This is a genomic window from Pseudomonas sp. ADAK13, from assembly GCF_012935715.1.
Lineage (GTDB): Bacteria > Pseudomonadota > Gammaproteobacteria > Pseudomonadales > Pseudomonadaceae > Aquipseudomonas.
In genome coordinates, this window is the sequence record NZ_CP052860.1 from 3,483,304 (window position 1) to 3,938,855 (window position 455,552).

Annotated in this window: 431 protein-coding genes, 2 tRNA genes, 2 pseudogenes and 2 riboswitches (2 of these 437 only partly in view); of the genes and pseudogenes, 234 read left to right on the forward strand and 201 right to left on the reverse strand. The window is 60.7% G+C overall.

Going from position 1 to position 455,552, the window contains the following annotated elements:
• From HKK54_RS16075 to HKK54_RS16085, 3 genes are all read right to left on the reverse strand, one after another.
• Positions 1-299: the start of an OmpA family protein gene (locus HKK54_RS16075; protein ID WP_169387210.1), read on the reverse strand. It extends 487 nt beyond the left edge of the window; 299 of the gene's 786 nt are visible here — the first part of the coding sequence; the start codon lies at positions 297-299; its stop codon lies off the left edge, out of view.
• Positions 300-354: 55 nt separating this feature from the next.
• Positions 355-783 (reverse strand): DUF4398 domain-containing protein, encoded by a 429-nt coding sequence (locus HKK54_RS16080; RefSeq protein WP_010176788.1) that lies wholly within the window; start codon positions 781-783, stop codon positions 355-357.
• A 284-nt stretch (positions 784-1,067) separates the two neighbouring features.
• The gene (locus HKK54_RS16085) at positions 1,068-1,412 is read right to left on the reverse strand and encodes a hypothetical protein (RefSeq protein WP_010176787.1); all 345 of its coding nucleotides are present in this window, start codon (positions 1,410-1,412) and stop codon (positions 1,068-1,070) included.
• Between the two features lie 187 nt (positions 1,413-1,599).
• Here HKK54_RS16085 and ppc point away from each other — a divergent pair, with 187 nt between their 5' ends.
• The 7 genes from ppc (at position 1,600) to HKK54_RS16120 (ending at position 8,840) form a co-directional block, all read left to right on the forward strand.
• A complete protein-coding gene (gene ppc / locus HKK54_RS16090; RefSeq protein WP_169387211.1) occupies positions 1,600-4,245 on the forward strand; it encodes a phosphoenolpyruvate carboxylase in 2,646 nt (881 codons plus the stop codon).
• Between the two features lie 268 nt (positions 4,246-4,513).
• Complete coding sequence (gene adk, locus HKK54_RS16095; protein ID WP_010176785.1) at positions 4,514-5,161, forward strand: adenylate kinase; 648 nt, start codon at positions 4,514-4,516, stop codon at positions 5,159-5,161.
• 100 nt (positions 5,162-5,261) lie between these two features.
• The gene (gene tsaB / locus HKK54_RS16100) at positions 5,262-5,948 is read left to right on the forward strand and encodes a tRNA (adenosine(37)-N6)-threonylcarbamoyltransferase complex dimerization subunit type 1 TsaB (RefSeq protein WP_169387212.1); all 687 of its coding nucleotides are present in this window, start codon (positions 5,262-5,264) and stop codon (positions 5,946-5,948) included.
• Positions 5,949-6,108: 160 nt separating this feature from the next.
• Entirely contained in the window at positions 6,109-6,420 is a 312-nt protein-coding gene (locus HKK54_RS16105; protein WP_010176783.1) for a hypothetical protein, read from the forward strand.
• The gene (locus HKK54_RS16110; protein WP_010176782.1) at positions 6,420-7,280 is read left to right on the forward strand and encodes a DUF72 domain-containing protein; all 861 of its coding nucleotides are present in this window, start codon (positions 6,420-6,422) and stop codon (positions 7,278-7,280) included. Before HKK54_RS16105 ends, HKK54_RS16110 begins: the two co-directional genes overlap by 1 nt.
• Before the next feature lie 27 nt (positions 7,281-7,307).
• Positions 7,308-8,135 carry an isocitrate lyase/PEP mutase family protein gene (locus HKK54_RS16115; RefSeq protein ID WP_010176781.1) on the forward strand — a complete coding sequence of 276 codons (828 nt, stop codon included), beginning with the start codon at positions 7,308-7,310 and terminating at the stop codon, positions 8,133-8,135.
• A gap of 6 nt (positions 8,136-8,141) precedes the next feature.
• Entirely contained in the window at positions 8,142-8,840 is a 699-nt protein-coding gene (locus HKK54_RS16120; RefSeq protein WP_169387213.1) for an extensin-like domain-containing protein, read from the forward strand.
• A gap of 3 nt (positions 8,841-8,843) precedes the next feature.
• Here HKK54_RS16120 and HKK54_RS16125 read toward each other — a convergent pair whose 3' ends face one another.
• Positions 8,844-9,464, reverse strand: coding sequence for a hypothetical protein (locus HKK54_RS16125; RefSeq protein ID WP_010176779.1), 621 nt, complete (start codon positions 9,462-9,464; stop codon positions 8,844-8,846).
• A 96-nt stretch (positions 9,465-9,560) separates the two neighbouring features.
• On the opposite strand from HKK54_RS16125, the gene HKK54_RS16130 reads away from it, so the two are divergent.
• A complete protein-coding gene (locus HKK54_RS16130) occupies positions 9,561-10,343 on the forward strand; it encodes a class I SAM-dependent methyltransferase (protein WP_169387214.1) in 783 nt (260 codons plus the stop codon).
• A gap of 855 nt (positions 10,344-11,198) precedes the next feature.
• On the opposite strand, the gene HKK54_RS16135 is transcribed toward HKK54_RS16130, so the two are convergent.
• A complete protein-coding gene (locus HKK54_RS16135; RefSeq protein ID WP_169387215.1) occupies positions 11,199-11,837 on the reverse strand; it encodes a TetR/AcrR family transcriptional regulator in 639 nt (212 codons plus the stop codon).
• A gap of 92 nt (positions 11,838-11,929) precedes the next feature.
• Between HKK54_RS16135 and HKK54_RS16140 the strand changes: the two genes are divergently transcribed.
• The 4 genes from HKK54_RS16140 to HKK54_RS16155 all read left to right on the forward strand — a co-directional run bounded on the left by HKK54_RS16140 (position 11,930) and on the right by HKK54_RS16155 (position 16,791).
• The gene (locus HKK54_RS16140) at positions 11,930-13,030 is read left to right on the forward strand and encodes an efflux RND transporter periplasmic adaptor subunit (protein ID WP_010176776.1); all 1,101 of its coding nucleotides are present in this window, start codon (positions 11,930-11,932) and stop codon (positions 13,028-13,030) included.
• A gap of 6 nt (positions 13,031-13,036) precedes the next feature.
• Positions 13,037-16,102: an efflux RND transporter permease subunit gene (locus HKK54_RS16145; protein WP_010176775.1), complete on the forward strand. Its 3,066-nt coding sequence runs from the start codon at positions 13,037-13,039 to the stop codon at positions 16,100-16,102.
• 136 nt (positions 16,103-16,238) lie between these two features.
• Entirely contained in the window at positions 16,239-16,508 is a 270-nt protein-coding gene (locus HKK54_RS16150) for a hypothetical protein (RefSeq protein ID WP_141629573.1), read from the forward strand.
• Positions 16,509-16,596: 88 nt separating this feature from the next.
• On the forward strand, positions 16,597-16,791 hold the full coding sequence (locus HKK54_RS16155) for a hypothetical protein (RefSeq protein WP_010176774.1): 195 nt from the start codon (positions 16,597-16,599) through the stop codon (positions 16,789-16,791).
• A 49-nt stretch (positions 16,792-16,840) separates the two neighbouring features.
• Here the strand turns inward: HKK54_RS16155 and HKK54_RS16160 are convergent, their stop codons facing one another.
• From HKK54_RS16160 to plsB, 3 genes are read right to left on the reverse strand one after another with little or no spacing between them, the layout of a single operon-like run.
• The gene (locus HKK54_RS16160) at positions 16,841-17,530 is read right to left on the reverse strand and encodes a DUF4197 domain-containing protein (RefSeq protein WP_010176773.1); all 690 of its coding nucleotides are present in this window, start codon (positions 17,528-17,530) and stop codon (positions 16,841-16,843) included.
• Between the two features lie 28 nt (positions 17,531-17,558).
• On the reverse strand, positions 17,559-17,960 hold the full coding sequence (locus HKK54_RS16165; protein WP_169387216.1) for a YbaY family lipoprotein: 402 nt from the start codon (positions 17,958-17,960) through the stop codon (positions 17,559-17,561).
• Between the two features lie 51 nt (positions 17,961-18,011).
• Positions 18,012-20,516, reverse strand: a complete 2,505-nt coding sequence (gene plsB / locus HKK54_RS16170; protein ID WP_169387217.1) for a glycerol-3-phosphate 1-O-acyltransferase PlsB — start codon at positions 20,514-20,516, stop codon at positions 18,012-18,014.
• 193 nt (positions 20,517-20,709) lie between these two features.
• On the opposite strand from plsB, the gene HKK54_RS16175 reads away from it, so the two are divergent.
• Complete coding sequence (locus tag HKK54_RS16175; RefSeq protein ID WP_003219353.1) at positions 20,710-20,919, forward strand: cold-shock protein; 210 nt, start codon at positions 20,710-20,712, stop codon at positions 20,917-20,919.
• Positions 20,920-21,091: 172 nt separating this feature from the next.
• On the opposite strand, the gene HKK54_RS16180 is transcribed toward HKK54_RS16175, so the two are convergent.
• The 4 genes from HKK54_RS16180 to HKK54_RS16195 form a co-directional block, all read right to left on the reverse strand.
• Positions 21,092-21,469 carry a hypothetical protein gene (locus tag HKK54_RS16180; RefSeq protein ID WP_010176770.1) on the reverse strand — a complete coding sequence of 126 codons (378 nt, stop codon included), beginning with the start codon at positions 21,467-21,469 and terminating at the stop codon, positions 21,092-21,094.
• Between the two features lie 78 nt (positions 21,470-21,547).
• Positions 21,548-22,357: a putative RNA methyltransferase gene (locus HKK54_RS16185; RefSeq protein WP_169387218.1), complete on the reverse strand. Its 810-nt coding sequence runs from the start codon at positions 22,355-22,357 to the stop codon at positions 21,548-21,550.
• Entirely contained in the window at positions 22,357-23,508 is a 1,152-nt protein-coding gene (gene dapE / locus HKK54_RS16190; protein WP_169387219.1) for a succinyl-diaminopimelate desuccinylase, read from the reverse strand. The genes HKK54_RS16185 and dapE overlap by 1 nt, the downstream gene beginning before the upstream one ends.
• 91 nt (positions 23,509-23,599) lie before the next feature.
• Positions 23,600-26,194, reverse strand: coding sequence for a glycosyltransferase (locus tag HKK54_RS16195; RefSeq protein ID WP_010176767.1), 2,595 nt, complete (start codon positions 26,192-26,194; stop codon positions 23,600-23,602).
• Between the two features lie 218 nt (positions 26,195-26,412).
• On the opposite strand from HKK54_RS16195, the gene tcdA reads away from it, so the two are divergent.
• Positions 26,413-27,222: a tRNA cyclic N6-threonylcarbamoyladenosine(37) synthase TcdA gene (gene tcdA, locus HKK54_RS16200; protein WP_169387220.1), complete on the forward strand. Its 810-nt coding sequence runs from the start codon at positions 26,413-26,415 to the stop codon at positions 27,220-27,222.
• Between the two features lie 57 nt (positions 27,223-27,279).
• On the opposite strand, the pseudogene HKK54_RS16205 reads toward tcdA, so the two are convergent.
• The 5 genes and pseudogenes from HKK54_RS16205 to HKK54_RS16225 all read right to left on the reverse strand — a co-directional run bounded on the left by HKK54_RS16205 (position 27,280) and on the right by HKK54_RS16225 (position 31,631).
• Positions 27,280-28,226: pseudogene (locus HKK54_RS16205) on the reverse strand (IS110 family transposase).
• 289 nt (positions 28,227-28,515) lie between these two features.
• Positions 28,516-28,929 carry a SufE family protein gene (locus HKK54_RS16210; RefSeq protein ID WP_169387221.1) on the reverse strand — a complete coding sequence of 138 codons (414 nt, stop codon included), beginning with the start codon at positions 28,927-28,929 and terminating at the stop codon, positions 28,516-28,518.
• On the reverse strand, positions 28,926-30,131 hold the full coding sequence (locus HKK54_RS16215) for an aminotransferase class V-fold PLP-dependent enzyme (RefSeq protein ID WP_169387222.1): 1,206 nt from the start codon (positions 30,129-30,131) through the stop codon (positions 28,926-28,928). The genes HKK54_RS16210 and HKK54_RS16215 overlap by 4 nt, the downstream gene beginning before the upstream one ends.
• Before the next feature lie 69 nt (positions 30,132-30,200).
• Positions 30,201-31,235 carry a 2,3,4,5-tetrahydropyridine-2,6-dicarboxylate N-succinyltransferase gene (gene dapD / locus HKK54_RS16220; protein ID WP_010176763.1) on the reverse strand — a complete coding sequence of 345 codons (1,035 nt, stop codon included), beginning with the start codon at positions 31,233-31,235 and terminating at the stop codon, positions 30,201-30,203.
• Between the two features lie 33 nt (positions 31,236-31,268).
• A complete protein-coding gene (locus HKK54_RS16225) occupies positions 31,269-31,631 on the reverse strand; it encodes an ArsC family reductase (RefSeq protein WP_010176762.1) in 363 nt (120 codons plus the stop codon).
• 212 nt (positions 31,632-31,843) lie between these two features.
• On the opposite strand from HKK54_RS16225, the gene HKK54_RS16230 reads away from it, so the two are divergent.
• The gene (locus HKK54_RS16230; protein WP_010176761.1) at positions 31,844-33,487 is read left to right on the forward strand and encodes a Na+/H+ antiporter; all 1,644 of its coding nucleotides are present in this window, start codon (positions 31,844-31,846) and stop codon (positions 33,485-33,487) included.
• Positions 33,488-33,550: 63 nt separating this feature from the next.
• Here the strand turns inward: HKK54_RS16230 and HKK54_RS16235 are convergent, their stop codons facing one another.
• From HKK54_RS16235 to map, 5 genes are all read right to left on the reverse strand, one after another.
• Positions 33,551-34,279, reverse strand: coding sequence for a M12 family metallopeptidase (locus HKK54_RS16235; RefSeq protein WP_169387223.1), 729 nt, complete (start codon positions 34,277-34,279; stop codon positions 33,551-33,553).
• 136 nt (positions 34,280-34,415) lie between these two features.
• Positions 34,416-35,093 (reverse strand): M12 family metallopeptidase, encoded by a 678-nt coding sequence (locus tag HKK54_RS16240; protein ID WP_081480150.1) that lies wholly within the window; start codon positions 35,091-35,093, stop codon positions 34,416-34,418.
• A gap of 560 nt (positions 35,094-35,653) precedes the next feature.
• Positions 35,654-36,853 (reverse strand): succinyldiaminopimelate transaminase, encoded by a 1,200-nt coding sequence (gene dapC / locus HKK54_RS16245; RefSeq protein ID WP_010176759.1) that lies wholly within the window; start codon positions 36,851-36,853, stop codon positions 35,654-35,656.
• Positions 36,854-36,899: 46 nt separating this feature from the next.
• Positions 36,900-39,602 (reverse strand): [protein-PII] uridylyltransferase, encoded by a 2,703-nt coding sequence (locus HKK54_RS16250; protein WP_169387224.1) that lies wholly within the window; start codon positions 39,600-39,602, stop codon positions 36,900-36,902.
• A gap of 61 nt (positions 39,603-39,663) precedes the next feature.
• The gene (gene map, locus HKK54_RS16255) at positions 39,664-40,446 is read right to left on the reverse strand and encodes a type I methionyl aminopeptidase (RefSeq protein WP_169387225.1); all 783 of its coding nucleotides are present in this window, start codon (positions 40,444-40,446) and stop codon (positions 39,664-39,666) included.
• A 385-nt stretch (positions 40,447-40,831) separates the two neighbouring features.
• Between map and rpsB the strand changes: the two genes are divergently transcribed.
• From rpsB to ispD, 23 genes are all read left to right on the forward strand, one after another.
• Entirely contained in the window at positions 40,832-41,569 is a 738-nt protein-coding gene (gene rpsB, locus HKK54_RS16260) for a 30S ribosomal protein S2 (protein WP_003219330.1), read from the forward strand.
• A gap of 191 nt (positions 41,570-41,760) precedes the next feature.
• Positions 41,761-42,624 carry a translation elongation factor Ts gene (gene tsf / locus HKK54_RS16265; RefSeq protein ID WP_008432237.1) on the forward strand — a complete coding sequence of 288 codons (864 nt, stop codon included), beginning with the start codon at positions 41,761-41,763 and terminating at the stop codon, positions 42,622-42,624.
• Positions 42,625-42,834: 210 nt separating this feature from the next.
• A complete protein-coding gene (gene pyrH / locus HKK54_RS16270; protein ID WP_003219327.1) occupies positions 42,835-43,578 on the forward strand; it encodes a UMP kinase in 744 nt (247 codons plus the stop codon).
• Positions 43,575-44,132, forward strand: coding sequence for a ribosome recycling factor (frr, locus tag HKK54_RS16275; protein WP_010176756.1), 558 nt, complete (start codon positions 43,575-43,577; stop codon positions 44,130-44,132). The genes pyrH and frr overlap by 4 nt, the downstream gene beginning before the upstream one ends.
• 17 nt (positions 44,133-44,149) lie before the next feature.
• On the forward strand, positions 44,150-44,905 hold the full coding sequence (uppS, locus tag HKK54_RS16280; protein WP_003219323.1) for a polyprenyl diphosphate synthase: 756 nt from the start codon (positions 44,150-44,152) through the stop codon (positions 44,903-44,905).
• On the forward strand, positions 44,905-45,711 hold the full coding sequence (locus HKK54_RS16285; RefSeq protein WP_010176755.1) for a phosphatidate cytidylyltransferase: 807 nt from the start codon (positions 44,905-44,907) through the stop codon (positions 45,709-45,711). Before uppS ends, HKK54_RS16285 begins: the two co-directional genes overlap by 1 nt.
• On the forward strand, positions 45,708-46,898 hold the full coding sequence (gene ispC / locus HKK54_RS16290) for a 1-deoxy-D-xylulose-5-phosphate reductoisomerase (RefSeq protein ID WP_010176754.1): 1,191 nt from the start codon (positions 45,708-45,710) through the stop codon (positions 46,896-46,898). Before HKK54_RS16285 ends, ispC begins: the two co-directional genes overlap by 4 nt.
• A 53-nt stretch (positions 46,899-46,951) precedes the next feature.
• Positions 46,952-48,304, forward strand: a complete 1,353-nt coding sequence (gene rseP, locus HKK54_RS16295; protein WP_010176753.1) for a sigma E protease regulator RseP — start codon at positions 46,952-46,954, stop codon at positions 48,302-48,304.
• A 74-nt stretch (positions 48,305-48,378) separates the two neighbouring features.
• Positions 48,379-50,766, forward strand: a complete 2,388-nt coding sequence (bamA, locus tag HKK54_RS16300; protein ID WP_010176752.1) for an outer membrane protein assembly factor BamA — start codon at positions 48,379-48,381, stop codon at positions 50,764-50,766.
• Between the two features lie 45 nt (positions 50,767-50,811).
• Positions 50,812-51,315, forward strand: coding sequence for an OmpH family outer membrane protein (locus tag HKK54_RS16305; protein WP_003219314.1), 504 nt, complete (start codon positions 50,812-50,814; stop codon positions 51,313-51,315).
• A 3-nt stretch (positions 51,316-51,318) separates the two neighbouring features.
• Entirely contained in the window at positions 51,319-52,374 is a 1,056-nt protein-coding gene (gene lpxD, locus HKK54_RS16310) for a UDP-3-O-(3-hydroxymyristoyl)glucosamine N-acyltransferase (RefSeq protein ID WP_010176751.1), read from the forward strand.
• Between the two features lie 110 nt (positions 52,375-52,484).
• Entirely contained in the window at positions 52,485-52,925 is a 441-nt protein-coding gene (fabZ, locus tag HKK54_RS16315) for a 3-hydroxyacyl-ACP dehydratase FabZ (protein WP_003219309.1), read from the forward strand.
• Positions 52,922-53,698, forward strand: coding sequence for an acyl-ACP--UDP-N-acetylglucosamine O-acyltransferase (lpxA, locus tag HKK54_RS16320; protein ID WP_010176750.1), 777 nt, complete (start codon positions 52,922-52,924; stop codon positions 53,696-53,698). The genes fabZ and lpxA overlap by 4 nt, the downstream gene beginning before the upstream one ends.
• Positions 53,699-53,700: 2 nt before the next feature.
• A complete protein-coding gene (lpxB, locus tag HKK54_RS16325) occupies positions 53,701-54,840 on the forward strand; it encodes a lipid-A-disaccharide synthase (RefSeq protein ID WP_169387226.1) in 1,140 nt (379 codons plus the stop codon).
• On the forward strand, positions 54,837-55,469 hold the full coding sequence (rnhB, locus tag HKK54_RS16330; RefSeq protein ID WP_169387227.1) for a ribonuclease HII: 633 nt from the start codon (positions 54,837-54,839) through the stop codon (positions 55,467-55,469). The genes lpxB and rnhB overlap by 4 nt, the downstream gene beginning before the upstream one ends.
• Before the next feature lie 75 nt (positions 55,470-55,544).
• A complete protein-coding gene (gene dnaE / locus HKK54_RS16335; RefSeq protein ID WP_010176747.1) occupies positions 55,545-59,066 on the forward strand; it encodes a DNA polymerase III subunit alpha in 3,522 nt (1,173 codons plus the stop codon).
• Between the two features lie 139 nt (positions 59,067-59,205).
• On the forward strand, positions 59,206-60,153 hold the full coding sequence (locus HKK54_RS16340) for an acetyl-CoA carboxylase carboxyltransferase subunit alpha (protein ID WP_169387228.1): 948 nt from the start codon (positions 59,206-59,208) through the stop codon (positions 60,151-60,153).
• Positions 60,154-60,328: 175 nt separating this feature from the next.
• Positions 60,329-61,648 (forward strand): tRNA lysidine(34) synthetase TilS, encoded by a 1,320-nt coding sequence (gene tilS, locus HKK54_RS16345; protein WP_169387229.1) that lies wholly within the window; start codon positions 60,329-60,331, stop codon positions 61,646-61,648.
• A gap of 273 nt (positions 61,649-61,921) precedes the next feature.
• On the forward strand, positions 61,922-63,553 hold the full coding sequence (locus HKK54_RS16350) for a CTP synthase (protein ID WP_003219298.1): 1,632 nt from the start codon (positions 61,922-61,924) through the stop codon (positions 63,551-63,553).
• A 5-nt stretch (positions 63,554-63,558) separates the two neighbouring features.
• Positions 63,559-64,404: a 3-deoxy-8-phosphooctulonate synthase gene (gene kdsA / locus HKK54_RS16355; protein WP_003219295.1), complete on the forward strand. Its 846-nt coding sequence runs from the start codon at positions 63,559-63,561 to the stop codon at positions 64,402-64,404.
• A 156-nt stretch (positions 64,405-64,560) separates the two neighbouring features.
• Positions 64,561-65,850 carry a phosphopyruvate hydratase gene (gene eno, locus HKK54_RS16360; protein WP_003219294.1) on the forward strand — a complete coding sequence of 430 codons (1,290 nt, stop codon included), beginning with the start codon at positions 64,561-64,563 and terminating at the stop codon, positions 65,848-65,850.
• A 171-nt stretch (positions 65,851-66,021) separates the two neighbouring features.
• The gene (gene ftsB, locus HKK54_RS16365; RefSeq protein ID WP_003219292.1) at positions 66,022-66,300 is read left to right on the forward strand and encodes a cell division protein FtsB; all 279 of its coding nucleotides are present in this window, start codon (positions 66,022-66,024) and stop codon (positions 66,298-66,300) included.
• Complete coding sequence (ispD, locus tag HKK54_RS16370; RefSeq protein WP_169387230.1) at positions 66,297-67,007, forward strand: 2-C-methyl-D-erythritol 4-phosphate cytidylyltransferase; 711 nt, start codon at positions 66,297-66,299, stop codon at positions 67,005-67,007. Before ftsB ends, ispD begins: the two co-directional genes overlap by 4 nt.
• Position 67,008: 1 nt before the next feature.
• Here the strand turns inward: ispD and HKK54_RS16375 are convergent, their stop codons facing one another.
• Both HKK54_RS16375 and HKK54_RS16380 read right to left on the reverse strand, forming a co-directional pair.
• Positions 67,009-70,053, reverse strand: coding sequence for a membrane-targeted effector domain-containing toxin (locus tag HKK54_RS16375; protein ID WP_169387231.1), 3,045 nt, complete (start codon positions 70,051-70,053; stop codon positions 67,009-67,011).
• A 66-nt stretch (positions 70,054-70,119) separates the two neighbouring features.
• On the reverse strand, positions 70,120-71,019 hold the full coding sequence (locus tag HKK54_RS16380; RefSeq protein WP_010176742.1) for a LysR substrate-binding domain-containing protein: 900 nt from the start codon (positions 71,017-71,019) through the stop codon (positions 70,120-70,122).
• 109 nt (positions 71,020-71,128) lie between these two features.
• Here HKK54_RS16380 and HKK54_RS16385 point away from each other — a divergent pair, with 109 nt between their 5' ends.
• The 8 genes from HKK54_RS16385 (at position 71,129) to rpoS (ending at position 78,246) form a co-directional block, all read left to right on the forward strand.
• Positions 71,129-72,241: an S-(hydroxymethyl)glutathione dehydrogenase/class III alcohol dehydrogenase gene (locus HKK54_RS16385; protein WP_010176741.1), complete on the forward strand. Its 1,113-nt coding sequence runs from the start codon at positions 71,129-71,131 to the stop codon at positions 72,239-72,241.
• A gap of 8 nt (positions 72,242-72,249) precedes the next feature.
• A complete protein-coding gene (fghA, locus tag HKK54_RS16390; RefSeq protein ID WP_169387232.1) occupies positions 72,250-73,095 on the forward strand; it encodes an S-formylglutathione hydrolase in 846 nt (281 codons plus the stop codon).
• A gap of 54 nt (positions 73,096-73,149) precedes the next feature.
• A complete protein-coding gene (ispF, locus tag HKK54_RS16395) occupies positions 73,150-73,623 on the forward strand; it encodes a 2-C-methyl-D-erythritol 2,4-cyclodiphosphate synthase (protein ID WP_010176739.1) in 474 nt (157 codons plus the stop codon).
• The gene (gene truD / locus HKK54_RS16400; RefSeq protein ID WP_169387233.1) at positions 73,620-74,678 is read left to right on the forward strand and encodes a tRNA pseudouridine(13) synthase TruD; all 1,059 of its coding nucleotides are present in this window, start codon (positions 73,620-73,622) and stop codon (positions 74,676-74,678) included. The genes ispF and truD overlap by 4 nt, the downstream gene beginning before the upstream one ends.
• Positions 74,666-75,415 carry a 5'/3'-nucleotidase SurE gene (gene surE / locus HKK54_RS16405; protein ID WP_169387234.1) on the forward strand — a complete coding sequence of 250 codons (750 nt, stop codon included), beginning with the start codon at positions 74,666-74,668 and terminating at the stop codon, positions 75,413-75,415. The genes truD and surE overlap by 13 nt, the downstream gene beginning before the upstream one ends.
• A gap of 41 nt (positions 75,416-75,456) precedes the next feature.
• Positions 75,457-76,092: a protein-L-isoaspartate(D-aspartate) O-methyltransferase gene (locus tag HKK54_RS16410; RefSeq protein WP_010176736.1), complete on the forward strand. Its 636-nt coding sequence runs from the start codon at positions 75,457-75,459 to the stop codon at positions 76,090-76,092.
• A 210-nt stretch (positions 76,093-76,302) separates the two neighbouring features.
• On the forward strand, positions 76,303-77,136 hold the full coding sequence (locus HKK54_RS16415; protein WP_029616161.1) for a peptidoglycan DD-metalloendopeptidase family protein: 834 nt from the start codon (positions 76,303-76,305) through the stop codon (positions 77,134-77,136).
• Between the two features lie 105 nt (positions 77,137-77,241).
• A complete protein-coding gene (gene rpoS / locus HKK54_RS16420) occupies positions 77,242-78,246 on the forward strand; it encodes an RNA polymerase sigma factor RpoS (RefSeq protein ID WP_010176734.1) in 1,005 nt (334 codons plus the stop codon).
• Between the two features lie 153 nt (positions 78,247-78,399).
• Here rpoS and HKK54_RS16425 read toward each other — a convergent pair whose 3' ends face one another.
• Positions 78,400-78,609, reverse strand: a complete 210-nt coding sequence (locus HKK54_RS16425; RefSeq protein ID WP_002554837.1) for a cold-shock protein — start codon at positions 78,607-78,609, stop codon at positions 78,400-78,402.
• A gap of 377 nt (positions 78,610-78,986) precedes the next feature.
• On the opposite strand from HKK54_RS16425, the gene dcd reads away from it, so the two are divergent.
• Positions 78,987-79,553 carry a dCTP deaminase gene (gene dcd, locus HKK54_RS16430; protein WP_003219273.1) on the forward strand — a complete coding sequence of 189 codons (567 nt, stop codon included), beginning with the start codon at positions 78,987-78,989 and terminating at the stop codon, positions 79,551-79,553.
• 107 nt (positions 79,554-79,660) lie between these two features.
• Positions 79,661-79,864, forward strand: coding sequence for a hypothetical protein (locus HKK54_RS16435; protein WP_003219272.1), 204 nt, complete (start codon positions 79,661-79,663; stop codon positions 79,862-79,864).
• Between the two features lie 31 nt (positions 79,865-79,895).
• On the opposite strand, the gene pdeM is transcribed toward HKK54_RS16435, so the two are convergent.
• From pdeM to HKK54_RS16520, 17 genes are all read right to left on the reverse strand, one after another.
• Positions 79,896-80,552, reverse strand: a complete 657-nt coding sequence (gene pdeM, locus HKK54_RS16440) for a ligase-associated DNA damage response endonuclease PdeM (protein ID WP_169387235.1) — start codon at positions 80,550-80,552, stop codon at positions 79,896-79,898.
• Positions 80,552-83,029 carry a ligase-associated DNA damage response DEXH box helicase gene (locus HKK54_RS16445; RefSeq protein ID WP_169387236.1) on the reverse strand — a complete coding sequence of 826 codons (2,478 nt, stop codon included), beginning with the start codon at positions 83,027-83,029 and terminating at the stop codon, positions 80,552-80,554. Before HKK54_RS16445 ends, pdeM begins: the two co-directional genes overlap by 1 nt.
• 799 nt (positions 83,030-83,828) lie before the next feature.
• Positions 83,829-84,770 carry an IS110 family transposase gene (locus HKK54_RS16450; protein ID WP_169386204.1) on the reverse strand — a complete coding sequence of 314 codons (942 nt, stop codon included), beginning with the start codon at positions 84,768-84,770 and terminating at the stop codon, positions 83,829-83,831.
• Positions 84,771-85,065: 295 nt separating this feature from the next.
• On the reverse strand, positions 85,066-85,830 hold the full coding sequence (locus HKK54_RS16455; RefSeq protein ID WP_003209529.1) for an ABC transporter ATP-binding protein: 765 nt from the start codon (positions 85,828-85,830) through the stop codon (positions 85,066-85,068).
• Between the two features lie 13 nt (positions 85,831-85,843).
• Entirely contained in the window at positions 85,844-86,962 is a 1,119-nt protein-coding gene (locus tag HKK54_RS16460; protein WP_010176729.1) for a succinylglutamate desuccinylase/aspartoacylase family protein, read from the reverse strand.
• Between the two features lie 9 nt (positions 86,963-86,971).
• Positions 86,972-87,682 (reverse strand): ABC transporter permease, encoded by a 711-nt coding sequence (locus tag HKK54_RS16465; RefSeq protein WP_003209532.1) that lies wholly within the window; start codon positions 87,680-87,682, stop codon positions 86,972-86,974.
• Complete coding sequence (locus HKK54_RS16470; protein ID WP_010176728.1) at positions 87,679-88,407, reverse strand: ABC transporter permease; 729 nt, start codon at positions 88,405-88,407, stop codon at positions 87,679-87,681. The genes HKK54_RS16465 and HKK54_RS16470 overlap by 4 nt, the downstream gene beginning before the upstream one ends.
• Before the next feature lie 57 nt (positions 88,408-88,464).
• Positions 88,465-89,244 (reverse strand): transporter substrate-binding domain-containing protein, encoded by a 780-nt coding sequence (locus tag HKK54_RS16475; protein WP_010176727.1) that lies wholly within the window; start codon positions 89,242-89,244, stop codon positions 88,465-88,467.
• Between the two features lie 300 nt (positions 89,245-89,544).
• Positions 89,545-91,179 (reverse strand): ATP-dependent DNA ligase, encoded by a 1,635-nt coding sequence (locus tag HKK54_RS16480; protein ID WP_169387237.1) that lies wholly within the window; start codon positions 91,177-91,179, stop codon positions 89,545-89,547.
• A complete protein-coding gene (locus HKK54_RS16485) occupies positions 91,176-92,180 on the reverse strand; it encodes a ligase-associated DNA damage response exonuclease (RefSeq protein WP_169387238.1) in 1,005 nt (334 codons plus the stop codon). Before HKK54_RS16485 ends, HKK54_RS16480 begins: the two co-directional genes overlap by 4 nt.
• Before the next feature lie 250 nt (positions 92,181-92,430).
• A complete protein-coding gene (locus HKK54_RS16490) occupies positions 92,431-94,872 on the reverse strand; it encodes a penicillin acylase family protein (RefSeq protein WP_169387239.1) in 2,442 nt (813 codons plus the stop codon).
• Positions 94,873-95,002: 130 nt separating this feature from the next.
• Positions 95,003-95,647, reverse strand: a complete 645-nt coding sequence (locus tag HKK54_RS16495; RefSeq protein WP_010176723.1) for a glutathione binding-like protein — start codon at positions 95,645-95,647, stop codon at positions 95,003-95,005.
• Between the two features lie 278 nt (positions 95,648-95,925).
• The gene (locus HKK54_RS16500) at positions 95,926-96,714 is read right to left on the reverse strand and encodes an ABC transporter ATP-binding protein (protein ID WP_010176722.1); all 789 of its coding nucleotides are present in this window, start codon (positions 96,712-96,714) and stop codon (positions 95,926-95,928) included.
• On the reverse strand, positions 96,711-97,769 hold the full coding sequence (locus HKK54_RS16505) for a FecCD family ABC transporter permease (protein ID WP_169387240.1): 1,059 nt from the start codon (positions 97,767-97,769) through the stop codon (positions 96,711-96,713). The genes HKK54_RS16500 and HKK54_RS16505 overlap by 4 nt, the downstream gene beginning before the upstream one ends.
• Positions 97,770-97,930: 161 nt before the next feature.
• On the reverse strand, positions 97,931-99,046 hold the full coding sequence (locus tag HKK54_RS16510; protein WP_169387241.1) for an ABC transporter substrate-binding protein: 1,116 nt from the start codon (positions 99,044-99,046) through the stop codon (positions 97,931-97,933).
• 28 nt (positions 99,047-99,074) lie between these two features.
• Complete coding sequence (locus tag HKK54_RS16515; RefSeq protein ID WP_169387242.1) at positions 99,075-99,755, reverse strand: Fe2+-dependent dioxygenase; 681 nt, start codon at positions 99,753-99,755, stop codon at positions 99,075-99,077.
• A 3-nt stretch (positions 99,756-99,758) separates the two neighbouring features.
• The gene (locus HKK54_RS16520; protein ID WP_169387243.1) at positions 99,759-102,140 is read right to left on the reverse strand and encodes a TonB-dependent receptor; all 2,382 of its coding nucleotides are present in this window, start codon (positions 102,138-102,140) and stop codon (positions 99,759-99,761) included.
• A gap of 196 nt (positions 102,141-102,336) precedes the next feature.
• Between HKK54_RS16520 and HKK54_RS16525 the strand changes: the two genes are divergently transcribed.
• A complete protein-coding gene (locus tag HKK54_RS16525) occupies positions 102,337-103,047 on the forward strand; it encodes a response regulator (RefSeq protein ID WP_003213692.1) in 711 nt (236 codons plus the stop codon).
• Positions 103,044-104,435: an ATP-binding protein gene (locus HKK54_RS16530; RefSeq protein WP_169387244.1), complete on the forward strand. Its 1,392-nt coding sequence runs from the start codon at positions 103,044-103,046 to the stop codon at positions 104,433-104,435. Before HKK54_RS16525 ends, HKK54_RS16530 begins: the two co-directional genes overlap by 4 nt.
• 197 nt (positions 104,436-104,632) lie before the next feature.
• Here HKK54_RS16530 and HKK54_RS16535 read toward each other — a convergent pair whose 3' ends face one another.
• From HKK54_RS16535 to HKK54_RS16545, 3 genes are all read right to left on the reverse strand, one after another.
• Positions 104,633-104,833, reverse strand: coding sequence for an SEC-C metal-binding domain-containing protein (locus tag HKK54_RS16535; protein ID WP_003213695.1), 201 nt, complete (start codon positions 104,831-104,833; stop codon positions 104,633-104,635).
• Positions 104,830-105,330, reverse strand: a complete 501-nt coding sequence (locus HKK54_RS16540; RefSeq protein WP_010176716.1) for an LEA type 2 family protein — start codon at positions 105,328-105,330, stop codon at positions 104,830-104,832. Before HKK54_RS16540 ends, HKK54_RS16535 begins: the two co-directional genes overlap by 4 nt.
• Before the next feature lie 120 nt (positions 105,331-105,450).
• Positions 105,451-105,648 (reverse strand): hypothetical protein, encoded by a 198-nt coding sequence (locus HKK54_RS16545; protein ID WP_169387245.1) that lies wholly within the window; start codon positions 105,646-105,648, stop codon positions 105,451-105,453.
• 418 nt (positions 105,649-106,066) lie between these two features.
• Between HKK54_RS16545 and HKK54_RS16550 the strand changes: the two genes are divergently transcribed.
• Together HKK54_RS16550 and HKK54_RS16555 are read left to right on the forward strand one after the other, a co-directional pair.
• Entirely contained in the window at positions 106,067-106,516 is a 450-nt protein-coding gene (locus HKK54_RS16550; protein WP_237151071.1) for a hypothetical protein, read from the forward strand.
• A gap of 26 nt (positions 106,517-106,542) precedes the next feature.
• Entirely contained in the window at positions 106,543-107,403 is an 861-nt protein-coding gene (locus HKK54_RS16555; protein ID WP_169387246.1) for a hypothetical protein, read from the forward strand.
• A 273-nt stretch (positions 107,404-107,676) separates the two neighbouring features.
• On the opposite strand, the gene HKK54_RS16560 is transcribed toward HKK54_RS16555, so the two are convergent.
• The gene (locus HKK54_RS16560; RefSeq protein ID WP_169387247.1) at positions 107,677-108,384 is read right to left on the reverse strand and encodes a recombinase family protein; all 708 of its coding nucleotides are present in this window, start codon (positions 108,382-108,384) and stop codon (positions 107,677-107,679) included.
• A 397-nt stretch (positions 108,385-108,781) separates the two neighbouring features.
• On the opposite strand from HKK54_RS16560, the gene HKK54_RS16565 reads away from it, so the two are divergent.
• The gene (locus HKK54_RS16565; protein ID WP_169387248.1) at positions 108,782-111,676 is read left to right on the forward strand and encodes an SEFIR domain-containing protein; all 2,895 of its coding nucleotides are present in this window, start codon (positions 108,782-108,784) and stop codon (positions 111,674-111,676) included.
• A 132-nt stretch (positions 111,677-111,808) separates the two neighbouring features.
• Here HKK54_RS16565 and HKK54_RS16570 read toward each other — a convergent pair whose 3' ends face one another.
• Together HKK54_RS16570 and HKK54_RS16575 are read right to left on the reverse strand one after the other, a co-directional pair.
• A complete protein-coding gene (locus tag HKK54_RS16570; protein ID WP_169387249.1) occupies positions 111,809-112,024 on the reverse strand; it encodes a hypothetical protein in 216 nt (71 codons plus the stop codon).
• Between the two features lie 32 nt (positions 112,025-112,056).
• The gene (locus tag HKK54_RS16575; protein ID WP_082149858.1) at positions 112,057-112,278 is read right to left on the reverse strand and encodes a helix-turn-helix domain-containing protein; all 222 of its coding nucleotides are present in this window, start codon (positions 112,276-112,278) and stop codon (positions 112,057-112,059) included.
• Positions 112,279-112,390: 112 nt separating this feature from the next.
• Here HKK54_RS16575 and HKK54_RS16580 point away from each other — a divergent pair, with 112 nt between their 5' ends.
• Both HKK54_RS16580 and HKK54_RS16585 read left to right on the forward strand, forming a co-directional pair.
• Positions 112,391-112,699: a hypothetical protein gene (locus tag HKK54_RS16580; RefSeq protein ID WP_169387250.1), complete on the forward strand. Its 309-nt coding sequence runs from the start codon at positions 112,391-112,393 to the stop codon at positions 112,697-112,699.
• Between the two features lie 50 nt (positions 112,700-112,749).
• Positions 112,750-113,064, forward strand: coding sequence for a hypothetical protein (locus tag HKK54_RS16585; protein ID WP_169387251.1), 315 nt, complete (start codon positions 112,750-112,752; stop codon positions 113,062-113,064).
• Positions 113,065-113,497: 433 nt separating this feature from the next.
• Here HKK54_RS16585 and HKK54_RS16590 read toward each other — a convergent pair whose 3' ends face one another.
• The 4 genes from HKK54_RS16590 to HKK54_RS16605 all read right to left on the reverse strand — a co-directional run bounded on the left by HKK54_RS16590 (position 113,498) and on the right by HKK54_RS16605 (position 117,346).
• On the reverse strand, positions 113,498-114,139 hold the full coding sequence (locus HKK54_RS16590) for a hypothetical protein (protein ID WP_169387252.1): 642 nt from the start codon (positions 114,137-114,139) through the stop codon (positions 113,498-113,500).
• A 457-nt stretch (positions 114,140-114,596) separates the two neighbouring features.
• Positions 114,597-116,348: a recombinase family protein gene (locus tag HKK54_RS16595; RefSeq protein ID WP_169387253.1), complete on the reverse strand. Its 1,752-nt coding sequence runs from the start codon at positions 116,346-116,348 to the stop codon at positions 114,597-114,599.
• 13 nt (positions 116,349-116,361) lie between these two features.
• Entirely contained in the window at positions 116,362-116,844 is a 483-nt protein-coding gene (locus HKK54_RS16600; RefSeq protein ID WP_169387254.1) for a YchJ family protein, read from the reverse strand.
• Positions 116,845-116,848: 4 nt separating this feature from the next.
• Positions 116,849-117,346 (reverse strand): DUF6231 family protein, encoded by a 498-nt coding sequence (locus HKK54_RS16605; protein ID WP_169387255.1) that lies wholly within the window; start codon positions 117,344-117,346, stop codon positions 116,849-116,851.
• A gap of 180 nt (positions 117,347-117,526) precedes the next feature.
• Here HKK54_RS16605 and HKK54_RS16610 point away from each other — a divergent pair, with 180 nt between their 5' ends.
• The 3 genes from HKK54_RS16610 (at position 117,527) to HKK54_RS16620 (ending at position 119,395) form a co-directional block, all read left to right on the forward strand.
• On the forward strand, positions 117,527-118,222 hold the full coding sequence (locus HKK54_RS16610; protein ID WP_010176713.1) for an OmpA family protein: 696 nt from the start codon (positions 117,527-117,529) through the stop codon (positions 118,220-118,222).
• A 128-nt stretch (positions 118,223-118,350) separates the two neighbouring features.
• A complete protein-coding gene (locus HKK54_RS16615) occupies positions 118,351-118,644 on the forward strand; it encodes a DUF1145 domain-containing protein (protein WP_010176712.1) in 294 nt (97 codons plus the stop codon).
• The gene (locus HKK54_RS16620) at positions 118,637-119,395 is read left to right on the forward strand and encodes a hypothetical protein (RefSeq protein ID WP_010176711.1); all 759 of its coding nucleotides are present in this window, start codon (positions 118,637-118,639) and stop codon (positions 119,393-119,395) included. The genes HKK54_RS16615 and HKK54_RS16620 overlap by 8 nt, the downstream gene beginning before the upstream one ends.
• A gap of 153 nt (positions 119,396-119,548) precedes the next feature.
• Here the strand turns inward: HKK54_RS16620 and HKK54_RS16625 are convergent, their stop codons facing one another.
• Entirely contained in the window at positions 119,549-120,013 is a 465-nt protein-coding gene (locus HKK54_RS16625; protein ID WP_010176710.1) for a CopD family protein, read from the reverse strand.
• A 99-nt stretch (positions 120,014-120,112) separates the two neighbouring features.
• Between HKK54_RS16625 and dinG the strand changes: the two genes are divergently transcribed.
• The 6 genes from dinG to HKK54_RS16655 all read left to right on the forward strand — a co-directional run bounded on the left by dinG (position 120,113) and on the right by HKK54_RS16655 (position 128,650).
• Positions 120,113-122,257 (forward strand): ATP-dependent DNA helicase DinG, encoded by a 2,145-nt coding sequence (gene dinG / locus HKK54_RS16630; protein ID WP_010176709.1) that lies wholly within the window; start codon positions 120,113-120,115, stop codon positions 122,255-122,257.
• A gap of 95 nt (positions 122,258-122,352) precedes the next feature.
• Positions 122,353-124,680, forward strand: coding sequence for a beta-galactosidase (locus HKK54_RS16635; protein WP_169387256.1), 2,328 nt, complete (start codon positions 122,353-122,355; stop codon positions 124,678-124,680).
• Between the two features lie 92 nt (positions 124,681-124,772).
• Positions 124,773-125,918 carry a serine hydrolase domain-containing protein gene (locus HKK54_RS16640; RefSeq protein WP_169387257.1) on the forward strand — a complete coding sequence of 382 codons (1,146 nt, stop codon included), beginning with the start codon at positions 124,773-124,775 and terminating at the stop codon, positions 125,916-125,918.
• A gap of 142 nt (positions 125,919-126,060) precedes the next feature.
• Positions 126,061-127,230, forward strand: a complete 1,170-nt coding sequence (locus tag HKK54_RS16645) for an OmpA family protein (RefSeq protein WP_029616159.1) — start codon at positions 126,061-126,063, stop codon at positions 127,228-127,230.
• 27 nt (positions 127,231-127,257) lie between these two features.
• Positions 127,258-127,905 carry a pyridoxamine 5'-phosphate oxidase gene (pdxH, locus tag HKK54_RS16650; protein WP_010176705.1) on the forward strand — a complete coding sequence of 216 codons (648 nt, stop codon included), beginning with the start codon at positions 127,258-127,260 and terminating at the stop codon, positions 127,903-127,905.
• A 280-nt stretch (positions 127,906-128,185) separates the two neighbouring features.
• Entirely contained in the window at positions 128,186-128,650 is a 465-nt protein-coding gene (locus HKK54_RS16655) for a glycine zipper 2TM domain-containing protein (protein WP_010176704.1), read from the forward strand.
• 75 nt (positions 128,651-128,725) lie between these two features.
• Here HKK54_RS16655 and HKK54_RS16660 read toward each other — a convergent pair whose 3' ends face one another.
• From HKK54_RS16660 to nhaA, 3 genes are all read right to left on the reverse strand, one after another.
• On the reverse strand, positions 128,726-128,956 hold the full coding sequence (locus tag HKK54_RS16660; RefSeq protein ID WP_169387258.1) for a DUF7683 domain-containing protein: 231 nt from the start codon (positions 128,954-128,956) through the stop codon (positions 128,726-128,728).
• On the reverse strand, positions 128,953-130,167 hold the full coding sequence (locus HKK54_RS16665) for an S-type pyocin domain-containing protein (protein ID WP_169387259.1): 1,215 nt from the start codon (positions 130,165-130,167) through the stop codon (positions 128,953-128,955). The genes HKK54_RS16660 and HKK54_RS16665 overlap by 4 nt, the downstream gene beginning before the upstream one ends.
• Positions 130,168-130,323: 156 nt before the next feature.
• Complete coding sequence (gene nhaA, locus HKK54_RS16670) at positions 130,324-131,511, reverse strand: Na+/H+ antiporter NhaA (protein ID WP_010176701.1); 1,188 nt, start codon at positions 131,509-131,511, stop codon at positions 130,324-130,326.
• A gap of 213 nt (positions 131,512-131,724) precedes the next feature.
• Here nhaA and HKK54_RS16675 point away from each other — a divergent pair, with 213 nt between their 5' ends.
• Positions 131,725-132,822, forward strand: coding sequence for a PLP-dependent cysteine synthase family protein (locus tag HKK54_RS16675; RefSeq protein WP_178121026.1), 1,098 nt, complete (start codon positions 131,725-131,727; stop codon positions 132,820-132,822).
• 84 nt (positions 132,823-132,906) lie between these two features.
• Here HKK54_RS16675 and HKK54_RS16680 read toward each other — a convergent pair whose 3' ends face one another.
• The 3 genes from HKK54_RS16680 to HKK54_RS16690 form a co-directional block, all read right to left on the reverse strand.
• A complete protein-coding gene (locus tag HKK54_RS16680) occupies positions 132,907-134,520 on the reverse strand; it encodes an NAD(P)/FAD-dependent oxidoreductase (protein WP_169387261.1) in 1,614 nt (537 codons plus the stop codon).
• Between the two features lie 107 nt (positions 134,521-134,627).
• Positions 134,628-135,299 carry a COG3650 family protein gene (locus tag HKK54_RS16685; RefSeq protein WP_169387262.1) on the reverse strand — a complete coding sequence of 224 codons (672 nt, stop codon included), beginning with the start codon at positions 135,297-135,299 and terminating at the stop codon, positions 134,628-134,630.
• A 74-nt stretch (positions 135,300-135,373) separates the two neighbouring features.
• On the reverse strand, positions 135,374-135,988 hold the full coding sequence (locus HKK54_RS16690; RefSeq protein ID WP_272903152.1) for a short chain dehydrogenase: 615 nt from the start codon (positions 135,986-135,988) through the stop codon (positions 135,374-135,376).
• 89 nt (positions 135,989-136,077) lie between these two features.
• Here HKK54_RS16690 and HKK54_RS16695 point away from each other — a divergent pair, with 89 nt between their 5' ends.
• Positions 136,078-136,986 (forward strand): LysR family transcriptional regulator, encoded by a 909-nt coding sequence (locus tag HKK54_RS16695; protein ID WP_169387264.1) that lies wholly within the window; start codon positions 136,078-136,080, stop codon positions 136,984-136,986.
• Here HKK54_RS16695 and HKK54_RS16700 read toward each other — a convergent pair.
• The 9 genes from HKK54_RS16700 to HKK54_RS16740 form a co-directional block, all read right to left on the reverse strand.
• Positions 136,983-137,468, reverse strand: a complete 486-nt coding sequence (locus HKK54_RS16700) for a DoxX family protein (RefSeq protein ID WP_169387265.1) — start codon at positions 137,466-137,468, stop codon at positions 136,983-136,985. The genes HKK54_RS16695 and HKK54_RS16700 overlap by 4 nt on opposite strands.
• On the reverse strand, positions 137,465-138,241 hold the full coding sequence (locus tag HKK54_RS16705) for an HvfC/BufC N-terminal domain-containing protein (RefSeq protein WP_010176694.1): 777 nt from the start codon (positions 138,239-138,241) through the stop codon (positions 137,465-137,467). Before HKK54_RS16705 ends, HKK54_RS16700 begins: the two co-directional genes overlap by 4 nt.
• A complete protein-coding gene (gene bufB, locus HKK54_RS16710; protein ID WP_169387266.1) occupies positions 138,238-139,113 on the reverse strand; it encodes an MNIO family bufferin maturase in 876 nt (291 codons plus the stop codon). Before bufB ends, HKK54_RS16705 begins: the two co-directional genes overlap by 4 nt.
• A 26-nt stretch (positions 139,114-139,139) precedes the next feature.
• Positions 139,140-139,445, reverse strand: coding sequence for a BufA1 family periplasmic bufferin-type metallophore (locus HKK54_RS16715; protein ID WP_010176692.1), 306 nt, complete (start codon positions 139,443-139,445; stop codon positions 139,140-139,142).
• A 217-nt stretch (positions 139,446-139,662) separates the two neighbouring features.
• Positions 139,663-140,364 (reverse strand): ABC transporter ATP-binding protein, encoded by a 702-nt coding sequence (locus tag HKK54_RS16720; RefSeq protein ID WP_003211664.1) that lies wholly within the window; start codon positions 140,362-140,364, stop codon positions 139,663-139,665.
• 1 nt (position 140,365) lies between these two features.
• On the reverse strand, positions 140,366-141,133 hold the full coding sequence (gene livG, locus HKK54_RS16725; RefSeq protein WP_010176691.1) for a high-affinity branched-chain amino acid ABC transporter ATP-binding protein LivG: 768 nt from the start codon (positions 141,131-141,133) through the stop codon (positions 140,366-140,368).
• Positions 141,130-142,383, reverse strand: coding sequence for a high-affinity branched-chain amino acid ABC transporter permease LivM (locus tag HKK54_RS16730; RefSeq protein WP_010176690.1), 1,254 nt, complete (start codon positions 142,381-142,383; stop codon positions 141,130-141,132). Before HKK54_RS16730 ends, livG begins: the two co-directional genes overlap by 4 nt.
• A complete protein-coding gene (livH, locus tag HKK54_RS16735) occupies positions 142,380-143,303 on the reverse strand; it encodes a high-affinity branched-chain amino acid ABC transporter permease LivH (protein ID WP_003211659.1) in 924 nt (307 codons plus the stop codon). The genes HKK54_RS16730 and livH overlap by 4 nt, the downstream gene beginning before the upstream one ends.
• A gap of 227 nt (positions 143,304-143,530) precedes the next feature.
• Positions 143,531-144,658, reverse strand: a complete 1,128-nt coding sequence (locus HKK54_RS16740) for a branched-chain amino acid ABC transporter substrate-binding protein (RefSeq protein WP_010176689.1) — start codon at positions 144,656-144,658, stop codon at positions 143,531-143,533.
• 339 nt (positions 144,659-144,997) lie between these two features.
• Between HKK54_RS16740 and HKK54_RS16745 the strand changes: the two genes are divergently transcribed.
• Complete coding sequence (locus HKK54_RS16745) at positions 144,998-145,300, forward strand: DUF2288 domain-containing protein (protein ID WP_010176688.1); 303 nt, start codon at positions 144,998-145,000, stop codon at positions 145,298-145,300.
• 894 nt (positions 145,301-146,194) lie between these two features.
• Here HKK54_RS16745 and HKK54_RS16750 read toward each other — a convergent pair.
• On the reverse strand, positions 146,195-148,372 hold the full coding sequence (locus tag HKK54_RS16750) for a hypothetical protein (RefSeq protein WP_029616157.1): 2,178 nt from the start codon (positions 148,370-148,372) through the stop codon (positions 146,195-146,197).
• A 206-nt stretch (positions 148,373-148,578) separates the two neighbouring features.
• The gene (locus HKK54_RS16755) at positions 148,579-150,840 is read right to left on the reverse strand and encodes a putative bifunctional diguanylate cyclase/phosphodiesterase (RefSeq protein WP_010176687.1); all 2,262 of its coding nucleotides are present in this window, start codon (positions 150,838-150,840) and stop codon (positions 148,579-148,581) included.
• A 279-nt stretch (positions 150,841-151,119) separates the two neighbouring features.
• Between HKK54_RS16755 and HKK54_RS16760 the strand changes: the two genes are divergently transcribed.
• Positions 151,120-152,466 carry a spinster family MFS transporter gene (locus HKK54_RS16760; protein WP_010176686.1) on the forward strand — a complete coding sequence of 449 codons (1,347 nt, stop codon included), beginning with the start codon at positions 151,120-151,122 and terminating at the stop codon, positions 152,464-152,466.
• Positions 152,467-152,644: 178 nt separating this feature from the next.
• On the opposite strand, the gene rapA is transcribed toward HKK54_RS16760, so the two are convergent.
• Positions 152,645-155,491 (reverse strand): RNA polymerase-associated protein RapA, encoded by a 2,847-nt coding sequence (gene rapA / locus HKK54_RS16765; RefSeq protein ID WP_169387267.1) that lies wholly within the window; start codon positions 155,489-155,491, stop codon positions 152,645-152,647.
• 218 nt (positions 155,492-155,709) lie between these two features.
• Here rapA and HKK54_RS16770 point away from each other — a divergent pair, with 218 nt between their 5' ends.
• Complete coding sequence (locus HKK54_RS16770) at positions 155,710-156,051, forward strand: hypothetical protein (RefSeq protein WP_010176684.1); 342 nt, start codon at positions 155,710-155,712, stop codon at positions 156,049-156,051.
• Here HKK54_RS16770 and HKK54_RS16775 read toward each other — a convergent pair.
• From HKK54_RS16775 to HKK54_RS16785, 3 genes are all read right to left on the reverse strand, one after another.
• Positions 156,048-157,244, reverse strand: a complete 1,197-nt coding sequence (locus tag HKK54_RS16775) for an aminotransferase class V-fold PLP-dependent enzyme (protein WP_442962325.1) — start codon at positions 157,242-157,244, stop codon at positions 156,048-156,050. The genes HKK54_RS16770 and HKK54_RS16775 overlap by 4 nt on opposite strands.
• Positions 157,241-157,711: a RidA family protein gene (locus HKK54_RS16780; protein ID WP_010176682.1), complete on the reverse strand. Its 471-nt coding sequence runs from the start codon at positions 157,709-157,711 to the stop codon at positions 157,241-157,243. Before HKK54_RS16780 ends, HKK54_RS16775 begins: the two co-directional genes overlap by 4 nt.
• Before the next feature lie 88 nt (positions 157,712-157,799).
• The gene (locus HKK54_RS16785) at positions 157,800-158,672 is read right to left on the reverse strand and encodes a LysR substrate-binding domain-containing protein (protein WP_169387268.1); all 873 of its coding nucleotides are present in this window, start codon (positions 158,670-158,672) and stop codon (positions 157,800-157,802) included.
• A gap of 132 nt (positions 158,673-158,804) precedes the next feature.
• Here HKK54_RS16785 and HKK54_RS16790 point away from each other — a divergent pair, with 132 nt between their 5' ends.
• Positions 158,805-158,972, forward strand: coding sequence for a hypothetical protein (locus tag HKK54_RS16790; protein WP_010176680.1), 168 nt, complete (start codon positions 158,805-158,807; stop codon positions 158,970-158,972).
• 143 nt (positions 158,973-159,115) lie between these two features.
• Positions 159,116-159,232, forward strand: coding sequence for a cytochrome c oxidase subunit CcoM (ccoM, locus tag HKK54_RS33835; protein ID WP_010176679.1), 117 nt, complete (start codon positions 159,116-159,118; stop codon positions 159,230-159,232).
• A 963-nt stretch (positions 159,233-160,195) separates the two neighbouring features.
• Here the strand turns inward: ccoM and HKK54_RS16795 are convergent.
• Both HKK54_RS16795 and HKK54_RS16800 read right to left on the reverse strand, forming a co-directional pair.
• A complete protein-coding gene (locus HKK54_RS16795; RefSeq protein WP_003219836.1) occupies positions 160,196-161,671 on the reverse strand; it encodes an inorganic phosphate transporter in 1,476 nt (491 codons plus the stop codon).
• Positions 161,672-161,982: 311 nt separating this feature from the next.
• Entirely contained in the window at positions 161,983-162,183 is a 201-nt protein-coding gene (locus tag HKK54_RS16800; RefSeq protein WP_003219834.1) for a hypothetical protein, read from the reverse strand.
• Between the two features lie 622 nt (positions 162,184-162,805).
• On the opposite strand from HKK54_RS16800, the gene pcaR reads away from it, so the two are divergent.
• From pcaR to pcaC, 11 genes are all read left to right on the forward strand, one after another.
• Positions 162,806-163,648 carry a pca regulon transcriptional regulator PcaR gene (gene pcaR, locus HKK54_RS16805; RefSeq protein ID WP_003219833.1) on the forward strand — a complete coding sequence of 281 codons (843 nt, stop codon included), beginning with the start codon at positions 162,806-162,808 and terminating at the stop codon, positions 163,646-163,648.
• 148 nt (positions 163,649-163,796) lie between these two features.
• On the forward strand, positions 163,797-165,143 hold the full coding sequence (locus HKK54_RS16810) for an MFS transporter (protein ID WP_010176678.1): 1,347 nt from the start codon (positions 163,797-163,799) through the stop codon (positions 165,141-165,143).
• Positions 165,144-165,290: 147 nt separating this feature from the next.
• Positions 165,291-166,148, forward strand: a complete 858-nt coding sequence (locus HKK54_RS16815; RefSeq protein ID WP_003219830.1) for a CoA transferase subunit A — start codon at positions 165,291-165,293, stop codon at positions 166,146-166,148.
• The gene (locus HKK54_RS16820; RefSeq protein WP_177325024.1) at positions 166,145-166,927 is read left to right on the forward strand and encodes a CoA-transferase subunit beta; all 783 of its coding nucleotides are present in this window, start codon (positions 166,145-166,147) and stop codon (positions 166,925-166,927) included. The genes HKK54_RS16815 and HKK54_RS16820 overlap by 4 nt, the downstream gene beginning before the upstream one ends.
• Entirely contained in the window at positions 166,924-168,129 is a 1,206-nt protein-coding gene (pcaF, locus tag HKK54_RS16825) for a 3-oxoadipyl-CoA thiolase (RefSeq protein ID WP_178121028.1), read from the forward strand. The genes HKK54_RS16820 and pcaF overlap by 4 nt, the downstream gene beginning before the upstream one ends.
• 28 nt (positions 168,130-168,157) lie before the next feature.
• The gene (gene pcaH, locus HKK54_RS16830; RefSeq protein WP_169387270.1) at positions 168,158-168,862 is read left to right on the forward strand and encodes a protocatechuate 3,4-dioxygenase subunit beta; all 705 of its coding nucleotides are present in this window, start codon (positions 168,158-168,160) and stop codon (positions 168,860-168,862) included.
• Between the two features lies 1 nt (position 168,863).
• A complete protein-coding gene (pcaG, locus tag HKK54_RS16835; RefSeq protein ID WP_010176674.1) occupies positions 168,864-169,430 on the forward strand; it encodes a protocatechuate 3,4-dioxygenase subunit alpha in 567 nt (188 codons plus the stop codon).
• 180 nt (positions 169,431-169,610) lie between these two features.
• Complete coding sequence (locus HKK54_RS16840; RefSeq protein WP_010176673.1) at positions 169,611-170,906, forward strand: MFS family transporter; 1,296 nt, start codon at positions 169,611-169,613, stop codon at positions 170,904-170,906.
• A 49-nt stretch (positions 170,907-170,955) separates the two neighbouring features.
• A complete protein-coding gene (locus HKK54_RS16845) occupies positions 170,956-172,320 on the forward strand; it encodes a 3-carboxy-cis,cis-muconate cycloisomerase (protein WP_169387271.1) in 1,365 nt (454 codons plus the stop codon).
• A gap of 10 nt (positions 172,321-172,330) precedes the next feature.
• Positions 172,331-173,122, forward strand: coding sequence for a 3-oxoadipate enol-lactonase (gene pcaD, locus HKK54_RS16850; protein WP_169387272.1), 792 nt, complete (start codon positions 172,331-172,333; stop codon positions 173,120-173,122).
• A gap of 187 nt (positions 173,123-173,309) precedes the next feature.
• On the forward strand, positions 173,310-173,702 hold the full coding sequence (gene pcaC / locus HKK54_RS16855) for a 4-carboxymuconolactone decarboxylase (RefSeq protein ID WP_169387273.1): 393 nt from the start codon (positions 173,310-173,312) through the stop codon (positions 173,700-173,702).
• Here the strand turns inward: pcaC and HKK54_RS16860 are convergent.
• The 5 genes from HKK54_RS16860 to HKK54_RS16880 all read right to left on the reverse strand — a co-directional run bounded on the left by HKK54_RS16860 (position 173,699) and on the right by HKK54_RS16880 (position 181,874).
• Positions 173,699-174,598 (reverse strand): polysaccharide deacetylase family protein, encoded by a 900-nt coding sequence (locus tag HKK54_RS16860; protein WP_169389296.1) that lies wholly within the window; start codon positions 174,596-174,598, stop codon positions 173,699-173,701. The genes pcaC and HKK54_RS16860 overlap by 4 nt on opposite strands.
• 85 nt (positions 174,599-174,683) lie before the next feature.
• On the reverse strand, positions 174,684-175,934 hold the full coding sequence (locus tag HKK54_RS16865) for an OprD family porin (protein WP_169387274.1): 1,251 nt from the start codon (positions 175,932-175,934) through the stop codon (positions 174,684-174,686).
• 172 nt (positions 175,935-176,106) lie between these two features.
• Positions 176,107-177,564 (reverse strand): AdeC/AdeK/OprM family multidrug efflux complex outer membrane factor, encoded by a 1,458-nt coding sequence (gene adeC, locus HKK54_RS16870; protein WP_010176667.1) that lies wholly within the window; start codon positions 177,562-177,564, stop codon positions 176,107-176,109.
• Positions 177,561-180,722: an efflux RND transporter permease subunit gene (locus HKK54_RS16875; protein ID WP_010176666.1), complete on the reverse strand. Its 3,162-nt coding sequence runs from the start codon at positions 180,720-180,722 to the stop codon at positions 177,561-177,563. Before HKK54_RS16875 ends, adeC begins: the two co-directional genes overlap by 4 nt.
• 3 nt (positions 180,723-180,725) lie before the next feature.
• Complete coding sequence (locus HKK54_RS16880; protein ID WP_010176665.1) at positions 180,726-181,874, reverse strand: efflux RND transporter periplasmic adaptor subunit; 1,149 nt, start codon at positions 181,872-181,874, stop codon at positions 180,726-180,728.
• Positions 181,875-182,139: 265 nt separating this feature from the next.
• Here HKK54_RS16880 and HKK54_RS16885 point away from each other — a divergent pair, with 265 nt between their 5' ends.
• A complete protein-coding gene (locus tag HKK54_RS16885) occupies positions 182,140-182,772 on the forward strand; it encodes a TetR family transcriptional regulator (RefSeq protein ID WP_003219798.1) in 633 nt (210 codons plus the stop codon).
• A gap of 230 nt (positions 182,773-183,002) precedes the next feature.
• On the opposite strand, the gene HKK54_RS16890 is transcribed toward HKK54_RS16885, so the two are convergent.
• Genes HKK54_RS16890 through HKK54_RS16900 form a run of 3 tightly spaced genes read right to left on the reverse strand, consistent with a single transcriptional unit; the run spans position 183,003 to position 185,579 of the window.
• Positions 183,003-184,058, reverse strand: a complete 1,056-nt coding sequence (locus HKK54_RS16890) for an alkene reductase (RefSeq protein ID WP_010176664.1) — start codon at positions 184,056-184,058, stop codon at positions 183,003-183,005.
• A 26-nt stretch (positions 184,059-184,084) separates the two neighbouring features.
• Positions 184,085-185,251 carry an MFS transporter gene (locus HKK54_RS16895; RefSeq protein ID WP_010176663.1) on the reverse strand — a complete coding sequence of 389 codons (1,167 nt, stop codon included), beginning with the start codon at positions 185,249-185,251 and terminating at the stop codon, positions 184,085-184,087.
• Between the two features lie 13 nt (positions 185,252-185,264).
• Positions 185,265-185,579, reverse strand: a complete 315-nt coding sequence (locus HKK54_RS16900) for an ArsR/SmtB family transcription factor (RefSeq protein ID WP_010176662.1) — start codon at positions 185,577-185,579, stop codon at positions 185,265-185,267.
• Between the two features lie 156 nt (positions 185,580-185,735).
• On the opposite strand from HKK54_RS16900, the gene HKK54_RS16905 reads away from it, so the two are divergent.
• A complete protein-coding gene (locus tag HKK54_RS16905) occupies positions 185,736-186,308 on the forward strand; it encodes an acyl carrier protein phosphodiesterase (protein WP_169387275.1) in 573 nt (190 codons plus the stop codon).
• Here the strand turns inward: HKK54_RS16905 and HKK54_RS16910 are convergent.
• Both HKK54_RS16910 and olsB read right to left on the reverse strand, forming a co-directional pair.
• Entirely contained in the window at positions 186,305-187,099 is a 795-nt protein-coding gene (locus tag HKK54_RS16910) for a lysophospholipid acyltransferase family protein (protein WP_010176660.1), read from the reverse strand. The genes HKK54_RS16905 and HKK54_RS16910 overlap by 4 nt on opposite strands.
• Positions 187,099-187,854, reverse strand: a complete 756-nt coding sequence (olsB, locus tag HKK54_RS16915; protein ID WP_010176659.1) for an L-ornithine N(alpha)-acyltransferase — start codon at positions 187,852-187,854, stop codon at positions 187,099-187,101. The genes HKK54_RS16910 and olsB overlap by 1 nt, the downstream gene beginning before the upstream one ends.
• Before the next feature lie 1,043 nt (positions 187,855-188,897).
• Here olsB and HKK54_RS16920 point away from each other — a divergent pair.
• The 8 genes from HKK54_RS16920 (at position 188,898) to HKK54_RS16955 (ending at position 197,182) form a co-directional block, all read left to right on the forward strand.
• Complete coding sequence (locus tag HKK54_RS16920) at positions 188,898-189,977, forward strand: serine hydrolase domain-containing protein (protein WP_169387276.1); 1,080 nt, start codon at positions 188,898-188,900, stop codon at positions 189,975-189,977.
• Complete coding sequence (locus HKK54_RS16925; RefSeq protein WP_010176655.1) at positions 189,974-190,288, forward strand: hypothetical protein; 315 nt, start codon at positions 189,974-189,976, stop codon at positions 190,286-190,288. Before HKK54_RS16920 ends, HKK54_RS16925 begins: the two co-directional genes overlap by 4 nt.
• 239 nt (positions 190,289-190,527) lie before the next feature.
• A complete protein-coding gene (locus HKK54_RS16930) occupies positions 190,528-191,703 on the forward strand; it encodes a M20 aminoacylase family protein (RefSeq protein WP_169387277.1) in 1,176 nt (391 codons plus the stop codon).
• 56 nt (positions 191,704-191,759) lie between these two features.
• Positions 191,760-193,070, forward strand: coding sequence for a citrate-proton symporter (locus HKK54_RS16935; RefSeq protein ID WP_169387278.1), 1,311 nt, complete (start codon positions 191,760-191,762; stop codon positions 193,068-193,070).
• The gene (locus tag HKK54_RS16940; RefSeq protein ID WP_169387279.1) at positions 193,067-194,509 is read left to right on the forward strand and encodes an amidase; all 1,443 of its coding nucleotides are present in this window, start codon (positions 193,067-193,069) and stop codon (positions 194,507-194,509) included. Before HKK54_RS16935 ends, HKK54_RS16940 begins: the two co-directional genes overlap by 4 nt.
• Positions 194,510-194,573: 64 nt before the next feature.
• The gene (locus tag HKK54_RS16945) at positions 194,574-195,344 is read left to right on the forward strand and encodes a helix-turn-helix domain-containing protein (protein ID WP_010176651.1); all 771 of its coding nucleotides are present in this window, start codon (positions 194,574-194,576) and stop codon (positions 195,342-195,344) included.
• Positions 195,345-195,441: 97 nt separating this feature from the next.
• A complete protein-coding gene (locus tag HKK54_RS16950; RefSeq protein WP_010176650.1) occupies positions 195,442-196,023 on the forward strand; it encodes a YceI family protein in 582 nt (193 codons plus the stop codon).
• Position 196,024: 1 nt separating this feature from the next.
• Positions 196,025-197,182, forward strand: coding sequence for a phospholipase D-like domain-containing protein (locus HKK54_RS16955; RefSeq protein ID WP_169387280.1), 1,158 nt, complete (start codon positions 196,025-196,027; stop codon positions 197,180-197,182).
• A 162-nt stretch (positions 197,183-197,344) separates the two neighbouring features.
• Here HKK54_RS16955 and bglX read toward each other — a convergent pair whose 3' ends face one another.
• On the reverse strand, positions 197,345-199,636 hold the full coding sequence (gene bglX, locus HKK54_RS16960) for a beta-glucosidase BglX (RefSeq protein WP_010176648.1): 2,292 nt from the start codon (positions 199,634-199,636) through the stop codon (positions 197,345-197,347).
• 214 nt (positions 199,637-199,850) lie between these two features.
• On the opposite strand from bglX, the gene HKK54_RS16965 reads away from it, so the two are divergent.
• The 4 genes from HKK54_RS16965 to HKK54_RS16980 are packed head-to-tail and all read left to right on the forward strand — an operon-like array spanning position 199,851 to position 203,095.
• Positions 199,851-200,459: a LemA family protein gene (locus HKK54_RS16965; RefSeq protein ID WP_010176647.1), complete on the forward strand. Its 609-nt coding sequence runs from the start codon at positions 199,851-199,853 to the stop codon at positions 200,457-200,459.
• Positions 200,459-201,190, forward strand: a complete 732-nt coding sequence (locus HKK54_RS16970) for a TPM domain-containing protein (RefSeq protein ID WP_010176646.1) — start codon at positions 200,459-200,461, stop codon at positions 201,188-201,190. The genes HKK54_RS16965 and HKK54_RS16970 overlap by 1 nt, the downstream gene beginning before the upstream one ends.
• A gap of 28 nt (positions 201,191-201,218) precedes the next feature.
• Positions 201,219-201,836: a TPM domain-containing protein gene (locus tag HKK54_RS16975; RefSeq protein ID WP_010176645.1), complete on the forward strand. Its 618-nt coding sequence runs from the start codon at positions 201,219-201,221 to the stop codon at positions 201,834-201,836.
• Between the two features lie 41 nt (positions 201,837-201,877).
• Positions 201,878-203,095 (forward strand): class I SAM-dependent methyltransferase, encoded by a 1,218-nt coding sequence (locus HKK54_RS16980; RefSeq protein WP_169387281.1) that lies wholly within the window; start codon positions 201,878-201,880, stop codon positions 203,093-203,095.
• Between the two features lie 106 nt (positions 203,096-203,201).
• Here the strand turns inward: HKK54_RS16980 and HKK54_RS16985 are convergent, their stop codons facing one another.
• Positions 203,202-204,101 carry a DMT family transporter gene (locus HKK54_RS16985; RefSeq protein WP_169387282.1) on the reverse strand — a complete coding sequence of 300 codons (900 nt, stop codon included), beginning with the start codon at positions 204,099-204,101 and terminating at the stop codon, positions 203,202-203,204.
• A 188-nt stretch (positions 204,102-204,289) separates the two neighbouring features.
• Between HKK54_RS16985 and HKK54_RS16990 the strand changes: the two genes are divergently transcribed.
• Both HKK54_RS16990 and HKK54_RS16995 read left to right on the forward strand, forming a co-directional pair.
• The gene (locus HKK54_RS16990) at positions 204,290-204,871 is read left to right on the forward strand and encodes a DJ-1/PfpI family protein (RefSeq protein WP_010176642.1); all 582 of its coding nucleotides are present in this window, start codon (positions 204,290-204,292) and stop codon (positions 204,869-204,871) included.
• A gap of 16 nt (positions 204,872-204,887) precedes the next feature.
• Positions 204,888-205,205, forward strand: coding sequence for a ribbon-helix-helix domain-containing protein (locus tag HKK54_RS16995; RefSeq protein ID WP_169387283.1), 318 nt, complete (start codon positions 204,888-204,890; stop codon positions 205,203-205,205).
• Between the two features lie 159 nt (positions 205,206-205,364).
• Here the strand turns inward: HKK54_RS16995 and HKK54_RS17000 are convergent, their stop codons facing one another.
• From HKK54_RS17000 to HKK54_RS17020, 5 genes are all read right to left on the reverse strand, one after another.
• On the reverse strand, positions 205,365-207,923 hold the full coding sequence (locus HKK54_RS17000; RefSeq protein ID WP_169387284.1) for a TonB-dependent receptor: 2,559 nt from the start codon (positions 207,921-207,923) through the stop codon (positions 205,365-205,367).
• A gap of 128 nt (positions 207,924-208,051) precedes the next feature.
• Positions 208,052-209,020: a FecR family protein gene (locus HKK54_RS17005; RefSeq protein WP_010176639.1), complete on the reverse strand. Its 969-nt coding sequence runs from the start codon at positions 209,018-209,020 to the stop codon at positions 208,052-208,054.
• The gene (locus tag HKK54_RS17010) at positions 209,017-209,556 is read right to left on the reverse strand and encodes an RNA polymerase sigma factor (protein WP_010176638.1); all 540 of its coding nucleotides are present in this window, start codon (positions 209,554-209,556) and stop codon (positions 209,017-209,019) included. The genes HKK54_RS17005 and HKK54_RS17010 overlap by 4 nt, the downstream gene beginning before the upstream one ends.
• A gap of 184 nt (positions 209,557-209,740) precedes the next feature.
• A complete protein-coding gene (locus HKK54_RS17015; protein WP_169387285.1) occupies positions 209,741-210,628 on the reverse strand; it encodes a dihydrodipicolinate synthase family protein in 888 nt (295 codons plus the stop codon).
• Between the two features lie 27 nt (positions 210,629-210,655).
• Positions 210,656-211,438, reverse strand: a complete 783-nt coding sequence (locus HKK54_RS17020) for an aldolase (protein WP_169387286.1) — start codon at positions 211,436-211,438, stop codon at positions 210,656-210,658.
• Positions 211,439-211,542: 104 nt separating this feature from the next.
• Between HKK54_RS17020 and HKK54_RS17025 the strand changes: the two genes are divergently transcribed.
• Together HKK54_RS17025 and HKK54_RS17030 are read left to right on the forward strand one after the other, a co-directional pair.
• Positions 211,543-212,085 carry a helix-turn-helix domain-containing protein gene (locus HKK54_RS17025; RefSeq protein ID WP_010176635.1) on the forward strand — a complete coding sequence of 181 codons (543 nt, stop codon included), beginning with the start codon at positions 211,543-211,545 and terminating at the stop codon, positions 212,083-212,085.
• A gap of 300 nt (positions 212,086-212,385) precedes the next feature.
• Entirely contained in the window at positions 212,386-213,327 is a 942-nt protein-coding gene (locus tag HKK54_RS17030; RefSeq protein ID WP_169386204.1) for an IS110 family transposase, read from the forward strand.
• Positions 213,328-214,042: 715 nt separating this feature from the next.
• Here the strand turns inward: HKK54_RS17030 and HKK54_RS17035 are convergent.
• Positions 214,043-215,059: a DUF4917 family protein gene (locus tag HKK54_RS17035; RefSeq protein WP_169387287.1), complete on the reverse strand. Its 1,017-nt coding sequence runs from the start codon at positions 215,057-215,059 to the stop codon at positions 214,043-214,045.
• A 127-nt stretch (positions 215,060-215,186) separates the two neighbouring features.
• On the opposite strand from HKK54_RS17035, the gene yiaY reads away from it, so the two are divergent.
• A complete protein-coding gene (gene yiaY / locus HKK54_RS17040; RefSeq protein WP_010176633.1) occupies positions 215,187-216,335 on the forward strand; it encodes an L-threonine dehydrogenase in 1,149 nt (382 codons plus the stop codon).
• Here the strand turns inward: yiaY and HKK54_RS17045 are convergent.
• A complete protein-coding gene (locus tag HKK54_RS17045; protein WP_169387288.1) occupies positions 216,302-217,489 on the reverse strand; it encodes an MFS transporter in 1,188 nt (395 codons plus the stop codon). The genes yiaY and HKK54_RS17045 overlap by 34 nt on opposite strands.
• Positions 217,490-217,604: 115 nt before the next feature.
• Between HKK54_RS17045 and HKK54_RS17050 the strand changes: the two genes are divergently transcribed.
• The 5 genes from HKK54_RS17050 (at position 217,605) to HKK54_RS17070 (ending at position 222,947) form a co-directional block, all read left to right on the forward strand.
• Positions 217,605-218,279, forward strand: coding sequence for an NAD(P)H-binding protein (locus tag HKK54_RS17050; RefSeq protein WP_169387289.1), 675 nt, complete (start codon positions 217,605-217,607; stop codon positions 218,277-218,279).
• Positions 218,280-219,191 (forward strand): LysR substrate-binding domain-containing protein, encoded by a 912-nt coding sequence (locus tag HKK54_RS17055; protein ID WP_169387290.1) that lies wholly within the window; start codon positions 218,280-218,282, stop codon positions 219,189-219,191. It begins immediately after the preceding gene.
• A 236-nt stretch (positions 219,192-219,427) separates the two neighbouring features.
• Positions 219,428-220,621 carry a CaiB/BaiF CoA transferase family protein gene (locus tag HKK54_RS17060; protein ID WP_169387291.1) on the forward strand — a complete coding sequence of 398 codons (1,194 nt, stop codon included), beginning with the start codon at positions 219,428-219,430 and terminating at the stop codon, positions 220,619-220,621.
• Positions 220,618-221,556 (forward strand): hydroxymethylglutaryl-CoA lyase, encoded by a 939-nt coding sequence (locus HKK54_RS17065; protein ID WP_169387292.1) that lies wholly within the window; start codon positions 220,618-220,620, stop codon positions 221,554-221,556. Before HKK54_RS17060 ends, HKK54_RS17065 begins: the two co-directional genes overlap by 4 nt.
• Positions 221,557-221,615: 59 nt before the next feature.
• On the forward strand, positions 221,616-222,947 hold the full coding sequence (locus HKK54_RS17070; protein ID WP_010176627.1) for an MFS transporter: 1,332 nt from the start codon (positions 221,616-221,618) through the stop codon (positions 222,945-222,947).
• Here the strand turns inward: HKK54_RS17070 and HKK54_RS17075 are convergent, their stop codons facing one another.
• The gene (locus HKK54_RS17075) at positions 222,948-223,436 is read right to left on the reverse strand and encodes a DMT family transporter (protein ID WP_169387293.1); all 489 of its coding nucleotides are present in this window, start codon (positions 223,434-223,436) and stop codon (positions 222,948-222,950) included. It abuts the gene before it with no gap.
• A 77-nt stretch (positions 223,437-223,513) separates the two neighbouring features.
• On the opposite strand from HKK54_RS17075, the gene HKK54_RS17080 reads away from it, so the two are divergent.
• The 3 genes from HKK54_RS17080 to HKK54_RS17090 all read left to right on the forward strand — a co-directional run bounded on the left by HKK54_RS17080 (position 223,514) and on the right by HKK54_RS17090 (position 225,564).
• Positions 223,514-224,428: a LysR family transcriptional regulator gene (locus HKK54_RS17080; protein ID WP_442962306.1), complete on the forward strand. Its 915-nt coding sequence runs from the start codon at positions 223,514-223,516 to the stop codon at positions 224,426-224,428.
• Between the two features lie 27 nt (positions 224,429-224,455).
• Entirely contained in the window at positions 224,456-224,860 is a 405-nt protein-coding gene (gene fos / locus HKK54_RS17085; protein ID WP_169387295.1) for a fosfomycin resistance glutathione transferase, read from the forward strand.
• 176 nt (positions 224,861-225,036) lie between these two features.
• Positions 225,037-225,564: a DUF4142 domain-containing protein gene (locus HKK54_RS17090; RefSeq protein WP_003212082.1), complete on the forward strand. Its 528-nt coding sequence runs from the start codon at positions 225,037-225,039 to the stop codon at positions 225,562-225,564.
• Positions 225,565-225,619: 55 nt separating this feature from the next.
• Here the strand turns inward: HKK54_RS17090 and HKK54_RS17095 are convergent, their stop codons facing one another.
• Positions 225,620-226,033, reverse strand: coding sequence for a low affinity iron permease family protein (locus HKK54_RS17095; protein ID WP_010176622.1), 414 nt, complete (start codon positions 226,031-226,033; stop codon positions 225,620-225,622).
• A gap of 179 nt (positions 226,034-226,212) precedes the next feature.
• Here HKK54_RS17095 and HKK54_RS17100 point away from each other — a divergent pair, with 179 nt between their 5' ends.
• Positions 226,213-226,995 (forward strand): GNAT family N-acetyltransferase, encoded by a 783-nt coding sequence (locus tag HKK54_RS17100; RefSeq protein WP_169387296.1) that lies wholly within the window; start codon positions 226,213-226,215, stop codon positions 226,993-226,995.
• On the opposite strand, the gene HKK54_RS17105 is transcribed toward HKK54_RS17100, so the two are convergent.
• The 4 genes from HKK54_RS17105 to HKK54_RS17120 all read right to left on the reverse strand — a co-directional run bounded on the left by HKK54_RS17105 (position 226,996) and on the right by HKK54_RS17120 (position 229,330).
• A complete protein-coding gene (locus tag HKK54_RS17105) occupies positions 226,996-227,502 on the reverse strand; it encodes a methylated-DNA--[protein]-cysteine S-methyltransferase (protein WP_169387297.1) in 507 nt (168 codons plus the stop codon). It abuts the gene before it with no gap.
• A gap of 132 nt (positions 227,503-227,634) precedes the next feature.
• Positions 227,635-228,045 (reverse strand): type II toxin-antitoxin system HicB family antitoxin, encoded by a 411-nt coding sequence (locus tag HKK54_RS17110; RefSeq protein ID WP_010176619.1) that lies wholly within the window; start codon positions 228,043-228,045, stop codon positions 227,635-227,637.
• A gap of 23 nt (positions 228,046-228,068) precedes the next feature.
• Positions 228,069-228,251, reverse strand: coding sequence for a type II toxin-antitoxin system HicA family toxin (locus tag HKK54_RS17115; RefSeq protein ID WP_169387298.1), 183 nt, complete (start codon positions 228,249-228,251; stop codon positions 228,069-228,071).
• Between the two features lie 170 nt (positions 228,252-228,421).
• Entirely contained in the window at positions 228,422-229,330 is a 909-nt protein-coding gene (locus HKK54_RS17120) for a LysR family transcriptional regulator (RefSeq protein ID WP_169387299.1), read from the reverse strand.
• Between the two features lie 95 nt (positions 229,331-229,425).
• Here HKK54_RS17120 and HKK54_RS17125 point away from each other — a divergent pair, with 95 nt between their 5' ends.
• Together HKK54_RS17125 and HKK54_RS17130 are read left to right on the forward strand one after the other, a co-directional pair.
• Positions 229,426-230,589, forward strand: coding sequence for an MFS transporter (locus tag HKK54_RS17125; RefSeq protein WP_169387300.1), 1,164 nt, complete (start codon positions 229,426-229,428; stop codon positions 230,587-230,589).
• Positions 230,586-231,779: an MFS transporter gene (locus HKK54_RS17130; RefSeq protein ID WP_169387301.1), complete on the forward strand. Its 1,194-nt coding sequence runs from the start codon at positions 230,586-230,588 to the stop codon at positions 231,777-231,779. The genes HKK54_RS17125 and HKK54_RS17130 overlap by 4 nt, the downstream gene beginning before the upstream one ends.
• 110 nt (positions 231,780-231,889) lie before the next feature.
• On the opposite strand, the gene HKK54_RS17135 is transcribed toward HKK54_RS17130, so the two are convergent.
• Entirely contained in the window at positions 231,890-232,702 is an 813-nt protein-coding gene (locus tag HKK54_RS17135; protein WP_169387302.1) for a helix-turn-helix transcriptional regulator, read from the reverse strand.
• Positions 232,703-232,797: 95 nt separating this feature from the next.
• On the opposite strand from HKK54_RS17135, the gene HKK54_RS17140 reads away from it, so the two are divergent.
• Together HKK54_RS17140 and HKK54_RS17145 are read left to right on the forward strand one after the other, a co-directional pair.
• On the forward strand, positions 232,798-233,694 hold the full coding sequence (locus HKK54_RS17140) for an SDR family oxidoreductase (protein ID WP_169387303.1): 897 nt from the start codon (positions 232,798-232,800) through the stop codon (positions 233,692-233,694).
• Positions 233,695-234,014: 320 nt separating this feature from the next.
• Positions 234,015-234,254, forward strand: coding sequence for a DUF6124 family protein (locus HKK54_RS17145; RefSeq protein WP_169387304.1), 240 nt, complete (start codon positions 234,015-234,017; stop codon positions 234,252-234,254).
• 64 nt (positions 234,255-234,318) lie between these two features.
• On the opposite strand, the gene HKK54_RS17150 is transcribed toward HKK54_RS17145, so the two are convergent.
• Entirely contained in the window at positions 234,319-235,242 is a 924-nt protein-coding gene (locus HKK54_RS17150; RefSeq protein ID WP_169387305.1) for a LysR family transcriptional regulator, read from the reverse strand.
• A gap of 125 nt (positions 235,243-235,367) precedes the next feature.
• On the opposite strand from HKK54_RS17150, the gene lysA reads away from it, so the two are divergent.
• Complete coding sequence (gene lysA / locus HKK54_RS17155; RefSeq protein ID WP_169387306.1) at positions 235,368-236,606, forward strand: diaminopimelate decarboxylase; 1,239 nt, start codon at positions 235,368-235,370, stop codon at positions 236,604-236,606.
• Positions 236,607-236,695: 89 nt separating this feature from the next.
• On the opposite strand, the gene HKK54_RS17160 is transcribed toward lysA, so the two are convergent.
• From HKK54_RS17160 to HKK54_RS17205, 10 genes are all read right to left on the reverse strand, one after another.
• Positions 236,696-236,769: transfer RNA gene (locus HKK54_RS17160), tRNA-Gly, on the reverse strand.
• 137 nt (positions 236,770-236,906) lie between these two features.
• Positions 236,907-237,791 carry an alpha/beta fold hydrolase gene (locus HKK54_RS17165; protein ID WP_010176610.1) on the reverse strand — a complete coding sequence of 295 codons (885 nt, stop codon included), beginning with the start codon at positions 237,789-237,791 and terminating at the stop codon, positions 236,907-236,909.
• 305 nt (positions 237,792-238,096) lie between these two features.
• Positions 238,097-238,789 (reverse strand): pseudouridine synthase, encoded by a 693-nt coding sequence (locus HKK54_RS17170; protein WP_010176609.1) that lies wholly within the window; start codon positions 238,787-238,789, stop codon positions 238,097-238,099.
• Positions 238,789-239,001: a cysteine-rich CWC family protein gene (locus HKK54_RS17175; protein ID WP_010176608.1), complete on the reverse strand. Its 213-nt coding sequence runs from the start codon at positions 238,999-239,001 to the stop codon at positions 238,789-238,791. Before HKK54_RS17175 ends, HKK54_RS17170 begins: the two co-directional genes overlap by 1 nt.
• 73 nt (positions 239,002-239,074) lie before the next feature.
• A complete protein-coding gene (uca, locus tag HKK54_RS17180) occupies positions 239,075-242,695 on the reverse strand; it encodes an urea carboxylase (protein WP_169387307.1) in 3,621 nt (1,206 codons plus the stop codon).
• A 305-nt stretch (positions 242,696-243,000) separates the two neighbouring features.
• Entirely contained in the window at positions 243,001-243,633 is a 633-nt protein-coding gene (locus HKK54_RS17185) for an urea amidolyase associated protein UAAP2 (protein WP_010176606.1), read from the reverse strand.
• A 9-nt stretch (positions 243,634-243,642) separates the two neighbouring features.
• Positions 243,643-244,368: an urea amidolyase associated protein UAAP1 gene (locus tag HKK54_RS17190; RefSeq protein ID WP_169387308.1), complete on the reverse strand. Its 726-nt coding sequence runs from the start codon at positions 244,366-244,368 to the stop codon at positions 243,643-243,645.
• The gene (locus HKK54_RS17195) at positions 244,365-245,129 is read right to left on the reverse strand and encodes an ABC transporter ATP-binding protein (protein WP_010176604.1); all 765 of its coding nucleotides are present in this window, start codon (positions 245,127-245,129) and stop codon (positions 244,365-244,367) included. Before HKK54_RS17195 ends, HKK54_RS17190 begins: the two co-directional genes overlap by 4 nt.
• Positions 245,126-245,941 (reverse strand): ABC transporter permease, encoded by an 816-nt coding sequence (locus tag HKK54_RS17200; protein ID WP_169387309.1) that lies wholly within the window; start codon positions 245,939-245,941, stop codon positions 245,126-245,128. The genes HKK54_RS17195 and HKK54_RS17200 overlap by 4 nt, the downstream gene beginning before the upstream one ends.
• Before the next feature lie 12 nt (positions 245,942-245,953).
• Positions 245,954-247,021, reverse strand: a complete 1,068-nt coding sequence (locus HKK54_RS17205; protein WP_169387310.1) for a putative urea ABC transporter substrate-binding protein — start codon at positions 247,019-247,021, stop codon at positions 245,954-245,956.
• A gap of 61 nt (positions 247,022-247,082) precedes the next feature.
• A riboswitch (guanidine-I (ykkC/yxkD leader) is annotated at positions 247,083-247,183 on the reverse strand.
• Between the two features lie 302 nt (positions 247,184-247,485).
• Here HKK54_RS17205 and HKK54_RS17210 point away from each other — a divergent pair.
• Together HKK54_RS17210 and HKK54_RS17215 are read left to right on the forward strand one after the other, a co-directional pair.
• Positions 247,486-247,839, forward strand: a complete 354-nt coding sequence (locus HKK54_RS17210; protein ID WP_010176601.1) for a hypothetical protein — start codon at positions 247,486-247,488, stop codon at positions 247,837-247,839.
• Positions 247,840-247,999: 160 nt separating this feature from the next.
• The gene (locus HKK54_RS17215; RefSeq protein WP_010176600.1) at positions 248,000-248,434 is read left to right on the forward strand and encodes a DUF3757 domain-containing protein; all 435 of its coding nucleotides are present in this window, start codon (positions 248,000-248,002) and stop codon (positions 248,432-248,434) included.
• Between the two features lie 7 nt (positions 248,435-248,441).
• On the opposite strand, the gene HKK54_RS17220 is transcribed toward HKK54_RS17215, so the two are convergent.
• On the reverse strand, positions 248,442-249,554 hold the full coding sequence (locus HKK54_RS17220) for an enoyl-CoA hydratase/isomerase family protein (protein ID WP_169389297.1): 1,113 nt from the start codon (positions 249,552-249,554) through the stop codon (positions 248,442-248,444).
• A 132-nt stretch (positions 249,555-249,686) separates the two neighbouring features.
• On the opposite strand from HKK54_RS17220, the gene ung reads away from it, so the two are divergent.
• Positions 249,687-250,379: a uracil-DNA glycosylase gene (ung, locus tag HKK54_RS17225; protein WP_010176598.1), complete on the forward strand. Its 693-nt coding sequence runs from the start codon at positions 249,687-249,689 to the stop codon at positions 250,377-250,379.
• Positions 250,380-250,419: 40 nt separating this feature from the next.
• Here ung and HKK54_RS17230 read toward each other — a convergent pair whose 3' ends face one another.
• From HKK54_RS17230 to HKK54_RS17250, 5 genes are read right to left on the reverse strand one after another with little or no spacing between them, the layout of a single operon-like run.
• Entirely contained in the window at positions 250,420-251,457 is a 1,038-nt protein-coding gene (locus tag HKK54_RS17230) for an AbrB family transcriptional regulator (protein ID WP_010176597.1), read from the reverse strand.
• A complete protein-coding gene (locus tag HKK54_RS17235; RefSeq protein WP_003212016.1) occupies positions 251,450-252,964 on the reverse strand; it encodes a tripartite tricarboxylate transporter permease in 1,515 nt (504 codons plus the stop codon). Before HKK54_RS17235 ends, HKK54_RS17230 begins: the two co-directional genes overlap by 8 nt.
• A gap of 1 nt (position 252,965) precedes the next feature.
• Complete coding sequence (locus HKK54_RS17240; protein ID WP_010176596.1) at positions 252,966-253,424, reverse strand: tripartite tricarboxylate transporter TctB family protein; 459 nt, start codon at positions 253,422-253,424, stop codon at positions 252,966-252,968.
• A gap of 60 nt (positions 253,425-253,484) precedes the next feature.
• The gene (locus tag HKK54_RS17245) at positions 253,485-254,471 is read right to left on the reverse strand and encodes a Bug family tripartite tricarboxylate transporter substrate binding protein (protein ID WP_169387311.1); all 987 of its coding nucleotides are present in this window, start codon (positions 254,469-254,471) and stop codon (positions 253,485-253,487) included.
• Between the two features lie 28 nt (positions 254,472-254,499).
• A complete protein-coding gene (locus tag HKK54_RS17250) occupies positions 254,500-255,780 on the reverse strand; it encodes an OprD family porin (RefSeq protein WP_010176594.1) in 1,281 nt (426 codons plus the stop codon).
• 236 nt (positions 255,781-256,016) lie between these two features.
• Between HKK54_RS17250 and HKK54_RS17255 the strand changes: the two genes are divergently transcribed.
• Both HKK54_RS17255 and HKK54_RS17260 read left to right on the forward strand, forming a co-directional pair.
• On the forward strand, positions 256,017-256,688 hold the full coding sequence (locus HKK54_RS17255; protein WP_003212008.1) for a response regulator: 672 nt from the start codon (positions 256,017-256,019) through the stop codon (positions 256,686-256,688).
• Complete coding sequence (locus tag HKK54_RS17260) at positions 256,681-258,066, forward strand: sensor histidine kinase (protein WP_010176593.1); 1,386 nt, start codon at positions 256,681-256,683, stop codon at positions 258,064-258,066. Before HKK54_RS17255 ends, HKK54_RS17260 begins: the two co-directional genes overlap by 8 nt.
• Here HKK54_RS17260 and HKK54_RS17265 read toward each other — a convergent pair whose 3' ends face one another.
• Positions 258,067-258,888, reverse strand: a complete 822-nt coding sequence (locus HKK54_RS17265; protein WP_169387312.1) for an HDOD domain-containing protein — start codon at positions 258,886-258,888, stop codon at positions 258,067-258,069.
• Between the two features lie 36 nt (positions 258,889-258,924).
• On the reverse strand, positions 258,925-259,866 hold the full coding sequence (gene ygfZ / locus HKK54_RS17270) for a CAF17-like 4Fe-4S cluster assembly/insertion protein YgfZ (RefSeq protein ID WP_169387313.1): 942 nt from the start codon (positions 259,864-259,866) through the stop codon (positions 258,925-258,927).
• A 139-nt stretch (positions 259,867-260,005) separates the two neighbouring features.
• Between ygfZ and HKK54_RS17275 the strand changes: the two genes are divergently transcribed.
• Together HKK54_RS17275 and HKK54_RS17280 are read left to right on the forward strand one after the other, a co-directional pair.
• The gene (locus HKK54_RS17275; RefSeq protein ID WP_003212000.1) at positions 260,006-260,260 is read left to right on the forward strand and encodes an FAD assembly factor SdhE; all 255 of its coding nucleotides are present in this window, start codon (positions 260,006-260,008) and stop codon (positions 260,258-260,260) included.
• Positions 260,244-260,696, forward strand: a complete 453-nt coding sequence (locus HKK54_RS17280; RefSeq protein ID WP_169387314.1) for a protein YgfX — start codon at positions 260,244-260,246, stop codon at positions 260,694-260,696. Before HKK54_RS17275 ends, HKK54_RS17280 begins: the two co-directional genes overlap by 17 nt.
• Here HKK54_RS17280 and nadB read toward each other — a convergent pair.
• The gene (gene nadB, locus HKK54_RS17285) at positions 260,665-262,281 is read right to left on the reverse strand and encodes an L-aspartate oxidase (RefSeq protein WP_010176588.1); all 1,617 of its coding nucleotides are present in this window, start codon (positions 262,279-262,281) and stop codon (positions 260,665-260,667) included. The genes HKK54_RS17280 and nadB overlap by 32 nt on opposite strands.
• 467 nt (positions 262,282-262,748) lie before the next feature.
• Between nadB and rpoE the strand changes: the two genes are divergently transcribed.
• The 4 genes from rpoE to HKK54_RS17305 all read left to right on the forward strand — a co-directional run bounded on the left by rpoE (position 262,749) and on the right by HKK54_RS17305 (position 266,607).
• Positions 262,749-263,330, forward strand: coding sequence for an RNA polymerase sigma factor RpoE (gene rpoE / locus HKK54_RS17290; protein ID WP_007944079.1), 582 nt, complete (start codon positions 262,749-262,751; stop codon positions 263,328-263,330).
• Positions 263,331-263,361: 31 nt separating this feature from the next.
• Entirely contained in the window at positions 263,362-263,949 is a 588-nt protein-coding gene (locus HKK54_RS17295; protein ID WP_003172479.1) for a sigma-E factor negative regulatory protein, read from the forward strand.
• Between the two features lie 16 nt (positions 263,950-263,965).
• A complete protein-coding gene (locus HKK54_RS17300; RefSeq protein ID WP_169387315.1) occupies positions 263,966-264,922 on the forward strand; it encodes a MucB/RseB C-terminal domain-containing protein in 957 nt (318 codons plus the stop codon).
• Between the two features lie 245 nt (positions 264,923-265,167).
• Complete coding sequence (locus tag HKK54_RS17305; RefSeq protein WP_003211993.1) at positions 265,168-266,607, forward strand: DegQ family serine endoprotease; 1,440 nt, start codon at positions 265,168-265,170, stop codon at positions 266,605-266,607.
• 67 nt (positions 266,608-266,674) lie between these two features.
• Here HKK54_RS17305 and HKK54_RS17310 read toward each other — a convergent pair whose 3' ends face one another.
• On the reverse strand, positions 266,675-268,108 hold the full coding sequence (locus HKK54_RS17310; protein WP_010176586.1) for a M48 family metalloprotease: 1,434 nt from the start codon (positions 268,106-268,108) through the stop codon (positions 266,675-266,677).
• Between the two features lie 95 nt (positions 268,109-268,203).
• Between HKK54_RS17310 and HKK54_RS17315 the strand changes: the two genes are divergently transcribed.
• On the forward strand, positions 268,204-268,443 hold the full coding sequence (locus tag HKK54_RS17315; RefSeq protein ID WP_003211989.1) for a sulfurtransferase TusA family protein: 240 nt from the start codon (positions 268,204-268,206) through the stop codon (positions 268,441-268,443).
• Positions 268,444-268,483: 40 nt separating this feature from the next.
• Entirely contained in the window at positions 268,484-269,554 is a 1,071-nt protein-coding gene (locus HKK54_RS17320) for an AI-2E family transporter (protein WP_169387316.1), read from the forward strand.
• A 132-nt stretch (positions 269,555-269,686) separates the two neighbouring features.
• Here HKK54_RS17320 and HKK54_RS17325 read toward each other — a convergent pair whose 3' ends face one another.
• Both HKK54_RS17325 and HKK54_RS17330 read right to left on the reverse strand, forming a co-directional pair.
• Positions 269,687-270,160: a peroxiredoxin gene (locus HKK54_RS17325; RefSeq protein WP_010176585.1), complete on the reverse strand. Its 474-nt coding sequence runs from the start codon at positions 270,158-270,160 to the stop codon at positions 269,687-269,689.
• A 10-nt stretch (positions 270,161-270,170) separates the two neighbouring features.
• On the reverse strand, positions 270,171-270,731 hold the full coding sequence (locus tag HKK54_RS17330; RefSeq protein ID WP_003172487.1) for a glycine cleavage system protein R: 561 nt from the start codon (positions 270,729-270,731) through the stop codon (positions 270,171-270,173).
• A 261-nt stretch (positions 270,732-270,992) separates the two neighbouring features.
• Here HKK54_RS17330 and dapA point away from each other — a divergent pair, with 261 nt between their 5' ends.
• The 5 genes from dapA (at position 270,993) to HKK54_RS17355 (ending at position 274,682) form a co-directional block, all read left to right on the forward strand.
• The gene (gene dapA / locus HKK54_RS17335; RefSeq protein ID WP_010176584.1) at positions 270,993-271,871 is read left to right on the forward strand and encodes a 4-hydroxy-tetrahydrodipicolinate synthase; all 879 of its coding nucleotides are present in this window, start codon (positions 270,993-270,995) and stop codon (positions 271,869-271,871) included.
• A 17-nt stretch (positions 271,872-271,888) separates the two neighbouring features.
• Positions 271,889-273,004, forward strand: a complete 1,116-nt coding sequence (bamC, locus tag HKK54_RS17340; RefSeq protein WP_010176583.1) for an outer membrane protein assembly factor BamC — start codon at positions 271,889-271,891, stop codon at positions 273,002-273,004.
• Positions 273,005-273,008: 4 nt separating this feature from the next.
• Positions 273,009-273,767: an MBL fold metallo-hydrolase gene (locus HKK54_RS17345; protein WP_010176582.1), complete on the forward strand. Its 759-nt coding sequence runs from the start codon at positions 273,009-273,011 to the stop codon at positions 273,765-273,767.
• A gap of 28 nt (positions 273,768-273,795) precedes the next feature.
• Positions 273,796-274,509, forward strand: a complete 714-nt coding sequence (gene purC, locus HKK54_RS17350) for a phosphoribosylaminoimidazolesuccinocarboxamide synthase (RefSeq protein ID WP_169387317.1) — start codon at positions 273,796-273,798, stop codon at positions 274,507-274,509.
• Between the two features lie 83 nt (positions 274,510-274,592).
• Positions 274,593-274,682, forward strand: a tRNA-Ser gene (locus HKK54_RS17355).
• A 56-nt stretch (positions 274,683-274,738) separates the two neighbouring features.
• Here the strand turns inward: HKK54_RS17355 and HKK54_RS17360 are convergent.
• Both HKK54_RS17360 and HKK54_RS17365 read right to left on the reverse strand, forming a co-directional pair.
• Positions 274,739-275,110, reverse strand: a complete 372-nt coding sequence (locus tag HKK54_RS17360; RefSeq protein ID WP_010176581.1) for a helix-turn-helix domain-containing protein — start codon at positions 275,108-275,110, stop codon at positions 274,739-274,741.
• A 3-nt stretch (positions 275,111-275,113) separates the two neighbouring features.
• A complete protein-coding gene (locus HKK54_RS17365; RefSeq protein ID WP_010176580.1) occupies positions 275,114-275,416 on the reverse strand; it encodes a type II toxin-antitoxin system HigB family toxin in 303 nt (100 codons plus the stop codon).
• Positions 275,417-275,653: 237 nt separating this feature from the next.
• Between HKK54_RS17365 and HKK54_RS17370 the strand changes: the two genes are divergently transcribed.
• The 5 genes from HKK54_RS17370 (at position 275,654) to HKK54_RS17390 (ending at position 278,845) form a co-directional block, all read left to right on the forward strand.
• Entirely contained in the window at positions 275,654-276,211 is a 558-nt protein-coding gene (locus HKK54_RS17370) for a cytochrome b (protein ID WP_169387318.1), read from the forward strand.
• Between the two features lie 103 nt (positions 276,212-276,314).
• Positions 276,315-276,806 carry a tetratricopeptide repeat protein gene (locus HKK54_RS17375; protein WP_169389298.1) on the forward strand — a complete coding sequence of 164 codons (492 nt, stop codon included), beginning with the start codon at positions 276,315-276,317 and terminating at the stop codon, positions 276,804-276,806.
• A gap of 58 nt (positions 276,807-276,864) precedes the next feature.
• Entirely contained in the window at positions 276,865-277,362 is a 498-nt protein-coding gene (locus HKK54_RS17380) for an RNA polymerase sigma factor (protein WP_010176577.1), read from the forward strand.
• Complete coding sequence (locus tag HKK54_RS17385; RefSeq protein ID WP_169387319.1) at positions 277,359-278,126, forward strand: anti-sigma factor family protein; 768 nt, start codon at positions 277,359-277,361, stop codon at positions 278,124-278,126. The genes HKK54_RS17380 and HKK54_RS17385 overlap by 4 nt, the downstream gene beginning before the upstream one ends.
• 104 nt (positions 278,127-278,230) lie before the next feature.
• Positions 278,231-278,845: a hypothetical protein gene (locus HKK54_RS17390; RefSeq protein WP_169387320.1), complete on the forward strand. Its 615-nt coding sequence runs from the start codon at positions 278,231-278,233 to the stop codon at positions 278,843-278,845.
• On the opposite strand, the gene HKK54_RS17395 is transcribed toward HKK54_RS17390, so the two are convergent.
• The 3 genes from HKK54_RS17395 to HKK54_RS17405 all read right to left on the reverse strand — a co-directional run bounded on the left by HKK54_RS17395 (position 278,835) and on the right by HKK54_RS17405 (position 281,759).
• Entirely contained in the window at positions 278,835-279,857 is a 1,023-nt protein-coding gene (locus tag HKK54_RS17395) for an AraC family transcriptional regulator (RefSeq protein ID WP_169387321.1), read from the reverse strand. The two genes, HKK54_RS17390 and HKK54_RS17395, sit on opposite strands and share 11 nt — an antisense overlap.
• 26 nt (positions 279,858-279,883) lie before the next feature.
• Positions 279,884-280,705 (reverse strand): SDR family NAD(P)-dependent oxidoreductase, encoded by an 822-nt coding sequence (locus HKK54_RS17400; protein ID WP_169387322.1) that lies wholly within the window; start codon positions 280,703-280,705, stop codon positions 279,884-279,886.
• Positions 280,706-280,817: 112 nt separating this feature from the next.
• Positions 280,818-281,759, reverse strand: a complete 942-nt coding sequence (locus HKK54_RS17405) for a LysR family transcriptional regulator (protein ID WP_010176572.1) — start codon at positions 281,757-281,759, stop codon at positions 280,818-280,820.
• Between the two features lie 159 nt (positions 281,760-281,918).
• On the opposite strand from HKK54_RS17405, the gene HKK54_RS17410 reads away from it, so the two are divergent.
• From HKK54_RS17410 to HKK54_RS34010, 5 genes and pseudogenes are all read left to right on the forward strand, one after another.
• Positions 281,919-283,229, forward strand: coding sequence for an MFS transporter (locus HKK54_RS17410; protein ID WP_010176571.1), 1,311 nt, complete (start codon positions 281,919-281,921; stop codon positions 283,227-283,229).
• Positions 283,230-283,251: 22 nt separating this feature from the next.
• A complete protein-coding gene (locus HKK54_RS17415) occupies positions 283,252-284,481 on the forward strand; it encodes a Zn-dependent hydrolase (protein WP_169387323.1) in 1,230 nt (409 codons plus the stop codon).
• 11 nt (positions 284,482-284,492) lie between these two features.
• Complete coding sequence (locus tag HKK54_RS17420; RefSeq protein ID WP_169387324.1) at positions 284,493-285,518, forward strand: histone deacetylase family protein; 1,026 nt, start codon at positions 284,493-284,495, stop codon at positions 285,516-285,518.
• A 179-nt stretch (positions 285,519-285,697) separates the two neighbouring features.
• A pseudogene (locus HKK54_RS34005) lies at positions 285,698-286,465 on the forward strand (MCP four helix bundle domain-containing protein); the annotation flags it as partial.
• 48 nt (positions 286,466-286,513) lie between these two features.
• Complete coding sequence (locus HKK54_RS34010; RefSeq protein WP_371132068.1) at positions 286,514-287,323, forward strand: methyl-accepting chemotaxis protein; 810 nt, start codon at positions 286,514-286,516, stop codon at positions 287,321-287,323.
• Here HKK54_RS34010 and HKK54_RS17430 read toward each other — a convergent pair.
• The 3 genes from HKK54_RS17430 to HKK54_RS33620 are packed head-to-tail and all read right to left on the reverse strand — an operon-like array spanning position 287,292 to position 289,029.
• A complete protein-coding gene (locus HKK54_RS17430; protein WP_237150955.1) occupies positions 287,292-288,221 on the reverse strand; it encodes a hypothetical protein in 930 nt (309 codons plus the stop codon). The two genes, HKK54_RS34010 and HKK54_RS17430, sit on opposite strands and share 32 nt — an antisense overlap.
• 50 nt (positions 288,222-288,271) lie before the next feature.
• Entirely contained in the window at positions 288,272-288,586 is a 315-nt protein-coding gene (locus tag HKK54_RS17435) for a type II toxin-antitoxin system RelE/ParE family toxin (RefSeq protein ID WP_169387326.1), read from the reverse strand.
• Complete coding sequence (locus HKK54_RS33620) at positions 288,583-289,029, reverse strand: ribbon-helix-helix domain-containing protein (RefSeq protein ID WP_237150956.1); 447 nt, start codon at positions 289,027-289,029, stop codon at positions 288,583-288,585. The genes HKK54_RS17435 and HKK54_RS33620 overlap by 4 nt, the downstream gene beginning before the upstream one ends.
• Before the next feature lie 218 nt (positions 289,030-289,247).
• On the opposite strand from HKK54_RS33620, the gene HKK54_RS17445 reads away from it, so the two are divergent.
• Positions 289,248-290,150 (forward strand): LysR family transcriptional regulator, encoded by a 903-nt coding sequence (locus HKK54_RS17445; protein WP_029616148.1) that lies wholly within the window; start codon positions 289,248-289,250, stop codon positions 290,148-290,150.
• Here HKK54_RS17445 and HKK54_RS17450 read toward each other — a convergent pair.
• Complete coding sequence (locus HKK54_RS17450) at positions 290,142-290,900, reverse strand: substrate-binding domain-containing protein (protein ID WP_010176563.1); 759 nt, start codon at positions 290,898-290,900, stop codon at positions 290,142-290,144. The two genes, HKK54_RS17445 and HKK54_RS17450, sit on opposite strands and share 9 nt — an antisense overlap.
• A gap of 12 nt (positions 290,901-290,912) precedes the next feature.
• A complete protein-coding gene (locus tag HKK54_RS17455) occupies positions 290,913-292,205 on the reverse strand; it encodes an MFS transporter (protein ID WP_010176562.1) in 1,293 nt (430 codons plus the stop codon).
• A gap of 198 nt (positions 292,206-292,403) precedes the next feature.
• On the opposite strand from HKK54_RS17455, the gene HKK54_RS17460 reads away from it, so the two are divergent.
• Positions 292,404-292,550, forward strand: coding sequence for a hypothetical protein (locus HKK54_RS17460; RefSeq protein WP_010176561.1), 147 nt, complete (start codon positions 292,404-292,406; stop codon positions 292,548-292,550).
• Positions 292,551-292,683: 133 nt separating this feature from the next.
• Here the strand turns inward: HKK54_RS17460 and HKK54_RS17465 are convergent, their stop codons facing one another.
• Positions 292,684-293,073: a VOC family protein gene (locus HKK54_RS17465; RefSeq protein WP_169387327.1), complete on the reverse strand. Its 390-nt coding sequence runs from the start codon at positions 293,071-293,073 to the stop codon at positions 292,684-292,686.
• A gap of 134 nt (positions 293,074-293,207) precedes the next feature.
• Here HKK54_RS17465 and HKK54_RS17470 point away from each other — a divergent pair, with 134 nt between their 5' ends.
• From HKK54_RS17470 to HKK54_RS17495, 6 genes are all read left to right on the forward strand, one after another.
• Positions 293,208-293,930 carry a GntR family transcriptional regulator gene (locus HKK54_RS17470; protein WP_003211913.1) on the forward strand — a complete coding sequence of 241 codons (723 nt, stop codon included), beginning with the start codon at positions 293,208-293,210 and terminating at the stop codon, positions 293,928-293,930.
• Positions 293,927-294,715, forward strand: coding sequence for an SDR family oxidoreductase (locus HKK54_RS17475; protein WP_169387328.1), 789 nt, complete (start codon positions 293,927-293,929; stop codon positions 294,713-294,715). Before HKK54_RS17470 ends, HKK54_RS17475 begins: the two co-directional genes overlap by 4 nt.
• An 81-nt stretch (positions 294,716-294,796) precedes the next feature.
• Complete coding sequence (locus HKK54_RS17480; protein ID WP_010176558.1) at positions 294,797-295,729, forward strand: 3-keto-5-aminohexanoate cleavage protein; 933 nt, start codon at positions 294,797-294,799, stop codon at positions 295,727-295,729.
• A 69-nt stretch (positions 295,730-295,798) separates the two neighbouring features.
• Positions 295,799-296,677 (forward strand): SMP-30/gluconolactonase/LRE family protein, encoded by an 879-nt coding sequence (locus HKK54_RS17485; protein ID WP_010176557.1) that lies wholly within the window; start codon positions 295,799-295,801, stop codon positions 296,675-296,677.
• Positions 296,678-296,751: 74 nt separating this feature from the next.
• Entirely contained in the window at positions 296,752-298,074 is a 1,323-nt protein-coding gene (locus tag HKK54_RS17490; RefSeq protein WP_003211904.1) for an MFS transporter, read from the forward strand.
• Positions 298,075-298,133: 59 nt separating this feature from the next.
• Positions 298,134-299,459, forward strand: coding sequence for an MFS transporter (locus HKK54_RS17495; RefSeq protein ID WP_010176556.1), 1,326 nt, complete (start codon positions 298,134-298,136; stop codon positions 299,457-299,459).
• On the opposite strand, the gene HKK54_RS17500 is transcribed toward HKK54_RS17495, so the two are convergent.
• Positions 299,414-299,590, reverse strand: coding sequence for a hypothetical protein (locus HKK54_RS17500; protein ID WP_158000320.1), 177 nt, complete (start codon positions 299,588-299,590; stop codon positions 299,414-299,416). The genes HKK54_RS17495 and HKK54_RS17500 overlap by 46 nt on opposite strands.
• A 130-nt stretch (positions 299,591-299,720) precedes the next feature.
• Between HKK54_RS17500 and HKK54_RS17505 the strand changes: the two genes are divergently transcribed.
• The 3 genes from HKK54_RS17505 to HKK54_RS17515 all read left to right on the forward strand — a co-directional run bounded on the left by HKK54_RS17505 (position 299,721) and on the right by HKK54_RS17515 (position 302,303).
• Positions 299,721-300,656, forward strand: coding sequence for a LysR substrate-binding domain-containing protein (locus HKK54_RS17505; protein ID WP_010176555.1), 936 nt, complete (start codon positions 299,721-299,723; stop codon positions 300,654-300,656).
• A 26-nt stretch (positions 300,657-300,682) separates the two neighbouring features.
• Positions 300,683-301,870 (forward strand): low temperature requirement protein A, encoded by a 1,188-nt coding sequence (locus HKK54_RS17510; protein ID WP_010176554.1) that lies wholly within the window; start codon positions 300,683-300,685, stop codon positions 301,868-301,870.
• Positions 301,871-301,940: 70 nt separating this feature from the next.
• Positions 301,941-302,303 carry a 5-carboxymethyl-2-hydroxymuconate Delta-isomerase gene (locus HKK54_RS17515; RefSeq protein WP_010176553.1) on the forward strand — a complete coding sequence of 121 codons (363 nt, stop codon included), beginning with the start codon at positions 301,941-301,943 and terminating at the stop codon, positions 302,301-302,303.
• A gap of 10 nt (positions 302,304-302,313) precedes the next feature.
• Here the strand turns inward: HKK54_RS17515 and HKK54_RS17520 are convergent, their stop codons facing one another.
• The 4 genes from HKK54_RS17520 to HKK54_RS17535 all read right to left on the reverse strand — a co-directional run bounded on the left by HKK54_RS17520 (position 302,314) and on the right by HKK54_RS17535 (position 307,870).
• Complete coding sequence (locus HKK54_RS17520; protein ID WP_169387329.1) at positions 302,314-303,249, reverse strand: LysR family transcriptional regulator; 936 nt, start codon at positions 303,247-303,249, stop codon at positions 302,314-302,316.
• Positions 303,250-303,386: 137 nt separating this feature from the next.
• Positions 303,387-304,574: a cyanate transporter gene (locus HKK54_RS17525; RefSeq protein WP_169387330.1), complete on the reverse strand. Its 1,188-nt coding sequence runs from the start codon at positions 304,572-304,574 to the stop codon at positions 303,387-303,389.
• Between the two features lie 231 nt (positions 304,575-304,805).
• Positions 304,806-306,248 (reverse strand): aldehyde dehydrogenase family protein, encoded by a 1,443-nt coding sequence (locus HKK54_RS17530; RefSeq protein ID WP_169387331.1) that lies wholly within the window; start codon positions 306,246-306,248, stop codon positions 304,806-304,808.
• Positions 306,245-307,870: a 5-guanidino-2-oxopentanoate decarboxylase gene (locus HKK54_RS17535; protein ID WP_169387332.1), complete on the reverse strand. Its 1,626-nt coding sequence runs from the start codon at positions 307,868-307,870 to the stop codon at positions 306,245-306,247. Before HKK54_RS17535 ends, HKK54_RS17530 begins: the two co-directional genes overlap by 4 nt.
• Positions 307,871-307,981: 111 nt before the next feature.
• Here HKK54_RS17535 and HKK54_RS17540 point away from each other — a divergent pair, with 111 nt between their 5' ends.
• On the forward strand, positions 307,982-308,851 hold the full coding sequence (locus HKK54_RS17540; protein WP_169387333.1) for a LysR substrate-binding domain-containing protein: 870 nt from the start codon (positions 307,982-307,984) through the stop codon (positions 308,849-308,851).
• Here the strand turns inward: HKK54_RS17540 and HKK54_RS17545 are convergent.
• Both HKK54_RS17545 and HKK54_RS17550 read right to left on the reverse strand, forming a co-directional pair.
• On the reverse strand, positions 308,848-309,462 hold the full coding sequence (locus HKK54_RS17545; protein ID WP_169387334.1) for an NAD(P)-dependent oxidoreductase: 615 nt from the start codon (positions 309,460-309,462) through the stop codon (positions 308,848-308,850). The two genes, HKK54_RS17540 and HKK54_RS17545, sit on opposite strands and share 4 nt — an antisense overlap.
• Positions 309,463-309,496: 34 nt before the next feature.
• Complete coding sequence (locus HKK54_RS17550; RefSeq protein ID WP_169387335.1) at positions 309,497-310,369, reverse strand: MBL fold metallo-hydrolase; 873 nt, start codon at positions 310,367-310,369, stop codon at positions 309,497-309,499.
• A 104-nt stretch (positions 310,370-310,473) separates the two neighbouring features.
• On the opposite strand from HKK54_RS17550, the gene HKK54_RS17555 reads away from it, so the two are divergent.
• Complete coding sequence (locus tag HKK54_RS17555) at positions 310,474-311,379, forward strand: LysR family transcriptional regulator (protein ID WP_010176545.1); 906 nt, start codon at positions 310,474-310,476, stop codon at positions 311,377-311,379.
• 111 nt (positions 311,380-311,490) lie between these two features.
• On the forward strand, positions 311,491-311,667 hold the full coding sequence (locus tag HKK54_RS17560) for a hypothetical protein (RefSeq protein ID WP_162835184.1): 177 nt from the start codon (positions 311,491-311,493) through the stop codon (positions 311,665-311,667).
• Here HKK54_RS17560 and HKK54_RS17565 read toward each other — a convergent pair.
• Positions 311,651-312,547 (reverse strand): helix-turn-helix domain-containing protein, encoded by an 897-nt coding sequence (locus tag HKK54_RS17565; protein WP_010176543.1) that lies wholly within the window; start codon positions 312,545-312,547, stop codon positions 311,651-311,653. The genes HKK54_RS17560 and HKK54_RS17565 overlap by 17 nt on opposite strands.
• 189 nt (positions 312,548-312,736) lie before the next feature.
• On the opposite strand from HKK54_RS17565, the gene pobA reads away from it, so the two are divergent.
• Positions 312,737-313,921, forward strand: a complete 1,185-nt coding sequence (gene pobA / locus HKK54_RS17570) for a 4-hydroxybenzoate 3-monooxygenase (RefSeq protein WP_178121030.1) — start codon at positions 312,737-312,739, stop codon at positions 313,919-313,921.
• A 74-nt stretch (positions 313,922-313,995) separates the two neighbouring features.
• Positions 313,996-315,507, forward strand: a complete 1,512-nt coding sequence (locus HKK54_RS17575; protein ID WP_010176541.1) for an MDR family MFS transporter — start codon at positions 313,996-313,998, stop codon at positions 315,505-315,507.
• 85 nt (positions 315,508-315,592) lie between these two features.
• Here the strand turns inward: HKK54_RS17575 and HKK54_RS17580 are convergent, their stop codons facing one another.
• From HKK54_RS17580 to HKK54_RS17590, 3 genes are read right to left on the reverse strand one after another with little or no spacing between them, the layout of a single operon-like run.
• Positions 315,593-316,432, reverse strand: a complete 840-nt coding sequence (locus HKK54_RS17580; protein ID WP_169387337.1) for a cache domain-containing protein — start codon at positions 316,430-316,432, stop codon at positions 315,593-315,595.
• Between the two features lie 55 nt (positions 316,433-316,487).
• Positions 316,488-316,958: a cyanase gene (cynS, locus tag HKK54_RS17585; protein ID WP_010176539.1), complete on the reverse strand. Its 471-nt coding sequence runs from the start codon at positions 316,956-316,958 to the stop codon at positions 316,488-316,490.
• Positions 316,959-316,987: 29 nt separating this feature from the next.
• Complete coding sequence (locus tag HKK54_RS17590; protein ID WP_010176538.1) at positions 316,988-317,629, reverse strand: carbonic anhydrase; 642 nt, start codon at positions 317,627-317,629, stop codon at positions 316,988-316,990.
• Between the two features lie 112 nt (positions 317,630-317,741).
• On the opposite strand from HKK54_RS17590, the gene cynR reads away from it, so the two are divergent.
• Positions 317,742-318,608, forward strand: coding sequence for a transcriptional regulator CynR (gene cynR, locus HKK54_RS17595; protein ID WP_010176537.1), 867 nt, complete (start codon positions 317,742-317,744; stop codon positions 318,606-318,608).
• Here cynR and HKK54_RS17600 read toward each other — a convergent pair.
• Positions 318,583-319,359, reverse strand: a complete 777-nt coding sequence (locus tag HKK54_RS17600) for a transporter substrate-binding domain-containing protein (protein ID WP_169387338.1) — start codon at positions 319,357-319,359, stop codon at positions 318,583-318,585. The genes cynR and HKK54_RS17600 overlap by 26 nt on opposite strands.
• 387 nt (positions 319,360-319,746) lie before the next feature.
• On the opposite strand from HKK54_RS17600, the gene HKK54_RS17605 reads away from it, so the two are divergent.
• The 6 genes from HKK54_RS17605 (at position 319,747) to HKK54_RS17630 (ending at position 327,832) form a co-directional block, all read left to right on the forward strand.
• Positions 319,747-321,120 carry a glutamine synthetase family protein gene (locus HKK54_RS17605; RefSeq protein ID WP_169387339.1) on the forward strand — a complete coding sequence of 458 codons (1,374 nt, stop codon included), beginning with the start codon at positions 319,747-319,749 and terminating at the stop codon, positions 321,118-321,120.
• A 144-nt stretch (positions 321,121-321,264) separates the two neighbouring features.
• A complete protein-coding gene (locus HKK54_RS17610) occupies positions 321,265-321,915 on the forward strand; it encodes a class I SAM-dependent methyltransferase (RefSeq protein ID WP_169387340.1) in 651 nt (216 codons plus the stop codon).
• A 122-nt stretch (positions 321,916-322,037) separates the two neighbouring features.
• Complete coding sequence (gene rnd, locus HKK54_RS17615; protein WP_003210666.1) at positions 322,038-323,171, forward strand: ribonuclease D; 1,134 nt, start codon at positions 322,038-322,040, stop codon at positions 323,169-323,171.
• Entirely contained in the window at positions 323,168-323,461 is a 294-nt protein-coding gene (locus HKK54_RS17620) for a YcgL domain-containing protein (RefSeq protein WP_169387341.1), read from the forward strand. The genes rnd and HKK54_RS17620 overlap by 4 nt, the downstream gene beginning before the upstream one ends.
• Positions 323,462-323,578: 117 nt before the next feature.
• The gene (locus HKK54_RS17625) at positions 323,579-324,511 is read left to right on the forward strand and encodes a D-2-hydroxyacid dehydrogenase (RefSeq protein ID WP_010176533.1); all 933 of its coding nucleotides are present in this window, start codon (positions 323,579-323,581) and stop codon (positions 324,509-324,511) included.
• Between the two features lie 153 nt (positions 324,512-324,664).
• Complete coding sequence (locus HKK54_RS17630; protein WP_169387342.1) at positions 324,665-327,832, forward strand: OspG family effector kinase; 3,168 nt, start codon at positions 324,665-324,667, stop codon at positions 327,830-327,832.
• A gap of 76 nt (positions 327,833-327,908) precedes the next feature.
• Here the strand turns inward: HKK54_RS17630 and HKK54_RS17635 are convergent, their stop codons facing one another.
• The gene (locus tag HKK54_RS17635) at positions 327,909-328,502 is read right to left on the reverse strand and encodes a nitroreductase family protein (RefSeq protein ID WP_169387343.1); all 594 of its coding nucleotides are present in this window, start codon (positions 328,500-328,502) and stop codon (positions 327,909-327,911) included.
• Positions 328,503-328,655: 153 nt separating this feature from the next.
• On the opposite strand from HKK54_RS17635, the gene HKK54_RS17640 reads away from it, so the two are divergent.
• Both HKK54_RS17640 and HKK54_RS17645 read left to right on the forward strand, forming a co-directional pair.
• Complete coding sequence (locus HKK54_RS17640; protein WP_169387344.1) at positions 328,656-329,105, forward strand: YcgN family cysteine cluster protein; 450 nt, start codon at positions 328,656-328,658, stop codon at positions 329,103-329,105.
• 12 nt (positions 329,106-329,117) lie between these two features.
• A complete protein-coding gene (locus tag HKK54_RS17645; protein WP_169387345.1) occupies positions 329,118-330,356 on the forward strand; it encodes a hypothetical protein in 1,239 nt (412 codons plus the stop codon).
• 87 nt (positions 330,357-330,443) lie between these two features.
• Here HKK54_RS17645 and HKK54_RS17650 read toward each other — a convergent pair whose 3' ends face one another.
• The 3 genes from HKK54_RS17650 to HKK54_RS17660 form a co-directional block, all read right to left on the reverse strand.
• On the reverse strand, positions 330,444-330,794 hold the full coding sequence (locus HKK54_RS17650) for a YgaP family membrane protein (protein WP_010176528.1): 351 nt from the start codon (positions 330,792-330,794) through the stop codon (positions 330,444-330,446).
• A 69-nt stretch (positions 330,795-330,863) separates the two neighbouring features.
• Positions 330,864-331,331 (reverse strand): RNA methyltransferase, encoded by a 468-nt coding sequence (locus HKK54_RS17655; protein ID WP_003210674.1) that lies wholly within the window; start codon positions 331,329-331,331, stop codon positions 330,864-330,866.
• A 145-nt stretch (positions 331,332-331,476) separates the two neighbouring features.
• On the reverse strand, positions 331,477-331,851 hold the full coding sequence (locus tag HKK54_RS17660) for a YajD family HNH nuclease (RefSeq protein WP_003210675.1): 375 nt from the start codon (positions 331,849-331,851) through the stop codon (positions 331,477-331,479).
• 148 nt (positions 331,852-331,999) lie between these two features.
• On the opposite strand from HKK54_RS17660, the gene HKK54_RS17665 reads away from it, so the two are divergent.
• Positions 332,000-332,914 (forward strand): ParB/Srx family N-terminal domain-containing protein, encoded by a 915-nt coding sequence (locus tag HKK54_RS17665; protein ID WP_169387346.1) that lies wholly within the window; start codon positions 332,000-332,002, stop codon positions 332,912-332,914.
• Positions 332,915-332,961: 47 nt separating this feature from the next.
• Here HKK54_RS17665 and HKK54_RS17670 read toward each other — a convergent pair whose 3' ends face one another.
• The gene (locus tag HKK54_RS17670; RefSeq protein WP_003210678.1) at positions 332,962-333,648 is read right to left on the reverse strand and encodes a spermidine synthase; all 687 of its coding nucleotides are present in this window, start codon (positions 333,646-333,648) and stop codon (positions 332,962-332,964) included.
• Between the two features lie 78 nt (positions 333,649-333,726).
• On the opposite strand from HKK54_RS17670, the gene HKK54_RS17675 reads away from it, so the two are divergent.
• Positions 333,727-334,014 (forward strand): hypothetical protein, encoded by a 288-nt coding sequence (locus HKK54_RS17675; protein ID WP_029616147.1) that lies wholly within the window; start codon positions 333,727-333,729, stop codon positions 334,012-334,014.
• On the opposite strand, the gene HKK54_RS17680 is transcribed toward HKK54_RS17675, so the two are convergent.
• Both HKK54_RS17680 and HKK54_RS17685 read right to left on the reverse strand, forming a co-directional pair.
• Positions 334,011-334,484: a cyclic nucleotide-binding domain-containing protein gene (locus HKK54_RS17680; protein ID WP_010176525.1), complete on the reverse strand. Its 474-nt coding sequence runs from the start codon at positions 334,482-334,484 to the stop codon at positions 334,011-334,013. The two genes, HKK54_RS17675 and HKK54_RS17680, sit on opposite strands and share 4 nt — an antisense overlap.
• An 84-nt stretch (positions 334,485-334,568) precedes the next feature.
• Positions 334,569-336,623, reverse strand: coding sequence for a S9 family peptidase (locus tag HKK54_RS17685; protein WP_169387347.1), 2,055 nt, complete (start codon positions 336,621-336,623; stop codon positions 334,569-334,571).
• A 90-nt stretch (positions 336,624-336,713) separates the two neighbouring features.
• On the opposite strand from HKK54_RS17685, the gene HKK54_RS17690 reads away from it, so the two are divergent.
• The 3 genes from HKK54_RS17690 to HKK54_RS17700 are packed head-to-tail and all read left to right on the forward strand — an operon-like array spanning position 336,714 to position 338,551.
• Positions 336,714-337,190, forward strand: coding sequence for an MFS transporter (locus HKK54_RS17690; protein ID WP_237150957.1), 477 nt, complete (start codon positions 336,714-336,716; stop codon positions 337,188-337,190).
• Positions 337,191-337,220: 30 nt separating this feature from the next.
• On the forward strand, positions 337,221-337,997 hold the full coding sequence (locus tag HKK54_RS17695; protein ID WP_010176522.1) for a class II glutamine amidotransferase: 777 nt from the start codon (positions 337,221-337,223) through the stop codon (positions 337,995-337,997).
• Between the two features lie 11 nt (positions 337,998-338,008).
• Positions 338,009-338,551, forward strand: coding sequence for a DUF2937 family protein (locus HKK54_RS17700; RefSeq protein ID WP_003210684.1), 543 nt, complete (start codon positions 338,009-338,011; stop codon positions 338,549-338,551).
• A 6-nt stretch (positions 338,552-338,557) separates the two neighbouring features.
• On the opposite strand, the gene HKK54_RS17705 is transcribed toward HKK54_RS17700, so the two are convergent.
• Positions 338,558-339,487 carry a LysR family transcriptional regulator gene (locus HKK54_RS17705; protein ID WP_010176521.1) on the reverse strand — a complete coding sequence of 310 codons (930 nt, stop codon included), beginning with the start codon at positions 339,485-339,487 and terminating at the stop codon, positions 338,558-338,560.
• Positions 339,488-339,628: 141 nt separating this feature from the next.
• Here HKK54_RS17705 and HKK54_RS17710 point away from each other — a divergent pair, with 141 nt between their 5' ends.
• The 4 genes from HKK54_RS17710 (at position 339,629) to HKK54_RS17725 (ending at position 343,350) form a co-directional block, all read left to right on the forward strand.
• Positions 339,629-340,915, forward strand: a complete 1,287-nt coding sequence (locus tag HKK54_RS17710) for an MFS transporter (RefSeq protein WP_169387348.1) — start codon at positions 339,629-339,631, stop codon at positions 340,913-340,915.
• A 70-nt stretch (positions 340,916-340,985) separates the two neighbouring features.
• Positions 340,986-341,729, forward strand: coding sequence for a 5-oxoprolinase subunit PxpA (locus HKK54_RS17715; RefSeq protein ID WP_010176519.1), 744 nt, complete (start codon positions 340,986-340,988; stop codon positions 341,727-341,729).
• Complete coding sequence (gene pxpB / locus HKK54_RS17720; protein ID WP_169387349.1) at positions 341,726-342,430, forward strand: 5-oxoprolinase subunit PxpB; 705 nt, start codon at positions 341,726-341,728, stop codon at positions 342,428-342,430. Before HKK54_RS17715 ends, pxpB begins: the two co-directional genes overlap by 4 nt.
• Positions 342,427-343,350: a biotin-dependent carboxyltransferase family protein gene (locus HKK54_RS17725; RefSeq protein ID WP_169387350.1), complete on the forward strand. Its 924-nt coding sequence runs from the start codon at positions 342,427-342,429 to the stop codon at positions 343,348-343,350. The genes pxpB and HKK54_RS17725 overlap by 4 nt, the downstream gene beginning before the upstream one ends.
• Before the next feature lie 89 nt (positions 343,351-343,439).
• Here the strand turns inward: HKK54_RS17725 and HKK54_RS17730 are convergent, their stop codons facing one another.
• The 3 genes from HKK54_RS17730 to HKK54_RS17740 form a co-directional block, all read right to left on the reverse strand.
• Positions 343,440-344,618 carry a vWA domain-containing protein gene (locus HKK54_RS17730; RefSeq protein WP_003210689.1) on the reverse strand — a complete coding sequence of 393 codons (1,179 nt, stop codon included), beginning with the start codon at positions 344,616-344,618 and terminating at the stop codon, positions 343,440-343,442.
• Positions 344,619-344,629: 11 nt separating this feature from the next.
• Entirely contained in the window at positions 344,630-345,475 is an 846-nt protein-coding gene (locus HKK54_RS17735; protein WP_003210690.1) for an AAA family ATPase, read from the reverse strand.
• A gap of 142 nt (positions 345,476-345,617) precedes the next feature.
• Positions 345,618-346,694 carry a DUF748 domain-containing protein gene (locus tag HKK54_RS17740; RefSeq protein ID WP_169387351.1) on the reverse strand — a complete coding sequence of 359 codons (1,077 nt, stop codon included), beginning with the start codon at positions 346,692-346,694 and terminating at the stop codon, positions 345,618-345,620.
• A gap of 123 nt (positions 346,695-346,817) precedes the next feature.
• On the opposite strand from HKK54_RS17740, the gene cysK reads away from it, so the two are divergent.
• Positions 346,818-347,792: a cysteine synthase A gene (gene cysK, locus HKK54_RS17745; protein ID WP_010176514.1), complete on the forward strand. Its 975-nt coding sequence runs from the start codon at positions 346,818-346,820 to the stop codon at positions 347,790-347,792.
• A gap of 186 nt (positions 347,793-347,978) precedes the next feature.
• The gene (locus HKK54_RS17750; protein WP_169387352.1) at positions 347,979-348,917 is read left to right on the forward strand and encodes an aspartyl/asparaginyl beta-hydroxylase domain-containing protein; all 939 of its coding nucleotides are present in this window, start codon (positions 347,979-347,981) and stop codon (positions 348,915-348,917) included.
• Positions 348,918-348,973: 56 nt separating this feature from the next.
• On the opposite strand, the gene HKK54_RS17755 is transcribed toward HKK54_RS17750, so the two are convergent.
• Positions 348,974-349,132, reverse strand: a complete 159-nt coding sequence (locus HKK54_RS17755; protein WP_158000319.1) for a hypothetical protein — start codon at positions 349,130-349,132, stop codon at positions 348,974-348,976.
• A 42-nt stretch (positions 349,133-349,174) separates the two neighbouring features.
• Positions 349,175-349,714 carry a hypothetical protein gene (locus HKK54_RS17760; protein ID WP_169387353.1) on the reverse strand — a complete coding sequence of 180 codons (540 nt, stop codon included), beginning with the start codon at positions 349,712-349,714 and terminating at the stop codon, positions 349,175-349,177.
• A gap of 429 nt (positions 349,715-350,143) precedes the next feature.
• Here HKK54_RS17760 and HKK54_RS17765 point away from each other — a divergent pair, with 429 nt between their 5' ends.
• Positions 350,144-351,004 carry a DMT family transporter gene (locus HKK54_RS17765; RefSeq protein ID WP_010176511.1) on the forward strand — a complete coding sequence of 287 codons (861 nt, stop codon included), beginning with the start codon at positions 350,144-350,146 and terminating at the stop codon, positions 351,002-351,004.
• A 30-nt stretch (positions 351,005-351,034) separates the two neighbouring features.
• Here HKK54_RS17765 and HKK54_RS17770 read toward each other — a convergent pair whose 3' ends face one another.
• Positions 351,035-351,931, reverse strand: coding sequence for a DMT family transporter (locus HKK54_RS17770; protein ID WP_169387354.1), 897 nt, complete (start codon positions 351,929-351,931; stop codon positions 351,035-351,037).
• A gap of 73 nt (positions 351,932-352,004) precedes the next feature.
• Positions 352,005-353,630: a methyl-accepting chemotaxis protein gene (locus HKK54_RS17775; RefSeq protein WP_029616146.1), complete on the reverse strand. Its 1,626-nt coding sequence runs from the start codon at positions 353,628-353,630 to the stop codon at positions 352,005-352,007.
• 413 nt (positions 353,631-354,043) lie between these two features.
• Here HKK54_RS17775 and aceK point away from each other — a divergent pair, with 413 nt between their 5' ends.
• The 7 genes from aceK to HKK54_RS17810 all read left to right on the forward strand — a co-directional run bounded on the left by aceK (position 354,044) and on the right by HKK54_RS17810 (position 364,932).
• Positions 354,044-355,765 carry a bifunctional isocitrate dehydrogenase kinase/phosphatase gene (aceK, locus tag HKK54_RS17780; protein WP_169387355.1) on the forward strand — a complete coding sequence of 574 codons (1,722 nt, stop codon included), beginning with the start codon at positions 354,044-354,046 and terminating at the stop codon, positions 355,763-355,765.
• A 70-nt stretch (positions 355,766-355,835) separates the two neighbouring features.
• The gene (hrpA, locus tag HKK54_RS17785) at positions 355,836-359,747 is read left to right on the forward strand and encodes an ATP-dependent RNA helicase HrpA (protein ID WP_169387356.1); all 3,912 of its coding nucleotides are present in this window, start codon (positions 355,836-355,838) and stop codon (positions 359,745-359,747) included.
• Positions 359,748-359,975: 228 nt separating this feature from the next.
• Complete coding sequence (locus HKK54_RS17790) at positions 359,976-361,097, forward strand: beta-ketoacyl-ACP synthase III (RefSeq protein ID WP_010176506.1); 1,122 nt, start codon at positions 359,976-359,978, stop codon at positions 361,095-361,097.
• A 25-nt stretch (positions 361,098-361,122) separates the two neighbouring features.
• On the forward strand, positions 361,123-361,737 hold the full coding sequence (locus tag HKK54_RS17795; RefSeq protein ID WP_010176505.1) for an RNA polymerase sigma factor: 615 nt from the start codon (positions 361,123-361,125) through the stop codon (positions 361,735-361,737).
• Positions 361,731-361,964 carry an anti-sigma factor family protein gene (locus HKK54_RS17800; protein ID WP_003210701.1) on the forward strand — a complete coding sequence of 78 codons (234 nt, stop codon included), beginning with the start codon at positions 361,731-361,733 and terminating at the stop codon, positions 361,962-361,964. Before HKK54_RS17795 ends, HKK54_RS17800 begins: the two co-directional genes overlap by 7 nt.
• A gap of 339 nt (positions 361,965-362,303) precedes the next feature.
• Complete coding sequence (locus HKK54_RS17805; RefSeq protein ID WP_169387357.1) at positions 362,304-363,638, forward strand: OprO/OprP family phosphate-selective porin; 1,335 nt, start codon at positions 362,304-362,306, stop codon at positions 363,636-363,638.
• A 169-nt stretch (positions 363,639-363,807) separates the two neighbouring features.
• Entirely contained in the window at positions 363,808-364,932 is a 1,125-nt protein-coding gene (locus tag HKK54_RS17810; RefSeq protein WP_169387358.1) for a GNAT family N-acetyltransferase, read from the forward strand.
• An 11-nt stretch (positions 364,933-364,943) separates the two neighbouring features.
• On the opposite strand, the gene aqpZ is transcribed toward HKK54_RS17810, so the two are convergent.
• The 5 genes from aqpZ to HKK54_RS17835 all read right to left on the reverse strand — a co-directional run bounded on the left by aqpZ (position 364,944) and on the right by HKK54_RS17835 (position 370,048).
• A complete protein-coding gene (aqpZ, locus tag HKK54_RS17815; protein ID WP_010176502.1) occupies positions 364,944-365,645 on the reverse strand; it encodes an aquaporin Z in 702 nt (233 codons plus the stop codon).
• 179 nt (positions 365,646-365,824) lie between these two features.
• Positions 365,825-367,657 (reverse strand): ABC transporter ATP-binding protein, encoded by a 1,833-nt coding sequence (locus HKK54_RS17820; RefSeq protein WP_010176501.1) that lies wholly within the window; start codon positions 367,655-367,657, stop codon positions 365,825-365,827.
• 83 nt (positions 367,658-367,740) lie between these two features.
• Positions 367,741-368,304 carry a peptidylprolyl isomerase A gene (locus HKK54_RS17825; protein WP_003210708.1) on the reverse strand — a complete coding sequence of 188 codons (564 nt, stop codon included), beginning with the start codon at positions 368,302-368,304 and terminating at the stop codon, positions 367,741-367,743.
• Between the two features lie 3 nt (positions 368,305-368,307).
• Positions 368,308-369,111 carry an alpha/beta fold hydrolase gene (locus HKK54_RS17830; RefSeq protein ID WP_169387359.1) on the reverse strand — a complete coding sequence of 268 codons (804 nt, stop codon included), beginning with the start codon at positions 369,109-369,111 and terminating at the stop codon, positions 368,308-368,310.
• Positions 369,112-369,124: 13 nt separating this feature from the next.
• Positions 369,125-370,048 (reverse strand): LysR family transcriptional regulator, encoded by a 924-nt coding sequence (locus tag HKK54_RS17835; protein ID WP_010176499.1) that lies wholly within the window; start codon positions 370,046-370,048, stop codon positions 369,125-369,127.
• A gap of 49 nt (positions 370,049-370,097) precedes the next feature.
• On the opposite strand from HKK54_RS17835, the gene HKK54_RS17840 reads away from it, so the two are divergent.
• The 3 genes from HKK54_RS17840 to HKK54_RS17850 all read left to right on the forward strand — a co-directional run bounded on the left by HKK54_RS17840 (position 370,098) and on the right by HKK54_RS17850 (position 372,249).
• Positions 370,098-370,412: a hypothetical protein gene (locus HKK54_RS17840; RefSeq protein WP_029616145.1), complete on the forward strand. Its 315-nt coding sequence runs from the start codon at positions 370,098-370,100 to the stop codon at positions 370,410-370,412.
• Positions 370,413-370,564: 152 nt separating this feature from the next.
• Complete coding sequence (locus tag HKK54_RS17845; RefSeq protein WP_169387360.1) at positions 370,565-371,164, forward strand: FMN-dependent NADH-azoreductase; 600 nt, start codon at positions 370,565-370,567, stop codon at positions 371,162-371,164.
• A 203-nt stretch (positions 371,165-371,367) separates the two neighbouring features.
• Complete coding sequence (locus HKK54_RS17850; RefSeq protein WP_169387361.1) at positions 371,368-372,249, forward strand: carboxylate/amino acid/amine transporter; 882 nt, start codon at positions 371,368-371,370, stop codon at positions 372,247-372,249.
• Here the strand turns inward: HKK54_RS17850 and HKK54_RS17855 are convergent.
• Complete coding sequence (locus HKK54_RS17855; protein WP_169387362.1) at positions 372,194-373,099, reverse strand: LysR family transcriptional regulator; 906 nt, start codon at positions 373,097-373,099, stop codon at positions 372,194-372,196. The genes HKK54_RS17850 and HKK54_RS17855 overlap by 56 nt on opposite strands.
• A 153-nt stretch (positions 373,100-373,252) precedes the next feature.
• Between HKK54_RS17855 and HKK54_RS17860 the strand changes: the two genes are divergently transcribed.
• On the forward strand, positions 373,253-373,897 hold the full coding sequence (locus HKK54_RS17860) for a hydrolase (protein WP_010176494.1): 645 nt from the start codon (positions 373,253-373,255) through the stop codon (positions 373,895-373,897).
• Positions 373,898-373,948: 51 nt separating this feature from the next.
• On the opposite strand, the gene HKK54_RS17865 is transcribed toward HKK54_RS17860, so the two are convergent.
• Positions 373,949-375,247, reverse strand: coding sequence for a mechanosensitive ion channel family protein (locus HKK54_RS17865; protein ID WP_169387363.1), 1,299 nt, complete (start codon positions 375,245-375,247; stop codon positions 373,949-373,951).
• A 193-nt stretch (positions 375,248-375,440) separates the two neighbouring features.
• Between HKK54_RS17865 and HKK54_RS17870 the strand changes: the two genes are divergently transcribed.
• Positions 375,441-376,787: a DEAD/DEAH box helicase gene (locus tag HKK54_RS17870; RefSeq protein WP_088422789.1), complete on the forward strand. Its 1,347-nt coding sequence runs from the start codon at positions 375,441-375,443 to the stop codon at positions 376,785-376,787.
• Positions 376,788-376,831: 44 nt separating this feature from the next.
• Here HKK54_RS17870 and HKK54_RS17875 read toward each other — a convergent pair whose 3' ends face one another.
• Complete coding sequence (locus HKK54_RS17875) at positions 376,832-377,107, reverse strand: hypothetical protein (RefSeq protein ID WP_063032478.1); 276 nt, start codon at positions 377,105-377,107, stop codon at positions 376,832-376,834.
• A 154-nt stretch (positions 377,108-377,261) separates the two neighbouring features.
• Between HKK54_RS17875 and HKK54_RS17880 the strand changes: the two genes are divergently transcribed.
• Positions 377,262-377,651, forward strand: coding sequence for a hypothetical protein (locus HKK54_RS17880; protein ID WP_010176490.1), 390 nt, complete (start codon positions 377,262-377,264; stop codon positions 377,649-377,651).
• 3 nt (positions 377,652-377,654) lie between these two features.
• On the opposite strand, the gene HKK54_RS17885 is transcribed toward HKK54_RS17880, so the two are convergent.
• The 3 genes from HKK54_RS17885 to HKK54_RS17895 all read right to left on the reverse strand — a co-directional run bounded on the left by HKK54_RS17885 (position 377,655) and on the right by HKK54_RS17895 (position 379,700).
• Positions 377,655-378,521: a DUF6279 family lipoprotein gene (locus tag HKK54_RS17885; RefSeq protein ID WP_010176489.1), complete on the reverse strand. Its 867-nt coding sequence runs from the start codon at positions 378,519-378,521 to the stop codon at positions 377,655-377,657.
• Positions 378,522-378,587: 66 nt separating this feature from the next.
• Positions 378,588-379,313, reverse strand: coding sequence for a TorF family putative porin (locus HKK54_RS17890; protein ID WP_169387364.1), 726 nt, complete (start codon positions 379,311-379,313; stop codon positions 378,588-378,590).
• A gap of 207 nt (positions 379,314-379,520) precedes the next feature.
• Entirely contained in the window at positions 379,521-379,700 is a 180-nt protein-coding gene (locus HKK54_RS17895) for a hypothetical protein (RefSeq protein WP_003210722.1), read from the reverse strand.
• Positions 379,701-380,023: 323 nt separating this feature from the next.
• On the opposite strand from HKK54_RS17895, the gene HKK54_RS17900 reads away from it, so the two are divergent.
• The 3 genes from HKK54_RS17900 (at position 380,024) to HKK54_RS17910 (ending at position 383,044) form a co-directional block, all read left to right on the forward strand.
• Positions 380,024-380,860: a CvfB family protein gene (locus HKK54_RS17900; RefSeq protein ID WP_010176487.1), complete on the forward strand. Its 837-nt coding sequence runs from the start codon at positions 380,024-380,026 to the stop codon at positions 380,858-380,860.
• 112 nt (positions 380,861-380,972) lie between these two features.
• The gene (locus HKK54_RS17905) at positions 380,973-381,380 is read left to right on the forward strand and encodes a DUF2177 family protein (RefSeq protein WP_169387365.1); all 408 of its coding nucleotides are present in this window, start codon (positions 380,973-380,975) and stop codon (positions 381,378-381,380) included.
• A gap of 221 nt (positions 381,381-381,601) precedes the next feature.
• Positions 381,602-383,044, forward strand: coding sequence for an NCS1 family nucleobase:cation symporter-1 (locus HKK54_RS17910; protein ID WP_169387366.1), 1,443 nt, complete (start codon positions 381,602-381,604; stop codon positions 383,042-383,044).
• Here the strand turns inward: HKK54_RS17910 and HKK54_RS17915 are convergent.
• Positions 382,956-384,164, reverse strand: coding sequence for an MFS transporter (locus HKK54_RS17915; protein ID WP_169387367.1), 1,209 nt, complete (start codon positions 384,162-384,164; stop codon positions 382,956-382,958). The two genes, HKK54_RS17910 and HKK54_RS17915, sit on opposite strands and share 89 nt — an antisense overlap.
• Before the next feature lie 104 nt (positions 384,165-384,268).
• On the opposite strand from HKK54_RS17915, the gene ptrR reads away from it, so the two are divergent.
• The 3 genes from ptrR (at position 384,269) to HKK54_RS17925 (ending at position 387,961) form a co-directional block, all read left to right on the forward strand.
• Entirely contained in the window at positions 384,269-385,162 is an 894-nt protein-coding gene (gene ptrR, locus HKK54_RS17920; protein ID WP_010176483.1) for a putrescine utilization regulator PtrR, read from the forward strand.
• A 137-nt stretch (positions 385,163-385,299) separates the two neighbouring features.
• The gene (locus HKK54_RS33795; protein WP_003210728.1) at positions 385,300-385,422 is read left to right on the forward strand and encodes a PA1414 family protein; all 123 of its coding nucleotides are present in this window, start codon (positions 385,300-385,302) and stop codon (positions 385,420-385,422) included.
• A gap of 439 nt (positions 385,423-385,861) precedes the next feature.
• The gene (locus HKK54_RS17925; protein ID WP_169387368.1) at positions 385,862-387,961 is read left to right on the forward strand and encodes an FAD-dependent oxidoreductase; all 2,100 of its coding nucleotides are present in this window, start codon (positions 385,862-385,864) and stop codon (positions 387,959-387,961) included.
• A 62-nt stretch (positions 387,962-388,023) separates the two neighbouring features.
• Here HKK54_RS17925 and HKK54_RS17930 read toward each other — a convergent pair whose 3' ends face one another.
• The 4 genes from HKK54_RS17930 to speB form a co-directional block, all read right to left on the reverse strand.
• Positions 388,024-389,406, reverse strand: a complete 1,383-nt coding sequence (locus HKK54_RS17930; protein WP_169387369.1) for a sodium:solute symporter — start codon at positions 389,404-389,406, stop codon at positions 388,024-388,026.
• A gap of 111 nt (positions 389,407-389,517) precedes the next feature.
• Complete coding sequence (locus HKK54_RS17935; protein ID WP_169387370.1) at positions 389,518-391,023, reverse strand: purine-cytosine permease family protein; 1,506 nt, start codon at positions 391,021-391,023, stop codon at positions 389,518-389,520.
• Between the two features lie 21 nt (positions 391,024-391,044).
• A complete protein-coding gene (locus tag HKK54_RS17940; RefSeq protein WP_169387371.1) occupies positions 391,045-391,470 on the reverse strand; it encodes a YybH family protein in 426 nt (141 codons plus the stop codon).
• Entirely contained in the window at positions 391,470-392,420 is a 951-nt protein-coding gene (speB, locus tag HKK54_RS17945) for an agmatinase (RefSeq protein WP_003210733.1), read from the reverse strand. The genes HKK54_RS17940 and speB overlap by 1 nt, the downstream gene beginning before the upstream one ends.
• A 240-nt stretch (positions 392,421-392,660) precedes the next feature.
• Between speB and HKK54_RS17950 the strand changes: the two genes are divergently transcribed.
• The 7 genes from HKK54_RS17950 (at position 392,661) to HKK54_RS17980 (ending at position 400,305) form a co-directional block, all read left to right on the forward strand.
• Positions 392,661-393,554 (forward strand): LysR family transcriptional regulator, encoded by an 894-nt coding sequence (locus HKK54_RS17950; protein ID WP_003210734.1) that lies wholly within the window; start codon positions 392,661-392,663, stop codon positions 393,552-393,554.
• A gap of 6 nt (positions 393,555-393,560) precedes the next feature.
• Entirely contained in the window at positions 393,561-394,157 is a 597-nt protein-coding gene (locus tag HKK54_RS17955; protein ID WP_169387372.1) for a tRNA-uridine aminocarboxypropyltransferase, read from the forward strand.
• A 100-nt stretch (positions 394,158-394,257) separates the two neighbouring features.
• Positions 394,258-395,160, forward strand: coding sequence for a cysteine synthase CysM (gene cysM, locus HKK54_RS17960; protein WP_029616143.1), 903 nt, complete (start codon positions 394,258-394,260; stop codon positions 395,158-395,160).
• Complete coding sequence (rlmD, locus tag HKK54_RS17965) at positions 395,160-396,512, forward strand: 23S rRNA (uracil(1939)-C(5))-methyltransferase RlmD (RefSeq protein WP_010176476.1); 1,353 nt, start codon at positions 395,160-395,162, stop codon at positions 396,510-396,512. The genes cysM and rlmD overlap by 1 nt, the downstream gene beginning before the upstream one ends.
• A 136-nt stretch (positions 396,513-396,648) precedes the next feature.
• Positions 396,649-398,892, forward strand: coding sequence for a GTP diphosphokinase (gene relA / locus HKK54_RS17970; protein ID WP_010176475.1), 2,244 nt, complete (start codon positions 396,649-396,651; stop codon positions 398,890-398,892).
• Between the two features lie 8 nt (positions 398,893-398,900).
• Positions 398,901-399,734 carry a nucleoside triphosphate pyrophosphohydrolase gene (mazG, locus tag HKK54_RS17975; RefSeq protein ID WP_169387373.1) on the forward strand — a complete coding sequence of 278 codons (834 nt, stop codon included), beginning with the start codon at positions 398,901-398,903 and terminating at the stop codon, positions 399,732-399,734.
• A 25-nt stretch (positions 399,735-399,759) separates the two neighbouring features.
• Positions 399,760-400,305, forward strand: a complete 546-nt coding sequence (locus HKK54_RS17980) for a DUF2058 domain-containing protein (protein ID WP_010176473.1) — start codon at positions 399,760-399,762, stop codon at positions 400,303-400,305.
• A 207-nt stretch (positions 400,306-400,512) separates the two neighbouring features.
• Here HKK54_RS17980 and HKK54_RS17985 read toward each other — a convergent pair whose 3' ends face one another.
• From HKK54_RS17985 to purM, 4 genes are all read right to left on the reverse strand, one after another.
• The gene (locus HKK54_RS17985; RefSeq protein WP_003210741.1) at positions 400,513-400,701 is read right to left on the reverse strand and encodes a hypothetical protein; all 189 of its coding nucleotides are present in this window, start codon (positions 400,699-400,701) and stop codon (positions 400,513-400,515) included.
• Positions 400,702-400,954: 253 nt separating this feature from the next.
• Positions 400,955-401,668: a DUF3108 domain-containing protein gene (locus tag HKK54_RS17990; protein ID WP_010176472.1), complete on the reverse strand. Its 714-nt coding sequence runs from the start codon at positions 401,666-401,668 to the stop codon at positions 400,955-400,957.
• An 8-nt stretch (positions 401,669-401,676) separates the two neighbouring features.
• Positions 401,677-402,327, reverse strand: a complete 651-nt coding sequence (purN, locus tag HKK54_RS17995; protein WP_010176471.1) for a phosphoribosylglycinamide formyltransferase — start codon at positions 402,325-402,327, stop codon at positions 401,677-401,679.
• Positions 402,327-403,385, reverse strand: coding sequence for a phosphoribosylformylglycinamidine cyclo-ligase (purM, locus tag HKK54_RS18000; protein ID WP_169387374.1), 1,059 nt, complete (start codon positions 403,383-403,385; stop codon positions 402,327-402,329). Before purM ends, purN begins: the two co-directional genes overlap by 1 nt.
• A gap of 360 nt (positions 403,386-403,745) precedes the next feature.
• Between purM and HKK54_RS18005 the strand changes: the two genes are divergently transcribed.
• From HKK54_RS18005 to HKK54_RS18025, 5 genes are all read left to right on the forward strand, one after another.
• Positions 403,746-404,786, forward strand: a complete 1,041-nt coding sequence (locus tag HKK54_RS18005) for a DUF2066 domain-containing protein (RefSeq protein WP_169387375.1) — start codon at positions 403,746-403,748, stop codon at positions 404,784-404,786.
• A 53-nt stretch (positions 404,787-404,839) separates the two neighbouring features.
• Positions 404,840-405,913, forward strand: a complete 1,074-nt coding sequence (locus HKK54_RS18010; RefSeq protein ID WP_010176468.1) for an AI-2E family transporter — start codon at positions 404,840-404,842, stop codon at positions 405,911-405,913.
• Between the two features lie 217 nt (positions 405,914-406,130).
• Positions 406,131-406,835, forward strand: coding sequence for a DnaA regulatory inactivator Hda (hda, locus tag HKK54_RS18015; RefSeq protein WP_010176467.1), 705 nt, complete (start codon positions 406,131-406,133; stop codon positions 406,833-406,835).
• A gap of 213 nt (positions 406,836-407,048) precedes the next feature.
• Positions 407,049-407,693, forward strand: a complete 645-nt coding sequence (locus HKK54_RS18020; RefSeq protein WP_010176466.1) for a C40 family peptidase — start codon at positions 407,049-407,051, stop codon at positions 407,691-407,693.
• 144 nt (positions 407,694-407,837) lie between these two features.
• Positions 407,838-408,380, forward strand: coding sequence for a C40 family peptidase (locus tag HKK54_RS18025; protein WP_003210749.1), 543 nt, complete (start codon positions 407,838-407,840; stop codon positions 408,378-408,380).
• Between the two features lie 50 nt (positions 408,381-408,430).
• On the opposite strand, the gene HKK54_RS18030 is transcribed toward HKK54_RS18025, so the two are convergent.
• The gene (locus HKK54_RS18030; RefSeq protein ID WP_169387376.1) at positions 408,431-409,744 is read right to left on the reverse strand and encodes a PQQ-dependent sugar dehydrogenase; all 1,314 of its coding nucleotides are present in this window, start codon (positions 409,742-409,744) and stop codon (positions 408,431-408,433) included.
• Positions 409,745-409,843: 99 nt separating this feature from the next.
• A riboswitch (cobalamin riboswitch) is annotated at positions 409,844-410,080 on the forward strand.
• A gap of 80 nt (positions 410,081-410,160) precedes the next feature.
• Here HKK54_RS18030 and cobO point away from each other — a divergent pair.
• The 13 genes from cobO (at position 410,161) to HKK54_RS18095 (ending at position 422,035) form a co-directional block, all read left to right on the forward strand.
• Entirely contained in the window at positions 410,161-410,772 is a 612-nt protein-coding gene (gene cobO / locus HKK54_RS18035) for a cob(I)yrinic acid a,c-diamide adenosyltransferase (protein WP_003210751.1), read from the forward strand.
• Entirely contained in the window at positions 410,769-412,160 is a 1,392-nt protein-coding gene (locus tag HKK54_RS18040; RefSeq protein WP_169387377.1) for a cobyrinate a,c-diamide synthase, read from the forward strand. The genes cobO and HKK54_RS18040 overlap by 4 nt, the downstream gene beginning before the upstream one ends.
• Positions 412,157-412,807, forward strand: coding sequence for a 5,6-dimethylbenzimidazole synthase (gene bluB / locus HKK54_RS18045; protein WP_169387378.1), 651 nt, complete (start codon positions 412,157-412,159; stop codon positions 412,805-412,807). Before HKK54_RS18040 ends, bluB begins: the two co-directional genes overlap by 4 nt.
• Positions 412,804-413,712 (forward strand): adenosylcobinamide-phosphate synthase CbiB, encoded by a 909-nt coding sequence (gene cbiB / locus HKK54_RS18050; RefSeq protein ID WP_169387379.1) that lies wholly within the window; start codon positions 412,804-412,806, stop codon positions 413,710-413,712. The genes bluB and cbiB overlap by 4 nt, the downstream gene beginning before the upstream one ends.
• Positions 413,705-414,694: a threonine-phosphate decarboxylase CobD gene (gene cobD, locus HKK54_RS18055; protein WP_169387380.1), complete on the forward strand. Its 990-nt coding sequence runs from the start codon at positions 413,705-413,707 to the stop codon at positions 414,692-414,694. The genes cbiB and cobD overlap by 8 nt, the downstream gene beginning before the upstream one ends.
• A complete protein-coding gene (locus HKK54_RS18060) occupies positions 414,691-416,142 on the forward strand; it encodes a cobyric acid synthase (RefSeq protein ID WP_169387381.1) in 1,452 nt (483 codons plus the stop codon). Before cobD ends, HKK54_RS18060 begins: the two co-directional genes overlap by 4 nt.
• Before the next feature lie 605 nt (positions 416,143-416,747).
• A complete protein-coding gene (gene cobU / locus HKK54_RS18065; protein WP_169387382.1) occupies positions 416,748-417,269 on the forward strand; it encodes a bifunctional adenosylcobinamide kinase/adenosylcobinamide-phosphate guanylyltransferase in 522 nt (173 codons plus the stop codon).
• Positions 417,266-418,321, forward strand: coding sequence for a nicotinate-nucleotide--dimethylbenzimidazole phosphoribosyltransferase (cobT, locus tag HKK54_RS18070; RefSeq protein ID WP_169387383.1), 1,056 nt, complete (start codon positions 417,266-417,268; stop codon positions 418,319-418,321). The genes cobU and cobT overlap by 4 nt, the downstream gene beginning before the upstream one ends.
• Positions 418,318-418,893, forward strand: a complete 576-nt coding sequence (cobC, locus tag HKK54_RS18075) for an alpha-ribazole phosphatase family protein (protein ID WP_010176456.1) — start codon at positions 418,318-418,320, stop codon at positions 418,891-418,893. Before cobT ends, cobC begins: the two co-directional genes overlap by 4 nt.
• 2 nt (positions 418,894-418,895) lie before the next feature.
• Positions 418,896-419,624, forward strand: a complete 729-nt coding sequence (locus tag HKK54_RS18080) for an adenosylcobinamide-GDP ribazoletransferase (RefSeq protein ID WP_169387384.1) — start codon at positions 418,896-418,898, stop codon at positions 419,622-419,624.
• Positions 419,625-419,666: 42 nt separating this feature from the next.
• Complete coding sequence (locus tag HKK54_RS18085) at positions 419,667-420,071, forward strand: MarR family winged helix-turn-helix transcriptional regulator (protein ID WP_010176454.1); 405 nt, start codon at positions 419,667-419,669, stop codon at positions 420,069-420,071.
• 62 nt (positions 420,072-420,133) lie between these two features.
• Positions 420,134-421,333, forward strand: coding sequence for an MFS transporter (locus HKK54_RS18090; RefSeq protein WP_169389300.1), 1,200 nt, complete (start codon positions 420,134-420,136; stop codon positions 421,331-421,333).
• 150 nt (positions 421,334-421,483) lie between these two features.
• Entirely contained in the window at positions 421,484-422,035 is a 552-nt protein-coding gene (locus HKK54_RS18095; protein WP_010176452.1) for a glutathione peroxidase, read from the forward strand.
• Between the two features lie 65 nt (positions 422,036-422,100).
• Here HKK54_RS18095 and HKK54_RS18100 read toward each other — a convergent pair whose 3' ends face one another.
• From HKK54_RS18100 to HKK54_RS18110, 3 genes are all read right to left on the reverse strand, one after another.
• The gene (locus HKK54_RS18100) at positions 422,101-423,390 is read right to left on the reverse strand and encodes an OmpP1/FadL family transporter (RefSeq protein WP_169387385.1); all 1,290 of its coding nucleotides are present in this window, start codon (positions 423,388-423,390) and stop codon (positions 422,101-422,103) included.
• 146 nt (positions 423,391-423,536) lie between these two features.
• Complete coding sequence (locus HKK54_RS18105) at positions 423,537-424,019, reverse strand: hypothetical protein (RefSeq protein WP_010176450.1); 483 nt, start codon at positions 424,017-424,019, stop codon at positions 423,537-423,539.
• Positions 424,020-424,285: 266 nt separating this feature from the next.
• Positions 424,286-424,510 (reverse strand): hypothetical protein, encoded by a 225-nt coding sequence (locus HKK54_RS18110; protein WP_003214941.1) that lies wholly within the window; start codon positions 424,508-424,510, stop codon positions 424,286-424,288.
• Positions 424,511-425,356: 846 nt separating this feature from the next.
• Between HKK54_RS18110 and HKK54_RS18115 the strand changes: the two genes are divergently transcribed.
• A complete protein-coding gene (locus HKK54_RS18115) occupies positions 425,357-425,680 on the forward strand; it encodes a hypothetical protein (RefSeq protein ID WP_026078187.1) in 324 nt (107 codons plus the stop codon).
• Between the two features lie 175 nt (positions 425,681-425,855).
• On the forward strand, positions 425,856-427,220 hold the full coding sequence (gene rmuC, locus HKK54_RS18120) for a DNA recombination protein RmuC (protein WP_169389301.1): 1,365 nt from the start codon (positions 425,856-425,858) through the stop codon (positions 427,218-427,220).
• Positions 427,221-427,322: 102 nt separating this feature from the next.
• Here the strand turns inward: rmuC and HKK54_RS18125 are convergent, their stop codons facing one another.
• Positions 427,323-430,793 (reverse strand): hybrid sensor histidine kinase/response regulator, encoded by a 3,471-nt coding sequence (locus HKK54_RS18125; RefSeq protein ID WP_169387386.1) that lies wholly within the window; start codon positions 430,791-430,793, stop codon positions 427,323-427,325.
• Positions 430,794-430,913: 120 nt separating this feature from the next.
• On the reverse strand, positions 430,914-431,660 hold the full coding sequence (locus HKK54_RS18130; protein ID WP_169387387.1) for a 3-oxoacyl-ACP reductase family protein: 747 nt from the start codon (positions 431,658-431,660) through the stop codon (positions 430,914-430,916).
• A 114-nt stretch (positions 431,661-431,774) separates the two neighbouring features.
• Here HKK54_RS18130 and HKK54_RS18135 point away from each other — a divergent pair, with 114 nt between their 5' ends.
• Positions 431,775-432,698 (forward strand): LysR family transcriptional regulator, encoded by a 924-nt coding sequence (locus HKK54_RS18135; protein ID WP_169387388.1) that lies wholly within the window; start codon positions 431,775-431,777, stop codon positions 432,696-432,698.
• Here HKK54_RS18135 and HKK54_RS18140 read toward each other — a convergent pair.
• From HKK54_RS18140 to HKK54_RS18150, 3 genes are all read right to left on the reverse strand, one after another.
• Positions 432,695-433,417: an aspartate/glutamate racemase family protein gene (locus tag HKK54_RS18140; RefSeq protein ID WP_010176444.1), complete on the reverse strand. Its 723-nt coding sequence runs from the start codon at positions 433,415-433,417 to the stop codon at positions 432,695-432,697. The two genes, HKK54_RS18135 and HKK54_RS18140, sit on opposite strands and share 4 nt — an antisense overlap.
• Positions 433,418-433,430: 13 nt before the next feature.
• Positions 433,431-434,960, reverse strand: coding sequence for an NCS1 family nucleobase:cation symporter-1 (locus HKK54_RS18145; protein ID WP_169387389.1), 1,530 nt, complete (start codon positions 434,958-434,960; stop codon positions 433,431-433,433).
• Between the two features lie 352 nt (positions 434,961-435,312).
• Positions 435,313-436,047, reverse strand: coding sequence for a phosphoadenylyl-sulfate reductase (locus tag HKK54_RS18150; protein ID WP_010176442.1), 735 nt, complete (start codon positions 436,045-436,047; stop codon positions 435,313-435,315).
• Positions 436,048-436,199: 152 nt separating this feature from the next.
• Between HKK54_RS18150 and thrH the strand changes: the two genes are divergently transcribed.
• Positions 436,200-436,817, forward strand: a complete 618-nt coding sequence (gene thrH / locus HKK54_RS18155) for a bifunctional phosphoserine phosphatase/homoserine phosphotransferase ThrH (RefSeq protein ID WP_169387390.1) — start codon at positions 436,200-436,202, stop codon at positions 436,815-436,817.
• Between the two features lie 113 nt (positions 436,818-436,930).
• On the opposite strand, the gene pabB is transcribed toward thrH, so the two are convergent.
• Genes pabB through rloA form a run of 4 tightly spaced genes read right to left on the reverse strand, consistent with a single transcriptional unit; the run spans position 436,931 to position 441,334 of the window.
• Positions 436,931-438,271, reverse strand: coding sequence for an aminodeoxychorismate synthase component I (gene pabB / locus HKK54_RS18160; protein WP_169387391.1), 1,341 nt, complete (start codon positions 438,269-438,271; stop codon positions 436,931-436,933).
• A 5-nt stretch (positions 438,272-438,276) separates the two neighbouring features.
• A complete protein-coding gene (locus tag HKK54_RS18165) occupies positions 438,277-439,263 on the reverse strand; it encodes an alpha-L-glutamate ligase-like protein (RefSeq protein WP_010176439.1) in 987 nt (328 codons plus the stop codon).
• The gene (gene rloB, locus HKK54_RS18170; RefSeq protein ID WP_003214971.1) at positions 439,263-440,795 is read right to left on the reverse strand and encodes an osmotic stress tolerance membrane protein RloB; all 1,533 of its coding nucleotides are present in this window, start codon (positions 440,793-440,795) and stop codon (positions 439,263-439,265) included. The genes HKK54_RS18165 and rloB overlap by 1 nt, the downstream gene beginning before the upstream one ends.
• Positions 440,796-440,800: 5 nt before the next feature.
• Complete coding sequence (gene rloA, locus HKK54_RS18175; protein WP_029616141.1) at positions 440,801-441,334, reverse strand: retropepsin-like aspartic peptidase RloA; 534 nt, start codon at positions 441,332-441,334, stop codon at positions 440,801-440,803.
• Positions 441,335-441,606: 272 nt separating this feature from the next.
• On the opposite strand from rloA, the gene HKK54_RS18180 reads away from it, so the two are divergent.
• From HKK54_RS18180 to prpD, 6 genes are all read left to right on the forward strand, one after another.
• Positions 441,607-442,320 carry a GntR family transcriptional regulator gene (locus tag HKK54_RS18180; protein ID WP_008432676.1) on the forward strand — a complete coding sequence of 238 codons (714 nt, stop codon included), beginning with the start codon at positions 441,607-441,609 and terminating at the stop codon, positions 442,318-442,320.
• Positions 442,317-443,210 carry a methylisocitrate lyase gene (gene prpB / locus HKK54_RS18185; protein ID WP_003214976.1) on the forward strand — a complete coding sequence of 298 codons (894 nt, stop codon included), beginning with the start codon at positions 442,317-442,319 and terminating at the stop codon, positions 443,208-443,210. The genes HKK54_RS18180 and prpB overlap by 4 nt, the downstream gene beginning before the upstream one ends.
• A gap of 40 nt (positions 443,211-443,250) precedes the next feature.
• A complete protein-coding gene (gene prpC, locus HKK54_RS18190; protein WP_010176436.1) occupies positions 443,251-444,378 on the forward strand; it encodes a bifunctional 2-methylcitrate synthase/citrate synthase in 1,128 nt (375 codons plus the stop codon).
• Between the two features lie 205 nt (positions 444,379-444,583).
• Complete coding sequence (acnD, locus tag HKK54_RS18195; protein WP_169387392.1) at positions 444,584-447,178, forward strand: Fe/S-dependent 2-methylisocitrate dehydratase AcnD; 2,595 nt, start codon at positions 444,584-444,586, stop codon at positions 447,176-447,178.
• A 42-nt stretch (positions 447,179-447,220) separates the two neighbouring features.
• Positions 447,221-448,411, forward strand: coding sequence for a 2-methylaconitate cis-trans isomerase PrpF (gene prpF, locus HKK54_RS18200; protein ID WP_169387393.1), 1,191 nt, complete (start codon positions 447,221-447,223; stop codon positions 448,409-448,411).
• A gap of 93 nt (positions 448,412-448,504) precedes the next feature.
• Positions 448,505-449,989, forward strand: a complete 1,485-nt coding sequence (gene prpD / locus HKK54_RS18205; protein ID WP_169387394.1) for a 2-methylcitrate dehydratase — start codon at positions 448,505-448,507, stop codon at positions 449,987-449,989.
• A 166-nt stretch (positions 449,990-450,155) separates the two neighbouring features.
• Here prpD and HKK54_RS18210 read toward each other — a convergent pair whose 3' ends face one another.
• The 5 genes from HKK54_RS18210 to HKK54_RS18230 form a co-directional block, all read right to left on the reverse strand.
• Positions 450,156-451,478, reverse strand: coding sequence for an ABC transporter ATP-binding protein (locus HKK54_RS18210; RefSeq protein WP_010176432.1), 1,323 nt, complete (start codon positions 451,476-451,478; stop codon positions 450,156-450,158).
• A gap of 14 nt (positions 451,479-451,492) precedes the next feature.
• Positions 451,493-453,238 (reverse strand): ABC transporter permease, encoded by a 1,746-nt coding sequence (locus HKK54_RS18215; protein ID WP_010176431.1) that lies wholly within the window; start codon positions 453,236-453,238, stop codon positions 451,493-451,495.
• Positions 453,239-453,464: 226 nt separating this feature from the next.
• A complete protein-coding gene (locus tag HKK54_RS18220; RefSeq protein WP_010176430.1) occupies positions 453,465-454,193 on the reverse strand; it encodes an alanyl-tRNA editing protein in 729 nt (242 codons plus the stop codon).
• A 2-nt stretch (positions 454,194-454,195) separates the two neighbouring features.
• Positions 454,196-455,188, reverse strand: coding sequence for a serine O-acetyltransferase (locus tag HKK54_RS18225; protein WP_010176429.1), 993 nt, complete (start codon positions 455,186-455,188; stop codon positions 454,196-454,198).
• A 22-nt stretch (positions 455,189-455,210) separates the two neighbouring features.
• On the reverse strand, positions 455,211-455,552 hold the 3' portion of the coding sequence (locus HKK54_RS18230; protein ID WP_169389302.1) for a PLP-dependent cysteine synthase family protein. It continues 573 nt past the right edge of the window; the window shows 342 of its 915 coding nt (coding positions 574-915); its start codon lies beyond the right edge, outside the window; its stop codon occupies positions 455,211-455,213.

The following is a 455,552-nucleotide window of genomic DNA, read 5'->3' on the forward strand; positions in this document are numbered from 1 at the left end:
GCTTCGGACTCACGCAGGACGATGGTGTCCTTGGCCACTTCAACGCGCTGGTTGGTCAGGTAGGCCAGTTGGTCGACTTTCTTCTGGTCTTCCTTGTCGCGGTAGGCCTTGTCAGCCTTGTCCAGCCATTCGCTGGCATCTTTGGTTTCCAGCGCCGCTACTTTGGTGGCTTGCGGGTTGGCTTGCAGGGCCGAGAAGTTGGTCCGAGCGTTTTCCAGGTTCTGGTTCGGCGGGGTGGAGCAAGCCGCCAGAGCAACGCTCATCGCCAGCAGGGCAGGGATCATCAATTGTTTACGCATAGTCGTGTCGTCCTTTCAATTCGATTTCGGGTGCAATGCAATCAGGGGCGGCGGGTTATTGCTGTGGTTTGATCACAGCCGGGCGCATGCCTTCCTGACGCAGCTCCTGAACAGCTTTCTGGGAATCCTTCACAGCCTGTTCGGCCTTGGCAGCCTGGGCTTTACGCTCTGCTACGCGAGCGTCCCACTCGGCTTGTTCGGCCAGGCGACGGGCCTCGTCATAGTTCTTGTCGTGCATGGCGATTTCGGCTTGTTTCAGTTTGTCCTGAGCCGACTTCATCTCCACGGCTGCGAACTCGGTACCACCGGCGCTGACGGCGCTGTTGACCGCAGATTGGGTCACTGCGTATTGCTCAGTCGGTGGATTGCCGGCGCAGCCAGCCAGAACGAAGCTGGTGCCGATTGCCAGCGCGGCCAATTTAAGCCCGCGCAGGTGGTTAAACGAGGTTTTGGCAGTGCTGGTCTTCATCGTCTTCAACTCCATTAGGTAACTCCTGAAAAACATCAAAATCCATCTCCGGTGTGCAGTGAGTGCGGGGTCCGGCGGTAAGGCTCAGGACGCCTTTCAAACGGCTGTTCCAAGTGATGGCTTACTGGCTGTGACCGGAGGCTTTTTTGAATAGTTCAGCGAAGATGGCGATTTGCCTAAAAAAATATTTGACTGAACGGTCAGCGTTTAAAAGTTGGAACTTTTGCGATGCGCAGGGGTATCCGGGGCCTCTGGGAGGCCCGGAATACATGGGGTGGCGATTTTTTAGCGGAGGTTGATCAGTGTTTTTGCTTGTCGGATTGAGCTGACAAATCGTGCAGGTAGCGCCGTGACAGCGTCAGAAACCGCGGCGTAGGGCCGACGTCTTCGTAGAGCGGATCGCCTTCCTCATCCGTGGCAATGACCTGCTTGCCCTTGATGTAGGGAAAGCTCGCTTCCAGCTCTTCAAGGGCTGCGCCGATCAATTCGCCGAGCAGTTCTTCGGTATGGCGTTTGGGGTACATTTCGGAGATCGCCGCCAGCCTGGCAGCGGCTTCTACGTCCAGATGGATGGCGTATTCGGTTTTGGTCAAGCGACCCTTGGCGTTCTCTTCCCAATGCTGGGCCAGTTCTCGGATTTTCATGGCAACCTCAATGGAGCCCACGGTAGGCGGGCGATGATGAGTGACCAGCCGACCAGCGCGGATAACGCTGCGGCTTACTGTTGAGACTAGCTGCAACTCACAAGGTTTAAAGTTCCTTGTAAGACGCCGCCGTGGGCGGCACTCTTGACGATCAAAGCGTCCCGGATTTTCTGCTGGAGATTGGCTGATGAGCGATATCGATGCACGTTTGCGTGAGGATGTTCACCTGCTGGGTGAGCTGTTGGGCAACACGATTCGAGAGCAGTACGGCGATGAATTCCTCGACAAGATCGAGCAGATCCGTAAAGGCGCCAAAGCCGACCGCCGTGGCGCGGCCTCCGAGCAGGTCGCCGGCGAAGAGCTGAGCGCCAGCCTCAATCAACTGAAAGAAGAAGAACTGCTGCCGGTGGCGCGGGCCTTCAATCAGTTTCTCAACCTGGCCAACATCGCCGAGCAGTATCAGTTGATCCACCGCCGTGATGAATCAACGCCTGCGCCTTTCGAGTCGCGCGTGCTGCCGGAACTGCTGGCGCGCTTGCAGAGCGAAGGCCACAGCAGCGAGTCCCTGGCACGCCAGTTGGGCCGGCTGGAAATCGAGCTGGTGCTCACTGCCCACCCCACCGAAGTCGCCCGCCGTACCCTGATCCAGAAATACGACGCCATTGCCGCCCAACTGGCCCTGCAGGATCACCGCGACCTCACCACCGCCGAGCGCGAGCAGATCCGCGATCGCCTGCAACGCCTGATTGCCGAAGCCTGGCACACCGAAGAAATCCGCCGCACCCGGCCCACGCCGGTCGACGAAGCCAAGTGGGGCTTTGCGGTGATCGAGCATTCGCTGTGGCACGCCATTCCGAATTATCTGCGCAAGGCCGATCACGCCTTGCACGCCGCCACTGGCCTGCGCCTGCCCCTGGAAGCCGCACCGATCCGCTTCGCGTCCTGGATGGGCGGCGACCGTGACGGCAACCCCAACGTCACCGCGCCGGTCACCCGCGAAGTGTTGCTGCTGGCGCGCTGGATGGCGGCGGACCTGTACTTGCGCGATATCGACCAGCTCGCTTCCGAGTTGTCGATGCAGCAGGCCAGCCCGGCGTTGCAGGCCAAGGTGGGTGACAGCGTGGAGCCCTACCGGGCGCTGCTCAAGCAGCTGCGTGAACGCCTGCGCGCCACCCGCCAGTGGGCTCACACCTCGTTGACCAGCCCCACGCCGGCGCCTGCCGATGTGCTGCAAAACAACCGCGAACTGCTCGACCCGCTGGAGCTGTGCTACCAGTCGCTGCACGCCTGCGGCATGGGCGTGATTGCCGACGGCCCGCTGCTGGATTGCCTGCGTCGGGCGGTCACGTTTGGGCTGTTCCTGGTGCGCCTCGACGTGCGCCAGGATTCGTCCCGCCACTGTGCGGCCATGACCGAAATCACCGATTACCTGGGCCTCGGCCGCTATGAGGAGTGGGACGAAGAGGCGCGTATCAGCTTCCTCATGAAGGAGCTGGCCAACCGGCGACCATTGTTGCCGGGTTACTTCAAACCCTCGGCAGACACCGCCGAAGTGCTGAACACCTGTAAGGAAATTGCCGCCGCACCGGCCGCATCCCTGGGTTCCTATGTCATCTCCATGGCCGGGGCCGCGTCGGATGTGTTGGCCGTGCAATTGCTGCTCAAGGAGTCCGGCGTACAACGGCCGATGCGCGTGGTGCCGTTGTTCGAGACCCTGGCTGACCTGGACAACGCAGGGCCGGTGATCGAGAAACTGCTGCTGTTGCCGGGCTATCGCTCGCGCTTGCAAGGCCCGCAGGAAGTGATGATCGGTTACTCGGATTCGGCCAAGGACGCCGGCACTACTGCCGCGGCCTGGGCGCAATACCGGGCTCAGGAACGGTTGGTGGAAATCTGCCGTGAACAACAAGTTGAACTGCTGTTGTTCCACGGTCGCGGCGGCACCGTGGGCCGTGGCGGCGGCCCGGCTCACGCGGCGATTCTGTCGCAGCCACCGGGTTCGGTGGCGGGGCGTTTCCGTACCACTGAACAAGGCGAGATGATCCGCTTCAAGTTCGGCCTGCCGGACATCGCCGAGCAAAACCTCAACCTGTACCTGGCGGCGGTGCTGGAGGCGACCTTGCTGCCTCCACCTCCACCGGAACCGGCCTGGCGCCATTTGATGGACGAATTGGCTGCCGATGGCGTCAGTGCTTACCGCGCCGTGGTGCGGGAAAATCCGCAGTTCGTCGAGTATTTCCGCCAGTCCACCCCGGAGCAGGAACTGGGACGCTTGCCTCTGGGCAGTCGTCCGGCCAAGCGCCGCGCGGGTGGTATCGAGAGCCTGCGGGCGATCCCGTGGATCTTCGGCTGGACCCAAACGCGCCTGATGCTGCCGGCCTGGCTCGGCTGGGAAGCCGCGTTGAGCAAGGCCCTGGAGCGTGGCGAAGGCGAGTTGCTGGGGCAGATGCGCGAGCAGTGGCCGTTCTTCCGCACCCGCATCGATATGCTGGAAATGGTCCTGGCCAAGGCCGACGCCGACATCGCGCGCCTGTATGACGAGCGTCTGGTGCAGCCCGATCTGCTGCCATTGGGCGCGCACTTACGCGACCTATTGTCGCAGGCGTGCAGTGTGGTGCTTGGCCTGACCGGTCAGTCGCAACTGCTGGCCCATAGCCCTGATACGCTTGAGTTCATCCGGCTGCGCAACACCTACCTCGACCCGTTGCACCTGCTGCAGGCCGAATTGCTGGCCCGATCGCGGCAACAGGAAGCGGCACAGGACAGCCCTCTGGAACAGGCGCTGCTGGTGTCTGTGGCCGGTATTGCGGCCGGTTTGCGCAACACCGGCTGACATTTATGGCGTGTTCTCAATAGCTTGCAGACACACCGCGCCGGTCGCCGTAAAATTGGCGACCGGCGTTTTGCTGTCGGGGTTGTACCCGCCTATAAAGCCAGCGCGGCGCGGGTTTCTCCTACTTTCGGCGGCTTGTGTGGTTTGGGCCTGCTGTGTATCTTGATCAGCCTTTGGCCGTTTGTGCGGCCTGGACCCAAAATTTCCGAGATTGGCCCCACGCGGCGAATCCGAGCGTCATCTCTATAAAAAATTGAGGAGCACATCGATGCGCGTCATTCTGCTGGGAGCTCCCGGGGCCGGTAAAGGTACTCAGGCAAAGTTCATCACTGAAAAATTCGGCATTCCACAAATCTCCACCGGCGACATGCTGCGTGCAGCGGTCAAGGCCGGCACCGAACTGGGCCTGATCGCCAAGAGCGTGATGGACAGCGGCGGCCTGGTCTCCGATGACCTTATCATCAACCTGGTCAAGGAACGCATCAGCCAGGACGACTGCAAGAACGGTTTCCTGTTCGACGGTTTCCCACGCACCATTCCCCAGGCTGAAGCCCTGGTGAAGGCTGGCGTCGAGCTGGACAACGTGGTGGAAATCGCTGTTGAAGACGAAGAAATCGTGCAGCGTATTGCCGGTCGTCGTGTTCACGAAGCCTCGGGCCGCGTTTACCACATCGTCTACAACCCGCCGAAAGTGGCCGGCAAGGACGATATCACCGGCGAAGACCTGGTGCAGCGTAAGGACGACACCGAAGAAACCGTGCGTCATCGCCTGTCGGTCTACCATTCCCAGACCAAGCCACTGGTGGACTTCTACCAGAAGCTGGCCGATGCCCAGGGCAAACCGAAGTACAGCCACATCGAAGGCGTTGGCTCGGTCGAGTCCATCACCGGCAAGGTACTGCAAGCGTTGAGCTGATGCTCAACTCGCGAGCAAGCTTGCTCCTACACAACGGCCCGCTTGCGGGCCGTTGTTGTTTATACTGGCGCACTTTTTTTCAACGTGGATGCATACACCAATGAGCACCTTGCTGGCCCTGGACACCGCGACTGAAGCTTGCTCCGTTGCCCTGCTGCACGATGGCAAGGTCACGAGCCACTACGAGGTGATCCCGCGCCTGCACGCGCAGAAGCTGTTGCCGATGATCAAGCAACTGCTGCTGGACGCGGGCACTACCTTGTCGGCGGTGGACGCCATTGCATTCGGCCGTGGCCCGGGCGCCTTTACCGGTGTGCGTATCGCCATCGGGGTGGTCCAGGGCCTGGCGTTTGCGCTGGAGCGTCCGGTGTTGCCGGTGTCCAACCTGGCGGTGTTGGCGCAGCGGGCGTTTCGCGAGCACGGCGCCAGCCAGGTGGCAGCGGCCATCGATGCGCGCATGGACGAAGTGTATTGGGGCTGCTACCGCGAAACCGCTGGCGAGATGCGTTTGATCGGCGCTGAAGCCGTATTGCCGCCAGAAGCGGCCGCCTTGCCGGCTGATGCCAGCGGCGACTGGTTCGGTGCTGGCACCGGCTGGGGTTACGGCGAACGCGTTGACGTGACGCTTGCCGGCCAGGATGCCGGGATGCTGCCCCATGCCGAAGACTTGCTGACCCTGGCACGTTTTGCCTGGGAGCGGGGCGACGCCATTCCCGCCGACCAGGCCGCCCCTGTGTACCTGCGCGATAAAGTGGCGCAGACCAAAGCCGAACGCGGGATTATTTGACGTCAAAAGTGCGGGCAAATTCAGCTGAAAATCACCAATCGTCAGAATTTGCCCCTGCTTTTAAACCTTTTTCAAATTATGTGTTCTAGTTATCACCAGAGCATTTGCGCGCCTTGAGAAGCGCCACTAAAATGCCATCACCGATACCGAGTTCGCATGCATGCGTATAGACGGCTTTTCATCACAGTCCTACCCCCTCAAGCGTAAGCCTCGCAAGGCGAACGTGACGGTAGACGACTCCGTCGAAGACTCCCCCGACTTTGTTGAAATCCAGTCCGACTCAACGGCGGTTTCAGCTCGTTCCCAAGGCTCCAGCGGCGAACGTATCAGCGGTGTACCGGCCCGCCAGCAAGACATGGTCTTCCCCCGCTCCATGAGCAAAAACGTCGCCACGGCCCTGGCCAGCTACCTGACCACCGCCGGCTTTGTCGAATGGGATATGGAAGTGCTGGGTCTCGATATCCACATCTGATGCAGTTGCCTTACTACCTCGGTTGCCCGTCCTGGAGTGAAAACGCCTGGCGCGAGTACCTGTATCCCGCCGACGCCCGCTCCAGCGATTACCTCGCCCTGTATTCCCACGTCTTCAACGCCGTTGAGGGCAACACCACGTTCTATGCCCGTCCCTCCGTCGCCACCGTGCAACGCTGGGCTGAAATCATGCCCGAACATTTTCGGTTCACCGCGAAGTTTCCGGGTGACATCAGCCACAGCGGCAACTTGATTGAGCAACTACCGGCGGCGGAAAGTTTTCTGGGGTTGATGAGCCCGCTGGGCGAACGCATTTCGCCATTGTGGCTGCAACTGCCGGCCAGTTTTACCCCGCAACGCCTGGGTGAGTTGGCCGGGTTTATCGACGGGCTGGAGCGACCGTTGGCGGTGGAAGTGCGGCACTTGGATTTCTTCGCCAAGGGCGATGCCGAGCGCAGCCTCAACCGTTTGCTGCGTGATCGCGGTGTCGAGCGCATCTGCCTGGACCCGCGGGCGCTGTTCAGTTGCACGTCCACCTCGGCCGCCGTGCTGCACGCCCAATCGAAAAAGCCCAAGGTGCCACCTCGTCCGGCGGCGCTGACGCAGTTTCCGCAAGTACGGTTTATTGGCCATCCGGAGCTGGAAGCCAATGACCCGTTCCTGGTGCCCTGGATCGAAAAGGTCGCCGGCTGGATCGAAGAGGGCCGTACGCCCTACATCTTTCTGCACACCTCCGACAATCGCCTGGCCGCCCAACTGGCCCTGCGCTTTCACGACCAGTTGATGGCGCGGTTGCCCGGCTTGCCGGCATTGCCCACGCTGCATCGAGAACCCGCAGCGGAGCAACTGGGGTTACTCTAGGACTCCTTTTCCCGACAGGAGTCAGTCATGGATGCCCAAACCCTTCGCGCCGAAACCTTCAAGGCCTTGCATGAGCGTGACCGTGCCTTCGTGATGCCCAATCCGTGGGATGCCGGTTCCGCAAAGATGCTCGCCAGCCTGGGGTTCGAAGCCCTGGCCACCACCAGCGCCGGCTTTGCCTTCAGCCTGGGCCGCCCGGATGCCGAAGGTGCGTTGTCCCTTGAAGACACCCTGGGCAATGCCGGGGCGATCGTCCAGGCAACCTCGCTGCCTGTCGCCGCCGACCTGGAGAACGGCTTCAGCGACACCCCGCAAGGTTGCGCCGAAACCATCCTGCGCGCCGCCGCCACGGGGATTGTGGGCGGCTCCATCGAAGACGCCACCGGCATTGCCGTCGACCCGATCTATCCGTTTGACCTGTCCGTCGAGCGCGTTGAAGCGGCCGTCGCCGCTGCCCGCAGCTTGCCGTTCCCCTTCACCCTGACTGCCCGTGCAGAAAACCTCCTGCATGGTCGTCTGGATTTGCCCGACACCATCCGCCGCCTGCAGGCCTACGCCGAAGCCGGTGCCGACGTGCTCTATGCACCGGCCCTGCGCAGTGCTGAGGAAGTGCTGGCGGTGGTGAAGGCGGTAGCGCCCAAGCCCGTGAATATCCTGATGTCCGGTGCGCTGAAACTCAGCGTGGCGCAGTTGAGCGAGATGGGCGTCAAGCGCATCAGTGTCGGCTCGGCCATGGCACTGGCGGCTTATGGAGAGTTCTTCAGGGCGGCCCAGGAGGTTCATGAATTGGGCACGTTTACCTTCACCGAGCGCTCGATGCCGTTCAGTCAGGCCAATCAACTGTTCAAGGGATAAGGCCGCGTGCGGTTCCTCAAGGTGGTGGGGGTGCTGCTCGCGTTAGCCGGTGGCCTGCTTCTCGGCGTGTGGCGGGGCTGGGTGCCGCTGCCGGATGAGTGGAACCCGTGGGCACCGCTGGACGTGCGCGCAAGCCCGAACCTGTTGACCCGGTTCAAACTCGGGCGCCTGCAGGATGACCCTGCGTTATGTGACCAGGTGCTGAAAACCTCCGGTTTGCGCGTTACCCATCAGGCGGACAGCCCCGCTGATGCCGCCTGCCCGCTGCGCAACACCTTGCGCGTGCAAGGCGCGGATGTTGGGCTAAGCAGCAGTTTTCTCGCCAGTTGCCCGTTGGCCGTGGCGTTTGCCTTGTTCGAGCGCCACAGCCTGCAACCGGCGGCCCAGGCGGTATTTGGCCAGGCGGTGACACGGGTCGATCACCTGGGGAGCTTTGCCTGTCGCACTATTTACAACCGCGCCAATGGGCGACTCAGCCAGCACGCGTCGGCCAATGCCTTGGATATCGCCGGGTTTCGCCTGGCGGACGGGCGCACCCTCACTGTGCTCAAGGATTGGCCGGGTGATGGCGAGGAGGCACGTTTCCTGCGGCAAGTACGCGACGGCGCCTGTAAGGATTTCAACGTGGTGTTGAGCCCGGATTACAATGCCGCCCACCGTAATCACTTTCATGTGGATATGGGGCGTTGGTCGGTGTGTCGCTGAGGGTCAGGCCGCCAGGCGCAGGTTGTGGAGGATCAATGGACGAGCCCAGCGGCTGTCGAAGTCCAGGGCTTTTTGTTGCTCAACCAACGCTTCTGCCGGGAACGGCGGCGGCGGTGGTGGCAGCAGGTCCAGCTCGAATTCGGCAATGGGCAAATGCAGTGGCCGTGGTTGCGGCGCCGGGCCGGGCTCCGGCAGCGGTTGCCTGGCGGTCAGGACGATCGGACGCACCCAGCCGCTTTCGAAGTTTTGCTGCTTCTGCTGGGCGACCACTTCTTCCGCCGGGTACGGTGGCGGTGCCGGCGGCAGCAGTTCCAGTTCGAACTCGGCAATGGGCAGGAACAGCGGTTCGGGCGGGGCGATCTCGGTGTCTTTTACGTCGCACGCGCGCTGGGTGACGATCTGCGACAGCAGGTCACTGCCTTCGCTGGGTTCAACCGAGGGATCCACAGGTTTCGCCGGGGATTTGGCGAGCGCGTCCGGCGTATCACCGAGCTGTTCGGCCAACGCCTGGGCGAAGAAGTCCTGCCACACATGACTGACGCCGGCCAGCGCTTGGGTATTGCGCAGGCCGAAGTGGTTGTGGGTCGGCAGTACACCGGTGAATAGCGAAGGAATGTCTGACATTTCTCTCGATCGTCGCTCAGCTCTGGCAAAATGCCGGATCCTTTTTTTTATCGGCCGCTTTTTGCCGATCCTTAATATTTTTGAGCGTAGTCAGCGATGAGCGAACAACCAGCGGCCAGCCGCATTCGGGTCGAGGCTTTGGCTGAAGGTTTTCAGGCCCGTGCCCGGCAGTGGGCCGATCAGCTTGGGTTGCCTTTGCAGCTGGATGAGGCGGACTTTGCCTTGCAGGTGGGTGAGCAGGGTCTGCAACTGCAGCAGTTGGGGCCTGATGCGCCTGGGCCGGTGCGGGTGGATTTTGTGGAAGGTGGCGCGGCGCATCGGCGTTTGTACGGTGGCGGCAGCGGGCAGATGATTGCCAAGGCGGTGGGCGTGGCTCAGGGCGTGCGGCCGCGGGTGTTGGACGCTACGGCGGGGTTGGGCAAGGATGCGTTTGTGCTGGCCAGCCTGGGTTGCGAGATGAGCCTGATTGAGCGGCAGCCGTTGATTGGCGCTTTGCTGCAAGATGGGTTGGCGCGTGGGGCTGAGGATTTTGAAGTGGCGTCGATTGTGGCGCGGATGAAGTTGCTCAAGGGCAATTCCATCGAGGTGATGCGCGATTGGGAGGGGGAGCCGCCGCAGGTGATCTATCTGGATCCGATGTTTCCGCATCGGGAGAAGACCGCGTTGGTGAAGAAGGAGATGCGGTTGTTTCGGCCTTTGGTGGGGGATGATCCCGACGCGCCGGCGTTGCTTGCTGCTGCGTTGGCTTTGGCCAGTCATCGGGTGGTGGTCAAGCGGCCGCGTAAGGCGCCTTGTATTGAGGGGGTGAAGCCGAGTCATGCGTTGGATGGGAAGTCCAGTCGGTATGACATTTATCCTAAGAAGGCGCTGAAGTCCTGAGGTTTGGGTACATATCCGTTATTTTTGTCATGGCGGCTTATGGTTCCGCTCTTACAGCGGCTCACTTTGGAAAAGCCCCAAAGTAAGCAAAGGGCTCTGCCCCGCCTGTCGGCACCTCGCCTAGGCTCGGTGTTCCCTCACTCCGGCATTGCTCCGCGGGCCGCCGCGACGGGGCGTCCCTGCCCCGTCGCGGCTAAACCGGCGTCCTGCCGGTTTACCCGCTCCTCAATCCCTGCGTTCGGCCTCGGGCTTATTGGGGCAGTCAGAGCCAGATCAAGATCAAAAGCAAAAGCACAGCGGCCTACAGGCCGGCTTGAGTGGTAGAAGCCAGATCAAAAGCCAAAGCCAAAGCCAAAGCGAAAACCAAATCTGAAACTGCTGCGGCTCTGCTTTTCTGTGGGAGCTGGCTTGCCTGCGATGCAGACACCTCGGTTTTTCAGGTACACCCAGTTGATGCCATCGCAGGCAAGCCAGCTCCCACATTTGACCGTGGCCGCTGTAGATTTTGATCTTGATGTTGCCTTTGCTTCACACCACTCAAGCCGGCCTGTAGGCCGCTGTGCTGTTGATCTGCTTTTGATCTTGATCTTAGGCGCCCCGTTAAACCACGCTGGCCGAACGCAGGCTTTGGAGCGTGGGTAACCCGGCAGGACGCCGGGTTAGCCGCGCTGGGCCAAGGATGGCCCATCGCGGCGGCCCACGGTCCAAAGCCGGAGTGAGGGCACACCGAGCCTAGGCGAGGTGCCGAGTGGTGGGGCAAGAGCGTTTTGCTTACTTTTGCGCTGTTCAAAAGTGAGCCGCTGTAAGAGCGGAACCCATATCAGCCGTGACCAAAAAAACGGATATGTACTCAGTTCAAAAAGCCCGATAAGCCCGCATAAACAACCCCACCACCTCCTGCACGTGCTCCTCAGCCGCCTCGGCACTCAACTGCCCGCCGCACCCATACAACAAGCAAAAATTCGCCGTCCCCTTGAGCAAGCAAAAAAAGTGCTCAGCGGCAGTGAGCGGCTTGGGAATACTCAGCGCGCCACTCTGGTCAATCTTGCTCAGCAGCCGCTCCATCCCCTGCAACATGCGCATCGGCCCCGCCTCGAAAAAGATCTGCAACAACTTCGGATCCTGACTCCCGGAAGTCATCATCAACCGATGCAGGTTCACCGACTCCTCGCTATTGATCAGCACATGAAACCCACGCGCGATATTGAGCAGCACCTTCTCCACCGGCACGCCCACCGGCAACTCGAAATACATCACCGGTAACTGCTCTTCGCACTTGGCAACCACCGCCGCCGAAAACAGCGTCTCCTTGTCGGTGAAATGGCTGTACACGGTCAGTTTTGACACGCCGGCCTCCACGGCCACCGCATCCATGCTGGTGCTGGCATACCCATTACTCAAAAACAGGATTTTCGCCGCATCGAGGATCGCCTGGCGTTTTGCCATGTCCTTGGGACGCCCGGGGCTATTGGTGTTTACAGGATTGTCGGACATTTTCACTTTATTACTGGACTGGTGAGTTTGGTATTAATAACATACTGGCCAGTATAATTATTCCTAGCACCATTAGCGAAAGGTCCTTCAGCATGCGCAGCTATTTCCTGCCACTCGCGTTGCCTGCCAGCTTGCTATTCCTGTTGGCTGCCTGTGGCCATGAAGAAGCGGCGCAAACCACCGTCCGCCCGGCCATGGTGGTCCAGCCAGAGCCCTCGGCGCAGGCTTCAGACAGCTACCCAGGTGAGGTGCGTGCCCGTTATGAGCCCGACCTGGCCTTTCGCATCGGTGGCAAAGTCAGCCGACGGCTGGTCGAGGAGGGCGAGCGCGTCAAGGCCAACCAACCCCTGGCGGAACTCGATCCCCAGGACGTGCGCCTGCAACTCGAAGCCACCCGCGCCCAGGTCGCCGCCGCCGAAGCCAACCTGAGCCTGGTGCGCGCCGAGCGTGATCGCTACAAGACCCTAATGGACCGTCAGATGGTCAGCCGTTCCCAGTACGACAATTCCGAAAATCTCTACCGTTCCGGTGAAGCCCGCCTCAAGCAGATCAAGGCCGAATTCGACGTGGCCAATAACCAGGCCGGCTACGCCGTGCTGCGCGCGCCTCAGGATGGCGTGGTCGCCAAGCGTGCGGTGGAAGTGGGCCAGGTGGTGTCGGCCGGCCAGACCGTATTCACCCTGGCCACCGACGGCGAGCGGGAGGTGCTGATCAGCCTGCCGGAGCAAAGCTTCGGGCGCTTCAAGATTGGCCAGCCGGTGTCCGTGGAACTGTGGAGCCAGCCCGACCAGCGCTTTAACGGCCGCATCCGCGAGCTGTCGCCCGCCGCCGATCCAAAGTCACGGACCTTTGCCGCCCGGGTCGCCTTCACCGGCGGCAAGGTGCCGGCGGAGCTGGGGCAGAGCGCTCGCGTATTCATACAGGCTGACGGCGTGATTCCCCTGGCGGTGCCGCTGTCTGCCCTGAGCGCGGAGAACGGTGCGTCCTACGTCTGGGTGGTGCAGCCCGACAACACCCTCAAGCGCACACCGGTGCGGATCGGTGCCTTTGGCGAGAAAACCGTGCCGGTGCTGGAAGGCTTGAACCCCACCGACTGGGTGATTGCGGCCGGCGTGCATGTACTCCATGAGGGCCAGCAAGTGCGCCCGGTGGATCGCGCCAACCGAGTGGTAAGCCTGGCGGCCAAGGAGTAGTCCCCGATGGGTTTCAATCTTTCCGAATGGGCGTTGCGTAATCGCCAGATCGTACTGTTCCTGATGATCCTGCTGGCAGTGGTAGGTGCCTTGTCCTACACCAAGTTGGGACAAAGCGAAGACCCGCCGTTCACCTTCAAGGCCATGGTGATCAAGACCAACTGGCCGGGTGCTACTGCCCAGGAAGTCTCGCGGCAGGTCACCGAGCGTATTGAAAAGAAACTGATGGAGACCGGTGACTACGAGCGCATCGTGTCCTTCTCGCGTCCCGGCGAATCCCAGGTCACCTTCATGGCCCGGGACTCCATGCATTCCGCGCAGATCCCGGACCTCTGGTACCAGGTGCGCAAGAAGATCAGTGATATTCGCCAGACCTTGCCGCCGGATATCCAGGGCCCGTTTTTCAACGATGAATTCGGCACCACCTTCGGCAATATCTACGCGCTGACCGGCGACGGCTTTGACTACGCTGTGCTCAAGGACTACGCCGACCGCATCCAGATTCAGCTGCAACGGGTGCCGGATGTGGGCAAGGTCGAACTGCTGGGGTTGCAGGACGAGAAGATCTGGATCGAGCTGTCCAACCTCAAGCTCGCCACCCTTGGCTTGCCGCTGGCCGCAGTGCAACAGGCGTTGCAGGAACAAAACGCGGTATCGACCGCCGGCTTCTTTGAAACCCCGAGCGAGCGTGTGCAGTTAAGGGTGTCCGGCAACTTCAAGACCGTTAAGGAAATCCGCGACTTCCCGATCCGTGTCGGTGATCGCACGTTCCGTATCGGCGACGTGGCCGAGATTCACCGCGGCTTCAACGATCCGCCGGCACCGCGCATGCGCTACATGGGCGACGATGCCATTGGGCTGGCCGTGGCCATGCGCGATGGCGGCGACATTCTGGTGCTGGGCAAGGCCCTGGAAAGCGAATTCGCACGCCTGCAGAAGAACCTGCCTGCCGGTATGGAGTTGCGCAAGGTGTCGGACCAACCGGCAGCAGTGAAAACCAGTGTGGGCGAATTCGTCCAGGTGCTGGCGGAGGCCCTGGCGATTGTGTTGCTGGTGAGCTTCTTCTCCCTCGGTGTGCGCACCGGCATGGTGGTGGCCCTGGCGATTCCGCTGGTGTTGGCCATGACCTTTGCCACCATGTATTACCTCGGCATCGGCCTGCACAAAATCTCCCTTGGCGCGTTGGTGCTCGCACTGGGTCTGCTGGTGGACGATGCGATCATCGCCGTGGAAATGATGGCGATCAAAATGGAGCAGGGTTACGACCGGCTCAAGGCCGCCAGTTTCGCCTGGACCAGCACCGCCTTCCCCATGCTCACGGGCACGCTGATTACGGCGGCGGGTTTCCTGCCGATTGCCACGGCGCAATCGAGCACCGGTGAATACACCCGTTCGATCTTCCAGGTGGTGACCATCGCGCTGCTGGCCTCGTGGGTCGCGGCGGTGGTGTTCGTGCCGTACCTGGGGGAAAAACTCCTGCCGGACCTGGCGAAGATTCATGCGGCCAAGCATGGCACTGACGGGCCGGATCCCTACGGCACACCGTTCTATCAGCGTGTAAGACGCCTGGTGGAATGGTGCGTGCGTCGGCGCAAGACGGTAATCGTCCTGACCCTGCTGCTGTTTATCGGCTCGGTGGCGCTGTTCCGCTTTGTGCCCCAGCAGTTCTTCCCGGCTTCCGGGCGGCTGGAATTGATGGTCGACCTGAAACTGGCTGAAGGCGCGTCTTTGAGCAACACGGCTGATCAGGTCAAGCGCCTGGAAGCGCTGCTCAAGGAACATGCGGGAATTGAAAACTACGTGGCGTACGTGGGCACAGGCTCGCCACGTTTCTACCTGCCGCTGGACCAGCAATTGCCCGCCGCCAGCTTTGCCCAGTTTGTGGTGTTGGCCAAGACCATCGAGGAGCGTGAAAGCCTGCGCACCTGGCTGATCGAGACCCTCAACGAACAGTTCCCGGACCTGCGTTCGCGGGTCACGCGTCTTGAGAACGGTCCGCCCGTTGGCTACCCCGTGCAGTTCCGGGTGACGGGCGAACACATCGAAGAAGTCCGGGCCCTGGCGCGGAAAGTGGCGGCCAAGGTTCGCGAAAATACCCACGTGGTCAACGTGCACCTGGATTGGGAAGAACCGAGCAAGATCGTCTACCTCAACGTCGACCAGGACCGTGCCCGTGCCCTCGGCGTGAGCACCGCCAACCTGTCTAAATTCCTTCAGAGCTCCCTCACCGGTTCCAGCGTCAGCCAGTACCGCGAAGACAACGAGTTGATCGAAATCCTGCTGCGCGGCACCGTTCACGAGCGTACCGAGCTGTCGTTGCTGCCAAGCCTGGCAGTGCCGACCGACAACGGCAAAAGCGTAGCGCTGTCGCAGATCGCGACCCTGGAATATGGCTTTGAAGAAGGCATTATCTGGCACCGCAATCGCCTGCCGACCGTGACCATCCGCGCCGATATCTACGGCAAGGAACAGCCGGCAACCCTGGTGCAGCAGATCCTGCCGACGCTGGAAGGCGTGCGCGCTGAACTGCCGGACGGTTACCTGCTGGAAGTGGGCGGCACGGTCGAGGATTCCGCCCGCGGGCAGAACTCGGTCAAGGCCGGCGTGCCACTGTTTATCGTGGTGGTGCTGACCTTGCTGATGCTGCAACTGCGCAGTTTCTCACGCACGGCGATGGTCTTTCTTACAGCGCCTCTGGGGTTGATCGGGGTGACGCTGTTCCTACTGGTGTTCCGTCAGCCCTTTGGTTTTGTGGCAATGCTGGGGACCATCGCGCTGTCGGGGATGATCATGCGCAACTCGGTGATCCTAGTGGACCAGATCGAACAGGACATCAAGGCCGGGCTGGCGCCGTGGCAAGCGATTATCGAGGCGACGGTGCGACGCTTCAGGCCGATCGTGCTGACTGCGCTGGCGGCGGTACTGGCGATGATTCCGTTGTCACGCAGCGTTTTCTTCGGACCAATGGCCGTGGCGATCATGGGCGGGTTGATTGTGGCGACGGCGTTGACGCTGTTGTTCCTGCCAGCGTTGTATGCGGCGTGGTTCAGGGTCAGGAAGGACGCCGCTTAACATGTGGATGCAAACGGTTCCCGCCCATTGGGAACGTTTGCAGGCATCACTCCACTCAGATTTGCCTGATTGACAGGCGAGGATGTCAGCACGGCTGTCGTGCTGGCACCTCAACACTGAGTTCATGGAGTGTCATATGTTTATTTTGTCTGCCCTGGCGGCTTTTAAAGGCGCGGTCCTGGGGACGCTGTTGGGCAATCTATTTCCTGCCAGCAATAAAGAAGCTGATACGGCACGACCGCAGAAGCCGGGTCATGGACGGCCCGGCTTTAATCACGGTCATCCCTCCCGGCCAACCATGGGACCTGTCCTGCCTCCCCAGCCCAAGCCTTATCAGCAGGCCTCGGTGATTGAGGGGCATCAGCCTTACAGGCCTTTGTCCGCACTTTTTACGTTCAATCGATAACCGCTGATGCAGCGGGGGCCGGGGGGAACCATCCGGGCGGCCTTGCCACTCAGAGGGGGCTTTTGACGATGAATATTGAGGAGTGCATATGTTTATACCGATACTGGCGTTGCCGTTTCAACTGATGGGGGCGGTATTTGGAATGGGGCAGGGATTTGGCCAGTTCAATGGCAATCGCCAGCCCGACATCCACATCAATATCAGTAACGAAAACAGCAACGCCAATGCCAACAGCAACAGCAATACCAATGTGAGCAGTTTGCCTCGCAAGATCTGGTACTAAAAAAAAACGCCCTGAATGGTTCAGGGCGTTTTTTGTTGCGGGGTACGGTCTACAAGGCCCCGAAGACCTTCTTGGCCAAGCTGGTGGCCGCCGCCGCCGGGTTCTTGCGAATGGTTTCTTCCTGCTGGGCGATCATCTTGAACAACCCGTCCAGTGCCTGCTCGGTCACGTAGCTTTCGACATTGGCGCTCTTGGCATCAATGGCGCCAAAGCTGGCGGCCTTGCCCGCGAGCGCATTGTACTGCTGGGCCACGCCGACCTTGTCGGTAGCGGCCTTGACGATCGGCAGGAACTTGGCCCGGATTTCGTCACGGCTGCTTTTGTTCAGGTACTGGGTGGCCGAGTCCTGGCCGCCGGTGAGGATGCCCTTGGCGTCGGTCACGCTCATGTTCTTCACCGCATTGACCAGGATCGGCTGGGCCTGGGTCACGGCAGACTCGGCCGCCTTGTTCATGCTGGCTTCAAGCTGGTTGACCTGGTCACCCATGCCGAACATTTTCAGCTTGTCGGCGACTTTTCCCAATTTGCCCGGCAGGCCGATCTTCACTTCGGGGTTGTTGCTGAACCCACCGGGCACCCCCAGTTGTTTGACGGCAATCTGCGCGCCTTGGGTCAGTGCGTCCTTTAGGCCGCCGGTGGCGTCGCCCTGGGACAGGCTGCCAAGGGACAAGGCCATGGCGTTGGCGCCGAGCAGCAGGCCGGCACACAGGGCAGTGAGGCGAAGGGAGTTACGGAGCATGGGCGCTTCCTTATGTTCGATTTTTTAATCAGTGTGCAACCGCATCGACCCGCAGGCGCAGCGGTTGTGGATCCTGGCCGTTCAACTGCACAGCGTGCCGTTCGGTGGTAATAAACAGTAGCTTGCCATCCAGTTCGATGCGAGCGCTCACCGAGTAACTGTGGCCGGGTTTGACCTGGGCCGGGTCATAGCTCAAATGAAACGGCAGCGGCACCTGGCCTTTCACCGGGCCTTTCTGCTCGGCCAGGGTCACGGCCGGTGCGTCCATCAAGGACACGTCTTGCAGGGTCACGCTCAAGGTGGCGGCGGGCGGCAGGGCGATGCGTTGCAGGTAGAACACTTCGCCATCGAGGCTGGCTTTGGGCGCGGGGCTCATGGTCTGGCAGGCTCCCAGCAGGGCGGTCAGGCCCAGGAGGATGATTTTTTTCATGGTGCAGCTCCTTGTCAACGGCGCCAGAAACACCCTGGCGCCTTGGTCACTCTAGTGTGTTTCTTCCGGGGCGACGGGCTTGTCTGCCGCCTCTTCACTGCGATGCAGGGCCACCTGGCGAATCGACAGGCGAATCTCCGCCGGCAACACGCGCTTGGCCGCGCCTTCGGCCAACTCACCCAGCAGGGGGTGATAGCTCAGCTTGCCGGCCTCGTCGCGGCGCAGCACATCTTGCTCCAGCAGGGTCTGGATAAAATGTCGGAAAAGGCTCTTGTCGAAGAACTCCGGCGCATTCAGGCCGTGCAGGATCGACAGGCGCTGGGCCATGACGGTGCACAGGTCTTCCAGCTCTTCGGCGCTGATGCTGTTCTGGCCGCTGTTGAGCAGCAGCGAGATCGCCATGTAGAAGCGTTGCAGGGTCTGGGCGATGCTCTTGGACAGCAGCGTCAACAGCACAAAGTGCCGTGAGCTCGGGGCCGGGCGCAGGTACACCTCGTTTTCAAATCGCAGCAGACCTTGTTCGACGAAGGCTTCCAGCCACTGGTCGACCACCGCGTCCAGCTCGTCCAGGGACCAGCGGATAAACAGCTCCGATTGCAGGTACGGGTAGAGCGCGCGGGTGTAGCGCAGGATCTGTTCGCGGCTCATCCGCGAGCTGCTCTGGAAGAAACTCGCCAGCAGCGCCGGCAGGGCAAAGATGTGCAGCACGTTGTTGCGGTAGTAGGTCATCAGGACGGCGTTCTGCTCGTCCAGATAAAGGATTTTGCCCAGCGCGTCACTCTGTTCCGACAGCAGGTCCATGTCCTTGACGTGCTTGATCAGCGCCAGGCCGTCACCTTCGGGCAAGGTGGTGTGGGGCGAGTAGGGCACCTTGCGCAGCAAGGCCAGGTACAGATCAAGCTGGCGCGCCATCGCTTGCTCGTCCAAAGCCAGGCGCGTGGTGGACAGCAGCGCCAGGGCCACCAGGTTCACCGGGTTGATCGCTGCGGCTTCGTTCAGGTGTTGCGCCACGCGCTCGCCGAGGCGGTTGGTGGTTTCGTTGAGCCAGGCCGGTTTGTAGTTCGGGCCCAGTTCCTGGGAACGCCAGTCCGGTTGCTCGCTGTCGAGGAATTCAGCCAGCTTGATCGGTTCGCCGAAGTTCACCGCCACCTGGCCAAAGCGCTGCTTGAGGGCGCCGACCACTTTGAAAATATCGAAAATCGACTCCTTCTTCTTGCTCGCGCCGCGCAGTTCGCCGAGGTAAGTGCGGCCTTCCAGCACGCGCTCATAGCCGATGTACACAGGCACAAACACGATGGGCATGCGCGAGGAGCGCAGGAAGCTGCGCAGGGTGATCGCCAGCATCCCGGTCTTCGGTTGCAGCATGCGCCCGGTGCGCGAACGGCCGCCTTCGACGAAGTACTCCACCGGGAAACCCTTGGTGAACAGGGTGTGCAGGTATTCGTTGAACACCGAGGTGTACAGCGGGTTGCCCTTGAAGGTGCGGCGCATGAAAAATGCCCCGCCACGGCGCAGCAGGCTGCCGATCACCGGCATGTTCAGGTTGATCCCGGCGGCGATGTGCGGCGGGGTCAGGCCGTTCTTGAACAGCAGGTAGGACAGCAGCAGGTAGTCGATGTGGCTGCGATGGCACGGCACATAGATCACTTCGTAACCCTGGGCGACCTTTTGCACACCTTCGATGTTGTTGACCTTGATGCCGTCGTAAATCTTGTTCCAGAACCAGCTCAGCACCACTTCCAGGAAGCGGATGGCGGTGTAGGTGTAGTCCGAGGCGATCTCGTTGCCATAGCGCAGGGCCTGGGCCTTGGCTTTTTCGGGGGTGATTTTCTCGCGTTCGGCTTCATCGAGAATCGCCTGGCGCACCAGCGGCATGTTGACCAGGCCTTTCACCAGGTTGCGCCGGTGGGACAGATCGGGGCCGATCACTGCGGTTTTCAGGTTGCGAAAGTGCACCCGCAGGATACGTTGGGCCATGCGCACGGTGCGTTCGTGGCCTTTATTGTGCTCGATCAATTCACGCAGGTTGATGGGCGCGGAGAATTGCACCCGGGTCTTGCGGCCCAGGATCAGGATGCTCAGCAGCCGGCGCAGGCGGCCGGTCACGGCCCAGCTGTCGGCGAACAACAGTTTCCACGGGCTGGATTCGCTGTCGGGCGACTGGCCCCAGAACACGCTGACTGGAATGATCTGTGCATTCTCTTCGGCGTGTTCGGTGAGTACGTCCACCAGGCGGGTCAGGGTGGGCGGTGCGCCACGCTTGTCCTGGCGGCCGAGCCAGTCTGGGTCGGGCGTCAGGTAGAAGAAGGCCGCAGGCTCCATCAACGGGCCAACCGATACTGGCAGCACCGGGCGCGGCAGGCCGGCCTTGGTACATTCGGTATCAACCACTGCCAATTCGGTGAGGGATGGGGATTGCAGGACGTAAAACACCGGACGACTGCGGTCGAGGTTCAGGGTAAGGGACGACTGGTTGATCGTCTCTGAGCGGACCCAGAGGTACAACAGCCGGCGCAAGGTGCCAAATACCAGACGGCGAAACGGAGAGCGGGTCATACGGCTTCTGCTTTGAGTGGGAAAAACCGAGCAGATGCTCGGGCCGCTAGTGTGCCGTATTCACCGAAAATCGGCAAAAAAGCGGCGAAGTAATCTTGAGTTGAAGCTTTTTGAGCCTGTCTTATACTCGGCAGTTCAACTGCGACGACTCAACAATAAACGTACTTATAAAAAGCATGTGGGAGCAAAACAGATGGCAACGCGCGAAACCGGCAATGTGAAGTGGTTCAATGACGCCAAGGGCTACGGCTTTATCCAGCGGGAAGATGGCAAGGACGTGTTTGTGCACTACCGCGCCATTCGCGGTGAAGGGCATCGTTCATTGGCTGAAGGCCAGCAGGTGGAATACGCCGTGGTGACAGGCGAGAAGGGCTTGCAGGCTGAGGATGTGGTTGGGCTGTAACTCGGCAGGCACAACACACCTTTAAATGTGGGAACCCGGTCGAATGTGGGAGCCGGGCTTGCCCGCGATAGCATCGCCGCGGTTTGGCTGAATGACCGAGGTGGGCCCATCGCAGGCAAGCCAGCTCCCACATTTGATTGGGTTTGCACAGTGAGGCCTTGTCAGCCTGGCTTTATGCCGTTTTCCAGGTGATCTGCTCTTCACCGTCTTCGCTGATACGAATCCAGGTATCCGCGCTTTCTTCACCTTCTTCCTCAACCCAGCTACCGGGCGCGCAACGCACTTCGACGTTCAGCGCGGCAAAGGCCGCCCGGGCGCAGGCGATGTCGTCTTCCCACGGGGTCTGGTCGCTTTCCAGGTACAGGCTGTTCCATTTGCCTACGGCTTTCGGCAACCAGGTGACCGGCACGCTGCCGGCGGTGCACTTGTAGGTCTGGCCGCGCTGGACCCAGTCGGTGCACGGGCCCAGGGCGGCGCCCAGCCAGGCGGCGATGGCCTTGTGGTCGACGTCGGCGTCCTTGAGGTAAATCTCGATATCAGGTTGGCGCATGGATGTTCCTCATTGCGGGATTTTGAAAATCCATTCGCGGATTCGGCGCAGGCCCCAAGAGGCCCACAAAATAATGGGTTATTGAAGCACGAAATAGTCGTAGCGCATCGACACAGTGACCAGCAGCGGTTCGGCGGCTTCGATCACCTGGGCCCGGCGCTCGGCACTGGCGCGCCAGCCGTGAGGCGTCATGGCCAGCAGGTTGGCGCGATCCTTGGGGTCGTCCAGGCTGAGCGTGAACTCCAGGGTTTCGCTGTGTTGCAGGCTCATGCCGTCCGGTACCAGTGCCAGGTGTTTGTCGTCGGTGTACTCGCGCACTTCGTCGTACAGGCGCTCGCGCAGTTCCATCAGATGGCCGCTGGTGGGACCAACCTTCATCAAGCCGCCGCCCGGGCTGAGCAGGCGCTTGGCCTCCAGCCAATCCAGCGGGCTGAAGACGCTGGCGAGGAACTGGCAGCTGGCATCGGCCAATGGCACCCGGGCCATGCTGGCGATCAGCCAGGTCACGGTGGGGTTGCGCTTGCAGGCGCGCTTGACCGCTTCCTTGGAAATATCCAGCGCATAACCATCGGCGCGCAGCAGGGTATCGGCGATTTGCGCGGTGTAGTAACCCTCGCCACAACCGATGTCCAGCCAGCGCTGGGGTTTGCGCTCAGCGGCCAGTTCGGCCAGGCGCCTGGCCACCGGGGCGTAATGCCCGGCGTTGAGGAAGTCGCGGCGCGCTTCAACCATCGCCAGGTTATCGCCCGGGTCGCGGCTGTTCTTGTGCTGCACCGGCAACAGGTTCAGGTAACCCTGGCGCGCGCGGTCGAAACGATGCCCGACCGGGCAGGCCACGCCGTTGTCCACGTCGTGGAGCGGTGCACTGCAAATGGGGCAAGCAAGCATCAGGCGAGCAACTTGATCAGGGTCTGGTAGTAGATTTCGGTCAACACATCGAGGTCGCTGGCGAGGATGCGCTCGTTGACCTGATGGATCGTCGCGTTGACCGGGCCCAGCTCTACAACCTGAGTGCCGAGGGTCGCAATGAAGCGCCCGTCGGAGGTGCCGCCGCTGGTGGACGCCTTGGTCTCGCGGCCGGTGACAGCCTTGATGCTGGCGGAAACGGCATCCAGCAACGCGCCCGGTTCGGTGAGGAACGGCAGGCCCGACAGCGCCCACTCCACATGCCAGTCCAGGCCATGCTTGTCGAGAATCGCCGCAACCCGCTGTTGCAGGCCTTCAACGGTGGACTCGGTGGAGAAACGGAAGTTGAACACCGCCGTCAGGTCGCCCGGAATCACGTTGGTGGCGCCGGTGCCGGAGTTAAGGTTGGAGATCTGGAAGCTGGTGGGCGGGAAGAAGGTGTTGCCATCGTCCCAGTGCTCGGCGGCCAGTTCGGCCAGGGCCGGGGCGGCCAGGTGGATCGGGTTCTTTGCCAGGTGCGGGTAGGCCACGTGGCCTTGCACGCCGCGCACGGTCAGGGTGGCGCCGAGGGAACCGCGACGGCCGTTCTTGACCACATCGCCCACCAGGGTGGTGCTCGACGGTTCGCCGACGATGCACCAGTCCAGGCGCTCCTTGCGGGCCGCCAGGCGTTCGATCACGGCTTTGGTACCGTGGTGCGCCGGACCTTCTTCATCGCTGGTGATCAGGAAAGCCACCGAGCCCTTGTGGTCCGGGTAGTCGGTGACGAAGCGCTCGGAGGCGACCAGCATCGCCGCCAGGCTGCCTTTCATGTCTGCTGCGCCACGGCCGCAGAGCATGCCGTTTTCGTCGATCAACGCGTCGAACGGGTCGTTCTGCCAGGCCTTGACCGGGCCGGTCGGCACCACGTCGGTGTGGCCGGCGAAGCACAATACCGGGCCTTCGTGTTTGCCGTGGGTGGCCCAGAAGTTATCCACATCCTCGATGCGCATCGGCTCAAGCGCAAAACCGGCGTCGCCCAGGCGCTGCATCATCAGCTTCTGGCAATCGGCGTCGACCGGCGTCACCGACGGGCGACGGATCAGGTCGATAGCGAGTTGGAGGGTCGGCGAAAGGTCGGCGTGGGCCGTCATGTAAAAACTCCAGTGCAGGGCGCGCAAAATGGCCGTTATCTTATAGCAAAACGGCGGCCAGAGGCCGCCGTTTAGTGCATTGCGCGAGATTTTACGCCGTCGGGGCGGGCGCCGGCGCAGGTGCTGCCGGTTTCGGCAGCGACGACAGGAACGCCATGATCAGCGCCGCTACATACGGCAGCGACTGCACCAGCAACATCACCACCCAGAAGCGCATGTCATTGCTCGGCAGGCCCTGCACCAGGTAAATCCCCAGTGCGGCGCCCCACAACAGCAGCATGATGAACATCTCTTCCCGGGCTTCGGAAATCGCGACCCAGAAGCCGTGGTTATCAGCGTTCTTCGGTGTACGAAAGAACGGAATGCTGGTGGTGAAGAAGCCGTACAGCACCGCCTTTGCGATGGTATGGGACAACGCCAACCCGGCCAGCGCCGCGCAGAACGCATCCTTGAGGTTCACACCCACCGCACGACGGTAGAGGAAGATGATCTTGCCCACCTTGAACACGAACAACGCCAGGGGCGGGATCGCGAAAATCAGCAGCGGCGGGTCAACCCGCGTCGGCACGATAATCATCGCCGCGGACCACAACAGGGCGCCCACGGTGAAGAAGATGTTCATGCCGTCGGCCACCCACGGCAACCAACCCGCGAGGAAGTGGTAGCGCTGGCCACGGGTCAGCTCGGTGTCCTTGCCGCGCAACAGGCTTGCGGTGTGACGCTTGATGATCTGAATCGCCCCATAGGCCCAGCGGAAACGCTGTTTCTTGAAGTCGATAAAGGTATCGGGCATCAGGCCCTTGCCGTAGCTGTCGTGGTAGTACGCCGCCGACAGGCCTTTTTCGAAGACCCGCAGGCCCAGTTCGGCGTCTTCGCAGATGCACCAGTCGGCCCAGCCCAGTTCTTCCAGGACCGAGCGACGGGTCATGGTCATGGTGCCGTGCTGGATGATCGCGTCACGGTCGTTGCGGGTGACCATGCCGATATGGAAGAAGCCTTTGTATTCCGCGTAGCAGAGCTTCTTGAAGGTGCTTTCGTTCTGGTCGCGATAATCCTGTGGCGACTGCACCACGGCAATTTTCGGGTCGGCGAAGTGCGGCACCATGTGCTTGAGCCAGTTCGGCGACACGCAGTAATCGGAGTCGATCACGGCGATGACTTCGGCATCCTTGGCGGTATGCGGGATCAGGTAGTTCAGCGCGCCGCCCTTGAAACCGGCCAGGGGCGAGACGTGGAAGAACTTGAAGCGCGGGCCCAGGGTTTCGCAGTAGTCGCGCACGGGCTCCCACACGGCCGGGTCCTTGGTGTTGTTGTCGATGATCAGGACTTCGTAGTCCGGATAGTCGAGGGCCGCCAGGGCGTCGAGGGTCTGTTTGACCATCTCCGGCGGCTCGTTGTAGCACGGCACATGGATCGAGACTTTCGGGCGGTAGTCCGAATCCCCTTCAACCGGCAGGAATTCGCGCCGGCGTTTGTGGGTCCAGACCGCTTCGGCCAGTTCGTGGGCCTCGGTCAGCAACACGATAAACACGCCCAGGGCGCCGAGGGCCAGCAGAATGCCGACCGTCACGCTGAACCAGGTGCTGTATTGCTGGCTGTAGTCGTAACCAATCCACACCAGCACCGAACCGCACAGGAACGCGATGAAGGTCAGGAAGGTCCGGCCACGCTGGCGCAGGGCCGAGCCGTCGATCATCAGCAAGGTCAGGGACAGCAGTGCCAGCACCACCGAGCCGATGGCCAGCACCCGCCATTGCGGAATCGCCACCACCGGCCCTTCAAAGTTGAATTTCTGCTGGCGTGCGGCGTTGAACACGCCCCAGTAGGCGCCGGCCGAACCTTCATCGCTGACCTTCCACGGCTGATCGAAGGCCTCGATCACGAAGTAGTTGTAGCCCTGGCGATTGAGCTTGTTCACCAGTGTGCGCAGGTAAATCGCCTGGTCGGCCGGGGACGTTTCATTGCCACCGCGCATGCGACCGTTACTCGGCCAGCCAACCTCCGACAGCAGCAGCGGCTTTTTCGGGAACAGTTTCTTCAGGTCCCGGGCGCGGTCGAGTACGTACTGGCCGGCCTTGTCCATCGGAATGAATTCCCAGAACGGCAGGATGTGCGCGGCGATCAGGTCGACGTGCTTGGCCAGTTGCGGGTTCTTTTCCCAGATGTGCCATTGCTCCGAAGTCGTCACCGGCACTTTCACGGCAGCGCGCACCCGGTCCAGCAGCACGATCAGGGCTTCCGGGGTGATTTCCTCACGGAACAGCGCTTCGTTACCCACCACTACCCGCACGACGCTGCGGGAGCTGTTGGCGATTTCGATGGCACGCTGGATCTCGCGCTCGTTGCGCTCCAGGTCCGGGCTGATCCAGATCCCCAGCGTCACCCGCAGGCCGAACTCTTCCGCCAGCTTGGGGATATCCCCCAGGGTGCCGTCGACCGAGTAGGTGCGGATGTTGTCCGTCAGCTTGCTCATGATCGCAAGGTCCTGACGCATTTGATCGTCAGTCGGATACTGGTCTTTCTGCGGGAACTGGCCTTGTTGGAACGGCGAGTAGGAAAAACCGGAGATCTGTTCAGGCCAGTTAGGGGCAGTGACCGGGCGGTTGATCAGCGCCCAGAAGCCGGTGAACAGCGCGGCAATTGCCAGCACCACCACCAGGTTGAGTCCAAATTTACGCGATGACATGGCTATTTCGGGTTCCAAAAGGTGTGGAACGAAAAGAGGTGTCGGCCTGCGCCGAACGGCGCGCATCCTACACCGGCCTTTCACTGACCGTACAGCAAGCCGAGAAAAACCGGACATTGGGCAGCGAAAGTTGACCTAAGTTCTTTACTTGTAGCTGGATGCGTCGAACTTGTCGCGGCAACGCCCTATAATGCGCGCCGGTTTTTGGGGTAATGGTCATGAGTACAGAAGATCCACGGTTTGCCGGCGTCGCCCGCTTGTATGGCATTGAAGGCCTGGAGCGCCTGAAGGCGGCCCATGTGGCCATCGTCGGCGTGGGCGGTGTGGGCTCGTGGGCGGCGGAAGCCATCGCCCGCTGCGGCGTGGGCGAGATTTCGCTGTTTGACCTGGACGACGTTTGCGTCAGCAACAGCAACCGCCAGTTGCACGCGCTGGACAGCACCGTGGGCAAGCCCAAGGTCGAGGTCATGGCCGAGCGCCTGAAGGGCATCAACCCCGACTGCACCGTGCATGCGGTGGCGGATTTCGTCACCCGCGAAACCATGGCCGAGTACATCACGCCCAACATCGATTGCGTGATCGACTGCATCGACAGCGTGAACGCCAAGGCGGCGCTGATTGCCTGGTGCAAGCGGCGCAAGATCCAGATCATCACCACCGGCGGTGCGGGCGGGCAGATCGACCCGACGCTGATTCAGGTGTGTGACTTGAACCGTACGTTCAACGACCCGCTGGCGTCGAAAGTGCGCTCTACGTTGCGCCGCGACTACGGCTTCTCCCGCACCGTGACCCGCCATTACAGCGTGCCCTGCGTGTTCTCCACTGAACAGCTGCGGTATCCGAAGCCGGACGGCAGCATCTGTTTGCAGAAGAGTTTTGTCGGGGATGGCGTGAAGCTGGACTGCGCCGGCGGGTTTGGCGCGGTGATGATGGTCACCGCGACCTTCGGTATGGTGGCGGCGACCAAAGCGGTGGACAAGATTGTGGCCGGCGTGCGCCGGCCTTCGGATCGAGTGAAGGCCACATAACTCTGTGCTCCGAGCGAAGATCAAAATGTGGGAGATTCTATGGTTGAGGGGCAACCCTCAACCAACCTTTGGTTGGTATTCGCTTTGTCCTTTCAGCAATGCAAATACCACTCGAGCAAGCTTACGGGCCAGCATTACCAGTACCTGAGTGGTGCTATAACCCCGCGCCCGTTGTGCTTGATAAAACTCCTTCCATGCAGCCGTTCGGCTGGCCGCCATTGCTGCGTTGTGCAAAAGACGACGCGCTTCTGAGTCGCCACGCTTGCTCAAGCTGCGACGATTATCTTTCTGTCCTGACTTAGAAACGCGTAAATCCATACCCAAGAAAGCGATAAACGCGTCCGCGTTTCTAAAATCACCGCGTTGGAAGCTGGTAACCAAACGGGCCCCAGTCAAAAAGCCGATACCTTCAACTTTCAGGCAACGCTTTAGTTGATCCGATAGTCCAGCTTCTTTCAGCCGATCAGCGATCATCTTTTCAATCAGGCTTTCTAGCTTTTGCATCGACTTCATTTGCTCGGCAAAAGAGGCCTTCAGCAACGGCTCATTCGCCCAACTTTGAGTCAGGCTGACGCGTGCCTGAACCAGCGCCGCCCGGCGACGAAAAAGACTCAAAAGCTGGCGATACAGGGGAGATGGCGGCGTCCAGGGCGAAGTTCATCGGCTTCGTTTTTTAGATAGCGAGCAAGCAACTTGGCATCCTGGGCGTCGGTCTTAGCCCGGATATTCACACCTTTACGATAATGGCTGAGCTCATAACCGCCCACCATGTAGATCACGCAACCAGCTTCATAGGCCAGGTCAGCGAACTCCAGGTGATATATGTTGGTCGCTTCAATCGCAACGGACACAGCGCCCGGCAGGGCTTTCAGCCATTTTTTAATGGCGGTTTTGTTGTTGGGGATCACTTCCAACAGGTCGAGCTCGGCGTGGTAAATCACCAGCTCATTTTTAGCAACATCGACGCCAATGATCGGCTTTGAGACAGGAACTGGCATTGCCATGAGACTTCCTCCGGGCTATGGTTTTGAGCACTTGAAGGGCTCACCCAGAGGCGCAGGCTTGTTCCTATCGTCGGTCATAGCCAGATGCATTCTTTATCGGCGCTTGGGTGAAAGGAGGAGGGGCGAAATCTCCCACGGTCTGTACTGCGCCAACAGTCAGAATCGGGCTTTGTCCCTCCTCCTCCCTTCAAGTCCTAGCATACAAGCGGGCTTGCTCGCGAACGCGGTGTATCAGTCGACCTATCTGGTGACTGACACTCCGCCTTCGCGAGCAAGCCCGCTCCCACATTTAGTTTTGTGTGAGGCTCAACTTCCGCATGCGCTGAAGCACTGCATTCAGACCATTGCTGCGTGACGGTGATAGCTGCCGCGACAGACCCAGTTGATTGAACCAGTCGGGCAAGTCGACCGCCTGCAACTCAGCGGCAGACAAACCGTTAACCCGTGCCAGCAACAACGCCACCAGCCCGCGTATCAGCCGCGCATCGCTGCTGGCGGCAAACTGCCAGTGGCCATCCTGCAAGCGCCCCACCAGCCACACCAGGCTTTCACAGCCCTGCACCAGGTTGGCGTCGACCTTGTCTTCATCCGGCAACGCGGGAAGACGCTCGCCCCATTGCATGAGCAGGCGGGCGCGTTGCTCCCAACTCCCGACCACCTGAAACGCCTGCAGCGCCACAACGGCCTCCGCCGGCAAGCTCATCGCAGCATATCCAGGGCCTGATCCAGCGCTTCAAAAAAACGCTCCAGGTCATCGGAGTCGTTATACAGCGCCAGCGACACCCGAATCGCCCCGGAGAGCCCCATCTGCTTGAGCAGCGGCATCGCACAATGATGGCCGGCGCGTACGGCAATCCCTTGTTCAGTCAGCAAGTGGGCGAGGTCGGCGTTGTGCACGCCGTCCACCACAAAGCTGGCCAGGGCCACCTGTGGCAAACCCAGCAGCCGTATGCCCTTGCGTGCTTGCAAGCCACGCAACAGGTAGTCGTGCAGGGCGGCTTCGTGGGCCATCACCGCGTGCAGGTCGAGGGAACTCAGGTAATCCAGGGTCGCACCCAGGCCGATCACGCTGGCGATTGGCGGCGTCCCGGCTTCGAAGCCGAGGGGGGCGGGGCGGAAGCTGGCGCTTTGATAGTCAGCCAGTTGCACCATCTCGCCACCAAACTGCCAGTGGCGCAGGTGATGCAGGGCCTCAGTGCGGCCATACAGCACGCCAACGCCATCCGGCCCGTAGAGTTTGTGGCTGGAAAACACGTAGAAGTCGCAGCCCAGTGCCTGCAGGTCATGGCGACCGTGGACGATGCCCTGGGCGCCATCCACAACCGTCAGTGCGTCGTGGGCCTTGGCCAGCGCCAACAACTGCGGCAACGGCTGCCAGGCGCCGAGCACGTTGGACAGTTGGCTCACCGCCAGCAGCCGGGTACGCGGGCCGATCAATTCGGCGGCAGCTTGCAGGTCGATCAAGCCGTCTTCGTTAAGTGGCAAAACCACCAGTTCCAGCCCGCGACGCTTGGCCAGTTGCTGCCACGGCAGCAGGTTGGCGTGGTGCTCCAGGGCGCTGATGACAAGCTCGTCGCCCGGGTTGAATAAGTGCTCAAGGCCATAGGCCAGGAGGTTCAGCGCTGAAGTCGCGCCATGGGTGAAGATGATTTGCCCGTCGTCGCCGACGTTCAGCCACTGTGCCACCTTGTTGCGGCTGTCCTCGAAGGCCTGGGTCGCGTGGGCGCCCGGCAAATGCTGGGCACGGTGCACATTGGCTGCGCCATTGGTGTAGTAATGGCTGATGGCGTCCAGCAGGGCTTGAGGTTTTTGCGTGGTGGCGGCGTTGTCCAGATAAGTCTGGTCTTGCCGTTGCAGGGTGGCGATGGCCGGAAAATCGGCGCGCCAGGGAGAGGGCACAAGCATGGTGATCAAGGCTCGTATAAACGACCCGCACCGGGAAGGTACGGGCCGTCAGTGGCATCGAGTCGCTGCTTAGTTGTGAGCGTGCAGCGCTGCGTTCAGTTCGATGGCCGATTTGTGGGTTTTGCATTCCACGGCACCGGTCTCGGAGTTGCGGCGGAACAGCAGGTCCGGTTGGCCGGCCAGCTCACGGGCCTTGACCACTTTAACCAGTTGGTTGGCCTCGTCCAGCAGCGCCACCTTGGTACCGGCGGTCACGTACAGGCCCGACTCAACGGTGTTGCGGTCGCCCAGCGGGATGCCGATACCGGCGTTGGCGCCGATCAGGCAGCCTTCGCCGACCTTGATCACGATGTTGCCGCCGCCCGACAGGGTGCCCATGGTGGAGCAACCGCCGCCCAGGTCCGAACCCTTGCCGACGAACACGCCAGCCGATACGCGGCCTTCGATCATGCCCGGGCCTTCGGTGCCGGCGTTGAAGTTGACGAAACCTTCGTGCATCACGGTGGTGCCTTCGCCCACGTAGGCGCCCAGGCGGATACGTGCGGCATCAGCGATACGCACGCCACTCGGCACCACGTAGTCGGTCATTTTCGGGAACTTGTCCACCGAGAACACTTCCAGCAACTCGCCACGCAGGCGGGCTTCCAGTTGGCGCTCGGCCAGTTCGGCGATGTCGATCGCGCCCTGGCTGGTCCAGGCCACGTTCGGCAGCTGCGGGAACACACCGGCCAGGCTCAGGCCGTGCGGCTTGACCAGGCGATGGGACAGCAGGTGCAGCTTGAGGTACGCCTCAGGGGTGGAGGTCAGCGCGGCGTCTTCGGCCAGCAGCGTGGCGACCAGCGGGGTGTGGCTTTCAGCCAGGCGGCTCAACAGGGCGGCTTGGGCGGCGTCAACACCTTTGAGCGCGTCAGCCAGCTGCAGGGCCTGGGTGACGGTGAACGTAATGGCCTGGTTGCCTTCGGTGTAACCGAGGATCGGTGCGATGGCCGCGATGATTTCAGCCGAAGGGTTGAGCAGCGGTTGTGCGTAAAATACTTCCAGCCAAGCACCTTGGCGGTTCTGAGTGCCTACGCCGAAGCCCAGGCTGAACAGGGAATTGGACATGCTGTTACCTCTACAAAAATGGAGTGGGCTGGCCTACTTGAGGGCCGCCGAATAACTATCTGGCTTGAAGCCAATCAGGGTTTTGTCACCGAGATCAAGCACGGGGCGCTTGATCATCGAGGGTTGCGCGAGCATCAATTCAATGGCTTTCGCTTGGTCGAGATCGGCTTTGCGTTCGTCTTCGAGTTTGCGAAAGGTGGTGCCCGCACGGTTCAAAACCACCTGCCAACCGTGCTCGTTGCACCATTGGGTCAAGTGTTCGCGGTCGATACCGGCCGTCTTGTAGTCATGAAACTCATAGCTGACAGCGTGTTCATCGAGCCAGGTGCGCGCCTTTTTCATGGTGTCGCAGGCTTTGATGCCGAAAAGGTGCAACGTTTTGCTTGAAGCGGTCAAGGAATTGCCCCCCTTTGGGCTGACGGAGATGAAAGGCCACGGATTATGCCATGGCCAGCGGCTTTCGGCGCCGCTCGTCACAACTGCGTGTTGCTGCGTGCGACTTTTGTGCAAAGGCCATCGCGCAGCATAGGCGGCTAATATGGCACTTCAACGGCGAGTTGTTGCCTGATGTGTGTTGTTGCAAGTTGATTGTCTGGGAATCCCGCGTTATGCAAACCGCTTACACCGTACTTATCCTGCTGATGCTGGTCAGCGTTTCGCGTCTGGTCGGGCGTGTTATCCCACTGCCGTTACCTCTGGTGCAAATCGCCGCCGGGGCCTTGTTGGCCTGGCCGACCCTGGGGCTGCATGTGGCCCTGGACCCTGAGTTGTTTCTTTTCCTGTTCCTGCCGCCCCTGCTGTTCTCCGATGGCTGGCGCATGCCCAAGCGTGAACTGTGGCGCCTGCGCGGGCCGATCCTGACGCTGGCGGTGGGGTTGGTGCTGTTTACGGTGGTGGGCGCCGGTTACTTCATTCATTGGCTGTTGCCGAGTATTCCGTTGCCGGTGGCCTTCGCCCTGGCGGCCGTCTTGTCGCCGACGGATGCCGTGGCGGTGTCAGCCATTTCCCAGAACCGCTTGCCCACGCCGTTGATGCACATGCTTCAGGGCGAGGCGTTGATGAATGACGCATCGGGCCTGGTGACGTTCAAATTCGCCCTGGCGGCGGCGCTGACCGGGGTGTTTTCCCTGGCTGATGCCAGCCTGACCTTTGTGCTCGTCGCCGTCGGTGGCCTGGCTATTGGTGTGGCCTTGAGCTGGCTGGTGGGCCGGCTCCGGTCCTGGATGATCGCCCGGGGCTGGGACGACCCGGCGACGCACGTGGTGTTCATGTTGCTGCTGCCGTTTGCCGCTTACGTGCTGGCGGAGCGCCTTGGCGCGTCGGGCATCTTGTCGGCGGTGGCCGCAGGGATGATGCAAAGTTGGCTCGACCTGCTGCCGCGCCAGACCAGCACCCGGCTGCTCAATCGCAGTGTGTGGTCGCTGCTGGAATTTGCGTTTAACGGGTTGATCTTCCTGCTGCTGGGCCTGCAACTGCCGGACATCATCAAGGCCGTGGTCAGCCACGAACCGACGCTGTGGCCGACGTTGCTGTACCGCTGCCTGGACGTGATCGCGATTTTCCTGGTGTTGGTGGTGTTGCGGTTTATCTGGGTGCAAAGCATCTGGCGCCTGTCAGGATTGCTCCGGCGCCTGCGTGGGAAAAGTGAACTGACACTGGTACCGACCGCCCGTTCCTGCTGGCTGTTGACCGTGGGTGGCGTGCGAGGTGCGGTGACGTTGGCGGGTGTGATGTCGGTGCCGTTGTTGTTGGCGCCGGGCCAGGATTTTCCTCAGCGTGACCTGCTGATCTTCATCGCCGCCGGAGTGATCCTGCTGTCGCTGGTCGCCGCCTGCATCGCCTTGCCGTTGCTGCTGCGGGGCATTGAAAAGAGTCCGGACGACAAGCGTCGCAGCGAGGTGCGTGACGCCTGGAAGAAAACCGCTGAAGCGGCGATTCATGCCCTGGAGGCCGAAGAACCTGCGGAAGCGGCACCCCAGGATGCCGCCCAAGCGGCGTTGGCCACTGAGCTCAAGGCGCGGTTGATGTCGGAGTATCGTCATCAGTTGGAAGTGTTCAACGACTCTGCGGAAGCCCAGGCGTTGGCGTTTCAGATGGATCAACTGGAGCGCAAGTTGCGACTGAAGGCGTTAAGAGCACAGCGTTTGGAGTTGTATAGCCTGAGCCGTCATCACCAGATAGGTGATGACGTGTTAAGGGAAGTGCTGGCTGATTTGGACATGAGTGAGGCGAATTTGGGGCATATGAAATGACCCGGTAAACAAGGGCTGGTGATGCTCGATATCGTCGCTAACCTTTGTGCTCAAGATGATGTATCAGGTGGGGTGGATGGGTGGGTTCTGTAATGGATGTGGGTAGTTTGGTGCTGGCGATTTTTTGTCGAGTGGTGGATAGAGGGAGCTGACAAACTCTATATCTTTTGCGGAGATAGTATTGGGGATAAAGTCAACCGCTCTGCCGGCTTCGTATTTGTATTTATAATGCATGATAGAGTCTTTGTCGTAGGGGGAGAATGTGTGGTTGGCATCGCGTTTTATAGCGTCTTCTCTTCCTAGGTTGGGGTCTTCAAGTTTTCTGTCTGGATGCGCATGTTCATGTTCCAAGCCTAATACATGTCCCCATTCGTGCATTATTGTATCTTCCGTATTCTCCTCGGAACCTCGAGTGCCGATTGTGACGTGAGCTTTATCGTGTGGGTGTAGTTTTGCCTCGGTGCCTATCCATGAATAACCACCCGACATTGCAGGATCTACTTCGATTCTTATATCGGCGTTTTTCGGATCATCAATGAATTCGAACGTGAGGTTTACATGAGGTGCCCACTTATTTATATTTTTTTCGATGAGGGCTTTATCTTTTTCATTGACGTCAACAAACCCGATTTTAATGGTTGAGCCTTGTGGCCAGAGATATCGATCGTTGGCGGCTCCTCTGGTTTTTCTGGTGCTGGCTGAAGTACTCGAGGTTTGATCGTCGTTTGGTTGTATTGAGTAGTTAGAAGCTGCGTATGAGGAGGATGTGTAACTGTTGAGGGGAGTCGCCATTGGTAATGTCCTTCACTTTCCTGATTGTTGAATTTTTAGTTATTGAAGAAACACAAAATTATTGATTTTGCCTGTAGTGATCTTTGTCAGTCCTTCCTGATGAGCAGTTTTTTTGCTGCGTGACGGTTAGTTATATCTATTCAGTGATAGGAGGGTAGAGCGTGCGCATGAAAGCTTTATCGCCCTCTGATATTTGATTGTTTTCAGAGCGAGAACTGCCGTCGGCTTTTGTCGAAAAAACGTAATGCATGACGGAAGACCTATCGTATTTTGATGTCGTAACATCTGTACGTGGATAAGTCGGAAAGCCCAGTAGGTAGTCGGAGTCCGGCAGTTGCCTGTCGGGATGTTGATGCTCATGCTTTAGGCCTAATGCATGTCCGAACTCATGTATTATCGCGCCTTCCAGTTCTTCCTTGTCGCCTTGCAATCCAATGGCCATTGTGGGTTTGTCGATAGGTATGGATTTTGCTGATGTCCCTACGTTTGACCAGCCGCCAAGAGTTTCAGGTTCTGTTGCTATGCGTATATCGCCTTCCTTTGTATTTACAAATTCAAATTTCAGGTTGGTGTAAGGTGCCCACTTGTTGATGTTGTCCTTCATTAACTGTTCCTGGTCATTCGTCATGCCCAGCAGGGATATTGTGATGGTCGAACCCTGTGGCCAGAGTAACTTGGGATCTGCCACGCCTCGTTCGTTTCTGGCTACAGGAGGCGGGTTTGCATTCGAGTAATCTTCGACGGGGTCCAGATTGTTTGGAGATGGGTATGAAGTATTAAATGCTGAGGGGTAGTGGGGCGCAAGCGTCGTCATGTTTTTAATCTCGAAAGGATAGTTTCATTTTCTATTGGTCAATGGTTTCAATTTTCTTGTACTCACTGCCTAGCGCCCTATATTGGAATTTATTGTGGGAATAGTTCCGCTGAACGTGTAAGCGAATATATTTTTCGAGTGGAAAGACGGCGGCGTTCTAAGTAGGATTTTTTACCCGATACGCTCTTGGAAGGGGCGTGTGTTTTATCATCGTGGCCCGAACTGCGCCGGGCTGTGCGGGCTTTAGTGAAATTACTGTTTGCGTAGGGGACGTTCGCGTTGCCCGTTCCAGTTGGGTATTGTCGCTGCAACAACTGTTCTTCAATTTCCGGGTAGCCCAACACCTTGAGTTTTGCAGTCTGAGGCGGCATCACGCCATTGGGGGCGATGTATGACGGCAGGTGTTGGCTATTCGGTATATATCGGCGTATTGAACTGCGGCACGTGTTGGGGAGGGTTGATCATTGGCGTTTCCACCCAGAGGTTTTGGAAGCCTGTGGGTGGCGCTCATTACGCCCGGATTTCCCCGTCCGGGCGCGTTTGGGAAGGCGGTAGGCGGGTTACCGGTTTCGGATGACGTATGAGCGAATCCGCTCTGCCGCTTCCACACACTCTGCCAGCGGCGCAACCAGTGCCAGGCGTACACGCCCGGCGCCCGGGTTGAAACCGTCCACTTCCCGTGACAGGTACGAGCCCGGCACCACGGTTACGTGTTCTTCCACGAACAAGTCGCGGCAGAAAGCGGCATCGTCACCGTCCACGTTCGGCCACAGGTAGAAGCCACCGTCCGGCGCTTGCACATCCAGCACTGGCTTGAGAATGGCCAGCACGGCATCGAATTTCTCGCGGTACAGGTCGCGGTTGGCCTGCACGTGGGCTTCGTCCTGCCAGGCGGCAATGCTCGCCAGCTGGGTTTGCACCGGCATCGCGCAGCCGTGGTAGGTGCGGTACAGCAGGAAGCCCTTGAGGATCTCGGCGTCACCGGCCACAAAACCCGAACGCAGGCCCGGCAGGTTGGAGCGCTTGGACAGGCTGTGGAACACCACGCAGCGCTTGAAGTCCTGGCGACCCAGTTCCACGCAGGCGCTGAGCAGGCCCGGTGGCGGGGTTTGTTCGTCGAAGTACAGCTCGCTGTAGCACTCGTCGGCGGCGATCACGAAGTCGTATTCGTCGGCCAGGGCGATCAGCTTTTTCAAGGTGTCGACTGGGATCAGTGCGCCGGTCGGGTTGCCGGGGGAGCACAGGAACAGGATCTGGCAGCGTTTCCAGATGTCCGGCGACACCGCGTCGAAATCCGGATTGAAGCCGTTTTCATCCAGGCACGGCAGGTAGTGCGGCTTGGCCCCGGCGAGGAAGGCCGCGCCCTCGTAGATCTGGTAGAACGGGTTCGGGCTGACCACCAGCGCGTCGTCGCCACGGTTGACCACGGTCTGGGTGAAGGCGAACAACGCTTCACGGGTGCCGTTCACCGGCAGGATGTTGCGCGCCGGGTCGAGCCAGCCCTTGGGCACGCTGAAACGGCGTTCGCACCAGGCACCAATCGCCTCACGCAGAGCGGGGATGCCCAGGGTAGTCGGGTACACCGCCATCTGGTCCAGGTTGTTGGCCAGCGCATCGGCAACGAACTGCGGGGATTTGTGCTTTGGCTCGCCGATGGACAGGGCGATCGGGCGTTTGTCCGGGTTCGGCGTGACGCTGCCCAGCAGGACGCGCAGTTTCTCGAACGGGTAGGGCTGCAGCTGGTTCAGGGCATTGTTCATCGGTGGATCTCGTTCAATTCATTGGAAGCTGAAAATGGGCGGTCGGTCAGATGCTCAACCGTGACATCTCGACGCCAGTCTCCTGGTTGACGCTCAACTGCTGGACGATGGCTTCCTGCAAGCGTCGGCACAGTTCAGGGTCGGAGAGCGGCTGGTTGTCGGCATCGGTAATAAAGAACACGTCTTCTACCCGTTCGCCCAGGGTCGCAATCTTGGCGTTCTGCAACGACAGGTCGAACTCCAGGAAGATCGTGCCGATCCGCGCCAACAGGCCCGGGCGGTCCGGCGCGCTGAGTTCCAGCACGGTCACCGGGCGCTGGGCGTCGTTGTGGATGGTCACCTCGGGGGCAAACGCAAAGTGCTTGAGCTGGCGCGGTACCCGGCGCTGGATAATGGTCGGGTAGTCGTCGGGATTGCGCAGGGCGTCGGTGAGGCCCTTGCGGATCTTTTTCACCCGCTCCGGGTTGTCACCGATGGACTCGCCTTCAGTGTCGAGCACGATGTAGGTGTCGAGTGTGAACTGGCTGCTGGAGGTGATCACCCGGGCGTCGTGAATGTTCAGGTTGAGCTGGTCCATCGCGGCCACGGTCACGGCGAAGAAGTCGTGCTGGTCCGGCGCGTAGATGAAAATCTGCGTGCCGCCCTCGAACTCGCGCTGGGTGGTTTCCTTGATCAGCACCAGTGGCCCGCCATCGGTCGGCTGCTGCAGGATCGCGTCGCTGTGCCAGGCCACGTCGCCGGCGGTGTGGCGCAGGAAGTAGTCGTCCCCCAGTTGCGACCAGAGTTGCTCGACGTCATCCGGGTCGTTGCCTCCGCGCACCAGGATATCCAGGGCTGCGCTCTGGGTGCGACGGATCTGCTCCTCGCGGTCCACCGGGTTCTCCAGGCCGCGACGCAGCGCGCGCTTGGTCTCGGTGTAGAGCTGGCGCAACAGGCTGGCACGCCAGGAGTTCCACAGCGTCGGGTTGGTGGCGTTGATGTCGGACACGGTGAGGACGTAGAGATAGTCGAGACGGGTTTCGTCGCCGACGATCTGTGCGAAATCGTGGATCACCTGCGGGTCGGACAAGTCCTTGCGCTGGGCGGTGGTGGACATCACCAGGTGGTTTTGCACCAGCCACACGATCAGGCGGCTGTCCCACAGCGGCAGTTGGTGGCGCTGGCAGAACGCCTCGGCGTCTACCGCACCAATTTCCGAGTGATCGCCGTGCCGGCCCTTGCCGATGTCGTGGTACAGGCCGGCCAGGTAAATCAGCTCGGGCTTGGGCAGGCGCGCCATGAGCTTACTGGCCAGTGGGAATTTCTCTGACACCTGGGTGTACTGCAGCTTACGCAGGTGTTTGATCAGGTTCAGGGTGTGGGCGTCCACCGTATAGATGTGGAACAGGTCGTGCTGCATCTGCCCGACGATAAAGCCGAACTCCGGCAGGTAACGCCCCAGAATCCCGTAACGGTTCATGCGCCGCAGATTGCGGTGGATGCCGATCTTGCACTTGAACAGCTCGATAAACAGGCTGGTGTTGCGAATGTCGTGGCGGAAATCGTCGTCGATCAGGTGACGGTTTTCCCGCAGCAAGCGAATGGTGTCGGCGCGCACGCCCTTGATTTCCGGCTGCTGGGCCATCAGCACGAAGATTTCCAGCATGGCGAACGGCGTGCGTTTGAATACGTTGTCGTTGCGTGCCTCGATGTAGCCATCGTGCAGCTGGAAGCGTGAGTTGATCGGCTGCGGTGGCGCTTCGTCTTCCGGGGCCAGGATCACTTCTTCGAAGTGCTGGATGATCAGGTCGCTGAGCTGGGCAATGCTCATCACCACGCGGTAGTACTGCTGCATGAAGCTTTCGATGCTGGTCTTCGCATCCTCGCCTTCAAACCCCAGCAAGGTGGCGATGGAGCGCTGGTGATCGAACAGCAGGCGGTCTTCGGAGCGCCCGGCCAGCATGTGCAACGCGTAGCGCACTTTCCACAGGAATTCCTGGGAGGAGGCCAGCAGGGCGTTTTCGCTCTCCACCAGAAAGCCTTCCCCGGCCAGGGCCCGCAGGTTCAGGGTGCCGTACTGGCGACGGGCAACCCACAGAATTGTCTGGATATCCCGCAGCCCGCCCGGGGAGCCTTTGACGTTGGGTTCCAGGTTGTATTCGGTGTCGTTGTACTTGTGGTGCCGGGCTTTCTGCTCGGCGCGCTTGGCCAGGAAGAAATCCTTGCTCGGCCACATGTGCGCGGTACTGGTGACCTCCAGCATGCGCTGGCGCAGGCGCTCGGGGCCGGCGATGGTGCGGCTTTCCATCAGGTTGGTGATCACCGTCAGGTCGGCGCGGGCTTCCTGGGCGCATTCGTCCACCGAGCGCACGCTTTGGCCGACTTCCAGGCCGATGTCCCATAGCAACGTCAGAAAACGCTCGATGGAATCACGAAAGATCTCGTGGTCGGCGCTGTCGAGCAAAATCAGCAGGTCGATGTCGGAGTAGGGGTGCAGTTCGCCGCGGCCGTAGCCGCCGACCGCCACCAGGGCGATATCGGCGTCTTCACTCCAGATGAACTGTTCCCAGGCCTTTTGCAGGATATTGTCGACGAACCAGGCGCGGTCCTCGATCAGCCGGCGAATGTCCCGGCCGCTACGAAAGCGCGCGTCGAGCACTTCGCGGGCCTGACGGATGGCCTTCTTGAAGGCGGCAATAGGGCTTGCCTTCAGCGCCAGTTCCGCCTGGAACTGGCCACGGTCAAAGAGTTCGGGATCCACCTGGGGCATCGATCGGTTTTCCTTTCTATCTATGGGTCACAGCGTTGCAATTAGAAAACCGGTGCAAACATTACGCCGAAACGCGAGGAATCGTGTCGTCGGCGCGCAGGGTGAAGATCTCGTAGCCGGTGTCGGTCACCAGCAGGGTGTGTTCCCACTGTGCCGAGAGCTTGCGGTCCTTGGTGATGGCGGTCCAGCCGTCGCCCAGCACCTTGGTGTCGGCCTTGCCCTGGTTGATCATCGGCTCGATGGTGAAGGTCATGCCTGCCTTCAGCTCCATGCCGGTGCCGGCGCGGCCGTAGTGCAGAATTTGTGGCTCTTCGTGGAACACCTTGCCGATGCCGTGGCCGCAAAATTCGCGCACCACCGAGAAGCCGTTCTTTTCAGCGTGCTTCTGGATGATTTCACCGATGTCGCCCAGGCGGCAGCCGGGTTTGACGATTTCGATGGCCTTGTACATGCATTCCTGGGTCACTTGCGACAGGCGCTCGGCCCATACCGGTACAGTGCCGACGTGGAACATACGGCTGGTGTCGCCGTGGTAGCCGTCCTTGATCACGGTGACGTCGATATTCAGGGTGTCGCCGTCTTTCAGGGGTTTGTCGCCGGGTATCCCGTGGCACACCACGTGGTTGATCGAGGTGCAGATCGACTTGGGGAAGCCCTTGTAGTTCAGCGGCGCAGGGATGGCTTTTTGCACGTCGACGATATAGTCGTGGCAAATGCGGTCCAGCGCTTCGGTGGTGACGCCGGGCTTGACGTGTTCGGCAATCATTTCCAGCACCTCGGCAGCCAGTTTGCCGGCGACACGCATGCCAGCGATGTCTTCGGCGGTTTTGAGGGTTACGGTCATACAGGCTCTCTCTAGCGCGACGCGCTGAAATCAATACGGTTTACGGGTGTGCGACAAAAGGTTGCAGAATTCGCACAAGCCCAAAAAACGCGATTCTAGCAGACGCAGGGGTGAAACCATGAGCGTCTGGCGATCGCTTCTGTCTATAAGGATGGGGGCATTCTGGCTCTATTCAAAGGCTTAGGCAAAAGCGACTGACGGCAAATGTGATTGCGGGTTTCGTTTTTGCAAGCTCTGTGGTATAAAATGCGCCGCTTTCCGGGGATACCCCGCAAAGCTTAAATCCACACACGTGTCGACACGATGACCTGGGTGCCGGAGGCGAATGCCGCTGGTTGGTCATTGGGATACGTGGAGGCCAAACCCGACTTATTAAGGAACTATCATGTCCCAAGTCAACATGCGCGATATGCTGAAGGCCGGTGTGCACTTCGGTCACCAGACCCGTTACTGGAACCCGAAAATGGGTAAATACATTTTCGGCGCGCGTAACAAGATCCACATCATCAACCTTGAAAAAACCCTGCCAATGTTCAACGAGGCTCTGACTTTCGTAGAGCGCCTGGCCCAGGGCAAAAACAAGATTCTGTTCGTCGGCACCAAGCGTTCCGCTGGCAAGATCGTTGCTGAAGAAGCAGCACGTTGCGGTTCGCCGTACGTCGATCACCGCTGGTTGGGCGGCATGCTGACCAACTTCAAAACCATCCGTGCTTCCATCAAGCGTCTGCGTGACCTTGAAGTGCAAGCCGAAGACGGTACTTTCGCCAAGCTGACCAAGAAAGAGGCGCTGATGCGCACTCGCGACCTGGAAAAGCTCGATCGTTCCCTGGGTGGTATCAAGGACATGGGCGGTCTGCCTGACGCACTGTTCGTTATCGACGTTGATCACGAGCGCATCGCGATCACCGAAGCCAACAAGCTGGGCATCCCGGTTATCGGCGTAGTCGATACCAACAGCAGCCCGGAAGGCGTTGACTACATCATCCCAGGCAACGATGACGCAATCCGCGCTATCCAGCTGTACATGGGTTCGATGGCTGACGCTGTAATCCGTGGCCGCAACCACGTTGCTGGCGGCACCGAGCAGTTCGTTGAAGAAGCTCCGGTAGCAGCAGCTGAGTAACTGACGCCTTGGCGTTGACTCAGTAAGCAAAAAGGGGGCTTGGCCCCCTTTTTGCCACCTCGAAAACCATTTGTCGGCAGCGCAGCTACAACATCTGTAACGTGCAGCGGCCTACAAGGTGGTTCGGGAAGAATTGATCGCCCGTTCAATCGGGTGGAATGGTTGAAAACCTATCCAAGAGGATTTTGAAAATGGCAGAGATTACTGCAGCGTTGGTTAAAGAACTGCGTGAGCGTACCGGCGAAGGCATGATGGATTGCAAAAAGGCCTTGACCAAGGCCGGCGGCGACATCGAAAAAGCCATTGATGACATGCGTGCTTCGGGCGCCATCAAGGCCGCCAAGAAAGCAGGCAACGTCGCTGCTGAAGGCGCTATCGCAATCAAGGAAGACGGCAAATCGGCCGTTATCCTGGAAGTTAACTCGCAGACCGACTTCCTGGCCCTGCAAGACGACTTCAAGAACTTCGTCGCTGCCAGCGTTGAAAAAGCATTCGCTGACAAGCTGACCGACGCCGCTCCGCTGATCGAAGCTCAAGAAGCTGATCGTCTGGTTCTGGTTGGTAAAGTAGGCGAGAACGTTAACATTCGTCGCCTGACCCGCGTTGAAGGTGATGTTGTTGGTGCTTACCTGCACGGCAACAAGATCGGTGTTGTGGTTGCCCTGAAAGGCGGCAACGTTGAACTGGCCAAAGACATCGCTATGCACGTAGCGGCCAGCAACCCTGAGTTCCTGCTGCCATCGGAAGTTTCTGCTGAAGCCATCGAACGCGAGAAAGCCGTGTTCCTGCAGCTGAACGAAGAAAAAATCAAAGGCAAGCCTGAAAACATCGTTGAAAACATGGTGAAAGGCCGTATCAGCAAGTTCCTGGCTGAGGCTTCCCTGGTTGAGCAGGCATTCGTCAAGAACCCTGAAATCAAGGTTGGCGAACTGGCCAAGAAAGCTGGCGCTGAAATCGTTTCCTTCACCTACTACAAAGTAGGCGACGGCATCGAGAAGCCGGTCGACAACTTCGCTGAAGAAGTTGCTGCCCAGCTGGCTGCCACCAAGAAGTAAGACGGTTTTTAACTGTCGCCCAAAAGAGGCTGCCCGCTTACGCGCGCAGCCTCTTTTCAAATGGGGTGATCAATTTTTATTGGTTTCCCTTTGGAACTGGCTTACAAAGCCGTGTTCCGATGGCGCTGTGACAGCGTCAAGCTAGAGTGAACGCAGGCCGTAAACGGCTTGCCAAGAATTTTCAAAAATACGCCGCAGGAGAGATTCGCAATGGCTCAGCAGGGCAGTGGTCATCAGGCTCGCTATAAACGCATTCTACTCAAGCTTAGCGGCGAGGCCCTGATGGGGTCGGAAGAGTTTGGGATCGATCCCAAAGTACTCGACCGCATGGCGCTGGAAGTCGGCCAACTGGTCGGTATCGGTGTTCAGGTCGGTCTGGTGATCGGCGGCGGCAACCTGTTCCGCGGTGCGGCACTCAGCGCTGCCGGCATGGATCGGGTGACAGGCGACCACATGGGCATGCTGGCCACTGTGATGAACGCCCTGGCGATGCGTGACGCCCTGGAACGCGCCAACATCACCGCTATCGTCATGTCGGCTATTTCCATGGTCGGTGTAACGGATCACTATGATCGTCGCAAAGCCATGCGTCACCTGGATGCCAAAGAGGTAGTGATTTTTGCTGCCGGTACCGGCAACCCGTTCTTCACCACCGATTCGGCAGCGTGCCTGCGTGGTATCGAGATCAACGCGGACGTGGTGCTCAAAGCCACCAAGGTTGACGGTGTTTACACTGCAGACCCATTCAAAGACCCGCATGCCGAGAAGTTCGATCATCTGACTTATGATGAAGTACTGGATCGCAAGCTGGGCGTGATGGACCTGACGGCTATTTGCTTGTGCCGCGACCACAAGATGCCGCTGCGCGTATTTAACATGAACAAGCCCGGCGCCCTGCTGAACATCGTACACGGCGGCGCGGAAGGGACTCTGATCGAGGAAATCGAACAATGATCAACGAAATCAAAAAAGACGCTCAAGAGCGCATGCAGAAATCCCTGGACTCTCTGAACCATGCATTTGGCCAGATTCGTACCGGCAAGGCTCACCCAAGCATTCTGGGCAGCGTGATGGTGCCGTACTACGGCGCTGATACCTCCATCACCCAAGTGGCCAACATCACTGTAAAAGACTCCCGTACCCTGCAAGTCGTGGCCTTTGAGCGCAACATGCTCGGTGCCGTCGACAAGGCCATCCAGAGCGCCGGTTTGAACCTCAATCCGACCAACCTGGGCGAACTGCTGCTGATCTCCATGCCAGCCCTGACCGAAGAAACCCGTAAGGGCTTCACCAAGCAGGCGCGCAGCGCAGCTGAAGATGCGCGTGTTGCCGTGCGCAACATCCGTCGCGATGCCTTGGGCGACCTGAAGAAGCTGGTCAAGGACAAGGAAATCAGCGAAGACGAAGAGCGTCGTGCCGTCGCCGATATCGACAAGCTGACCAAAGATGCCGAGGCCCAGATCACCAAGGCCACGGAAGACAAAGAAAAGGACCTGATGGCCGTATAAAGGGTCAGGACGCCTTCATGGAAAAGACCAAGCAGACTGTGCCCTCCGTGGTGCCGCGCCATGTCGCGATCATCATGGACGGGAATAATCGCTGGGCGAAGAAGCGCTTTATGCCGGGTGTTGCCGGGCATAAAGCGGGTGTCGATGCTGTACGTGCCGTGATCGAGGTGTGTGCCGAGGCCAAGGTCGAAGTGTTGACCCTGTTCGCGTTCTCCAGTGAAAACTGGCAGCGCCCGGCCGAGGAAGTCAGTGCCTTGATGGACCTGTTTTTCAAGGCCCTGCGTCGTGAGGCCAAGCGCCTGAACGAGAACAACATCAGCCTGCGCATCATTGGTGACCGCTCGCGGTTCCATCCCGAGCTGCAGGCGGCGATGCGTGAAGCCGAGGCGATTACTGCCGGCAGCAACCGTTTTGTGCTGCAAATTGCAGCCAACTACGGTGGCCAATGGGATATCGCCCAGGCTGCGCAGCGTCTGGCGCGGGAAGTACAGGCCGGTCATTTGCGTCCGGAAGACATCACGCCCGAGCTGTTGCAAACCTGTCTGGTGACCGGCGACCTGCCGTTGCCCGACCTGTGCATTCGTACCGGTGGCGACCACCGCATCAGCAACTTCCTGTTGTGGCAGTTGGCCTATACCGAATTGTACTTCTCCGACCTGTTCTGGCCGGACTTCAAACACGATGCCATGCGCAATGCGCTGGCCGATTTCGCTTCCCGTCAGCGTCGTTTCGGTAAAACGAGCGAGCAGATCGAAGCTGGAGCCCGGGTTTAATGCTTAAACAACGAATCATCACGGCGCTGATCCTGCTGCCTATTGCCCTGTGCGGGTTTTTCCTGCTTGAAGGGGCGAATTTCGCGCTGTTCATCGGCCTGGTCGTGACGCTGGGTGCCTGGGAATGGGCTCGCCTGGCGGGTTTTGCTGCGCAGTTGCCGCGTGTGGTGTACGCCGCAGTTGTGGCGCTGTTGATGTTCCTGATGTACATCCTGCCGGACGTAGCGCCTTGGGTGTTGGGGGCGGCGGTGTTGTGGTGGGCGTTGGCGACCTATTTGGTGCTGACTTTTCCTGGCTCCAGCAGCCACTGGTCCAGTGTCGCCTGCAAGCTGGTGATCGGCCTTTTGATTCTGCTGCCCGCCTGGCAAGGCCTGGTCTACATCAAGCACATGCAGCTGGGTAACTGGCTGATCATGGCGGTGATGGTGCTGGTGTGGGGCGCCGATATCGGTGCCTACTTCTCCGGCCGTGCTTTCGGCAAGCGCAAGTTGGCGCCGGCTGTCAGCCCGGGCAAAAGCTGGGAGGGCGTGTATGGCGGCCTGGCATTGACCCTGGTGATTACCGTTGTAGTCGGCGTGGTGCGTGGCTGGACCGCCAAGGAAATGCTCTTGTCCCTGGTGGGTGCGGCCGTGGTCGTGTTCATCTCGGTGGTCGGTGACCTGACCGAAAGCATGTTCAAGCGCCAGGCCGGGATCAAGGACAGCAGTAACCTGCTGCCGGGTCACGGTGGCGTGCTCGACCGTATCGACAGCCTGACGGCTGCGATCCCGATCTTTGCCGTGCTGCTGTGGATGGCTGCCTCGTGAGCCGCCTGCAACAGGTCACCGTGCTGGGCGCTACCGGCTCGGTGGGGCTAAGCACCCTCGATGTCATTGGCCGTCATCCCGAGCGTTATCAAGTATTCGCATTGACCGGGTTCAGTCGCCTGAGCGAGCTGCTGGCATTGTGTGTGCGCCACGCTCCGCAATATGCAGTCGTGCCCGAAGCGGCAGCAGCGCGTGGCTTGCAGGACGACCTGCGCGCTGCGGGCCTGGCAACCCGGGTGTTGGTGGGGGAGGAGGGGTTGTGCCAGGTGTCGGCTGACCCTGATGTCGACACCGTAGTCGCGGCAATTGTCGGCGCTGCCGGCTTGCGTCCGACGCTGGCCGCCGTTGATGCGGGCAAGAAGATTCTGCTGGCCAATAAAGAAGCCCTGGTAATGTCCGGTGCGCTCTTTATGCAGGCGGTGCGCAAGAGCGGCGCCGTGCTGTTGCCGCTGGACAGCGAACACAATGCGATTTTCCAGTGCATGCCCGGTGATTTTGCGCGTGGGTTGAGCCAGGTTGGGGTGCGTCGGATTCTGCTGACAGCCTCTGGCGGTCCGTTCCGGCAGACACCGCTGGCCGACCTGGAACATGTTTCCCCTGATCAGGCGTGCGCGCATCCGAACTGGTCCATGGGTCGCAAGATCTCGGTGGACTCGGCGAGCATGATGAACAAGGGCCTGGAGTTGATCGAGGCATGCTGGCTGTTCGATGCCCGGCCGGATCAGGTCGAGGTGGTGATACACCCGCAAAGTGTGATTCATTCCCTGGTGGACTACGTGGATGGCTCGGTGTTGGCCCAGTTGGGTAACCCGGACATGCGCACGCCGATCGCCAATGCCCTGGCCTGGCCGGAGCGAATTGACTCGGGTGTTGCGCCGCTGGATCTATTTGCCATCGCCCGTCTGGATTTCGAAGCCCCCGACGAGCAGCGGTTTCCTTGTCTGCGCCTGGCGCGGCAGGCGGCAGAGGCGGGTAACAGCGCGCCGGCGATGCTGAATGCGGCGAACGAAGTGGCGGTGGCGGCGTTTCTTGAACGGCGCATCCGTTTTCCGCAGATCGCGAGTATCATCGAAGACGTTTTGAACCTTGAACCTGTGGTTGCCGTGAATGATCTGGGCGCGGTGTTCGAGGCTGATGCAAAGGCCCGGGCCTTGACCGGGCAATGGTTGAACCGCAATACGCGTTAGCCTTTGGGCGTGTTTGAGCCTTCAGGGACTGGATTGAGATGCGGAGAAATTAGATGAGTGCGCTCTACATGATTGTCGGCACCCTGGTTGCTCTGGGTGTGCTGGTTACCTTCCACGAGTTCGGCCATTTCTGGGTCGCGCGTCGTTGCGGCGTCAAGGTACTGCGCTTTTCCGTAGGCTTCGGCATGCCCTTGCTGCGCTGGCACGACCGTCGCGGCACCGAGTTTGTGATCGCGGCCATTCCGTTGGGTGGCTACGTCAAGATGCTCGATGAGCGCGAAGGCGAAGTGCCGGCTGATCAGTTGGATCAATCCTTTAATCGCAAGACCGTCCGTCAGCGCATTGCCATCGTCGCAGCAGGTCCGATCGCCAACTTTCTGTTGGCCATGGTGTTCTTCTGGGTCCTGGCCATGCTGGGCAGCCAGCAGGTGCGTCCGGTCATTGGTGCCGTCGAGCCGGACAGCATGGCGGCCAAGGCTGGCCTGACCGCCGGGCAGGAAATTGTTGCAGTTGATGGCGAGCCAACCACAGGGTGGGGCGCGGTCAATTTGCAGTTGGTGCGTCGTCTGGGTGAAAGCGGCATCGTGAAACTGGTGGTGCGTGAGCAGGACTCCACCGCTGAAACGCCGCGCGAGCTGACCCTGGATCACTGGCTGAAGGGCTCCGATGAGCCTGATCCGATCAAATCCCTGGGTATTCGTCCATGGCGCCCGGCCTTGCCGCCGGTACTGGCAGAGCTGGATCCGAAGGGGCCGGCCCAGGCCGCAGGTCTGAAAACCGGTGACCGCCTGCTGGCGCTTGATGGCCAGGCACTGAACGACTGGCAGCAAGTGGTCGACCTGGTGCGTGTACGCCCTGATACCAAAATTGTGCTGAAAGTCGAGCGCGATGGTGCTCAAATCGACGTCCCCGTAACCCTGGCCGTTCGCGGGGAAGCCAAGGCGGCCGGGGGTTACCTGGGCGCCGGGGTCAAAGGTGTCGAGTGGCCACCTTCGATGGTGCGAGAGGTCAGTTTCGGACCGTTGGCGGCAATTGGCGAGGGTGCGAGACGCACCTGGACCATGAGTGTGCTGACCCTCGATTCCCTCAAGAAAATGTTGTTCGGCGAGCTCTCGGTAAAAAACTTGAGTGGACCGATAACCATTGCTAAAGTGGCGGGCGCTTCTGCCCAGTCGGGCGTTGTAGATTTCCTGAATTTCCTGGCTTATCTGAGTATTAGCCTTGGGGTTCTGAATTTGTTGCCCATTCCAGTATTGGATGGGGGGCATCTGTTGTTTTATCTGGTCGAGTGGGCGCGTGGTCGCCCCTTGTCGGATCGGGTGCAGGGTTGGGGGATACAGATCGGTATCAGTTTGGTGGTCGGGGTGATGTTGTTAGCCCTGGTCAACGATCTGGGACGACTGTAACGCTTCGCTGAATTGCGAATCTGCCGCATTTTGCGGCAGTTTGTTTATTGCCAGTTGGAATAAGAAAGGACTTCATGAAACGTCTGCTGCTAACTGCGGTTCTCACCGTATTGATGATCGCCGAAGTTCACGCCGAGTCCTTCACCATCTCCGATATTCGCGTCAACGGCCTCCAGCGGGTTTCCGCGGGTAGCGTCTTTGGTGCCTTGCCGTTGAACGTCGGGGAACAGGCTGATGACCGTCGCCTGGTGGAATCCACTCGTGCGCTGTTCAAAACCGGGTTCTTTCAAGATATCCAACTGGGTCGTGAAGGCAACGTCCTCGTCATCACTGTCGTCGAGCGGCCTTCTGTCGCCAGTATCGAGATCGAAGGCAACAAGGCGATCTCTACTGAAGACTTGATGAAAGGTCTCAAGCAATCCGGCCTTGCCGAAGGCGAGATCTTCCAGCGTGCCACCCTTGAAGGCGTGCGTAACGAGCTGCAACGTCAGTACGTTGCCCAGGGTCGTTACTCGGCCACCGTCGAGACTGAAGTGGTCCCGCAGCCGCGTAACCGCGTTGGCCTGAAGGTCAATATCAATGAAGGTACCGTGGCGGCCATCCAGCACATCAACGTGGTGGGTAACACCAAGTTCGCTGATGACGACCTGATCGACCTGTTCGAACTCAAGACCACCAACTGGCTGTCGTTCTTCAAGAACGATGACAAGTACGCCCGCGAAAAACTGTCCGGTGACCTGGAGCGTCTGCGTTCCTACTACCTGGACCGTGGCTATATCAACATGGATATCGCTTCGACCCAGGTGTCCATCACCCCGGACAAGAAGCACGTCTATATCACTGTCAACGTCAATGAAGGCGAGAAGTACAAGGTTCGTGACGTCAAGCTCAGCGGTGACTTGAAAGTGCCTGAAGACCAGGTCAAGTCCCTGTTGCTGGTGCAGAAAGACCAGGTGTTCTCGCGTAAGCTGATGACCACCACGTCCGAGCTGATCACCCGTCGCCTGGGTAACGAAGGCTATACCTTCGCCAACGTCAACGGCGTACCGACCCCGCACGATGAAGACCACACCGTGGACATCACCTTCGTCGTCGATCCGGGCAAGCGTGCCTACGTGAACCGCATCAACTTCCGTGGCAACACCAAGTCTGCTGACGAAGTGCTGCGCCGTGAAATGCGTCAGATGGAAGGTGGCTGGGCGTCGACTTACCTGATCGACCAGTCCAAGGTTCGCCTTGAGCGTCTGGGCTTCTTCAAGGAAGTCAACGTCGAGACCCCGGCTGTACCGGGTGTGGATGACCAGGTTGACGTGAACTACGCCGTAGAAGAGCAGGCTTCCGGTTCGATTACCGCGAGTGTCGGTTTCGCCCAGAGTGCCGGTCTGATCCTCGGTGGTTCGATCACCCAGAACAACTTCCTCGGTACCGGTAACAAGGTTTCCATCGGCCTGACCCGAAGCGAATACCAGAGCCGCTATAACTTCGGTTATGTCGACCCCTACTGGACTGCTGACGGTGTGAGCCTGGGCTACAACGCCTTCTACCGCACAACCGACTACAAAGACCTCGACGTCGACGTTGCAAGCTATGCAATCGACAGCCTGGGTGTTGGCGCCAACATTGGTTACCCGATCAGTGAGACGTCGCGTCTGACCTTCGGCCTGACCGCGCAACAAGACAAGATCAAGACCGGTGTGTACACCGTGGATGAGATCTTCAACTTCGTGCGTAAAGAAGGTGACCAGTTCCTGAACTTCAAGGCTTCGGCCGGCTGGTCGGAATCGACCCTGAACAAAGGCGTACTCGCAACCCGTGGCCACTCCCAGAGCCTGACTCTGGAAGCAACCACGCCGGGCAGCGACCTGTCGTTCTTCAAGCTCGACTACCGTGGCCAGTTGTTCCAGCCATTGAGCGAGAACTACACCATGCGCCTGCACACCGAACTGGGTTACGGCGATGGTTATGGTTCGACCAGCGGCTTGCCGTTCTATGAGAACTACTATGCTGGTGGTTTCAACTCGGTACGTGGCTTCAAGGACAGCACCCTGGGTCCTCGTGGTACCCCAAGCCGTGGCGTGGGTGTGACCGGTAACCAAGGTACCGTGGCTGACTCGGACAACGACCCGCTGCCATTCGGTGGTAACGTTCTGATCCAGGGTGGTGCGGAGATCCTGTTCCCGCTGCCATTCGTGAAAGATCAGCGTTCCCTGCGTACTTCGGTCTTCTGGGATGTGGGTAACGTGTTCGACTCCAAGTGCGAACAGGTCACCAACCCCAATGGCTCGAAGTCCAACACGCAGTGCAACGACGTAAGTCTGAGCAACCTGGCAAGCTCTGTCGGTGTGGGCGTGACCTGGGTGACGGCGCTGGGCCCGTTGAGCTTTGCTCTGGCCATGCCGATCAAGAAACCGGATAACGCTGAAACCCAGATTTTCCAATTCTCCCTCGGCCAGACGTTCTAAGCGTCTGACCCAAGATAACGACAACGGATTCTGTAGGAGTACATCGTGCGTAAGTTGACTCAATTGGTTCTCCTGGCGACAGTCCTGGTAGCGACCCCGGCCTTTGCCGAAATGAAGATTGCTGTTCTGAACTATCAGATGGCCCTGCTGGAATCCGATGCGGCCAAGAAATATGCCGTGGACGCAGAGAAGAAGTTCGGTCCTCAACTGACCAAGCTCAAGACTCTGGAAAGCAGTGCCAAAGGTATCCAGGACCGTCTGGTAGCCGGTGGCGACAAGATGCAGCAAGGCGAGCGCGAGCGTCTGGAGCTTGAATTCAAGCAAAAGGCCCGTGACTACCAGTTCCAGTCCAAGGAGCTGAACGAAGCCAAGGCTGTTGCTGACCGTGAAATGCTCAAGCAGCTCAAGCCGAAACTCGACAGCGCCGTGGAAGAAGTCATCAAGAAAGGTGCCTTTGACCTGGTGTTCGAACGCGGCGCCGTCATCGACGTTAAACCTCAGTACGACATCACCCGTCAGGTGATCGAGCGCATGAATCAGCTGAAGTAAGCCATGACTGCGACTATCAAGCTCGGCCAATTGGCCGAGTTCCTGGGGGCCACCTTACGTGGCTCCCCGGAGAAGGAAATTACTGGGCTAGCCACCTTGCAGGAGGCTGGCCCAGCTCAGTTGAGCTTCCTGGCAAACCCGCAATACCGTAAATACCTGGGCGACAGCCGCGCCGCAGCTGTGTTGCTGAAGGCCGCTGATGCCGAAGGGTTTACCGGGGATGCGCTGGTTGTTGCCGACCCGTACCTGGCATACGCCAGGGCGTCGCACCTGTTTGATCCAAAACCCAAGGCTGCTGCCGGTATCCATCCGACTGCGGTGATCGCCGATGATGCGCAGGTCGACCCTGCTGCGAGCATCGGTGCTTTTGTGGTGATCGAAAGTGGTGCGCGCATCGGTGCGGGCGTGACGATCGGCGCGCAGTGCTTTATCGGTGCCCGCAGTGAGGTGGGTGCCGGTGGTTGGCTGGCTCCGCGCGTGACCCTGTACCACGATGTGCGTATTGGCGAACGTGTCGTGATTCAGTCGGGCGCCGTGATCGGTGGCGAGGGCTTCGGCTTCGCCAACTCGAAGGGCGTGTGGCACAAGATTGCTCAGGTGGGCGGCGTGTTGATCGGCGACGACGTTGAAATTGGCGTCAATACGGCTGTTGACCGCGGTGCCCTGGCCGATACCGTCATTGGTAACGGCGTGAAACTGGATAACCAGATTCAGATCGCCCACAACGTGCAGATTGGCGATCACACCGCCATGGCCGCGTGCGTGGGGATATCCGGCAGCACCAAGATTGGCAAGCATTGCATGCTCGCCGGCGGTGTTGGCCTGGTGGGCCATATCGAAGTGTGCGACAACGTATTCATTACCGGCATGACCATGGTGACCCATTCGATTACCGAACCTGGGTCCTACTCATCCGGTACGGCCATGCAGCCTGCGGCCGAATGGCGCAAGAGCGCGGCACGTCTGAGGCAGCTCGACGATATCGCTCGGCGCCTGAAACATCTGGAAAAGCGTGTTGGGGACGTGACCCCTGGCGGTAATGCTTCATCAGATGGCTGATACCATTTCCATATCAAGTGTGCACAGCCGCTAGACTGCCTCCTTGATTTGCTAGAGGGGCGTGCCTTAGTCCGCACGCTCCCAATCTTTATTACAGGCTTCCCCCCGAAATGATGGACATCAACGAGATTCGCGAATACCTGCCTCACCGTTACCCGTTCCTGCTGGTGGACCGGGTGACGGACCTCAATGTTGAGGAAAAGCGCATTCGTGCCTACAAGAATGTCAGCATCAACGAACCGTTCTTCAACGGTCACTTCCCTGCGCATCCGATCATGCCGGGCGTGTTGATCATTGAAGCGATGGCCCAGGCTGCCGGTATCCTTGGTTTCAAAATGCTCGACCTGAAGCCTGCCGATGGCACGCTCTACTATTTCGTGGGCTCCGACAAACTGCGCTTCCGCAACCCGGTCACTCCGGGCGATCAGTTGATCCTGGAAGCCAAGTTCATCAGCTGCAAGCGCCAGATCTGGAAGTTCGAATGCCAGGCTTCGGTCGATGGCAAGCCGGTGTGCTCGGCTGAAATCATCTGTGCGGAACGCAAACTATGAGTTTGATTGACCCTCGCGCAATCATCGATCCGACGGCCGTACTGGCCGCCGACGTTGAGGTCGGCCCCTGGTCGATCGTCGGCGCAGGTGTGGAAATCGGCGAGGGGACAGTCATCGGGCCACATGTGATCCTCAAAGGCCCGACGCGGATTGGCAAACACAACCGCATCTATCAGTTTTCATCGATAGGCGAAGACACCCCGGACATGAAGTACAAGGGTGAAGAAACGCGCCTGGTAATCGGTGATCACAACATCATCCGTGAAGGCGTGACCATTCACCGCGGTACCGTTCAGGACCGCGCCGAGACCACTCTGGGTGATCACAACCTGGTGATGGCCTATGCGCACATCGGTCATGACAGCGTGATTGGCAACCATTGCATCCTGGTCAACAACACCGCGTTGGCCGGCCACGTGCACGTTGACGATTGGGCGATCCTGTCCGGCTTCACCCTGGTCCATCAATATTGCCATATCGGTGCCCACAGCTTTTCCGGCATGGGTACCGCCATCGGCAAAGACGTTCCGGCGTTCGTAACGGTATTTGGCAACCCCGCCGAAGCCCGCAGCATGAACTTCGAGGGCATGCGCCGTCGGGGCTTCAGCGAAGACGCGATCCACGCCCTGCGCCGTGCCTATAAAGTGGTTTACCGCCAGGGGCTGACGGTTGACCAGGCCTTGATCGAACTGACGGAGCCCGCCGCACTCTTTCCGGAAGTTGCGACATTCCGTGACTCGATCCAGTCGTCGACTCGCGGCATCACCCGCTGATCATGGCCAAGCTGCGTATAGCGTTGGTGGCCGGAGAAGCTTCCGGCGATATTCTCGGTGCAGGCCTGATGCGAGCCCTCAAGGTTCAGCATCCGGCGGTTGAATTCATCGGTGTCGGTGGTCCGCTGATGCAGGCTGAAGGCCTCACGTCCTACTTTCCCATGGAGCGCTTGTCGGTCATGGGGCTGGTAGAAGTGCTGGGCCGTTTGCGCGAGCTGCTGGCCCGCCGCAAAAAGCTGATCCAGACCCTGATCGAAGAAAAGCCTGACGTCTTCATCGGAATCGACGCGCCGGACTTCACCCTCAATATCGAACTCAAGTTGCGTCAGGCCGGGATCAAAACCGTGCACTACGTCAGCCCCTCCGTATGGGCATGGCGGCAAAAGCGCGTGCTGAAGATTCGTGAAGGCTGCGATCTGATGCTGACCCTGCTGCCGTTCGAGGCCCGGTTCTACGAAGAGAAGGGCGTGCCGGTGCGGTTTGTCGGCCACACCCTGGCCGACACCATTCCGCTCCAGGCCGACCGTGCGGCGGCTCGTGCCGAACTGGGCTTGCCTGAGGGGCCGTTGGTGGCCTTGATGCCGGGCAGTCGGGGCGGTGAAGTGGGGCGTCTCGGTGCGCTGTTTTTTGATGCCGCAGAACGCCTGCAAGCCCTGAAGCCGGGCGTGCGCTTCGTATTGCCGTGCGCGAGCCCTCAGCGCCGTGCGCAAATTGAAGAATTGATGGTAGGGCGCAATTTGCCGTTGACCCTGCTCGACGGGGGCTCGCATCTGGCCCTGGCTGCGTGTGATGCGGTGCTGATCGCTTCCGGTACCGCGACCCTGGAGGCCTTGCTCTACAAGCGCCCGATGGTCGTGGCTTATCGTCTGGCGCCGCTGACCTACTGGATTCTCAAGCGGATGGTCAAAAGTCCCTACATCTCCCTGCCCAATTTGCTGGCCCAGCGTCTGCTGGTGCCCGAGTTGTTGCAGGACGATGCGACGCCTGAAACCTTGGCTCGCACTCTTTTCCCGTTGATCGACGGTGGCGAAGAGCAGACCCGTGGGTTTGACGAGATTCACCGCACCTTGCGCCGTGATGCGTCGAATCAGGCGGCGGATGCTGTGCTGACCTTGATCGGCCAAAAACAGGAAGCCCTATGAAGACGCAAATGGGCCTGGATTTCAGCCTGGTCGCTGATGCCCTTGATCTGGTAGCCGGCGTCGACGAAGTGGGCCGTGGCCCACTGTGTGGCGCGGTCGTCACCGCAGCCGTAATCCTCGATCCGAACCGCCCGATCCTCGGCCTCAACGATTCGAAGAAACTCACCGAAGCCCGTCGCGAAAAACTCTTTGACGAGATCTGTGAGAAGGCCCTGAGCTGGCACATCGCCCGGGCCGAAGTCGAGGAAATCGACAAACTGAACATCCTGCACGCCACCATGCTGGCCATGCAGCGTGCCATTGAAGGCCTGCACATCACGCCAAAAATGGCGATGATCGACGGCAACCGCTGCCCCAAGCTGACGATGCCGGCTGAAGCGGTGGTCAAGGGCGACAGCAAGGTGCCGGCAATTGCCGCTGCGTCGATCCTGGCCAAGGTCAGCCGTGACCGAGAAATGGCGGCTTTTGAATTGATCTACCCTGGCTACGGCATCGGCGGGCACAAAGGCTACCCGACGCCCGTTCATCTGGAAGCTTTGGCGCGCCTGGGGCCAACCCCGATCCACCGCCGCTCGTTCGCCCCGGTTCGCCAGGCTTACGAGGCTCGGGAAAGCCTGATCGAGGTTTAGCAGCAAGGCTGATGTTTTTGCCAAGGCCCGGTACAATCCGGGCCTTGTTGTTTTCACGTTTTGGACAGGATCACTATGCCGGCTTCATTCGTTCACCTGCGCCTGCACACTGAATACTCCCTGGTCGACGGCCTGGTACGGATCAAACCGCTGGTCAAAACCCTGGTGGGCATGAACATGCCTGCCGTGGCGGTGACCGACCAGAACAACATGTGCTCCCTGGTCAAGTTCTACAAGGCCGCCATGGGCGCCGGCATCAAGCCGATCTGCGGCGCCGACCTGTGGCTGTCGAACAAGGACCCGGATAACCCATTGAGCCGCATCAGCCTGTTGGCGATGAACGGCGTCGGTTATCGCAACCTCACCGAACTGATTTCCCGTGGCTTTATCGATGGCCAGCGCAACGGCTCGATCATCATCGAGCGCGAGTGGGTGGCCGAGGCCAGCGAAGGGCTGATCATGCTCTCGGCGGCCAAAGAGGGTGAAATCGGCATCGCGCTGTTGGGCGGCAATCCCCACGAGGCGGAAGTGCTCGCCCGTGAATGGATGGACGTGTTCCCCAACCGTTTCTACCTGGAAATCCAGCGCACCAACCGTCCTAACGATGAAGAGCAGTTGCACGCCGCCGTGGCCCTGGCTGAAAAGCTGGGCGCGCCGCTGGTAGCGACCAACGATGTGCGCTTTATCAAGAAGGAAGACTTCGAGGCCCACGAAACCCGCGTCTGCATTGGCGAAGGCCGAGCGCTGGATGATCCGCGCCGCTCGAAAAACTACAGCGAAGAGCAGTACCTCAAAAGCGCCGATGAAATGGCCGAGTTGTTCAGCGACCTGCCCGAGGCCCTGGAAAACTCCGTTGAAATCGCCAAGCGCTGCAATATTGAAGTAAAGCTGGGCAAGCACTTCCTGCCCAACTTCCCGATTCCCGATGGCATGACCATCGACGAGTATTTCCGCAAGGTCTCGTTCGACGGCCTGGAAGAACGCCTGAGCGTCCTGCTACCCAAGGACACCACCGAAGATTACGAAGCCAAGCGCCAGGTCTACGTCGACCGGCTGAATTTCGAGCTGGATATCATCATCCAGATGGGGTTCCCCGGTTACTTCCTGATCGTTATGGACTTTATCCAGTGGGCCAAAAGCAACGGCGTGCCGGTGGGACCGGGCCGTGGATCGGGTGCCGGGTCGCTGGTGGCCTATGTGCAGAAGATCACCGACCTCGACCCGCTGGAATATGACCTGCTCTTCGAACGGTTCCTTAACCCGGAACGGGTATCGATGCCCGACTTCGACGTCGACTTCTGCATGGATGGTCGCGACCGGGTAATCGAATACGTGGCCGAGAAGTACGGCCGCAATGCGGTAAGCCAGATCATCACTTTCGGTTCGATGGCGGCCAAGGCGGTAATCCGCGACGTGGCCCGGGTGCAGGGCAAGTCCTATGGCCTGGCTGACCGCCTGTCGAAGATGATTCCGTTTGAAGTCGGCATGACCCTGGAAAAAGCCTACGAGCAGGAAGAAATCCTGCGGGACTTCATCAAGGTCGATGAAGAAGCGGCCGAAATCTGGGACATGGCACGCAAACTCGAAGGCGTGGTGCGTAACGTCGGTAAACACGCCGGTGGTGTGGTTATCGCGCCCACCAAGCTGACCGACTTTTCGCCGATCTATTGCGACGAAGAAGGCGACGGCCTGGTAACCCAGTTCGACAAGGATGACGTGGAGGCGGCCGGCCTGGTGAAGTTCGACTTCCTTGGCCTGCGTACCCTGACGATCATCGACTGGGCGCTGAAGACCATCAACCGCGACCGCGCCAAGGTCAACGAGCCGCCGCTGGATATCGCGTTTATCCCGCTGGACGACAAACCGACCTACAGCCTGCTGCAAAAAGCCGAAACCACGGCCGTGTTCCAGCTTGAATCCCGCGGCATGAAAGAGCTGATCAAAAAGCTCAAGCCCGACTGCCTGGAAGACTTGATCGCACTGGTGGCCCTGTTCCGTCCGGGCCCGCTGCAATCGGGCATGGTGGATGACTTCATCAACCGTAAGCACGGGCGTGCCGAACTGGCTTACCCGCACTCCGATTACCAGTACGAAGGCCTCAAGCCAGTACTGGCACCGACCTACGGCATCATCCTGTACCAAGAACAGGTGATGCAGATTGCCCAGGTCATGGCCGGTTACACCCTCGGTGGCGCGGACATGCTGCGTCGGGCCATGGGTAAGAAAAAGCCCGAGGAAATGGCCAAGCAGCGCGGCGGTTTCATTGAAGGTTGCGCCACCAATAACATCGACGCTGACCTGGCCGGTAACATCTTCGACCTGGTAGAGAAATTCGCCGGTTACGGCTTCAACAAATCCCACTCCGCCGCCTATGGCCTGGTCTCGTACCAGACCGCGTGGCTGAAGGCTCACTACCCGGCGCCGTTCATGGCGGCGGTACTGTCTGCGGATATGCACAACACCGACAAGGTCGTGACCTTGATCGAGGAAGTGCGCACCATGAAGCTGCGCCTCGACGCGCCGGACGTGAACACTTCCGAGTTCAAGTTCACGGTGAACGACGAAGGCCGCATCATCTATGGTCTTGGCGCGATCAAGGGCGTGGGCGAAGGCCCGGTGGAGGCGATTACCGAAGCGCGTCAGGACGGGCCGTTCAAGGACCTGTTCGATTTCTGCGCCCGTGTCGACCTCAAACGCATCAACAAACGGACCCTTGATGGCTTGATCCGCAGCGGCGCCCTGGATCGCCTGGGCCCGCACTTCCATGATGAGCCGAAGGCTTACCAGGCTAACATTGACCGCAACCGTGCGGTGTTGCTGACGGCCATGGAAGAAGCGATCAAGGCCGCCGAGCAGACCGCCCGCACCCACGACAGTGGCCACGCCGACCTGTTTGGCGGGCTGTTCGTCGAAGCGGACGCCGACGTCTACGCCAACCACCGCAAGGCCAAGGACCTGACCCTGAAGGAACGCCTCAAGGGCGAGAAAGACACCTTGGGCCTGTACCTCACCGGTCACCCGATTGACGAGTACGAAGGCGAAATCCGTCGCTTCGCCCGTCAGCGCATCATCGACCTGAAGCCGGCGCGGGATACCCAGACCGTCGCGGGCATGATCATCGCCCTGCGGGTGATGAAAAACAAAAAGGGCGACAAGATGGGTTTCATCACCCTCGACGACCGCTCGGGCCGGATCGAAGCATCGCTGTTTGCCGATGCGTTCCACTCCGCCCAATCGCTGCTGCAGACGGACGCGATGGTGGTGGTGGAAGGGGAAGTCAGCAACGACGACTTCTCCGGCGGCCTGCGCCTGCGGATCAAGCGCGTGATGAGCATGGAAGATGCCCGCACCAATCTGGCCGAGAGCCTGCGCCTGAAAGTGCGCACTGATGCGCTCAAAGGCGATCAGCTACGCTGGTTGGGGGACTTGCTCAAGCGTCATCGTGGCGCGTGCCCGGTGACCATGGAGTACACCGGCAATGATGCCAAGGCCATGCTGCAGTTCGGCGAGACCTGGAGAATCGACCCGGGCGATGGCTTGATTCAAGCATTGCGTGACCAGTTCGGGCGTGACAACGTCTTCCTCCAATACCGTTGACGGTCAGGCCGTACAAAGAACGCCTGATCTCGACCGAACATTTAATCTCGACCTAACCGCGCCTCTCCCTTAAGGTAGGGCGCGAATAGACAACCGGCTGGCCAGGCACTCCCTGGCCGTCGACCCAAGACGGACGCTTATGAACCCGAATTTTCTTGATTTCGAACAGCCGATCGCTGACCTGCAAGCCAAGATCGAAGAGCTGCGCCTGGTCGGCAATGACAATTCGCTGAATATCGGCGATGAAATCGCTCGCCTGCAAGACAAGAGCAGCACGCTCACCGAAGACATCTTCGGCAAGCTGACCAGCTGGCAGATCGCGCGCCTGGCCCGCCACCCGCGCCGTCTGTACACCCTGGACTACATCGAGCACATCTTCACCGAGTTCGACGAGCTGCACGGCGACCGTCATTTCTCCGACGACGCGGCCATCGTGGGCGGTATCGCCCGCCTGGACGACCAGCCTGTCATGGTGATCGGTCACCAGAAAGGCCGTGAAGTGCGCGAGAAAGTTCGCCGCAACTTCGGCATGCCGCGCCCCGAAGGCTATCGCAAGGCCTGCCGCCTGATGGAAATGGCCGAGCGCTTCAAGATGCCGATCCTGACCTTCATCGACACCCCGGGCGCCTACCCGGGTATCGACGCTGAAGAGCGCAACCAGAGCGAAGCGATTGCCTGGAACCTGCGGGTGATGGCCCGCCTGAAGACGCCAATCATCGCGACGGTGATCGGCGAAGGCGGTTCCGGCGGTGCATTGGCCATTGGCGTCTGCGACCAGCTGAACATGCTGCAATATTCGACCTACGCGGTGATCTCGCCGGAAGGTTGCGCCTCGATCCTGTGGAAAACCGCTGAGAAAGCGCCGGACGCTGCCGAAGCCATGGGCATCACCGCTGATCGCCTGAAAGGCCTGGGTATCGTGGATAAAGTGATTGCCGAGCCATTGGGCGGCGCCCACCGTGACCCGGCTGCCGCTGCCGCGACCATTCGTGCCGAACTCAGCTCGCAGCTGGCGATGCTCAAGAAGTTCGACAACGAGGCACTGCTGGCCCGTCGTTACGAGCGACTGATGAGCTACGGCCTCTAAGCTGACGCCTTACTAAATGTGGGAGCGGGCTTGTGTGGGAGCTGGCTTGCCTGCGATAGCATCAACTCGGTGCACTAGATAAACCGAGTTGCCTGCATCGCGGGCAAGCCCGGCTCCCACATTTGTTTTGTGTATGCTTGGCTATCGTGTTCCAGTTTTGCGGCGGTACTTTGCGATGAAACCAACTCTGCCCGCCAAGCTCCTGCAAATCCTCGCCCCCTGGCGCAACGCCCCGGCCTGGCACATCGCCTTCTCCGGCGGCCTCGACTCCACCGTCCTGCTGCACCTCCTGGCCACGCTGGCCAAAATCGACAAGCTCCCGCCACTCAGCGCTATCCATGTTCATCATGGGTTGCAAGCTGCGGCTGATGCGTGGCCGGCTCATTGCCAGTCCGTGTGCGACGCCTTGGGCGTGCCTCTGCGGGTGATCCGCGTGCAAGTGCAACAAGGCGCAAGCCTGGAGCGCGCGGCCCGTGAGGCGCGGTATCAGGCGTTTGCGGAGGTCACCGGGGCAGGGGAGTTGCTGATCACAGGCCAGCACCGTGACGATCAGGCTGAAACCTTACTGTTTCGGCTGTTGCGTGGGGCTGGCGTGCGTGGCCTGGCGGCAATGCCTGCGCAGCGCCCTTTGGCAGATGGCTATCTGGTGCGACCCTTGCTGGATGTGTCTCGCGCGGAGCTTGAAGCCTACGCCCGTGAACATCAATTGACCTGGATCGAAGACCCGTCGAACGCTGATCCGCGTTTCTCCCGCAATTACCTGCGCCGCCATGTTTTTCCGCAGTTGACCGAACGGTGGCCCCAGGCCGTCAGCACCATGGCCCGTAGCGCTGAACACTTGAGCGAAGCCCAGGGGCTGCTCGACGAACTGGCGCAAATGGACCTGCTGGCCGCCAGCCAACCCTCGGTATTTCCCTGGCTGGCGTTGCCGTCGCTGGCCCTTGAGCCACTCGCCGCGCTCTCCGAGGCCCGCCAGCGCAACGCACTCATGCACTGGCTGACACCGCTGACACGCTTGCCCGACAGCGAGCACTGGGCCGGCTGGTCTACCCTGCGCGACGCCAAGGAAGACGCGCAGCCTCTGTGGCGCCTGGCCGACGGCCAATTGCATCGCGGCGGCGGGCGCATCTGGTGGTTATCAACCAGTTGGTCGGAATTTTTGGATGCGCCGCTGAGCTGGTCACACCCCGAAAACCCACTACAGTTACCCGGTAACGGCCAACTGCATTTCAGTGGCAACGCACCTGAAGGCCCCTTGAGCATCCGCTATCGCCAGGGCGGCGAAATCATGGAATTGCCAGGCAGGGGCCGGCGCGACCTGAAGCGGTTGCTTAACGAAAGTGCAGTGCCAGGCTTCATCCGTGGCAGATTGCCGCTGCTGTATCAGGGCCAACAATTGCTGGCCGTGGCCAGCCTGCCGGGGCTTGTGGCAGGAGGCCATGCCGGCTGGCAATTACATTGGATGCCACCAACCTGCGATCAAGGTTTGAGCTGATAGAGCCTTTCCGGTAGACTACGCTCCCTTCTTGATACAACTTCTGTGGATTCGCCTGAATCGCAGCAGTTGCCGATTACCAAGCAGTCTTTGCTGGGCGATTCCAAAAAATGTGTAGCGATCAACGTACCGGTGTTTCATTGCTGGTCTGTCACAACGCGGCGGTTTTTTTGAAAGGTGCACTGTGATTAATGCAGGTGATCGGGGGCTTCGGCCTTCCTTCGCTTTCCCCGGCGGCTCGGACCGCTTTAACGCAGACTTCTAGGGTTTTTCATGACGCGCTACATATTCGTCACGGGCGGTGTTGTTTCTTCATTGGGGAAAGGCATTGCCTCCGCTTCATTGGCGGCCATCCTGGAGGCGCGGGGACTTAAGGTCACCATGCTCAAGCTGGACCCGTACATCAACGTTGACCCGGGCACCATGAGCCCGTTCCAGCACGGTGAAGTGTTCGTCACCCACGACGGCGCCGAGACCGACCTGGACCTGGGCCACTACGAGCGGTTCATCCGCACGACCATGACCCAGAACAACAACTTCACCACCGGCCGTGTCTACGAGCACGTGCTGCGCAAGGAGCGCCGTGGTGACTACCTGGGTGCAACCATCCAGGTGATCCCGCACATCACCGACGAAATCAAGCGCCGCATCATCAAGGGTGCAGGCGATGCCGACGTGGCGATGGTCGAGATCGGTGGCACCGTGGGTGACATCGAGTCCCAACCGTTCCTTGAAGCCATCCGCCAGTTGCGTTTCGAAGTCGGCGCCAAGCGCGCGATGCTGATGCACCTGACACTGGTGCCGTACATCGCCACCGCCGGCGAAACCAAAACCAAGCCTACCCAGCATTCGGTCAAGGAACTGCGTTCCATCGGCCTGCAGCCGGACGTGCTGGTATGCCGCTCCGACCATGCGATCGACATCGCGTCGCGTCGCAAGATCGCCCAGTTCACCAACGTTGAAGAACGTGCGGTCATCGCGCTGGAAGACGCCGACACCATCTACAAGATCCCGGGCATCCTGCACTCTCAGGGCCTGGATGATTTTGTTGTCGAGCGTTTCGGCCTGCAGTGTGGCGGCGCCGATCTGTCCGAGTGGGAAGCCGTGGTCGACGCCAAGCTCAACCCTGAGCACGAAGTCACCATCGCCATGGTCGGCAAGTACATGGAGCTGCTGGACGCCTACAAGTCGCTGATCGAAGCGATGAGTCACGCCGGTATCAGCAACCGTACCAAGGTCAACCTGCGCTATATCGATTCCGAAGACATCGAGAACCAGGGCACTGCGCTGCTGGAAGGCGTTGACGCCATCCTGGTTCCGGGCGGTTTCGGCCTGCGTGGCGTGGAAGGCAAGATCACTGCCGTGCAGTACGCTCGTGAGAACAAGGTGCCGTACCTGGGTATCTGCCTGGGCATGCAAGTGGCGGTCATCGAGTTCGCCCGTAACGTGATGGGCTGGAAAGACGCCAACTCCACCGAGTTCGATCGCACCAGCGGTCACCCGGTCGTGGGCCTGATCACCGAGTGGGAAGATGCCACCGGCGCGGTCGAAACCCGTACCGAAGCCTCCGACCTGGGCGGCACCATGCGCCTCGGCGCGCAGGATTGCCTGCTGGAGCCGGGTTCCCTGGTTCACGATTGCTACGGCAAGGACGTGATCGTCGAGCGTCACCGTCACCGCTATGAAGTGAACAACAACCTGCTGCCGAAAATCATGGAAGCCGGCCTGAAAATCTCCGGTCGTTCCGGTGATGGCGCGCTGGTTGAAGTGGTTGAAGCACCGGATCATCCATGGTTCGTGGCGTGCCAGTTCCACCCGGAGTTCACCTCGACCCCGCGCGACGGTCACCCGTTGTTCAGCGGCTTCGTTAAAGCAGCACTGACGCAACATCAGAAGAAGGCGTAAACCTGATGGCCCAGAAGATCATTCGCGTAGGCGACATCGAGATTGCCAACGACAAGCCCATGGTGCTGTTCGGCGGCATGAACGTGCTGGAAAGCCGCGACATGGCGATGCAGGTCTGTGAAGAGTACGTGAAGGTGACCGAGAAACTCGGTATCCCTTACGTGTTCAAGGCCAGTTTCGACAAGGCCAACCGTTCGTCCGTGACCTCCTACCGCGGCCCGGGCCTTGAAGAAGGCATGCGGATCTTCCAGGACATCAAGCAAGCCTTCGGCGTGCCGATCATCACCGACGTCCACGAGCCGGAACAGGCTGCCGTGGTCGCCGAGGTGTGCGACATCATCCAGTTGCCGGCCTTCCTGTCGCGCCAGACCGACCTCGTGGTCGCCATGGCCAAGACCGGCGCTGTGATCAATATCAAGAAAGCCCAGTTCCTCGCCCCCCAGGAAATGAAACACATCCTGAACAAGTGCGTGGAAGCGGGTAACGACCAGTTGATCCTCTGCGAGCGGGGTTCGAGCTTCGGCTACAACAACCTCGTGGTGGACATGCTCGGTTTCGGCATCATGAAACAGTTCGAATACCCGGTGTTCTTCGACGTGACCCACGCGCTGCAAATGCCCGGTGGTCGCGCCGATTCCGCTGGCGGGCGCCGTGCCCAGGTACTGGACCTGGCCAAGGCCGGCATCAGCCAGTCCCTGGCAGGTTTGTTCCTGGAAGCCCACCCGGACCCGGACAACGCCAAGTGCGACGGCCCATGCGCCCTGCGCCTGGACAAGCTGGAGCCATTCCTGGCCCAGTTGAAGCAGTTGGACGACCTGGTCAAGAGTTTTCCGACGGTAGAGACCGCGTAAGCGCCATTTCTCCGGTAGACTTTCCCTCGCTTTACGCTCAGGCCCGCGGGCCTGAGCCTTGTCGCCTGCAAGCCTGCCCGTTGTTCCACCCTTGCGGTCGGTCAAAAGATTTCCTTCAGCTGCGTCGTTTTCGTCAACTTTGGAGTGTTTACAACAATGGCAAAAATCGTCGACATCAAAGGTCGTGAAGTTCTCGACTCCCGTGGCAACCCTACCGTCGAAGCCGACGTGCTTCTCGATAACGGCATCATCGGCAGCGCCTGCGCGCCGTCCGGTGCTTCCACAGGTTCCCGCGAAGCGCTGGAACTGCGTGATGGCGACAAGAGCCGTTACCTGGGCAAGGGTGTACTCAAGGCGGTCGCCAACATCAATGGCCCGATCCGTGACCTGCTGCTGGGCAAGGACCCGCTTGACCAGAAAGCCCTCGATCACGCGATGATCAAGCTCGACGGTACCGAAAACAAAGGCAGCCTGGGCGCCAACGCCATCCTCGCCGTGTCCCTGGCTGCTGCCAAGGCCGCTGCACAGGACCAGGACCTGCCGCTGTACGCCCACATCGCCAACCTGAATGGCACCCCGGGTGTTTACTCGATGCCGGTGCCGATGATGAACATCATCAACGGTGGCGAGCACGCTGATAACAACGTCGACATCCAGGAATTCATGGTGCAGCCGGTTGGCGCCAAGACCTTCTCCGAAGGCCTGCGCATGGGCACCGAGATTTTCCACCACCTCAAGGCTGTGCTGAAGGCCCGTGGCCTGAGCACTGCAGTGGGTGACGAAGGGGGCTTCGCGCCGAACCTGGCGTCCAACGAAGATGCACTGAAAGTGATCTCCGAAGCCGTGGCCAACGCTGGCTACAAGCTGGGCACCGACGTGACCCTGGCCCTGGACTGCGCGGCCAGCGAATTCTACGAAGACGGCAAGTACAACCTGTCCGGTGAAGGCCACGTGTTCACCTCCGAAGGTTTTGCCGACTACCTCAAGGGCCTGACCGAGCGCTACCCGATCATCTCGATCGAAGACGGCCTGGACGAGTCCGACTGGGCCGGCTGGAAAGTCCTCACCGATAAAATCGGCGAGAAAATCCAACTGGTGGGCGACGACCTGTTCGTCACCAACACCAAGATCCTGAAAGAAGGCATCGACAAAAAGATCGCCAACTCGATCCTGATCAAGTTCAACCAGATCGGCACCCTGACCGAAACCCTGGAAGCCATCCAGATGGCCAAGGCTGCGGGCTACACCGCCGTGATCTCCCACCGCTCCGGCGAAACCGAAGATTCGACCATTGCCGACCTGGCCGTGGGCACTTCGGCAGGGCAGATCAAGACCGGTTCCCTGTGCCGTTCCGATCGCGTTTCCAAGTACAACCAATTGCTGCGTATCGAAGAGCAACTGGGCGGCAAAGCCAAATACAACGGTCGCAGCGAGTTTCGCGGCTGATTGTTAAATGGTAAAAGGTCAGCGGATTACGTCGGAAAAATCACGACAGCGTGAATTTCGACGCTAATCTCATGACTAACAAGCACAAGCCTGGTTTTTCCAGGCTTCGTGCTATCAGTTGCTGCAAAAGTTTTGCATGGCTGTCTTTTTTCACTGGATACCCGATATTCGATGCGCAGTCCCAATTGGTTGTTCCTCGTCTTGCTCTTGCTGCTGGCTGGCCTGCAGTACCGCCTTTGGGTGGGGAATGGCAGCTTGGCGCAGGTCACCGAACTGACCCAGCAAATTGCTGCACAGCACGCCGAAAACGAGGTGCTGCTGGAGCGCAATCGCGTGCTCGATGCCGAAGTGCTTGAATTGAAAAAAGGCATGGAGACCGTTGAAGAACGGGCTCGTCATGAGTTGGGCATGGTCAAGGAGGGCGAAACCCTCTACCAGTTGGCCCAATGAGCAGCTCGTCACCGGCCTTCTGGGCCGTGATTCCTGCCGCGGGCGTGGGTGCCCGTATGGCCGCGGACCGTCCCAAGCAATACTTGCAGTTGGGCGGGCGCACTATTCTCGAACACAGCCTTGGCTGTTTCCTCGACCACCCGGACCTCAAGGGGCTGGTGGTCAGCGTCGCTGTTGATGACCCCTACTGGCCAACCCTGGCCTGCGCCACCGACCCGCGCATCGTGCGTGTAGACGGCGGCGAAGAGCGCTCGGGTTCAGTGCTTAACGCCTTGCTGTACTTGCATGGCCAGGGCGCCGGCGATGATGACTGGGTGCTGGTGCACGATGCGGCCCGGCCCAACCTCAACCGCGACGACCTCGACAAACTGCTCTTCGAGCTCGCCAACGATGCCGTCGGCGGGCTGCTGGCGGTGCCGGCGCGGGATACCCTCAAGCGCGCAGACAAGCATGGCCGGGTACTGGAAACCGTTGACCGCAGCGAGATCTGGCAGGCCTACACGCCACAGATGTTTCGCCTGGGCGCGCTGCATCGGGCCCTCGCCGACAGCCTGGTCTCGGACGTGGTCATCACCGACGAAGCCTCCGCCATGGAATGGGCCGGGCATGCACCGCGCCTGATCGAAGGCCGTTCCGACAATATCAAGGTCACCCGCCCGGAAGACCTCGAATGGCTGCGCCAGCGTCGGGCCAGCCAATCCGTTTGATTCAGCCGGGCACCTGCTCAACGCCGGGCCTGGTTTTCAGCGCATCCACCAAGGCTTGCAGGCTGTTGAAGGGTTTCTGGTCGATTGACCAACCCGGTGCGGTGATGGAAAACAGTGCGCCGGTTTGATTGACCTCAATGGTTTGGACATTGCCTCGCCGTGACCGGTAGAGAATCTGCGCCGTGGTGGTGGGCGTGGCCGCCGATAGCAGGAACTGGCCGGGTTTGTTCAGTTGTGTCTGCGGCGTTTTGGCGGCCAGGCTGTGTGAGGGGCCGGGAAGCACCGGTGCCGTTTTTTGCAATGAAGTGGTATCAACCCGTAATACAAAGTCGGCCTTGACCGTCGCATCTCCCTTGCCAATTCCCATGCTGGAGGTTCGTCCAGGGTCTGCCTCGATCCCCAGTCGCTGCCCGGCGCGCGCGTCCTCTATCCGCAGGCTGATACTGCCCGTCAGCTCGGCCAGGCCGGGGATGCCCCGGTAAGTGTTGGTGTGGCTGTCACCGACCAGCGCGACCCATTTCCCGGGGTGGCTCTTGGTGGTCTGGACCCACTGAATCACCTCGGTCGCGTAGAAGTTCATCATGCGTTGGCGAAGGGTGCCGTTGACGTCCGCCATGTCCCTGATCATGTAGCTGGCGGTGCAGTCGATGGGCTGGATCTTGATCCCGGCCTCCCGGGCTTTGATCAGGACATTCTGAAACGAGTAGTGGCTATCGCTCCGGGGTGGGTAGATACCTCTCAAGTAACTGCTCAATTCATCGGACATGCTTGCTGTCCTGGAGCGGTAGAACAGCTTGATCAGCGGGGTATGAACGTCGGTCAACAGATGTTCAAGATAGATCCGCTTGACCCCTTCTCGCGCCAGCGCCTGCATGTTGTCCATCAGAAAAGCCTTGCTCGACAGCGCATCATGGCTTTCTCCCAACACCAGTCCATCGCTGGCACTGAGCAGCTTGTGGATGATGCGGGTTTGGGACTCATCGAGGCTGAGGGTCGGCAACACCGGTCGTACGTGGGAGGACGTGCGGTTGTTGAAGAAGGTCGTCGAGTCTTGGGCCAATTTGTTTCTTTTCTCAAAGAACAGGTTGCGAGCGTCCCTGAGCGGTTGCTGCCGGCTTCCCAGGGGCTCGAAGTCTTCGGAAAATGAACTGCTGTCGCTCATCATGCCCGACACGGTGTCACGCAGCGGAGTGGGCATTTCATAGGCGTTGAATAAGCTTGAATGGGCCGGGCCACCAAAAAAACGGTAAATGCGCTGCCAGCCGTTGCGAAAGGCGCCGCCCCCGTTCAGCCCCGCTATCCGCCATTTCAGATCGGGGCTTTGTAGGGCGTAGAGCCCGGTGGCGTGGATTTTCAAGGGGGTTGCCGGATCATTCACGAACAGTTCGAAAAAACCGCTCTCGTCGGGGGTCATGTAGGTAATAAACGATTCGCCAAGTAACTTCACGGTTTGCAAGCCGGCGGGGCGGGGCCGTGTACTCAGTATTCGGCCTTGGTCTTGGACAGACGTCGAACGGCTGGAAACGATGCTGACCTTGATGTTGCCGCTCGCCTGCCGGACCGCCTTGCCCAATTGGCTGCGCAAGCTGTTGAGGGTGACGGCGACCTGGCTGCCGAGGCCATGGATCGCCACGGGCATAGCATTCAGGGCGCCGAAGATAATCCGTTCCGTGCCCTTGGGCTTGCCTCTGAGTACGTCGTCGGTGCCAATCGCCATCTCGGTGAGGCCTTGGGTCAGGAAGCAAAACTCCGCAAGCAGGGCCGACCTCATGGCAAGGGCCAGGGGGATCGCCAGCAGGCAGCCTTTTTCCAGGGTGTCGAGGGTGTTTGCCTTGTGGGTATCGAGGGGCGAAACGATGGTGCTCGCCATCAGCTTGCTGATACGCGCCTTCACCTGCCGGGTTATATAGTCGAAAGGGTCGCCGCTCAGCGCCGGGTACATGGCGTTGTTGAGGTATTGCTCCGGGTCCCAATAGGCGTTTGGCAGCAGGCTGTTGAACAGGCCGGATTTCGGGGCAGGGCCGGGAAAGGCCGACATTCCCACCAGGGCTTCCTCGACCCCGCTGTAGATCAAGCCGGAGTCGACCGTTTCGGGTTCGAAATGGTTGGTCAGGGCTTTGCGTTGAGTGGCCGTCCTGGCCATGTCCACCAGCCACGCGCGCATGGAGGTCGGGTTGATAAAACCGTGGAAGGGTGACGAGTTGCCCGGAATGTAGAGCAGGGTGATCTGGCTCGGGTTGTCTGTGATGGTGAGAATGTCGGTGGCTTCGCTGTTGTGGATGCGCAGCAAACGCAGAGAAAGATTTTTATCCAGGACGTAGGGCGCCTGCAGGTCTTCCAGGGACAAGTTGCTGAAGTCCTTGTTGATGCCGACGCCCGCTGCTCGCGCCGCCAGCTGGCGCTCCTCATCGGTCAGGGTGAACTCTTCGGATTGACTCAAATAGCCTTCGATGAAGGCCATGCGCATCAGGGTTTTGTAGTTCTCCTGGTGCTTGCCCCAGAACGCCGTGATGGCGTCGTTGTAAACCTGTTCGAAGTTGCTTGATTGCACGGCGTTGCGAAAGGTTTGCGGCGAGATATCCAATTGGGTGCTTGGCCCGTACGCCTGTGGATCGCTGCGCAGGTAAATTGCTTCATAGCGCCGAGGGGGAATCCAGCCGGCCGCGATGAACTCTTCGTTGAACATTGCCGGGATGCGGTTATCCATCAGGCGCGGCAACTCGGGGACGATGGTGAAATACGGCGCGGTCATGGAGAAGCCCGTGATGTTGACCAGGCCGCGGGGCGCCTCGGGGGCGTTGGCGATCATCGCTTCGGTCAAGGTCATCGACTGGACGATGGCGCCAGTGAAGGGCGCGTCGGGGTTGTCGGTGTTGTATTCGAGGGTGGTCAGCAGCGTGGTGTCAGGGTCCAGTTCTTCGTTGCAGAACGGTTGGGCGTGCTCGCGAATCAACCGGGCAGCGATCTCGCCGGGCACCGGGAAGTCGGCCAGTACCTTGCGGATAAAGTGATTGGTGCGATGGATCTGTGGGGTGTGGGTGGTCATCTGCTTGCCTTGTCGCAGTGGAAACTGCGTGTATTTGCAGGCAAGCGAGGGATGGCCAGGCGTTATTTATATGGCGGTGTAGACCGCATTTTGGGCCAGCCCCTCTTTGAGGAACTCCACCAGCTTGCGTACTTTTGGCGAAAGGTGACGTTGTTGCGGGTAGAGCGCCCAAACCGCCGTGTTCGGCGGCTGGTGAGCCTCAAGCAATGACACCAGGGCACCACGTTTGAGATGTTCCAGCACGTAGTAGTCGGGCAACTGACACAGGCCGACGCCCTGGAGTGCGGCGTCCAGCACGGCCTGCCCACTGTTGCAGCGCCAATTGCCCTGTACGCGTTGGGAAAATTCCCGCCCGTCCTGCTCCAGTTGCCAGATATCGGAACTGCCGATCAGGCAGTTGTGCCGGCTCAGTTCCGACAAGCTGTGTGGGCGGCCATACCGTTCAAGGTAGGAGGGCGATGCACACAGGTACATGCGTCGTGGCGCCAGGCGACTGGCGACCATACGAGAGTCGGAAAGGCGCCCCAGGCGAATGGCAAGGTCCAGGCCCTCATGCACCAGGTCCAACTGACGATTACTCAGTTCCACGTCCACCCGCAACTGTGGATACAGCCCCATGAAGCGGGTCACCAGCGGCACGATAAACCGTTCGCCATACGCCACCGCGCAGGTCATGCGCAGCATGCCCTTGGGCTCGCTGGCCAGGTCGCCCACCGCGCGCAGCGCCTCTTCGCGTCCATCCTGCAGGCGTTGGCAGTGTTGCAAAAAGGTCTGGCCGGCCTCCGTCAATGTCACCCGCCGGGTGCTGCGGTACAGCAACCGCGTTTGCAGGCGCTCTTCCAGCCGCGCCACCTGACGGCTGATGTGCGAGGACGAGACCCCGAGCCGCTCCGCCGCCGCCGTGAACTGGCAGCATTCAGCCACGGCGACAAATTCGTCGATGCCTTCCCAGCGGTTTTCCAGCATGGTGATTATCCCTGCACAGCAATAATGTTTTGCTTTCGCCTGGATTATTAATCAATCAGTCATGTTTTACACTGCCGGTCTTACGTTTTTAATCCCATGGAGAAACCGGATGATCAAGTCCCGCGCGGCCGTAGCCTTCGAAGCCAAAAAGCCCCTTGAGATCGTTGAAGTGGATGTCGCCATGCCCAAGGCTGGCGAAGTGCTGCTGCGGGTGGTGGCCTCCGGTGTGTGCCATACCGACGCCTACACCCTGTCGGGCGCAGACCCGGAAGGCATCTTCCCATCGATCCTCGGCCACGAAGGCGGTGCGGTGGTGGAAGCCATCGGCGAAGGCGTGACCTCGGTGGCGGTGGGCGACCACGTGATCCCGCTGTACACCCCGGAATGCGGCAAGTGCAAATTCTGCCTGTCGGGCAAGACCAACCTCTGCCAGGCCATTCGCGCCACCCAGGGCAAAGGCCTGATGCCAGACGGCACTTCGCGCTTTTCCTACAAGGGCCAACCGATTTTCCACTACATGGGCACCTCGACCTTCTCCGAATACACCGTGCTGCCGGAAATCTCCGTGGCCAAGATTCCTAAAGAAGCGCCCCTGGAAAAAGTCTGTCTGCTGGGTTGCGGCGTCACCACCGGCATTGGTGCGGTGATCAACACCGCCAAGGTCAAGCCGGGCGACACCGTGGCCATCTTCGGCCTGGGCGGCATCGGCCTGTCGGCTGTGATCGGCGCGGTAAAAGCCAAGGCCGGCCGCATCATTGCCATCGACATCAACCCGGCCAAGTTTGAAATCGCCAAGCAATTGGGCGCTACCGACTGCATCAACCCGAAAGACTACGATCGCCCGATCCAGGACGTGATCGTCGACCTGACCGACGGCGGCGTCGACTTTTCCTTCGAGTGCATCGGCAATGTCCAACTAATGCGTGCGGCCCTGGAGTGCTGCCACAAGGGGTGGGGCGAGTCGGTGATCATCGGCGTGGCCGGTGCCGGCCAGGAAATCGCCACCCGTCCGTTCCAGCTGGTGACCGGTCGTGTCTGGCGCGGTTCGGCGTTTGGTGGCGTGCGCGGTCGCAGCGAACTGCCAAGCTACGTAGAAATGGCCCAGACCGGCGAAATCCCGCTGGATACCTTCATCACCCACACCATGGGCCTGGAAGATATCAACAAGGCGTTTGACCTGATGCATGAAGGCAAGAGCATTCGTACCGTCATTCACTTCTGAGGTCGGCCATGAGTCTGGAAAACCTGTCATGCCAGAAAAGCTTCGGCGGCTGGCATAAACGCTACAAGCATCATTCCGATGTGCTCGGTTGCGACATGACCTTCGCCGTGTACCTGCCGCCGCAAGCGGAGCAGGGCGGAAAACTGCCGGTGCTGTACTGGCTGTCGGGGCTCACCTGCACCGATGAGAACTTCATGCAGAAGGCCGGCGCCCAGCGCATGGCGGCCGAACTGGGGTTGATCATCGTGGCGCCGGACACCAGCCCCCGCGGGCCTGGTGTGCCGGGTGACCCGGACAACGCCTGGGACTTTGGCCTCGGCGCCGGCTTCTACCTGAACGCCACCCAGGAACCCTGGGCCCAGCACTATCGGATGCATGACTACGTGGTGCAGGAATTGCCGGCTTTGGTCGAGGCGCATTTCCCGGCCTCGGCCAAACGCGGGATCAGCGGCCACTCCATGGGCGGTCACGGCGCGCTGGTATGTGCCTTACGCAACCCGGGGCGTTATCAGTCGGTGTCGGCGTTCTCGCCGATCAACAACCCGATGGATTGCCCGTGGGGCCAGAAGGCTTTCTCTCGATACCTCGGCGAAGAGCGCTCGAAGTGGCGCGAATGGGATACCTGCGTGTTGATCAGCGAGGCCTCGGAAAAGCTGCCATTGCTGGTGGACCAGGGCGATCGCGACGATTTCCTCGCCGTGCAGCTCAAGCCGCAAGCCTTGCAGCAAGCGGCCAAGGCGGCCAACCATCCGCTGGAGTTGCGCCTGCAACCGGGTTATGACCACAGCTACTTCTTTATCGCCAGCTTTATCGAAGACCATTTACGCCATCACGCACGCGCTTTGCTCGGTTAATGTGAGGCAAAAGTAGGTAGAATCACGCCCTGAATTAAATCGGGGCGTTTTTTTATGCGTATTGGCCACGGCTATGATGTGCACCGTTTCGCCGAAGGCGATTTCATCACCCTGGGCGGCGTGCGGATCGCACACCACCATGGGTTGCTGGCTCATTCCGACGGCGACGTGGTGCTGCATGCCTTGAGCGATGCCTTGCTCGGCGCGGCGGCGTTGGGCGACATCGGCAAGCACTTTCCGGACACCGACCCGACGTTCAAGGGCGCGGACAGCCGCGTGCTGCTGCGTCATGTGGTCGGTTTGATCCACGCCAAGGGCTGGAAAGTCGGCAACGTCGACAACACCATCGTTGCCCAGGCGCCGAAAATGGCCCCGCATATCGAATCGATGCGCGCGCTGATTGCCGCGGATCTTCAAGTTGAGTTGGATCAAGTGAACGTAAAAGCCACCACCACCGAAAAGCTCGGGTTTACCGGTCGCGAAGAGGGCATTGCCGTGCACTCCGTTGCCTTGTTGCTGCGCGCATGAATGATCTGCAACTGCTGGGCCCGCGTGCCTATGGCGAGGCCTTGGGCAGCGCTGTTCTGAAGGCCACCGCCGAAGACTTCCAGGTGGATGAAGTGCTGGACATCCCGCTGAGCGGCGAGGGTGAACACCTGTGGTTGTGGGTGGAAAAGCGCGGCCTGAATACCGAGGAAGCGGCGCGTCGGATTGCCAAGGCGGCGGGCGTGCCATTGCGCACCGTCAGCTACGCCGGGCTGAAGGATCGCCAGGCGCTGACCCGCCAGTGGTTCAGCGTGCAGTTGCCGGGCAAGGCGGATCCGGACCTGAGCGGGGCGGAAAACGAGACCCTTAAGATTCTCAAGACCGGCCGCCACAAGCGCAAGCTGCAGCGCGGTGCCCATTCGGCCAACGGCTTCACCTTGCGCCTGACCCAGTTTGCCGGCGATGCCGCGGCCATCGACGCGCGCCTGCAACTGATCGCCAGGCAAGGCATCCCCAACTATTTTGGCGCCCAGCGTTTCGGTCATAACGGCGGCAACGTCGTTGATGCCCGCGACTGGGCCGCGCGCAAGGCCTTGCCGGAGCAGCGCAATGTGCGTTCGCGTCTGCTCTCGACGGCGCGCAGCTTTCTGTTCAACAAAGTGTTGGCGGCCCGGGTGGCCGACGGTTCCTGGCAGCGCGCCCAGGTTGGCGACTTGCTGGCGTTTACCGACAGCCGCAGCTTTTTTCCGGCGGGGGAGGCTGAATGCAGCGACCCGCGCCTGGCCATTCTCGACCTGCATCCCACTGGCCCCCAATGGGGTGAAGGGGATTCGCCGGCGTCGGGGGCAACCTTTGCGTTGGAGCAGGCGATCGCCGACGGTGAAGCCGACCTGCGGGATTGGCTGGTGAATGCCGGCATGACCCAGGAACGTCGCATTCTTCGACTGCCCATTGGCGGGTTGACGTGGCATTATCCCGAGCCTGACATTCTGCAATTGGAATTCGTCCTGCCGGCTGGATGCTTCGCTACTGTATTGGTGCGCGAGCTTGTAGATCTGGTGCCGGTGGGGCAGACGGACAGCCCATGCGTATTCTGATATCTAACGACGACGGGGTCACCGCACCCGGCCTTGCCGCGCTTCATGCTGCGCTGGCGGATTACGCCGAGTGCGTGGTAGTTGCCCCGGACCAGGACAAAAGCGGCGCCAGCAGCTCGCTGACGCTCGACCGTCCTTTGCACGTACAGACGTTGCCCAACGGCTTTATCAGCGTGAACGGCACGCCGACGGATTGCGTGCACCTGGCAATCAACAGCCTGCTGGACCGCGAGCCGGACCTGGTGGTTTCCGGGATTAACCTGGGGGCCAACCTGGGGGATGACGTGCTGTATTCCGGCACCGTGGCAGCTGCCCTTGAAGGGCGCTTCCTCGGGCGGACCTCGTTCGCCTTTTCGTTTGCCTCCCGTCAACTGGACAACCTGGCGACCGCGGCGTATTTCGCCCGCAAGCTGGTGGAGGCCCATGACTCCCTGGTGTTGCCGCCGCGTACGGTGCTCAACGTCAATATCCCCAATCTGCCCCTCGACCACATTCGCGGCATCCAGCTGACTCGCCTGGGCCACCGCTCCCGCGCGGCAGCGCCGCTGAAGGTGGTCGACCCGCGTGGCAAGGAGGGTTACTGGATCGCCGCCGCCGGCGATGCCGAGGACGGTGGCGAGGGCACGGACTTTCATGCGGTGATGCAAGGTTATGTCTCGATTACCCCGTTGCAACTCGATCGCACCTTCAGTGATGCCTTCAGTAACCTCGATGGCTGGCTGGAGGGGCTGCGCTGATGGCTCGTGAACAAGACGACCTGCTGCGCCGGGGCATCGGGATGACTTCCCAGCGCACCCGCGAGCGTTTGATCCAGCGCCTCTATGAAGAAGGGCTGTCCAACGCCCAGGTGCTGGAAGTCATCCGGCGTACCCCGCGGCATCTGTTTGTCGATGAAGCCCTGGCGCACCGCGCCTATGAAGACACGGCGCTGCCGATCGGCCACAACCAGACCATCTCCCAGCCTTATATGGTGGCGCGGATGAGTGAGTTGCTACTGGCGGCGGGCCCGCTGGACAAGGTGCTGGAAATCGGCACCGGCTCCGGCTACCAGACGGCTGTATTGTCGCAACTGGTGGAGCGGGTGTTTTCCGTCGAACGCATCAAGGTGCTGCAGGACCGGGCCAAGGAACGCCTGGTGGAGTTGAACCTGCGCAACGTGGTGTTCCGCTGGGGCGATGGCTGGGAAGGCTGGCCGGCACTGGCGCCGTATAACGGCATCATCGTCACCGCCGTGGCGACCGACGTGCCCCAGGCCTTGCTTGATCAACTGGCCCCCGGCGGGCGTCTGGTGATCCCGGTGGGCTCCGGCGAAGTGCAACAATTAATGTTGATCATTCGCGAGGAAGAAGGCTTTTCCCGGCACGTGCTCGGTGCCGTGCGCTTCGTCCCGTTGCTTAACGGTCCGCTGGCCTGATCAATTATTCCTGCGCACTGAATTCTATTGCCGGGTATGTGTCTTACAGCGGGGTCTATAGAGTCAACCTGATTAGCCGTTGCAATTAAACACGATGAAAATTTCTTTAGAATCGTGTTTCCAGTAAAAACCCAACGGCCAGTTATACTTGCGTCATATTTCAAGCCTGATACAGGCGTTCATAGTCAGCCACCACAAAGGGAGCGGCGGGTGAGTCTCACGGTCATTGCACAGCGTATGAGTCAAACAAGCTTTCAGCGACTGGTGATTGGCCTTGTCTTGAGTTCCTTGTTGGCGGCTTGCTCAAGCACGCCCTCCGGTGCGCGGGTGGTTGATCGCAATAATGCGGTACCGCAAAAACCTACCGTGACCACCGGGCAATACGTCGTCCGCAAGGGCGATACGATGTTCTCGATTGCCTTCCGTTATGGGTGGGATTACAAGGCGCTCGCAGCTCGTAACAATATTCCTGTGCCTTATACGATACATCCGGGCCAGACCATTCGTTTCGACGGGCGAACCGGTTCAGCACCGACCGCCGTGGTCACAAATACGGCTTCGTCGCCGTCTTCTTCGAGCAAGACAACGATCATCACCCGGCCTGCAGGCACCGCTGCGCCTGGCGTTGCGAGCAAACCAGCACCTGCGCCACTGCCACCTGCGGGGCCGGCACCGACCGGTTGGGGATGGCCTTCAAACGGCATCCTTATTGGAAAATTCTCTTCAAACGGTAGTTTGAATAAAGGCATTGATATCGCCGGGGATTTGGGACAGCCTGTTTTAGCTGCGTCTGATGGGACAGTGGTGTACGCCGGGAGTGGTTTACGGGGCTACGGCGAGCTGGTCATCATCAAACACAGCGATACCTACGTCAGTGCCTACGGTCATAACCGCAGGCTGTTGGTTCGGGAGGGGCAGCAGGTCAAAGTCGGACAGACAATTGCCGAAATGGGGTCAACTGGTACAGACCGGGTGAAACTGCACTTTGAGATTCGCCGCCAAGGGAAGCCTGTTGATCCGCTGCAATTCCTACCCCGTCGTTGATGTGTTGCCAGCCTGTTCCCTCACGTAGAAGGAACAGGCTCCAGCGTTGCCAAGGATAAAGGCGTCGCTTGAGCTTGAGGTCGAACTCACCAAAGGACTATAACAATGGCTCTCAGTAAAGAAGCGCCGGAGTTTGACATCGACGATGAGGTTCTCCTTATGGAGACTGTTATCGATACGGAATCGATGTCGAATGAGGGACCTGCTGTACCTTCAGTTCGCACCAAGTCCAAAAACTCCTCCGCGTTAAAGCAACACAAATACATTGATTACACACGGGCGCTCGATGCGACCCAGCTGTACCTCAATGAAATCGGCTTTTCCCCTCTGCTCACTCCCGAAGAAGAAGTCCATTTTGCGCGCTTGTCGCAAAAGGGCGATCCGGCTGGGCGCAAGCGCATGATTGAAAGCAACCTGCGACTGGTGGTGAAAATCGCCCGACGCTACGTCAATCGTGGGCTGTCCCTGTTGGACTTGATCGAGGAAGGCAATCTCGGCCTGATCCGGGCAGTGGAGAAGTTCGACCCTGAGCGGGGTTTCCGCTTTTCGACCTATGCCACCTGGTGGATTCGTCAAACCATCGAACGGGCGATCATGAATCAGACCCGCACGATCCGGTTGCCGATCCATGTGGTCAAGGAGCTCAACGTCTACCTGCGGGCGGCGCGTGAGCTGACACAAAAACTCGATCATGAACCTTCGCCTGAAGAAATCGCCAACCTGCTGGAAAAACCGGTGGGAGAGGTCAAGCGTATGCTCGGTCTCAATGAGCGGGTGTCTTCAGTCGATGTCTCGCTGGGTCCGGATTCGGATAAAACCCTGCTGGACACCCTGACCGATGATCGTCCTACGGACCCTTGTGAGTTGCTGCAGGACGACGATCTGTCGCAAAGCATCGACCAGTGGCTTTCGGAGCTGACGGACAAACAGCGTGAGGTGGTGATACGCCGCTTCGGGTTGCGCGGCCACGAAAGCAGCACCCTGGAAGATGTTGGCCTGGAGATTGGCCTGACCCGCGAGCGTGTGCGGCAGATCCAGGTAGAGGGCCTCAAGCGCTTGCGCGAGATCCTGGAGAAGAATGGCCTGTCGAGTGAGTCGTTGTTCCAATAACGGCCGTAAGGCAGCTATGAAAACGCCCGGTGCATGTGAATGCACCGGGCGTTTTGCTGTGCGGCGATCGTTCCTGCGCAGAGCGTGGGGAACGAGGAGGCACAAAAAAGCCCCGCTTTTAAGGGCGGGGCTTTTCGACTAAATCAGTACAAGTTAGATAACTTGAACTTCTTCAGCTTGCATGCCTTTCTGACCGCGGGTAGCGATGAAAGAAACCTGTTGGCCTTCTTTCAGGCTTTTGAAGCCGTCGGATTGGATAGCTTTGAAGTGAACGAACAGGTCGTCACCGGATTGTGGAGTGATGAAGCCGAAGCCTTTTTCATCGTTGAACCACTTAACGGTACCAGTTTGGCGATTAGACATGGTGTATCTCCTTGGACAAAGTTAACTGCGACTCAGGAAAAGCCCTGGCCGAGACTGAGTGCAAAGAGCAGGAAAAATTCTTGGAGATGGTTGGATCGAAATTCAACATATCGTGTAGAGATTCTCAGTGACACAAGCAGCACAGTGGCGCCACCTTAACCCTTTTTCCGGAACGTGCCAATGGTATTTCCGAAGGTTTCTCTATTTTCGTGACTGGCGGCAGCCTGATACCGCACCAACGCCCCACAATTGAAGGTGCGCCCCGCCCAGCAGGGGCTGCGCGGCACCAAGAAAAACAGTCGCCCCTTTGAACCACGGGGCCAGCCCCGGTAAGATGCCCAACAGAATTTTTTCACCTCGCTATTCAGGACACCGCCATGAGCATCAAATCGGACAAGTGGATTCGCCGCATGGCGCAAGAGCACGGCATGATCGAGCCCTTCGTGGAGCGCCAGATGCGCGGTGAAGGCGCTGAGCGGCTGATCTCGTTCGGGGTTTCCAGCTACGGCTACGATGTGCGCTGCGCCGATGAGTTCAAGGTGTTCACCAACATCAACTCGGCGACCGTCGATCCGAAAAACTTCGACGAAAAAAGCTTTGTCGACGTTAAAAGCGACGTTTGCATCATTCCGCCAAACTCCTTTGCCCTGGCGCGCACCGTCGAGTTCTTCCGTATCCCGCGCAACGTCCTGACCATCTGCCTGGGCAAAAGCACCTACGCACGCTGCGGCATCATCGTCAACGTGACGCCGCTGGAGCCGGAGTGGGAAGGGCACGTGACCCTGGAGTTCTCCAACACCACCACCTTGCCGGCAAAAATCTACGCCAACGAAGGCGTGGCACAGATGCTGTTCTTCGAATCCGACGAAGAGTGCGAAGTGTCCTATAAAGACCGTGGCGGCAAGTATCAGGGCCAGCGCGGCGTCACTCTCCCACGCACCTGATCGAATCGTCTTACAGGCTAAGGGAATTTGTCAGCGGGCAGGCACTCTATTGGGTGTACTGCCCCGACGCGTGCACAACGCGCCGGGCCACGCTTGAGGAGTCCCTTATGAAGCTCGATCCGCGAATCAGCGCCGAACTCGCCCGGCTTGAACCCAATCAGATTGGTGTCATGGCCTGGTCCCTGATGGCCGATCCCGCCGCTGGCGGCATTCCCGGCCAGCCCGGCCCCGATGATCCCTGGCCCAACCAGCCTGAAGAACCCGGTGAGCCCACCCTCCCTGACGAACCGCCTCCCGCCCCCGTGGCCTGATTTCCTGCAGCCGTGCCTAATGGTCAGTGGCTCAACGCACTGGCCATACTTCATGGTCGCCGATCACAAAGACCTGGCTGTCTTCTTCCAGGGTGACTGAATAACCCCCTGTAAATGCGCCGAACGCCGGCAAAAGGCTGACCCGGGTTCCGAGCCGGAAGCACGGCAGGCGCAAGCTTTGCCGACCCTTGCCCCGCAGGCGATACACCGGGTGTACGTGCCCGGCCAGTACGTGGTGGCTGGCATGAGCGTCCGGTTCGTGCTGCAACGCAAACGGCCCCATCAGCAGGGGTTCGGTTACCACCTCAATGTTCAGGTCGCCAGGCGGGTCGCCAGCACGTTTGTCGTGGTTACCCCGAATCAGCGTCAGCGCCAGAGCTGAATGACGCTCCCGCCAGGCTCTCAGGGCGTTCAGGGTGCCGCTGGCGTGAGAGCCGGGCCCGTGGAGAAAGTCGCCGAGAAAGACTACCTGCTCGCACGAATAGGCTGCCAACAGCCGGTCCAGGCGTTGCAGATTGTCCGTCGTCGTGCCCTGCGGCACCGGCTGGCCCAGGCTGCGATAGGCCGACGCCTTGCCAAAATGCGCATCGGCGATCAGCAGGCACTTTCTCGCGGGCCAATACACCGCCTTGTCCGCCAGCAACCACAGCGCTTCGTCTGCCAGATGTATCGGGTAATGAGCCGGCATCAGTGCTTCCCGTTATCGGCGACTTTTTCCAGGTCCTTGACCATTCGTGCAATACGCTCCGAGAGTTTTTCCGAGCTGAGGCTTTCCCGAAAACGCTCCACCAGCAGTGGAAAGGCCAGTGGCGTAGGCCGTTTGATTGGATGCAGGTCCAGTTTCAACCCCGACAAGTGGCGCAACGTCTCTTCCAGCCGACGAATATCCAGTTCTTCGCGCAGGACTTCTTCCCCGGCTTGGGTCAGCAACAGGTTCTGCGGATCGTATTGCTTGAACACTTCAAAGAACAAACCGCTGGACGCCTGGACCTGGCGCGTACTTTTCGGTGCCCCGGGATAGCCGGCAAATACCAGCCCGGCGATGCGCGCGATCTCGCGAAAGCGTCGCAGCGCCAGTTCACCGGCATTCAGGCTGGCTGCCACGTCATCCAGCAGATGATCCGCACTCAGCAATTCCCCGCTCAATAACGCAGGCCAATCCACCTCGGTCGCGCTCAGCAACTCCAGCCCATAGTCATTGACCGCAATCGAAAACGTCACCGCCTGCTGCCTACTGACACGCCAGGCCAGCAGGCTCGCCAACCCCAGATGCACCTGGCGCCCGGCGAACGGATACAGAAACAGGTGCCAGCCTTCCCGGGACTTGAGCGCCTCGGCCAGCAAATGTTCACGGGTCGGCAGGCCCGACCAGCGCAGCTGGGTTTCCAGCAACGGTTGCACCGCCTGCATCTCCGGGCCGAGGAAATGCCCGTGGGCGGCCGCATCAAAGCGCTCGACCACTGCCTGGGCCAGCTCGTTGGAAAGTGGCATGCGCCCGCCGTTCCAGCGTGGTACGGCAGCTTTTTTCGCGGTACTGCGCTTCACATAAGCGGTCATGTTTTCCACCCGCACCAATTCCAGCAAGCGCCCGGCGAACAGGAAGCCATCTCCCGGCTTCAACCGCGCAATAAAACCTTCCTCGACACTGCCCAGGGTCTTGCCACCGCCGCCCTTGCTCCAGAATTTCAACTGGATGCTGGCATCGCTGACGATCGTCCCCACACTCATGCGATGGCGCCGCGCCAGCCGGGCATCGGGGACGCGCCAGATGCCGTGCTCGTCCGGCTCGACCCGACGGTAATCCGGGTAGGCCGTCAGCGACAGCCCGCCATGGCGCACGAAACCCAGGGCCCAGGCCCAATCCTCGTCGCTCAGGTCGCGATAGGCCCAAGCGGTACGCACCTCCGCCAGCAGCTCATCCGGGACAAAGCCGCCGCCCAGGGCCATGCTCACCAGGTGCTGCACCAGCACATCCAAAGGCTTGTGCGGCGACTGGCGGGCCTCGATACGGCGTTCAGTGATGGCGTCCTGCGCGGCAGCGGCCTCCACCAGCTCCAGGCTGTGGGTTGGCACCAGCGTGACCCGCGACGGCCGGCCTGGCGCATGGCCGGAGCGCCCGGCGCGCTGCATCAGGCGCGCCACGCCCTTGGCCGAGCCAATCTGCAGCACCCGTTCCACCGGCAGAAAGTCCACCCCCAGGTCCAGGCTCGACGTACACACCACCGCCTTCAGTTGACCGTCCTTCAAGGCGCGCTCCACCCAGTCCCGGGTTTCGCGGGACAGCGAACCATGGTGCAGGGCAATCAACCCGGCCCAGTCGGGACGGGCGTCGAGCAACGCCTGGTACCAGATTTCCGATTGCGCGCGGGTGTTGGTAAACACCAGGCAACTGCTGCTGGCGTCGACCTCGGCCACCACTTGCGGCAGCATCTTCAGGCCGATATGGCCGGCCCAGGGAAATCGCTCGATCACCGGTGGCAACAGCGTATCGACCTGCAACCGCTTGGTGGTTTGCCCCTGCACGTTGATCCCGCCGCCCTGTGGGATCAACACCTCCAGCGCGTGGGCCTGGTTACCCAGGGTTGCGGAAATGCCCCATACAATCAGTTCGGGATGCCATTGCCGCAGGCGGGCGAGGGCGAGTTGTAGTTGCACGCCGCGTTTGTTGCCGATCAGTTCGTGCCATTCGTCCACTACCACCATGCGCAGATGGGACAGGCTGACCTCGCTGTCGGCGCGGGCGAGCATCAGCGTGAGGCTTTCCGGGGTGGTGATCAGGGTGGTGGGCAGGCGGCGGCTTTGTCGGGCGCGTTCGCTGCTGCTGGTGTCGCCGGTGCGCAGGCCGACGGTCCAGGGGATGTTCAGGGGTTGGAGCGGTGCTTCAAGGGCACGGGCGGTGTCGGCGGCCAGGGCGCGCATGGGGGTTATCCACAGGACCGTCAGCGGTTCGGCGGGGGCTTTGCGTTTGCGTGGAGTGGTTTCGGTGATGGCAAGGCGGTTGAGGGCGGCGAACCACAGTGCGTAGGTTTTCCCGGCGCCGGTGCTGGCGTGGAGCAGTCCCGACTGGCCTTCCTTGACTGCGTGCCATACGTCTTTCTGGAAGGCGAACGGTTTCCAGTTTTTGGCGGTGAACCAGTCTTTGGCGAAGTTGCTGGATTTGGCCATGCTTGGGGCTCTGGGGGGGTATTTCAGAGACCTTTGTTGGGGGGGAAAGGTTTAACGAATATTGGGGGGATATCCGTTGCTGCGGTAACGGCTACTTAGGGTTCCGCTCTTACAGCGGGTCACTTTGGAAAAGCCCCAAAGTAACCAAAGGGCTCTGCCCCGCCTGTCGGCACCTCGCCTAGGCTCGGCGTTCCCTCACTCCGGCATTGCTCCGCGGGCCGCCGCGACGGGGCGTCCCTGCCCCGTCGCGGCTAAACCGGCGTCCTGCCGGTTTACCCGCTCCTCAATCCCTGCGTTCGGCCTCGGGCTTATTGGGGCAGTCAGATCAAGATCAAAAGCAAGAGCACAGCGGCCTACAGGCCGGCTTGAGTGGTAGAAGCCAGATCAAAAGCGAAAGCCAAAGCCAAAGCCAAAGCCAAAGCCAAAGCCAAAGCCAAATCTGAAACTGATGCAGCTCTGCTTTTCTGTGGGAGCTGGCTTGCCTGCGATGCAGACAACTCGGTTTTTCAGGTACACCGAGGCGATGCCATCGCAGGCAAGCCAGCTCCTACAGGGGATCGTGGCCGCTTTAGATTTTGATTTTGCTTTTGCTTCACACCACTCAAGCCGGCCTGTAGGCCGCTGTGCTGTTGATCTGCTTTTGATCTTGATCTTAGGCGCCCCGTTAAACCACGCTGGCCGAACGCAGGTAGTACGGAGCGGGTAAACCGGCAGGACGCCGGTTTAGCCGCGACGGGGCAGGGACGCCCCGTCGCGGCGGCCCGCGCAGTAGTACCGGAGTGAGCAACCGTGTCGAAATTCAAGCCATTTCAGCGAAATGCTTTTGATCGCGCACCATCGCATTCAGGATCGTCAGCAACTTTCTCATGCATGCCACCAGCGCTACCTTCTTCGTCTTCCCTGCAGCAAGTAGATGGTTGTAAAACCTCTCGATCACCGGGTTATGGCTCTTCGAGGACAAGACAGCCATGTAAAGGACACTTCGCACCTCAGCTCGACCACCCCATATCCGTCTACGTCCTTTGTAGAGGCCGCTATCGCAGTTAAAAGGGGCCACACCAACCAATGCAGCCACTTGTTTGCGATTAACCTTGCCCAGCTCCGGAACCATTGCCAGCAGCGAAAGTGCGAGCACATTGCCAACGCCCGATACCTCGCGCAGCAAATCATAATTGGCCTTCCAAGCCGGCGAAGCTTTGATCGCTTCGTGCAAGTCATCGTCTGTGCTTTTAAGGCGCTTTTGAAGCCAGACGATATGTGCCTTGATGTCCCGTCGAAGTGCCTTGAATACCGCCTGTTTCAGTCGAGACTCTTCCGCCACGATCATATCGATGAGCTGACGGCGTCGAGTCAGTAGATCCGCCAGTTCACGAGCGTGTTCATCTGGCATCTCCCGAATCTCGGGTTTGACCGCCTGGGCAAACTCCGCAATTACCTGGGCATCCAGAGCGTCGGTTTTCGCCAACCTACCGGTCGCCTTGGCGAAATCACGAACCTGACGGGGATTGACAACAACAACGGGTAATCCAGCAGCACAAAGCTCGGCAGCGGCAAGCCGCTCATATCCACCAGTCGCTTCCAGCACCACCAAAACCGGCTCCTGAGCCTTGAGATGTTTAGCTAAACGCTGGATATCTTCTTGAGTATTGGAAAACTGTTCGACTTGGCCAGTAGTGCTGACGAATGAGTCGAGCTTGTTTTTGGAAACATCAATTCCGACGAACGCAGAGTTATGGTCCATAGCGTTTTCCTCACGTCCAACCTTGCAGAATCGGGCTTTGCGCCCAGGCAACCGTTCGGACTAGTTTAGGAAGGAACCTGCTCCGACCCATGCTCACTCACGATCTCGAAATCAGAGGGCACTACGGTCTGAAGCAGGTGAAAACAATCTTACAAGGGCACACCGAGCCCAAGCGAGGTGCCGAGTGGTGGGGCAAGAGCCTTTTGGTTACTTTTGGGCTCCTTTCAAAAGTGAGCCGCTGTAAGAGCGGAACCCTAAGTGGCCGTTACCGAAATAACGGATATCCCCCCCAACCCTACTTCAAATTCCCACTCAAAAACTGCTGCAACCGCTCGCTCTTCGGATTACCCAGCACATCTTCCGGCGCACCCTGTTCCTCCACCAACCCCTTGTGCAAAAACAGCACCTGGCTCGACACCTTGCGGGCAAAGCTCATCTCATGGGTCACCATGATCATCGTCCGGCCTTCCTCAGCCAAACCCTGGATCACCTTCAACACCTCACCCACCAATTCCGGGTCCAGAGCCGAAGTCGGCTCGTCAAACAGCATCACCTCCGGCTCCATCGCCAGCGCCCGGGCAATCGCTACCCGCTGTTGCTGGCCACCCGACAAAAACGCCGGGTATTGACCCGCCACCCGCGCCGGCAGCCCAACCTTGTCCAGGTAACGACGAGCCCGGTCCTCGGCGTCCTTCTTGCTGCAACCCAGCACCCGGCGCGGCGCCATGGTGATGTTCTCCAGCACACTCATGTGGCTCCACAAGTTGAAATGCTGAAACACCATCGCCAACCGCGTACGCAAGCGCTGCAACTCAGCGTCATCCGCCACGCGCATCCCATGGCGGTCGCTGACCATACGAATCTGCTGGCCATCCAGCGTCATGGCCCCGTCGTTCGGCTGTTCAAGAAAGTTGATGCAGCGCAAAAATGTGCTTTTGCCCGAGCCGCTGGCGCCGATCAAGCTGATCACATCACCGGTCTTGGCCTTGAGCGAGACACCTTTGAGCACTTCATTGTCGCCATAGCTTTTATGCAGGCCTTCAACGGTCAATTTGTACATGGGGCATGCATCCTCAAGGCGAAAGTAGGTAGCCGCTGCGATAGGCTTCAAGGCCTGCGACATGGGCGATGACCATCCCGGCAGTGGCCATGCGCCGCAGCGAACGGGCGTAAAGCAGGCCGGCATTGCGGCAATGCACCGGCGTTACGCGGTCAGAAATGGGGTCGATGATTTCGGCGATCAGTTGCCCGGCCTCCACGTATTCCCCAGGCAGGGCGCTGAACACCAGCAAGCCGCCCATGGGCGTGGTCACCGGCTCGACGCCCGCCAGCGGTGTGGCGGGGTAGGGCAATTCCGGCAGCGGTGCAGGCTCGCCGCTGATCGCGCCGAAGTGAATCAGGTAATCGATGATCGCCTGGCAGTCGAGGCTGGCCAGGCCGTGGTTGACGTCGCCCTGGCCGCGCAACTCGACGGTCACCGAAAAACTGCCCATCGGGATCGGGAAGCGCTCGCCAAACCGCTGCTGCAATTGCCACCACACCAGGGTGAAACACTCATCGAACGACTGCCCGCCGGAGTCGGTGGCCAACAGGCTGGCTTCCGACCCGATATAGCGCGCCAACGGCTCCACCCGGGGCCAGGCCTCGGGGGTGGTGTACAGGTGCGCCACGGCTTCGAAGTCGCAGTGCAGGTCCAGCACCATGTCGGCATCACACGCCAGGCGTTGCAGCGTCAGGCGCTGGGATTCCAGTTGCGTGGCCGGTGTTTGTGCCGCAAGGGCCAGGGTCAGGGCATCGCGGATCAGCTCGACGTTGTGCTGTGGATCATCCCCCAGCAGCTCTTCGACCTGATTACCCACGTCCTCGCTCAGGTCGACAAACAGGCGATTGAAGTTCTGCCCGCTTTCCAGCTCATAGCGGCCCAGGGGGATGTCCATCAACACCTGTTCCAGGCCGGTCGGGTTGGCGATGGGTACCAGCACGATCTCGCTGCGCAGGCGGCCGGCGGCGGCCAGTTGTGTCAGGCGCGCCTTGAGATGCCAGGCCACCAGCATGCCCGGCAATTCGTCGGCATGCAGCGACGACTGGATGTAGATCTTGCCTTCAGCCTGTTCCGGCCCGAAGTGAAAACTGTGGATTTGTCGCGCCGTGCCCGGCACCGGCGCCACAAGTGGATGAATCTGATGACGCATGAAGGCTCCTTAGTGGCTGGGCCCGAGAAAGGCCAGCCAGCGGCGCTCCGCCAGACGAAACAGACCGACCAGGGCAAAGGTCACGGTCAGGTAGATCAGCGCAGCGATACCGAATGATTGAAACGTCATGTAGGTGGCCGAGTTGGCGTCCCGGGCGACTTTCAGGATATCCGGGATCGTCGCGGTGAAGGCCACCGTCGTCGAGTGCAGCATCAGGATGACTTCATTACTGTAGTACGGCAGCGAGCGACGCAGGGCCGACGGCATGATCACGTAGGCGTACAACTTCCAGCCGCTCAGGCCGTAGGCTTTCGCCGCTTCGACTTCGCCGTGGGCCATGCTGCGGATCGCCCCGGCGAAAATCTCCGTGGTGTAGGCGCAGGTGTTGAGGGCGAAGGCGAGAATCGTGCAGTTCATCGCATCCCGAAAGAACGCGTCCAGCACCGGCTGCGCGCGAACCGCCGCGATGCTGTAGATCCCGGTGTAGCAAATCAGCAACTGGATATACAGCGGCGTGCCGCGAAACAGGTAGGTGTAGAACTGCACCGGCCAGCGTACCCAGCGATTGCGCGACACCCGGGCAATGGACAGCGGGATCGATACCAAAAAACCGATGAAGATCGACGCGCTGAGCAGCCACATCGTCATGGCCAGCCCGGTAATGTGCTGGCCGTCGCTATAAAGGAAGGGGCGCCAGTATTGTTGAATCAGTTCGATCATCGCACTGCCTCCCGGGAGCCTGCGGAGTAGCGCCGTTCGAGGCGGCGCAGGACGAAGTTGGACGCGCTGGTGATCAACAGGTAGATAAACGCGGCGATCACCAGGAAATAGAACAGTTGATAAGTACTCTTGCCGGCATCCTGCGCAGCCTTGACCAGGTCGGCCAGGCCGATGATCGACACCAGTGCCGTGGCCTTGAGCATCACCATCCAGTTATTGCCGATGCCCGGCAGGGCGAAACGCATCATCTGCGGGAAGGTCACGAAGCGAAACCGCTGGCCGCGCGTGAGCCCGTAGGCCGTAGCAGCCTCTAATTGGCCACGGGGCACGGCGAGGATCGCGCCGCGAAAGGTCTCGGTGAAATACGCACCGTAGATAAAGCCCAGGGTGATGACCCCGGCGCTGAATGGGTCGATCTCGATATAGTCCCATTCCATAAAGTCGGTAAAGCCGGTCAGCCAGATTTGCAGGCTGTAGAAAATCAGCAGCATCAGCACCAAGTCGGGCACGCCGCGAATCAAGGTGGTGTAGATCTGCGCGGGAATCCGCAGGAACGGCAAACTGGACAGTTTGGCGGTAGCCCCGAGCAAGCCCAGCAACACGCTGACGGCCAGGGAAAACACCGACAACTTGATGGTCATCCAGGTGCCTTGCAGCAACAGCGGGCCGAAACCCTTCAAGCTAAAGGCACTGAGCCCCAGGGTTTGCAAAAGATCTTCGAACATAAATCAGGACCTATGGCGATAAAAAAGCGCCCCTCCAGAGGAAGGGCGCCCCAGGCATTATTTGCCGCTGTACAGGTTCAGATCGCCAAAGTGTTTCTTCTGGATAGTGGCGTAGGTGCCATCATCGTGTAACGCTTTGATACCTTTATCCAACAAGGCCTTGAGGTCTTTGTTACCTTTTTTGATACCGACCGCAGTTTTGGAGGGCAGCAGTGGGTCGTCGATGGCCTTGCTGACTTCGTAGTCAGCACCGGCTGGCGACTTCAAAAAGCCCAGTTCGGCTTGCAGCATGTCCTGTACGGAAGCGTCCAGACGGCCGGACGTCAGGTCGGCATACACCTGGTCCTGGTTGGCGTAGGCCTTGGTGGTCACACCGGCCTTGTCCAGTACGGCCTTGGCGTAGGCTTCCTGGATGGTGCCTTGCTCGTAGCCCACGCTTTTGCCCTTCAGGGACTCAGGCGTGGAGTAGTTCGCGCCTTTTTTGAACACCAGGGATGTAGGGCCGGAGAACAGCTCGTTGGAGAAGTCGATCGCCTTTTCACGGGCTGTGGTGACCGTCATGGACGAAATCACGCCATCAAACTTGTTGGCATTGAGGCCTGGAATCATGCCGTCGAAATCACTTTCGACCCATTTGCACTTGACCTTCAGCTCGGCACAGATGGCATTGCCCAGGTCGATATCGAAGCCCACCAGGCTGCCGTCAGCGGCTTTTGACTCAAACGGGGCGTAGGACGGATCGACACCAAAACGCAATTCCTTGTATTCCTTGGCCAGCGCGGAACCGGCGGCCATGCACAGAGCCAGTGCAGAAAGGGTCAGCAATGCTTTTTTCATTATGTAATCCCTGGAAACCAAGATAAGCGCTTGTGGCGCGGTTAGGACTGTTACTGAACGGTGTCAGACCAGACTCAAGTAGCAATTTCTGCACCATAGTTCCGAATGGTCGTTTTAAAAGGTGGGATTAAGAAGTTGCGTGGGCAGGAAATGCCCGAAAATGGGCATGAAAAATTGAATGCACTAATGTGGGGCGGAACATTTCCCTGTAGGAGCCGGCTTGCCGGCGATTGTTTCCTGAATGAGGCGGTGATCTTGCGGACGCCATCGCTGGCAAGCCAGCTCCTACAAGGGCTTGGGTCAGGCCAGCAGATTTTGCAGCGTGGCCAGGTTGTCTGCCTCATCCACGGATTTATCCTGCCGCCAACGCAACATCCTCGGAAAACGCACCGCAATCCCGCTCTTGTGCCGCTTGGACAGGGCGATCCCCTCGAAGCCCAGCTCGAACACCAGACTGGGCGTCACACTGCTCACCGGGCCGAACTTCTCCACCGTGGTCTTGCGGATAATTGCATCGACCTTGCGCATTTCTTCGTCAGTCAGCCCGGAATAGGCCTTGGCGAACGGCACCAGCGTACGTTCGCTGCCGAGCGGGCCGTCCCACACGGCGAAGGTGTAGTCGCTGTACAGGCTGGCGCGCCGGCCATGGCCGCGCTGGGCGTAGATCAACACCGCGTCGACGCTGAACGGGTCGACTTTCCACTTCCACCACACGCCCATGTCCTTGGTGCGGCCCACGCCGTAGAGTCCCTCCCGCGCCTTGAGCATCATGCCTTCCACCCCCAGGCTGCGGGACGCCTCACGCTGCTGCGCCAATGCCTGCCAACTGTCGCCGGTCAGCAATGGCGACGCCCGCAACATCGGCTGATCGCAATCGCTGATTACCTGCTCCAGTTGCGCCCGGCGTTCGGCCTGGGTGTGGTTGCGCCAGTCGTCGCCGTGGTGTTCCAGCAGGTCATAGGCCAGCACTGCGACCGGTGCGTCTTCGAGGATTTTCTTGCTTAGGGTTTTGCGGCCGATGCGCTGTTGCAGCAGGGCGAAGGGTTGTACCGAGCCTTTCCACACCACGATTTCACCGTCGATCACCGTGCCGTCGGGCAGGCTGTGCACCAGGTCATGCAGCTCCGGGAAGCGGTCGGTGACCAGTTCCTCGCCCCGGGACCAGACCCACAAGCGGCCTTCGCGCTTGACCAGTTGTGCGCGGATGCCGTCCCACTTCCATTCCACTTGCCAGTCTGCGGGGGCACCGAGCAAGGCATCGAACTGCTCCGCAGGTTGGGCCAAAGCATGGGCCAGAAAAAACGGATAAGGCTGTCCGCCACGTTGTGCGTGTTCGTCGGACGATTCAGCGGCAATCAGCTTCAGATAGCCTTCGGCGGTCGGGCGATTGGACAGGTCGGTGTAGCCCACCAGGCGCTGGGCCACGCGCTTGCTGTCCAGCCCGGCCATGGCGGCGAGGGCGCGGGTGACCAGCAACTTCGACACGCCGACCCGAAAACTGCCGGTGATCAGCTTGATGCACAGCATCAGGCTCGGTTGATCCAGTTGTGCCCACAACGCGGGCAGGCGTTCGGCCAGTTCTTCGGGCGGCAGGCCACGCAGGGGCAGGAGTTTTTCTTCCAGCCACACCGCCAGGCCGTCATCCGAGGTGTGGGGCGATTCCGGTAACAGCAGGGAAATGGTTTCCGCCAGATCGCCCACCGACTGGTAGCTCTCTTCGAACAACCATGGCTCAATGCCGGCGGCGTCGGTGGCCATGTCTCGCAGCAAACGGGTGGGCACCAGTTGCCGTGGCCGCCCGCCGGATAAAAAGTACACCGCCCACGCGGCATCTTCCGCTGGCGCCTGTAGGAAATAGGCCTGCAAGGCGGCGAGTTTGGCATTGCTGGAGGTGGTGGCGTCGAGGTTGGCATACAGCTCGGCGAAGGCTTTCATGACACGACTTCCTCTTCGTCATCGCCGTATTCGGTGGTGAAGCCCTGGGCATCCAGGCCTTTTTCCCGCAGGTGCCGGACCAACACACCTACAGAGCCGTGGGTGACCATCACCCGTTCTGCGCCGGTTTGCTCTATGGCCCACAACAGCCCGGGCCAATCGGCATGGTCCGAGAGCACAAAGCCGCGATCCACCCCGCGTCGCCGCCGGGTGCCACGCAGGCGCATCCAGCCGCTGGCGAACGCGTCGCTGTAGTCGCCGAAACGGCGCATCCAGGTACTGCCGCCGGCCGAGGGCGGGGCGATGATCAGGGCTTGGCGCAGCAGGGGATCAGTCTTTTTGAAATCGCCGGCGTAGAGGGTTTCGGGGATGTAGATGCCGGCTTCACGGTACACACGGTTCAGCGGCTCGACCGCGCCATGGCTGAGGATCGGGCCGATGCTGGCGTCGATGCCGTGGAGGATTCGCTGAGCCTTGCCGAAGGAATAACAGAACAACACGCTGGCTTTGCCGGCGGCGATATTCGCCTGCCACCAGTCGTTGATCCCGGCAAAAATCTGCGCCTGGGGCTGCCAGCGATAGATCGGCAGGCCGAAGGTCGATTCGGTGATAAACGTATGGCAGCGCACCGGTTCGAACGGTGCGCAGGTGCCGTCGGGCTCGACTTTATAGTCACCGGAGGCGACCCAGACTTCGCCCTGGTATTCCAGGCGCACCTGGGCTGAACCGAGCACGTGGCCAGCGGGGTGGAAACTCAAGGTGACGCCGTGATGGCGCAGGGTTTCGCCGTAGTCCAGGGTTTGCAGGTTGATGTCCTGGCCCAGGCGCGAACGCAGGATCCCTTCGCCGGGGGCGGCGGCCAGGTAATGGTGGTTGCCGGTGCGGGCGTGATCGCCGTGGGCGTGGGTGATCACTGAGCGTTCCACCGGGCGCCAGGGGTCGATGTAGAAATCCCCGGCGGGGCAGTAGAGGCCTTCGGGCCGGGCGATAACAAGGTCCATGGGCGTGCCGTGGAGATGGGCTTGTTAATTAGGAGGCGGGGATGAGCGGAGAAGTTCTATCGGAATGCATGCGATCAAATGTGGGAGCTGGCCTGCTGTGGTGAGGGGGCTTGTCCCCCGTCGGGTTCACCACAGATTGATGGGGCTGCTTCGCAGCCCAGCGCGGGGCAAGCCCGCTCACCACAGCAAGCCCCCTCACCACAGCAAGCCCGCTCCCACATTTTGATTCGGTTGAGTCAGGGGGACCGGGTTATTTGCCGGGTACCAACGTCAACCGTGTCTTCCCATACACCCCGTCAAAGTTCTGCGGCTGCATCGGGAAGCTCAGGTATTGCGCCTTCAGCCACGGGTCGATGCCATTGGCGTAGTTCGGGCTGGCCGGGTTGCCGGATTGGCCGATGCCGCTCTGGCCCATCATCGGTTCCGCCAGGCCGAAGTCCACAATCATCCGCAGCGCCGGCACCTGGGTCGTGTCGAAACTCTGGCCCCAGCTGTACGGCGCGCTGTTCAGCGTGTTGTGATCGCCACCCGCTGCCAGTGGGCCGCGAATGGTCTGGCCGCTGGTATTCTTCCAGGTGTAGCTGTGCAGTTTGCCCCACTGCCAGGACTTGTGATCGGCGCCCAATGCGCTGTCGCCCGCGGTGATCGCTGCGGCCAGGCTGCGGGCCAGGATTGCCGGCTTGTCGGTTTTCTGTCCGGTGCGCGCGTCATTCCAGAACGGGCTGTCTTCGCGCCCCAGCAGGTGGTCGGCCACGGCCGAGTACGACAGGTTGGCGTTGCCGATAAAGGCTTTCCAGGTGGCGCTGTTTTCCGGGCCGAGTTCGTCGAGGAAAATCTGCTTGGCGCTTTCCTGCAGGAACAACTCATAAATCGCCGCGTCGGCGGAGGTGGATGCCAGACGCCCATCAAAGGCCATCAGGCGGCCCAGTGCTTCCCGCGCCTTGGCCTGGTCTGCTGCCGGCAATCCATCGATCGCCTGTTTCAGCGGCTGGGCCATACCCGGCGCCTGGAACATGCCCTTGAGCTTGGCGGCAAAGGTGGTGGTCTGGTCGTACTGCATGGCGATGATGCTGCGGTTGTCATGCTTGCCGCTGCTGGCCAGTTGCGCGATACGTTCGGCACGTTCCGGCGCCGCCCACGAGTTGGACAATTGCATGCCATAGCCGCGGGGAATCGTGCGCTGGTTGGCGGTGCCGATCCAGCCCTGGGTCGGGTCCTGATCGTAAGGGTGCAGCATCGCGTCGGCGTAACCGTCCCAGTCGAAACGCCCGTCCCAGCCCGGCGACGGCACCAGGCCTTCGCCTTCACGGCGGTTCGGGAAGCGCCCGGTGACTTGCCAGCCGATGCTGCTGGCGTCGGCGAAGACCATGTTCAAGGCAATCGCGCGGATTTCCCGGGTGGCGTCAGACGCTTTACCGGCGGTTTGTGCCCGGGACAGGTCGAAGAACGCGTCCAGGCTCTTGTCGTCCTTGAAGTCGGCGGTCTGCAAGGCCAGGCCGTAGCCGCTGTTCAGCGACTGGGCACTGTTGAGCAGCGGCCCGTGGCGGGTTTCGTACACCGCTTCGCGAATCGGCCGCTGGCCCTTGGCGAAGTAGGTTTCGTTACGCACGATGGCCGGCAGCCATTTGCCGTTGTTCTCGTAATACAGCGCGTTGCCCTGGCGCTTGACCTTCTCCAGGAACACATCCTGGGTGTCGCCCGAGACCTGGCTCATGCTCCAGGCCACCTTGCCGTTGAAGCCGGAAAGCAGGGTTGGCAAACCGGCGATCGACACACCGGCGGCCTGGTATTTCGGCGAGCGGATTTGCACGTAGTTCCACAGCGACGGCGCCTGCATCGAGGTCGACAGGTCATTGGCCAGCAGGCTCTTGTTGCTGCGGCTGCGCTGCGGGCCGATCGCCCAGTTGCTGGAACTGGACGTGCCCAGGGTGTTCAAGGTGCCGAGGTGTTCGCTGAGGCTGGTCAGCGCGGCGAGGCCCGGGATCTGGCCCAGGTTGATGCCCTTGAGCTTGTCGGACTCGGCCACCGGCAACGGTTCATCCGGGTAGCTTGGGGTCAGCCAGGCGAGTTTGTCGGCGCCGACTTTTTGCGCCAGCACCAACGACGACAACTCTTCCTGCAAGTTGGTCGACTCGCTGAAATTCAGCAGGCAGAACAGCAGCGCGGAGTCTTCCGGCTTCCAGTATTCGGGCTTGTAGCCGCTCTGGGCCAGGTCTGGCGGCAGCTTGTCGCGGTAGCGGAACAGGTAGGCGTTGACCCCGCGCGCATACACTTCAAAGAAGCGCTTGAGGCGTGGCGACGAAGCGTTATACAGCTCGCCAGCGCTTTTACGCAGGTTGACCGCCCGCATGAAACGGTCGACATCCAGTACGTCCGGCCCCGACATTTCCGCCAGACGGCCCTGGGCCAGCAGGCGCAGGGTGACCATTTGCGTGATGCGGTCGCTGGCGTGCACATAGCCCAGGGTGAACAGCGCGTCATGGAACGTGCTGCTTTCAATCAGCGGGATGCCCTGGCTGTTGCGGCGCACGGAAACGTTCTGCGCGAGGCCCTTGATGGGCTGCACGCCGGAAACCGGAGGCAGTGTGTCTTGGGTGCTTTGTAACTGGCAACCGGCCAGGCCCAAGGCACTGGCAATGGCCGCGGCAACGCCGAACCGGGGAAGAAAATGTGAGAGGGCTGGCGAGGCCATGGCAAAGCTCCTGCGGGGGGTAGCGTCAGTAAAGGCGCTACGTTAGTGAGCGCGGCGAAACGACGCAAGCGGGAGGCGATGCTTATTTTCAGGCAGCCTTCCCACACAAGGTGCAGGAAGGCTGTGTCACTCAGGATTTCGGCGGATTGACCTTCTGCACCAGCTCATAAGCACGCACCGTCGCGGGGCGTTGCTTGATGTGGTTGAACCAGCGCTCTACGTGTGGGAAGTCTTCCAGCTTCTGGCTCTGCCACTTGTGGGAAACGATCCACGGGTAGATCGCCATGTCGGCAATGCTGTATTCCTCGCCGGCCACAAACTGGCGGTCGGCCAGGCGCCGGTCGAGCACGCCATACAGGCGGGCGGTCTCATCCACATAGCGTTTGATCGCGTAGGGGATTTTTTCCGGGGCGAACTGGCTGAAGTGATGATTCTGCCCGGCCATCGGGCCCAGGCCGCCCATTTGCCAGAACAGCCATTGCAGCGCTTCCTGACGACCGCGCAGGTCCTGGGGAATGAACTGGCCGGTTTTTTCCGCGAGGTACAGCAGGATCGCACCGGATTCGAACAGGGAAATCGGCGCGCCACCGTCGGTCGGGTTCTGATCAACGATCGCCGGAATGCGGTTGTTGGGGGCGATCTTCAGGAAGTCGGGCTTGAACTGTTCGCCCTGGCCGATGTTGATCGGGTGCACCTCGTAAGGCAGACCGGCTTCTTCCAGGAACAACGACACTTTGTGACCGTTGGGGGTGGTCCAGTAATACAGGTCGATCATGAAGCTCTCCAAGGGTGGTGACGCTTGAGCGAATGCCTGTAGGTATAGGTAATGTTAGGGTGACGAAAATTCAATGAAACATTTGGGTCTATCGATATGGAAATTCGTTCCTGTGGTGAGCGGGCTTGCCCCGCGCCGGGCTGCGAAGCAGACCCAAGACCTGCCTCAGCGTTTTAACTGAAAGAGCGCGCTGGCTGTACTGGGCCGCTGCGCGGCCCAACGGGGGACAAGCCCCCTCACCACAACAACCGCCTCACTACAGAGGTTTTTGTCGGCAGTTAAGCCACCGCACCATCCACCAACACCTGCAACGTCTGCTGCGAACAGCGCTCGATGCGCACCTGCACGCCATAGACTTCGGCAAACAGTGCCGCATCCAGCACGTCATCCGCTGCACCACTGGCATGCAGCCGGCCCTGGCGCAGCACTGCGATATGGTCGGCATAACGCGCCGCGAGGTTGATGTCGTGCAGTACCACCACCGCAATCAGGTTGTGCTCGCGCACCAAACCCCGAACGCAATCCATGACCTTCAACTGATAGTTCAAATCCAGCGCACTGGTCGGCTCATCCAGCAGCATCACCTGCGGGCGGCGCGCAATCAGTTGCGCCAGGCTGACCAGTTGCCGTTGGCCGCCGGATAACGTGCTTAACAGCTGATCCGCCAGATGAGCGATGCCAATCCGATGCAACGCATCAAACGCCTCGCGCATGCACGCGTCGCTTGAAAGCGGAATGCCCTCGACGTTCGCCACCCGCAGCGCTGCGATCACGCTTTCCATCACGCTCAGGCTCAAGCCCGGCGGCAGGTTCTGCGGCATGTAGGTCACGCGTCGGGCGCGCTCGGCAACGGACATTTTCGTCAGGTCCAAGTCACCCAACCTGACAACGCCCTGCATCTTTTCCAGCCCGGCCACCGCCCGCAACAACGTCGATTTACCCGCACCGTTCGGCCCGATCAGCGCGGTCAGGCTGCCGTGGGCCAGGGTCGGCAAGCTCAAGTCATGCACAATCTGGCGCCGTCCATAACTGACGTGGGCGTTCTGAATCGATAATCCCGTACTCATAACTGCCTCCCGCGCTTGAACACCAGCAACACGAAAATCGGCACGCCCACCAGTGCGGTGACGATGCCCACCGGCACAATCACGCCGGGCATGATCAGCTTGCTGGCGATGGACGACAGCGACAGCAGTAATGCGCCGACAAGCGCGCTGGCCGGCAACAGGAAACGCTGGTCTTCACCCACCAGGATCCGCGCGATATGCGGACCTACCAGGCCGATAAAACCGATGGTTCCCACAAACGCCACGGCGGTGGCCGACAGCAGGCTGATGCGCAACAACGAGAAAAACCGCAGGCGTTTCACGTCGACGCCGAAGCTTTGCGCGCGGTCTTCGCCCATGCGCAGCAAGGTCAGGCGCGGGGCGGCGGCGAAGGAGAAGGGCATGACCACTGCAACCACAAACGCGAGGATGCCGAGTTTGTCCCAGTTGGCCCGGGTCACGCTGCCCAGGGTCCAGAACACCAGTTGTTGCAGCACATCCTCGGTGGCGACCAGTTGCAACAGGGCGACCACCGCATTGCAGCTGAACACCAGCGCAATCCCGAACAGCACCAGGCTTTCCACCCCGGCACCGCGCAGGCGTGACATGGCTTGCAGCAAAAAGACCGAGGCGGCAGCGAACACAAACGCCGAAATGGAAATCGCCGTATTGGCCGACACCCACAGCGTCGTCACCGGAAACACAATCACCAGGGATGCGCCCAGCGCCGCCGCCGAGGAAACCCCCAGCGTGAACGGACTGGCCAGCGGGTTATTAAGGATGGCCTGCATCTCGGCGCCTGCGAGCGACAGTGCGCAACCGACCAACACCGCCATCAAGGCGTAGGGCAGGCGCACGTTCCAGATAATCACCTGGTCGGTGGCGCTCAAGTGGGCCGGGTGCAGCAAACCGTCGAGCAGGGCGCCAAGGCCCATGCCCGACGGGCCGCTGGCCAGGTCCACGAGGATCGCGCAAATCAGCGCGCCCCCCAGCAGGGCCAGCAGCCAGCAGCGGCGCGCGAGCAGGCGGCGATAGCCCTGGCTGGCGGTGGCGAGGTCGAGGGTTTGAGTGGTCATTGGATTCGCAGCCTTGAAAACGACGAAAATCCCTGTCGGTACTCGGTCAGTGTGGGAGCTGGCTTGCCTGCGATGGCGATGGTGAATCCAACACCGCTATCGCAGGCAAGCCAGCTCCCACAGGAACCGTGTCCAGGCAGGGAATGGGGTGTGAGCCTTGGTTACTTGGCCTTGCCATCAATCCAGTAAGCACCCTGCAGCGGCATGCCGAGGAACTGCTGGTTCATCGCTTCCATGGTCGCCTGCGGGTCCAGCTTGGCGAACAGCTCCGGATGGATCCACTTGGCCAGCGCTTCAATCGCCAGCAGGTTGTATGGGGAGTTGTAGAAGTCATGCCACAGGCCGTGGGCATTGCCCTCACGAATCGCCCGAAGGTTCACGAACTCCGGGCGTGCCAGCACGCTGTCAAACGCGGCGCGCGCGTCTTCATTGCTCACGCCAGCCCCCAGAATCAACCCAGGCTTGTGATTGCCGGTGGCCACGTACACATCCGGGTCGGCCTTCAGCGCGTACTCGACACTGATGTCCCCCAGCGCTCCCGGCACCACGTCGGCGGCGATGTTGCGCCCGCCCACCAGTTTGATCACTTCACCCATGCCGCTCTTGCCGGTGGTGTGCCCCGGTGCCTGCCAGGCGCCGGCGAGCAATTCCAGGAACACGCTCGGACGCGGCCCGGCCGGCAAGGTGGCGACGGCGTCGGTGATCACCTTGACGTGCTGGTCGTAAAAGTCGAGGAACGCCTTGGCCTGGGTTTCCCGGCCAAGGGCCTGACCCAGGGCGGTCATGCTGCTGTGGGTGCCTTGCACCGGGTTGATGCGGAAGTCGACGAACAACACCGCGATCCCCGCCTTGGCCAACACGTCCGCCACCGGGCTGTGTTCAGTCGGGCCGTGGCCCGAAATGCTGAACACCGCCAGGTCCGGTTTCAGCGAGAGAATTTCCTCGGCGCTGACGCTTTGCTCCGAGGCCTGACCAATCAGCGGGATGTCTTTTACCGTCGGAAATTTCGCCACGTAGGCGTTGTAAGTGTGGGCGTCCAGCAGCTTCAAATCATTCTGCCAGCCGACAATCCGCTGGAACGGCGCGTCCTTGTCCAGCAAGGCAAAGGCCGAAATCAGCCGGCCTTCGCCGAGCACCACACGCTGCACGTGGTCCGGCACGTCGACCTTGCGGCCCAGCACGTCGGTGACTTCATGGGCGGCGGCCGTTTCGGCGTGGCCAAGGATCAGCACGGCAAACAGCGCGCCCAGCTTGAGGAAGTTGCGGGGTTTCAGCATGGCGAGAACTCCAGGTGAAGGCGGCGCATCAGACATCGCTCCAGCGCCGCAAAAGGTTGTGATAGGCGCCGCTCAGTTGCAGCAGCGCGTGGTCGTCGGCGTGTTGCGCGGTGAGGCGTTGAATGGCCACGTCCATGTCCAGCAGCAGTTGGCGCTGGCTGTCTTCGCGCACCAGGCTTTCGATCCAGAAGAAACTGGCGATGCGCTCGCCCCGGGTGACCGGGTTGATCTTGTGCAGGCTGCTGCCGGGATACATCAGCAAGTGCCCGGCGGGCAGCTTCACCGCGTGTTCGCCGAAGGTGTCGCGAATCACCAGTTCACCGCCGTCATAGCTGGCCGGGTCGGCCAGGAACAAGGTGGCGGAAATGTCGGTGCGCACGCGCTCGCGCACGCCCTTGAGGCCGCGAATGGCATTGTCGATATGCCAGTCGAAGGCCTCGCCGCCGCTGTAGCGGTTGAACAACGGCGGGTAGATTTTCTTCGGCAGGGCGGCGGACATGAACAGCGCGTTGTCCGACAGCCGCGACAGAATCTGCTCACCCAGGCGAATCGCTACCGGAGCGTCTTCGGGCAACTGCCGGTTATTTTTCGCCATGGCCGAGCGCTGCCCGGCGGTGACTTTGCCGTCGACCCACGGCTGATGGAGCAAGGTGGCGACGGCCACCTCGACTTCATCGGCGCTCAACAGCGCCGGGATTTCGATCAGCACGGCTTAAAACTCATAGTCGATGCTGGCCGTGAGTGTGCGCCCGGCGCCCGGAATGCCGTAGAGCTGGAAGCCGTCCAGGGACGCGCCGATCTGGCTGTAGTAGAACTTGTTAAACACGTTGTTGAGGTTGAGGTTGACCGTGGTTTGCTTGGTTACTTTGTATTGCGCGGCTACGTTGTTGAGCCAGTAGCCGGGGGCCTTTTCGTGGTCGCGGGTGTAGATCGCGTAGACGCCGGACGGGCCGGTGGCGTAGCTGCTGTTGTTGTTCAGGCCGCCGACGTATTTGTTGTCGCTGTAGCGGCGGCGTCCTACGTATTGCGCGCCGTAGCTCAGGCTCAGGTCGTCGGTGACGGCGTAGGTGGTCCACAGGTTGGCGGTCAGGTCGGGAACGTTCTTGGCTTCCTCGCCTTTGTTGGCGCCCTTGGTCTGGGTGCTTTTGAGCGCCGAGAGCCCGCTGTACACCGTCCAGCGCGGGGTGATATTGCCTTGCAGGCCCAGCTCCACGCCGTCTACGCGTTTGGCCGGGAGGGCGCGGACCGGGGCGGTTTCGCCGTCCTGGTATTCCCAGGAGTTGTCCAGTTCGGTGCGGAAGATCGCGGCGGTGATGTTCAGCAGGTCGTGGGCAATGTCCCACTTGGTGCCGATTTCGTAGGTTTTCGACATGGCCGGGGTGTAGTTACTGGTGCTGGCGGCGCCGTAGATCTGGTTGTTGGTCGATGCGCCCAGGGCCGAGGGTTGTGCCGCTTCGCTGTAGGACACGTAGATGCTGCCGTTAGGCAAAGGCTTGTAAACCGCGCCGACCCGTCCGCTCACGGCACCGTCGGTGCTGTCGACGGATGCCTGGCCACGCTGGGTGGTCTTGGCCTGCCAGTTGTCGTAGCGCAGGGAGCCAAGCACCTGCCACTGTTCGTTCAGGGTGATGGTGTCACCCAGGTAGATGCCGGCGTTGTCGATCACCGAACGCGGCTGGCCTTCGCCCTTGGTCACGGTGGTGCTGGCGAAGCTGTGGTTCGGGTCGTTCATGTCGAAGAACAGATCGCCGGCCGGGACTTCGGCGTTGCGTTTCAGGCCGCCGTAGGTCTCGTGATAGAACTCAAGCCCGCTGACCACCGCGTGTTCCAGGCCGCCGGTGTTGAGCTTGAAGGCGAAGTCGGTCTGGTTGTCGAGGATGGTGTAGCGCGTCGATTGGCCGAAGTCGCTGCCACGCAGAATGCCGTAGGCGGTGTTACCGCTGTTGGTGTATCCCGGGTAGGCATTTACCGTGCTGCCGGGGACTTGGCTGATCGGCCCTACGCCGGTATAGCCCAAGGTCGCACAGCGCGTGCCGGTGCAGGTTTTCTGGCCATTGGCGTTGGCGGCAAAGAAGCGTGCCGGTGAAAGCACCGCGAAATTGTCGGTGCGCTCCCACTTGGTCTGGTTTTTCAGGGTCGCTTCGTTCCATTCGAAATCATGTTCGAAGCGGGTGGTCAGCGAAGTGGTTTTGGTTTGCTGGGTGTACAGGTGCGAATCGCCGTACCAGTTCGAACGCTTCACGCCGGGCATGCGGTCGCCGTCGGTGCCGCGCTGGATCGGCACGCCGCCGTCCGGGGTGTTGTCGTCCTTCTGGTAGAAGGTGTCGATAAACAGGCGCGTGTCGGTGCCCAGGCCGAAGCCGAGGGACGTCGCGATGCCCCAGCGGTCGTAGTCCACGTCGTCGCGTTCGGCCACCTGGTTGTAGTGTTTCATCAGGTTGATGCGCAGGGCGGTGGTGTCGTTCAACTGTTTGTTGAAATCGCCCGTGAGGCGGCGGTAGCTGTCGGTGCCGATGCCGGCGGAGAGTTTGTTGGCGTCTCCCGGATGCGCCTCTTTACTCACCAGGTTGACGCTGCCGCCTACGGCGGAAACGCCGGATTCGATCGAGCCGGTGCCCTTGAACACTTCCGCCTGTTGCAGGTTGAAGGTGTCGGTGCGGGTCGATTGGCCGGCATCGCGCACGCCGTCGACGGTCAGGCTCTGCTCCGAAGAAAACCCGCGAATCGAAAACAGGTCACCCCAGCCCAGGTTGCCTTCGCCGGACATGAAGGTAATGCCCGGCACGTTGCGCAACACTTCCTGCAAGGTTTGCGCGTTCTGCTCCTTGAGCACCTGCTGCGGGACGATGGTCACGCTTTGCGGGGCATCCAGCAGCGGCTGGCTGATTTTTGCCGAGGTCACCCGGTCGACCTTGAAGGTGGAGGTGGCTTCACCGTCGACCTTGATTTCCGGCAGGCTCAGCACCGAATCGTTGGACGCTGCCACCGGCGCATCGGCCCAGGCGGTGGGAGAAAGGCTGCCGGCGGCAAGCAGGCCGAACATCGGCGCAAGGGTAGAGGGCAGCGACAAGGCGCGAGGGGAAGGCAATGGCATTCGGAGTGACCTAGGCTAAATTACAATTAATCTCATTTAGATTCGGTAGTCTAAAGACCGATACCGGCCGCCACGCCGTGGCTTTGTAATGTGGATGCGCGATTACCGCTTCCCACAACATTCCATTACATTTGCGCGTACGCCTCGCTGACGTTTCGGCTATCTCCTGCCTTTTGAGTTTCGGACGAATTGCCCCATGGCCAAGCAAGACCACCTGTTGATCGTTGATGACGACCCGCAAATCCGCCAGCTGTTGTGTGACTACCTGAGTGACGCCGGCTTCCAGGTGTCCACCGCTGGCGACGGCAAGGAAATGCGCCGCCGCCTGGCGCTGAATGTCATTGACCTGATCGTGCTCGACCTGATGCTGCCCGGCGAAGACGGCCTGAGTTTGTGCCGCGAATTGCGGGTGAGCTCCAACACGCCGGTGATCATGCTCACCGCCAAGGGCACGCTGATCGACCGGATTGTCGGCCTGGAAATCGGCGCCGACGATTACTTGCCCAAGCCGTTCGATCCGCGGGAGTTGCTGGTGCGGATCAAGGTGGTGCTGCGCCGGGTGCAGAGTTTTCCGGACCGGGCGCGGCTGGATGAAGCACCGAGCATCAGCTTCGCCGGCTGGCAACTGGACACCCGGGCACGCCAACTGCTCTCGCCGGAAGGTGTGGTGGTGAGCCTTGGCAACTCCGATTACCGGGTATTGCGCCTGCTGTTACAGCACCCCAACCGGCCGCTGAGTCGCGACTTTTTGCTCAACCACGTATTCGACAAGGACAGCACGCCGTTCGACCGCTCGATTGATGTGTGCGTCAGCCGCTTGCGCTCGCAATTGCCGGCCGGGCTGATCAAGACCGTGCGCAACGAGGGTTACATGCTCACCGCCGACGACGTGGCGCTGCAATCGTGAAACTGCTGCCGCGTTCGCTGTTTGGCCGGCTGGTGCTGATCCTGGTCAGCGGCATGCTCGCGGCCCAGGCCCTGACCAGCAGCATCTGGTACGACATGCGCCACGGCCAGGTCCTGGAAATCCCCAGCCGGCTGATCGCCACGCGCCTGGCGGACGTGGTGCGGCTGGTGCACAGCGATCCGGCGCAGGCTGATGTGCTGATCAAGATGCTCGATACACCGCGTTTTCGCCTGACGCTCAGTGATCAGGCCAATGATGTGCCGAGCCGCATCAGCGACAGCGACCAGTCCACCGAGCGTCTGTTGAATAAAGTGCTCTCGGAGAAGACCGGCTACACGCAGAACCTGCATTTGTTGAGCCTCAAGTTGCTGGACGCCGAAGGCCAGCACGCGGGGCTTTCGACCTTGCTCGGTTCCAAACCGGTGGTGGGGCAGTTCCTGATTGACCTGCGTTTGCCGGACGGGCGCTGGTTGCAGGTGGAGGCCACCGAAGAGCAGGGCTGGACCAGTACCTCGCCGATGGACCTGTTATTCGACTACGTGATGCGGATTTATCTACTGCGGGTCGTGGTGCTGGTGATCATCGCCCTGGTGGCTGTTCGTCTGGCCATTCGCCCGCTGAATGCGTTGGCCAAGGCGGCTGAAGCGCTAGGCCGGGACATTCAACGGCCACCGCTGGCCGTCGACGGCCCCACCGAGGTGCGCCGCGCCGCCCAGGCGTTCAATGCCATGCAGCAGCGGCTGATCGCCAACATCGCCGAGCGCACGCGTTTCCTGGCGGCGATTTCCCACGACCTGCGCTCTCCCATCACACGCCTGCGCTTACGCACGGAAATGCTCGACGACAACCGCACCAAGGAGCGTTTTCGCAGCGACCTGGAAGAAATGGAACACATGGTGTCCAGCACCCTGGATTTCGTCAGCAGCGGCGAAATCAACGAGAAACGCCAGAACATCGACATCAACGCCTTGCTGCAAAGCTTGCAGGCAGACCTTCAGGATGTGGGTGAGACGGTGACGATAGAAGGGCGAGCCAAACAGCCGCTCCCGGGGTACGCCCGCAGCCTCAAGCGTTGCGTGCAGAACCTGCTGGAGAACGCAGTGCGTTATGGCAGCGAGGTGGTGGTGCGGGTTGAGGACAAGGCGGACAGCTTAAGGATTGTGATCAGCGACCGTGGTCCCGGGATTCCCCAGGAACAGCTGGAGCAGGTGATGGAGCCGTTTTACCGGGTGGAAGGCTCGCGCAATGTGGAAACCGGCGGCTACGGGCTGGGGTTGAGCATCGCGCATACGATTGCCAGTGCCCATGACGGGCGGTTGAGCTTGAGCAATCGGGAAGGCGGGGGATTGGAGGTGGTGTTGCAGTTTCAGCGCAAAACTCAAGGCTGAGTCAGCACTTTGTGATCAGGGAGGTAGTGTGGCGAGGGAGCTTGTTGTGGCGAGGGAGCTTGCTCCCGCTGGGCTGCGCAGCGGCCCCAAAAAAAGCGGGAGCGCTGCGCACTCCAGCGGGAGCAAGCTCCCTCGCCACAGCAAGCTCCCTCGCCACAACAAGTCCCTCATCACAAAAGGTGGTTATCGCACAGGTATCAAGCCCCGTGGCACTTCTTGAATTTCTTCTCGCTGCCGCACGGGCATGGATCGTTGCGACCCACGTCCTTCAACGTGTTGCGCACCGGCTCCTGGTGAGCGTGGCCGCAATTCGGGCCGTGGACATGGCCGTGGTCGTGATCATGGTGATCGTGATCGTGGTTGCAGTCAGGACCATGGACATGGGGTTGCTGAGTCATCGATGTCGCTCCGGAATAAAATCGCCGGGGATTATCTCGCCATTGCGCAGCACCTGCACGTCGTTCCCGATAAATAAACCGGTTTTCAACTCGCCTTCAAGACGATAGGGCACGGGCTCCCGAGGATTTTTCAACATATCGACCACATCGCGGATTTGTGGCCACAGGTTGGTACGCACCGAAACCCGGAAAAAAGCGTGGCTATGGGGCGGTACGGTCAGCCATTCATTGGACTCGCCCTCGGTCAGCACCATCGTGCCCAGGCTGACCTTGTACACCAGGCCCCGCACGGTCAAATCGTTGTCGTCGCGGTTATCCACGCGAAAGTACAGCTTGAACTTCTGCTCCAGCAACTTGACCCGCACCGGGTCGACCTTGACCAGCCGGACCTCGGGGGCAGGCGCGTCGTCGGCAAACCAGGACGCGCAGCCGGAAAGCCCTAGCATCAATGCCAGCAGAAGACTGTAAGTCCTGAATACCCGCGCCTGAGAAACCATGCCGTTACTCCGTATGAAGAGTCAGCATAGCAAGCGCGAGCCTACCGGGTATCAATGAATGTCAGAGGTAGCTGGAACAGCACTTCTTGAATTTCTGCAACAAAACACTACCAGACCAGTTCAACCGGCTGGCTGGCCGAAATTCTGTCTGATTTTTTCTAGGACAGATTCAGGGGCTTCAAAGCTGATTTTTCCTGCGACAAGCTTGACCTGTGTCTGAGCAAGCTCTGTTTCATCAAGGAAGCCTGCTAGCTTCTCTTTTGTGAGCCGCACGACGCCAGCGTTGACGTCAAGATTGCTGCTTCGACGGATAGGCATTGTTCCTATACTCCCCGGTGAATGAGCCTTCAAACTAGCAGTATTTTCTGTGCCATTTGGGCCTTCAGTACTCCTCAGAGGTCACCACACAGGCAGCTGATGGCGGTTTGCAATGATTGCGGATAGTCTGAGTGTGTTACGAGGTAAATCTGGTTATAAATTTAGATTACGGCGTGACTTACATACTAACTGGTTTGATTGATTTGGGGTAAGTATGGATAGGCTTTTAATTAATGGTGGGAAAGAGCATATCAGCGTAGATTCGCTGCCGGATACCTGTCCGATATGCAATATTGGTATCAATCCAAATTTTGTAACGGGTCTTACATGTAGTGATAATGATGATGCGGATGTACTATTCACCTGCCCCAAAAGCGACTGTAGGAGAATGTTTATAGCGTCATACAGAAGGGATAGGATGAAAGGGCACCATTTCTTAGTGTCATTGCTGCCACGCACTCCTAAATCTGTTGCTGTTGTACAGGAAGTTGCGGACATATCACCACAGTTTGCGGAGATTTATAACCAGGCATTTCAAGCCGAGGCGTATGGTTTGGGGGAGATAGCTGGTGTGGGATTCAGGAAGTCTCTAGAATATCTGATTAAAGACTATTGCGTCGTTCAAAATCCTGACAAAGAAGAAGATATTAAAATACGTCCGATTGCACAGGTTATTGAAGCTTTCGTTTCAAATGAGAATGTTAAACAGTGTGCTAAACGAGCAATCTGGCTTGGGAATGATGAAACCCATTACGTGCGAAAGTGGGAAGGTAAAGACATAAAAGATTTGAAGCTGTTAATTCAGATTACTGTTAGCTGGATACAGCAAGAAGTGATTACAAAGAAACTGCTAGAAGATATGCAATAGGTTGTGATCACTGCGGAGCGTTGCATATGGTCGTTGCGATAAGTTATACCGCAGTCTGTGGCAACAATCAGCTATTCATTTTTGATGGCCTAAGCGAAGGCGAAAGTCAGACAGGGCGACGACTGCATGAGGATGTCACTGATTTTGCCAACAGCATAGGTCGTTACAACTACTGCACTCGGTACATTGTAAAAAGCAGGATTACGCTTGTAGCTCATTTGAAAGCCATAGAGCACGAGTGCAAAGCAGGTGTGTTACTTCCGGCCTTGCACTTCGAGTGTCATGGCGACGAAGAGAAAGGTTTGTGGCTCTCCGCTAGCAAGGAATATATACCATGGAGCGAATTGGCTGCGCTAATTGCTCCGGTGAATGCAGCCTCACACAACAACGTTTCCGTAATACTTGCATCGTGCGAAAGCTTTAAGTTAAGTGAGTCTGTGGATATTAAATTACCATGTCCCTTTCACTTTCTAATTGCACCTAATCAGGAGATTGAAGCAGGAACGACACAGGAATCACTCTTGCCTTTCTATAAGGAAGTTGTTTCAACTGGTGCACTCGATAAAGCATTGACACACCTCGATGGTAGGTTTAAACGATTCATTGCGGGTGAGTGGTTTTATATGGAAATCTGCAGCTTCTACACCTATCATTATAGTGCGAAACATAAGCAAGAGATCATGAATCAGATGATTGATAGCGAGGTGGCGAAAGCGGGCTACTCAAATCGCCAGTTAATAAGATTAATCAGGCCAAAGGTGAAGAGGTTTCTGTCTGATCCAAAGGAGTTTTATCTGGCAATGGAGAGAGGATTCTTTCATGGGCAAACGCACGTGCCCTACGCGGACATAAAAAAGTTTGTCGATCATAATAAGTCGTCTAATTAAACCTTCACACTGTCTCTGGTAACAAAACCATCCCCGCGCCGTGAGAAGTGAGCAACTTTGATGTCGCTCTGACGTTCAGCCAGAAAAATAAGACTGGGCCTTCCTGTGCGAAACTAAACCCCGCCCAAAATTTTATGGACACTTTTCAGGAAGCGGGGTTGGGTCTTCTGGAAAACGGTCGCCCACGCAGCATTGCTTAACACTGTGCTCCTGGCTCAACTAGAAAGCTGCGGAAATACAAAATAACAATGGCGCTCTGAAGCTCTCACAGCCTCAGAACGAGACGTTGAAAGCAAGCATGAGGCGACGTACTGCGGTTGGTGTGAACGTGGCCCCACGGGGCGTACGCAAGCCTTTGGCGTTGAGGCAATCAGCTACGGCCTGAAGTGTAGTTAACTTGTTGTACAGGCATGCTAGTAGGTGGGGTTGTACCGCCGCTTGATGTGCGTTCACGTTCTTCATGCGTTGATCATTGGCGACTGTAATGTCAGCGACAGCACGGCCTTTGGCGAGCGCCTGAGAGCGGTTGTTGATCTTCTGTACCGCAACGGCATCACCATCGTCAGCACGCTTCTGCAGCGATGCCAGAGCCTCACGAGTACGGCTCGCGATGAACTCACGTTCTTGTTGGGCTAATGCTGCAAATAGATGGAGTTCAAAGGTCTTTGCTTGCGGCATGGTGGCGACTTTGAATTCTGCCTGCTCCATCAGTCTTGCGATGTGATGGACCGAGCGTGAGAGTCGATCCAACTTGGCAACTACCAACTGCGCGTTCTGCTCCTTGCACAGAGCCAGTGCCTTTGCACCTTCAGGGCGATCCTCGATTGCCAGCCTACCCGATACCACGTCGATAAACTCGCCAACGATCTGCCATCCATTCTGATCAGCAGCACGAGTGATGTAGTCGCGTTGAGCATCCAAGCCCAGACCACTATCACCTTGGCCCTTCGTGGAGACTCGAATGTAGGCGACTACTTTCATTTGCTGATCCTTGATGGGCTGGCTTTGAGTTCATTGTCAGGTTGAACCCTGTATTTGTCAATTCGCAGAACGACCATTGCCAGAAATGATAAATCCAAATTACTCACTGATTCCGATCACACTAAAATGTGCGAGTCAACAGAGTTGGTTTTCTCTGGGTTGTATGCCTTCGATACTCTCCCAGCAGGAGGTATACCATTTGAAAGCATCTAGGGTGGTTAGGATCGTTGGGGAGTAATCCATTGGTAATGCATGTGATATCAGGCTTGCTGGTGGCTCTAGAGGGGCGGGATCACGTTGGTAGATCATGTCACTATGGCATCAGTCTCCCTGTGTGTGTAACGATAGCTGTTGGACGCCTTGCATTTGGCGAAATCTTGCACCCATTCAGGGACTGATGAAAAATATGAAACCCATAAATGTATTTATTTCTTACAGTTGGGATGGCGAAGATCATCGCGCTTGGGTGCAGAAATTAGCAAGTGATCTAGATCAATTTCAGGAGCTGCATGTCACTTTTGATATGTTCGATCTCGACAACTTTTCTGATAAAAATTTGTTTATGGAGAGGTCTGTTCAAGAGGCGGATATAATCATTGTTGTGACAACTGAAATTTATCGGCAGAAAGCAGATAGTCGTACAGGTGGTGTGGGTATAGAAACATATCTCACGGCTATTAGACATTGGGAAGAGTCTGAAGGTGGCGGACCAAGCAAAATTTTAGTTGCTTCTCGAGAAAAATACAGTACGCCATTTTATCTCAAAGGTAAATTTAGGATCGACTTTCATGAAGATGACTTATATCAAAAAAGCCTTAGCTTTCTTCTAAAGTCTTTAACTAAGACGTCGAAGACCGCAAGGCCAGAGAAGAATAAGTCAATCGAGCAAGGTGCTCAAAATTATACTTTTACTCGTGCTGAAGATATCTTAAAGCTAAATTACTCTAAGCGAACGGCTATTATTGATTCGGCAGCGGGAACAGATTATTCGGTTGGCAATAGAGTAAAATTTGAATTGTGGGAAGCTAAAAATCCCTTTAGTTCTTATTTTTTAATATTATACCCCAATATCACGATTGGTCAGACGGTTGGGCGGTTCTGCGAAATTGTCAAAGAGAAAAACATAAAGATTAAGGAGTTAGTGTTGCTGCGACCCTCGAAAGGGGATGAGTCACTTGTCCAGCGCACAATTCAGAAAAACAACTTAGATATAAAAGTTGCGGAGTTGACGTACTCCGAGTTTGTGTGGGAGTACTGTATAGATGAGAGTCTAAGAACCTCCTCTCTAGTTAGAGCTAATAAATTTTACACTGATCAGACTATCTTGCATATGAAAGATGCATCTGGCGAGGTGGCAAAAAGTGATTCTGCAATAACGTATTTGGTTGATAAGCTTTCCTCGGAGAGCATATCTTCCGGGCAGTTAGTTATCGCAACTGGCGGAATGGGGAAGAGTACTTTGTGCCACGAGGTGGCAATTGCTCTTAATAAAAAATTGGATGGGGGGAGCTCAGTAATTCTCATTAAGGCTGAGTCGCTTCGAAACAACCTCTCTGTCGAGTTGCTATCTAACATTGAGATTAAAAGCGTCTACGATCTATACGAACTCTATACGCAGATCGGAAAGATGGAGGCAGTGTATGATCGCAATCAGTTTGAGTTATGTTTGCTCTGCGGACGGATTATTATTGTTATCGATGGGCTGGATGAGTTTGTATCTATTCTGCAAGAGAGATTCGATTTGTCAGCGTTTTTGACTTCGATCCATGAGTCACACCAGCAGATGGGTAGAAGCCAGGTTCTGCTTACCTCACGAAATATGGCGTTTATCGAAAGTATCGCTCTGGATGAGGTTGGTATTCATTGTCATGAGTTGCTAGGATTTGATGAAAGCTCAAGGGAAAAATATATTAGAAAGCGATTTGGTCGATATCATAAGGCTGAAGAAGTTGCTGAAATGTTCAGTAAGTATATTCAGCAGATGGAGAAGTTTGGGGATAGACACAAACGAATCGTTCCGTTTTTCATTGATATTATTTCCACGATTTTTGAAGAGCAACTGGAAAATAGTGAGAAAGTATCTTTTGAGATAGCATCGGAAGATAAGGATTACGCTTGTAACTCTACGCTAACTGACTTGATGATATTTTCAGTATTGAGGAGAGAGAAAACCCGCCATGATATTGAGCTAGAAACCAAAGAGTTTATCGATCTTTTCTCAGAGCTTGCTGTTGAGTATGGTGAATCCATGCCAGTTGAGAAGCTTCGTGAAAAACTTATGATTTACTTTGATGATAGTGCCGATACGTTATTTTCGAAAGTTGTTGTGAATCCTTTACTTGTACAAGATGGTGACATTCTCAGGTTTCGATATCATTTCCTAAATGACTATTTTAAATCCTTGTACGTGATTGCGGGGATACTGAGGGCGTCTTTCAGTAAGGATATGATCCAGTGCTTAGCTAGTTCGAAGTCGGCAGATCAGCAGTCTGTTTCTGAAGTGGTTAACTATTTTTGTCGTAGAATGGATGAGTTTCACAGCTCAGCAAAAGAGATGATTAGGCTAGCACGAAGCGTTTTGGCTCGAAAGGAAGTAGAGCCAAAAGAGATAGAATCTATCAAAAAAGCCATCGGTTCGTTATTAAGTTTGTACGCTAAAAGTGGACAGTTTTCTAGAAAGGATTTGTCTAGAAAAATTAGAGATATATATCAGCTTGCTCCAGATCTAGAGACGACTGGCAAATTAGAGAGCCTATTTATATATGGCGATTTCCCCTCGCTAGATTTTTCAAATATGCAAGTTTGGAATAGTGGGTTTTTCAGCTATGAAAATTTTGTAACCTCGAAATTTACAGACTCAAAGTTTTATTACAGTGAGTTTTCGAGTACCGGTGGTACGTATACGTCTGAAAGCTTTGATCCAGAAATGTTTGATAGTACATGTAAGCTCGGGGACCTAAATGAAACAGTAGCCTATGTTACTGGGTCAGCGAAGAGTAACAAGGCGCTTTGTGAGTCGGAGCTTAAAAGGTTTTTGAGAAGCTTCTACAAAGGGTCGTCATTTGTTGATCAAAAAATGATCTACATGACATTTTCTGATCGAGTAGAAAAGCTAGGGAAGCGAAATTTTAATTTGCTACTTAAGTATGGCTTGATTGAGGTTCTAGTTGAAAAGAATGTCGATAAATTTTACGTCATAACTTCAGAGTATCAGGATAGTGTCTTTAGATTTCTGACAGATAATTTTGCTGATGGAAAAATTCGATCGCTTATTGACTATATAAAATCTTGATTCTTTTTGGGTTTGTTAGCGTTTTATTTTAGAGACGTTATTTTGAGGAGGAGCCGCACAGGTAAAATTATTTGCTGTGCGGCTGCTCGCGAAGTATTTAACTTAAGTCGACCTGTGCCGTCTCAGCGGCATCTATTGCCGGAGCTTAAAAATTCCAGCGGTGATAGCGGAAGCGTTCGCATCTAGAGTCTCCATTGCAGCGAGGGCATGCTCATGGGCCTCACCTGAGCCGCTGGCTTTAGCCCACAGGGCCAGTTCTTCAATCGCTGCTGCAAGCGCGTGCTGGTTGTGAAAGAGGAGGGTTAGAACGTCTGCTGTGGCTACATGGGCTTCTGTATTATCTGGCACGGCTCATTCCTTGAGTTTGTCTTTGGAGGTCGTCAGAGCCCTTGTAGCAGCTCCGACAAGGTCATTCCAAGTCCATCAGCAAGCACCTTTGCCGCATCTAGGCTGGGGTTGGCTGTGCCCGTCTCAATTCGCGACATATACGTCCGAACGAACCCGCACCGATCAGCGAAAGCCTCCTGACTGAAGCCCTGACTGGTGCGTAGCTCTCGGATTCGTTGGCCGAAGCCCTTTCTCAGATTCTGATTTGGTTGCATTCTCGAATCATGGTCGGATGCTACCCAATCGTGAACACACCATCTGATGACACACTAATTGATACATTGGTATCCTCGTCGCTCACCCAGCTAGCACCTGACAGGGATGCCCATGAACGAAAAATTGTTTCTACTCACCAGCCAGAAGAAGAACACAAACCATATTTTGCACGTGATCATGACCTTTCTGACTGGAGGTCTGTGGTTGTTCGTGTGGGGGGGCACCATGCGGAGCAATGACAGCCACAACAAAAAACTGGACATGCAGATCAATCAGATCATGCACTACAAGACGCAAGGCTTGAGTGATACCGATACTTACAAGCAGATCAAAAATGAGCAATTGAACTCTGACGTGTTTCAAGGGCGAGTGATTTTTTTTGTTCTTGTGGTCGTGTTCCTTTACTTCTACCTATGGTAGTCGCTCGCACCGAAAGCGAAACTTGAATAGCACTCCTGCAAGGATGGATGATGAACGAGCAAATTTTCGTACTGACTACTCAGAAGAAGACCACCAATCACATCTTGCACCTGTTGTTGTGCATTCCGACATTTGGGGTGTGGCTCTTGGTATGGGGTATCACGATACGGAGCAATGATGGTCATAACCGCAAGATCGATAGACAGATCAGCCAGATTATGGAATACAAGTTGCAAGGTCTGAGTGATGTCGAAGCATACCAGCGAGTAAAATCAGATGATGCTAATAGCAAATCGCGTAGCGATCAGATATTTGTGATAGTCGTAATCGTCGTTACTGTGGCTGCGTTCTTTGTGTTGAAGTGATGGTGGCTGTGTCAATGCGTTAGCACAGGCAATGCGTAGCATTAAAGTCAAATATATGCACGGCGTAGCCGAAGAATAATCCTACTAGGGAAGTGACTGGCGGATTTGATTCATTCATGAATCCGCCCCTATAAAGATATCGCAGGTTTCGTTTTGATCGTGCTATGTCTTGAACGAAGTTCAGATAGTACTCTTCTTTCTCTGGGGTCTTCACTTCGTTCATTAATGACCCCTGACCGATTTCAGTTGTGTATGGCTATCCAAGCTTCGCTTGATCGTGCTCAATACACTGTAAGCTTTCGCTTACGGCATAGTTCCTTCGACGGTAGTCGCCGAAGAAACTCTTTATTATGATAGGACTTTCTCGTTCCCCTTGGATTTAAAGGCTTACAGGTCATTTCTCGCGTAGCTTTTTTAAAAAAGTTACGTGAAACTACGCAGCTAGGGCGACACATTCTTCCGCACTAAAAGGACTAAGAGCGTCCGTATGCAGGTAGCCAGTTGGGCGATACCAACCGGCTATATAACGGTCGCGGGCCTTGTCCGGTCCTCTGAAAATGAGTCGCGGGTTGATGGTAAGCTTGATCTCACCCTTGCGTATATCACCTTTCTTTGATGTATTGACCCTTACCATATTGGTATCAGTCAAGGTTTTTAGCTTTTTCATCAGGTTGGATTCTATTGTGTTCAGTGCTTTCGCCAGATCAGCTTGAGGCATGATGATGACGTTACGGAACTGAACTAGCCCGTGTAGCGTGCGGAGGATATTCATCATCGGCCGGGTGATACGAAAATCCACACCTGTACTACGCCATACGCCATGAGCATTGTCTTGTGCATCGATCAGTGAATGCAGCGTATGTAGTGGGAGCTTGCGTCGGTCAACGTGCTTCAAGAGCGCACTGAGATCGTCAGCACTCCGGCACTTGTTCAGTTCGGGTTGGTGGTCAGGGTGTTCGGAGAACAACGAGGGTTTATCGTCATAGCCGAAGATTTCGCCGGTTTCTGAACTGATCAACAGTCCATCGACGTGAAGAAAGGATGTTGCGGTAAAAGCTGGACGTTCAAACTCCATTGTTAATTCTCCTAATTAAGTTCATTTCATTGGCGGTACCTCGGGTATTGCCGGTTAGGTTTGTGAAATCTCAGACAGCACAAAACCGATCATCTGGCACTGTATGGGTGCGGGATGTGTTCGGATGTTTGGTTGAGTTTTGAATTGTCGCTCAAGTCACCCTGATTTGTCAAGTCTTAGTTGTTGCGTGTTCGAATAGAATGATGTAGGTGTGTCGCACTCGCGAAGCCTTAACCACCTCTATATCCAATCCTTACAAAACCGGTTTTGTGTGGGAGAGAAAGCCTCCTGCTTAGTCCAGACAGCCATGTAAGCCCGTAAACACTGAACGGAGCGACAGTTAATGCTAAGAGCATGATGAATCCAATGCAGGTTATGCTTGGGTTTATAGATGGTTTCTCACGGGTTCTCGAGGCCGTCAACCCTTCAGTTAATCGAGGCTGGCGGCTCGTTCAGGTTAGACGGGGGCTCTTGTTGCTGGCTGGCTGTTGTCGGCTGCCTCTCCAGTTACATCTGCTTCGACTACTCCATGTTTGGCTTTCCACATTGCCATGAGGTGGGGGGGTAAATCGTCCCATGATTCCGTTTTGGCAAAGATCGCTTCCACTTCATTCATGTCGCCCTGAGTAACTTGCAGATCGACATATTCGTCATACATGGCTTCGAAGCGGATGCTGGCGCCTTCGTGTATGAAGTAGAAGAGCAGGCTTTCGGATTCTGAACTGAATGGGGTGGGGATAGCATTGCTCTTGCTGACCCAGTACGTCTCATCTGTTCTGCCGTTCTTACTGGCGAAGATGAAAAGACCAAGCCGCTTGATCAGGTTGTTAGCCGCTGCTCTCCCTTCGAACGTCACAAGGTCGAGCTTTTCAAAAAAGTCATCTTTGTTTATCACCCTGTCCGCTACCAAGTGCTCAGAGAGGGTTGCACGCTCATCTGCTAGGGCGGTGATACTGGACTCCAGTTCACTGAGCAGCTTTGCACTGATACGCGATGGATGCTCCATGTGCGAGGCTTCTGCTTCGTCCTGACGCGCTTTGAGTTCAGAAATACGGCCATCGATTACCTGTAGCGATTTCCGCAAGCTGCCCGAACTGTCTTGCACCAGTGACAGGCTATCAACTTTGGCTAGCACCTCTTTGAAAACAGCCTCAGAGCGAGGGGCGCTGATGATGCCCATATTGCACAGGCCCTTGGTCGATCTGGAGCACTTGTAATACTTACGGCCATGCTGACCTTGGAGGTGCATAGCCGATCCGCATTTGTAGCAATTGAGAATGCCCGCAAGCACGTTGAAATTAGTGGTGGTGCGAGTGACTTTGTGTGTCTTGCGTGAGGAGCGGGCGGCATGGGCCAGGTAGAACTCATCTTCAGTGACGACAGCCGGGAACTGTCCCTTGATGGGGGCGCCATCTGGAGTCCGCTTACCGTCTATGAAGACATGCGGCTGATACTCTCCGAGGGATGTCCTGCTGTCGAGGATGTGACGTACGGTTGAGAACCCCCACAGACCAGAGAAGTTTTTGCGTCCTGCACTGAATGCGGGGATGCCTTCCTGGTTCAGTGTCGCAGCGATGATGCGTGAGCCGTGACCCTTGGTTGATAAGGCGAAGATGCGGCGAACTACATCAGCCCTCTCAGGGTTCAGCATGTAGCCTTCTGGGGTTACATCTAACCACAACGGGCGAAGCTTGCCCAAGGGTTTGCCAGAGTCGCGGGCGTCCTTCTGCTTGTTTCTCCAGGCTGATGAAACACGCTTTCCCTTGGTGGCACTTTCTTCATGCGCACGCGACATGGTGATGATCGAAATGATCAGGTCAATTTCATTGTAATCGCGGGTGTACAAACGTTTGTCCGTGCTGGTGTAAACGTTGATGCCCTTGGCTAGCAGGTCGAGGAACCTTGGGAGGGCGTCACGCACTCGCTCACGCGACAAGCGATCAAGAGATTCGACTACTAAATAGCTACCCGCTGGAATCGTGCCGTCTTCAACGTAGGTCAAGAATCGGGCTAACTCGCCCGTGTCGTCGAGATGTCTACCTTTATACGCACTGCGGCCAGCGTCGAAGAAAAGGTAATCACGGGGATCGGCAAGCTCAAGACTGTGTTCGTCGCAGAACGCCTTTGCCGCCTTCACCTGTCTGGCGTAGCTGTCACCTGCTGACTGCTTTGCGCTACTGAATCTGATGTAACTGAAAACTTTGCCCATGCTGGAGATTGCCTTACCTCTGGTCTTGTAGGTAATTGTGGCAGCACTTCTTGAATTTCTGCCCGCTGCCGCACAGGCAGGCGTCATTGCGTCCGGCCTTCACGTCCACTGTCGGGTCGATGAAGTACCAGTGTTCATTGTTCTGTACGAACGATGAGCGCTCGCGGTGGCTGTGTTCGCCAGTGCTGTCATGCCAGCGTGCGGTAAAGGTTACAAAGGCGTGTTCCGGCTGGCCGCCGAACACTTCGGAGCTTTCCACTGTCAGGCCCAGCCAGGTGCTTTGGGAACTCCAGGCACCGATGGCGGCCGTGTCCAGCCCGGCTTGTTGCGCAGGTAACGTGGTGGCCACGAGGTAGTCCACCAGGCCCAATACATAGGCGCTGTAGCGCGAGCGCATCAATGCTTCGGCGCAAGGAGCCGGGTGGCCGGCATGATAATGGCCGCAGCAGGCATCCAGCAGGTTGCCACTGCCGCAGGGGCAAATGGATGTACTCATCGGGTTACCACCAATACTTGCCAAAGTTTTGCGGGTTGGCCCAGAAGCGGGCGTTCAGCCAATCCGGCACCTGTTTATAGTCAAGCAGATCATAGGTAAACAGTGTCAAAACCTGATCGTCACGCTGGAAACGCTCGCTGGCTTGCAGGGCCAGGGAAAAGAAGTCGGTGTCCTTCCAGTTGCAGGCGGCCAGGTCCACCAGCACTGCAATGCGGCTGGCATTGAGGTTGCGAATGCCCCCCAGCAGGGTCAGGCCCGCAGGTTTTGACAGGTGTTCCAGGCAATCGACCACCAGCGCCAGGTCGAAACGCTGGGCGGCGAGGTCGGCGGGCAAGGGGCCGGGCTCGGTAAAGGACACTACGGTATCCGGGTGGGCCTCCTTGAACGCATCCAACGCCGGGAACTGGCTGGCACCCAATAAAAGCAGGCGTTTTGGCGCGTGTAGATCAAGCAGCGCGGCGAGCGCTTGCTGGGGTGTACGGGCAGAAATACCGGCGGTCATCGAAGATCCTCACATCAGGACCGTAGAGACTAGCCTGCCTGAGCGTGCGGGCCTAGAGCGGGCGGCGAGAATAAACAGCCGGGCCCAATGAATACAGGGGTGTGACACGCTGGCGCAGATGAAAAGAGCCGTCTTTACTCCACTCGTCGGCCCCCGCCGATCCCCTCAGGAGAAAGTCAGATGAGCATCATGCGGACAGCTCTACCCTTGGTTCTGCTAACCGGAGTATTGACAGGTTGCGCAGGCTTGCAAAAAACCGACTGGCCCACCTGCGCCGCGGTTGGCGGTGTGACCGGTGCTGCCATCGGCGCGACTGAAAGCTCTGCCTATGCGGGCTATGGTGCGTTGCTGATTGGCGGCATGGCCGGCGCCTATTGCTGGGTGCACGGCGACGGTGACGAAGACGGCGACGGCGTGCCGGACAGCCGCGACAAGTGCCCGGGTACGCCAAAAGGCGTGCAGGTGGATGCCAATGGCTGCCCACCGGTTCCGGTAGCCGTGGTTCAAGAAGAAGTGGTGGTGGTCAAGGAAGAGACCATCGTGATTCGTGACGTGCACTTCGAGTTCGACTCCGCCAAGCTGACGGCCGCCGATAAAACCAAGCTCGACACCATCGCCACCCGCCTGAAAAAAGAGGCCCCGAGTGCGCAACTGCGCGTCAGCGGGCATACCGACAGCGTCGGTAAAGACGCCTACAACCAGAAGCTCTCTGAACGACGCGCTCACTCGGTAACCGACTACCTGGTCAGTTCCGGCATCCCGCGCAGCAGTTTTGTCTCGGTGACCGGCGCCGGTGAAAGCCATCCGGTGGCGGATAACAAAACCGCTGACGGCCGCGCGCTGAACCGCCGCGTGGAAATTCAGATCAACCGCTGACAAAGCCTCAACGCCCCCGTGGGATCCACGGGGGCCCCTTCATCAATTTTTTAATCCTTCACTGGCACAACGCCTGTAGAAGTCGTTACTGTGCGCCCAAAGAATAATGTGCAAGGGGAGCGTGCGGGATGAAGGTGTTTTGGGGGCTGGGGAAGTTTTTGACGTTGCTGTTCTGGGTCGTGGTGGTGGTCAATCTGTTCTCGCCGCTGATCAACCCGTTCCACCTGTTGGTCAATCTGGCCGGCAGCCTGTTGCTGTTGACCCACCTTCTTGAATTGCTGCTGTTCAACGGCAGCGTGAAAAATCGTGCCCATCCCTGGCGTGACCGCTTGCAGATCCTGCTGGTGGGTATGTTCCATGTGCAGAGCCTTTCGGCGCCGGCACCGGTTAATGATGTAAACAAGGAGGCCAATCATGCGTAAGGTTTTTCTGTTGGCCCTGTTGGTCAGCCCCATTGCCCTGGCCCAGAGCGTCAGCGTTGACACCAACTCGTTGATGCGCCTGCCCAACAGCAGCAGCGTGTTGCAACTGGAGCGGCTGGAGGTGGCGGATTACGGCACCTTGCTGATCCCCTCAAATATCACCCAGGTGACGGTGGATGAGCTGCACCTGGGCCGCGAAGCACGTATCGCCATCGTGCCCGGCAGCACCGCCCTGCAACTGCAGGTGCGCCAGGCGCAGTTGGAGCATGGCAGTCAGATCACCTCGCGTGGTGCGCCCGGTACCCATGAACGTCCGGCCAAGGCTGGGCGTGACTTGGTGTTGCGCATCAATTCGCTGACGGCCGATGAGCTGTCGGTGGATGCCCGTGGCGGCGCGGGCGCCCAGGGTTATGCCGGACTGGACGGTGCCAACGGCGAAGACCCGGGTTGCACCTGGGGTTCGGCCGGGCGCGGTGCCAATGGCGACAACGGTGGCGACGGGCTGCCGGGTGCGGCGGGTGCGCAGGTTCGAGTGGAATTGCCGCAAGACTTCCCGGGGGAAAAGATCAAGGTCTGGGTGGACGGCGGTGCCGGTGGTTTGGCGGGCACGGCGGGCAAGCCGGGTAAAGGCGGGCAGTCCAAGGGTTGCCTGGTGTACCGCGCCGATGGCGGCGAGAAAGGCCGGGCCGGGTTGGAAGGTCAGCCGGGGCCAGCGGGGCCTGCGGGTGCTGTGACTGTTCAACGGCTTTAATGCTTTACCTGTGGCGAGGGAGCTTGCTGTGGCGAGGGAGCTTGCTCCCGCTGGAGTGCGCAGCGCTCCCGCTTTTTTTGGGGCCGCTACGCAGCCCAGCGGGAGCAAGCTCCCTCGCCACAGCAAGCCCCTCGCCACAGGGTATGGGGTGCCCTAGAACATCGGCCGTGCCGAAGCAATCGCCACCAGCACCAACCCCACCATCAAGTTAATCCCCACCAACCGGCGAATCTGCCCCAGCGCCGCCGCCCCGGCCGGCCAGTCTTCAGCCGCCACCGCCGTGCGCAACTCAGGCAACTTCAACGCCTGGATCCGGATAAACAGCGCCGTCATCACCACATACAACCCCATCATGACCTGCACATAACGCGGCGCGGTCTCAAACCCGCTGAAGCGCAGTTGCAGCAGGCCGACACCGCTGATCGGCAATACCAGCACCGCGACCCAGACCCACACAAAAAAACGTTGAAACACATTCACCCAGAGTTTCAGCCGGGCAGGCCCGTCCAGCGCGGCCATGGCGGCGGGGCGCAGGATCATCCAGGCGAAAAACATACCGCCGACCCAGATCAGGGCGGCCAGTACATGCAGGGTATAAGCGAGGCTAAACACGGTCATTGGGGTACTCCGTTCTGCGCGGGATTAATTAGCGGGGTATGATAGCGGCCGATCCGAACCACTGAAAATTTATCCAGCGTTTTTTGCGCCCGACTATCCATGATCAGCACTGAACTCAAAACCACGATCCAGGGCGCCTACTCGCGTTTTCTCGAAGCCAAGAGCTTGAAACCGCGGTATGGCCAGCGCCTGATGATCGCCGAAGTGGCCAAGGTCCTCGGAGATATCGACACCGACGACGAAGGCCGGCGCAGTGGCGACCCTGCGGTGGTGGCCGTCGAGGCCGGCACCGGTACCGGGAAAACCGTGGCCTACAGCCTGGCGGCGATCCCTACTGCCAAGGCCGCCGGCAAGCGCCTGGTGATTGCCACCGCCACCGTCGCCCTGCAAGAGCAGATCGTCTACAAAGACCTGCCCGACCTGATGCGCAACAGTGGCCTGAATTTCACCTTCGCCCTGGCCAAGGGCCGTGGGCGCTACATGTGCCTGTCCAAGCTCGACGTGCTGTTGCAGGAAGGCCACGCGCAAACCGCCACGGCTTCGCTGTTCGAAGAAGAAGGCTTCAAGATCGAAGTCGATGAGGTCAGTCAGAAGCTGTTTACCAGCATGATCGAGAAACTGGCGGGCAATAAATGGGACGGCGACCGCGACAGCTGGCCCAACGCCCTGGAAGACGCCGACTGGGCGCGCCTGACCACCGATCACAGCCAGTGCACCAACCGTCATTGCCCCAACTTCGGCCAGTGCGCCTTCTACAAGGCCCGGGAAGGCATGGGTAAGGTCGACGTTATTGTCACCAACCATGACATGGTCCTCGCCGACCTGGCCCTGGGCGGCGGTGCTGTCTTGCCCGACCCCCGCGACACCCTCTACGTATTCGACGAAGGCCATCACCTGCCTGACAAGGCCATCGGCCACTTCGCCCACTACACGCGGCTGCGTTCCACCGCGGACTGGCTGGAAACCACCGCCAAGAACCTCACCAAGTTGCTTGCCCAGCACCCGCTGCCGGGCGACCTGGGCAAGTTGATCGAGCAGGTGCCGGAGCTGGCGCGGGAGATCAAGACCCAGCAGCAATTCATGTTCAGCGCCTGCGAGCAGGTGGCAGACTTCAAGCCCGGCGAAGACGTGGAAGGCCGCGAGCGGCCGCGTCATCGTTTCGTCGGCGGGCTGATTCCCGAGCACATGCGCGAGATGGGCATTGAGCTGAAGAAGGGCTTTTCGCGCCTGACCGACCTGTTCACCCGTCTCACCGATTTGCTCAAGGAAGGCATGGACGGCGAGGTCAACATCGGCATCGCCAGCAACCAGGCCGAAGAATGGTACCCGCTGTTTGGCAGCCTGTTGTCCCGGTCCCAGGGTAATTGGGAGCTGTGGACGGCCTTTACCGTCGAAGACCCGGAAGACAACCCGCCCATGGCCCGCTGGCTGACCTTGTCGGAAAGCGGTGCATTGTTTGATATCGAGGTCAACGCCAGCCCGATCCTGGCGGCGGAAATGCTCCGACGCAACCTGTGGAACGTGGCCTACGGCGCCCTGGTCACCTCGGCTACGCTGACCGCCCTGGGCACCTTCGACCGCTTCCGCATGCGTGCCGGGCTGCCGAAAAAGGCCGTCACCGCCGTGGTGCCGAGCCCGTTCCATCACGCCGACGCCGGTGTGCTGCGGGTGCCGGACCTCAAGGCCGACCCGCGTGATGCGCCGGCCCACACGGCGGCGATCATTCGCGACCTGCCGTCGCTGGTGGAAGGCTCTCGGGGCACGCTGGTGCTGTTCTCGTCCCGCAAACAGATGCAGGACGTGTTCGACGGCCTCGACCGTGACTGGCGCAAGCAGGTGTTTATCCAGGGCAACCTGTCGAAACAGGAAACCCTGAACAAGCACAAGGCCCGGGTGGATGGCGGCGACTCCAGCGTGCTGTTCGGCCTGGCCAGTTTCGCCGAGGGTGTGGATTTGCCGGGCGCCTACTGTGAGCACGTGGTGATCGCCAAGATCCCGTTCTCGGTGCCGGATGATCCGGTGGAGGCCGCGCTGGCCGAGTGGATCGAGGCCCGGGGCGGCAATCCGTTCATGGAAATCTCGGTGCCGGACGCTTCCCTGAAGCTGGTCCAGGCCTGCGGGCGCCTGCTGCGTACCGAAGAAGATCGCGGCACCATCACCTTGCTTGACCGGCGCCTGGTCACCCAGCGCTACGGCAAAGCTATCCTGAATGCTTTGCCGCCGTTCCGGCGGGAAATTTCATAAGCCACCGTGGGCGAAATCGCCCACTTCGTGGTCTATCTCACCATTGCTTCACGTCATCAGGCCAGTCATCGGCCGTTTGGGAGAACCTTGTTCACATGATTCGCACGCTGCCCGCTGTTTTTGCCTTGTTGTTTGCCGCGCCCTTGCTGGCTGCGCCTGCGGGGCAACAAACGTTGTTCAACTTTGTACGGCCCGCTGATGTGGTCAAGGTAGCGACCCAGGACGCCAGCCTGCCGCAATACAATGCCGAACAAACCCCTGAAGGCGAAGTGCTGCGCCGTATTACCTTCAACCCGGCGGCCGAACCGAGCCTGGTGCTCAGCCCGCAGACCGGTGCCTGGGACTGGTCGCAATCCGGCGCCATGAGCTTGCGCATTCAGAGTGCGATGGACTGGGCGTTGACCCTGTACGTCGAGGTGCAGAGCAATGACGGCCGGACGCTGTTCAGCCGTATCGACCTGCCCGCAGGCCCGGCGCAGACACTGCTGATTCCGCTGCAAGCCAACTCGCCGCTGAGCCAGGGCATGAAGGCCGGCCCGCCCATGCCGGTCACCGTCGATGGCCAGCGCGTATTGCTGGCCAGCAGTGAAGGGGAGATCGACCGCAGCCAGGTCGTGTCGGTAACCCTGTCGATGATCAAGCCCAATGTCGCCCAAAGCATTTTGTTGGAGCGCTTCGGCGTGCAGGACATCGAGCCGGTGCTCAAGGCCACCTACAGTGATCTGGTGGATGCCTACGGGCAGTCCACCCGCGCCAGATGGCCGGAGAAAGTCAGCAGTGACGACCAGTTGAGGGCCGCAGCGGTCAAGGAACAGCAACAGCTCAAGGGCTGGCTGGCCGAGCGTGACAAAGCCTCCCTGGACAAATTCGGCGGCTGGAACAAAGGCCCGGCCTTCGATGCCAGCGGCTTCTTCCGCACCGAGAAGCGCGACGGGCGCTGGTACCTGGTGACGCCGGAAGGCCATCCGTTCTACTCCCTGGGCGTCAACACCGTGGCCCCGGACAACAGCCAGACCTACGTGGCAGGCCGCGAATGGATGTTTGCCGCGTTGCCCAAGGCCGGTGAGCCCTTCGATAAGTACTACGGCAGCGGTGATAACCGTGGCGGCAATGGTGCCGATCAGGGCCGCAGCTTTAATGTCGGCCGCTGGTACGATTTTTACGGCGCCAACCTGCAGCGCACGTTTGCCCAGCCCTGTGTGCCCCCGGCGCCTTGCGCCCCGGAAGGCTTCGACCAGAAACGTTGGGTGACCCATGCCCTGGATCGCCTGCAAGCCTGGGGTTTCAACACCGTGGGCAACTGGAGTGCGCCGCAGTTGGCGACCGCTGACCGCGTGCCTTACACCTTGCCGCTGTCGATTGTTGGCGACTACGCGAGCATCAGCACCGGCACCGATTGGTGGGGCGGCATGCCCGACCCGTTCGACCCGCGTTTCGCCATGGCCACCGAGCGTGCGGTGGCGATTGCCGCCCGTGACCATCGCGATGACCCGTGGCTGATCGGTTTCTTTGCCGACAACGAGCTGGCCTGGGCCGGTCCCGGTGATGATCCGAAGTCCCGCTACGCCTTGGCCTATGGCACGTTGCGCATGACCACCGACGTTCCGGCCAAGCGCGCGTTTCTCAAGCAGTTGCGCGACAAGTACCGCAACCAGGCCGGCCTGTCGAAGGCCTGGGGCATTGACCTGCCTGCCTGGGAGCTGATGGAAGACCCGGGCTTTGTGCCGCCCATGCCGAACCCCGAACACCCGGAAATCGAAGCAGACTTCAAATACTTCCAGAAGACCTTCGCCGATGCCTACTTCAAGACCATCTCCGACTCGCTGAAATGGCATGCGCCCAACCAGCTGTTGCTGGGTGGCCGTTACGCTGTCAGCACACCGGAGGCGGTGGCGTCTTGCGCGCAATATTGCGACGTGCTGAGTTTCAACATGTACACCCTCAAGCCCCAGGATGGCTACGACTTCGCGGCGCTGCGGGCGTTGGACAAACCGGTGCTGATCACCGAATTCAACTTCGGCTCGGCGGACCGTGGTCCGTTCTGGGGCGGTGTGACGCAGTTGGCCAGGGAAGAGGATCGCGGTGCTGCCTACGCCAACTTCCTCAAGCAGGCCATGGCCGAGCCGTCGATTGTTGGCGTGCATTGGTTCCAGTACCTCGACCAGCCGGTAACCGGTCGTCTGCTGGACGGCGAAAACGGCCACTTCGGCCTGGTGGGCATCACCGATGTGCCGTTTCAGGGCTTCGTTGACAGTGTTCGTAAAAGTAACCTGGCGGCCGTCGACCAGTTGGGCAAGGAGGCCGAAAAGGCCAAGGCGGCCAGCGTGGTCCATACCGGAGAAGGCGGTAAACCGGGGCATGACGGCGATGCGGCAGGGCCGGGTGCAGGGCGCTCCGGCGGGCATTCGGGCAAGGGCCATTGATCGGGCCTGATCGACGAGTGCGGGTTCACAAATCACTCAATGGCTGGAACAATGTCGGCCACTTTTTGCGGTACTTTTCCGAGGGGGCTTAGGTGCAGATTCAGGGTCATTACGAGCTTCAATTCGAAGCGGTGCGTGAAGCCTTCGCCGCGCTGTTCGACGACCCTCAGGAGCGCGGCGCCGCGCTGTGCATCCAGATCGGCGGCGAAACCGTCGTCGACCTGTGGGCCGGTACCGCCGACAAGGACGGTGCCGAGGCCTGGCACAGCGATACCATCGCCAACCTGTTCTCCTGCACCAAGACCTTTACAGCCGTCACGGCGCTGCAACTGGTGGCCGAAGGCAAGCTGCAGCTGGATGCGCCGGTCGCCAGATACTGGCCGGAATTCGCGGCAGCCGGCAAAGAGGCCATCACCCTGCGCCATCTGCTCTGCCACCAGGCCGGGCTGCCTGCCCTGCGTGAAACACTGCCCGCCGAGGCGCTGTACGACTGGCAAATGATGGTCGACGCCCTTGCGGCCGAAGCGCCGTGGTGGAAGCTCGGGGAAGGCCATGGCTACGCGGCGATTACCTACGGCTGGCTGGTGGGCGAATTGCTTCGTCGCGCCGACGGTCGTGGCCCGGGCGAGTCCATCGTGGCCCGGGTGGCGCGGCCATTGGGCCTGGACTTTCACGTGGGTCTGGCCGATGAAGAGTTTTATCGAGTTGCCCATATAGCCCGGGGCAAGGGCAATGTAGGCGATGAGGCGGCACAACGTTTACTTCAAGTAACGATGCGCGAGCCGACGGCGATGACTACCCGTGCATTTACCAATCCACCGTCTATTCTGACCAGCACTAATAAACCTGAATGGCGGCGTATGCAGCAGCCAGCGGCAAATGGTCACGGTAATGCGCGAAGTCTGGCGGGTTTTTATAGTGGGCTGCTCGACGGTAGTTTGCTGGAAGCCGATATGCTTGAAGAGTTGACCCGCGAACACAGTATTGGCCCGGATAAAACCTTATTGACACAAACCCGCTTTGGCCTGGGCTGCATGTTGGATCAACCGCACGTGCCAAACGCCACGTTCGGCCTTGGCCCCCGGGCCTTTGGGCATCCCGGGGCCGGTGGTTCGGTGGGGTTTGCCGACCCGGAACATGATGTAGCCTTTGGTTTTGTGACCAATACATTGGGCCCCTATGTACTTATGGACCCGCGGGCGCAAAAGTTGGTAAGAATATTGGCCGGTTGTCTGTAAATAGCTTGCTGTCTTGCGTTTTTTTGTTACAAAGACACCTACAAAAAGACGCTAGGCGAAATGTTGTAACTTTAATGTTCCAGAAGCGTCTGTTTAACGGGTCATTCAGGCCCCTGATTTTTTCTCATTTTGTGGATATCTCATGTTATCGAACAAGTCCTTGGCACTGGCGCTATGCCTCACTATTACTGGCTGTGCACAAACCCCACAAAATGATGCCGAAGGTGGGCATTGGTGGTCATTTGGCTCCGATAAGGCTGCTACCAAGGACGCAGTGAGCCAAGCCGACACCAAACCGGATGCCAAACCTGCCGTTGCTGCCAAGGCGCCTGCGCCGGTAGCACCTGCCGCTGCAGCACCTGCTCAGGCCCCGGCCCCGGTTGCCAAGGCGGATACCGGCTCCAGCTGGTGGCCGTTCTCGTCGAAAGCCGACGATGCCAAGGCTGACCTGAAAGCCGACCTCAAGGCGGCAACGCCTGCTTCCGGCGCACCGGCTGCCGCACCGGCTGCTGCACCTGCCGTTGCCAAGACAGATACCGATACCAAGTGGTGGTGGCCGTTTGAAAGCAAGCCAAAGCCATTGGCCAAGGTCGACGTCGCCAACATCCCGATGCCTGACCCAAAAATCACCCAGGCCTGGCTGGACGATTACGAGCCGCGCCTGCGCCTCGCGATCAAGGACAGCAACCTGCAACTGGAACGTCGCGACAACGTATTGGTGGTGATTGCCCCGGTCGACGGTTCCTACAACCCGAAACGCCCGGCGATGTTGCTGCCGGTAACCCTGGGTCCATTCACCCGCGTTGCCAAGGCGGTTGAAGGCGATCCGAAGACTGCCGTACTGGTGTTGGGCCACGTCGATACCTCGGGTGCCGAGCCAGTGAGCCAGGCCCTGACCAAGGAGCGTGCGCAGTCCATCGCCTCGATCTTCAGCCTCAGCGGCCTGAAGCAGGACCGCCTGATGCTGCGTGGCATGGGCGACCTGATGCCACGTGCCGCCAACGACAGCACCCAGGGCCGGGCCCTGAACCGTCGCATGGAAATCATGTTCACCCAGCGCACCACCATGCTGGCCCTGCTGAGCAAGTACAACTCGGCTAACCCGCCGAAGGCTGAAATGGTGGCTGTGCAGGACGTTCCTGCTCCAGCAGTTGCTCCGGTCAAAAAAGCCGCGCCGGCGAAAAAACCGGTCGCCAAGAAAGCCGCCGCCAAGCCAGCGGCCAAAAAGGCCCCGGCCAAGCCAGCTGCTAAAAAGCCAGCACCGGCCAAGGCCGCTGCTCCAGCCGCTTCGAACGACCAGGCAAAAAACTGATTATTTGAGCAAGAAGGATAAAGCCGCATGACCCAGGCACTGGCCGATATGCGCCGTGACTACACACGGGACGGTTTGAGCGAGGCCCAGGCCCCGGACGAACCGTTTGCCTTGTTCCACCAGTGGTTCAGCGATGCGGTGAAAACCGAACAGCCGCCGGTGGAGGCCAATGCCATGACCCTGGCAACGGTCGACCAGGACGGTCGCCCCCATTGCCGGGTCCTGCTGCTCAAGGGTTTGGATGCACAGGGCTTTACCTTCTTCACCAACTATCAGAGCGCCAAGGGCGAACAGCTCGCGGTGCGCCCGTTTGCCGCCATGACCTTCTTCTGGCCGACCCTGGAGCGCCAGGTGCGTATCGAAGGCCGGGTGGTCAAGGTCACGCCTGAGGAATCGGACGCTTACTTCCAGGTCCGCCCCCTGGGCAGCCGCCTGGGCGCCTGGGCTTCACCGCAGAGCCGGGTGATCCGGGACCGCGAAGAGTTGCAGGACCTGCTCAAGGCCACTGAGCAACGTTTCAGTGATACCCAGCCCGACTGCCCCGAGCATTGGGGCGGATATCGCCTGCTGCCGGAGCGCATCGAGTTCTGGCAAGGCCGCGCGAGTCGTTTGCACGACCGCTTGAACTACCGCTTGCAGGGTGCCGACTGGTCCCGCGAGCGGCTGGCGCCCTGAGCCCACCTTTCGTCACCTCGCCTGAATGCAGCGCTGCACGCCGGAGTCTCTAGTCAGAGGCTTTGGAGGTGTAACGCTGCGCCGCGTTTTCAGCCATTCGCTACAATGATGAAACAGACCATGAAGATCCCGATGGCGGTGAGGTTTATACCGTTCGTCGAGTTTTTCGGTACAGGCAGACTGTACTAAGGCTGAATGAAAACAATTTTCTGCCCGGCATGGCGTGACAGGCAGCAAGCCGCAGCGGTTTAATGATTACCTGTCCTTTGGAGTTGATGCTATGCGTAAGTCTGTTTTACTGGTTGCCTGCTTTACCACCTTGTCGTTGCTGCTGGGTGGCTGCGCCTCGAGTCTGACCGGCGACTCGTACTCCCGTGACGAAGCACGTCGCGTGCAAACTGTTCGCATGGGCACCATCGAATCCCTGCGTCCGGTGAAAATCGAAGGCACCAAGACCCCAATCGGCGGCGTGGCTGGCGCAGTGGTTGGTGGTGTTGGCGGCAGCGCAATCGGTGGTGGCCGTGGCAGCATCGTCACCGGCGTGATCGGTGCCGTTGCCGGTGGCTTGCTGGGTTCCGCTGCAGAAGAGGGCCTGACCCGCACCCAAGGCGTTGAAGTCACCGTTCGTGAAGACGACGGCAGCATGCGCGCCTACGTCCAGGCCGTTGACCCGAACGAAGTCTTCCGCATCGGCGACCGCGTTCGCATCATGACCGTGAACGGGACCAGCCGCGTTACTCGTTAAGAGTAAGGTCGCAGGAACAGAAAAACCCCAACCGGGTGACCGGTTGGGGTTTTTTGTTGGGTGGCGTATGGCGGCTCACGCATTGCAGGTGAGTTGAAAGTAATAAAGTGGGTCACCGAGGGCTCTGCCCACCAAGGCTTCAATAGCTGAAAGCTGAACCACCGTCAGATCGTAACCTTCCCATCCCTGTTGTTTTGTGGGCCATTGCATTATGGCTTCAAGCTCCTCTTCGCAGTCATGCGGCAGTTCGACTACGAACTCTTGCAAGTCAGTATTCTTATCAAATGCTTCCAACAAATACTTCATGGTTCGACTCTCCTTACTTTTTTCTTCTTTGTTTTTTTCTTGGAGGTGGGCTCTCCAGTAATGTGATCAAACTCACCCAGATGCCTGCCTCTGGCGTCATACACTTCGAGCGCGCCATGTTGGAGATCCCATTCAAGTATTAACCCCGCGGGCGTTTTCCACCTTTTTCTTAGTGCTCCCCCGCCTTTCACAGGAGTTTTGCGACCTGCGACTTTGGCGTCAGGGTACGCAGGAAGCAACGCTGGCGCCGAGTGGTAGTCATGGTCCCCTGGTCTAACGCTGACCACCACGTAGAGCGGCCGAACCCCCGAGTCCGCCGGAAACACCAGAATGAAATCCCTGTATTCCGGCGGGTATATCGGGTCAACGATGATGCTGGCGGCCTTCTCGGTCGGCGGATACACCCAGATTTGCGGTGCCTGCGGCGCAGCTTCCAAAGCAGGGATACCAAGTGTGCCAGCCGGATCGATGGCAGGCGTCCAGATCAGCTCAATCCCGTCGCCCAAGTCCGCGACCTGATGTGTGCCTCGCAGCCCAAACTGCACGACATCGACCATCTCCCACTCACGATTTTTCCCTGTGTAGAAGGCGTATCCCTTGAGGGTGCCGTTAGCTAATTGCTCGACGTGCAGGCGAACCCGTGTACGCGCTTGTGGCATTGAGCGCAGTTGACGGTCGCTGTAGAGTGCGCTGTCGCCCAAGCTGGAGGGCCAGATAAGTGCTGCAACCCCAAGCATCAGGCCAGCGGCGACTGTTCCAGCACCGGCTGCGACGCTTGATGCCCCGCCTATCGCGGAACCGCCCAATGCCAATGTGCCGAGCCCTGCCGGGAGTGCGCTGCCGCTGATCTTCTTGAGCGGCAGCAGCCCCTCACTGTCCGTTTCACGGCCACCGAGCAGCACGTGCTCGCCATAGTCCCCTATGCGATCAAGCGGTATGTAACCGGACGGATTGTTGTAGTCGATGAGGGCGTCGGGCAGGTTGCAGGACTTGGCGAACACGCATCCACCCCTGGGCAGTGGCGTTGGCGGCGACTCCACTTTGCGTCTGGCCTCGTAGGCCTCCTGTCGGGCAAGCATGGCTTCGTAGGCTCGCTGCCTGGCCTCTCGATCAGCCAACTCGCGCTCGTTCATGTTCTCGAGCTTTCGGTAGCCCCCTGTGCCGGTCCCGTAGCATCGCCAGACCTGGGGTATGTCCTTGTTGTTTGCCATCGTGCCCTCCTGGCGTGTTGCATAACGACGTCCGACGGTGGCGCCGGGAGCACGACGTTATGGCAAGCAGCGGAGGGTGGATGTAGGACGGTTCTGTGAGATGGCGCCGAATGGGCCTAGAGGAGGTTGGAGCCGGCAAGCCGGCTCCAAAAGCGGTTACGCCTGAACGAGTACCTGCTTGCGACTGGCCATCGCCGTCACTGCATACCCGATCAACGCCGCCAAGATCGATCCGGTCAGGATGCCCATCCGGTCCATGCCGGCGTATTCACTGCTGCCCGGTACAAACGCCAGGGAGCCGACAAACAGGCTCATGGTGAAGCCGATGCCGCACAGGATCGCGACGCCCAACACCTGGCCCCAGTTGGCACCGGCGGGCAGCGCTGCAACGCCGGTCTTGACCATGACCCAGGCGAAACCCATCACGCCAACGGTCTTGCCCAGCAGCAGGCCGGCGGCGATGCCCAGGGGCACGTGGTGGGTGAAGCTTTCCAGGTTGACGCCGGTCAGCGAGACGCCGGCATTGGCAAAGGCAAACAGCGGCAGGATCGCATAGGCCACCCAAGGGTGCAGCGCGTGCTCCAGGGTCAACAGCGGCGAAGGTTCGGCGTTTTTCGTGCGCAACGGGATGCAGAACGCCAGGGTCACGCCGGCCAGGGTGGCGTGCACACCACTCTTGAGCACACAGACCCACAGGATCAGCCCGATAATCATGTAGGGCCCCAGCTTGACTACGCCGAGCCGGTTCATCGCAATCAACGCGATCAGGCACGCCGCGGCACCGGCCAATGAGGCGCCGGACAGGTCGGCGGAGTAGAAGAGGGCGATCACGATGATTGCACCCAGGTCATCGATGATCGCCAGGGTCATCAGGAACAGCTTCAGTGACACCGGCACGCGCTTGCCCAGCAAGGCCAATACGCCCAGGGCGAAGGCAATGTCGGTGGCCATCGGGATCGCCCAGCCACCGAGGGCGGCGGGGTTGTCCTTGTTCAGCGCCCAGTAGATCAGGGCCGGCACCACCATGCCGCCGATGGCTGCCGCGCCCGGCAGTACCACTTGCGAGGGCTTGGACAGTTGGCCGTCGAGCACCTCGCGTTTGACCTCGAGGCCGATCAACAGGAAGAACAGGGCCATCAGCCCGTCGTTGATCCACAGCAGCGCCGGCTTGGCGATTTTCAGCGCGCCAATTTGCGCGACCACGGGGACGTCGAGAAAGCTCGCGTACCAGTGCGACAGCGGTGAGTTGTTGATGATCAGCGCCAAAGCGGCGGCAGCGATCAGGAGCAGACCGCTGGCGGCTTCCAGCTGGAAGAATCGGGTGAAAGTGCTACGCAGAGGCAAGGGATGCTCTCCAATCAAAGTTCAATAGGTGGGTACCCTAACCCGTACCGTTAGTTGTTAAAACAAAAGTTATATTCTTATTTGTTATAAGGAATCGGCCTGATCAGTTGCTCGCCAAAGCCCGAAAATTGTGTGTCCAATTGAGTCATGACTGTATCTGTGTGGAGTGTAGGAAACATCCTAAGATCAACTCTGAAATCCTTAGAGAAACCGATCATGAGCGACAACCGCCAATGGGCCCGCGAAGCCATTCGTATTATTGAAGCGGACTTCCAGCGTAGCGCCGACACCCACTTGATTCCCTTGCCGTTACCGGGTTTGCCGGGCATCGAGCTGTATTTCAAGGATGAGTCCAGCCATCCCACCGGCAGCCTGAAGCACCGGTTGGCGCGCTCGTTGTTCCTCTATGCGTTGTGCAATGGCTGGCTCAAGCCCGGTGCACCGGTGATCGAAGCGTCCAGCGGCTCCACGGCGATTTCCGAGGCGTACTTCGCCCGGTTGCTGGGCTTGCCGTTTATTGCGGTGATGCCGGCCACCACCTCCCAGGAAAAGATCGCGCAGATCGCGTTCTACGGTGGCAACAGCCACCTGGTACAAGATCCGACGCAGATCTACGCCGAATCCGAGCGCCTGGCGCAGGAGAGCGGTGGCCACTTCATGGACCAGTTCACCTACGCCGAACGCGCCACCGACTGGCGGGCCAACAACAACATCGCCGAATCGATCTTCCAGCAGTTGCGCTTTGAACGTTATCCGGAGCCTAGCTGGCTGATTTCCAGCCCCGGCACAGGCGGCACCACGGCGACGTTGGGGCGTTATGTACGTTATCGCCAGCACTGCACCCGGGTGTTGTGCGCGGACGCGGAGCGTTCGGTGTTTTTTGATTACTACCTGAGCGGCGACGCCAGCCTGCGCCTGGAGTGTGGATCGCGCATCGAAGGCATTGGCCGTCCACGGGTCGAGGCGTCGTTCTTGCCGAAAGTGATTGATGCGATGGTCAAGGTGCCGGATGCGCTGTCCCTGGCGGCCATGCATTACCTGGCCCAGCGGCTGGGGCGGCGAGTGGGCGGTTCCAGCGGCACCAACCTGATCGGCGCGTTGATCGCGGCGCAGCAGATGAAAGCGGCGGGGGAGTCGGGCTCGATCGTGGCGATTTTGTGCGACGGCGGTGAGCGCTATGCCACGACCTATTACGATCAGGCCTGGCTGGCAGGGCAGGGGTATGAGTTGGAGGGTTTGATTGCGGCCGTTGCGGCCAGTGTCGAGCGGGGAGAAGCGCTGCCTGACAGCGTGTTGCGCGCCAATATCTGAAACACCCACTGTAGGAGCTGGCTTGCCGGCGATGGCGATCTTGAGGACGCCATCGCCGGCAAGCCAGCTCCTACAAGGTTTACGTCAGGCCTCCAGGCCCAACATATCCCGCGCCAGCGCCTCGGCGATCCGAATCCCGTCGACACCCGCCGACAAGATCCCGCCTGCATAACCGGCACCTTCACCCGCCGGGAACAAGCCCTTCACGTTCAAGCTCTGCATCGATTCGTTACGGGTAATCCGCAGCGGCGACGAGGTGCGGGTTTCGATCCCGGTCAGGACCGCATCGTGCAGCGAGTAACCCTTGATCTGCTTCTCGAACGCCGGCAGCGCTTCGCGGATGGCTTCGATGGCAAAGTCCGGCAACGCCAGGGCCAGGTCGCCCAGGGCCACGCCAGGTTTGTAGGACGGTTCCACTGTGCCGATGGCGGTGGACGGCTTGCCAGCGATGAAATCACCGACCAGTTGCGCCGGTGCTTCGTAGTTGCTGCCGCCGAGGATGAACGCGTGGGATTCCAGGCGCTCCTGCAACTCGATCCCGGCCAGCGGGCCGCCCGGGTAATCCACTTCAGGGGTGATGCCCACCACGATTCCTGAGTTGGCGTTGCGCTCGTTACGCGAGTATTGGCTCATGCCGTTGGTCACCACGCGGTTCGGCTCGGACGTTGCCGCTACCACGGTGCCGCCCGGGCACATGCAGAAGCTGTAAACCGAACGGCCGTTCTTGGCGTGGTGCACCAGCTTGTAATCGGCCGCGCCGAGTTTCGGGTGCCCGGCGTACTTGCCCAGGCGCGCAGCGTCGATCAGCGATTGCGGGTGTTCGATGCGGAAACCCACCGAGAACGGCTTGGCTTCCATGTACACGCCACGGCCATGGAGCATGCGGAAGGTGTCACGGGCGCTGTGGCCGAGGGCCAGGATCACGTGTCTGGACAGGATCTGCTCGCCGCCATCCACCACCACGCCATTCAACTGGCCATCTTCGATCAGCACGTCGGTGACTCGCTGCTCAAAGCGCACTTCACCGCCCAGGGCGATGATCTGCTGGCGCATGTTTTCCACGACGCCGGTCAGGCGGAATGTACCGATGTGCGGCTTGCTGACGTAGAGGATCTCGTCCGGCGCGCCGGCCTTGACGAACTCGTGCAGCACCTTGCGACCATGGAATTTCGGGTCCTTGATCTGGCTGTAGAGCTTGCCGTCGGAGAAGGTCCCGGCGCCGCCTTCACCGAATTGCACGTTGGATTCCGGGTTCAGCACATTCTTGCGCCACAGGCCCCAGGTGTCCTTGGTGCGCTGGCGCACTTCGCGGCCGCGCTCGAGGATGATCGGCTTGAAGCCCATCTGTGCCAGCAGCAGCCCGGCGAAGATCCCGCACGGGCCAAAACCCACGACGATCGGCCGCTCGGTCAGGCCTTCCGGTGCATGGCCAACAACTTTGTAGCTGATGTCCGGTGCCGGGTTGACGTTGCGGTCGTCGGCGAACTTGAGCAGCAGGGCCGCCTCGCCTTTGACGTTCAGGTCGATGGTGTAGATGAAGCACAGCTCCGACGATTTCTTGCGGGCGTCGTAGCTGCGTTTGAACAGGGTGAAATCGAGCAGGTCATCACTGGCGATGCCCAGGCGCTGCACAATGGCTGGCCGCAGGTCTTCTTCGGGATGGTCGATGGGCAGCTTGAGTTCGGTGATTCGTAACATGACAGGAATCCGGTAGGCGGCGGGCAAAGAGGCCGGCTGTTTTGCAAACCGGCGATTATAAGCCCCAACTGCACTTTCCCGTCATGTTAAAACAGCGCAGGGGTCAATCAGTCGTCCCGGGAACCGCCGAATGACGCGCAGCCGCGCTGCACCTGGCCGTTCACCCGCAACTCGGCAGACATGTGTTGCAGGCTGCCGCTGGCGCTGTCGACACAACGTTGCGGGGCTACCCACAGTTCGATGTGCTGGTTATTGGCTTCGGTCATCAGGTTGAACCGTCCGTCGCCCGATTGCTCTTCCACATAAGGCACGGCCAATGGCGGCTGGCCTTCGCGTTCCAGCACCATGCCCTTGGCAGTGACGTTCATCGCCCAGGCCGGCTTGTGGCCGTTGGCCCGCAGGATCATGCGCTTGAAGTCCGGGTCATCGCAGGCCGAAGTCGAGCGTTCGACGCGATACACCTGTTGCAGGTCGACGGTGCCCTGGGTGCCGCTGGCTACGCCGGAGAACTTGCCACGCACATCGGCAAACAACGCGCCCTGCTGGCCGGCCAGGGAGGCGGCTTCCTGCAGGATGCTGGTGCCGCCGGTGTCGTTGACCACGTAGTTGCGTTTGTCGTTGCAGGGCTGGAACAGCAGTTTGTCACCCTGGGCCGTCAGCTCACCCTGCATGCGGGTCAGCCCGGCGAGAGAGGGCTTGGCCGGCTCGTTGTCGAACATCTGGCAGGCGGCGAACAGGGGCAACAGGGCAAACAAAGCTAGGGTACGGGCGGCACGCATTATCGGGTCTCCTGATAAGTGCCGCCACGTTACGCAGGCTGGCGGTGCATCACAAGCCCGGGACACAGGTTGAATCAACCAACAATAAACGTCTGCCCCGTTTGCAAGCCTTCCACGCTTTTCGCGTAGGCCAACGCGACTTCTGCACCCGGAGCCGGCTTGTAGCCGCGGAAGTACGGTGCGTAGCTGCCCATGGCTTCCAGCAGGACGGTAGGGCTGACCGAGTTGATACGCAGGCCGCGCGGCAGTTCGATTGCTGCGGCTTTTACGAATGCATCCAGCGCGCCGTTGACCAGGGCTGCCGAAGCACCGGTGCGAATCGGATCACGGTTGAGGATGCCGCTGGTGAAGGTGAACGACGCGCCGTCATTGGCGAACTCACGGCCGATCAACAGCAGGTTGACCTGCCCCATCAGCTTGTCTTGCAGGCCCAGGTCGAAGTCGGTCGCGCTCATTTCGCCCAAGGGCACGAAGTTGACGCTGCCGGCGGCGCAGATCAATGCGTCGAACTTGCCGGTTTGTTGAAACAGTTTGCGGATCGAGGCGCTGTCGCTGATGTCGACCTGAAAGTCGCCGCTCTTGCGACCGATGCTGATCACTTCGTGACGTTGGGACAGTTCTGCCTTGACCGCCGAGCCCACGGTGCCGCTTGCGCCAATCAACAGGATTTTCATCGTGCCTTCCTCCAGATATGTAGGTGAGATTTCAGTCTAGAGTGATTTTTTGCGCGGATAAGTGCACTAATAGGCAACCTTTGGTTTTCAATTGGAAACAATCCATGAGCGAAATGGATGACCTCGCGGCATTTGCCGTGTTGATCGAAGCCGGCAGCTTTACCTTGGCGGCCCAGCAATTGGGCTGCAGCAAGGGTCAACTGTCCAAGCGCATCAGCCAGTTGGAGGCGCAGTTTTCGGTGGTGTTGCTGCATCGGACCACGCGCCGCCTGAGCCTGACGGCGGCGGGTGCGGCGCTGTTGCCGCAAGCCCAGGCGTTGGTGGTCCAGGTGGAGCGGGCACGTCAGGCATTGGCCCGGCTCAAGGATGATCTCGTCGGCCCGGTGCGTATGACGGTTCCGGTGTCCCTGGGCGAAACCTTCTTCGACGGGCTGTTGCTGGAGTTTTCCCGGGAGTACCCACAGGTGCAGATCGAGTTGGAACTCAACAACCAGTACCGGGACCTGGCGCGGGATGGCTTCGACCTGGCGGTGCGTTCGGAGGTCGCCAACGACGAGCGTCTGGTCGCCAAGCCGTTGCTCGCCTGGCACGAGATGACCTGCGCCAGCCCGGCGTATCTGGAGCAGCATGGCGAGCCGCTGGCACCGGCAGAACTGGTGGGCCACAACTGCCTGCTGAACAGCCACTACAGCGGTCGTGAAGAGTGGCTGTATCACCAGCAACATGAGCTGCTGCGGGTTCGCGTATCCGGCACCTTTGCCTCCAACCACTACAACTTGTTGAAGAAGGCTGCGCTGGTAGGGGCGGGCATCGCACGTTTGCCGTCCTATGTGCTACACGCGGAATTGGCTGACGGTCGCTTGCGCTGGCTCCTGCGGGATTACCAGACCCGCAGCATGCCGATGTACCTGGTCCATCCCTATCAAGGTGGCCTGCCGCGGCGCACCCAGGTGCTGGCGGATTATCTGGTGGGCTGGTTCAAGCGCAGCGGCGAAGCCCTGGACCGCCTTTAGCGGTAGCGCCGGGCGATCAGGTGATCAAGGGAGAAACTGCCCGGCCCCTTGGCCATCAACAGCAACAGCAGGGCGATCCAGGTGCCGTGGGTCGGGTAGGCTTCCGGGTAGACGAACAGCTGGATGGTCAACGTCATGCCCAGCAACGCCAGCGCCGAGAAGCGAGTGGCAAACCCTACCAGGATCAGCACCGGGAAAAAGTGCTCGGCGAACGCGGCCATGTGCGCCGCCACTTCGGGCGACAGCAGCGGCACGTGGTATTCGCTGCGAAACAGCGGCAGCGTGGACGGCGCCAGGTGCGGCCAGCCCAGTTGAAAGGTGCCGCCGATGAGGTCCACGGCGAAGCCCTCAACCTTGGTTTGGCCGGACTTCCAGAACACCGCCGCAATGGAGAAGCGTGCGACGAAAGCGATCAGGCTGTAGGGGATTCTCTCGAAGAGTTGAATGATCTTTTGGATCGGGCCGGGGGCGGTGGTGTTCATGGCGATACCTTTTGTTCTGTGTGCAAGTGGGTGATGGCGCCGTGGCCGATCAGCAGGGCCAGGCATTGGTGCAGATCAAATTCGTCGGCCGCATCGAGGGCGTAAGCCACGGCCATCTCCAGCGGCCAACCGTTGTTCAGGCTGTTGATAAACGCTGCCGAGCCGCTGTCGATATGAAATACCTGCACCTGCAAGCCATTGCGCAGTACCAGCGCGCTTTGGGCGTGGAAGGGGTCGAGCGTGGCAAGGGATTCGTCCGTCTGGTGCGCGGCCCATAAAGCCACCACGGCGTAGGCCGAGTTCAGGGTGGCCAGTGACGGATGCAGTTGCAGGCGCAGTTCGCCCAGGTCCGACTGTTGTTGCAGGGTGGCGATGAGCGCCTGTTGATCCAGGGGTGTGGCGTCTGCCGCGTGATACGCCCTGACCCGCAGCCGCTCCAGGCGCGCCACGTCAGCCAGGTACGGCACGCTGGCAGCGGGGGCGAAACCCTGGATAAAGTCGGGCAGGTCGGCGCCGTACTCATTGATCAGCGGACTTGCCGGCGGGAACGCCTGGACGTACACACCGGCCATCGCCCGAAAAAACGCATCACCCACCAACTGCAGGGTGACCGGGTAGCCAGCGGCCAGGGCGTTGATCAGCGAGCTGTGAACGTTGTTGCGATACACCGCAAAACGGCTGGCCGGGTCAGCGCCGTTGCGGCTGAACACACCTTGCGGGCACGTTTCGTCTGCCGACAACAGGGCGCTGGCAAATTCCTCCTGGCGGCTCATGTGCGCACCTCCAGCAGAAACCGTTCGGCCTGGCGCGCTTCGGCGTGCAGCACGCTGAACGCCGGCACCTGGTTGTCACGTTCGATCAGCGTGGCGACCGGCCCGGTGCGTGTGAGCACGTGCTGGTAGAGCTGCCATACCGCGTTGTCGATCGGGGCGCCATGATCATCAATCAGCAGACGATCACCCAGGCTGTCGGTGTCTTCGGCAAACCCTGCCAGATGAATTTCGCCCACGGCGTGCAACGGCAGGGCATCGATGTACTTCAGCGGGTCTTGCTGATGGTTGATGCACGACACATACACATTGTTCACATCCAGCAACAGCCCGCAGCCGGTGCGGCGGATCACTTCGCTGATGAAGTCCGTCTCCTCCAGGGTGGAGCACTGGAACTGCAGGTACGTCGAAGGGTTCTCCAGCAGCATGGGGCGCTGCAGGCGGGTTTGCACCTGGTCGATGTGTTCGCACACCCGCGTCAGGGTTTCATCGTCATACGCCAGCGGCAGCAAATCATTGAGAAACACCGGGCCGTGGCTGGACCAGGCCAGGTGTTCGGAAAAAGAGTGGGGTTGATAGCGTTCGATCAGCGTCGCGAGGCGCGCAAGGTGCTCGCTGTTCAGCGGACCTTCGCCGCCGATGGACAGGCCCACGCCGTGCAGTGACAGCGGGTACTGTTCGCGGATCAATCCCAGGTAGTGATGGAAAGGCCCGCCGGCCACCATGTAGTTTTCGGCGTGGACTTCAAAAAAACCGATGTCGGGGGAAGTCTCGAGCACTTCACTGAAGTGCTCGTTCTTGAGCCCCAGCCCGGCCCTACGTGGGAGGCCGGGCGCCTGAGCCTGGTGGATGGAGTGAGGGCATGGGAGCGTCATCGTCAGTACTCAGGCTGCGCGGGGGTTCAGGACTTGGCGGTGAAGGCCGCTTCCTGGCCGAAACCGGTTGGCGAGGTGGCGCTTGGGGTTTTCAGGCAGGTGCCGGCCGGGACCAGTTTCCAGGCGTTGGCTTGATCCTTGACTTTCGACGTGCCGGCGCAAGTGGTGCCAGCGCCTGCAGCGCAATCGTTCTTGCCGGCTTCAGCTACGCCGAAGCACTTCTGCATGTCATCGGCAGCGTGGGCGGTGGTGGTCAGGGCGGACAGGCTCAGGGCCGAACCCAGGGCCAGGACGAGGGTGGCGGCGGACAGCGAACGGGTTTTGGTAGTCATGGTGTATCTCCAGCAGTGGGTTGAGTTGGCAAGCGTAGTTGCCTGCTTACACCACTAGAGACAGGGGGAAGGGATTCGTTACAAACACGGCGAAATTAATTTCAGGTTTCGCAAAACAAGTGTGGGAGCTGGCTTGCCTGCGATGCTGACGCCTCGGTGTTTCAGAACCACCGAAGCGATGCTATCGCAGGCAAGCCAGCTCCCACAGAGGCCGGCGTTAACCGCCTAAATAAGCCTCACGCACTTTCGGATCGGTCAGCAGTTGTTCGCCGCTGCCCTGCATCACCACCCGGCCGTTTTCCAGCACATAGGCGCGGTCGGCGATCTTCAGTGCCTGGTTGGCGTTCTGCTCCACCAGGAACACCGTTACACCGTCCTTGCGCAGCTGTTCGATGATGTCGAAGATCTGCTGGATGATGATCGGCGCCAGGCCCAGGGACGGTTCGTCCAGTAGCAGCAGCTTGGGCTTGCTCATCAGTGCACGGCCGATGGCGAGCATTTGCTGTTCGCCGCCGGACATGGTGCCGCCGCGCTGGCTGAAGCGTTCCTTGAGCCGAGGGAACAGGTGCAACACCTTGTCCATTTGCTCCTGGTAATCGCCCTTGTCGGTAAAGAACCCGCCCATGGCGAGGTTCTCCTCCACGGTCAGGCGGGCAAATACCCGACGGCCTTCCGGAACCACGGCAATGCTCTTGCGCATGATCTCGGAGGAGGCCTGCCCCACCAGTTCCTCACCCATGTAGCGGATGCTGCCGCTGTGAGCCTGGGGCGAACCGCACAGGGTCATCAGCAGCGTGGACTTGCCGGCACCGTTGGCGCCGATCAGGGTAACGATTTCGCCCTGGCGCACTTCGACGTTGACGCTGTGCAGCGCCTGGATCTTGCCGTAGAAAGTGGAAACGTTTTCGAATTGCAGCATTTTACGCTTCCCCCAAATAGGCTTTGATCACGGCCGGGTTGTCGCGGATCTGCTCCGGCGTACCGTCAGCCAGTGGCGTGCCCTGGTTGATCACGACGATATGGTCGGAAATGCTCATGACCAGTTTCATGTCGTGTTCGATCAGCAGCACCGTGGCGTTGTTTTCTTCACGCAGCACACCGATCAGCGCCTTGAGGTCTTCGGTTTCCCGTGGGTTCAGGCCGGCGGCCGGTTCGTCGAGCATGAGGATCCGCGGGCGGGTCATCATGCAGCGGGCGATTTCCAGACGACGTTGCTGACCGTAGGCCAGGGTGCCGGCAGGGCGGTTGGCAAACTCGGTGAGGTTGACCTTGTCCAGCCAGTATTCGGCGTATTCCATGGCCTCACGCTCGCTCTTGCGGAACGACGGGGTCTTGAACAGGCCGGCAAAGAAGTTGGTGTTCAGGTGACGATGCTGGGCGATCAACAGGTTCTCGACCGCCGTCATGTCCTTGAACAACCGCACGTTCTGGAAGGTTCGCACCACGCCCTTGCGGGCAATCTCGTGGCCGGCCAGGCCCTGGATCGGCTGGCCGTCCAGCAGGATGCTGCCACCGCTTGGCTTGTAGAAGCCGGTCAGGCAGTTGAACACCGTGGTCTTGCCGGCGCCGTTGGGGCCGATCAGCGCTACAACCTGTTTCTCTTTTACGGTCAGGGCCACGCCGTTGACCGCCAGCAAACCGCCGAAGCGCATGCTCAAGTTTTCGACTTTCAGGATCTCGCGGCTCATTTGCGCAGCTCCATGTGTGGACGTTGCATGGGCAGCAGGCCTTGAGGACGCCAGATCATCATCAGCACCATCATGGCGCCGAACATCAACATGCGGTATTCGCTGAACTCACGCATCATTTCCGGCAGCAGGATCATCACGATCGCCGCGAGGATCACGCCCAGCTGCGAGCCCATGCCACCCAGTACCACGATGGCGAGGATGATCGCCGACTCGATGAAGGTGAACGACTCGGGTGTCACCAGCCCCTGGCGCGCGGCAAAGAAGCTGCCGGCAAAACCGGCGAATGCGGCGCCGAGGGTGAAGGCCGAGAGCTTGATGATGGTCGGGTTCAGGCCCAGTGCGCGGCAGGCGATCTCATCTTCGCGCAACGCTTCCCACGCACGGCCGATCGGCATGCGCAGCAGGCGGTTGATCACGAACAGCGCGGCCAATGCCAGCAACAGCGCCACCAGGTACAGGAACACCACCTTGCTGATGGGGTTGTAATCCAGCCCGAAGTACTCGTGGAAGGTTTGCATGCCTTCTGCGGCGGAACGATCGAACGACAGCCCGAAGAACGTCGGCTTGGGAATGTTGCTGATGCCGTTGGGGCCGCCGGTGATGTCCGTCAGGTTACGCAGGAACAGACGGATGATTTCACCGAAGCCCAGGGTCACGATCGCCAGGTAGTCGCCCCGTAGGCGCAACACCGGGAAGCCCAGCAGGAAGCCGAAGGTGGCCGCCGCCATACCCGCCAGTGGCAGGCATATCCAGAAGCTCCAGCCCAGGTAGTGCGACAGCAACGCATAGGTGTAGGCACCCACGGCGTAGAAGCCCACATAACCCAGGTCGAGCAGGCCAGCCAGGCCCACCACGATGTTCAGGCCCAGGCCCAGCAACACGTAGATCAGGATCAGCGTTGCGATATCCACCGCGCCACGGGACCCGAAGAACGGCCAGATCAGCGCGGCCACGATCAGGCCGATGATGATGTAGCGCTGGGTGCGCGGCAGGGTCAGGAACTGGCTGACCTTGGGCGATACCAGGGGGCCACGGTTGGACTTGAGGAGCGCACCGACCTGCTGGGTGAACAGCACGCGCAGGAACATCAGCACCGAGCACAGGGCAATGATGGTCAATGTCACCGGGCCGGTGCCATGCACTTCAAGGTTGATCCCGACAATGCTCAGCTTGAGCCCGAGTACCGGAAAGGCCACGGCCCAGACCAGCAAGGCGCTGAAAAACGCCGATTTAAGATATCTGCTCATACTTTCTCAACCTCCGGACGGCCCAGAATGCCGGTCGGCCGGAACAACAGCACCAGAACCAATAGACCGAATGCCACCACGTCCTTGTACTGGTCGCCGAACACATCGGCGCCAAAGGCTTCAGCCACCCCCAGCACCAGCCCGCCGAGCATCGCGCCCGGAATGCTGCCGATGCCGCCCAATACCGCTGCGGTGAAGGCCTTGAGGCCCACCAGGAAGCCGGCGTTGGGGTTGATCACGCCATACTGCATGCTCAGCAACACGGCAGCGATGGCGGCCAGTGCGGCACCGATGACGAAGGTCAGGGCGATGATGTTGTTGGTGTTGATGCCCAACAGGTTGGCCATCTTGATGTCTTCGGCGCAGGCCCGGCAGGCGCGCCCCAGACGGGAGCGGGAGATGAACAGGGTCAGGCCGAGCATCGCCACCAGGGTGACGACGAAGACCAGGATCTGCATGTAGGAAATCAGCACTTCTTGTGCGCCGCCTGGGCCGAAGGAGATGCTCCCCGGGATCAGGTTGGGAATGGATTTGTCCTTGGAATCCTGGGACAGCAATACAGTGTTCTGCAGGAAAATCGACATGCCGATCGCGGAGATCAGCGGGATCAAGCGGTTGCTGCCACGCAAGGGGCGGTACGCAACGCGTTCGATACTGTAGCCATAGGCACTGGTTACGACGATGGACGCCAGGAACGCAGCGGTCATCAACAGCGGCAGGGAATGGATACCCAGCATGGCCAGCCCGGCAAGGGCGATGAAGGCCACGTAGGAACCAATCATGTACACCTCGCCATGGGCGAAGTTAATCATTCCAATGATGCCGTAAACCATTGTGTAGCCAATGGCTATCAAGGCATAGGTGCTGCCAACGGTCATCCCGTTAACCAGCGTTTGGAAAAAATGATAGATCTCAGGCATTACAGCGCTCCTAAAAACCCGATACGCATTTCACTGGTGGAGTCAATTTCCGGCCTGGTGCCCTGTTCTGTGATCAGGTTGCACGAAGCGTTTGCCAGCGAACCGCTGGTGACGGTTTTAAGATTTTCAGGTGAGCCAGCTCCCGGATCGCGGGTGTCAGGCCCATAAACCTCGTAAAACAAAGCCCACTGCTTGCACAGTGGGCTTGTTGACCAGTAACGCCTGGCTTACTGAGGGGAAACTTCGGTTTTTGGTTTGCCGAAGTGCCATTCGTAGACCACGAACTTGAAGTCCTTCAGGTCGCCCTTGGCGTCGAAGCTCAGGTCGCCGGTTGGGGTCTTGAAGGTACCGGCGTGGATGGCAGCAGCCACCTTGGCGGTGTCTTCGCTCTTCGCGGCAGCGATACCGCCGGCGATCACTTCAACAGCCGAGTAGGCCGGGAACACGAACGGACCGGTTGGGTCCTGCTTGTTCTTGGCGAACTCTTCAACGATTGCCTTGTTGGCAGGATCGGTGTCGAACGACTTCGGCAGGGTAACCAGCAGGCCTTCGGAAGCGCCCTGGGCGATTTGCGAGATGGAGTCGTTGCCGACGCCTTCAGGGCCCATGAACTTGGCGTTCACGCCTTTTTCCTTGGCCTGGCGCAGGATCAGGCCCAGCTCTGGGTGGTAGCCGCCGTAGTAGACGAAGTCGACGTTGGCTTGCTTGAGCTTCTGGATCAGCGAACCGAAGTCCTTGTCGCCAGCGTTGATGCCTTCGAAGAGGGCAACTTTCACGCCTTTCTTCTCGAGGGTCTGTTTAACGGCGGTGGCGATGCCTTCACCGTATTGCTGTTTGTCGTGGATAACGGCAACGACTTTCGGCTTCACGTGGTCGGCGATGTAGTTGCCGGCGGCTGGGCCCTGGGCGCTGTCCAGGCCGATGGTACGGAAGACCAGCTTGTAGCCACGGGAAGTGATTTCCGGGCTGGTAGCCGCCGGGGTGATCATGATCACGCCTTCGTCTTCGTAGATGTCGGAGGCTGGCTGAGTGGAGCTGGAGCAGAGGTGACCGACCACGAACTTGACGCCGTCGTTGACCACTTTGTTGGCTACGGCCACGGCTTGTTTTGGATCGCAAGCGTCGTCGTATTCTTTGGCTTCAAGCATTTTGCCATCGACGCCGCCCTTGGCGTTGATGTCGGCGATGGCCTGCTTGGCGCCCATGAACTGCATGTCGCCGTACTGGGTCACAGGGCCGGTTTTAGGGCCGGCAATACCGATCTTGATGGTGTCAGCTGCGAACGAATGGCTGGCAACCCCGGCCAGGACCATAGCGGCAAACAGTTTGGAAATCTGCTTAGTAGCCTTATTCATAGTGCTCCACTCTTACTGTTGTATTTTTTATAGTTCTAGCGGCCTTGTGAGCTGCAGAACCGGATCAGATATCTCGGATATCCCCCGGCAGCGGCCTGGCAACTGTACCGGTACAGTGTAGAGCGCCGGTTGATCGCTTGAAAAGCTGGCTGCTGGGGGCAAAACCCGGGTATGTCGCTTAAATGAAAGAAAAAGACAGAATTGCGGCGGGGTGATGCCAGAGTTTCGGGCAATCCTTGGCTTTCCTGACACTTTCGTTCGGTGCCTCATTTGCAACTGGGTTTTTCTGCCTGCCGCTCGACGTTATGATTGCGCCGATTTTTCTTCAGGTGAACTCCCATGACGCAAGAACCTAGCACCCTCTATGCCAAGCTGCTTGGTGAAACCGCCGAAATTTCCTGGAAGGAGCTTGAGCCGTTCTTTGCCAAGGGTGCCCTATTGTGGGTCGACGCCGGGCTGGATTTGATCGAGGCCGCCGAGGGTATGGCTGAGGACAACCGTGAGAAAGTCGCTGCCTGGCTGGCTGCGGGGAGTCTGGGCGAGGTGTCTGCGACGCGGGCATTGGACCTGGTTGAGCGGGATCCGAGCTTGTGGGCGGTGGTGGTTTCGCCGTGGATTCTGATCCAGGAAAGGGCGGGGTAAGAAATGTCTGCGCGAAAATGGTGCGTGATTTTTCTGAGTTTAAGTGTGTAGCGGGGTAACCGCATTTGCGGTGATGGCACGTTGCCGTAGAGAAAGGTCACAGGCGGGGGTTACGTGCGCGTCATGGGAACAGTTTTGTTTGCGCCGGAATGCGGTGGGAATTGTTTCTTCGTGTGTGTACATATCCGTTATTCAGGTAACGGCTACTTATGGTTTCGCTCTTACAGCGAGTCACTTTGGAAAAGCCCCAAAGTAACCAAAGGGCTCTGCCCCGCCTGTCGGCACCTCGCCTAGGCTCGGTGTTCCCTCACTCCGGCATTGCTCCGCGGGCCGCCGCGACGGGGCGTCCCTGCCCCGTCGCGGCTAAACCGGCGTCCTGCCGGTTTACCCGCTCCTCAATCCCTGCGTTCGGCCTCGGGCTTATTGGGGCAGTCAGATCAAGATCAAAAGCCAGAGCACAGCGGCCTACAGGCCGGCTTGAGTGGTAGAAGCCAGCTCCCACATTTAACTGTGCCCGCTCTGGCTTTAGATTTTGATTTTGCCTTTGCTTCACACCACTCAAGCCGGCCTGTAGGCCGCTGTGCTGTTGATCTGCTGTTGATCTTGATCTTAGGCGCCCCGTTAAACCACGCTGGCCGAACGCAGGTAGTACGGAGCGGGTAAACCGGCAGGACGCCGGTTTAGCCGCGACGGGGCAGGGACGCCCCGTCGCGGCGGCCCGCGGAGTAGTACCGGAGAGAGGGCACACCGAGCCTAGGCGAGGTGCCGAGTGGTGGGGCAAGAGCCTTTTGGTTACTTTTGGGCTCTTTTCAAAAGTGACCCGCTGTAAGAGCGGAACCCATCGAAGCCATCACCCAAATAACGGATATACACCCCACCCCAGCAACAACAAGCCTACGCAGTCTTCCCGGTATGGTTATTCAGCGAAATAACCTTGGTCTTCCCAATCCGGTGACGATAAATCTCACGCAGGTACTTGATCGCCTTCTTCACGCAATCCCGCGACAACCGGATATCGTTGATCGACACAAACTTGTCCTTGTCGTTGATCAACTCACGGTATTTCTTCTCATACATCGGTTTGATCGCATACCAGTTGGTATCCAGAATCTTCGCCGGGTTCTCAAACTCATTGAGCAGCTCATCAATCCGGTCTTCATCAAAATCCTCATGGATGATGAAATCCAGAATCGAATTATCCAGCGTGTCATCAAACCGATACGGATTGCGCGCAAAGCAGCGCTTGATAAACGCCACGATCAACGTCAAAAAGTCATCCGACAAACACGGGCTCTTGGCGATCAACGTGGTCAGGGACAAGTTGGCCGACGCCCCGATCACCAGCGCATAACGCTTGAGGGTCGTGTTGGGAAACAGGCTGTTGAGGTGGGTCTTGAGCCGGTTCAGGTCCATGTAGGACAGCTTGTAGTCCTTGGGCAACGACACAATCGACACCACCGACGAGCAGTTCTTGAAGAAGTGCAGGTCATGCAGCGCCGCCGCGTCATACCCGGAGTTCTTGTACTGCTCCAGGGATGCCTTGTAGCGCTTGGACTCAATCGGCAGCAGGCTGATGCCTTCGATCGCCTGGGTCACTTTGTTGAAGTGCGGCAGGTCAATGGAACGGAAAAACAGGTCGTCGATGTTCAGCCGCTGCGGCTCTTTTTCGAACACCTTGAACTTGTCGCTTGAAGGCGCCGGGGTTTCCGGCACCACCGATTCGGCGTAGGCAATCGCCACCGGGCCAGCCAGGCTCATGAACAGGTCGTTGGCATCCAGGCGGATGGTCTCGCCGATGTCGATCCCGGCCCGGCGGAAATAGTTCTGGTCGTAGTCGGTCGTCACCGCCTGGGCCGTCAGGATGTTGAAGATCTGCTGCGAGATGTACTGGTTGGCGTGCTTTTCCATGGCATTGACATCAATGTTCTGGATGTTGCCGTCATCGCTTTCCTCGGCGTAACGCATGATGTCGTTGGAGATCAGCATCATCGCGTTCCACGGCCGGATGCGGCCTTTCACGCTGGCTTCGCTGCTGTCTTCATTGTCGAAGTTGTACGAGAAGTCCCATTCTTCCGACAGGTATTTGCACAACAGGCGCCCGGCGTTGATGTGCAAGGCTTCGGACATTTCACTGCGGTGATCTGAGATGTTCGGCAGCACGCAAATGCCGCTGGTGAAGATCGGCTCGAACACGAAGGCGTGGCCGCTCTTGCTGTCGTGCTCGTCGGCGGGCTTGGTGTCGAACGTCTTGTTCATGTACGAGTGCTGCTGGGCCAGGCCGAATTCCGAGGCCATGCCCGAGCCGGTCCCGCCGCCGGCGCTGAAGATCGAGAAGTACAGGCGCGACTGGTTGGCCTTGATGCCGCAGGAGTCGATCAGGTACGAATGGATCATCTTCCAGTCGGGGCTGGAAAAACGTTGGGTGTCTTTGTTGAGGATGATCTTGGCCAGGTACTGGCCGAGGATCGGCGCGTTACCGGCGCCACCGGCATGGACCTCCGAGAGGTCCATGATTTTCATTTTGCTGTAGTCCCGCAGGAAACCGCTTTTCTCACCCTTGCGCGAGAAGCGGATGCGCCCGGCAATGTCCTTGTCCAGGTCGCCCAGCATCACCAGCGGCTCGACCAGGAATACCGGCTTGGTGCCCTTGTTCGAACCCAGGCGCAAGTTGTTGCGAATCCACTGGGCCGGGCGGTAGCCCTTGTCGGTGGATTTATCTTCGTTGCTGAATTCGTTGAGGTAGAACTTGCGGGCGTTGTAGACCAGCTCAGCCACGTCCAGGGCAATGTTCGAACCGCAGCGGCCCAAGCCGATCAGGCACACCGAGGGGAATTCCTGCTCGTTGCGCAGTTCACCGTCGACTTCCAGGTGCGGTGCACGCGGGAACACCATGTCGCGCAGGCCGTCGAGGTTGTCGAGGATGCGGTCGGTGTTGGTCTCGGTGAAGTACAGGTACTGCTGGGTGGCCAGCGGGCGGGCGGTGCTCAATGACTTTGAACCTGAGGGTTTTTCCGCAGGAGTTGTCAGCAACACGTCGGATACCGCGGTGGCAGAGTTATTTTTAGAAGTCATTGTGCGCCATGTGCCTGGACGGATGGCTGAAGAGGTGCCAAATAGCCATCACGGAATGAGAGATCGCGACTTTACAGTGCGTCCTGGTCCTGGGCGATAGGGTTTAACCCTAGGGTTTTAAGGGGAAATCCTGGCCGGACTCTGATGAATCGGCCGTTCGTCGGGGTTCTTTAATGAAATGATGGCGATTTGCCAAATTTTCGGCGTCAGCGAATTGGCCGAACGATGGCGGGTGGGCTCGCACGGCCCGAGGGCGGGTCTTTGGGTGCGGGTTCACCGCCGGTAATGCCCAGCAGGCTGAACATGTTGTGCGAATCAAGGCCGTTGATCACTGCGCTGATATCACTCATCGGCACTGCAGCACTGAGCAAGTAACCCTGGACGAAATCACAGCCGTGTTTTTGCACCACTTCCAACTGTTGCAGGGTTTCCACGCCTTCGGTCACCACCTGCAGGTGCAGGGTGTGGGCCATGCCGATAATGGCCTGGACAATCTCTATGTCGGCGTTGGACTTGGGGATGTCCTGGATAAAGGAGCGGTCAATTTTCAAGGTGTTCAGCGGCAGGCGCTTGAGGTAGGCGAGGGACGAATAGCCGGTGCCGAAGTCGTCAATCGACAGCGAGACACCCAAGGCTCGGATTTGCCGCAGCAGCGCCAGGGTGCTGCTGATATTGCCCATCAGGGCGTTTTCGGTCACTTCCAGTTCCAGGCGATTGGCAGCGATGCCGCCGAAACGCAGGGCGTTTTCGATTTCATCGGCCAGCTCGTCGCGGGTCAGGTTCAGGGCCGAGCAATTGACCGCCATGATCAATTCAGTATGACCCTGCTCCGACAGCAAACTCAGGTCGTGACAGGCCTGGCGCAGTACCCAGTGATCCAGTTCGGCAATCAGCCCGTTATTTTCGGCAATGCCGATGAATCGGTCCGGGGTCAGCAGGCCGTGTTGCGGGTGCTGCCAGCGCACCAGGGCTTCAAGGCGCGTGATCTTGCCTTTTTTCAGGTCCAGGATCGGTTGGTAGAACAGCACCAGCTCGTTCTTGCCGCGCAGGGCGGCGCGCAGTTCTTCTTCCAGTTGCAGTTCCAGGAAGGCCCGGGTTTTCAGGTTGGAGCTGAAGAAGTTCAGGCTGTTGCGCCCGGCATCCTTGGACTGATACAGCGCCAGGTCGGCGGTTTTCAGCAATTCTTCGCTGGTTTTGCCGTCTTCGGGGAAGAGGCTGATGCCGATGCTGGTGGTCATTACCATGCGCCGGCCCGCCAGTTCGATGGGGTCTTTCATTTTCTGCATGATGCGCTGGGCCATGTGCCGCGCCTCATCGCGATGATGGATGCTGATCAGGATGCAGAACTCGTCACCGCCAAACCGCGCGACCACGTCGTCATGGCTGCGCACCGAGCTTTTGATATGGCCGGCCAGCACGGTCAGCAGTTCGTCACCGGCGTCATGGCCGAGGCTGTCGTTGATGCGCTTGAAGTGGTCGATATCCAGGAAGATCACCGCCAGCATGCCGTCGGTGGCGGTTTTTTCCGCGAGTTTCTCGGCGAAGATCTGGTTGAAACCACGGCGGTTGAGCAGGCTGGTCAAGGCGTCGTAATGCGCCACCTGTTGCAGGGAAGCGCGGGCCTGGTCCAGCTCGGTGAGCAGGGCATTGACCCGGCGCAGGTCGGTTTCCTTGTGCTGCAGTTTCTTGTCGGCCAGGGCTGCGCTGATGCTGCTGCCGATCACCAGCAGGGCGATGACCGCCACCAGCAGGCCCAGTTGGATCGGGTTGTTGTCCACGGGCAGCGCCGAGGGCACGACATCCTCGGGCACCAGCAGTTGCAGGGCCGCCATGCCGGTGAAGTGCATGCTGATAATGCCGGCACCGAGCACCAGGCTGGCCGCGTACTTGAGCAATTGATGGAACATGCCGGTGCCGTTGCGCAGGTACAGCGACAGCAGCAGTGCCGCCAGGCTGGCGCCGATGGCAATCACCACCGAGGCCAGGAACAGCCCTGTCTGAAAGTACACGCTCGCTTCGGAGCGCATGGCCGACATGCCGACGTAGTGCATCAGCGCAATACCCAGGCCCATCCACACCGACGCCAGCACATATTGGTAAGCGCGTAGCTTTGGATGACTGAGGGTTTGCATGGCGAACAGCGACGCGATCAGGGCGATCAGCAGCGAGGCGAACGTCATGATCAATTCGTAGTGAATCGCGATGGGCGCCTGGAAGGCCAGCATGCTGATGAAGTGGGTGGCCCAGATTCCGCCTGCCAGGCAGCCCGCGCCTACCCAGCGCCAGTGCCGTTGAGCCTTGAGGTTATCGACATGGCCGACACGCTCGGCCATGTCCAGGGTGCCAAAGCCCGCTGCACACGCCACCACGTAAGCCAGTAGCACCAGAAAGGGGTTATGACTGCAATTGAGTAATAAGTGCCCGCTGTCCGGAAGGTCGGTAAAAAAATGCAAACCAAGCCATTCCATAGCATGTCCCGTCATAAGTCTTTGCCTGACAATGCTCTGAGTATAGAGAGCCTGAGCGGGTTGCAAGGGCTGATGGCAGATTGCTTCTAATCATTTGGCGATGAATTTATAAACAACTAGAACTAAATGAATAGGGATGACAGCCAGGGTCGCCCGATGGAGTGACATCAGACTTACGAATCATTACAGACAATCCCCACGGGGCTGACTAGATTGCAGGTTCCGGGCTCAGGATGCGTCTGGCATCGCGGCTCACATAACAATAAAAGAGACGGACCCATGCAGAACTCGACCCAAGCGGCGAATGCCTGGCGCATTCTGTTCCTGCTGTTCCTGGCCAACCTGTTCAACTTTTTCGACCGCACCATTCCCGCGATCATCATCGAACCGATCCGCATGGAATGGCACCTCAGTGACTTCCAGCTCGGCATCATCGGCACCGCGTTTACCATTGTTTATGCGATTGCCGGACTGCCCCTCGGGCGCATGGCCGACACCGGCTCACGCAGCAAACTCATGGGCTGGGGCCTGGCGGCGTGGAGCGGGCTGACGGCCGTCAATGGTCTGGTGGGCAGCTTCTGGACCTTTCTGCTGGTGCGCATGGGCATCGGGATCGGTGAGGCCAGTTATGCGCCAGCGGCCAACTCGCTGATCGGCGACCTGTTTCCGGCCCATCGCCGGGCCCGGGCCATGGGGATCTTCATGCTGGGCCTGCCGTTGGGCCTGTTGCTGGCGTTCTTCACCATCGGTGCGATGGTCAAGGCGTTCGACAGCTGGCGCGCACCGTTCTTCATTGCCGCGGTGCCGGGGCTGATCCTCGCGGTCTTCATGTTCTACATCAAGGAACCCAAGCGCGGCGCGGCTGAAACCGTGCAAGTTTCCCAGGAGAAAGTCGACCGGCCGATTCGCCGGGTGCTGGCGGTGCCGACGTTCCTCTGGCTGGTGCTGGCCGGCTTGTGCTTCAACTTCGCCACCTACGCGTGCAACTCGTTCCTGGTGCCGATGCTGCAGCGCTATTTCCTGCTGCCGTTGCAGGATGCGGCAGTCGCCACGGGTGTTATCGTCGGTATTACCGGCCTGGTAGGCCTGACTCTGGGCGGCTGGATTGCCGACAAGATCCATCAACGTATCGCTAATGGCCGGCTGCTGTTCGCGGCGTGCAGCCTGATCATCTCCACCGTCACCACGGCTTGGGCGCTGCACGCGGGGCGGATCGAGATTGGTGTGTTTGTGGCGTTGTTCAGTGTGGGCTGGCTGTTTGCCTACAACTTCTACACCTGCGTGTACACGGCGATCCAGGATGTGGTTGAGCCGCGCCTGCGGGCGACGGCGATGGCGTTATTCTTCGCCGGCTTGTATTTGCTGGGCGGTGGCATGGGGCCGATTGTGGTGGGTGGGTTGTCGGATCATTTTGCTCATTCGGCGATGTATGCGGCGGGTGCGGAGCAGATGACCGAGGCTTATAAAGCCATTGGGTTGCACGATGCCATGTACCTGATTCCGGTGGCGCTGTTCCTGACCATGCTGTTTCTGTTCCAGGCGTCCCGCAGTTTTGTGCGTGATGCCAAGCGGATGAAGGATGGGTTGGGGGCGGTGGAGGTGCCGGCCAGGGCGGTGACTGCCTGAATACATAATCCCTGTGGCGAGGGGGCTTGTCCCCCGTTGGGCTGCGTAGCGGCCCCAAAAGAGCGGGAGCGCTGCGCACTCCAACGGGGGACAAGCCCCCTCGCCACAGCGGTTACCGATACCCATAAAAAGGCCCGCATTGCGCGGGCCTTTTTTGTTCAGCAGGGCAGGGCGGTAATCAACCCGCGACCAACACCCGAATCGCTTCCAGTCGCAGCGCCGCCTTGTCGAGCATGGCCAGGCCTTGCTCGCGCTGTTGGCGCAGGGCAACCAGTTCGCTGTCACGTACGGTCGGGTTGACCGCTTGCAACGCAGTCAGGCGTGCCAGTTCTTCATCGGTATCCGCCGCCAGACGGCGCTTCGCCTCGGCCACACGCTCGGCATGACGCGGGGCGATCTTCTCTTCGCCGGCGTTGATCCGTGGCGTCAGCTGGTCGCGCTGGGCCTGCACGAACTTGTTGGCGCTGGCCCGTGGCACGCTTTCGAGCTGGTCGTTCAAGGTCAGGAACGAGACGCGGCCCGACAAGTCATTGCCGTTGGCATCCAGCAGGCAACGCAACGCGGCCGGTGGCAGGTAGCGGCCCAGTTGCAGCGAGCGCGGGGCGACCACTTCGCTGACGTAGAGCAGCTCCAGCAACACGGTGCCGGGCTTCAGCGCCTTGTTCTTGATCAATGCCACGGCGGTGTTGCCCATGGAACCGGACAGCACCAGGTCCATGCCGCCCTGCACCATCGGGTGTTCCCAGGTGATGAACTGCATGTCTTCGCGCGACAGCGCCTGGTTGCGATCGTAGGTGATGGTCACACCTTCGTCGTCGCCGAGGGGGAAGCTGGCGTCGAGCATTTTTTCGCTGGGCTTGAGGATCAGCGCGTTTTCCGAATGGTCTTCGCTGTCGATGCCGAAGGCGTCGAACAGGGTTTCCATGTAGATCGGCAGGGTGAACTGGTCGTCTTGCTCAAGGATGTCTTCCACCAGCGCATCACCTTCGCCCGCGCCGCCGGAGTTGAGCTCCAGCAGGCGGTCGCGGCCGGTGTGCAGCTCGGCTTCGAGGCGCTCGCGTTCGGTGCGGGCTTCGTCGATCAGCGCTTGCCACTCGCCGTCGTCGGCGTTTTCCAGCAGCGGCAGCAGGCGTGGGCCGAACTGATGCTGCAAGGCGTTGCCGGTCGGGCAAGTGTTGAGGAACGCGTTCAGCGCTTCGTGGTACCACTGGAACAGCCGCTCTTGCGGGCTGGTTTCGAGGTACGGCACGTGCAGTTCGATCACATGCTTCTGGCCGATCCGGTCCAGACGACCGATCCGCTGTTCCAGAAGGTCCGGGTGGGACGGCAGGTCGAACAGCACCAGGTGGTGGGAGAACTGGAAGTTGCGGCCTTCACTGCCGATTTCAGAGCAGATCAGCACCTGGGCGCCAAACTCTTCGTCAGCAAAGTACGCAGCAGCACGGTCACGCTCAAGGATGTTCATGCCTTCGTGGAACACTGTGGCCGGGATGCCGGAGCGCACGCGCAGGGCGTCTTCCAGGTCCATGGCGGTTTCAGCGTGGGCACAGATCACCAACACTTTGGTGCGCTTGAGCATCTTCAGCTGGTCGATCAGCCACTCGACGCGCGGGTCGAAACGCCACCAGCGTTGTTCTTCGTCCACGTCCGGCTGCGACTGGAAGCTGACTTCCGGGTACAGCTCGGCGTGTTCGCCCAGGGGCAGTTCGAGGTATTCGTCCGGGCATGGCAGCGGGTAGGCGTGCAGCTTGCGCTCCGGGAAGCCTTGCACCGCGGCGCGGGTGTTGCGGAACAGCACGCGGCCGGTGCCGTGGCGGTCCAGCAGTTCGCGCACCAGGCGGGCGCTGGCTTCGGCGTCGCCATCGTTGACGGCGGTCAGCAGGGCTTCGCCTTCGTTGCCGAGGAAACCCTGGATGGTCTTGTGGGCGGCGGGCGACAGGCGGCCTTTGTCCAGCAACTCCTGAACGGCTTCGGCCACCGGGCGATAGTTTTCGCTCTCGGCGCGGAAGGCGTGCAGGTCGTGGAAACGGTTCGGGTCCAGCAGGCGCAGGCGCGCGAAGTGGCTGTCCTGGCCCAGTTGCTCAGGGGTTGCGGTGAGCAGCAGGACGCCGGGAATCACTTCGGCCAATTGTTCGACCAGCGAGTACTCGGGGCTGGCTTTCTCTTCGTGCCAGACCAGGTGGTGAGCTTCGTCGACTACCAGCAAATCCCAGCCGGCAGCGAACAGCGCGTCCTGGGCTTTCTCGTCGTCCACCAGCCATTCCAGGGCCACCAGCGCGAGCTGGGTGTCTTCGAACGGGTTGGCGGCATCGCTTTCGATAAAGCGTTCTTCGTCGAACAGCGCGACTTGCAGGTTGAAGCGGCGGCGCATTTCCACCAGCCATTGGTGCTGGAGGTTTTCCGGGACCAGGATCAGTACGCGGCTGGCGCGCCCCGACAGCAACTGGCGATGGATCACCAGGCCGGCTTCGATGGTCTTGCCCAGGCCCACTTCGTCTGCCAGCAGAACCCGTGGCGCGATACGGTCGGCGACTTCACGGGCGATGTGCAGTTGGTGCGCGATAGGTTGCGCACGCACGCCGCCCAGGCCCCAGAGCGAGGACTGCAACTGGCGGCTGGTGTGTTCCAGGGTGTGGTAGCGCAGGGAGAACCAGGCCAGCGGGTCGATCTGGCCGGCGAACAGACGGTCGCTGGCCAGACGGAACTGAATGAAGTTCGAGAGTTGGGTTTCCGGCAGGGTGACCTGTTCGTTCTGCCCATTGAGGCCGTGGTAGACCAGCAGGCCGTCGACGTCGTCGACCTCTTGCACGGTCATTTTCCAGCCTTCGAAATGGGTGATGGTGTCACCCGGCGAAAACCTCACGCGAGTGAGGGGCGCATTCCGTAGCGCATACTGGCGGGTGTCGCCAGTGGCCGGATAGAGCACGGTCAACAAGCGGCCGTCCTGTGCCAGAACGGTGCCTAACCCCAGCTCTGCTTCGCTGTCACTAATCCAGCGTTGCCCCGGTTGATACTGCTGCACCATGCTGCCTGACTCCCGCCGTGAAAAAGCCGACTATCTTAACGGAACAAGGGCCCCAGCCAAAGGACTCTGACAAAAACTACCAAGCTTTACGGGTGGTTCGGGCTGCAATCGACGGGTGGCAAGGCACTTGCGACTGACGACTGAGTCACAACTTGGCACACGCAGCCTCAAGTGGATGCCGCGCCAGCCGACAGCCTGCTGACAGGAGACTGATAATTATGATCCCACCCATGCTGCCCTTGAGTGTTGTGCCGGTCACGTCACAGCTCGATCCGGTGCGCCAGAAGCCGGATATCCCGCCCGTGGTGCCGGTTCAGCCAGGCTCCAACGAAAGCACCATCGACCTGCAAAAACGCGACCCCGAGGAAGCGGCACTGTTGCTGCGCGAAGAACAACGTCGTCAGCAGGAACAGCAAAAGCGCCGCCGCGAAGCCGATGAAGATCCGCAGGAGCACCTGGCTGTGCCCGGTGACGAACTCAACGCCGACAACACCGTGCCGGTGGTGCCGCTGATCGAAGATGCGCCCCGGCAAGGCTTGTGGGTGGACGTCGAGGTTTAATCCTGCAGTTCCCGCAGGGCGGCGATCAGTTGCTCGATGTCTTGCACCGTATTGAGGTAGCTCACGGAAATTCGCGCCACGCTGTCCAGCTCGCGGGCCTGCATGTCCAGCGGGGTGTAGGGCACGCCGTTGGCACCGATGTTGATCCGCTTGAGTCCCAGGCGCCGCTTGAGCTCGAAGGCGTCCCAGCCGGCCAGGTTGAACGCGATCAAGCCGGACTGGTTTCCCGCCGTTCCCAGATCATGCAAGGTGATCCCGTCGACCTGGCGCAGAGCTTCGCGGAGTGTGTTGCTTAGAAGCTGGACCGTCTGGCGGATTCGCTCAACCCCCAATCGATTGACCTCCAGCAACGCATTGCCCAGGCCTGCCAGCAACGCGAATGACACTTCGCTGGTTTCAAAGCGCCGCGCGTCGTTGCGCAAGTCGAAACCCGCAGGGCTCCAGGGCGCAGAGAACACGTCGCGCTGGGCCGGGTTCAAGCGCTCCAGAAAATCCGGCCGTACATAGAGCAGGGCGGTCCCGCGCGGGCCCCGCAGATGTTTGCGCCCGGCGCCCTTGAGCACATCGCACCCCAGCGCTTGCACATCCACCGGCACCTGGCCGAGGGCTTGGCCGGCGTCGATGAAGTAGGCGATGCCGTGGCGCTTGGCCAACTGGCCGATGGCTTCGGCGGGGTTGATCAAGCCGCTGTTGGCGGGCAGCCAGGTCAGGTCGATCAACCGCACACGGGCGTCGAGCATGGCTTCCAGGCCGGCCACGGACACGGCGCCGGTTTCATCGCAAGGGATCACCTCCACCCGCGCACCGGCTTGCACGGCCGTCTGCATGCTCGCCAGGTTGCCGCCCCATTCGTGGCGCCCCACCAGAATACGATCGCTCGGTTGCCACGGGCCCAGCGCCTGGAACGCCATGCTCCAGGCGGTGGAACCACTGCTGGCAAAGGCAATCGATGACACCGGCGCGTTGAGCAATTGCGCGGCGGCGCGACGGGCTTTTTCCGCCAGTAGCGCACCGTGTTCGCCCGCTTCCATCGGGCCGTCGCGGGCCTCACGTTGTAGTTGTTCAGTGATCGCGTCGAGCGTTCCCTGGCTGGGCAGGGACGCACCGGCGTGGTTGAAGTGGACGATGCCGGACTGGCAGCCCGGCGTTTCGTCCCGCAGCGCCCGGACTTGCGCCAGGGACAGCGCATTCACGGCTGCAGCTCGAAAATCGCGTCGATCTCCACGGCCACGCCGCCCGGCAAACTGGCGACGCCCACCGCCGTGCGAGCGTGGCGGCCTTTGTCGCCGAGGGCGTTGACCAGCAGGTTCGAGGCACCATTGGCCACCGCGCCCTGGCGCTGGAAATCGCCGCTGCTGGCGATAAACACGCCCAGCCGGATGATGCGCACCAGCCGCGACAGGTCATCGCCCAAGGCATCGCTCAACTGCGCCAGCAGCCCCAGCGCGGCGAGTTCGGCGGCCTTGGCGCCTTCGTCTTCGCTGATGGATTCGCCGAGCCGGCCAATGTACACAGGCTTGCCGTCCAGCAGCGGGATTTGGCCGGAGATGAACAGTTGGTTCTGGCTGATGACGTAATTGACGTAGTTGGCGATTGGCTGGCTAGGTGTCGGCAGGCTCAGGCCGAGGGCTTGTACGCGTTGCGAGAGGGACTGGCTCATGGTGAATCCTCATGGGAAGAGTCTTCAGCATGGGCGGCGTGGTGTTGGCCGACAAACGGATAGATCTCACTCGACGTATCGAAATAACTCATGCATCGGCGCAGATTTCCCGCAGCCATTCACTGAAGCAGGCGGCCGCTTCGCGGGAATCGCCTTGCGGGGCGATCAGCCAGTAGCCGATCTCGCTGTGGTAGGGCGGCCAGTCGAAGGCCTCCACCAACGTGCCGTCCTTGAGCCTGCGCTCGATCAAGCGGTGGCGGCCCATGGCGATGCCCTGGCCGGCGACGGCGGCTTCGACCACGATGTTGTAGTCGTGCAGCAGCGCCTTGGGGTAGTGCTCCACATCCACTTGGTGATGCCGGGACCAGTCGGTCCACTCGAAAGGACGGTGCGAGGTGGCCATCAACAGCGGGCCGTTGGCCAGTTGGCTGGCCTTGAATGCCGGGCTGCACACCGGTGACAGGGTTTCACTCATCAGGCGAGTGGCCTGCACATCGTCCCAGTCGCCCTTGCCGTAGCGAATCGCCAGGTCGACCTCGGCGGCGGCGACGTCTGCCAGTTGAATCGCCGGCACCAACTCCACCTGGATGTGCGGGTAGCGGCTGAGAAACCCGGCCAGGCGCGGTGCCAGCCACAAGGTGGCGAACGAGGCGAGCAGGCCGATTCGCAGCACGGTGCTGGCGGGCGGTGTTTGTTGCTGGCGCGTCGCGGCGGCGATGGCGTCGAGGGCGGGGCGGATCTGGTCGTAGTAGTGTTGACCGTCTTCGGTCAGATCGATGGCGCGAGTGCGTCGGATAAAGAGTGGCTTGCCCAGGTGTTGTTCGAGCTTTTGCACTTGATGGCTGAGGGCGCTCTGGGTCACCGACAGCTCGGCGGCGGCCTTGATAAAACTCAAATGCCGGGCCACGGCCTCAAAGGCGCGCAGGGCCAGAAGTGGGGGAAGGTCCTTGTGCAGTGCCACGTCGAACGCTCTGTGTGAGGGTTGGGATGGGGGATTTTGCGGGCAAATGCGCGGGATGACATCGATTTTGTTTACGCGGGATCGGCGCAGGACGCATTATTGGGGCATCCAAGCCATTACGTAAGCCAAGCCATGAGTGACGATGACAAGCTGATTGACCTGAATGCCGAGCGGGCCAAACGGGTGCATGACCTGAATGACAAACGACTGAATGAAGTGCGCCAGGCGTTTGAGCAAGCGATGCCGTTGGGCAAAGGCAAAGGTAAGAAAAAGCCGAAAAACAAACCGAAAAAGCGTTGATATAGCCTGCATCACTTGATGCAGGTCAGTTATTTCCCTTCTTTACGCCCCGTCGCGGGCGACATTGATCCTCGTCAATTTCTTCTTTCGTCTTCTTGGTTAACTTAGCCCTATCGCAACAGGGCAAGTGCAGGAGGCCGGTCATGTTTTTCGATAATGTGGTATTTGCCGGAGTGCTGACGGTTGGCCTCATGGTGATGTTCTTTGTTGGGTTTGGAATTTTTATCTGGAAAGACGCTAACAAGCGTAAGAAGCCTTAGGTCTTTTCGGGATACATGAGCACGCAAGGCATTTTGGGCGACTTCGGTCGCCTTTTTTTTGTTTTGTTTTTATTGGGGTGAGTACATATCCGTTGCTGCGGTAATGGCTGCTTAGGGTTTCGCTCTTACAGCGACTCACTTTGGAAAAGCCCCAAAGTAAGCAAAAGGCTCTGCCCCGCCTGTCGGCACCTCGCTAAAGCTCGGTGTTCCCTCACTCCGGAATTGCTCCGCGGGCCGCCGCGACGGGGCGTCCCTGCCCCGTCGCGGCTAAACCGGCGTCCTGCCGGTTTACCCGCTCCTCAATCCCTGCGTTCGGCCTCGGGCTTATTGGGGCAGTCAGATCAAGATCAAAAGCAAGAGCACAGCGGCCTACAGGCCGGCTTGAGTGGTAGAAGCCAGAGCAAAAGCCAAAGCGAAAACAGAGCTGCTTTTCTGTAGGAGCCGGCTTGCCGGCGAAAAACGTGAGGTCGCCGCGTTCATTCAGGACGCCAGCGTCATCGTTAACGACCATCGCCGGCAAGCCAGCTCCTACAGGGGATCGTGCCCGCTTTAGATTTTGATCTTGCCTTTGCTTCACACCACTCAAGCCGGCCTGTAGGCCGCTGTGCTGTTGATCTGCTTTTGATCTTGATCTTAGGCGCCCCGTTAAACCACGCTGGCCGAACGCAGGTAGTACGGAGCGGGTAAACCGGCAGGACGCCGGTTTAGCCGCGACGGGGCAGGGACGCCCCGTCGCGGCGGCCCGCGTAGTAATGCCGGAGTGAGGGAACACCGAGCCTAGGCGAGGTGCCGAGTGGTGGGGCAAGAGCGTTTTGCTTACTTTTGCGCTGTTCAAAAGTGAGCCGCTGTAAGAGCGGAACCCATATCAGCCATCACCCAAAAAACGGATATACACCCAAACCCCAGCCATAAAAAAAGGCGCAACCCTCACAGGTCGCACCTTCTTCACAAGCATCAGAACTGTCAGCTACCCAAAGCCTTGGACGCCAACCAGAACAACCCGGCCGAAAGGCCCACAGTCGCCGGCAACGTCAACACCCAAGCCATCAGAATGGTCTTGACGGTGCCACCTTGCAGGCCGCTCTTGTTAGCCACCATGGTCCCCGCCACACCCGACGACAACACATGGGTCGTGGAAACCGGCAGGCTGAAGATGTTAGCCAGGCCAATCATGCTGGCCGTGGTGATCTGCGCCGACATGCCCTGGGCATAGGTCATGCCTTGCTTGCCGATCTTCTCGCCAATGGTCAACACCACACGCTTCCAGCCCACCATAGTGCCCAGGCCCAAGGCCAACGCTACGGCCAGGATCACCCAGAACGGTGCGTATTCGGTAGTCGCCGTCAGGTCCTTGCGCAATTTGTCCAGGTCTGACTTCTCACGCGCATCCAGGCCAGGCAACTTGCCCACTTTCTTCGCGGTGTCGTCCAGGCACAACAGGTAGCGGCGCACTTCAATCCGGTGCTCGGCGGTCAGTGAATGGTAGTCAGAGACACCTTTCAATGTACCCAGCAGGGCGTTGATGGTCGGTTCAGTCTGCTGCGGATTGCACTGGAACTTGCCCGGCAGGTCGTCTTTCACGCTTTTGCCCAAGGCGAGGAACTCTCCGAGGGTCTCTTGATTGCGCTGGTAGAACTGATTCAGGTGCAGCGTGGCGTCGCGGGTACGCTCGATCTGGTAGGTGGTGCTGCCCAGGTCCAGTACGAACTGCGCCGGCACAATACCAATCAACACCAGCATGATCAGGCCGATGCCTTTCTGCCCGTCGTTGGAACCGTGCACAAAGCTCACGGCCATGGCCGAAATCACCAGTACCAGGCGGTTCCAGAACGGTGGGTGCTTTTTGTCGTCGAGCTTGCGGCGCTGGTCCGGCGTCTTGTGCATTTTCGACAGCGGGCGCCACCATTTCAGGCCCAGCAGCACCAGGGCTGCCACCACGAAACCGGCCATGGGCGAGAACACCAGCGAAGCGCCGATATCGATCGCTTTCTGCCAGTTCACGCCGTCAGCCAGGGGAATGTCGTTGATCAGGGCGTTGGCCAGGCCGACACCGAGGATCGAACCGATCAGGGTGTGGGAGCTGGACGCCGGGATCCCGAAATACCAGGTGCCGAGGTTCCAGGTGATCGCCGCTGCCAATAATGAGAAGACCATGGCCAGACCGTGGCCGGTGTTCACATTGATCAGCAGCTCCACCGGCAGCAAGTGCACGATGGCATACGCAACACCGACACCACCGAGCAACACGCCGAGGAAGTTGAATACCCCGGAGAAGAACACGGCCAGATGCGGAGGCATGGCTTTGGTATAGATGACTGTGGCAACCGCGTTAGCGGTGTCATGAAAGCCATTGATGAACTCGAAGGCGAGGACAAAGGCCAGGGCGAGCAACAGGCTCACGAGAACCCAAGCATCCAGTCCGCTGAATAAATCGATCATGAAGGTTTTCTGACCCGGTCGTAAGGGGGCGCGATTATGCCAGAAAACATCGGTAATCAATGCACTAGCTGCTCATCGGTAACATTCTTCAACGAAAAAAAAAGCGGGGCAGGGGCGCATCCCGGTGTTTTCGGGGATCTGGCAAGTGTTTGATTTATAAGGGAGATAGCGAAAATAGACGGGTTAAACCGTCGAAAGGGAATATCTGAAACAATTGTATGAAATTTCGCTAAGACGGCATGAAGGGGCCTCCCTCCGCCAGTGCGGTACTGGCAGAGAGATGGCACCTTGGGACGCTCAACCCGAATCGCTTATGGCTCTTCGGCTTTGAGGTCCTGTTCAATCTTTTGGATTTCCTGGGCAAAGGCCTGGTCGAGCAGACTGGCTCGTTTCCGCCATGGCTTGCGTTCAGGTTCTGGCTGGGCGGCGTAGGTGGTGACTTCCCCGCCGTAAACATCCTTGTAACGTTGTTCCTGGCGCTCAAGTTCCGCGCGCAGTTCGTCTTTCGTCACATTGTTACCTAATTGAGTTGAGTTTAATTCCGGTGAAGCGCGATGCCAGAAAGGAAAAAACACTTCTTTATTGCACGCGGCCACGATACCGGAGAAGAACAGCTGTCGTAGCAACAGTTTTCTTTTCACAGCCACAAGCAGTTGGCAGGCATTTGAAATGAGTGTCAGGTACTTGCGGCGCAGCTTGCACAAAGCCAGTGCACGGCTGGGTGAGGTTCGTCCTCGGGGGCTAGACGAGGCTGGCCTCTACACAGGATGCATTATAGCGATGCGTTTGAATAACACTATCGTCATCAAGTTAAAAATCGTCAACTTTGTGTGAGGGTTTTGTTACGCGTGCATGTGGGGTACTTGCTGAACTATTGGCGCCATAAATTGTGCCGCGTTCTACCGGCGGTAAATAACCCGCAACTTCGCTCGTACATCAGTCGTTTCCGAAAGTCGGTCAAGTAGGGCGCCGCTGTAGGGCGTGTACCGGTCAGCGGTGAAAAATTGCGATTATCGAATGACCGTCCGATAATCGCCCAATGTTGGCGGCCCTGCCTTGTGTATCAATTGCAGGGCGGCTTGTAATAGCGGTCGCCCTCCCGCAGCGGTTAAAAATAAGAGAAAGGACCCCAAAATGAACGATCAATTGCGCAACTCCTTTGCATCAGTGGCGCCGCCGATCGTTGCGTCACCTGCCAAACGTATCCAGGCATTTACCGGCGATCCGGACTTCATGACCTCCCTGGCCCGCGGGCTGGCCGTGGTGCAGGCGTTCCAGGAGCGCAAGCGCCACCTGACCATCGCCCAGATCAGCCATCGCACGGAAATACCCCGCGCCGCCGTGCGACGTTGCCTGCATACCCTGATCAAGCTCGGCTACGCCACCACCGACGGGCGCACCTATTCGCTGCTGCCCAAGGTGCTGACCCTCGGCCACGCGTATCTGTCGTCCACGCCCTTGGCGGTGTCGGCCCAGCCATACCTGGACCGCATGAGCGAGCAGCTCCACGAGGCCTGCAACATGGCGACCCTGGAAGGCGATGACATCCTCTACATCGCCCGCTCGGCCACCACCCAGCGCCTGATTTCCGTCGACCTGTCGGTGGGCGGCCGCCTGCCGGCCTATTGCACCTCGATGGGTCGTATCCTGCTGGCGGCGCTGGATGACGCCTCGCTGCAGGACTACCTCGACCACGCCGACCTGCAAACCAAGACCAGCCGCACCCTCACCACGCCGCAAGCGTTGCTCGAATGTTTGCAGGAAGTGCGGCAGCAAGGCTGGTGCATTGTCGACCAGGAACTGGAGCAGGGCCTGCGTTCCATCGCCGTGCCGGTGTACGACGCTTCCGGCCAGGTGCTGGCCGCGCTGAACGTCAGCACCCATGCCGGAAGGGTCAGCCGCAGTGAGCTGGAGCAGCGTTTCCTGCCGAGCATGCTCAGCGCCAGCCAGGAGCTGAGTGCCCAGCTGTTTGCCTAAGGTGTTCGGTGACCGCACAGATCCCGGCTGGATGAATTGACGGTGTTTCCCAAGGCTTATTAATGTGCGGCAGCGCTTCATGGCGCCGCCCCAATAATAATGACGACCCAACGTCGTTCGCCCGCCCATCGGTGTGGAAATAAAAATAATGAATCAGCCTTCACCTGCTGTCGGTACTTGCCTGGACGTTCAGTCCTTCATCAACGCCCAGCCGCTGTCGCGGTATCAATGGCGGGTGGTGATCCTGTGTTTTCTCATCGTTTTCCTCGACGGCCTCGACACCGCCGCCATGGGCTTTATCGCCCCGGCGCTGTCTCAGGACTGGGGCATCGACCGCGCCAGCCTCGGCCCGGTGATGAGCGCTGCCCTGATCGGCATGGTGTTTGGCGCCCTCGGCTCCGGCCCACTGGCCGACCGTTTCGGGCGCAAAGTGGTGCTGGTGGGGGCGGTGCTGGTGTTTGGTGCCTTCAGCCTGGCGTCGGCCTACAGCAGTAACGTCGATCAACTGCTGATCCTGCGCTTCCTCACCGGCCTGGGCCTGGGCGCCGGCATGCCGAACGCCACGACGCTGCTCTCCGAATACACCCCGGAACGCCATAAGTCGTTGTTGGTGACCAGCATGTTCTGCGGCTTCAACCTGGGCATGGCCGGTGGCGGGTTTATCTCGGCCAAGTTGATCCCGGCGTTTGGCTGGCACAGCTTGCTGATGATCGGCGGGATTTTGCCGTTGATCCTCGCGGTGGTGTTGCTGGTGTGGCTGCCGGAGTCGGCGCGTTACCTGGTGGTGCGCAATCGGGGCACCGACAAGGTGCGCAAGACCCTTGCGCCGATCGAGCCGGGCATTGTCGCCCAGGCCTCAAGCTTCAGCGTCCCGGAACAAAAGACCGTCAAGGCGCGCAACGTATTCGCAGTGATCTTCTCCGGCACCTACAGCGCCGGCACCTTGCTGCTGTGGCTGACTTACTTCATGGGCCTGGTGATTGTTTACCTGTTGACCAGTTGGCTGCCGACCCTGATGCGCGACAGCGGCGCCAGCATGGAACAGGCCGCGTTTATCGGTGCGCTGTTCCAGTTTGGCGGCGTATTGAGCGCGGTCGGCGTGGGCTGGGCGATGGACCGGTTCAATCCCCACAAGGTCATCGGTACGTTCTATCTGCTGGCCGGGGTGTTTGCCTACGCGGTAGGGCAGAGCCTGGGCAATATCACGCTGCTGGCGACCCTGGTGCTGATCGCCGGGATGTGCGTCAACGGTGCACAGTCGGCGATGCCGTCGTTGGCCGCACGTTTCTACCCGACCCAGGGCCGTGCCACCGGCGTGTCGTGGATGCTCGGCATCGGCCGGTTTGGCGCGATCCTCGGCGCATGGATGGGCGCGACCTTGCTGGGCCTGGGCTGGAACTTCGAACAGGTGCTGACGGCCCTGGTGATTCCAGCGGCTCTGGCCACCACGGCGGTGGTCATCAAGGGCATGGTCAGCCACGCGGACGCCACCTGAAACCGACCGATAGCAAGATAACAATCCGTTCGATAATCGAACACTCAGTCGATTATCGGATTGTTTGGCCACAACCCCCGGCTTAATCTTCAAACACTTCGGCGCTGCCTCCAGCGCCTTTTTCGATCGATACCGGGAGCCCACCCCATGGCTGAAATTCTTTCGCTGGCTGATGCGGTAAAGCAGTTCGTGAATGACGGCGACACCGTTGCACTCGAAGGCTTTACTCACCTGATCCCTACGGCGGCAGGTCATGAAATCATTCGTCAGGGCAAGAAAGACCTGACGCTGGTGCGCATGACCCCCGACCTGATCTACGACCAGTTGATCGGCGCCGGCTGCGCACGCAAATTGATTTTCTCGTGGGGCGGCAACCCGGGTGTGGGCTCCCTGCATCGCCTGCGGGACGCCGTTGAAAAACAATGGCCGCAACCGCTGGAGATCGAAGAGCACAGCCACGCCGACCTGGCCAATGCCTACGTCGCCGGCGCCTCCGGCCTGCCGTTCGCGGTGCTGCGCGCCTACGCCGGCTCCGACCTGCCCAAGGTCAACCCGCTGATCAAGACCGTGACCTGCCCGTTCACCGGTGAAGTGCTGGCAGCCGTGCCGTCGGTGCGCCCGGACATCACCGTGATCCACGCCCAAAAGGCTGACCGCAAGGGCAACGTGCTGCTGTGGGGCATCCTCGGGGTGCAGAAGGAAGCGGCCCTGGCGGCCAAGCGCTGCATCGTCACCGTCGAAGAAATCGTCGACGACCTCAATGCGCCGATGAACGCCTGCGTATTGCCGACCTGGGCCCTGACTGCCGTGTGCCACGTGCCCGGCGGCGCGCATCCGTCCTACGCCCACGGTTACACAGAGCGTGACAACCGTTTCTATCAGGCCTGGGACCCGATCGCCCGGGACCGTGAGACGTTTACCGCTTGGATCAACGAATACATCCACGGCACCGCCAATTTCAGTGAATTCCAGGCCAAGCTGGCCACCGCGCAGGAGGCCAAATAATGGCTTACTCCACCAACGAAATGATGACCGTCGCCGCCGCGCGCCGCCTGAAGAACGGCTCGGTGTGCTTTGTCGGCATCGGCCTGCCCTCCAAGGCTGCCAACCTGGCACGCCTGACGTCGTCGCCTGATGTGGTGCTGATCTACGAGTCCGGCCCGATTGGCGCCAAACCGTCGGTGCTGCCGCTGTCCATCGGTGACGGCGAACTGGCGGAAACCGCCGACACCGTGGTGCCGACCGGTGAGATTTTTCGCTACTGGCTGCAGGGCGGGCGCATTGACGTCGGCTTCCTCGGTGCGGCCCAGGTCGACCGTTTCGGCAACATCAACACCACCGTGGTCGGTGATTATCACCAGCCCAAAGTGCGCCTGCCGGGTGCCGGTGGCGCGCCAGAGATCGCCGGTTCTGCCAAGAGCGTGCTGATCATCCTCAAGCAGTCGGCCCGTTCGTTTGTCGACAAGCTGGATTTCATCACTTCGGTGGGCCACGGCGAAGGCGGCGACTCGCGCAAACGCCTGGGTCTGCCAGGCGCCGGTCCCGTAGGGATTATTACCGACCTGTGCATCATGGAGCCGGAGGAGGGCAGCCACGAGTTTGTCGTCACCGCCCTGCACCCCGGCGTGACCCGTGAGCAAGTGGTGGCCGCCACCGGTTGGGCGATTCGGTTTGCCGACCAGGTCACCACCAGCGCCGAACCGACCGACATTGAACTGACCGCCCTGCGCGACCTTGAAGCACGCACCGCTGCCGCCCACGGCCAAGCCCCCGGAGAAGCCTGATGCGCGACGTATTTATCTGTGACGCCATTCGTACCCCCATCGGCCGTTTTGGCGGTGGCTTGTCCACCGTCCGCGCCGATGACCTGGCAGCATTGCCGATCAAGGCTTTGATGGAACGCAACCCGTCGGTGGACTGGAACGCGGTGGACGAAGTGTTCCTCGGCTGCGCCAACCAGGCCGGCGAAGACAACCGCAACGTGGCCCGCATGGCGGCGCTGCTGGCGGGTCTGCCGGAGAGCATTCCCGGCGTCACCCTGAACCGCCTGTGCGCTTCGGGCATGGACGCCATCGGCACGGCCTTCCGCGCCATCGCCAGTGGCGAGATGGAGCTGGCAATTGCCGGTGGCGTCGAGTCGATGTCCCGCGCCCCGTTCGTGATGGGCAAGGCGGACGCGGCGTTCTCGCGCAACATGAAGCTGGAAGACACCACCATCGGCTGGCGCTTCATCAATCCGTTGATGAAAGCCCAGTACGGCGTCGACCCGATGCCGCAAACCGCTGACAACGTGGCCGACGACTATAAAGTCTCCCGCGCCGACCAGGACGCCTTCGCCCTGCGCAGCCAGCAACGTACTGCCACAGCACAGGCCGCCGGCTTCTTCGCTGACGAGATCGTGCCGGTGCGTGTCGCCCATAAAAAAGGCGAGACCGTGGTCGAGCACGACGAGCATCCTCGGGCCGACACCACCCTCGAAGCCCTGACCAAACTCAAACCGGTTAACGGTCCGGACAAGACCGTCACCGCAGGCAACGCTTCGGGCGTCAACGACGGTGCCGCAGCGCTGATCCTGGCCTCTGCTGAAGCCGTCAAAAAACACGGCCTGACCGCTCGCGCTCGTGTACTGGGCATGGCCAGCGCCGGTGTGGCGCCGCGTGTGATGGGCATCGGCCCGGTGCCGGCCGTGCGCAAACTGGTGGAGCGCCTGGGCCTGGCGGTGACCGATTTTGATGTGATCGAACTCAACGAAGCCTTCGCCAGCCAGGGCCTGGCCGTGCTGCGCGAACTGGGGATTGCCGACGATGCACCTCAGGTCAACCCGAACGGCGGCGCGATTGCCCTCGGCCATCCGCTGGGCATGAGCGGCGCGCGCCTGGTACTGACCGCCCTGCATCAACTGGAAAAAACCGGCGGCAGCAAAGGCCTGGCGACCATGTGTGTCGGTGTTGGCCAGGGTTTGGCCCTGGCGATCGAACGCGTTTGAGCCCCACGAGAATAAAGAGGATTGCTCCATGAGTGACAAGCCCGGATACCGGCGCCCGCAAGCGGGTACTCAGCCTGATTACCTGCACCCGGCCTACCAATCGACGAACCTGCGTTCGCCGTCCAGGCCGTTGGTGTTCCTGCCCCATTCCCTGTCGGAAATCACCGGCCCGACCATCGGCGCCGAGCGGATCAACGAGAAGGACAACGACCTGACTGCCCAGCACGAAGGCGAGCCCCAGGGCGAACGCATCATCATTCACGGGCGCGTGCTGGATGAAAACGGCTTGCCCGTGCCCGGCATCCTCGTGGAAATCTGGCAGGCCAACGCCGCCGGCCGCTACAACCACAAGCGCGACCAGCACGACGCACCGCTGGACCCGAACTTCACCGGCACCGGGCGCACCGTCACCGACGCCGATGGCTGGTACCAGTTCCAGACCATCAAGCCCGGCGCCTACCCGTGGGGCAACCACCACAACGCCTGGCGCCCGGCGCACATTCACTTCTCGCTGTTCGGACCAAGTGTGCTGACGCGGTTGGTGACGCAGATGTATTTCCCCGGCGACCCGTTGCTGGCCTACGACCCGATCTACAACTGCGTCCCGGACACGTCCGCCAAGGAACGCCTGATCGCCTCGTTCGATCTGGAAAAAACCATTCCGCACTATGCCCTCGGCTACCGCTGGGACATCGTCCTGCGCGGCCGCGACGCCACGCCGATGGAGAAATGAGATGAGCCTCAACGCGACTACTTCCCACACCGTCGGGCCGTATTACCACATCGGCCTGACCTGGCTGAACCGCGAAGACCTGACCGTAGCCGAGACCCTCGGCGAGCGCGTCGCGATCACCGGGCAGGTGGTGGATGGCAACGGCGATGTGGTCAACGACGCCATGCTGGAAGTCTGGCAGGCCAATGCGGCCGGCAAGTACGACCATCCCGAGGATGAGCAGGACAAACCGGTGGACCCGAACTTCGAAGGCTTCGGCCGGGTGCCGGTGGATGCCGAAGGGCGGTTTCGCTTTACCACCATCAAGCCGGGCAGCGTGCCGGGGTTGAAGGGCACGACCCAGGCGCCGCACCTGGTGGTGCTGGTGTTTGCCCGTGGGTTGGTGAAGCACCTGCTGACGCGGATTTACTTTGACGGTGAGGCGCTGAATGAGGATGACGCGCTGCTGGCGTGTGTGCCGCAGGAGCGGCGGCGCACGTTGATCGCCAAGGCGGATGCGGCGGGTGTGTATCAGTGGAATGTGATTTTGCAGGGCACAGACGAAGAGACGGTGTTCTTCGATTACTGAGTTGGCTTGGAAATTTTCGCGAGCAAGCCCGCTCCCACAGGTGAATGCATTCCAAATGTGGGAGCGGGCTTGCCCGCGATGAGGCCGGCAGAGGCAACAAATATCCAAAAGTCTGCTTGCGGAACATGGTTGTTGCAAAGTATGTCTAGGCTATAACCGTTCCCACTGAGTGAAAAAAACATGACAACAAAAACGAGTCACTACACCGGAGAAGAACGCAGCAAAAGGATTTTTGCGATTGTCGGTGCCTCCTCCGGCAACCTCGTCGAATGGTTCGACTTCTACGTCTATGCCTTCTGCGCCATCTATTTCGCCCCGGCGTTTTTCCCGTCGGACGACCCCACCGTGCAATTGCTCAACACCGCAGGCGTGTTCGCTGCCGGCTTCCTGATGCGCCCCATCGGCGGCTGGCTGTTCGGCCGGGTGGCGGATAAACACGGTCGCAAGAATTCCATGATGATCTCGGTGCTGATGATGTGCGCCGGTTCCCTGGTCATCGCCTTTTTGCCCACCTACAAAGACATCGGCGCCTGGGCCCCGGCCTTGCTGCTGGTCGCCCGGCTGTTCCAGGGCCTGTCGGTAGGCGGCGAATACGGCACCACCGCCACCTACATGAGTGAAGTCGCGCTCAAGGGCCAGCGCGGGTTCTTCGCCTCGTTCCAGTACGTGACCCTGATCGGCGGCCAACTGCTGGCGGTGTTGGTGGTGGTGATCCTGCAACAGATCCTCACCGAAGAAGAACTGCGGGCCTGGGGCTGGCGGATTCCGTTTGTGATCGGCGCCATTGCCGCGGTGATCTCGCTGTTGCTGCGTCGCACCCTGAAAGAAACCACCAGCAAGGAAATGCGTGAAGACAAGGACGCTGGCAGCATTGCCGCGTTGTTCCGCGATCACAAGGCGGCGTTTATCACCGTGCTTGGCTACACCGCCGGCGGTTCGCTGATTTTCTACACGTTCACCACCTACATGCAGAAGTACCTGGTGAACACCGCCGGGATGCACGCCAAGACGGCCAGTTACATCATGACCGGCGCGCTGTTCTTCTACATGTGCATGCAGCCGGTGTTCGGCATGCTGGCGGACAAGATTGGCCGCCGTAATTCGATGCTGTGGTTCGGCGCCCTGGGCACGCTGTTCACCGTGCCGATCCTGCTGACCCTGAAAACCGTCAGCAGCCCGTTCCTGGCCTTTGTGCTGATCACCCTGGCCCTGGCCATCGTGAGTTTCTACACCTCCATCAGCGGCCTGGTGAAAGCCGAAATGTTCCCGCCGCAAGTGCGTGCATTGGGCGTGGGCCTGGCGTACGCGGTGGCGAACGCGATCTTCGGTGGTTCGGCGGAGTACGTGGCCCTGGGCCTTAAGTCTTTGGGCATGGAAAACACCTTCTACTGGTACGTCACGGCGATGATGGCGGTGGCGTTCCTGTTCAGCTTGCGCCTGCCCAAAGAGGCGGCGTACTTGCACCACGATCTGTAACCGGCTGGCGCATGCCCGTTGCCGGGTATGCGCCACCTAGGGATGTTCTATGACGATGCGCACGAGCAACCAACTGTTCGACGCCTATTTCACCGCCAACCGCATGGCCGAAGTGTTCTGCGACCAGGGGCGCTTGCAGGGCATGCTGGATTTTGAAGCGGCCCTGGCCCGGGCCGAGGCTCAGGTGGGGTTGATCCCGCAAGCGGCCGTCGCGCCGATTGCCCAGGCCTGCCTGGCTTCTCTCTATGACGTTGATGCCCTCGGCGAGGCCATTGCCACGGCGGGCAACTCCGCGATTCCGTTGGTCAAGGCCCTCGGCAAGTTGATCGCCAGCGAAGATGCCGGCGCCGAACGTTATGTGCATCTGGGCGCTACCAGCCAGGATGTGATGGACACTGGGCTGGTGCTGCAACTGCGCAGCGCGGTCGAGCTGATTGAGCACGATCTGGCGCGGCTGGGTGACATCCTTGCCGCGCAGGCTCAACGTTATGCAGCAACCCCCTTGGCGGGTCGGACCTGGCTGCAGCACGCAACGCCGGTCACGCTGGGCATGAAAATCGCCGGCTGGCTCGGTGCAGTCAGCCGCAGTCGGCAACGCCTCAGCGACCTCAAGCCGCGCTTGCTGGTGCTGCAATTCGGCGGTGCTTCCGGAACCCTGGCGGCCCTCGGCGAACAGGCGATGCCGGTGGCGCAAGCCCTGGCCGCCGAGTTGCAACTGGGCCTGCCGGAACAACCCTGGCACACCCAGCGCGACCGCCTGGTGGAGTTCGCCTCGGTGCTTGGCCTGATCGCCGGCAGCCTCGGCAAACTGGGCCGCGACATCAGCCTGTTGATGCAGACCGAAGCGGCGGAAGTGTTCGAGCCCTCCGCACCCGGCAAAGGCGGCTCTTCGACCATGCCCCACAAGCGCAACCCGGTGGGCGCCGCCGTGCTGATCAGCGCCGCGACCCGCGTGCCGGGCCTGGTGGCGACGATGTTCAGCGCCATGCCTCAGGAACACGAGCGCAGCCTGGGCCTGTGGCACGCCGAATGGGAAACCCTGCCGGAGATTTGCCGGCTGGTGTCCGGTGCATTGCATCAGGCGCTGTTGGTCAGCGCAGGCCTGGAAGTCGACCCCAGGCGCATGGCACACAATCTCGACCTGACCCAGGGCCTGGTCCTGGCCGAAGCGGTCAGCATCGTCCTCGCCCAACGGCTGGGCCGCGAAACCGCGCACCATCTGCTGGAACAATGCTGCAAACGCGCCGTCGCCGACGGGCGCCACCTGCGGGCGGTGCTGGGTGATGAACCGCAAGTGACGGCCGAGCTCTCGGCCACCGAACTCGATCGCCTGCTGGACCCGGCGCACTACCTGGGCCAGGCACACACCTGGGTTACCCGGGCCGTGGCCGAACATTTTGCATTGACTGCCTGAGGAGGCTGCTGTGGGATTTGTACAACTCGCCGATGGCGAACTGAACTACCAACTCGATGGCCCCGAAGACGCACCGGTGCTGGTGCTGTCCAACTCCCTGGGCACCGACCTGCACATGTGGGACATCCAGATCGAGGCGTTCACGAAGTATTTCCGGGTACTGCGTTTCGATACCCGTGGCCACGGCAAATCCCTGGTGACCGAAGGCCCCTACAGCATCGAGCAGTTGGGCCGTGACGTGTTGGCGTTGCTGGATGCATTGCAGATCGAACGCGCGCATTTTTGCGGGTTGTCCATGGGCGGCCTGATCGGCCAGTGGCTGGGCATTCATGCGGGTGAGCGTTTGCGCCGGCTGGTGGTGTGCAACACCGCAGCGAAAATTGGCACGCCGGAGATCTGGAACCCGCGGATCGAGATGGTCCTGCGGGACGGCGCGGCGGCGATGGTTGCCCTGCGTGATGCGTCAATTGCACGCTGGTTCACCGCCGACTTTGCCGAGGCCCACCCTGATCAAGCCACGCTGATCACCGACATGCTGGCGGCGACCAATCCCCAGGGGTATGCCGCCAATTGCGCGGCGGTGCGCGATGCGGACTTCCGTGAGCAACTGGCGTCGATCAAGGTGCCGACCCTGGTGATTGCGGGCAGTGAAGATGCGGTTACGCCGCCGGCCGGTGGGCAATTTATCCAGGAACACGTGAAGGGCGCCGAGTACGCCGAGTTCTATGCCGCGCACCTGTCCAACGTGCAAGCCGGTGCGGCGTTCAGCGACCGTGTACTGGAATTTCTGCTAGCCCGCTGAGTATCGCTGAACTCTGTGGCGAGGGAGCTTGCTCCCGTTGGGCTGCGTAGCAGCCCTGAAAGCCGCAATAGAGACCTTTCAGCAAGTATGCGGTGACCTTATGGGGGCCGCTGCGCGACCCAACGGGAGCAAGCTCCCTCGCCACAGGTTATGTGCCTGTCGTCAAAAATTGCATGAGGAGCGTTTTGTGGACGAGAAACAACGTTATGCCGAGGGCCTGCAAGTGCGCCGCGAAGTGCTGGGCGACGCCCATGTCGACCGCAGCCTCAACGCCCTGACCGAGTTCAACAGCGAGTTTCAGGAAATGATCACCCGCCACGCCTGGGGTGATATCTGGACCCGCCCAGGCCTGCCGCGACATACCCGCAGCCTGATCACCATCGCCATGCTCATCGGCATGAACCGCAGCGACGAGCTCAAGCTGCACCTGCGCGCCGCCGCGAGTAACGGCGTAACCCGCGCCGAGATCAAGGAAGTGCTGATGCAGAGCGCGATCTACTGCGGGATTCCGGCGGCCAATGCGACGTTTCATTTGGCCGAGTCAGTGTGGGATGAGCTGGGGGTTGAGTCGCGCAGTTAATGCGAGTCAGCGTCCCACACCCAATTCCATACGCCCGGCAGGTGCACCACTTCGTCAGCGTCCTTTACCGTGCGCGCCATGGCGGCGCGCTGCAAGGCGGCCCGGTCGGTGTAGAACGGCTGCCGGGCGACCGGCACGCCGTTAATGCGCGCACTGTCCATCAGGATTTGCAGGTATTCCTTCAGGTGCCAGGCGGTATAGCGGTTGATGTCGTGAAAGGTCACCACCACCGGGATCACTCCGTCCACGGTCGGTAACTCACCCTTGGCAATACGCTCGCGCAGTACCGACAACTGGCGGATCAGGTTTTCCCGGCGCCGGGGGCTGCCATTGAAGACCCAGATCACCCCGTCGTTCGCGCTCAGGTCCGTCAACAGTACGTGCAGGCCATGCTGCTGGTAGGCGGCGAAAGTGCGTTTGTCGTAATTCCAGAACGGCGGGCGCACCAGTGTAGGCGGCTGGCCGGTGATGGATTCAAGGGTCGATGAACCCAGGCTGAGGTAGTGTTCCAGCTCAACCGGATTCTGCGAGCGATGATTGCTGTGCCACGGGGTTGCGGTGTGGAAGGCCAGGATATGGCCGGCCGCGTACTCACGCTCCATGGTTTTTCGACCCCGTGGGTTGCCGCCGGAGCGGGGCGCCTCGGTCTGCAAAAAGAACACCGCCTTGATGCCCGGCTGTATCGGGTTATTCGCCAGGTCAGCCATCACCGAACGGCTCGGGTTCATAAAACCCGAGGCGCTGGGGCCGTCATCGAAGGTCAGTAAAAAACGAATCGGCGCCTCGGCTTTCAGGCGTTGTTCGGTCTGCGGTGTCAGGGCCAGGGGCGGACTGATGCAACCGCTGAGGCTCAGGGCCAGGACCAATAGGGCCGATACGGCGGCGAAGGGTTTCATGGTGTACGGCGGACTCGAAAGACGTTGGTTGCGGGTTTCGGTCATCCATGACACGCGCGCACCATACAGCAAGTCTGTCGAGGCGTTACAGCAGGCTTATCGGGTAACTGACGATCAACCGGTTTTCATCAAACTCATTGTTGTTGTAGTCCCGGCGCATGCTGGAATTGCGCCAGCGCACATTGAGGTCCTTCAATGTTCCGCTCTGCACCGTGTAGCCCACTTCACTTTCCCGGCCCCATTCCCTGCCGTCGGTGACCGTACCGCTGTGTACGTTGCTGCCGCTGATATAGCGGTTCATCACGGTCAGGCCTGGAACGCCCAGGGCGACGAAGTTGTAGTCGTGGCGCACCTGCCAGGATTTTTCCTGGGCGTTGTCATAGCTGGCGTTGTAGCTGTCGTTGGCCAGGGTGCCGCCGCTGGTGCCGTTGACCCGCATCCAGGCGCTGTTACCGGTGAGTTTTTGCAGGCCGATGTAGAAGGTGTTGCCGCCGTATCGGGCCGAGAACAATCCGGACCAGGTCTTGTTGTCGAGCTCGCCGGCGCGGGCGCTGCCGTCGTCCTTGCCGTAGAAGAACCCGAGGTTGGCGCCCAGGGTCCAGTCGCCCACGGGCTGGCTGTGGATCAGGTTGAGGTATTGCTGGCGGTAGATGTCCTTGAGCTGGGCGTTCCACACGCCAATCTGGGTGCGCTTGTCGTTGAAGGCATATTCGCCGCCCTGGAAGTTGAAACGGTCGGAGGTGAAGGCGGTTTTTCCGAACATCGACATCTCGGTCATGCTGCTGTCGTCCCGCGGGCTGTTGGCGCGGAACTGGCCACCGTAGAGGGTCAGGCCGTCGATCTCTTTGGAGGTGATCTGGCCGCCGCGCAGGGTTTGCGGGAGTGAGCGGCCGTCATCGGAGCGCAGGATCGGCAGCACCGGCATCCACTCGCCGACCTTCACTTCGGTCTTCGAGATCCGGGCCTTGAACGCGACGCCCAGGCGACCGAAGTTATCGGCGGGCCGTCCGTCATGGTCCAGCGGCAGCAGTTGGGTACCGCCCGTGCCGCGCCCGCCGTCGAGCTTTTCCGAGTACAAGCCAAGTACGTCCATGCCGAACCCGACGGTGCCCTGGGTGAAGCCGGATTTGGCGTCGAGGATGAAACTTTGCGTCCACTCCTGAGCGCCGCCCTGGGCCTTGGTCGGGTTGGTGAAGTTGCGGTTGAAGAAGAAATTACGCAGGTTGAGGTTGGCGCTGGCGTCTTCCAGGAAGCCGTGTTCTTCAGCGACAACGGGGAGGGCAATGCTGGCGATAGCGGTTGCCAGCAGGAGCCGGCGCGGGTCAAAAGTGCTCATGGTGTCAGACCTGTTGTTATTGGGGTTATGCAGGTGGCGGCCATGGTGCGGGGCGGTGTGGGGGCGACGAAAGTGGGGGAGAGCGGGTTGTGGGCGATGATCGAACGCAAAGTCAGGGGCGAAAAAAAACCGCTTCCTGTGAGGGAAGCGGCTTTTGTTCACTGCGCCACTGTCAGAACAACTTCAAGGGCGGTGCTTCTTCTTTCAACGGTTCATTCTTCGCGGTTTGCTCGTTCCAGCCACCACCGAGGGCCTTGTACAGGTTGACCTCGCTGTTGAGCTGCGCCAGACGGTCGGTGATCAGCGACTGCTGGGCACTGAACAGTTGGCGCTGGGCGTCGAGGAACGTCAGGTTGCTGTCGACACCAATGCGGTAGCGACGCTCGGCCAGTCGGTAGTAATCCTGGTTGGCCGCGACGAAGCCACGTTGGGCGTCCAGTTGCTGCTTGTAGGTCTCGCGGGCGGCGAGGCCGTCGGAGACTTCCTGGAAGCCGGTCTGGATCGCTTTCTCGTAGTTGGCGACGTTGATCTCTTTCTGGATTTTCGAGTAATCCAGGCTGGCGCGCAGGCTGCCGGCGTTGAAGATCGGGATGTTGATCTGCGGTGCGAACGACCAGGTACCCGAACCGCCCTTAAACAGGCCGCCCAGCGTCGGGCTTGCGGTACCGGCGCTGGCGGTCAGGCTGATGCTCGGGAAGAACGCCGCCCGTGCCGCGCCGATGTTGGCGTTGGCCGCCTTGAGGTTGTACTCGGCCTGCAGGATGTCGGGACGACGTTGCAGCAGGTCCGACGGCAGGCCGGCCGGTACTTCGCTCAACAGGTCATCCGCCAATGGCCGGCTGACGATATTCGCCGGCAGGCCGGTGCCCAGCAGCAGGGTCAGGCTGTTTTCGTCCTGGGCCACCTGGCGGGTGTAACGCGCCAGTGCAACCCGGGCGTTTTCCACCGAGGTACGGGCCTGGCTCAGGTCCAGGGCCGATGCCACGCCGACTTCATTGCTGCGGGAGGTGAGCTTGAAGCTCTGCTCGTACGCGCCCAGGGTGTCCTGGGTGAGCTTGAGCAGCTCCTTGTCGGCCTGCCAGGTCAGGTAGGCATTGGCCACGCTGGCCACCAGGCTGATCTGGGTGGTGCGACGGGCTTCTTCGGTCGCGAAGTATTGTTGCAGCGCTTGCTCGCTCAGGCTGCGCACGCGGCCGAACAGGTCCAGCTCATAAGAGCTGATCCCCAGGCCCGCCGAATATTGGCTGGTGATGCCTGCTTCGCCGGTCTGCGACAGTTTGGCCGGGGTACGCGAACGGCTGCCGCTGCCCGTGGCCGAAACCGCCGGGAACAGGTCGGCACGCTGGATCTGGTACTGCGCGGCATACGCGTCGATGTTCAGGGCCGCGACACGCAGGTCGCGGTTGTTCACCAGCGCGGTCTGGATCAGCTGTTGCAGGGCAGGGTCATGGAAAAACTGCTTCCAGCCTTGCTCGGCAGCGGCCTGGCTCGGCGCCTGGGCCGACGAATACGCCGGCCCCTGCGGGAACTGCGCGGCTACCGGCGCTTCAGGGCGCTGGTAGTCCGGGATCAGCGAGCAGCCACTGAGCACGAATGCCGTGACAGCTAAGGAAAGTAGCGACTTGCTCATTGGCCAGCCTCTTTAGGAGTTTGCTTGGGTTCAGTCTTTTTACGTTCGCCAGCGGAGGACACGGTTGCGAAGAACAGGGGTACCCAGAAGATCGCGAGGACCGTGGCGGTGATCATACCGCCAATTACGCCCGTACCGATGGCGTGCTGGCTACCTGAGCCGGCACCGGTGGAAATCGCCAGGGGCAGTACGCCGAGCATGAACGCCATGGACGTCATGATGATCGGTCGCAGACGCATGCGGGATGCCTCGATGGCCGACTCGACGATGCCTTTGCCCTGTTCGTGGAGCTCTTTGGCGAACTCCACGATCAGGATGGCGTTTTTCGCCGCCAGACCCACCGTCACCAACAGGCCCACCTGGAAGAACACGTCGTTGGACAGTCCCCGCAGGCTGGTGGCGATCAGGGCACCGATCACACCCAGCGGCACAACCAGAATTACCGCAATCGGGATCGACCAGCTTTCGTACAGTGCCGCCAGGCAGAGGAACACTACCAGCAGCGACAGGGCGTACAGCGCAGGCGCCTGGGAACCGGACAGGCGTTCTTCGTACGACAGGCCGGTCCACGAGTAGCCGACACCGGCTGGCAAGTCCTTGGCAATGCGTTCGACTTCCGCCATCGCATCACCGGTACTGTAGCCAGGCGCCGGGGTACCGAGGATTTCCATCGCCGCTACACCGTTATAGCGCGAGAGTTTCGGCGAACCGAAGATCCACTTGCCCGAAGAAATGGCCGACAGGGGCACCATCTTCCCGGACGTGCTGCGCACGTACCATTTGCTCAGGTCTTCCGGAGACATCCGGCTGGCGGCGTCACCCTGTACATACACCTTCTTCACACGACCACGGTCGATGAAGTCGTTGATGTAGCTGCCACCCAGGGCAATTGCCAGGGTCTGCTGGATGTCTGCCAGGCTGATGCCCTGGGCGCTGGCCTTCTCGTCGTCAACGGTCAGCTCGTACTGCGGCTCATCGTTCACGCCGTTGGGGCGCACGCCCGCCAGGATCTTGCTTTGTGCTGCGGCACCGAGGAACTGGTTACGCGCGTCCATCAACTTCTGGTGGCCGACGCCGCCCTGGTCTTGCAGGAACACGTCGAAGCCGGTGGCGTTACCCAGTTCGAGTACCGACGGTGGCACCACGGCAAATACCATGGCGTCCTTGAAGGCCCCAAAGAAGTAACCCTGGGCGCGCTTGGCAACCTCAAATACCGACTGGGTCGAATCACGCTCATCCCACGGCTTGAGCATCACGAACGCGAGGCCCGAACTCTGGCCACGACCGGCGAAGTTGAAGCCGTTTACGGTAAACACCGATTTAACCGCCTTGCCTTCGCCTGGCTCGCCTTCCTTGTCGTTCAACAGGTAGGCGCGCATATCGTCGATGACTTTCTGCGTACGTTCAGCCGAAGAACCCACTGGCGTTTGTACCTGGGCAAAGATCACGCCCTGGTCTTCCTCTGGGAGGAACGCGCTTGGAATGCGGGTGAACATCCAGATCATGCCGGCGAGGATCAGTACATAGACCAGGAACGCCGGGAACTTGTGCTTGATCATGTTACCGACGCCGCGCTCGTAGCTCAGAACGCCACGGTCGAAGGTACGGTTGAACCAGCCAAAGAAACCGCGCTTGGGTTGGCCGTGTTTTTCCGGGTCAATCGGCTTGAGCATGGTGGCGCACAAGGCCGGGGTGAAGATCAGCGCAACCAGTACCGACAACGCCATCGCCGAAACAATGGTGATGGAGAACTGCCGGTAGATCACACCGGTGGAACCCCCGAAGAACGCCATTGGCAGCAGTACCGCCGACAGCACCAGGGCGATACCCACCAGGGCACCCTGGATCTGGCCCATGGACTTGATCGTCGCCTCCTTGGGCGACAAGTGCTCCTCGGCCATTACCCGCTCGACGTTCTCCACCACAACGATCGCATCGTCCACCAGCAAGCCGATGGCCAGGATCATGCCGAACATGGTCAGGGTGTTGATGGTGAAGCCGAACGCCGCGAGGATCCCGAAGGTACCCAGCAATACCACCGGTACCGTCATCGTGGTGATGATGGTGGCGCGGAAGTTCTGCAGGAACAGGAACATCACCAGGAACACCAGTACGATCGCTTCGACCAGGGTGTGAACCACACCGGAGATCGATTCGGTCACCACCGGGGTGGTGTCATACGGCACCACCGCCTTCATGCCAGGCGGGAAGAACGGTTCGAGGGACGCAACCGTTTCGCGAATCGCCTTGGCGGTGTCCAGTGCGTTGGCACCGGCTGCCAGCTTGATCGCCATACCGGAAGCCGGCTTGCCGTTGAACTGTGCACTGATGCTGTAGTTCTGGCCGCCCAGTTCGATACGCGCAACGTCACCCAGACGAACCTGGGAGCCGTCGGAGTTGACCTTCATCAGGATATTGCCGAACGCTTCAGTGGTTTGCAGACGCGTCTTGCCGATGATGGTGGCGTTCAACTGAGTGCCGGGCAGGGCAGGCAGGCCGCCCAATTGGCCGGTAGCCACCTGGACGTTCTGCGCCTGGATGGCGTTGCTGACATCCACTGGCGTCAGCTGGTAGTTGTTCAGCTTGGCCGGGTCGAGCCAGATACGCATGGCGTACTGGGAACCGAACACCTGGAAGTCACCCACACCGGCGGTCCGGGAAATCGGGTCCTGGATGTTGGAAACGATGTAGTTGGACAGGTCATCCTTGGTCATGCTGCCGTCTTCCGACACCAGACCGATCACCATCAGGAAGTTCTTCACCGATTTGGTAACGCGGATACCTTGCTGCTGTACTTCTTGTGGCAGCAGCGGAGTCGCCAGGTTGAGCTTGTTCTGTACCTGAACCTGGGCGATGTCCGGGTTGGTACCCTGGTTGAACGTCGCGGTGATGGTCATGCTGCCGTCGGAGTTACTGTCCGAGGCGACATAACGCAGGTTGTCGATACCGTTGAGCTGTTGCTCGATAACCTGCACCACGGTGTCCTGCACGGTTTGTGCAGACGCGCCCGGGTAGGTCACCTGGATATCAATGGCGGTTGGCGCAATGGCCGGGTACTGGTTGATGGGCAACTTCAGGATCGACAGTGCCCCGACCAGCATGATCACCAGGGCAATTACCCAGGCGAAAATGGGACGGTCGATAAAAAATTTCGACATGAATTACTCCCCTTGACCAGCAGCGGCAGCAGGAGCAGCAGCGGAACCGGCGGGCTTGGCGTTATCCGCGTCCTTGACCTTGACTTCGATGCCCGGCTTGATGAATTGCAGGCCTTCGGTGATCACGCGGTCACCGGCGTTCAGGCCTTTTTCCACCAGCCAGTAGGCGCCGGTAGTCCGGTTGGCGACCAGTACGCGCTGCTCGACCTTGTTGTCCTTGTTCACCACCAGCGCGGTCGGGATGCCCTTCAGGTCGCGGGTCACGCCTTGCTGTGGTGCCAGGATGGCCTTGCTGTTCACACCGGCTTGCAATTGCGCGTGCACAAACATGCCCGGCAGCAGGGTGTGGTCAGGGTTCGGGAACACGGCGCGCAGGGTCACGGAACCGGTGGTTTCGTCGACCGAGACTTCGGAGAATTCCAGCTTGCCTTCCACGCCGTAGTCGCTGCCGTCTTCCAGGGTCAGCTTGACCTTGGCCGCATTGTCGCCGGCTTTTTCCAGTTGGCCGCTTTCCAGGTCGCGACGCAGTTTCAGCATCTCGGCGGAGGACTGCGTGACGTCAACGTAGATCGGGTCCAGTTGCTGGATCACTGCCATGGCGTCGGTCTGGCCATTGCTGACCAGCGCGCCTTCGGTCACCGAAGAACGGCCGATACGCCCGGAGATCGGGGCGAAGACCTTGGTGTAGCGCACGTTGATCTGGGCCGTTTGCAGGTTGGCTTCAGAGGTCATGCGGTTGGACACGGCAGTGTCGTATTCCTGACGGCTGACCGCTTGCTCATCGACCAATTGCTTGTAGCGATCGGCAATCGATTTGGTCTGGGCCAGGTTGGCCTGGGCGCTTTTCAGGGACGCGTCATACACCGACGGATCGATCTGATAGAGCTGCTGGCCTTCTTTAACGTCGCCGCCTTCCTTGAACAGGCGCTTGAGAATGATGCCGTTGACCTGAGGGCGAACCTCGGCAATGCGGTAGGCCGTGGTGCGGCCTGGCAGCTCGGATGTCAGGGTGAAGGCTTGAGGTTGAATAGTGACCACGCCGACCTGAGGGGTTTGAGCGGGCGGAGCCGCTTCTTCCTTTTTACATCCGCTGAGCAGCGATGCCAGGGCGACGGCAGTAACCAGGGCGGTAACAGCTGGCTTAAGTTGCATGAAGATCCTCGGGTCAGGCGCGCAGAGTGCGCACAAGAAGTGTGGAAGGGTAAAAAACAGGCACTGAGTGGATAAGTAGCTTGCTACGCAATATACTTACGTTCATGGTTGTTTGTAAACTCTTGACAGGCTTCGCGGAATGTTGACAAAGCACCGTCCAAAGCCTCGATTCTAGTACGTTCGGCGCCCATGAAGGCGTCGTCCCACAATTATTCAGATGGTCGTTTCCGGCCACCCCAAGTGTCCTGATTGAGGTTTTACTGCCATGGTTCGTCGTACCAAAGAGGAAGCTCAGGAAACGCGCAGCCAGATTCTTGAAGCGGCCGAGCAAGCCTTTTACGAGCGCGGGGTTGCGCGTACCACGCTGGCGGATATCGCCGCGCTGGCCGGCGTGACGCGCGGTGCCATCTACTGGCATTTCAGCAACAAGGCCGACCTGGTGCAGGCGATGCTCGATACGCTGCACGAGCCGCTGGATGAGTTGGCCAGGGCCAGTGAGAGCGAGGACGAGGTCGATCCGCTGGGTTGCATGCGCAAGCTGCTGATTCATCTGTTCCATCAAGTGGCCCTGGACCCGAAGACCCGGCGCATCAATGAGATTTTGTTTCATAAGTGCGAATTCACCGATGAAATGTGTGATCTGCGCCGTCAGCGCCAGACCGCCAGCCTTGAATGCAACCTGCGCATCGGGCTGACCCTGCGTAACGCGGTCCATCGCGGGCAGCTTCCGGAGAATCTCGACACCGTGCGTGCCGCTGTGTGCATGCACGCCTATATCGACGGAATTCTCGGCCAATGGCTGCTGGTGCCCGACAGTTTTCAGTTGGCCCAGGACGCAGAGCGATGGGTCGATATCGCGTTGGACATGCTGCGCTTGAGCCCTGGCCTGCGCAATTAAGACAAAATGCGTAATTGCGACCAGTTGTGTCAACAATAAAGGCCAGGGCAGGGCAATCAGCCTTTTCCCTGAATTTATGGGGTGACGTTATATACGGGCTGGCGGGTGGTTGATAGGTAGTTGGCTAAGTATTTTGTAGCAATATTGTTGCAAGGCTGTGAAGGAATGTTTCCTGCGGCCCATAAAAAAGCCCCGGCTCTCGCGAGCCGGGGCTTTTTCGTTTCAGCCGATTACAGGGCCAGGGTCGGGTAGTCGATGTAGCCGACCGGGCCTTTGCCGTAGAACGTCTCTGGATGAGCTTCGTTCAGCGGAGCATCGGCCTTCAGACGAGCCGGCAGGTCCGGGTTGGCGATGAACGGCACGCCGAACGCGACGGCGTCTGCCTTGCCCGAGGCCAGCCAGGCATTGGCGCTGTCCTTGGTGAAGCGTTCGTTGGCGATGTAAGGACCGCCGAAGGCTGCTTTCAGTTGTGGGCCGAGGCTGTCGCCCGCTTCCTTTTCACGGGAGCAGATGAACGCGATGCCACGCTTGCCCAGTTCCTTGGCGATGTAGGTGAAGGTTTCCGACAGGTTGGCGTCGCCCATGTCGTGGGAGTCGGCGCGCGGTGCCAGGTGCACACCTACACGGCCGGCGCCCCACACTTCAATCACCGCGTCAGTCACTTCGAGCATCAGGCGTGCGCGGTTTTCCAGGGAGCCGCCATAGTTGTCAGTGCGCTGGTTGGTGCTGCTTTGCAGGAACTGGTCAAGCAGGTAGCCGTTTGCGCCGTGAACTTCCACGCCGTCAAAACCGGCAGCCTTGGCGTTCTCGGCGCCTACGCGGTAAGCGTCGACGATGTCGGCGATTTCAGCGATTTCCAGGGCGCGCGGGGTAGGGTAGTCGGCCAGTGGGCGCACCAGGCTGACGTGGCCTTTAGGCTGGATGGCACTTGGCGCGACCGGGGTTTCACCATCAAGGTACGACTCATGGGAGATACGGCCCACGTGCCACAGTTGCAGGAAGATCTTGCCGCCCGCGCCGTGTACGGCCTTGGTCACGTTGGCCCAGCCGCGCACCTGGTCGTTGGACCAGATGCCCGGGGTATCCGGGTAACCCACGCCCATTGGCGTCACGGAGGTGGCTTCGCTGAGGATCAGTCCGGCGGAGGCACGTTGTACGTAGTACTCGGCCATCAGCGCATTCGGCACACGGCCGGCGTCGGCACGGCAGCGGGTCAGCGGCGCCATGATGATGCGGTTCGACAGTTCCAGGTCGCCCAGCTTGATGGGATCGAAAATAGTCGTCATGGGATAACACCCTTCTCTTTAGTTGATCAGTTGGTCGCGGGGGCCAGGTCGGCATCGCCGGTCTGACGGAAAGTAATCAGGGTCACCAGCAGGGCGAGCACCGCCAGTGCCGCAGCGGCCAGGGGCACGCTGGTCAGGCCGAAACCATGGGCAATCACGCTGCCGCCTACCCAGGCGCCGAGGGCGTTGCCGATGTTGAAGGCGCCGATGTTCAAGGTGGACACGAGGTTGGGCGCAGCCTTGCCGAAGGTCACCACGTTGATTTGCAGCGCCGGTACGGCGGCAAACGAGGCGGTGGCCCAGAGGAACAGGGTGATTTCAGTCGGGATCACGGCGACGCTGGTCCAGGTCAGTACCGTGGACACCACCGCCATGCTGATAAATACGCCGATCAGGGTGGCGGCCAGGCGTTTGTCGGCCAGCTTGCCGCCGATGATGTTGCCGACGGTCAGGCCCAGGCCGATCAGCAGCAGGGTCCAGGTCACGCCTTTGGGCGAAACACCGGTGACATCCCCCAGCAGCGGCGCGACGTAGGTAAAGAGGGTGAACATCGAGGCGGCGAACAGCGCAGTCATGCTCAGCGACAACCAGATCCCGGCACCCTTGAGGGCGGCCAGTTCGGCGCGCATGTCGAGTTTTTCCTCGTCACGCTTGGCCGGCAGGAAGCGGATCAGGCCGATCAATGCGATCACCCCAATCACCGTCACTGCCCAGAAGGTCGAGCGCCAGCCGGCTTCCTGGCCCAGCGCAGTGCCCAACGGCACGCCCAGCACGTTGGCCAGGGTCAAACCGGTGAACATCAATGCCACGGCTGAAGCACGCTTGTTGGCCGGTACCAGGTTGGCCGCAACCACCGAACCGATACCGAAGAAGGCACCGTGGCAGAGCGCCGTGACCACACGGGCAAACATCAGCACGTTGTAGTCACTGGCCAGCGCGCAGAGCAGGTTGCCGATGATGAAGATGCCCATCAACGCTACCAGGGCGGCCTTGCGTGGCAGCTTGGCGGTGGCCAGTGCCATGAACGGCGCACCGATGGCCACGCCCAGGGCGTAACCGGTCACCAGCCAGCCGGCGCCGGGAATCGAGACACCGAGGTCGGTCGCCACATCGGGCAACAGCCCCATGATGACGAACTCGGTCGTACCGATGGCGAAGGCGCTTAAGGCCAGGATGAGTAGCGAGAGAGGCATTGTCGGGTCCTTGTTACAGCGGTGTGCTGAGTTCTTCGGTGAGCGCTTTGAGGAAGGCTTGGATCACCTCCTCATTGCGTTTGAAAAAGTGCCACTGGCCCGCCTTCTGGCTGCTGATCAGCCCCGCCCGTTGCAGGTTCGCCAGGTGCGCCGACACGGTGGACTGCGACAGGCCGCAGCGCTGGTCGATCTGCCCGGCGCAAATACCGTGCTCGTGGTTGTGGATCTGCTCGGGGAATTGCACTTTCGGGTCTTTCAGCCAGTTGAGGATGTCTCGCCGTACTGGGTGCGCCAGGGCTTTTATTATTTCGTCGAGGTCGATGGACATGGCAGTGATGCTCGGGTTTGTAAAACGTTATATCGCGATGAGGCGAACCTTAAATCGTTATATCCCGATATACCAATATGATTTTGGTCTTAAGCCAGATTAAATCGGTATATCGGGTTATAACGATACGTTGACGGCAGTGCTAGACTGCGCGCCATGAATTATCTCGCACATCTGCACCTGGGCGGCCAACTTCCTGCTCAATTGCTCGGCAGCCTGTATGGCGACTTCGTTAAAGGTCGCCTGCAAGGCCAGTTCAGCCCGCAAATCGAGTCGGCGATTCAGTTGCACCGCTCAATCGATCGCTACACCGACAGCCACCCGCTGATAGGGGAGGCCCTGTCGCGCTTCACCCTCACCCGACGTCGCTACGCCGGGATCATCCTCGATGTGTTTTTCGACCACTGCCTGGCGCGGGATTGGGCGTTGTATGCCGATCAACCGCTGGAGCGCTTTACCTCCCGGGTTTACCGGGTGCTCGCCGAAGAACCGGCGTTGCCGGGGCGGCTGGCGCAGATTGCGCCATATATGGCGGCGGATGACTGGCTGGGTTCATACCGCGAGTTCACGGTGATGGAACAGGTGTTGGCGGGAATCGGCCGGCGCCTGACACGGCCCGAAGAACTGGGCCATGCCATGCAGGAATTGCGGGCGCTGTATGAGCCGTTGAGCGAGGATTTCCGGGTGTTTTACCCGCAGTTGCAGGTGTTTGCCGCGCAGCACATCTAGGCTGCGGCCAGAGTTCCGGCACGCCGCGGTTCTGCCGGCTGCACCACTTCACCAAACAACGCTTTCTGCACCGCCTGCTGCGCCTGGAACGCCAGTGCCGCACGTTCCTGCCCGGCGCAGGCAATCGGCTTGAGCAGATGGATTTCCACATCGCCCTGGTCATTGCCAAACAACCGCATCAGGTGCGAGAGCAAATCGTCATCGCCAATAAACGGTGCCAGCGGGTCGATATGGCCATCGCGCAGGTAACGAATCGCCACCGGTTGCAGCGACACATCGGCATCAATTGCACTGGCCAATAACCGCCCGTGGAATGTACGCAACGTTCGGCCATCGGTGGTGGTGCCTTCGGGGAACATCAACAGCGGGTGTTTTTGTTCCAGGTGGCGGGTCATCTGCTTGCGGATCAACTGGCTGTCACCCGAACCACGGCGGATAAACAGGCTGCCGGCCTTGGCTGCCAACCAGCCCGCCACGGGCCAGGTACGCACCTCGGCCTTGGACAGGAACGACATCGGCGCCACCATTCCCAGCAGCGGGATATCGGTCCACGACACGTGGTTGCTGACCCACAGCATCGACTGCTGCGGCAACTCACCGTGAACGGTCACGCGAAAGGGCAGGGCATTGGTCAGCCGTGCCATGAAAAAACGCGACCAGCGCTGCCGGCGCACCATCGAGTTGGCCACACCCAGTCGTTCAAATACCCCAAACACACTGGCCATGCTCAAACCCAGGGCCACCACCACCAGCACGCGGGCGATCCGCCCGTACACCCGAAGGCGGCTCATCACATGGCTGCCTTGAAGTGGCGGGCATAACGCGGGCACAGTTCGTCGCGCTTGAGCAGGATAAACACGTCGGCCACCTGGAAGTCCTCGTCCCAGCACGGCTCGCCGCAAATCTTCGCCCCCAGGCGCATATAGGCCTTGAGCAGGGGCGGCATTTCGGCGATCACGTTGGACGGCAGGTCCAATGCCGGCAGCGGCTTTTTCGGCTCGGCCCGCAGGTGTTCGTTGCACAGGTAGCGTTCGCGCAGGCGCTGCATGATCGCATGGGCCTGGATGCCCCCGTCGTGCATCGGGATGCTCGCGCAGCCCATCAGGTAGCTGTAGCCGCCCTGGTTGAGCACTTCGGCCAGTTCGCCCCATAACACCGCGATGGTGCCGCCGTTGCGGTAGGCCGGGTCGACGCAGGTGCGGCCGATCTCCAGGATCGGGCCTTTGAGGTGCAGCAGGCCGTGGAGGCTGAATTCTTCTTCGCTGTAGAAGCGGCCCAGGGTGCTGGCGGCCTGGTGGTCGAGCAAACGGGTGGTGGCGACGAGTCGACCGCTGTTCAAATCCCGCACGCCGATGTGGCTGCAGTGAACATCATAGTCATCCATGTCCAGGCCCAGTTCCGCGCCTTTCAGCTTGGCGTTGAATTCGCCGCTGAACACGTTGAACCGCAGGGCTTGGGCTTCCTGCAAAGCCTGGGCGCCGATCAGGCGTTCGGCTTGCAGGCGGCGTTCATTGCCGGTGTCGCTGATGCGGGCGATCTGAGTCATGGCGAGTCTCCGAGTGCCGGCCAGGGTTGCGGCCGGTCGACTTGTTTGTGCCAACTCAGGCTATGTACGGCCGGTGTCATCTCCATGAAGTTACGGTGACGCTTAGATGACAGGCGTCTGGGGCTGGTTTGGGGGGTTGTGTACATATCCGTTGTTGCGGTAACGGCCTCCTATGGTTTCGCTCTTACAGCGACTCACTTTGGAAAAGCCCCAAAGTAAGCAAAGGGCTCTGCCCCGCCTGTCGGCACCTCGCCTAGGCTCGGTGTTCCCTCACTCCGGCATTGCTCCGCGGGCCGCCGCGACGGGGCGTCCCTGCCCCGTCGCGGCTAAACCGGCGTCCTGCCGGTTTACCCGCTCCTCAATCCCTGCGTTCGGCCTCGGGCTTATTGGGGCAGTCAGATCAAGATCAAAAGCAAGAGCACAGCGGCCTACAGGCCGGCTTGAGTGGTAGAAGCCAAATCAAAAGCGAAAGCCAAAGCGAAAACCAAATCTGAAACTGCTGCGGCTCTGCTTTTCTGTGGGAGCTGGCTTGCCTGCGATGCAGACAACTCGGTCTTTCAGGTACACCGAGGCGATGCTATCGCAGGCAAGCCAGCTCCCACATTTGGACCGTGGCCGCTTTAGATTTTGATCTTGCCTTTGCTTCACACCACTCAAGCCGGCCTGTAGGCCGCTGTGCTGTTGATCTGCTTTTGATCTTGATCTTAGGCGCCCCGTTAAACCACGCTGGCCGAACGCAGGTAGTACGGAGCGGGTAAACCGGCAGGACGCCGGTTTAGCCGCGACGGGGCAGGGACGCCCCGTCGCGGCGGCCCGCGGAGTAGTACCGGAGTGAGGGCACACCGAGCCTAGGCGAGGTGCCGAGTGGTGGGGCAAGAGCGTTTTGCTTACTTTTGCGCTTTTCAAAAGTGAGCCGCCGTAAGGGCGGAACCCATTTCAGCAACGCCCAAAAAACGGATATGTACTCACCCCCAAGGCCCCGTAACAAAACCGTCATTTCCCTCCGCTAGCCTCGCGGGCTTGAATGCCCGAGTCCCAAGCCCATGTTCAAAGGCCTGCTCTACGCCGCGCTGCTGTTCACCCTGACGGCCCACGCCGAAACCTGGCCGTCCAAAGACTGGACCCAAGGCGGGCAACTCACCGGTCCCGCCGCCCAGGCCCTGGATGACTACGCTTTCCCGCCCCGCGACGACACCACCCGCAAAGGCATCCGCACCGACGCCTTGCTGGTCATCCGCGACGGCCAAATCATTTACGAACGCTACGCCGCGCCGACCACCGCGAGCACCCCGCACCTGACCTGGTCCATCAGCAAAAGCCTGATGGCCACTGTGCTCGGCGTGGCCTTCGGCGAAAACCGCTTCAAACTCACCGACCCCGCCGCACGCTTTTACCCGCCGATGAAGCAACACCCCAGCGTAACCATGGCCGACCTGTTGCACTGGGCCTCGGGCCTCGACTGGCAGGAAGACTACGAATACGCCCCGCTGAAATCCTCGGTGGTGGCCATGCTCTACACCCGCGGCCGCCACGACATGGCCGAGTTCACCGCCGACACCGGCACCTTCAGCGCCCCCGGCCAGGCGTTCCGTTATTCCAGCGGCGACAGCAACCTGCTGTCCGCCACCCTAAAGGGCATGCTCGGCCACAAGGCCTATGTCGACTACCCGTGGACCGCCCTGTTCCAGCCTCTGGGCATCCGCAACGCCACCTGGGAAAGCGACGCCGACGAAACCTTCGTTGCCTCCTCATACGCCTATCTCACCGCCCGCGACCTGGCGCGCGTCGGCCTGCTGATGCAGCGCGACGGTCGCTGGGGCGATCAACAGGTGCTGCCCAAGGAGTGGGTCGCGTTCAACCGCCAGCCGTTCGATAAGTACAAACCGGGTCAGGACGAAGCCGTTCCGGGCGGCCAATGGTGGCTCAACCGCGAGGTGCAAGGCGCCGCCAGACCCTGGCCGGATGCGCCCGCCGACACCTTCGCGGCCCTGGGTCACTGGGGCCAGGCGCTCTACGTGATGCCCGAGAAACAGCTGGTGATCGTTCGCTACGGCGATGATCGCGACGGCAGCTATCGCCACAATGAACTCCTCAAGCGCGTCCTCGCGGCGGTGCAACCATGATCCGCCGTCGTCCCTTCAGCAGCCTGTTGATTCTGCTGCTGCTCGCGTTGCTCGGCTGGGCCTGGCACGAGCGGGTCAACCTGCAAGCTTTCCCCGACATCATCGCGGCCTACACCGCCAAGGAGTACTGCTCGTGCCGGTACGTGGAAGGCAATCCCGCTGATTATTGCGTGGGGTATGTGAAGCAATACGTGCCCACCAGCGCCTTCGCCGATAACCCGGAAAAACACTCGGTGACCGCCAGCGGCCTGGGCCGCACCCACAGTGCCCAGTGGCTGAGCCAGCGCGAGGGCTGCCGCCTCTTGCCCTAATGCAGTCACACCGAACCTGTGGCGAGGGGGCTTGTCCCCCGTTGGGCTGCGTAGCGGCCCCAAAAAAACGGGAGCGCTACGCACTCCAACGGGGGACAAGCCCCCTCGCCACAAGGATCTCACCGGGCTGAGGTTCCACAGGGTGGAACCACCTTTGATTGTCCTCCTGCGCGCATCGCGGTTATCTGGCGGTGTGCAACGAAAAAGAACGGGAACACCCGCCTGCGAGGAGAATCACCATGAGCCCACACCAGCACATCCTGGATTGGCTGAGCGATGTCGCCAGCGACCTGCACGCCGTGCGTCAGGACATTCACGCCCACCCCGAACTGGGCTTTGAAGAAAACCGCACCTCCGCCCTCGTGGCGCACTCCCTGCGAAACTGGGGCTATGAAGTGCACACCGGCATCGGCCAGACCGGCGTGGTCGGTGTGCTGCGCAATGGCAGCAGTTCACGCAAGCTGGGCATCCGCGCCGACATGGACGCGTTGCCGATCATCGAAAACACTGGCGCCAGCTACAGCAGCCAACACGCCGGCTGTATGCACGCCTGCGGTCACGACGGCCACACCACCATGCTGCTGGGCGCCGCCCGTTACCTGGCCGCGACCCGTCAGTTCGACGGCACCCTGAACCTGATTTTCCAGCCTGCCGAAGAAGGCCAGGGCGGCGCCGAGGCCATGCTCGCCGACGGCCTGCTGGAGCGTTTTCCCTGCGACGCATTGTTCGGCATGCACAATATGCCGGGCCTGCCCGCCGGCCATCTGGGCCTGCGGGTCGGGCCGATGATGGCGTCCCAGGACCTGCTCACCGTGACCCTCGAAGGCGTCGGCGGCCATGGTTCCATGCCGCACCTGACGGTGGACCCGCTGGTGGCTGCCGCCAGTATGGTCATGGCGTTGCAGACCGTGGTGGCGCGCAATATCAATGCCCAGGAAGCCGCCGTAGTCACCGTCGGTGCCCTGCAAGCGGGCCAGGCGGCCAACGTGATTCCCCAGCAGGCGCTGTTGCGCCTGAGCCTGCGCGCCCTCGACGCAAGCGTGCGTGAGTTGATGCTGGAGCGGGTCAAGGCGATCATCCTGACCCAGGCCGCGAGTTTCGGGTGCACCGCGCAGATCGAACATCGGCCGGCGTATCCGGTGCTGGTCAACCATCCCAAAGAAACCGAATTCGCCCGCCAGGTCGGCGTCGCCTTGCTCGGTGAAGATGCCGTCGACGGCAACACCCACAAGCTGATGGGCAGCGAAGACTTCGCCTGGATGCTGCAACGCTGCCCCGGCAGTTACCTGTTTATCGGCAACGGCGTTTCGCGGCCGATGGTCCACAACCCCGCCTATGACTTCAACGACGACATCCTGTTGACCGGCGCCGCCTACTGGGGCGCGCTGGCCGAGAGCTGGCTCAAGCCCGCCTGACGACCTCTTTTTTCTGCCGCTGGACCCTTTCCCAACAGGTTGAATGGAGTGTTCCCATGCAGGCTACAAAACAAGGTGTATCGCGCACCCGCCAGGTGGTGGCGGCCGTGATCGGCAATGCGCTCGAATGGTATGACTTTATCGTCTACGGCTTTCTCGCCAGCATCATCGCCCGGCAGTTTTTCCCCTCTGAGGACGAATACGCCTCGCTGCTGATGGCCTTGGCGACCTTTGGCGTCGGCTTCTTCATGCGCCCGGTGGGCGGGATTCTGCTGGGCATGTATTCGGACCGCAAAGGTCGCAAGGCCGCGATGCAGTTGATCATCCGGCTGATGACCATTTCCATCGCGCTGATCGCGTTTGCTCCCAGCTACGCCGCCATCGGCATGGGCGCGCCGATGCTGATCGTGGTTGCGCGCATGCTCCAGGGCTTTGCCACGGGCGGCGAATATGCCAGCGCCACGGCGTTCCTGGTGGAAAGCGCGCCGGCCCATCGCAAGGGCCTGTACGGTTCCTGGCAGTTGGTGGGGCAGTGCCTGGCGGTGTTTGGCGGCGCGGCGATGGTGGCGTTGGTGACGCACTTCTTCGAACCGCAAACCCTTGAAGTGTGGGGCTGGCGCCTGCCGTTCATCTTCGGCTTGCTGATCGGCCCGGTGGGCTTGTGGATTCGTCGGCACATGGAAGATCCCGAAGAATTTATCGAGGCGCGCAAACAGGCCAAAGGCGCTGCGCCGAGCTTGATGGAGGTGATCCGCGATCACCGCCGCAGCATCCTCGTGTCGATGGGCCTGGCCTGTGGCGCGACGGTGTCGTTCTACGTGGTGCTGGTGAACATGCCGACCTTCGCCCACAAGAATCTTGGCCTGCCGCTGGACCAGGTGCTGATGGTGCAGATGTTCGCCGTGGCGCTGATGACCGTGGTGATTCCGCTGTCCGGCCTGCTGTCGGATCGGCTGGGGCGGCGCCCGGTATTGATGGCGTTCACCCTGGCGTTTTTTGTGATGGTGTACCCGCTGTATGTGTGGGTCGCGGCGGCGCCGTCCATCGAGCGTTTGCTGGTGATGCAGGTGATGCTGTGCACCGCTATCGGCGGGTTTTTCGGCCCGGCGCCGACGGCCCTGGCCGAGCAGTTTCCCATCGAAGTACGCTCTACCGGGGTGTCGGTGGCCTACAACGTGGCGGTGATGGTGTTCGGCGGTTTTGCGCCGCTGATCGTCACCTGGCTCAGCAAGGTGCTGGGCACACCGGTGGCACCGGCGTTTTATGTGCTGTTCGCTTGCGTCCTGACGCTGCTGGGCACTTACTGCATGCATGAGGCGCCACGGGCGAAACGACCGGCGCCGTTTTCCAGCGAGGTGAAACCTTGAGTATTGTTGAACTGGATGCCATCGAACTGTCCCGGGCGATCCATGCGGGGCAGGTGTCCTGCCATGAAGTGATGCAGGCGTATCTGGCCCAGGTCGAACGCTTCAACCCGGCGGTGAATGCGCTGGTCTCGTTGCGCTCCGAGGAAGACGTGTTGGCCGAAGCGGTGCAGCGCGACCGGGAGCTGGACCAGGGCCAATCCCGTGGCTGGATGCACGGCATGCCCCAGGCGATCAAGGACCTGGCGGCCACCAAGGGGTTGCGCACCACCCTCGGTTCGCCGTTGTTTGCCGAGCACATGCCTCAATACGATGCGATCAGCGTGGCACGGGTTCGGGACAGCGGCGCGATCATCATCGGCAAGAGCAACGTGCCGGAGTTCGGCCTGGGTTCGCAGACCTATAACAGCGTGTTCGGCACGACTGGCAACGCCTATGACCCGAGCCTGGTGGCCGGTGGCAGCAGCGGCGGGGCGGCAGTCGCGTTGGCTCTGCGCATGCTGCCGGTGGCCGATGGCAGCGACATGATGGGCTCGCTGCGTAACCCGGCGGCGTTCAATAACGTGTTTGGCCTGCGTCCGTCACTGGGCCGTGTGCCTTATGGGCCGGCGCCGGAACTGTTTATCCAGCAACTGGGCACCGAAGGCCCGATGGGCCGCAGTGTGGCGGACGTGGCGCGGCTGCTGAGTGTGCAGGCCGGCTACGACGCTCGGGTGCCGCTGTCGCTCAAGGAGGATCCGGCGGTGTTCAGTGAGCCGTTGCAGCGCGATTTCAAGGGCACACGGCTTGGCTGGTTGGGGGACTACAACGGTTATCTGCCGATGGAAGACGGCGTGATGAGCCTGTGTGAGTCGGCCCTCAAGGACTTTGCGGCGCTGGGCTGCGAGGTGGAAAACTGCCAGCCGGAATTCTCTCTGGAACGCCTCTGGAAAACCTGGCTAGTGCACCGCCATTGGCTGATCCAGGGCTCCCTCGGCGCAGCCTACGCCGACCCGCAAAAACGCGCGCTGCTCAAGCCCGAAGCGCAATGGGAAGTGCAGGGCGGTTTGCAACTGAGCGCGGCCGATGTCTACCAGGCTTCGGTCAGCCGCAGTGACTGGTACCGCGCCCTCGGCAAACTGTTCGAACGTTACGATTTCCTGTTGCTGCCCACCGCCCAAGTGTTCCCTTTCGATGCACAACAACCCTGGCCGCGCGTTGTCGCAGGGCGCGAGATGGACACCTATCACCGCTGGATGGAAGTGGTGATCGGTCCCACACTGGCCGGCCTGCCGAGCATGAATGTGCCGGTGGGTTTCAACCCCCAGGGCTTGCCCATGGGCCTGCAAATCATCGGCCCGGCCCAGGCGGACAGGGCGGTGTTGCAGCTGGCGTACGCCCACGAACAACTGACCCGCTGGGTGCAGCGACGACCGCCCGCGTGCCTCGCCCCGACCGGCTGAGCCGCGACGGGCCTGTATCTTGCTGTGAAATCAGATCATCCATTGGCCTCAAGGAGATCGACACATGGGCAGCGACGCCGAGACGGGAACCGTACGCTCAGTGGGGCGGGCACTGGCGATCATCGAATTGCTCGGCGAGCACCAGGCGCTGGGGCTGGAAGAGTTGCATTACCTGACCCGCCTGCCCAAGGCCACCGTCTCGCGGATGCTGCTGACCTTGCAGGAGCAGGGCTGGATCTATCGCGGCCTGAGCGACCGGCGTTACCGCCTGCGGGCCCGACGCCTGTTTGGCGACACCCAGCAACGCTTCAAGCGCCAGTTGGTGGAAAGTGCTGCGCCCTGGTTGCTGGACCTCAGCGAGCGCACCGGCCTGGTGGTGGACCTGTCGAGCTTCGACGGTGAACGCCTGGAGGTGATGGAAAGCGCGATCCCCACGGTGCTGCGCAAGCTCTACCCGAACAACTGCCAGATCGTCGGCCAGCACGCCAGCCTGTTTCACTCGGCCATGGGCAAGGCGTGCCTGTCGCAATTGTCGGCGGATGAAGTGCAGCGCCTGGCCGGCCGTGAGCGGGTGGCAGAAGACGACCAATACCGGGCGTGTGAACAATCCCAGCACCAAGGGTTTGGCCAGCGCACCGAGGGCTACTGGGAATACCCGGTGCGCCTGCCGTTCCTGATTCGCGCCGTGGCCTTGCCGGTGCGGGCCAACGGACGATTGGTGGGCAGCATGGCGCTGCATTGGCCGATGGATCAGGCACCGGTGGAGCGGGTGTTGAGCCTGCACCTGGCCAGCCTGGAGTCGACCATTCGCGATGTGCAGCAGGCGTTGGCCTGAAATACATCTCCCACACAAGCCAGCTCCCACATTGGATTTGCGCCGCTCGTTACATTGCGCTTAAGGTTCGTGCAGGTTTTTTGCCCCACGAGTCTTTATGCCCCTGTTCAAACCCATGGCCTTCCTGCTGCTGGCCGCTGCCACCGTGCCTGCCCACGCCGACTGGTACCTGGACAACGAGTCCTCGCGCCTGTCGTTCGTCACCACCAAAAACACTGATATCGCCGAAGTGCAGCGCTTTCTGGTGCTGCACGGCAAGGTCGACAGCAAGGGCGCGGCGCAGCTGGAAGTCGAACTGGAGTCGATCAACAGCGGCATCCCGCTGCGCGATGAACGCATGCGCAATGACCTGTTCGAGATCAAGTCCTTCCCCGACGCCGTGATCAACGCGCAGATCAACCTGCAACCCATCAACGACCTGGCCCCCGGCGCGCAATACGAGCTGCGCCTGCCGCTGTCGGTGACGTTGCACGGCAAGACCCAAACCTATAGCGCCGAGTTGTTGGCCACGCGCCTGGATGACCGGCGCTTTCAAGTGGTGACCCTGGAGCCGTTGGTGGTGCACGCTGAGGATTTCGATTTGCTGCCGGGCGTGGCCGCGTTGCGCAAGGCCGCCGGGCTGTCGCAGATCAGCCTGTCGGTACCGGTGGGTGCGGTACTGATTTTCACGGCGCGCTGACATGAGCGGCGCAGTGTTCCCGTGGCGCAGCGCCAACCGATTCGAGTTGATGATCGACGGTCCGAGTTTCTTTCCGCGCATGCTGGAAGGCATCGCCCAGGCCGAGCAACAGGTTGCGCTGGAGCTGTATCTGGTGGAAGCGGGGGCGTGTGCCGAGGCGATGGTTCAGGCGCTGGTCGCTGCCGCTGAGCGGGGCGTGCGGGTGCGTTGCCTGTTCGATGACTACGGCAGCCTGGCCTTTACCCTGGGCCTGCGTCGGCGGTTGGTCGAGGCCGGGGTGGACCTGCGTTTCTACAACCGCCTGAGCTGGCGCCGCTGGATGCGCAACCTCTATCGGGACCACCGCAAGCTGTTGCTGATCGACCAGACCATCGCCGTGGTCGGCGGCACGGGTGTGACGGATGAATTCTGGACGCCCGGGGAAGACGCCGCCGACTGGCACGAAGTGATGGTGCAAATCTGCGGCCCGCTGGTGCTGGATTGGCAGGCGTTGTTTGATCGCCAATGGCTGGCCAATGATGATCGTCGGGCGTGGAAACCAGCCACGCATTTTGGCCTGCCACGCTTGCCCAAGGTGCCGGCCACCGGGCCGGGGTTGGGGCGTGTGGCCTACGCCGACGCCCGCCAGCACCGAGATATTTTGCAATCGCTGATCCGCGCGCTGAACAGCGGCCACCGGCGTATCTGGCTGGCCACGCCGTATTTCCTGCCGACCTGGAGCGTTCGCCGGGCCCTGCGCCGGGCGGCGGGGCGCGGGGTGGATGTGCGCTTGCTGCTGACCGGGCCGCGCACCGATCACCCGTCGGTGCGGTATGCCGGGCACCGTTACTACCCGCGCCTGCTCAAGTCGGGGGTGCAGATTTTCGAGTATCAGCCGTGCTTCCTGCACCTGAAAATGGTGCTGGTGGACGATTGGGTGAGCATCGGCTCGTGCAACTTCGACCACTGGAATTTGCGCTTCAACCTGGAGGCAAATCTGGAAGCGTTGGACCCGGAGCTGACGCTGGCGGTGGCGGGGAGTTTCGAGCGGGACTTTGCCCAAAGCCAGGCGGTGAGCCTGGAGGCGTGGCAATCGCGGCCCTTGTGGCGGCGGGTGAAACAGCGGGTGTGGGGGTGGATTGACCGGTTGGTGGTTAACCTGCTGGACCGCCGCGGCTAACCAGAACACCCCAATCAAATGTGGGAGCGGGCTTGTGTGGGAGCTGGCTTGCCTGCGATGCAGACACCTCGGTACTTCAGATACACCGAGGTGATGCAATCGCGGGCAAGCCCGGCTCCCACACAAGCCAGCTCCCACACTGACCGCGTTTACAGCTTTAGATCAAAGCAGTTCGAAGCTCTGCTGCTTCACATCCTGGGAATCCAACCCAATCTGCACATTGAACTCGCCCGGCTCAGCCGCGAATTTCAGCTGGGTGTTGTAGAACTTCAAGTCTTCCTCGGTGATGGTGAAGTGCACGGCACGCTCTTCGCCCGCCTTGAGCATGATCTTCTGGAAGTTCTTCAATTCCTTCACCGGTCGGATCATCGAGCCGGCCACGTCCTGGATGTACAGCTGCACCACGGTCTCGCCATCGACCTTGCCGGTGTTTTTCACCACGACGGTGGCGTCGAGCTTGCCGGTCTTGTTCAGGGTGGTGGACGACAGCGCCATGTCCGACAGGCTGAAGCTGGTGTAGCTCAGGCCATAACCAAACGGAAACAACGGCCCGGTGGTGTCATCGAAGTACTGTGAGGTGTAGTTGCCCGGCTTGCCGGGGGTGAACGGCCGGCCAATGCTCAGGTGGTTGTAGTAGGTCGGAATCTGCCCCACCGAACGCGGGAATGTGATGGGCAGCTTGCCCGACGGGTTGTAGTCGCCGAACAGCACGTCTGCGATTGCGTTGCCGCCTTCGGTACCGGCGAACCAGGTTTCGAGGATCGCGTCAGCCTGTTCGTTCTCGTCGACAATCGACAGCGGACGACCGTTCATCAAGACCAGCACCAGCGGTTTGCCGGTGGCTTTCAGCGCCTTGATCAGGTCACGCTGGCTTTGCGGGATGTTCAGGTCGGTACGGCTCGATGATTCGTGGGACATGCCACGGGACTCGCCCACGGCCGCCACGACCACGTCGGCGTCTTTGGCGGCTTTCACCGCTTCATCGATCATCGCCTGTGACGAGCGCGTGTCATCCACCACTTCCGGGGCATCGAAGTTCAGGAAGTTGAGGTAATCGACCACTTTCTTGTCGTTGGTGATGTTGGCGCCACGGGCGTAGATCACTTTGCCTTTTTCACCGATCACGGCGTTCAGGCCGTCCAGCAGGGTCACCGATTGCGCGGGTTTGCCGGCAGCGGCCCAACTGCCCATCATGTCGATCGGCGCCTTGGCCAGCGGGCCGACCAGGGCGATGGTCGCGGTCTTTTTCAGTGGCAGGGTGTTGTTCTGGTTTTTCAGCAACACCAGGCTGCGGCGCGCTACGTCACGGGCATCGCTGCGGTGCAGGCGGCTTTCGGCGTAAGTGTCGGCCGGGTCATCCTCGGCCTTGCCGATGCGCAGGTACGGGTCGGCGAACAGGCCCATGTCGTACTTGGCGCCGAGCACTTCGCGCACGGCGTTGTCGATGTCGCTCTGTTCGATCTCGCCGGATTTCAGCAGGCCGGGCAACTCCTTGCCGTAGAGCGAGTCGTTCATGCTCATGTCGATGCCGGCCTTGATCGCCAGCTTGGCGGCTTCACGCCCGTCCTTGGCCACGCCGTGCTTGATCAGCTCGAAGATCGCGCCATGGTCGCTGACGGCCAGGCCCTTGAAGCCCCAGTCCTTGCGCAGCAGATCGTTCATCAGCCAGGTGTTGGCCGTGGCAGGCACGCCGTTGATCGAGTTCAGCGCAACCATCACGCCGCCGGCACCGGCCTTGATCGCGGCGTGGTAGGGCGGCAGGTAGTCCTGGTACATCTTGACCGGGCTCATGTCGACGACGTTGTAGTCGCGACCACCTTCCACCGCGCCATACAGGGCGAAGTGCTTGACGCTGGCCATGATGCTGTCGGCCTTGGCGGGGCTGCTGCCCTGGAAGGCCTTGACCATCACCTCGGCAATGCGCGAAGTCAGGTAGGTGTCTTCGCCAAACCCTTCGGAGGTACGGCCCCAGCGCGGGTCGCGGGAGATGTCGACCATCGGTGCAAAGGTGATGTCGAGGCTGTCGGCGGCGGCTTCCTGGGCAGCGATGCGCCCGGAGCGGCCAATGGCGTCCATGTCCCAGCTGGAGGCCAGGGCCAGGCTGATCGGGAAAATCGTGCGGTGGCCGTGGATCACGTCATAGGCGAAGAACATCGGGATCTTCAGCCGGCTGCGCATGGCCGCGTCCTGCATCGGACGGTTTTCCGGGCGGGTGATGGAGTTGAAGGTACCGCCGATGCGACCGGCGGCGATTTCCTTGCGGATCAGCTCGCGGGGCATTTCGGGGCCGATGCTGATCAGGCGCAATTGGCCGATCTTTTCATCGAGGGTCATCTGCTTGAGCAGATCGCTGACGAAGGCGTCTTTGTCCTTGAGTACTGCGGGCTTTGTTTCGGCAAATACGGAGTGAGTGGCCAAACTGACAACAAGGCCCAGCAAACACAGCTTCTTCATGAAAATCCTTTCTCGCAGCCTCGGGACCGGAGAGCGTCTATTGTTGTTCGGGTGTTGTTCAGATAAATGCAGCACACTTCTGAACTCTTATTGGCGCTGGGCATCTTTTAGCTGATTGGCCCGATGCAATCCAGTGGGTGGTGGCGGATTATGCCCTAAGCCCGTAGCTAACGCGTCAGTCGGTATATTTCATAGGTTTGGCAGGAGAAACACCATGCAAGCAGCACAAGGTTACCGTTGGGGCTGGAAGGCCGTGGCATTGATACTGGTGAGCACCGTGCTGAGCGGTTGCGGCATCAACAAGATCCCGACCCTGGACGAACAGGCCAAGGCCGCCTGGGCCCAGGTGCAGAACCAGTACCAGCGGCGCGCCGACCTGATCCCCAACCTGGTGGAAGTGGTGAAGGGCTACGCCGCCCATGAACAGGACACCCTGACCGCCGTGATCGAAGCGCGGGCCAAGGCCACCTCGATCCAGGTGGACGCCAGCACCCTCGACAACCCGGAAAAACTCAAGCAGTTCCAGCAAGCCCAGGACGGCTTGAGCGGTGCACTCAGCCGCTTGATGGTGGTGTCCGAGCGTTACCCGGACCTGAAGGCCAACCAGAACTTCCTGGCCCTGCAGTCCCAGCTTGAAGGCACCGAAAACCGCATCAGCGTAGCCCGCCGCGACTTTATCCAGGCGGTGCAGGCCTACAACACCGAGATCCGCACCTTCCCTGGCCGCCTGTGGCACAGCGTGATGTACAGCGATTTGCCGATCCGCGCCAACTTCGAGGCCACCAGTGCCGATGCCGATAAAGCGCCGCAAGTGAAATTCTGATGGGCAAGCGTGCTTGGCTGCTGGCGGCGGTACTGCTGGCCTTCAGCCTGACTGCCCAGGCCGCCCTGAATTTCCCGGCCCTGACCGGACGGGTGGTCGACAACGCCCAGATGATCGACCCGGCCGTGCGCGCGCAGCTGACCCAGCAATTGCAGGCGCTGGAGCAGACCAGCGGTGACCAGATCGTGGTGGTCACCGTGCCCGACCTGCAAGGCGTGCCCATTGAAGACTTCGGTTATCAACTGGGCCGCGCCTGGGGCATCGGCCAGAAGGGCAAGGACAACGGCGCTTTGCTGATCGTCGCCCGGGATGAGCGCAAGATCCGTATTGAAGTGGGTTACGGCCTCGAAGGCGTACTCACGGACGCGCAGTCCTGGGTGATCATCAACCAGGTGATTGCCCCGGCGTTCAAGGCGGGCAACTACAGCAAGGGCATCAGCGACGGTGTGGCGGCGATGCTGCAGGTGGTGGGCGGCGATCCGCTGGCGGTGCCGGCGCATGTGTCCGAGGCTAACTTCGCCACGCAAAACCCCGGTATTTCCTTCGGCCTGTTTATCCTGCTGCTGGCGGTGTTGTGGCTATGCAATCGCATGGGCCTGCCCGTTGGCGCTATCCTGCTGGCGATTCTCAGCAGCAGTGGCCGTGGCGGCGGGGGAGGCGGCGGTGGCGGTGGTGGTTTCAGGGGCGGCGGCGGTGGTTTTGGCGGCGGTGGCGCCTCGGGCGGCTGGTAATGACAATAACTAGAGAGCATCAACAACCATGGCATTACTGAGTCAACACGAGCAACGCCAGGTCGCCGAGGCGATCGCCCGGGTCGAGCAACAGACCGACGCCGAACTGGTGACCGTGCTTGCGGCCCGCGCCGACGACTACGCCTACATTCCGCTGTTGTGGGCCAGCCTGCTGGCGCTGGTGGTGCCGGGGATCATTCACTATGTGTCGGGCTGGTTGAGCATGTATACCTTGCTGCTGGCGCAGTGGGGCACGTTTGTCGTGCTGTGCCTGGTGTTCCGGTTGCCCAGGGTCACCACGCGGCTGATCCCACGTTCTGTGCGGCATTGGCGTGCGTCCAACCTGGCGCGCCGGCAGTTCCTGGAGCAGCACCTGCACCACACGCTGGGCAGTACCGGGGTGCTGATCTTTGTCAGCGAGGCGGAGCGGTATGTGGAAATCCTGGTGGACAAGGGCATTTCCAGTCGCCTGGATGACAGCAGTTGGGATGTGATCGTCAAGGACTTCACCCGCCAGGTGAAGCAAGGCCAGACGTTGGCCGGGTTTATCAGCTGCATTGAAGCCTGTGGGGCGCTGCTCAAGGAGCACGTACCGGTGACCCACGCACGCAATGAGTTGCCGAACCGGTTGGTGGTGTTGGAGTAGTGTAAAATTCCTGGCATTCCCTGCCCGAGGCGTTTTTGTTCATGTCTGCCACCGCTAAACCTGCCAGCCCCGCGCCGGATCATCACGCGCAGTTCCTCGAACTGCTGAGTGCGAGCCTTGAGCAAAACGCCTTTATCAAGCTGGTGCTGGCCAAGTACGTCGGCACTGAGCCTGACCTGCAGAAGCTGATCATCAAGCAACTGACGGTCAAGGATCAGCCTTGCCTGTCCTTCGTTTACCGCTACAAGTCCCGCGACATCACCAAGAACTTCTCCCTGGCTGACGGCGTGGCGGCGATTGCCGAGCTGTTGCCGGCGTCGTTCAAGAACGCGCACCTGCTCTCGGTGACCGACGAAGCCCAGTTGGAATACAGCAAGAAGAACAAAAGCTCGCTGTTCAAAAGCAAGCCGCAACAACTGCGGGAGGCGCCGTCTGCGGAGCACAACCGCGAGAAGAATCGCTTCCTGGACCTTACGCGGCCATTTCTTGCTGACCTTGGCGTGACCAACGCCAAGCATGAGCTGATCCCGGCGATGTCGCGCAAGTGGAAGCAGATCAACAAGTTCATCGAAGTGTTCAGCCATGCGCTGACCACGTCACCGTTGAAGCTGGACCAGCCGGTGCGGGTCGCGGACTTTGGCTCGGGCAAGGGCTACCTGACCTTCGCCATCCACGATTACCTGCGCAACACCCTCAATGCCGAGGGCGAAGTGACCGGCGTGGAATTGCGCGAAGACATGGTGACCCTGTGCAACAACGCCGCCGCCCGCCTGGACCACCCGGGGCTGGTGTTCAAGTGCGGGGATGTGCGCAGCGTCGCGCCCAGCGAACTGGACGTGATGATTGCCCTGCATGCCTGCGACATCGCCACCGACTACGCGATTCACACCGGCATCCGCTCCGGCGCGTCGATCATCATGTGCTCGCCGTGCTGCCATAAGCAGATTCGCCTGCAAATCCAGAGCCCGGCGCTGCTCAAGCCGATGCTGCAATACGGCCTGCACCTGGGCCAGCAGGCGGAAATGGTCACCGACAGTTTGCGGGCATTGTTCCTCGAAGCCTGTGGCTACGAGACCAAGGTGTTTGAGTTCATCTCGTTGGAGCACACCAACAAGAACAAGATGATTCTTGCCGTGAAGCGCGCGGAGCCGGTGGACCCGGCGCAGTTGCTGGTGAAAATCCAGGAGCTGAAGTCGTTCTACACCATCACCGAGCACTGCCTGGAAACTCTGTTGCGGGCGGACGGTTACCTGGCCTGAGAACGACGCTGACCAAAATGTGGGAGCTGGCTTGCCTGCGATGCAGGCACCTCGGTGTATCAGGTAAAGCGAGGTGATGCTATCGCAGGCAAGCCAGCTCCTACAGTTAGACTGCGCTGGCCTTGGGAGCTGGGGCAGGTTTCACACTGGTCTTGCGCCCCAGCATCACCGTCACAATCACCCCACAGGCAAACAGCCAGGTAATCGGCTCGATGTGCTCACCAAAAAACAGCGCCGAAAACGCGATGGTGAAAAAGATCTGCAGCAGCTGAATCTGGCTGACCCGGGCAATGCCGCCCATGGCCAGCCCGGCGTACCACGCAAAGAATCCCAGGAACTGCGAAAACAGCGAGACATAGCCGAACGCCCACCAGGTGCCCATGGAAATCGGTCCTTGGTGTTGCAGCGCCAAGTAGGCCACCGGCCCGATCAACACCGGCGTTGACAGCACCAGCGCCCAGCAGATCACCTGCCAGCCGCCCATCTCCTTGGCCAACCGGCCGCCTTCGGCATAACCCAGCCCGCCCACGGCAATCGCCCCGAGCATCAACAGGTCGCCCGCCTGGATACTGCCGGCCCCAGTAATCAACGCATAACTCAGCACCAGCGCGCTGCCCAGCGCCGCGCAGGCCCAGAAGGCTTTTGATGGCCGCTCATGGGACAGCCACGCCGCATACAGCGCCACGCACAGCGGCTGCAACCCGTTGACCAGCGCACCATGGGACGCCGGCAAGGTTTGCATGGCCCAGGCCGACAGCACCGGGAAACCCAGGATCACCCCGGCAATCACCAGCGTCAGCCCGCGCACCTGGCGCCAGGTGGGCCAGCGCTCACGGCGCCACAGCAACAACGCCGCCGCCGGCACCGCCGCAAACAACGCCCGGCCCAGGCCATTGAGCAGCGGGTGGATTTCCTGCACCACGATACGGGTGAAGGGCAGGGTGAGGCTGAAGATGATGACGCCCAGCAGGCCGAGGGCCATGCCGGTATTTTCGCGGGAGCTCATGGAAGGAACCAGGATCGAATGGGCCGGAAGTGGACGTTCATCTAGCCACAAAGCCCGAAAAACGCGGGCCTACAGCTGGGTGCGGATTTATCCGTACAGTTGTAGTAGCGGGCCATTACCCGGCCCGGCGGCACAGGTCTATCTTGGCTACTCTTGTCTGCCCAACCGTTCAACCGGAGGAATGCCCCATGGCTGCGAAAAAAATCCTGATGCTGGTCGGCGATTACGTCGAAGACTATGAAGTGATGGTGCCGTTCCAGGCGCTGTTGATGGTGGGGCATACCGTGCACGCCGTGTGCCCGGACAAGACCGCCGGCCAGACCGTGCGCACGGCGATCCACGACTTCGAAGGCGACCAGACCTACAGCGAAAAGCCCGGGCACCTGTTCGCCTTGAATGCCGACTTCGCCAAGGTCGACGCCGCCGACTACGACGCGCTGCTGGTGCCCGGTGGCCGTGCCCCCGAGTACCTGCGCCTGAACGAAAAAGTGCTGCAACTGGTGAAGGCATTCGACCAGGCTGGCAAGCCCATCGCTGCGGTGTGCCACGGCGCGCAACTGCTGGCGGCCGCCGGCATCCTGGAAGGCCGTGAGTGCAGTGCCTATCCTGCGTGCGGGCCTGAAGTGCGATTGGCGGGTGGTACGTTCATCGATATCCCGGTGACCGACAGCCACGTTCAAGGCAATCTGGTAACAGCCCCGGCGTGGCCGGCGCACCCAAGCTGGCTGGCGGGTTTCCTCGGCCTGCTGGGCACCAGAATTACCCTGTAAACCGGAGGTCATCGCCATGTGCGAGCTGTACGTCAAGGCCGACCCGATTCTGTACGAGTCCCGCTCGCGCTCCCTGCGCATCTGTGGCGTGGTGACCACCGTGCGCCTGGAAAACCAGTTCTGGGACATCCTCAGCGAAATCGCCGAGGTGGATGGCATGACCACCAATCAGCTGATCGCCAAGTTGTATGAGGAAGTGATGGATTATCGCGGCGAAGTGGTGAATTTCGCTTCGTTTTTGCGGGTGAGTTGTACGCGGTATTTGAGTCGGCAGCGGGTTCATGCGCCAGAGCTCAGCCTGGTTAATACACGAGGTGGCGCGCAGAAGATCTAAATGTGGGAGCGGGCTTGCTGTGGTGAGGGGGCTTGTCCCCCGTCGGGTTCACCACAGATTGATGGGGCTGCTTCGCAGCCCAACGCGGGGCAAGCCCGCTCGCCACAGCAAGCCAGCTCCCACACTGATCGGGTTTCCAAGCCGAATGCTGGTGAAGGGTCAGAAGAACCGCGTCACGCTGATCTTCGCATCGCGGCCCTTGGTATAGGCGCGGTCGCCGCTCAGGGCCGGGCGGAAGTTGTTGTTGAACAGGTTGTCCACGGTGAAGTTGACCTCGGTGCCCTTCAGATAAGCCTGTTGCGGCTTCCAGCTGGCGAACAGGCCCTGGGTGTTGTAGCGCTTGTTGCCGTACTGATCGTAGAACAGGTCGCCGATGCTGGTGCCCGGGCCGCCGGAGTACTTGTCGCTCGGCAAACGGCTGGTGGCGCCGATGAATTGCCCTTGCCAGCCCACCTGCGCATCCAGGCTCGGGATCTTGGTGCCGAGCACGATCACCCATTTGGTCGGCGGAATATCCCGCGCCCAGACGTCCGGCCCCCATGGGTTGGTGTAGGCACCTTCGTGTTTGCCGGTGGTGTAGGCGAAGGACACAGAGCCGAACACGTAGGTGGAGTCATAGAAACTCTCGGCCTCGAAACCCTTGATGGTCATGCCGCCGATGTTGCGGTAGTTGGACATCGCTCCCGGTGGGCAGGCGCTGGAAATCGTCCCGCCGTTGAGCGCCTGATTCTGGCAGCCCACACCCGTGTTCTTGAAGATCTCGTCCTCGACCTTGTTGTGGAACAACGTGGTACGCAGTTGCAGGTTGTCGCCGTGGGTGAACACGTCGGCGAAGCTCGTGACGTTACCCAGGGTGATCGAGGTGATGCGCTCCGGATCCAGGTCGAGGCTGGTGGCGGTGCGGCTGCCCAGGCCCTGCACTTCATACTGTTCGTCGATCACCGGGGCGCGCCAGGTGCGGCTCCAGTTGGCAAACATCGCCACGTTCGGGGTGATGGTCCAGTACGCCGCGAGGCGGGGCGACCAACCGGTGTAGGTACGGTCGCTGTAGTCGTGGCCGATGGCCGGGTCCGGGCTGCTGTAGTACGGCGCGTCGTTGGCTTCGCCGCGGTTGCGCACATGGTCATAGCGCATCGACGGGGTGATGGTGACATCGCCCAGCGTCACCGCGTCCTGGATAAAGAAACTGTTGGTATCGACCTTGCCATGGGGCATGAAGCCCGGCTGGAAGTGCCCGTAGTTGTATTTGGGGGTGTTGTAGGTGGCGCCGGGCATCCACATTTCGGTTTCCCGGGTGTGCTTGCGGATCTGCACCCCGGTGGTCACCGCGTGCTGCAACTGGCCGGTTGAAAACAGGCTGACGTTGCGTACGTCGAGGTTCTTGTCGTTGTAGGAGGTGTCCATCTTGCGCCCGCCGGTGGCCAGCTGGAAAAACGCCGTGGCGTCACGCTCGTCGGTCTGGTCGGTGTTGGACTCGGAATACTTGATGGTCAAGTCCACCAGCGGGTTATTCATCGGCTGGTATTCGTACTTGCTGCTCCAAGTGGTGTCGACGGTGTTGCGGTTGGCCAGGAAGCGTTTCAGCGCGGCTTCGTAGCCATAGCGGTCGATGTTGGCCTGGGTGGGTGGCGTCGGGTAGCTGGCGGCGGAGAAGGGCGTCCAGCGCTGGCTGTTGGAGCGTGAATACGACAGGCCCAGGCTGTGCTCGTCGGTGAAGTGGGCGTTCACCTTGAACAGTTTGCCGTCCACATTCTGCGCGCTGTTGGGCAGGCGCTTGGGGTTGATCGGGTACTGGTTGTTGTCGTTGGGCAGGGTGGCGGCCAGCTTCATGTCGCCGCCGTCGCGCTGGGTCAGGTAGGCGAGGGCGTCGAAGCGGCCGTCATCGGTACGCCCGTAAACTGCGCTGCTATAGACCTGCTCATGGTCGTTGCTGGAGTAACCGTACTTGAGCATGGCGCCGCTGTTGCGCCCGTCCTTGAGCAGGTCCGGGGCATCCTTGGTGGTCATGTTGACCGTACCGCCAAAGCCGCCGTTGCCGCTGAAGGGCGAGTTGGGGCCTTTCTCCACTTCGATGCTCTTGATCAGTTCGGGCTCGATAAACACCGTGCCCTGCTGGTAGCGCTCAAACCCGCTTTTGGTGGCGCCATCGACGGTCAGCGGCACGTCTTCGGCGTCGCCGAAACCGCGGATATTGATGGTCTGGCCGCCGGGCTTCAGCGAGCCGCCCTGGCTGATACCGGGCAAGGTTTGCAGCAGGCTGGGGATATTATTGGACTGGTAACGGTCGATGTCAGCCTGGCTCAGGGTGGAGCGGCCGACGGTGGTGGAGTCGACCTCGTTGCCGGTGCCGATCACGCTCAGGGCTTCCAGCTGGATCGCGCTGCTGTTGGTGGTCTTGCCTTCTTCGGGCCGTACCACGTAGGTGCTCCCGACCTTGAGCAACACGAACTCGCCGTCCTTGAGCAGGGTGCGAATCGCCACTTCCGGTGTGAAGTCGCCGTTGAGGGCCGGCGCCTGGACATTTTTCAGCAGCGTTTCATCGAACAGCAGCTGGATTTTCGCTTGCTGCGCCACCTGGCTCAGGGACGTGGCCAGGGACTGGGCCGGCAGTTGCAGCTTGAACGACTCGGCCTGGGCACTCAGGCTGAAGGCCAGGCAGGCGGCAATGGCGGTGGGTCGAATAAACAGGTGCTGAACGTGGCAAGGCGCGCGAAACATGAAATCCCCCGGAGTAGCCAAATGGCCAAAAAGGTGTGCGTATCAAACACAGACCCGAGGAAGACGCGGCAGGAAAAATAATCCTCACATGCGAATGCAAAATATTCTCAAACAAGAATTTCGCGAGGTTATTTGCGCGGTTCGATCCTGATATTGCCGTCTGCCAACGCCACGGTTTTCACCGGCAACAGGGCCGGCAGCGCGTTGAGCAGAGCGTCTGGATCATTCACATCCAGGTTGCCCGAGACCTTCAACTGCGCCACCGCGCTGTCCACCAGCAACGGCGCCTGGGGCCGGTACAGGCTCAACTCGTCCATCAAACTGGCCAGCTCGCGATTACGAAACGACACATGCCCGCCGCGCCAATCGGCAACCTCGCCGGCGGTGAGGGTTTGTTGCTGCACGGTGCCCTTGGCATAACTGAACGTGGCGCGCTGCTGGGCGCCGAGCAACAGGGCGGGCACCTTGGCATCGGCGTCGAACGCCACTTGGCCGTGGGCCACACTGACCACCAGCTGCTGCTTGCTGCGCCGCACGTCGAAGCCGGTGCCTACCACCCGCACATTGGCTTCGCCGGCCTGCACGAACAGCGGCCGTTCCTTGTCGGCGGCCACCTCGATATACAACTGGCCCTGATCCAGGTGCACGATGCGCTGGTGACTGTTGAAGTCGACCCGCAAGCGCGTGTTGGCGTTGACGTACAGCGTGCTGCCGTCGGGCAGATGCAGGGTGCGCATGCCTTTGGCATGGGCCGCGACCTGGGTGTGGAACAGCTCCCGCGGGGCGCCGATGTTGCTTGCCAGCACGGCACACACCAACGCGGCAGCCACCGCCAGGGCGGGGCGCCACACGGGTGTCTTGCGCACGGGCAGCGGTGTCGGTTTGTTCAGTTGCTGCAACTGGGCAAGGTCGGCCCACAGCTGTTCGAACTCGGCATAGGCGCGGGCATGGGCCGGCTCGGACTGCCAGGCGGCAAACGCCTTGCGGTCGGCGCGCGCCGTGTCATTGCGGTTGCGCGCAAACCAGCTGGCGGCCTGGGCATCGATCGAGTCGCTGGCCTCGATGTCACAGGTGTCGATGTCGCTCAGGCGGTTCATTCTGGCTGCTCCTTGCCGTGTTCTTGTTGAAGTCGCTGCTTGCAATGCAGCAGGGCAAAGGCGATGTGCTTTTCCACCATGCTGACCGAAACTCCCATGCGCTCGGCGATCTGGGCCTGGCTCAGGCCTTCGAAGCGGTGCAGCATAAGGGCTTCTCGCCTTCTGGGCGAGAGTTCAGCGAGGACTTCTTTCAACTGTTCCAGGCGTTGCAGGCGTTGCGCGGCGGCCATGGGATCGTCTCGCGGGTCGCTGACAGACTCGGCATCCAGTTCGGCCTGTTGCTGGTGGACGGTGTGCCGCACCTTCTGTTTGCGCCAGTGATCGCGCAGCAGGTTGCGCGCCATCTGGAACAGAAACGCCCGTGGCTGCTCGACCTGAGCCCGGTCGCGGTAGTCCAGCCATTGGGTGAAGACATCCTGGGTCATGTCTGCCGCGTCGCTGGCGTTGTCCGTGCGTTTGCGCAGGAAATGCAGGATATCTGCATAAAACCCGCGAAAGGCATCGGCCGACAGCGGGTCGGGCTTGGGACGAGACATGGATATCCTTCTTGACGAAGCACGACGTAGAAAAGTCGCGAATGATATCGAGAATTATTGTCATTTGTCTCTATCGAAATACACGCATCAGTGTGGGAGCAGGCTTGCCTGCGATGCAGGCACCTCGGTTTGTCAGAAATACCGAGGTGATGCCATCGCAGGCAAGCCAGCTCCTACAGGGGGTTCACCGCAATGTGGTCAGTAGCTCTTGAAGCTGAACCCGGCCAGCCTCACCCAGCGGGAACACTGGCAGGCGTGGGTCCCCGCACTCCAGCCCCGTGAGCCGCAAACCGGCCTTGATCGTCGCCGGCAAGCCGCCTTTGAGGATGAAGTCCAGCAACGGCAACTGGCGATAAAACAGCTCCCGCGCTTTCTTCAGGTCATTGGCCAAAACGGCTCCATACAGATCCAGATTGAGCTGTGGAATCAGGTTTGGCGCTGCCGTGCACCAGCCCTTCGCGCCCGCCGCAAACGCTTCCAGTGCCAGCGGATTGCAGCCGTTGTAGAACGGCAACTGGCCCTCGCTGCGCCGATACAGCTGGTGCATGCGCTGAATATCCCCGGTGCTTTCCTTGACCATGGTCACATTGTCGACGCTTTCGACGATGCGCATGATCAAGTCCACCGACAGGTCTGTACCGCTGGTGGCCGGGTTGTTGTAGAGCATGATCGGCACGCCGATGCTGTCACCGATGGCCGCATAGTGGGCGAGGATTTCCGCCTCGCTGAGCTTCCAGTACGAGGCCGGCAACACCATCACCACGTCTGCACCGTGGCTTTCGGCAAACCGCGCGCGGCGCACGGCCTTGGCGGTGGTCAGGTCGGAGACGCTGACGATGGTCGGCACGCGCTTGCCGACCTTCTGGAGGCTGTAGGCGGCGACGTCGTCCCACTCCGCATCGCTGAGGTAGGCGCCTTCGCCGGTGCTGCCCAACGGTGCGATGGCGTGCACGCCGCTGTCGATCAAGCGGTCGATGGAGCGCCCGAGGGCGTCCAGGTCAAGGTGCTGGCCGTCTGCACTGAACGGGGTGATGGTGTAGCCGATAATGCCGTGAATAGAAGGGCTGGACATGGAAAAGTCTCCGGTCGAAAAAGGGGTTCAGTTCAGGCAATCGGCGTGTTGACGCAGGTTCTGCCGAGCGTAGTAGTTGAACGCGGCGCCATGGCGCTTGGGCTTGGAAATCCAGTCATGGGCTTCGCGGCCAAGTTCCGGCAGGATCGGCTTGATCGTGCCGGCGGCCATCGCCAGCAGCTGCAATTTCGCCGCGCGCTCAATCAACTGCGCGATGACACAGGCTTCCTCGATGCTCGCCCCGGTGGACAATTGACCGTGGTGGGACAGCAGGATGGCGCGCTTGGCGCCCAGGGCGGCGGTGATGATTTCGCCTTCTTCGTTACCCACTGGCACACCGGGCCAGGCCTCCAGGAAGGCGCAGTCTTCGTACAGCGGGCACAGGTCCATGTGGGAAACCTGCAGCGGCACTTCGAGCATCGACAACGCAGCGATGTGAGTCGGGTGAGTGTGGATGATGCAGTTCACGTCCGGGCGACCGCGGTATACCCAGCTGTGAAAACGGTTGGCCGGGTTGGGCATGCCATGGCCTTCCAACACCTCTAGGTCTTCGTTGACCAGCAACAGGTTGCTGGCGGTGATTTCATCGAAACCCAGGCCCAGTTGCTGGGTGTAGTAAGTGCCTGGTGTCGGGCCGCGTGCGGTGATCTGCCCGGCGAGGCCGGAGTCGTGACCGTTTTCGAACAGGATCCGGCAGGTGAGCGCCAGCTTTTGCCGGTCGGTCCACGTATTATCCGCCAGGGTGCTTTGCATCTGGGTCAGTGCTTGCTTGACCAGTTGGTCTTTCGGGAGTGCTAATGTCTTGGCCATATCAGTGTCCTTGTTCGTCGCAAATGACACGAAAGAGACTATATGACACAAAGTGTCATTGGCAAGCATTCATCATCGCCTCTTTAATGGATTAACCGCTGCACATGTCTATCCGTTTGAAAATACTGAGAAAAAAACTTGGCGTGACCCTGGAGTCGCTCGCGGAAAAATCCGGGATGACCAAGAGTTACCTGTCGAAAGTCGAGCGCGGGCTGAATACGCCGTCGATTGCGGCGGCGCTGAAACTGGCCAAGGCGTTGAACGTGAAGGTCGAAGAGCTGTTCAGCGAAGACAACGTCAGCCTCGACAGCTACAGCCTGGTGCGCAGCCATGAGCGGCAGGCCTTGTCGGGCACCGATGCGTCACCGGGGTATGCGGTGCTGGCCCATCAGGTCAGTGAGCGCAGCCTGCTGCCGTTCATCATTTATCCGCCGGCGGAGTTCACTGACAAGACCTTCAAGGAGCATTTGGGGGAAGAGTTTTTGTTTGTGCATGAAGGCCAGGTAGAGGTGGATTTCATGAGTGAGCGGGTGGTGTTGAACCGTGGGGATGCGCTGCATTTCAATGCGCAGAAACCTCACCGGATTCGGTCGGTGGGGGAGGTTCAGGCGCAGCTTTTGGTGGTGGTGCACAGCAGCGACGAGTGATTTTGGGTTTGGGTACATATCCATTATTTGGGTGATGGCTTCGATGGGTTCCGCTCTTACAGCGGGTCACTTTTGAAAGGAGCCCAAAAGTAACCAAAAGGCTCTTGCCCCACCACTCGGCACCTCGCTTGGGCTCGGTGTGCCCTTGTAAGATTGTTTTCACCTGCTTCAGACCGTAGTGCCCTCTGATTTCGAGATCGTGAGTGAGCATGGGTCGGAGCAGGTTCCTTCCTAAACTAGTCCGAACGGTTGCCTGGGCGCAAAGCCCGATTCTGCAAGGTTGGACGTGAGGAAAACGCTATGGACCATAACTCTGCGTTCGTCGGAATTGATGTTTCCAAAAACAAGCTCGACTCATTCGTCAGCACTACTGGCCAAGTCGAACAGTTTTCCAATACTCAAGAAGATATCCAGCGTTTAGCTAAACATCTCAAGGCTCAGGAGCCGGTTTTGGTGGTGCTGGAAGCGACTGGTGGATATGAGCGGCTTGCCGCTGCCGAGCTTTGTGCTGCTGGATTACCCGTTGTTGTTGTCAATCCCCGTCAGGTTCGTGATTTCGCCAAGGCGACCGGTAGGTTGGCGAAAACCGACGCTCTGGATGCCCAGGTAATTGCGGAGTTTGCCCAGGCGGTCAAACCCGAGATTCGGGAGATGCCAGATGAACACGCTCGTGAACTGGCGGATCTACTGACTCGACGCCGTCAGCTCATCGATATGATCGTGGCGGAAGAGTCTCGACTGAAACAGGCGGTATTCAAGGCACTTCGACGGGACATCAAGGCACATATCGTCTGGCTTCAAAAGCGCCTTAAAAGCACAGACGATGACTTGCACGAAGCGATCAAAGCTTCGCCGGCTTGGAAGGCCAATTATGATTTGCTGCGCGAGGTATCGGGCGTTGGCAATGTGCTCGCACTTTCGCTGCTGGCAATGGTTCCGGAGCTGGGCAAGGTTAATCGCAAACAAGTGGCTGCATTGGTTGGTGTGGCCCCTTTTAACTGCGATAGCGGCCTCTACAAAGGACGTAGACGGATATGGGGTGGTCGAGCTGAGGTGCGAAGTGTCCTTTACATGGCTGTCTTGTCCTCGAAGAGCCATAACCCGGTGATCGAGAGGTTTTACAACCATCTACTTGCTGCAGGGAAGACGAAGAAGGTAGCGCTGGTGGCATGCATGAGAAAGTTGCTGACGATCCTGAATGCGATGGTGCGCGATCAAAAGCATTTCGCTGAAATGGCTTGAATTTCGACACGGTTGCTCACTCCGGCTTTGGACCGTGGGCCGCCGCGATGGGCCATCCTTGGCCCAGCGCGGCTAACCCGGCGTCCTGCCGGGTTACCCACGCTCCAAAGCCTGCGTTCGGCCAGCGTGGTTTAACGGGGCGCCTAAGATCAAGATCAAAAGCAGATCAACAGCACAGCGGCCTACAGGCCGGCTTGAGTGGTGTGAAGCAAAAGCAAAATCAAAATCTAAAGCGGGCACGATCCCCTGTAGGAGCTGGCTTGCCTGCGATGGCATCGCCTCGGTATACCTGAAAAACCGAGTTGTCTGCATCGCAGGCAAGCCAGCTCCCACAGAAAAGCAGAGCTACACCGGCTTCAGATTTGGCTTTCGCTTTTGATCTGGCTTCTACCACTCAAGCCGGCCTGTAGGCCGCTGTGCTCTTGCTTTTGATCTTGATCTGACTGCCCCAATAAGCCCGAGGCCGAACGCAGGGATTGAGGAGCGGGTAAACCGGCAGGACGCCGGTTTAGCCGCGACGGGCCAGGGACGGGCCGTCGCGGCGGCCCGCGGAGCAATGCCGGAGTGAGGGAACACCGAGCCTAGGCGAGGTGCCGACAGGCGGGGCAGAGCGTTTTGGTTACTTTGCCGCTTTTGCAAAGTGACTCGCTGTAAGAGCGAAACCCTAAGTAGCCATCACCTAAATAACGGATATGTACACAACCCCCACCCTCCATCACCGCTCCACCGGCACCGAAAGCCCCGGCGTGCCAAGCGCATGACTACGCGCATCAAAAAACCGCAACGCCACATCCATCCCCTCAAACAGCTCCGAAAAACGCCGCTTCTGCTGCTGGATAAACCCCGCGCTACGACCAAACACCGAAATCGCCAAAGTGCTGACGTTCGCCTGCCGAATCGCCTGCACAAGATGCACATCCTGCGCGCCGAGGTGATGCCCGAAAATGCAAAGCCCACCCTCATGTCTCAACAACTGCTCATAACAGAACGACAAATAGTCAGAACTGCGAATCGTCTTCAGCTTCTCCTCAACCTTCCCCTCGCTGACAAACAACGGCACATCATCCAGCGTCTTGATCGTATTGTTGATCGCAAAACTGCTAAGCAACGTGCTGTCAGTGGTCGGCAATTTACGCGCCGTACCATCAAGGTTACGCACCAAGTGCAAACCACCATGCAAATACAAAATGCGCGTTCTGTCGGTCACGGTATTGCGCAGGTCAAAGCTCGCATCGGCACTGCGAAACAGATCATCGATGCCCGGCGCCTGCAGGATCGCCCAGTAGTTGAGCAAGTCGTAATTGCTGGTAAACACCGTCGGGTAACTCGCCAATTCCTGATGAATCGTCGCCAGCGTCGAAGGCTTCACCAGGCGCCACGGGATGTGCACGCTGTGGATCGTGTTGATCAGCGCTTCCTTGATCGCGTAGTACCGATTACGCGGCGCGGCCGAGCTGACCGCCAGGGCCTTGTTGACCCGGCTGGTGGTCTTCAGCGCCCCCAGCACCTGTTCGAAGCTGCGGGTCTGCATCGCGTCAAACACGCTGAGTTCAGACTGGCTCAGGGGTTTTTCTTCCACGGTGCGGGCGTTTTCGAACAGTGAGTCGTAGGCAAAGTCTTCCCACACTGCGCGGCTGGCGCCGTTGCCGATCAGGATCCCGCTGAAGGCGGTACTGCTGCGCAAGGCGTTCCAGTCTTCTAGGTGGGCATCAAAATCCTGGGAATCCTTCATTGCGGCGGGTCTACTCAAAATCGGCTGGGCGGTGACTTTATCACGAGCGGGCGTTGATCCTGGTCAAGATGCCGCAGGCAATCGAGGTCGATGCTGTAGGCATAACGACTTTAAAGGATTAGCCACCATGAGCAGCACCTTCTTCATTCCCGCCGTCAACATCATGGGTATCGACTGCCTCGACGAAGCCATGACCGCCATTCGCAACTACGGTTTCCGCAAGGCGCTGATCGTTACCGACGCCGGGATGGCCAAGGCAGGTGTTGCCAGCATGATCGCCGAAAAACTCGCGATGCAGGACATCGACTCGGTGATCTACGACGGCGCCAAGCCCAACCCGAATGTCGAGAACGTTGAAAAAGGCCTGGCCCTGCTGAAACAGAGTGCCTGTGATTTCGTGGTGTCCCTGGGTGGCGGTTCGCCCCATGACTGCGCCAAGGGCATTGCCCTGTGTGCGACCAACGGCGGGCACATTGGGGATTACGAAGGCGTCGACCAGTCGGCCAAGCCGCAACTGCCGCTGGTGGCCATCAACACCACCGCCGGCACCGCCAGCGAAATGACCCGCTTCTGCATCATCACCGACGAAACCCGTCACGTGAAAATGGCCATCGTCGACCGCAATGTCACGCCGCTGCTGTCAGTCAACGACCCGGCGCTGATGGTCGGCATGCCCAAGGGCCTGACCGCCGCCACTGGCATGGACGCGCTCACCCACGCAATCGAAGCCTACGTCTCTACGGCCGCCAACCCGATCACCGATGCGTGCGCGATCAAGGCCATCGAGCTGATCAGCGCCAACCTGCGCATTGCAGTGCGCGACGGTAAAGACATGGCCGCCCGGGAGAATATGGCCTATGCGCAGTTCCTCGCCGGCATGGCCTTCAACAATGCGTCCCTGGGGTTCGTGCACGCCATGGCTCACCAGTTGGGCGGCCTTTACGACTTGCCACACGGCGTGTGCAATGCGGTGCTGTTGCCCCACGTGCAAAGCTTCAACGCCAGCGTCAGCGCCGAACGCCTCAGCCATGTGGCCCGGGCGTTGGGTGCCGACATCAAGGGTACGTCGGCGGAAGAGGGCGCCCAGGCGGCCATCGCGGCGATTCGCAGCCTGTCCCAGGATGTGGAAATTCCTGCCGGGCTGCGGGAGTTGGGCGCCAAGTTGCAGGACATCCCGCTGCTGGCGAGCAACGCCCTGAAGGATGCCTGCGGCCTGACCAATCCACGGCGGGCGGATCAGCGTCAGATTGAGGAGATCTTTCGCAGCGCGTTTTGATCGGCTCTGATCAGGGCGACGTTCAGCAGTGCGCCGCCCGCCAGCACCCCGCACAACACCGCCAACGGCCAGGCCTGCTGACTCGCCAGCAGGCTGGCCACACCACCGATCACCGCGGCCATCAACTGATGCATAAAGCCGCTCAAGGCCATGGCGTAGGAGCCGCTCACCGGCGACTCATCATTGGCCAGCGACAGGCTGATGGGATAACTCATCGACTGCCCGAACACCGCCAGGCAGTAAGGCAACCACAATAGAATCGCCAGGCCATTGGCAAACAGGCTGCCCAGCAACATCGTTGCGCTGCCGCACATCACCAACGCCACGCCCCAACTCATCATCGACAGGCGCCCGGTGCGGGCGACCAGGCGATTGACCATCAACGCCCCCGCCAGATACGCCCCGCTGATCGGCCAGCCGAGCCAGCCATATTGCGCCGCGCTCCACTGGAAATGGCCCTGCAAGATCAAGGGTGCGCAGGTGTTGAAGGCGATGATCACCCCGTAACCCAAACCGCCCGCCAATGCAGGACGCAGAAACGCTGGATGGCGCAGGATCGTGCCGTAGATGCGCCAGGCCGAGACGTGCCCGGCGGCTTTTTCCAGTGTCGGAAACACCACCCGTTGCAGCGCAATCATCAAGCCGGCAGCCGCCATTGCCAGCCCATAAAAGATTGCTTCCCAGCCAAACGCCACCTGCAACAGCGAGCCCACAAACTGCCCGATGCCCAACGCGATCACGAACGTCATGCCCAGCCACGACAGCCCCTTGGCCAACAGCGCACCGCTGAAACTGTCGCGAACCAGCACCCGCGCCATCACCGACACACCGCCCGCGCCGAGGCCTTGAACCAGCCGCAGGCCAAGAAAGGATTCGAGGTTGTAGGCAGACGGAATCGCCGCACTGGCCAGGGCATACAGCGCCAACGCTGCCAGCAGCACCGGTTTTCTGCCCAGCCGCTCACCGAGGCTGCCCCAGAGCAGCATCGGCAGCGCCATGCCGATCAAATACACCGCCAAGGCCAGTGCCACCTGGTCCTCGGCAGCAGGCAATGCGTGGGCAATCGCCGGTACGGCGGGTAGGTAACTGCTGATGCCAACCTGGGACAGAAAGGCCGCGCTGCAGGCGATGGCAAGGGTGGTGGTGCTTTTCAAGGGGCAAAAGATCCTGTTGAGCAGTAAGCTGCAAGCCGCAAGCTACAAGCTGCTAGTGTGTTTGTCTCTAACTAGCCGCCTGAAGCTAACCGCTTGTCGCTTAGGAACCAACCTTATGAGAGTTCTATTATTCGGCGCCACCGGCATGGTCGGCCAGGGCGTGTTGCGCGAGTGCCTGCTGGCCAGTGACGTGCAGGAAGTGGTGGCCGTCGGCCGTACCGCGCTGACCCAGGAACACGGCAAGTTGCACCAGGTGCTGCATGCCGACATGTTCGACTTCCAGCCCCTTGAGCATCTGCTGCAAGGCTTCGATGCCTGCTTCTTTTGCCTGGGCGTGTCCTCGGTGGGTATGGATGAGGCCAAGTACACTCACTTGAGCTACGACCTGACCCTGGTGGCCGCCAGCACCCTGGCCCGGCTCAATCCGCAGATGACCTTTATCTACGTGTCCGGCGCCGGTACCGACAGCAGCGAAACCGGTAAAACCATGTGGGCGCGGATCAAGGGCAAGACCGAGAACGCCTTGCTGCGCCTGCCGTTCAAGGCGGTGTACCTGTTCCGTCCCGGGGTGATTCAGCCGCTGCACGGTGTGCGTTCGAAAACCCCGCTCTACCAATCCCTCTACACCGTCACCGGCCCGCTGTTGTCGTTGCTGCGCCATGTGCGGCCGGCCTGGGTGGTGAGCACGGAAACCGTCGGCCGGGCGATGCTCTCGGCTGTCCGTCACGGCGCACCTCTGCCGGTGGTGGAGCAGGCCGACATCAATCGCCTGGCCACCGAGCGCGCCTAGATGCTGCACAAAAGCCTGGTTCGCCGCCTGGACTTGATCACCCTGCAACTGTTTGTGGCGGTGCATGAAGAAGGCACGCTGACCCGTGCCGCCGCCCGTGAAGCCATCGCCGTCTCGGCGGCCAGCAAGCGCTTGATGGAGCTGGAACAGGTGCTGGGCGTGAGCCTGTTTGTGCGTCAGGCCAAGGGCATGCAACTCACGGCCGCCGGCGAGACCTTGTTGCACCATGCGCGGCAGATGCTGTTCAACGTCGAGAAGATGGGCCTGGAGCTGGGCGAACACAGCCATGGCGTGCGTGGTTATGTGCGGATGCTGGCGAATCTTTCGGCGATCATTCAGTTCCTGCCTGAAGACTTGCGCGACTTTTCCGCGCTGCACCCACAGGTGAAAGCCGACCTGGAAGAGCGGCCCAGCAATGGCGTGGTCCAGGGCGTGCTCGATGGTGTCGCGGACTTGGGCATCTGTTCCAGCGACACCGATACCAAAGGCCTGCCGGGCGTGACCTATCGGCGGGACAAACTGGTGGTGCTGATGCCGGCGGATCACCCGTTGGCGGCGCGCAAGGCACTGGCTTTCGTCGAGACCCTGGACAGCGACTACGTGGGCCTGCATTCCGCCAGTTCGATCAACATGCGGACCCACGCAGCCGCGCGGGAGGCGGGCAAGGTGCTGCGCCTGCGGATCCACGTGCCGGGCTTTGACGCGATGTGCCGGATGGTCCAGGCCAACATGGGCATCGGCATCCTGCCGCAAAAAGCCTACGAGCTGTTTGGTCGGGCGTTGGGGTTGCATGCGGTACCGCTGACCGATGCGTGGTCGGACCGCAGCCTGATTCTGGTGGTGCGTGATGAGGCGCAGTTGTCGCCGGTGAGTCGGTTGTTGTTCGATTATTTGCGTCGGGAGCAGGGCTGAGCGAAACGCTGCAGGCCTCATCGCGGGCAAGCCCTGCTCCCACAGTTGACCGAGATGTTTGGGGAAAAATCGATCCCCTGTGGGAGCCGGGCTTGCCCGCGATAGCGATTTAAAGAACGCCCAAAATCCCCGAGTCTTCGCATTTCGCGAACGCTCGTTGCCAACTGACGGTTGGATTTCTGCTGCCCGTGTCCTCTAGCCTTGGCCTCACATTCCAAGAACAAGAGGTACACCCCATGACGGCTCCCCTGAGCGGTATCAAGGTGATCGAGATCGGCACCCTGATTGCCGCGCCCTTCGCCGCCCGCCTGATGGCCGAGTTTGGCGCCGAGGTGATCAAGATCGAAGCCATGGGCCAGGGCGATCCGCTTCGCAAATGGCGAAAGCTGCACGAAGGCACGTCGCTGTGGTGGTACCTGCAATCGCGCAACAAGAAGTCCCTGGCCCTGGACCTGAAGTCCGCAGAAGGGCTGGACCTGGTCAAGCAACTGCTGGGCGATGCCGACGTGCTGATCGAAAACCTGCGCCCCGGTGGCTTGGAAAAACTCGGCCTGGGCTGGGACGTGTTGCACGCCCTCAACCCCAAGCTGACCCTGGTGCGCATCTCCGGCTACGGCCAGACCGGCCCTTACCGCGACCGCCCGGGCTTTGGTGCCATCGGCGAGGCGATGGGCGGGATTCGCTACACCACCGGCAACCCGGATTCGCCACCGGCGCGGGTCGGCGTGAGCCTCGGTGATTCCCTGGCGTCGCTGCACGGGGTGATCGGCGCGCTGATGTCGCTGCTGCGGGTCAAGACCGGCAAGGGCGATGGCCAGATCGTCGACGTGTCCCTGGCCGAAAGCGTGTTCAACCTGATGGAAAGCCTGGTGCCGGAATACGACATGCTCGGCCATGTGCGTGAACGCAGCGGCGGCGCCTTGCCGGGCATCGCGCCGTCCAACACCTACCTGACCGCCGACGGCGCCTACGTGGTTATCGCCGGTAACAGCGACCCGATCTACAAGCGCCTGATGCTCACCATCGGCCGCGCCGACCTGGCCGAAGCGTCGGAGTTTGCCCACAACGACGGCCGGGCCGCCAAGAGCGGCCTGCTCGACGCGGCCATCACTCACTGGACCAGCAGCCTGCCCATCGACCAGGTGCTCAGCGCCCTGGAAGCCGCCGAAGTACCGGCGGGGCGCATCTATTCAGTGGCCGATATCGTCGCCGACCCGCACTACCAGGCCCGCGACATGCTGCTCAGCGCCGACCTGCCCGGCGGCCTGACCGTGAAGATGCCCGGCATTGTGCCCAAACTGTCGGAAACCCCTGGCGCGGTGAACTGGCAGGGCCCGAGTCTGGGCCAGCATACCGACTCGATCCTCGGCGACCTGGGCTTGACCGGCGCAGACATTCAACGCCTGAAAACTTCAGGAGTGGTGCAATGAAAAACTATTCCGATGCCTTGATCGTGCAGGAAGTCTCGCCCCGGGACGGCCTGCAAATCGAGCCGACCTGGGTCGAGACCGTCGACAAGATCGCCCTGATCGATCAACTGTCCCTCGCCGGTTTTTCCCGGATCGAAGCCGGCTCGTTCGTGTCGCCCAAGGCCATTCCCGCGTTGCGCGATGGCGAGCAGGTGTTCCAGGGCATTACCCGCCGTCCCGGGGTTATCTACGTGGCGCTGATCCCCAACCTCAAGGGCGCCCAGCGTGCCCTCGAGTCCCGGGCCGATGAGTTGAACCTGGTGATGTCCGCCAGCCAGACCCACAACCTGGCCAATATGCGCATGCGCTGCGAAGCGTCGTTGGCAGCGTTTGGCGACATTGTGAGCTTTGCTGCTGACTTTCCGGTGCGCCTCAACGGCAGCATCGCCACCACCTTCGGTTGCCCTTTCGAAGGCAAGATCGACGAAGACCGCGTGCTGCAATTGGTCGACGCCTACCGCGAACTGGGCATCCAGGGCATCAGCCTGGCGGACACCACGGGCATGGCCAATCCACGTCAGGTGGAGCGCTTGGTCAAGCGCGTGCTGGAACGGGTTCCAGCCAGTGATTTGACCCTGCATTTCCACAACACCCGCGGCTTGGGCTTGTGCAACGTGCTGGCCGCCTACGAGGCGGGGGCACGACGTTTTGATGCAGCCTTGGGCGGCCTCGGCGGCTGCCCGTTTGCGCCCGGCGCGTCGGGCAATATCTGCACCGAAGACCTGGTCAACCTGTGCGAAGAAGTCGGGATTCACACTGGCATCGACCTGCCGCATCTGCTGCAGATGTCGCGGCAATTGCCGGCGCTGCTCGGCCATGAACTGCCGGGCCAGGTGGCGAAGGCCGGGCGCAATTGCGACCTGCATCCGCCACCGGCCTACATCGCCACCCTGTAAGCCGCAACCAGACAACAAAAACAATCGGACGCCTGCGAGCAGTCCGCTGGAGAGAAACAATGAGCCTTAATACGTTGGAGGCCGGCGTGCGTCCGGCCGCTGAACACGATGCCGAAAAAGCCCTGGTCAGCAAGGTCGCCTGGCGCCTGATGCCGCTGATCATGGTCTGCTATCTGTTCGCCTTTTTTGACCGCATCAACATCAGCTTCGCCAAGTTCCAGCTGCAGACCGACCTGAGCCTGAGCGACACCGCCTACGGCCTCGGCGCCGGGCTGTTTGTGGTCGGCTATGTGATCTTCGAAGTGCCGAGCAACATGATGCTGTACAAGGTCGGCGCCCGCCGCTGGATCGCCCGCATCATGATGTCGTGGGGGCTGGCGACGGCGGCCATGGTCTTCGTCACGGCCGAATGGCAGTTCTATGGGCTGCGTTTCATCATCGGTGCGATGGAGGCGGGGTTCGCGCCGGGCGTGTTGTATTACCTGACGCTGTGGTTCCCCCAGCACTACCGTGGGCGCATCACCTCGATGCTGTTCCTTGCGTCGGCGTTTGCCGGGCTGGTGGGGGCGCCGTTCTCCGGGCTGGTGCTGGAACACCTCGACGGCGTGCTGCAAATGCGCGGCTGGCACTGGTTGTTTTTGCTCGGCGGTTTGCCTTGCGTGGGCCTGGGGTTCCTGGTGCTCAAGTTGCTCAAGGATCGCATCGAGGACGCCCACTGGCTGACCCCGTCGGAGAAGACTTTGCTGGCCAGCCGCATTGCCGTGCATGAACCCCACAAGAGCGGCGGCTCATTGCTCGCGGCACTGCGTATTCCCGGCTTCCTGATGCTGGGCTTTATCTACTTCCTGATCCAGGTGGCGTCTTACGGCCTGAACTTCTGGGCGCCACAACTGATTCGCAGCGCCGGCACCCAGAGCCCGGTGATGATCGGCCTGCTGACGGCGATTCCCTACGTCTGCGGAGCGATCAGCATGGTGGTGATCGGGCGTTTGTCCGACGCCACCGGCGAGCGCCGCAAGTTCGTCAGCGGCCTGGTAGCACTGGGCGCGGTAGGGTTCTTCTGTGCCGGGATCTTTGCCGATCACACCACGTTCCTGATCGTCGCCCTGAGCTTGCTGGGCGCCGGGATCATTGCCTCGATTCCGACCTTCTGGACCTTGCCGCCGAAGTTGTTGGCCGGTGCCGGTGCAGGCGCGGCGGGCGGGATTGCGGTGATCAACACCCTGGGCCAGTTCGGCGGCATCGTCAGCCCGGTGATGGTCGGCCGGATCAAGGACCTGACCGGCAGCACTACGCCGGCACTGTATGTCATCGGCGTGTGTGCGCTGCTGGCCGCAGCGCTGTTGCTGTGGGGCTTGCCGCAAAAGCTGCGCACCCTCGACAAGCGCTGATCAGCCCGCAGTCACCAGCGACCGGGTGGGTGTGGTGCTGAATTGAATCAGTGCCACACCACCGATCAACATCAACGCCCCGATCAACCGGGGTGCGTTCAATTGGCGCTCAACCAGCCCGAACAGGCCGAAGTGGTCGAGCATCAACGAGGCGACGATTTGCCCGGCCATCGCCAGGGCGATAAACCCTGACGCGCCGAGCTTGGGCATCAGGATCAACGCCAGTGAAATAAAGCACACCCCGAACGCACCGCCGCTCCACATCCACAGCGGCGCCCGGGTGATAAACCCAAGGTTGGGCAGCGGCAGGCGCAGGGCCAGGATCACCGGCAGCAACACGATGATGCTCACCAGCAGCGAGGCGAGGGTGGCCCATAACGGATGGCCCAGGCCGCGCCCCAGGTTGGCGTTGATCGCACTTTGAAACGGCACCACCGCCCCGGCGAACGCTGCCAACAGCAACAAACCCGCCCAATGCAATGTTGTCATGATCAATCTCCCAGAGGTTTTTCTGGACTCTAAGTCATTCGTCGCGCAAATTTAAATTCCAAGTTCTTATGCAGAACATGCAGCTGATGAATGATCTTCGACGCATCGACCTTAACCTGCTGGTGATCCTCGACGCCTTGCTCAGCGAGCAGCACGTAACCCGCGCCGCCGAGCGCCTGCACTTGAGCCAGCCGGCGGTGAGCCACGCCCTGGCGCGGTTGCGGGATTTGATTGGGGACCCGCTGTTGGTGCGCCAAGGCAGCGCGTTGTTGCCCACCGCTCGCGCGCTGGAACTGGCCATGCCGCTGGCGGAAGCGCTGGCCCAGGTGCAGGCGTTGCTGGCGCCCAATCGCTTTGATCCGGCCTCGGCCAAACGCACCTTTCGGGTGGCCATGTCGGACTACAGCGCGGCGATTTTTTTGCCGGGGCTGGTCCGTACCTTGCGCCGGGAAGCGCCGGGGATTGATCTGCAGATTATCCAGGCCAGTCGCGAAGGCATGCTGGATGGGGTGCTCAATGGTGATATCGACCTGGCCGCCGGGGTGTTTCCCGACATGCCGGCCGAACTGCGCAGCACGCCGCTATTTGACGAGCATTACGTGTGCCTGGTGGATCGTGACAGCCTGCCGAAAAGCGGCGTGCTCGACCTGCCCACCTACCTGGCGCGGCCCCACGTATTGCTGGAAATGCGCGGCAGCGGCACGCCGGAAATCGAACGGGCGCTGACGGCGATTCGTGAACGCCGGCACGTGGCTATCAGCTTGCCCCACTGGGGTGTTGCGCCGCAGTTGATCCAGGGCACCGACCTGATCCTTACCGTGTCGTCGCGCGGGCTGCTCAGCATTGATCACGAGCAACTGTTGGCCGTGCCACCGCCGTTTCACATTCCGTCGTTTGCGTTTGTACTGGCGTGGCATTCGCGGCGGGGCGGGGACCCGGCGTTGCAGTGGTTGAATGGGCAGGTGCAAGGTGTATTGTCTGAACGCGTTTGATAAACACAGTGTTTAAGGAAGAACTCCATGCTCTCAGGCCTCAATCACCTGACCCTCTCCGTCACCGACTTGAACCGCAGCATCAGTTTCTACAATGAGCTGCTGCAACTGCGCCTCGAGGCCAGCTGGGACAACGGCGCGTACCTGTCGCTGCCGGGGCTCTGGTTGTGCTTGTCCTTAGAGCCACTAAGTACAGCTGTTGCCGGATACACCCACTATGCGTTCACCGTTGCCGCCGATGACTTTGTCTCTGCTGTGGCCCGTCTACGAGCCTCGGGTGCAGCCGAATGGCGCGACAACCGCAGTGAAGGCGCTTCGTTCTATTTCCTTGATCCCGACGGTCATAAGCTGGAGGTTCACGTTGGTGACTTGGCGTCACGCCTGCAAGCCTGTCGCCACAAGCCGTATGCAGGAATGAAGTTTTATCCGTAGCAACAGAACAGGCAGAATCGTCCCAGCCCCATACGTTGCCGAGCCTGTTTGGCAGCCAGGCCCTACGACCGTTCGTCGCACTAACAAGTTTTTTCTAAACCTTTGCCGCCCTGAAAATTCAGATTCAGGGCGGGGTTCGTTTCCCTGCACCTGTTTATTACCTGGAGGAACCCATCATGAGCCGCATGGCTATCCGGTTACGCACCGCCAGTTTCGCGATGCTGCTGGGCCTCGGCGCCAGCAATGCTTTCGCCCAGTCGCCTGCCGATTTCATCGAGCAGGCTTCGGCCAAGGGCATGGCCGATATCGAGACCAGCCGCATGGCACACGCCAAGACTTCGTCCCAGGAAATCAAGGACTACACCATCGAAGTCATCAATGAACGCACCCTGGCCAATCAGCACTTGGCCGCCATCGCCAAGAAGCTCGATCTGCCGGTGGCCCCTCGGGACAAGATCGTCGACAAGGCTGAATCGCTGATGCCTGAGCTCAAGGATGGCGACTCTTTTGACGCCGCCTATACCGCCCAGCAGATCAAAGCCAATGAAGACGCGATCGCCTTGTTCAAGCAGGAAGGCGCCGAGTCCGATATCCCGGAAATAAAGGCCCTGGTGGACGAGACCCTGCCGAAGCTGGAAGAGCGCCTGGAGAAAGCCCGCGCGCTGGCCTCGACTTATGGGAAAGGTCATCAAGGCGACGGTTGATCACCTGGCGTACCCCATCAAAAACGGCGACTGGATCACTCCAGTCGCCGTTTTTTTATGCCTGGTTCAGGTCGGTTTTGGGCTGTTCACTTTCAGTCGTCAGCGTGGTGACGGTGATGGTTTCGCTGTCGCCCATGGTCTTGTATTCCTTGCGCAATTTCTCAAGCTGCTTGCGATCAAGGCCATCCAGGCTCAGCACGGCATTTTGCGCATCCTTGGTGGCGCGCAGCAGTTCGTCGATCTTGATATGCAAAATGTCGTTGTCGCGGTTCTGTGTGTTCTGGATCAGGAACACCATCAGGAAGGTGATGATGGTGGTCGAGGTGTTGATGATCAATTGCCAGGTGTCGTTGTAGTGGAAGTAGGGGCCACTCAGACTCCACAGAATGATCAATCCCACGGCCGCATAGAACGTGCGGGCACTGCCTGCCCAGCGAGACAGGGACTGTGAGATGGCGGAGAATTTCATGACCGTTTTCCTTTAAAGGTGGGTGATGAAAATACTGACCGCAGGCGCGCTCTGAAATTTCTTTTTACATTTGGGCAGCTGAACAACGTTGTACGTTTTTTGGGTGAGCTTTTCGGAGGGATCCTACGGTGTGCTGAAGCGGCGAGGGGAAGACTGGGTTTTTGCTCGGACGAGCTTCCATGCACTCCACTGCCGCCAGCACCTTGGCCACGCTCTATCACCAGACCGAAGCGCATTTTTTTGCGGCAGTCTGTCCTTTGCATCGTCGTTATAGCGCGGGTGTAAATGCCTATTTTATCGATGCTGATCAGGTCCCGTGGAACCTGTTATTTATCCGGGTAGGCAGCGTCGTGCAGGACGACGCCATGCTGGAGCCCCTGGACTTGATCCGTCGCACCACGATGGGCATACGTGTGGCGATTCATGACGACAGGGTCGAAGGCCTTCAGCCCGTGCTGACGGATTCCGGCTTCGTTGCGTTTGAAAGGTCCACGGCGATGGTCCTTGATTTGTCGAGGTTTACCCCGCTGGCGGCAGACAGCCACGTGCAGATCAACCTGACGCGGCACTTGGGAGACTGGGCCGGGCCGGTAGGCAACGCCTTCGGGCTATCGGAGGGTGGCATTGCCAACTATCAGGCTCAGCATCAGCGGGCCCTGGACAGCGATCAGGCCTTTTACCACTTCACACTCTCAGTCAACACTGTTGTGATGTGTTCGTTGACGTTGTCGATGTGTGAGGGGGAGGCCAGGCTCAACGACCTCGGCACTGAGAGTGCGGCGCGCGGTAAAGGCTACGCCACGCACTTGATTCACGCTGCACTGGCTCACGCCCAGGCCTTGGGCGCCCGGCGCTGCTTTCTTGAGGCCACGCCGGCGGGTGTCTCGCTTTATCGAAAGTTGGGGTTCGAACGGTTGTTCGGGTACCAGGCTTTCGTGCGCGGCCTTATTGTTCAGGCGTGATTAGAGGGCGACTTTTGCTGCATCACCCTCCTCCAGCGCCAACAGGTACTGCTTGGCCTCAAGCCCGCCGGCGAACCCGGTCAACCCGCCTGACGCACCAATCACCCGATGGCACGGCGCGACGATCGAAATCGGGTTGCGCCCGTTGGCCGCGCCGACCGCACGCACGGCCTTGGGGTTGCCGATCTGTGCGGCGATCTGGCTGTAGCTGCGGGTTTCTCCGAACGGAATGGTCAGCAGCGCCTGCCAGACCTTCTTCTGGAACTCGGTGCCGGCAAAGTCCAGTTCCAGCTCGAAACGGTTGCGGGTACCGGCGAAGTACTCCTTCAACTGCCGCTTGGTTTCCTGCAACACCGGGCTGTTATTGACCTCTTGCAGGGCGCCGAGCCGAACACGGTTGGGGCGCTCTTTTTCCCAGAGGATGGCGGTGAGTTTTCCGTCACGGGCCACTAGGGTCAGTTGGCCGACGGGGGAGGGCATGAGGGTGTATTCACAGTCACAGGACATGGTCGGGCTCCTTGAGGGGGTATGAAGCTACTGTAAATTCGCCAGTCCATGGGCGAACTACGTTTCTTGCGGTGGAATTCACACCGTGAGTAGATGTTCCAGTAGAGGCACCCGTAGCGTATCTATGTGCTGTTACCGGTCCTGCTGCAACACTTTCAGCGCTGCAGAGGCAAGAAACCCCGAACGGCTTTTTTCTTCCGGGTGATGCAGTACATATTCATCAATACGGTTCAGCAGGTAGCCAGGCAGCGTGATGTTGAGTTTCTGCGCCTTGCCCAGGTACTTGGTGACATCAATGTCCACCACCGCCCAGGTGCAGCCGGCGTACTGCGGATTAGCTGCATGGAGCGTGACTTTCTGCGCAGCAGGAATGGGCGCACCGTCTTCTGCGAGGATCTCGAAATGGCCTTCGATCGCTTCGCGGGCCATGGCCATGGCGTCGTCCAAGTCCTCTCCGGCGGAGAAGCAACCGGGAATATCCGGGACTTCCACACCCCAGGCGTGGTCCTCGTCACCGGTTGAAATTGCGATTGGGTACAGCATGTCTGTTGTCCTCCACGGACGTGTTAGCTGAGCAGAGCCTGTTTCAAAATGCTCTTTGCGGTCTTGTCCAAAAGGTCCTTTTTAGGATGGGGAATTGTCACCAGCCCCGGCTTGGTCGGGTGTTTGAAAGGGTGATGGCTGCCTCTGATTCGCACCAGATACCAGCCGTCCGCGACGTTATGACCTATCAAATATCGGCTGTCCACATCACCTCCTTGTGGTGTGTGTTGGTGGTGGCTATAACCACTGAAAATAATTTATCAACACTCTACCTACCAGCGGTCGTTGACCGATGTTTCGGCAGGCGATGTATGCAGTGTATGAGGGCGCGGAACGCTGCCGGACGGAGGTATTGCGAGGTTTTTCGGCTGGATGTTCAGGGTTGCGGGCGAGCCTGCAACAACTCATCAATCACCGTCAGGAATGCCGTGACCATCAAGCTGCGCCCATCAGTACGCGTAAGCACAAGCAACTGCGCATACGCATCCAGATCCACCAACGGCCGATACGTCACGCCCTTGTTCATCAAACTCTGGGTGCACGCCGGCACCAGCGCCACACCTTGCCCCGCCGCCACCAGTGCAATGATCGATGTGATTTGCCGCCCCGATGGCCCTGCACGCAATGGCAACCCATTACGCCGGTAAAGCTGCTCAATGGACTGGTTAAGCCCCGAGCCGTAATCGGCGGGGAACAGAATCAGCGGGTACGCACTCAACTGCGCCAGGCTGACCTCGGGCTGACTGGCCAGCGGGCTATCGCTGGACACCGCCGCCACCAGCCGCTCTTCACCCAACGACAACGCCCGCACCTCTGTCTGCCCGTCCTGGGGCAGCAAGCGGCTGAGGCCGATATCCAGGCGGCCATCAGCCACCTGCGCACCAAGGCTGCCGGAGGCGCACTCCACCAGCGTCAATTGCACATCGGGAAAGCGTTGGGCGAAGGCTTGAATCGCCTGGCTGAACAAATCCGACAGGGCGATCGAACTGACGTAACCCAGCGCCAGCTGCCCGGCGGCACCTGCGGCGAGTTTGCCGGCGATGACTTCGGCGAGGTCGACCTGCTCCAACACTGCACGGGCGTAGGGCAGGAACGAACGGCCCTGGGCGGTGAGCGAAACCGTGCGGCTTGTTCGGTCGAACAGGCGAAACCCCAGTTCGGCCTCCAGCGCGGAAATCTGCCGGGTTAACGGCGGCTGGGCCAGGTGCAGGCGCAGGGCGGCGCGGCCGAAGTGCAATTCTTCGGCGACGGTCAGAAAGTAGCGCAGCTTGCGTAGGTCGAGCATCCTGGCCCCAGGGTATTGATCGGTCCGAAATCGGTATTGGTCTCGGGTGTGCGGGTCATTCTATAAAGGCCTCTGATAATAAAACGAGAGGTTTCATGAAACCGCGCCTGCATTGTGCCCGTCTTGCCCTGTTCCTGTGTGGCTGCGCGGCGTTCCTCAACCTCTACGCCACCCAGAGCATTTTGCAGACCTTCGCCACCAGCTTTCAGGTGAGCGCCAGGGCGGCGGTCTGGAGCATTACCGTTACCACCTTGGCGGTGGCGCTGACCGCACCCTTTGTCAGCCGCCTGACCGGGCGTTTTGAGCAGCGCACGGTGATCTCGGTGGCCGCGCTGTTGCTGGCCGTGCCGGCGCTGATGACCGCCTATGCCACCAGCTTTGCCGAACTGCTGGTGTGGCGCTTTATCGAAGGCATGCTGATTCCCGTGGTGTTTGCCACCAGCGTGGCCTACATCGGTGATCGCTGGCGTGGCGGCACCGTGACCGAAGTCACCAGCCTCTACGTGGCCGGCACCGTGCTCGGCGGCTTTGCCGGACGCTTCGTCACCGGCGTGATGACCGAGTACGTCGGCTGGCGTGAAGCCTTTGAGCTGTTGGCGGTGCTGAGCCTGATGGTGGGCGGGTTTATCCAGTTTTTGCTGCCGGACAATCCTCCCCGTGTGGCGCGACCTTCAACCACCTGGAGCGATGTGCTTGGCACTCCGTTGTTGGCTGCCTACGCCGTAGGATTTTGCGTACTGTTCTCCCAAGTGGCGACGTTTACCTACGCCGGGCTTTACCTCAGCCAAGCGCCCTTTGACCTTGGCCCGGCGGCGCTAGGTACCATTTACATGGTGTTCCTGCTGGCCTTGGTGGTGATCCCCGTCGCCGGTCGCCTGAGCAAATCCCGCCCGCAATCCGAACTGCTGACCGCCGCCGCGGCGCTTGGTGTATGCGGCTCGGCGCTGACCTTACTGCCATCCCTGTGGTGCATCGTGCTGGGCCTGGCCCTCAGCTCCACCGGTGTATTCCTTGCCCAGGCCGCTGCCAGCGCCTTCACCACCGCCACCGCCCGTCACAACAAAGCCGGAGCCGTGGGCCTGTACCTCACCTGCTATTACCTGGGCGGCAGCTTCGGTGCCATCGTCCCGGCGCTGATCTGGGGGCGTTGGGGTTGGGTGGGCTGTGTGGCGCTGATCATTGGTTTCCAGCTACTGTCGCTGCTGATCGCCCTGGCGGGCTGGAAGCCCCTCCAACCTGAACTGAGCAAGACCTCATGAACGACGCCGTTGCCTTGCCCGCTCCCGAGACTTCTGCCCGTCGCCGCTCGTTGATCGCAGGCTGCAGCGCCCACGCGATTCACGATGGCCTGACCGATGTGATCTACGTGCTGCTGCCGATCTGGCAAGCGCAGTTCGGCATGACCTACGCCCAGATCGGCCTGCTGCGCGGTGCCTATTCCGGGATGATGGCGGTGTTCCAGCTGATGGCCAGCCGCGCCGCCAAACGCTGGGGGCGCACGCCGATGCTGGTGGGCGGGACCGCGCTTGCCGGTGTTGCCTACCTGCTGGCGGGGCAGGCGACCGGGTTGGGCATATTGTTACTGGCGCTGCTGTTGGGCGGGCTGGGCGCAAGTACTCAGCATCCGCTGGCCTCTTCGATGATCACCGACACCTATGAGGGCGGTGGCGGGGTCAAGGAGGCGCTGTCTCAATACAACTTCTCCGGGGACATCGGCAAAACCCTGGTTCCCGGGCTGGTGGGGCTGTTACTGACGGTCATCAGCTGGCGCGCGAGCGTTACGCTTTTGGGCCTGCTGGGGTTGGCGGCGGCGGGGCTGCTGTGGTGGCTGATCCCCACGCAGGCAGCGGCGTCCACTTCCGGGAAAAACGCCAAGACACTGGTAGGAAGCGGCTCCGTCAGCGGCCTGCGTGCGCTGATCGTCACGGGCACGCTCGACAGTGCGGTGCGCATGGGGTTTCTCACGTTTTTGCCCTTTCTGCTGCAAGCCAAAGGCGCCGGCACTGCGGGAATCGGGCTGGCGTTGACCATGCTGTTTATCGGTGGCGCCTTCGGCAAATTGCTCTGCGGCTACCTCGGCGCACGCATCGGCATGATGAAAACCGTGTGGCTGACGGAGACCAGCACGGCGCTGTTGATCGTCGCGGCGGTGTACCTGCCGTTGACCGGTTTGATGGTGATGTTGCCGGTGTTGGGGCTCGCGTTGAACGGCACGTCTTCGGTGCTGTACGGCGCGGTGCCGGACCTGGCGGGCGCAGGGAAACGGGAACAGGCGTTTGCCGTGTTCTACACCGGCACCATCGGTGGTGGCGCGCTGGCGCCGGTGCTATTTGGCGGGCTGGGGGACTCGATGGGCGTGCCGGTGGCGGTGATGGTGTTGGCGGGGATGTTGTTGCTGACGTTGCCTTTGGCGTGGGTGGTGCAGCGGGGAGTGGTGCTCGAGAGATAGCCGTCTTTTCGGATGGTGAATTCAGTTCCTTGTGGGAGCTGTCGAGCTTTAGCGAGGCTGCGATGGGGTCCGCACTGCAACCATTGATGCCAGCTGACCCAACCGAAAACCTATCTCATCAGCGATGCGATCCGCTGCGCATCCTCCGGCGTCGCCGGGTTGTACACCACCATATTCAGATCCTTGCGCCCATCGACCGCAAACACCGAATACTCAAATTCAATCGGCCCCAACACCGAATGGCGTATCCGCTTGACGCCATCACCATGGGCACCCTGAACGTCGTTCTCGCTCCACATCGCTTTAAACTCAGGACTACGCCGACACAGTTCATCGACCATCGGCTGCACCTGCTCTGCCGCACCTGAGCGCGCCGTATCAATCCGGAAGGCGCCCAACACAAACCGCGCCACGCTTTCCCAATCGTATTGGGCCGCGCGGGAATTCGGATCCAGGAACATGAAACGCAGGATATTTCGCTGTTCCGGCGCCTGGGATCCGTAGTCCATCAACATCACCGTCGCCGCCTGGTTCCAGGCCACCACATCCCACGTCGCCGTACGCAGGATCGCGGCGCTGGGGTTCAAGGCATCCAGCACCCGTTGCAGGCGTGGCGTCACCGTTTCGTTCTGCTGATAGCGCACTTCGGGTGGGCGTCCGAAGGCCAGCAGGAACAGATGTTCGCGTTCGATATCCGTCAGCATCAACGCCTGAGCAATGCGTTCCAGCACTTCCACCGACGGCGCGCCGCCACGGCCCTGTTCCAGCCAGGTGTACCAGGTGGGGCTGATATTCGCGCGCTGCGCCACTTCCTCACGGCGCAACCCGGGCGTACGCCGCCGTGCCGATGAGAAGCCGAACGCCGCCGGATCGAGCCGTGTGCGACGGTCTTTCAGATAGCTGCCCAGCGGGTTTGCGCTCATAGCCTGTTAGCCTCTATACCCTGATAACTTCACTACTTTACCCGTATAGGGTAAGCGCACAGATTAGTCTCTGAATACACACGGAGATACGGTTCATGCGCATATTTATCACGGGTGCCAGCGGATTTATCGGGTCGGCTGCCGTCAAGGAGCTGATCTCGGCGGGCCATGAAGTACTGGGGTTGTGCCGCTCGGATGACAAGGTGGCAGCGCTGGAGGCGGCCGGTGCCCAGGTGCACCGTGGGTCGCTTGAGGACCTTGAAAGCCTAAAGGCCGGCGCCGCCCAAGCGGACGGCGTGATTCACCTGGCGTTCAATCATGACTTCTCGACATTCGTCGCGAACTGCGAGGATGACCGCCGGGTTATTCAGGCGCTGGGTGAGGTACTTGCCGGGTCGGATCGACCGCTGATCATCACCTCCGGCGTCGGGATCGCGAGCACCGTGCCGGGCCAGTTGGCGACGGAGGATGGCGCGGTGGTGACCTCCGCGCAGATTCCCCGTGCAGCGTCGGAAGAAGCGGCCAACGCTGTAGCCGCGACGGGTGTGAATGTATCGGTAATGCGTTTGCCTCAAGTACACGACACCTTCAGGCAGGGGCTGGTCAGCCCGGTGATCGAGTTGTATCGCGAGAAGGGCGTTTGCGCCTACATCGCAGACGGGAAAAACCGTTGGCCGGCGGCACATATTCTGGATGTGGCGCGGCTCTACAGGCTGGCGATTGAAAAGGCTGAGCCGGGCGCGAGGTATCACGCGGTGGCGGAGGAGGGTGTGTCGCAGCGGGAGATAGCCGAGGTGTTGGGGACGCGGCTAGGGTTGCCGGTTAAATCCATTGCTGCTGGAGAGGCTCAAGGTTTTTTTGGGTGGTTGTCGATGTTTACCGCTCACGATATGCCAGCGTCCAGTGCGATTACGCGCGCGACGTTGGGATGGGAACCGGTGGGACCGGGGCTGCTGGTGGATCTTGCGCAGTTGGAGGGAATTGAAGGCTGAAGCGCGGAATAGTCTGAATATTTGAATCTTGCTCCATTGCCTACACAATCATCAGAATCGTCCCGGTTGTACGCCTTGGGCGACCTCTTTAAGGTTCGTCAGCCGCTGCCCATCAGCGGTCGGGTTTAGTAGCCCGATTTGATCAACGGCGTATGGCTGTGCCATTTCTCAGACGTTTGAATGTCTGGTCTTTATGGTGGCTGTACGCGGGGCGCCTTTGGGCGCGCCGGTTTCGTTGATCAACCGGTCTACTAACCCGCGTATAGCCGCCACCCTTTGTTTAGTAGCTCTGGAAGGTGGTCCTAACCGAGGATCAACAGATGTGTACTGACTCGTATAACTCACCCGTAAGAATATTCAGCGTACGTCCCGAAATCGGCACCGATGCATTGCTCGCCAACGCCTACGAAACCATTGCCGGCGCTGGCGCCATGACCAACGAATTTGCAGATAACCTGCCAGACGAGCATCGCTGTCTGGCCTTGGCGATTCAGCAAACCATTGAGTTGGGCCTGATGCTGGTGGAGGCGGCACAAGACCGCGTGGACTCAGTCGCCTAGGCATTCTGTAACAGGCTTGCCTTCCCAGGCCGCCCATACCAAGGGGAAGGAAGCCAAATGTCTGTTAGCTGGAACGTTCCCGCCTCAAATCCAAACGGTCTGCGAGACTCGCCGCCTCTTCAATCAGCGCGTCACAGAACGCGTCGACGAAGAGAGAGGACGGTCGATAATCGGGCCTGATCAACATGACCCGATACGGAATCGATACGCTGATCGGCCGAATGGTCAGCCCGTCACCGGCCTCCGCCACCGCCGTCAACGGGTTGATAATTGCCACTCCCAGTTGTTGCCTGACCATGGCACACACCGACGCAGCATTGGTTGTTTCGACCACAATATGCCTGTCGACGCCGGCCCGGCGGAAGTGCTCATCGAGGGTTTGACGATAGATATCCAGGCCCGACAGGTTGATGAAATTGACCCCCTGAAAGTCTTCCAGTGTCAGCAACGGTTTAGCCAACAAAGGATCACCGTCCGGCAGTACGCACACCATGTCGGAACAAAAAAGCAGTTTCCCCTGTGTGCCCTGAGGCGCATGTTCGCCTTCGGTCAATCCGAGGTCGTAACGCTGGGCGCTGAGTGATTCTTCCAGCTGGGGCGTTTCCTGTGCCGCAATGCTCAAGGCTATGCCGACATGCTGCTGAAAGCGCTTAAAGACCTTGGGCAAAAGCGTCTGAGAAAACAGCGGAAGACACGTGACGCTCAGTTGGCCATGTTCAAAGCGACGAATTGACTGTGCAACGCTGTTGATTCGTTCCAGGCCGATGTAGGAGCGCTCGACCTCTTCGAACAGCATGATCGCCTGGGCTGTCGGTACCAGCTTTCCTCCCGCGCGATCAAAGAGTCGCAGGCCCGAAAGCTTTTCCAGTCGCGCCAGCTCCCGGCTGACCGTCGGTTGGGAAGTAAATAGCAGCTGCGCCGCTCCCGTGACGCTGCCGGCCTGCATGATGGCCCGGAACACCTCGATATGCCGTATGGATACTTCCATCCCTGACCTCTACCCAATTGACCAAGCCATATCAAAACTGAATTGCATGGCAAAGAATAGGTATTTTATTGAATGCAAAGCGCCGGGCATGCTGGTTCTCTCTCTATTTCAGAAAGAAAAACGCCATGCCCAACACCTCCGTTTTCCAGTCGTTGGCCGATTCTGCAAGACAGCACGGTACCCCGCTCTGGTGTTATGAGGCCGAGACCATCCGGGCCCGCATCAATCAATTGCAGGGTTTTGATGGGGTTCGATACGCGCAGAAAGCCTGCTCCAACCTGCATATTCTTCGGTTGATTCGCGAACAAGACGTACGGATCGATGCGGTGTCGCTGGGGGAAATCGAGCGGGCACTGCTGGCTGGATTCAGCCCTGATGGTGACCCGGCCGGCATTGTTTTTACCTGTGATTTATTCGATGAAGCGACATTGCGCCGTGTGGTGGAACTGCAAGTGGAAGTGAACACAGGCTCGATTGATATGCTGCGCCAACTGGGTCAGCGGTCGCCCGGCCACCGCGTTTGGCTACGGATCAATCCGGGGTTCGGCCACGGTCACAGCCGCAAGACCAACACCGGTGGCGAAAACAGCAAGCACGGAATCTGGCACGAGCAGGTCCAGGACGCGCTCAACGTGATCCGGCAATTCGGCCTGACGCTGGTGGGTGTGCACATGCATATCGGCTCCGGTGTGGATTACGCGCACCTTGAGCAAGTGAGCTGTGCGATGGTCTTGGTGGTGAAGGCGCTGGACCACGATATCGAGGCATTTTCCATCGGCGGGGGGCTTGCCACGCCTTATCGTCCGGAAGATGAACCGGTGGATATCCAGCGTTATGCGAGCACATGGCGCCAGGCCAAACACGAGATTGAAGGCTGGCTCGGTCATCCGGTACGCATGGAGATCGAGCCTGGCCGCTTCCTGGTCGCGGAGTCGGGCTATCTGGTCACCGAAGTTCGGGCGGTAAAAAAAGTGGGTAGCAGGAACTTCATCCTGGTGGATGCCGGCTTCAATGACCTGATGCGGCCTGCGCTCTATGGTGCCTATCACCACATGACTTTACTGGATGCCCACGGTGTGCCGGTCAACCGCCCGGAGCACCTGTGCGTAGTGGGCGGCCCGTTGTGCGAGGCCGGCGATATTTTCACCCAGGATGAACAGGGCATCACGCTCCGCATGTTGCCGCAAGCGCAGGTTGGCGATTGGTTGGTGATTCACGACACCGGCGCGTATGGCGCCGCCATGTCGTCCAATTACAATAGCCGCCCGCTGCTGCCAGAGGTATTGATCGAGCAAGGGCAGGGGAAATTGATTCGACGCCCGCAACCGCTGTCGGACTTGCTGGCCTTGGAATTGGGGCTTTAACGCCACCCATAAAAAAACCGGCCACCAAGAGCCGGTTTTTTTACACATCCTCCGTCAACAACCATCCTGACGCAGGACCTAAATCTGAGTGGAGCGGGTAGAGGGAATCGAACCCTCATCTAAAGCTTGGGAAGCTTTCGTTCTACCACTAAACTATACCCGCTCAGAGCGGCTGACTTTGTACCAGATGTGCTCGCGGATTTGAAGTTTTTCTTCGAAAATTCTGTGTTTTACGTGCTAACGGTCGGTCGTGGGCAGGTGGACCCCCTGGGAAATCCAGCCCACCCACAACCCCACCGCTCATACGGCAAATGCATGCTGTGGCTGCGACGCGTGGTACCGCAACCGGCTCGGTTGCTGCTCCGGCCTCAAAAAGCCCATCAACGCCTCCCGGCTATCCCGGCACGCGGCCTTGTGCTCCATGTCCAAAAAGTGCCCGGTCGCTTGAATCGTCCCAAAGCTGCTTTTCGCAATATGTTGCCCAAATAACTTGGCGTCCTGAGCGCTGGTGTACTCGTCCCATTCGCCGTTCAAGAACAGCACCGGAATCTCAATCTGCTTCGCCGCCTTGAGGTAGCACAGCCGGTCGCTGTTCAGCACGTGGCTGATGTGAAAGTGCATCTGCCCATACTCATGCTCGGCCAGGCTGCTCACGTGTTTGTAGTTGTAGCGCTTGAACAGCGACGGCAGGTGTTTGCCGATGGTGCTGTTGACCAAGTGGCCCACGCGGTCGCGGTCGAGGTTGCCGAGGTAGTCGACACCGCGCTCCAAATAGTCGCGCATCGGGGTGTTGATCACCGGGGAGAACGAGCTGATCACGGCCTTTTCCACACGGCGCGGCCGGTGGGAGAGGGCGACAAGGGTCGCGGCGCCGCCCCAGGAAAAGGACAGCACGTGTTCGGCGGCGAAGTGGTCAATGAGTTCCAGAAGGATCTGGCCCTCGACTTCTTTCGTCAGCATCTGCTCGTGGCGGTTGTGGATTTTTGAGCGACCGGCGTAGGGCTGGTCGTACAAAACCACGTTGAACGTCGGGTGCAGGCTTTTCACGGTCTGGGCGAAAGACGCGGTGGTGGCCATTGAGCCGTTGACCAGGATGATGGTCTTGGCGGCTGCGTCCGCGCGATAGAACTCCGTGTAAACCCGATACTGACCCTGTATATCCAGCACAGCGATTTCTGGCCTCATGTCATAAGACTCCTGGCAAGCGGGTAATGCGCGCAGATCACTCTGCACGAGCTTTGTGACAGGTAGGCATACGCCTGGAAGTGAGGGCCCATGTCGGTCCGGTACTGGCAGGCCGACGGGTGTTGTTATGGCGGGCAATTTGCCGTAAGAGGCCCGCAGATCAAGCGTGCGGACGGGCAAAGTGTTTCTTGTAGGTAGGGGTGACTCGCCAGTCAGATTGCGGCTGGCTGGGTTGATTCAAGCATCAGGGATGCCAGTTCGCCAGTCACAGGCGTGGTTTTTTGCCACCATCGGCTGAACGGTCATCAGACCTGTTGGATTTCAGCGTCCGTCAGCGCCCGGTACTGCCCTGGCGCCAGGGCCGAGTCCAATTCCAGCGGGCCCATGCGCTCGCGGTGCAGGCGCGTCACTTTGTTGTCGAAGTGCCCGAACATGCGCTTCACCTGGTGATAACGCCCTTCAATGATGCTCAGGCGCGCCGTTCTGGGGCCCAATAGCGCCAGTTCCGCCGGTTGGGTGGTGAGGTCTTCGAAGGCGAAGTACAGGCCGGCGGCGAAGGTGGCCGCGTATTCCGGGCCAATCTCCTGCTCGGTCTCGACGTAATAGACCTTGGGCAATTTGGTTTGCGGCTGGGTCAGGCGGCGCGACCACTGGCCGTCGTTGGTGATCAGCAGCAGGCCGGTGGTGTTGAAATCCAGACGACCGGCAATGTGCAGCTTGTGCTTGTCCGGTTCATCCAGCAGGTCGAGCACGGTGGGGTGTTGCGGGTCGGAGGTGGCGCTTACGCAGCCCTGGGGTTTGTGCAGCATGAAGTAGCGTGCAGGTTTGCCGGCTTGCAGCACTTCATCATCCAGCAACACGCGGCTGAACTCGCTGACCGGGTGATGCGGGTCGCTCACGAATTGGCCGTCGACGGTAATCCGCCGCTCCACCAGCAACAGGCGAACCTGTTTGCGGTTGAAACGGGGCAGGTTGCTGAGGAAACGGTCGACACGCATTACGTGGGCTCGGCCCCGCGCAGTTGCTCGTCCACCCGGGCGCAGCGCGGGCACAGGCAGGCCTTGTCGCGCAGCTCCGGCGCCAAGGCTTCAAGCACCGCAGGGTCGATGCTCACGGAGTAACACCAGCACGCCTGGTCGGCGGTGCGCGGGTCGGCCAGGGCGCAGTCGTTGCGGGCGCCGCAGGCGGGGCAGAGGGTTGGCGTGGTCATCGGTCGGTTCAGGCTGTATCGGACAAGGTCCCGGTGAAACCCGGTGTGCCTTGCACGATACAGCCCCGCCGCGTTATTGCAAATCACGCTCCAGCACGACCACCCGTTGGCCGGCGCCAATGCCGCTGCCCGGTTGCACGGGAATTTCGCGCACGGTGCCGGCGAACGGCGCGAGCACCGGGATTTCCATTTTCATCGACTCCAGGATCACCAGCACATCGCCTGCCGCGACGGGTTCGCCGACGGCCACCTGAACCTGCCAGAGATTGCCGGCGATGTGGCTGTCGATGCTGTATTCGTTGGCCTGCAATGGCGTGTCTTGGCCCAGTGGCGCGGCGAGTTCCTCGCTGTCGAAATGCGCCTGGCCGCTGGCGATCCAGCGCTCGCGTTCGGCGTTGAACGCGCGTTGCTGTTGGCCGCGAAACTCGCCGATGCTCTCGGCTTCCTGGGTCAGAAAAGCCTGGTAATCCGTCAGGTTGAGTTGGCTGTGTTCGATGCTCAGTTCAAATCGCCCTAGGGGGAAATCCCGGCGAATCTGCACCAGCTCATCGGCGCTGACCGGGTAGAAACGGATCTGGTCGAAGAAGCGCAGCAACCACGGTTTGCCATCGAACGCCGCCACTTCCCGGTAGCGGTTCCACATCTGCAAGGTGCGCCCGACGAACTGATAACCGCCGGGGCCTTCCATGCCGTAGACGCACAGGTAGGCGCCGCCGATGCCCACGGAGTTTTCAGCGGTCCAGGTGCGCGCGGGGTTGTATTTGGTGGTGACCAGGCGGTGGCGCGGGTCCAGCGGCGTGGCCACCGGTGCGCCGAGGTAGACGTCGCCCAGGCCCATCACCAGGTAGCTGGCATCGAACACGGTGTGGCGTACTTCGTCGAGGTTGGCCAGGTCGTTGATGCGGCGGATGAACTCCAGGTTGCTCGGGCACCAGGGCGCGTCCTTGCGCACGGTGGTCATGTATTTTTCGATGGCCAGTTGGCAGGCAGGGTCGTCCCAGGAGAGTGGCAGGTGGACGATGCGCGAGGGCACTTGCAGGTTGTGGCTGGCGCAGACGGTGTGCCATTCGGTGGTGATCAACGCCAGGAGATCGGCGAGGGGCAGTTGTTCGGGCTGGTAGTGGATTTGCAGGGAGCGGATGCCGGGTGTCAGGTCGATGACGCCGTGCAGGTCGCGGGTCTCGAGGGCTTGCATCAGGGCGTGGGCACGGAAGCGCAGCACCAGGTCGAGTTCGGCGGCGCCGATTTCCAGGAGCAAGTGGGTGTCGCCGGCGAGGCGGGCAACGAGGCGGGTGTCCTGTGTGCCGATATCCAGAACCACAGGTGAACGGTAGGAGCCCGGCTTGCCGGCGATGGTATCAATGCGGTGTTCCGGATGTACCGAGGTGCCTGCATCGCGAGCAAGCTTGCTCCTACAGTGATCCCATTTCAGGGCAAGGTCGCGGGCGGTTGTTAGATCGACTGGGGTGAAGCGGATTTTGTCGCCCGCCTTGAGCTGGCCCAACTGCCACAAGTCCGCCTCGATCACCGTCACCGGGCACACAAACCCACCCAGGCTCGGGCCGTCGGGGCCTAGGATGACCGGCATGTCTCCGGTGAAATCCACCGCGCCAATCGCATAGGGATTGTCATGGATATTCGATGGGTGCAGTCCCGCCTCACCACCATCGGTACGCGCCCACAAAGGCTTGGGCCCTATCAGCCGCACGCCCGTGCGGCTGGAGTTGAAATGCACTTCCCACTGGGTCGCGAAGAACGTCTCGATATACTCGGGCTTGAAGTATTCCGGCGCGCCGTGAGGGCCGTAGATCACCCGCAATGTGCGCACGTCGGCAAGTGGCTCGGGTACCAGTTGTTGACCCGAGCTAACGTCTGCAAGCGGCAGTAAATGCAACACATCCCCCGCCCGCAAAGCCCGCCCGCCATGCCCACCAAACTGGCCAAGCGTGAAGGTACTTTTGCTGCCCAGATAATCCGGAACCTGCAACCCGCCGCGCACGCACAGGTAGCTGCGAGCACCGGCTCCGGCGAGGGTGCCCAGGCTCAAGGTCGCGCCCGCCGGGATCAACAATGCGGTATTCATCGGCACCACGTCATCATTCAACCGCAGCGCAATGTCCGCGCCGGTCACCGCCACCACCGCCGCACAATTGAAACGCAACAACGGCCCGCTCATGGTGATTTCCAACGCGGCGGCCCCCTCGGCATTTCCCAACAGGCGGTTGCCCAGGCGCAAGGCGCGGCTGTCCATCGGCCCCGACGGCGGCACGCCCACGGCCCAGTATCCGAGGCGCCCCGGATAATCCTGAACACTGGTTTGCGTTCCGGCGCTCAGCACTTCAAACGTATCAGCGCGGTACACCAAATCTTCCAGGCAGCGAGTCCATGGCTGGCCGCTGGCGAACGGTGCGGCCAGCAGAATCTGGCGCAGGTAATCCCGGTTGGTTTCCACGCCATACAACTGGCTGTTGCTCAATGCTTGATGCAGGTCGAGGCGCGCCTGTTCGCGAGTCGGCGCCCAGGTGATGAGCTTGGCGATCATCGGGTCGAAGTAGGGCGGGATCTCGCAGCCGGCCTCGACCCAGGTGTCGATGCGCAGGCCGTCCGCGGCGGGGAAGTCCACACAGGTCAAAAGCCCGGGGCTCGGCTGAAAATCCCGGCCCGGGTCTTCGGCGTACAGGCGTGCCTGAATCGCGTGGCCGTGGGGCTTCAACTCCAGCTCCCGCAGCGGGGGCAATTCCCCGGCGGCCAACTGCACCATCCAGCGCACCAGGTCCACGCCCCACACCTGCTCGGTGACGCCATGCTCCACCTGCAACCGGGTGTTCACTTCCAGAAAGTAGAAGCGGCCATCGGCGCTATCAAAGATAAATTCCACGGTGCCGGCGCTGCGGTAATTCACCGCCTTGGCCAGGGTGATAGCGGCACGGCACAGCTCGTCCGCCATGCCGTCGGGCAGGTTTGGCGCCGGGGTTTCTTCGAGCACTTTCTGGTTGCGCCGCTGCACCGAACAGTCGCGCACGCCGAGGGCGATCACCTCGCCACACCCATCACCAAACACCTGCACTTCCAGATGACGGGCGTGCTGGATGTACTTCTCGATAAACACGCCAGCGTCGCTGAAATTGTTCTGGCCCAGGCGTTTGACCGCCTCGAAACAGTCGCGCAATTCGTCGGCGCTGTGGCACACGCGCATACCGATGCCGCCACCGCCGGCGGTGCTTTTAAGCATGATCGGATAGCCCACGCTTTCCCCGGCCAGCAGCGCTGCGTCGAGGCTGTTGAGCAGCTCGGTGCCTTCCAGCAACGGGATGTCGTGTTGCTTGGCCAACGCACGGGCGGTGTGCTTGAGGCCGAACACGCGCAGCTGTTCCGGCGTCGGGCCGACGAAGGCGATGCCGGCTGTTTCGCAGGCTTCGGCGAAGGCGGCGTTTTCCGAGAGAAAGCCGTAGCCCGGGTGAATCGCCGTGGCGCCACAGGCCTTGGCCGTGGCGAGGATTTTCTCCACCGATAGATACGTCCCGGCCGCCGCGCCTTCGCCCAGGCTGTAGGCCTCGTCGGCTTGCTGGATATGCAGGCTGGCCGCATCGGCTTCGGAATACACCGCCACGCCCTTGACCGACAGCTCGCGCAAGGTGCGCAGGATGCGGCAGGCGATGGCGCCACGGTTGGCGATCAACAGTTTTTCGAACATGGCAAAACCCCGCAGGCCGATGAGTGCTCGGCCTTGTCCTGGGATGCGGGCCGTCCCGCAAATGTGGATGGCGCTGCGGTCGTCCGGAGCGCAAATTTCAACACCAATGGAGATCAACTGTGGGAGCCGGGCTTGCCCGCGATGGCGTTGGGTCAGTCACCCCATATGTTGGCTGATCCACCGCTATCGCAGGCAAATCAGCTCCCACAGGTCATCTTCCACAGTTGATCTTCAGCGTTTTTGGAGGCACTGCCCGGCTCGGGCCTGGCACAGGGCGAACAACCACTGACGTAACCGCTTCATTTTCAGTTCCATACCAGTAACTCCGCAGGGGTAGGGTTGTAGCCGTTGCACGGGTTGTTCAGTTGCGGGCAGTTGGAGATCAGCACGATCACGTCCATCTCGGCCCGCAGGTCGACGTACTTGCCGGGGGCGGAAATACCGTCCTCGAACGTCAGCCCGCCATCGGCCGTCACCGGCACATTCATGAAGAAATTGATGTTCGGCCCGATGTCACTTTTGCCCAGGCGTCCATCGTGGGCGCAGGCCCGCAGGTAGTTGTCACGGCAGCTGTGCATGTAGCGTTTTTCCAGGGCGTAGCGCACGGTGTTGCTCTCCTGGGCGCAGGCGCCGCCGAGGGTGTCGTGGCGCCCGCAGGTGTCGTCGATGAGGGTCAGCATCGGCTGGCCGAGGTTGGAATACAGCACGCTGCCGGTGCTCAGGTACACGCGGTTTTGCCGGCGCAACGTGCGCTGTACGTCGTAGCGTTCCTTGGGGTTTTTCAGGCTGTAGAACAGCGTGTCGACCGCCTGGTTGCCCTCAAGGTCGAGGATGCGCAGGGTCTGGCCGGCCTTCACTTCCATCAGCCAGGGTTCGCCGGCGGGAATGGTCGCGCGGTACACGGCCGCGTCCGGTTGTTTGGCGAGTGCGATAGACATGGCAGATCCTCAGGCGAACAGACGGTCGGTGTTGATAAAGCCGCGCTCGTTTTCCGGGCGCGAGGTGCGGCAGTGTTCGGCGACGCTTTTGTCGGCGTTCATCCAGCTGAGTTTCAGCGGCTGCGGCGCGTATTCGGGGTTCGGGTCCATGGGATGCTGCAGGGCGGTGAGCACCACCAGCGTGTCCATCGGTGCGTAGAGTTCGATGTAGTCGCCGGCCTTGGAATGGCCGGCCACAAAATGCAGGCCGCCGGCGTCATCCACCGTGACTTTGCTGAACAGGTTGAGGGTCATCAACAGGTCGGAAAGCCCCAGGCCCCACTTGCCCAGTTCCACCAGCAGGTTGTCGGTGCCGTTGCGGTAGAAGCCGTTGCGCAGCTCTTGATAGCGGCCGTTGCCGTATTTTTCCGCGACCTCGGCGGCGCATAGCACGCCGCCGATGCTGTCGCTCCAGCCGCAGGTGTCGGCGGTGATGGCGGCCAGCACGCGGCCCATGTCCGAGTACAGGCAATGGCCGGTGGTGAGCTTGGCGGTGTGTTGGCATTTGAGGCTGTCGGGCAGGTTCAGGCGCTCGGTTTTTTCGTTGGCGTTGAGCAGGGTCAGGCTGACGTTGGCGCCGCCGCGAAGGTCGGTGAGGCGCAGCAGTTGGCCGCGCTTGAGCACGAAGGAACGGTGGCCGCCGCCGGGGAGCATTTCCTCGGCGAAGGGTGGGAACAATTGAGTTGAGTCGGTCATTTGGACGTGGCTCCAAGTTCGGCGGCGATCGCCTTGCGGCGCTCGCTGTTCAAAGGGATGTCGTAGGTAATGCGGGCGCCGTAAGCGCCGGGGGCGTGCGGGTCGAGGCGCACCTTGTCGAACACCAGCAAGCGGGTGCCGAGGCTGAAGCCTTCGCTCAGGTCGTGGGTGACCATGAACACCGTCAGCCTGGTTTCGCGCCACAGCTCCAGCAACAGCAGGTGCATGTCTTTGCGAATGCCCGGGTCGAGGGCGCCGAAGGGTTCGTCCAGCAGCAACACGCGGGGCTTCATGATCAGCGCCTGGGCGATGGCCAGCCGCTGTTGCATACCGCCGGAAAGCTGTGCCGGGTACTTGTCCAGGGCGTGGCCCAAACCGACTTTGTGCAGCAGGGCCGCGGCCTGTTCCCGTGCCTGTTTTTTCGCGCTGCCGAACAGGCGGCCGAGCAGCGGTGAGCGCGGCAGTTCGAGGCCCAGCGCAACGTTGTTCAGCACCGTCAGGTGCGGGAACACCGAGTAGCGCTGGAACACCACGCCACGGCTGGCATCGGGTTCGGCGGCCAGGGGTTTACCGTCCAGCAGGATCTCGCCATGGCTGGCGGTTTCCTGGCCCAGCAGCAGGCGCAGGAAGGTCGATTTGCCGCAACCGGAAGTGCCGACCAGGGTGCAGAACTCACCTTCGGCCACGTGCAGGTTCAGGCGCTCCAACACCACCTGGTCGCCATAGCGCTGCCACACATTGTTGACGCTGATAAAACTCATGCCCGCGCTCCTTCGTACCAGGGGAACGCACGCCGGGTCAGGGCCTTGAGGCCCCAGTCCATCAGCCAGGCCAGCAGGGTGATCCACACCACGTAGGGCAGGATCACGTCCATCGCCAGGTAGCGGCGCACCAGGAAGATCCGGTAGCCCAAACCGTCGGTGGAGGCGATGGCTTCGGCTGCGATCAGGAACAGCCATGCCGAACCGAGCATCAAGCGCAGGGAGATCAGCAAGCGCGGCAGCAATTGCGGCAGCACCACCCGCAGCATCAGGGTCCAGGTGGAGGCGCCGAGGGTCTGCGCTTTCACCAGTAACTCGACGGGAATTTCCCGTGCGCGCTGTTCCAGGTCCCGCGCCAGGGCCGGGGTGATGCCGATCACGATCAACATCACTTTCGACAATTCCCCCAGCCCGAACACGATGAACAGGATCGGCAGGATCGCCAGCGGCGGCACCATCGACAGCACCGTGAGCAGTGGCGACAACGGTGCGCCGAACAACGGCAAGGTGCCGGCGGCAATGCCCAGGCACAGGCCGGCGAGGGCGCTGATGCCCAGGCCAATCGCCAGGCGGCGCAGGCTGGAGGCGCTGTCTTGCCACAGCACGTATTCACCCGTGCGGCTGTCGGCGCTGAAGGCCAGGCGTTTCACCGCGTCGCCCATTTGTGCGGCGCTGGGCAGCAGCTTGTCGTTGGGGTTGTCTGCCAGGCGCTCGGCTGAGCCAACGTAGTAGGCGAACAGCAGCAGGGCGAAGGGCAGCAGCACCAACAGCAGGCGACTGGAGCGTTCCGGGTGACGGTTGATCAGGCGCATGGCCGGGTCCTCTTACAGCGTGCCGTCGGCGGCCATCTGCACGTAGCTGGGGTCGAAATGCAGCTTGAGGTTGGCGGTGTCGCCGCTGGTCACGCCGTTGGCGAAGCTCATGCCCACGGCGCTGGTGTCTTTGGCGCCTTCACCCAGCAGGCCATGCTGGAAGGAGAACTCGGCGACCTTGCGCATGGTGGCGGGCAACTGCGCGCTGGTGGCGAAGGCCAGGGCTTCCTTGGGCGTGGCGAACAACTTGGTGGTGTCCAGTTGGGACTGGAAGCCCTTGAGGTCGGTGCCGGAGGCCTTGGCCATGTGTTCCAGGGCGTCGGTGCTGGCGGCGTTTTTCGCGTTCATCAGCGCGACCACTTCAAACCAGGCGCCGGTCAGTGCCTTGCCCAGCTTGGGGTTGTCTTTGAGGGTCTGGGTGTTGACCACCATCATGTCCATGATTTCGCCGGGCACTTTGCTGGAGTCGAACACTTCGGTGACGCCGGGCTTGGCCTTTATCTCCGAGAGCATCGGGTTCCAGGTGGTGACGGCCTTGACTTGGTCGGTGTTGAAGGCAGCGGCGATATCAGCGTCGGAGGTGTTGACCACTTTCAGGTCTTTTTCAGTGAGGTCGGCCGACTCCAGCGCGCGGGCCAGCAGGTAGTGGGATACGGAGAGTTCCACCAGGTTGACGTTCATGCCCTTGAGGTCGGCGACGGTCTTACCGATGCCCTTGATGACCACGCCATCGTTGCCGTTGGAGAAGTCGCTGACCACCAGCGCGGTGCTGTCCACACCACCGGCGGCGGGGATGGTCAGGGCGTCCATGTTGGTCATGGTGCAGCCGTCGAACTGGCCGGCGGTGTACTGGTTGATGGATTCGACGTAGTCATTGAGCTGCACCATGTCGATCTTGATGCCGTACTTCTTGGCCCACTTGTCGAGGATGCCTTGGCTGCCGGCGTACTCCCAGGGCATCCAGCCGGCATAAATCGTCCAGCACACGCTGAAATGGTCTTTGGGGGCGGCCTGGGCGGAAAGGCTCACCACGGCGGCGAAGGCGGCGGCGAGCAGGGCGGGTAAACGTATCGAGGGCATGGATGCTTCTCCAGTTGATCAAGGGCGGACAGGAGCAACGCGGCACCGTAAACGGTGGCTTGTCTCCCGGGCTTTTATCCCGCCGTGTAACCTCAACTGGAGGTCGCCGACTCTCGGACCAGCCACTCGCCTTAGCGAGCCGGAACCCTAGTCAGCCATTGCAAATTGTGGTGCCGCGAACCTGTGATGACTCCTGCACGGGAGAGGTAAAGCGAGAGTCGTGCCAAGTGGCACCGGCGCAGCAACGGCGTGGGTTGGCGCGAGGAGGAGGGCGCAGGGCGCGCAGAATGTGCGTTGTGCTGGTGCGGGGTTGCACTGCAATGAGGCGACGAACAGATGTATCAATCTATGTCGAAATCGCACCAGATTCCGATTTTGATGTCAGATATTTCGTCAGGCAGTGAAAGCTGTTTGCCGCCCCCCAGCGTCGCTGGGTGTGCTCTTCCGCGGTCCAGGAGGCCGCCATGTATCGTCGACTGCTTCTCATCGCTTTGCTCGGCTTGACCCTTTCCGCGTGCGCGCCCTATTACGGTGGCGGGCAGGCCTATTACGGTACCGAGGTCTACACGGCGCCTGCGCCGGCGTATTACTACGGTGGCGGCCCTTACTACCATTATCGCCAGGGTTACTACCCGCCACCGCAGCGGTACTACCCGTCGCCGCGGTATTACCAGCCGGCACCTCGCTACTACCCAGCCGGGCCAAGAGCCGGTTACCGGCCGTACCCCAATCAGGGTTGGGGCAGCCACTGGGGTAATGGCGGTGGCCGTGGCCAGGGCGGCGGTAATCAGGGCGGAGGCCGTGGCGGGCATCGCTGATCGTATTTGTTGGAAAAGCGGCGCTCAGGCGCCGTTTTTTTATACCGTTGGTCGGTACTGTCATATTTGACAGCTAGACTAGGGGGCACGGCTGTTGTTAGTTGGAGGCGGTCGTCTATTTGGCGTGTCGTTTTCAACATCGATTGACGGAGCCCATGGGATGAGAGCCAGCACGCTCTATTTGTTATTTTTTGGTTTTTTCGGCATTAACACGTTAGCCGCGGCGCAAGCCTGCCCTTATCCGAGTGCCATCCGGTACGTTGATGGGCACTTTCAGGGAACTGCCAAAGACTCCCCATGGGTAAGCCAGCCAATGGGCGGCCAGGACTTCGTGGAAACCTTCGTGGGGGCGATTTTTATTCCAAGGGAGCCGGGTGAGCGCAAGAATGGCTATCTGGAAAAGTGCCTTTATAAAACGCTAAGGGAGAATACGGTCGCCTTGAGATACGGCCCGGCCCGAAGCGGCGGCACGATGTCGCTGGCAGATACCACCCACTGGCAACCGGGCACTGATGTTTTCGGGCAGCCGATATTTCAGTGTGACGACCGGCAACCCGATAATTGCGCCTTCAATTTCGAGCCCTCAAAACGCTGAAGAGGGCTCAATAGTCAGACAAGTCCGCCAGCGGATGTCGCCCTTCCCAAACCTTGTGGAAGTGCGCCTGAACCACCGCTTCGGGGATCAAGTTGATATCCGGCCAATGCCAGTGGGGCTGTTGGTCCTTGTCGATCAACCGTGCCCGCACCCCTTCGCTGAATTCCGGGTGGCGGCAGCAGTTCAGGCTCAAGGTGTATTCCATCTGGAACACCTGGGCCAGGGACAAATGCCGTGCCCGCTGGATCTGCTCCCACACCAGGTGCGCGGTCAGCGGGCAGCCTTCGCTCAGGGTTTTGCCGGCGCGGTTGAAGAGCGGGTCGGCGTGGTCACGCAGTTGGCTCAAGGCGCGCCACGCGCAGCGTACGTCCCCTACATCCAGCCATTCATCGATCTGCGCACGGCGCGGCAGCCACTGGGCTTCGGGCATCTGGCCGGTGGCTTCCTGGGCCAGGGCCTTGAGCAGGCTGTTGAGTTGCAGGTCGGTCTGCTCCTGCCAGTTCAATTGCAGCAGGCCTTCGAGCAGTTCGTCTTGTTGTTCATCCAGCAGGAAACGGTCGGCCAGGCCCAGGTCCAAAGCGTCGCGGCCATTCATGTGGGCGCCGGTCAGGCCGAGGAACAACCCTAACTTGCCGGGCAGGCGGGACAGGAACCAGCTGGCGCCCACATCCGGGTACAGGCCGATGCTGATTTCCGGCATGGCCAGGCGGCTGCTCGGCGTGACGATGCGCACTGCCGCGCTTTGCAGCAAGCCCATGCCGCCGCCCAGCACATAGCCGTGGCCCCAGCAGATCAACGGTTTGGGGTAGGTGTGCAGGCGGTAGTCGAGGCGGTATTCCGCGGCGAAAAACTGCGCGGCCAGCGCCGGCACTTCGCCGGGATGTTCACGGCAGGCCTGGGCCAGGCTGCGTACCTCGCCGCCGGCGCAAAAGGCCTTGGGGCCATTGCCGCGCAGCAGCACGCAGACGATGTGCGGGTCTTTGGCCCAGGTATCCAGGCGTTCGCCCAGGGTCTGAATCATCGGCAGGGACAGGGCGTTGAGTGATTTTTCAGCGTCCAGGCTGGCGATACCGACGCGGGCGCCGCCCGTGCCAATCAGCTCTTCGAAGTGCAGGTTCATCATGACCTCAATCGAGAAAGTGAAGGTTCAGTATGATCGCTTCGTGGGAAAGTGCCGGTTCTGCGTCAGATCAATTGACAAGCAGGGTGGGCTTTCCTAGGGTTCGCACCATTGTTTTTTCTGGATACAACCATGACCACCGACGACCGTATCAAACTCGAACCCAGCTGGAAACACGCCCTGCGTGACGAGTTCGACCAGCCGTACATGGCCCAGTTGCGGGAATTCCTGCGCCAGGAGCACGCCGCCGGCAAAGAGATCTACCCGCCGGGGCCGATGATCTTCAACGCGCTCAACTCAACGCCTTTGGACAAGGTCAAGGTGGTGATCCTCGGCCAGGACCCCTACCACGGCCCTGGCCAGGCCCATGGCCTGTGCTTCTCGGTGCAGCCGGGCGTGCCGGCGCCGCCGTCGCTGGTCAATATCTATAAAGAGCTCAAGCGCGACCTGAACATCGACATCCCCAACCATGGCTACCTGCAAAGCTGGGCCGACCAGGGCGTGCTGATGATCAACACCACCATGACCGTGGAGCGCGCGAATGCCAACGCCCACGCGGGCAAGGGCTGGCAGTTTTTTACTGATCGGATTATCGAGCTGGTGAGCGAGCATCAGCCGCACCTGGTGTTCCTGCTGTGGGGCGCCCACGCACAGGGCAAGCAGAAGCTGATCGACGCCACCAAGCACCTGGTACTGACGTCGGTGCACCCGTCACCGTTGTCGGCGTATAGAGGGTTTATTGGCTGCGGGCACTTCAGCCGCACCAACAAGTTTCTTGAGCAGAACGGCGAGACGCCGATCGAGTGGCGATTGCCGCCGGTGTGAGAGGTGGGTGAGTGAGGGGGAACGCCCCTCACTACCGGCTTTAAACCTTGTCTGGCTGGCGGTTCCAGTGCCTGAACAACGGCTCCGCCAGAAACAGCACAAACAACAGGCGCATCACCTGCATCGCCGTCACCAGCGGCACCGACAGTTGCAGGGTTTCTGCCGTCAGGCTCATTTCCGCAATCCCGCCGGGCATCATGCCCAGCGTCAATGAACGCAGATCCAGATGGGTCAGGGCACTCAAGCCCACGGCGGCCAGCGTCGCGATCAACATGGTCAACGCCGTACCGATCAACGTACGCCCCATGAACAACGGCGCACGCCGGAAGAACTGCCGGTTGAAGTGGCAACCCAGGCCGCTGCCGATCAGCCACTGGCCGATCTGGCTGCCACCGTCTGGCAGGCCGATGTGCAAGTCCCAGGTGATACTGACGGCAGCACTCACCAACAGCGGCCCGAACAGCCAAGGGTTGGGCTGGCGCAAACGCTGCCAACCCCAGGCCACCAACGCGCCGACGGGGAAGAGCACCGCCAGCCAGGTCCAATCCACCGTCGCCGGATGAAACTGCGGAGCGCCTTCGCCGAGCAAGTACTTGAACGCCGCCGGCACACACAGCACCACCACCAACACCCGCAAACTCTGGCCCGCCGCGACACGGCTGAGCACCGCGCCATTGCGTGCGCCGAGGTTGACCATCTCCCCCGAGCCGCCCGGCATGCTGGAGAAAAACGCCGTGGCGCGGTCTTCACCGCTGCGGCGCATCAACCACACCCCCACAATGCTGGAGAGGCTGGTGACCAGCGCGCCGAAGAAGATCAGGCCGAAGTGGCTCATCACCTGCTCCATCACCACCGGGGTGAAGTGCAGGCCGATACCGATGCCCACGACCCATTGGCCGCATTTGCGGCCGCCGGGAATTTCTGCGAGTTGCCAGGGTGTGAGGCAGCGCACGAGGATGATCGCCAGCAACGAGCCGACCATGTACGGCAATGGCCAGCCGATCTGGCTGGCGAGGTACCCGCCCAGCAGACCGACCAGCGGTGTTGCCCACCAGTTTCTAAACGTGGCCTCAGACATCGGCCACGGCACGACGCTGCAGGGAACGCTTGCGCCAGATGCGCAGCAGCGGGAACAACAACATCAAGGCAGTCAGTACCCACACACCGAAGGTGATCGGGCTGGACCAGAGGATCTGCAATTCGCCGTTGGAAATCGACAGCGCACGACGCAGGTTCTGCTCCATCAAGCCGCCCAGGATAAAGCCCAGCAGGACCGGCGACAGCGGGAAGTCCAGCTTGCGCAGGATGTAGCCGAAGATGCCGATGCCCACCATCAGGAACAGGTCGAAGGTGGTGGCATGGACCGCGTACACACCGATCGCGGTGATGATGGCGATCACCGGCACCAGCGCCCAGTTCGGCACGGCGAGGATGCGGGTGAAGATGCGGATCATCGGGATGTTGAGGATCACCAGCATGATGTTGGCGATAAACAACGAGGCGATCAGGCCCCAGACGATGTCCGGTTGCTGTTGGAACAGCAGAGGGCCAGGGGTGATGTTGTACAGCGACAGGGCGCCGATCATCACCGCTGTGGTGCCCGAACCCGGTACGCCGAGGGTCAGCATCGGCACCAGGGCGCCGCAGGCGGAAGCGCCAATCGCGGTTTCCGGAGCGGCCAGGCCGCGCATGTCGCCCTGGCCGAATTTACCGCTGGCACCGGCCAGGCGTTTCTCGGTCATGTAGGCCACGGCGGAAGCCAGTGTGGCACCCGCGCCCGGCAGTACACCCATGATGAAACCCAGCAGGCCGCAGCGAATATTCACGACGAACACCGCAGAAGCTTCCTTCAGGTTGAACATCATCCGTCCGGTGGCTTTTACCGCTTCCTGGCCACGGTGGGTTTTTTCCAGCAGCAACAGGATCTCGCTGATGGAGAACAGGCCCAACACCAACACCACGAATTGAATGCCGTCGGTCAGGTGGATGTTATCGCCGGTGAAACGGTACACGCCGCTGTTGGCATCGATACCCACCGCTGACAGAAACAGGCCGATCAACGCGGCGACAAAAGTCTTCAGCGGTTTATCACCCGCCATGCCGCCCAGGCAGACAATGGCGAACACCATCAGTACGAAATATTCCGCCGGGCCGAAGGCAATCGCCCACTTGGCCAGCAGCGGGGCGAACAACACCATGCCGCAGGTGGCGATAAACGCACCGATGAACGAACTCCACGCCGACAGCGACAACGCCACGCCCGCCAGGCCTTTACGGGCCATCGGGTAACCGTCGAGGGTGGTCATCACGGTGGAGGCTTCACCCGGGATGTTCAGCAGGATCGAGCTGATACGCCCGCCGTATTCACAGCCCAGGTACACGGCGGCCAGCAGGATCAGCGCCGACTCAGGCGGCAGCCCGAGGGCGAACGCGATGGGGATCAACAACGCCACGCCGTTGATCGGGCCCAGGCCCGGCAACAGGCCGACCACGGTGCCGATCAAGGTGCCGCACAGCGCGGTGATCAGGTTGTAAGGGGTCAGTGCAACGCCGAAGCCCTGGCCCAAATAGCTGAACGTATCCATATCAGTTCTCCAGAACTTCAAGCAGGCCGAGCGGCAGCGGTACATCCATGGCCTTATCGAACAGCAGATAAAGACCGATGCTCATCAAGGTCACGATCACCACGCTGGGCAACCAGCGGCCGCCATACAGGCGCGCCATGGGAATGCCGATCAGCATGCTGCTGAGGATGAAACCCAGGGGTTCGAACGTGCCGGCGAAAATCACCAATAGCGTGACGCAGACCGCGATCTTGACCAGGGTTTCGCGGTCCAGCGCCGGTTCTTCCTCGGTGTGCTTGGTGGGCTGCGGGCGAAACAGCATGTAGATCAGGCCCAGGCTCATCAGCCCGAGCATCAGCAGCGGGTAGGCGCGAGGTCCTACCGGCTCGTAGGAAAACGATGCCTGATACGGCCAGGCCATCAGCGCCAGGCCGGCGCAGACCAGCAACATGAACGAGGCGAAAATGCGTTGTAAGAGCATGCAAAACTCCTGGGCCACACCCCCGATGCGCAGGGGCGTGGCCGCGCGAACAAGGGGCGATTACTGGATCAGGCCGAACTCTTTGGCCAGCACTTTGTAGTCAGCCACCTGTTTCTTCACGTAGGTGTCCAGCTCCGGGCCGGTCATGGCGAACGGGAACAGCTCGCGCTGGTCACGCAGCTTGGCGAACTCGTCGGAGGCCAGCAGTTTGTCGAAGGCGTCTTTCCACCAGGCGTAGTCTTCGTCGCTGACTTTTGGCCCGAGGTAGAAGCCACGCACCACCGGCCAGACGATGTCGTAGCCTTGTTCCTTGGCGGTCGGAATGTTCTTCATTTCCGGCTCGTCCAGGCGCTCGTCGGAGAACACCGCCAGCAGGCGCATGTCGCCGCTGAGGATGTGCGGCATGGAGTCGGAGATGTCGGTACTGCCCACCTGGATGTGCCCGCCGAGCAGGGCGGTGGCGATTTCACCGCCGCCTTCCAGCGCTACGTAACGCAGGTCGCGCGGGTTGATCCCGGCGGCCTTGGCGATCAGGGCGGTTTGCATCCAGTCCTGGCTGCCGACGGTGCCGCCGGAACCGATCACCACGCTGCCGGGATCTTTCTTCAGGGCCTTGACCAGATCGTCGAGGTTTTTGTAGGGCGAATCGCTTTTCACCGCGATGGCACCGTAGCTGGTGCCGACGGCCGCGAGCCAGCGCACGGCGCTTTCATCGAAGCGGCCAAATTTGCCCTGGGCCAGGTTCAACAGCGAACCGCTGGACCACGCCACCAGCGTGCCGGCATCTGCCGGGCGCTGGGCCACGACGGCGTTGTAAGCCACTGCGCCCACGCCGCCGGGCATGTAGGTCACGCGCATCGGCTTGCTCAGCAGTTTCTCGTTGACCAGCGCGCTTTGCGCCAGTTTGCAGGTCAGGTCAAAACCACCGCCCGGTGACGCCGGGGCGATGCATTCCGGGCGCTTGGGTTCGGCGGCCATCAATTGGCTGGCGAACAGCATGCAGCTGGCCGTCAGGGCAAATTTACGCAGTGAAAGGGTCATGTTCATCTCCATCATTGTTGTTATGAGGTTGCTGTTACCACAGTGCGACGCTGTAGCTCACCAGCAGGCGCACTTCATCCGCATCACGGGCCGAATAGTTGGAGCGGTAAGTGGCGTTACGCAAGCGCACGGCCACATCCTTGAAGGTGCCGCTTTGCACCACGTAGCGGATCTCGCTGTTGCGTTCCCATTCCTTGCCGGTCTCGCCGTTCTTGAGCTTGATGTTGTCACCCGACAGGTAACGGCTCATGAAGCTCAGGCCGGGGATCCCTAGCTTGGCGAAGTCGTAGTCGTAGCGTGCCTGCCAGGAGCGCTCTTCGGCGCCGGCAAAGTCGTTGATCTGCACGAAGTTGACCAGGTACGGGTCGCTGCCATCCACGTAGGGAAAGGCGCTGTCGCCCGACATGTGCTGGTAGCCGGCGCTGAGCTTATGGCCATTGAGCGCATAGCTGAAGAGGCCGTTGAGGGACGTGTTGTCGATCTTGCCGCCGCGGGCTGCTCCGGTATCGTCACTGACGGCCAGGCGCAGGTCGGCGCCGAAGGTGCCGGGGCCCATCGGGCGAGACGCCACGAGGCCAAGGAAGTGCTGGCGGTACACATCGTCGAGTTGGGCGAAGTGGTAGCTGCCGGTGATCTTGTCGGCGAACTTGTAGTCCACGCCACCGAAGTCGAAATGCTTGCCGGTGGCGCCGCTCAGGAAGCGGCTGTTCTTGTTGTTGAGGCCGATGTCTTCGTAGTTGGTGTCGTCGCGGTCCTTGGCCTTGTTCAGGCGCCCGCCGGTGAACACCAGGTTCTTGAATTCCTTGGAACTCAACAGGCCGCCTTCAAACGTCTGCGGCAGGATGCGCCCGTCGTTGGGCTTGAGGATCGGCAGCTCGGGGATCAGCGCGCCGATTTTCAGTTCGGTGGCGGAGATCTTCACTTTGCCGGTCAGGCCGAGCTTGGAATATTCGTTGGCGGCCCGGCCGTCATCGTGGGTCGGCAGCAGGCCGGTGCCGGTGCGGTCGGGGCTGGAGTCGAGCTTGACCCCCAGCATGCCCAGCGCATCCACGCCAAAGCCGACGGTGCCGTCGGTGTAGCCCGACTGCAGGTTGAGCATAAAGCCCTGGGCCCACTCGTCGCGTTTGGATTGTTGTGCACTGGTACCGTCGCGAAAGTCGCGGTTGAAGTACATGTTGCGGGTTTCGAGAGTGGCGGTGCTGTCCTCGAAAAAGGCGGCTTGGCCTGCAGGCGAAAAACCGGCAAGGGCGGCGGCACTGGCGAGGGCGGTCTGGGTGATACGAGAAGAACGAGCAGGCGGCTGTGTGCGCAGCATCGTGGGTGTACTCCGTTATTGTTCTTATTTTGGCGAAAACGCTTCGAGGCGTTTTTCGGGCGCTATGGGTGAAATAGCTCGGCAGGCGAAACCCACCGTGGCTGGATGCTAAAGGGCGAAGCTTTCACTAACCTTTCAGTCGCCTTTCAATGTTTTCGGGCTTCACAGCGCAGGCGGCGCCTGTAAACTCCCCGGCAAAGTGTGGCGCCGACCACTCCCGAACGAGGTAAAAACCCATGCGTGTCCTTCTGGTCGAAGACCATTTGCAGCTTGCCGAAAGTGTCGCCCAGGCGCTCAAGAGCACGGGTTTGACCGTCGATGTGCTGCACGATGGCGTGGCGGCGGACCTGGCCCTGAGCAGCGAGGAATACGCGGTGGCGATCCTCGATGTGGGCCTGCCGCGCATGGACGGATTCGAGGTGCTGGCACGCTTGCGGGCCCGTGGGAAAAATCTGCCTGTGTTGATGTTGACCGCCCGCAGCGATGTGAAAGACCGCGTGCATGGCCTCAACCTCGGCGCGGATGACTACCTGGCCAAGCCGTTTGAACTGACTGAGCTGGAAGCACGGGTCAAGGCCCTGCTGCGCCGTAGCGTGCTGGGCGGAGAGCGGCAGCAGGCCTGTGGCGTGTTGATTTACGATCTGGACACACGGCGCTTCACCCTGGGCGGTGAGCTGCTGACGTTGACCTCCCGCGAGCAGGCGGTGCTTGAGGCGCTGATCGCACGTCCCGGCCGGGTGATGAGCAAGGAGCAGTTGGCCTCCCAAGTGTTCGGCCTGGATGAAGAGGCCAGCCCCGACGCCATCGAAATCTACGTGCACCGCCTGCGCAAGAAGCTCGATGGCCAACCTGTGGCCATCGTCACGTTCCGTGGCTTGGGGTACCTGCTGGAAGCCCGCGATGCATAAGCCCAGCAGCCTGCGCTGGCGCCTGCTGTGGAACCTGGCGCTGCTGCTGGTGGTGTTGATGATCGCCAGTGGCTTGAGCGCTTATTGGAATGGGCGCGAGGCGGCAGACACGGCTTACGACCGAACGCTGCTGGCCTCGGCGCGGACCATTGCTGCGGGCCTGTCTCATCGCGACGGTACCTTGAGCGCCGATGTGCCCTACGTCGCCCTGGATACGTTCGCCTATGACAGCGCTGGGCGGATTTACTACCAGGTCAACGATATTCACCAGAAGCTGATTTCCGGTTACGAAAACCTGCCCGGCCCGCCGCCGGGTACGCCGCGTACCGATGACTATCCGGCGCTGGCACGCTTTTACAACGCTAAATATCAGGGCCAGAACGTGCGGGTGGTTAGCCTGCTCAAGGCGGTGTCCGAGCCGAACATGAACGGCATGGCGGAAATCCGCGTGGCCGAAACCGACGAGGCACGAGTCGCCATGGCCCGCAGCCTGATGGCCGATACCTTGCTGCGTCTGGGCATGCTGGCCGTCGGTGCATTGTTGTTGGTGTTTTTCGCGGTGAGCGCGGCGCTGCGGCCATTGGAGCGCTTGCGTACGGCCGTGGAAGAGCGCCAGCCGGATGACCTGCGGCCGTTGCCGCTGGTGGAAGTGCAGCATGAGTTGGGCCCTCTGGTGCGGGCGCTCAATCACTTCACCGAACGCCTGCGCGGGCAGTTCGAGCGCCAGGCCCAGTTTATTGCCGATGCCGCCCATGAACTGCGCACACCGTTGGCAGCGCTCAAGGCTCGTTTGGAACTGGGACTGCGCGCCGAAGACCCGGCCACCTGGCGCACCACCCTGGAAACCGCCGCCCAGGGCACGGATCGCCTGACGCACCTGGCCAATCAATTGCTCTCGTTGGCCCGTATCGAAAACGGCGCCCGGGCGATTGCCGAAGGCGGTGCGCAACTGCTGGACCTGAGCCAGTTGGCTCGCGAGCTGGGCATGGCCATGGCGCCGCTGGCCCATGCGCGGGGCGTGGCCCTGGCGCTGGAGGCGGACGAGCCGGTGTGGTTGCGGGGCGAGCCAACGCTGTTGAACGAATTGCTGAGCAATCTGGTGGACAACGCCCTGGCCCACACGCCGCCGGGCGGCAACGTGATTTTGCGGGTCACGGCGCCGGCGGTACTGGAAGTGGAAGACGACGGCCCGGGCATCCCGCTGGATGAGCGGGACCGGGTGTTCGAGCGCTTCTATCGGCGCAGCCAGCAGGGCTTGGGTTCAGGCTTGGGGTTGGCGATTGTCGGCGAGATCTGCCGGGCGCACCTGGCGCAGATCAGCTTGCATGACGGTGAGTTGGCGGGGTTGAAGGTGCGGGTCAGTTTTATCGCGGGGTAATCAGTAAAACATCGACCGCGCTTCGTCCAACTCGGCACGCAAGGTGTCGTTGTAGGGGTCGATCCGCAGTTTCTGGATCGCCGGCAGCGTCGACACCGGCACGCTGGCCAGCGGATGGTCGGTGTTACGGTGGCAATACAGCACGGCGACCTGCACCAGGTCGATATAGTCCAGGCGCTGGGAGTCGCGCTCCAGGTCCATGTACTGTGCCGGCAGGTTCACCAGCATTTCCGGGAAGTCCCAGCGTCGCAACAGCTTGTCGCCCAGCAATGGGTGAATGCTTTCAATCACGTGGTTGAGGCTGACCGGATCGGACAGCAGTTCATAGTGATCTTCGGCGTAGGTCAGGATCGGCAATACGCCAATCTGATGCACCAGCCCACCCAAAGCTGCCTGATCAGGCTTCAACTGGCTGTGGTTGCGGCACAGCGCATAGCTGACGCCGGCCACTTCCAGGCTGCGCCGCCACACATCGCGCATTTTCTGTTCGACCACTTCGGAGCGGGCGTGGAATATCTGCTCCATCACCAGGCCGATCGCCAGGTTGCTGCTGTAGTTGGTGCCCAGCCGGGTGATGGCGGTGTGCAGGTCGGTGACTTCCTGGGTGGCGCGCAGCAGCGGGCTGTTGACCACTTTGATCAGCCGCGCCGACAGGGCGGTGTCACGGCCGATCACTTTGCTCAGATGGCTGATGCTGATGTCCGGGTCTTCGGCGGCCTGACGAATCTTCAGGGCCACTTCCGGTAGCGTTGGCAGGACCAGGTCATCATTATCGATGGCCACAACCAAAGCCTGTTGGACTCTTTCCGCCAGCTTGTTCATTCATGATCTCTAGGGTGTTGCAAAAAGGTACGACGATCAGCGCTGGATCTCGCGATCACGGTCCAGCTGGTAAGGCAGGTCGAGCAGCTGAAGGCCCGGGCCTTCCAGCGTACCTACATGCACATCGCCACTCTCTGCTGCTTCGGCTTGCAGCACCGCTAGAAGTTCAATCGACTCACCGGCCCGGGCGGCAATCACCACCTCGCCGATGGCGCTGTTGTGCGTCGGGGAAAACAGGGGGGTGCCAGGCTCTGGCAACTCACTGGCATTCAGGCTCAAGCGATACAGGCGACGCTTGAGTTTGCCCAGGTACTGCATGCGCGCGACGATTTCCTGGCCGGTGTAGCAGCCTTTCTTGAAGCTGACGCCGCCGACGGCTTGCAGGTTGAGCATCTGCGGAATGAACAGTTCGCGGGTCTGGGGCATGACCTGGCCGATGCCGGCACGGATCTGGCCCAGCAGCCATTGATTCAGTTCACCTTCGTTCAATTGCGCGGCGAGTTGGCTGCGCAGGGTGTCGGCCTGGGCGGCAGGGGCCCAGAGTTCGGCGCGGCCCGGGGATACGCGGATCGCGATCAACTCGTGGCTGCGTGCCACGCTGTCGGTCTCGGCGGGCAGCTCAAGGCCCAGGCTGGCCAATAGTGGATCAGCATCCGACACCCCGAAACGTACCCAGGCGGCACTTTCGTCGGTGAGTTTGGATTTGGAGAACACCGCGTACTTCTTCAAGTCCGCCAGTTGCGGCTCCAGCAACTCGGAGGCCATGGCCAGCAGCACGCCATCGCCTTGCAGCAGGATACGGAAGCTCGACTGCATGCGCCCTTTTTGGGTGCAGCGCGCGCCGAGGCTGGCCTGGGTGTCACTCAGGTAGTTGAGGTTGCAGGTCAGTTGTCCCTGGAGGAACTTGGCAGCGTCGGAACCGCGGACGGCGAGAACGCCTTCGTGGGACAGGGGGCAGAAGAAAGCAGAGTCGGCCATGGGTCATCGCAGGTTAAAAAGTCATGGGTGCATCATAGAGGGGCGCCCGGCAAATGGATAGTTTCGGTATGGCCGACCAAAGCCGACTGTTCCAGGCAGCTTCGGCCTGTATACTTGCGCTCTATTTGAGGAGCGCTCCATGGTCGAAGATGTAGAACTCAATCGCCTCTACTGGCACAGCCGCCGCGGCATGCTTGAGCTGGATGTGTTGCTGGTACCGTTCGTCAGGGAGGTCTATCCGCACCTCAACGACGTCGACCGCGACTGCTACCGCAAGCTGCTGGAATGCGAAGATCAGGACATGTTCGGCTGGTTCATGGAACGTGCCGAATCGGAAGACCCGGAGCTGCAACGCATGGTTCGGATGATTCTGGATCGTGTCCAGCCCAAGTAATACGTTCGAATGCCGCTGGCACGCCTCCGGGCAGTTGCTGGCGGCTTATCTTTTCGCCCAGGCGTTCGCACTGGGTGCTTTGTGGTTTCTCGATGTGTCCCCGTGGTTCGCCGTGTTCGGCGCCTTGTTGTGCCTGGCCCATGCCGGTTGGGTGCTGCCGCGTCATATCCTGCTGACTCACCGTTCGTCGATCCGTGGCTTGCGCCGCGATGAGGACGGCTGGCAGTTGTGGAGCGCCGCGCGTGGCTGGCACAGCGTACAACTGCGTCCCGACAGCCTGGCGTTGCCGTTGATCGTGGTGCTGCGCTTTCGAGTGCAGGGTGACTGGCGCGTGCGTTCGGTCTGTGTGCCGCAGGATTCGCAGGCCACCGACGTGCATCGGCGCCTGCGGGTGCGCTTGAAATTCAGCCGCCGTAGGTGGTTGGCACCAGGATAGTGTCGCGCGCCTCGGGCAGCATTTGCGGGTAGTCGAGGGTGTAATGCAGGCCCCGGCTCTCTTTGCGCTCCATGGCCGAGCGGATCATCAGTTCCGCCACCTGGGCCAGGTTGCGCAGCTCGATCAGGTCGCGGCTGACCTTATAGTTGCTGTAGAACTCGTCGATCTCATCCAGCAGCAGTCGAACCCGGTGCTGCGCCCGTGCCAGGCGCTTGTTGGTGCGCACGATTCCCACGTAGTCCCACATGAAGCGCCGCAGCTCGTCCCAGTTGTGGGCGATGATCACGTCTTCGTCCGAGTCCGTCACCTGGCTGGCGTCCCAGCGGGGCAGGGCGGCCGGCACCGGGATGCGCGGCAGTTGTTCAAGGATGTCGGCGGCGGCGGAGCGGGCGTACACGAAGCATTCCAGCAGCGAGTTACTGGCCATGCGGTTGGCACCGTGCAGGCCGGTGAAGCTGGTTTCGCCGATGGCGTACAGGCCTGGCACATCGGTGCGGCCGTGCTGGTCGACCATCACGCCGCCGCAGGTGTAGTGCGCCGCCGGTACGACCGGGATCGGGCCTTTGGTGATGTCGATGTTGAACGCCAGGCAGCGCTCGTAGACCGTCGGAAAGTGGGTCTTGATGAAGGCTTCGGGCTTGTGGCTGATGTCCAGGTAGACGCAGTCAATGCCCAGGCGCTTCATTTCATGGTCGATGGCCCGGGCGACGATGTCTCGCGGGGCCAGTTCGGCCCTCGGGTCGAACCGCTGCATGAAGCGTTCGCCGTTGGGCAGCTTCAGGTGTGCACCTTCGCCGCGCAGGGCCTCGGTGATCAGGAAACTCTTGGCCTGCGGGTGATAAAGGCATGTGGGGTGAAACTGGTTGAACTCCAGGTTCGCGACCCGGCAGCCCGAACGCCAGGCCATGGCGATACCATCACCGCAGGCGCCGTCGGGGTTGCTGGTATAGAGGTAGACCTTCGCCGCGCCGCCCGAAGCGAGAATCGTGAAGCGTGCGCCGTAGGTGTCGACTTCACCACTGGCGCGGTTGAGTACGTAGGCGCCGAGGCAGCGTTCGCCCGACAGGCCCAGGCGTTTTTCGGTGATCAGGTCGACGGCGACCCGTTGTTCCAGCAGTTCAATGTTCGGGCGCTGCCGGGCCTGGTCGAGCAAGGTCTTGAAGATCGCGGCGCCGGTGGCGTCGGCGGCATGGATGATGCGCCGATGGCTATGGCCGCCTTCGCGGGTCAGGTGGAACTCGAAGCCGCCGTCGTCGGTACCGGAATGTTCATCGCGGGTGAACGGCACGCCCTGGTCGATCAGCCATTGGATGGCTTCGCGGCTGTGTTCGACGGTGAAGCGCACCGCCTCTTCATTGCACAGGCCGCCGCCCGCATTCAGGGTGTCTTCGACGTGGGATTGTACGGTGTCGGTGTCATCCAGTACCGCGGCGACACCGCCTTGGGCCCAGAATGTCGAGCCATTGGCCAGGTCGCCCTTGCTCAGTACGGCTATGCGCAGATTGCTCGGCAGGGTCAGCGCAAGGCTCAAGCCTGCGGCGCCGCTGCCAATCACCAGGACATCGTGTTGAAACTGTTGGCTCATTTGAAGGATTCCGCAAAAAGCGATCCGAAGGGGGCGCAAACAGGACGCCTGGATCGGCGAATCAAAGGGTCACACGGCCCACTAGTATATAGAGGGGGGGAGCGGCACAATAGCCGGGCATTCGTGGCATTGTGAGACTACGGTCAACGAACTGCACGGCTTTCATGAGGGCGACAGCTATTGGGGTGGGAACTTTTTGCATAAGCCCCGACTCAATAGCAGGATGCCCGAAAGCTGGGAACACGCTGGATTTACTGATCGGCGTCTCTGTCAGGCGCGTCAGGAAACTGGCGACAGATTATTCGCGCAGCCGGCATTGCCCGCGCTGCGTTTTTCGTGTGTGCCAAATCAGTGCGCACCGGAAACTTGCTTGGAGGGGGAGAACTTTTGCGAAAAGTCCGAGTCTATGTTTGCAAGCCTGATCGATTAGTTATGCAAGCCTCCTTCAAGTACAACGAGGAGTGTTCATGCTAACCCAGGAAGAGGATCAGCAGCTGGTCGAGCGCGTTCAACGCGGCGACAAGCGGGCATTTGATCTGCTAGTGCTGAAATACCAGCACAAAATTCTCGGGTTGATCGTGCGGTTTGTGCACGACACCCATGAAGCGCAGGACGTTGCACAGGAAGCCTTTATCAAGGCGTACCGTGCACTCGGTAATTTCCGCGGTGATAGTGCGTTTTACACGTGGCTTTACCGCATCGCCATCAACACGGCGAAGAACTATCTGGTTTCTCGCGGTCGCCGCCCACCGGATAGTGATGTTAGTTCGGAAGATGCTGAATTTTATGATGGTGATCACGGCCTCAAGGATCTCGAGTCGCCGGAGCGTGCATTGCTGCGCGACGAGATCGAGGGAACCGTCCATCGAACAATTCAGCAACTACCAGAAGATTTACGTACGGCGTTAACTTTACGTGAATTCGATGGTCTGAGTTACGAGGACATTGCGGCCGTCATGCAATGTCCGGTGGGTACCGTACGTTCCCGGATTTTCCGGGCTCGGGAAGCCATCGATAAAGCCCTGCAGCCGTTGTTGCAGGAAAACTGAGACAGCGGCGACAGCCAAGAGAGGAACCGCCATGAGTCGTGATGCCCTGCAGGAATCGCTGTCCGCAGTGATGGATAACGAAGCGGATGAACTGGAACTTCGTCGAGTGCTTAATGCATTTGATGACGCCGAAACCCGTGATACCTGGTCTCGTTACCAAGTCGCTCGGGCGGTGATGCACAAGGATCTTCTAATCCCTCGTCTGGATATTGCTGCGGCCGTTTCTGCTGCGCTGGCTGATGAAGCCGTTCCGGCAAAAGCTGCTCGCGGTCCTTGGCGTAGCCTGGGTCGTTTGGCAGTCGCTGCATCGGTGACCGTCGCTGTGTTGGCAGGTGTTCGCCTGTACAACCAGGACGAAATCGCCGGTGCCGAACTGGCCCAACAAACCCAGCAACCGGTCATGGCCGGTCCGCAGGTCAAGGGTCCAGCCGTACTGGCCGGCTACAAGGAAAGCTCTGATACCACCGGGCCTATGGCCAACGGTGTACTTCAAGGGCAATCCGGCTGGCAGGACCAGCGTCTTCCAGGCTACCTGCGCCAACACGCACAGGAATCTGCCTTGAAGGGCACTGAAAGCGCTCTGCCATACGCTCGCGCTGCAAGCCTGGAAAACCGCTAGACCGCCAAGGAGCTTTATGCGCGCCATACCGCTCCTTGCGTTGTTGCTCAGTGGCTGGTTTGCAGTCCCCGCCCATGCCGACGAAGCCCAAGACTGGCTTACGCGTCTTGGGCGGGCAGAGCAGCAACAAAGCTTTCAGGGCACCTTCATCTACGAGCGTAACGGTAGTTTTTCTACCCATGACATCTGGCATCGCGTCCAGAATGGTCAGGTCCGTGAGCGGCTTTTGCAGCTCGATGGTTCTGCCCAGGAAGTCCTGCGCGTTGATGGCCGTACCCAATGCGTGAGTGGCACGCTGGTTGCCGGACTTGGGGGCTCCCCCGATTCTCCTTCACGCACCCTTGATCCGCAAAAACTTAAAGCCTTCTACGAGCTTGCCGTTATCGGCAAATCGCGCGTGGCGGGTAGAAATGCGGTGATCGTCTCTGTGACTCCCCGGGATCAATACCGTTATGGCTTTGAGCTGCACCTGGACCGCGAAACCGCGCTGCCACTGAAGTCGTTATTGCTTAACGACCAGGGCCAGTTGCTGGAGCGATTCCAGTTCACCCGGCTCAATACGTCGATGCCTGATGATCGTGACCTGCAGCCCAGTGGCGAATGTACGCCTGTGGCTGTAACCAGCGCCAAGGCCCCGGAGGTCGAAGTTCCTCAGGATTGGCGCCTCGATTGGCTGCCGCCAGGCTTCCAGTTGGTCAACAGCAGCGCCCATAAAGATTCCCACACCAAGGTAATCGTCAGCAGTTTGATGTATGACGATGGCCTGGCACGTTTCTCAGTGTTTTTGGAGCCGCTCAACGGTGCGACCGTGACCGAGACTCGAACCCAGCTGGGCCCGACCGTCGCTGTATCACGGCGTCTCAATACCCTGGAAGGCGAGGTGATGGTGACTGTGGTCGGCGAAGTCCCGATTGGCACCGCCGAACGGATTGCGCTGTCTGTACGCAGCGGCACCACGCCCGCCAAGCCGTGAGTTGTTAATCCTATGTTCATCCTGATATTTCAATGTTGCGCAGGAGAAGGTCGATGCCTGCCTCTGTCGAGAGCATGAAATGTCTGGATCATTTTTTTCACTTGCTAAAATCCCCTATGTTTTTTATAGGTCAGTGCCTGCCGGCCCTGGCCTTGTTTTGTTCGCGGAACAAAAATGTCGGTCGCAGTTTTTTCGGCGTTTATTGAACCCTGTCGCTCAACCCTGCTCGTCGTAACGGGAGCTGTATGTCGATACCACGTTTGAAGTCTTACCTATCCATAGTCGCCACGGTGCTGGTGCTGGGTCAGGCCGTTACCGCGCAAGCGGCCGAGCTGCCTGACTTCACCCAACTGGTGGAGCAGGCGTCGCCTGCCGTGGTGAACATCAGTACTACGCAGAAGCTGCCGGATCGCAAAGTTTCCAACCAGCAGATGCCCGACCTGGAAGGCCTGCCGCCGATGCTGCGGGAGTTCTTCGAGCGTGGCATGCCCCAGCCGCGTACGCCGCGTGGCGGTGGTGGTGGCCAGCGCGAGGCCCAGTCCCTGGGTTCGGGTTTCATCATCTCGCCTGACGGCTACATCCTGACCAACAACCACGTGATTGCCGACGCTGACGAGATTCTTGTGCGCCTGGCTGACCGCAGCGAGCTGAAAGCCAAGCTGGTGGGCACCGACCCACGTTCTGACGTGGCCCTGCTGAAAATCGAAGGCAAGGACCTGCCGGTGCTCAAGCTGGGCAAATCCCAGGACCTGAAAGCCGGGCAATGGGTAGTCGCCATCGGTTCGCCGTTTGGTTTTGACCATACCGTGACCCAAGGCATCGTCAGCGCCATCGGTCGCAGCCTGCCAAACGAAAACTACGTACCGTTCATCCAGACCGACGTGCCGATCAACCCGGGTAACTCCGGTGGCCCTCTGTTCAACCTGGCGGGCGAAGTGGTCGGCATCAACTCGCAGATCTACACCCGTTCCGGTGGTTTCATGGGCGTGTCCTTTGCGATCCCAATCGACGTGGCCATGGACGTTTCCAACCAGCTGAAAACCGGTGGCAAAGTCAGCCGCGGCTGGCTGGGTGTGGTGATCCAGGAAGTTAACAAGGACCTGGCTGAATCCTTCGGTCTCGACAAGCCGGCCGGTGCCCTGGTCGCACAGATTCAGGACGATGGCCCGGCTGCCAAAGGCGGCTTGCAAGTCGGTGACGTGATTCTGAGCATGAACGGCCAGCCGATCGTCATGTCTGCAGACTTGCCGCACCTGGTGGGCGCGCTCAAGGCCGGCAGCAAGGCCAAGCTGGAAGTGATTCGCGACGGCAAGCGCCAGAACGTTGAGCTGACCGTTGGTGCGATCCCGGAAGAAGGCGCGGCGCTTGATGCGCTGGGTAACAGCAAGCCGGGTGCAGAGCGCAGCAGCAACCGCCTGGGCATCGCCGTGGTCGAGTTGACCGATGAGCAGAAGAAAAGCTTCGACCTCAAGAGTGGCGTAGTGATCAAGGAAGTCCAGGACGGTCCTGCCTCCCTGATCGGCCTGCAGCCGGGTGATGTCATTACTCACCTGAACAACCAGGCTATCAACTCCACCAAAGAGTTCACCGACATCGCCAAGGCGCTGCCGAAGAACCGCTCGGTGTCGATGCGCGTCCTGCGTCAGGGGCGCGCCAGCTTCATTACCTTCAAACTGGCCGAGTAATCCGCTAGTCCAATAAAAAGCCCCGCTCTCGATGCACGAGAGCGGGGCTTTTTTGTGGCTGTAAGGTTTAGCCCATCATGTCTTTGATCATGCGTTCCTGATCGATCAGTTCACGTTGGCGTGCATCGATACGTGACGAAAGCGGGAAGTTGCTGCCAGCGCGACGCTTGGCGAAGTCCAGTTGTTGAATAGCCTGCTTGAAGTCCCCTACCAGCGCGAAGTACTCGGCGCGGGCCTGATGCAGGCCGATGATATTGCCCGACAACCCCCGGGTTTCCGCGACCTGATACCAGACGTCCGGATCGTCGGTGCGTGATTTAAGCAGGCCTTCGAGGGCTTTTTCCGCGTCAGCGGTGCGGCTTTGCTTGAGCAGCAGATCCACCCGAACCTGATTCAGCGGGTAGTTGCCTGGATATTGCGTCAACATCCGGTCCGTACGCTGCTGGGCATCCGGCAGGCGATTGTTGCTCATGTCCAACTCGATCTGCGCCAGGTTGTAGGTGATGTCGTTGGGCGCCTTGGCCAGCAGCGGCTTCAGGTTTTCCCGGGCCAGGTTGAATTGCGCACCTTTGATCTGGGCGATGGCGAGGCCATAACGCGCCACATCGTTTTTCGGGTTTTCATCCAGCTGAGCCTGGAAGCGTTTGGCTGCCAGGCCCGGAGTGTCTTCGTAATACAACTGCACACGAGCGCGGATCAGTTGGTAGCGCAGGCTGTCCTCAATACCGCCCGGCTTGGCTTGCTCCGCGCGGTTGCGGGTGTCTGCGATCCGCGATTCGGTGACCGGGTGAGTCAGCAGGAATTCTGGCGGCTTGGCGTCAAAGCGGTACTGGCGCATCAAGCGCTCAAACATGGTCGGCATGGAGCGCGGGTCGTAGCCGGCCTTCTCCAGGTTGAGGATGCCGATACGGTCAGCCTCTTGCTCGTTTTGCCGGGAAAAGCGACGTTGTTCCTGGATGGCGGCGGCCTGGCTGCCGGCAATCGCGGCAATGCCCGCATCGCCTGCACCCGCGGCAGCGGCAATGATGCCGCCGAGCAGCGCAGCCATCATCGGGATTTGCATGCGTTGCTGCGCTTCCACGCCCCGGGCGAAGTGGCGTTGGGACAAGTGAGCCAGTTCGTGAGCCAGCACAGAGGCATATTCGCCTTCGGTCTGGGCATTGAGAAACAGGCCGCCGTTGACCCCGACGATGCCGCCTGGTGCGGCAAACGCGTTGAGTTGCGGGCTGTTGATCAGAATGAATTCCAGGCGCCGGTCATTGACCTGGCTGGTCTCCACCAGTTTGTAAACGCTGGTTTCGACGTAATCCTTGAGTTGCGGGTCGTTGAGTTGCGAGACCTGGCCACGCAGGTAGGCGAGCCATGCCCGACCCAAATCGTATTCCTGTTTTGGCGAGACAATGGCAGAACTGGCGTCGCCAAGTGACGGCAGGTCGTCGGCGAAGCCTGGAGAGGCAAGCAGGCAAGCCAGCGTCAGCAGGGTAGGGCGCAAAAAAGTCATGCACAAAGCCTTTCGACAAAGAGCTTACTGTAGCCGGACACTGAGCTTCGGACCAGATATTCTAAGCGCCCCCGACGCCCACCCGGAGCAAAACCATGACCGACGCTGTAGCCTTCGATGCCGAACTGGATGCCAGTGGCCTTAACTGTCCGCTGCCCTTGCTCAAGGCCAAGCTGGAACTCAACCGGCTGGCCAGCGGCGCGGTGCTCAAGGTGATCGCCACAGACGCGGGTTCCCAGCGGGATTTCCGTACATTTGCCAAGCTGGCCGGCCACACCCTGTTGCATGAAGAAGACGAAGCGGGCGTCTATCGTTACTGGTTGCGCAAGGCCTGAATCGCTTGAATGTGCTGTCCTTATCGCCTGAGGTTTATTGATGTTCAAAGTGTTACGTGACTGGATTCAGCGCTACTTCTCCGACGAAGAAGCCGTGGTGCTGGCCGTCCTGCTGTTTCTCGCCTTTACGGCCGTGCTCACCTTGGGCGGCATGTTGGCGCCAGTACTGGCGGGGATGGTGCTGGCGTACCTGATGCAAGGCCTGGTCTCCATTCTGGAGCGCCTGCGCTTGCCAGGTGGGGCAGCGGTGGGCCTGGTGTTTGCCTTGTTCATGGGGCTGTTACTGGTGTTTATCGTGATCGTGGTGCCTTTGTTGTGGCATCAGTTGATCACCTTGTTCAACGAGCTGCCGGGCATGCTCGTCAAGTGGCAGTCGCTGCTCTTGCTGTTGCCCGAGCGCTATCCGCACCTGGTGTCGGACGAGCAGGTATTGCAGGCGATTGAAGTGGCGCGCGGCGAAATCGGAAAGTTTGGACAATGGGCGCTGACCTTTTCCCTTTCGAGCTTGCCACTGTTGGTCAACATCATGATCTACCTGGTGTTGGTGCCGATCCTGGTGTTTTTCTTCCTCAAGGACCGCGAGATGATCGGTCGTTGGGTGCGCGGCTACCTGCCGCGTGAACGGGCGTTGATTACCCGGGTCGCCGAGGAAATGAACCGGCAGATTGCCAACTACATCCGTGGCAAGGTCATCGAGATCTTCATCTGCGGTGGGGTCACCTACATCGGCTTTGTCGCACTGGGGCTGAACTATGCAGCCCTGCTGGCGCTGCTGGTCGGCGTTTCAGTGGTGGTGCCCTATGTTGGCGCGGTGGTGGTGACGGTGCCGGTGATGCTGATCGCGCTGTTCCAGTGGGGCTGGAGTGATCAGTTCATCTACCTCATGGCGGTGTACGGCATTATCCAGGTGCTGGATGGCAACGTGCTGGTGCCATTGCTGTTCTCCGAGGCGGTGAACCTGCATCCGGTGGCGATCATCTGTGCGGTGTTGTTGTTTGGCGGGTTGTGGGGCTTCTGGGGGGTATTCTTTGCGATTCCCCTGGCGACGCTGTTCAAGGCGGTGCTGGATGCCTGGCCGCGGCAGGAGCCTGTTGTAGCGCCATTACTCTGATAGTTGTGGTGCCGGTGCAGGGCTCATCGCGGGCAAGCCCGGCTCCCACATTGACTGAGTTGTGATGTCGAACAACGATCACATGTGGGAGCTGGCTTGCCTGCGATAGCTATTCCAACGCCAGCAAGTGAATCAAGCTTTGTTCAGCGCTTGCGCCGCTGCTAATACAGCGTCCACATGGCCGGGCACTTTCACACCACGCCATTCCTGGCGCAGCACGCCATCCTTGTCGATCAGGAAGGTGCTGCGATCAACGCCCAGGTATTCCTTGCCATACAGCTTCTTCAGCTTGATCACATCAAACAGCTGGCAAACCGCTTCGTCCTTGTCGCTGATCAGCTCAAAGGGGAATGCCTGCTTGGCCTTGAAGTTCTCGTGGGACTTCACGCTGTCCCGGGACACGCCAAACACCACGGTGTTGGCGGCCTCGAACGCTGCGTGCTGGTCACGAAAGCCCTGGCCTTCGGTGGTGCAGCCCGGGGTGCTGTCTTTCGGGTAGAAGTAGATCACCACTTGCTTGCCCTTGAGCCCGGCGAGGCTGAAGGTCTGCCCGCTGGTGGCCTGGGCTTCGAAGTCGGCTACCGGTTTGTCGATGACTACTGCCATGAAAACTTCCTTACATTGGGTTCTGTGGGCGCCATGGCTCGATCAGTGCGTCGAGGTTCAGGGCATCGGCGAAATCCAGGAACTGGTCGCGCAGCCAACTGATCTGCACGCCGGCCGGCAAGGTCACGGTAAAGGTGGCGTTGAGCATGGTGCCGCCGGTCTGCGGGGCCTGATAGGTGTCGCAGGTCAGGTTTTCCAGTTCGACGTTGTGGTCGATAAAGAACTGGCACAGCTCGTTGACGATGTCCGAGCGGTAGGCCGAGCTGACATAGGCAACGTAGGGCAGGGCCTGAGGACGGTTCTCCAGGGCCGCACTGCGCACCACGTTGACCGTGAAGTCATGCTTCTTGGCCAAGCCCGGCAAGCCGGTCTCGAGGCGGGCCAGGGCATCCCAGGTTCCGGAAATCTGCAGGACCAGCGCGCTGCACTCGCCATGGCGGGTCAGGCGGGAGGTCACGACGGCGCAGCGGTTTTCATGGCTGGCGCGGCACAGGACGTTAGTCAGCTCCATGGGGTTGGCGCCAAGGGCACTGATGACAAGGAATTGTTCGCGGACTGTGGGGGTGGACATGCAGCCTTCCTAAAGCGATGAGCGGTCGATACGATGAAAGCGGTATCAATCAAAGGATGAAGGGTAGCGAAAACCATCGCCAAGGGCTAGGAGGTGGCGTTTTCATTACGTAATCAGCTTCATCAAACCCTGCTTTGGCCCAATGATGGCGTTGCTGCGAACTAAGTTGATCCAGAACGCATCCTCAGACGGTACTTCGCTTGTACAAGCATCTTGGCGCCAGTACCATTACCGCTCTCTTTTTCCGGCAGGAGCGGTTGCATGATTGCGGGCAGTATGGTGGCACTGGTCACACCCATGGATGCACAAGGTAATCTCGACTGGGACAGCCTGGGCAAACTGGTGGACTTCCACCTGCAAGAGGGCACCAACGCCATCGTGGCGGTCGGCACCACAGGTGAATCGGCCACGCTTGATGTGGAAGAACACATCGAAGTGATCGAGTTCGTGGTCAAGCGCGTTGCAGGGCGTATCGCTGTGATCGCCGGCACGGGCGCCAATTCGACCCGCGAAGCGATCGAATTGACCCGCAACGCCAAGAAAGCCGGCGCCGACGCCTGCCTGCTGGTGACGCCGTACTACAACAAGCCGACCCAGGAAGGCCTGTACCTGCACTTCCGCGCCATTGCCGAAGCGGTCGACATCCCGCAGATCCTCTACAACGTACCCGGTCGCACCGCCTGCGACATGAAAGCCGAGACCGTGATCCGCCTGTCCACCGTACCGAACATCATTGGTATCAAGGAAGCCACCGGTGACCTGCAACGCGCCAAGGACATCCTGGCCGGCGTCAGCAGCGACTTCCTGGTGTATTCCGGTGACGACGCCACTGCTGTCGAACTGATCCTGCTGGGCGGCAAAGGCAACATCTCGGTGACTGCCAACGTCGCACCGCGCGCCATGAGCGAGCTGTGTGCCGCTGCCATTGCCGGTGATGCGGTCAAGGCCCGGGCGATCCACGAGCAATTGGCACCGCTCAACAAAACCCTGTTTATCGAATCCAACCCTATCCCCGTGAAATGGGCGCTGCATGAGATGGGCCTGATGCCGGACGGTATCCGTCTGCCGCTCACCTGGCTCAGCGAAGCCTGTCACGAACCGCTGCGACAGGCCCTGCGCCAGTCCGGCGTCCTGGTTTAATTGAGGAAGCACTACGCATGAAGCGATTGGCCGGACTTTCCGCACTTGCCTTGATTATCTCCAGCACCAGTGGCTGCGGTTGGATCTGGGGCCCGGAAGGCTACTTCCGCGACCGCGGTAGCGATTACCTGGAAGCCCAACAAACCGCCCCGATGAAATTGCCGTCGGACGTCAATGTCGCCAAGCGCCTTGACCCGTTGCTGCCGATCCCGCGCAACGTAGCCGACGACACCTTCAAAGGTGAATACGAAGTGCCGCGTCCACAGCCGCTGTCGGCCGTGGCCGATGCCAGCGACTACAGCCTGCAGAAGAGCGGCGACACCCGTTGGGTCATGGCCCAGCGCCCACCTGCCGAAGTCTGGCCAGTGGCCGTGCAGTTCTTCCAGGACAACGGTTTCCGCATTGACGAGCAACGCCCGCAGACCGGTGAATTCACCACCGCGTGGCAGCACACCAGCGAACTGTCGGCCTCCATGGCCAAGCGCCTGCAAGCCGGCGGCGTAGCCAATGACAGCGAAGCCCGCATCCGCGTGCGTATCGAGCCAGGCGTGCAACGCAACACCAGTGAAGTCTACGTGGTCAGCGCCGAGCGTCCTGCCGGCAGCACCGCCAACGTCGACTTCACCCCGCGCTCGGTCAACACCGGCGTGGACGCTGCCCTGGTCGACGAAATGCTCGCCAGCATGAGCCGTATCTCCGAGAAGGGCGGTTCCGTCTCCCTGCTCGCCGCCGGCAGCTTTGACACACCAAGCCGAGTCAGCCTCAGCGAAGACGGCAGCGGCAACGTCGTGCTCAACCTGGGTGAAGACCTGGACCGTGCCTGGTCGAGTGTCGGCCGCGCGCTGGAACATGGCGAATGGCGCGTTGAAGACATCAACCGCAGCCTGGGCCTGTACTACATCAACCTGGCCGAAAAAGCCGAGAAGAAAGACGACGAGCCAGGTTTCTTCAGCAAGTTGTTCGGCAGCAAGCCGACCAAGGAAGAGATCGAGACCCGCGCCGAGCGTTACCAGGTTCGTTTGAGCAAGGTTGGCGACAGCGTGCAAGTCACCGTCGAGAAAAACATCAATACTGTGGCGCCGGCTGATGTGGCGCGCAAAGTGTTGGGCGTGATTCAGGACAACCTGGGCTGATCCGATGCGTTTTGCCGTTCTCGGCAGCGGTAGCCAAGGGAACGGCACGCTTGTAGCCCACGACGACACGTACGTCCTGGTGGATTGTGGTTTCTCCTTGCGGGAAACCGAGCGGCGCCTGCTGCGCCTGGGGGTTCACCCCTCGCAGCTGAGTGCGATTCTGGTGACCCACGAACATGCCGACCACGTGCATGGCGTGGGTTTGCTGTCTCGGCGCTACAATCTTCCGGTGTACCTGAGCCGCGGTACCTTGCGCGGGATGCGCAAACCGATTGAACCCGCGGGTTTGCTGGCTGGTGGCGAGCAATTGCAGGTCGGTGCCTTGAGCATCGATGTAGTTGCCGTGGCCCACGATGCCCAGGAACCGACGCAATACGTATTCAGTGACGGTGAACGGCGCTTCGGCCTGCTCACCGACCTGGGTTCCTACTGCGCCAAGGTGCTGGACGGTTACCGCGACCTCGATGCATTGATGATCGAGTCCAACCACTGCCGTGACCTGCTTGCGCGGGGTCACTACCCGGCCTTTCTCAAGCGGCGGGTCGGCGGGCAGTTTGGACATTTGAACAACCACCAGGCGGCGTACCTGGTGTATGAGTTGGGCTGGCAAGACCTGCAACACCTGGTCCTGGCCCACCTGAGCAGCAAGAACAACCTGCCGCAGCTGGCCCGGCAATGTTTTGTCGACACCCTTGGGTGCGACCCGGACTGGCTGCAACTGGCCGATCAAGATTCAGGGCTCGACTGGCGACACATCGCCTAGCCCACCTACTTAGCAAGCGGAGCCCATCATGGAAAAACGTGAAGAACTCTACCGCGGCAAAGCCAAATCGGTTTACAAGACCGACGACGCCAACCGCTTGATCCTGCTGTTTCGCAACGACACCTCGGCGTTCGACGGCAAGCGCATTGAACAGCTCGACCGCAAAGGCATGGTGAACAACAAGTTCAACGCCTTCATCATGCAGAAACTCGAGTCGGCCGGCATTCCGACCCAATTCGACAAACTGCTGGGCGACAACGAATGCCTGGTGAAAAAGCTCGACATGATCCCGGTCGAGTGCGTCGTACGTAACTACGCCGCCGGCAGCCTGGTGAAGCGTCTGGGCGTGGAGGAGGGCCTCAAGCTCAATCCTTACACCTTCGAACTGTTCCTGAAGGACGACGCCAAGGGCGACCCGTTCATCAACGAATCCCACGTGGTGGCATTCGGTTGGGGCACCGCTGAGCAACTGGCTCGCATGAAAGAACTGTCGCTGAAGGTCAACGACGTCCTGAGCAAACTGTTCGACGACGCCGGCCTGCTGCTGGTGGACTTCAAACTGGAATTTGGTGTGTTCCACGACGGCTCCATCGTCCTGGGCGACGAATTCAGCCCGGACGGCTGCCGCCTGTGGGACAAAGACACCCGCAAGAAGATGGACAAAGACCGCTTCCGCCAGGGCCTCGGTGACGTCATCGAAGCCTACGAAGAAGTCGCCAACCGTCTTGGCGTACCGCTGTAATCGACGCAAGCATCTGATAGCACGGAAAAAAATCGCTTAGGCGCTTTGCTTCCACGAAACAGGCTGTTATGATGCGCGCCGTTGGAGAGATGCCAGAGTGGCCGAATGGGACGGATTCGAAATCCGTTGTACCTTCACCGGTACCTAGGGTTCGAATCCCTATCTCTCCGCCATTACATAGAAAAAGCCCCGTAGTTGAATAAACTACGGGGCTTTTTCGTTTCTGATCTCAAGCAATCTTTACTGGCTTTATCAGGCTTTCTGCCGGAATCCCAAACATCTCATGCAACTTCCAAATCATCGGCAGCGTAAGAGCCCGCTTTCCGTTCAGTACCTCATAAACCCGATTCTGTCGGCCAATAGCAGGTACCAGGTCAGCTGCCGATAGCCCCGACTGCTCCATTCTGAAACGGATGGCATCCACCGGGTTGGGCAAATCCACCGGGAAGTGCTTCGCTTCGTAGACTTCAATTAGCGTAATCATCACATCAAGATAGTCGCCTTCAGGTGTGCCGGGTTCAGGCTCATTGTCGAACAAGGGCGATACAGCCTTCAGCGCGTCCCGGTAGTCTTGCTCGGTGTGGATAGGGCGAATATTCATGGCTTATTCCATTTCAACGGTATCGGCATCAATGACGTCGTACTGCTTATGCGTACCGACGAATTTGATATAGAGGGCGCCGTAGCGATAAGCCACGGCAGCCACGAGCCGATAGTCGTTACCTCTGATGTTGAACACGACCCTGCGGCTTTTTAGAACACTGGCGTGACGAAACTGAGCCTTGATATCAGCCGGGGTCTTCCAGTCTGATTTTTTGACCTCATCAATCCAGGCGAGGAATGATTGCTCTGCATCCGGGCGTTTTTGCCAAAAGGTCTTTAGTTGGCTGACAGCGACAATTCTCATTAAAGATCCTAGTCCCAGCATGGGACTTGTTCAAGTGCGTTTCATCCGATGGGTGATGTTCAGATAAGCCGTAAGTCCCATAAAACGCGAAGTGGCAGGCGAGTGATTTGGTTTCTGGGTGTTTTCCTCCCAGCCCAAGAAGCGTTGTATTCGGTCGCGCTCACATAAACTTTCACTCACGACCGAATAACTCCCCCCACTGCGGTGTTCACCACACAGACCACCCAGGAAACGCCCATGAACATCCCCACCGACCGCTACGATCGCCTGACCCGCACCTTCCACTGGCTTACCGCTGCTCTGGTGATCTTCATGTTCGCCAGCGCCCACATCTGGGGAAACCTGGAAAAAGGCACGCCACTGCGCAAAGGCCTGCAATCCGTGCATATCTCACTGGGTATCGCGATGGCGGTGCTGATTGCTGCACGTATCCTCTGGCGCCTGTTCGGCGGCAATCATCCAAAGGCCGACACGCACCCGGCGCTGAACGTGGCCGCCAAAATCGCCCACGGCTGTCTATACCTGTTATTACTCACGCAGGTCATCCTCGGCTTCCTGTTCCGCTGGGCCCAGGGCGAGCCCTTCAACTTTTTTGGACTGTTCCCGGTGCCTGCGCCGTTTGTGATCGATCACGAATTGCGGGGCACCCTGGCTGGCCTGCACAACAACGTCGCCTGGGCGATCATCGTGCTCGCGGGGCTGCATGCCTGTGCCGCGCTGTGGCATCACTACATCCAGCGCGACAGCACGCTGCGCCGCATGCTGCCCGGCCCTCGGGGCGATCTTCAACACTGAGTTTGCTGCGGTACTTTCCCTATCGTTACGGAGCATGAACGCCATGAAGAGTCGCCACGAACACGTCGTTGGTTATCGCACTGCCTTGTTCTTCGGAACCTGTATGGCCGCCGCGCTACTGGCCGGCCAGGTCCACGCTTCCGGTGACGAATCGGCGCCGCCCAAGCCCAACTGCCCCAAAGGCCAGGTCTGGGATACCAAGACCCGCAAGTGCGTATTGCAGACAAGCAAGGCCACCTCGGACGCCGACCGCACCGATTACGCCTATCGCCTGGCCAAGGACGGGCGCTACGAAGAAGCCCTGTCACTGCTCGACACTCTGCAAAACCCGAACACGGCCAAGGCCCTGAACTACCGCGGCTACGCCACCCGCAAGTTGGGTCGCACCGATGAAGGGATCAGCTACTACCTGAAATCCGTGGCGCTGGACCCCAACTACGCCCAGGTGCGCGAATACCTCGGCGAGGCTTATGTGATCAAGGGCCGTGTAGACCTGGCCCAGGAGCAACTGGTGAAAATCAAAGCCTTGTGCAGCACCACTTGCGAAGAGTACGAAGACCTGGCCGAAGCCATCGCCGCCGCACCTCAGGCTTGACGCGTGAGCGAAACGACAGGAGACCGCCATCACCCAAGACGCTGAGTTGCGCCGTGAGTTGAGCTTGCTGTTGCCACGTTTATGGCGATACGGCTTGGTGCTGTCGCGACAAAAGCATGTGGCGGATGACCTGGTGCAAGCCACCTGCGTGCGTGCGCTGGAGCGTGCGGGCCAGTTTGTGGCCGGCACGCGGCTCGACCGCTGGTTGCTGACGATCATGCATACGATCTGGCTTAACGAACTGCGCTCGCAGCGCGTACGACAGGGCCAGGGATTTGTCGACGCGGAGGAGGAGTTGTCGTTCGACGGCGAAACCCAGGCTCAGGACCAGGTGCTGGCCGCGCAGGTCATCAAACGCGTCAATGCGCTACCCGAAGCCCAGCGGGAGACGGTGTTCCTGGCCTACGTCGAAGGGCTTTCATACAAGGAAATTGCCGAGGTCCTGCACATCCCCGTGGGAACGGTGATGAGCCGGCTGGCTGCTGCGCGCTTGAGGTTGGCTGAAACGGCGCACTCAAGCGGCCTGCTGGATAAATCGAGCGGAGAACGACGATGACTCAACAGACCCTACCGTCGGATGAACTGCTGGTGGCTTATCTCGACGGTGAGCTGGACCCCGAGCGGTGCCAGCTTATCGATAACCTGCTGGGGATCGATCCCGCCGTGACGGCCCGCGTCGAGCAGCTCAAGCGCGGGCAGTTGTCGTTCAAATCAGCGTTCGATTCGGTTCTCGACCAAGCCCCTGCCGAGCGTTTGCAGGCGATGCTCGACGCCTTGCCGCCGGCACACACACCGGCCCTGAGTCGACGCAGGTTTCTCGCGGTAGCGGCAAGCTTTGCGGTGGCCGGTGTGGTCGCTGATCGACTGTTCATGGCATGGCCCCGGCCTGAGCCTGGTTCGGGCTGGCGCACCTCGGTCGCCGAATACATGGCGCTGTATACGCCCCGGACCCTGGAGAACCTCAGCGCCGACCCTGACTCCCATCTTGCTCAACTGAATTCGGTAGGGCGCCAACTCGGCCTGCCGCTGAGCCCTGAGGCAATCAGCCTGCCGGGCGCCGAGTTCAGGCGCGCACAAATCCTCGATTATGACGGTGTACTGATCGGCCAATTGACCTACCTCGACCCGCGCCACGGTCCTTTGGCGCTGTGCATCACGGCGGCGAAAAAGGGCGCCGCGCCCATGGCCACTGAGCAGCGCCGTGGTATGAACGTGGTGTTTTGGTCCAGCCCAACCCATGCGTTCATGTTGATTGGCAGAAACCCGTTTGAAGATTTGCAGATCATGGCGCGCAGTGCTGAAAAGACCCTGGCCGTATAGTCACCGGGGTGGAATAAACCCGGCCCCCTGACTGTTCACCAATGTACCTGTCCGAATCTGGCGTCCTGTTGATTCGGGTTTATCGATTGGTGAGGGAGAGGCCCATGCTGGTATACCGAGACACACTCAAAGAAGCGCTTCCGCTTCGTGAGCGCCCAGGTGCGATTGGCTTGGTACTGAGCCTGGAGGGCGCGCGGTACTACGTGTTCATCAGCCGGCAATCGCGCGAGCAAGTTGCCAACAGTGCCGTGGGCAACAAATTGAAACTGCATGCGCAGCTGTTAAAAAGGACGCTGACCGCGTCTGAGCATCAGGATTCGTATCGGTCGATGTTGCCGGTCGCCCAGGCCTTGGTGGCGCAGCGCGGGGTAGACGTCGAAAGCCGACACGCAGAAGAGTTGTTGATCGAGCATTTCGACGAGTGCGTGCAAAACTTCGTCAGCCTGCGCGGCCGGCCGCCGGCCAAAGCCGAGGTATTCCTGTCCCACTGTCCCTGCCAGTCGAAGGACCCCGGCGCCAGCCCGGCGCGCATGTTGGCGGGCACGTTCTACGAGGCCACCTGCAAGGCCAAGCTGATGAAGTTCTGCACCACGGGCAACCGGGCGGCGATGTCGTGGAAGGTCTACTACCAATTCGATATTGGCTCGTCAAAGCTCGACATCAACGAGCACCTCAACAACCTGACCCTGTGCAAGCAGCCGGCGTTTATCAACACGTAGGGGCTTGCAGCGCCCGCCACCGAGCCGGCGTCGTGCCTTCCCAGGAGCGAAACGCCCGATAAAACGAGTTGGTGTCTTCATAGCCGACCAGGCAGGCGATCTCGTCTATTTCGATAGACGGCTCAGTGAGCAAATGGCGCACCACTTCCTTGCGGGTCTCCAGCATCAGTTGCCGAAAACTGCTGCCGGCCTCGGTAATGCGCCGCTGCAATGTGCGTTCGCTCATGCCCAATTCCCGTGCGACTTCGATCATCTCGGGGCGGCCACTGGCCAGAATGCGTTTGAGGGTGATCTTGACTTGATGGCAGATGCTGGCCGGTGCCGATGCTTCGGCCAGCGCCGCCACCAGGCCCGGGTTCAGCATGTCCAGCATTTGCGGATTGTATCCAGGAAACGGGCGATCCAGATCCGCGGCATCCAGCACCAGCGCATTGCGCTCGGCACCAAAGCGCACGGGGCAGCCGAAAAAATCCGCCAGTACGGTGCTGCCGTCGTCCGGGCGCGCCAGTTCAACGTTCAGAGGAGTGATCTGCGCCCGTGAACCCCGCCGGCCCAACTCCACAAACGTGGCAAACGCCGCGTCCACCAACAGCGGTGGTGGCGGCTCAGGCGTGTGCAGCCATTCGATGGTCACCGTGCACCTGCGGCCATCCTCGCAAACCAGCAGGCGCTCAGGCGTGCACAGTTGCTTGAAGCGGGCGAGGCGGTGCAGGCCATCCCGATAATCCCGGGCGATAAAGGCGGCAAAGCTGGACGGTGGAAGCGCGGTGACCTCAAGGCGGGTCATCAGCAGGATTCCGACGGCCGGATCAGGGTTGAGCGCCCGCACCGCCTCCCACAGGCGAAAGAACTCCAGCGTCGTCACCTGCCGCCGGTCGCGCCGCTCGCGGATATGCAGGGTCATGGGTAAGCGCGCCTGACGCAACACCACCGATGGCTCCAGCCCGACGCTCTTCAGGGCCAGCCAAAACACGTCCGGTATGTTGAAACGGGGTTGTGTCGCGTCAGGCATGCAGCACCTTCTTTTAAATCGTGAGATTAATCCGAGGCCGACACACTGAGGTCATGCCACTTTTTATCCGACTCGGCCAAGTCTGCCGCTGCCCGGGCCGCGTATTGCACGGCATCGCTGCCGATCAGCAAGCGTAGCGGGGCGTCTTTGTTCAGTGCCAGCTCCAGCACGATTTCGGCAACCCGGTCCGGGCCGGTGGGCAGGATGCCGGGTGAGTTGAGCAATTCCACCAGGGCACCGACGGTTTGCTGGTAGGGCTCACTGATGGCGGGAATCGTCATCGAGCTGCCCGACCAGTCCGTGCGCATGCCGCCCGGCTCCAGCACGGTTACCTGGATGCCCAGTGGCGTGACTTCCTGTGCCAGCACCGTGGAAAAACCACCGACGGCCCATTTTGCGCTTTGGTATGCGGCCAGGCCTGCCATGCCGATACGTCCACCCAGCGACGACACCTGAAAGATATGCCCATTGCCCTGGGCGCGCAGCACCGGCACCACCGCCTTGCTGACGTGCACCACACCGTAGAAGTTGGTGTCGATCTGCGCCGAAAAATCCTCCAGGGTTACGTCTTCCACCGAAGCCAGATCACCGTAGCCAGCGTTATTGACCACCACATCCAGGCGGCCAAAATGTTTCACCGCAGTGTCTACCGCTTCCAGCACCTGCTGGTTGTGGGTGACATCCAGCGCGACGGGATAAACCGCATCACCGTATTCGGCCACCAGGTCATCCAACTGCTTGGGATTGCGCGCGGTGGCGACTACACGATCACCGGCGCGCAGTGCGGCCACGGTAATCGAGCGGCCAAGGCCACGGGAACTGCCGGTGATAAACCAGATTTTGGACATTCGAACACCTCTTCGTTTGAGACAACGGGAGCAACCTGTGAACGAATGATGGTGGACGGGCCGTTTTCATACACTAGCAAGAGGGCGCCAAGCGACTTGCAAATTACGCCATTTATTCCGCGGCGAGTCGCGCCGAGAGGCTCTCGATAAACACCGTCTCTGCCCGGCTCATCTTCTGCTCGCGGTTCCACAGCAGGTGGATATCCACGTCGGTAATGCCCTCGTCCGGCGGCAAACGCCATAACAATCCGTTCTTCACGTCCTCGGCCACCACATGAATTGGCAGGCAGCCCAGGCCAAACCCGGCGATCACCAACCGCCGCACTTCTTCCAGGCTGGAGGACGACGCCACGATGCGCCCGCTGAAGCCTTGCTGGTCGCGGAAAATCGTCAACGGCGAGAGCATCCCGCCGATCTGGTCGCTGGTAAAACTCACGAAATTTTCCGACTGCAAATCGCCTTCCGCCAAGCCGGTGCGGCCGAACAACGGGTGATGCCGCCCGCAAAAGAATGCATACCGCTGGCGTAGAAACAGGTGCTGCTCGAGGCGGGGTTGTGGCCGGCGATTGAGGCTCAGGCCCAGGGTTGCGGTTTTCTCCAGCAATGCGGCGACGATGTCAGAGCTGCGCATCACCTCCACGTCCAGGTCGACCCTGGGATGCTGGCGATGGAAGTCGGCGAGAAAGTCATCAAAGGTGTCGGAATTGATCCGACTGATCATCAGCAATCGCACCTTGCCGAGCACCTCGTCGCCGGGTTTTTGCAGGGCGTTGCTCATCTGCGAGACCTGGCCGTACATCTCGCCGGCAATCGCGAATATCTGCTCGCCGGCCTCGGTCAGCACAAAGCGTGGGCCGCGACGGGCAATCAGCTGGCAGTCGAGCTGTTCTTCCAGGCGCTTGAGCGCCTGGCTGATGGCCGGTTGGGTCAGGTGCAGGCGTGCGGCGGCGCGGCTGATGCTCAATTCCTGGCCGATCACCCGGAAGGTGCGCAGCAGGTTCCAGTCCAGGCGGTCATTGAGCAGCGGGTGAACATCGCGGCGGTTTTCAGACATGGCGACAGCTCGATAATAAGCAGGATTTATAATTGGAATAATAAATAGAAAATTGACTAATCATAGCGCCGAGACGAAAAATCACCCTCACTTAGCGCCATCAGAGCGCATGCGCCAGACCTTTCTCCTGCCAAAAAAATAACCAAAGGAGCCAACCCCATGAAGCCTTCCGCTTCGCCGCAGCCTCGCCGTGCCGCGGCCGCCGCCTTCATCGGCACCATGATCGAGTGGTACGACTTTTACATCTACGCCACCGCCGCTGCGCTGGTGTTTGGCCAGCTGTTTTTCCCTTCCGACGATAAGCTGTTCAGCACCATGGCCGCCTTCGGCACCTTTGCCGTGGGCTTCTTCGCCCGGCCGTTGGGCGGCATTGTGTTTGGGCATATCGGTGACCGTATCGGTCGCAAGAAATCCCTGGTGATTACCCTGGTGATGATGGGCGTGGTGACGGTGTGCATCGGGCTGTTGCCGACCTACGCACAGATCGGCGTCGCGGCACCGGTATTGCTGGTGCTGCTGCGGGTGGTGCAGGGCATTGCCGTGGGTGGCGAGTGGGGTGGGGCAGTGCTGATGGCCGGCGAACATGCGCCCAAAGGTCGTCGCAACTTCTTTGCCTCCTTTGCGCAGTTGGGCAGCCCGGCGGGTTTGATTCTGTCGTTGCTGGCGTTCAGTGCCGTGACCCGTTTGCCGGAAGCCGACCTGCTCAGTTGGGGCTGGCGCGTGCCGTTCCTGGCCAGCGCGCTGTTGTTGATCGTCGGGCTGGCGATCCGCCTGGGTGTCAACGAATCCCCCGAGTTCCTGGAAGACAAAGCCAGGGCGGAAAAAGCCCGGGCCATCACCCAGGATCAGGCCCCGGTGATCGAGGTGCTGAGGACTTCCTGGCGCCCATTGTTACTGTGCATCGGCGCTAACACGCTGGGCATTGCCGGCGTGTATTTCACCAACACCTTCATGATTGCCTACAGCACCCAGCAACTTAACCTGCCGCGCTCGTTGATTCTGGAGTGCCTGTTTGTGGTGGCCATCATCCAGTTCTGTGTCCAGCCGCTGGCGGCCTGGGTGGCGGAGAAGGTCGGTGCGACGCGCTTTCTGTGTGCCATGACGCTGCTGGCAATGGCGTCGCCATACCCGATGTTCGTGCTGGTCAGCAGCGGCCAGGCGCCGTTGATCATCCTCGGTATCGCCCTGGCTGTGGTGTGCATGGCCTCGTTTTATGCGGTGATCGCCGGCTTCGTCAGCGGCCTGTTCGAAACCCGTGTGCGCTATACCGCCATCTCCCTGGCCTACCAAGTGTGTGGCGCGCTGGCCGGTGGCCTCACGCCGTTGATCGGCACCTGGCTGGCCCATGAATACCAGGGCCAGTGGTGGCCGATGGCTGTGTTCTACAGCGCGATTGCTGCGATTTCGCTGGTGTGCGTACTCGCGTTGTCCCGCCGCCACGCCACCGCGCACCGTCTTGAAATGGCTTGATGAGTTTGATCGGAGAATGTGTATGTTGAAGATTAACGGCGAGCGCCTGTGGGCCAGCCTGATGGCCATGGCCGAGATCGGCGCCACGGCGCGCGGTGGCAGTTGCCGCCTGGCGTTGAGCGCCGAAGACCAGGCAGGCCGCGCGCTGTTCAGCCGCTGGTGTGAAGACGCCGGGCTGACCTTGAGCGTCGATGCCATCGGCAACCTGTTCGCCCGCCGGGAGGGAACCGACACCGGCGCTGCGCCGGTGATGATGGGCAGCCACCTCGACACCCAGCCCGAAGGCGGGCGCTTTGATGGCGTCTATGGTGTGTTGGCCGGACTGGAAGTGATCCGCAGCCTCGACGACCACGGCATCCAGACCCGCAAGCCGCTGGAAATCGCGGTGTGGACCAACGAGGAGGGCGCCCGTTTTACCCCGGCCATGCTCGGCTCGGCGGTGTTCACCGGCACCTTGGCGTTGGATAAGGCGCTGGCCACCCGGGATGTCGACGGTGTCAGCGTGGCGCAGGCGTTGCGCAGCACCGGCTATCACGGCGAACGCCCGTTGGGCGGTGCGGTGGATGCGTATTTTGAAGCGCACATCGAGCAAGGTCCTATTCTGGAAGACAACGCCAAGAGCATTGGCGTGGTCACCGGCGGCCAGGCGATCCGCTGGCTCGACGTGCGTGTGGAAGGCATGGCCGCCCATGCCGGGACCACGCCCATGGCGCTGCGCAAAGACGCCCTGTACGGCGCCGCACAGATGATCCAGTCACTGGAAAACATGGCGGCCGATTTTGCGCCGGAAGGCCTGACGACGGTGGGTGAATTGAGCATCGCCAAATCGTCGCGCAACACCATTCCCGGCCTGCTGAATTTCACCGTCGACCTGCGCCACCACCGTGACGCCGACATCGACGCCATGGAGCAACACGTGCGTACCCGCCTGCAGGACATCGCCGCCCAGCGAGGCCTGAGCGTCACCGTCAGCCCGCACTGGATCAGCCCGGCGACGCCGTTTGATGCCGAGTGTGTGGCGTGCGTGCAGTCGGCGGTGGATGCATTGGGTTATGCCCAGCAATCTATCGTCAGCGGTGCCGGCCACGACGCCATCCACCTGGCGCGCTTCTGCCCGACGGCGATGGTGTTCATCCCGTGCGTGGGTGGCTTGAGTCATAACGAAGCGGAAGACGTGCTGCCCGAGGATGTTCGCCAGGGCACCGATGTACTGCTCAATGCCGTGTTGAAACGCGCCGGCCAGGCTCAGTAAGGAGAAATTCCATGCGTACTTTTTTCCATCCCGAACAACTCCTGCACCATCCCCGCAGTTACTACTCCCGTGGCCAGATGCGCACCCCGCAGGAAGTCCCCGAGCGCGCCCGCAATCTGCTGCTGGCCGCACAAACCCTGGGCTTCGACATCCACCAACCGCACGACCACGGCCTCGATCCACTGCTGGCGGTGCACGGTGCCGCCTACCTGGCCTTCCTCCAGGAAGCCCACCAGCGCTGGAAGGAGATCCCCGAAGACTGGGGCGACGAAGTCATGTCCAACATCTTCGTGCGTGAACCCAACGCCCTGCGCGGCATTCTCGCCCAGGCGGCGCGCTACCTCGCCGACGGCAGTTGCCCGATTGGCGAACTCACCTGGCGTTCGGCCTACTGGTCGGCCCAAAGCGCAGTGGCTGCGGCTAAAGACATCCTCGACGGCGCGCCGGCAGCCTATGCGCTGTGCCGCCCGCCGGGTCATCACGCCCGCTTCGACGCGGCCGGTGGGTTCTGCTACATCAACAACGCGGCGGTTGCGGCGCAGGCGTTGCGCGATGGATTCGAGCGCGTCGCCGTGCTCGATACCGACATGCACCACGGGCAGGGCATCCAGGAGATTTTCTACGACCGTGATGACGTGCTGTACGTGTCAATTCACGGCGACCCGACCAATTTCTATCCCGGCGTCGCAGGCTTTGCCGAAGAACGCGGCACTGATGCGGGTGAAGGCTTCAACCTCAACCTGCCAATGGCGCATGGTGCCAGCGAGGCGGTCTTCTTTGACAAGCTGGAGCTGGCGTTGAAGGCGGTGAAGGAGTTCTCGGCGGACGTGCTGGTGTTGTCGCTGGGGTTCGATATCTACGAACTGGACCCGCAAAGCAAAGTGGCGGTGACGCGGGAAGGATTTGCGCGGCTGGGTGAGTGTATTCGTGGGTTGGGGCTGCCGTGTGTGATCGTGCAGGAGGGCGGGTATCACCTGGAGACACTGGACAGTAATGCGCAGGCGTTTTTTGAAAGTGCGCGGGCATGGTCGAAATAAGCTGCTGAATAAAGGGTCCCGGACTGCCTTGAAAATACATTCAAGGCGCGTCCGCCCCGTGGGCCTTTTAGGTCGATAATTTTTATCTGTTAACTTCTGGTCGACCCCCCTCAAGTCCCGCCCCGCCTGGCCGAAACTCTGTCATACGATGTCGTATGCCAATAATGAGAACAATCGCCATGTCGCTCCGCAATCTGTCCATCGCCCGCCGTGCGGGTCTCGGTTTTGCCTTGATTGCCTTGCTCGTGGCGTTACTGGGGTTCTTTGCGCTCTCGAACATGGCGAGCATCCGCGAAAGCGCCGTGCAGGTTGAAAGCGGCCTGGTGCCGAAAATGCGCCTGGTCTCGGATATTCGCGAAATCATGCTGCGCATCCGCACCATTTCCCTGCGCATGGCCCTTGATCCCAATCCGGCGAGCATCGCGCAATACCGCAGCCAGATGGACACCCGTAGCCAGGATTTGACGAAGAAACTGGCCGACCTCAATGCGGTGATTGATACCCCTGAGGTACGCAATCTCTACGATCAGTTCCAGGTTTCCCTGCGTCAGTATCAGCAAGGTCTCACGCAGTCCTTCATCCTCGCTGACAAGCAACAGACCGCCGAGCTGAACAAGTTGCTGCTGGTGGACATGAAAACCGTGGTCGACGGTTCCGGCAATCAGCTCAATGCCCTGGCCGACTACTACAACGCCCAGATAAACCTGCAGGGCCAGACGGCCGAATCTCAGTACAGCCGCTCGCGCACGATGGTCTTCGGTTTCGTGCTGCTGGCGGCGTTGAGCACCGTGGCCCTGGCCTGGTTGCTGACGCGCAGCATTGTCGGCCCGCTGAGCCACGCGGTGCGCGCCGCAGAAAACGTCGCCCAAGGCGACCTGACCCAGACCGTTGAAGTCACCGGCGACGACGAAGTGACGCGCCTGCTCGTGGCACTCCAGACCATGCAGGGCAGCCTGCGCAGTACCCTGCAACTGATTCGCCAGTCGGCCGGGCAGATGGCGGCATCGGCCACCGACCTCAACGGCATTACCGACCAGAGCAGCCGCAGCCTGCAAAAGCAGACCGCAGAAATCGAGCAAGCCGCCACCGCCGTCAACGAGATGACCTCGGCGGCCGATGAGGTGGCGCGTAATGCTGTCTCCACTTCCGAATCCACCCGGCTCTCCAATGAAACGGCCCGCGACGGCCAGCAGCGCGTCGGCGAAACGGTCAGCGCGATTCAGGCGCTGAGTACCAACATCGGTGAAACCTCAAGCCTGGTGCAAAACCTCGCCGATCAGTCGCGGGATATCGGCAAGGTGCTGGACGTGATTCGCTCCATCGCCGAGCAGACCAACCTGTTGGCCCTGAACGCCGCCATCGAGGCCGCGCGTGCCGGTGAGTCCGGGCGTGGCTTTGCAGTGGTGGCCGACGAAGTGCGTGCGCTGGCCCATCGTACGCAGCAATCGACCCTGGAGATCGACCAGATGGTCAGCGCGATGCGCACGGGTTCCAGCGAGGCATTGACGTCGATGCAGTCGAGCACCCAGCGCGCCAGTGAAACCTTGATCCTGGCCGAAGGGGCCGGTGGCGCATTGAGCCAGATCACCGACTCCATCGATCAGATTCACCAGCGCAACCTGGTCATCGCCAGCGCTGCCGAGGAGCAGGCGCAAGTGGCCAAAGAGGTCGACCGTAATATCGTCAATATTCGTGACCTGTCCGCGCAATCATCCTCCGGAGCGGGGCAGATCAACGGGTCGAGCCATGAGCTGGCGCGTTTGGCCGTGTCGCTCAATGAGGCGGTGGCGCGGTTTCAGCTGTAACGGGGTTTATCCGTGCCAGGGACGGCACCAATTCCAGGACGCGGTTACGGCCACCTTCGGCCACCAGGTAGGTTCCCTTCGTCGTACGCACAATCGACTGCGGGGCCTTCAGGAAAGACAGAATCGTCTGCTGGTGCCCTTGCTTGTCGATCAACAGTAAACGCGCGCGGTGTGTGGAATCCTCGTTGATCCATAACCCGCGTTCATCGCACATCAGGAAGGTGGGTTTGTTCAGCTGGCTCAGTACCACCGGATCGCTGCCGTCGTCGGTCAGTTCCCGCACCACGCCTTTCTTCTTTTCCGTGTAGAGCATGCGCCCATCCGTGCAGCGAACGATCGACTCGCCTTCGCTGAGTTGGTCACGCACCACGCTCAAGGTCTTGTCGCGCCAGTGATAGCGAAGGATCCGGGCCCCGACCTTGCGGTCTTCGATGGCGTAGAGGTACTCGCCGTCGTCCCACAGCCCTTGCACGCTTTCTCCCTTGAACAGCTCGGTGACCACGCCGTCCTTTAGAAAGCTGACCGGTGCGCCGTCCACTTCCTGGCTGAATACCCAACCGCCCTGAGTGGCGACCATGCCATCGGGCTTGGATAGATTGCCCACCACCAGCTCGCGTTTTCCGTCCGGCAGAATGCGCACGATACTGCCAAGCCCGTCGCTCAACTCCTGGCTGACCATCAGTGAGCCGTCGGGCATCGGCATCAGTGATGCGGCCTTTTCCACGTCGCGGTGGACTACTTGAACACTCCAGTCATCGGCAGCGCTGACCGGGTAGAAACTTTGCCAGGCGAAGAAGCCCAAAGCGGCAAAGCAGAGCGAACCCAGTAGCCACAACCCTGGTCGAAGCGTGCGATAGAGAGAGGCCGGGCTTGAAGTCCTTTTTATTGTTTTATCCATTGATTGCGCTGCCGGTAGGTATGGGTGAATGGAAAGGAGTGGAGCTGAAGTTAATCGTTATCCTGCAAGAGGGCCGCATGGTCTTGCCCTCCGTAAAACACCCCTAGACTCGATACCGTTTCCGTGTCGGCATCCACTGTAAAAGCGATGATCGTGGCGTGCCGATAGTGAGTTGTACGCAGAGTGGGTAACAAATCCTCACGGCTGGTCCCACGCTGGGGAAAAAGGGACAGGTTTTCGCAATAAGTGATGATGGCATCTACATAGCGCGCAGCGACGATGGGTGAGCCGGCCTGGGTGATGTAGTCTTCAAGTTCTTCGAGTTGCGCTACTGCCTTGGGTGAAAAAGCTACTGTGTAGCTCACGGCTTGCGAGTGCCTTTCTGTTTGCGTTTGGCTGCCATCTGTTCGCGGACCTGGGCGGCAGACAACGCGCTACCGGGATCCGCTTTGAGAGCGGCGGCGGCCGGAATCACCTGATCCCGAAGCCAGTCCTCCATTGCGCGATCACGTGCCAGCAGAGCGCGTAGCCCATCGCGTATGACTTCACTTTCACTGGCGTATTCGCCGGTGCTCACTTTGGCTTTGACGAGTGCGGCCATCTCAATCGGCAAGGTGATGCTCATTTGCTGGGTTGAGCGCATGGTGGCGTCCGCTTTTGCTGGGTAGGATTTAATCCTACCCAACGATGGGCGTGCTGCAAGCGATAACTGACCAGTGTGAGCCGTTGGTATCTCCTGGACTAAGCAGCGTGCCGCCTGTTTCGTGCAGATATTGGTGGGGTAATCCATCGTCAAAGACTTTTCCATAACGGGCCTAAGGAGTAAGAACGAAATTTGAGGTTGTCAGTATTGACGCTTTTCAGGGCCTCCGTTTCTCACCAGCGCTAATTCCCGTCTGATATGTATGACCGCATATTTTCTGCAGGGCCATTGGCTGATCCCGAGTAGGTAGATCGCGCCAATAGCATCCCGCCAGCCCCCATACGATAATGCCCGCCACATCTGATCAACCAATGGCTGCCCTCGTGATCATCAACTTCGACCTCAACGACCTCCAAGCCTTCCGTGCCGTCGTAGACAAGGGCAGTTTCCGTGCGGCGGCCGAAGCTATCCGTATCTCCCAGCCGGCCCTCAGCCGGCGCATCGAGAAGCTCGAATCCGCCCTTGACGTCAAACTCTTCGAACGCACTACGCGCCGGGTCAGCCTGACCATGGTCGGTCGCGCGTTCCTGCCCCAAGTCGAGCGCATGCTCGATGACCTGGACATCGCCTTGATGGGCATCAGCAACGTGGCCTCAACCCGCATGGGCAACGTCACCATCGCCTGTGTGCCGTCCACCGCGTACTACTTCATGCCCCACGTGATCTCCGAATTCCACAAGCTCTATCCGAAGATTCGCCTGCGGGTGTTGGACGCGAGTGCCGGCGAGGTGTGTGCGGCGGTGGAAAGTGGCGAGGCAGATTTCGGCGTGAGTTTCAGCGGCAGCCTGGCCGACGGGGTGGAGTTCGAGCTGTTGCTGCAAGAGCGTTATGTGCTGGCCTGTCGCCGGGAACATCCATTGGCGGACCGGGCCAGTGTGACGTGGGCCGAGGCGTACGAGCACGACTACATCACCGTGGACAAGACCTCAGGCAATCGCTTCCTGCTGGACCAGGCCCTGCGCGGCGTGCGGGTGAAGAAGCAAAGCATCTGCGAAACCCATCACGTGACCACGATGATCGGGCTGGTGGAGGCGGGGCTTGGGGTGGCGATGGTGCCGTCGATTGCAATGCCGGCAGGCGAGCACCCGATTCTGATGAGTGTGCCGCTGGTGGAGCCGGAGGTGGTGCGCAATGTGGGGTTGATCAAGCGCCGCGGGCGTACGTTGACGCCGGCGGCACTGGAACTGGAGCGGTTGACGCGGGAGATGCCGTTTCGGTCAGTGTGACACCGAGTCCAGGCCGGTGGATTGCACCACCGGTTGCGCCTGGGGCGAGGCGAGGAATTGCAGGAGCTTTTTCGCCTGCGCCGGGTGTTCGGCGTTCACCGGAATGCCTGCGGCAAACCGGGTGACGGACTGCACGTCTTCAGGGATTTTTCCGACGTAGGTCACGCCCGGAATCGGCAGCAATTCAGAGACCTGCTGCAAGCCCACCTCGTAGTCACCCTTGGCCACCTGGGAGGCCACCGGGATGCGTTCGATCATGGTGCCCTTGGACGGCATGCCGAGTTTCTTGAACAGTTCCTTTTCGACGTAGACGCCGCTGGCGCTGTCCGAATACGCCACGGATTTGGCGTTGGTCAGTACGGCCTTCAGTTCGGCATCGGTGGCAATCGAGGGCTTGGCAGCGCCTTCCTTGACCACCAGGCCGATGCGCGAATCCGCCAGCTCAACGCGGGACGCCTTGTCGACCTTGCCTTGCTTGATCAGCTCATCCAGCGCGTAGCCGACCATGATCACCACGTCGGCGTGTTCGCCACGGGCCAGGCGGTTGGGAATCGCTTCCGGCGCCTTGCCCATCGACGGGCCGAGGATGGTGTCGAGGGTGTCGCCGCTCTGTGTCGCGTATTGCGCACCCAGCACCTTGTAGGCAGCGGTGAAGCCGCCTGAGGTCATCACTTTTAATGCTTCAGCGTGGGCAACCATCGCCACGGAACCGATCGCCAGTGCCACCAGTGTTTTCAACAGGGATTTCATCGGCGTGGCTCCTCAGGCGACTTGCAGGCGGGCACTGGCACGGCGATACAGCGCGAACGTTGCGCACAGGGCGCACAGCGCGGCAAACATCAGCCAGTAGGCGGGCGAAGCCTTGTCGCCCGTCTCGTGGATAAACCAGGTGGAAATCGCCGGGGTAAACCCACCGAAGATCGCGGTCGCCAGGCTGTAGGCCAGGGAGAAGCCCGCCACGCGCACTTCCACCGGCATGATTTCGGTCAGGGCCGGGATCATTGCGCCGTTGTACATGCCGTAGAGGAAGGAGAACCACAGCAGGGTTTCCAGCATGTGGGCGAAGCTTGGTGCATTTACGACGTAGGACAGTGCCGGGTAGGCGGTAAGCACGGTGAGGGTGGTCATGGCGATCAGCACGGGCTTGCGGCCAAAACGGTCACTCAGGGTGCCGCCGATGGGCAGCCAGATGAAGTTCGACACGGCCACCAGCAAGGTCACCAGCAGGGCGTCGGAAGTGGTCAGGTTGAGCACGGTTTTGCCGAAGGTCGGCGCGTAGACGGTGATCAGGTAGAAAGCGGTGGTGGTCATTGCCACCATCATCATGCCGCCGATCACGATGGTCCAATTCTTCACCAGCGTGGCCAGCACTTCGCGCATGGTTGGGCGGTGCTTGCGGTTGGCGAACTCTTCGGTTTCCTGCAGGTTACGGCGCAGCACGAAGATGAACGGGATGATCACGCAGCCGATGGCGAACGGAATGCGCCAGCCCCAATCGGCAACCACGGCCGGTTCCATCCATTGGTTCAGGCCATAACCCAGGGCGGCAGCGACCACGATGGAGATCTGCTGGCTGCCCGATTGCCAGCTGGTGTAGAAACCCTTGCGGCCCGGGGTGGCCATTTCGGCCAGGTACACCGACACGCCACCCAGTTCTGCGCCGGCCGAGAAGCCTTGCAACAGACGGCCCATCAGCACCAGCAGCGGTGCCCACAAACCAATGGTGTGATAGCCCGGCACCAGCACGATCAGCAGGGTGCCACTGGCCATGATCGCCAGGGTCACGATCAAGCCTTTGCGACGGCCCACATCATCAATGTACGCACCGAGGATGATGGCCCCCAGTGGACGCATCAAAAAGCCCGCGCCGAACACGGCGAAGGTCATCATTAATGACGCAAATTCATTGGCAGCAGGGAAGAAGGCGGCAGCGATATAGGTGGCATAGAAGCCGAACAGAAAGAAGTCGAACTGTTCGAGAAAGTTGCCGGAGGTGACGCGAAAGACCGCGCCGACTTTGGAGCGGGCAGAGTCAGGCCGTGAAGGGTTTTGCATTTTTTTGTGTCTCCAGCGTTCTTTTTAAAGTGCTTGTTTCGCTTAAGACCGCGGATAGTGGCTGACACATTTAGAAATGATAAGTGAGTTGTTTACATGTATTGATGCGCTGCGGTTATCAATCGGCGGACTCACACAAAACCGCTCCCTCATCTATGCTTCCCCAGTGTGTCCAAATCTTACGGATGGGAGGTGGGTATGAGTAACGAGCAGAAGCAGCGCGAGGAGTTGGAGCTGGAGCGGGCCAGGAAGCTTCGCGAGGAAGAAAAACCGCAGACCTGGAAGCATCCGGACGATGGCACGGAGCTGTCGGAGCGCGATCAGGAGCGCCCGCTCAGGCCTTGAGGCGTGCATTTCACTGTGGCGAGGGAGCTTGCTGTGGCGAGGGAGCTTGCTCCCGTTGGGCTGCGAAGCGGCCCCAAGATTTTGGGAGCGCTTCGCACTCCAGCGGGAGCAAGCTCCCTCGCCACAGTACGATTCACTGAATCGGCGTACACAACTCCACCAGCGTGCCATCCGGGCACCGCACATATGCCACCACCTGCCCCCAGGGCTTGGTGCTCGGCGCTGCCAGTTCTGTCGCGCCCTCCGCCAGCGCTCTGGCATGGGCCTTTGGCACATCTTCAGTCACAAACCCCAGCTCCATCCCCAGCGGCTGCCGTGAAGCATGCGCCTCTACGTGCCCGCCCTTGAAGTTCATCTCGCCCAGCTCATGCGCCGCGAAGGCGAGGGTGGTACCCCCCGTATCCAGCTCACCATACGTCCCCGATTCATGCAGGAAACGGCGACTGAAGCCGAAGGCTTTTTCGAAGAATTGCAGGGATGCGGACACGTCCGGGACGTAGACGATGGTGTAGGCAAATTTCATGGTTCAGCGGTCCTTGCTTGAGAGAGGGGTCATTAAAGTCAGCGTCGCACGGACGGTCAACGGGAAACTATTTGACATATTTGATTTGTGATCACATATTGAGGCCATAAGAACGACAACACAGGTTTTGACTCATGACAGATGGCCCGCTTCTCCTTCCCACCTTGCGCCAGGTGTCCCGCGATACCTTGCAAGACCAGGTTTATCGCCAGATCCGCGAAGCCCTGATGAGTGGTCGTTTCCAGCCCGGCCAGAAACTCACCATCCGCGGCCTTGCCGAAGCCCTCGGCTCCAGCCCCATGCCGGTGCGCGAAGCCCTCCAGCGCCTGAGCGCCGAAAACGCCTTTGAAGTCACCGAAACTTCCCGTCTGCGGGTACGCATGATGACGGTCGAACGCCTGCGCGAGATTCGCGATGCGCGGGTCGCCCTGGAAGGTTTGCTGGCGGAAAAGGCCGTGCTGCTCCTGGAAAAAGCCGACCTCGACGAAATCTCCGACCTCTGCCAGCAGATGCAACAAGCCGCCGACGAAGTCGACGTTTCCCGCTACCTGTGGACCAACTTCGCCTTTCACCGTCGGATCTATGCCGTCGCCCAGGCCGAATTGACCATGGCTGCCGTGGAAAACTTCTGGCTGCACATGGGCCCGTGTTTTGCCCTGGTCGCTCCCGATAAAGCTCACTTGCAGCGCTCGATGGAGGCGCACACGCGCATCGTCGAAGCCCTGGCCGCCCGCGATGGCGCCGGCGCCCGCGCTGCCGTGACCGATGACATCATGCAGGCCGCCGATTCCCTGGCGCGCCTGCTCGTCAAGAACGACCGCTCGCGGTCGTCTGTTTCAGGAGGTAAACGTGCATGAGTGTCCTACAACGGCTGCAGCCTTATCCTGGGTTACGTGTGTTGATTTCCGGCGGGGCTGCCGGCATCGGTGAAGTGTTGGCCGCGGCGTATCTGGAGGCGGGCGCCAAGGTGCATGTGTGTGATGTCAGCGAACCGGCCCTGGCGGCGTTTCGCGACAAGTACCCGGGCACCGTGGCCACCCGTGCCGACGTGAGTGATGCCGCGCAGATCGAGGTGGTGTTCCAGGTGCAGCGCGAGCAGTTCGGCGGGCTGGATGTGCTGGTCAACAACGCCGGGATTGCCGGGCCCACCGGCGGTATCGATGCCATCAGCGATGCCGAGTGGCAAGCCACGATCAACATCAACCTGACAGCGCAATACCGCTTTGCCCACCACGCAGTACCGATGCTCAAGGAATCGTCCCACGGCCATCTGTTGCATATCGCCTCGGTCGCCGGGCGTCTCGGCTACGCCTGGCGCACGCCGTATGCCGCGACCAAGTGGGCCATCGTCGGCTTGATGAAATCCCTGGCCTCGGAGCTGGGCGAAAGCGACATCCGCGTCAACGCCTTGCTGCCCGGCATCGTCGAAGGCCCGCGCATGGACGGCGTGATTCGCGCCCGTGCCGAACAGGTCGGCGTGCCCGAAGCCGAGATGCGCCAGGAATACCTCAACAAGATCTCCCTCAAGCGCATGGTCACCGCCGAAGACGTCGCGGCCATGGCCTTGTTTCTCTGCTCGCCCGCCGCCCGCAATGTCACCGGCCAGGCGATCAGTGTCGACGGCAACGTCGAGTACCTGTAGGCCGCGCCAGCGTTAGCCAAGGAAGAACACACACGCAGCACCCGGGATTTTTTTCATAAGAATAAAAGTCGGAGAATCGTCATGTCCAAAAATCGTCCTGTCATCATCACCTGCGCCGTCACCGGTGCCATCCATACGCCGTCGATGTCGCCGCATTTGCCGATCACCGCGCAGGAAATCGCCGACGCCGCCATCGGTGCCGCCGAAGCCGGCGCCGCGATTGTTCACCTGCATGCCCGCGATCCCATCGATGGCCGCCCCAGCCAGGACCCCGCGCTGTTCGCCGAATTCCTGCCGCAAATCAAAGCTGCCAGCGACGTGGTGATCAACATCACCACCGGTGGCGCACCGACCATGGGCGTTGAAGAACGCCTGCAACCGGTGATGCAGTTCAAACCGGAACTGGCCTCGTTGAACATGGGTTCGATGAACTTCGGCCTGTACGAAATGCTTAACCGCTTTACCGAGTTCAAGCACGACTGGGAGCGTCCGTACCTGGAAGAAAGCGACGACCGGATCTTTCGCAACACCTTCCGCGACATTACCCACATCCTCAATTCCTGCGCCGAGAACCGCACCCGTTTCGAAATCGAGTGCTACGACATCGGCCACCTGTACACCGCCGCTCATTTCCTGGAACGCGGCCTGCTCAAGCCGCCGCTGTTTATCCAGTCGGTTTTCGGTTTGCGCGGCGGCATCGGCGGCCACCCGGAAGACCTGGCGCACATGCGTCGCACCGCCGACCGGCTGTTTGGTGACGACTACGTGTGGTCAATCCTCGGCGCCGGCCGTGGGCAAATTCCGTTGGCAACCATGGGGCTGTCCATGGGCAGCAACGCACGGGTCGGCCTGGAGGATTCGCTGTGGGATGGCCCGGGCAAACTGGCCGCGTCCAACGCCGATCAGGTGCGGCGCATTCGCACGGTGATCGAAGCCCTCGGGCACCGGGTTGCCACGCCGGATGAAGCGCGGGAAATCCTTGGGCTGAAGGGGCGCGACCAGGTCAACTTCTAAGTGATAAACCGGCCGCGTCACGGCGCGGCCATGCCCATCCCGCACAACAACAAAAAAGGGGATAACACCATGCGTATCGAAGTGCTTGTCGACGTGAAAACCACCCTGGGCGAAGGCCCGGTGTGGGACGTCGAGCAACAACGGTTGTACTGGATCGACAGCGCTGACGGCCGGATCCTGCGCTGCACCGATGACGGTCGCGAGCTGCGTGCCTGGGACGTGGGCCAGAAGATCGGCTCCATGGCCCTGCGCCATAGCGGCGATGCGGCCATCGTCGCTCTGCAAAACGGCGTGCACATCCTTGACCTCAACAGCGGCGAACTGGCGCTGGTGATCGACCCGGAACCCGCGCTGCCCAACAACCGCCTCAACGACGGCAAGGTCGACCGCCAGGGACGCTTTGTCTTCGGCTCCATGGACACCCAGGAAGACAGCGCCAGCGCCAAACTCTACCGCCTGGACGCAGACCTGAGCCTGCACACCCTGGACGAAGGCATCATCGTGTCCAACGGCCCGTGCTGGAGCCCGTCGGGCGACACGCTCTACTTTTGCGACACCTGGTCCGGCGAGATCTGGGCCTATGACTACGACCTGGCCAGCGGCGCCGTGAGCAACCGACGCACCTTCGCCAAGGTCGACACCAGCGGTGGTGGCGCCGCCGACGGCTGCACCGTGGATGCCGAAGGCTGCCTGTGGCAGGCGCTGGTCTACGCCGGAAAACTGGTGCGCTACACACCGGATGGCCAGGTCGACCGGATCATCCAGATGCCGGTGAAAAAAGTTACCAGCCTGACCTTCGGCGGGCCGAACCTGGACACCCTGTTCGTGACCTCCATGGCCAAGCCGCCGTTGCCGCGTTTCCCGGCCGACGGTCAGCAGCGCGGGGCGCTTTTTGCGATTACCGGGCTGGGCGTGCAAGGAATAGCCGAGCGACGGTTCGCCAGCTAGCGCGTTTTTTCAACAAGGCATATTCCTTCCGCAACCTTGTGTCAGTGCGCGCCCTCGCGCGCCTGGAGAAACCCATGGCAACCTTAAAAAAAGCCTCGCTGCGCAGCATTCACCGGCACTCCTGGGTGTCGTTGCTGGTGTGCTGGATGATCTGGATCCTCAACGCCTACGACCGTGAGATCGTGCTGCGCCTGGGGCCGACCATCTCCAAGCATTTCGATTTGTCGGCTGATCAGTGGGGCACCATGGCCACGGTGATCATGCTCGCCCTGGCCCTGCTGGATATTCCTGGCTCCATGTGGAGCGACCGCTACGGCGGAGGCTGGAAGCGTGCGCGGTTCCAGGTGCCGCTGGTGCTGGGCTACACCGCGATTTCGTTTCTCTCCGGGTTCAAGGCCCTGAGCGGCAACCTCGCGACCTTTATTGCGCTGCGGGTGGGCGTCAACCTCGGTGCAGGCTGGGGTGAGCCGGTGGGCGTGAGCAACACCGCCGAATGGTGGCCGGTGGAGCGTCGTGGTTTTGCCCTGGGCGCGCACCATACGGGTTACCCGATTGGCGCCATGCTCAGTGGCATCGTCGCCAGTTTTGTCATCAGCACTTTTGGTGAAGACAACTGGCGCTACGTGTTCTTCTTCGCGTTTGTCGTGGCCTTGCCGCTGATGATTTTCTGGGCGCGGTATTCCACCGCCGAACGTATAACCGCGCTGTACGTCGACATCGCCGCCAAGGGCATGACCCCGCCGGACAACGCACCGGCCAGCCAGGTAAAAGGCCACGCCTGGCGCACCTTTATCGCCACCTTGCGCAACCGCAATATCGCCCTCACGGCGGGTAATACGATGCTGACCCAAGTCGTGTACATGGGCGTCAACATCGTGCTGCCGGCGTACCTCTACAACATCGCCGGGCTGTCCCTGGCGGAGTCGGCGGGCATGAGCGTGGTGTTCACCCTGACCGGGATTCTCGGGCAACTGGTGTGGCCGTCGCTGTCGGACATCATTGGCCGGCGCGTCACCCTGATCATCTGCGGGGTGTGGATGGCCGCCAGTGTCGGGGCGTTCTACTTCGCCAACACCCTGACCCTGATCATCGTCGTGCAACTGCTGTTCGGCCTGGTGGCCAACGCGGTGTGGCCGATCTACTACGCGGTGGCCTGCGACTCGGCCGAGCCGTCGGCGACCTCCACCGCCAACGGCATCATCACCACCGCGATGTTCATCGGCGGCGGCCTGGCGCCGGTGCTGATGGGCAGCCTGATTGCCATGGGCGGCGGCTGGACCACCTTGCACGGCTACACGGTGTGCTTCTTCGTGATGGCCGGCTGTGCCCTGGGCGGGGCGCTGCTGCAACTGTTTTCCCACCGCCCGCCGGCGCTGGTTGCGCAACTCGAACCCTAGAACAACACCGATGCGTCCCCCAGCCAGGGTGCTGGCGGGGCGCCAAGAGGACTTGCCCGATGAAGACTGCCAACCCTGCCCGTGAGCCACGGGCGTTGAACAAACTGATGTTCGTCAAGCTGATGCCCTTGCTGATCATCGCCTACGTGCTGAGCTTTCTGGACCGCACCAACATTGCCCTGGCCAAGCATCACCTGGACGTGGACCTGGGAATTTCCGCCGCCGCGTACGGCCTGGGCGCCGGGTTGTTTTTCCTGACCTATGCGCTGTCGGAAATCCCCAGCAACCTGATCATGCACAAGGTCGGCGCGCGGTTCTGGATCGCCCGGATCATGGTGACCTGGGGCCTGATTTCGGCGGCCATGGCGTTCGTCCAGGGCGAGACCTCGTTCTATGTTCTGCGCCTGCTGCTGGGCATTGCCGAAGCCGGCCTGTTTCCCGGGGTGATGCTGTACCTCACCTACTGGTTCAACCGCGAGCAACGGGCGCGGGCCACCGGGTATTTTCTGCTCGGCGTGTGTTTTGCCAACATCATCGGCGGCCCGGTGGGCGCGGCATTGATGCGCATGGACGGGATCCTCGGCTGGCACGGCTGGCAGTGGATGTTCCTGCTCGAAGGCTTGCCGGCGGTCGCGTTTGCCTGGGTGGTGTGGTGCAAGTTGCCGGACCGTCCGAGCAAGGCACCCTGGCTCTCGGCCGAAGAGGCGCGCGGGATTGAACAGCGCATCGCGATGGAGACTGACGAGGGCGCAGGCGAGGGCGGGCATTCCCTGAAAAACTGGCTGACGCCGCAAATCCTGCTGGCGATCTTTGTGTATTTTTGCCATCAGATCACCATCTACACCGTGATCTTTTTCCTGCCGAGCATTATCAGCAAATATGGCGAACTGAGCACCATGAGCGTCGGCCTGCTGACCTCATTGCCATGGATTGCCGCAGCGGCAGGCGCCGTGCTGCTGCCGCGCTTTGCGACCACGCCCACCCGTGCCCGGCGGCTGTTGATCACCGGTTTGCTGACCATGGCGGCGGGGTTGGGCATTGCCTCGGTGTCGGGGCCGGTTTTCAGCCTGTTGGGCTTCTGTGTGTCGGCGGTGATGTTCTTTGTGGTGCAGTCGATCATCTTTCTGTACCCCGCTTCACGCCTCAAGGGCGTGGCGCTGGCGGGCGGGCTGGGCTTCGTCAATGCCTGCGGGCTGCTCGGCGGGTTTGTCGGGCCGTCGGTGATGGGCGCAATCGAGATGAGCACCGGCAATGCCATGAACGGCTTGAAAGTGATTGCCGTGGTGCTGGTGGTGGCCGCGTTGGCGGCCTTGCGTTTGCGCCAGGGGCAGGAGCCCGATCACACCAGCAATGAAGTGGGAAACCCCGAAGCCAGCACCAGATAAGCCACGACTGCCGCCAGGCATAAACCGACAAATACCCGCAACAGTGTCCTGGCGGTGGGATGAGCGACGAATTTGATGGCCCAGAGCAAAATCCCGGCGACCAGGACGCTCAAGACAGAAATGACCAGCACGATGGTGTTCTCGAAAGCCTCGGAAGCTGTTTTATAGTCTCAAAGGCCCGCGTTGAACAGTGTGCGCATAGACGCAGGGCCCCGGGTGTTTCTAAACTGCCCCCTATCCAGGGCAGTGGGGCGAGCGCCGATGAATCGCAATGAATTACGCAAGGCCGACATCAACCTGATGGTGGTCTTTGAAACCTTGATGCTCGAACGCAATGTGACCCGGGTGGCCGAGAAGCTGTTTCTCGGCCAACCCACCATCAGTTCGGCCCTCAACCGCCTGCGCACGTTGTTCAATGACCCGCTGTTCATCCGCGTCGGCCATCGCATGGAACCGACCGCGCGGGCCGAAGAGATCATCAAGCACCTGTCGCCGGCCCTCGATTCATTGTCGTCGGCCCTGAGCCTGACCCACGATTTCGACCCGTCCATCAGCACCATGACCTTCCGCATCGGCCTGTCCGATGACGTCGAGTTCGGCCTGCTGCCGCCACTGCTGCGGGCCTTGCGCCAGGAGGCGCCGATGGTGGTGTTCGTGGTGCAGCACGTGGACTACTGGCGTATCCCGGACCTGCTGGCCTCCGGCGATATCACCGTCGGCATCACCCAGACCCGTGGCCTGCCGGCGAATGCCAAGCGCAAATTATTGCGGCATATCCGCCCTTGCCTGTTGCGGGCAGACGCCTCGGACAAACCCCTGACCCTCGACGAATATTGCGCACGGCCCCATGTGCTGGTGTCCCACACGGCCAACGTGTCCGGGTTTGCGGATGAATGGCTGGCGGAAATCGGCCGCAAGCGTCACGTGGTGCTCTCGGTGCCGCAATACAGCGCGCTGCCGGCGTTGCTCGCCGGCACCGACATGATCGCCAGCCTGCCGGACTACACTGCCCAGGCCATGGCCGCCGGGGGAAATCTGTTCTGTGAGCCGTTTCCGTTCGAAACCCCGACCCTGGATTTGTCCATGGTCTGGCTCAGCCACGTCGACACCGACCCGGCGGAACGCTGGATGCGCTCGCGGCTGGAGGCGTTCATGAGCGAGCGGGACATGCTGCCGGTGGTAGCGCCAAAATCTTGAGATAACACCTTCAGGGAGATCCACCCATGACCCCATCCCGTTCCTTGCTGCGTGGGCGCGGCAGTCATGACAGTGGCAAGGTTGGCATGGTCGAGCTGTTTTTCGACCTGGTGTTCGTGTTTGCCGTGACCCAATTGTCCCATTCGCTGCTCGCGCACTTGTCCATCGGCGGTGCGGTGCAGGTGGCGCTGATGATGGTGGCGGTGTGGTGGGTGTGGATCTTCACCTCGTGGGTCACCAACTGGCTGGACCCGGAAAAAATCCCGATCCGCATCGGCCTGTTCGGCTTGATGGTGGCGGGCTTGCTGCTGTCGTCTTCGATCCCCAAGGCGTTTACCGATCGCGGCCTGCTGTTCGCGGGCGCCTATGTGTTCATGCAAGTGGGGCGCACGCTGTTTGCCTTGTGGGCGGTGCGCGGCGAGTCGCTGAACATGACCCGAAACTTCCAGCGCATCCTGGCGTGGATGCTGTTTTCCGGGGTGTTCTGGATCACCGGCGCGCTGCTTGAGGGCGAGCAGCGTTTGGCCTTCTGGGCCCTGGCGCTGTTGATCGAGCTGATTTCCCCGTCGGTGTATTTCTGGGTACCGGGGCTTGGGCCCTCAACGCTTTCGGACTGGAATGTGGAAGGCAACCACATGGCCGAACGCTGCGGCCTGTTTGTGATCATCGCCCTGGGCGAGTCGTTGCTGGTGACCGGCGCTACCTTTGCCGAACTGCCCTGGAGCATGGATGGGCTGGCGGCGTTCCTGGTGGCGGTGGTGGGCAGCATCGCCCTGTGGTGGATCTATTTCGACAGCGGCGCCGAGCGCGCCCACCACCGCATTGCCAGCTCCGCCGACCCGGGGCGTCAGGCGCGCATTGCCTACACCTACCTGCACGTGTTGATCGTGGCCGGGATCATTGTCAGTGCAGTGGCCGATGAACTGGTGCTGGTGCACCCGGGGCACGCCAGCCAGGCCGGCGTGGTGGCGATCATTGCCGGCCCGTGGTTGTTCCTGCTGGGCAGTGCGTTGTTCAAATGGGTGATGAGCGACCGGCCCTTGCCGCCGTTTTCGCACCTGGGTGGGTTGCTGCTGTTGCTGGTGTTGTTGCCGCTGGGATTGCAGCAGGTATTTTCGGCGCTGGTGCTGGGAGCGCTGACGTCGGCCGTGTTGGTGGTGGTGGCGATTTGGGAAAATCGCTCGCTGCGTGGCCTGACCGAAGTTTCACACTGAAAGCGGTCTGATTCCGCTCGGCCCCGTGCTATATGTATGACTCTTTTCCTACAACAACTCGGAGCCTTTCATGCCGCACCTGCATCTGGAATACACCGCCAACCTGACAGAGCTGGCCGTTGAGAAAACTTTGTTGCGGCTCAACAACGTGCTGATGGCGTCCGGGCAGTTCGGTTCCGAGTTTGATATCAAGAGTCGCGCGGTCAAGGTGGAAACGTTCCAGGTCGGCACGTCCTTGAGCCCGCGTGCGTTTATCGCCGTGAAGCTGTCGCTGCTCAGCGGGCGATCGCCGCAGGTCAAGAAGCAATTGTCGGAAAGCCTGTTGGCGGCGTTGCAGGACCTGGGCGATTGGCCTGCAGACCTGCAGGTGCAGCTCAGTGTCTTGCTGGTCGATATGGATCGCGAGTCCTACAGCAAAGTCACCATCGGCTGATGGGCAGGGGTTACAGCAACCCCTGATCCGCACACACCTTCACCACCTGCTCCCTGAACCACGTGTTGGCGCTGTCCTGCTCGCTGTGTTCATTCCACTGCATGTCCAGGGTAAACCCCGGCAAACCGTTCGGCGCTTCGCAATGGCCGAACACGGTCGTGTCTGCTAGCAGCTTCAGCACCCGACGGGGCAGGGTGACGATAAAGTCGGTGCCGGTGATCATCTTCAGCGCCGCGCTGTAGCTGTTGGCCCGGGCGATCACCTGGCGCTTGTGGGACTGGCGCGCCAGCCAGCCGTCGATCATGTTGGTGTCGGAGCTCCACGGCGTAGGGAATACGTGACGCCGGGCGACGAAGGATTGCAGGCTGAACGCCGGTTCCCGGGGCGCCGACTGTTTGTCGAAGACGCACACCAGGTCGTCCTCCAGCAGCATCTGGGTCTTGATGTCTTTGTGCTCGCGATGAAAGTGCGGGCCGAAGCAGATCACCAGGTCCAGGCGACCGTCGCGCAAGGCGTCGGCCGGGATCTCGGTTTCCAGCTTCTGCACATTGACGATCACCGGCAGGTCGGCGTGGTCGAAGGTTTTCAGCAGGCGCGGCAGGACCAGCTGTTCGAAGTATTCCGGGGCGCAGACATTGAAGGTCACGGCCTTGCGGGTGGGGTCGAAGGCGTGGCTGCCGGCGTGGCAGAGGTTGATGCTTTCGAGGATTTTCTGCACATGGTCGTACATGGTGGTGGCTTTGTACGTAGGACGCATACCCGCCCGGGTGTTGATAAACAGCTCATCTTCGAAGCTGGTGCGCAGCTTCTTGAGGCTGTAGCTGACGGTGGACTGGCTGACGAACAGGGTTTCGGAGACCTCGGTGACGCTGCTTTGGTCATAAACAGCGATAAACACCATCAGGTCCTGCATATCGAGCTTTCTAAGCAAGTTGCTGTTTAGCATCCGTTCCGTCCGCAAATCGTTTGTACCGAGTTCGGTACAAGACAATACAAAATGTTAACGGAACGTTCGTGCCAATAGAAAGCGCTGTCGGACCTTTCTATGTTTGAGGTGGGACAAATAATGTTTACAACACGACCTCAGCGAATATGCCGCGCGTAATGCCGGGGGTCGAAGCGCAGCACGATCAGCAGCATCACCACCACCACGGCCGTCAGTGACCACCAGGCCCATTCGAAGCTGCCCAGTTGGTCGCGGATCATCCCGGCGATCAGCGGCGACAAACCGGCGATCAGGTAACCGATGCCCTGCACGAAGGCGGTCAGGCCGCCGGCGCGGCGCGGGTTGTCCAGATGGTCCAGGGACAGGATCAGGCTCATCGGAAACAACCCGCCAATGCCCAGGCCCAGCAGGCAGGGCCACAGCAGGCTCAGGTGTTGCGGGCTGAGGATCAGGCCGCAGAAGCCGGCGATGATCAGCACCAGCAACACCGCGACCACACCGCGCTTGTCCTGGCGGCGGTTGGCGATGGCCGGGGTGACCAGGCCGGAGACCACCTCCATGGCGGTCAAAAAGCCCAGCAACAGGCCGGCATTCTGTTCACTCCAGCCCAGCTCCACGTAGTACGGCGCCAGCCAGGCCAGCACGCAGGTGTAGGACGCGGTGCCGAGGCCGAAAAAGATTGCCAGCAACCAGGCCCGGCGATTGCCGAAAAATGACGCCTGCGGGCCCGCGCCGGCTTGGGGCAGCGGCGGCAACACCGAGCGTTGGGCGTACCAGAACACCAGCGCCAACACTGCCAGCACCGCCCAGATTGCCAGGCCGATGCGCCAACTGCCGGTGCGCACCTGGATAAACGGCGAGAATGAAGCGGCGAGGGCCGCCCCGCCCATGATCGCGGTGACGTACAGGCCCATAAACAGTGAAACGTTATCGCTGAAGCGGGATTTGATCAGCGCGGGCATCAGCGCCTGGATCATCGCGATCCCTAGGCCGGCGGCGATGGCGCTGAGGATCAGCTCAACCGCCGAATCGAGAAACAGCCGTGACACCGTGGCCAGGCCGATCACCACCAGCGACAGCACAATACTGCGATGTTCGCCGAAGCGCTTGGCCACGCCCATGCCGAAAAACATCGCCAGGCCCATGGCCATGACTGGCAGCATGGTCAGTAGGGACGCGGTGCTGAAACTCAGGGCCACGTCCCCGCGAATCGACGACAACAACGGGCCGACGGCGGCCATTGACGGGCGCAGGTTGAGGGCGACCAGCACCACGCTGATCATCAGCCAAACGGCGGTGGCGGGTTTTGCGCGGACGTTTTCCATGGGCGAGCCTTGAACTGACAAGGGCAGTATTAGGCCGGGCGTGGGGGAGGCAGGCAAATGAGAAAGTCGTTGGGACTATTGAAAAAATGCATCTGCTGACACGGCACAAATCAACAGGTAGGAGCTGGCTTGCCTGCGATAGCGGTGGGTCAGGCAACACATCTGTGTCTGATAGACCGCCATCGCAGGCAAGCCAGCTCCCACAGGGAACAGGGGTGCTCTTGAGTGTTTCTACACCGCCCGAATCACATGCTTGATCTCCTGAAACGCCTGCAACCCCCACGGTCCCAGTTCCCGGCCGATGCTGCTCTGCTTGTAACCACCCCACGCCGTTTGCGGGAAGATCACCTGCGGTGCGTTGATCCACACCAGGCCCACCTGCAAGGCATTCGCCACCCGCTCGGCCGCTTCCAGGTCGCGGCTCAATACACTGGCCACCAGGCCGAACTCGCTGTCATTGGCCAGTGCCACTGCTTCGGCTTCACTGGCAACGCTGCGCACGCACAGCACCGGGCCGAAGATTTCTTCGTTCCACAACGCGCTGTCCAGCGGCACTTCGGTAAACACCGTCGGGCGGATGAAGTAACCCTGAGGCAAATCCGCCGGACGCCCGCCGCCACACAGCAACTTCGCGCCCGCTTGCACGCCCCGTTCGATATGCCCCAGCACCCGCTGGTACTGCGCGCGGTTGACCAGTGCGCCCATTTCCACGTCTTCGGCAAATGGGTCTGCCACGCGAATACCTTTGGCCCTGGCCTGCAAGCGAATCAGAAACTCATCCGCCAATTCATCCGCCACCAACACGCGGCTGGTAGCGGAACACATCTGCCCGGCGTTGAAGAAACCACCGCCGCAAGCCAGTTCCACCGCCAGGTCGAGGTCGGCGTCGGCCAGCACCAGCAACGACGATTTGCCGCCCAGTTCCAGGCTCACGCCCTTGACCGTTTCGGCAGCGCGCTGCATCACCTGCACGCCCACGGCATTGCTGCCGGTGAACGAGATTTTCGCGACCCGCGGGTCCGCCGCCAACGGGGCGCCCACCGCCAGGCCTGTGCCGCAGACCACGTTAAAGACTCCGGCAGGCAAACCCACCGAGGCGATGATCCTGGCCAGTTCCAGCTCGGCCAGCGGCGTCACCTCCGAAGGCTTGAGCACCACGCAGCAACCGGCAGCCAGCGCCGGGGCGAGTTTCCAGGCGGTGGTCACCATCGGGAAATTCCACGGCACGATCAGGCCCACCACGCCGCAGGGTTCACGGCGAACGCGGGCGCTGAAATCCTCGGTGGGCAGTGCCACCGAGCGATCCTGGCTGGCGTCCATGTCGTCGGCCAAACCGGCGTAGTAGGTGAAGGTGGCGATCACGTCGTCCACATCAATGCCCGCCTCGAACAGCGGCTTGCCGTTGTTGCTCGATTGCAGGTGCATCAGGTGTTCGCGTTGGGCGCTGACGCCCTCGGCGATTTTGCGCAGCAGCGCAGCGCGATCGCGGCCGGTGCTTCTGGACCAGTCCGGGAAGGCCGCGCTGGCGGCGCTCACGGCCTCCGCCACTGCGCCACCGTCACCCACGCTGACGTGAGCCAAGGTGGCCTCGGTGGCCGGGTTGATCACGTCCAGCACCTCATGGCCCGCACGCCACACGCCATTGATATACAGCCCGTTCACTGCCGCGCTCATACCGCCACCTCCTTCATCCAAAGCCCCTGGTCGATTTCAATCAGCGTCGGGCCCTGGCGATCCGTGGCGGCACGCAATGCGCTGCGCAGTTCTTCAACACCCTGGATGCGCTGGGCAGCCGCGCCGAGGGCCTGGGCCACGCCGATAAAGTCCGGCGTGTAGATGTCGACGCCCACCGGCTCGATGGCGCGGTTGACCATGTATTTCTTGATCTCTTCATAACCCTGGTTATTCCACAGCAGCACGATCACCGGGGTGCGCGCCTCTACGGCGCTGGCCAGTTCCGGCAGGGTGAATTGCAGCCCGCCGTCGCCGATCAGGCACACCACCGGCGCACCGTCGCCGCGTCCCAGCCATGCACCGATGGCGGCCGGCAGGGCGTAGCCGAGGGTGCCGTAGCCGGTGGAGGAGTTGAACCAGCGGCGTGGCTGGTCGAGGTTCAGGGTCAGGTTGCCGGTGTACACCGGTTGGGTGGAGTCGCCCACCAGTACGGCGTCGGGCAGTTCATCCAGCACGGTGTTGAGGAACAGGGTTTGCGCGCGGGTCGCGGCGTCCCAGGTGGGTTCCAGTTCGCTCCACAGGCGGGCAACGCGGTGGGCGCCCCAGTGGTTGTCGCGGGCGGCCAAGGGCGTGTCGCGCAGTTCGGCGAGCAACGCTTGGGCAGCGATTTGCGCGTCAGCCACCAGTGCCACGTGCGGTGGGTAATTGCGTACGGTCTGGTCGGAATCGATGTCGATGCGCAGCAGGGCGCCGGGAATGTCGAAGCCGCCGGCGAAGGTCACGTCGTAGTCGGTCTCTGCCAGCTCGGTGCCGATCGCCAGTACCACGTCGGCCTCGGCCACCAGCGCACGGGTGGCGACCAGGGTTTGGGTCGAGCCGATCAGCAGCGGGTGGTGGGAGGCCAGCATGCCCTTGGCGTTGATGGTCAGCGCCACCGGCGCGCCGAGGGTCTCGGCCAATTGCGTCAGCTCGGGCGCCGCGTCGATGGCGCCGCCACCGGCGAGAATCAGCGGGCGTTTGGCGGCCGCCAGCCACTGGCTCATTTGCTTGACCGCCGACGGCGCCGCGCCCGCGCGGGAAACGCTGACCGGCTCGCTGCCGAGCAACGCGTCGGCGTTTTCCACCAGCACATCCAGCGGGATTTCGATATGCACCGGGCGCGGTCGCCCGGCCTGGAACAGCGCAAACGCCCGGGCCAATACACCGGGCAATTCGGCCGCCGACATCAAGGTATGGGAGAACGCCGCCACGCCCGCGATCATCGCGCCCTGGTTCGGCAGCTCGTGCAGCTTGCCGCGCCCGCCGCCCAACTGGCTGCGGGACTGCACGCTGGAAATCACCAGCATCGGGATCGAGTCGGCGTAGGCCTGGCCCATGGCGGTGGTGATATTGGTCATGCCGGGGCCGGTGATGATGAAGCACACGCCGGGCTTGCCGCTGGTGCGTGCATAGCCGTCGGCCATGAAGCCGGCGCCCTGTTCGTGGCGCGGGGTGACGTGGCGGATACTGGAGCGCGCCAGGCCCCGGTAGAGTTCCACGGTGTGCACGCCGGGGATGCCAAACACCTGGTCTACACCGTAGCCTTCCAGCAGGTTGACCAATACTTCGCCGCAGGTCGCCATTGTCGTCGCTCTTATTGTTGATAAAGGCCCGTATTGGAACGGCTGGCCCGTAGCGGCAACAATCGATAAAAAGTCATACTAGCCATGTCCTCACGTCATGGCTGCGCCCCTATGAAACGCCTTCCACCGTTGCCGGCCTTGCACACCTTTTGGGTCACGGCCCAGTGCTGCAACTTCACCCGTGCCGCCGAGCAATTGCACGTCACCCAGGGGGCGGTGAGCCGGCAGATTGCCGGGCTGGAAAGCCACCTGGGTTATGCGCTGTTCCAGCGCCAGGCCCGGGGCTTGAGCCTGACGGAAGAGGGCCGCGAATGGTCGTTGCGGGCGCAGCAGGTGTTCGGCCTGATTGGCGAGGCGGTGGAACAGATCGGCACTCGCCGCGAAACCCTGCAGCTCAAGGCCTCCACCTGCGTGATGCGCTGGCTGTTGCCGCGCCTGATGCAGTGGCAGCAGGAACGCCCGGACGTGCCGGTTGAACTGACCACCACCGTGGCCTACACCGTGGACTTTCGCCGGGAGCAGTTCGATGCGGCGGTGATCTACGCGCCGATTGCCGAGCAGTCGACCCAGGCCCGGCACCTGTTTGATGAGCGCCTGACACCGGTGTGCGCGCCAGCCTTGCTCGGTGGTTTGCACACGCCGGCAGACTTGCAGCGACAGGTGCTGCTGCACCCCACGCGGGATGAACGGGATTGGGCGTTGTGGCTGAAGGCGGCGGATACGCGTTTGAGCAATCTGGCCCAGGGGCATCATTTTGAAACGCTGGACCTGGCGATGACGGTGGCGTCCCAGGGTTCCGGCGTGGCAATCGGCGACAGCGCGCTGATTGGCGAGGACCTCAAGGCCGGCCGGTTGGCGACGCCGTTTGAACTGCGGGTGCCGACGGGGATGGGGTATTACCTGGTGTACCCGCCGGGGACGAAGCCCTCGGCGGGGTTGGAGCAGCTTATGGACTGGCTGGTGAGCCAGGCACGCGCTTAATAACCGACGGTAAACCGCTGGCGCGAATGCTTCGGCGTTTCCACCTCATCAATCAGCGCAATCGCAAAGTCGGCAAAGCTGATCCAGCTGCGGCCTTCATTGCTCACCAGCAACTCATCCTGGCCCAGGCGGAATTTGCCGGTGCGCGCGGTCTCGGTGAACTCCGCCGAGGGCGACAGGAAGGTCCAGTCCAGGTCTTTTTCCTGACGCAAGGTGTCGAGGAACACACTGCCGGCGCTGGCTTCGGTTTTGTATTCCTCGGGGAAACCAGGGCTGTCGATCACCCGGCTGCCGCCCGACAGCAGCAGCGAGCCGGCACCGCCGACCACCAGCAGGCGTTTCACTCCGGCTTTTTTCACCGGGTTGATCACCGCTTCCGCCGGCAGGCTGGCGAAGTGTGCCGCGCTGATCACCACGTCGTTGCCACGGATGGCCTGTTCCAGCGCCTCGGCATCCAGCGCGTCCACTTGCCTGGCAGTGACGCCAGGGCGCACGCCGATCTTGTCGGTATTGCGCGCGATGGCGGTCACGGTATGCCCGCGACGCAAGGCTTCTTCCAGCAGTTGGCTACCGGCACGACCGGTGGCACCAATGATTGCGATCTTGCTCATGACGTTCTCCAGTACGGTTAAGGGTTGAATCAACTCACCACTGCATTTCGCCCTTGGCGACTTTGGCGCCCAGTTCCAGGGTGCTTTCGTCGCCCAGGTTCGGGTAACGTTTTTTCATTGCGCTGATCAGTGCGGCAGAGTCCTTGGCCTTGGCGGTTTCTTCATCAAAGGCCTTGATGTAGTCGGCGGTGAACGCCACGGATTTCAGAGACGGTGTGCCCAGGTAGTGACCCGGAATCACGGTGCGCGGTTTCAGATCCTGGATACGTTGCAGGGTCGCCAGCCAGTCGGTGTGGGATTTCGCGGTTTGGGTATCGGCCATCCACACATGAATGTTCTCGGAGACGACCACCCCACCGACGACTGCCTTGATCGACGGAATCCACACAAAGGTGCGGTCCGGTTGCGGGCCATCAAGGCCAATCACTTCCAGCTGCTTGCCTTCGAGGGTCAGGCTGTGGCCCTTGAGTACCTGGGGGATGACGGCTTTGGCAGGTTTGTCGGCCCCCAGTTTCGGGCCCCAGAACGCCAGTTTGTGTTCAACGGTGGCCTTGATATGGTCCACCACCGGCTGCGGCGCGACGATGTTGGCCTGGGGAAACGCGGCCGCCAGGGTGTCGAGGCCAAAGTAGTAGTCCGGGTCGCCGTGGCTGATGTAGATGGTGGTCAGGCGCTTGCCGCTGGCGCGGATTTTTTGCACCAGTTGCTCGGCCTGGGTTTTGCCGAATTGGGCATCCACGAGGATCGCGTCTTTGTCGCCGCTGACCAGTACCGAGGTGACCGGCATCATCGCGGTTTCGCCCGGGTTGTAGGCGTCCAGGGTCAAGTCGGCAGCCGCGGCGTGGGCGGCGAAGGCCAGGGTGGCAGCGGCCAGGGCCACGCGCTTGAGCGGGGAGAATCCAAACATGTGCAGCTCCAGTCATCGGTGAGGTGTGGACAGAGCTTAGTTGCACCAAACGCTACAAAAAATGCGATGCTTGGACATAGTTTGTTTCTAAAAGCGGGCAAATCATGGATCGTCTTCAAGCAATGCGGGTGTTTGTGGCCGTGGTGGACCTGGGCAGCCAATCGGCGGCGGCCGACCACCTGGACCTGTCGCGGCCGGTGGTCTCGCGCTACCTGGCGGAGCTGGAAGACTGGGTCGGCGCGCGCCTGATGCACCGCACCACCCGCAAGCTCAGCCTGACCGCCGCCGGGAGTGAAACCTTGCCCCGTTGCCGGCAGATGCTGGAGTTGTGCAGCGACATGCAGGCCGCCGTCAGCGAGCCGGACGAAGCGCCCCGGGGCCTGTTGCGCCTGAGCGTCAGCACCTCGTTCGGCCAGGCACAGTTGGCCGATGCCATCGCCGAATACGTCAGGCACTACCCGCTGGTCAGCATCGACATGCAGATGCTGGATCGCACGGTGAACCTGGTGGATGAGCGCATCGACCTGGCGATCCGCACCAGCTTTGAACTGGACCCCAACCTCATCGCCCGCCGGCTCACGCTGTGCCGCTCGGTGATCTGCGCGTCGCCCGCTTATCTGCTGGAGCATCCGCAGCCCCGGCGCGTGCAGGACCTGGCCCGGCACAACTGCCTGACCCATTCCTACTTCGGCAAAAGCCTGTGGCACTTCGTGGAAAACGGCGAGCCGGTGTCGGTGCCGGTGCAGGGCAATATCAGCGCCAACGAGGCCAGCACTTTATTGCGGGTCACGCTGGCGGGGGCAGGGGTGTCGCGGCTGCCGAGCTATCAGGCGGGCGACTACATCCGCAGTGGCGAGCTGATCCGCCTGCTGCCCGAGGCCGAGCCGCAGCAAATGAACATCTACGCGGTGTACGCCTCGCGCAAGCACATGCCGTCGGCGTTGCGCAGCCTGCTGGATTTCCTGGTGCTGAGGTTTCCGGAGGAACCTGAGTGGGACGTCGGTCTCTGAGCCGACATAAACAGGTTGAATGTCGCCGGATAAGCGACTTGCTGCATCTGAGCCATGCTTCTGAACTATGCTTATACAAGCACCTTCTTGATCCGATCAGAGGTCAGCATCATGTCGATCAAAACAAGAAAGTACCTGATGATTTTCACCCTGTGCGCCGCCGCCACAGCGCTTTACGGCACTGCTGCCTACCGCGTCGAACAGACCCGCATGCAGCCGGGCTTCGCTTCCAGCTGCAATCACGGGCAATGCGTTGGCCACATGGCCGCCTTCAGCTCGCTGCGCTAGCGTCCTGGTCGGCTTTCAACTGCTCCCGAAACGCCTTCGGGGAGAACCCGACGCGCCGGCGAAACAGCCGTGAGAAGTTGGTCGGGTCGGAAAAGCCCAACACGTCCGACATCTCATTGATGGTCATGCTGGTGTAAGTCAGCAGGCGCTTGGCTTCCAGCAATTGGCGGTCGTGCATGATCTGCAACGCGGGCTGGCCGCCCAATTCCCGACACGTACCGTTCAGGTGTGAAACCGAGATCCCGAGCTTGTGGGCCAGGTCTTCGATTTTCGGGTGTTCGCGGTAATGCTGCTCCACCAGTTGGGTGAACCGGCGGAAGTATTCGCGGCCTCGCGGTGCCCGTGGATGGCGGCGCTGGATGGCCTGGCGGCTGATCCACACCAGCAGCACGCTGACCAGCGCGTGCATCATCATGTCCCGCGCCGGTTGATCGCTGGCGTACTCATCCTGCAGCCGGGCAAACAAACTGTTGAGGTAGTCACTGTCGTTGCCGGCCGGGTAGCTGCCCAGTGCGTTCAGACCGTCCAGTGCCGCGCCCAGTTGCCCCTGCAAATGCGCCATCAGCGGCGCCGCCAGGGTGACCACGAACCCTTCGACGTCTTCGGAAAACCGGAAACCATGCACGCATAACGGCGGCAGCACCTGCAGCGTCGATTCGCTCAGCGTGCTGCGCTGGCCTTCGATCTCCAGTTGCGCCTGGCCCTTGTGCACGTACAGCAACTGGCACAGGTCCGCGTGCCGGTGGGGCTGGATTTCCCACTGGTACTCACGGCTGCGCCGGGAGATGGTTTCACAGTGCAGCAAATCAGGGGTCGGCCATTGCTGGCTCTCACCGTAGAGTTTGAACACTGGAATCGCGGCACTGGCAGTTTTGGTCATGGCTTCATCCGATACTTCGGGAGAGTTGTGCGGTAATCGCCCCAATTGGCGAAAAGCGCAGCTTTGGGCTCAGTTTTCACCTTCTTATGCCGGGCACTCAAGTGAAAAATGCCAGCAACACCTTCAATGACAACTCTTTCACCGAATACGTTCGGGTGAAGCTTGCGGGCCATAAAAATAATGAAAACGCTGAAAACCCAAGTCGCCATTATTGGCGCCGGTCCCTCGGGACTGCTGCTCGGCCAACTGTTGCACGAGGCCGGGATTGAAACCCTGATTCTTGAGCGCCAGACGCCGGATTACGTACAAGGGCGCATCCGTGCCGGGGTGCTGGAACAAGGCATGGTCGACCTGTTGCGCCAGGCCGGGGTCAGTGCGCGGATGGATGCCGAAGGCCTGGTGCACGAGGGCTTTGAACTGGCGCTGAACGGGCAATTGACCCACATCGACCTGAAGACGCTGACCGGCGGCAAGACGGTGATGATCTACGGCCAGACCGAAGTCACCCGCGACCTGATGGCCGCGCGTCAGGCCAGCGGTGCTGTCACTTTGTACGAAGCGCGCAATGTGCAGCCCCATGATCTGAAAAGTGCAGAGCCCTGGCTGAGTTTCGAGCACGAAGGCGAGCAGTATCGGCTGGACTGCGACTACATTGCCGGCTGCGACGGTTTCCACGGCGTGGCGCGCCAGTCGATTCCCGCCGAGGCATTGAAGGTCTTTGAACGGGTGTATCCGTTTGGTTGGCTGGGCATTCTGGCCGACACCCCGCCGATCCACGATGAACTGGTGTACGCCAAGCACGCGCGCGGCTTTGCCCTGTGCAGCATGCGTTCACCGACCCGCAGCCGTTATTACCTGCAAGTGCCGGCGGATGAAGCGGTTGAAGACTGGTCCGATGAACGCTTCTGGGACGAACTGAAAACCCGCTTGCCCGCGTCACTGAGCGCGCAACTGGTGACTGGCCCGTCCATTGAAAAGAGCATCGCCCCGTTGCGCAGTTTCGTGGTGGAACCGATGCAGTATGGCCGGCTGTTCCTGCTCGGCGACGCCGCCCACATCGTGCCGCCCACCGGCGCCAAGGGCTTGAACCTGGCGGCCAGCGACGTCAGCACCTTGTTCAATATCCTGCTCAAAGTGTACCGCGAGGGCCGGGTGGAGTTGCTGGAGAAATACTCGCAGATTTGCCTGCGGCGGATCTGGAAGGCCGAGCGGTTTTCCTGGTGGATGACCTCGATGCTGCACCAATTCCCCGAGGCTGATGGCTTCAGCCAGCGCATCGCCCAGAGCGAGCTGGAATATTTCGTCGACTCCGAGGCCGGACGTAAAACCATTGCAGAAAATTACGTCGGACTTCCTTACGAGGCTATCGAGTAGCCAGCTATCTAGTACACTGACGAGCATTCCCGCGGGCCTCCTTTTCCCGTGGGCCCTTGCTCGCAGGTTCTGCCGTGACCAACCTCAATCAGCCCGCCACACCCGCTGTTCGCAGTGTTCTCGTCGCCTTGATGATGGCGATCTTTCTCGGAGCGTTGGACCAGACCATCGTCGCCGTGTCCATGCCGGCCATTTCCGCGCAGTTCCACGACGTCAACCTGCTGGCCTGGGTGATCTCCGGCTACATGGTGGCCATGACCGTGGCGGTGCCGATCTACGGCAAACTCGGCGACCTGTACGGGCGCCGGCCGATGATGCTGATCGGCATGGGCTTGTTTACCGTTGCATCGCTGTTTTGCGGCATGGCCCAGAGCATGGAGCAACTGGTGCTGGCGCGGATCCTCCAGGGCATCGGTGCCGGCGGAATGATTTCGGTCAGCCAGGCGATTATCGGCGACATCATTCCTCCCCGTGAGCGCGGGCGTTACCAGGGCTATTTCAGCAGCATGTACGCGGTGGCCAGCGTGGCCGGGCCGGTGTTGGGTGGCTACATGACCGAGTACCTGTCGTGGCGCTGGGTGTTCCTCATCAACCTGCCTTTGGGCGCCGGCGCCTGGTGGGTGGCCCATCGCACGTTGGTGGGGCTGCCGGTGCCGCAGCGCAAGCCGGTCATCGACTACCTCGGTACCGTGCTGATGATCGTTGGCTTGACCGCGTTGTTGCTGGGCATCACCGAAATCGGCCAGGGCCATCACTGGCGTGACGATGAAGTGCTGGGGCTGTTGGCCTGCGCGCTGGTGGCGTTGACGGTGTTTGTGTGGCACGAGCGCCGGGCGCGGGAGCCGTTGTTGCCAATGCACCTGTTCGCCAACCGCAGCGCGGTGCTGTGCTGGTGCACGATTTTCTTTACCAGCTTCCAGGCGATTTCCCTCACGGTATTGATGCCGCTGCGCTACCAGACCGTCACCGGTTCCGGTGCCGACAGCGCTGCGTTGCACTTGCTGCCGCTGGCGATGGGCTTGCCGATGGGCGCGTATTTTGCCGGGCGCATGACCTCGGTGACGGGCCGCTATAAACCGATGATCCTGATTGGCGCCTTGCTGAGTCCGATCGCGATCCTCGGCATGGCCCTCAGTGCACCCCAGGCCGTGGCGGTGACCAGCCTGTTTATGTTGCTTTGCGGGATTGCCGCCGGGATGCAGTTTCCGACCTCCCTGGTGGGGACGCAGAACTCGGTGGAGCAGCGGGACATCGGCGTGGCGACCAGCACCACGAACCTGTTCCGTTCCCTGGGTGGGGCGGTCGGGGTGGCGTGTATGTCGGCGCTGTTGCTCGCGTTGTTGCAGGACTCCAGTTTTGCGCACCTGGCCAGTGGGGCACTGGTGGCGGAAGGCAGTTCCGGCAATGTGTTGCTGGACGGTTTGAATGCGGCGCCGGGGCCGGCGCAGGATGCCTTGCGGGGGGAGCTGCTGATTACCTTCAGGCATTTGCTGATGGTCAGTGCCGGGGTGTCGTTGCTGGGCTTGGCGGCGGCGATTGCGATGCCTAACCGCGTGCTGCGGGGGCGGGAAGACAAGGCGAAATAGTTGGAACAATGAAGATCAAATGTGGGAGCAGGCAAGCCAGCTCCCACATTGTGATTGCATTCCAGCTTTTGAACAGGTGATGGCCTCACGGGCTGTAATACCCCACAGCCACCATAAAATGCCCGGCCTTGCGCAAATACGCATGCTTGTTCTCGACCTTCCCGGTCACCGGATTTTTCCAGCGGTACTCGTATTCCCCCTGACCCTGCTCAGCCATCACTGCCAATATCGGCTCACCCACCGGCTTGCCGTCGGGGTCCTTGATCTTGCTGAAGTCGGTGTTGACCAGCCGCGGGTTCGTGCCATGGGCCACATAGCGGTGGGTATCCAGGTCAACCACAAACACATACAAATCGTCCTGCAGAAAACCACCCTGCATGGCGTTGATGGCTTTGAGCGTCCCGGCCTGATCCTTCTCCAGCGCCTTGACGGCCTTGTCCCGCAAAGACTTCGCGTGCTCCGGCGTAGCCCGCGGCAGGTAATAACCCACGGCCAGAATCCGCTGCCCAACGCGCTGGTAATACACATGCTTGCGCTCGACCTTGCCGTCATTCCAGTTCTGCCACCGGTAATCGGCCTGCTGGATGCCACTGCCTTCCGGCACCGCCAACGCATCCTTGAATGACTTGTTCAGATCTGGCCCAAGCACCTCGGAAACGTTGCGCCCGATCAACGCAGAAGAGGGCCCGCCGCTCGCCAGCAGCACGCCCTTGGTGTCGACCACGAACACATAGCGGTCCTGGTCGACGAATTCACCCTGGCGGCTGAACGCCGCAAAGGCTTTGTCGCCATTCGTCTGGTAATACCCCAAGGCCTTTTCCAGCAGGGCCTTGGCGGCTTGGGCGTCCGCATCCTCAGCGGTGGCGGCGTGCACCTGGCCAACGCACAACAGCAGCAGCCAGGTGGCTCGGAGCATTGCCTTCATTACCCGTCCCTCGTTCTTGTTGGTGTGCCAAGAGCGTAGACGGTTTGCCGACTTATCAGAACGGTTTGGTCGGCAGGTATTTACCGTCCAGGGTGATCACGGCGCGGGAACCGCCGTCCGGGTCTTCGACTTTCTTGATGTCCAGCTTGAAGTTGATCGCGCTGATGATGCCGTCGCCGAACTGCTCGTGTACCAGGGCCTTGAGGGTCGAACCGTAGACCTGCAGCATTTCATAGAAGCGGTACATGGTTGGGTCCGTCGGCACGCCGCCGGGGAAGCTGCCGCGCAGGGGCACCGTTTGCAGCAGGCGGCTGGCGTCCTCGTCGAGGCCGAGTTTGTCGCACACCACATCGGCAGCGTCCTTGGGCAACGGGTGCTGGCCGAGCAGGGCGGCGGTGACGAACGCCAGGCTCAGGCCGGTGCCGTCGGTGAGGTCCTGCCACGACAGGTTCTTGCGCGCCTTGATGTCGATAACGGTGTCGGCCAGGGCCAGGCGTGGGGATTGGGCGAATTGGGATTGCAGCATGGTGATGTCCTCTTGGTTTTGAATAGGGTTCAGGCCGCGTGGGCGCGGGTGCTCGGGTTATCCAGCAGGGACACAAAGCGCCCGCTGCGGCCATCCAGGGCGTCGATGCCGCCGCTTTCGATGTCGTAGACCCAGCCGTGCAGGCTCAGTCGGCCTTGTTCCAGGGCCAGGGCCACGCAAGGGTGAGTCTTGAGATTGGCCAGTTGGGCGACCACGTTTTCCCGTACCAGCGAGTTGAGCCGGTCGGCGTCTGAGGCGTGGGTACGGGCGGCATTGATTACCTTGGCCGACTCGGCATGGCGCAGCCAGTTGGCCACGGCCGGTAAGTGATCGAGGCATTTGCAGGTGGAAATGGCGGTCATGGCGCCACAGTCGGAGTGGCCACAGATCACGATGTCGCTGACGCCGAGAACGGCTACCGCGTATTCGACGGTGGCCGACACACCGCCGGGCTCTGGCCCGTAGGACGGCACGATGTTGCCGGCATTACGGATCACAAACAGGTCGCCGGGTTCCTGCTGGGTCAGCAGTTCCGGGACTACACGGCTGTCGGAACAGGACACAAACAGCGTGCCGGGGTTTTGCGTGGTGGCCAGGTGTTTGAACAGGTCGCTGCGTTGGGTGAAGGCTTCACCCTGGAACTTGCGGAAACCGTCGATGAGGTCTTGCATGGTGGTTCTCCTTGCGTCGCTGATGGGGCAAGGATGGAAGTTTTCAGCTATAGCGTCCAAGACCGGCTTATTATAGTTTCTATAAGTCATGCCTATAGTTGGAGCGCCCTTCATGTTGCTGCGTCATATCCGCTACCTGTTGGCCGTTGCCGAGCACCGAAATTTCACCCGGGCGGCGGAGGCGCTGCATGTGTCGCAGCCGACCTTGTCGCAGCAGATCAGGCAACTGGAAGACACTCTTGGCGCGCCACTGCTGGATCGCTCCGGCCGGAGCGTCAGCCTGACCGATGCGGGCGAGGCCTATGTGCGTTTTGCGCGCCTGGCCTTGCAGGATCTGCAGGCCGGCACCCGGGCCATGCACGACGTGCAGGACCTGAGCCGAGGCAGCCTGCGCCTGGCGATGACGCCGACGTTTACCGCGTACTTGATCGGGCCGCTGCTGGCGCGGTTCAACCGTCTGTACCCGGGGATAACGGTCAGCGTCGAGGAACTGACGCAAGACCGCATGGAGGCGGCGCTCACGGAGGACTTGCTGGATATCGGCATTGGTTTTACCGGCGAGCATTTGCCGGATATCGAGTGTGAAGGGGTGTTTGTCGAGGCGTTGAGCGTGGTGGTGAGTGCCGGCCATCCGGAGTTGAACCGCCAGCAGTGGCTTCAGCAACCGTGGGTGCTGCTGAACTCAGGGTTCGCCACGCGCCGCTATATCGATGAGTATTTTCGCAGCCAGGCGGTAAAACCCCTGATCGCCATGGAGGCCAATTCCATCAGTGCGATTATTGAAATCGTACGGAGCACTCAGTTGGCGACCATCCTGCCCAGCGCGATTGCCCAGGTGCAGGCGGGCTTGCAGGCGGTGCCGTTAAGCCCGGCGTTGCCGCAACGCACGGCGGCGCTGCTCAGTCGCAAGGGAGGCTATCGCAGCGCGGCGTGCCGGGCGTTTGTCGAACTGGTCAGGGCGCAGCCAGCCACTGGTTGATGATGCCGTCATACACGCCGGTCACCGTACTCAGGTGCAGCCACTGGTCCACGTAGCTCTTCCACGCCACATCATCCCGAGGCAGCAGGAACGCCTTCTCGCTGTACTGCATGTAGCGCTCGGGGTTTACCGCACACAGCCCCGGCTTGAGCTTTTGCTGATACCGGGCCTCGCTGGCGTCGGTGATCATCACGTCGGCCTTGTTGGCCAACAGCTCTTCAAAAATCGTCACGTTGTCCGGGAACAGTGTCAGTTGCGCCTTGCCCAGATGTGCCCGCGCAAACACTTCATTGGTACCGCCTGAAGGCTCGATCACCCGCACCTGCGGCTGGTTGATTTGCTCCACGGTCTGATAGCGCTGCACATCGGCACAACGCACCAGCGGGATCTTGCCGTCGACGCCCAGGGGCTGGCTGAAAAATGCCTTCTTCTGCCGCTCCAGCGACACCGAAATACCGCCGAGGGCAATATCACAGCGCTGGGCCAGGAAGTCCGGCATCAGGGTTTTCCAGGTGGTGGGCACCCATTTCACCTGCACGCCAAGGCTTTTGGCCAGCGACTGGGCCATGGCGATGTCGATGCCTTCGTAGCTGCCGTCCGGGCGCAAATAGCTGTAGGGCTTGTAGTCACCGGTGGTGCAGACGGTCATTTCACCGCGCTGGAGCACTTCATCCAGGCGCGATGCGGGGCTGTCGGCCAAGGCCTGGGCGGACAGGCCGGCCAGCAGGGAAAGGGTCAGCAAAGCTTTCATGCGGTCGGGTCCTTGGGCATGAGCAGGGCCGCCATTATTTGCAAATGTTTAGCCACGGCACAACCAAACTCCGTCAAGACTGGATTTAACGGCTTAACCTCGCGTGTGAGGCTGTTCGGCATCTCTTTACTGTGACTCCCGCATGGACGGTTCCCCCGACACACACCCTGAGACATCGCCAGGCGCCACCGCGTCCAGTCGTCCGGACCGTCGTCGAATCACCGCTGATGCACTCCCTTCCGAACTCGCCTTCTGGGCACTCTGGCACTGCCGCCACGCGCGCCCACCGGACACCTTTCTCACCCGTTGATTTGCCCAACCGGATGCCCCGCGCATCTGCCCGGCAGCGCCTGCGCGCCTGCCTGACGCGAACGTATGAGAATGCCCATGAGCACGCCCTTTGCCACCCTGCACGAAGCCCAATCCTTTCTGGACCAGAACCCGGATATCGAGATGTTCGAGCTGTTCATCCTCGACAACAACGGAGTGCCCCGGGGCAAGCTGCTGCACCGCGATGAGTTGCTGGCGGTCTATGAAAGTGGCCGGCCGCTGCCGAGTACGATCCTGGGCCTGACCATCAATGGCGACGATGTGGATAACTCCGGGCTGGTCTGGGAAGTGGGCGATATCGACTGCCGCGCCTACCCGGTCAGCGGCAGTTTGCAGCGCATGCCGTGGCGCCTGATCCCGACGGCGGCGGTGCAAGTCAGCATGCACCCCACCGAAGGCATGCCCGCCACCGTGGCCGACCCGCGGCACTTGCTGGCCAAGGTGATCGACGACCTCAAGGCCGACGGCTATTACCCGGTGATGGCGGCGGAGCTGGAGTTTTATTTGCTCGACCAGAAGCCCGACAGCAACGGCCGCCCGCAACCGGCACGGGATGTCGATGGGGGGCGCCCACGCTCGACCCAGGTCTACGGCCTGCGGGAACTGGAGCAGATCGAACCGTTCCTTGCCGACCTCTACAGCGCCTGCAAACTCCAGGGCATTCCGGCGCGCACGGCGATTTCCGAATACGCCCCGGGCCAGGTGGAAATCACCCTGGAGCACCGCAGCGACGCCCTGCAAGCCATGGACGAAGCGGTACGTTACAAGCGCCTGGTCAAGGGCGTGGCCCACAAGCACGGGATGACCGCGTGTTTCATGGCCAAGCCTTTCGACGACCTGGCCGGCACCGGCATGCACATGCACGTCAGCCTCGCAGACCGCGACGGCAATAACCTGTTTGCCAGCGAAGCACCCGACGGCACGCCGCTGTTGCGCCAGGCGGTGGGCGGCATGCTCAGCACCTTGCTCGACTCGTTGCTGATGTTCTGCCCGAATGCCAACTCTTACCGCCGCTTCCAGACCAACAGCTACGCGCCGCTGGCCGCTACCTGGGGCGTGGACAACCGCACGGTGACCCTGCGCGTACCCGGCGGGCCGGCGTTTTCCCGGCATATCGAACACCGAATCTGCGGCGCCGACGCCAACCCTTACCTTGCGGCGGCGGCGATCCTGGCGGGTATTCACCGAGGCATCCGCGAACAGCGCGATCCCGGCGCGCCGGTGGAGGGCAACGGTTACGCTCAGGCCAAGGAATTACTGCCCACCGATTGGCTGACCACCTTGCGCGCCCTCGAAGGCTCGTCCTGGGCCCGGGAAGCCTTTGGTGGTGAATTCCTCGGTGTGTACCTGGCGGTCAAACGGGCCGAGTATCGCCAGTTCATGGGCGAAGTGGGGGAGCAGGACTGGCGCTGGTATTTGCACCCGGCCTGAAGATGAAGCCTTGATCACAGACAGTTAACAGACAGGCTGGGCGCCGGATACTGGCCCTGCATGCGCGGTAAACAATCCTTCGACCTTTTTTTCACGAGACGGTGGTTAAGCTGCGAATGTCTGATCCATTAACTGAGTCGTGTGATGCCGTCGCAACTGCCGTCTTCCATCGAGATTGAATTTGCCGAACGTGCAGGCCAGGAGCATGCCCGGGTCTGCGCTGACACGCGCCCGCCCAAGTTGCTGCGGCGCCTGGCGCTGTGGCGCGATGAACGACTGGTACGCCGGGCGCTGAAAATCGCCGGCGAACCGGGGCTGATCCTCGACCTGGCCTGCGGCTCGGGGCGCTTCTGGCCGGTGCTGGCCGAGCACAGCAACCGGGTGATCCTCGCGTCGGACAACTCCCAGGACATGCTCGACCACGCCCGTACCCACCATGCGCCGAACTTGCTCAAGCGGATCAAGACCTTCCAGGGCTCGGCCTTTTCCATCGGCCTGTCGGCCAACGCGGTGGACTGCATTTTCTGCCTGGAGTTGTTTCGCCATGTGCCGACGGCAGAAGGGCGCCTGGCCCTGCTCGGTGAATTTCACCGGGTGAGCCGCGACACGGTGATTGTCTCGGTCAACAGCGACAGCGGTTACCGGGCGATGCAGCCCGCCCTGTCGGCGGTTGCCAGCCACCGGACGCAGGTGGAAGCGGAGTTTCGCCAGGACGGTTTCAAGGTCCTCAACCAACAGGAATTCATGCCCGGCTCGGCCATGTGGCGGGTTTACGTCCTGCGTAAGAGAGGATAAGTCCCGCCTGTCGGACTATTCTTCAGATCCTATAGGAGTTTTCATGGCGGATGCTGTGCTGCGAATGCTCGCAACTCCCTTTCGCGATATATACTGCGCGCCATTCTTCAAGGGAGAGCCGTGTGGCCATCGATATTCACTGGATCTGCGACAACGATAGCCTCGGCCAGCACTGCGCCGAATGGCAGCAGTTGCCATTCGTCGCCCTCGACACCGAATTCATGCGGGTCGACACCTTTTATCCCATTGCCGGGCTGATCCAGATTGGTGATGGCGTTCGCGCTTACCTGATCGATCCCCTGACCATCGACAACTGGCAACCCTTGGCCGCCTTGCTGGAAAACCCGGCGGTGATCAAGGTGGTGCACGCCTGCAGCGAAGACCTGGAAGTGTTGCTGCGCCTGACCGGCAGCCTGCCGGTGCCACTGTTCGACACCCAACTGGCGGCTGCGTACCTGAACCTCGGTTTCTCCATGGGCTATTCGCGGTTGGTGCAAGCCGTCCTCGATATCGAGTTGCCCAAGGGCGAGACCCGCTCGGACTGGCTGCAGCGGCCATTGTCCGAGACGCAAATCAGCTACGCGGCCGAAGACGCGGTGCATTTGGCGGAAGTCTACACACGCCTGCGCCCGAAACTTTCCGACGACAAGTACGCCTGGGTCCTGGAAGACGGCGCCGAGCTGGTGGCCAACCTGCGCCGCGAAGTCGACCCGTACGAGGTCTACCGCGACGCCAAGCTGGCCTGGAAACTGTCCCGAGCCCAGCTCGCCGTATTGCGCGAACTGTGCGCCTGGCGCGAGCAGCAAGCCCGTGCCCGTGACCTGCCGCGCAACCGGATCATTCGTGAACACTCGTTATGGCCCCTGGCCAAATCCCAGCCGGATAACCTCGCCGCGCTGGGCAAGATCGAAGACATGCACCCGCGCACCGTGCGCCAGGACGGCGAGTTCCTGCTGGGCCTGATCAAGCGTGCCGGCAGCGTCCCGATGGACCAATGGCCGCCGGCGGTTGCCGAGCCGTTGCCGGTGGACGCCGCCACGCTGATCAAGCAACTGCGCGCCCTGGGCCAGGCCGAGGCTGAACGCCTGGACATGGCGCCGGAACTGATGCTGCGCAAGAAAACCCTCGAAGCCCTGGTCAAGAGCGGCTACCCCGAGGGGCCTTACCAATTGCCAGATTCGCTGCGTGGCTGGCGCCGCGAATTGATGGGCCAGGCGCTGCTGGACAGCCTGGCCACTGCCGGAGAACAGCCTTGAAACGTATTTGCTCCATCTACCGCAGCCTCAAACGAAACGAGATGTACCTCTACGTGCTGAAAAGCGATGCACTGGAGCGCGTGCCGGAAAGTCTGCTGGCCGCCTTCGGCAAGCCGCACCACGCCTTTGACCTGGTGCTGAGCCCGGAGCGCAAGCTGTCCCGCGAGGACATCGCCGTGGTCCTGGAAAACCTCGAAAAGCAGGGCTACCACCTGCAAATGCCGCCGGCCGAGGACGAGTACATCGAACACTTGCCCGAAGAGCTGCTGCGACGTAATGACCCGATGTGATCGGTCAGTGCCCCGTCCGGGGCACATTCATCAATGGAATTCAATTTTTGGCGGTGGCAGCAACGGACAGTGAACTGGACCGGCGGCCGCCTGCAGTGTTTTTGAAAGGTTTGAACCATGCGCGTTCTGATTGCTGAACACGATCACCCGCTGTACGCCCGGCTGCTGCGCGAAGCGGCGCCGGACCTTGAGGTCATGACCAGCGGCGATTCCGCTGAACTGTCGCGCCTGGCGGCGGATTGCCCGGTGTGGCTGGGCCAGCCGGACCTTTTGGCGACCTTGCTGCGCCAGGGCCATCAGCCTCAATGGTTGCAATCGACCTGGGCGGGCATCACCCCACTGTTGGCTGAAGGCCTGCCGCGGGATTACCGCCTGACCCGCGCCGTGGGCATTTTTGGCCAGGTGATGGCCGAATACGTGCTCACCTACATGCTCGGCCACGAGCGTGAAGTGCTGGCGCGGCTGGTCAGCCAGGTCGAGCGCAAATGGGACAACCGCATGGGCCAGAGCCTGGCGGGGCGCAAGGTGCTGATCGTCGGCACCGGCGATATCGGCCGCAGCGTTGCGCAGTTCCTGTTGCCGTTTGGCGTGGAGTTGTACGGCATCGCCAGCGAAGCCCGTGAGCAGGCGCCGTTTATCGAAGTCGCCGCGCTTGAAGAGCTGCCACGGCTGGTGGGCGAGGTGGACTACGTGGTCAACCTGCTGCCCAACACCCCGAACACCCATGATTTGTACGATGCCGCGCTGTTCAAGCAGTTCAAGCCGACCGGGTTGTTTATCAACGTCGGGCGCGGTGTGGCGGTCGTCGATGCGGACCTGGTGGAGGCCTTGAAGGAAGGGCATCTGGCGGGCGCGGTGATCGACGTGTGCCGTCAGGAGCCATTGCCACAGCGTCATCCGTTCTGGACCGCCTGGGGCTTGCTGCTGACCGGGCACAGTTCTGCGCCGACCTCACCGGGGATGATGGTGCAGTTGTTTGTCGAGAATTTGCGGGCGTATCAGGCGCAGGAAGCACTGCGCGGGGAAGTGAGTTTCGAGCGCGGATACTGAAAACACTGGCCTTGCCGAGCGGCTCCGGATTCTCCGTAGCCGCTCGGCAAGGCGTGATGGCACGTCCTGACAAATCTCTGTAAACACTCCTTCAGTTTTACCTTCGCAATCCCTATGTGACGCTCGGGCCATTCTTCAAGTGGAACTTGCCCGATGTTGAATCTTCAGACTTCCCCTGCACCTGCCCGTGTTATCCCGTTACAGCCCACGGCCTTGGCCGATCAGGCCATCGCGTCGAGCCCGACAGTTGGCGACACCCATCCTGCGGTCCCCCGAAAAGACGGACTCAAGGCGGCATTGGGCGACAGACGGAACTTGCAGGTACTGGCGCAAAAGCTCAACGAAATAGCGACGCACCTGGGCATAAACGCCACGCCTCACGCGGTGCTGGCCGCGCTGGAAGCGACGCCGATGGAGGTGCATCCTGACTCATCCCACCCGCTGGAGGCGGGTGATACGGCGACCCTGGCGACTGTCCTCAAGCGTATTGGCCTGGGTTTGCCCACCAACCACTTTCAACTCACCGGCCATGCCCGTGCACTGAGTGACAAGGCCCTGGAACATCCTCTCGGGAATTTTGGCGGTGGTTTATCCTGGCCCGTGCCCATGACGGTCAGTGATCAGCGTCTCGCGCGTGCTGCAGCCATCCGCCACGGCAGCGAGCACCCGAACCCGCCACACGTCGGCGTGAGCCTTGGGATACTGGAGTATTTGAACACCCATCAACCGGCACTCGATGACGCGGCCAGGACGCTGGAAGCCATCGTCAATTCCGAGCGTGGGCAGGCGTTGGGGCAAGTGATTCAGACTCAACTGAATGGCATTGCCACCGGTACCAGCGTGAACGAATACACCCTGGCCGCCATCAACCTCATGCTGGATCCTGAGTCTATTGCCCGGCCCCTGCGCAACCGGGTTGCGGGCTTTAACCTGGCCCACCCGGACCACTGGGGAAAGCCGGCGGCAGCGGTGCTTGAGGGGTTGAGGGAGCACCTGAGCGTCAACGGCAAGACCAGCCCGGACATGGCCCGGGCCGGCGCTCACCTGTTGCTGGCCAGGAAGGCCCCGGAGTTTCTGATCAAGGGCATTCCCGACAACGTGACTTATGGCAGCGCCGCCTGGGTCAGCCTGGCCATTGCAGCGGCGACCATCGAAGCCCAGGCGCCGGGGAAGGTGGCGAACATGACGTTTACCCAGGTCATGTCGGCGGCTGAAAGTGCCGGCCTGGTTGATCGGGCCGTGACCGAACAGGCGCAGAGGACGGCGCTGATTGACTGGGGTGTGGTCAACGGGATTGTCCCGGTAAACGTCGATGACGGTTACAGCCCTGGCGAAATGGAGCGGGTCAGGACTGCGTTCAATCAGCAACAGCAGGAGAGGATCGTCGCCTCGGGGTTATTGGAAGCCGAAATCCCGAGCCGCAAGGAAATAGCGCTGGCCAAGCTCAAGCAGCGGTTTGGCGAGCAGGTGTTTTTTGAGGAGAAGCTGCTGAGGGTCGACGACTCGCGCCAGCCGGGCATCGAGCCGCTTTACAATCCCAATCGGGCGCCCGTCGGCCTGTACTCGATGTTGGATATCGCCATGATGGAGTTGAATGGCTACCGGTGGAAAACCACCGACCGGCGCATCCCCATCAGCGCGATAAACGCCCCGCTCAAACTGGAGGTCAACAAGGCCTTTGATCAGCAGTTCAGCCAGGCAATCGAGTCGCGCAAGCAGGGGATTGGCACCGTCATCAAGCACATGGTCGCCAGACTTCCATTGGCCGACAGGCAAAACCTTGAACAGGCCTCGCTTGAGTTCTTTCAAACCAAGACCTACGCCCTGGGGACCGACTTTACATCCAGGACACTCCATCACACCGATGAAAGTCTTTTGGTGAAGGCCACAGGGGTTGTTTATAAGATCGACCTGAAAAATGCTGAAGTGACTATTGTGCCTGCCTCTGTGTTAACTGAGCAGCTACCGCGCGACGCCAATAAAATCTACACGGTTGAAAAGTTTGCCCCGACGGGAACCGGTACTTCTGACCTGGGCCAAAAACAGCCTCAGGGTTTACTGCCACCCTCGAGTTTCACTACCGCTCGCACCCAGTCCATCGCCGATGTATTCGTCGAACACCTTGATATCGATAATCAGAACGTGGTGAAGCAGGCCAAGGGAGCTACGCCCCTGGACCGGCAAATGGAGCAGGAGTGGACGGTCACGAACTTCTTCCTGGACCTGATTCCGCTACGCTCAGCCGTTGTCAACTTTCAGAACGGTAACTACGTTGATGGTGCGATGGATCTGGCCATGGACGCCTTCGGTTTCCTCACTGCCGGGATCGGGGTTGCCGGGAAGGTGGCGAAGGCCGGAACTCGGGTTGCCAGCACGGGTGTCAAGGCGATGAAGGTGACAAAAATCATCGGTACTACCCTTATCCGTGAATTCAATCCGCTCAATGGCCTGGACGACCTGGTACTGGGAGGCACCCGGCTGATACGCCGGGGCGGTGCAGACGCGGTAGCGAGTGAAGTGCTGAGCAACCGCTTACTGAGTGAGTTCAAAGTCCCGGAATCAACCATTGCCGGTCTCTCACGCAACAGTCAGGGGCTCTACGTCGCAGCCGATGGTCACTTGTCGCACATACGCCACACCGACAGTACCGGCCAAACTGCCGTCTATGAGGTGCGGGAAGCGACCCGAACCGCCGAGGGTGTCGTCCAGGCACGGATTTATCACAACAATCGGCAAACGCCACTCCTGGTCCAGCATATCCAGGGTGATCAATGGCAGCGATTGGGCGCCAGGGGCGGTAGCCCGCTGTCGGTTGCGTCGGACCTGGGGCCTGAAATTGGCCGGGGCGGTGAAGGGGTGGTCTACGAAAGCCTGGATGGCAAAAGCGTTTATAAAGACTTCAACACTAAAAATGCTACGCGTATTCCGGATTATGTAACCCAGGAAACAGACTGCCTGAATACCTATTACGGAGCTGGTTTTGCCAAGGCGGTCGTTGAGAACGGTCGGGCTTACATCAAGATGGGTAAGCTGGATGGGGTCAACCTTGCTGCAGTCGAGCGGCGTAGCCTGCCTCCGGAAGCCAGGACGTGGCTGGAGGATGCCTTGAAGGGAATGGAGGAAAAAGGAATACATCACCAGGACTTGCAGCTTAAGAACTTTCTATATTCCACAAGGGATAAAAAAGTGTACCCGGTGGATATCCAGTCGTTGTCCCTTGAAGACATGGTGCCCGGGGATGGTCTCTATGAGTGGGAGATGAACGTGTACAACAGTCGAAAGAAAGAATTGCTCAGGGACTTTAATGCGCTTGTCAGGTAGTGGGCCGTTTGGGAGTGACCGGCAGTGGTAAAGGCAGCGCGCCTCTATCCAAAACGCGGTAACTCCCGGGCTCGCCTTACAGGCTGAAGTCGCCTTCAGCTACCAGCTCGCTCAACGGCTTGCGCGGGCTCGGGGTTTCCCGGGCTTGCAGGTAATCGGCCAGGGTCGATTTGTCGCCCAGTTTGCCAATCGCCACGGCCGCGTGCAGCGCATAGCCCTCTGGCACCTTGAGTTCCTTGCGGGTCAGCTCCTGGTCGAAACCGGCCATGCCGTGGGTGTGCCAGCCGCTGAGGCTGGCTTGCAGCGCCAGGTGGCCCCAGGCGGAGCCGGTGTCAAAGGTGTGCCACAGGGCCGGGGTTTCCTCGGTGGCGCCGGGTACCTGGAAGTCGGTCTTCGATGCCACGATCACCAGGGCCGACGCATGTTGCGCCCAGCCGCGGTTGAATTCGTTCAGCAGGCCGAGGAAACGCTCCCAGTTCGGCGTGTCGCGGCGCGCATAGAGAAAACGCCACGGCTGCGAGTTGTAGGCCGAGGGTGACCAGCGGGCGGCTTCGAAGAAGCTCAGCAGGGTGTCTACCGGGATGCTTTCGCCGGTAAAGGCGCGCGGCGACCAGCGGTCGGTGAATTGCGGGTGGATCGGGTAGTCGGCGACGCGTGGGTTGCTGCTCATTGGGCTGATCCTGATGAAAAACCGGGGTTCAAAACTACTTCGCCGCCGACGGGCTGACAAGTCTTGTTCTACCGACAGTCGTAAGCGCTTGGCCCCGGGGGCCATGGGCACTAGACTGGCGGCCTTTTAACATACCGATACCGATGTAGAGCCATGGCCGCCAAAGTCGAACCTTTCTGGATCCGCAAAACCCTCGAACAACTCGACCAGGATGAGTGGGAGTCGTTGTGCGACGGCTGCGGCCTGTGCTGCCTGCAAAAGCTCGAGGATGAAGACGACAACAGCGTCTATTACACGCGCATTGCCTGCAAACTGCTGGACCTGAAAACCTGCCAGTGCACCGATTACCCCAACCGTCGCGACTCGGTGCCCGATTGCATCCAGCTCACCCCGGGCCAGGCCGACCAGTTCAAATGGCTGCCGCCCACCTGCGGTTACCGGCTGGTCAGCGAGCGCAAGGACTTGCCGCTCTGGCACCATCTGGTCTGCGGTGACCGCGACGCCGTGCACCAGGAACGCATTTCCCAGTCCGGGCGCATGCTCAGCGAATGCAGCGTGCCCGAGGATGACTGGGAGGATTACCTGATTTTTCGCGCCGGTTGAAAAGGAGTGTGTATGACGGTTGGAGCCAGGCTGGCAGCAAGCCTGCTGTTGTTGGCATTGAGCGCGTCGGCGTGGGCGGCGAAGAAAGTTGACCTGGACTATCACGTCAAGCTGCTGCCCCAAAGTGATCAGGCTGAAGTACGCCTGAGCCTGTCCCAGGGCTCGGCGGTGCGCAGCCTCAACTTCGACCTGGGCCGCGACGGCGACTACAGCGACTTCAAGGCCGATGGCCAATGGCAAGTGCTGCCGGGCAATACGCCGGGTGACAGCCGAGGCCTGTGGCAGCCCAGCGCCGACAAGGCCAGCCTGACCTACCGTGTCCGCCTGACCCACGCGCGCAAGAAGGGGATTTACGAAGCACGCATGACGCCGAGCTGGGCGCTGTTTCGGGGTGAAGACCTGGTGCCCACTGCACGCCTGGATCAACAGGACGGCATTGAACTGGTGTCGCGCCTGGTGTTTGAACTGCCCGCCGGCTGGAAAAGCGTCGAGACGTCATGGCCGCGCATCGGCAAGAACAAATTTCGTATCGACAACGTTTCCCGCCTGTTTGACCGGCCCACCGGCTGGATGCTCGCCGGCAACCTGGGCAGCCGCAGGATGCGCTTGGGCGAAACCGAAATCACGGTGGCTTCGCCCAAAGGGCAGGGCATGCACCGCATGGATGTGCTGACCTTGCTGACGTTTGTCTGGCCTCAGGTGCAAGCAGCGTTCCCGAGGCATCCGGCAAAACTGCTGGTGGTGGGCGCCAGCGATCCCATGCGGCGCGGTGCATTCGCGGCGCGGGATTCCATCTACCTCAACAGCCGCACACCGCTGGTCAGCGAAAATGGCAGCAGCCCGTTGATCCGTGAAGTGGTGCAGGCCATCGGCCGGTTCAATGACCATGAGGGCAGCGACTGGATCAGCGAAGGCTTGGCGCAGTATTACGCCATTGAACTGATGCGCCGCGCTGGCGGTATCAGTGACGACCGTTACGCCGCGATACAGGCCCGGCTGACCAAGGACGGCAAGGACGTGACGAGCCTGCGGGTCGAGCACGCCAACAGCGCGACGGTGGCGCGGGCGGTGGTGTTATTGCAGGAGCTGGACCGCGAGATTCGTGTGAAAACCCACAACAAGCGTTCGCTGGACGATCTGACTCAGGCGTTGATGCGCCTGAACAGCATCAGCACAAAGGAATTCGTGCAGTTGGGGGAAAGCATTCTCGGCGAGTCGTCGGTGGTGCTCGACAGCAAGCTGCTGCACTGATGCCTGTAGGAACCCGGCTTGCCGGCGATTAGGCCCTTGAGGACGCCATCGCCGGCAAGCCGGGCTCCTGCAGGATCGGGATCGGCTTCAGCCAGTGGTTTTACTGGCTTTCTCAGCCGCCACTTCAGCCTTGGTCTTGAGGTTTTTCAATTCCTCACCGGCGCGTTCAATCTTGGTGCGCACGGTGTTCATTTCCTGGCGACTGCGCTCCAGCAACTCTTTCGCCGAGCTGTGCCCGCTGATGCCGCGCGCCAATGCAACGCCACCAATCGCCACCTGAATCAAGCCGAAAAAGCCGCCACGGCGCAGGCCTTTGCCCATCATCACCACACCACCCGCCAGGGAACCGATGCGTTCCCAGCCCTGGACGTTTTGTGTGGGTTGGCGCTCCAACGGTGTAGACCGGATAACGGGTCGCAGGGTTTTGCTGTCGCTCATGATCTGTCTCCAACAAGGGCTTATTGATATGCAACTGACTGCACACAGGCCGCGGACGTTCCCAAAAAATCAGTACTTGGGACCCGAACGGGTGTTGTTGCCCTTGGCCAGGCGGTCGTAAAGCACCACGTTGACGGTGGCGGCGAGGTTCATGCAGCCGGTGGTCGGGATGTAGATCACGTCTTCACACCAGTCGCGAATCTCTTTGTCCAGGGAGCCGTCTTCCGGCCCGAAGATATACAGCGCGCGGTCCGGGTGGGTGTACTCGGGGAGAGGGCGGGCGCCCTCCACCAGCTCGACGGCGACCGGGATGCAGCCCAGGGGCAGGATCTTTTTCAGGTCGTCGATGCCGATCAGTGGAATGTCGTGGTGGACCTTCTTGGTGTCGGTAATAAAGTCCCGGGCCCGTTCGTAACGCTTGCCGGTGTAGAACACCGAGGCCACGCCGTAGCAGCCGGCGGCGCGCATCACCGAACCGACGTTTTCGGGGGATTTGGGGTTATACAGACCGATGCAGCTGTAGCGTTTATTGCCCACGGGAGAGGGTGCCTTCGAGAAAAACGGCGATTATACGGGGATTGCTCGAAAGGCGGTCGGTTTGAACGGCATGGGGTGCAACACTGTGGCGAGGGAGCTTGCCACAACAAGCCTCCTCCCACAGCAAGTCGTTCATCACATTGCTTCAGTCGTCTTTCTTCATCAACCCGGCCAGTGCCGCAAACGGGTTGTGCGTCGCCTTGGCAATCGTCGGGCTGCTGGTGGAGCCTTCGCCGAAATACTGCTGGTCGGTATACCGCGAGTGTTCGTTGTCGTGGCAATACAGGCACAGCAACTCCCAGTTGGAGCCGTCCTGGGGGTTGTCGTCATGATTATGGTTGCGGTGGTGCACGGTCAGTTCGCTCAGGCGCTTGCCGGCGAATTCACGGGCGCAGCGGCCGCAAACATGGGGGTACATCTTCAGGGCTTTGTCGCGATAGCCCATTTCCCGGTCGCGCTGGGCATCGGCGAGGATACGGTCCAGCTTGGCGGTGTGGGAGGGCGGGTTGGTCGAGCTCATCATGGCTCCTGTCTTTTAGTGGATCACGGATAGCGTTGATTCTAGCTGCTTGCGGGGTAATAAACCTCCGGCTTTTTCCGTCGCAGTACACGCAGGTGCCAGGGAATGTTTGTAGTATCGGCGAACTGAATTCAAAGGAGCGGTACTCATGCGGATGCATTCATGGTGGTGGGCGTTGCTGTTATGCGCCGTCAGCGTTCACGTCCAGGCGCTTTCCACGCCCCAGCCCGGCCAGGTGATCGAGGTGGCGCTGGAGCAACTCCACCCGACCCAGGCGGTCATCGGCTTTGACCAGATCCACTACAAGCTTGGGGTGTTTGCCGAGTCCCCCAAGAAGGTGTTCGACGAATACTGTGAGACCAACGGCCGGGGCGGAGCAGACACAGTGCCCAAAGGCGCCGATTTGCATAAGCCCGACAGTTTCACCTGCAAGGACCCGGTGGGCACTCACCCGGCAGACATGAAAACCGTGGTGGTCGGCCCCGCAGGCCAGCTGTACCTCACTGATGGCCATCACAGCTTCAGTACCTTATGGGAACAGCCCGGTGCGGGGGCCACGCTGAAAATGTGGGTGCGGGTCACCGATAACTTCAGCGACAGCCCGGACCTGGCGACGTTCTGGAAACGGATGGAGCAGGGGCGCAAGGTCTGGCTCAAGGACGGCCAGGGCAAGACCATCAGCCCTGAGCAGATACCGGCACACTTGGGTTTCAAGGACCTCGGCGACGATAGGTTCCGCAGCCTGGTGTACTTCTCCCGCAAGGCTTCCTACGGCAAGCCAAACTCCGGCGCGGTGGTGCCGGAGTTCCTGGAATTCTATTGGGGCGGCTGGCTGCGCACGCAGATTGACCTCGGCGCGTTCAACCTGAACAAGCAAGGCGGGTATGAGGACGCTATCGAGGCGCTGGCCAAGCGCATGGTCAGCCTGGCGCCCGATGCGCCGGTGGGGGACAGCGGCTTCAGCGCTCAGCAGTTGGGTGGCTTCACCTCACTTAACCGCAAGGAACTGAACGATACGTTCAAGAAGAAAGTGCCCTACGTTATCGACAGCAGAAGTAAGTGACGAACCGTTAAGGGCGGCATTGTGCCGCCTCTGTTCAGTCGGCTGCTTCAGCCCTTGAGCTTCTCGGCGATCCAGATGGTATGCCGGGTGCCTTTGTTGCCATGGGCAAACACTTGCACTTCTTCGGCCTTGAAGCCGGCCTTGCGCAGTTTGTCGCTGAACTGCTTGTCGGCGCTGGCCGACCACACCGCCAGCACGCCCTTGGGCCGCAGGGCCTTGGCGCAGGCGCTGAGGCCACCGGCGGAATACAGCCAACTGTTGGCTTTTTGCGTCAGGCCTTCGGGGCCGTTGTCGACGTCCAGCATGATCGCGTCAAAGCCCTGGGGCTCGGCCTGCAGCACCTTGGCCACGTCTTCCAGGCGGATCACGGTGCGCGGGTCCAGCAGCGGGCGGCCGGACTTTTCACCCAGCGGGCCGCGATTCCACTCCACCACGCCGGGCACCAGCTCGGCGACCACCACTTCGGCGGTCTTGCCCAAGTGCTTGAGCGCCGCCGCCAGGGTAAAGCCCATGCCCAGGCCGCCAATCAACACCCGGGAACCGGGCCGGCCGGCGACCTTGCGGCAGGGGATTTCCGCCAGTGCATCCTCGGAGCCGTGCATGCGCGTGTTCATCAACTGGCCACCGTCACCGCCCTGAATCTTGATGACAAAATCCTCACCGTATTCGAACAGGCACAAGGCACCGCCGTTGTCGGGGATCGGAGTGGTGTCCAGCAGAACGAAACGTTTCATGGAAATCTCATTGGGAAGGGCATTCTTGCGCGGTTGGGAGTAGCCTTACGACTTTACGGTCAGGCCATGGAGCCATCGATGAAGTGCAGCATTCTAACGGTCATTGTATGGGGCGCGCTCACCCTTAGCGGTGCGGCCGGGGCCCAGGAGTCGCAAACCGTGCCGATCACCCCCGCGCCCACTGCGGGTTCGCCGGGTACTGCAACGCCCACACCTTATCCGCAAGTCACGCCGCCGGCGACGCCAAAGGCTTCCGGCGGTGGAGAACCGATGCTGGCGCCGATCGTGTTGCCGACGCCGCCGAAGGACCAGACGATCCCCGGCTTGCAGCAAAACGACATCAAGCCCAAGACCCCGGGCGGTTAAAACTGCTGGGACAGCAATTGCCCATCCGCCATGCGCAGGCGTTTGGACAGGGCGATCGCAATCGCACGAATGATCTTTGCCGCGATTTTCGGTGCATCGTTGAGCATTTTTTCCAGGGAATCCTTGCCCAGGTTCAACAGCACGCAATCGCTGGCCGCCACACAGCTGGCGGAACGGCGCTCGCCATCCAGCACCGCCATCTCGCCAAAGGCCCGCCCGCTGCGCAAGGTTGCGATGGTCAGCCGCTGGCCTTCATGGTTGGTTTTCTGCACGGCCACCTGGCCTGAGTGAATGATGCACATGAAGGTGCCGGCGTCGCCCTCGAGGAAAATCACCTCGTCACGGGCGATGCTGCTGATGTTGAAATAGCCCGCCGCCACATGGAAATCTTCCGGTAGCAGCGGATCGAAGAGCCCGCAGTCCATCAGCATGTCGCGGATTTCGTTATTGAGTAAGGTCGGTTCTGGCATGAGGCTTACAGTCTTTGTCCATAAATCGTGCAGGGCGCGCGCCCGGCGGTCAGGTGTTCAGACCCGCCCGCCGAGCGGAGTTCCTTAAATCAGCCCCAGGGCCTTGAAAACAAATCCATATTCGAGTGCTACGTCACGTAATCCCTGGTAACGACCACTCATGCCGCCATGGCCAGCGCCCAGCTCGGTCTTGAGCAGCAGCAGGTTATCGTCGGTCTTGGTGTCTCGCAGCCTGGCTACCCACTTGGCGGCTTCCCAATATTGCACGCGGCTGTCGTTGTAGCCGGCGATCACCAGCGTGGCCGGGTAGGCCTGGGCGCTGACGTTTTCGTACGGCGCGTAGGCCTTGATTCGCGCATACACCTCGGGCTCCTCAGGGTTGCCCCATTCGTCGTACTCGGTGATGGTCAGCGGCAGTTCCGGGTCGAGCATGGTGTTGAGCACGTCGACGAACGGCACTTCGGCAATCGCCGCCTGGAACAGCTCCGGGCGCTGATTGAGCACCGCGCCGATCAACAGGCCGCCGGCGCTGCCGCCGCTGATGGCCAGTTGCTTGGAGGTGGTCAGGCCCTGGGCGATCAGGTGTTCGGCACAGGCGATAAAGTCGCTGAAGGTGTTTTGCTTGTGCTCCTGCTTGCCGGTGCGGTACCAGGCTTCGCCCAGCTCGCCGCCGCCACGTACATGCGCGATGGCGAAGGCCACGCCGCGGTCCAGCAGGCTCAGACGCGCGTGGGAGAACCACGGGTCGAGGCTGTGGCCGTAGGCGCCGTAGCCATACAGGTACAACGGCGTCGGCTTGCCCAACTGGTCGCGGCGCACTACAAGGCTGATGGGCACCTGGGTGCCATCGGCCGAGGTCGCCCACAGCCGCTGGCTGACGTAGTCGTCGGCGTTGAACACGCCCAGCACCGGGGTTTCCTTGAGCACCTGTTGTGCGCCGCTGGCCAGTTCCAGCTGACGGACCTGCGCCGGGCGGTTCAGCGCTTCATAGCGCAGGCGGATCTTGTCGCTGACAAATTCCAGGCTGTTTTGCACGTAGAGGCTGTAGGCCGCGTCCGGTAATTCCACCCGATAGGCGGCTTGGCCTTGGGGGTGAACTTCGATGATCGGCAGGCCGCCGATGCGCAGGCTCAGGGTCATCGCCCGGGCATTAAGGCTCACGCCATCGAGCATCACCGCGTCGTCGTGGGGGATCAGGTTCTGCCAGTCGTCCTGGGTCGGCACGCTTCCAGTATCGGCGGCCTGGAACAGGGCGAAGTTGATGCCGTCGCGGTTGCTGCGGATAAACCAGGTCCACTGGTCGTCCAGCTTGCCGTGGTCGACGTCGTATTCATGGCCTTCGACCCGTGGCGCCATGCAGGTAAACGCCTGCTGCGGCTGATCGGCATCCAGGGCCCAGATTTCGCTGGTGGTCTTGCTGCCCAGGGCCAGCAGCAACTGGCGCTCGGAGCTTGAGCGATAGCAGTGCAGGAAGAAACGGCCGTCAGGCTCGTGGAACACTTCCTCGGCGGCAGTGCCGTCCAGGCGATAGCGGTACAGCTTGTGGGGACGGTGGGTGTCGTCCAGTTCGCTGAAGAACAGGGTCAGGCTGTCGTTGGCCCAGGTCATGCTGCCGTCGCAGTCTTCAAACTCGAGTTCGCTGACCTTGCCGGTGGACAATTCCTTCACGTAGAGGGTGTAGATCTCTTCGCCGCTGGTGTCCAGGCTGTAGGCCAGGCGCTGGTGGTCCGGGCTGATGCTGAACGCGCCGAGGGAGAAAAAGCCGCCGTTGGCCAATGCGTTCGGGTCCAGCAGCAACTCTTCTGCGCTTTCGTCGACCTGTTGGCTGTCATCTGCCGGGCGCGGGCAGCGGTAGTGGCGGGCGTATTCGTCGCCGGCGGTGGTGCGGGTGTAATACAGGTACGGGCCCCAGGGCGAGGGCAGGGACAGGTCGGTTTCGAGGATGCGGCCCTTGATCTCGTCGAACAGGGTTTCGCGCAGGGCCTGCTGGTCGGACAATTCTGCTTCTTGCCAGGCATTTTCCGCCTTGAGGTAATCGAGCACCTCGGCGCTGTCGCGCTCTTGCAGCCAGGCGTACGGGTCGGTGCCTGGGGCCTTGCGGGCGATCGGGGCGGCAGTGATGTGGGTCGCTGGGGGCATGGATCACTCTCTGTCTGGCGGTTGGCCGACGGCATTGCAGCCTCGGCACTGAAAAGCCGTTATCATAGCGGCCTGTTTGCCTACCTTGCCATGGACACCATGACCGAGAACGACTATCTGATCGCTTGGGGCCTCTACGCCTTCGCAGCCCTGGGTTGCCTGTTGGTGTGGTTTGCCATGACCCGCTGGATGTGGCGCTGGCTGCGCGAGCCGCTGCGGTTGCTGGTGGCGGTGCTGCTGTTCAGCCCGACCATTGTCGACCCGGTGAAGACCCAGTTCGCCCCGGCCGTGGCCATTACCGCCCTGGACCTGGTGCTGAAGGTCGGCAACAACGCCTGGCGGGCGATCTCCGATCTGTTCATGTATTCCATGATCGCGTTCGGCGTGTACCTGGTTTTTGTGCTGATTCGCTGGCCCATCGAGCGTGCCGCCAGGACCCGTCGTGAGCAGAAGGCCGCCGCTGCGGCAGCCGCTGCCGCCGAGCCGGATGACGACGAGCCGTTCGCCGATGAGCGTTACGGTCGTCCTGCCCCTGTCAGCGGTATGCGGGTCGAACCGCGTCTTTAACGTTGTACGCCCTGTATCGAGAAGCCTGGCATGTGTGAATTATTGGGCATGAGTGCCAACGTACCGACCGATATCGTCTTCAGCTTTACCGGGCTGATGCAGCGCGGCGGACGTACCGGCCCCCACCGCGACGGTTGGGGCATCGCCTTCTACGAGGGCCGCGGCCTGCGGTTGTTCCAGGACCCGGCGGCCAGCAGCGAATCGGAAGTCGCGCTGCTGGTGCAGCGTTATCCCATCAAGAGTGAAGTGGTGATTGGCCATATCCGCCAGGCCAATGTCGGCAAGGTGTGCCTGTCCAATACCCATCCGTTCGTGCGTGAACTGTGGGGCCGCAACTGGTGTTTCGCCCATAACGGCCAACTGGCGGACTTCAATCCTCGCGCCACGTTCTACCGCCCGGTGGGCGATACCGACAGCGAAGCGGCGTTCTGCGATTTGCTCAACCGCGTCCGTGAAGCGTTCCCGGAGCCGGTGGACATCGAACAGGTGCTGCCCGACCTGATTGCCGCCTGCAGCGAATACCGCAGCAAGGGCGTGTTCAACTGCCTGCTGAGCGACGGTGACTGGCTGTTCTGCTATTGCTCGACCAAACTGGCGCAGATCACCCGGCGTGCGCCGTTTGGCCCTGCGCGCTTGAAAGATGTCGACGTGATCGTCGATTTTCAGGCCGAAACCACGCCAAATGATGTGGTAACGGTGATCGCAACCGAGCCCCTGACCGAAAACGAGACTTGGACCCGCTACGAACCGGGCCAGTGGAGCCTGTGGCGACGCGGTGAATGCGTCTCCCAAGGTACAACCGAGTAAGGACGCCGAATATGTTGCTCAGCTATTTGCGACTGGTGCTGTTTGCCGTGGGCCTGCTGGTGGGTGTGCAGGTGCCGGGGTTTATCAGCGACTACGCCAAGCGCGTCGAAGCCCATTTGATCGAGGCCCAGACCGGCCTGCGCGGCTTCGATGCCACGGCGCAGCAGTTCTTCAACGGCGACTTGCAGGCGCTGGTGGCTCATTACCGGGCCAGTGACGACCCGGTGTTTCGCAGCGATGCCAACAGCCTGGGGACCTTGCTCGACCGTCAGGTAGCGCTGGATAAGCAATTCCAGGCGATGCAAGGCCCGTGGTACATCCGCGCGCTGCAAGTGGCCGTGGCCGCCGACCCGGCGATTCGCCAGGAAACCTGGAACGGCTACAGCTACATGCTGTTGCTGACCCCGGAAGCCATGGGCTGGGGCCTGGGCGGCGCGATGCTGTTGTCGTTTGGCATCGAATGCCTGTTCCGCCTGATCGACTGGGTGGTGTTGGGCGGCAAGCGCCTGCGCCAGAGCCGGCCGATTGAAGAGCGGGACCTGAAAGGGTTGTAGGACCGGTTACGGTCCGGCCGAGGGTTTGCTCAGCACCATCAAACCCTCGCCGACCTTCTGCGCATACCGCCCCACCACGATCTGGCACAGCGCCACGATTTCCTCCACCAACTCCACCCCGACCCGCCACGACACCACCACCTGCAGGTTCGGCGGGCGCTGTGCCATGGCCAGCAGGGTCATCTCGCCCCGCGCCAACTCTTCCCTGACCAGCACCGGCGGCAACGCGCCAATCCCGAACCCGTCGCGCAGCAAACGGGTAATCGCCGACACCGAATTCACGCAGTTCATCCTGGGCGCAGCCACGCCGTTGGCTTGCATCAGGCTGAGCACGTCCTGGTGCGGGCAGGAGTTTTTCGAGTAGGTGATGATGCGTTCCTGGGCCAGTTCGGCGAGGGAGGCGTAGTTGCGGTTGTGGATCGAGTCGCTGGCGACGATCCAGCCCATGGGGTGGCTGGCCAGTTCCAGGCTGCGCAGGGTTTCCTGGCGCAGCAGGTCGGTTTGCAGGATCAGGTCGAGAAAACCTTTTTGCAATTGATCGATGAGGTTGAACGAGGTGTCGGCCACCAGTTCGATCTCCACCCGCGGAAAGCGCTCCATCAACTCGGTCACCAGCGGGCTGAGCCAGGTGTGGATCACCGTGTCCATCACCCCGATGCGGATCCGCCCAACCTGGCTGCTGGTGGTTTCCAGGGACTGCTTGAGCCCTTGCATGGTGGCCATCATCTGCTCGGCGTAATCCAGCACCTTCACCCCTTCCGGGGTCAGGCTCACGCCGCGGGAATCGCGCAGGAACAGCTTCACCCCCAGTTCACTTTCCAGCACCGCGATGCGGCTGGAAATCGACGCCTGGGTGGTGAAGAGCTTTTCGGCGGTGAGGCGAAAGCTCTTGAGCTTGGCCACCCAGACGAAGGTTTCAAGGAACTTCAAATTCATGGGATCAACTTTTTCTTATGCATTGGGGCGGTTTTTATTAGTTGGACGCAGCAGGGGTCGCACGCCAAAAATCGGCTCGTCTCACGATAAGCGTCGTAGGGGCCCAGAACAATACCAATAATATTCACGTGGAGATCCGCCATGAGTGCGCCCGATACCCTGGAGGTGGCCAAGCCCGAACGCCGCGCCGGACCGTTTGACTGGTACCGCAATATCAACCAGCAGGAGCGCCGTACGTTCTGGAGCTGCAAGATCGGCTACGGCCTGGACGGCATGGACACCCAGATGCTCAGCTTTGTGGTCCCGACACTGATTGCGATGTGGAGCATTACCACCGGCCAGGCAGGCCTGATCCACACCAGCACTCTGATCGCTTCGGCACTGGGCGGCTGGATCGCCGGCATCCTGTCGGACCGCATTGGCCGCGTGCTCACCCTGCAGCTGACGGTGCTGTGGTTTGCGGTGTTCACCTTCCTGTGTGGCCTGGCGCAAAGCTACGAGCAGTTGCTGGTGGCGCGTACCTTGATGGGCTTTGGTTTTGGCGGCGAATGGACCGCCGGCGCCGTGCTGATGGGCGAGGTGATTCGCGCCAAGGACCGCGGCAAGGCGGTGGGCATGGTGCAGTCCGGCTGGGCACTGGGCTGGGGCATCACGGCGATTCTTTATGCACTGTTGTACTCCTGGTTGCCCCCGGAAGACGCCTGGCGCGCGCTGTTCATGTTGGGCCTGCTGCCGGCGATCTTCGTGATTTTTGTGCGGCGCCTGGTCAAGGACCCGGAGATTTATCGCCAGGCCAAAGCGAAGGAAGCACCGAGCAACCCGGCGAAGTTCTACGAGATTTTCGCCCCCGGCATGCTCAGCACCACGCTTCGCGCTTCGCTGCTGACCACCGGCGCGCTGGGTGGGTATTACGCCATCACGTCGTGGCTGCCGACCTTTCTGAAAAACGAACGGGGCTTAAGTGTCCTCGGTACCGGCGGATATCTGGCCATGGTGATCGTGGGTTCCTACGTGGGCTATGTGATCAGTGCCTACATGACCGACCTGCTCGGGCGCAAAAAGAACTTTATTTTGTTCGCCGTGGGCTCCTTCATCATCGTCGTGCTCTACACCCAACTGCAGGTCAGCAACCAGGTCATGCTGTGGCTGGGTTTCCCCCTGGGCTTCTTTGCCTCGGGGATTTTCAGCGGCATGGGCGCGTTTCTCACCGAGCTGTTTCCCACCCGGATTCGTGGTTCTGGCCAGGGTTTTTGCTACAACATCGGCCGGGCACTCGCGGCGTTCTTCCCGCTGCTGATTGGCCTGTTGAGCCAGAAGGTGCCCCTGAGTATGGGCATTGGCGGGTTTGCGGCGGTGTCCTACGGCGTGGTGATCCTGGCGGCGCTGAGCCTGCCGGAAACCCGTGGCAAGCAGCTTGAAGCACAGTAACCTGAACGTTGCGGGATCTTGAAGAAAGGTCCCACACTAGAAAAATATAAAGACTACAGGAGCCCTCACCGTGAGCCGCCTGCTATTGAACTGCGACATCGGCGAAAGCTTTGGCAACTGGACCTTGGGTCTGGACGCCGAGGTCATGCCGTTCATTGATTGCGCCAACGTTGCCTGCGGCTTCCACGCCGGCGACCCGAGCATCATGCGCAAGACCGTCAGCCTGGCCTTCCAGCATGGCGTGCAGGTGGGTGCGCACCCGGCGTACCAGGATTTGCAGGGTTTCGGCCGCCGCTCGATGGCCTACACCCCGCAGGAAATCCAGGACCTGTTGCACTACCAGATCGGCGCCCTCGACGGCATTTGCCGGGCCCAGGGCGGGCGTGTCAGCTACGTCAAACCCCATGGCGCGATGTACAACGACATGATGGCCAAGCCGGCCCAATTGCGCGCAGTGATCCAGGCCGTGGCGGCCTACGACGCCAGCCTGCCCCTGATGCTGATGGCCACCCGCGACAACAGTGCCGCCCAGGCCCTGGGTGACGAATATGGCGTGACCTTGTGGTTCGAAGCGTTCGCTGACCGGGCCTACGACAGCGCCGGCCATCTGGTCTCCCGCCAGTTGCCGGGCGCGGTGCACCACGATCCGGAAAAGATCATCCAGCAGGCCCTGATCATCGCTCGCGGTGAGCACCTGGTCGCCAGCGACGGCAGCCCGTTACATCTGCAGGCCAATACCTTGTGTGTGCATGGCGATAACGCCAGCTCGGTGGCCGCCGTGCAGCGCATCCGCGCGGCGTTGACCCCAGCATGAAGCCACGGATTGAAGTAGTGGCCATCGACTGCCTGATGGTGCGCCTGTTTGATGTGATCGCCGAAGACAACATGCCCTGGATGCTCGCCGCCACACGGCGGCTGAGGGAAGGGTTTGGCCCTGCGCTGGTGGACCTGGTGCCGTCCTACACGACCCTGATGGTGCACTACGACCTGTTGGCGCTGGACCCGGGCCAGGCCAGGGTGTTGATCGATCAGGCGCTTGAAGAATTGCAGCCAGAGCCCAAGGGCAGCGGGCAATGCCATGTGTTGCCGGTTTGGTATGACCTGAGTGTTGGCCCCGAGCTGACATTGCTCGCGCAGCGCAGTGGCCTGGCGGTGGAGGAGGTGATTCGTCGCCACAGCCAGCACGAGTATCAGGTCTTCGCCTTGGGCTTCGCCCCGGGGTTTGCCTTTATGGGGCTGGTGGATGAACAGCTCGCCACGCCTCGTCTCAGTACGCCGCGCAAGCGAGTAGCGGCCGGCAGCGTGGGGATCGCCGAGCGGCAGACGGCGGCCTATCCGGTGGTATCGCCGGGCGGCTGGAACCTGATCGGCCGCACGCCGGCCAAGCTGTTTGACCGCGAGCGCGACGGCTACAGCCTGATGCAGCCGGGGGACACCGTGCGTTACGAAGCCGTCAGCCACAGCGAATTCATCCACCTGGGTGGCGATGACACGCCGTTGGAGGCGCAGGCATGAGCCGCTTGATGATCGAGGCCAGCACACCGCTGTGCCTGTTGCAGGACGCCGGACGCTTTGGCGTAAGGCATTTGGGCGTGACCCAGGGCGGTGCGCTGGATTGGGTATCAATGTCGTGGGCCAATTGGTTGCTGGGCAATGCCCTGGACGCGCCGGTGGTGGAAATCACCCTGGGCGGCTTTACGGTGCAGGCCGAGGGCTATTGCCTGCTGGCGCTGGCCGGGGCGGACCTGGGCGCTTATGTTGATGAGCGCGCCATCAGCCCGGGACGCAGCTTTATTCTGCAAAAAGGCCAGTGTTTGCGTTTTACCCAGCCCTTCAGTGGTGCGCGGGCTTACCTCGCCGCGCCGGGCGGGTTCGATGCGCCGCAGGTGCTGGGCAGTTGCGCCACGGTGGGGCGTGAGGAGCTGGGCGGGCTGGATGGTTTTGGCCGGGCGCTGGCTGAAGGTGCGCAGCTGACGTATTCAGGCACGGGCGGTGCAATGCGGGAGTTGTCCGCGGGGCAGTTGCCGAAACTGGACGCGAAGGCGCCACTGGAGGTGATCCTCGGGGCACAGATTGGCCAGTTTGGTGGGCAGAGTCTGTTTGATGTGTTCAACAGCGAGTGGACGCTCGACAGCCGCGCCGATCGCATGGGCATGCGCTTGCTGGGCACGCCGTTGCAGTACCAGGGGCCGTCGCTGATCTCGGAAGGCATACCGCTGGGCGCGATCCAGGTGCCGCCGGACGGGCAGCCGATCGTGTTGCTCAACGATCGGCAGACCATTGGCGGCTACCCACGATTGGGCGCGTTGACGCCATTGGCGTTGGCGCGGCTGGCGCAGTGTTTGCCGGGGGAGAAGGTGCGATTGGCGCCGGTGGTGCAAGAGACGGCGCATCGGCAGCATGTGGAGTATTTGCGCCGCTTTATGGACCGCTAAAAGCATCGCAGGCAAGCCAGGTCCCACAATTTGGAATGCATTCCCTGTGGGAGCTGGCTTGCCTGCGATGGCGTCAGTGAGTGCTCCGCCTATTTGGAAAGAAAGCGCATACCTTCCTCAAGCCCCCGCAACGTCAACGGAAACATCTGGTCCTCGATCAAGTCCCGGACAATCCCGGTGGACGCGGTATAGCCCCAGGTATCTTTTGGATACGGATTAATCCAGATCAGCTTCTTGTACTTCTCCATGAACCGCTGCATCCACACGTACCCGGGTTCTTCGTTCCAGTGCTCGACGCTGCCGCCGGCCTGGGTGATTTCATACGGCGCCATGGCCGCATCGCCGATAAAGATCACTTTGTAGTCGGCGCCGTACTTGTGCAGCAAGTCCTGGGTCGAGGTACGTTCCGAACCCCGGCGCATGTTGTTCTTCCATACCGATTCATAAATGAAGTTGTGGAAGTAGAAGTACTCCAGGTGCTTGAACTCGGTCTTGCACGCGGAGAACAGCTCTTCGCAAGTCTTCACATGGGCATCCATCGACCCGCCAATGTCGAACAGCAACAGCAGCTTGATGGTGTTGCGCCGCTCCGGGCGCATCTGGATATTCAGCAACCCGGCATCGCGCGCCGTATGGTCGATGGTGCCGTCGATGTCGAGCTCTTCCGCCGCACCCTGGCGCGCGAACTTGCGCAGGCGGCGCAGGGCGATCTTGATGTTGCGCGTGCCCAGTTCCACCGAGTCATCGAGGTTCTTGTACTCGCGCTGGTCCCAGACCTTGACCGCCTTGCCCTGGCGCTTGCCGGCATCACCCACGCGAATGCCTTCGGGGTTGAAGCCGCCGGAGCCGAACGGGCTGGTGCCGCCGGTGCCGATCCACTTGTTGCCGCCGGCGTGGCGTTCCTTCTGTTCTTCCAGGCGCTTCTTGAATTCTTCGATCAGCTTGTCCAACCCGCCAAGGGACTGGATTTGCGCGCGTTCCTCGTCGGTCAGCGAGCGTTCGAACTCCTTGCGCAGCCAGTCTTCGGGGATCAGCGCCTGCAGGTGATCGTCGAGTTTTTCCAGGCCATTGAAGTAGGCGCCGAAGGCTCGGTCGAATTTGTCGAAATGCCGTTCGTCCTTCACCAGGATCGCCCGGGCCAAGTAGTAAAACTCGTCCATGTCGGCGAAGGTCACGCGCTGTTTCAGCGCGTTGATCAGGTCCAGCAGCTCGCGCACCGAGACGGGCACCTTGGCTGCACGCATTTCATTGAACAGGTTGAGCAGCATGGCGATCGCCCTTATCGGTTACCGCGACGGCTCATGAACGCCAGGCGTTCCAGCAACTGCACGTCTTGCTCGTTTTTCACCAGGGCACCGGCCAGGGGCGGGATGGCCTTGGTGGGGTCGCGCTCGCGCAGCACCGCTTCGCCGATGTTGTCGGCCATCAGCAGTTTGAGCCAGTCCACCAGTTCGGAGGTGGACGGTTTTTTCTTCAGGCCCGGTACCTTGCGCACGTCGAAGAACACGTCCAGCGCTTCGCTGACCAGGTCTTTCTTTATATCCGGGTAGTGCACGTCGACGATTTTTTGCAGGGTGGTGCGGTCCGGGAAGGCGATGTAGTGGAAGAAGCAGCGGCGCAGGAAGGCGTCCGGCAGCTCTTTTTCGTTGTTGGAGGTAATGATGATGATCGGGCGCTTCTTGGCCTTGATGGTCTCGTCGATTTCGTAGACGTAGAACTCCATCTTGTCGAGTTCTTGCAGCAGGTCGTTGGGGAATTCGATGTCGGCCTTGTCGATTTCGTCGATCAGCAGAATCACCCGCTCCTCGGACTCGAAAGCCTCCCAGAGCTTGCCCTTTTTCAGGTAGTTGCGAACGTCATGCACCTTGTCCACGCCCAGTTGCGAGTCCCGCAGGCGGCTCACCGCGTCGTACTCGTAGAGGCCTTGGTGGGCCTTGGTGGTGGACTTGATGTGCCAGGTGATCAGTTTGGCGCCAAAGGACTCGGCCAGTTGTTCGGCGAGCATGGTCTTGCCGGTGCCCGGTTCGCCCTTGACCAGCAGCGGCCGCTCCAGCGTGATGGCGGCGTTGACGGCCAGTTTCAGGTCATCGGTGGCAACGTAGGCCTGGGTGCCTTCGAACTTCATCTATCAATCCTCGAACGTGACGCCGAACGGTCCGGGACCGAAGCGGGCGAGTAATCAGCTTTGCCCGACTATACCGCGCAGCCCCGGCGACTGTGAACGCAGACGGGCTATTCAGTCTCTGAATGGGCAGTCACGTCTGACATCAATTTGCCGAAGGCTTGGGCTGTTCATAGCGAGCGTTGAAGGCCTGGACAAAACCATTACGCAAAATCTGCAAAAACGCCTGGAACGCGCTGATATCTTGCTGGTGAACGTTGCCGCTCAGCTCTACGCGGGTGGCAAACTGGTTTTTGTTCTGGTTTTTCAGCACGGTCTCGCTGGCGCCAACCACCGCCTCCCAGATTGAACGGAAGATGCCCTTGTCCTTGTTCTCTACGTCCTGTTGCCAGTTGAACACTTCGACATTGCGCAACAGCGGCTTGATGTAGCCCGTCAGTTGGCCCTTTTCGGCCTGTGCCTCGACCACCAGGTCGCCGGTGCCCGCATTGAAGTCGAACTTGCCGTAGGCCGAGGCGAAGTCATTCATGCGCTTGAGCTCGATATCCCGGGCCCGGAAGCGGAATTCGAAGTTTTCGAAATTGCTCAAGGGGTCGAACGTAGCGGTGGCTTCCAGCGGTGCCTGGCCCAGGAACAGCGCCTTGCCGTCGAAGCGTGCGTCGCGCTGGCCTTTGACGTCCACCACGTTGGTCAGGTTGTAGAAGCTGGCATTGACCTGGGTAGCGTACAGATTGACCGGTGGTTTCGAGCTGAAATTGTGGAAGGCGATCTTTCCGTCGTCGATGCGCACCTCGTTGAGGGTGATCGGCAACAGTTTGCCCAGTTGTGCCCGCCAGTCGGTGCCCTGACCGGTCTGGGACGCCTGTTTGTTGGTGCCACCGTCGACAAAGTTCAGCTCCGGCTTGATGAACTGTGCCTCGGCCACGACTGCATGGTCGTACCACAGCGAGTGCCAACTGACCGACAGGTCGATCACCGGCACCTTGACGAACGGTACCGGCACCTTGCCGTCGACCTTGACGATCTGCAAACCATTGATTCGATAGGCGCCGCGCCACAACGCGAGGTCGACATCGGTGACCTGGCCGCGGTAGTCGCCCATGTCGGCGAGTTTGTCATTCAGGTAATTGCGCACCAGATAGGGCAGGGCGATATCCAGGACGACCAGCAGTACCACGATCCCGACGAGGGTCCAGAGCGGCCAACTGTAGCGACGTTTCATAGGAAATTTCTCCATCCGTGTAGGCGATTGACTGCTGGCGCCGCCGGACGTTCGCTTGACTGGACGCCTCGCAACACGAGGCATACCCTTGGGGCCTTCCTGAAATTGCCTTAAGGACCCGTCATGAGCCGCATTTTTGCAGACAACGCGCACTCCATCGGTAACACGCCCCTGGTTCAGATCAACCGTATCGCCCCGCGTGGCGTGACCATCCTGGCCAAGATCGAAGGGCGTAACCCGGGGTATTCGGTGAAGTGCCGGATTGGCGCAAACATGATCTGGGACGCCGAAGGCAGCGGCAAACTCAAGCCCGGCATGACCATTGTCGAACCGACTTCCGGCAACACCGGTATCGGCCTGGCGTTTGTCGCCGCCGCCCGTGGTTACAAGCTGTTGCTGACCATGCCCGCCTCCATGAGCATCGAGCGACGCAAGGTGCTCAAGGCCCTCGGCGCCGAACTGGTGCTGACCGAGCCGGCCAAGGGCATGAAGGGCGCGATCGAAAAAGCCGGCGAAATCCTCGCCAGCGACCCGGCCAAGTACTTTATGCCGGCCCAGTTCGAAAACCCGGCCAACCCGGCGATCCACGAGAAAACCACCGGTCCGGAAATCTGGAATGACACCGATGGCGCCGTGGACGTGCTGGTGGCAGGCGTAGGCACCGGCGGCACCATCACCGGGGTGTCGCGCTACATCAAGAACATCCAGGGCAAGCCGATCCTGTCGGTGGCGGTGGAGCCCATCAGCTCGCCGGTGATTACCCAGGCGCTGGCCGGTGAAGAGATCAAGCCCAGCCCCCACAAGATCCAGGGCATCGGCGCCGGTTTTGTGCCGAAAAACCTCGACCTGTCGATGGTCGACCGGGTCGAACTGGTCAGCGACGAAGAGTCCAAGGCCATGGCGTTGCGCTTGATGCAGGAGGAGGGGATTCTGTGCGGTATCTCCTGCGGCGCGGCGATGGCCGTGGCGGTGCGCCTGGCCGAGAAGCCGGAAATGCAGGGCAAGACCATCGTGGTGGTGCTGCCGGACTCCGGTGAACGCTACCTGTCGAGCATGTTGTTCGCCGATTTGTTCACCGATCAGGAAAACCAGGCTTGATTCAAATCAGCGCGATGGCGTGGCCCTTATGCATAATTGGCCCGTTATCGCGCACCGCTAGATGCTGATTGTTGGAGTGCGCGGGTTTTTCCCGAGGCCCGGAGTGTTTATCATGGCCGGCTGCTACGTCTGGTTTCCCCAAGCCGGGAGGCTAATCGCCAGACGCCTATTTCCAGGAGTTGCTGCATGACCTTTTCTTTGGCCGCCAAACTGTCGGTGTTGCTGCTGTTTATCGGCAGCACGCTGTATGTGCATTTGCGTGGCAAGGCCCGTTTGCCGATGTTGCGTCAGTTCGTCAACCATTCGGCGCTGTTCGCTCCGTACAACGCCTTGATGTACCTCTTCTCTGCCGTGCCGTCCAAGCCGTACCTGGACCGCAGCAAGTTCCCGGAGCTGGACGTGCTCAAGGACAACTGGGAAGTGATTCGCGAAGAGGCCATGCACCTGTTCGACGAGGGCTACATCCGCGCGGCCGAGAAGAACAACGACGCCGGTTTTGGCTCGTTCTTCAAGAAGGGCTGGAAGCGTTTCTACCTCAAGTGGTACGACAAACCGTTGCCCTCGGCTGAACTGCTGTGCCCGAAAACCGTGGCCCTGGTCAGCAGCATTCCCAACGTCAAGGGCGCGATGTTTGCGCTGTTGCCCGGTGGCAGCCACCTCAACCCGCATCGCGATCCGTTTGCCGGTTCCCTGCGTTATCACCTGGGGCTGTCCACGCCCAACTCCGATGACTGCCGCATCTTCGTCGACGGCCAGGTATACGCCTGGCGTGACGGTGAAGACGTGATGTTCGACGAAACCTACGTGCACTGGGTGAAGAACGAAACCGAGCACACCCGGGTGATCCTGTTCTGCGACATCGAACGCCCGCTGAGCAGCCGCCTGATGACCCGCATCAACCGTTGGGTCAGCGCCCAACTGGGCCGCGCTACCGCGCCACAGAACCTGGATGACGAACGCGTTGGCGGGATCAACCAGGCGTATGCCTGGAGCAAGCGCTTCAGTGACAGCTTCAGTGGTGTGGTCAAGCAGTGGAAGCGCAAGCATCCGAAGGCTTATCGCATCCTGCGGCCGGTGCTGGCGGTGGTGGTGCTGACGGCGTTGGGGTATTGGTTGTTTGGCTGATTCAAGTGCCTGAAACGAAAAAACCGCTCTGTTGGAGCGGTTTTTTTATGGGGGGATTATTTACGGCCTGCCAATACGCCTGCTGGCTCGTCGACTCCCTCAAGGAGCGCTCGAAGTATGCGTGGATCGATTGCCGGGAGCTCATCGGTGAGCTGTTCGTGGTTACGGGCTGATTTTTTGTTTTTTGTTGCTTTATTTTGAACGAGACCTTTCATGGTGTCTCCGAATTGATCATTAATTGATCGATGGTCTGGATCCTAAGCGCTGCCTATTTCCTTTGCAAGCCTGCCTGACCCATCGAACGTAAAGCCCAGTTTTTCGTAGGCTGGAACTGTTCCCGGTAAAGGCTGCTGTATTTCGATGGCCTTGCTGCCAACGATCCGTACGTAATGCTCTACCGCCATCAACGCAAGCGGGGCAATGTAACCGCGCAGTGAATGATCGCTTCCCGGTTTTGCTTCTAATCGGACGATCCGCATCCTCAGTCGGCTGTGGTTCGGGTTGGCAAAGCACAGTCCACAGAGTTCACGATCCAACCAGATTGAAAGGTCGAAATACATCAGCTCCTTCGCTTTCCACTGTACGACCTCTTCCCATGAAAAGCAGGGCGACTCCCAGGTGTAATAAGCATCCAGGGCTGCCCCATTTATTGCTTCAAAGCGGACGTGCGTGAGGTTTGGTATACCGCCGGTTGCGTGCTCCCATTTAGTCGACAATCGGGCAAGTGTTGCGTTGGCAAAGTTGCGGGCTTTTGACCTATTCAACTGGTACCTGAGAAAGGTGTGTGGTCGCGGCATTTTTTCTCTTGAGGTTGTGGGGGGCTGGTTTTTCCAGCCTAGGCATGCACCCATCGCCTGTCCTTACTGGCCTTTTGGCGAAGTCATTGCAAAGCATGTCCCCGGCTGGTTATAGTCGACCACCGGTGTTTTCAGACACCGTATTCACCCCTTCAAAAAAGATCAGCACATGCCAGCTTCCTTGCGCATAGCGGTAGTCGATTCAGCGGTCAACGCTGCGGTCGTGCCGTGCGGGAGCCAGCAGCCTGCGCAGATCAGTCACTACCCCCCACCTGTCAGTAGCACGCCGGTGTACGCAGTCGTATCACCGCCGGGTGTTGGCATTTCGGGCTGATCAGCTGATTGCTGTTCCCCTGTGCCCGCCTGAAAAAACCTACTGAATTTCAGCGTTTGCTGAGTTGGCTTTTTGCCTGATCACAGGTGGTATCCATGTCTGTTCTTTCGAAACAATCCGTGGCCGCGGCGGCCTCGACGAGCCTGTTTGTCTTGCTGTGGAGCAGCGGGGCGATTTTCTCCAAATGGGGCCTGGCCCACGCGTCTCCCTTTGCGTTTCTGCTGATCCGTTTTGCCATCGCCCTGGCGGGGCTGGTGATTCTGGTACCGGTCCTCAAGTTGAAGTTGCCGCGCCCCGGCAAGCCGATGCTCTACGCGGCAGCCACCGGTCTGGTGCTGTTGGGGGCTTACCAGATTTTCTATCTGCTGGCGCTGGACCTCAAAGTGACGCCGGGCATGATGGCGACCATCATGGGCGTGCAACCGATCCTGACCGTGGTGCTGATGGAGCGTCAGCGCTCCTGGAGCCGGATGTTCGGCCTGGCGCTGGGGTTGGCGGGGTTGATCATGGTGGTGTATCAGGGCATCGGTATGTCCGGTATGTCCCTGGCGGGCATGCTCTTCGGCCTGCTGGCCCTGGCCAGCATGACCTTCGGCTCGATCATGCAGAAGCGCATCACCGATAACCCGTTGGGCACACTGCCGGTGCAGTACCTGGCGGGCCTGGTGTTGTGCTCGGTGTTTGTGCCGTTCCAGCCGTTTCACTTTGAACACAGCACTGGCTTTTTCGTACCGGTGCTGTGGATGGGGCTGGTGGTGTCACTGCTGGCGACGCTGTTGCTGTACCGGCTGATCGCCCGGGGCAATCTGGTGAATGTCACCAGCCTGTTCTACCTGGTGCCCGCGGTGACGGCGGTGATGGACTACCTGATCTTCGGCAACCGGCTGGCAATGCTGAGCCTGCTGGGGATGGGGTTGATCATTGTCGGGTTGGCTTTTGTGTTTCGTAAGGGCTGACCTACCCACGCTGTAGGAGCCGAAAAGCTCCTACAGCTTCCTGGCCAGTTTCCCTGGCCGAAGCACCAGCCACAACGCCCCCGCAATCAATAACCCGCCATACAGATGCGCCATCGACAACGGCTCATCCAGCAGTAACGCGCCCCACAACACCCCGAACGGCGGAATCATGAAGGTCACGGTCATCGACTTCACCGGGCCAATGGACGTCAGCAAACGGAAGTACAGGATGTAGGCAAACGCTGTACACACCAGCCCCAGCCCCAGCAGCGACAACCACACAGGCCAACCGCCCCAGCTGACCGGTGGATGGCTGATGGCACTCCAGGCAAACAGCGGCAGCAGAAACAGCGTGGCCCCGAGCATGCTGCCCAAGGCCGCCAGGCGACTGTCCAGGCCACCCCGTTGATCGAGCCAGCGCCGCGCCAAAAAGCCGGCAAAGCCATAACAGGTGGTCGCCAGCAGGCACGCCAGCGCGCCCATCAGCAACTCCATGTCGAACGCCACCGGCCCTGCGCGGGTCAGGATGCCAACGCCGAACAAACCCAGGCACACCCCGGCGATTTTCGACGGTGTGAGGCGCTCACTGAAAAACAGCCCGCCAATCAGCACGCCCATCAACGGCGTCGTGGCATTGAAGATCGCCGAGTAACCCGCCGGCAGCACCTGGGCTGCCACCGAATACATGGTCGCGGGAATGCCCGAATTGATCACGCCCAGCAACAGAACCGTCTTGAACTTGCCCTGGAAATCCCAGCTCACCCGCATCATCGCGAGGATCACCAGCAGCCCGGTGGCGGCAATCGACACCCGGAAAAACGCCGTAGGAAGGGTGCCGATTTCCGGCGCGATAATCCGCATGAACAGAAAGCTTGCGCCCCAGATAGCGGCCAGCACCAACAGGTGCAGGGTGTCGACAGGTCTCACGGGAAAACTCCTGTTTGATAAGGGCGGCAGTGTTGCCCACCGACCTGCCTGACACAATCGCTAATACATGTTTTTACAGGACGAAACGGGTCACCAAACCATTGAGGTCCACCGCCAAGCGCGACAGTTCCTGGCTGGCCGCCGAGGTCTGGGTGGCACCAGCGGCGGTTTGCGTCGACAGGTCCCGAATGTTCACCAGGCTGCGGTCCACTTCACGGGCCACCAGGGCCTGTTGCTCGGCGGCGCTGGCGATCACCAGGTTACGCTGGCTGATCTGCGAGATCGCCGCGGTGATTTTCTCCAGTGCGCTGCCGGCGCTGTTGGCCCGCTGCAAGGTCTGGCCGGCGTGTTCGGCGCTGCTGTTCAGGGCGCCGACGGTGTCCTGGGTGCCTTGCTGGATACCGTTGATCATCTGCTCGATTTCTTCGGTGGAGTCCTGGGTGCGTTGTGCCAGGGAGCGCACTTCGTCCGCCACCACGGCAAAACCGCGACCGGCCTCGCCTGCGCGGGCTGCCTCAATGGCGGCATTGAGCGCCAGCAGGTTGGTCTGCCCGGCGATCCCGCGAATCACTTCCAGCACCTTGCTGATGTCCTGTGCCTGCACCGCGAGGCCTTCGGCCTTGGTCGAGGCACCGAGCACTTCGTCCACCAGGTTCTGGATCGAGCTGATGGTTTCGCTGATCTGGTAGTGGCCGTGTTTGCTGTCTTCGTCGGATGCCTTGGAGGCTTCGGCGCTGGACACCGCATTGCCCGCCACTTCATCGACCGCCGCGCTCATCTGCGTCACGGCGGTAGCTGCCTGTTCGATCTCATCGTTCTGTGCCTGCAGGCCACGGGTGCTCTGCTCCATCACCGAGCTCATCTCTTCCGCCGCCGATGCCAACTGCTGCGAGGATTCGCTGATGCCGCGGATGGTGTCCTGCAGGTGGGTCTGCATGGTGGCCAGGGCGGTGAGCAACTGGGCCGCTTCATCCTTGCCTTCCACGACGATCGGCCGGCTCAGGTCGCCGGACGCGATGGTGCGGGCCACCGTCAGTGCCTGGCCAATGGGCGTGGTGATGCTGCGGGTCAGCAGCCAGGCCAGCAACAAGGTGGCCAGCAGGGCGGTGAGGATAATGGTGCCCACTACCCATTGGGCGCTGGTGTACATTTGGGCCGCTGATTCTGCTGCGTCCTCCACACCTTTTTGGTTGAAGGTGATCATGTCTTCCAGGCTTTTATTGAGGACCGTGCCCTGAGGTGCGAGGCGGCTGTTGAGCAGGTCCATGGCGTTTTGCTGTTGGTCCTGGTCGACCATTTGAATCATCTGGGCGACGATCGTCATGTAGCTCGCAACGTTGGCTTTCAACTGCTTGAGCATGTCGCGTTCCTGCTCGTTGCTCAGCAGGGCTTCGTGGCGGTTAAGCAATTCTTCCAAGTCAGCGCGCTGGCGGGTGATCAGGTTTTTGCTGTTGTCGCGCACTCTGGACTCGTCGGTGGTCAGCAAGCGCAACGCTTCCAGGCGGATGCTGGCGACATAGGCGGCGCTGTCGTGAATGTTCTCAATACTCGGCATCCACGATTCTTCGATGATCAGCGCGCTTTCCCGCAGCTTGGCCATCTGGCCCAGGCCAAACAGGCCGACCACAATCAACAGACTGGCCAAAACCCCAAAACTCAGACTGGCACGCAGACCGATCCGCATATTCCTCAATGACATCTCAATGCTCCTTGGGCGATTAGAACCTGTTCCCGGATCGGTCTTCTGACCTTGTTAGGGTGGGAAAGGGCGCGCTATATAGCAAAGAGCCATCACTCTTGTAATCAGGGTTTCCCTTACGTTGGATCCAATGCGCAGAAAAGGGGAGAGGCCCGTTGCGGTAGAGTAAAGGCTCGGATTTTCCCGAGGACACACGGGTAAGGCCCGTGGTTAAAGGCCTTCAACTGGAACGCTGAATGAGGCGGGGATGACTTGTGGGTGTTTTTATTGACCGAATGGTCGAACTATTAAAATTGAAAATAAATGTACAAAGTGAACAAAGCTGTACAAGGGTGAACGAAAAATGACCCTTCTCCTGTCACTGCACACTGGCTAAGCTCAGCTCATTCCAAATGCCCGCAGAGGTTTCCCAAATGCCGCAGCAAACGCCAGCGCTCGACATTGCGCAGATGATCCTCGACGGCTTCGACGACTACCGCGAGCACTTCCGCCAGATCACCGATGGCGCCCGGGAGCGCTTCGAAAAGGCGCAGTGGCAGCAAGGGCAGGCGGCTTCGGCTGCGCGCATCAACCTGTATGAAGACAAGGTCAGTGAGGTCACGGCGCGGCTGCGGGCGGCCTTCGATGAGGCCGTATTGCTCGACATTTCAGTGTGGCCGCTGGTGAAAAGCGCCTACATCAGCCTGATCGACCTGCGGTTTGACGATGAGCTGTCCGAGACCTGGTACAACTCGACGTTTTGCGGCCTGTTCAGCCATGACCTGATCAGCGACGGCTGCATGTTTATCCACACCACCCGGCCCAGCCTGCGCCGTGCCCGGGCGGCGCAAACCCGCACCTACAAGCCGGCAGGCAAACTGGCGGGCATGCTGGAGCAGGTTTTTGCCGACTATCGCTTCAGTGAACCCTACGCCGACTTGCCCGCCGACCTGCGCCGCCTGGAAGCGCAATTGCGCGAAAACCTGCCGGACTGGGTCTGCAAGGACCCGGACCTCAACGTCGAACTGTTTTCCTCGGTGCTGTACCGCAACAAAGGCGCGTACCTCGTAGGGCGTATCTACACCCGTGATGAGCAATGGCCGCTGGTCATCCCGCTGTTGCACCGGGAAGGACGGGGCATCCAGATCGACGCGCTGATCACCGACGAGGCCGATGTGTCGATCATCTTCTCGTTCACCCGTTCCTATTTCATGGTGGACGTGCCGGTTCCGGCCGAGTTTATCGGCTTCCTCAAGCGCATCCTGCCGGGCAAGCACATCGCCGAGTTGTACACCTCCATCGGCTTCTACAAACACGGCAAATCCGAGTTCTACCGGGCGCTGATCAACCACCTCGCCACCACCGATGACCAGTTCATCATGGCCCCGGGCGTGCGCGGCATGGTCATGAGCGTGTTTACCCTGCCGGGCTTCAACACCGTGTTCAAGATCATCAAGGACCGGTTTTCGCCGTCGAAAAACGTCAACCGCGCCACCGTGATCGAGAAGTACCGGCTGGTGAAAAGTGTCGACCGGGTCGGGCGCATGGCCGACACCCAGGAGTTCGCCGACTTCCGCTTTCCGTTGAGCAAGTTCGAGCCCGAGTGCCTGGCCGAGTTGCTTGAAGTCGCCGCCGGTACCGTCGAGGTGGAGGGCGACACGGTGCTGATTCGCCACTGCTGGACCGAACGGCGCATGACCCCGCTCAACCTCTACCTGGAAAACGCCAACGAAGCCCAGGTGCGCGAAGCCCTGGAAGACTACGGCCTGGCGATTAAACAACTGGCCGCGGCGAATATTTTCCCCGGCGACATGCTGCTGAAGAATTTTGGCGTCACCCGTCACGGTCGTGTGGTGTTCTACGACTACGACGAAATTTGCTTCCTGACCGAGGCCAACTTCCGCCATATCCCGGCGCCACGTACGCCGGAAGATGAAATGGCTTCCGAGCCTTGGTATTCCATCGGCCCGCTGGATGTGTTCCCGGAGGAATTCCCACCGTTCCTGTTTGCCGATTCCGGCCAGCGCCAGCTGTTCGACCAGTTGCACGGCGAGTTGTACAACGCCGACTATTGGAAAGGCCTGCAAGAGGCGATTCGCGCCGGCAAGGTGATTGATGTGTTTCCCTACCGGCGCAAGGGCCTGGACAATGAATGAGGGGAGCGCGTGGCGGCGCTTTTCTGCGACAATCCGCCCCCTGCATAAATAGACGACCTTTGCGTACCTGATGACTGACCAAGCGCCCGCTATCGACCAACTGCTGAAAAACCTCGATCACGCCATGCTCGCCGACCGCCACCGCTTGCGGCGGCAGCTGCTTGAGCTGCGCAAGAAACCCGATGAGGAAAAACTTGCGCAGTGGGTGACGCGGATGCAGGCCTCCTGTGCCCAGGTGACGGCGCGGCGCGCCAGCCTGCCGGTGATTCGCTACGACGACAGCCTGCCGATCGCCGCCAAGCGCGACGAGATCAAAGAGGCGCTGCTCAAGCATCAGGTGCTGATCATTGCGGGTGAGACCGGTTCGGGTAAAACCACGCAGTTGCCGAAAATCTGCCTGGAAATCGGCCGTGGCCAATACGGCCTGATCGGCCACACCCAGCCGCGGCGGATTGCGGCACGCAGCGTGGCGAGCCGGGTCGCGGAAGAATTGGCGACGCCGCTGGGAGCGCTGGTGGGCTATCAGGTGCGGTTTGAGGATCAGAGCGATTCCAACACCCTGATCAAGCTGATGACCGACGGCATCCTGCTGGCCGAAACCCAGAACGACCGCTACCTCGAACGCTACGACACGATCATCGTCGACGAAGCCCACGAACGCAGCCTGAATATCGACTTCCTGCTGGGCTACCTGAAAACCCTGCTGCCGCGTCGCCCGGACCTCAAGGTCATCATCACCTCGGCCACCATCGACCTGGAGCGCTTTTCCAAGCACTTCGACGATGCGCCGATTGTCGAGGTGTCGGGCCGCACGTTCCCGGTGGAAACCTGGTACCGCCCGCTGACCCTGGAGCAGGACGAGGAGGGCAACCGCGTCGAGGATGACCTGACCGTCGACCAGGCGATTCTTGCCACTCTCGATGAAATCGCCGCTTTTGAACGCAGCGAGCGCAAGAGCCCCGGCGATGTGCTGGTGTTCCTGCCCGGCGAGCGTGAGATTCGCGATGCGGCCGACATGCTGCGCAAGGCCCAGCTCAAGCACACTGAAATCCTGCCGCTGTATGCGCGCCTGTCACCGGCCGAGCAGCAGCGGATTTTCCAGTCGCACCCGGGCCGTCGTGTGGTGCTGGCGACCAACGTCGCGGAAACCTCGCTGACCGTGCCGGGCATTCGTTATGTGATCGACAGCGGCACCGCGCGTATCAGCCGCTACAGCTACCGCGCCAAGGTCCAGCGTTTGCCGATCGAGGCGATTTCCCAGGCCAGCGCCAATCAGCGTAAAGGCCGGTGCGGGCGGGTCGAGCCGGGCATTTGCGTGCGCCTGTTCAGCGAAGAAGACTTTATCGGGCGCCCGGAATTTACCGACCCCGAGATTCTTCGTACCAACCTCGCGGCCGTGATCCTGCAGATGCTGCACCTGCGTCTGGGGGAAATCACCGATTTCCCGTTTATCGAGCCGCCGGACGGCAAGGCCATCAGCGACGGTTTCAACCTGCTGCAAGAATTGTCGGCAGTCGATCGCAACAGCCAACTGACGCCGCTGGGCCGCCAGTTGGCGCGTTTGCCGGTGGACCCGCGCATGGGCCGCATGCTGCTGGAGGCCGCCAAGCTTGGCAGCTTGCAGGAAGTACTGATCGTCGCCAGCGCCATGTCGATCCAGGACCCGCGCGAGCGACCGCCAGAACGCCAGCAAGCCGCCGACCAGGCCCACGCACAATGGAAGGATGCGGATTCGGACTTCGCCGGGCTGGTCAACCTGTGGCGCGGTTTTGAAGAGCAGCGCCAGGCATTGACCGCCAGCCCGCTGCGCAACTGGTGTCGCAAGAATTTCCTGAACTATCTGCGCCTGCGGGAGTGGCGTGATTCCCACCGCCAGTTGAGCCTGATCTGCCGCGACATGCAGCTGACCGTCAACAAAGAACCGGCGGACTTCCCGAAACTGCACAAGGCGGTGTTGTCCGGCCTGCTCAGCCAGATTGGCCAGAAAACCGAAGAAGGCGATTACCTCGGCGCGCGTCAGCGGCGTTTCTGGATTCACCCTTCGTCGGGCATCGGCAAGAAGCGCCCGCAATGGCTGATGACCGCCGAGCTGGTGGAAACCACCAAGCTGTATGCGCGGATGGTGGCCAAGATCGACGCCGACTGGATCGAGCCGTTGGCCGGGCACCTGATCAAGAAAAACCACTTCGAACCCCATTGGGAGAAGAAGCGCGGCCAGGTGGTGGCGTTTGAGCAGATCACCCTGTTCGGGTTGATCATCGTCGGTCGCCGGCCAGTGCATTACGGGCCGATTGACCCGGTGACGTCCCGCGAGCTGTTTATCCGTGAAGGCCTGGTGCGGGGCGAGATTCAGTCCCGGGCCCGGTGCCTGACGGCCAACCAGCAACTGCTGGAGCAGCTCGATGAGCTGGAAGCCAAGGCTCGCCGCCGCGACATTCTGGCGGACGAAGAAACCCTGTACGCCTTCTACGATGCGCGCCTGCCCGCCGAGATCCACCAGACGGCGACGTTCGACAGTTGGTACAAGGTCAACAGCCAGAAAGACCCGCAACTGTTGATCATGCGCGAAGAAGACGTGCTGGCTCGGGAGGCCAGTGAAGTCACCGCCGCCCATTACCCCGACACCCTGCACCTGGGCGATCTGGCCCTGGCCTTGAGTTACCACTTCGAGCCCAACCATCCCCGGGACGGCGTGACCCTGCGCGTGCCGGCACCGCTGTTGCCGGCGTTACCGCCCGAGCGCCTGGAGTGGCTGGTGCCGGGTGTGATCGAGGCCAAGTGCATTGCCCTGGTGCGCAACTTGCCCAAGGCCCTGCGCAAGAACTTCGTGCCGGTGCCGGATTTCGTCAAGGCGGCGTTGCAGCGTATCGAGTTCGGCCAAGGTTCGTTGCCCCAGGCATTGGGGCGCGAATTGTTGCGCATGACCGGGGCACGGGTCAGCGATGAAGCCTGGGCCGAGGCCGCGCAGCAGGTGGAAAGCCACCTGAAGATGAACCTGGAAGTGGTCGACGGCCAGGGCAAGTTCCTTGGCGAAGGCCGCGACCTGGCCGAGCTGACCGCCCGTTTCGCCGAAGCCAGCCAGGCCGCGTTGGCCGTGCCGCAGACCGCGAAAAGCCAGCAGCCGGTGGAGGCCAAGGTGTTCGCGGCGGTGGCCGAGAAAACCCAGCAAAACATCGCTGGGCTGTCGATGACGGTTTATCCGGCATTGGTGGAAGAAAATGGCACGGTGAAGGAGGGGCGTTTCTCCACTGCCGCCGAGGCCGAGTTCCAGCACCGCCGGGCCTTGCAGCGCCTGTTGTTGCAGCAATTGGCCGAACCGGCGAAATTCCTGCGGGGCAAGTTGCCCGGCCTGACCGAACTGGGGCTGATGTACCGCGAGCTGGGGCGTATTGAAGCCCTGGTGGAAGACATCCTGTTGGCCAGCCTCGACAGCTGCGTGCTGGAAGGCGAAGCCAGCCTGCCGCGTGACGGCGCCGGCCTGGCGGCCCTGGCCGAGCGCAAGCGCGGCAGTTGGACCGAGCATGCCGAGCGTCAGGCGCGCTTGACCCTCGAGATCCTGAAACTGTGGCATGGCTTGCAAAAACGCTTCAAAGGCAAGATTGACCTGGCTCAGGCCGTGGCTCTCAATGACATCAAGCAGCAACTGAGCAACCTGGTGTATCCCGGTTTTGTGCGGGAAACCCCGGCTCAGTGGTTCAAGGAGCTGCCGCGTTTCCTCAAGGCCATCGAGCTGCGCCTGGAGAAATTGCCGAGCCAGGTGCAGAAGGATCGGGTCTGGAGTACCGAACTGGGCGGCCTGTGGAGCCAGTATCAGAACCGCCTGAACAAACACGCCCAGGAAGGCAAGCGCGACCCTCAACTGGAGCTGTATCGCTGGTGGTTGGAGGAATATCGGGTGTCGTTGTTTGCCCAGCAATTGGGTACCAAGGTGCCGATTTCCGACAAGCGTTTGAGCAAGCAATGGAGCCTGGTCGAAGCGTGACCACAATCCCCGGGACAGGCGCCTGTCGAGCAAATGGCGCCAAATCCCGGGCTTTATGGCAAACTTCGCGGTTATAAATGCCGGGATCGTCGAGTTGGGCTGGTGCAGCCGTGGCGCGATGGAATAAAGCGTTTCCAGTTTGAAGGCCGCTGGGCGGCATAAAACTACTTACGGTTTGGTACGACGGTACCAATACCCTTCTGCCTGAACAGATTTAGAGGAACGACCGTGCATAACGTCGTCATCAGCGGCACAGGCCTGTACACCCCGGCCAACAGCATCTCCAACGAAGAGCTGGTGCAGTCTTTCAATGCTTACGTGCAACAGTTCAACCTGGATAACGCCGCCGCCATTGAACGGGGTGACGTGCAGGCCCTGACCGAATCCAGCGCCGCCTTTATCGAAAAGGCCTCGGGCATCAAGAGCCGCTTTGTCATGGACAAGGCCGGCATTCTCGACCCGCAGCGCATGGCGCCCCGCCTGCCCGAGCGCTCCAACGACGAGTGGTCGATTCTCTGCCAGATGGCCGTCAGTGCTGCCGAGCAAGCCTTGCAGCGCGCCGGCAAGACCGCCGCCGACATTGATGGCGTGATCGTCGCCTGTTCCAACCTGCAGCGGGCGTACCCGGCGATTGCCATCGAAGTCCAGGAAGCGCTGGGCATCCAGGGTTTTGGCTTTGACATGAACGTGGCCTGCTCCTCGGCGACTTTCGGCATCCAGAACGCTGCCAACAGCATCCAGTTGGGCCAGGCCCGGGCGATCCTGATGGTCAACCCGGAGATCTGCACCGGCCACCTGAACTTCCGCGACCGTGACAGCCACTTCATCTTTGGCGACGCGGCCACCGCTGTGATTCTGGAGCGCGCTGACCTCGCCACGTCCGAGCATCAGTTCGACGTGGTGAGCACCAAGCTGCTGACCAAGTTCTCCAACAACATCCGCAATAATTTCGGCTTCCTCAACCGCGCGGCGGAAGAGGGCATCGGTGCCCCAGACAAGCTGTTCGTGCAGGAAGGCCGCAAAGTCTTCCGTGATGTCTGCCCGATGGTCGCCGAGTTGATTGGCAAGCACCTGACGGAAAACCAGCTGAATGTGGGGGATGTGAAGCGCTTCTGGCTGCATCAGGCCAACCTCAGCATGAACCACCTGATCGTCAAGAAACTGCTGGGCCGCGAGGCTTCGGTGGAAGAAGCGCCGGTGATCCTCGATACTTACGCCAACACCAGCTCGGCGGGCTCGGTGATTGCGTTTCACACCTACCAGGACGACCTGCCCAAGGGCGCCGTGGCGGTGCTCAGCTCGTTTGGCGCGGGTTATTCGATTGGTAGCGTGATTCTGCGCAAACGCTGATCATGTTTTGAAATCGAGGTCTTGAATGGCAGCAGCGGACGACGCGCACCTGCTTGAACGATTGCTCAAGGGCGAGCAGCGGGCCTACAAGGAAATGGTCACCACCTACCAGAGCGCCATGCGCGCCGTGGCCTATGCCATCGTCGGCCAGCGTCATGCCGATGAGGTGGTGCAGGACGCCTGGCTCTCGGTGGTACGTAACCTGGCGAAGTTCGAGGGGCGCTCCAGCCTCAAGACCTGGCTGCTGACCATCACGGCAAACTCGGCAAAGGGCCGCTACAAGCAAAATCGCCGGGAAGTGCTGCTCGATGACTTGCCGTCGCCCCACGGCACCATCGGTGATGATCGCTTTGTGCCCGACGACGGTCACTGGGCCGTCGCACCGTTTGCCTGGCACCAGGACACGCCCGAAGCGTTGCTCACCGAAGACGAACTGCGCGAATGTCTGGAGCACACGCTGGCGAGTCTTTCCGAGTTGCAGAGCAGCGTATTGCTGCTGCGGGAACGTCAGGGCCTGGAATTGGAAGAGATTTGTAATCTTCTGACACTATCGCTCTCCAATGTTCGTGTGCTGCTGCATCGGGCACGGCTTAAAGTCTTCGCCACGGTGGAGCATTTTGAGGAAACCGGCGAATGTTGACCTGTAAGGAACAAGTGGCGCGTTCCAGTGACTATCTCGATGGGCAATTGACCTTTCGCGAGCGGCTGTTGGTGCGCCATCACCTGATGTTCTGCCCCAACTGCCGGCGGTTTATCCGGCAGATGCGCTTGATGCAGGCGACGCTGAAGATCCTGCCCGAGCCGCCAATCGCTGATGTCGACGCGTTGGCCGAACGCCTGGCCGCCGAGCGCTCCCGCGACCAGTAGTCCCCGTCACTTTTCACACAAAAACGAAGCCCGCATCGATAAACGATGCGGGCTTTTTTTTGCTCAAAAAATAATCAAGATGAAAAGTATTTCACTTTTCTCGGCTGTTTTTACATTTTGCAACATCTGACATTTTTACCATTTTAAAGCGCTGGAGCCTTGATTTACGTGGGGTTTGGCTTATTTCGAATGGCTATTAAAAAGTTCCTGAGTAACAAAATCTTTATGTTCCAGCAACCCGGCTGAAATATCCCCTCGCCAAGATCGCCCCCCAACACGAGCGGCTCTAAACCGCGTGTTTTGCCAATGCACAAGACCATCAATTAGGGGAATTCTTCGATGATCCGTAAGCACTTCGCCGGTTTCGCGGCCAGCGCCCTGGCCCTGGCTGTCACCGCCCAGGCTTTCGCTGGTACTGTCACAACTGACGGCGCCGATATCGTTGTCAAAACCAAGGGCGGCCTTGAGGTTGCAACCACGGACCAGAATTTCAGCTTCAAGCTGGGTGGTCGTTTGCAGGCCGATTACGGCACGTTTGATGGCTTTTACACCAAAAACGGCAACTCGGCCGACGCCACGTATTTCCGACGCGCCTACCTCGAATTGGGCGGCACGGTGTACAAGGACTGGAAATACCAGATCAACTACGACTTCTCCCACAACTCCGGCAACGCCGATGATGGCTACTTCGACGAAGCGTCCTTCTCGTACGTCGGCTTCAAGCCGGTGGTGATTCGCGCCGGCCGCTTCGACCAGGACTTCGGCCTGGAAAAAGCCACCAGCTCCAAGTGGGTCACCGCCATCGAGCGTAACCTGGGTTATGAAGTCGCCGATTGGGTCAACTCCCACGAAAACGGCATGGGCCTGCAAGTCAGCGCCGTGGTCGCCGACATGGCCTACCTGTCCTCCAGCGTTTCGTCCAAAGACATCAACGACAAGAACGGCAAAGGCGTGAAGCAGTTCAACGGCCGAGCCGTGTTTGCGCCGATGCACGAGAGCGGTAACGTCTTGCACCTGGGTGTGGACGTGGCGGTGCGTGACCTGAAGGACACCTCGTTCGACTCGCGAATCCGTCCTCGCCTGGACGCTCGCGGTGTTGCCACCAACGGCGGCAACGATGCCGGCGCCAACGGTAACCGTGCGACCTTCGGCGGTGGCGTGGGGCTGGATTCCGGCAACCTGACCGCGAATGACGCCTACGACACCGACACGGTGTTCGGCGGTGAATTTGCCTTCGCTCGCGGCCCATTGTCCCTGCAGGCCGAATACCTGAACCGCAAGATGAAGGCCGACAGCAGCGCTTATCAGGACGTGAAGGCCACGGGCTTCTACGGCCAGGTCGCCTACACCCTGACCGGCGAGTCCCGCGTCTACAAACTCGACGGCGCCAAGTTCGACACCATCAAGCCGGAGAACAAGCAGTTCGGTGCGTGGGAAGTGTTCTACCGCTACGACAACATCAGCGTTGATGACAAAAACGTTGTGCGTAACAACGCGACCCGTGAAGTGGGCGACGCCAAGGCCAGCCTGAACACCATCGGCGTCAACTGGTACGCCAACGAAGCGGTGAAGATCTCCGCCAACTACCTCAAGGTCAGCACTGACAAGATCCAGAACGCCAATGGCGACGACAGCGGCGACGCCATCGTAGCCCGCGTGCAATACGTGTTCTAAGCAACCTGTAACACCGCTCCAATGCGCTTTTTCTTCATCCGTTAAAGCGCTCCTCATTTGGTTTTGCCCCGCCGTTTGGCGGGGTTTTTTTATGGGGCGGATAACCCCAAATGTCTACCGGAACTGCGATACTCGCCACGTCTGCCTGTGGTCACCGTCGGGGAATGGGATGCCGTTACAACGTTTGAATAGCCTTTCCGAGATTGCGCCCGATGAATGGAATGCGCTGGTCCCCGTAGATCAGCCGTTTCTGCGCCATGCGTTCCTCAGCGCCCTGGAAGACAGTGTCAGCATCGGTCCGCACTCCGGCTGGCAGCCGGAGCATTTGCTGCACTACGAAGGTGGCCGGCTGATTGCCGCGTTGCCCAGCTACCGCAAATGGCATTCTTACGGCGAATACGTGTTCGACCACGGTTGGGCCGACGCCTGTGAGCGTGCCGGGATCGACTACTACCCGAAATTGCTCACAGCGGTGCCCTTCAGCCCGGTCAGCGGCCCGCGCCTGCTGGCCGCTCGCGCTGAGGACGGCTTCGAATTGCTCAAGAGCCTGCCGGGTTATCTGGAGATCGAAGGCCTTTCCAGCGCCCATATCAACTTTACCGATACGCTGGCAGACACCGCACTGGCCCAACAGCCGGGTTGGTTGCAACGCCTGGGCTGCCAGTTTCATTGGCAGAATCGCGGTTACCGCGACTTCCAGGACTTCCTCGATGCCTTGAGTTCGCGCAAGCGCAAACAGATGCGCAAGGAGCGCGAACAGGTGGCGGGGCAGGGGATTGAGTTCGAGTGGTTGCAAGGCCATGAACTGAGCGAAGCGCAGTGGGATTTTGTCTACGCCTGTTACGCCAATACCTACGCTGTGCGTCGACAATCGCCCTACCTGACCCGGGCGTTTTTCAGCCTGCTGGCCGAGCGCATGCCCGAGGCGATTCGCGTGGTGCTGGCCAAGCAAGGCTCACGGCCGGTGGCCATGGCGTTCAGCCTGATCGGCGGCGACAGCTTTTATGGTCGTTACTGGGGCTGCCTGGCGGAGTTCGACCGGCTGCATTTCGAGACGTGTTTCTATCAAGGCATGGACTACGCGATTGCCCACGGTTTGCAGCGGTTCGACGCCGGTGCCCAGGGCGAGCACAAGTTGATTCGCGGGTTTGAGCCGGTGATTACCCGCTCCTGGCATTACTTGCGCCATCCGGGATTGAAGACGGCGGTGGCGGATTTCCTCGAGCGCGAAAGCGTGGGAATCCTGGCGTACGCTGAAGAAGCGAGAACAGCCCTGCCTTATCGGCAGGGCTGAACCCGTTGGGCTCAGGCGGTTTCTTCCTTGCCCAGCCATCGATAAGTGACACCGCCGATCACCGCACCGAGGATCGGCGCCAGCCAGAACAGCCACAGCTGCTGGAGCGCCCAACCGCCGACAATCAGCGCCGGGCCGGTACTGCGGGCCGGGTTGACCGAGGTGTTAGTGACCGGGATCGAGATCAGGTGGATCAGCGTCAGTGCCAGGCCGATGGCGATCGGCGCCAGGCCTGCCGGAGCGCGGCGGTCGGTGGCACCGAGGATGATCAGCACGAACATCGCGGTCATCACCAGCTCACACACAAACCCCGCCGCCATTGAATAACCACCGGGCGAATGCTCGCCATAGCCATTGCTGGCGAGGCCAGAGGCCAGTTCGAACCCTGGCTTGCCGCTGGCAATGAAGTACAGCAGTGCGGCGGCGATGGTGCCGCCGATCACCTGGGACACGATGTAGGCGGGTAACTCCCTGGCCGGAAACCTTCCGCCCACGACCAGCCCCACCGAAACGGCCGGGTTCAGGTGACAGCCGCTGATATGCCCGATGGCAAATGCCATGGTCAGCACCGTGAGCCCGAACGCCAGGGCCACTCCGAGCAGACCGATTCCGACGTTGGGGAACGCTGCGGCCAACACCGCACTCCCGCAGCCGCCCAACACCAGCCAAAACGTACCCAGTCCTTCCGTAACGGAACGTTTGAACAGTGACATGAACACATCCTTAGTAGATTTCTCTATCTGATTAACGGGTCTGTGGTGCATCCCTGCTGCCTTAAATCAGGGCCCTCCTGGGGCCTGATTGCAGTACAGCAGGATTGTGTCGCAAGACCAGTGAGATGGAGAAAACTGTCAGAATTGTTCGGAATTGAGGGTGCGGTTAACCAACGGAATCAGTCTATTCCGACGAAGCCGCCGGTCTGGTGTTGCCAGAGTCGCGCATACAGGCCGCCGTGTTCGAGCAATTGGGCATGGCTGCCGCTTTCGGCAATCTGGCCTTTTTCCAGCACCACCAGCCTGTCCATTCTGGCAATGGTCGAAAGCCGGTGCGCGATGGCGATCACGGTCTTGCCCTGCATCAGGGTTTCCAGGCTTTCCTGGATCGCCGCTTCCACTTCCGAGTCCAGCGCCGAGGTGGCTTCGTCCATGATCAGGATGGGCGCGTCCTTGAGCAGTACCCGCGCAATAGCGATGCGCTGGCGCTGCCCGCCGGAGAGTTTGACCCCGCGCTCGCCGACGTGCGCGTCCAGGCCGGTGCGGCCCTCGGCGTCCGACAGCAGCGGGATGAACTCGTCGGCGCGGGCCTTGTGCACGGCGGCCCAGAGCTCTTCATCAGTGGCGTCCGGTTTGCCGTACAACAGGTTGTCGCGGATCGAACGGTGCAGCAACGAAGTGTCCTGGGTGATCATGCCGATCTGTTCGCGCAGGGTTTCCTGGGCGACTTCGGCGATGTTCTGGCCGTCGATCAGGATGCGTCCGCCTTGCAGGTCGTACAGGCGCAGCAGCAGGTTGACCAGGGTGGACTTACCCGCGCCGGACGGCCCGATCAGGCCGATTTTTTCACCCGGTTTAATGTCCAGGTTCAGGCCGCTGATGATTCCGCTCTTCTTGCCGTAGTGGAAGTCCACCTGATCGAAACGCACCTCGCCATGGGGCACTTCCAGGCGCGGGGCATTTTCCCGGTCGGTCACTGCCAGCGGTTGGGCGATGGTTTTCAGGCCGTCCTGCACCATGCCGATGTTTTCGAAAATGCCGTTGACCACCCACATGATCCAGCCGGACATATTGACGATACGAATCACCAGGCCAGTGGCCAGGGCGATGGCGCCCACCGAAATCAGGGATTGGGTCCACAGCCACAGGGCAAGGCCGGTGGTGGTGACAATCAGCAGGCCGTTCATGGTGGTGATCACGATGTCCATGCTGGTCACGACGCGGCTGGCCAGCTGGGTTTTCTCGGTCTGCTCGACGATCGCTTCCTTGGCGTAGTTCTGCTCGAAATTCGTGTGAGCGAACAGCTTCAAGGTGGTGATGTTGGTGTAGCCGTCGACAATCCGCCCCATCAGTTTGGAGCGGGCCTCGGAGGAAATTACCGAGCGGTCCTTGACCCGTGGCACGAAGTAACGCAAGGCCAGGCTGTATGCGATGATCCAGGTAATCAGCGGGATCATCAGGCGCCAGTCGGCTTCGGCGAACAGCACCAGGGCGCTGATGGCGTAGATCGCCACGTGCCAGATCGCATCCACGGCCGCCACCGCGGAGTCGCGCAGGGAGTTGCCGGTTTGCATGATGCGCTGGGCAATGCGCCCGGCGAAGTCGTTCTGGAAGAAGTTCAGGCTCTGCTTGAGCACATAGCTGTGGTTCTGCCAACGGATAAGGCTGGTCATGCCCGGGCTGATGGTCTGGTGCACCAGCAGGTCATGCAGGGCGCCGAAGATCGGGCGCAGCAGCAGGGCGACCACGGCCATCCAGATCAGCTCATTGGCGTGAATCTGGAAGAAGTTGGCGGGCGGCGTGCCCTGGGCCAAATCGATGATGCGGCTCAGGTAGCTGAACAGCGCCACTTCGATCAGCGCGCCGATCAGGCCCACCACCAGCAAGGCGGCAAAGCACGGCCATACCTGGCGCAGGTAATAGACGTAGAAGGGCAGGACTTTATCGGGAGGGGCCGCGCTGGGAGCGTCGCGGAAGATGTCGATCAGTTGTTCAAAACGACGATAGAGCATTAGGTCTGACGCCCGCGCGGCGGGCTCTCCTGTTCAAATGCGCGCGGTGCCTGGCGGGCACCGCGCGAAACTCCCTGTAGCCTTCAGTCGATGCGCTTGGCCGACTTGATCAGGACAGGATCGATTGGCACGTTCTGCATGCCTTGTTTGGTGGTGGTTTGCGAGTTGACGATGATGTCGACCACATCCATGCCCTTGACCACTTTGGCGAACACCGCGTAACCGGCATCACGGCCCGGGTCGAGGAAGGCATTGTCTGCAACGTTGATGAAGAATTGACTGGTGGCGGAGTTCGGGTCGTTGGTACGCGCCATCGACAGGGTGCCGCGCACGTTATGCAGGCCGTTGCTGGCTTCGTTCTTGATCGGTGCTTCGGTCGGCTTTTGCGACATTTGCTGGGTAAAACCTCCGCCCTGCACCATGAACCCCGGGATCACCCGGTGAAAAATGGTGTTGGTGTAGAAGCCTTTGTCGACATAGGCCAGGAAGTTCTTGGTGCTGATCGGGGCCTTGACCGGGTCCAGTTCGATTTCGATGTCGCCATTGGTGGTGGTGATCAATACGTGAGGTGCCTTGGCAGGCTCGGCCGCCATCAGGTTGGCAGCGAACAGTACGGAACCGGCAAAGAAGGCGATTTTTTTCAGCATGGGTCAGTGATCCTGGGTTGTGGTTTCGACTGTCTTGAGAAAATCGAGCAGGGTGTTATTGAAGTGTTCGGGTTGGTCCAGCGGCGTGGCATGGCGGGAATTCTCGATCACCACCAGTCGCGCATCGGGCAGCAGTTTTACATAGATTTCTTTCTGCGCCACGGGGGTGTAGTCGTGGTCGGCGCTGATGACCAGGGTTGGACAGGTAATTTTCGACAGTTGTTCCTGTACGCCCCAGCCAACAATGGCGTCGAAGCTGGCGAGGTAAGCACGTTTGTCGTTTTTTGCCCAGCGTTCGGTCATCTTGCGCCGCAGTTCGGCCTGTTCGGGCTTGGGAAACAGCAGGCTGCCCAGGGCTTTGCCGATGGTGTTCAGGCTGAGGATGCGCGCCAGGCTCCAGCGCCTGGCCCACTGCCAGTAATCGCCGGCTGTGCGGACCTTGACCTGGGGCGCGCTGTTGACGATGCACAGGCTCTTGAGCATCTGTGGCTCGTCCACCGCCAACTGGAAGGCAATCATGCCACCCATGGACAGGCCCACCACGTGGGCCGGCGGCAGTTGCAGGTGTTCGATCAAGGCCACCAGGTCGGCGGTAAAGCCTGGGATGCTGTAGCGTTCCCGGGGCTTGTCGGAGCGGCCGTGGCCGCGTACGTCGATCACCACCAGCCGGTAGTGTTGCGACAGTACCGGCACTTGCAGTTCCCAATCCACACAGCTGGAGCCCAGGCCGTGGATCAGGATCAGCGGCGCGCCATGGCCATATTCCTCGTAATGCAGGGTGCAACCTTCATGTTCGAAATAGGCCATGGGAACTCCTTGTTCAGGCTTGTTGCGGTGCGGCGAAAGGCGCGTCCAGTGGGGCAGTGTCGAAGGTGCGCAGCAACTCGACGAGAATCTGCGTGGCCGGGCCGAGGGGTTTGTCCTTGTTCGAGTAAAGATAGAAGGTCGGGTTGCGGCTGCCACCCCGTTCCAGAGGCAGCAGCTTGAGCAGGCCTTCCTTGAGTTCGCGTTCGATCAGGTGCCGGGGCAACCAGGCAAAGCCCAGGCCGCTGCTGACGAAGGTGGCGGCGGTGGGCAGGCTACCGACGGTCCAGCGCTGTTCGGCACCGAGCCAGCCGACGTCCCGTGGCTGCTGGCGGCCGGAGTCGCGGATCACCACCTGCATATGGCTTTCCAGGTCCTGGAAGCTCAGTTCACGGTGCAGGCGATGCAACGGATGATCGGGATGGGCCACGGCGACAAATTCGACGTCGCTCATTTCGGTGCCCAGGTAACCCGGAATGATAAAGCTGCTGATGGCAAGGTCGGCCATGCCATCGATCAGCAGCTCTTCGACACCGGACAGCACCTCTTCACGCAGGCGCACCCGGCAACCACGGCTTTGCGGCATGAAGGCGGTGAGGGCGCGCACCAGGCGGGCGTTGGGGTAAGCGGCATCGACCACCAGCCGTACCTCGGCTTCCCAGCCCTGTTCCATATGGTGGGCCAGGTCTTCCAGTTGGCTGGCGTTTTTCACCAGTTGCCGGGAGCGGCGCAGCAGCACTTCGCCGGCTTCGGTGAGCACCGCCTTGCGCCCGTCGATGCGCAGCAGCGGTACGCCGAGCTGATCCTGCATGCGGGCCACGGTGTAGCTCACCGAGGACTGCGAACGGTGCAATGCTTCGGCGGCCTGGGCGAAGCCGCCATGGTCGACCACGGCTTGCAAGGTACGCCATTGATCGAGGGTAACGCGGGGCGCTTTCAAGATGAGCTCCTCTTGTCCTAAGCTGGCGGTCCTAATTGGAGACTGCCGAATGAGAAAATTCTGTTGTGTGCTGCTGGCGCTGCTGCCGTTGAGTGCGTTTGCATTCAGCACCGATGTGACGAAAGACATTCAGGGCGTGAAGATCGATTACAGCGCGTCGGACGTCGACAGCAATATCAGTTCGATCCAACTCACCAACTACGGCGCCAATGATGCGGAGTGCAAGGTCCGCTTTACCAACGGCCCGGAAGCCCCGCGTACTCGCAAGGTCACGGTCGCAGCGGGGAAAACCACCAATACCACGGTCAATTTCAGCCGGGCCATTATCAAGATGCGTATCCAGCTGACCTGCGCACCGAAATAAGGCAAAAGCGGAGCTTTGCGTACTGCAATACTCCGCTTATAAACAGATTTATAGATGGGTTATAGCAGTTTTTTACGCTTTTTAATCGAACGAGCCCTGATTAACCTTCACTCCATCGCCTTACAGCATTTACAGATGGAGCTTACATAATCATGGCCCGTGTTCTGATCATCGAAAGCAGCGCCCGTCAGCAGGACTCAATCTCCCGCCACCTGACCCAACAATTCATCAGCCAATGGAAGGTCGCCCACCCGGCTGACCAGATCACCGTGCGTGACCTGGCCGTCAACCCGGTGCCTCACCTGGACGCCAACCTGCTGGGCGGCTGGATGAAGCCTGCCGAGCAGCGCACCGCCATCGAACAGGCTTCCCTGGACCGTTCCAACGAATTGACCGACGAACTGCTGGCCGCCGATGTACTGGTCATGGCCGCGCCGATGTACAACTTCGCGATTCCCAGCACCCTGAAAGCCTGGCTCGACCATGTGCTGCGTGCCGGTGTGACCTTCAAGTACACCGCCACCGGTCCACAGGGCCTGCTGACGGACAAGCGCGCCTTTGTGCTGACTGCCCGCGGTGGGATTCACGCCGGTGGCAGCACCGACCACCAGGAACCGTACCTGCGTCAGGTCATGGGCTTTATTGGCATTCATGACGTCACGTTCATTCATGCCGAAGGGGTGAACCTGGGCGGTGATTTCCAGGAAAAGGGCTTGAACCAGGCCAAGGCGTTGCTGGCCCAAGTGGCGTGAGATGTTAATCGTCAGATAATCGCCCGCTGTTTAGATGGCTCCACGCAACCCTTCAAGTACGCGTATCGAACCTCCCTTTGCACTTTTTGCTCCTGAGTGCTCCCGCCCGACTGACGCTTTTAGCGAGGTCGGGTTTTTTTTGCCTTGAGTTTCGTAAAGGGCCGAAAACCGCTAATGTCGCGCCCATTCAAAATGAGGCGAGCATGGGCTATCTACTTGTTGTGACGCTGATCCAGGCGTTTTCCTTCAGCTTGATCGGCGAATACCTGGCCGGTCACGTCGACAGTTATTTCGCGGTGCTGGTGCGTGTGCTGCTGGCCGGGCTGGTGTTTATTCCGCTGACCCGCTGGCGCTCGGTGGAACCGGCGTTCATGCGCGGCATGCTGGTGATCGGCGCGTTGCAGTTTGGTGTGACCTACGTGTGCCTGTACTTGAGCTTCCGTGTGCTGACGGTGCCGGAGGTGCTGCTGTTCACCATCCTGACGCCGTTGCACGTGACCTTGATCGAAGACGCCTTGAACCGCCGATTCAATCCGTGGGCGCTAGTGGCTGCGTTGGTGGCGGTGACAGGAGCGGCGGTGATTCGCTTTGACCAGATCACCCCGAACTTCTTCATGGGCTTCCTGCTGCTGCAATTGGCCAACTTCACCTACGCCGCGGGGCAGGTGCTTTATAAGCATCTGGTGGCCCGCCATCCGAGCGATCTGCCGCATTACCGGCGGTTCGGGTACTTCTACCTCGGTGCCTTGGCGGTGGCGTTGCCCGCGTTCCTGATGTTGGGCAAGGCCAACTTTCTGCCGGAAGCGCCGTTGCAATGGGGTGTGCTGGTATTCCTGGGGCTGGTCAGCACGGCACTGGGTATGTACTGGTGGAACAAGGGCGCGTGCCTGGTCAACGGCGGTACGTTGGCGGTGATGAACAACCTGCATGTGCCGGTAGGGTTATTGCTCAACCTGCTGATCTGGAATCAGCACGAGCCGTTGGGCAGGTTGCTGCTGGGTGGGTTGGTGATTCTGGCGGCGGTGTGGATCAGTCGGTTGGGCCTGCGGTCTTCGGCGCCAATTGCGTCACCAAAAAATCGATGAACGCCCGGGTTTTTTGCGGCACGCGTCGTGCTGACGAATAAACCGCATTGATGGTGATTGCCGGTGCCTGCCAGTCGCACAGCACCGGCACCAGGCGCCCGGCGTTCAGGGCGTCTTCGACGATAAAGTCCGGTAACAGGGCGATGCCCATTCCGGCTTCTGCCGCCTGGGCCAACAGGTCGCCATTGTTGGCGTGCAACGGGCCGGTGACATTCACCCGCTGGGTTTCCTGGCCCTTGCTCAGTTGCAGGCTGACGCCGCTCTGCAGATACCCATAGTTGAGGCATTGGTGCTGGCGCAGGTCTTGCGGGGTTTGCGGCGTGCCCGCGCGTGCCAGGTAGGCCGGCGCGGCCACCATGATCCGTGGCGCAGGCGCCAGCTGGCGGGCGATCATCGTCGAGTCGGGCATGCTGGCGATGCGTAGGGTCACGTCAAAACCGCCGCGCACCGGGTCCACCTGCTGGTCGCTGAGCACCAGTTGCAACTCGATATGGGGATGCTGTTCATGGAACAGCGGAATCAACCGGCCCAGGCGATGCAGCCCGAACGACATCGGCGCATTGACCCGCAACACGCCGCGTAACTCACCGATGCCGTCCCGGGCCCGCTGCTCAGCCTCGTCCAGGGCAGCCAATACTTCCCGTGCCGCGTCGAAATACTCGGCCCCGGCCTCCGTCAAATGCAGGCTGCGAGTGGTGCGCTGAAGCAATTGCACGCCAATGGCCTCTTCCAGTGCCTGAATCTGCTTACTGACTTTTGAGCGCGGTACGTCCATGGCTCGCGCGGCGGCCGCAAAGCCGTTCTCGCCGACCGTGACGACAAACGCCCGCATGCATTCAATACGATCCATGATTGTCCCTTTTTTGGAATCAATGATTCTCGATTTTAGGTAATTGTCTCGATTTTATCCAGCCCGTAAAGTTACTTCCAAGCCGCCATCAAAGCTTCTCAGCGGCGCTGAACGCACCCCTTACCGAATCGAAAACATTGAAAGGAAGTCACCATGTCTATTCGCGAATTGCTCAACCCAACCAACTCCACCCTGATCCTGATCGACCACCAGCCGCAAATGGCATTTGGTGTGCAGTCGATCGATCGCCAGACTCTGAAGAACAACACCGTGGCACTGGCCAAGGCGGCCAGGATCTTCAACGTGCCGACCATCCTGACCTCGGTTGAGACCAAGAGCTTCAGCGGCTATATCTGGCCGGAACTGCTGAACGTATTCCCGGACCAGCAGCCGATCGAGCGCACCTCGATGAATTCCTGGGAAGACAAGGCGCTGGTGGCAGCGGTGAAAGCCACTGGCCGCAAGAAGCTGATCATGGCGGCCCTGTGGACCGAGGTTTGCCTGAACTTCCCGGCCCTGGAAGCCCTGGCTGAAGGGTATGAGGTGTACATCGTCACCGACGCGTCGGGCGGCACCAGCAAAGAAGCGCACGACATGTCAGTGCAGCGAATGATCCAGGCCGGCGCGGTACCGGTCACCTGGCAGCAAGTGCTGCTGGAGTACCAGCGTGATTGGGCTCACAAGGAAACCTACGACGCGGTGATGGGCCTGGTGCTGGAACACAGCGGTGCTTACGGCATGGGCGTGGATTACGCCTATACCATGGTGCACGGTGCTCCGCAGCGTCAGCTCAAGTAAGGCCGACCTCAACAAAAAACGGCACAACTCAGGTTGTGCCGTTTTTTGTTGTTACATAACTGCCTTCTCCGCCGGAGGCAAATGACTGGCCCCCAACACCGCCGGCAACATCCCCGCCCGTAAGTCACCGCCGCTCGGCTGCTGGTACAGGCTCAAGCCAAATTCCGGCAACACCGCCAGCAGGTAATCGAAGATATCGCCCTGGATGCGCTCGTAGTCGGCCCACGCAGTGGTGCGGGTGAAGCAGTAGATCTCCAGCGGAATGCCCTGGGCCGTGGTCTGCATCTGCCGCACCATGCAGGTCATGTTCGGCTGGATCTCCGGATGGCTTTTCAGATAGGCCAGCGCATACGCGCGGAAGGTGCCGATATTGGTCATGCGCCGCCGGTTGGCGGACATCGCGGCGACATTGCCCTGGGCTTCGTTCCATGCCTTGAGCTCGGCCTTCTTGCGGCTCATGTAGTCGGTCAGCAGGTGCACCTGGGAGAGTTTCAGCTCTTCGTCGTCGCGGATGAAACGTACGCCGCTGGCGTCGATGTACAGGCTGCGCTTGATCCGCCGGCCACCGGAGGCCTGCATGCCGCGCCAGTTCTTGAACGACTCGGACATCAGGCGCCAGGTGGGAATCGAGACGATGGTCTTGTCGAAATTCTGCACCTTCACGGTGTGCAGGGTGATGTCCACCACGTCACCGTCGGCGCCCACCTGGGGCATTTCGATCCAGTCGCCGACCCGCAGCATGTCGTTGCTGGTCAACTGCACGCTGGCGACGAACGACAGCAAGGTGTCCTTGTAGACCAACAGGATCACCGCCGACATCGCACCCAAACCGGAAAGCAGCAGCAGCGGCGAACGGTCGATCAGCGTGGCGACGATGATGATTGCGCCAAACACGAACAACACCATTTTCGCCAACTGCACGTAACCCTTGATCGAGCGGGTGCGGGCGTGTTCGGTGCGGGCGTAGATATCCAGCAAGGCGTTGAGCAGCGCGCTTATCGCCAGCACCATGAACAGGATGGTGAATGCCAGGGCGACGTTGCCGATGAACAGCGTGGCGGTCTTGCTCAGGTCCGGCACCAGGTACAGGCCGAACTGGATCACCAGCGAGGGCGTCATCTGCGCCAGGCGGTGGAAGACTTTGTTGTGCCGCAAGTCGTTGAGCCAGTGCAGTGCGGGTTGCCGGCCCAGCAGTTTGACGGCGTGCAGGATGAGGTAGCGAGCCACTCGTCCGAGCAGCAGGGCGACCACCAGCAGCACCATCAGCGCCAGGCTGGAATGCAGCAACGGGTGCTCGTCGAGGGTGCCCCAGAGGTCTTGGACGTTGAGCCAGAGCTGTTTGATATCCATGGGTAAACGCGATTCTTCTGTAAGACGTGACGGGGCGATTAGAGCATTTAAGTGCGTCAAAGTTGTCCTTGTAGACAAATCCCCTGACAAAAAAGCGCCTGTTTAACGCAGTTCGCGTAAAGAAACTCGGCCTTGGCGCCCGAAACCGTTACCCTATGCAGCTGTTTTTTTGTATTTCTTCGAGGTAGCACCCGTGTTTTCCCAATTCGCCCTGCACGAACGCCTGCTCAAAGCCGTGGCCGAGCTTAAATTTGTCGAGCCAACGCCTGTGCAAGCAGCGGCCATCCCGCTCGCGCTCGAAGGGCGTGACCTGCGGGTGACGGCTCAAACCGGGAGTGGCAAAACCGCCGCTTTCGTCCTGCCGATTCTCAACCGTCTGATCGGCCCGGCGAAAGTCCGTGTCAGCATCAAGACCCTGATCCTGCTGCCCACCCGCGAGCTGGCCCAGCAGACCTTGAAGGAAGTGGAGCGCTTCTCGCAGTTCACCTTCATCAAGTCCGGCCTGATCACCGGCGGCGAAGACTTCAAGGTCCAGGCCGCCATGCTGCGCAAGGTGCCGGACATCCTGATCGGTACCCCGGGCCGGATGATCGAGCAACTGAACGCCGGCAACCTGGACCTCAAGGAAGTTGAAGTGCTGGTGCTCGACGAAGCCGACCGCATGCTCGACATGGGTTTTGCCGACGACGTGCAGCGCCTGGTGCAAGAATGTGTAAACCGTCAGCAGACCATGCTGTTCTCGGCCACCACCGGCGGTTCGACCCTGCGCGACATGGTCGCCAAGGTCCTGAACAACCCCGAGCACCTGCAGGTCAACAACGTCAGCGACCTGAACTCGACCACCCGTCAGCAGATCATCACCGCTGACCACAACGTGCACAAAGAGCAGATCCTCAACTGGTTGCTGGCCAACGAGACCTATCAGAAGGCCATCGTGTTCACCAACACCCGCGCCATGGCCGACCGCATCTACGGTCGCCTGGTGGCTCAGGAGTACAAGGCGTTCGTCCTGCACGGCGAGAAAGACCAGAAGGACCGCAAGCTGGCCATTGACCGCCTCAAGCAAGGCGGCGTGAAGATCCTGGTCGCCACCGACGTTGCCGCCCGCGGCCTGGACGTGGATGGCCTGGACATGGTGATCAACTTCGACATGCCTCGCAGCGGCGACGAATACGTGCACCGTATCGGTCGTACCGGGCGTGCCGGCAACGATGGCCTGGCGATCTCGCTCATCTGCCACGGCGACTGGAACCTGATGTCGAGCATCGAGCGCTACTTGAAGCAGTCGTTCGAGCGCCGCACCATCAAGGAAGTCAAAGGCACCTACGGCGGGCCGAAGAAGGTCAAGGCTTCGGGTAAAGCTGTTGGCGTGAAGAAGAAAAAGGTCGACGCCAAGGGCGAGAAGAAGAAAGCCGGCGCCAAGTCGCCGACCAAGCGCAAGATTGCCAACCGCCCAAAGACCGACAACCTGTCGTTGGTCAGCAAGGATGGCATGGCCCCGCTCAAGCGCCGCAAGCCGGAAGCGCCTGCTGCCGAGTAAGGTTTGCGCCACAAAAAAACCGGACAGTGTCCGGTTTTTTCGCCTCAGTTTTTGGCTTTGGCGGCGGCCTCGTCCATCTCCTTGAGGCGCTGATCGATCAGTTGGCACTTGTCGGGCAGGTCTGCGCTGGCGGTTTCCAGCTTCATGTTCTGCAATTCCTCGTTGATCTCCTTGGCCTTCTCCGGGTTCTGTTGGGTGAGCTTGGTCACCTCCTTGGCCAGTTGCTCACGTTTTGCGGTGGCTTCTTCAAGCGTGCAGGCCCAGGCGGGCAGGGCGGCGAGCAGCGTGGCAGCGACGGCCATATTCAGCAGGGTTTTCATGGTTCGGACCTCCTTGGCGATGATGTTCGGTTGAGGGCTCCGAATGCTTAAAAGTTCAGCGAAATCGCGCCTGTCCGCTAGGCTGAACGGCAACGGGTCCGGCATGTCACACCTTGGAAGGGCCTATATTCGTGTGCCTTCAGGAGGAATCAGGATGACGACTTACGATTGGGATTTGATCGAACGACTGCTGCATGAGGTGCAGAACGGTGGAGCCAGCTTCGCCCCGCGCAAATATGCCGAGGAAGAAGCCGCCAAAAGAGCTGCCGCTGGTGAGCCCATCGGTAATCTCGATGAGTTTAAAAAGACCGCAGCGGATTACGAGGGATTGTTGTTCACACGCGGCTTTATTGAGTCGCGGTCAGAGGAAGAGTGCGGCAATGGTGAAAATTTCAAATTGACCCTGCGCGGCTCACAGCTGCTGAGCCTGATCGACAGCTGCATCCCTGGCAATAATCACCCGCGTGAGGTGCTGGACGAGCAGGCGGATGCGCTGGATCCGGCGACGTTCGATGAAGTAGCGTCGAAAGCACAGATTGCCTGATGACTATGGGGTGCCAGCCTTCAGGCATTTAAGGGCCTTGAAGTCGCTGCGCACCTTGTCGATCTTCTGCGTCAGCTTCTGGCGCTGCTGCACGGTGCTTTCCGCCATGAGGTCGACGATCAGGCTGCGGGCGGCGGTTTCGGTCTGGGCGTAGGCCTGGCGATATTCCGGCGTCCACAGGCTTTCACGGTCCACCAGTAGTTGCTCGATCTTGTTCGGGAAGTCGCTGCTGTGGCGGTCCTTGACCGCTGCGATAAACAGCGCCTGCCAGTGGGCACGGTTACCAATCCATTGCCGGTTCTGCTCGCCGAGGGCGATCGACCAGGCGGTGACGCGATTCTGCTGGCTGGCGCTTAACGGCCCCAGCCATGCATCCAGTCGCTTGTTCATGCGCTCGGCGCGTTCCTTGATCTGCTGTTCGAGGGACGGTTTCAGGTACTCGTCCTGACGCTTGCGCAGGTCTTTGGCGAATGCTTGCTCCATGTCTTGTACTTGCTGGTCATCGAGCCCCTGCAATAATTCGACGGCGGACGGCGTGATCGTACGGGCGCTCTCGGCAATGGCTTGCTTGGCCTCGGCCGTACGGGTTTGCAGGGCGGCGTCAGTCACCTGGTTGTTGTCGACCATCTGTTGCAGGCGGTCGAGCCAATCCAGGTAGCCCGGCAGTTGCGTGGTGCAATGCCAGGCCAAGTGTTCCTTGAGTTTGTCGTTGAACCAGCTCTTTTGCCCGGCGTTCATGTCCAGGTAGTCGCTGAGGGTCCAGGGGATGATCACATCCAGGTTGCGATAGGCCAGGCCCACCCGGTTGCAGCCGGCAAGCACCAGGCTGAGGGTCAGCAACATCACCAGAAGTTTTAAGCGACGCAGCATGAGCGAGTCCTTGCGCAGACGAGGTTATTGCATCTGAACCCGCCAGTGCCGCGACAGTTCAGCCCATCAATAAAACGCCCGCTCGGCTTTTAAGGTCAATAGGCCGTCGCATTGCGAGTTGTGTCCGGAGTAGGCCGAGCAATCGCCGCCGCTGAGGCTGGAGTCGCTGTAGATCAGGTTCAGGTCGACACCCATCCACGGCCGGGAGAATTGCACCGACCAATCGCTGAAGCTGCGGATGGAGCTGCCATCGGCGACCGAGACCGGGGTGCCCAACTGGTGGGTGGTGTACTTCATGCTGACGCCAATGCCGAAGGGCTTGGTGCCGCCCAGGTCGGCGAACAGGGTGCTGTCCTGCCGGTCCGGGTCATTGCTGAAGGAGGCGCCGAAGCGATTGCCCAGCAAGGTCAGGCCGCCGTAGAACTCCTGGCTGTCGAGTGGGCTCAGCTTGGGGTAGCTGTAGTGGATCATCCCCAGTTCATAACCCAGGGTCTGGTCAAAGGGCCGCTTGAAGCCCAGGTAGGAGTCAACTTCCAGGTTGCTGGTAGGGGAGATGCCCATGCTTGGTGAGAATTGGCCGAGGTACAGGCCGCTGCCGTGGCTCAGGTCGAGGCCGCCGTGGAACGAGTCGCTGCCGGGCGAAGTGGGTTTGACCAGGCCTTGGGCCATGCTGCGGCTGGGCGTGGTGCCCAATTTCAGGTCGAAGTCACCCAGTTCACGCTGGAAAACCTGCGCTTCGGCAAGGGGGCTGGCCAACAGGGCACCGGCCAGGAAAACGCAGGATTTGAGCATGCTTCACTCCGTGAAAAGCGAGGAGCAGTAACGGGAAATATCAGGCAAATGCCCGATCTAGACGTGTGCAAGCATACCGGCGATGGTTCACGGATGAAGCCCGTTCGTCGAATGGTGCAAAAGGGGGAGTATCAGAGGGTGTTGCAGGCTCTAGTCCTAGCGCCTTGAAAGGCAAAGCGCATAGGGACCAGGTGTAATGCGCACGTCTTACTTTTTACCCAGGGTGATCTGCTTGGACGGGCCGAAAGTCTGGCCGCTTACGCCTTTGGCAATCTGCTGGATTTCGCCGCCCTGCTTGAGGAATGCAGCAATTTGGCTGTTGATCGATTCGCTGGTTTCAACGGCGGGAGCTGGCTTTGCTTTGCTGTTGGATGCTTTTACGCGCATGGCGGCCACTAACCTGTAGAAAATTAACTTGGCCACGCATCGTACATGAAATGCTTGACAATTGCTTGGCAAATATCCCCAGGAATATACGGCGGCTTTATGAATGGCCTGAAATTAATCAGTGAAATACTCACCTAACTCGCTGTTTTAATTCGAAACCCATGGGAGAAATATGGCTTGGGTGCTTGCATAAATCAGGCTGATCATCTGACGAGCGGGGCGGTCCGCGGCAAACCCATGATTTTTCAGGCCTGTGCGCCGGTACACGGGACCGCCGCCGTCAACTCGGGTAGAATGCCGCCCACGCAATGAGGGTATTGGAAATGGCTTTAGTCGGGCGCTACAACAGCTTGCAAGTGGTTAAACACACTAACTTTGGTTTGTACCTGGATGGTGATCAAGAGGGCGAAATCCTCTTGCCCAATCGTTATATTCCCAAAGATATTCCCAGTGAAGATGAAGACTGGCTCAACGTTTTTATTTATCTGGACAGCGATGACAAACTTATCGCGACCACCGAAAAACCAAAAGTACAGGTGGGTGAATTTGCCAGTCTGAAAGTGGTTGAAGTCAACAGCATTGGTGTCTTCCTGGATTGGGGCCTGCCCAAGGACTTGCTGCTGCCTTACTCCGAAGAAAAGCGCCAGCTGACCGCCGGTGAATATTGCGTGGTGCACGTCTACCTCGACAAGCACACCAAGCGCATCACCGCCACCGCGCGCCTTGACCGTTACCTGGACAAGACCCCGGCCACCTACAAGGTAGGCCAGGAAGTTGACTTGCTGGTGGCTGAAGCCACCGACATGGGCTTCAAGGCCATCATCAACAACAAGCACTGGGGTCTGATCCACAAGAACGAAGTGTTCAAGTTCCTGCGCCCGGGCAAGGAAGAGAAAGGCTTCATCAAGGAAATCCGCGCCGACGGCAATATCAGCCTGAGCCTGCAGCCTGTGGGTGAAGAAGCGGCGTCCAGCCTGAACTCGAAGATCCTCGCCAAGTTGCGCGAGAACAACGGCACCTTGCCGGTCAGCGATAAAAGCGACCCGGCAGTGATCAGCAGTTTGTTCGGTGTCAGCAAAGGCAACTTCAAGAAGGCCATCGGTGCTCTCTACAAGCAGGGTCACATCGTGATCCACGCGGATCGTATTGAACTAAGCTGATCGCGGTTTGCTCTCCTGTAGGAGCCGGCTTGCCGGCGATAAGGCCCGTGAGCCTTGCGGTGATTCTTCTGACGCCATCGCCGGCAAGCCAGCTCCTGCAAGGATCCTATGAATGTCCAGAAAAACCCTCTTCGCCTACCTCGGCACCTTGCTCGCCTTCCTGGTCCTCGACGGCCTGTGGCTCGGCGTTTTCATGGGCCCGACCTACAAAGCCCTGCTGGGCCCGCTGATGCTCGATCAGCCGCGCCTGTTCCCCGCCGTGGCGTTCTATCTCCTCTATGTATTCGGTTGTGTGGTGTTTGTCGTCCTTCCCGCTGTAACGAGCGGCGGCTGGCAACGTGCCGCGCGGCTTGGCGCATTGCTGGGCCTGGTGGCCTACGGCACCTATGACCTGAGCAATTGGGCAACCTTGCAGGGTTGGTCCGCCGGGTTGGCCATGATGGATATTGCGTGGGGCACTTTCCTTAGCGCGGTTTGCTGCACCGTGGGCTACCAATGTGCACGCAGGGTGCACAATTGATTGTGTACAGGATTGGTCTGCACCATCCCTGAGCGAACCTGCACCGTTTAGTCATCTTTGTGCCTTTGCATAATTCTCTGAAGACCCTCGATCCAGAGGGATTGTGCCGAATTTTATTTCTTTGGCACGCATTCTGCTCATCAACTCGTATACAAACCATGCCGCCTCCCGTACGCACTCCCGTCGCGGGTGGCAGGCCGGTATTTACGAGGAGCCCTGCGATGACCGAACAATTGCCCAAAGGCTACAGCCCGCGCCTGTACAACCAGGACCTGGGGCCGCTGCCGCAAAAATGGAACTGGTACAACATCTTCGCCTTCTGGATGAGCGACGTGCACAGCGTTGGCGGTTACGTGTTCGCCGCCAGCCTGTTTGCGCTGGGGCTGGCCAGTTGGCAGGTGCTGATCGCCTTGCTCGCCGGGATTTGCATTGTGCAATTGATCGCCAATCTGGTGGCCAAGCCGAGCCAGCAGGCGGCAGTGCCGTACCCGGTGATCTGCCGGTTGGCCTTTGGGGTGTTCGGAGCGAATATTCCTGCGGTGATTCGCGGTTTGATCGCGGTGGCCTGGTACGGGATTCAGACTTACCTGGCATCCAGCGCATTGATTATCGTGGTGCTGCGGTTTTTCCCACAGATGGCGGTATACGCAGAGCCACATTTTGCCGGCCTGTCGTACCTGGGCTGGTTCGGTTTCCTCAGTCTGTGGACGCTCCAGGCGCTGGTCTTCTGGGCCGGCATGGAGTCCATCCGTCGTTTTATCGACTGGGCGGGGCCCATTGTCTATGCGGTGATGTTTGCCCTGGCAGGCTGGATCGTGTGGAAGGCGGGCTGGGCCAATATCAGCTTCACCCTGGCGGAAAAGTCCCTGTCAGGCTGGCAAGCCTTTGGCCAAATCATCGTGGCGACGGCATTGGTGGTGTCGTACTTTTCCGGTCCGACCCTGAACTTCGGTGATTTCAGTCGTTACTGCCGGACGATGAAGGACGTGCGTCGCGGAAATTTCTGGGGCTTGCCGGTAAATTTCCTGGCGTTCTCCTTGGTCACCGTGGTGATTGTCTCGGGCACCTTGCCGGTGTTCGGCGAAATGCTCCACGACCCGATCGCCACGGTCTCGCGCATCGACAACGATATGGCCGTACTACTGGGGGCGTTCGCCTTTGTTACCGCGACCATCGGCATCAACATCGTCGCCAACTTTGTCTCGCCGGCCTTTGACTTTGCCAACGTGGCACCGAGCAAAATCAGCTGGCGCGCCGGCGGGATGATTGCGGCGGTGGCCTCGATCTTTATCACCCCGTGGAACCTGTTCAACAATCCGTTGATGATCCACTACACCCTCGACATCCTCGCGGCGTTTATCGGGCCGCTGTTCGGGATTCTGTTGGTGGATTACTACCTGGTGAAGAAGCAGAAGATCGACGTCGACGCGCTGTTCGACGACAGCCCGAGCGGGCGCTACTACTTTGATGGCGGCGTGAACTGGACGGCGGTCAAGGCGCTGGTGCCCGCGACGCTGGTGGGCGTCGCGATCACCTTCACTCCGGCCTTGCAGGGCATGGCCAACTTCGCCTGGTTTACCGGCTGCTTCCTGGGTGGGCTGTTTTTCCTGGTGCTGGCGCGGCGTGAACGGGTTCGCGCACCTGCGTCGATGGTTGCCGGCTGACCAGCACCGATCCTGCCACTACCAGACCGGCGCCAGCGACCACCAGCGCCGGTTGCAGGCCACCGCTGAGGTGGCTGCTGACCGACGCCAGCAACGGCCCGCTCAATTGGCCGATCGCAAAGCTGGCGGTCAGCAACCCGGTGCTGCGCTGGTAGCCATGGGGGGCGACCTCACGCAAGCGCGCCATCACCAACTGCATGCACGCCAGGAATGGCCCGCCGCACAGCAACACCCCCAGCCCCAGGCCCCAACCGTTGCCCAGCAGGCAGGCGAACACCCCGGCCGCTTGCAGCCAAAGGGTTGTCATCAGCCAGCGGCGGGTGGTGTCCGGGTCCTTGCGGCGCAGGCTCGCGACCACCACGCCAATCGCGGCGGCCAGGCCAAAGCAGGGCCAGAACAGGTCCGCTTGCCATGCGCCGTTGAATTGCGCGCTGGCCATCTGTGACAGGAATGTCGCCGGGATGATGTAGCCGAGACCGTACAACACGTAGATCCAGCACAGGTGGGTGATGCTGCCGTTGCTCACCACGTCGGTGTGGCTGGCAACGGGCGAGCTGGCGGCGGAAGGCTTGGGCAGGAACGGCAGGATGGCCAGCAGCATGACCAGCGCGACTGCGCCATACACCAGCCACAAGGTTGCAGAGTCTTGCCCCAGCAGGTTGGAGCCCAGCGCCAGTAACCCGGTCAACAGAATTCCCAGCCCCGGCCCGGCAAATACCAGTGCCCCCAGGCGTGGGCGCCCGGCCGCAATGGCCAGTGGCTGGCTCAGGCTGGTGATCATCACCAAGGCCCAGGCGCTTGCCACACCGGTACCAAAGCGCAACAACAAATGCGGCCAGAACCCATGGGCCCAGTACGACGCCAGGGTCAGCAGCACACATAACCACAGCCCGCCGTACAGGCGCCCGCGTACATGGTGATGGCTGCGGGCAAATATCGAGTCCACCGCGCCGACGAAGTAACCCAGGTAGTTGGCTGCCGCAATCAGGCCGGCGCCGGTCAAGTCGATCTGGCCCTCACTGAGCAAATGCGGCATTTGCGGGGTAAGCGCGAAGCGGCCAATGCCCATGGCCATCATCAAGGCGATAAAACTGGCGAGTAAGCGGATCAGCGGTGACATGGTGGTTTTTCCTGGGAGCAGCAAGTGACCCTCAGGCTAAAGTGGATTGACTTTCTTTAAAAATGAATAATAGTGAGTAACTTGTTCAGTTTTGGAGAACGGTGATGGAGTTTAGTCAATTGCGTATTTTCCAGGCGGTGGCCGAGGAGGGCTCCATCACCCGTGCGGCCGAGCGTTTGCACCGCGTGCCGTCCAACTTGTCGACCCGGCTTAAACAGATGGAAGAACAGCTGGGCGTCGAACTGTTCGTGCGCGAGCGCCAGCGCTTGCAGCTTTCTCCCGCAGGCAAAGTGTTGTTGGACTACAGCGCACGCCTGCTGGCCCTGCATGACGAAGCCCATGGCGCGGTGCAAGGCGGGCAACCGGCCGGTGACTTTGTGCTCGGCAGCATGTACAGCACGGCGGCGATTCACTTGCCCAAGCTGTTGGCGCGCTACCACAAGGCGTATCCGATGGTGAACCTGCAGGTGCAATCGGCCCCCAGCGGTGAGCTGCTGGAAGGCTTGATTACCGGGCGCCTCGACGCCGCGCTGGTGGACGGGCCGTTGACCCTGGCCACCCTGGATGGCGTGCCGCTGTGCGAGGAGCGCCTGCTGCTGATCTGCGAGGCGGACCACCCGCCCGTGCGTGGTCCGCAGGATGTTGCCGGCCGCTCGGTGTTCACGTTCCGACGCAGTTGTTCCTACCGGGCGCGGCTGGAAGCCTGGTTTTCCCACGACCGTGTGGCGATGGGCCGAGCCATCGAGATTGAGTCCTACCAGGGCATGCTGGCTTGTGTGATCGCCGGTTCCGGGGTGGCGTTGATGTCTGAATCGATGCTCGACAGCCTGCCGGGCAAGGACAGTGTGTCCATTCATCCGCTGGCCGAGCCTTTTGCCAGCGCCACCACCTGGTTGATGTGGCGCAAGGGCATGCTCGGCGCTAACCTCAATGCGTGGATTGACCTGCAGCAAGAGGGCAAGGTGGCACTGGAACCCTTAACCCGAGCGATTGCTTGAACGATCCGTCAGGATTTTGATCAATTCAGTAATAGTTCGTTGTGGTTTCGTTCAAGCATTACGTAGGACTTAGGGCTACTATCTGTAGGAAGCGGCCACAGAATTCCAGCCGCTCGGCATTACCCCAAGGGGGCACCATGAAAGAGAAACTGCAAAACTGGCTGCACGACCTCGGCGTCGCACTCGGCTTGATCGAGCCACCGCTGCAACCGGTGCCAATTCGCACCGATGACGAGCAGCGTCGCCCGCGTCGCAGGTAAGTCCTGGAAAGCGCCCAAACCCCCGGTGTTTGGGCGTGGTCTGAAGCGGCATAAATTTTATGTGGGAGCGGGCTTGCTCGCGAATACGGTGTATCAGTGAACTTTGCACTGACTGACACAGCGTATTCGCGAGCAAGCCCGCTCCCATATTTGTTTTGTGCACTTGCAAAAAAAAGGCTGGTCAGGAAAGTTTTCGAAAAAGCCATTTGATCATTTCGCGGAAATACTTGAGTAGTCCGAATCTGTGCACGTCAGTCATGCGTTGGCGTTCAAGTGTCGGAAGTGGACTACTTGTTTGTCAGAAGTGTCTGGCTTATTCAATTCTGAAGATAAGCGTAGGTTGAGTTCCGTTAGGAAAAGATTTGTATCGTTTGCATTTCCAGAAGCCCAACTTTATTGAACTCCCCTTGAGCACGTCAGAATTGTTGGAGATAAAGCTATGATGCTTTCTTCCGTCCCGCCAGTCGCTGCGTCACTCATCGCCATCACCGAAAATATTTTACATATCGCCCCTGCGTCCAGGGGCTGGAAGGCTGACGCGCCCAGCAATGTAGTATTTTTCCCGCCGACATTAACCAAGCAAGCGCTGCTTATGCAGATCGGACTGTTGCGCCCATCAACGATCATAGTCGGTGACCAGCCTATTGATGCAGATGTCATTGACCAATGGCGTGTATCCCACCCATTTGGAAACCTCTGTCTGGTCCGCAGAGGGACGAGCCTGGATAAGATTCGATTGGATCTGTGCGCCTCTAACAACATTCAAGTGATCCATACGCCGGGGGTCAACTCGCCGCATGTTGCCGCTTATATTGCACATTGGCTGACCCTGGCCGATGGCTCTCTCCCCGATGATATTTGTGTGCTGGGATACGGCAATGTTGGAAAAGAACTCGTCAAGTTATTACTTGATCGAAATCCGACTGTTCGGATTAAGGTGTTGGTTCGGCCCGGTCAAGTATCGGACGCTATCGGCAAAGTCTTTTCCGACACTAAAGTGTCATTTGTCGTGGACTTGCTCGAAGCAGTGAAGGGTGCCGAAGCAGTCGCCTTATGCTTGTCCCTGAATGATGAGTCTACTCATCGTATTGATCGGGCTCTTATTCAATGTATGCACAGGCAAGCTCGCCTGGTCTGTGTCGCCAAGCCGGATGTCTTCAGCGATGATGCTTTGCAGGCCCTGGCTACGGCAGAAGGTATCCAACTGGTATTGGACTACGGTCCCAGGACACTGCACGCTTTTCGCAGGCGTACAGAAGCACTCGGCTGTAGTGTCTACACCTGGTGCAAACCGGCAACGCTTACGACACAGGCGGCAACCACCGAAGCCTGCCATGGCGACCTTGACTATGCCGTCTCTGTTCAACTGAGCCTGGTAGCCTTGCGCAGCCTTGTCAGGCGCAAACTTGCACATTCATTGATGATCCCCACTCAGCAGGCACATGCCGGTGCACCGCGCGTGTCGATCATCGGCAGGGGTATCAACGGCCTGCTCCAGGCCGTGATGTCCCGCCTGGCGAATTATCAAGTCATCGTTTACGGAGGAACGCAGGCGCGCGACGGCGCCAGCCATAACAGGGTGAACATGCGCCATCTGTCAGCAACGGAGACGACGGCAAAGCCGCTATGCAATGGTTATCTGACGCCCGGAAATCAGTATCTGGCCGTTGAGTGCAATCGTGCAGGCATTGAGTTGTTTGAAAAGCTCCTCGCCGACAACCCGTCCCTCGCACCATTCGCGCGGTCGCGGATTGTACGAGCGTACGCGGACGACGCCAGTGGCGTAGAGGCCGCGATCCGCGAACAGTGCGATATCGAAAACAGGCCGTGGCCCAGTGGCAAGCCGGGCAATGAGCTTGCAGAGATCAGCCAGCCGCAATTCCAGGCAAGTTATGGAATTCCAGGGATCAGCCGGGCTATTGAGGTGTCGGGCTACGATCTGGAGTTTGCTCATCTAATGGATGAATTAGTGGCGCTTTTGCAGCGCTCCGGGGTTCAGTTCCTGCCCCGGAATTTGAGTCCGGTCCAGATTGCTGACCTGAGCAGAGAACACTTCGTCGTCACGGCCATGGGGGTAGAGGAACCCGAGGTGTTCGCGATCGTTGGCTGGTTTTTCAAACTGCATGCGGTGGGGAATGAGGGTGTCGAAATGCGCGGACTCAAGCTGCAGTACGACCTGCCCATCGGCGTCATGAATTGCCGCTTGGACGGAGACTTTATTCTTGTCTCCGGTGGTCGGGTTCCGCCCGATTCGATGCAGGAACATAAGGAGGAGGTACTGGCGGCGTGCCTGACGGCTGTGGCTCGGCACTTTCCAGCGTCCTACCGCAGCGCGATCGAAAGTGGCAACTTGCAGGTTATTGAATGTGCCCGGCCCGGCACCGCAGATGGACTTTCAATCGTTTATTGGTCCGCATACAACCGAATTGTCGCAGGGGCAACTTATGCCGGGGGTACAACCCAGGGATTGGTATGGGCTTCTTTGGTTCAGGAAGTCATTCAGGCAAGGGCGCCGGCGGTTTCGGTAATGTGGGAATGAAAAAAAACGGGTGCGACATCCGACGTCGCACCCGCTGAAGAAAGCTGCTTTCAACTATTCGTTCAGATCGCCCGAGCCGCAACAGCCTCCGGACGACGGGACAGCAAGCTCACCACCACAAAACTCACCAGGCCCACGCCCAGGCTGTAATAGATCGGGGTATTGGCGTCCAAACCGTCCTTGATCATGAACACCAGCGCCGTCACAAAGCCCAGGGTCATGGAGGTAATCGCCCCGGAAGTCGTCGCGCGCTTCCAGAAAATCGCCCCGATCAGCGGGATCAGCATGCCGCCCACCAGCAGGTTGTAAGCGAGGGTCAGTGCGCTGATCACATCGTTCACCACCAGCGCGATACCGAGTACGGCAATCCCCGTCAGCAGGGTAAACAGACGGTTGATCTTCAGGCTCGACTGTTTACCGCCCCGCAGGCGCGGCAGCAGGTCTTCGGTCAATACGGTGGACGCGGCAAGCAAGCCGGCGCTGGCGGTGGACATCATTGCGGCCAGTGCAGCAGCAATCACCAGGCCACGGATACCGTCCGGCAGCGAGACTTTGACGATGGCGGCAAACGCATTGTTGACGTTGTCCAGGTCCGGGATCAGTACGTGGGCGGCCATGCCGATCAGCGCACAGGCCAGGCCGTAGAGGATGCAGTAGAAACCGGCGAAAGTGCCTGCGTACTTGGCGACCTTTTCGTCACGGGCGGTGAACACCCGTTGCCAGATGTCCTGGCCGATCAGGATGCCGAAGAAGTAGATCATGAAGTAGGTGATGATGGTGTCCCAGCCAATTTCGGTGAAGCTGAAATTCGACGCGGGCAGCTTCGCCACCAATTCATCCCAGCCGCCGACGCGGTACAGGCAGATTGGCAGCAGGATAAACATCAGGCCGACGGTCTTGATCACGAACTGCACGATGTCAGTCAGGGTCAGCGACCACATGCCGCCGATGGTCGAGTACACCACCACCACGCCACCGCCCAGCAGCACCGAGATCCAGAACGGCAGGCCGAACAGCACTTGCAGTACGGTGCCGATGGCGAGGATCGAGGTCACGCCGATCATCAGCGCGTAAGCCAGCATGATCACCGCACTGGCCTGGCGGGCCATGGGGTTGTAGCGCTTTTCCAGGACCTGGGTCACGGTGAAGATTTTCAGTTTCAGCAGCGGCTTGGCCAGGAACAGGTTCAGCGCAATGATCCCCGCACCCAGGGCGGCGCACAGCCAGAAACCGGAAATGCCATGCACATAACCCAGGCGCACGGTGCCGACGGTGGATGCACCGCCCAGCACGGTGGCCGCCATGGTGCCCATGTACAGCGTCGGGCCCAGGTTGCGGCCGGCCACCAGGTAGTCTTCATGGGTCTTGGCCCGGCGCATGCCGTAGTAGCCGAGCACCAGCATGCCGGCGGCGTAGATGAGGACGACGAATAGATCTAAAGCCATGACGGCGAGTCTCCGATTATCTTTTTTATGTGGGGCTAAAGGGGGCTGTGTGGCGAGGGAGCTTGCTCCCGCTGGGCTGCGCAGCAGCCCCAATCCATTTCACGCCATTCATCAGGCGGCCTCGCGACTGTTGCGCAGTCGAACGGGAGCAAGCTCCCTCGCCACAGTCGGCCCGTAGACGGAAGCCGGTTCCGGGAACACGCGAAGCAGCGTCAGGTACACCAGCGAGGCCAGGCCCAGGGTGACCGGCAAGCTGATGTCGATGCCATCGGCGAGGTTGCCCAGCGGCCCGACAAACTGCCCCGGCAGGTTGACGAAGCACAGGCCCACCAGCGCACTCGGGATCCAGGCCCCCAGGCCGCGCCAGTTCCAGCCGTGGCTGAACCAGTAGCGCCCGCCGGTTTCACCACGCGTGAACACTTGCAGGTCGTCCGGGCAGTAGTAACCCCGGCGCACGATCAGGCCGATGATCATCATCACCATCCACGGCGTGGTGCAGGTGATGATCAGCACGGCGAAGGTCGACACGCTCTGCACCAGGTTGGCGGCGAAACGTCCGATAAAGATGAAGGCAATCGACATCACCCCGATCAGCAGCGTTGCCTTGACCCGCGACAGCAGCCTTGGGAACACGCTGGACATGTCCAGCCCGGTGCCATACAGCGAGGTGGTGCCGGTGGACATGCCGCCGATCACCGCGATCAGGCACACCGGCAGGAAGAACCAGCTCGGCGCCACGGCCAGCAGGCCGCCGACATAGTTGTTGGAGGCGATGTAGTCCGGTGCCTTGATCGCCACGATGGTCGCGGTGGCCAGGCCGAACAGGAACGGGATCAGGGTAGCGATCTGCGCGAACACCACCGCCAGCATGATCCGCATCTTCGAGGTTTCCCGCGGGATGTAGCGCGACCAGTCGCCGAGGAACGCGCCGAAGGAAATCGGGTTGCTCATGGCCACCAGTGCCGCACCGATAAACGCGGCCCAGAAGCCGGTCTGGCCGAGGGCGACGGTGCCGGCGAAGTGGCTGTCGAAAGCGGGCGCGAAGGCGAAGATGCCCAGCAGGAACAGCAGGCTGGCCGCCCACACCGCGATACGGTTGACCCACAGCATGAAGCGAAAGCCGTAGATGCACACCGTCAGCACCAGAATGGCGAACACGCCGTAGGCCAGGCCCAGGGTCAGGTCGGTTTCCGGCAAGCCCACCAGCCGTTTCGCACCGCCCACCAGCGCATCGCCTGAACTCCACACCGACAGTGAGAAGAACGCGATCGCGGTCAGCAGCGACAGGAACGAGCCGACAATCCGCCCGTGCACACCAAAATGCGCACCGGAAGACACCGCGTTATTGGTGCCATTGAGCGGCCCGAACAGGCCCATGGGCGCGAGGATCACCGCACCCACCAGCACGCCCAGCACAATCGCCCAGACGCCGGCCTGGAACGACAAGCCAAACAGCACTGGAAAGCTCCCCAGCACGGCGGTGGCGAAGGTATTGGCACCGCCGAAAATCAGGCGAAACAAATCCTTCGGCCCGGCGGTACGTTCGTGGTCCGGGATCTGTTCGACGCCGTTGGTTTCTATGTTGCGAATACTATTTTCGTTGTTTTTATTATTCATGATCAGCTCCGATCACATTGGCTAAGGGGGCGGCAGCCCTTCCGGCATAGCGGACAAATGTTCGTGACAGGCCAGCCACAGGCCTTCTTTTTGTTGTGTGCGATCACCTTGCCGTTTGAAGACAATGGTCTCGCGTTCCTGGCTAAAGAATTGCTCCCCGTTCATGCGCAGCTCGGTGGCCACGTCATGCACAAATACCGCGATGTCACCTTGCAGGCTGACGAATGCGTTGCTTGAGGTGCAGGACAGCACCTCAAATCCCTCGTCCCGGCGCCAGCTGTCCCACAACACCTGGTAGGCGTCGCGACTCAGCAGCGGCTGGGGGAGGGTGTAGAACACGAAGCTGGCGTCGGCGCTGAACGCACCGAAGTAAGCCTCGCGGTCATTGCGGGCGAAGGCCGACACCAGGTCGGCCGCGGCTTTTAACACCTCGGCCTGGTCGCTCATCAGCGGTGCGCCACGCCAGGCAGTACGCAGAGCATTTCGTACAGCAGGTTGGCGCCCAGCAGCGAGGTGTTGCCGGTGGTGTCGTACGGCGGCGAAACTTCTACCAGATCGCAACCAATCAAATCCAGGCCTTGGCAGCCGCGGATGATTTCAATCGCCTGGATCGTGGTCAAGCCACCGATTTCCGGGGTGCCGGTGCCAGGTGCCCAGGCCGGGTCGATGCCGTCGATGTCGAAGCTCAGGTACACCGGACCGCCGCCGACTTTCTCGCGCACTTCGGCCATCAAGGGTGCCAGCGAGTGGTGCCAGCATTCTTCGGCCTGGACCACACGGAAACCCTGCTTGCGGCTCCAGTTGAAGTCTTCGGCGGTATAGCCCTGGGCGCGCAGGCCGATTTGAACAACGCGGTCGCAATCCAGCAGGCCTTCTTCCACCGCGCGGCGGAAGGTGGTGCCGTGGGCGATTTTCTCGCCGAACATATGGTCGTTGACGTCAGCGTGGGCATCAATGTGCACCAGCCCGACCTTGCCGTGTTTCTTGTGGATCGCCCGCAGGATCGGCAGGGTGATGGTGTGGTCACCGCCCAGGGTCATCGGGATTACGTTGTGTTCGAGGATCTCGTCGTAGGCTTCTTCGATGATGCGCACGGCGTCCAGCAGGTTGAAGGTGTTGATCGCCACGTCGCCGATGTCGGCAACCGACAGCGAGTCAAACGGTGCAGCACCGGTAGCCATGTTGTAAGGGCGGATCATCACCGATTCGGCGCGGATTTCCCGAGGCCCGAAACGGGTGCCGGCACGCAGGGAGGTGCCGATGTCCAGGGGCACGCCGACGAAGGCGGCATCCAGGCCCTTGGCCGATTGCAAATGGGGAAGACGCATCATGGTGGCGATGCCGGCGAAGCGCGGCATTTCGTTGCCGCCCAGTGGTTGGTGGAAAATCTTGTCCACGGGATTGCCTCATCGTTTTGTTTATTAGAAGCCGATTCTGCGAAATGCACGGGAGGGGAAGAATCGGCAGGGGCAAATACTTAGTTCAGATTTTTCTAAACTAATGGCTGAGGTAAACTCGGCTGCAACTGTAGGAGCTGGCTTGCCAGCGATGCAGGCGCCTCGGTGTAACAGGCGCACCGAGTGGATTCCATCGCTGGCAAGCCAGCTCCTGCAGGTTTTGTGTTATTTGGAGATCTTATGGCCAACGCCTTGCCCGACCTGAAACTCCTGCGCATCTTCGTCAGCGTCGTGCGGCACCAGGGTTTCGCCAACGCCCAGCACGAACTCAACCTGTCGACCTCGGCCATCAGCACCTACATGAGCCAGCTCGAAGCCGCGTTGGGCCTGGTGCTGTGCCATCGCGGCCGGGGCGGGTTCAGCCTGACCAGCAAGGGCGAGCTGTTCCATCAGGAAACCCTGCGTCTGTTGGGCGAGCTGGAAGGCTTCGAGCAATATGCCGCCGCACTCAAAGGTGAGTTGCGCGGCACCCTGAAGCTCGGCGTGCTCGACTCCACCGTCAGCGACAAGGCTTTGCCGTTTGCCGAAGTCATCGGCGCCTACAGCCAGGAGCACCCGGCGGTGCATTTGCATCTGTCGGTGATGAGCCCCTACGAATTGCAGCTTGGGGTACAGGACAATCGCCTGGACCTGGCCATCGGCGCCTTCTCCAACCGGATGAGCGGGCTGATCTATATGCCGCTCTACCGCGAACAGCACTGGCTGTATTGCAGCACCCGCCACCCGTTGTTCAACGAGCGGCGTATCCCTGAACAAGTCATCACCCAGCAGCGCATGGTCGGCCGCGGCTACTGGAGCCAGGCCGAACTGGCGCGCCACGGCTTCAAGCACAGCGCCGCCACGGTAGAAAGTATGGAGGCGCAGTTGATCCTGGTGCTGTCCGGCGCCTACATCGGCTACTTGCCGGAGCACTACGCCCAGGCCTGGGCCGACAAGGGCGACTTGCGGGTGCTGCTGCCGGCGACCTTTGGTTACCAGGCGCCGTTCTCGATGATCATGCGTCGGGGCCGCAGCCGCGAGCCGTTGATCCAGACGTTCCGCGATTTACTCAAAGCCCAGCTCAACCAGGCCTGAAAACCCATGTCCAGACCCCAATGTTCCCGCTGCCTGCGGCCCACCACCCATTGCCTGTGCGCGCTGATCCCGAGCCTGGAGAGCCGCACCCGCGTGTTGCTGTTGCAGCATCCGAGTGAGGTCAATCATGCATTGAACACCGCGCGCTTGGCGGCCCTCGGACTGGTGAATGCGCAGTTAATAGTGGGAGAGGTATTTGAGGATTTGCAGGCGCTGTTGAATCCGCCGGGTTATCAGGCGCGGCTGTTATTCCCTGCCGAGGACGCGCAACCGCTGCAGGCCTACACGCCATCCGACGAACCGTTGCTGCTGGTAGTGCCGGACGGGACCTGGCGCAAGGCGCGCAAGCTGCTGCACCTCAATCCCTTGTTGGCGGCGTTGCCTCGGGTGACGCTGGCAGAAGGTGCCGTGTCCCGGTATCGACTGCGCAAGGCGCCGGGGCCCGGGGCTTTGTCGACGGTGGAAGCCATCGTGCAGGCATTGCAGGTGCTTGAAGCGCCCACTTCATTTGAGCCGCTGTTGAAACCATTCGAGGCGTTGATCGAAGGGCAAATTGCCGCGATGGGCGACGAAGTGTTCCAGAGAAACCACGGCCCGGCCTGACTTATTCTATTAAGCGATAAGCACCACACTTTGCGTGATATGGCCCGCCAGTCTTTCCCGGTATGATAGTCGCCCCCGCAGTCTGGATTGCGAATACGCCATGACCTTGCAGTACCCCACCATCGCCGATTGCGTCGGCAACACCCCGCTGGTCCGCTTGCAGCGCCTGCCGGGCAACACCAGCAATACCTTGTTGCTCAAGCTCGAAGGGAACAACCCGGCCGGCTCGGTCAAGGACCGCCCGGCGCTGTCGATGATCACCCGCGCCGAGCTGCGTGGGCAGATCAAGCCCGGCGACACCCTGATCGAAGCCACCTCCGGTAACACCGGGATTGCCCTGGCCATGGCCGCCGCCATCAAGGGCTACCGGATGATTCTGATCATGCCCGACAACGGCAGCGCCGAGCGCAAGGCGGCGATGACGGCCTATGGCGCCGAGTTGATCCTGGTCACCCAGGAAGAAGGCATGGAAGGCGCCCGCGACCTCGCCGAGCGCATGGCCGCCGAAGGCCGTGGCCTGGTGCTGGACCAGTTCGCCAACGGCGACAACCCCGAGGCGCACTACACCACCACCGGCCCGGAAATCTGGCGCCAGACCCAGGGCACCATCACTCACTTCGTGAGTTCGATGGGCACCACCGGCACCATCATGGGCAATTCGCGCTACCTCAAGGAGCAGAACCCCGAGATCCAGATCGTCGGCCTGCAACCGATGGAAGGCGCGGCGATCCCGGGGATCCGTCGTTGGCCCGAAGAGTACTTGCCGAAAATTTATAACTCGGCCCGCGTCGATCGCATCATCGACATGGCCCAGCGTGAAGCCGAAGACACCACCCGCCGGTTGGCCCGTGAAGAAGGCATCTTCTGTGGCGTGTCGTCCGGTGGCGCCGTTGCCGGGATGTTGCGCTTGTCCCAGGAGTTGGAAAACGCAGTGATCGTCGCGATCATCTGTGACCGTGGCGACCGTTACTTGTCGACCGGCATTTTCGACGCGCCCAACTGATGGCCAAGCACGAGAGAGGCCTACGCTTCCAACCGACGGGCGGCAGCCGGGCCCCACAGATTCCTGTAGGCAAGAAGCAACGCCTGACCATCGAGCGCCTGGCCAACGACGGCCGCGGCATTGTGTTCTTTGAAGGCCGCACCTGGTTTGTAGTGGGTGCCCTGGCCGGCGAAGAGGTTGAGGCGCGGGTGCTGGGCGCCCATGGCAAAGTGGTCGAGGCACGCACCGAACGCGTATTTACCGCCAGTGAACTGCGCCGCCCGGCACCCTGTGTGCACGCCGGCCGCTGTGGCGGTTGCAGCCTGCAACACTTGCCCCATGACGAACAGCTCGCCCTGAAACAGCGCATGCTCGCCGAGCAATTATCCCGTGTGGCAGGTGTCGAACCCCAGGAGTGGGCCGCGCCGTTGAGCGGGCCGGAATTCGGCTATCGCCGTCGCGCCCGCGTGGCCGTGCGCTGGGATGCCAAGGCGAAGAAACTCGAGGTGGGTTTTCGCGCCGTGGCCAGCCAGGACATCGTCGGGATCGATGATTGCCCTGTGCTGGTACAGGCCTTGCAGCCGATCATGCAGCGTTTGCCGAACATGCTTCGGCGCTTGAGCAAGCCTCAGGCGCTGGGGCATGTGGAGTTGTTCAGCGGGTCGTCGATTGCCGTGTTGTTGCGACACATGGCGCCCTTGTCCGAAGCGGACCTGACGATCCTGCAGGAATTTTGTACCTTCCATGAAGCCCAGCTGTGGCTGCATGGCGAGGGCCAGCCGCAACCCTTCGAACCGGACCAGGCCCTGGGCTATCGTCTGGAACAGTGGGATTTGCAGTTGGCGTACCGCCCGGGAGACTTCGTGCAGGTCAACGCCGGGGTCAACGAGGCGATGGTTGCCCAGGCCCTGGAATGGCTGGCGCCAAAGCCCGACGAGCGGGTGCTGGATTTGTTTTGTGGCTTGGGCAACTTCGCCTTGCCGCTGGCCCGTCAGGTGCGGGAAGTGGTCGCGGTGGAAGGTGTGCAAGCCATGGTGGACCGGGCGGCACAGAATGCCGTCAGCAATAATTTGCATAATGCGCAGTTTTTTCAGGCCGATTTGTCCCAGCCTTTGACCGACGCGGAATGGGCCAAAGAGGGCTTTTCTGCGGTACTCTTGGACCCACCCCGCGATGGTGCCCTGGAGGTTGTGCGCAAGCTCGCCACTCTGGGGGCTGATCGCCTGGTGTATGTGTCCTGCAATCCGGCAACGCTGGCGCGGGACACGGTCGAGTTGGTCAAGCAAGGCTACCGGCTAAAACGTGCCGGGATCCTCGACATGTTTCCCCAGACGGCCCATGTCGAGGCCATGGCGTTATTTGAAGCGGGCTAGGATGCCCGTTTAATCCGACTGGCCTGCATCTCCTGGGCCTGTGACCTGCCAGGGAGCGTGCATAAGCTTTTTTTGTAAAGCAGGTCAGCGATGATTTTGACGCACTAAAAGGTGCGTCGTAGGGAAGGTAAGCAAGATGGTACAGGTGAGAGCACACCAGCCGATCAACACCGACGGCAGTATCAATCTCGAGGCATGGCTGGATCATGCCATCAGTGTCGACCCGGCACTGGACCGTGAAGCCTTGAAAGCAGCCTGCGAGTTCGCTCGTGAGTCTGAGCAGCAAGACAATGCGGCCAAGAACCTGTGGGCCGAAGGCACTTCAAGCTTTCGCACCGGGTTGGAAATCGCCGAGATCCTCGCCGATCTCAAGCTCGATCAGGATTCACTGATCGCAGCGGTACTGTATCGCGGCGTGCGCGAAGGGCATATTCAACTGCCCACCGTCAGCCAGCGTTTCGGCACCGTGGTGGCCAAGCTGATCGACGGCGTGCTGCGCATGGCGGCCATCAGCGCCAGCCTCAGCCCCCGCCAGTCCATGGTGCTGGGCACCCAGGGCCAGGTGGAAAACCTGCGCAAGATGCTGGTGGCGATGGTCGACGACGTTCGCGTCGCGCTGATCAAGCTGGCCGAGCGCACCTGCGCGATTCGTGCGGTGAAGACCGCCGACGACGAAAAGCGCAACCGCGTCGCCCGCGAGGTGTTCGACATCTACGCGCCGCTGGCCCACCGCCTGGGTATCGGCCATATCAAGTGGGAGCTGGAGGACTTGTCCTTCCGGTACCTCGAACCCGATCAGTACAAGCAGATTGCCACGCTGCTCCATGAGCGGCGGCTGGACCGTGAGCGTTTCATCGCCGACGTGATGAGCCAATTGCGCACGGAATTGCAGGCCACCGGGGTTGAAGCCGACATCAGTGGCCGGGCCAAGCACATCTATTCCATCTGGCGCAAAATGCAGCGCAAGGGCCTGGCCTTCAGCCAGATCTACGACGTGCGCGCCGTGCGCGTGCTGGTGCCGGAAATGCGCGACTGCTACACCGCGCTGGGTATCGTCCACACGCTGTGGCGCCACATCCCCAAGGAATTCGACGACTACATCGCCAACCCCAAGGAAAACGGTTACCGCTCGTTGCACACGGCGGTGATCGGCCCCGAGGGCAAGGTGCTGGAAGTGCAGATCCGCACCCACGCGATGCACGAGGAAGCGGAGCTGGGCGTATGCGCCCACTGGCGCTACAAGGGCACCGACGTCAAGGCCGGGTCCAACCAGTACGAGGAGAAAATCTCCTGGTTGCGCCAGGTGCTGGAATGGCACGAAGAGCTGGGCGACATCGGCGGTTTGGCCGATCAGTTGCGGGTGGATATCGAACCCGACCGGGTCTACATCTTCACCCCCGACGGCCACGCGATCGACTTGCCCAAGGGCGCCACGCCGCTGGATTTTGCCTACCGCGTGCACACCGAGATCGGCCACAACTGCCGTGGCGCGAAGATCAACGGGCGCATCGTACCGCTCAACTACAGCCTGCAGACCGGTGAGCAGGTCGAGATTATCACCAGCAAGCACGGTACGCCGAGCCGCGACTGGTTGAACCCGAACCTGGGCTACATCACCACGTCCCGGGCCCGGGCGAAGATCGTCCACTGGTTCAAGTTGCAGGCGCGCGACCAGAACGTCGCCGCCGGCAAGACCTTGCTCGAACGCGAATTGGCGCGCCTTGGCCTGCCGCAGGTGGACTTCGACAAGCTGGCCGAAAAGGCCAACATGAAGATCGCCGAAGACATGTTCGCCGCCCTCGGTGCCGGCGATCTGCGCCTGGCGCAGTTGGTTAATCTGGCCCAGCAACTGGTTGAGCCGGAGCGCGGCAGCGAGCAACTGGAACTGATCCCGCGCAAGGCCACGGGCTACAAGCCGGGCAAGCGTGGCGATATCCAGATCCAGGGCGTCGGCAACCTGATGACGCAAATGGCCGGCTGCTGCCAGCCATTGCCGGGCGACGCCATCGTCGGCTACATCACCCAGGGCCGCGGGGTGAGCATTCACCGCCAGGACTGTGCCTCGGTGTTGCAGCTGGGCGGGCGCGAACCGGAGCGGATCATCCAGGTCAGCTGGGGCCCGGTGCCGGTGTTGACCTATCCGGTGGACATCGTCATCCGTGCCTACGACCGTTCGGGGCTGTTGCGTGACGTATCGCAAGTGCTGCTCAACGAGCGGATCAACGTGCTGGCAGTCAATACCCGCTCGAATAAAGAGGACAACACGGCGTTGATGTCCCTGACCATCGAGATTCCGGGGCTGGACGCGTTGGGTCGGTTGCTGGGGCGTATTTCCCAGTTGCCGAACATCATTGAGACCCGGCGCAACCGGACACCATGAGTAGCCCGATGTATTCGCTTGAAGATCTGCTGTATTTGATGAACCGCCTGCGGGACCCGCAATACGGGTGCCCGTGGGACATCAAGCAAACCTACGCCACCATCGTTCCCCACACCCTGGAAGAAGCCTACGAAGTCGCCGACGCCATCGAGCGCGGGGATTTCGATCACCTGCAGGGTGAGTTGGGCGACCTGTTGTTCCAGGTGGTGTATTACAGCCAGCTGGCGCGGGAAGAAGGGCGTTTCGAATTTGCCGGGGTGATCGACAGCATCACCCGCAAGCTGATTCGTCGTCATCCACACGTTTTTCCTACCGGCGACTTGTATGCACCGCTGGATATCCCGCAATTGAGCGAGGAGCAGGTCAAGCTGCGCTGGGAAGAGATCAAAGCCGAGGAGCGTGCGGAGAAGTCCGACGCGCCACAGCAATTATCCCTGCTGGATGACGTGCCCACGGCCTTGCCGGCGCTTTCCCGTGCTGCGAAGTTGCAAAAGCGCGCCGGGCAGGTGGGTTTCGACTGGCCGGCTGCGTTGCCGGTGGTGGACAACGTGCGCGAAGAGCTGGATGAAGTGCTCGAAGCCATGGCCGACAACGACCCGGCCGCCATCGCCGATGAGGTAGGTGACCTGCTGTTTGCGGCGGTCAACCTGGCCCGTCATCTGGAGGTCGACCCGGAAGCCGCCTTGCGTTTAGCCAATGCAAAATTCGAACGACGTTTCCGATTTATCGAACAGGCATTGCGCGAGACCCACCGTCCCATAGAAGATTGCACCCTCGAAGAGTTGGACGCCCTGTGGGGCGAAGCCAAACGCCAGGAAAAGAACCTGTCCAGCTGCGGCTGAGCCGTTGCCCAAGTGAGTAAGCACCATGAGCATTTCCCTTCGCGACCAGTTGCTCAAAGCAGGCCTGGTCAACCAAAAGCAGGCCAAGCAGGTCGGCAAAGAGAAACAGAAACAGCAGCGTCTGGTGCATAAAGGCCAGGCCGAGGCCGACGACAGCCAGGCGCGCCTGGCCATTGAAGCCCACGCCGAGAAGGTCAAGCGTGACCAGGAGCTGAACCGCCAGCAGCAGGAAAAAGCCGAGGCCAAGGCCCGTGTTGCCCAGGTCAAGCAACTGATCGAAACCTCGCGCCTGCCCAAGCTGACCACCGAGGACTACTACAACTTCGTGGATGACAAGAAGGTCAAGCGCCTGTCGGTCAACACGCTGATGCGTAACAAACTGAGCAACGGCTCCCTGGCAATCGTCCATCACGGTGGCGGTTACGAGGTGATCCCGCGCGAAGCCGCTCTGAAGATCCAGGAGCGGGCGCCGGAGCGTATCGTGCAGATGAACGTGCTGACCGAAAGCCAGGTGCCGGATGAGGATGATCCGTACGCCGCCTACCAGATCCCTGATGACCTGATGTGGTAAGGCTCTAGAAACAACACTGTGGCAAGGGAGCTTGTTGTGGCAAGGGAGCTTGTTGTGGTGAGGGGGCTTGTCCCCCGCTGGGGCGCGAAGCGCCCCCAAAATCCCAACCCCCACCCCCTATAAACACAAACCCCGCTCAAAAGGCGGGGTTTGTGTTTATAGACACTCCAGCTGCGTGGGGCTGGGTGTCTATCGGATTTCAGAGTTTCAGGAGCTTTGCGCCTGGCGTTTCATCTCAAGGGTCTCGAGCTCGTTTTTATAATTATGAGCTTCGGCCTCGTCGTGAAACATGCCGACCAGCAGGTCTTGCTGGTGTACATCCCAGATGTGAATCCCGTGGGCTACTGCTTCGTGGGACATATGTTCGTCGTCGCGTTCAGTTACTTTTACAGTCATCTGCTTGCTCCAATCTCTGGTTGATCTGCGGCAAGGCGTCGCAGGCATTTGTTATATGATTTGTTAGCTTGCTAAGTAAATAACCAGGAATTGCAACACACCTTTACAGAAACTGGCGTAATCCCGCGAGCCCACGGAAACCGCGACATAGCGTCGCAGGGCGCTGAGTTTTATGACAAAAGTTTCATGTTGGCGTCAGGCGACAGGCGAAAAAAAGCCCCGCATACGCGAGGCTCTTTCACTGCATGGCAGATCAGCTGCCTTTGACAGCCTTGCCGTCAACGGTACCGTCTTGCAGCATGATGTTGTATTCCTTGCCGTCGGTCTCGACCTGGCGCAGGGCGACCAGAATGCCGCCCCAGTCCTTGGCAAACCACATTTGGGTAATGCGCTTGCTTTGAGTCGGGTCACGTACGCGCTCGACCTTGATCGCATCGATCGAGCCGGCTTTGGTCTGGACCTTTTCCGGGCCGATCACGCGGAAGTCGTAGGTATCGACATCAGTACCTTCGACGACGTTGTAGCTCATGCTTTTCTTGCCGGCTGCAACATCGCGCTGCAGTGCCAACTGGTAGGTCGACTTGTCGAGCATGCCGCTTTGAAGGGCAACGTTGACCGCGTCCTTGTTTTCAAAGCCGGTGACTTTCTTGGCCGTCTGATCGAAGTCGAGGTTGATCTTCTTCGTCTTGCCCAGGCCACCACGTTCGAAGGTGTAGCTCACCGGCTGCAGGGCATCTTTGTCGAAGCGGATCACACTGGTTTCAGTCAGGCTGGCGATCATCATGGAAGCCTTGAAATTCAAGGTCCAGGTGCCGTTGTCATTCTTGGTCAGGCTGCGTTCTGCCGAACCACTCATGGGCAACTGTTTCCAGTCGGCGGTGTAGCTGGCGGAGAAAGGGTGAAGGTCTGCCGCTTGCACGGCAGGCAAGGCGAACAGCGCAAAGGCGAAGAGCAGGGCGCGACGCATAAAGTCTCCTAGGTTCGAATCAAGTGGCCGCTGGCCGCAAGTAACTGACCGTCCAATAATGCACCGTGGTCGCCAAGAATCAACCGCCCCTCAGCGAACCAGCGAACAGCCAGCGGGTAAATCCTGTGTTCCTGGGTGTGAACCCGTTGCGCAAGCGTCTGCGCAGAGTCCGCAGACTCTACCGGAACTACTGCCTGTACGACCAGAGGCCCGCCATCGAGTTCCTCGGTAACAAAGTGCACGCTGCAGCCGTGCTCGGTGTCGCCAGCCTCCAGGGCGCGCTGGTGAGTGTGTAACCCTTTGTATTTTGGCAGCAGGGACGGGTGGATATTCAGCAGGCGCCCGTTGTAGTGGCGCACGAAGTCAGCGCTGAGAATGCGCATGAAGCCGGCCAGTACCACGAGTTTGGGATTGAAGGCGTCGATCAGTTCGATCAAGGCGCGGTCGAAGGCCTCGCGGCCTTCGAAAGCCTTGTGATCCAGGGAGCGGGTGTCGATACCTGCGTCCCTGGCGCGTTGCAGGCCGTAGGCGTCGCTGCGGTTGGAGATCACCGCAGCGATGCGCACCGGGCTGTCGCCGGCGCGCGTGCTGTCGATCAGGGCCTGCAAGTTACTGCCGGTGCCGGAGAGCAGCACCACGACATCACAGGTCTGGGACATCAATGAGCCTTGAGGTTCTTCAGTTCAACCTGGGCGGCGCCTTCAGGGGCGGTGGCGATCTGGCCGATGACCCAAGGCTGCTCGCCGGCTTCACGCAGTACGTTCAACGCGGTTTCAACGTGCTCTTGAGCCACGCAGATCACCATGCCCACGCCGCAGTTCAGCACGCGGTGCATTTCGGTTTCGTTGACGTTGCCTTGCTCTTGCAGCCAGTCGAAGACTGCCGGGCGCTGCCAGCTGGCCACGTCGACAATCGCCTGGGCGCCTTTAGGCAGCACGCGCGGGATGTTGTCCAGCAGGCCGCCACCGGTGATGTGGGCCATGGCCTTGACGGCACCGGTGTCCTTGATCAGCTTGAGCAACGGCTTCACGTAGATGCGGGTCGGGGCCATCAGCAGGTCGGTCAGAGGCTTGCCGTCGAGCTGGATGGTTTCGATGTCGGCGCCGGACACTTCGATGATCTTGCGGATCAGCGAGTAGCCGTTGGAGTGCGGGCCGGAGGATGGCAGGGCCAGCAGGGCGTCACCGGCAGCGACTTTGGAGCCGTCGATGATTTCGGATTTTTCTACAACGCCGACGCAGAAGCCGGCCAGGTCGTAGTCTTCGCCTTCGTACATGCCAGGCATTTCAGCGGTTTCGCCGCCGACCAGAGAGCAGCCGGACAGTTCGCAGCCCGCGCCGATGCCGGTAACCACTTGGGTCGCGGTCTCGACGTTGAGCTTGCCGGTGGCGTAGTAATCAAGGAAGAACAGCGGCTCGGCGCCGCACACCACCAGGTCGTTCACGCACATGGCAACCAGGTCGATGCCGATGCTGTCGTGCTTGTTCAGGTTCAGTGCCAGGCGCAGCTTGGTGCCCACACCGTCGGTGCCGGAGACCAATACAGGCTGCTTGTAGCCGGCCGGGATTTCGCAGAGGGCGCCAAAACCGCCCAGGCCGCCCATGACTTCGGGGCGCGCAGTGCGCTTGGCGACGCTCTTGATGCGTTCGACCAATGCTTCACCGGCGTCGATGTCTACACCGGCGTCCTTGTAGCTCAGGGAGGGTTGCTTGCTCATGATCCAGGCCTTTAGGGGGGATTCAGGGGTAACGACCGAATGCGGCGGGTGTACCGAAACCTGAAGTTTCAGCATGGCCTGCCATTGACGGTCTGCGAAGGCGCGCGATTTTATCAGGCTTGAGGGGCAGCGGCCATCCTCGGGCCGACGGGCAGGGGCAATAGCTGTTAAAAAAATCGCTAATCGAGTCGGTCACGGGCCGTATTAAGGTATAGCCTTTAACTCGCTATCGTTATGACAGTACAAAAACTTGCCGAGGCCTTGTGAATGTTTTGCCGGTCGCTGTGGTCACAGCCTTGCTCAACACTGTTCACGCGGTCTGTTCCAACCGCTTATTTTGCCGTTCGGGAATCTTCTTTCATGGGTCTGAGTAAATATTTTTTTGTGGGCTGTTTGTCGTTGGTCAGCCTGGCGAGTCATGCCGAAACCCTCAATGGCCTCTATCAAGTACTTGAGCCGGTCAGCAACCAGTCTCCTCAGGAGCGTGACCAGGCTACCCAGCGCGCCGTGCAAACCCTGGTGATCCGCCTCACGGGCGACGCGAAGGCAGCCGATGGCCCGGCCCTGGCAGCGATTCGCAAGGACCCGCAACAGATCATCAGCCAGTACGGCTACGACGCCGGCCCTCCGGAAAGCCTGCAAGTGGATTTCGACCCGGTCAGCACCGATCGCGCCTTGCGTGGCGCGGGCCTGGCGCTGTGGGGCAGCAATCGGCCGTCGATCCTCGGTTGGTGGTTGAACGATTCCGTTGAAGGCAGCAGTTTGGTCGGCGATGGCCAGGCCGTCGCCCAGCCACTGCGCCGTGCGGCCCAGCACCGTGGTTTGCCGTTGCGCCTGCCGTTGGGTGACCTGGACGAGCAAATCGTCGCCACCGCGCCAAATCTTGAAAGCCCTGACGCCACGCCATTGCGGGCCGCCTCCGAACGTTACGGCGCCGACGCCTTGCTGGCGGTGCATGCCCGTGAAGACGGTGGCCAATGGTCGGCCAAATGGCGCCTGTGGCTCGGCGATAAAAGCGAGCAGGGCACTGCCACCGGCGCTGACACCGCCGCGTTGGCCGATGCCGTGCTGCTGGCCGTCAGCGAACGCCTGGCGCCACGTTTTGCGGTCAAGGCCGGCGCTGCCACCAGCGATCAGTTGCTGGAAGTGCAGGGCATGAACCTGGAGCATTACGCGGCCCTCGGTCATCTGCTGGAGCCGTTTGGTGCCCAGCCGGTGCGTGTGGACGGCACTCGCATCGTGTATCGGGTGAACGGCAGTGCCGAGCAGTTGCGCAGCCAGTTGAGCCTGGCCAAGTTGCAGGAAGTCCCGGCAGGCGAAGCTCCGGCTCCGCAGCCGGTGGTGGAAGGTGCACAACCGGCGCCGGTCGAGCCGACGCCGCAGTTACGTTTTCATTGGTAAGCGTTCTTCCTTCTTATATAGAAGCAGGAAGCAAATAACAGACGGAGTGGTATATGGCGGATACGCGTCGTTGGGTGTGGCTTGGCGGGATTGTCCTGCTGTGCGTTTTTGTGTTCCTGCTGCATTCGATCCTGACACCGTTTCTGGTCGCGTTGCTGTTGGCCTACCTGTTCGATCCTGTGGTGGATCGTCTGGAAAAGATCGGCCTCTCGCGTACCTGGGGCGTGGTGGCGGTGTTTGCCTTGTTCACGTTGATCATCACGGCATTGGTGCTGGTGCTGGTGCCGATGCTGGCCAAGCAATTGTTCAAGCTCTATGAACTGGCGCCGCAGATGCTCGACTGGCTGCAACACACGGCCATGCCGTGGGCGCAGGCCAAGCTGGGGCTGGCGGACGGTTTCTGGAAGTTCGACAAGGTCAAGGCGGCCATCAGCGAGCACATGGGCCAGACCACCGACATCGTCGGCGTGGTGCTGAGCCAGGCGACGGCGTCGAGCCTGGCGCTGATCGGCTGGCTGACCAACCTGGTGCTGATCCCGGTGGTAGCGTTCTACCTGCTGCGGGACTGGGACATCATGATGGCCAAGATCCGCAGCCTGCTGCCGCGCGACCGCGAAGAGCGCGTGGTCTCCCTGGCCGAGGAATGTCATGAGGTGCTCGGCGCCTTCGTCCGTGGCCAGTTGTTGGTGATGCTGGCGTTGGGGGTCATCTATGCGGCGGGCCTGATGGCTATCGGCCTGGAGTTGGGGCTGTTGATCGGCCTGATCGCGGGCTTGGCGGCCATCGTGCCGTACATGGGCTTTGTGATCGGGATTGGTGCGGCGCTGGTGGCCGGGCTGTTCCAGTTTCACGGCGACCTGTACCCGATGCTCGGGATTGTCGCGGTGTTCATGGTGGGCCAGGCCCTGGAAGGTATGGTGCTGACGCCGTTGCTCGTGGGCGACCGGATCGGCCTGCACCCGGTGGCAGTGATCTTTGCGATCCTGGCGGGCGGCGAGTTGTTCGGCTTTACCGGCATTCTGCTGGCGCTGCCGGTGGCGGCGGTGATCATGGTGTTGGTGCGCCATGTACACGACTTGTACAAGGACTCGGACATGTACGCCGGAACAGACGAACCGGAGTTATAACCGCAGCCTCACAAACCCGGCTCAAGGCCGGGTTTGTCGTTTATCGGCTCAGGCGTTTCGCCAGTGCGTCAAACAATCTTCACCAAATCCAACAAGTTAACGCAAACCTTTGATTTTGCTTGTGGTCTGCTGCATTGTGCGCCCGGCGTCACGGGTATAAACTTTGCAAACTTTACACAGAGGCCACTAACGGTTCGATTGGAACCGTTCAGTCAGCATGAAACCGATTCAGCTGCCCCTAGGTGTGCGTCTGCGTGACGACGCCACCTTTATCAATTACTACCCAGGCGCCAATGCCGCTGCACTCGGCTATGTCGAGCGGCTCTGCGAAGCCGACGCCGGGTGGACAGAAAGCCTGATCTACCTCTGGGGCAAGGACGGCGTGGGGCGTACCCACTTGTTGCAGGCCGCTTGCCTGCGCTTCGAGCAGATGGGTGAACCGGCGGTGTACCTGCCGTTGGCGGAGCTGCTGGACCGCGGTATCGAGATCCTCGACAACCTTGAACAATACGAACTGGTCTGCCTGGACGATTTGCAGGCGGTGGCGGGGCGGGCGGATTGGGAAGAGGCGCTGTTCCATCTGTTCAACCGTTTGCGTGACAGCGGCCGGCGCCTGTTGATTGCCGCGTCCACCTCGCCACGTGAGCTTCCGGTGAAGCTGGCGGACTTGAAGTCACGGCTGACCCTGGCGCTGATCTTCCAGATGCGTCCGTTGTCCGACGAGGACAAATTGCGTGCCTTGCAATTGCGTGCTTCCCGTCGCGGGTTGCACCTGACCGACGAAGTCGGGCATTTTATCCTCACCCGTGGCACCCGCAGCATGAGCGCGCTGTTCGACTTGCTCGAACAGCTCGACCAAGCCTCATTACAGGCCCAGCGCAAGCTCACCATTCCCTTCCTTAAAGAAACCCTCGGCTGGTAGCCAACCCTTCAAATTCGGGGCTTTCGGCAAATTCCAGGCGCCAGAAAACCTGCGTTTGGGCCGTTTTGGCCACGCAAATGGGTTGCATAGGGTGTTAAGGGCTTAGATGTCATAGTCCAAACAAGAAGTCACATAGATCACGATTGAATTTGCAAATCGATGTGATAGAGGGCATAGTCTCGTCTTCTTTACACATCAGCCACGGTCGTGCCCATGCTAAATCGCTTCGCACCCCTCGTGCCTCTCGCACTCGTTACCCTGTTGTTTGGTTGCGCCACCCACACTCAAAACGTGGCTGAGCAGCAAAAACCAGCACAGCAGTCCCAGGCAAAGTTCGTAGCAGCTCAGTCTTCCACGGTTTACCAGGAAGCTTTCTATAAAGAAGAGCAGGCTACCGAAAAAGAACTCGCCGACTTCGCCGGCGCCAAGCCTTACCAGCTTCCCGTTCTGGCCGACAGCATTCTCGAACGCGGCATGTCCCTGATCGGTACCCGTTACCGTTTCGGCGGTACCTCTGAAGCCGGTTTCGATTGCAGCGGTTTCATCGGCTACCTGTTCCGCGAGGAAGCCGGCATGAACCTGCCGCGCTCCACCCGCGAAATGATCAATGTGGATGCACCGTTGGTCGCACGAAACAACCTCAAGCCCGGCGATCTGCTTTTCTTCAGTACGGCTGGCCGTGGTCGTGTCAGTCACGCCGGTATCTACTTGGGCGACAACCAGTTTATCCACTCCAGCAGCCGCCGCAGCGGTGGTGTGCGAGTCGACAACCTGGGTGACAGCTACTGGAGCAAAACCTTCATCGAAGCCAAGCGCGCCCTCGCGATGGCCCCGACTACCGTTACCGCCAGCAAGTAAAGTTAAAGTGATACTTGAAGTTTGACGTGTAAGCGCTAGAATCCCTGGACATTGTTGTAAATCGATCGCGCGAGCTTTGCTTGCGCGTTCTGTTTTTCAACGTTCGGCAGCGAAAGCCGCATCCAGATCAGGATTGTTCTGCCCATGTCGACCTCGGCCCGCCTAATTCTTCTCGTTTGCGCCGCGCTGCTCAGCGCCTGCGCAAGTCGTCCTCCGCCTGCTCCCGTGGCCGTCAAGCCCAAGCCGGTGTTCAACACCTACGCCACCCAAAGTTTCTCGCCGGCAGCCGAAGACGTGCTCTTTCGTGCGCTGGGCCTGGTGGGCACGCCTTATCGCTGGGGCGGCAACACGCCGGACTCGGGGTTTGATTGCAGTGGCCTGATCGGTTTTGTCTACCGCGATGCGGCCGGCATCTCTCTGCCACGCACCACGCGCGAGCTGATTGTGATGCGCGCCCAGGACGTGAGCGAAAACAACCTGCAAACCGGTGACCTGATCTTCTTCGCCACCGGTGGCGGTTCGCAGGTCAGCCATGCCGGGATCTACGTGGGGGAAGGGCGCTTTGTGCATGCGCCGCAAACCGGCGGTACGGTGAAGCTGGACACGCTGTCCAAGGCCTATTGGCAGAACGCCTACCTGAGTGCCAAGCGCGTGTTGCCGGCCGAGCACCTCGCGCGTAATCCATAAGCAAAAACAACTGTGGGAGCCTAGGCTCCCACAGTGCTTTTCAGGGTTGGCTATTTAGCCGCCGACACCCGCCATACCTTGTTCCCCACATCATCCGCCACCAGCAAATCCCCTTGTTTGTCGATCACCACACCGACCGGACGGCCCATGGCTTTCTCATCACTGTTGAGGAACCCGGTCAGCACATCCACCGGCTGGCCTTTGGGCTTGCCTGCCTCAAACGGCACGAAGATCACCTTGTAGCCACTGTGGGGCTTGCGGTTCCACGAACCATGCTGGCCGATAAATGCGCCATTGCTGAACTGCACCGGTAACGTGTTGCCATCGGCAAAGGTCAGCCCCAGGGACGCCGTGTGCGGGCCCACCGCATAGTCCGGTGCGATCGCCTTGGCCACCAGGTCCGGGTTCTGTGGTGTCACCCGCACATCCACGTGCTGCCCGTAGTAGCTGAACGGCCACCCGTAAAAAGCCCCGTCCTTGACCGACGTGATGTAGTCCGGCACCAGGTCGCTGCCGATTTCATCGCGCTCGTTGACGGCCGTCCACAGCTTGCCGCTTTGTGGTTCCCAGGCCATGCCGTTGGGGTTGCGCAGGCCTGAGGCGAAGATGCGGTGCTGGCCGGTGGCCCGGTCCACTTCCCAGATCGCGGCGCGCCCCTGTTCCGCTTCCAGGCCGTTTTCGCCGACGTTGCTGTTGGAGCCCACGCTCACGTACAGCTTGCTGCCGTCCTTGCTGGCGACCACGTTCTTGGTCCAATGGTGGTTAATGCTGCCACCCGGCAAGTCGACCACCGGGGTGCCGGCTGCCTTGATCGAGGTTTCGCCTGGCTGGTAAGGGAAGCGCAGCAATTTGTCCGAGTCGGCGACATACAGGTCGTTGCCCACCAGGGTCATGCCGAACGGCGAGTTCAGGTTCTCCAGGAACACCGTGCGGGTTTCGGCCACGCCATCGTGGTCGGCGTCCCGCAGCAGGGTGATGCGGTTCGGGCTGGGGACGGCGGCGCCGGCGCGGCCCATGACTTTCTCCATCACCCAGCCACGAATGCCCTTGGAATCATCCGGCTTGGGTGGCGCATTGGTTTCAGCCACCAGCACGTCGCCATTGGGCAGCACATACAGCCAGCGCGGATGATCCAGGCCTTCGGCAAACGCTGCCACCTGGGTGCCCGCCGCCGGGGTCGGCTTGGTGCCATCGGGCCAGCCGATCGCCGGCGCGATGTTCACCGTGGGAATCAGGGTTTTATTCGGTTCCGGCAGCTTGGGCGACGGTCCGGTGCCGTCGGACACTTGCAGGGTAGAGCTTTCACCACAGGCGGCGAGGGTGCCGGCGACCATGATCAGTAGGGCAAGTCGGGTCTTGTGCATGGTTTTCTCCTTAATACCTGTAGTGGTAGAGGTGCACGCCGGCCCGATGGTTCACGCGCGTGTCCGGCTTTAATTGACGCTCCACCCCCAACCCACTAACCTTCGCGGCTTGTTTCAGGTGCTCTGTGGCGTACGCGCCGACTGAGTGAAACAGGGAAGCCGGTGAGTGAGCGTACTTTTCTACAGTGCAGCCACGATCCCGGCGCTGCCCCCGCAACGGTAAATGAGTCAAGACGGTGCCTTAAGCCACTGTATCGCCCGCGATATGGGAAGGCGCGCCCTCGGCATTGCATGTCACTCATGAGCCCGGAGACCGGCCTGATCCATCCAACAGCATCACGGTGGGCGATGCTTGGCTGTCTGTATGTGTCTTTTTCCTGCCCGCCGTTTTTGTCCAGCCCCAACGGAGAGCTGCCATGACTGAATCCCCCGATCGTGACGAACGCCACCTGGCGCGCATGCTGCGCAAAAAAGCCGTAATTGACGAGCGCATTGCCAATTCACCGAACGAGTGTGGATTGCTGCTGGTGCTCACCGGCAACGGCAAAGGCAAGAGCAGCTCGGCCTTTGGCATGCTGGCCCGGGCCATGGGCCACGGCATGCAGTGCGGCGTGGTGCAGTTCATCAAGGGCCGCAACAGCACCGGCGAAGAACTGTTCTTCCGCCGTTTCCCCGAGCAGGTGCGCTTCCACGTGATGGGCGAAGGCTTTACCTGGGAAACTCAGGACCGCGCGCGGGACATCGTTGCCGCCGAAGCCGCCTGGGCGGTCTCCCGGGAAATGCTGCAAAACCCGGCCATCGGCCTGGTGGTGCTGGATGAGCTGAACATTGCCCTCAAGCACGGCTACCTCGACCTGGACCAGGTGCTCAGCGACCTGCAGGCCCGCCCGCCCATGCAACACGTGCTGGTGACCGGCCGTGGTGCCAAACCCGAATTGATCGAAATGGCCGACACCGTGACGGAAATGGGCATGCTCAAGCACGCCTTCCAGGCCGGTATCAAGGCACAGAAAGGCATCGAACTTTGAATCAGCCCCGTCACTGTCCTGCTGTCCTGATCGCCGCACCGGCGTCTGGCCAGGGCAAAACCACCGTCACCGCCGCGCTCGCCCGCTTGCACCGCAACCTGGGGCGCAAGGTGCGAGTGTTCAAATGCGGCCCGGACTTTCTCGACCCGATGATCCACGAGCGCGCCAGTGGTGCGCCGGTCTACCAATTGGACATGTGGATGGTCGGTGAGCAGGAAAGTCGCCGTTTGCTGTGGGAAGCGGCGGGGGAGGCCGACCTGATCCTGATCGAAGGCGTGATGGGCCTGTTCGACGGCACGCCGTCCAGTGCCGACCTGGCGCGCCACTTTGGCGTGCCGGTGCTGGCGGTGATCGACGGCACGGCCATGGCCCAGACTTTCGGCGCCCTGGCGTTGGGCCTGGCGCGCTACCAGCCGGACTTGCCGTTTGCCGGCGTGCTGGCCAACCGCGTCGGCACCCTGCGCCATGCGCAATTGCTTGAAGGCAGCCTCACCGAAGGCCTGCGCTGGTACGGCGCGCTGTCCCGGGAAACCGGCATTGAGTTGCCCAGCCGCCACCTTGGCCTGGTGCAGGCCAGCGAATTGAACGACCTCGACCTGCGCCTCGATGCCGCCGCCCAGGCCCTGGGCAGCAGCTGCGAGGTAGCGCTGCCACCGCCGGTGGAATTCGCCGCGCCCGAGGTGATCGAGGCCCAACCGTTGCTGGCCGGCGTGCGTATTGCCGTGGCGCGCGACGAAGCGTTTGCCTTTACCTACGGCGCCAGCCTCGACCTGCTGCGGGCGATGGGCGCCGAGCTGCGTTTCTTCTCGCCGATTCGTGACCGCGCATTGCCTGAAGCTGACAGCCTGTACCTGCCCGGCGGTTACCCGGAATTGCATCACCAGGCGTTGTCGGAAAATACCGCGATGCTCGACGCCATCCGTGCCCACCACGCCGCTGGCAAGCCATTGCTGGCCGAATGCGGCGGCATGCTCTATTTGCTGGACTCGCTCACCGATGTCGACGGTACCCGAGCTGAACTGGTCGGCTTGCTCCAGGGCGATGCTGTCATGCAAAAACGCCTGGCAGCGTTGGCCCTGCAAAACGTCGAACTGCCCGAAGGCCTGTTGCGCGGCCACACCTACCATCATTCGCTGACCAGCACCGAGTGGCAGCCGATTGCCCGGGGCCTGAGCCCGAATGGCGGGCGCGGCGCCGAGGCGGTTTACCGTCAGGGCCGGATGACGGCGTCCTACGTGCACTTTTATTTCCCGTCCAACCCGGTGGCGGTGGCTGCCTTGTTTGCGCCGGACCATCAGACTGCCATCGCAGGCAAGCCAGCTCCCACACTTGACCGAGTTGAAACGCAATCCAATGTGGGAGCGGGCTTGCTCGCGAAGAGGCCATGACTGACAACGCCTTTCCCGAAGCCGACCGCGAAGCCGTTTACCGCGCCATCGCCGAACGCCGCGACATGCGTCACTTCAGCGGCGGCAGCGTTGCGCCGCAATTGCTCCATCGCCTGCTGCAAGCCGCGCACCAGGCGCCGAGCGTCGGCTTGATGCAGCCCTGGCGGTTTATCCGCATCAGTGACCGCAACCTGCGCGGGCAGATCCAGCAACTGGTGGAAGAGGAGCGCGTACGCACCGCCGAAGCCCTCGGCGAGCGCTCCGACCAGTTCATGAAACTCAAGGTCGAAGGCATCAACGACTGCGCCGAAGTGCTGGTGGCTGCCCTGATGGACGACCGCGAGCGGCATATCTTCGGGCGCCGCACCTTGCCGGAAATGGACATGGCGTCGTTGTCCTGTGCGATCCAGAATCTATGGCTGGCGGCCCGCGTCGAAGGCTTGGGCATGGGCTGGGTCTCGCTGTTCGAACCCCGGGCCCTGGCCGACCTGCTGGGCCTGCCGCCCGGTGCCAAACCGCTGGCCGTGTTATGCCTGGGCCCGGTGACCGAGTTCTACCCGGCACCGATGTTGCAGCTCGAAGGCTGGACCGAACCACGGCCACTGAGCGACATGTTGTATGAGAATGTTTGGGGAGTGAGTCAATGAGTGTGGCCTTGCTGAGTGTCGCTGCCGTGGCGCTGGATGCGCTGCTGGGCGAACCCAGGCGCTGGCATCCGCTGGTGGCGTTCGGCAATTTTGCCGGGCGCATCGAGCAGCGTTTCAACTCCGGCGGCCGTGGCTGGCGCAGCCATGGCGTGACGGCGTGGGTGATCGCGGTGGTGCCCCTGACGCTGCTGGCCACGGCCCTGTCGTGGGCGCCCTACATCGGTTGGGTATTGGAAATCCTCGCGCTGTATTGCGCCCTCGGCATGCGCAGCCTCGGCGAACACGTGCTGCCGGTGGCGCAGGCACTGCGCAGTGATGACCTGGACGAGGCGCGCCAGCGCGTCAGCTACCTGGTCAGCCGCCAGACCAGCGAACTGGACCCCACCGAAGTCGCCCGCGCGGCCACCGAGTCGGTGCTGGAAAACGGCAGCGACGCGGTATTCGCTGCACTGTTCTGGTTTGTGGTTGCTGGCGTGCCCGGCGTGGTGCTCTATCGTCTGAGCAACACCCTGGATGCCATGTGGGGCTATCGCAATGAACGCTTTGAACGTTTCGGCTGGGCTGCAGCAAAGATCGACGACGTGCTCAACTACATTCCGGCACGCCTGGTGGCGTTGACCTACGCGCTGCTGGGCAAAACCCGACTGGCGCTCAGATGCTGTCGCACCCAGGGCCCGACCTGGGACAGCCCCAACGCCGGCCCGGTGATGGCGGCGGGTGCCGGCGCCCTCGGCGTAGAGCTGGGCGGTGCGGCGATTTATCACGGCGAACTGCACCAGCGCCCGCAACTGGGCGAAGGCCCGCCCGCCGATGCAGACTCCATCGAGCGCGGCTGGCAACTGGTGCAACGCGGCGTGTGGCTGTGGTTGCTGATCCTGTGTGTGGGGGCGGAATTTTATGCTTGAGCACGGTGGCCGCTTGCGCAAGGCGGCGATGCAATACGGCATTCCGGAAGCCGAATGGCTGGACCTGTCCAGCGGCCTGGCGCCGTGGCCGTTCCCGATCCCGGAAATCCCGCTGCGGGCCTGGGCGCGCCTGCCAGAAACCGATGACGGCCTGGAACAGGCCGCCTGCGAATATTATGGGGCGCCCCATGTGCTGCCGGTCGCTGGCTCCCAGGCCGCGATCCAGTTACTGCCGCGCCTGCGCCGGGCGGGCAAGGTCGGTGTGCTGTCGCCGTGCTACGCCGAGCACGCGGAGGCCTGGCGTCGTGCCGGCTATATCGTGCGCGAAGTGCTGGAGCAGGAAGTCGACTTCTTCCTCGACAGCCTCGACGTGCTGGTGGTGGTCAACCCCAACAACCCCACCGGCCTGAGCCTGTCGCCCCAACGCTTGCTGGACTGGCATGCACGCCTGGCCCAGCGCGGTGGCTGGCTGGTGGTGGATGAAGCCTTCATGGACATCACTCCGCAGTTGAGTCTGGCGAGCCAGGCTCATCAAGTCGGGCTGATCGTGCTGCGCTCGTTCGGCAAATTCTTCGGTCTGGCCGGGGTACGGCTGGGGTTTGTATTGGCCGAGCGCAAGCTGCTCAAACTGCTCGCCGAGCAGGTGGGGCCGTGGGCTGTCAGCGGGCCGACGCGGGTGCTGGGGCAAGTGTGCCTGCGCGATACCGCCGGCCATGTGCAACAGCGGCTGCGTTGCGAGTCGGCCAGCCAGCGTCTGTTTGACGTGCTTGAGCGCCACGACTTGCGGCCTCAGGGCGGCTGCGCGCTGTTCCAGTGGATGATCACCGACCGGGCTGAGCAGCTGCATGAATTCATGGCCCAGCGCGGCATCCTGCTGCGCCTGTTTGTCGACAACAGCAGCCTGCGGTTTGGCCTGCCGGACACCGAGGCCGACTGGCTGCGGCTGGAACAGGCGCTCAGCGCCTACAAGGACGCCTCATGAGTACTTTGATGGTGCAGGGCACCACATCCGACGCGGGCAAAAGCACGCTGGTGACCGCACTCTGCCGCTGGCTGGTGCGCCAGGGCATCCCGGTGGTGCCCTTCAAACCCCAGAACATGGCCCTCAACAGTGCCGTGACTGCCGAAGGTGGCGAGATCGGCCGCGCCCAGGCGGTGCAGGCCCAGGCGGCCAACCTGGCGCCCCACACCGACATGAACCCGGTGCTGCTCAAGCCCAACAGCGACACAGGCTCCCAGGTGATTATCCATGGACGCGCCGTGACCACCATGAATGCCGTGGCTTATCACGATTACAAAGCCATCGCGATGCAGGCAGTGCTGGCCTCCCATGCGCGTTTGAGTGCGGCGTATCCGGTGGTGATGGTCGAGGGCGCGGGCTCGCCGGCAGAGATCAATCTGCGGGCGAATGACATCGCCAATATGGGCTTTGCCGAAGCGGTGGACTGCCCGGTGCTGCTGATCGCCGACATCAATCGAGGCGGGGTGTTTGCGCATTTGGTGGGCACGCTGGAATTGCTGTCGCCGACCGAACAGGCGCGGGTCAAAGGCTTCATCATCAATCGGTTTCGCGGGGACATTGCGCTGTTGCAGCCGGGGCTGGATTGGCTGGAGGCGCGTACCGGCAAGCCAGTGGTGGGGGTGTTGCCGTACGTGATGGATTTGCACCTGGAGGCGGAGGACGGCATCGACCAGCGCCAGATCGACAAGGCGGCGCAGGTGCTCAAGGTGGTGGTGCCGGTGTTGCCGCGTATCAGCAATCACACGGACTTTGATCCGCTGCGGTTGCACCCGCAGGTGGATTTGCAGTTTGTCGGGCCGGGGCAGGCGATTCCGGCGGCGGACCTGATTATTTTGCCGGGCTCGAAGAGTGTGCGCAGTGATCTGGCGTATTTGCGGGCCAATGGGTGGGACACGGCCGTGGCGCGGCACCTGCGTTATGGCGGGAAGGTGTTGGGGATTTGTGGTGGGTTGCAGATGCTCGGCGAGCAGGTGCATGACCCGCTTGGGTTGGAAGGGCCTTGCGGTTCGAGCGCCGGTCTTGGGTTGTTGGGGTTCAGTACGACGCTGGAAGAAGAGAAGCAGCTGCGCAATGTGCGGGGGCGGTTGTTACTGGAGGAGGCCGAGGTGAGTGGGTATGAGATCCACGCGGGTGTAACCAGTGGCGCCGGTTTATTGAGGCCTGCGGTGCAGTTGGACGATGGGCGCAGTGATGGGGCGCAGAGTGAGGATGGGCAGATTCTCGGGACCTATTTGCATGGGTTGTTTGAGACGCCGGCGGCGTGCGGTGCATTGTTGCGGTGGGCTGGGTTGGAGGATGTGCAAGAGGTGGATTATCACGGGTTGCGGGAGCGGGATATTGAGCGGTTGGCGGATCTGGTAGAGCAGCATTTGGATACTGGGTTGCTGCGTTCGTTGTGTGGGGTTTGAGTTGTTGGTATTGGACTGTGTACATATCCGTTATTTAGGTAACGGCGACCTATGGTTCCGCTCTTACAGCGGGTCACTTTTGGCAAACGCCCCAAAAGTAACCAAAAGGTCTTCGCCCCACCACTCGGTGCCTCGCCTAGGCTCGGCATGCCGGAACGAAGGCACGGCTCCGCGGGCCGCCGCGACGGCCCGTGCCTGCTTGCGGCCATCGTGGTTGACTGGGCCCGCAGATCAAGATCAAACGCCGCTCTTCTGTAGGAGCCGGCTTGCCGGCGAAAAACCTGAGAACGCCGCGTTGAATCAGGATGCCCACGTCATCGTTAACGACCTTCGCCGGCAAGCCAGCTCCTACAGGGGATCGTGCCCGCTTTAGATTTTGATTTTGCTTTTGCTCCACACCACTCAAGCCCGCCTGTAGGCCGCTGTGTTTTAGGCTCACCGAGCCTAGGCGAGGTGCCGAGTGGTGGGGCAAGAGCCTTTTGGTTACTTTTGGCTGGGCCGGCATTCCGGCTCTTTTCAAAAGTGACCCGCCATAAGGGCGGAACCCATAGCCGCCGTTACGAAAATAACGGATACACACACCGTCAAAAACAGAGGCTCCAGCCATGCTCCAAATGATCCTCGGCGGTGCCCGCTCCGGCAAAAGCCGCCTGGCTGAAAAACTCGCCACCGACAGCGGCCTGAGCGTCACCTACATCGCCACCAGCCAACCCCTGGACGGCGAAATGAGTGCGCGTGTCGCCGACCACCGCGAGCGTCGCCCTGCCGAATGGGGCCTGATCGAGGAGCCCATCGAACTGGCCCGCGTGCTCAAGGAAAACGCCAGCCCGAACCATTGCCTGCTGGTCGACTGCCTGACCCTATGGCTCACCAACCTGCTGATGCTCGAAGACCCCGACCGTCTAAAGGAAGAGCGCGAAGCCCTGCTGCAAGCCCTGGCCTCCCTGCCAGGAGAAATCATTTTTGTCAGCAACGAGACCGGAATGGGTGTCGTGCCGCTGGGCGAATTGACTCGCCGCTATGTCGATGAAGCCGGTTGGCTGCATCAAGCCTTGGCCGAACGTTGTCAGCGCGTTGTCCTGACCGTCGCCGGCCTGCCCCTGACTTTAAAAGGTACTGCGTTATGACCGACACCTGGTGGCTCAACCCCTGCAAAGCAATCGACCCGCGGGCTCACGAGCAAGCCCTGGCCCGCCAGCAGCAACTGACCAAACCCGCCGGTTCCCTCGGCCAGCTGGAAGCCGTCGCGGTACAACTGGCCGGCCTCCAGGGCCAGGTCAAACCCAGCGTCGACCACTTGTGGATCGCTATCTTCGCCGGCGACCACGGCGTCGTCGCCGAAGGGGTCTCCGCCTTCCCCCAGGAAGTCACCGGCCAGATGCTCCACAACTTCGTCACCGGCGGCGCCGCCATCAGCGTGCTGGCGCGCCAACTCGACGCGAAACTGGAAGTGGTCGACCTTGGCACCATCACCCCCACATTGAACCTGCCCGGCGTGCGCCACCTTAACATCGGTGCCGGCACCGCCAACTTCGCCAATGGCCCGGCAATGACTGAAGCCCAGGGCCGACTGGCCCTGCAAGCCGGCCGCGATAGCGTGCACCGCGCTATTGCGAGCGGCGCGCAGCTGTTTATTGGCGGCGAAATGGGCATCGGCAACACCACCGCCGCCAGCGCCCTGGCCTGCGCGCTGCTGGACTGCCAGGTCAGTGACCTCACTGGCCCGGGCACCGGCCTGAATGCCCAGGGCGTCAGCCACAAAGTCGCCGTCATCGAACGCGCCCTGGCCCTGCACGCCGGCGACCGTGATGACGCGCTGAAAACCCTGTTCAACCTCGGCGGCTTCGAAATTGCCGCGCTGGTGGGCGCCTACCTGGCCTGCGCCCAAGCGGGCGTGGTGGTGCTGGTGGACGGCTTTATCTGCACAGTTGCCGCACTGGTCGCCACGCGCCTTAACCCGGCCTGTCGCGAATGGCTGCTGTTCGGCCATCGCGGTGCCGAGCCCGGTCACCGTCACGTGCTGCAAAGCCTCAATGCTGAACCGCTGCTGGAACTCGGCCTGCGCCTGGGCGAGGGCAGTGGCGCTGCGCTGGCCGTGCCGTTGCTGCGCCTGGCCTGTGCGCTGCACGGGCAGATGGCAACCTTCGCCGAAGCAGCCGTGGCGGACCGCCCGGCATGACCCTGCACCTGGACCTGCTGCGCCACGGCGAAACCGAACTGGGCGGCGGCTTGCGCGGCAGCCTGGACGACGCGCTCACCGCCAGGGGCTGGGAACAGATGCGTGCGGCGGTGGTGGAGCAGGGCCCGTGGGACCGTCTGGTCAGTTCGCCGTTGCAACGTTGTGCGCGATTTGCCGAGGAGCTGGGCGCGCGCCTTAATCTGCCGGTCACGCTGGAAAAGGATTTGCAGGAGCTGCATTTCGGCGCCTGGGAAGGGCAGAGCGCTGCGGCCTTGATGGAGACTGACGCCGACGCGCTGGGACTGTTCTGGGCCGATCCCTACCGCTTCACACCGCCCGAGGGCGAGCCGGTGTCGCAGTTTTCCGCGCGAGTACTGGGCGCAGTCGCGCGCTTGTATCAAGCGTATGACGGCCAGCGCGTGCTGCTGATCAGCCACGGCGGGGTCATGCGTTTATTGCTCGCCCAGGCGCGCGGTTTGCCGCGTGAGCAGTTGTTGAATGTCGAAGTCGGCCACGGTGCCCTGTTCAGCCTGCAGGTCGAGGCGGATGGCGTATTAAAGGAAGGAATCTAAACATGCTGCCGTTCTGGATCGCCTTGCAGTTCCTCAGCAGCCTGCCGATTCGCTTGCCGGGCATGCCGCAACCGCAGGAGTTAGGGCGCTCGTTGTTGTTTTATCCCGTGGTTGGGCTGTTGTTCGGGCTACTGCTGTGGGGCTTGAACGCCGTGTTGATGGGCGCACCCTTGCTGCTGCATGCCGCGCTGCTGTTGACCGCGTGGGTGTTGCTCAGCGGCGGCCTGCACCTGGACGGCCTGGCCGACAGCGCTGACGCCTGGCTCGGTGGCTTCGGCGACCGCGAGCGTACCCTGACCATCATGAAAGACCCGCGCAGCGGGCCGATCGCGGTGGTCACCCTGGGCCTGGTGTTGCTGCTCAAATTCACCGCATTGGTGGCATTGATCGAGCAACACAACGGCGCCGCGCTGATCCTCGCACCGTTGATCGGTCGCGCGTCGATGCTGGCGCTGTTTCTCACCACGCGGTACGTACGTGCCGGTGGGTTGGGGCAGGCGTTGGCGGATCATCTGCCACGCATCGTCGGCCAACAGGTGCTGATCCTCAGCGGTCTGGCGTGTATCCTGATCGGCGGCTTCAGTGGCGGGATTGCCGTGTTGCTGGCGGCCCTGTGCTTTATCGGCTTGCGCCAACTGATGGTCAATCGCCTCGGCGGCACCACCGGCGACACCGCTGGCGCGCTGCTGGAACTGCTGGAAGTCGCGGTGTTGATCGGTCTGGCGCTGTAACAGTTTCTTGCATTTCATTAATCCCGGGTATATACACGCTCCATGCTTGCCTCCCAATGTTTATGCACCAACCTGCGTCGCGCCGCTCGTGGCGTCAGCAGGCATTACGACGGCGCTCTCGACGGCTTCGGGATCAACGTTGCCCAGTATTCTCTGCTGTGTAATCTGCAGCGCCTCGATCAACCGAGCATTTCCAGCCTGGCGGATGCCATGGGCCTGGATCGCAGCACGCTGGGGCGCAACCTGCGGGTGCTGGAGGGCGAAGGCCTGGTGCAGTTGGTGGAGGGCGATGACTTGCGTAACCGCCTGGTGCTGCTGACCGAGGCGGGCAACGAACGGCTTGCCGCGGCATTGCCGGCCTGGGAAGCGGCGCAGCAGAAATTGATTGATCAGTTGGGCGCCGAAAAGCGCGAAACCCTGTTGGCCTTGCTGGATGAACTCGCTTGACGCGGGTTTGTTCGATGACAAGCGGGTATATACCCGCGAATGGAGAATAAGAAATGACCTCGATGTGGCGCACCAGCGGCTGGATTCTTGTGGGGAGTGCGCTGATCCTGGCATTGTCCCTCGGCGTACGGCATGGCTTTGGCTTGTTCCTGGCGCCCATGAGTGCCGAGTTCGGCTGGGGCCGAGAAACCTTTGCCTTTGCCATTGCCCTGCAAAACCTCATATGGGGCCTGGCGCAGCCGTTTACTGGCGCCCTGGCCGACCGCTTCGGCGCCGCCAAGGTGGTGATGATCGGTGGCGTGCTTTACGCGCTGGGCCTGGTGTTCATGGGCTTGTCGGACTCGGCGTGGTCGTTGTCCCTGAGCGCCGGCTTGCTGATCGGTATTGGCCTGTCGGGTACCTCGTTCTCGGTGATCCTCGGGGTGGTGGGGCGTGCCGTGGCGCCGGAAAAGCGCAGCATGGCCATGGGTATCGCCAGCGCCGCCGGCTCGTTCGGCCAGTTCGCCATGTTGCCGGGCACCCTCGGTTTGATCGGCTGGCTTGGCTGGTCCGCCGCATTGCTGGTGCTGGGAGTGATGGTGGCGTTGATCGTGCCGTTGGTGACCATGCTCAAGGACCGCCCGCTGCCAGCGGTGGCCGGTCAACAAACTTTGCGCGAGGCCTTGCGTGAGGCCTGTTCCCATTCAGGGTTCTGGTTGTTGGCGTTCGGTTTTTTTGTCTGCGGTTTCCAGGTGGTGTTTATCGGTGTGCACTTGCCGTCGTACCTGGTGGACCAGCACTTGCCGGCTTCCGTGGGCACCACGGTGCTGGCATTGATCGGGCTGTTTAATATCTTCGGCACCTATACCGCCGGCTGGCTCGGCGGGCGCATGTCCAAACCGCGCTTGCTGACCGGTTTGTACCTGCTGCGGGCGGTGGTGATTGTGATCTTCCTGTGGGCGCCCGTGACGCAAACCAGCGCCTACCTGTTTGGCATGGCAATGGGCTTCTTGTGGCTGTCCACGGTACCGCTGACCAACGGTACGGTCGCGACCTTGTTCGGGGTCAGAAACCTTTCCATGCTCGGTGGGATCGTGTTCCTGTTCCACCAACTCGGCTCGTTCCTCGGCGGCTGGCTGGGCGGAGTGGTCTATGATCGAACCGGTAGTTACGATTTGATCTGGCAAGTGGCAATCGTCCTGAGCCTGGTGGCCGCGGCCTTGAACTGGCCGGTGCGCGAGCGCCCGGTGGCACGTTTGCAGGCGCAAATGGGGGTGGCATGAATTCGACCTGGCAGTGGCTCGGCGCAGCAGGAGCAGGAGTCTTGCTGCTGTTGGCGTGGTGGGGCTGGCAGCAGGGCGGCCTGGCGTTGATGCAGTTGGGCATGGCGATCTGTTAAGTTCTGTGTCTGAGATTTTTCAAGGACAGGTGACATGCACATGCGCTGGCTTGCAGTACCCGCTCTGATGGTGGCTTTTGGCGGCGTCGCCATGGCCGCCGATTGCCCACCGTTGCTTGAAGGCCAGTTGCCCAAGCTGCGCGCCAAGGAATCCATCGACCTGTGCCAACGCTTCGCCGGCAAGCCGCTGGTGATCGTCAACACCGCCAGCTTCTGCGGGTTTGCGCCACAGTTCAAAGGGCTCGAAGCCTTGTATCAGCGCTACAAGGGCCAGGGCCTGGAAGTGATTGGCGTGCCGTCCGACGACTTCAAGCAGGAAGCCAAGACCGGCGAGGAAACCGCCAAGGTTTGCTACGTGAACTACGGCGTGACCTTCACCATGACCGAGCCACAGAAGGTCAAGGGCCCGGACGCGGTGCATCTGTTCAAGATCCTGGCGCAGCAGAGCAGCGCGCCGAAGTGGAATTTCTACAAGTACGTGGTGGACCGCCAGGGCAAGGTAATTGCCAACTTCTCCAGCCTGACCAAGCCGGATAGCCCCGATTTGATCAAGGCGGTGGAAGAGGCGCTGGCTTCGAAGCCCTGATCAGCGCCCACTAAAAAGCCCCGCCTCTTTTGCAAGAGAGCGGGGCTTTTTCATGTCGCTTTACATCAGAACTTGTACGTCACACCCAGGCCGAAACCGTTGGCGCTGTTTTCGTACTTGGCGTTGTAGGACTGGCCCAGTGCGTTAGAGCGTGCAACTTTGACCGGTTCTTCCTTGAGGTAGGAGTAAGCCAGGTCGATGGTCATGTTCGGCATTACGTCGTAGCCCAGGCCGAGGCTGAAGATCGTCCGGTCACCGGTAGGGATGCGCGGCGAGCGATCAGTGTTGTTGGTCGGCGATTGGTCGAACGTCAGGCCGGTACGCAGTACCACCTGCTTGGTCACACGGTACGAAGTACCCAGGGCGTAGGCCCAGGTATCGTGCCAGTTCTGCTCTTCCTTGATGCTGCCGACAATTTGCGGAGCCAAGGCACCGCTGCCCGCGGCGGCCGAGACGCCTTCGTTATTGACGGTGATGTCTTTCAGTCGGCTCCAGCGCGTCCAGGTTGCGCCCGCATAGAGTTTCCAGGCGTCGCTCAAGTCTTGAGTAACGGACAGGTCCCAGGATTCAGGCGTGTCGATCTTCAGCGAGGCGTCGTAGCGGCCGTTGTTCAAGAGACTGGCAGGAACGTTGGTCCCTTTGGTCACTTCGGTATGGCCTTCGAGCTTGTACTTCACTTTCGAGTGGTAGGTCAGGCCCACACGAGTGGTGTCAGTGGCTTGTACCAGCAGGCCGGCGTTGAAGCCTAGCGCGGTGTCGTCACCCTTGATCTTGATGTTGTTGGAGCCGGTACCCGCGATTGGCAGGTTGATGTCGGACTCAAGCGTACCGGAGATACGGTTGATAGTCGGACCAAAACCAATGGAAACCCGGTCGTTGAAGGCATAGCTGACGGTTGGCTGGAAGGTGATGACCTTCACTTCGCTCTTACTGCCGAATGCTTTGCCCTGGAAGCCATTTTCGTAATCAGTCACCAGGCCAAATGGTGCATAGACGCCGAAACCGACAGCCCATTGCTCATTGAGTTTATTGGTGTAGAAACCGAAAGGAACGGCAGTGAAAGGCACCATGTCGCCTTTGTTGCTGCCGCTGGAGCGGCCACTGACATCTTTGATATTGGTGGAGGCATCGATCGCTGCAACACCACCTGTAACTTGCTGGCCTTCGAGGCGAGCCATACCGGCAGGGTTACCATAAACGGTGCTTGCGTTATAGGCAGATGAAGAACGTCCCGCAAAACCGGTACCCATCCCGGCAACGTCCTGTTCGTTGAGGGCGAAGCCGCTCGCGAACACGTGGGAAGAGGCCATTGCAACGGCGAGGCTAAGTGTCGTCTTGAGCATTACTTTTTTCATTATTAGAACTCCGTGGTGATCACCGCTGCGGAAAGTAACAATAAATTTATGTTTGCGCTATAGGCTGAAACATAGGAGATAGAGCGGTTTTGTAGGACAATCCGACCAAAATCAACGTTTTTAGCCGAATCTTGCAAATCGCCCGGTCAACAGGCGACGTGATTCATGGGTGAAACACAGGTTTGCCAGGCCTGAGTGAAATCCCGAAGTCGGCCCTGGGGGTGAAATATTTCTTTCCAGATGCGCGCCATGGCCAAAACATCGTCGGGTGGCGGCAGGGCAGGGCGGTGTTGTTCCACCAGCAGCCAGGCGATGGCGGTGGCGTAACGCAGGTTGACCGTCAGCTCCAGCTGCGGCCCGCTGAGGAACGCGTGCTGGCTGGCGAGGCCACGAACCAGGCTGGCGCGCTCGGGGTCGAGCGCCAGGTAGTCGTCCCACAAGGCGCGGTGGCGCGGTTCGGTAATGCTGTAGAGGCCATGGCCGCGGCGGTCGTGCAGGGCTGAACCGAGCGCCGACTGGCTGGCAGCGATGCCCAGCAGCAGGGATTCGGCAGTCGGGTTATGGCGACCCAGATACAGCAGGGTGGGCCGGATCACATAACGACACAATTCGCTGGCGGCGATGCCCATAAAAGCCTCAATCCATGAAATTGGTCGGCGATACCTGAGAGGGGGGCTTGGCAGCAGTGAATCGGATCTCAGGCTCGCCGGAAGCGGATCATGCCGCTTGAGTTGAAGTGTAGTGTCATAGTTACGACGTAAAGGACTGTTTTTAAAATATTTTCATCATTTAGTTATATCGTTTATATCAATTTAAACTTAGCGCGACTGAATTTCAGGCAATAAAAAACCCCGGGTTTTAACCGGGGTTTTTGTGTTTCAGCGATCCGGGTCGATCAGGCAACCAGTGCCTGGCGAGTACGATCGATCACGGCCTGCAGCGGTTCTGCGCTGGAGTATTGATCGGGGTACAGGCGTTCGCTGTGACGAGCGATGCCGTGTTCGTTGACCAGGGTAAAGCTGAAGCAGCCTTTGCGAGCGGCCATGATCAGGCAGTTCATTGGTGCAAAAGCGTTGGTGAGGGTGCGAATGGCATCCTGAGTGTGGATTTGAGTGGACATATTATTGGTGTTCCTACAAATGACACGGTTAAGAACCGTGCAACGTTAAAACGTTCCAGTGACGCTGATCACCATTGATCAAGCGAAGAACCCGACTGGAACAAAGCAGCCAGTTTGAAGCGCTATTAAGTTGGCGCGCTTGGGCTGGCAGGTAGGTACTTAGGAGGGCAGGCAACACAACAGGGGCAAAGGTTCTGGGCCCGGGGTGAAGATCCTGATCAATTTGCAGGCTGGTTCGGTCAGAGTATGGGTACTTCGCGACACCCTTTGCATTGTTCAAAGGCAGTGTCGTCGCAAGTGATACCTGGAAACCATCGAGGTGGTCGATCCCTTTTTGTCGGCGGTGCCGTGAGGGAGTTGTTCGACCAGAATTGACTTTCAGCTTGGTACTAACGCCGCGGATAGTAACGGATTGAAACGTGGAAAGAAAGTGTGATAGGCAAAAAACTTTTCTGGCCTCGGTGCGCCGGTAACATATCTGAGCCTCCGATCGGACAAAAAACTCGGTGGATATAACCGCAAGGTGGGTAGTTGTGCACATTGGTTGCGCACTGTGTAACCGCACTGACATAAGCCCTGTAGTGCCCCCGGGTGCCTGCAACTAAAATTTAAGTCAATGAAAAATCGAGCTTTTTTTTATTGGTGAAAAAATCGTCAGTTTGACTGCGGCCCCCGTTCCATGGGCCTTTGCGGGAGTTACAGAACGGTTGTCCACTGAGTTATCCACAGCTTCTGTGGATTGTCCCAAGCGCTTGCTCTAGAACGGGCGTGCAGGCTTTTTTCAGCTTTACCTGTGCGAAAAAAAGAGTAGAGTGGCGCGCCTTCCGTTCTGTCCCACAGTGCTTTATGAAGTTTCGCTCAGTATCACCTTCTGTTACCGACAGCCCTCAGGTTGTTACCGCACCCAAGCGTTTCTCCCTGAAAGTCGCCTTGTGGTTGCTCGACAGCCCGCGCCTGGGCCATAGCCCCAACGTCAAACATTTCGCCGGGCATTTGCTCAAGCAACCGGCCCGCGCTGGCGTGGTAGTGGCGCAAAGCCGTCTGGGCCAATTGATGTGCCGCGAGTGCGGCAACGCCCGGGACCGCCGCATCGGCCACGACCTGCTGCGCCAGGCCGCTCGCGCCGGCGACCGCATCGCCCAGCGTGAATTGGGCCAGATCGAAGACTGAGCTGTCCTCGATGCGCAGGCTTGGTTAACCTTCTTCTTTTCGGGTGACGGCAGGAATCGCTATGGCTTTTGACTGGACCAGTGTTGTGCTGGGTCTCGCCGGTGCTGGATTGCCGCTATTGGGCCTGTGCTGGCAGATCCAGCGGAAACTGTCTGCGCGAATGGCCGGCTGGGAATTGCTCGAAGAGCGCCTGGCCACCGCACAGCTGGCCCAGGAAGGGCTTGCCGCGCAACTGGACGCCAGCCGTGACGAAATCAGCGACCTGAGCCAGGCCAACGCCGCCAAACAGGCCGACCTGGCGGCCGTGCGCCGCGAAGTCGAACTGCTGCAGATCGACCGCGACAACGCTCGCGATGCCGCCCACGCCTGGAACCTCGACCGTTCCGCCAAAGAAACCGAGCTGCGCCGCCTGGACGCCCTGTCCGCGTCCCTGCGCGCAGAACTGCGCGAGCAGCAGGAAAGCCACCAGCAACGCCTCAACGACCTGCAAGGCTCCCGCGATGAACTGCGCGCGCAGTTCGCCGAGCTCGCCGGGAAGATCTTCGACGAGCGCGAGCAGCGCTTCGCCGAGACCAGCCAGCAACGCCTCGGCCAATTGCTCGACCCGCTCAAGGAACGCATCCAGTCGTTCGAAAAGCGCGTCGAAGAAAGCTACCAGAGCGAAGCCCGCGAGCGGTTCTCCCTGGCCAAGGAGCTGGAGCGCCTGCAGCAGCTGAACCTGCGCCTGTCCGATGAAGCCACCAACCTGACGCGGGCCCTCAAGGGCCAGAAAACCCAGGGCAACTGGGGCGAATTGATTCTGGAGCGGGTGCTGGAACACGCCGGTCTGGAAAAGGGCCGCGAGTACCAGACCCAGGTCAGCCTCAAGGGCCCGGACGGCGAGCGCTTCCAGCCCGACGTGTTGATCATGCTGCCGGGTGACAAGCAGGTGGTGGTGGACTCCAAAGTGAGCCTGACCGCCTATCAGCAGTACGTCGCCGAGGACGATCAAGCGATCGGCCAGGTCGCCCTGAAACAACACGTGCTGTCGTTGCGTAACCACGTCAAAGGCCTGGCCGGCAAGGACTACAAGCGCCTGGAAGGTCTGCACAGCCTGGATTTCGTGCTGCTGTTCGTGCCCATCGAAGCCGCGTTTTCGGCGGCGCTTCAAGCGGAGCCTAACCTGTTCCAGGAAGCGTTCGACCGCAATATCGTGATCGTCAGCCCCACCACGCTGCTGGCCACCTTGCGGGTCATCGACAGTCTGTGGAAACAGGAACGGCAAAGCCAGAACGCCCGGGAAATCGCCGAGCGCGCCGGTTGGCTGTATGACAAGTTCGTGCTGTTTATCCAGGACCTGGACGAGGTGGGCAACCGCCTGCAGCAGTTGGAAAAAGCCTACAGCGCGGCGCGCAACAAGCTGACAGATGGGCGCGGAAACCTGGTCAGCCGTACCGAGCAATTGAAGCTGCTCGGTGCCCGCGCCAGCAAAAGCCTGCCGGCTGACCTGCTGGAGCGAGCGATGACCGACGAAGACGGCGTGGCGCAGCTGCCGGAATAGTCACCGGCCTTTGTGGGAGCTGGCTTGCCTGCGAGGGTATCAAATCGGTTTCACTGCAGAGACCGAGCCGCCTGCATCGCAGGCAAGCCAGCTCCCACAGGGTCAGAGCGGCAGGTGCCGGCTCAACAACGCCCGCAACGCCGCCGGCTTCACCGGCTTGGCCAGGTAATCCAGCCCCGCCGCATGCACCTGCGCCACCATCTCTGGCCGTCCATCGGCACTGATCACCACACCCGGAATCGGCTCCGCCAATTGCGCCCGTAGCCATCCCATCAGATCGGTGCCGGTTTCGCCGTGGTCGAGGTGGTAATCCACCAGGGCCAGTTGCGGCCGTACGCCCTCCGCCAGCAGCGCGGCACATTGCGCCTGGTCGCGGGCAGTCCAGACTTCACAGCCCCAGCGCGTGAGCAAGCTGCGCATGCCGATCAGGATGCTTTCTTCGTTGTCCACACACAGCACCTGGGCGCCGCTCAGCGGTTGGCCGCTTTCGAGCGCCGGCTTGGCGGGTGCACTGACCTGGGTGCGCGCCAACGGCACGCGGACGCTGAAGACACTGCCCTTGCCGGGCCATGAGCGCACGCTCAAGCGATGCCCGAGCACGCGGCACAAGCCGTCGGCAATCGCCAGGCCCAGGCCCAGGCCCTTTTCCGCGCGGGTCTGATGGCTGTCCAGGCGTTTGAATTCTTCGAAGATGACTTTCTGCTTGTCCTGGGGGATGCCGGGACCACGGTCCCACACCTCCAGGCACAACTCTCCGCGACGGCGCCTGACACCCAGCAGCACCGGCCCGTCGGCATAGCGGAACGCGTTGGTGAGGAAGTTCTGCAATACCCGCCGCAGCAACTTGATGTCACTGTCCACCCGCAAGCGACTGCCCCGCAATCGGAAGCGCAAACCCTGCTCCTGGGCCAGCGCCTTGAACTCGGCGCCCAACGTATCAAACAGTTCGTTGAGCACGAAGGGCTGGCGCTGCGGATTGATCTTGCCGTTTTCCAGGCGCGAGATATCCAGCAGGTCGCTGATCAGGTCTTCCGCCGAACGCAGCGAACTGTCGAGGTGCTGCACCAACTGCCGGGCATCGGCCGACATGCCGTCGTTCTGGTGGGAGAGGGCGGCGGAGAACAGCCTGGCGGCGTTCAACGGCTGCATCAAGTCGTGACTGACCGCCGCGAGGAACCGGGTTTTTGACTGGCTGGCGGTCTCGGCGACACCCTTGGCGTCGGTCAGCGCGACGTTCAGTTGGGACAGTTCATGGGTACGCTCGGTCACCCGCTGCTCCAGCCCTTCATTGGCCTCGGTGAGTGCCTGCTCGGCTTCGCGGAACGCAGTGATGTCGGTGAAACTCATGACAAACCCGCCGCCCGGCATCGGGTTGCCGATCAGTTCGATCACCCGGCCATTGGGAAACAGCCGCTCGGACGTGTGCGCGCGACCCTGGCGCATCCAGTGCAGGCGGCGCGCCACGTGCACTTCGGCCTCGCCCGGGCCGCACAGCCCGCGTTCGGCGTTGTAGCGAATAATGTCGGCAATCGGCCGGCCCACGCTGATCAAACCGTCGGGGTAATTGAACAGCTCCAGGTAGCGCCGGTTCCACGCCACCAGCCGCAGGGACTGGTCCACCACGCTGATGCCCTGGGTGATGTTTTCGATGGCGCCTTGCAACAGCGCCCGATTGAACTGCAGCACTTCCGACGCTTCGTCGGCGATGCGTACCACGTCCTCCAGCTGCATTTCCCGGCCTTCAATGGCGGCTTTCACCACCGCCCGGGTCGATGAGGCCCCCAGCACACCGGCCAGCAGGCGTTCGGTGTGGGCGATCCAATCGTTGTCGGCGTTCTGGTTGGGGTTAAAGCCTTTGCCCTGGCGGTAGGCGAAACGCACGAAACTCTGGTGAGCCCGTTCTTCACCGACAAACCGCGCCGCGAGGCTGAGCAAATCGTTGATCTGCACCGAGAGCATCGAGCGGGCGCTGGCCCGTTGGCTGATTTCCTGGCCGATAAAGCGCCCGGCCTGCCAATGCTCCGACACCCGCGTGCGCGAGAGCATCGAGACCCACACGAACAACGTGAAGTTACCCGCCAGGGAAAATACGGTGCCCAACGTCAGAGAAGTCACCGATAGACCCAACGGGTGTGAATGCAGCCACGTCATGCCGGGGAAAAGGCTGAACGACCAGCCGAGACTTTTCGCGGTGACCGGTAGGACCAAGGTGTAGAACCACAGGAACGTACCCGCCGCCAACCCGGCAAATACCCCGCGTCGGTTGGCCTGTTTCCAATACAGCGCACCCAGCATCGCCGGTGCCAGTTGGGTCACGGCGGCGAAGGCAATCTGCCCGATCGTTGCAAGGCTGGCAGAGGATCCCAGCAGCCGGTAACTGACGTAAGCCAGCAGCAGGATGATCACAATGCTCACCCGACGCACCGACAACATCCAGTGACGAAATACCTCAAATGGCCGTTCTGCGCTGGAGCGGCGCAGCAGCCAGGGCAACAGCATGTCGTTGGAAACCATGGTCGACAACGCGATGCTTGCGACGATCACCATGCCCGTGGCCGCCGAGGCACCGCCGATAAACGCCAGCACAGCGAGGGCCGGATGGGCTTCGGCCAGCGGCAGGCTGATCACGTAGGAATCCGGCAATACCGAACCCGGAAGCATCATCTTCCCGCCGAGGGCAATCGGGATCACAAACAGCGCCGCCAGGATCAGATAGGCCGGGAACACCCACTTGGCCAGGCGCAGGTCCTGAGGGTCAATGTTTTCGACCACGGTGACGTGAAACTGCCGGGGCAGGCAGATGATCGCCATCATGGCTACGCCGGTTTGCACCACCATCGAAGGCCAGTTGACGGTTTCTTTCCAGTACTCCTCCAGCCGTGGCGCGAGCATCGCCTGGCTGAACAAGTCTTCGAAACCGTCGTACAGGCCGTAGGTCACAAACGCACCCACGGCGAGAAACGCGAACAGCTTGACCAGGGATTCAAAGGCAATCGCCAGCACCATGCCCCGGTGGTGTTCCGTGGCGTCCAGGTTGCGGGTACCAAACACAATGGTGAACAACGCCAATACCAACGACACGATCAGCGCTGTGTCCTGGGAGCGGGTGCCGGTGGTATCGGTGCTGGCACCGATCAGCAGGTTCACCCCCAGCACGATGCCTTTAAGCTGCAAGGCTATATAAGGCAGGACGCCCACCAGGCAGATCAGCGCCACCACCACCGCGAGGGATTGGGATTTGCCATAGCGGGCGGCAATAAAGTCGGCGATGGAAGTGATGTTTTCCTGCTTGCTGATCAGCACCATCTTCTGCAGGACCCACGGCGCGAGCACCAGCAGCAGCACCGGTCCGAGGTAGATCGGTAAGAACGCCCACAACTGTTCGGCCGCCTGGCCTACGGCACCAAAGAACGTCCAGCTGGTGCAATACACCGCCAGCGACAGGCTATACACCCAGGCACGCATGCGCGGTGGCAACGGCGCGTGGCGACGGTCACCGTAGAAGGCGATGGCAAACATAATGGCCATATAGGCCAGGGCAACGGCGGCGATCAGCCCGCTGGACAGCGTCATGAGAACTCCAGACATAAGAACGCCCGGGCATTCCCGGCCCGGGCGAACAGTCTCGCATGATGCTTGGCGTTAGTCAGTGTCGACCAAGGTCGGAGCGTGGTGTGATGTCGCAGCTTTGCCTTACGCGCTGAAACCGCCGTCGATGGTCAGGCTGGCGCCGGTGATATAGCCGGCTTCAGGGCCCACCAGGTAAGCGACGAAACTGGCGACTTCTTCCACATGGCCATAACGGCCGACGGCCATGAAGCCGATCAGGCTCTCGGCGAAGTCACCGCTGGCCGGGTTCATGTCGGTATCCACCGGGCCTGGCTGCACGTTATTAATGGTGATGCCACGTGGCCCCAGGTCCCGTGCCAGGCCTTTGGTCAGGCCTACCAGCGCGGATTTGCTCATGGCGTACGGGCCACCACCGGCAAATGGCATGCGTTCGGCGTTGGTGCTGCCGATGTTGATGATGCGGCCACCTTCGCCCATGTGCCGCGCGGCTTCCTGGGTGGCCACAAACACGCTGCGCACGTTGATCGCCAGGGTGCGGTCGAAGTCTTCCAGTTTGAAATCTTCCAGCGGGCCGACGGCCAGCACGCCTGCGTTGTTGACCAGGACATCCAGGCGTCCGAATGCCTTGACGGTGGCGTTGACGGCGCTGCGAATGGCGTCGGCGTCGGCGCTGTCGGCATGAATCGCCAGGGCTTTGCCGCCTTCGCTGATCACGCTGTTCTGCAATTCCTCGGCCTTGGCGGCCGAGCTGACGTAGGTAAAGGCGACGGCTGCGCCCTGGGCGGCCAGGCGCTTGACGATGGCGGCGCCGATACCGCGGGAACCGCCCTGGATCAAGGCGACTTTGCCGCTGAGGTTCTGTGTGGTCATGTCGTTCTCCAAAAGGTGTGTTGAGGTTGGAGCCGAGTATCGACCTCACCCGGCGCGCCCGGTAGACCGTGATTGCTATAGTCTGTGTAAACCAAAAGTTTAGAGTGGGGCGATATGGAAAGCTTTGGCAGTATCGAATGCTTCGTGCGCAGCGCCGAAGGCGGCAGCTTTGCCGAGGCCGCCCGGCACCTGAGCCTGACCCCGGCGGCCGTGGGCAAAAGTGTGGCCAAGCTGGAGGCGCGCCTCGGTGTACGGCTGTTCCAGCGTAGCACCCGGCGCCTGACCCTGACGGAAGCCGGCAAACTGTTCCTGGAGGAAGTCAGTGGCAGCCTCACCACCATTCAAAACGCCGTGGCCAACCTGGCCAGCGCCGAAGGCCGGCCGGTGGGCACGCTGAAAGTGAGCATGGGCACGGTGTTCGGCAACCGTTATGTGGTGCCGTTACTGGGGGAGTTTCTAAAGCGTTTTCCTGACATCAACCCCGACTGGCATTTCGATAACCGCCAGGTGGACCTGATCGGACAAGGCTTCGATGCGGCGATCGGCGGTGGTTTTGAACTGCCCCAAGGCGTGGTCGCGCGCAAGCTGGCACCGGCGCACCGGATCCTGCTGGCTTCGCCGGCATACCTCGCCACACGCAAGCCGGTGATCTCGCCCGAGGACTTGTCGCTCTGCAACGGTATCCTGATCCGCTCACCGCAAACCGGGCGCATACGTTCCTGGCAACTCACCCACCGTACGCGCGAACAACGCCCGTTGGTGCTCAGGCCGCGCATGACCATGAGTGACTCCGGCGCCGCCTGCTGCGCCAGCGCCCAGGGCCTGGGGATTGCGCTGGTCAGCATGCCGATGGCCGTACCGTATCTGGACAGCGGCCAACTGGTACGGGTACTGCCCGACTGGTACGTCGACGACGGCAATATCTCGTTGTACTACGCCGAACACAAACTGCTGCCCGGCAAGACCCGGGCGTTTGTGGATTTCATCCTCGAGCAGTTTGTCGAGCGCGAGCTGGGGCAACGGTTCAGTGCGATCTAGGAACGCCCCGGCCATCCAATCACTTTTTTCGGCCTCGGCGTCGCATACGTGCGGATCTTCGAGGTCGACAGGCCCAACCGCACCAATCCTTCGGCAATCGTCACTGCCGCCGTCACGCCGTCCACCACCGGAACCTTGGTGCGGTAGCGAATCTGTTCATCCAGCCCGGCCATGCCCCCGCAGCCCAGGCAGATCACTTCGGCCTTGTCTTCGCTGATCGCCAATTCAGCCTGGCGCACGATGGCTTCCATGGCGCGCAACGGGTCTTCTTCCAGTTCCAGCACCGCCATGCCGCTGGCCCGTACCGATGCGCAACGCTGATACAAGCCCGCCAGCTTCAGCCGGTCCTCGATCAGCGGCACGGTGCGGTCCAGGGTGGTCACCACCGAATAGGCGTGGCCGAGGAACATGGCGGTGCTGGCGGCCGCTTCGGTGATGTCCACCACCGGCACATTGAGCAACTCCTGCAACCCTTCGCGGCCATGCTCGCCGTACCCGGCCTGGATCACCGCGTCGAACGGCTGGTCGTAGGCCATCACTCGGTCCATCACGGCAATGGCCGCCAGATAGCTTTCAAAGTTGCCCTCCACCGATTCGGCACCAAAAAACGGTGTCAGCCCGACGATCTCGGTGCCCGGGGACGCCACCGCCCGCGCCTGTTTGGCGATGGCCTCGGTGATGGATTCGGTGGTGTTGACGTTGACCACAAGGATGCGCATGGAATGTCCTTACTTAATGACTGACGTTATCGACTGCAATGCTTTCGCCGCTCACATCGGCGTAATACGGCTGGCGTTTGGCAAACAGCAGGTACAGCAGCCCTGCAATACCGGCGCCAATCAGCCAGGAGAAGGGCGACACGTGGGCAAAACCGGGCAGCAGCGCGAGGAGAATGGCGATCACCGCCGCAGGAATAAACGCCGCCACCGCGCGCAGATTGACGCCGCGGCTGTAGTAATAAGCGCCATTCGGGTCTTCGCTATACAGCTGCGGCACATCCACCTGGCTTTTGCGGATCAGCCAGTAGTCGACCATGATCACGCCGTACAACGGCCCCAACAGCGCGCCCAGGCCCGAGAGGAAATACACGATCACCAACGGGCTGTTGTAGAGGTTCCACGGCAGGATCAGCACCGCCACGGTGGCGCTGATCAGCCCGGCGCGGCGGAAGTTCAGGTACTTGGGCGCCAGGTTGCTCAGCACAAAGGCTGGTGCGACGAAGTTGGCCATGATGTTCACCGCCACGGTCACGATCAGGAACGCCAGGCAACCCAGCACCAGGAAGAAGGTGTTTGGAATTGCCGCGATGATTTCCGTGGGGCTCTCGATCACCCGGCCATTGAGGTGGAACTGCCCGCCGCACAGCAGTACGGTGATGGCGGCGAACACCAGGATATTCACCGGCAGGCCCCAGAAGTTGCCGACCTTGATGGTCTTGCGGCAGGGCGAAGAGCGGGCGAAGTCGCAGAAATTCAGGATCAGCGTGCCGTAGATCGCCAGCCACAGCGCGCCGCCGGCGAAGATATTGCGCCACATTTCGCCACCGCTCAGCGGCTCGCGGATCGACCAGGCGATCTGGCCGCCCGCCTGAAAGTACATCCAGCCGGCCAGGGATGCCACGGTCAGCAAAATCACCGGCCCGGCGAACGCTTCATAGCGACGTACCATCTCCATGCCATAGGCGAGGATGGCCAGCTGCACAAACCAGATCGCCACGAAACACGCCCAGCCGAGGCTCGACAAGCCGAGGATTGAGTTGTGGTCGTAGTCGGCAAAACCTGGATGAACTGCCGTCAACAGCACGCGGAAAACCACCGAGGCGAGGTAGGTCTGAATCCCGAACCAGGCGATCGCGATCACCGCGCGAATCAGCGCCGGAATCTGCGCGCCATGGATGCCGAAACTGATGCGGCTGATCACCGGAAACGGCACGCCGGTCTTTTGCCCCATGTAGCCGGACAGGTTCATGAAGAAGTACACCAGCGCCGCGCCGATTCCCAGGGACAGCAGAATCTGCCAGCCACCGAGGCCCAGCGCATACAGGCCAATGGCGAAGGAATAGTTGGCGATGTTGTGCACATCGTTGGTCCACAGGGCAAAGATACTGTAGCGGCCCCAACGTCGACCTTCGGCCTTGGTAGGCGCAAGGTCCTTGTTGTGCAGGCGCGGGCTGAGTACCAGCGGGCCGGGGCTCGCGGCCTCGGGGTTCAGGGTGGAGGAGGGCAGATCCAGTGCGATGTTATTGGAGAGACTTGTACGCATTCCGGCAGGCTCCTGGACATCAGCAGGCGGTTGGCTGAGGTCAAAGTGTATGTATATTTTTTATTAATTGTATACAAAGTGTGTTTTGCCTTAAGCCACATGCGTGCCAGATTTTCGCCTGGGAAAATGTCGGGGGATTTGGTTTTTAGAGTGATTGGAAATAAACAGCTGAATTTAAAGCGATATAAATTGACCGATTGAACAGCTATTTATTTTGTAGCGCGGGGACGGGACGGGATTTAAGCGGAGGTGCTACGCAGGAGGGTGTAACTTTTCGGTGCAGGATTTTATAAGTGCACACAAAAATGGCACCGATGGTGACATTTCTGTGTACAGGATTCTGAATCTAGCGTTACGCCTTGCTGATGATGTTTCCCGCGTGCAACCCGCATTCCTTCTGGGTTGCTTCTTCCCACCACCAACGGCCTTCGCGTTCGTGCTGGTTCGGCAGTACCGGGCGGGTGCAGGGCTCACAGCCGATGCTGATAAAACCGCGCTCGTGCAGGCTGTTGTACGGCAACTCCAGCATGCGGATGTAACCCCAGATCTCTTCGCTGGTCATTTGCGCCAGCGGGTTGAACTTGTACAGGGTGCGTTCCGGTGTGGAGAAGGCGCTGTCGATTTCCAGCGCGGCCACCTGGCTGCGGGTGCCTGGGCTCTGGTCGCGGCGCTGGCCGGTGGCCCAGGCGCTCACGCCGGAAAGCTTGCGGCGCAGCGGTTCGATCTTGCGCACGCCGCAGCACTCGCCATGGCCGTCCTTGTAGAAGCTGAACAGGCCCTTTTCCTTGACGAAGGGTTCCAGCTTGCTCTGGTCGGGCGAGATCAGCTCGATGTCGATCTTGTAGAACTCACGCACCTGCTCGATGAACCGGTAGGTCTCCGGGTGCAGGCGGCCAGTGTCGAGGCTGAACACCTTGACGTTCTTGTTCAGCTTCCAGGCCATGTCTACCAGCACCACGTCCTCGGCACCGCTGAAAGAGATCCACAGGTCGTCGCCAAACTGGCTGAACGCCAGCTTGAGAATGTCCTGGGCGGATTTGTTGGCGTAAGTCGCGGCGAGTTCTGCGACGTCGAAGGCTTGGTTCATCAGGACGGTTCCTACAGGTCAATGGCGCTGAGCGCTCTATAGGGGGGCGATGGTAACAAAATCCCGCCTGCGTTGCGGCGGCCAGCGTGAATCGCTAGAGTTCGGCAGTCCTTTTGCTCGCTCAACTCAATAACTTTAAATGGGAGTGTCTTGTGGAAATTGCCTGTCTCGACCTGGAAGGGGTGCTGGTCCCGGAAATCTGGATCGCCTTCGCCGAAAAAACCGGTATTGAATCCTTGCGGGCCACGACCCGGGACATTCCCGATTACGACGTGCTGATGAAACAGCGCCTGCGCATTCTTGATGAGCACGGGCTGAAACTGTCGGACATCCAGGAAGTGATCGCCACCCTCAAGCCCCTGGACGGCGCCATCGAGTTCGTCAACTGGCTGCGCGAGCGCTTCCAGGTGGTGATCCTGTCGGACACGTTCTATGAGTTCTCCCAACCGTTGATGCGTCAACTGGGCTTCCCGACCTTGCTGTGCCATCGCTTGATCACTGACGAGAACGACCGGGTGGTGAGCTACCAACTGCGTCAGAAAGATCCCAAACGTCAGTCGGTACTGGCCTTCAAGACCCTGTACTACCGGGTGATTGCCGCCGGTGATTCCTACAATGACACCACCATGCTCGGTGAGGCAGACCGCGGGATTCTGTTCCACGCGCCGGAGAACGTGATCCGCGAGTTCCCGCAGTTCCCGGCGGTGCATACGTTTGAGGACTTGAAGAAAGAGTTCATCAAGGCGTCGAATCGGACGCTGAGCCTGTAAGTCATGCGGCGCAGCTGACACCCTCATCGCAGGCAAGCCAGCTCCCACATTTTGATGTGTGAACCCATTCAAATGTGGGAGCTGGCTTGCCTGCGATGAGGCCTGTCCAGTCGCTACAGGCCTTCCAGCGTCTCCAACAAAACCCGCACCTTGGTCATCGACTCCTGGTACTCCGCCTGCCATTGCGAGTCCGCGACGATCCCGCCGCCGCCCCAGCAGCACACCTGCCCATCCTTGACCAGCAAGCTGCGAATGGCGATGGAGCTGTCCATCTCACCGCGCACGTCCAGGTACACCAGTGACCCGCAGTACAAGCCGCGCCGGGTCGGCTCCAGCTCGTCGATGATCTGCATCGCGCGAATCTTCGGGGCGCCGGTGATGGACCCGCCGGGGAAGCTGCCGGCGATCAGGTCGAGGGCGTCTTTATCGTCGGCCAGTTCGCCGGTCACGCTGCTGACCAGATGGTGCACATTCGGATAGCTCTCGAGGCTGAACAACTCCGGGACCTTCACCGAGCCGGTACGGCAGGTGCGGCCCAGGTCGTTGCGCAGCAGGTCGACGATCATCAGGTTCTCGGCTCGGTCCTTGGGGCTGGCCAGCAGTTCGGCGGCGTTGGCCGCATCTTCTGCAGGCGTTGCACCGCGTGGCCGGGTGCCCTTGATCGGGCGAGTCTCTACCTGGCGCTGGCTGATTTTGACGAAGCGCTCCGGCGACAAACTCAACACCGCGCCATCATCCGGCAAGCTCTGAAACCCGGAAAACGGCGTCGGGCAGGCTTCACGCAGGGCGCAGTAAGCTACCCACGGGTCGCCACTGCACAGTGCGCGGAAGCGTTGGGCGAAGTTGACCTGGTAGCAGTCGCCGGCCTGGATGTAGTCCTGGATGCGGGCGAGGGCCTGCTTGTAGGTTTCGGCGGTCACGTCCGGCGCCATTGGGCCTTGCAGCTTGAAGGTTGCCGGTGCGTGCACGGCCGGCTGGCTGAACAGGCTGATCAGGCGTTGCCGCTCGCTGTCCGCCAGTTTGGGGTGGAACACCAGTTGGCTGGTCTGCGCCTGGTGATCGCTGATCAGGGCCCAGGGGTACAGGCCAAAGCGCGCATCCGGCAGGTGCAGGTCGTCCACGGCCAAGTGCGGCAAGTGTTCAAGATGACGACCGAAGTCGTAGCTCAGGTAACCGATCAGGCCACCGGCAAATGGCAGCTCATAGGGCGCAGGAATGCTGGCTTCACCCAGCAACGTCAGGTTTTTCCGTAGGCGTTGCAGGAAATCGCTGCCGCTTTCGTCGGGTTGCACCGTCAGGGTTGCCTCGGGCCAGGCGCTCAGCAGGTCATACCGGCCACGGTCGGCAGCTGGTCGGCCGCTGTCCAGCAGCACTGCGCCGGGGGCATGGCGAATCGCTGCAAAGTATTCGGCAGGGTTGGCCCGGTAGGGCAGCGGGTGTACGGAACAGCTCACTGGATTCAGCCCTCGACCGCAGGAATATGCCCAAACATTTCCTGCACAAACTTCACCCGCTCTTCTGGCGTTTCCGTTACACCGGCGGCCTTCAGCTCTTCCAGTCGGGCCTCCACCGCGTGGGTGCGCAAGGTCAGTCCGCAGTCGTTGGCAATCTGGATATTCAGCCCCGGGCGGGCGTTAAGCTCCAGGATCAACGGGCCTTTTTCCTGGTCCAGCACCATGTCCACGCCGATATAGCCCAGGCCGCACAGCTCATAGCAGCCTGCCGCGAGCTTCATGAAACCGTCCCAGTTGGGCAGTTGCACACCGTCCACCGCGTTGGTGGTGTCGGGGTGCTTGGTGATGATGTTGTTCAGCCAGGTGCCACGCAGGGTCAGGCCGGTGGCGAGGTCGACACCCACGCCAATCGCGCCCTGGTGCAGGTTGGCCTTGCCGCCGGACTGCCGGGTGGGCAAGCGCAGCATGGCCATCACCGGGTAGCCCATCAGCACAATGATGCGGATGTCGGGCACGCCTTCGTAGCTGATGCTTTTAAAGATCTGGTCGGGCACCACCCGGTATTCGATCAGCGCCCGGTCACGGTGGCCGCCGAGGGAATACAGGCCGGTGAGGATGCTGGAAATCTGATGTTCGATCTCTTCATGGCTGATGATCTTGCCGGAGACCGTGCGATAGCGCCCTTCAAAACGGTCGGCAATCACCAGGATGCCGTCACCGCCGGCGCCCTGGGCCGGCTTGATCACGAAGTCGCTGCGCCCGCCGATGATCTCGTCGAGCTTGTCGATTTCCTTTTCGGTGGAAATGATCCCGTACATCTCCGGCACATGGATGCCGGCCGCCATGGCCCGTTCCTTGGTGATGATCTTGTCATCCACGATCGGGTACAGGCTGCGCTTGTTGTACTTGAGCACGTAGTCGGCGTTACGCCGGTTGATGCCCATGATCCCTCGCGCTTCGAGGGCCTTCCAGGTCTTCCAGAAGCCGAACATTACGAGTCAGCCTTGAGGAACGCCTTGAAGCGCACCAGTTCGGTCAGGCGGTAGCCGCGATAGCGACCCATGGCCAGCATGAAACCCACCAGGATCAACAGGATCGCCGGGAAGGTGAACACGAAGTAGATCAGCTCCGGCACGCTCATGATGATGTGGGCCAGGGACGCCGCGAACAGCGTGCCGATCGCGACTTTCATCGCATGGCCGCCACCGCGCTCTTCCCAGGTGATCGACAGGCGTTCAATGGTCATGGTCAGAATCACCATCGGGAACAGCGCCACCGACAGCCCGCGCTCCAGGCCCAGCTTGTGGCTGAACAGGCTGATGGCCGCGATCAGCACCACCACGAAGGTCAGTACCACCGACAGCCTCGGCAGCATCTGCAGCTTCAAGTGTTCCAGGTAAGACCGCAGCGACAGCCCCAGCGCCGTAATAATGGTGAACAGCACGATCCCGAAGCCCAGCTGTGTCTCGCGGAACGCCAGGGCAATCAGTACCGGGGTAAACGTGCCGAGGGTCTGCAGGCCGATCAGGTTGCGCAGGATCAGGATCACCAGCACGCCAATCGGGATCATCACCATGATCATGAAGGTCTGCTGGGTTTGCAGCGGCAGGCCGTACAGGGAGTATTCGAGGAAGTTGGCGTCGGTGTTTTCGTCCGTCAGCTTGGCCAGGCGAATCGCGTTCATTTCGCTGTTGTTGAGGCTGAAGGTCACCATGGCTTTCTTGCCACCGTCGACAGTGATCAGGTTTTCATCGCCGGTCCACCACAGCAGGCGGTCGGCCGGCAGGCCTTGTTCGCCGGTGTCGGGGTTGAAGTACAACCAGTCATTGCCGTTGAAGCTGCGCAGCCAGAGCTCCGGGGTTTGCGGCTGGTCGGCCACCAGGCGGATGGTGTGGACCTTTTCCACCGGCACGTGGGCAATGGACAGCAGCAACTCGACGATCTTGGCCTTGTGCGGCGTCGACGGGTCGCCCGCCAGCAGCAGCTTCACGTTGTCGTCGTTGAGGTTGTTGGTGCGCTTGATGGCTTCGCTGATAAAGGTCTCGACATCGGCCGAGTGCTGGCGGATCGGCGCCAGCAGGGCTTCGGCGGCGATTTTTTCCGGGCCTTCGACGGCGATGCTGTCGCGGAAGGTCGGGCCCTTGACCTTGACCTTTTCACCGCTGTAACGCTTGGTCAGTACCAGGCGGTAGTAGAGGGTCTGGTTGCCCTTGGCCCGGCGGGCCGACCAGGTGACCTTGCGGTTGCCGTCGAGGCGGTTGACGCTCACGCCGTAGTTATTCGAGATAAAGCTTTCATTCAGGCTGACGAAGTCGCGGCTCAGGGGCGGCACGAACATCTGGATTTTTACCGGGTCCTTGGCGCTGGCGACGAACTCGACCTTGGCGTCGATGTTCCACAGGTCGTCGGTGGCGTCCTCGGTGACGGGAATCCCCAGCACGAAAATCTGATAGGCGGTGACCGAAATGCCCAGGACCACCAGCACGGCGATCAGGATTTTCAGGTGCAGATTAAGAGAGCGCATTCAAATTACTCAGCGGTATGAGCGTCGGTGGCGCAGGCAGGTTTGCCCGCCGCGTATTTAAGACTGGGGTCGACCAGCGCATCAAAGCGTTTCAGCGCTTCGGAGCCGATCAGCAGCGGGTATTGGAAGGCGCTGCGGTCAGTCAAGTTCACTTCGATGCTGCGTAAAGCGGTGCCCATGCAGATGTCCAGGGCAATCACTGGACGGGCGGTGTAGTTCTTGTCTTCATCGGGATCGTAGTCACCGGCGCGGCGCTTGATCTTGCTCACGCGAGCCAGGGGACGCTCGATGGGGTGGGAATGGGCGGTGTCGATCGCCAGGTAAAAGCGCACCCAGGATTCGCCGTTGCGCTTGAAACGCTTGATGTCGCGGGCGCTCAACGATGCGGTCTTGGCGCCGGTGTCGAGTTTGGCGGCCACTTCCAGGTCAATGCCGGCCAACTTGGCGTATTCATTGAGGCCATACACGGTCTTCTCGGCAGCAACGCCAAGGCCCGGTACAAGCATTAAAAGCAAAAGGGGGAAGGGCTTGAGTCTCATAAATCCTGACGCGGTGCAGTGCGATGTTCAATTCAAGGCGACTGGCATTGCTGCGCAAGCTCCCTCGTGCGCCTTTTCATCCAGGGATGTGAGGCAAAAGTGGCCGGCATTCTAACATGAAGGTTTTCTTGCGCCAGCGCTGGCAGCCGGCCATGCCCCGATAGGGTGCAAGGTGGGTTATTAGACGATTGTCGACAATATGTATTTATTCTTTGACTATCAGGGGCTGATTGGCTAGTTTTTGCGGCATTGCTTTTAAAGGTGTCGACAATATGCTGGATCAACTGGAAACCCCAGTGATGGCCCAAGACGATTCCCAGACCATGTCCGAGAACGTCTTCCGGCGTATCCAGGCCGCCATCGTCAAGGGCGAAATCGCCCCAGGCAGCAAGATCTCCGAGCCGGAACTGGCGCGCACCTATGGCATCAGCCGTGGCCCGCTGCGCGAGGCGATCCACCGCCTGGAAGGCCAGCGCCTGCTGGTGCGCATCCCCCATGTGGGCGCGCGAGTGGTGTCCTTGAGCCATGAAGAGCTGATCGAGCTCTACGAAATCCGCGAGTCCCTGGAAGGCATGGCCTGCCGCCTGGCGGCCGAGCGCATGACCGACGCTGAAATCGAAGAATTGCGCCAGGTGTTGCATACCCATGAGCGCGATGCCGCCTTCCAGGCCGGTGTCGGCTACTACCAGCAGGAAGGCGACTTCGATTTTCATTACCGGATAATTCAAGGCGCCGGTAACCGCACCCTGACCCAAATGTTGTGCGGCGAGCTGTACCAGTTGGTGCGTATGTACCGCATCCAGTTCTCCGCCACCCCCAATCGTCCACGCCAGGCCTTTGCCGAGCATCACCGCATTCTTGACGCGATTGCCGATCGCGACGGTGAACTGGCCGAGTTGTTGATGCGCCGGCATATCGGCGCTTCCAAACGCAACATTGCCCGTCACTTCCCGGACGGCGCTCCCCAATCACGAGGTGAGTCATGAGTTCCAATAACAACACTACTCCCGGCCAGCGTTTCCGTGACGCGGTCGCCAGCGAGCATCCCTTGCAGGTGGTCGGCGCGATCAACGCCAACCACGCGCTGCTGGCCAAGCGTGCCGGTTTCAAGGCGATCTACCTGTCGGGTGGCGGGGTGGCTGCAGGCTCCCTCGGCGTGCCGGACCTGGGGATTACCGGCCTGGATGACGTGCTGACCGACGTGCGCCGCATCACCGACGTGTGCGACCTGCCGCTGCTGGTGGACGTGGACACCGGTTTCGGCTCCTCGGCGTTCAACGTGGCGCGCACCGTCAAGTCGATGATCAAGTTCGGCGCGGCGGCGATCCATATCGAAGATCAGGTGGGCGCCAAGCGTTGCGGCCATCGCCCGAATAAAGAAATCGTCTCGCAACAGGAAATGGTCGACCGCATCAAGGCCGCTGTGGATGCGCGCACCGATGACAGCTTTGTGATCATGGCCCGTACCGATGCGCTGGCCGTCGAAGGCCTGGAATCCGCCCTGGAGCGCGCCGCCGCCTGCATCGAGGCCGGTGCCGACATGGTTTTCCCGGAAGCCATCACGGAGCTGGAGATGTACAAGCTGTTCGCCTCCCGCGTGAAAGCGCCGATCCTGGCCAACATCACCGAGTTCGGTGCCACGCCGCTCTACACCGTCGACCAGTTGAAATCTGCGGATGTTTCCATCGTGCTGTACCCGCTCTCGGCCTTCCGCGCCATGAACAAGGCCGCCGAGAACGTCTACACCGCGATCCGTCGCGACGGCACCCAGCAGAACGTGATCGACACCATGCAAACCCGCATGGAGCTTTACGATCGCATCGACTACCACACCTTCGAGCAGAAGCTCGACGCGCTGTTTGCCGCCAAGAAGTAAGGCGAGCGCCCCCCTAATAACGACAAGATTGGAGATAACCATGGCCGAAGCAAAAGTACTGAGTGGAGCTGGCCTGCGTGGCCAGGTTGCCGGGCAAACCGCACTGTCCACCGTGGGCCAGGCCGGTGCCGGCTTGACCTATCGCGGCTACGACGTGCGCGAACTGGCTGCGGACGCGCAGTTTGAAGAAGTCGCCTACCTGCTGCTGTACGGCGAGCTGCCGACCCAGGCCGAACTGGCCGCCTACACCGCCAAACTCGGCAAGCTGCGCGACCTGCCCCAGGCGCTGAAAGAAGTGCTGGAACGCATCCCCGCCGACGCCCACCCGATGGACGTGATGCGCACCGGTTGCTCGTTCCTGGGCAATATCGAGCCGGAGAAAGACTTCAGCGTGCAGCGCGACGTGACCGACCGCCTGCTGGCCGCGTTCCCGGCGATCATGTGCTACTGGTACCGCTTCAGCCACGACGGCCAGCGCATCAACTGCGTGACCGACGAGCCATCCATCGGCGGCCATTTCCTGCACCTGCTGCACGACAAGAAGCCGAGCGACTTGCACGTCAAAGTGATGAACGTCTCGCTGATCCTCTACGCCGAGCACGAGTTCAACGCCTCGACCTTCACCGCTCGGGTGTGTGCCTCGACCCTGTCAGACCTGTATTCCTGCGTCACCGCCGCCATCGGTTCCCTGCGTGGCCCGCTGCACGGCGGCGCCAACGAAGCGGCGATGGAGATGATCGAGCGTTTCTCGTCCGCCCAGGAAGCGGTGGAAGGCACCCTCGGCATGCTGGCGCGCAAGGACAAGATCATGGGCTTTGGCCACGCGATCTATAAAGACAGCGACCCGCGTAATGAAGTGATCAAGGGCTGGTCGAAAAAACTCGCCGACGAAGTGGGCGACACCGTGTTGTTCCCGGTTTCCGAAGCCATCGACAAGACCATGTGGGAGCAGAAAAAACTGTTCCCCAATGCCGACTTCTACCATGCCTCGGCGTACCACTTCATGGGCATCCCGACCAAGCTGTTCACCCCGATTTTCGTCTGCTCGCGGCTGACAGGATGGGCAGCTCACGTGTTCGAGCAGCGAGCCAACAACCGCATCATCCGTCCGAGCGCCGAGTACATCGGCGTTGAGCAGCGCAAGTTCGTGCCAATCGAACGTCGCTGAGTGGTGGGAATCTGAGGCGCCGGTTTTAAGGATCGGAACCGGTTCAATGTGGGAGCTGGCTTGCCTGCGATAGCATCACCTCGGTGTAACTGACACGCCGAGGTGCCTGCATCGCGGGCAAGCCCGGCTCCCACAGGGACCGTGTTCATCCAGGCCAGTGCCACAGGTTTTTGCTGTACACCTTACCGTGACCGAGTCCCAGCCTATGAACACTGAACACCGCAAACCGCTGCCCGGCAGCCGCCTCGATTTCTACGACGCCCGTGCGGCGGTCGATGCAATCACCCCCGGCGCCTACGCCACACTGCCGTACACCTCCCGCGTACTCGCCGAGAACCTGGTGCGTCGCTGCGCCCCGGCGACCCTCGACGCTTCCCTGAGCCAACTGATCGAGCGCAAGCGCGACCTCGATTTCCCGTGGTTCCCGGCCCGCGTGGTGTGCCACGACATTCTCGGCCAGACCGCCCTGGTGGACCTCGCCGGCCTGCGCGATGCCATCGCCCTGCAAGGCGGTGACCCGGCCCAGGTCAACCCGGTGGTGCCGACCCAACTGATCGTCGACCACTCCCTGGCCGTCGAAGCCGGTGGTTTTGACCCGGACGCGTTCGAGAAAAACCGCGCCATCGAAGACCGTCGCAACGAAGACCGTTTCCACTTTATCGAGTGGACCAAAAAGGCCTTCAAGAACGTTGACGTGATCCCGCCGGGCAACGGCATCATGCACCAGATCAACCTGGAGAAAATGTCTCCGGTGATCCAGGTGCGCGACGGCGTGGCTTTCCCGGATACATGCGTCGGCACCGACAGCCACACGCCGCACGTAGACGCCCTGGGCGTGATCGCTATCGGCGTTGGTGGTCTCGAAGCGGAGAGTGTGATGCTCGGCCGCGCCTCGTGGATGCGCCTGCCGGAAAGCGTCGGCGTGGAGCTCACGGGCAAGCTGCAACCGGGCATCACCGCCACTGACATGGTGCTGGCGCTGACCGAGTTCCTGCGCAAGCAAAAAGTCGTGGGTGCGTGGCTGGAGTTCTTCGGTGAAGGCGCCTCCGCGCTGACCCTCGGCGACCGCGCCACCATCTCCAACATGGCCCCGGAATACGGCGCCACGGCCGCGATGTTCTACATCGACCAACAGACTATCGCCTACCTGAAACTCACCGGCCGTGAAGACGAGCAAGTGACGCTGGTGGAGCAATACGCTCGCCACACCGGCCTGTGGGCAGACGACCTCAAGGGCGCGCAATACGAGCGTGGCCTGAGCTTCGATTTGTCCTCGGTGGTGCGCAACATGGCCGGCCCGAGCAACCCACACGCCCGTGTTGCCACCAGCGACCTGGCGGCCAAGGGCATCTCTGGCCAGTGGGATGACGTGCCGGGGCAAATGCCCGACGGCGCGGTGATCATCGCCGCTATCACCAGTTGCACCAACACCAGCAACCCGCGCAACGTGATTGCTGCCGGCCTGCTGGCGCGCAACGCCAACAAGCTCGGGCTGGCCCGCAAACCGTGGGTCAAGTCGTCCCTGGCACCGGGCTCGAAAACTGTGGCGATGTACCTCGACGAAGCAGGGCTGACCAGCGAACTGGAGCAGTTGGGTTTTGGCGTGGTAGCGTTTGCCTGCACCACCTGCAATGGCATGTCCGGCGCACTCGACCCGGTGATTCAGCAAGAGATCATCGACCGCGACCTGTACGCCACCGCCGTGCTCTCGGGTAACCGCAACTTCGACGGCCGTATCCACCCGTACGCCAAGCAGGCGTTCCTCGCTTCGCCGCCGCTGGTGGTGGCTTACGCGATTGCCGGCACCATCCGTTTCGACATCGAAAAAGACGTGCTGGGCCTGGACGCCAACGGCAAGGAAATCCGCCTGAAGGACATCTGGCCGAGCGACGAAGAAATCGACGCAGTGGTCAAGGCCTCGGTCAAGCCGGAGCAGTTCCGCCAGGTCTACATCCCGATGTTCGCGATCCATGAAGACACCGGCCCCAAAGTCACACCGCTGTACGACTGGCGCCCGCAGAGCACCTACATCCGCCGCCCGCCTTACTGGGAAGGTGCCCTGGCCGGTGCACGTCCGCTCAAGGGCATGCGCCCGCTGGCAGTGCTGCCAGACAACATCACCACCGATCACCTGTCGCCGTCCAACGCGATCATGCTCGACAGTGCTGCCGGCGAATACCTGGCGAAAATGGGCCTGCCGGAAGTCGACTTCAACTCCTACGCGACTCACCGGGGCGACCATTTGACCGCGCAGCGCGCCACCTTCGCCAACCCGAAACTGTTCAATGAAATGGTCATTGAAGACGGCAAGGTCAAGCAGGGTTCGCTGGCGCGCCTGGAGCCGGAAGGCAAGGTCACGCGCATGTGGGAAGCCATCGAAACCTACATGGAACGCAAGCAGCCGCTGATCATCATCGCCGGTGCCGACTACGGCCAGGGTTCGTCCCGGGACTGGGCGGCCAAGGGCGTACGCCTGGCCGGTGTGGAAGCGATCGCCGCCGAAGGCTTCGAGCGTATCCACCGCACCAACCTGGTGGGCATGGGCGTGTTGCCCCTGGAGTTCCTGCCGGGCACCGACCGCAAGACCTTGAAGATCGACGGTACCGAAACCTACGACGTGATCGGCGAGCGCACCCCGCGTGCCCAGCTGACCTTGTTGATCAACCGCAAGAATGGCGAGCGTGTCGAGGTGCCGGTGACCTGCCGCCTGGACACGGCTGAAGAAGTGTCGATCTACGAAGCGGGCGGCGTGTTGCAACGTTTTGCCCAAGACTTCCTTGAATCGGCTGTTACCGCCTGACAACTGTGGCCGGGGTGAACGCCCCGGCCCATGAGGACCACCATGGCACACGTACCGCAGATCAAGATTCCCGCCACCTATATGCGTGGCGGCACCAGTAAAGGGGTGTTTTTCAGCCTCAAGGATTTGCCCGAGTCGGCCCAGGTTCCCGGCGCTGCGCGGGATGCATTGTTGCTGCGGGTGATCGGCAGCCCCGATCCGTATGACAAGCAAATCGACGGCATGGGCGGTGCGACCTCCAGCACCAGCAAAACCGTAATCCTCGCCAAAAGCACCCGCGCCGATCACGACGTGGACTACCTGTTTGGCCAGGTGTCCATCGACAAGCCATTCGTGGACTGGAGCGGCAATTGCGGCAACCTGTCGGCGGCGGTGGGCTCCTTCGCCATCAGCGCCGGCCTGGTGGACGCCGCACGCGTTCCCCACAACGGTGTGGCCGTGGTGCGGGTCTGGCAAGCGAATATCGGCAAGACCATCATCGCCCACGTGCCGATCACCGACGGTGCCGTGCAGGAAACCGGCGACTTCGAACTGGACGGCGTGACCTTCCCAGCCGCCGAAGTGCAGTTGGAATTCATGGACCCGGCGGCGGAAGAAGAGGGCGGCGGTGGCTCGATGTTCCCTACCGGCAACCTGGTGGATGACCTGGAAGTGCCGGGTGTCGGCACGTTCAAGGCGACGCTGATCAATGCCGGGATTCCCACCATCTTTATCAATGCCCAGGACCTGGGTTACACCGGCACCGAGCTGCAGGGCGCGATCAACAGCGACCCCAAAGCCCTGGCGATGTTTGAAACCATCCGCGCCCACGGTGCGCTGCGCATGGGCCTGATCAAGCACCTGGACGAAGCGGCCCAGCGTCAGCACACGCCGAAGGTGGCGTTTGTGGCACGGCCTGCGGACTACGTGGCGTCCAGCGGCAAGGCGATCAAGGCAGGCGATGTAGACCTGCTGGTACGGGCGCTGTCCATGGGCAAGTTGCACCACGCGATGATGGGCACGGCGGCGGTGGCGATTGGCACGGCGGCGGCGATTTCCGGCACGCTGGTGAATGTGGCGGCGGGCGGTGTGGAACGCAATGCGGTACGGTTCGGGCATCCGTCCGGCACGTTGCGCGTAGGCGCCGAGGCCAGCCAGGTCGACGGTGAATGGGTCGTGAAAAAAGCCATCATGAGCCGCAGTGCGCGGGTGTTGATGGAAGGTTTCGTTCGCGTGCCCGGCGACTCTTTCTAACCGATCACAGGCAGGCACCAAGACCTGCCTTTTATAACACTTCAACCCTGACCCTGAGGATGGAACACACCTAACCCACTTTGGAGTACTGCCATGAGCGCCAACGTCGACCAGAACAACCGCCCCGACTACGACCAGGTCCTGCAGGACATCGCCGACTACGTCCTGGGCTTCAGGATCGAATCCCGCGACGCCCTCGACACCGCCCGCAACTGCCTGATGGACACCCTCGGTTGCGGCCTGCTGGCCCTGCGTTTCCCGGAGTGCACCAAGCATCTGGGGCCGATCGTTGAAGGCACGGTGGTGCCATTCGGTGCGCGAGTGCCGGGCACCTCGTTCCGCCTGGACCCGGTCAAGGCCGCGTGGGACATCGGCTGCATCGTGCGCTGGCTCGACTACAACGACACCTGGCTCGCCGCCGAGTGGGGCCATCCTTCCGATAACCTGGGCGGCATCCTCGCCGTCGCTGACCACCTCTCGCAAAAACGCGGGGCCAATGGCGATGCGCCGCTGACCGTGCGGGCGGTGCTGGAGGCGATGATCATGGCGCACGAAATCCAGGGCGTGATTGCCCTGGAAAACTCCTTCAACCGTGTCGGCCTCGACCATGTGCTGCTGGTGAAAGTCGCCTCCACCGCCGTCACCGCCAAACTGATGGGCGCCAACCGTGAGCAACTGCTGTCGGCATTGTCCCAGGCGTTTGTCGACGGCCAGGCATTGCGTACGTATCGCCATGCGCCGAACGCCGGTTCGCGCAAGTCGTGGGCGGCGGGGGATGCGTCGAGTCGCGGGGTGCGCCTGGCCGACATCGCCATGCGCGGCGAGATGGGCATTCCCGGGGTGTTGAGTGCGCCGCAGTGGGGTTTTTATGACGTGCTGTTCAGCCACACCAACAAGGACCTGGCGCTCAAGCCCGAGGACAAGCGCGCCTTCAGCCTGTCGCAGCCTTACGGTACGTATGTGATGGAGAACGTCCTGTTCAAGATCAGCTTCCCCGCCGAGTTCCACGCACAAACCGCCTGCGAGGCGGCGGTCACGTTGCACCCACACGTGAAGCACCGCCTGCATGAGATCGACAGGATTGTCATCACCACCCACGAGTCGGCGATCCGCATCATTTCCAAGGTCGGGCAGTTGGCCAACGCGGCGGACCGTGACCATTGCCTCCAGTACATGACCGCCGTGCCGCTGGCGTTTGGCAACCTGGTGGCGGAGCAATACGAGGATGAGTTCCACGCGGCCCATCCGATCATCGATGAGCTGCGGGAGAAGATGGTCATCGTCGAGGAACCGCGCTACAGCCGCGAATACCTGGAGGCCGACAAGCGCTCCATCGCAAACGCAGTGCAGGTGTTCTTCAAGGATGGTTCCAGCACCGAACAGGTGGCCGTGGAATACCCGATTGGCCACCGTCGCCGTCGGGTGGATGGCATTCCGTTGCTGGAAGACAAGTTCAAGGCCAACCTGGCGACCCGGTTTACCGCACAGCGCAGTGCCGAGATTTTTGCGCTGTGCAAGGATCAGGCACGGCTTGAAGCAACGCCCGTGAACCGGTTTGTGGACCTGTTCGTGATCTGAGAAACACCACGGCACTCACTGTGTAAACCCAATCAATGTGGGAGCTGGCTTGCCTGCGATGCAGACACCTCGGTCTTTCAGATACACCGAGGTGATGCTATCGCAGGCAAGCCAGCTCCCACATTTGTTTTGTGTTGTTCAATGGAAAGTGGTCGACATCGCGCCGTTACATGCTGCCTTCTACGTCATCCAGGCTGAACGTCTCGGTATGGTCGTCGTAGGAGAAAATCTCCGCATACCGTCCCCACGCCACCACGCTTTCCAGGGTTTTTTCCACAAAGGCTTCTGTCATCGAGTCTTCCAGTTCCTGCTCGAAACGCACCCGTGGCGCGCGGTGGCCGCTGCGCTCCAGCAACACCTGGTGAATACGTGCAGCCAATGGCACGTGGCGGATCAAATGTTCGGCGAACAGGGTTTTACGCTCCTGGGTGCCGTAGTCGGCGAACAGTTTGCCGGCGTCGGTGAGGGTGATGTCGGCACCCTTGAGTTCGGCAAAGCCCAAATGCTCAAGCATCTCCGCGACCGGGAACAGATCGTCGACCTCCAGCAAGCGCCGTTCGGCCACGGTCGGCAGGCCGGCGTGGCCGTTGTAGGGTTCGGCGGCCAGGGTTTCGATCAGGCCGGCCATCAGGTTGGTGGACACTTCCGGCAGCAGGCTGCCCATTTTCAGCTCGGGTAAACCCCTGCTCGCGTCAGCGCTGCGGCGGTCGGTCATCAGGGCATAGATGTCGTCGACCATTTGCCTGAAGGTCGGGTCCAGCCGGTTGCGCGGGTGTGCAAACGGCACCTTTATCTCGGCTACCACCCGGCCAGGGTTGGACGACAGCACCAGGATGCGGTCGCACATCAGCACGGCTTCTTCGATGTTGTGGGTCACGATCAGGATCGATTTGATCGGCAGCTGCTTGCCGCTCCACAGGTCCAGCAGGTCGGTGCGCAGGGTTTCAGCGGTGAGCACGTCCAGCGCCGAGAACGGTTCGTCCATCAACAGCAGCGTCGGGTTGACCACCAGCCCGCGGGCGAAACCCACACGCTGGCGCATGCCGCCGGACAGCTCCCGTGGGTAGGCGTTTTCAAAACCGTCCAGGCCGATCAGGTCGATGGCGGCCAGGGCGCGCCTGCGGGTTTCCTTGCGCTCGACCTGCAAGGCTTGCAGCCCGGCCTCGACGTTTTCCAGCACGGTCAGCCACGGGAACAGCGCGAAGGTCTGGAACACCATGGCTACGCCTTCGGCCGGGCCGTTGAGTGGCGCGCCGTTGTAGCGTACTTCGCCTGACGACGGCTGGATCAGCCCTGCGATGATGCGCAGCAAGGTCGACTTGCCTGAGCCGGAGCGGCCGAGCATGCCGACAATCTCGCCTTCGTGCAGGCTCAAGTCCACGCCGCTGAGGACTTGCAGCTCGTCTTTACCTTTGCCGAACACCCGGTTCACGTTTTTCAACGAGTAGATTTCCGGGGTGTCGGCGGTGTGCTCGGTATAGGTAGTCATCACAGCGAATCCCATCAATTCAGACGAAGTTTGTTTTCAGCCATGGCGTACATCGGCCGCCAGACCGCGCGGTTGAACGCCACCACGAAGATCGACATCACCACCACGCCCAGGGCGATTTTCGGGAAGTCACCGGCAGCGGTGGTCTGTGCGATGTAGGCGCCCAGCCCGTGGGCGACCACCTTGTCCTGGCCCCAGGAAACGTACTCGGACACGATGCTGGCGTTCCAGGCACCGCCCGAGGCGGTAATGGCGCCAGTGACGTAGTACGGGAAAATCCCTGGCAGCATTACCTTGCGCCACCACAGCCAGCCGCGAATGCGGAAGTTGGCGGCGGCTTCCTTGAAATCGTTGGGGAATGCGCTGGCGCCGGCGATCACGTTGAACAGGATGTACCACTGGGTACCCAGCACAATGAGCGGGCTCAGCCAGATATCCGGGTTGAGGTTGTAGTGCAGGATCACGATCACGAACACCGGGAACAGCAGGTTCGCCGGGAAGGCCGCGAGAAACTGCGCCAGCGGCTGGATTTTTTCCGCAAGGGCCGGGCGCAAGCCGATCATCACCCCCAGCGGCACCCAGATCAGCGAGGCGATCAGGATCAGGCCAGCCACCCGCAACAGCGTGATCAGGCCCAGCACAAACACATGGCCGACTTCGGCCAGGGTCACTTCGGTGCCGACGTACTGCACGATGTGATACAGCGCATAAGCGGCCAGCAGCGCGATGAGTGTGCCCCACACCCAGTCGATCACTTTTGAGGCTTTTGGTGTCTCTGCCGGCAACGCCTTGAGTGCACCGCCTGCCAGGCTGAAGCGCTTGTTGCCGATGCGGCTGATGGCGCGGGTGACAGGCCGCAGGATGCGCTGGACGATGCGCGTGCGCTGGATCAGGTTCAGCAGCCAGGATTGCGGCGCCGCGCCCTGGGAGGCGGTGGTTTCCATGCGGAACTTGTCGGCCCAGGCCACCAACGGGCGGAACAGGAACTGGTCGTACATCAGGATGACCACGATCATCGCCAGGATCACGTAACCCACGGCGTGCAGGTCTTTCTGGGCAATCGCCAGGGCCAGGTACGAACCCACGCCCGGCAAGGTGATGGTCTTGTCGCCGACGGTAATGGCCTCGGAGGCGACCACGAAAAACCAGCCGCCGGACATGCTCATCATCATGTTCCACACCAGCCCCGGCATGGCGAAGGGCACGTCGAGCTTCCAGAACTTCTGCCAGCCGGACAGCCGCAGGTTGGTCGACACTTCCACCAGGTCATGGGGCAGCATGCGCAGCGACTGGTAGAAGCTGAACGTCATGTTCCAGGCCTGGCTGGTGAAAATCGCAAAGATGGCCGCGAACTCCGCGCCGAGCACGCGCCCGGGGAACAGCAGCAGGAAGAACGTCACGGTAAACGAGATGTAACCCAGCACCGGCACCGATTGCAGGATGTCGAGCACCGGCACCAGCAGTTTCTCGGCGCGCCGGCTTTTGGCGGCCAGGGTGCCGTACAACAGGGTGAACACCAGCGCTGCCACCATCGCCGCGAGCATGCGCATGGTGGTGCGCATCGCGTATTCCGGCAGGTTGGCCGGGTCGAGGGAGATGACTTCACTTTGCAAGGTGGCGATGGGCGCCCAGGTTTCCCGGGCAGTGATGGAGAAAAACAATAAAAAGCCGATCACCAGGGGCAGGGCGACCAGGTCCCAGCGGTTGGGCAACAAGCGCAATGTGGACGCAGGGATGTAGTGACGGAGCACTCTTTTCATAGGCAGTCATTCCTGCAGCGTTCAGGTTCAGGGCGTGATGGGAGTGAGCTTAGCTGCTGCACGAATGACCCACCGGGAAGGAAGGGCGCTGTTTTCGCGAGTCAGGGGCAACGAGGCGTTGCAGGCGGGATTGTACGTTTCTGAATGTTACAAGCACATAAATTTGCTGTCAGTTTCCTGTACGAACTGCAGCTAGGGCGTTGGTGCCCCAGCCGTCGCTCGAGCGCTATTCAAACCGCAGGATCACCCGGCGGTTGTGTTTGCTCTTCTTCTCGATCTTTTCGCAGAACACCCGGCCGATTTCCTCGGTATTGGTCACATGGGTGCCGCCACAAGGCTGGATGTCGATTCCGGCAATTTCGATCACCCGTACCGAACCCTGGATCACCGGTGGTGCCACCGCCTGGGTGCGGGTGATCTGCAGCAGGGTGGAATACTCCGAGGCCGGCATGGACAGGGTTTTCACCGCGTGGGCCTGTTCGATCAAGGCATTGAGGTCGCGGGTGATGGTCTCTTTGTCGAGGGTCATTTCCGGCAGGTCGAAATCCAGGCGGCCCTTATCAAAGCCGATGCTGCAGCCGGTCACCGGCGCGTCGATGATCGAACACAGCAGGTGCAGGCAGGTGTGCATTTTCATGTGCTGGTAGCGGCGCTCCCAATCCAGGCTGGCGTCCACCTGCATCCCGGCCGCCAGTTGTTCAGGGCAGTGTTCCACCTGGTGCCAGATGATCGAGCGCAGCACCGGGTCGCGCACGGTGCCCGTGATGTCGACACGGCTGCCATCGGGCAGGATGAAGTGGCCGGTGTCTCCCGGTTGCCCGCCGCCGGTGGGGTAGAACAGCGTGTGTTCCAGGGCGATCCCCTGCTCACTGACGGCAATCACCCGCGCACTGAAGGCATTCTGGTAAGGCGCGCTGTCGAACAGCGCGAGGGTTTCCATGGTGTGCACGGACATGTTCAACCTCCGACGATCAGTGGGCTGGCTTGCAGCAGGCGACGAACCATCGCGCTCAAGCCAGGGGGAGAGAGCAGGGTGATTTCAAATTCGGGCCCGGTCACTTTCAGGTTCAGTGGCAAGCGTGGCGGGTAGGCCGTTGTCTCGATATGGCGCAGGCGGAACTGCAGGTGGTGGCGTTCCTTGACCGTCGGCTCCAGCAGCAGGCCGGGCAGGGGGTGAAAGTCGGCGTCCAGCACCGTGACCTTGTGGCTGGCGTTGACCTCGCCGACCACGTGCAGCCGCTCGTCGAGGGCAAACGCGCCGAGGTAGTTGCTGTGGTCCGACTCGTCGTTTTTCTGCAACTGGATCTGGTTGACCACCTTGACCTTTGTGCCGGCCGGCACGTCCTGGGTGATCACGCAGGAAGGGCTGATAAACACGTTGTCGCCGATCAGCACATAACCGAGCACCCGCGCGCCGGAACCGACTTCCACGTTGTTGCCCAGGCGCGGGTGGCGCTTGCCGTCGGGGTTGTTGGCGATGCCCCGGGCGCCCAGGGTCACGCCGCAGAGGATGTAGCAGTCGTTGCCGATCTCGCAGGTTTCACCGATGACCGTGCCATAGCCGTGGTCCAGCACAAAGCGCCGGCCGATCCGCGCGGCGGGGTGAATTTCGGCGCCGGACAAAATCTTGCCCTGGTTGCTCAGCTTCAGGGCGATGGCGCAAAACACGCCGTTGTTCTTGTCCGGGAAATTCCACACCAGGTGCGCCAGCCGGTAGTACAGCACCGCCTTGAACGAGGCGTAGGACTCCAGGATCAGCTCCCCGCGCCCGCGGGACGCCGGGTCGCGCCAGGCATAGGCGATCAGGTCTTCGGCCACCGCCTGGGCCGCCGCCTGGACCAGCGTGCCAAGGTGCTCTTCCAGTTGCTTCAACTGCGTTGGCGTCAGCGTGGTGATGAGGTGGGTGAGCAACTCATCGTGCAGTTGTTGCATGTCGATAAAGCCCCCCATGGAGGCACCCCCGCAATAGTTGTTATTCAAAACAGGGCAAATAACCGTCGGCACTGTCGTAGACCATGGTCAGCACAACGGTGTCGGTAGCCAGCTCCGGCGCCAGCTTGGCGATGGCCACCATGTTGGCGGCCGATGACAACCCGAGGCTGATGGCGTCGGTGCGCATGATGCGTTTGATCATGTCGATGCATTCCTGGCGCGACACCTTGAGCATCCCGTCAATGATCGCGACGTTGAGAATGCTCGGGATCAGGCCGATGGAGAGGCCCTGGATATGGTGGGGTGCGTGGCGGTCGCTGAGCAGGTCGCACTCCTCCGGCTCCACGCCCATCACGCGGATCGCCGGCCAGGTGGCCTTGAG

Coding starts and splice junctions, on each gene's coding strand:
- HKK54_RS17600 (WP_169387338.1), bottom strand. CDS start 319,359: ATGAAAGCTTTGCTGACCCTTTCCCTGCTGGCCGGCCTGTCCGCCCAG.
- HKK54_RS16810 (WP_010176678.1), top strand. CDS start 163,797: ATGAATCAGCCTTCACCTGCTGTCGGTACTTGCCTGGACGTTCAGTCC.
- HKK54_RS16925 (WP_010176655.1), top strand. CDS start 189,974: ATGATCCGCCGTCGTCCCTTCAGCAGCCTGTTGATTCTGCTGCTGCTC.
- HKK54_RS17470 (WP_003211913.1), top strand. CDS start 293,208: ATGACAGATGGCCCGCTTCTCCTTCCCACCTTGCGCCAGGTGTCCCGC.
- HKK54_RS17480 (WP_010176558.1), top strand. CDS start 294,797: ATGTCCAAAAATCGTCCTGTCATCATCACCTGCGCCGTCACCGGTGCC.
- surE (WP_169387234.1), top strand. CDS start 74,666: ATGCGTATTCTGATATCTAACGACGACGGGGTCACCGCACCCGGCCTT.
- HKK54_RS18005 (WP_169387375.1), top strand. CDS start 403,746: ATGGGTCTGAGTAAATATTTTTTTGTGGGCTGTTTGTCGTTGGTCAGC.
- HKK54_RS16125 (WP_010176779.1), bottom strand. CDS start 9,464: ATGTCAGACATTCCTTCGCTATTCACCGGTGTACTGCCGACCCACAAC.
- HKK54_RS17190 (WP_169387308.1), bottom strand. CDS start 244,368: ATGACCGACTCAACTCAATTGTTCCCACCCTTCGCCGAGGAAATGCTC.
- HKK54_RS17645 (WP_169387345.1), top strand. CDS start 329,118: ATGACGGTTGGAGCCAGGCTGGCAGCAAGCCTGCTGTTGTTGGCATTG.
- HKK54_RS17830 (WP_169387359.1), bottom strand. CDS start 369,111: ATGGCCTATTTCGAACATGAAGGTTGCACCCTGCATTACGAGGAATAT.
- HKK54_RS18085 (WP_010176454.1), top strand. CDS start 419,667: ATGCTTGCCTCCCAATGTTTATGCACCAACCTGCGTCGCGCCGCTCGT.
- prpC (WP_010176436.1), top strand. CDS start 443,251: ATGGCCGAAGCAAAAGTACTGAGTGGAGCTGGCCTGCGTGGCCAGGTT.
- HKK54_RS17325 (WP_010176585.1), bottom strand. CDS start 270,160: ATGGCAGTAGTCATCGACAAACCGGTAGCCGACTTCGAAGCCCAGGCC.
- HKK54_RS33620 (WP_237150956.1), bottom strand. CDS start 289,029: ATGGAAAAGTCTTTGACGATGGATTACCCCACCAATATCTGCACGAAA.
- eno (WP_003219294.1), top strand. CDS start 64,561: ATGGCAAAAATCGTCGACATCAAAGGTCGTGAAGTTCTCGACTCCCGT.
- HKK54_RS16890 (WP_010176664.1), bottom strand. CDS start 184,058: ATGACGACTATTTTCGATCCCATCAAGCTGGGCGACCTGGAACTGTCG.
- tsf (WP_008432237.1), top strand. CDS start 41,761: ATGGCAGAGATTACTGCAGCGTTGGTTAAAGAACTGCGTGAGCGTACC.
- lysA (WP_169387306.1), top strand. CDS start 235,368: ATGCCCAACACCTCCGTTTTCCAGTCGTTGGCCGATTCTGCAAGACAG.
- HKK54_RS17450 (WP_010176563.1), bottom strand. CDS start 290,900: ATGAAATCCCTGTTGAAAACACTGGTGGCACTGGCGATCGGTTCCGTG.
- cynS (WP_010176539.1), bottom strand. CDS start 316,958: ATGCTGCAATCCCAATTCGCCCAATCCCCACGCCTGGCCCTGGCCGAC.
- HKK54_RS17540 (WP_169387333.1), top strand. CDS start 307,982: ATGAAACGCCTTCCACCGTTGCCGGCCTTGCACACCTTTTGGGTCACG.
- HKK54_RS16180 (WP_010176770.1), bottom strand. CDS start 21,469: ATGCGCCAACCTGATATCGAGATTTACCTCAAGGACGCCGACGTCGAC.
- dapE (WP_169387219.1), bottom strand. CDS start 23,508: ATGACGGCCCACGCCGACCTTTCGCCGACCCTCCAACTCGCTATCGAC.
- adeC (WP_010176667.1), bottom strand. CDS start 177,564: ATGAGCAAGTCGCTACTTTCCTTAGCTGTCACGGCATTCGTGCTCAGT.
- HKK54_RS17930 (WP_169387369.1), bottom strand. CDS start 389,406: ATGGCTTTAGATCTATTCGTCGTCCTCATCTACGCCGCCGGCATGCTG.
- HKK54_RS17255 (WP_003212008.1), top strand. CDS start 256,017: ATGCGTGTCCTTCTGGTCGAAGACCATTTGCAGCTTGCCGAAAGTGTC.
- pyrH (WP_003219327.1), top strand. CDS start 42,835: ATGGCTCAGCAGGGCAGTGGTCATCAGGCTCGCTATAAACGCATTCTA.
- ung (WP_010176598.1), top strand. CDS start 249,687: ATGACCACCGACGACCGTATCAAACTCGAACCCAGCTGGAAACACGCC.
- dinG (WP_010176709.1), top strand. CDS start 120,113: ATGATCAGCACTGAACTCAAAACCACGATCCAGGGCGCCTACTCGCGT.
- HKK54_RS17810 (WP_169387358.1), top strand. CDS start 363,808: ATGCCGTTACAACGTTTGAATAGCCTTTCCGAGATTGCGCCCGATGAA.
- HKK54_RS17035 (WP_169387287.1), bottom strand. CDS start 215,059: ATGAAGGATTCCCAGGATTTTGATGCCCACCTAGAAGACTGGAACGCC.
- HKK54_RS16930 (WP_169387277.1), top strand. CDS start 190,528: ATGAGCCCACACCAGCACATCCTGGATTGGCTGAGCGATGTCGCCAGC.
- HKK54_RS17475 (WP_169387328.1), top strand. CDS start 293,927: ATGAGTGTCCTACAACGGCTGCAGCCTTATCCTGGGTTACGTGTGTTG.
- fabZ (WP_003219309.1), top strand. CDS start 52,485: ATGATGGACATCAACGAGATTCGCGAATACCTGCCTCACCGTTACCCG.
- bamC (WP_010176583.1), top strand. CDS start 271,889: ATGAAGCGATTGGCCGGACTTTCCGCACTTGCCTTGATTATCTCCAGC.
- HKK54_RS16840 (WP_010176673.1), top strand. CDS start 169,611: ATGACAACAAAAACGAGTCACTACACCGGAGAAGAACGCAGCAAAAGG.
- HKK54_RS16165 (WP_169387216.1), bottom strand. CDS start 17,960: ATGAAAAAAATCATCCTCCTGGGCCTGACCGCCCTGCTGGGAGCCTGC.
- cobD (WP_169387380.1), top strand. CDS start 413,705: ATGCTTGAGCACGGTGGCCGCTTGCGCAAGGCGGCGATGCAATACGGC.
- HKK54_RS17530 (WP_169387331.1), bottom strand. CDS start 306,248: ATGAGCGCGGCAGTGAACGGGCTGTATATCAATGGCGTGTGGCGTGCG.
- HKK54_RS16580 (WP_169387250.1), top strand. CDS start 112,391: ATGAACGAAAAATTGTTTCTACTCACCAGCCAGAAGAAGAACACAAAC.
- HKK54_RS16185 (WP_169387218.1), bottom strand. CDS start 22,357: ATGCTTGCTTGCCCCATTTGCAGTGCACCGCTCCACGACGTGGACAAC.
- HKK54_RS16950 (WP_010176650.1), top strand. CDS start 195,442: ATGCCCCTGTTCAAACCCATGGCCTTCCTGCTGCTGGCCGCTGCCACC.
- HKK54_RS16445 (WP_169387236.1), bottom strand. CDS start 83,029: ATGGCCAAATCCAGCAACTTCGCCAAAGACTGGTTCACCGCCAAAAAC.
- HKK54_RS17550 (WP_169387335.1), bottom strand. CDS start 310,369: ATGTTTGGATTCTCCCCGCTCAAGCGCGTGGCCCTGGCCGCTGCCACC.
- lpxA (WP_010176750.1), top strand. CDS start 52,922: ATGAGTTTGATTGACCCTCGCGCAATCATCGATCCGACGGCCGTACTG.
- HKK54_RS17295 (WP_003172479.1), top strand. CDS start 263,362: ATGAGTCGTGATGCCCTGCAGGAATCGCTGTCCGCAGTGATGGATAAC.
- cobO (WP_003210751.1), top strand. CDS start 410,161: ATGACTGAATCCCCCGATCGTGACGAACGCCACCTGGCGCGCATGCTG.
- HKK54_RS17010 (WP_010176638.1), bottom strand. CDS start 209,556: ATGTCTCGTCCCAAGCCCGACCCGCTGTCGGCCGATGCCTTTCGCGGG.
- HKK54_RS16945 (WP_010176651.1), top strand. CDS start 194,574: ATGGGCAGCGACGCCGAGACGGGAACCGTACGCTCAGTGGGGCGGGCA.
- HKK54_RS17110 (WP_010176619.1), bottom strand. CDS start 228,045: ATGCTGTACCCAATCGCAATTTCAACCGGTGACGAGGACCACGCCTGG.
- HKK54_RS17680 (WP_010176525.1), bottom strand. CDS start 334,484: ATGCCAGAACCGACCTTACTCAATAACGAAATCCGCGACATGCTGATG.
- HKK54_RS17860 (WP_010176494.1), top strand. CDS start 373,253: ATGTCTATTCGCGAATTGCTCAACCCAACCAACTCCACCCTGATCCTG.
- HKK54_RS16700 (WP_169387265.1), bottom strand. CDS start 137,468: ATGAACACCACCGCCCCCGGCCCGATCCAAAAGATCATTCAACTCTTC.
- HKK54_RS16605 (WP_169387255.1), bottom strand. CDS start 117,346: ATGACCGCCGGTATTTCTGCCCGTACACCCCAGCAAGCGCTCGCCGCG.
- HKK54_RS17235 (WP_003212016.1), bottom strand. CDS start 252,964: ATGGATACGTTCAGCTATTTGGGCCAGGGCTTCGGCGTTGCACTGACC.
- HKK54_RS18145 (WP_169387389.1), bottom strand. CDS start 434,960: ATGCGTACAAGTCTCTCCAATAACATCGCACTGGATCTGCCCTCCTCC.
- HKK54_RS16540 (WP_010176716.1), bottom strand. CDS start 105,330: ATGGTTTCTCAGGCGCGGGTATTCAGGACTTACAGTCTTCTGCTGGCA.
- HKK54_RS16545 (WP_169387245.1), bottom strand. CDS start 105,648: ATGCCTATCCGTCGAAGCAGCAATCTTGACGTCAACGCTGGCGTCGTG.
- HKK54_RS17030 (WP_169386204.1), top strand. CDS start 212,386: ATGGACCATAACTCTGCGTTCGTCGGAATTGATGTTTCCAAAAACAAG.
- HKK54_RS16760 (WP_010176686.1), top strand. CDS start 151,120: ATGCAGAACTCGACCCAAGCGGCGAATGCCTGGCGCATTCTGTTCCTG.
- HKK54_RS33795 (WP_003210728.1), top strand. CDS start 385,300: ATGAAAGAGAAACTGCAAAACTGGCTGCACGACCTCGGCGTCGCACTC.
- HKK54_RS17885 (WP_010176489.1), bottom strand. CDS start 378,521: ATGCTGCGTCGCTTAAAACTTCTGGTGATGTTGCTGACCCTCAGCCTG.
- HKK54_RS17635 (WP_169387343.1), bottom strand. CDS start 328,502: ATGAGCAGCAACCCACGCGTCGCCGACTACCCGATCCACCCGCAATTC.
- HKK54_RS16695 (WP_169387264.1), top strand. CDS start 136,078: ATGAGCGAAATGGATGACCTCGCGGCATTTGCCGTGTTGATCGAAGCC.
- HKK54_RS16905 (WP_169387275.1), top strand. CDS start 185,736: ATGAATTATCTCGCACATCTGCACCTGGGCGGCCAACTTCCTGCTCAA.
- dapD (WP_010176763.1), bottom strand. CDS start 31,235: ATGTCCAATTCCCTGTTCAGCCTGGGCTTCGGCGTAGGCACTCAGAAC.
- HKK54_RS18215 (WP_010176431.1), bottom strand. CDS start 453,238: ATGAAAAGAGTGCTCCGTCACTACATCCCTGCGTCCACATTGCGCTTG.
- HKK54_RS16610 (WP_010176713.1), top strand. CDS start 117,527: ATGAGCATCATGCGGACAGCTCTACCCTTGGTTCTGCTAACCGGAGTA.
- HKK54_RS17700 (WP_003210684.1), top strand. CDS start 338,009: ATGTTGCTCAGCTATTTGCGACTGGTGCTGTTTGCCGTGGGCCTGCTG.
- HKK54_RS18135 (WP_169387388.1), top strand. CDS start 431,775: ATGGAAAGCTTTGGCAGTATCGAATGCTTCGTGCGCAGCGCCGAAGGC.
- HKK54_RS17805 (WP_169387357.1), top strand. CDS start 362,304: ATGATCCGTAAGCACTTCGCCGGTTTCGCGGCCAGCGCCCTGGCCCTG.
- HKK54_RS17580 (WP_169387337.1), bottom strand. CDS start 316,432: ATGAAGGCAATGCTCCGAGCCACCTGGCTGCTGCTGTTGTGCGTTGGC.
- HKK54_RS17950 (WP_003210734.1), top strand. CDS start 392,661: ATGGCCAACGCCTTGCCCGACCTGAAACTCCTGCGCATCTTCGTCAGC.
- HKK54_RS17360 (WP_010176581.1), bottom strand. CDS start 275,110: ATGAATATTCGCCCTATCCACACCGAGCAAGACTACCGGGACGCGCTG.
- kdsA (WP_003219295.1), top strand. CDS start 63,559: ATGGCCCAGAAGATCATTCGCGTAGGCGACATCGAGATTGCCAACGAC.
- HKK54_RS17195 (WP_010176604.1), bottom strand. CDS start 245,129: ATGAGTTTTATCAGCGTCAACAATGTGTGGCAGCGCTATGGCGACCAG.
- HKK54_RS17020 (WP_169387286.1), bottom strand. CDS start 211,438: ATGGCCAAGACATTAGCACTCCCGAAAGACCAACTGGTCAAGCAAGCA.
- HKK54_RS17505 (WP_010176555.1), top strand. CDS start 299,721: ATGAATCGCAATGAATTACGCAAGGCCGACATCAACCTGATGGTGGTC.
- HKK54_RS17865 (WP_169387363.1), bottom strand. CDS start 375,247: ATGGATATCAAACAGCTCTGGCTCAACGTCCAAGACCTCTGGGGCACC.
- HKK54_RS16340 (WP_169387228.1), top strand. CDS start 59,206: ATGAACCCGAATTTTCTTGATTTCGAACAGCCGATCGCTGACCTGCAA.
- HKK54_RS17710 (WP_169387348.1), top strand. CDS start 339,629: ATGAGTGCGCCCGATACCCTGGAGGTGGCCAAGCCCGAACGCCGCGCC.
- nadB (WP_010176588.1), bottom strand. CDS start 262,281: ATGAGCCAACAGTTTCAACACGATGTCCTGGTGATTGGCAGCGGCGCC.
- HKK54_RS17795 (WP_010176505.1), top strand. CDS start 361,123: ATGGCAGCAGCGGACGACGCGCACCTGCTTGAACGATTGCTCAAGGGC.
- prpB (WP_003214976.1), top strand. CDS start 442,317: ATGAGTTCCAATAACAACACTACTCCCGGCCAGCGTTTCCGTGACGCG.
- HKK54_RS17685 (WP_169387347.1), bottom strand. CDS start 336,623: ATGCCCCCAGCGACCCACATCACTGCCGCCCCGATCGCCCGCAAGGCC.
- HKK54_RS16635 (WP_169387256.1), top strand. CDS start 122,353: ATGATTCGCACGCTGCCCGCTGTTTTTGCCTTGTTGTTTGCCGCGCCC.
- ispD (WP_169387230.1), top strand. CDS start 66,297: ATGAGCAGCTCGTCACCGGCCTTCTGGGCCGTGATTCCTGCCGCGGGC.
- HKK54_RS16790 (WP_010176680.1), top strand. CDS start 158,805: ATGAGTGACGATGACAAGCTGATTGACCTGAATGCCGAGCGGGCCAAA.
- HKK54_RS16795 (WP_003219836.1), bottom strand. CDS start 161,671: ATGATCGATTTATTCAGCGGACTGGATGCTTGGGTTCTCGTGAGCCTG.
- HKK54_RS17545 (WP_169387334.1), bottom strand. CDS start 309,462: ATGAGCAAGATCGCAATCATTGGTGCCACCGGTCGTGCCGGTAGCCAA.
- HKK54_RS16080 (WP_010176788.1), bottom strand. CDS start 783: ATGGAGTTGAAGACGATGAAGACCAGCACTGCCAAAACCTCGTTTAAC.
- HKK54_RS17385 (WP_169387319.1), top strand. CDS start 277,359: ATGACTCAACAGACCCTACCGTCGGATGAACTGCTGGTGGCTTATCTC.
- HKK54_RS18210 (WP_010176432.1), bottom strand. CDS start 451,478: ATGACTACCTATACCGAGCACACCGCCGACACCCCGGAAATCTACTCG.
- rseP (WP_010176753.1), top strand. CDS start 46,952: ATGAGTGCGCTCTACATGATTGTCGGCACCCTGGTTGCTCTGGGTGTG.
- HKK54_RS16520 (WP_169387243.1), bottom strand. CDS start 102,140: ATGCCATTGCCTTCCCCTCGCGCCTTGTCGCTGCCCTCTACCCTTGCG.
- HKK54_RS16215 (WP_169387222.1), bottom strand. CDS start 30,131: ATGCTTGTGCCCTCTCCCTGGCGCGCCGATTTTCCGGCCATCGCCACC.
- HKK54_RS17150 (WP_169387305.1), bottom strand. CDS start 235,242: ATGGAAGTATCCATACGGCATATCGAGGTGTTCCGGGCCATCATGCAG.
- HKK54_RS16555 (WP_169387246.1), top strand. CDS start 106,543: ATGGTCGTTGCGATAAGTTATACCGCAGTCTGTGGCAACAATCAGCTA.
- HKK54_RS18060 (WP_169387381.1), top strand. CDS start 414,691: ATGAGTACTTTGATGGTGCAGGGCACCACATCCGACGCGGGCAAAAGC.
- HKK54_RS17410 (WP_010176571.1), top strand. CDS start 281,919: ATGAAGCCTTCCGCTTCGCCGCAGCCTCGCCGTGCCGCGGCCGCCGCC.
- relA (WP_010176475.1), top strand. CDS start 396,649: ATGGTACAGGTGAGAGCACACCAGCCGATCAACACCGACGGCAGTATC.
- HKK54_RS17420 (WP_169387324.1), top strand. CDS start 284,493: ATGCGTACTTTTTTCCATCCCGAACAACTCCTGCACCATCCCCGCAGT.
- pdxH (WP_010176705.1), top strand. CDS start 127,258: ATGACCCAGGCACTGGCCGATATGCGCCGTGACTACACACGGGACGGT.
- HKK54_RS16750 (WP_029616157.1), bottom strand. CDS start 148,372: ATGACTTCTAAAAATAACTCTGCCACCGCGGTATCCGACGTGTTGCTG.
- HKK54_RS18095 (WP_010176452.1), top strand. CDS start 421,484: ATGCACATGCGCTGGCTTGCAGTACCCGCTCTGATGGTGGCTTTTGGC.
- HKK54_RS17820 (WP_010176501.1), bottom strand. CDS start 367,657: ATGCTCTATCGTCGTTTTGAACAACTGATCGACATCTTCCGCGACGCT.
- HKK54_RS17400 (WP_169387322.1), bottom strand. CDS start 280,705: ATGTCCAAAATCTGGTTTATCACCGGCAGTTCCCGTGGCCTTGGCCGC.
- HKK54_RS17750 (WP_169387352.1), top strand. CDS start 347,979: ATGACCTTTTCTTTGGCCGCCAAACTGTCGGTGTTGCTGCTGTTTATC.
- HKK54_RS17910 (WP_169387366.1), top strand. CDS start 381,602: ATGACCGAACAATTGCCCAAAGGCTACAGCCCGCGCCTGTACAACCAG.
- cobC (WP_010176456.1), top strand. CDS start 418,318: ATGACCCTGCACCTGGACCTGCTGCGCCACGGCGAAACCGAACTGGGC.
- HKK54_RS16995 (WP_169387283.1), top strand. CDS start 204,888: ATGTGCGAGCTGTACGTCAAGGCCGACCCGATTCTGTACGAGTCCCGC.
- lpxB (WP_169387226.1), top strand. CDS start 53,701: ATGGCCAAGCTGCGTATAGCGTTGGTGGCCGGAGAAGCTTCCGGCGAT.
- HKK54_RS17935 (WP_169387370.1), bottom strand. CDS start 391,023: ATGAATAATAAAAACAACGAAAATAGTATTCGCAACATAGAAACCAAC.
- HKK54_RS16495 (WP_010176723.1), bottom strand. CDS start 95,647: ATGATCGACCTGTATTACTGGACCACCCCCAACGGTCACAAAGTGTCG.
- HKK54_RS16955 (WP_169387280.1), top strand. CDS start 196,025: ATGAGCGGCGCAGTGTTCCCGTGGCGCAGCGCCAACCGATTCGAGTTG.
- HKK54_RS16575 (WP_082149858.1), bottom strand. CDS start 112,278: ATGCAACCAAATCAGAATCTGAGAAAGGGCTTCGGCCAACGAATCCGA.
- hrpA (WP_169387356.1), top strand. CDS start 355,836: ATGACTGACCAAGCGCCCGCTATCGACCAACTGCTGAAAAACCTCGAT.
- HKK54_RS17000 (WP_169387284.1), bottom strand. CDS start 207,923: ATGTTTCGCGCGCCTTGCCACGTTCAGCACCTGTTTATTCGACCCACC.
- HKK54_RS17220 (WP_169389297.1), bottom strand. CDS start 249,554: ATGAACCTGCACTTCGAAGAGCTGATTGGCACGGGCGGCGCCCGCGTC.
- HKK54_RS16740 (WP_010176689.1), bottom strand. CDS start 144,658: ATGAATAAGGCTACTAAGCAGATTTCCAAACTGTTTGCCGCTATGGTC.
- HKK54_RS17170 (WP_010176609.1), bottom strand. CDS start 238,789: ATGCGTGTCGACCGTTTCCTCAGCAACCTGCCCCGTTTCAACCGCAAA.
- HKK54_RS17415 (WP_169387323.1), top strand. CDS start 283,252: ATGTTGAAGATTAACGGCGAGCGCCTGTGGGCCAGCCTGATGGCCATG.
- HKK54_RS16720 (WP_003211664.1), bottom strand. CDS start 140,364: ATGCTGCAATTCGAAAACGTTTCCACTTTCTACGGCAAGATCCAGGCG.
- HKK54_RS16560 (WP_169387247.1), bottom strand. CDS start 108,384: ATGAAAGTAGTCGCCTACATTCGAGTCTCCACGAAGGGCCAAGGTGAT.
- HKK54_RS17650 (WP_010176528.1), bottom strand. CDS start 330,794: ATGAGCGACAGCAAAACCCTGCGACCCGTTATCCGGTCTACACCGTTG.
- purM (WP_169387374.1), bottom strand. CDS start 403,385: ATGAGCAAGCAACCCTCCCTGAGCTACAAGGACGCCGGTGTAGACATC.
- HKK54_RS16505 (WP_169387240.1), bottom strand. CDS start 97,769: ATGACCACTCAAACCCTCGACCTCGCCACCGCCAGCCAGGGCTATCGC.
- HKK54_RS17990 (WP_010176472.1), bottom strand. CDS start 401,668: ATGCGTCGCGCCCTGCTCTTCGCCTTTGCGCTGTTCGCCTTGCCTGCC.
- fghA (WP_169387232.1), top strand. CDS start 72,250: ATGAGTCTGGAAAACCTGTCATGCCAGAAAAGCTTCGGCGGCTGGCAT.
- aqpZ (WP_010176502.1), bottom strand. CDS start 365,645: ATGTCACTGTTCAAACGTTCCGTTACGGAAGGACTGGGTACGTTTTGG.
- HKK54_RS16380 (WP_010176742.1), bottom strand. CDS start 71,019: ATGCTGGAAAACCGCTGGGAAGGCATCGACGAATTTGTCGCCGTGGCT.
- HKK54_RS17605 (WP_169387339.1), top strand. CDS start 319,747: ATGAGCACGCCCTTTGCCACCCTGCACGAAGCCCAATCCTTTCTGGAC.
- HKK54_RS17525 (WP_169387330.1), bottom strand. CDS start 304,574: ATGGAAAACGTCCGCGCAAAACCCGCCACCGCCGTTTGGCTGATGATC.
- HKK54_RS16975 (WP_010176645.1), top strand. CDS start 201,219: ATGGCATTACTGAGTCAACACGAGCAACGCCAGGTCGCCGAGGCGATC.
- HKK54_RS16105 (WP_010176783.1), top strand. CDS start 6,109: ATGCGTATAGACGGCTTTTCATCACAGTCCTACCCCCTCAAGCGTAAG.
- HKK54_RS18150 (WP_010176442.1), bottom strand. CDS start 436,047: ATGAACCAAGCCTTCGACGTCGCAGAACTCGCCGCGACTTACGCCAAC.
- HKK54_RS17305 (WP_003211993.1), top strand. CDS start 265,168: ATGTCGATACCACGTTTGAAGTCTTACCTATCCATAGTCGCCACGGTG.
- HKK54_RS16425 (WP_002554837.1), bottom strand. CDS start 78,609: ATGTCTAATCGCCAAACTGGTACCGTTAAGTGGTTCAACGATGAAAAA.
- HKK54_RS16465 (WP_003209532.1), bottom strand. CDS start 87,682: ATGATCGAACTGATTCAACAATACTGGCGCCCCTTCCTTTATAGCGAC.
- HKK54_RS17250 (WP_010176594.1), bottom strand. CDS start 255,780: ATGCTGCGCACACAGCCGCCTGCTCGTTCTTCTCGTATCACCCAGACC.
- HKK54_RS17240 (WP_010176596.1), bottom strand. CDS start 253,424: ATGCTCTTACAACGCATTTTCGCCTCGTTCATGTTGCTGGTCTGCGCC.
- HKK54_RS16875 (WP_010176666.1), bottom strand. CDS start 180,722: ATGTCGAAATTTTTTATCGACCGTCCCATTTTCGCCTGGGTAATTGCC.
- rlmD (WP_010176476.1), top strand. CDS start 395,160: ATGGCCAAGCACGAGAGAGGCCTACGCTTCCAACCGACGGGCGGCAGC.
- olsB (WP_010176659.1), bottom strand. CDS start 187,854: ATGACTCAGATCGCCCGCATCAGCGACACCGGCAATGAACGCCGCCTG.
- HKK54_RS17825 (WP_003210708.1), bottom strand. CDS start 368,304: ATGCTGAAAAAAATCGCCTTCTTTGCCGGTTCCGTACTGTTCGCTGCC.
- HKK54_RS16980 (WP_169387281.1), top strand. CDS start 201,878: ATGTCTGCCACCGCTAAACCTGCCAGCCCCGCGCCGGATCATCACGCG.
- HKK54_RS17140 (WP_169387303.1), top strand. CDS start 232,798: ATGCGCATATTTATCACGGGTGCCAGCGGATTTATCGGGTCGGCTGCC.
- HKK54_RS16985 (WP_169387282.1), bottom strand. CDS start 204,101: ATGAGCTCCCGCGAAAATACCGGCATGGCCCTCGGCCTGCTGGGCGTC.
- HKK54_RS16450 (WP_169386204.1), bottom strand. CDS start 84,770: ATGGACCATAACTCTGCGTTCGTCGGAATTGATGTTTCCAAAAACAAG.
- livH (WP_003211659.1), bottom strand. CDS start 143,303: ATGCCTGAGATCTATCATTTTTTCCAAACGCTGGTTAACGGGATGACC.
- HKK54_RS16715 (WP_010176692.1), bottom strand. CDS start 139,445: ATGACTACCAAAACCCGTTCGCTGTCCGCCGCCACCCTCGTCCTGGCC.
- cobT (WP_169387383.1), top strand. CDS start 417,266: ATGACCGACACCTGGTGGCTCAACCCCTGCAAAGCAATCGACCCGCGG.
- HKK54_RS17840 (WP_029616145.1), top strand. CDS start 370,098: ATGAGAAAATTCTGTTGTGTGCTGCTGGCGCTGCTGCCGTTGAGTGCG.
- HKK54_RS17670 (WP_003210678.1), bottom strand. CDS start 333,648: ATGAAACGTTTCGTTCTGCTGGACACCACTCCGATCCCCGACAACGGC.
- HKK54_RS17310 (WP_010176586.1), bottom strand. CDS start 268,108: ATGACTTTTTTGCGCCCTACCCTGCTGACGCTGGCTTGCCTGCTTGCC.
- HKK54_RS17165 (WP_010176610.1), bottom strand. CDS start 237,791: ATGAGGCCAGAAATCGCTGTGCTGGATATACAGGGTCAGTATCGGGTT.
- mazG (WP_169387373.1), top strand. CDS start 398,901: ATGTATTCGCTTGAAGATCTGCTGTATTTGATGAACCGCCTGCGGGAC.
- HKK54_RS17625 (WP_010176533.1), top strand. CDS start 323,579: ATGCGCGTTCTGATTGCTGAACACGATCACCCGCTGTACGCCCGGCTG.
- HKK54_RS16285 (WP_010176755.1), top strand. CDS start 44,905: ATGCTTAAACAACGAATCATCACGGCGCTGATCCTGCTGCCTATTGCC.
- HKK54_RS17330 (WP_003172487.1), bottom strand. CDS start 270,731: ATGTCCACCCCCACAGTCCGCGAACAATTCCTTGTCATCAGTGCCCTT.
- uppS (WP_003219323.1), top strand. CDS start 44,150: ATGGAAAAGACCAAGCAGACTGTGCCCTCCGTGGTGCCGCGCCATGTC.
- HKK54_RS16730 (WP_010176690.1), bottom strand. CDS start 142,383: ATGAGCAGATATCTTAAATCGGCGTTTTTCAGCGCCTTGCTGGTCTGG.
- HKK54_RS17185 (WP_010176606.1), bottom strand. CDS start 243,633: ATGTCTATCGCACTCGCCAAACAACCGGACGCGGCCGTGTACCGCGCG.
- HKK54_RS17065 (WP_169387292.1), top strand. CDS start 220,618: ATGAAAAACTATTCCGATGCCTTGATCGTGCAGGAAGTCTCGCCCCGG.
- HKK54_RS16660 (WP_169387258.1), bottom strand. CDS start 128,956: ATGAAGTATTTGTTGGAAGCATTTGATAAGAATACTGACTTGCAAGAG.
- HKK54_RS17665 (WP_169387346.1), top strand. CDS start 332,000: ATGCGGATGCATTCATGGTGGTGGGCGTTGCTGTTATGCGCCGTCAGC.
- ccoM (WP_010176679.1), top strand. CDS start 159,116: ATGTTTTTCGATAATGTGGTATTTGCCGGAGTGCTGACGGTTGGCCTC.
- plsB (WP_169387217.1), bottom strand. CDS start 20,516: ATGACCCGCTCTCCGTTTCGCCGTCTGGTATTTGGCACCTTGCGCCGG.
- HKK54_RS17610 (WP_169387340.1), top strand. CDS start 321,265: ATGCCGTCGCAACTGCCGTCTTCCATCGAGATTGAATTTGCCGAACGT.
- HKK54_RS17765 (WP_010176511.1), top strand. CDS start 350,144: ATGTCTGTTCTTTCGAAACAATCCGTGGCCGCGGCGGCCTCGACGAGC.
- HKK54_RS17755 (WP_158000319.1), bottom strand. CDS start 349,132: ATGAAAGGTCTCGTTCAAAATAAAGCAACAAAAAACAAAAAATCAGCC.
- HKK54_RS17100 (WP_169387296.1), top strand. CDS start 226,213: ATGCACTCCACTGCCGCCAGCACCTTGGCCACGCTCTATCACCAGACC.
- HKK54_RS16210 (WP_169387221.1), bottom strand. CDS start 28,929: ATGAGCTTGCCGGCGGAGGCCGTTGTGGCGCTGCAGGCGTTTCAGGTG.
- ygfZ (WP_169387313.1), bottom strand. CDS start 259,866: ATGGCCGACTCTGCTTTCTTCTGCCCCCTGTCCCACGAAGGCGTTCTC.
- HKK54_RS17490 (WP_003211904.1), top strand. CDS start 296,752: ATGGCAACCTTAAAAAAAGCCTCGCTGCGCAGCATTCACCGGCACTCC.
- HKK54_RS16510 (WP_169387241.1), bottom strand. CDS start 99,046: ATGCTGAAACCCCGCAACTTCCTCAAGCTGGGCGCGCTGTTTGCCGTG.
- HKK54_RS16565 (WP_169387248.1), top strand. CDS start 108,782: ATGAAAAATATGAAACCCATAAATGTATTTATTTCTTACAGTTGGGAT.
- HKK54_RS17485 (WP_010176557.1), top strand. CDS start 295,799: ATGCGTATCGAAGTGCTTGTCGACGTGAAAACCACCCTGGGCGAAGGC.
- HKK54_RS17855 (WP_169387362.1), bottom strand. CDS start 373,099: ATGGATCGTATTGAATGCATGCGGGCGTTTGTCGTCACGGTCGGCGAG.
- HKK54_RS16155 (WP_010176774.1), top strand. CDS start 16,597: ATGTTTATACCGATACTGGCGTTGCCGTTTCAACTGATGGGGGCGGTA.
- HKK54_RS16135 (WP_169387215.1), bottom strand. CDS start 11,837: ATGTCCGACAATCCTGTAAACACCAATAGCCCCGGGCGTCCCAAGGAC.
- cbiB (WP_169387379.1), top strand. CDS start 412,804: ATGAGTGTGGCCTTGCTGAGTGTCGCTGCCGTGGCGCTGGATGCGCTG.
- HKK54_RS17315 (WP_003211989.1), top strand. CDS start 268,204: ATGACCGACGCTGTAGCCTTCGATGCCGAACTGGATGCCAGTGGCCTT.
- HKK54_RS17135 (WP_169387302.1), bottom strand. CDS start 232,702: ATGAGCGCAAACCCGCTGGGCAGCTATCTGAAAGACCGTCGCACACGG.
- purN (WP_010176471.1), bottom strand. CDS start 402,327: ATGTCCCAGACCTGTGATGTCGTGGTGCTGCTCTCCGGCACCGGCAGT.
- HKK54_RS18130 (WP_169387387.1), bottom strand. CDS start 431,660: ATGACCACACAGAACCTCAGCGGCAAAGTCGCCTTGATCCAGGGCGGT.
- HKK54_RS17705 (WP_010176521.1), bottom strand. CDS start 339,487: ATGAATTTGAAGTTCCTTGAAACCTTCGTCTGGGTGGCCAAGCTCAAG.
- HKK54_RS17735 (WP_003210690.1), bottom strand. CDS start 345,475: ATGAAGTTCGAAGGCACCCAGGCCTACGTTGCCACCGATGACCTGAAA.
- HKK54_RS17800 (WP_003210701.1), top strand. CDS start 361,731: ATGTTGACCTGTAAGGAACAAGTGGCGCGTTCCAGTGACTATCTCGAT.
- tsaB (WP_169387212.1), top strand. CDS start 5,262: ATGAGCACCTTGCTGGCCCTGGACACCGCGACTGAAGCTTGCTCCGTT.
- HKK54_RS34010 (WP_371132068.1), top strand. CDS start 286,514: ATGGCGGCATCGGCCACCGACCTCAACGGCATTACCGACCAGAGCAGC.
- HKK54_RS16615 (WP_010176712.1), top strand. CDS start 118,351: ATGAAGGTGTTTTGGGGGCTGGGGAAGTTTTTGACGTTGCTGTTCTGG.
- pcaH (WP_169387270.1), top strand. CDS start 168,158: ATGAGTGACAAGCCCGGATACCGGCGCCCGCAAGCGGGTACTCAGCCT.
- HKK54_RS17080 (WP_442962306.1), top strand. CDS start 223,514: ATGCAGCTGATGAATGATCTTCGACGCATCGACCTTAACCTGCTGGTG.
- HKK54_RS17915 (WP_169387367.1), bottom strand. CDS start 384,164: ATGTCACCGCTGATCCGCTTACTCGCCAGTTTTATCGCCTTGATGATG.
- cysK (WP_010176514.1), top strand. CDS start 346,818: ATGAGCCGCATTTTTGCAGACAACGCGCACTCCATCGGTAACACGCCC.
- HKK54_RS18115 (WP_026078187.1), top strand. CDS start 425,357: ATGAAGTTTCGCTCAGTATCACCTTCTGTTACCGACAGCCCTCAGGTT.
- cynR (WP_010176537.1), top strand. CDS start 317,742: ATGTTGCTGCGTCATATCCGCTACCTGTTGGCCGTTGCCGAGCACCGA.
- HKK54_RS17075 (WP_169387293.1), bottom strand. CDS start 223,436: ATGACAACATTGCATTGGGCGGGTTTGTTGCTGTTGGCAGCGTTCGCC.
- HKK54_RS18020 (WP_010176466.1), top strand. CDS start 407,049: ATGCTAAATCGCTTCGCACCCCTCGTGCCTCTCGCACTCGTTACCCTG.
- HKK54_RS16250 (WP_169387224.1), bottom strand. CDS start 39,602: ATGCCCCAGGTGGATCCCGAACTCTTTGACCGTGGCCAGTTCCAGGCG.
- bamA (WP_010176752.1), top strand. CDS start 48,379: ATGAAACGTCTGCTGCTAACTGCGGTTCTCACCGTATTGATGATCGCC.
- rpoE (WP_007944079.1), top strand. CDS start 262,749: ATGCTAACCCAGGAAGAGGATCAGCAGCTGGTCGAGCGCGTTCAACGC.
- HKK54_RS17560 (WP_162835184.1), top strand. CDS start 311,491: ATGTCGATCAAAACAAGAAAGTACCTGATGATTTTCACCCTGTGCGCC.
- HKK54_RS16235 (WP_169387223.1), bottom strand. CDS start 34,279: ATGGCGACTCCCCTCAACAGTTACACATCCTCCTCATACGCAGCTTCT.
- HKK54_RS17630 (WP_169387342.1), top strand. CDS start 324,665: ATGTTGAATCTTCAGACTTCCCCTGCACCTGCCCGTGTTATCCCGTTA.
- tcdA (WP_169387220.1), top strand. CDS start 26,413: ATGAGTACAGAAGATCCACGGTTTGCCGGCGTCGCCCGCTTGTATGGC.
- pdeM (WP_169387235.1), bottom strand. CDS start 80,552: ATGCCGGCTCATTACCCGATACATCTGGCAGACGAAGCGCTGTGGTTG.
- HKK54_RS17215 (WP_010176600.1), top strand. CDS start 248,000: ATGAGAGCCAGCACGCTCTATTTGTTATTTTTTGGTTTTTTCGGCATT.
- HKK54_RS16130 (WP_169387214.1), top strand. CDS start 9,561: ATGAGCGAACAACCAGCGGCCAGCCGCATTCGGGTCGAGGCTTTGGCT.
- HKK54_RS17430 (WP_237150955.1), bottom strand. CDS start 288,221: ATGGATAAAACAATAAAAAGGACTTCAAGCCCGGCCTCTCTCTATCGC.
- HKK54_RS17200 (WP_169387309.1), bottom strand. CDS start 245,941: ATGCGCCTGATCAACCGTCACCCGGAACGCTCCAGTCGCCTGCTGTTG.
- aceK (WP_169387355.1), top strand. CDS start 354,044: ATGCCGCAGCAAACGCCAGCGCTCGACATTGCGCAGATGATCCTCGAC.
- HKK54_RS16595 (WP_169387253.1), bottom strand. CDS start 116,348: ATGGGCAAAGTTTTCAGTTACATCAGATTCAGTAGCGCAAAGCAGTCA.
- HKK54_RS16620 (WP_010176711.1), top strand. CDS start 118,637: ATGCGTAAGGTTTTTCTGTTGGCCCTGTTGGTCAGCCCCATTGCCCTG.
- HKK54_RS17275 (WP_003212000.1), top strand. CDS start 260,006: ATGGTCGAAGATGTAGAACTCAATCGCCTCTACTGGCACAGCCGCCGC.
- HKK54_RS16410 (WP_010176736.1), top strand. CDS start 75,457: ATGACTTCCCAGCGCACCCGCGAGCGTTTGATCCAGCGCCTCTATGAA.
- HKK54_RS17145 (WP_169387304.1), top strand. CDS start 234,015: ATGTGTACTGACTCGTATAACTCACCCGTAAGAATATTCAGCGTACGT.
- HKK54_RS16115 (WP_010176781.1), top strand. CDS start 7,308: ATGGATGCCCAAACCCTTCGCGCCGAAACCTTCAAGGCCTTGCATGAG.
- rpoS (WP_010176734.1), top strand. CDS start 77,242: ATGGCTCTCAGTAAAGAAGCGCCGGAGTTTGACATCGACGATGAGGTT.
- pxpB (WP_169387349.1), top strand. CDS start 341,726: ATGAAGCCACGGATTGAAGTAGTGGCCATCGACTGCCTGATGGTGCGC.
- HKK54_RS16175 (WP_003219353.1), top strand. CDS start 20,710: ATGGCAACGCGCGAAACCGGCAATGTGAAGTGGTTCAATGACGCCAAG.
- ppc (WP_169387211.1), top strand. CDS start 1,600: ATGAGCGATATCGATGCACGTTTGCGTGAGGATGTTCACCTGCTGGGT.
- HKK54_RS16815 (WP_003219830.1), top strand. CDS start 165,291: ATGGCTGAAATTCTTTCGCTGGCTGATGCGGTAAAGCAGTTCGTGAAT.
- HKK54_RS17055 (WP_169387290.1), top strand. CDS start 218,280: ATGCTGCACAAAAGCCTGGTTCGCCGCCTGGACTTGATCACCCTGCAA.
- HKK54_RS17395 (WP_169387321.1), bottom strand. CDS start 279,857: ATGCCTGACGCGACACAACCCCGTTTCAACATACCGGACGTGTTTTGG.
- frr (WP_010176756.1), top strand. CDS start 43,575: ATGATCAACGAAATCAAAAAAGACGCTCAAGAGCGCATGCAGAAATCC.
- rloA (WP_029616141.1), bottom strand. CDS start 441,334: ATGAGACTCAAGCCCTTCCCCCTTTTGCTTTTAATGCTTGTACCGGGC.
- HKK54_RS18165 (WP_010176439.1), bottom strand. CDS start 439,263: ATGTTCGGCTTCTGGAAGACCTGGAAGGCCCTCGAAGCGCGAGGGATC.
- HKK54_RS17955 (WP_169387372.1), top strand. CDS start 393,561: ATGTCCAGACCCCAATGTTCCCGCTGCCTGCGGCCCACCACCCATTGC.
- HKK54_RS16685 (WP_169387262.1), bottom strand. CDS start 135,299: ATGCGTGCCGCCCGTACCCTAGCTTTGTTTGCCCTGTTGCCCCTGTTC.
- HKK54_RS16745 (WP_010176688.1), top strand. CDS start 144,998: ATGACGCAAGAACCTAGCACCCTCTATGCCAAGCTGCTTGGTGAAACC.
- lpxD (WP_010176751.1), top strand. CDS start 51,319: ATGACTGCGACTATCAAGCTCGGCCAATTGGCCGAGTTCCTGGGGGCC.
- HKK54_RS16140 (WP_010176776.1), top strand. CDS start 11,930: ATGCGCAGCTATTTCCTGCCACTCGCGTTGCCTGCCAGCTTGCTATTC.
- HKK54_RS18225 (WP_010176429.1), bottom strand. CDS start 455,188: ATGGGGGGCTTTATCGACATGCAACAACTGCACGATGAGTTGCTCACC.
- HKK54_RS18110 (WP_003214941.1), bottom strand. CDS start 424,510: ATGTCCACTCAAATCCACACTCAGGATGCCATTCGCACCCTCACCAAC.
- yiaY (WP_010176633.1), top strand. CDS start 215,187: ATGAGCAGCACCTTCTTCATTCCCGCCGTCAACATCATGGGTATCGAC.
- HKK54_RS17125 (WP_169387300.1), top strand. CDS start 229,426: ATGAAACCGCGCCTGCATTGTGCCCGTCTTGCCCTGTTCCTGTGTGGC.
- HKK54_RS16910 (WP_010176660.1), bottom strand. CDS start 187,099: ATGAGCCGCCTTCGGGTGTACGGGCGGATCGCCCGCGTGCTGGTGGTG.
- uca (WP_169387307.1), bottom strand. CDS start 242,695: ATGTTCGAAAAACTGTTGATCGCCAACCGTGGCGCCATCGCCTGCCGC.
- HKK54_RS18180 (WP_008432676.1), top strand. CDS start 441,607: ATGCTGGATCAACTGGAAACCCCAGTGATGGCCCAAGACGATTCCCAG.
- adk (WP_010176785.1), top strand. CDS start 4,514: ATGCGCGTCATTCTGCTGGGAGCTCCCGGGGCCGGTAAAGGTACTCAG.
- HKK54_RS16770 (WP_010176684.1), top strand. CDS start 155,710: ATGATCCCACCCATGCTGCCCTTGAGTGTTGTGCCGGTCACGTCACAG.
- HKK54_RS17300 (WP_169387315.1), top strand. CDS start 263,966: ATGCGCGCCATACCGCTCCTTGCGTTGTTGCTCAGTGGCTGGTTTGCA.
- HKK54_RS17370 (WP_169387318.1), top strand. CDS start 275,654: ATGAACATCCCCACCGACCGCTACGATCGCCTGACCCGCACCTTCCAC.
- HKK54_RS16500 (WP_010176722.1), bottom strand. CDS start 96,714: ATGAGTACGGGATTATCGATTCAGAACGCCCACGTCAGTTATGGACGG.
- HKK54_RS17005 (WP_010176639.1), bottom strand. CDS start 209,020: ATGAACCGCCTGAGCGACATCGACACCTGTGACATCGAGGCCAGCGAC.
- HKK54_RS17760 (WP_169387353.1), bottom strand. CDS start 349,714: ATGCCGCGACCACACACCTTTCTCAGGTACCAGTTGAATAGGTCAAAA.
- HKK54_RS17175 (WP_010176608.1), bottom strand. CDS start 239,001: ATGACCACGCCAACCCTCTGCCCCGCCTGCGGCGCCCGCAACGACTGC.
- HKK54_RS17695 (WP_010176522.1), top strand. CDS start 337,221: ATGTGTGAATTATTGGGCATGAGTGCCAACGTACCGACCGATATCGTC.
- HKK54_RS17495 (WP_010176556.1), top strand. CDS start 298,134: ATGAAGACTGCCAACCCTGCCCGTGAGCCACGGGCGTTGAACAAACTG.
- HKK54_RS17090 (WP_003212082.1), top strand. CDS start 225,037: ATGAGCCGCATGGCTATCCGGTTACGCACCGCCAGTTTCGCGATGCTG.
- hda (WP_010176467.1), top strand. CDS start 406,131: ATGAAACCGATTCAGCTGCCCCTAGGTGTGCGTCTGCGTGACGACGCC.
- HKK54_RS17850 (WP_169387361.1), top strand. CDS start 371,368: ATGGGCTATCTACTTGTTGTGACGCTGATCCAGGCGTTTTCCTTCAGC.
- tilS (WP_169387229.1), top strand. CDS start 60,329: ATGAAACCAACTCTGCCCGCCAAGCTCCTGCAAATCCTCGCCCCCTGG.
- HKK54_RS16460 (WP_010176729.1), bottom strand. CDS start 86,962: ATGCGTCATCAGATTCATCCACTTGTGGCGCCGGTGCCGGGCACGGCG.
- HKK54_RS16920 (WP_169387276.1), top strand. CDS start 188,898: ATGTTCAAAGGCCTGCTCTACGCCGCGCTGCTGTTCACCCTGACGGCC.
- HKK54_RS17900 (WP_010176487.1), top strand. CDS start 380,024: ATGGCTTTAGTCGGGCGCTACAACAGCTTGCAAGTGGTTAAACACACT.
- HKK54_RS16480 (WP_169387237.1), bottom strand. CDS start 91,179: ATGAAAGCCTTCGCCGAGCTGTATGCCAACCTCGACGCCACCACCTCC.
- HKK54_RS16585 (WP_169387251.1), top strand. CDS start 112,750: ATGAACGAGCAAATTTTCGTACTGACTACTCAGAAGAAGACCACCAAT.
- ptrR (WP_010176483.1), top strand. CDS start 384,269: ATGGAGTTTAGTCAATTGCGTATTTTCCAGGCGGTGGCCGAGGAGGGC.
- HKK54_RS17740 (WP_169387351.1), bottom strand. CDS start 346,694: ATGAAACGTCGCTACAGTTGGCCGCTCTGGACCCTCGTCGGGATCGTG.
- HKK54_RS18030 (WP_169387376.1), bottom strand. CDS start 409,744: ATGCACAAGACCCGACTTGCCCTACTGATCATGGTCGCCGGCACCCTC.
- map (WP_169387225.1), bottom strand. CDS start 40,446: ATGACCGTAACCCTCAAAACCGCCGAAGACATCGCTGGCATGCGTGTC.
- HKK54_RS18125 (WP_169387386.1), bottom strand. CDS start 430,793: ATGACGCTGTCCAGCGGGCTGATCGCCGCCGTTGCCCTGGCCTATATG.
- HKK54_RS17230 (WP_010176597.1), bottom strand. CDS start 251,457: ATGTCTGAGGCCACGTTTAGAAACTGGTGGGCAACACCGCTGGTCGGT.
- HKK54_RS16485 (WP_169387238.1), bottom strand. CDS start 92,180: ATGGACCTTGTTATCGCCCGGCCCGAAGGCCTCTACTGCCCCGCCGGG.
- HKK54_RS17660 (WP_003210675.1), bottom strand. CDS start 331,851: ATGAGCTCGACCAACCCGCCCTCCCACACCGCCAAGCTGGACCGTATC.
- bufB (WP_169387266.1), bottom strand. CDS start 139,113: ATGACGCTCCCATGCCCTCACTCCATCCACCAGGCTCAGGCGCCCGGC.
- HKK54_RS16145 (WP_010176775.1), top strand. CDS start 13,037: ATGGGTTTCAATCTTTCCGAATGGGCGTTGCGTAATCGCCAGATCGTA.
- HKK54_RS16600 (WP_169387254.1), bottom strand. CDS start 116,844: ATGAGTACATCCATTTGCCCCTGCGGCAGTGGCAACCTGCTGGATGCC.
- HKK54_RS18080 (WP_169387384.1), top strand. CDS start 418,896: ATGCTGCCGTTCTGGATCGCCTTGCAGTTCCTCAGCAGCCTGCCGATT.
- HKK54_RS16645 (WP_029616159.1), top strand. CDS start 126,061: ATGTTATCGAACAAGTCCTTGGCACTGGCGCTATGCCTCACTATTACT.
- HKK54_RS17515 (WP_010176553.1), top strand. CDS start 301,941: ATGCCGCACCTGCATCTGGAATACACCGCCAACCTGACAGAGCTGGCC.
- HKK54_RS17070 (WP_010176627.1), top strand. CDS start 221,616: ATGAGCCTTAATACGTTGGAGGCCGGCGTGCGTCCGGCCGCTGAACAC.
- HKK54_RS16110 (WP_010176782.1), top strand. CDS start 6,420: ATGCAGTTGCCTTACTACCTCGGTTGCCCGTCCTGGAGTGAAAACGCC.
- HKK54_RS16625 (WP_010176710.1), bottom strand. CDS start 120,013: ATGACCGTGTTTAGCCTCGCTTATACCCTGCATGTACTGGCCGCCCTG.
- HKK54_RS16755 (WP_010176687.1), bottom strand. CDS start 150,840: ATGGAATGGCTTGGTTTGCATTTTTTTACCGACCTTCCGGACAGCGGG.
- HKK54_RS17025 (WP_010176635.1), top strand. CDS start 211,543: ATGTCTATCCGTTTGAAAATACTGAGAAAAAAACTTGGCGTGACCCTG.
- HKK54_RS16350 (WP_003219298.1), top strand. CDS start 61,922: ATGACGCGCTACATATTCGTCACGGGCGGTGTTGTTTCTTCATTGGGG.
- HKK54_RS17405 (WP_010176572.1), bottom strand. CDS start 281,759: ATGTCTGAAAACCGCCGCGATGTTCACCCGCTGCTCAATGACCGCCTG.
- cysM (WP_029616143.1), top strand. CDS start 394,258: ATGACCTTGCAGTACCCCACCATCGCCGATTGCGTCGGCAACACCCCG.
- ispF (WP_010176739.1), top strand. CDS start 73,150: ATGCGTATTGGCCACGGCTATGATGTGCACCGTTTCGCCGAAGGCGAT.
- HKK54_RS18100 (WP_169387385.1), bottom strand. CDS start 423,390: ATGAAAAAAGTAATGCTCAAGACGACACTTAGCCTCGCCGTTGCAATG.
- ftsB (WP_003219292.1), top strand. CDS start 66,022: ATGCGCAGTCCCAATTGGTTGTTCCTCGTCTTGCTCTTGCTGCTGGCT.
- HKK54_RS17390 (WP_169387320.1), top strand. CDS start 278,231: ATGCTGGTATACCGAGACACACTCAAAGAAGCGCTTCCGCTTCGTGAG.
- HKK54_RS17320 (WP_169387316.1), top strand. CDS start 268,484: ATGTTCAAAGTGTTACGTGACTGGATTCAGCGCTACTTCTCCGACGAA.
- HKK54_RS16655 (WP_010176704.1), top strand. CDS start 128,186: ATGCGTAAGTCTGTTTTACTGGTTGCCTGCTTTACCACCTTGTCGTTG.
- HKK54_RS16705 (WP_010176694.1), bottom strand. CDS start 138,241: ATGAGCCGCCAGGAGGAATTTGCCAGCGCCCTGTTGTCGGCAGACGAA.
- rpsB (WP_003219330.1), top strand. CDS start 40,832: ATGTCCCAAGTCAACATGCGCGATATGCTGAAGGCCGGTGTGCACTTC.
- HKK54_RS16085 (WP_010176787.1), bottom strand. CDS start 1,412: ATGAAAATCCGAGAACTGGCCCAGCATTGGGAAGAGAACGCCAAGGGT.
- HKK54_RS16665 (WP_169387259.1), bottom strand. CDS start 130,167: ATGGCAAACAACAAGGACATACCCCAGGTCTGGCGATGCTACGGGACC.
- HKK54_RS17510 (WP_010176554.1), top strand. CDS start 300,683: ATGACCCCATCCCGTTCCTTGCTGCGTGGGCGCGGCAGTCATGACAGT.
- HKK54_RS16475 (WP_010176727.1), bottom strand. CDS start 89,244: ATGAAAAAAGCATTGCTGACCCTTTCTGCACTGGCTCTGTGCATGGCC.
- HKK54_RS17265 (WP_169387312.1), bottom strand. CDS start 258,888: ATGAACAAGCTGGCGGAAAGAGTCCAACAGGCTTTGGTTGTGGCCATC.
- HKK54_RS17465 (WP_169387327.1), bottom strand. CDS start 293,073: ATGAAATTTGCCTACACCATCGTCTACGTCCCGGACGTGTCCGCATCC.
- HKK54_RS16195 (WP_010176767.1), bottom strand. CDS start 26,194: ATGTCATCGCGTAAATTTGGACTCAACCTGGTGGTGGTGCTGGCAATT.
- HKK54_RS17845 (WP_169387360.1), top strand. CDS start 370,565: ATGGCCCGTGTTCTGATCATCGAAAGCAGCGCCCGTCAGCAGGACTCA.
- HKK54_RS17940 (WP_169387371.1), bottom strand. CDS start 391,470: ATGAGCGACCAGGCCGAGGTGTTAAAAGCCGCGGCCGACCTGGTGTCG.
- HKK54_RS17455 (WP_010176562.1), bottom strand. CDS start 292,205: ATGCAAAACCCTTCACGGCCTGACTCTGCCCGCTCCAAAGTCGGCGCG.
- pcaG (WP_010176674.1), top strand. CDS start 168,864: ATGAGCCTCAACGCGACTACTTCCCACACCGTCGGGCCGTATTACCAC.
- HKK54_RS17640 (WP_169387344.1), top strand. CDS start 328,656: ATGGCCGCCAAAGTCGAACCTTTCTGGATCCGCAAAACCCTCGAACAA.
- HKK54_RS16895 (WP_010176663.1), bottom strand. CDS start 185,251: ATGCCTCTCTCGCTACTCATCCTGGCCTTAAGCGCCTTCGCCATCGGT.
- HKK54_RS17130 (WP_169387301.1), top strand. CDS start 230,586: ATGAACGACGCCGTTGCCTTGCCCGCTCCCGAGACTTCTGCCCGTCGC.
- HKK54_RS18220 (WP_010176430.1), bottom strand. CDS start 454,193: ATGTCCGTGCACACCATGGAAACCCTCGCGCTGTTCGACAGCGCGCCT.
- HKK54_RS16990 (WP_010176642.1), top strand. CDS start 204,290: ATGGCTGCGAAAAAAATCCTGATGCTGGTCGGCGATTACGTCGAAGAC.
- HKK54_RS17375 (WP_169389298.1), top strand. CDS start 276,315: ATGGCCGCCGCGCTACTGGCCGGCCAGGTCCACGCTTCCGGTGACGAA.
- HKK54_RS18090 (WP_169389300.1), top strand. CDS start 420,134: ATGTGGCGCACCAGCGGCTGGATTCTTGTGGGGAGTGCGCTGATCCTG.
- HKK54_RS16455 (WP_003209529.1), bottom strand. CDS start 85,830: ATGTACAAATTGACCGTTGAAGGCCTGCATAAAAGCTATGGCGACAAT.
- HKK54_RS17875 (WP_063032478.1), bottom strand. CDS start 377,107: ATGAAAACCCTGCTGAATATGGCCGTCGCTGCCACGCTGCTCGCCGCC.
- HKK54_RS18140 (WP_010176444.1), bottom strand. CDS start 433,417: ATGCGCATCCTTGTGGTCAACGTCAACACCACCGAATCCATCACCGAG.
- HKK54_RS16550 (WP_237151071.1), top strand. CDS start 106,067: ATGAAAGGGCACCATTTCTTAGTGTCATTGCTGCCACGCACTCCTAAA.
- HKK54_RS16935 (WP_169387278.1), top strand. CDS start 191,760: ATGCAGGCTACAAAACAAGGTGTATCGCGCACCCGCCAGGTGGTGGCG.
- HKK54_RS16490 (WP_169387239.1), bottom strand. CDS start 94,872: ATGGCCTCGCCAGCCCTCTCACATTTTCTTCCCCGGTTCGGCGTTGCC.
- HKK54_RS17980 (WP_010176473.1), top strand. CDS start 399,760: ATGAGCATTTCCCTTCGCGACCAGTTGCTCAAAGCAGGCCTGGTCAAC.
- HKK54_RS16385 (WP_010176741.1), top strand. CDS start 71,129: ATGATCAAGTCCCGCGCGGCCGTAGCCTTCGAAGCCAAAAAGCCCCTT.
- HKK54_RS17895 (WP_003210722.1), bottom strand. CDS start 379,700: ATGCGCGTAAAAGCATCCAACAGCAAAGCAAAGCCAGCTCCCGCCGTT.
- HKK54_RS17730 (WP_003210689.1), bottom strand. CDS start 344,618: ATGCTGCTCAACCTGTTCAATGAAATGCGTGCAGCCAAGGTGCCCGTC.
- HKK54_RS16435 (WP_003219272.1), top strand. CDS start 79,661: ATGAAGCTCGATCCGCGAATCAGCGCCGAACTCGCCCGGCTTGAACCC.
- dapC (WP_010176759.1), bottom strand. CDS start 36,853: ATGAACAATGCCCTGAACCAGCTGCAGCCCTACCCGTTCGAGAAACTG.
- dapA (WP_010176584.1), top strand. CDS start 270,993: ATGATTGCGGGCAGTATGGTGGCACTGGTCACACCCATGGATGCACAA.
- HKK54_RS17050 (WP_169387289.1), top strand. CDS start 217,605: ATGAGAGTTCTATTATTCGGCGCCACCGGCATGGTCGGCCAGGGCGTG.
- HKK54_RS17205 (WP_169387310.1), bottom strand. CDS start 247,021: ATGCCCTCGATACGTTTACCCGCCCTGCTCGCCGCCGCCTTCGCCGCC.
- HKK54_RS17880 (WP_010176490.1), top strand. CDS start 377,262: ATGACGACTTACGATTGGGATTTGATCGAACGACTGCTGCATGAGGTG.
- dnaE (WP_010176747.1), top strand. CDS start 55,545: ATGCCGGCTTCATTCGTTCACCTGCGCCTGCACACTGAATACTCCCTG.
- HKK54_RS17725 (WP_169387350.1), top strand. CDS start 342,427: ATGAGCCGCTTGATGATCGAGGCCAGCACACCGCTGTGCCTGTTGCAG.
- HKK54_RS17120 (WP_169387299.1), bottom strand. CDS start 229,330: ATGCTCGACCTACGCAAGCTGCGCTACTTTCTGACCGTCGCCGAAGAA.
- HKK54_RS16880 (WP_010176665.1), bottom strand. CDS start 181,874: ATGCAACTTAAGCCAGCTGTTACCGCCCTGGTTACTGCCGTCGCCCTG.
- dcd (WP_003219273.1), top strand. CDS start 78,987: ATGAGCATCAAATCGGACAAGTGGATTCGCCGCATGGCGCAAGAGCAC.
- HKK54_RS17210 (WP_010176601.1), top strand. CDS start 247,486: ATGTATCGTCGACTGCTTCTCATCGCTTTGCTCGGCTTGACCCTTTCC.
- prpD (WP_169387394.1), top strand. CDS start 448,505: ATGAGCGCCAACGTCGACCAGAACAACCGCCCCGACTACGACCAGGTC.
- rapA (WP_169387267.1), bottom strand. CDS start 155,491: ATGGTGCAGCAGTATCAACCGGGGCAACGCTGGATTAGTGACAGCGAA.
- bglX (WP_010176648.1), bottom strand. CDS start 199,636: ATGAAGAAGCTGTGTTTGCTGGGCCTTGTTGTCAGTTTGGCCACTCAC.
- HKK54_RS17590 (WP_010176538.1), bottom strand. CDS start 317,629: ATGCAAGACCTCATCGACGGTTTCCGCAAGTTCCAGGGTGAAGCCTTC.
- HKK54_RS18010 (WP_010176468.1), top strand. CDS start 404,840: ATGGCGGATACGCGTCGTTGGGTGTGGCTTGGCGGGATTGTCCTGCTG.
- rnhB (WP_169387227.1), top strand. CDS start 54,837: ATGAAGACGCAAATGGGCCTGGATTTCAGCCTGGTCGCTGATGCCCTT.
- HKK54_RS17015 (WP_169387285.1), bottom strand. CDS start 210,628: ATGTCCAGCCCTTCTATTCACGGCATTATCGGCTACACCATCACCCCG.
- rloB (WP_003214971.1), bottom strand. CDS start 440,795: ATGCGCTCTCTTAATCTGCACCTGAAAATCCTGATCGCCGTGCTGGTG.
- HKK54_RS17555 (WP_010176545.1), top strand. CDS start 310,474: ATGGATCGTCTTCAAGCAATGCGGGTGTTTGTGGCCGTGGTGGACCTG.
- HKK54_RS17520 (WP_169387329.1), bottom strand. CDS start 303,249: ATGCTAAACAGCAACTTGCTTAGAAAGCTCGATATGCAGGACCTGATG.
- pcaR (WP_003219833.1), top strand. CDS start 162,806: ATGAACGATCAATTGCGCAACTCCTTTGCATCAGTGGCGCCGCCGATC.
- cobU (WP_169387382.1), top strand. CDS start 416,748: ATGCTCCAAATGATCCTCGGCGGTGCCCGCTCCGGCAAAAGCCGCCTG.
- HKK54_RS16865 (WP_169387274.1), bottom strand. CDS start 175,934: ATGAGCACTTTTGACCCGCGCCGGCTCCTGCTGGCAACCGCTATCGCC.
- livG (WP_010176691.1), bottom strand. CDS start 141,133: ATGAGCCGCGAGATCCTGAAAGTCGAAAACTTGAGCATGCGCTTCGGC.
- HKK54_RS17105 (WP_169387297.1), bottom strand. CDS start 227,502: ATGTCCTGTGACTGTGAATACACCCTCATGCCCTCCCCCGTCGGCCAA.
- HKK54_RS17565 (WP_010176543.1), bottom strand. CDS start 312,547: ATGACCAAAACTGCCAGTGCCGCGATTCCAGTGTTCAAACTCTACGGT.
- HKK54_RS16535 (WP_003213695.1), bottom strand. CDS start 104,833: ATGACTCAGCAACCCCATGTCCATGGTCCTGACTGCAACCACGATCAC.
- HKK54_RS17985 (WP_003210741.1), bottom strand. CDS start 400,701: ATGACTGTAAAAGTAACTGAACGCGACGACGAACATATGTCCCACGAA.
- HKK54_RS17345 (WP_010176582.1), top strand. CDS start 273,009: ATGCGTTTTGCCGTTCTCGGCAGCGGTAGCCAAGGGAACGGCACGCTT.
- HKK54_RS18105 (WP_010176450.1), bottom strand. CDS start 424,019: ATGGGCATCGCCGCCAGCGAATTGTGTCGTTATGTGATCCGGCCCACC.
- bluB (WP_169387378.1), top strand. CDS start 412,157: ATGACTGACAACGCCTTTCCCGAAGCCGACCGCGAAGCCGTTTACCGC.
- HKK54_RS18025 (WP_003210749.1), top strand. CDS start 407,838: ATGTCGACCTCGGCCCGCCTAATTCTTCTCGTTTGCGCCGCGCTGCTC.
- HKK54_RS16470 (WP_010176728.1), bottom strand. CDS start 88,407: ATGTTCGAAGATCTTTTGCAAACCCTGGGGCTCAGTGCCTTTAGCTTG.
- HKK54_RS17775 (WP_029616146.1), bottom strand. CDS start 353,630: ATGTCATTGAGGAATATGCGGATCGGTCTGCGTGCCAGTCTGAGTTTT.
- HKK54_RS17460 (WP_010176561.1), top strand. CDS start 292,404: ATGAGTAACGAGCAGAAGCAGCGCGAGGAGTTGGAGCTGGAGCGGGCC.
- HKK54_RS17245 (WP_169387311.1), bottom strand. CDS start 254,471: ATGAACATGACCCTTTCACTGCGTAAATTTGCCCTGACGGCCAGCTGC.
- HKK54_RS16680 (WP_169387261.1), bottom strand. CDS start 134,520: ATGTTACGAATCACCGAACTCAAGCTGCCCATCGACCATCCCGAAGAA.
- HKK54_RS17260 (WP_010176593.1), top strand. CDS start 256,681: ATGCATAAGCCCAGCAGCCTGCGCTGGCGCCTGCTGTGGAACCTGGCG.
- HKK54_RS16845 (WP_169387271.1), top strand. CDS start 170,956: ATGACGATGCGCACGAGCAACCAACTGTTCGACGCCTATTTCACCGCC.
- HKK54_RS16780 (WP_010176682.1), bottom strand. CDS start 157,711: ATGAGCCAGTCCCTCTCGCAACGCGTACAAGCCCTCGGCCTGAGCCTG.
- HKK54_RS17535 (WP_169387332.1), bottom strand. CDS start 307,870: ATGGCGACCTGCGGCGAAGTATTGGTCAACCTGCTGGAAGGCTACGGT.
- truD (WP_169387233.1), top strand. CDS start 73,620: ATGAATGATCTGCAACTGCTGGGCCCGCGTGCCTATGGCGAGGCCTTG.
- HKK54_RS16240 (WP_081480150.1), bottom strand. CDS start 35,093: ATGACGACGCTTGCGCCCCACTACCCCTCAGCATTTAATACTTCATAC.
- HKK54_RS16860 (WP_169389296.1), bottom strand. CDS start 174,598: ATGAAACCCTTCGCCGCCGTATCGGCCCTATTGGTCCTGGCCCTGAGC.
- HKK54_RS16970 (WP_010176646.1), top strand. CDS start 200,459: ATGGGCAAGCGTGCTTGGCTGCTGGCGGCGGTACTGCTGGCCTTCAGC.
- purC (WP_169387317.1), top strand. CDS start 273,796: ATGGAAAAACGTGAAGAACTCTACCGCGGCAAAGCCAAATCGGTTTAC.
- HKK54_RS16230 (WP_010176761.1), top strand. CDS start 31,844: ATGCAAACCGCTTACACCGTACTTATCCTGCTGATGCTGGTCAGCGTT.
- HKK54_RS17890 (WP_169387364.1), bottom strand. CDS start 379,313: ATGCTCAAATCCTGCGTTTTCCTGGCCGGTGCCCTGTTGGCCAGCCCC.
- HKK54_RS16965 (WP_010176647.1), top strand. CDS start 199,851: ATGCAAGCAGCACAAGGTTACCGTTGGGGCTGGAAGGCCGTGGCATTG.
- HKK54_RS17690 (WP_237150957.1), top strand. CDS start 336,714: ATGGACACCATGACCGAGAACGACTATCTGATCGCTTGGGGCCTCTAC.
- HKK54_RS17925 (WP_169387368.1), top strand. CDS start 385,862: ATGATGCTTTCTTCCGTCCCGCCAGTCGCTGCGTCACTCATCGCCATC.
- HKK54_RS17095 (WP_010176622.1), bottom strand. CDS start 226,033: ATGAAATTCTCCGCCATCTCACAGTCCCTGTCTCGCTGGGCAGGCAGT.
- HKK54_RS17905 (WP_169387365.1), top strand. CDS start 380,973: ATGTCCAGAAAAACCCTCTTCGCCTACCTCGGCACCTTGCTCGCCTTC.
- HKK54_RS16375 (WP_169387231.1), bottom strand. CDS start 70,053: ATGACCACCCACACCCCACAGATCCATCGCACCAATCACTTTATCCGC.
- HKK54_RS16525 (WP_003213692.1), top strand. CDS start 102,337: ATGGCCAAGCAAGACCACCTGTTGATCGTTGATGACGACCCGCAAATC.
- fos (WP_169387295.1), top strand. CDS start 224,456: ATGCTCTCAGGCCTCAATCACCTGACCCTCTCCGTCACCGACTTGAAC.
- prpF (WP_169387393.1), top strand. CDS start 447,221: ATGGCACACGTACCGCAGATCAAGATTCCCGCCACCTATATGCGTGGC.
- HKK54_RS17675 (WP_029616147.1), top strand. CDS start 333,727: ATGAAGTGCAGCATTCTAACGGTCATTGTATGGGGCGCGCTCACCCTT.
- acnD (WP_169387392.1), top strand. CDS start 444,584: ATGAACACTGAACACCGCAAACCGCTGCCCGGCAGCCGCCTCGATTTC.
- HKK54_RS16900 (WP_010176662.1), bottom strand. CDS start 185,579: ATGTCCATCGACCTCGACGAAATAATAAAAGCCCTGGCGCACCCAGTA.
- HKK54_RS17060 (WP_169387291.1), top strand. CDS start 219,428: ATGACGGCTCCCCTGAGCGGTATCAAGGTGATCGAGATCGGCACCCTG.
- HKK54_RS16160 (WP_010176773.1), bottom strand. CDS start 17,530: ATGCTCCGTAACTCCCTTCGCCTCACTGCCCTGTGTGCCGGCCTGCTG.
- HKK54_RS16590 (WP_169387252.1), bottom strand. CDS start 114,139: ATGGAGTTTGAACGTCCAGCTTTTACCGCAACATCCTTTCTTCACGTC.
- HKK54_RS16150 (WP_141629573.1), top strand. CDS start 16,239: ATGTTTATTTTGTCTGCCCTGGCGGCTTTTAAAGGCGCGGTCCTGGGG.
- HKK54_RS16885 (WP_003219798.1), top strand. CDS start 182,140: ATGGTTCGTCGTACCAAAGAGGAAGCTCAGGAAACGCGCAGCCAGATT.
- HKK54_RS17365 (WP_010176580.1), bottom strand. CDS start 275,416: ATGAGAATTGTCGCTGTCAGCCAACTAAAGACCTTTTGGCAAAAACGC.